Here is a 461,373-nt window from a genome sequence, read left to right as displayed (position 1 = left end):
GAACAGGCATTCGGCTATGGCCTGACTGAAAAGACCGACCAGGGTGTCTATGTTGCGGCGGGTCTGCTTTATGGCGGGCGGTACGACGATCATCCGGCATTGCAGGCAGCCCTTACGCAGTTCCGAAACGGAAAGACGGCGTTGATCGATGCCTACATGGCACTGGGCGATGACGTCTGGCGGGAACTTGCGGCAACCTCCAGGCAGCGTGCAACAGAAGCTGCGGCTGAGGCGCATCAAGCAAAGCTGCGGGAATACGGTCACGCCACGTTGCGGGTCAAGATCATAAACGACACCCCAATCCGCAAGCGGACGATCGAAATTGAATCGACGCGCGGCCATTTTTCGACCAGCGCCAGCCTCGGTGATATCGATCCCCACGGATTTGAGCCGACTGAGCGCGTGATCGCGGCTGCGCGAATGCCGATTCCCGGAACGCGGGTTACCGTGAAATGGATTGGCCCGATGGGCGAGAACTCGGACGATGCCATGGTCGCGGGCGAGTTGCCCCGCGTCGAAGGCGAAGGACTCGCGATCGTCAAATTTGCGCGTAACTGGCGCGTCTACGTGAGCATGTATGCGGTGGAACCGAAGCCGGAAGCGCGGCTCTGGTAACTGAACAGGGCAACGATACGGGGAAGAAAGTGCTATCCCACTTTCAGTCCAGCCACGCAACGCTGAGCACTTTTTCAGATGCCCAGGCAACTTGGCCGATCACCATCACAAAGGAGAACCAGGCAATGACGCAGATGGCGCGGGTTTTCATCGCGATCACGCTCAGCATGCTGGCCGCCTGTGCGACAGGCCAGCGGATGCACTATGTCGATGCCTCGGCCTGGAGTGCGAACTACACCGAGGACTATATCCAGGACTTCTGGATTCAGACTGCTGATGGAAAAGACACCGGACTCAGCGGCGTCCAGGTTAAGGAATTCTCGGCAGGAGGAACAGGAGGCTCCGAATGCTGTTCGTTGATCCCCGGCGTGGGCCAGACCATCAAGGTCGTGTGGCGCGTCGGCGGTCATCAGGAGGACGAGTCCACATGGAAGACCTATAGCCGCGATGTCGAGGTCAAAGGAGCAATGCCTACCAGGAAAGACGCGTACAACATCCTGATGGTCCGATTCTTTCCCGGGCAGCAAGTGGAAGCCGAACTGATTCCGGACCGCGGAGAACCTGGCGGCTCGGCTAGCCCTAGGGTCGATCAATTGTTTTACGGCCAGCGCGTAATGCGGCACATAGGAGAATGACGATGCAGGACTGGGTAACCGACGACCCGATGCACTTCCTCCGGTCCATGAAAACTGCAACGCCATTGCAGCGGAAGCTCTCCAACAGACGGCGTGCCGCACCGGCCTCGCCCGAGCGCGGTCGGCGGCGAGCCCACGACGCTGCACATCCGCCTGCTGCGAAGGAAAACCAGGCAATGACGCAGATGGCGCGGATTTTCGTCGCGATGATGTTGAGCATGCTGGCTGCCTGTGCGACAGGCCAGCGGATGGACTATGTCGATGCTTCGGCGTGGAGCGCGAACTACACCGAGGACTATATCCAGGACTTCTGGATTCAGACTGCTGATGGAAAAGACACCGGACTCAGCGGCGTCCAGGTTAAGGAATTCTCGGCAGGAGGAACAGGAGGCTCCGAATGCTGTTCGTTGATCCCCGGCGTGGGCCAGACCATCAAGGTCGTGTGGCGCGTCGGCGGTCATCAGGAGGACGAGTCCACATGGAAAATCTATAGCCGCGATGTTGTCGTAGTGGGAAAAATGCCTCGAAATATGCAGGATCACAGCGTTTTAATGATGCGCTTCTTTCCCAATCATGAGGTGGAAGCGGAGATCTTTCCTGGTGACGGCGATTTTGGTCCTTCAAATCCTCGCATGGACAAACTGTTTTTCGTCGGACCCCGCGTAATGCGGCACATAGGAGAATGACGATGCGGGACTGGGTAACCGACGACCCGATGTACTTCCTGCGGTCGATGAAAACTGCAACGCCATTGCAGCGGAAGCTCTCCAACAGACGGCGTGCCACACCGGCCTCGCCCGAGCGCGGTCAGCGTCGAACCCACGACGCTGCACATTCGCTTGCTGAGAAGGAAAACCAGGCAATGACGCGGATGGCGCGGATTTTCGTCGCGATGATGTTGAGCATGCTGGCTGCCTGCGCGACAGGCCAGCGGATGGACTATGTCGATGCTTCGGCGTGGAGCGCGAACTACACCGAGGACTATATCCAGGACTTCTGGATTCAGACTGCTGATGGCAAGACTACAGGAGTGGGCGGAGTGTCCGTGTCGGAGTTTTCGCGAGGCGGAACAAGCGGACGCATCTGTTGTTCCTTGATGCCCGGCGTAGGCCAGACCATCAAGGTTGTGTGGCGCGTCGGCGGTCATCAGGAGGACGAGTCCACATGGAAAACCTATAGCCGCGATGTCGAGGTAAAAGGGGCAATGCCTACTCAACCACAATCGCACAGCTATCTGATCGTCCGTTTCTTTCCTGATCATGAAGTTGAGGCCGAGCTATTTCCTTCGGCAGACTTGCGTCCCGAGAATCCGAGAGTGGACAAACTGTTTTCAGGCCAGCGCGTGATGCGGCACATAGGAGAATGACGATGCAGGACTGGGTAACCGACGATCCGATGCACTTCCTGCGGTCGATGAAAACTGCAACGCCATTGCAGCGGAAGCTCTCCAACAGACGGCGTGCCACACCGGCCTCGCCCGAGCGCGGTCAGCGTCGAACCCACGACGCTGCACATCCGCTTGCTGCGAAGGAAAACCAGGCAATGACGCGGATGGCGCGGATTTTCGTCGCGATGATGTTGAGCATGCTGGCCGCCTGCGCGACAGGCCAGCGGATGGACTATGTCGATGCTTCGGCGTGGAGCGCGAACTACACCGAGGACTATATCCAGGACTTCTGGATTCAGACTGCTGATGGCAAGACTACAGGAGTGGGCGGAGTGTCCGTGTCGGAGTTTTCGCGAGGCGGAACAAGCGGACGCATCTGTTGTTCCTTGATGCCCGGCGTAGGCCAGACCATCAAGGTTGTGTGGCGCGTCGGCGGTCATCAGGAGGACGAGTCCACATGGAAAACCTATAGCCGCGATGTCGAGGTAAAAGGAGCAATGCCTACCAAGAAGGACGCGTACAACATCCTGATGGTCCGATTCTTTCCTGCTCAGCAAGTGGAAGCCGAACTGATTCCGGACCGCGGAGAACCTGGTGGCTCGGCTAGCCTTAGGGTCGATCAATTGTTTTACGGCCGGCGCGTGATGCGGCACATAGGAGAATGATGATGCAGGACTGGGTAACCGACGATCCGATGCACTTCCTGCGGTCGATGAAAACTGCAACGCCATTGCAGCGGAAGCTCTCCAACAGACGGCGTGCCGCACCGGCCCTCCCCGAGCGCAGTCGGCGGCGAGCCCACCACGTAGCAGATCCGCTTGCTGCGAAGGAAAACCAGGCAATGACGCGGATGGCGCGGATTTTCGTCGCGATGATGTTGAGCATGCTGGCTGCCTGTGCGACAGGCCAGCGGATGGACTATGTCGATGCTTCGGCGTGGAGTGCGAACTACACCGAGGACTATATCCAGGACTTCTGGATTCAGACTGCTGATGGAAAAGACACCGGACTGGGGGGCATCCAGGTTCAGGAGTTCTCACACGGTGGCAAAGGAGGACGTCAATGCTGTTCGTTGATCCCCGGCGTAGGCCAGACCATCAAGGTTGTGTGGCGCGTCGGCGGTCATCAGGAGGACGAGTCTACATGGAAGACCTATAGCCGCGATGTCGAGGTAAAAGGAGCAATGCCTACGCAGCCACAATCGCATAGCTATCTGATCGTCCGTTTCTTTCCTGGTCATGAAGTGGAAGCCGAGCTATTTCCTTCGGCAGACTTGCGTCCCGAGAATCCGAGGGTGGACAAACTGTATTCCGGCCAGCGCGTGATGCGGCACATAGGAGAATGACGATGCAGGACTGGCTAACCGACGACCCGATGAACTTCCTGCGGTCGGTGAAAACTGCAACGCAATTGCATGCCGAAGCATTCATGACCTGTACAACCTGCGAACAGCAGCCCTGGTTCAGCTTCTTCTTTGACGGCACGGGCAATAATCTCAGTATTGATGAGCCGCAGAAAAAGCTTTCCAACATTGCGCGTCTGTACAAGGGGCATGTTGACGAAAGCGAATCTCCGCTTATCAATCGCTTTTATTATCCCGGCGTCGGCACCCTACTCGATACAAGCAATCCGCACTGGTGGGAAAAGATCCGCGACAGCGAAGCGTTAGGCGGGGGCGCAGGGCTAGGCAGCGATGCGCGCTTGATGAAAGCCGAAGCAGATTTCGAAGATAGCTTGCGCTTTAACCACAAAGTCAGCCGCATCGACATCGCCGTATTCGGTTTCTCGCGCGGCGCGACACTTGCACGGGCATTCGTGAACCGGCTGTTGAAGAAATGCGCGGTGAAGGACGGTGTGCCGCACTGGCCCTGCCCTAGCGCGGTCGACGGCGAATCTGCGCCGCTGCACATCCGCTTCTTAGGCCTATTCGACACGGTCGAATCAGTTGGCCTGCCCGCGCACGACCTTTCCGGCATGTGTCTGCAGGTCCCCATCCAGGTCGAGCGGTGTCTTCACTTCGTCGCAGGCCACGAATTGCGGGCCTGTTTTCCACTGACGCCGGTACGCGGCAGCGCCGGCACATATGAGGAAATCGTGCTGCCCGGCATGCATTCCGATGTCGGCGGCGGCTATCGTCCCGGCGAGCAGGCACGCTCCGACCTGCTCCCTCGTATCGCGCTGAACCGGATGCGTCTGGAGGCTGCCATCAGCGGCGTGCCGTTCATCGCCCCCAAACTCGCCGACAAGAAGATCAACGATCTGTTCGAGTACGACGAGGACGTCAAGACGCTCTTCGATGAATACGCGGGCACCGTCGGCACTACCGGCACGCTGGAGCAGCAGGTCTTTGCGCACATGTGTCTATACTACGGCTGGCTTAAGGCCCGCTTCGGCCAGAGGCCTTCCGACATTTACAAAGACGCGAGTTCGACCGATCCGGGGATCCAGGCGCAGTTGGAGCGGATCAAACAGTTCCACGAAAGCATGAAGATCGACATCGACACGATGAACTGGCGCGCCTATCTGACCCAACTGTGGAACAGCGATCGCGGCGAATACGAACGCACGGTCTCGACGGCTGGAGGAGATGCGGAAATGAACAAGCCCCTTTCCGATGAGCAACGGGGCTACTGGAATGCGTGGCTGAGCCCGCCCGCGCTATCGTCGGGTCTGCTCCGCCTGTTCGACCAGTACGTGCACGATTCGCGCGCCGGATTCCTGAGAATCGACAGTAGCGGCTACCTCCGGCCGCGCCAGGTCATCGACGTGTCGGGCGTGCATGCACCTGCCGCCCAAACGGGAGCCGCGCCGATGCGCGTTGCCCAAACCACGGGCATACAGCGCACCGCGCTTTCCGAGACGGTGATCTGACCGTCCCGATGAGGAAAGATGACAGGAGAAACAGCATGAGTGTTCGTCACGACATCCGCGAAGGCGATACCACGACCGCAAGCGGGCGTGTGATCGCGACGGTGCGCAACGACATCATCGACGGTCGCGCTGCGGCCTATGAAGGCGATCCGGTGTGGTGTCCAGAATGCAACACCACCGGCAAGATCGTCTGCGTGGGTGAGCGCCTGCCGGAGCGCGGCCCCGACGGCCGGCGCCCCGCGCTCAGCGGCGACTCGTGCCTGTGTCAGTGCCGCCCCAGTCCGCTACTGATCGCGTCGCAGTACCGTGCCGGAGCCCGCGCGTAGACGTCACGGTCTCGTGACGATTGTGGTGCCTGGATCACCGCGATGCTGACGACCGACCAGCCCATGTGCGGCGAGGTCGGGTCGATCGCAAATGTATGGCGCGGATTGCAGACAGTCGCGCATGCGGCACCTAACACGCTGAATCAACAGCACTTCCAGCAGAGCGGATTCCGACTTATAAGCCCAATTCCGGATCGACGACGTGCGCGGGCGCGTGTAGCGCCCGTTCGCGTCGGGCTGCGAGGCGTGAGCGAGGTAAACGACTCCGCGCTTAACAACAATTAAGCAATCTGAAGTACGCCGAATATCCGCGCCCGTACGATTCAAGCCTGCGATGCCGCGTCATGCACCCATGACGCATAAGCGGCACGCGCACAACAACGTCACAGGTACGGAGAAACGAATTGGCTAACTCATCCGCAGTTCCCTCGGCAAATCGCCGCCAGTGGCTCGCAGCAGGCGCCAGCGCGGCCGTCACCGCGTTCGCCGCGCCCGGCGTCGCGATGGCCGCGGCATCGGCCGGCAGCAGCGGCCATGCGGGCACATCTCACTCACAGCACGGAGAGCGACACACCATGAACACGGTCACCACGAAAGACGGCACGCGGATTTTCTTCAAGGACTGGGGCACCGGTAAGCCCGTCGTCTTCTCGCATGGCTGGCCGCTCGACGCGGACGCCTGGGACGCGCAGATGCTGTTCCTCGTGCAGAAGGGTTATCGCGTGATCGCGCATGACCGCCGCGGCCATGGCCGCTCGGATCAGCCGTCGCACGGCAACGACATGGACACCTACGCCGACGATCTCGCCGCCGTGCTCGACGCCCTGGATGTCAAGGAAGCGACGCTCGTCGGTCATTCGACGGGCGGCGGCGAAGTCGCTCACTATATCGGCCGCCACGGCAGTTCGCGCGTTGCGAAGGCCGTGCTGATCGGCGCCGTGCCGCCCATCATGCTGAAGACCGAGGCGCATCCGAACGGCTTGCCGATGTCCGTGTTCGACGGCATTCGCGCGAACGTGGCGGCGAACCGCTCGCAGTTCTACAAGGACCTCGCGGTGCCTTTTTATGGCTTTAACCGTCCGAACGCAAAAGTCTCGCAAGGCATGATCGACGAGTTCTGGCGCGAAGGCATGCTCGGCTCGATCAAAGGCCAGTATGAATGCATCAAACAGTTCTCCGAGGTGGACTACACGCCCGACCTGAAGAAGATCGACGTGCCCACGCTGATCCTTCATGGCGACGACGACCAGATCGTACCGATCGACGCCTCGGCGCGCCTTTCGGCGAAGCTCGTCAAGCATGCGACGCTGAAGGTGTATGCCGGCGCGCCGCACGGCATGTGCACGACGCACGCCGACCAGGTCAACGCCGACCTCCTCGAATTCCTGCAGAGCTAAAACGCACGAGGCGAGCGCCGCGAACGGGCGGCGCCGCACCTCTTCATGGCGGGCGAGGCGTCCGCCTTTCGTCCGCGCCACGGCCCATGATGCAAGAAGCAATTTGGCGCATTTCCAGAACCGCCGGCAACCGGCATAATGACAATTCACTTACATTTAACGATGTCCGAGTAAATTAGCGGCATGCAGTTGGGGCGCTGCGACGAACCGAGGTGTCAACCATGTTCAACGATACGCTTGCATCCGCCGCATCTTCCGCTTCATCCGCCAGCTCTGCCGCTTCCGGCAGCGGCGACCCGGCCGCGCGCCGCAAGGATTCGCTCGGCTGTCTGTCGAGTCAGTTGCAACACGACGTCGAACTGGACACCGGCGAGTTCCGCTTCTATCGCAAGTGCACGCGCGACAGCGACACGAACCCGGTCGTCATGGACGGCTCGGACCGCGGCGTGCTGATCGGCGTGTCGCTCAAGGCAGGACATCGGCGGCGCATCTATTCGCAACATCGTTGGGCGACGCATGAGTTCGATCGCGACTCGGTCTATGTGCGCAATTTCGCCGACGACTACCGCGCCGAGCTGCTAGGCGGCTTCGACTTCGTGCTGATCGAACTGTCGCGCGCGTTTGTCAGCGACACGTGCCACGAGCGCGGCGGCAGCGGCCTCGCACACATCGCGACGGTGGCCGGCCGCAAGGACCCGGTGCTCGGTCATCTCGCCCAGGTGCTCGCACTCACGCTGGGTGCACAAAACAGTGCGCAAACCAGCGCAAGCCCGCTTTTCATCGAACAGCTCGGCGTGACCATCGGCACTCATCTGTTCGATCGCTACGGCGCGCCCGCGCGCGGACCCGAGCACGGCAGCCGGCGTCTGTCCGCGCTGCAGGAAGCACGCGCGAAGGACATGCTACTCGCCCGGTCGCAGGGCAACGTATCCCTCGAAGACATTGCCAGCGCGTGCAACCTCTCGCGCAGCTACTTCATTCGCGCGTTTCGCGAGACCACGCAGCGCACGCCGCATCAATGGCTGCTGGAGCGGCGCGTCGAAGAGGCGCGCGAACTTCTGAAACGCTCGGACCGCTCGTTGTCCGAGATCGCCATCGCTTGCGGCTTCTCCGATCAGAGTCACTTCACGCGCACGTTCTCGCAGCTCGTCGGTACGCCGCCCGGACATTGGCGCCGTCAGGCAAAGCGCTAGGCGCGCGGCACGACTTGCGCACAGGCGCGTTGCTTCGCCTCATTCCGAGACTTTCATACAAAGCATCGCACTAACCGACAAGACGCGCCGGCCAGAAGACGGTAATTTCTGCCGTACCGCTTGCCTGTTTTTCCTCTCAGCCCGTTGTCCCGGAAATTGAAAACGACATGATTGAACTAGGCCGCTTTCAAATCGATCTGGAACTGCGCACCTTGTGGCGTGACGGCGAGCGCGTGCCGCTCGGCTCGCGCGCCTTCGACATCCTCGCCATGGTGGCGAGCGCCGCCGGGCGCCTCGTTACCAAAGACGAGTTGCTGGACGCCGTCTGGCCCGACACCATCGTCGAGGAAAACAATATCCAGGTGCACCTGTCCGCGCTGCGCAAGATTCTCGGCGCGGACCGCGACCTGATTCTGACCGTGCCCGGCCGCGGCTACCGGCTCGTGCAGCGGCAGCGCCCGGCAAATGCAACGCAACCGGCCGTGCAGACGCCGGCCGGACGCCCGCTGCCGCCGCAGCGCATGCAGCTCGTCGGCCGCGACACGGCCGTCGCCGAGATCCGTTCGATGCTGCAACACACGCGCGTGCTGACGCTCGTCGGCGCGGGCGGCATTGGCAAGACGAGTCTCGCCGTCGAAGCCGCGCGTCATGCGGCGGCGGATTTCACGGAGCCCGTGTGGTTCGTCGAACTGGCGACGCTTAGCACGCGCGACGAGGTGCTCGCCGCCATCGCGCAAGCTTGCGGACTGCCGGTCGAGCACACGACACCGGACCTCGCGCAGATCGCGTCGGCACTCGCGGAGCGCCGGCTACTGGTGCTCGACAACGCCGAGCACGTGATCGAGCATGTCGCCGAAGCCGTCGAGGCGCTGGCCGCCGCGAACGCGGACTTGCGCGTGCTCGTGACGAGCCGCGAGCCGCTGCGGATCATGGCGGAAGCCGTGTTTCGCGTCGAGCCGCTGGAGGTGCCGCCGCCCGGCAGCGCCGACGCCGAGATCCTGCGGCAGTCCGCCGTCAATCTGTTTTTGCTGCGCGCCCACTCCATGCAGCTCGATGTCAGCCGGGACAGCACCGAGCTGCGGCTCGTCGGCGAAATATGCCGGCGGCTCGACGGCATTCCGCTCGCGCTCGAACTCGCGGCCGCACGCGTCGTGACGCTCGGCGTGGCGGGCGTCCATCAACGGCTCGACGATCGCCTCGCGATACTCGCGGGCGGCTACCGGACCGCTCTGCCGCGTCATCAGACCTTGCGCGCGACGTTCGACTGGAGCTTCGCGCTGCTCGATGCGAAAGCGCAGGCCCTGTTTCGCAGAAGTGCGGTGTTCGGCGGCGTATTCAGTTTCGAAGCGATGTGCGCGGTGGCATGCGATGCATCGCTGAGCGTCGCCGACGCAATCAGTGCGATCAGCGAACTGCTGGCGAAGTCGCTCGTCAACGTCGAGTTCGACGGCCCGGTCGCGCGCTACCGTCTGTCCGAATCGACCCGCGCGTATGCGCTCGACAAGCTGCAGGCCGAAGGCGAGCGCCAGGCGCTGGCAGTGCGCCACGCGCGCTACCTGTCGCAATGCTTTATCACGCACACCGCGCAGACGGTGCGCGGCAAGGCGGACAGCGCGGCTGCGCTCAAACACACGCTCGACGACGCACGCCACGCCTGCGACTGGGCCTTCTCCGCGGATGGCGACGCGCAATTGGGCGTCGCGCTAGCATCGAATCTGACGGCTGCGCTGCTCGACGGCGGCATGGTCGCGGAATGCTGCGAGCGTGCCGAGCGCGCGGTCGAGGCGCTGGACGCGCTGCCCGCGGCGAGCGTCGACGCGCTCGACGAAATGCGCGTGCGCGCGGCACTGGCTTCGGCACTGCCGCATGTGCGCGGCTCCGTGTCGAAGTCGGAGCAACTGTGGCGCAAGGTCTACGCGCTCGCGACGGAACGCCGCGACGCCGGCTATCACGCCCGCGCGTTGTGGGGCCTGTGGACCACGATGATTTCGAGCGGCAACATCCACGCGTCGGCGGAATTCGCGCAGCGCCTGCGGCAGCTCGCGCAGGAGCGCGAGAACCCATGGCAGGAGACGCTAGCCGACCAGATCGCCGCGATTTCGCAGCACTGCCTCGGCCGTCACGCCGAGGCGAGGACAGAACTGCTGCGCACGAGAAACCGCTTTGCCGAGCTCGAATACGGCGGCCTGCGCGACGACACGATCGCCGTCGATCCGCTCGTCTACTGCAACGGCACGCTCGCGCGCATCGCGTGGCTCGAGGGACACTGCGGCGAGGCAATGCGGCTTGTCGACACACTCGTCGGTCTCGTGCGGCCGGACATCATGGAGCCTTCTCTCACGCATACGCTCGGCGCGTCGGCGGCGCCGCTTTCGCTGATGTGCGGCGACCTCGGCCGCGCGGCGGTGTATCTCGACATCATGCGCTCGCAAGTCGCGCTGCATGGGCTCGACGTCTGGCGCGATTACTGCAACTGCCTGTCGGCGTATCGCGACATACTCGGCGGCGACACGCAACGCGGCATCGCGCTGCTGGAAAGCTCGCTCAACGCGCTGATCGCGCGCGGCTTCAGGCGTCTCATCACGCTTTTTATCGCGGCCTATGCAGAGGCGCTCGTGGCCGCGGGACGCAGCGACGAAGCGGAGCGCCGGCTCACCGACACGTTGCAGTTCTGCGAGAGCCACGGCGAGATGATGTTCGTCCCCGAGCTGTGGCGCGTGCTGGGCATCGCCGCGCGCGCACAACACAAATCCGCCGACGCCGAAGCCTGCTTTACACAGGCGATCGACCTCGCTCGTGCGCAAGGCGCGAAGATGTGGGAATTGCGCGCGTCGCTCGCATTGGCCGCATTGTGGCGCGACGAAGCGCGCGACGGCGCGCGCGATGCCGATGCGCTCGACATGCTGGAGCACATGGCGCTCGCTTTCGATGCGCCCTCCAGCACGACCGACGTGCAACTGCTGTTCGAGACGCTCGCGACACTGCGTCAAGGGCAATGCATGAGCGCTGCACCTGCCATGCCGGCGAATCCGCTCCCGCCGGACCCGCGTCGCCGGGTCGCCCGCAAATCGAACAGGAGCCTTGCGCGCGTCGATTAGAACGCAGGCGCACCGCGCCATTTTAGTACGGCATCCTGATCATTTTTCTGCGGCCCGGCCTGGATTCTCATCGCCGTCGGCGATCGCGACGTCCGCGTTCTTCGCGGTCAGCACCGCGGGCATCGACGGGTTTTCGGGCTGCGTGTAGCGCTCGTGCACGGCCGCCTTGATCCGCGCAAGGCTCGCGGCTGCATCGAGCGAGGCATCCTGCTCGATCTGCCGGGCCTGCGCCGCGAGATCGGGGTCGCCGATCTCCGTTTCGAACCAGCGCGAATAGTCGCCCCGCTCGCGGTGATACTGCCATGTGCCCGCATCGACACCTTCGGCAATCTCCACGAACAGCACGAGATTATGGGCGCGCAGATTCAATGCGTGCTCGGGCCCGCGGAAATAGAAACTGCGCTCGGGAATCAGCAGGCCTTCCGCGTATTTGCGCCGATGTCTGAGCCGGTGCTTGCTGCCCGGCTCGAGCCGGATCACGCCCTCGGGCGCCGGCTCGTCGAGGCGCCATAACAAGGCCTGCCCCGTTTCGAGCGCGGTTTCCTGAAGCTGCGGCACGGGCCGGCCCGTGGCCTTCGCGAGTTCCTGCACGGCCTTGCCGGCGCTCGGTCCCATCGCGAGCAGCAGATTCACCTGACGCAGAAAGGCGCCATCCAGTTGCTGCGGCGACACCGTGATGGCGAGCGCCGTTTCCAGCGCCGCTGGAATGGTTTGGCTTGCGCCCGCCCATCCGGCCGGAAACAGATGATGCGCCTCGTCGAACACGAGCCAATGGGGCCGGCCGGTTCGCATGCGCAACTGCTGCACCTCGAGCAGCAGCGACGCGCAGAACGCGGGCCGCTCCGGCAACGGCACGCGCAGCAGATTCACCGCCACCGCCGAACGCGGAGGACGCGCGAGCAGTTGCACGACTTCTTCGATCAGCGGCGCGGTGTGCGCGTCGCCGACTACGATCGTATCTTCGTCGTTCTGATAGTCGCCTTCCGGATCGATGATGCACAACTGCTGGTGCATGCCCGCGAGGCGCTCGAGCAAGCCGGCGCAGGCGGTCGACTTGCCGCATCCCGATTCGCCGGCGAGCAGCACGACCGAGCCGTGCGCGGGACAGTACAGGTCGGCGGGTTCGCCGGCGTCGCACGCATGCCCGATCAGCACGCGGCTCTTCTGCGCCACGCTCGCGCGTTCGCGCAGGTCGTCCTTCACCAGCGCGTCCACCAGTTCGGCGACACCGGCCCCCGCCGCCTGGCTCGTCACCATATCGGCGTGCGCCTTCAGTGCGGGCAGCGCATTGGCGACCGCCACCCCAAAACCGCACGCGTCGAGGAGCGCGTGATCGTTCTCGGCGTCGCCTATCCCGGCCACATTGAAGGCGGACAACGCCAGCTCGCTCAGCGCCTCCTGCAAGCCGCTCGCTTTGGAAATGCCCGGCGACACGATCATCACCGCGTCGCCGTTGAAGATGATCTGCAAGCCGAGGCCGAGGTCGCGAATCGCGGCGAGCGCGATCTGCTCGGCGGGCTTCATCATCGCGACGAGCGTCTCGCTCACGCTGAAGTGCCGCAGGCCGCGGCTTCTCAATTCGTCGACGAAAGCGGCCGGCGGCGGCGGGGCGAGCAGGCGCCGCGTGCCCGTCGAAGGCATGTACAGCACGCCGCCGTTTTCCGCGACGACTCGCGAAAACAGATCGAGCCGCGGACAGATAGCAAGCAGGTCGTCCATCTCGCGCCCGCTCACGAGGATGGCCTGGCGGCCCGAGGCGCGCAGGCGTTCGAGCGCGTCCCACGTCGAGTCGGCGACGCGTCCGTCGCAGGCCAGGGTGTTGTCGTAATCGGTCGCAATGGCAAAAAATCGCATGAAAAGCGCTCCGTGTCTGGATTCGTTCGCGGTGTTCGGCGGTGCGGGTCCGCCCTGTTGTCGGGCCCCCGCTTCAGTCCGTCTGAAGCGGTTGCGTATCGTGCGTGTCGTGCGTGTTGCGGGTATCGCGTGTGTCCCGCAGCATCGCTTGGTAAATACCGGCGTATTGATCGACCATCCGCTCGACGGTGAAGCGGCGCTCGAAGGCCGTACGGCACGCGGCGCGACTGATGCTGTCGATCTTCGCTAGCGCGGCGACGGCTTCGTCGACGGATTGCACGAGAAAGCCCGTCACGCCGTGCTCGACGATTTCATGCGCGGCACCGTGATCGAATGCGATCACCGGCGTGCCGCACGCGAGCGCCTCGATCATCACGAGGCCGAACGGCTCCGGCCAGTCGATCGGAAACAGCAATGCGCGCGCTTGTCCGAGGAAATCGTTCTTGCACGAATCGTCGACTTCGCCGCAATACTCGACGTGCGGCAACTCGAACAGCCCCGCGATTTCCTCGTCGAAATAGGCGCGGTCGCCATTGTCGATCTTCGCGGCGATGCGCAGAGGCACACCCGCGCGCCGCGCAATCTCGATCGCGCGGTCGGGCCGCTTGACGGGCGAGATGCGGCCGAGAAAAGCCGCGTAATCGCCGGGCGTTTCATGAAAGCGCAGCAGATCCGCAGGCAGGCCATGATGAACTGTCGCGCGCCAGTTGAGCCAGGGCAGCGGCGTGCGTTGCGCGGCGGAGATCGAGACCACCGGCATGTCGGCGAATTGCCGGTAGAGCGTGCTCAGGCCGGGCACGTCGAGCCGCCAGTGCAAGGTGGTCAGCGCGGGGCAGCGCAAGCGGCGCGCGAACGGAAAGCTCTGGTAGTCCGTATGAAAATGGACAATGTCGAATTCGTCCGCGCGCCGCACCACTTCTTCGAGCATGGCGAAATGAAAAGCCTGCGGGTCGGCGGTATCTTCAATCAGGCGAATCGCGCAGTCGCTTCCCGAGACGAGCCGCGCTCGCGTGCGCGAGTCGCCGCTTGCAAAGAGCGTGACGTCGTGGCCTCGCGCGACGAGACCGTCCACGAGCCACGCCACCACTCTTTCGACGCCGCCATAAGCGACCGGCGGCACCCTCTCATACAGCGGCGAAACCTGCGCGATACGCATGCCCTGCTCCGTTCGACGAACCGATGTCAGACGCGCCGCATGGTGCATGCCCGGCCATGTCGCGCGTGAACCGCGCCACGTCCGGCCGATGGAAAAATGTACAGGCCGCCAATGAAATTAAGCGGTGCGCGCGGCCCCTTGCCATTCGGCTGGTGAATGAGCCTGTGCGCGCCGCGCACCGCGCTTGATCTCACCGGGTGCTAACTGAGCGGCCTCGCGTAACCGTCGCCGGGCGCCGCGGGCTCGGCACGCTCCACGTGCTCGTCGATCCATGCCGTCGCGCGCTCGCGGGCGAATTCGAGCGCCTCGTGCTCGTCGACGAAATCGCGATGAAACTCCATGTCGTGCGTATCGTCGCCCGAACTCACGCTGCCCGGCGTCACTTCGATCCGCGCATGCGCGACGATCATGCCGCCGTCGACACCTGCCGTCAGATGGACGATGCAGCCTCCGTATTTGAAATCCATGATGCTCTCCCGCGTGTCGTGTGATGCGGCTAGCTGCCGCCGGGCGCGTTTCCGGCGGCCTGCACGCCCTCGTCGCCAATGGCTTCGGCCGCGCGTCGCCCTTTGCCCGATTGATCGGAGGCCACCGCCGGCTCGGCGTCGCCCGACACGCCTTCGGCTTCGATCTGCGCTTCGGCGCGTACCCAGTAATCGTCGGCGCGTCCTTCGGGCGAGCCGTCGCTTTCCCACAGCTCGTACGCGCGCTTGCGTATACGGTCCTCGACGGTGGGTTCGTGAGGCAAGCCGTCCATGGCAGTCTCCAAACGTTCGTGGTCAGTTGAAGGCGCGTACGCCATGCGGCGCCGCGCCGGTCATGGAGCAAAGCGCGTTCCCATGGGTCGCGTGCCGGCGCATTTCGTCGCGAAGGCGATAAGGCACTCCGCGCGGGCCGGGTTGCGTGCGCCGTCGCGCTCGCCGCGCGCTGCACCAGTCGTTATAATTGTTTCAGCAAACATGATTAAAACCTAACGTCGTTCACACACTCCCCACGCGCCAGGACCTCCATGCTCAAACCCGATCGCCTTCGCGCTCTGGCCGACGCGCTGACACGGCAAAACGTGATGCGCCTGCGCGATGCCGCCGCCCTGCTCGGCGTCTCCGAAATGACGGTGCGCCGCGACATTGCCGCGAATGCGGATCGCTTCACGTATCTGGGCGGCTATATCGTCAGTGCCACCGACGTGCCGAATAACGCGGGCAACGCCGGTTATTCGCTGGAGCAGGAAAAGGATCACTTCGCGCAAGCCAAGGCGGAGGCGTCGGCCATTGCAGCGGGATTGATCGGCAACAACGAAACGCTTTTCATCGATTGCGGCACGACACTCGTGGCGCTCGCCCGGCTCATTCCGCCCGAGCGCCATGTCACGGTGGTGTGCTATTCGCTGAATGTCGCCGAGGTGTTGCGCCGCAAACCGAACGTGCGGATGATCCTGCTCGGCGGCGTCTACGTGCCTTCGTCGGATTCGTTCGCGGGCGAGGAAAGCCTCGAGATGCTGCGCCGCATGGGCATCAACAAGGCGTTTATTTCGGCGGGCGGCGTGGACCCCGCGCGCGGCGTGACCTGCTGGAACTTCCATGAAGTCGCGGTGAAGCAGGCGGCCATGGCCAGTGCCGTCGAACGGCATCTGGTGGTCGACAGAAGCAAGTTCGGCGTGGTCAAGGCCGTGCGCTTTTCACAGATCGAAGACTTCGACTCGATCATCACCGAAGAGGGCCGGCAGGCGCGCAAGCGCCAATAGCCGACTATTGCCGCACTATGCACGGGTTCGCCCGTGCCTGTGCGGCGGCGATCCTCCGGCCGCGGCGCCTCAGCTCTTGCGCTGCAGTGCGAACAGCGTGCCGGCCAGCAGAATGAACGCGCCGATAATCACCTTCTGCCAGGTGCTCGGCACACCCACGAGAATCAGCACGCTCTTGATGAGCGTGACGAGCACGACGCCGAGCAAGGTGCCCACCACCGTGCCTGTGCCGCCCGTAATGCGCGCACCGCCCAGAATGACCGCGGCGATCACGTCCAGCTCCGAGCCCACGAGGTCGAACGGATTCGCGAGGCGGTTGTTCGACACGTGCAGAATGCCCGCGATGCCGGCGAGCATGCCGGTATAGCCGAACACGAACAGATGGATCGCGCGCAGGTTGTAGCCGAGCCGCTCGGCGATGGCGAGCGAGCCGCCCATTGCGTAGACGCCGCGTCCCATCATCGTGCGATTGAGCAGCCACCAGGTGACCAGCGCGGCGGCGACAAGCGCCAGCACCGAGGCCGGCAGCACCGCGCGCAGTCCGTCAGCGGTGTGATAGAAAAAGAGCGGAATGCGGCCGAAGTGATCCATGCTGTGCGGAATGTTCATGAAGAACGTCGTGCCGATGAACGTCAGCAGCAAGCCGCGATACAGGTATTGCGTGCCGATCGTGACGATCAGCGAAGGCGCTTTCAGCCGATGCACGAGCAGCCCGTTGACGACGCCGAGCACCACACCGCCCAAGGCCCCGGTGATGAGAATCAGCGCGAACGGGGCATCCGGCCACCACGCGAACACGGCCTTGGTGATACCGTACATGGTCAGCGCGGCAATCGCGGTGAAGGACACGTCGATGCCGCCCGAGGCGAGCACGACGAGCGTGCCGAGCGCGAACAGCGACATGGTGGTCGCCGAATGCAGCAGATCAAAGAGCGTCGCGAACTGAAAGAAGCGCGGATTGATTGCGCCGACGATCAGACACGTCACCACGATCAGCGCGACGGTGAACCACTCGGGATTGCGCGCGAGCCTCATGCGCAAACCTCGCGGTTCGGGGCTCGGCGCGATTTCGACGACATTCGGAGTGCTCATGGTCTGCTTGATGGACGAGTCAACGGACGAGTCGATAGGCGAATCGATGGACGAGTCGATGCGCGGCTGGATGCGCGAGTTCATGGCGGTTTGGCGTCCTTACTTCCTCTAGGCCGCTTCGGAAAGCAGCGCGTGGTACAGATCGGCCTCGCTCAATGCGTCCGCGCGATACTCGGCGGCCACGCGGCCCTTCTTCATCATCAGAATGCGGTCGCAGTTCTGCAGCAGCTCCGGCAGGTCGTCGCTGATCAGAATAATGCCGATGCCGCGCTGCGAGAGCCGCTGCATGATCCGATAGATGATGTCCTTCGAGCCCACGTCGACGCCGACGGTCGGCCCGTGCAGGATCAACACGCGCGGGTCGATGGCGAGCCAGCGGCCGATCAGCACACGCTGCTGGTTGCCGCCCGACAGTGACTGCACCGGCTTGTCGACACCCGGCGTCGCGATCTGCAGATCCTTCACAGTCTGCACGGCAAGCGCCTCGGCACGCGTGCGGTCGATCTGGCCGAAGCGGTCGCGCAGGCTGGAGATCATCGCGGTGATCACGTTGTCGCGAATCGGTTTGTCGAGGAACAGCCCTTCGTTCAGGCGGTCTTCCGGCACATAGCCGATGCGATGCCGCTTCGCGTCGGACGGCGTGCGCAGCGCAATACGTTTGCCGTCCAGCAGCACCTCGCCCGACAGCGCGGGCGCGACGCCCGCCAACGCGCGCGCCAGTTCGTTGCGACCCGAATCGAGCAGACCGGTCACGCCGAGAATCTCGCCGCCGTGCAGCTTGAACGCGACGTCGCTGAACTGGCCCGCGCGCGTGAAGTTGCGCACGTCGAGCACGACGTCCTCGGCGTGCGCGCCCTCGCGATACCGCTCGTTCGACAGATGGCGCCCCGTCATCAGTTCGCTGATTTGCGCCTTGGTGAACTGCGCAATCGGCCCTTGCGCCATTTTCTGCCCGTCGCGCAGCACGATCACTTCGCCGCCTATTGCATAGCATTCGTCGAGCTTGTGGCTCACGAACAGCACCGTCACGCCCTGCGCGCGCAGATTGGCGAGCACGGCGATCAGATTGTCCACTTCCTTTTGCGTGAGCGACGTGGTCGGCTCGTCCATGATGACGAATTTCGCCTCGCTCGCAATCGCACGCGCAATGGCCACCAGTTGTCGCGTGGCGAGCGGCAGCTGTTCGATGAGCGTCGCCTGGAAATCCGCGTTGCCGGGCAGGCCTACTGCTTCGAGCGCGCGTGCAGCCGTGGCGGCAAGAACGCGGCGATCGAAGGTACGCGCGAGCCGCCCTTCGTGCGTGGCGAGTTCCGACGTGAGCGCGACGTTTTCCGCGACGCTCATGTTGGGCAGCAGCGACAGATCCTGATACACGGTTTCGATGCCGGCCGCGAGCGCCTCCAGCGCGGAGAGCCGCGCATGCGGCACGCCTTCGATCACGAGTTGCCCTTCGTCCGGCGGCTGCGCGCCGGAAATGATCTTGATCAGCGTGCTCTTGCCGCAGCCGTTTTCGCCGAGCAGGTGATAAATTTGCCCGCGCTCGAACGCGAGGCTCACGCCGCGCAACGCATGCACGCCGGTAAAGCGTTTATGCACGCCGACCACTTCCAGGAACGGCTGCGAGGACTGCGACGGCGGCGCGAAAGAGACGTCTTCTTGATTCATGATGATGAGTCGCGGTGCCGAGGCGTGCCTATCGACACGCCTCGAAGTGAACAGCGGAATCAGAACGGATACTGCTTGTAGTTCGACTTGTCGACATTCACCCAGCCCTGGCCGCGCACGATGATGCCCTTGCCCGGCCCTTTGGCGACTGTCACCTTCGTGTAGCCCGGAATGCCGAGGTCCGCGCCGTTCTCGACCGTCTTGCCGTCCACCAGCATCTTCGCGACCTTGTTCATCGCGATGCCGGCGAGCTTCGGATCCCAGAACGCGATGCCGTTGATCGCGCCGCTTTCGAGGAATTTGCCGGCCTCGTTGGGCAAACCCGTGCCGTACACGCAGATCTTGCCTTGCATGCCCGCCTCTTCCACCGCACGGCCGATGCCGATCACATCGAGCGAGGACGAGCCCTGGAAGCCCTTCAGATCCGGATGCTTGCGCAGCACTTCTTTCGCGACTTCATAGGCGCGCTCGCCGTCGTTGTTGGTTTCGAGCTTCGGCTCCACGAGGTTCATCTTGGGGTACTTCGCCTTCGCATTGCCGATGCCGCCGTCGGCCCATTGCACCTGCGAGCGGCTGCCGAGCGAGCCCACCAGTACCGCCCACTTGCCTTCGTCGTGCATGCACGACGCGAGCCGCTCGTTCAGGCCGGCGCCATAGGCGGTGTTGTCGAACGCCTCGATGTCGACCATGGTGTTCTTCGCATTGTCCGCTTCATGCGTGACGACCTTGATGCCGCGGTCCATCGCTTTCTTGAGCGCCGGCTCGAGCGTCGGCGGATCGTAGGGCACCACCGCAATCGCGGTGACTTTCTTCGCGATCAGGTCTTCGATGATCTTCAGTTGCTGCGCCGCGTCCGCGCGGCCGGGACCCGTCTGGTAAGCGCTCACGCCGGGGTTGTCTTTTGCGAATTCCTTGACGCCTTCGTCCATCCGGTTGAACCAGTTGATGCCCGTCACCTTCACGACCGTGACGATGGTCTCGTTGGTGGCAGCCTGTGCCGCGGCGATCGCGCCTACCGCCACTGCACCTGCTGCAATCGCGGCACCCAGTCGAGTCAGTTTCATGCAATGTCTCCTTTATCGTTCGATGTCGCCCGTGCTGGCCGTGTCAGCCGTCGCGAACAGGCAGGGCACCCTGTTCGCCTCGATCGTTGCCTTTGCCTTTGCTTTTGCCTTTGCCGTTACTCCGCTGTCGCGCTTAACCCTTCGGGGCCGCGCCGCTATCGGCGCGAGCGGAAGCCGGGTTCGCACCACCCCCGCCGAAGCCGAAAATCGCACGCACCCGTTCCCCGCCCGCGAACGCGAGCGACAACAGCAGCAAGAAGCCCCATGCGCAGTCGCCGAAAAACTGCGAAACGCCGAGCAGATTGAAGAGGCTCGACAGAAACTGCAGCACCGTTGCCGCAAAAAATACACAGACGATGCGACCATAACCGCCTGCCGGATTCACGCCGCCCATCACGGCAATGAGAATCGCGATCAGCAGATAGGAGTTGCCGTAGTCCCATTTCGCGCTCGACGTATGCGTCGCGCTAATGAGGCCGGCGAGCGACGCGAGCACGCCGCACATCGCGTAAGTGGTGATGAGCATGCGCGCGCGCGGAATGCCCGCGTAAAACGCGGCTTTGGGATTCGTGCCCATCAGATAGAGCCGCAGGCCGAACGGGCTGCGCCTGAGCAGCCATCCCAGCAGAATCACGGCGGCGATGAAGATGCAAAACGCAATGGGCACCTGAAACACGGTGCCGTTGCCGATATCCGACAGCGGCTCGACATAGTCGACATGCACCGATGCGCCGTTGCTGATCACGACGGCAAAGCCGGTGAAGAGCAACTGCGTGCCGAGCGTGCAGAGAATCGGCGTGAGCCTGAGGCGCGCGATCACGACACCGTTGAGCAGTCCGCCGAGCAAGCCCATGGTCAGCACGATCGCGCAGAAAAGCGACGTGTACAGCACGGGCGAATCGTCGCCGCTCACGAAGCGCGGCACCACGATCGCCGCCACCATGCCGGACAGATTGGCGAGCCCGACGCCGGAGAGGTCGATGCCGCCGTTGCCGGACACCATGGAAAGCATGATGCCGAGCGCGAGCAGGCCGAGCTCGGGGAGCTGGCCGCCCATCGACTGGAGGTTGTCGACGTCGACGAACTGGCCGCGCGAGAGCCACGTCGCGACCAGCACGACGAGCACATTGACGATCAGAAGGAAGTTCAGTTGCCGGTCGGCAAACAGTTTTCCCGCAGCAAACGAAGACTTCATGGCGCTCATGATCTCCCTGCACTGCACTGCACGTTACTTCACGAATGGATTACGACACCTGTGCTGCCCGGCTCGATTCGCTGTGCCGATTTAGCACCTCATTGACTTCGGCGAGCGTCGGCATGGAAGGCGCGGTACCCGCGCGCGTGACCGAGATGCCCGCGAGCGCGCAACCGAAGCGCAGCGCCGATATCGCGTCCTCACCGCGTGCCAGCGCGGCCGCGAAGCCGCCGGTGAAGCCGTCGCCCGCGCCCGCCGTTTCCACTACGTTACCGCAGCGAAACGCGGGCAGCCAGACGGATCGCGTCGCGTCATGCAGCAACGCGCCCCCTTCGCCCAGCGTGACGATGACGGCGCCCACACCTTTGGCGAGCAGCACGTCGGCCGCGCGCCGGGCGTCGTCGACAGTCGATATCTGCACGCCGGTGAGCGCCGCCGCCTCGCTTTCGTTCGGCGTGATGTAGTCGCACAGCGGGAAGATGTCGTCGTCGAGCGGCATGGCGGGCGCCGGATTGAACACGGTGATGACGCCATGCCTGCGCGCCACTTCGAGTCCGCGCCGCGCGGCCGCGAGCGGCTGTTCGAGCTGCGTCACGAAGACCCGCGCGCCCGCAATGTCGGTTTCTATCGCATCGACGTCGGCGGCGCACAGTGTCCCTGCCGCGCCTGCCGCGACGATGATCGCGTTCATGCCGGTGGTGTCGTCGACGAAGATATGTGCCGCGCCCGTCGCGACGCCGGCCGCCACCGTGGCACGCGCCGTAATGCCCTCGCGCGCCCAGGTGGCCTGCGCGATCGAGCCGAATGCATCGTCGCCGATGCGCGTGCAGAACACCACCTCGGCGCCCGCGCGGGCGGCGGCCACGGCCTGATTCGAGCCCTTGCCGCCCGGCCCCATCGCAAACGCGGAGCCCGCAATCGTCTCGCCGATCAGCGGCATACGCGCCGCGCGAAACGTCAGATCGGTCACGTAGATGCCGAGAATGACGACGCGTCCGCCCTGCTGCTGCGCGCTCATGACGCGAGCCTCCGTCGCGGCGCGTGCGAGGACGCAGCGTTCGTCAACGGCAAGAAGTCGAGAGTATTCGGCACGTTGTCTCCTTCATGTTGTGATCGCCGTGCATTCGCTGCAGCGCGGTCAATCGCCGTACGGTATCCAGATGTTCTTCACCTGCACAGCCTGGCGCAGGAACGGCCGGCCTTCGCTCGCCCGGTCGAACCAGTCGAATGCGTGGCCGTAATCGGTGAAGGTGCGCTTCAGGTTGCCGACCGATTCGCGTTCGACGAGCGCCGCATCGGCCGCACTGCCGAAGCACCACAGCGCATCCACGTCGTCGTGCTGCGCGAGCGCCGGCAGCAGCGCCGCGCGTCTGCCCGTGACGATATTTAGCACGCCGGCCGGCACGTCGGACGTCTCCACGACCTGATAGAAGTCCGTCGCCGCGAGTTGCCCGCCTTCGCCCGGCAGCACCACCACACGGTTGCCCATCGCCAGCGCGGGCGCGACAAGCGAAACGAACGCCAGCAACGGCGCCTCGTCCGGACACGCCATGCCGATCACGCCGAGCGGCTCGTGCATCGCGAGTGCGACGCCGCGCAGAGGCGGCGTATGCACTGCGCCGTCGAACTTGTCGGCCCACGCCGCATAAGTGAAGAGACGCGTGACGGACGCCTCCACTTCGGCACGCGCCGCTTCCGGCGTCGCGCCGTTGCGCGCGCAGAGCCGCTGCGCGAATTCGTGGGCGCGTACCGCCAGGTTCTCCGCGAGGTAGAACAGGACCTGCGCACGGTTATGCGTGCTCGTCTGCGACCACTTGTGCGCCGCGCGCGCCGCTTCCACCGCGTTGCGTATGTCCTTGCGATTGCCTTCGCCCACTTCGCCGACCGGCGTGCCGTCCGGCGCGTGAACCGCCAGCGAATAGCCGCTATCCGGCCGCACCTGCTTGCCGCCGATAAAAAGCTTGGCCGTGCGGTCGATCGACACGATGTTCGGCGCCGCGCTCGAAACCTGTGGCGTCGCGCTCACCGGCCGGCGCTTCGGAAGATTGAGCCACGCGCGCGGTTTGAGATATTCGTAAATGCCCTCACGTCCGCCCTCGCGCCCATAGCCCGATTCGCGATAGCCGCCGAAACCGACCGCCGCGTCGAAGAGATTCGTTGCATTGATCCACACGACGCCCGCCGCGAGCCGCGGCGCCACGTCGAGCGCCCGGCCGATGGTCTCGCTCCACACGCTCGCGGCGAGTCCATAGCGCGAATGGTTGGCGAGCGCGACGGCTTCGTCCGGCGTGCGAAAGCTCATGGTGACCAGCACCGGTCCGAAGATTTCCTGCTGCGCGAGGATCGATGCGGGCGCAACGTTCGTCACGAGCGTCGGCGGATAGAAGGAGCCGTCGGCAGGCAATGCCGATTCGCCCGCCTGCCAGATCGCGCAACCTTCGCGCCGCCCGCTTTCGACGAGCGAGCGGATCCGCTCCAGCTGCACCGGATCGACAATTGCGCCGAGATCGATGTTCTTGTCGAGCGACCTGCCCACGCGCAACGTCTCCATGCGGCGCTTGAGCTTTGCGATGAAGCGCGCTTCGACGCCCTCCTGCACCAGCAGCCGCGAGCCCGCGCAGCACACCTGGCCCTGGTTGAACCAGATCGCGTCGACCACGCCTTCCACGGCGGCGTCGAGGTCGGCGTCGTCGAATACGATGAAGGGCGACTTGCCGCCCAGTTCGAGCGTCAGCGATTTGCCGGAGCCGGCCGTTGCCGAGCGAATCAGCTTGCCTACTTCCGTCGAACCGGTGAACGCGATCTTGTCGACCTGCGGATGGTCGACGAGCGCCGCGCCCGTCGAACCGTCGCCGGTCACCACATTGAGCACGCCCGCGGGCAAGCCGGCGCGCTCGGCAAGCTCCGCGAACAGCAGCGCCGTGAGCGGCGTGTATTCCGCCGGCTTCAGCACCACGCAGTTGCCGGTTGCGATAGCCGGCGCGATCTTCCACGCGAGCATCAGAAGCGGAAAATTCCACGGCACGATCTGGCCGATCACGCCGAGCGGTGCATAGTCCGCGAATTCGCTGTCCTGCAACTGCGCCCAGCCCGCGTGATGCAGAAAGTGACGCGCCACGAGCGGTATGTCGAGATCGCGCGTCTCGCGAATCGGCTTGCCGTTGTCGAGCGCTTCGAGCACCGCGAAAAGGCGGCTGTGCCGCTGCACCATGCGCGCGAGCGCATACAGATGCCGTGCGCGGCCCGCGCCGCCGAGCGCCTGCCAACCCGGCTGCGCGGCGCGCGCGGCGGCGACCGCGGCGTCGATGTCGGCTGCGTCGCCCTGGGCGATGTCGGCGAGGCGCTCGCCGGTTGCGGGTGCGTGCGAGACGAACCGCGCGCCGCTCGCGCTCTCCCGCCACGCGCCGCCGATGAAATGGCCGAAGCGTCCGTCATGCTGCGCGAGCCACGCGCGCGCGGGCTGATCGTCCTCGGACGCGGGGCCGTACTCCATCGAAGAAAAATACTCCGCTACGCTCATGGGTGGATGTGTTTCAGGCTACAGGGTGACGGTTGAACGCCGAATAACGGCCGCTCACGTGGTGTTCGAGCTGCCGCTCGATATCGGCGAGCAGGCTCGATGCGCCGATCCGGAACAACTCCGGTTCGAGCCAGGCGCGGCCGAGCTCTTCCTTCATCAGGATCTGATACGCCAGCACGGACTTCGCGCTCGACACGCCGCCCGCCGGCTTGAAGCCGATCGGCACGCCGGTGCGCTCGTGATAGTCGCGGATCATGCGGACCATGACGAGCGACACGTCGAGCGTCGCGTTCACGCCTTCCTTGCCGGTCGACGTCTTGATGAAGTCCGCGCCGGCCATCATGCAGACCATCGACGCGCGCGCGACATTCGACAGCGTGCGGATGTCGCCCGTCGCCAGAATCGTCTTCAGATGCGCGGGGCCGCAAGCCGCGCGAAACTCGCGCACCTCGTCGTAGAGCGCCTGCCAGTTGCCGGTCAGCACATGTTCGCGCGTGACCACGATGTCGATTTCAGCCGCGCCGTCCGCGACCGACGCCTCGATCTCCTTCAGCTTCAGCGGATGGGGGATCAGTCCGGCCGGAAAACCCGTCGAGACGGCCGCGACCGGAATGCCGCTGCCTTCGAGCGCATCCACGGCGGCCCCGACGAAGCGGTGATAGACGCACACCGCGCCCGTGGTGATGCGTTGCGGCGCCATGCCGAGCGCTTCCAGAATGTCCGCGCGCACCGGCTGGCGCGCCTTCGCGCACAGGCGCCGGACGCGGCCTTCGGTGTCGTCGCCGTTGAGCGTGGTGAGATCGATGCAGGTGACGGCTTTCAGAAGCCACGCGGCCTGCGCATCCTTCTTGACCGTCCGGCGCGTGGCGAGCGTCCCCGCGCGGCGTTCGACCGCCGACTGGTTGACGCGCAAACCGTCGAGCCATGAGGCGTCGAACGGCACGCCGGGATTGCGCACCGGATGAACGAGCGGCCCGCCGCGCAACGCGACGACCGACGATGGAAAAGAATCAGGCATGAGACGTCCTGGTTAGCGCCCGGCCACACCTCGGCCGGCGAACGATTCGGGGCTATGCTACTCCGTTTGAGAGGATTATCACACGCACTACGGGTAAATCCTCACATTCCGAGGGTGAAAGCCGCTTGAAACGACGCGCGTGTGAAGCAGAAGCGGAGAATTGTGATGGACATATCACAAACGTCGCGTGGCGCGACGGCGGCGCGCACCCGCGCCCAAGCGACCGAGGTCGTGCAAACCCGCCAATCGGACCGCGTTCTCACGCGAGAATGTGCGGGTTTGCCCGCAGCCGTCGCCGCACAAGGCAAAATACGGGTTTTGCGCGCGGGTTTGGTACGCGGGATCAGCACCCCGGCTTCTTGCGCAGGCGGCGCGCCGCGCGCAGCGGCTTCATGCGCCGCCGAAGCTGCCGGCGACGGTGCCCGCGCCGCGAACGGGCGCCGCGCCTGCATCGCCAGAGCGCACCGCTGCGGTTTCGCCTCGCGCCCACCCGGACACAGGACCGCTCGTCCTTGAACAGAGCCCTCAGGAGCATTTATGACCGATTCGAACCCATCCTTCCTCGGCAGGATTACGCTGGCCGTCAGCGCCTTTTTCCGCATTCTCGGCGACGGCGAGTTCGCCGCCGCAGTGCTGCGCGTGCGTGACGGCGGCGCGTCTGCGCCAACCACGGCGTCCGCCCCGTCGCCGGCGCCCTCGCCTGCTCCCAAGGCCGCGCCCGCGCCGACGCTGAAGGAAGCCAGCCCCGACGCCGCGCTGCAATTGCTCGGCCTGCTGCAACGCGACGCGCGCTTCATCGACTTCGTCGAGGAAGACATCAAACGTTTCAGCGACGCCGATATCGGAGCGGCCGCGCGCCTCGTGCACGAAGGCTGCCGGGCGACGCTGCGCGAGCACTTCACGATCCGCCCGGTGCGCGACGAAGCCGAAGGCAGCCGCGTCACCCTCCAGGAAGGTTTCGACGCGAGCGCGATCCGGCTGACCGGCAACGTCGTCGGCAAGGCGCCGTTTGTCGGCAGCATCAGCCACCGCGGCTGGCGCGTGACCGAAGTGCGTCTGCCGAAGCTCGCCGAAAGCCATAACGCGAAGGTGATCGCGCCGGCCGAGGTGGAGCTATGAGCGGCGCCCGTTATTCGATCGGGATCGACCTCGGCACGACGCACTGCGCGCTGTCCTACGTCGACACCAGCACGAGCGACGGCGAGAAGACCGCCCTCGCGGTGCTACCCATTGCCCAGCTGACGGGCCCGGGTGCCATCGACGATCTCGATCTGCTGCCCTCGTTCCTCTATCTGCCGCATCCGGACGAACTGGGTGCCGGCGACCTGCATCTGCCGTGGACCGGCGAGCGCGACTTCGCGGTCGGCGAATTCGCGCGCAGCCGCGGCGCGGCCACGCCGATCCGGCTCGTCTCCAGCGCGAAAAGCTGGCTGTGCCATCCGGGCGTGGACCGGCGCGCGGCAATCCTGCCGGGCGATGCGCCGCCGGAAGTCGCGCGCGTCTCGCCGCTGGAAAGCTCGGTGCGTTATCTCACGCACTTGCGCGAGGCGTGGGACCACGCGCATCCGGACGCGCCGTTTCGCGACCAGGACATCACGGTGACGATTCCCGCGTCGTTCGACCCCGCCGCGCGCGAGCTGACCGCCGAAGCCGCCGAGGCCGCCGGTTACGGCCGCATGACGCTGCTGGAAGAACCGCAGGCCGCGCTGTATAGCTGGATCCAGAAGAGCGGCGGCCAGTGGCGCAAGCAGGTCAAGATCGGCGACATCATCCTCGTGGTGGACGTGGGCGGCGGCACGACCGACCTCTCGCTGATCGCCGTGGTGGAGCGCGACGGCAACCTGGAACTGCATCGCGTGGCGGTCGGCGAACACATTCTGCTCGGCGGCGACAACATGGATCTCGCGCTCGCGCATGGGGTCGCGCGCAAACTCGCCGCGCAAGGGACCCAGGCCGACGCGTGGCAATTGCGCGCGCTCACCTACGCGTGCCGCTCGGCGAAGGAAACGCTGCTCACCGACCCGGCCACCGACACCGTGCCGCTCGTCGTGCCGAGCCGGGGCTCGAAGCTGATCGGCGGATCGATCCGCACGGAGCTCACGCGGGCCGAACTGACGCAGACCATTCTCGAAGGTTTTTTCCCGCAGGTGGACAGCGCGGCACGGCCGGTCTCACGCACGCGCGCCGGCCTCACGCAGCTGGGCTTGCCCTACGCGCAGGACGCGGGCATCACGCGGCATCTGGCGGCGTTTCTCGGCCGGCAAGTCGGCGCGCTCGCCGAACTGGAGGGCTTGCGCGACACGGCAGCGGGGACTTCGGCACAAGGCGCGAGCTTTCTGCATCCCACGGCGGTGCTGTTCAACGGCGGCGTGTTCAAGTCGACGCTACTGGTCGAGCGGATCATGGGCACGCTGAACGACTGGCTCGCCGCGGAAGGCGCGGCGCCGGCGCGCCTGCTCGAAGGCGCGGATCTCGATCTGGCCGTCGCGCGCGGCGCCGCTTACTACGGCTACGTGCGGCGCGGCCAGGGCGTGCGGATTCGCGGCGGCACCGCGCGGGCGTACTACATCGCGATCGAATCGGCGATGCCCGCGGTGCCCGGACTCGAGCCGCCCATCCAGGCGCTGTGCGTCGCGCCGTTCGGCATGGAAGAAGGCACCGAGGCCGAGCTGCCCGCGCAGGAGTTCGGGCTCGTGGTCGGCGAGCCGGTGCATTTCCGCTTCTTCGGCTCGTCGGTGCGTCGCCAGGACCAGGTCGGCACGTTGCTCGACTTCTGGGGCCCCGAGGAGTTGCAGGAGCTCGAAGAGATTCAGGCGACGCTGCCGGCGTCCGGCCGCACGGCGGGCGAAGTCGTGCCCGTCAGGCTGCACGCGCGCGTGACCGAAGCCGGGACGCTCGAACTCGAAGCCGTGCCGCGCGGCACGGACGAGCGCTGGAAAGTCGAATTCGATGTGCGCGGCAATGCGAATGCATGACTGAGATGAAGCGGTACAGCGTCGGTATCGACCTCGGCACCAGTAATACGGTGCTCGCGTATGCAGAGGCCGGGTCGCAGGAGGTTCGCGTCTTCGAGATCGAACAGCTCGTGAGTCCCGGCGAAGTCGCCGCGCGCCCGCTTCTGCCCTCGGTGCGGTACCACGCGGCGCGAGGCGAGCTCGCGGCTGGCGATCTGCAGTTGCCGTGGAGCGGGAGCCGGGTTGCGGCCCGGCCTGCGGCGCAAGCGCGCGGGGCAAGCGCCGCGGGCGAGAGCACGACGCGAGTCGGCGCAAACGGGAACGCGGATCGGCAGGCTAATCCGCATGCAGGCGAGCGCGCGGTTCCAGCCGCTGGCTCTGGCTCTGGCTCTGGCTCTGGCTCTGGCTCTGGCTCTGGCTCTGGCTCAGGTGCGCGTTCGGGTTCAGGTTCAGGTGCAGGCTTGCGCGCCGCGCCTGCCGATGGCGATTCAGACACGCCGCCCGTGGTGATCGGCCGGCTTGCGCGCGTGCTCGGCGCGCAAGTGCCCGGGCGGCTCGTGACCAGCGCGAAAAGCTGGCTCTCGCATGCGTCCGTCGACCGCGTCGCGCCGATCCTGCCGTGGGGCGCCGCCGACGACGTCCTCAAGGTCTCTCCCGTCGAGGCCAGCGCGAGCTACCTCGCGCATGTGCGGGCGGCATGGAATCAGCGCTTTCCCGACGCGCCGCTCGAGCACCAGGACGTGGTGCTCACGGTGCCGGCCTCGTTCGACGAAGGCGCGCGGGCGCTGACCGTCGAAGCGGCACGCATGGCCGGCCTGCCGGCGCTGCGGCTGCTGGAAGAACCGCAGGCGGCGTTCTACGACTGGCTGTTTCATCATCGTGAGCGGCTTGCCGAGGAACTCGCGCACACGCGCCTCGTGCTGATCTGCGACGTGGGCGGCGGCACGACGGACCTCACGCTCATCCAGGTGCGCATGGAGAACGGCGAGCCGCAGCTGACGCGGATCGGCGTGGGCAACCATCTGATGCTCGGCGGCGACAACATGGATCTCGCGCTCGCGCATCTCGTCGAAGCGCGGCTGCCGGGCGGCGGCGAGCGCGGGCGCCTGTCGGCGGCGAGCCTGTCGCAACTCGTCGAGCGCTGCCGTGCCGCCAAGGAACAACTGCTGGGCGCCGAAGCGCCCGAGTCGGCGTCGATCACGCTGCTGGGTGCGGGCGCGAAGCTCGTCGGCGGCGCACGCACGGCGCAGGTCACGCGCGACGAAGTGGAGCGTGTGATCGTCGACGGATTCTTTCCTGTGGTCGCCTCGCATGAACGGCCTGGCCGGCCGCGTGGCGCGATTGTCGAGTTTGGCCTGCCGTATGCAACCGATGCCGCCGTCACGCGCCATATCGCCGCTTTTCTGAGCCGCTTCGACGCGCAGTCGCGCAAGGCGCTCGGGCCGGATGGCGGCGAGGTGGATGCGGGTCGCCCGACAGACGGCGCTGGAACGGGTGACGCCCGCGCCGCAAGCCATGCCCGCGTCGCTGCCGGCGGCAGTGCCGACGCCGCAGCCCTTGCGCCTCTTGCTGCCGGGAAGCGAGGCGGCGCACCTCTCACCGACGCCGGACGCGCCCCGCCCGCCCCGCTCGCCGTGCCCGACACGTTGCTGCTGAACGGCGGCGTATTCCGCGCGGAGGCCTTGACGCAGCGACTCGCCGATACCTTGGGCACGTGGCGCGGCGAGCCGCTTAACGTGCTGCACAACGACAATCCGGACGTCGCCGTCGCGCGTGGCGCGGTCGCCTACAGTCTCGCCCGCGCGGGCGGCGCGCCGAAAATCGGCGGCGGTTCGCCGCGCAGTTACTTTCTCGTGCTCGACGAGTCCGCCGATGCAAAGCGCGATGCTAACGACTCGCCGCCCACGCAGCGCGGCATTTGCCTGCTGCCGCGCGGCACGGAGGAAGGCCACGAAATTCTCATCGCCGAGCGCACCTTCGCGCTGCGGCTCGGGCACCCTGTGCGCTTTCACCTCGTGTCGTCCAGTGCGGATACGGCCTATGCGCCGGGCGAGCTCGCGGACCTCGCGAGCGGCGACTTCGTGCGCCTGCCACCCATCGCGACCATCGTTCCGCCGCGCCGCGCCGGCAGTGCCCGCGAGCGGGCCGTGCGCATCGCCACGTCGCTGACGGAAGTCGGCACGCTGGAAGTGCACTGCATCGACCGCGACGATCCCGCCGGGCGGTGGCTGCTCGAGTTCCAGTTGCGCCGCGAGAGCGCGCAGGTGAATCTTGCCGGCGATGCCGCGCCCGCCCGGCATTCGCGCCTTGACGAAGCCATCGAGCAAATCGACCGCGCGTTCGGCTCCCGCTCGCAAAACGTCGATAAAAAGGACGTCAAGCGCCTGCGCTCGCAGCTCGAACATCTGCTCGGCCCGCGCGAGAGCTGGAACAGCGCGCTGCTGCGCGAACTGTTCGGCGCGCTATGGGAACGCGCGAAGCGGCGGCGCCGCTCGGCGGACCACGAGCGGCTGTGGCTGAATCTGGCCGGTTACTGCGTGCGTCCCGGCTTCGGCTATCCGCTCGATGAATGGCGCGTCGAGCAGCTCTGGTCGCTGTTCGACGACGGTATTCAGTACATCCAGGAAAGCCAGGTCTGGTCGGAATGGTGGACGCTGTGGCGCCGCGCGGCGGGCGGCCTCGACGAACACGCGCAACTGCGCGTGCTGGACGCGATGGCGTATCTGCAAACGGCCGCGCAATCGCGTCACAAGCTGCCGTTCGACGTGGCGAAAACCGGCATCGCCGATATGGTTCGGCTAAGCGCGTCGCTGGAACGCATTCCTGTTGAACGCAAGATCGAGCTCGGCGAATCGGTGCTCGCGCGGCTGCAGAAGCCTTCGGAGAATCACCAGAGCTGGTGGGCGGTCGGGCGGATCGGCGCGCGCCGGCCGTTTTATGGCAGCGCGCACACCGTTGTGCCGCCGGATGTCGCCAGCCGCTGGCTCGACGCGATTCTCGCGCTCGACTGGAAGAAGGTCGACCCGGCCGCGTTTGCGGCCGTGCAGATCGCGCGCATGACGGGCGACCGTTCGCGCGATCTGCCGGACGCACTGCGCGAAGCCGTCATTCGCAGGCTCGAGGCGGCGAATGCGCCGCGCGCCTGGATCGCGATGGTCGGCGAAACGGTCGAGCTGGATAATGCGGACGAGGGCCGCGTGTTTGGCGAGTCGCTGCCCGCGGGGTTGAAGCTGATTTCGGTCTGAGGGGTGAGCGGCCTGAGGGGCTGAGGGGCTGATCGGTCGAGGCGCCGAGCTGGCTGGCAAGCCCAACCGGCGCAATACCGCGCCACCACGCTCAGCGCCTGTTCACGGCCGTCAAGGGGTCAAGGCTTCAGGGCTTCAGGGCCGTTCGCCGCGCGCCAGCCGCGCGTCGATCTCGTGGACGACCGGCATCAGATCCGCGACGCTGTCGATCACATAATGCGCGCCCGCGGCCCGCAGCCGTTCGATTGCCGCCTCGCGTCGCCATGCATACTCGTCGGGCCCAAGCGCCTTGACGTCGTCTTCCGCCATGCCGAACGCGTTGCCGCTCACGGCGACGCCCACGGCCCACGTACCGCCGTTAATGCCTTCCTCGATACCGACCTCGGTATCGTCGACCTTGATCGCGTCTTTCGCGCGCCACACGCCCAGCTCGGGCAGCGTTCGGTAGATCATATACGGCGACGGCCGGCCTTCCGGCGTGTCGCCCGTGCACACGATGCTGTCCGGCGAAAAGCCCTGCGCCGCCGCGCCCGGCACGATTTCCGCCATGATCTCGCGGGTATAACCGGTCGTCGTGCCGATGCGGATGTCGTCGCGCCGCAGCGCGCTCGCCACGTCCGCGACGCCGGGAATCACCGAGCTGTAGCTCGCGGCCACCGCGATGTTCTTCGGCACGAATACGTCGTAGACCGCGTCGATGTCCGCTTCGTCCGGCGCGCGGCCATATTTGCCGGCCCATGCGCGCGCAATGCGCGGCAGCGCGAGCAGCGCCGCGATGTGCGGGCGCTTGGCCATGCCCATCGGTCCGCGCGCTTCCTCGACCGTGATCGATACGCCGAACTGCTCGAAGGTTTCGACAAACGCGCCCATCGGCGCGAGAGAACCATAATCGACCACCGTGCCGGCCCAGTCGAAAATCACCGCCTTAACATGTTTCATTGTGCGTGCTTCACTTCCATTCGATGTGACCGGCGGCCGTTCAGGCGGCCTCGCCGGGCAGCTTGCGTTCTTCAATGGCGGCCGTGGACGGCGCGGCGTGATCGACGCCCATCGCTTGCAACGAACTCGCACACGCGTTGACGACGCGGCGCATCACGTGCTCGTCGACTTGCCCGATGCAGCCGATGCGAAAACTCTCCACCACGGTCAGCTTGCCCGGATAAATGATGAAGCCCTGCTCCTTCATCAGCGCGTAGAAGCGCTCGAAGCTGAACGACGGATGCGCCGGCGAGAAAAACGTCACGATAATCGGCGAGCGCCAGCGCGCGCTCAACAGCGGCTCGAAGCCCAGCTCACGCATGCCCGCCACCAGCACGTCGCGATTGTTCGCATAACGCGCGAGGCGCGCGGGCTGTCCGCCTTCCTGCCTGTAAAGCCGCAGCGCCTCCATGAACGCCGCGACCGCGTGCGTCGGCGGCGTGAAGCGCCATTGACCGGTGCGGTTCATCACGTCCCATTGATCGTGCACGTCGAGCGCGAGCGAATGGCTGCGGCCGCGCGCGTCATGCAGCGCGCGCTTGCGCGCGATCACGAAGCCGAAACCGGGCACGCCCTCGATACACTTGTTCGCCGACGAAACGAAGGCCTCGCACGCGATGTCGCGCACGTCGAGCGGCAGCGCGCCGAATGCGCTCATCGAATCGATCAGCAGCTTGCGGCCCTTGGCGGCGGTGACCGCGGCGATCTCTTCGATCGGATTGAGAATGCCCGAGCTCGTTTCGCAGTGCACCGCGACGACGTGCGTGATACTCGGGTCGGCGTCGAGCATGCGCTCGACTTCCGCGGCGCGCGGCGGCAGGTAGTCGCCCTTGTCGAGCACGGTCTGCGCGCGCCCGAGGTAACCCAACGTGGTCGCGATGCGTTTGCCGTACGCGCCGTTCGCGAGTACGAGCGCATGGCCGTCGCGCGGAACGAGGCTGCCGAGCATGGCCTCGACGCAATACGTGCCGCTGCCCTGCAACGGCACGCAATCGTATTCGCCGGCTTCGTTGCCCGCAATGTCAAGCAGGCTGCTGCGCAGTTGTGCCGTCATCGCGCGGAAGTCGCCGTCCCACGAGCCCCAGTCGCGCAGCATCGCTTCTTTCGTCGACAAGGCGGTGGTGAGCGGGCCGGGCGTGAGCAGATAAGGCTCGCCTTGAGCCGGCGGCGCGCAGCTCGCGCCGTCGTGTCCGGGCGCCGGGGAACTGCCAGTCGCGCTTTGCATGCCGAATCTCCGGTCTTGCGGGTTGAGATACCGCTACGGTACCGGCGCGCGACGCATCGGTAAAATCGATATAATCGATGTGTACATCGCAAATACTTATAGCCGGCCGCTTTCGCCGCGACGGAGGTTCACGTGCAATACGCGCAATTGCGGGCTTTTCATGCGGTCGCCGAACATGGCGGCTTTTCGCGGGCCGCACAGGCGCTGTCGCTGTCGCAGCCGGCGGTGTCCGATCATGTGCGGCGGCTCGAACAGGATTACGGCGTGAAACTGTTCGAGCGAGGGCCGCGCGGCGTCGAAACCACGGAGCTCGGGCTGCGGCTTTTCAGCGTGACGCGGCACATGCTCAGCTGCGAGCGCGACGCGCGGCAACTGCTCGAATCGGCGGGCGGGCTGGAGTCCGGCTCGCTGTCGCTCGCGGCGGACGCGCCCGATCTCGCCGTCGCGCTGATCAGCGCGTTTCGCAAGCTGCATCCGGGCATCGTGGTGACGCTGTCCATCGCGAACGCCGCGGACTGCATGCAGCGCGTGCTCTCGAGTGCCGTCGACGCCGCCATCACCGCCGCGCCGCAGGTGCATAGCCGGCTCCACTCGCGCGTGTTGCGGCGCGATCCGCTGGTGGCCATGGTGCCGGTGCGCTATCCGGTCGCGAAGAAACGCAAGCTCAGCTACCGCGAGCTCGTGCAGCAGCCGATGATTTTCCGCGAGCCGCAATCGGTCACGCAGCAATTGCTGGAGATCGAACTGGTGCGCGAGTCGCTGCAGGTCGAGCCGGTCATGTATGTGGACGGCCGCGAAGCGCTGGAGGAAGCGGTGGCCCAAGGCATGGGCGTGGGCGTGATCGCGCGCGCGGAATTCAACCAGTCGCGGCGCATCCGCATGATTCCGCTCGAAGACTGCCAGGTGCGCATGATCGAATCGCTGACGCGGCTCGCCGAGCGCCCGGGATCGAATCTGCTGGATGCGCTCTTTGCCGTGCAGTTGCCGGGCACCGAGTCGGTGAACGACACAGCGGGCGCCTGACAAAAAAAACGGCGCCCGCAGGCGCCGCTTGCCGGTACGGCATGGCTCTATTGGAGCAGCGAACGGCTCGCGCTGGCCCCGCCGCGGGCCAAGCGCGAGCCGACGCCGGCTTAGCGCGCCCCGCCGCTCGCAATGATGCTTTCGCCGGTGAGCCAGCGTGCGTCGTCGGATGCGAGGAAGGTGACCACGTCCGCGATATCGTCCGGCTGGCCGATGCGGCCGAGCGGCGTCGTGCTGAGCGCCCACGCTTCGAGGTCCGAACCGATAATGCCCGCGCTATGCGTGCCTTCGGTCGCGACCATGCCCGGATTCACCGAGTTCACGCGGATCTTGCGCGGCCCCAGTTCCTTGGCGAGCACGCCGGTGATGCCGTCCACCGCGCCCTTCGTTGCCGTGTAGACGGCGCTGCCCGGCGGCGTGATGCGGCTCACCACCGAGCTCACGTTGACGATGCTCGCGCCTTCGCCCAGATGCTTGACTGCCGCCTGCGTGACGAGCAGCAGGCCGAGCACGTTTACATTGAAGTGCTTGTGGAAATGCTCTTCGGTGATGTCGTCGATCGGTGCAAATTCGTACACGCCCGAGTTATTGACGACGATATCGAGGCGGCCATACGTTTCGACGGCCGCGTCGATAATGCCCTTTGCATCCGCGGCTTTCGACACGTCGCCCGCCACGGCCACGGCCTTGCCGCCCGCGGCGGTGATGGCGGCGACCACTTCGTCCGCGCCCGCGCGGCTCGACGCGTAGTTCACGACCACCGACGCGCCCTGTGCGGCCAACGCTTTCGCGATTGCCGCGCCGATCCCTTTCGATCCACCCGTTACGACTGCCACCTTGCCTGTAAGCTTGCTCATGATCGTGTGTCCCTTGATTGAGTTGGCGCCGGCATGTTGCCGCGGAGATTCGCGGCACTCACGCTGCTTCAGCACGACGCTGCGGCGCTGGCACTGGTGACAATGTAGGGGGCGCGGCCCTGCGGATAAAGCGGCTGGCCGCGAATAGATACGTCAAGAGAACCGAACAATCGGCAAGCGCGGTGTAAGGCGGTTCCATTCGAGCCGATGTCTGCGGGCTCGCGTGCGTTCAGCGCTTGCGCCTCAAGGCGAATGCAAGATGCACGGCGATGCTGAGCAGCACCGCCAACGCGCCCAAAGTATCCAATGCAGCGGACAACACGATCGTCTCCTCGGTATCGCTAACGACTCATGCTTCAGGAACGATTGGATGGCTTGCCGATTAAACGACCTTTGCGAGGAATGAGCAAAGGCACGGGCGAATTCGGTAGAGCCGCGGCTACGGCACCCGAACAAAGGCCTGACAGCGAGTGCCCAAAGCCGGTACCGCCGTCGGTCCATTGCGCCGTCAATAGAGCAAACTGCCGACGACAACTGCGCCTGCCGCAGTGGACAATGCCCCATTCCGGCCACCGTCCCGAATGCCTATGAAAGCGCCGCGTCCGCGCCGTCCGCCGCCGTTTCCCCGCGATCCGCTTCACGCCGAGTGGCGCGATCACACGCTGCCCTATATCGCCGCCGCCGCGCTGATCGTGCTGGTCGTCACGCTGATCGTGTGGCTCGTCGACCCGGCGCCGCCGAAAACCATCACGCTGAGCGCGGGTCCGCGCGACAGCTCGTTTGTCGTCGCCGCCGAACAATACAAGAAGATTCTCGCGCAAAACGGCATCACGCTGAACGTGCTGGAATCCGACGGCTCGGTGCAAAACCTGCAGCGCCTGCTGGATCCGAAGCAGCATGTCGACCTCGCGCTCGTGCAAGGCGGCGTGGCGAACGGACTCGATACGTCGTCGCTGATGTCGCTCGGCAGCGTGTTTTATGTGCCGGTCGTGGTGTTCTACCGCGGCACCGGCGTGACGCAGCTGTCCCAACTCGAAGGCAAGCGGATCGCGGTGGGCCGCGAAGGCAGCGGCACGCGCCTGCTCGCGCTGAAGCTGCTCGATGCAAATGGCATCCTGCCCGGCGGCGATACGACGCTCGTGCCGAGCGACGGCCTGCAGGCGGCCACCCAGCTGGTGACGGGCGACGTCGACGCGGCCATTCTGAGCGGCGATTCCGCCACGCGCGGGCTGATGCTGCGCCTGCTTCGGGTGCCCGGCATTTCGGTGATGAATTTCGACGAAGCGGCCGCCTATACGCGGCTTTTTCCGTATCTGGATCAGATCGATCTGCCGCCCGGCGTGCTCGATCTGCGGCACAAGATTCCGCCGGAGACCGTGCACCTGGTCAGCCCGACGGTAGAGCTGGTCGCGCGAACCCGTCTGCATCCGGCTATCTCCGATCTGCTGATCGAAGCGGCGCAGGAGGTGCACGGCATGCCCGGCCTGTTGCAGCGCGCCGGACAGTTCCCGAGCCCGGTCGCGCACGAATATCAGATCAGCGAAGACGCGCAGCGCTATTACCGCACGGGTAAGAGCTTTCTATACCGGACGCTCCCCTTCTGGCTTGCGAGCATCGGCGACCGGACGCTCGTGTTGCTGCTGCCGGTGGCCGTGCTGCTCTTTCCCGCGATGCGGCTGATTCCGGCGCTCTACCGGTGGCGCGTGCGCTCGCGCATCTATCGCTACTACGGTTCGCTGATTGCAATCGAGCGCGGCGCGCTCTCGCATACCACCGACGAAGAGCGCAAACGGCTCTTCGCGGAACTGGATCAGATCGAGGAATCGCTGAACGGGCTGCGCATGCCCCTCGCGTATGCCGACGCGTTCTATGTGCTGCGCGAACATGTCGGCTTTGTGCGCAGCCGGCTCGGCGCGGGGGCGCGCTGAGCGGCCACCGGGAGCTTCAGGTGGCTCAAAGTGGCTTCGGGTGGTTTCCGATGGCCGCGGCCGCAGGCTCAGGCTTCCGGCGTGGCGGGAGCCGTCTCCGACAGGTTGGCGGATTGAGCAGCAACTTTGTCGTCAGCCGACGCATCGGCTGCATCGGCTTGCGGCTGACTGTCGCCGTCCTGATGCGCGACGGCTTGCGAGGCTTCCTGTGCCGCTTCCTGCGGAACCTGCTCAGACGCCGCCTGCGCGGACGCGTCCTTCTGCGTCTCGCCCGCTGCAGCCGCTCCAGCCGCTGCCTTCGCGCTCTTCGCGGCGCGATGCGCCTGCAGGCGCTGCGCGCCCGCCGCTTCCTGAGCCGTGACCTTGCCGGCCTCGGCGCCCGTCAGATCGACGCGCGCGGCGCCTTCGACGAGACACTTCCAGTAACGGCTGCCGCGGCACCACGTCTTGATCGCGTCGCGCAGTTCGGCTTCGCTCAGCGAGAGTTCTTTTGCATGTACGACGAGGTCTTCGAAGATGCCGACCTTCAGCGGCAGCTTCGGCGCCGGGTTCTTCGGAAACGCATTCGGGAAGCGCTTTTGCAGACGCCCAATGGACTTGACGACCGGATCCACCGGCCGTGCGTCCGCTGCCGGCGCCGCCGGTTTTGCCTGCGGCGCGCCGCGGCGCGGCTCCGCCGGCTTGCCCGCGGGCCGTGCGCCTGCCCTGGCGCCGGAACCCTTGCCCGTGCCGGGCTTTGCGGCGTTAGCCGCGGGCTTGCCGTCGCTTCTGACATCGCGCCGTGCTTCCGACCTGCCCTCGGGCCTCGCGCCGGATTTGCCATCGCCCTTGGCGGCGGGCGCAGCCTGCGCGCGTGCCGCGGCCAGTTGCTTCTTCAGTTCAGCGAGTTGTTCGAAACCCATAGCGCACAACCAGATCGAGAAAGACGAGATTGTAGCAGCGCACCGCAAAGACGTTAGTGACGGCATTGCAACGCCGCGCGGGCTGCCTGTGGGAACCGCGACCGGCTAATCCACGAAAACATCTCCGAAAACATCGCTGAAACCGCCGACTCTGACGCCGAGGTGTCGAATCGCTCGGGCCACATCCGGCGAAAGCAGCGCCGCGAATTCGTCCGCGTGCCGGTAGTCGCGCATGCCGTCGGTCAACGCGCGCTCGCCCGGCACCGCGGGATGGCAGTAGATTTCGCCGACGCCGTCCGGCAGCGCGGCAAGCGCCGCCAACCAGGCGGCTTCGTCCATACGGCCACTGCGGGCAATGCCGATCACATAATCGTTGTGACAGATGCCCGCGCGGTCGAGCCGCGCCCTCACCTGCGCGATCCACGGCTTGAGCCACAACGGCGCATTCGCTTCGAACGGCAGGCGCATCGCCTTCATGCCGAATTCGCGGCCGATCGCGAGAATGAGACCGAGCACCGTGGGATGCAGATGGAAATGCTTGTGCGTGTTCACATGATCGAGCACGAGCCCGGTCTTCGCGAACGCCTCGAACTGCGCGCGGATTTCGCGCGCGAGTTGCTCGCGCACGTGCGGCAAAAAGAAGAACCGCACGCCGTCGCGCACCATGTTGCTGCCGAAACGGCCATGCTCGTCGACGAGAGCGGCGATGCCCTCGCGCGGCATGACGGCGTCGCCGTCCGCGAGCACGAGGTGCAGGCCCACGCGCAAGGACGGCAGCGCGCGGGCTCGCGCGAGCGCATCGGCCGCGGCGGGCGCGCCGACCATCAGGCTCGCCGCGGCGAGCACACCGTCGCGGTGCGCCTGCTCCACGGCCAGATTGACGCGCGGGTGCAGGCCGAAGTCATCGGCGGTGACGATCAGCGCGCGCCGCTTCAGCGCTTTGGCATGGGATGCGTGACGCTCGATGGCCCGAAGGTCAACGGCCATCCGACGCCTCCATGACCTCGATCACGCGCAGCGACCTCGCGCGCGCCGTCGAAGGCGGCGTTTCGAGCGGCACCCGCGTGCCGCGCCACATCACATGCGAACCAAACCCGCCCGCGAACCACTGCAACAGCAAAAGCGTATCGCGCAACGGCACGAGCGGCAGATCGCGCCAGAACGCGCGCGCGAACGAGTCCCGGGCCGTCCCCGGCAGCGCGCCCTGCAAGGCGGTCTGCTGACGTGCGGCGCGTGCGTGCAGCAGCACCCGCGCCGCGACGCCCGCCGTCGTACTGGCTGCGCCGACGAGAAGCGCCGAGCCGTGCACGCCGCCCTGCGCGCCCGCTGCGAGCGCAGCCGTCAGACACGCGCCGGCCATAAGCCACGGCGTCGGAAAAGTAATGAACAGGAAGGCGAAGCCGAGCGGATTCACCGAACGTATCGTGCGCAGCCAGCGCGTTTCGCGCTGCCAGAGCGCGGCGAATGTCGGCTCGATCACGTCGGTGGCCACCATCACGCGCGAGAGCACCGTTCGCAGTCCGAGCGCCCGCACATGCTCGGTGAGCCAGTAGTCGTCGGCGAGACAGTTTCTCAGCGCCTCGAAACCGCCGATGCGCTCGAGCGTCTCGCGCCGCAGCGCGAGCGTCGCGCCGAAGCCGAAGCGGCGCGATCCGGCCATATGCGCAACGCGTACCGAAGGCGCGAACCATTCGTTGATGAAGAGCGTGCCCACGCGCGACCAGAAGCCGCCCACGCCTCGCGCGACATAAAGACACGTGAGCACGCCGACGCGCGGGTCGGCAAGCGGCGCGGCGATGCTGTCCAGATAATCCGCTTCCACGGCGATGTCGCTGTCGGCCATCACAATCACGTCATGACGCGCGTGCCTCGCCATATTGATGAGGTTGCTGACTTTACGATTGCTGCCGTGCACACGCGTATCGACGACGAGTTCGATGTCGAGCGCCGGATAGTCGGCCTGCAGGCGGTGCACGACGCCGATCGCCGGGTCGTCGGCGCAACACACGCCGAGCACGAGCTGAAAATGCCTGTGACGCTGCTCGCAAAAGCTGCGCAGGTTTTCGTAGAGGCGCGGTTCGGCGCCGCACAGCGGCTTGAGCACGCTCACGCCCTGCTGCGCGACTGGGTAGGCGGCTGCGGAGGCCCTTGCGTCGATATCCGCGCTGCGCACGGGGCGAAGGTGCACGCCTGCGGACGCGGCCTGCGCAAGCCGGCCAAAGGGCGAGCCTGCGCCGCGGCGCAGCATGAAGAACGGCATGGCAACCGCCGCCACGAGCACATACAGCGACGCGCCGACGCAGCCGGCAAGCAGAAGCCATTCGCATAGGGTCAATGCGTGCGCAGCCATTGGCGGGCCCGTCAGTGTCCGCGCAAGACGAACGGTTTGCCCGTGAGGCGCAAATGCAGGATGACGAGCCAGAGCCGTGGGCAGTCGGCCGCGATGAGGATTGGCCGTGCATGGCTGCCGGCCGGACTTGCGTGACGGTCCGCGAGCGCCAGTTCGAATGCCGCCTGCCCCAACTGGCGCACGACGATCACGCCGCCTGCCATGACAGCGAGCGCAGCGAGCCGGAAAGACGCGGAGACGAACAGGTGTTGTGCATCGGGCAGCACGGCCACCGTCAGGCACGCGAGCACGTCGGCGGCGAGGGCCGTGAGCGAGGCCACCATCAGGTGGGCGCGCAGCGTATCAGCGGTGACTGGCTTCATGGCTTCGTCCCGTGGCCTGATGAAAGCACCGTGCGGCTCGTGGCGAGCGGCCGATGCCGGCTTTGGGCGCATCCGCCGGCACCAACAGCATGGCCGGCGGGCCCCGTGCATTCCATCGATGTACTTACGATCGCGCCTCAGCAGTCCGACAGCGAAACGCGATGCTGGGTGCTTATGTCACTCATGCGACAGTCAGCTTTTGTTGGGCGATAGTATCGAGTCAAGCTGAAGGAAACCTTAAGCAAAGGCGCGGTATAAAGCAACTCCTGAACAGCATGGTTAAACTGCGAGGCGGCGGCGCTTGCTCCCGCATTTGCGCTTGCAGCCGCTTTGCACACGCTGCGGGCGCCTTGCAGAAGGCCCGCACGATGCGTGCCGCCGGCGAAAAAACCTCCAACGGAATCGATGCTCCATGCGTGTACTCCTCGTAGAAGACGACGACCTGATCGGCTGCGGAATCGAAGCCGGTCTGCGCCAGGCAGGCTTCACCGTCGACTGGGCGCGCGACGGCCACAAGGCCGGCCTCGCGCTCGACACCACGAGCTATGCGCTCGTGGTGCTCGATCTCGGCCTGCCGCGCGTATCCGGCATGGAACTGCTCAGGCGCTTGCGCGACGCCGGCAAGGACGTGCCGGTGCTGGTCCTGACTGCACGCGGCACGGTGGTGGACCGCGTCGGCGGTCTTGAAGCGGGTGCCGACGACTACCTCGGCAAGCCGTTCGACCTCACGGAGCTGATTGCGCGCTGCCGCGCGCTGCTGCGACGCGCGCAAGGCCGCAGCGTCGATGTGATCCGCTATCGCGAGCTCTCGGTGAATCCCGCCGCGCAAGCCGTCGAGGTGGCGGGCAAGCGCGTGTCGCTCACGTCGCGCGAATGGGCGATCCTCATGCAATTACTGACCAATCAGGGCATTCCGCAGTCGCGCTCGCGTCTGGAGGAAAGCCTGTACGGCTGGCAGGAAGAAATCGAAAGCAATGCCATCGAGGTGCACGTGTCGAACCTGCGCAAGAAGCTCGGCGCGCACCTTATCCGGACCGTGCGCAATATCGGCTACGTGGTGGAGAAAGAGTGATGGGCGCATCCATTCGGCGGCGGCTCATGCTGCTCGTGCTGGGCAGCATTGCATTCGTCTGGGCGATCGCGCTCGTGTCGAGCTATCGTCAGGCGACGCGCGAAGTCGCCGAATGGGAAGAAGCGCGCCTTGCCGAACTGGCGCAGATGCTGGCGCTCCTCGATCAGTCGAATCTCGCGACGCTCGCGAACGCGCACATCGACGTGCGCGAGGAAGAAAAAGGCGGCGAAATCAGCGCCAACGACACGGACGACGACGACTCGCTGCCGCGCGACGCCCTCTTCCAGGTGCGCGCGCGCAACGGCGAGGTCATTGCCGGGAGCCCGCCGCTGCACGCGCTCAATGCGTGGGACCTGCCGGTGCCGCCCGTCACCGGTACGCAGGACATCGTGCTGGGTGGCCAGACTTACCACTCGTTCACGCTGCGCGACACGGCGCTCGGGCACACAGTGCGCGTATTCGAGCAGGCCAATACGCGCAGCGACCTCGTGAGCGGAGTCGCGAGCCGGATCGCGCGCCCCGCGCTGATCGCGCTGCCGGTGCTGGCGCTGCTGGTGTGGTCCAGCATCGGCTGGGGTCTTGCGCCGCTGCGCGTGCTCTCCGATGCGATCCGCGCGCGCGACATCAACCGTCTCGAGCCCGTCGACATCGGCCACGCGCCCACCGAGGTGCGGCCGCTCGTCGACGCGATCAATCAACTGCTCGCGCGCCTGTTGCATTCGCTCGAACGCGAGCGCTCGTTTACTGCCGACGCCGCGCATGAACTGAAGACGCCGCTCGCGGCCATCAAGGTTCAGGCGCAGGTCGCGCTCGCGGAGCCCGACCCGGCGCGCCAGCGGCTCGCCATGCAGCGCGTCGTACAGGGCGTGGACCGCAGCGCGCGGCTCGCCGAGCAGTTGCTGTTGCTGGCGCGCCTCGACATGCACGAAAAATTGTCGAAGGCGCCGCTCGCGCCCGGCGCGCTCGCGAAAAACGCGCTGCTGGCGAATGCCGGCAATGCGCAGCAGAAAGACATTCACGTGACGCTCAATTGCGATATGCGCGCGGAGATCAATGCGGAGCCCGTACTGATCGGCATTCTTTTCGACAATCTGCTGGATAACGCGATCAAATATGGCAGCGAGGGCGGCCGCATCGAAGTCGCGGTGCAGACGGTGCGGGCGCCGCACGGGTCGGAAACAGACCGCGTCGCGGTGAGTGTGCGCGACGACGGACCGGGCGTGGCGCCGGCCGATCTGGACCGCCTGACGAACCGTTTCTTTCGCGCGACGGGCAACCAGGCAACCGGCAGCGGCCTTGGGCTGTCGATCGTTGCGCGCATTGCGGAGCACTTCGGGGCGACCCTGCAGTTCGGCACCGGGCTGGAAGGACGTGGGCTTGCCGTCGAAGTATCGTTCCCCGCTCACACGGGCGAGCCCGCCGAGCGCTTCAAGCCCGCCGCCTAGCGACGGTTCGCGTCGCCGGCCGCGCTGCTTTCCGCGAGTTCGGCCCGTGCGGGGCCGCGCTCTCCGGGATTGCCGGCGTCTGCATCGGCTCGCGGGCCACCGCGCGTCGCTCCTGCCGGCACCGGCGTGGGCGCGGGCGCGCGGTGCGCGGCTTCGGCAAACTGCCACGCGACGAGGCCCGGCACGAACATCAGCAGATCGCGAATGCGCCGCGCGCCGGCGAGCGCCAGACAGGTGGACGGGTCGAGGCCCAGCGCACCGCCGATCAGGATGAAACCGCCCTCCTGCACGCCGAGGCCGCCCGGGACGAAGAACGCGGCACTGCTGATCGCCTGGATCAGCGACTCGATCACGACGGCTTCGACCAGCGTCACGGGCGCACCGAGGAAATACAGCGCGAGCCAGATTTCGAGCGACGTCAGGAAGCATTGCAGCGGCTGCCAGAAGAACAGATAGCGCAGCACGACCCCGCGGCGCCGCCAGACGAGCTTGATTGCCTGATCGATCTGCGCGGACTGCCCGACGAGCGCGGCCAGCTTGCCGCTCGTGATGTGATTGAGCACGCGCGTCATGCGCTCGAACGGACTGGCGTGCTGCACGAGCGCGAACAGGACGAGAAGCGGCGTGAGCACGACGACGCCCCACGCGAGCTGTCCGGCGAGGCGCAGCGTGTCCGAATGCGCATGCGCGAACAGAAAGCCGATGCCGACCATGGTGAACAGCAACTGGCTGATCACGGTCAACTGCATATCGGCGATGATGCTCGCCACCGCCGTGGACGGCCGCACGCCCCACCGTCTGAGCATGCGGAACGACACCACTTCCCCGCCGATGCGCGCAACCGGCAGTAGGCTGTTGACGGATTCCCGCACCCACACGAGGTGCAGCATGTCGAGCACGCGCGGCCGGTTGGCGCCGCGAATCAGCGAGCGCCAGTCGCAGGCATTGGCGAGCATCGGCAGAACGTGCGCGAGCGCCGCCACCACGAGACCCGCGCCGGCGGCCCGCAGCGCGCCGAGCACCGCAGCGGGGTTGTCCCGCCAGACGAGCCACAGGGACGCCACGAGGCCCGCCAGCGCGGCGACGCGGCCGAGATGCTTGATCATGCGCACACCTCCCGCGCGCGCGGCGTGCACCGGGCTCGCCGCTTCGGGTTCGATTCGGAAAAACTGCGCGTCATCGCTGCATAACCTGCAGGGTTCGTCGCTTCTTTCGTCGCTTTTTTCGTCACTGTTTTGTGGCTATTGCGTCGCTTGCCTGCTTCGTCTATCACTCGTCCCGCGCGGCCGACAACAGGCCGTCGCTGTCCACCTCGAAGCTGAAGCCGCGCCACCTCACGCGCGAAGACCAGAAGCTCGCGACAAAGATCGCAAACGACACGATATCCCATATCGGCATCAGCCATAGGCCGCCCTGCCGGCGTCGCAAGGCGCGATCCACGCCGACCTTCAACGCGAAGCGTGCCGCCACTGCAAGCGCCGCAATGAGCCACGCCCAGCGCGCGCCGTCCGAGAACGCCACGGCCAGCAGCGCCAGCGCGAGCGGATGCATGAACACGGAGCCCAGATGGCCGAGCGGATCGACACTGCGGATGGTCCGGCTCCAGCGCAATTCATGCGAGAGCAATTTCCCGGCGCTCGACTCGACGCACGCGTGCGCGACCAGCATCGGCGGAATTGCCACCGTTTCGCCTGTTGCGCGCACTGCCTCGCCGATTGCATGGTCTTCCGCGAGATGGCGCACGAACGGCATGAAGCCGCCGATCTTCTCCAGGGTGGCGCGCCGCATCGCAATCGTCTGGCCAAAGCACGGCCGCGCAAGCCCAAGCGCGAGTCCGGTGACGACACCGGGTAGAAACTGATAGTGCGTCGCCGCCGCCGACAGGCGCGGCCAGAAACCGGGATCCGGCGCGCCGCGATACACGCAGGTCACGAGCCCGACATCGGGCTTCTCCAGTTCACCGACGATGTTGCGCAGATAGTCCGGCCCGACGCCCACGTCGCTGTCGGCGAACACGAGCACGTCGTGCCGCGCGTGCGGCAGCATGTTGAGGATGTTGCTGATCTTGCGGTTCGGCCCGTAGAGAGACGCGTCGGCGATGACGGTGATCTCCGCTTGCGGATGAAGGCGCCGCAGTTCGTCGACGGTTTGCAAGGCCGGGTCCGCTGCGTCGTGCACGCCGAACAGGAACTGCACCGGGCCGGCGTAGTTCTGCTCGCAGAAAGTGGACAGATTGTGCAGCAGCGCCCACTCGCTGCCGTGCAGCGGCTTCACCACCGTCACGGGCGGACAGTGCTGCGGCTCGGCCACCGCGCGCGCGAAAAAGCGCCCGATCAGCACGCTCGCAAGCAGCGTATAGCCGATGCCGAACACCGCGCTCGCGGCGCACACATACGCAGATGCATGGATAGACGCGGCGACGGCCCAAAGGGCGCCGTTCACGCCTCGTGCGCGCGCAGAAAGCGGAAAAATTCGACGCCTTCACGCAAGCGCCGTTTCATCATGTCCCAGCTCGTCAGCATTTCGCGCAGGATTTCCCAGATCTTCGACGGCCGGAAATAGAAGCGTTTGTAGAAGTTTTCGAGCTGGTGATAAATCTCTTCGCGCGACAGATGCGGATAGCCGATGGCCGACAGCTGAACGCCTTCCTTGCTGACGAGGTTGATGACCTTGTTTTCTTCGAGCCAGCCGTTTTCGACCGCCTGATCGTAAAGGCGCGTGCCCGGATACGGCGCGGCGAGCGACACCTGAATGGTGTGCGGATTGATCTCTTTCGCGTACTCGATCGTCTTCTGAATGGTCTCCTGGGTTTCGCCCGGCAGACCGAGAATGAACGTGCCGTGAATCTTGATGCCGAGCTTGCGGCAGTCTTCGCTGAAACGCCGCGCGATGTCCGTGCGCAAGCCCTTCTTGATGTTCAGCAGGATCTGGTCGTCGCCGGATTCGTAGCCGACGAGCAGGAGGCGCAGACCGTTTTCCTTCATGATCTTGAGCGTCGAATACGGCACGTTGGCTTTCGCGTTGCACGACCATGTCACCCCGAGCTTGCCGAGACCACGGGCAATTTCTTCGACGCGCGGCTTGAAGTCGGTGAAGGTGTCGTCGTCGAACATGATCTCCTTTACTTCGGGCATGTTGTCGCGAATCCACTTCACTTCTTCGAGCACGTTTTCCACCGAGCGCGTGCGGTAGCGGTGCCCGCCCACGGTCTGCGGCCACAGGCAGAAGGTGCATTTCGAGCGGCAGCCGCGTCCCGTGTAGATCGACACATACGGGTGCTTCAGGTAGCCGATGAAATAGTTGTCGATCTTCAGATCACGCTTGTAGACGGGCGCGACGAACGGCAACTCGTCCATGTTCTCGAGGATCGGGCGGGCCGCGTTGTGCTCGATCGAGCCGTCGGCGGCGCGATAGCTGAGCCCGAGAATCTGCGCGAACGGTTTGCCCGCGGCCACTTCCTCGCAGGTGTAGTCGAATTCCTCGCGGCACACGAAGTCGATCGCCTCGCTCGCCGTCAGCGAATTGTGCGGATCGACGGCGACCTTCGCGCCCACCATGCCGATCAGGACCGATGGCTTGCGCTTTTTCAGATCTTCGGCGAACAGCGCGTCGGTGGGAAAGGACGGCGTACTCGTGTGAATGACGACGAGCTCGTATTGCTGCGCGATGTCGAGCGTTGCCTCGACCGACAGGCCGTCGGCGGGCGCATCGAGCACACGGCTGTCGGCAACGAGTGCGGCCGGTTGTGCAAGCCACGTCGGATACCAGAACGAGCGCACTTCGCGCTTGGCCTGGTAGCGCGAACCGGCGCCACCATCGAAGCCGTCATACGACGGCGCCTGCAAGAACAGAGTTTTCATGGATGCTCCAGCAAGCCGTGTAGCGGCGCCTGGTGTGGTCTGTCGAAAAACTGTCGGATGGCCGCCGCCCGCCTGGCGGCATGCAAAGGCCAATGTTCGCGCAGATGGTACGGAGCAAAGCTGAAGGAAACCTTAAGCTGAATAGTACACGCGGAGCCTATCTCGCGCCTGTCATGCGCGCCTGTCGCCGGGCATTACTACAAGATTTCGGGATACTTACTAATTGGCCGCCGAGAGCGGTCCAGCACGGCTAAGCACGGTGCATAAGTGGATCGGCGCAACATGGCCTGCCGCGCCGGCCCGAGCCGGTTGGCATCGAGCCGGCATCGAGCCGGCATCGGCCGCATCGGCCGGCATCGGCCGTGTCCGGCGCGGTTCGGGCGGCGCTCGCGGTTACCCGCGCCGCGTGAGGCGCCGGCCTGCGGTTCGGCGATGCCGTTGCTGCTATTGCCGCTGCCGCTGCGCCCGCCGCTAGATCGGCTTGATATCCGCTGCCTGCTTGCCCTTCGGCCCCTGCTTCACTTCGAAGCTGACCTTCTGGTTTTCCTGTAGCGATTTGAAACCCTCGGCGCGAATTTCCGAGAAATGGGCGAACAGGTCTTCACCTCCGTCGTCGGGTGTGATGAAGCCGAAGCCCTTCGCGTCGTTGAACCACTTCACTGTACCGGTAGGCATGTCGATTCCTCATGTGCATCTGGTTGACTGGAACTACCGCCTGACTGTAACTCTCTTCTGACGACTGCGCTTTGCCCGGGCCGCCACGCGCGAACCCTTGTCGTCCTCATGCAGACGGGAACGGTAGCCCTACGAAGAGACCACGCAAGATGCGTGCCGCACCGCGGCGGAGCGGCGCGGCCGCCGGTGCGTTCCAGCACAATCAGATAAGATGTTTCCTTATCGGCAGTGCCTTTCCGGCCACACGCGCCCTGCTCGCTATCCGGGCGCCGCGCAGCCTGTCGTTTTCCCATTTACAGGAACCAGCATGGCAATTTCGAGCTACACCGATACCCGACTTCTCATCAACGGCGAGTGGTGCGATGCCGCGAGCGGCAAGACCATCGACGTTCTCAACCCCGCCACCGGCCAGGTCATCGGCAAGGTCGCACATGCCGGCATCGCCGACCTCGACCGCGCGCTCGCGGCGGCTCAACGCGGCTTCGAAGCATGGCGCAAGGTGCCCGCGCACGAGCGCGCGGCCGTGATGCGCAAGGCAGCGGCGCTCGTGCGCGAGCGCGCATCGGACATTGGCCGCCTGATGACGCAGGAACAGGGCAAACCGTTCGCCGAAGCGAAGATCGAAGTGCTGGCCGCCGCGGACATCATCGAATGGTTCGCCGACGAAGGCCGCCGCCTCTATGGCCGCGTGGTGCCCTCGCGCAATCTGGCGGCGCAGCAACTCGTGCTGAAGGAGCCGATCGGCCCGGTCGCCGCCTTCACGCCGTGGAACTTCCCGGTCAACCAGATCGTGCGCAAGCTGAGCGCCGCGCTCGCGAGCGGCTGCTCGTTCCTCGTGAAAGCGCCGGAGGAAACCCCGGCGTCGCCGGCAGGCCTTCTGCAGGCTTTCGTCGAAGCAGGTGTGCCGGCCGGCACGGTGGGCCTCGTGTTCGGCGACCCCGCCGAAATCTCGAGCTACCTGATTCCGCATCCGGTCATCCGCAAGGTCACGTTCACCGGCTCGACGCCGGTCGGCAAGCAACTGGCCGCGCTGGCCGGCGCGCACATGAAGCGCGCCACCATGGAGCTGGGCGGTCACGCGCCCGTCATCGTGGCTGAAGACGCGGACGTCGCGCTTGCCGTGAAGGCCGCGGGCGGCGCCAAGTTCCGCAACGCGGGCCAGGTGTGCATTTCGCCCACGCGTTTTCTCGTGCACAACAGCATTCGCGAGGAGTTCGCCGCGGCGCTCGTCAAACACGCCGAAAGCTTGAAGCTCGGCGACGGTCTCGCGGAAGGCACGACTCTCGGGCCGCTCGCGAACGCACGCCGTCTGACGGCCATGAGCAAGGTGCTCGACGACGCGCGCAAGACCGGTGCCAAGATCGAAACGGGCGGCGAGCGCGTCGGCTCGGAAGGCAACTTCTTCGCGCCGACGGTGCTCACGAACGTGTCGCTGGAAGCGGACGTGTTCAACAACGAGCCGTTCGGCCCGATCGCCGCGATCCGCGGTTTCGACAAGCTGGAAGAAGCGATTGCCGAGGCCAACCGGCTGCCGTTCGGTCTCGCCGGCTACGCGTTCACGAAGTCGTTCAGCAACGTGCATCTGCTGTCGCAGCAGCTCGAAGTCGGCATGCTGTGGATCAACCAGCCGGCCACGCCCACGCCGGAAATGCCGTTCGGCGGCGTGAAGGACTCGGGCTACGGTTCGGAAGGCGGACCGGAAGCGATGGAAGCGTATCTGGTCACGAAGGCCGTCACGGTGATGTCGTCGTAATACAGCAGGCGGTGGGCACTGCGTCGTCGCGAGCAGTGCCTGGCCGCACGAGCAACCCGGTGTGCTGTGAGTTCGTCGCCGACGAGTGAGCGCAGGCGAACGCCTTCACGAAACAAAGCCCAGACCGCAGTGAGGCGGTCCGGGCTTAACGGCGGCGCGAACGGCAGAGGTTACACGTGCACGTCGCCTTCCTTCAGCGGCGGCGCGGCCGGGCTTAGCAACTCCTCGCGCAGTGCATCGCGCGTCGAATGCCGGCGCACCCACACCGCGGTCAGCATCGGCACGAGAATCGCGGTCACGAGACAGGCCGTGGCGACCATCGCGGTCGCCGCCGGCACGAGCGGCTTGAAGCTCGGAATCATCTCGCCGATGATCGCCGGATTGGCCACCGCCGCGCCCGCCGTGGACGAAGCCGCCAACCCCGCCGCGCCATTACCGCCCGCAATCCAGCGATCCGCGAGAATCAGCGGAATGCCGGTCACGACGATCACCGCGAGCCCGAGCAACACGCCCGCCATGCCGCTCTTCGCGATCACGGCGAGGTCGATGCCGTTGCCGAGCGCGAAGCCGAAAAACGGAATCAGCGGATGCACGCAGCGGCCGAAAAACTCACGCAGGTCGCTGTCGATATTGCCGAGCGCAAAGCCGATCAGAAACGGCAGCACCGCGCCGACGAAAAGCCGCGGCTCGAAGAACGCCACACCCGCCGCGCCGAGAATGATCATGCTGACGAGCGGCCCCGACTCCACCGACATCAGCACGAACGCGCCGGCCTCCTCTTTTGTGCCGTACTGCTGCATCACCGCGGCGTAGAGACCGCCGTTGGTCATGTCCATCGACGTGGTGATCGCGAGCACCGAGAGGCCGGCGAAGAGCCCCGCCTTGATGCCGTCGACCGGAATGAAATGCGACGCCACGATGGTCGCGATCCACGCGACCACCATTTTGGTGACGAGCAGCGTGCCGGACTTGCGCAGCACTGTGCCGGTGGCACGCAAATCGATCGTCGCGCCCATGCAGAAGAACCACACCGCGAGAATCGGCACCGTGCCGGCAATCAGTCCGTTGGTGAACGAGCCGAAATACTTGCCCGCCCCCGGCGCGAACGTGTGAACGCAGGCGCCGAGCAGCAGCGGCACGAGCATCAGGCCGCCAGGAATGCGGTCGATGGTCTTCTTAAGCTTCATTGTCTCCTCCGTGGACTTGTGGTCCGGTGATCGGGTGACTGCACCTTGCGTAAGAACCGGTCTCGCGCCGGCTGCTCCCTTACGGCGCAATATAGCATCGCCTAAGGAACAGCGTTCCGGATTTTTACCTTGCTGCCGTCATCGTTTACCCGGCGTACCACGACCTGCCTTGGCCTGCGACTCATGCGTCGCAATTTTTTCTGGACCACTGTTCCGAAATAACGAATAACGCGCTACAGTCGAGCCCATACGTGCGCCGCCGCCGACGTGCGCCGCCGCCGACGTGCGGCGAGGCGGCCCACTCACCGGAGACCCGATCGTGGAAGCAACCCTGCAAGTGAGGCAAGCCATCAACAGCGAATACGCGAAGACGCTCGACACCGCCGGGCTGCGCAACGCGTTCCTGGTGGACCAGCTATTCGAGCGCGATGCGCTGCGCCTCACCTATAGCCACATCGACCGCATCATCGTGGGCGGCGTGTGGCCGGCCACGCGCGCCGTCGAGGTGCCCGACTCGCTCGGCAAAGCGATCGGCGTCAACTTCTGCTCGAGCGGCGGGAACTGGGCGCGATCAACATCGGCGGCGACGGCTGGGTGGACGTGGACGGCACGCGCTACACGGTCCGCAACGAAGAAGCGATCTACATCGGCCGCGGCGCGCAGGCGGTGGCCTTCGGCAGCGACGACGCCGCGCGGCCCGCGAAGTTCTACCTGAACTGCGCGCCCGCGCACGCGTCGCATCCCACGCGCACCATTTCGCTTGCGGAAGCCTCGCCGCAATCGCTTGGCGATGCCGCCACCGGCAACCGCCGCACCATCTACAAGTTCATCGTGCCGGAGGTGCTGCCCACCTGTCAGCTGTCGATGGGCATGACGAGGCTGGAACCGGGCAGTCTCTGGAACACCATGCCCTGCCATACGCACGAGCGGCGCATGGAGGTCTATTTCTATTTCAATATCGCCGACGACGCCGCGGTCTTTCACATGATGGGCGAGCCGAACGAGACGCGGCACATCGTCGTGCATAACGAACAGGCCGTGATCTCGCCGAGCTGGTCGATCCACTCGGGCGTCGGCACGCGCGCCTACACGTTCATCTGGGGCATGGTCGGCGAAAACCAGGTATTCGGCGACATGGACCACATCGCCGTGCAGGATTTGCGCTGAGCGGTACGCTCGCGCATCGGCTGGTCATGAGCACTCCACACACGACATGGGCTTTGACACTGTGAATCTCTCTGCCACGAACCGCGTTGCGTCCCATCCGTTCGATCTCAGCGGCAAGGTTGCCGTCGTCACCGGCAGCAACGCCGGGCTCGGCGCCGGCATGGCGGTCGCACTTGCCGAGGCGGGCTGTGACATCGTCGGCGTATCGCGTGCCGACGCCGGCGAGACGCCCGCGCGCGTCACCGCCGCCGGCCGCCGGTTCGCGGACGTGCGCGCCGATCTGGCTTCGATCGCGCCGGTCGACGACATCGTGCGGGCCGCCGTGGAAGCGTTCGGACGCGTCGACGTGCTGGTGAACAACGCGGGCATCATCCGCCGCGAGGACGCGCTCGACTTCAGCGAGGACGACTGGGACGCCGTCATGGACGTGAACCTGAAGAGCCTGTTCTTTCTCGCGCAGGCGGCCGCGCGGCAATTCGTGCGCCAGCAAAGCGGCGGCAAGATCATCAACATCGCGTCGATGCTGTCCTTCCAGGGCGGTATCCGCGTCGCGTCGTATACGGCGGCGAAAAGCGGCGTGCTCGGTCTCACGAGGCTCCTTGCAAACGAATGGGCGGCAGAGCGCATCAACGTGAACGCCATCGCGCCGGGTTATATGGCGACGGCGAACACCGCCGCCTTGCGCGAGGACGCGCAGCGCAACGACGAAATCCTGAGCCGCATTCCGGCCGGCCGCTGGGGCGCGCCCGCCGATCTCGCGGGGCCGGTGGTTTTTCTTGCGTCGTCGGCATCGGACTACGTGCATGGGCATACACTGGCGGTAGATGGCGGATGGCTCGCGCGCTGACCCGCCGCGAGACGCAAGACGCGATAGGTTCGCGGCGCCCGCAAGACGCGGTATGCTCGCGGCCGCCGCGAGAAGGCGGCACAGACTAGCGTTGAATCAGGAAATCACGGAAATGGCAGCAAGCGGCAGACAGCAGCGCAAGGACGACTCCCCGCTCCTCGCGCACGACGCGGACGGCGTCGAATCCGGCAGCGACAAAGGCGAATCCGCTTCGTCGATTGGCCGCGTGTTCGCGATTCTCGGCGCGATCGGCGAGCACCGGCAGATCGGCATCAGCGAACTGTCGCAACGGCTCGGCCTGTCGAAAACCACGGTGCATCGCGTGGTGCAGACGCTCAAGGCGCTCGGCTACGTCACGCAGGAAGTGGAGACCGAGCGCTACCGCCTCACCATCCGTCTCTTCGAACTCGGCGCAAAGGCGCTGGAAAGCGTAGATCTCGTGCGCGAAGCCGATGTGGAAATGCGCCGCATCGGCCAGTTGACGCGCGAGGCGGTGCACCTCGGTGCATTCGACGAAGACGCCATCATCTACATCCACAAGATCGATGCCGATTACGGACTGCGCATGCAGTCGCGCATTGGCCGGCGCAATCCGCTTCATAGCACGGCGATCGGCAAGGTGCTGCTCGCCTGGATGGATCCCGCCGACGCGCGCGAGGTGCTCTCGCACATCGAATTGCGCAAGTCGACGCAAAAGACGCTCGCCTCAGCCGAGGCGGTGCTGAGCATCCTGCCGCGCGTTCGCGAGCAAGGTTACGGCGAGGACAACGAGGAACAGGAAGAAGGCTTGCAGTGTCTCGCGGTGCCGGTGTTCGACCGTTTCGGCCGGGTGATCGCGGGTCTGTCGATTTCGTTTCCGACCATGCGTTGCGGCGCCGACACCAAGTCGCATTACGTCGCGCTGCTGCGCGAGTCGGGCCTCGCGATCTCCACGCGGCTCGGTTATCGCGAAGCGGCCGCGTCGCAGCCGGCGGCCGCCGAACCGGGTTGAGGGGGTAATCGTGCAGCACTCACGCGGCGCGTGAGGCAGCGCGGCAGCGCGGCTTCACGCCGCGTCAGACAGGAGCCAGGAGACAGGACGGCGGCAACCGCCATCCCATCACCGGCGGTCAAGGCAGCATACGCTGCAAGACGCCGTCCTTCAGCACGAGGCGATGAAAGAGCGCGCCCGCCACATGCAGACCGATCAGCACGAGCAGCACCCACGCGAGAATGCCGTGGATGTCGCCCATCGCGTGGCCGACGCTCGAACCCACAGGCGAAAGCGCCGGATAAGGCAGCACGCCGAATAGCTTGACCGTCCAGCCGCGCGACGACGCATTCGCCCAGCCGAGCACCGGCACGATGACGAGCGCGAGATACAGCAGCCCGTGCGTGATGTGCGAGACCGCGCTGAAGAACGGCGACACGGGTGCCGGCGCCGGGCGATGCGTGACTCGCCACACGATTCGCAGCACGACCACCGCAACCAATGCCGCGCCGACGCCGAGATGCCACGCGATCAGCCCATCCGGCACCGTACCCTTGTGAATATCCGGCATCGTCCAGCCGATCACGAACTGGGCGGCGATCAACAGGACCACCAGCCAGTGAAGCAATTTGGCGACGCCGTCATAGCCGGGCACATAACGGGGCGAATTCGTATCTAAGGATTGCATGTTGACTGGACCTATCGTCTCTCTCTTTGCGTCGTGGGAAGCGCGTGTCGCGCCAGCGGGGGAGTCAGTATGCTACCTGGCGAATATTAATAGAAGCTGAACGGCCGCCGCGGCAGGCGCCTCGTGCGCCGCGGTGTCGCACGAGAGCCCGCGTAGAACGCCAGTCTGCAACCGAATGTATCCGCATAGCATAGCCGCGGCGCCTTGCCGCGAGCGCCGCTTTTCAGCGTCCGCTGCGCTTAGCCGTTCTGCCGCCCTGGAAGCTGCAAGGCGCGCGCTCCGGGGCTTTTCGTCGCGCGTTCAAGGGCTTGCCTGCGGCGCGCGGAGCATGGCCGCCCGTTTCACCGTTCTCGCGCGCCCTCACCTGTCGGCAGCGCGCGCAAGCCGTCCGCGCGGTGCAATCGACACGTCCTGTTACACACGAACACAACGGTAATACCGCCTCTCAGTAGAGTTCGGATCAACAGGAAAGAGGAGCACTGTCATGAAACGAATTTTCGCATTGGTCATTCTGGCGGCAACGCTCGGTACGGCATTGAGCGGCTGCATCGTCGTGCCCGAAGGCGGCTATCACGACCATTACCGTTACCACGACCGTTACTGATCGCGACTCGCGCCGCACCGTCCACACTCAATCATAAAAACGCGGGAATCAATAACATGAACTCGTCACAAAGCCGCTTGCTGTCTATTGCGATCGTCGCCGGTCTCGGCATCGGGGCGTCGTCCGCCGCACTCGCTCACGTCGACGTCGGCGTGAACATCGGCGTTCCGGGTGTCGTCTATGCGCCCGAGCCGGTCTATGCCCCGCCTCCGCCCGTCTATGCGCCGCCGCCCCCGGTGGTCGTCGTGAGTCCGGGCTGGTACGGCGACCGCTACTACGACGGTCACCGGTACTGGGAACGCCGCGAATGGGAAGAGCGTCACCGCGAACGCGAGTGGCGCGACGCGCGCGGTCCGCACGGAGACTGGCGCGGCCGCGACGAGTGGCACGGCCATGGCGAGTGGCACGGTCACGGCGGCGATCATTGAGGCGCTCGATGCGCTGCTTATCCGCTGTTAATGCGCAGTTAATGCGCACTTGATGCGCTGCCGAGTCGGCGGTCGGCTCGGCTGTCGACTCTATCGACGCTATTGACGGCTCTAACAATGAGCTATTGACGCACTGCCGACGCTTTAGGCGCAGCGCCACGGGATGCGGAGCACGCCGCGCCGTGAGCGACTCCGCGTCGACACCTTGCAGGAGCGACACTTTGCTACGCACTGACCCACGACGCGTCACCGCGGAGATCGACGGCATGCTTGTCTGCGCGGAATACAGCGAGCAGACCGGCCAATTGTGCCTGCGCCAGGACGGTGCGCTCGTTCGCGAATGGTTTCCACCGCATTCGTGGATCGCCATTGCATCGGTGGCCGGCGCGCGGCACTGGGGCACGCGGCCGACCGACGACGACCTGCTCGCGCTGTTGCGCAACGAGATCACCTTGTTGCGCTCGCCGCAAGCGGATGCGATTCAGAAATAGAAAACAGGAATAAGAAATAAGAAAAGCACGCGGCGCATGATGCGTCGCGCGCTTTTTTATCGGCGCCTGCTTGCAGCCAGTGCTCAGCGCGCGTTGTAAACCGGCGGCGAGTAAGAGCTGAACGTGATGTCGCCGTCGCGGCCCGCTTGCCAGGTTCCATGGCTGTCCGAACCGTAGCCGCTATGCACTGCCTGCACGGCGTCCTGCTGAGCCGCCGCCTGGCTTTGCGGTACCTGCGCATCTTGCGGCGCGGCTTGTCCCACGTTCTGCGCCATCGAGGCGATCGGCGCCCCGAGCACCACGGCAACAGCAACAGCGCGAATAAGCGATTTCATTTCACCACCTCCGGTCATGTCTTTATCGGTGCCGCGAGCGGGATTCGTTCGTAGCGATGGAGGCAGTGTAGGTTCGTCGCAGCAGGCGATAAATCCGCTAATCCTGAATTCACTGTTGCTGTTGGCCCGACAATCGCTCGCGGCTAATCTTCCCGCACCGCCACGCCCACATAGTTCTCCGCCATCACCGTGGCGGCGGAGCGCGACGTCGTCACGTATTCCAGTTCGGCCACCTGGAGCTGCTGCTCGAACGGCGACGCGCCCTCGATGCGATGCATCATGCTCGTCATCCAGTACGAGAAATGTTCGGCGCGCCAGATGCGCTTGAGCGCCGTTTCGCTGTAGCGCTCGAGCAGGTCCGTGCGATTTTCGACGTAGAACGCGTTCAATGCCTTCGTGAGCAGACGTACGTCGGCGACGGCCAGGTTCATGCCTTTTGCGCCCGTCGGTGGCACGATATGCGCGGCATCGCCTGCAAGAAAGAGCCGGCCGTGCTGCATCGTCGCCGAGACGAAGCTGCGCATGCCGACAATGTTTCTCTGGAAGATCTTGCCGTCCACCACGTGCTGGCCATCGTGCGAATCGACGCGTGCGTGCAGTTCGGCCCAGATGCGATCGTCGGACCAGTTGTCGACGGAATCCTTCGGATCGCACTGGAAATACATGCGCTGCACGTTGGCCGAGCGCGTGCTGATCAACGCAAAGCCGCGGTCGTGGCGCGCGTAAATGAGTTCATCCGATGATGGCGGCCCTTCGCAGAGGATACCGAACCATCCGAACGGGTACACGCGTTCGTAGTCGCGGCGCAGCGCCTGCGGAATCGACGCGCGCGACACGCCTTGCGAGCCGTCGCAACCGATGACGAAGTCGCATTGCAGCTCGCACGCTTCGCCTTCGTGGCGATAGCGGATCGACGGCTTGTCGGTGTCGATATCATGCAGCGACGTGTCCGACACGCCGAAGCGCAATGCGCCACCGGCAGCCACGCGCGCCGCGACCAGATCCTTGATGACCTCGTGCTGAGCGTACACGGTGATCGAGTGGCCTGTGAGTCCGGTGAGGTCGATGCGCCGGCGCTTGCCTTCGAACGCCAGCTCGAAGCCGTGATGCAGCGCGCCCTCGGCCTTCATGCGCTCGCCGACGCCGGCCTGAGTCAGCAGATCCATCGTGCCCTGCTCCAGCACGCCGGCGCGAATCGTCGATTCGATCTGCTCGCGCGTGCGGGTTTCGAGCACGACCGACTCGATACCGCGCAAATGAAGAAGATGGGAAAGAAGCAGGCCCGCCGGCCCTGCACCGATAATGCCAACCTGGGTGCGCATGATGTGTCTCCTGTGTGCAAATTTGATTTGCAACAAGTTTGGCAATCGCAGGGGCTATCGCGCAACGCGATAGGGCGGATAGGCTGTATCCCGTTTTTAGATAATGCACAGGCCGTGCAAAGTGGCGGCAACGCCACCAGCACGGCGCAATGCCCTGCTGACGGCGTTTGCGCCGCGGCCACGGTGTATGTGTTCGGCGCGCGCATGCACGTGGCACTCAAGGTAAACCCCGAGCACACGCGCTGCGCTCAACAGCCTCAACCCAGGAACAGCCGATACACCGGATTCTCCGTCTCTTCCCAATACGGATAACCGAGCGTCGCGAGAAAGCGCTCAAACTCCGCGTTATCGGCTTCCGGCACCTGAATGCCGACGAGAATCGAGCTGTAATCCGCACCCTGGTTCCGGTAGTGAAAGAGGCTGATGTTCCAGTCGGGTGCCATCGACGACAGAAACTTCATCAGCGCGCCGGGCCGCTCCGGAAACTCGAAGCGAAAGAGGCGCTCGTCATGCGCGAGCGGCGAGCGCCCGCCCACCATATAGCGGATGTGCTGCTTGGAGAGTTCGTCGAAAGTCAGGTCGACGGTGGCAAAACCATGCGCCTCGAATGCGCCCGCGATCTGCGCGGACTCGCTGCGGTTGCGGATCTGCACGCCCACGAAAATATGCGCGGACTCGGCCTGCGCAATGCGGTAATTGAATTCGGTCACGCTGCGCGTGCCGACCAGTTCGCAGAAACGCTTGAAGCTGCCGCGCTCCTCGGGAATCGTCACCGCGAACACCGCTTCGCGCGCCTCGCCGACTTCGGCGCGCTCGGCGACAAAGCGCATGCGGTCGAAATTCATGTTCGCGCCCGAGGTGATCGCGATCAGCGTCTGGTTCTCGATGCCCTCGCGCTCCGCGTACTGCTTCGCGCCCGCGACCGCGAGCGAGCCCGCCGGTTCGAGCACGCTGCGCGTGTCCTGGAAGACGTCCTTGATCGCGGCGCACAGCGCGTCGGTGTTCACGAGCAGCACGTCGTCGAGATACTCGCGGCACAGGCGGAAGGTTTCCTCGCCGACGAGTTTCACCGCGGTGCCGTCGGAAAAGAGGCCCACTTCGTTGAGCGTGACGCGCTCGCCGGCCTTCAGCGACGCGGCCATCGCGCACGAATCGTCGGTCTGCACGCCGATCACCTTGATTTCGGGCCGCACCGATTTGACATAGGCCGCAACGCCCGCCGCGAGTCCGCCGCCGCCGATCGGCACGAAGATCGCGTGAATCGGGCCCTGATGCTGGCTGAGGATTTCCATCGCCACGGTGCCCTGGCCGGCGATCACATACGGATCATCGAACGGATGCACGAACGTGAGGCCGCGCTCTTCCTGGAGCTTGACCGCGTGGCCGTAGGCGTCGCTATACGATTCGCCAAACTGCACGACTTCGACCGTCGGACCGCCGTGCGCGCGCACCGCGTCGACCTTGACCTGCGGTGTCGTGACCGGCACCACGATGATCGCCTTCACGCCCATGCGTGCCGCCGACAGCGCCACGCCCTGCGCATGATTGCCCGCCGACGCGGTGATCACGCCGCGCGCGAGCGCCTCGGCCGGAATGTGCGCCATCTTGTTGTACGCGCCGCGTACCTTGAACGAGAACACCGGCTGGTTGTCCTCGCGCTTCAGATACACCGGATTGCGCAGACGCGCCGACAGATGCGGCGCGCGTTCCAGTTCGGTCTCGCGGGCCACGTCGTAGACGCGCGCGGTGAGGGTTTTTTTCAGGTAGTCGTGACGAAGCGCGACAGCGTCGACGGCTTCAGCAAGCGGTGCGGGTTCGCGTAACAGCAAGGCAGGCTCCTGTGCGGCAAGGACGTAACATCGAAAGTCGACCAGGAGGCGGAGCAAGCGGACATAAAAAACCCGCCTCGTGGGGCGGGTTATGTGTGACTGCAATCAGACGCGCGCTAACCCACCATTCGATGAATGATGCTAATAATCAGCGCAATACGGATGTCGAGGCAGTTCATGCATCCGATCATCGTTGACTTGTCACGATTTGTCAATGGCGCGTCAGGGGCGCTGCGGCCTGGGCTGCCGCCGCGGTTCCGGTCCCGGTCCCGGTTGGAGAGCCCGCGCACCGCGCGCAGCCGCGGCCGATTCGCCGCGCGCCCCAACTACGCGTTCGCGCAGGAACAGTTCGAACTGCGCCATCATCGCGTCACGCGCGCCGCGTGAAAAAAGCGCGTGATCGACCTTGCCGACTTTCTTCATTGAAACGTTCTTTCGTTTGCGCAGCCGGGTGCCGTCAGGACCGAAGTGAATGTCGAGTTCGTCGAGGCCCTCGTCGAGCGGGCCGTACAGCAGCGCCGTTTGCACGGCCTTGCGCTCCAGTTCGAACATGAGTCGACGGATCGCGCCGCCTGGCGTGCGCGCGCCGAGCCATGCTTCGAGCACGGCGCCCGCGCGCGCGGCGACGCGTGCCGAAAGACGGCGCGCAAGTTCGAGCGTGATCGCGCGCGCATTCGCCTGGCCGCTCAACAGACGCACCCACTTGCGCGGATTGCGCATGGCCCGCCGATACACTTCGCTCGACGCGACATACTGCGAGCCTGGCCGCACGCGCGCGCCGCCCCATGTGAAAAACGGCAGATTGATGCACACGCAACCAACGACGGCGGCGCGCGCAAGCGCCGCATGCAGGCTCACATAGGCGCCGCTGCACACGCCCGCCATCACGATCTTCGGATAACCGGCGGCCGTCAGCCAGTCGATGCCCGCGCAGGCGTCGTCGATCGCGTATGTCGAATAGACCGCGTCGAGTGTCAGCGCCGCGTCGCGGCGCACGCTGTCGCCAAGACCGCTCAGGTCCATGCGCAGCGACGCGACGCCCTGTGATGCGAGCCGCCGCGCCATCAGCACCGTGAAGCGGCCGTCGCCGATCCGGTGCACGCCGCCCGAGTTGACGAAGAGCACCGCCGGCGCCGCATGAAGTGCGCGCTGCGGCTCGCACAGCACGCCTGCGTAGCCGCCGAACATCACAGGCGTCTCGCGCCCGTCCGCGAAAACAAGGCTAGCGGATGCCGCGGGGTCGGCAACCTCCACGTGGGCGCCTTGGGCCACCGGCGCGACCGACGCGAGCCGCGCGGTCGGCGGCGCGGTGGGCGCCGTTCGCACCGTCGCGCCGAGCCAGCACAACACGTCGTCGAACGCGCGGCGCGGCGGCTCGCTGTCGCTCGGATTCAGCAAAAGCTTGCTGTACTCGCCGAAAAACTGCACCTGCACCTGGGCGCCGAGCGCTTCATAGCGGGCCGCGAGTCTGCGCAAGCGCGCGCTGTCGTTGATGTCGTGCAGCAGCACGCGGCGGGCAAGTCGCTCGCCGCCCGGTGCATCGCCGGATTCGGCGGGCCGTTCCAGATCGACGTTCGCGAGCAGCGCGAGCGTGTCCGGATAGAGCCTGAAGCCATGGGCGCCGACAGTACCGCGCGGCTCTTCCTCCAGCTCGAGTCCGAGCGCGCGTTGCGCACCGAGCCACGTGTGCTGCTGAAGCTCCAGTTCGCGGATGTAAGCCTTGCCCGAGATAACCGGCATCAACAATACCAGGTCGTCGACGCCGCCCAGTTCCTGCGCGGCAAGCGCGGCGAGCGTCGCGCCAAGACGCAGGCCGCACAAGGTGACGCGCGACGCGCCGCTCTCCTCGCGCAGCAGGGTCACCGCCGCCTTGATGCTGTCGAGCCACGCGCGCCAGCGCAACGGATCGTCCTCGTTGCCGCTCGAGTCGCCCGTGCCGGGATAGTCGAAGCGCAGTGCCGCAACCCCGCTCGCGGCCAGCGCGTCCGCGAGCTCGCGCGCACTGCGATAGGCGGACAGCGCCTCATAGCCGAACGGATTGCACAGCACCACGCAAGCGGCGGCGCGCAAGTCTTTCGGCTGGTGCAGCCAGCCGAAGCAGCCGTCGAACGTCACCGGTGTCATCGTGGCCATGATCGTCGTGGCGGGTCGCGCTCGCGCCGCCTCAGGGACGCGCCGCAAGCGACTCCTCCGGCACGAGCTGGGCAATCACGCCGGCGAGCGCGGCAATGCTCGCGAACATCGCGTGCGTGATCAGAGGGCCCGGAATGTGGATCGCGAAGCTCTCTTCCACGGCCATCATCACGCGCACGGTGCCGAGCGACGATAATCCGGCGGCGTACAGATCGTCGTCATCGCCGAGCGTCTCGACTGCGACGTCGAGGCAGGCTGTCTCATGAAGAATGCGGCGCACATGTTGTTTCATTCATTTTTCCCCGGATGTGTGGATGCTCGCGCGGCGCTCGAACGTCGCCGTCGCGCAGACTGTCTGCTTCTCAGATGAGCGCATTGCGGCTCACGCAATGGGCCGCCAGCGCCCTTCTGTCGATCTTGCCGTTCGCGTTGAGCGGCATCGCGTCGAGCGCGATCACGCGCTGCGGCACCGCGTAGGCCGGCAACCGCTGACGGCAGCCCGAGACGACATGCGCCGCGTCGACCGGCGTGCCGGTGAGGAACGCGATCAGTCCGTCGGCTCGCCCGGTTTCGTCGACGGGCCATGGAATCACCGCGCAAAACGCGGCGCGGCTGCAGGCCCGAATCACCTGCTCGACCTCCTCGATCTCGACCCGGTTGCCGCGAATCTTGATCTGCGTGTCGAGGCGCCCTTGAAACACGACGCCGTGGCCGGCGACTTCGCGCGCGGCGTCGCCGCTTCGATACCAGCGCGACGAGCGGTATCCGGCATAGGATCGTTCGACGAAGCGGCGATTATTCGGCTCGTCGGCGCGCAGGTAGCCCGCCGCCACTTGCGGCCCGCCGATCAGCAGTTCGCCGCTCTCGCCGCGCGCGACCGGTGAAAGCGCGGCATCGACGATAAGCAGTTCCATGCCGGGCACAGCTTGCCCGAGCGGCATCGTGGCCTCCGACGATTCCGCGAGAAACTGCGGCGTGACTTCGAACGCCGCGCATGCGATCGTCGTTTCGGTGGGACCGTAGACGTTGAAAATCCGGCCGTTCGGCGCGGCCCGCTGCCACGCCTCTACGACGAAACGCGGCAGCGCCTCGCCGCCGAAGCAGGTCACGCGCAGACCCGGAAATTCGTCGGGCTGGAGCTTGCGCAACTGCTGCATGAAAGCGGCCACCGAGGGCACGCTGCTCCAATGGGTGATCGCATGTTCGCGGATGAAGCCCGCGTTATAGATCGGCTCCACGGTTGCCGGCACATACAGGCAGGCGCCGTTGGCCCAGCACACGAACATGTCGTGCACCGAAGGATCGAAGGACAGCTCGCAAAACTGCGCGTGGCGCGCGTCGGGCTCGCGGCCGAGCAATTGCAGTTGCCCGGCCACGTACGCAGAGGCGTTCGCATGTGAGATCGGCACGCCTTTCGGCGCGCCGGTCGAACCGGATGTGAAAAGCACATAGGCGTGATCGTGCGGCGTGCGCGAAGCGGCGGGCCGCGCCGCATTCGACATGTCGGGCAGCCGCGGCCAATGATCCGCGCAGCGCGCTTGGCGCGCGTCGCACGTGCTGTGCGGCGCGTCCTCGTCGCCGATAAAAAAGACGGCCGGGCATTCGTCCAGCAGCAACAGCACTTCCTCGAGCCGGGCCGAGCAGCGCCGGTCGACCAGCAGCACCGGAGCCTTCGACTGCTCGATGGTCGCGGCAATGCGCGCCGCGGGCACCGTCGGATTGAGCGGCACGTACGCGAGCCCGGCCCTCATGATGCCGAGCAAGCCGGCATACGCGGCCACGCTGCGGTGCGCGAACAGCAGACAGCGGCGCGCGCCGTCGCGAGGCATCACGCAGTTCAGCCCCGCCGCGATGCGCCCGGCACGCGCAGCGAGATCCCCGTAGCAGTACAGTTGTTCGTCGACCCACAGCGCGCGCCGCTCGGGCTCGCGCGCGGCAGTGTCGAAGAAAAGGAAATCCAGCATTCACGGCCTCGCGTGGCGCATGCACGGACACGCCGCGCACGGCGCTCACCGTGCGATGGCCACTGCCCGTCATGTCGAAAGCACACCGCCGCACAGCGAGACTGCACGACGGCGTGCTGCGTTATCGCAGCAGAATGTCACAACCAGAATGGACGGAACGGCGCCTTGCAGCTTGACTGACCGGGAGGTTACACGGCCGGTCGAATCTGAAGGATTTGAAAGGATCATAAAAGCCGGCAGCGCCGCTATATGTGCGATAGCGCTCGCAAAGCGCGATCGGGCCCGCAAGGCCCGTTGACGCGCGCAGGCGCCGCGTTCGGTGCCGGGTGAATGGCGCGGGTGTCGTTCTGCGTAGATCAGGTTTGAAGCGCTGGATTGAACTCACGCGGCAACGTGCGGATTGCGCGACGCTGCGCGGCGGGTGAGCGAGTCGCGAGCCTGGCTAGCCGTCACGCAAACGGCGGACGAGGCGCCGTTTGAATCAGTCGTGCACGCCGCTCTGTTTTTTGAACGCGCTGAGAATGCGCCGTTCGAGCGCGTTGTAATCGCCGCCGAAGTGATGATCGCCGGAAGTGCGGATGACCTCGATGCCGGTCTTCGTCAGCGCCGGACACAAGGTGTCTTCTTCGTTTTCGCCGTAGATGCATTGCACGATGTGAGGCGGCACGCGCGCGAGCTCTGGGCGCACCTTCAACGCCTTGTCGCTCGCGGGCATGCCGAGCCAGCCGCCGACGCGGATCTGGAAATCGGCATCCGGCGCAAAGCCGAGCAACGAAATCAGCGACACTTTCGCGCGCAACGCCTCCGGCAAGCGGTTATACGCGAACGGCATCACGTCCGCGCCGAACGAATAGCCGATCAGCGCGATGTGCTCGGCGTGCCAGCGCGCGCTGTAGGTCTGCATCACGCGCGCGAGGTCGCGGCTGGTTTGCGCGGGCGGCTTCTCGCTCCAGAAGTAACGCAGGCTGTCCCAGCCGATCACGGATACGCCGTCTTTCTGCAGCGCCTGCGCGATGGTCTTGTCGAGGTCGCGCCAGCCGCCGTCGCCGGAAATGACAATCGCCATCAGGCCGTTCGGATGCGCCGCGGGCAGCTCGATGAGCGGCAGATCGGAGAGGTCGTCGTCGTGCGTCGAGACGGTCTGCAGATGCGGCGTGATCAATGCGACGAGACGCGCGCGGTCGGCGCTGTCCGTCGTCGCCTTCTCGACGAAGCCCGGAATCTTGTCGCGAATGATCGTCGCATCGGGCGGGCATGGCTGAAAGCGCGGATCGAGCGTGCGCTCCGCATCCACGACGACAGCGCCGGCAATCGTGTTCGACGGCGCCTGTTCGAGCACCTGCATGGCGAGCGTCGCGCCCTGCCCCGTGCCTGCGACGATCGGCGCGAAGTAATGGCTCGACTGCGACTGCCGCTCGAGCTGATGGCTCAGCGCTTCGGCGTCGCCCACGAGTTGATGGCAGGCCTCTTTCTTCTGCCCGGCAGCGGCGCCGACGTTGCTCGCAAGATTCGCCGCATACCGCGCGGTATCCACGCCGACGGTCAATGCACCGGCCTTCGCGAGCTCGTCCGCGCTGTGTTGATCGGCTGCACTCCAGCCGCTCGCCTGCGAATAAAGCACGACGAAGCCGCGCAGCGGACCCACCGGCTGCGTCACCGTGACGTTGCCGTAACGGCCGCCTGGAATGGTGATAGAGGAAGCGGTGGCCGCCGCGTGGGCGAGCGTGCTGCAAGTCACGAGGCTCGCCGCGACGGCGAGCCCCAAAAACGAACGCAAAGTCATGAACGCCGGCCTCCTGCCAGCAATGACAGGTCCGCGAGCGTGAACACCACACCCACCGAACCCGACGCCGCGAGATAGCGCGGCTCCCAATGCGGCTGGAACTTGCTCTTGAAAGCGCGCAGTCCGCGGAAGTTGTAAAAGCGGCCGCCGAAGCGCCACACGATGCCGGCAACCCGGTGCCAGTGCGACGCGAGGGGCGTCGGCTGCATGCCGGAGAGCGGCGCAATGCCGAGACTGAGCGAGCGGAAACCCGCCTGCTTCAGATGCAGGGCCAGTTGCGTGAACAGATATTCCATGGCGTACGGCGACGCGCTTTCCACGTGACGCATCACGCCGACTGTGGCTTCGGTGTTCAGGTCGGTCGTCATGAAAGTGACAAATGCGACCGGCTCGCCATGCTGGCGCACCAGCATGACGGACTGCGCGGCGAGGTATTCGTCGGTGAAAGCCGCGACGGAGAAGCTCTTTTCGCGCGCGTCGCGGCTATTCAGCCAGCCGTTGGAAATGCCGCGCAGCGTTTCGAGCGACGCCGGCACGTCCGCCTGATCGATCACTTCGACGGTGAAGCCGTCGCGCTCGCCGCGCTTGAGCGCATAGCGCAGATGCGCGCGATGCGAGCCCTTGAGGTCGAAATCGTCGAGCACGACGTGCGCTTCCTCGCCGAGCTTCATGAGCGACAGACCCGCGTCGAGATACAGCGGCAACGCGTTCGCGCGCACCTGATAGAAAGCGGCGCGGCCGCCGTGCGCATGGGCGAGCGCAACGAACTTGCTGATGAGACCCGCCCACTCCTCGCGCGGACCGACCGGATCGTGCAGCGCGGCCCACGTGCGGCCGTACTTCGCGTACATCAGGAACGCCTCGCGCGACTCGGAAAACAGAAAGCTCTTGTCGCCCATCAAGGCGAGCCCTGCGTCGCTGCGCTCCTGCGCGCGCACGATGCGCGCCGCGTCCTGCAGATCTTCCGGCGCGGGCTTCACGAAATGGCCCGGCGCGGGCCGCAGCAACTGCCAGAAGGAGAACGTCGCCGCAAAAAGGCTGGCGGCCAGCGTTGCGCGCAGCGCGCGCGGCGCGCGTTCGTCGAAGGCGAATTGCCACCAGAGATCGCGCGTATAAGGCACATCGCGGAACGCGAACAGCATCACCCACGTGGCGAGCATCAGCACCATCGCCACCGAGACGAGCCAGCCGGCCGTGAACCGTTCGGCAAACAGCGACGAATGGCGATTGAAGCGCCGGCGCGTCGCGAGCAACAGCACGATCAGCATGCACAGCACGCCCGCTTCGACGAATGCAAGCCCCTTGGTCAGCGACAACGCGAGGCTCAGCACCGCCAGCAGCAAGGTCATCCACCACGCTGCATCCAGACGCCGCAGCAAACCGCGCGCGACGAACAACAGCAGCACGCCAAGCACGCTGCACAGCATTTGCGAGCTTTCGAGCACCCACAGCGGCAACACGTCGCGAAGAATATGGAGGCGCTGCCAGAACGCGGGCGTGGCGCTGGAAATCACCAGCATGCTGCCGACCACGAACGTGACGAGGCTCAGGAAGAGCGGCGCGAGTTTCGATGCGCCCGCCGCCTGCCGCAACGGCAGCCGGCCTTTCAGCGCGCGGCCTTCGAAGCCGGCCAGCAATGCCGCGGAGACGACAAGCGGCGCGCCGAAATAGATCGCGCGATATGCGAGCAGCGCAGCCACCATCTGCTGGGTGGCGACGCTGCCGTTCAGCGTGAATACCATGGCCGCCTCGAACACGCCGACGCCGCCGGGCGTATGGCCGATCATGCCGAGCAGCATGGCGGCGGCATAGACGGTGATGAACGTGACGAAGCTCACGTCCGCATGCGGCAGCAACGCCCACAGTGCGAGGCCGGCGGCGACCACGTCCACGACCGCGAGGCCGACCTGCTCGAGCAGGTCGCGGCGTGCGGGAATGTCGAAGGAAAGCCACGGCCAGCGCGTGCGGACCGCGCGCGTCTCGACGCGGCAGGCGGCCGCCAGCACAACCAGCGCGGCGAGCAGCAACGCGCCCACGCAGCGCACGGTGGTGGACGACAGATGCAGCAGGGGCGCAAGCAGGCCGGCCACGCACACCATGCCGAGCGCCGTCATCAGGACGAGCGCGAGCGAGAGCGAGACGCTCGTGAAGACTGTCATGCGGCCGATCTGCGCGGGCGTGATGCTCGCCGCGCCGTAGACGCGGGCGCGCACCGCGCCGCCCGTCAACGCGCCGAATCCGGTGGCGTTGCCGAGCGCCGAACCGGCGGTCGCGCCGATCCACAGCGCCGCCCGCGGCACGCTTGCGCCCAGGTAGCGCAGGCCCACGGCATCGCGTCCGACGAGCGCCAGATAACTCAGCGCGGTGGCGCCGAGCGCGGCCGTCCATTCGCGGGCCGTCAGGCGGCGCAGCTCGTGCATCACCGAGCGGTAATCGACCGCCTGCGAGAGATGCTGAAGCACGACCAGCAGCAGCCCGCAGATGCCGAGCGCGAGCACGGGCGAAAGCAATCCCCTGATGCCGGGCGCCTTCGATGCCTGGACGAACATCGCGCCTAGCCGGTCGAATTTGTTCTTATATCGATGGAACATGGTCAATGCGGGCCTTGCGTGGAGCTGTCAGCTGTCGCGGCGGCGGGCCGTCTGCCGCCAGGCCGCCTTCGGTGATTACAACTGGATAACGGCATGCCGATCAAAAGGTTGACAGTGCGGGGCATTGCGGCGGGGTTTAACCTGGGCCGACGGCCCATATAAGCAGCGCCCTTACGGCACAACCCGGCACAACCCGGCACAACCCGTCGCCTGCCGGCCGGCCTCGAAACTCAGGGGGGTGAAGTTTAAACGCTAATCATGCGCGGCGAACGAACATTTCGGCATGAGCTCATGCGTGTCCGGAGGAGCCGGCGATTTCGCGAGGTGCCAACGGTTGCCGCTCAAGCTTTTCGCCGCCGCTGCCGTAATCGCAAGCAATAGCCTCGGGAGATGCGATCCGTTGATCGCAAGAAGGAGGCACTTGACGGGAGAAACGATGATGGCGGAACAGGACTGGATGATGGCCGGTTTGTATCTGGTCGGCCTCGTGTCGACGGCGCTGGCGATGAGCGCGCTTTCGGCGCGAGCCGCGAAAATGCGGCAAACGCTCGCCCGGGCGGCCCGTCGCTCGGGCGAATGAGCTTGCGCGATGAGCGTGGACGGCCCGGCACGGCGAGTTGCACCCGGAGCCCCGCGCCACGGGCGGGATTACAAAACACAAGCGGCGCTGAATGCGCCGCTTGTTGCTTTCATATTGACTGCTGTCAGATTCGACTCGCCTCTTCTTACACCTGCCTTGCGCAGGGGACGGCTGGCTGCGTGCGCGCCGGCCCGCAACGGGACCGTGCGCCGCGCCTCGCGCTTACTGCGGACGGCGGTGCGCTTCTGCAATCACAGCGCAGTTTTGCAGATGCAGGTTCAGCGCGTGGAGTGCCAGCGCGCGCAGCTTGGCAAGCCAGTTGCCCTTAGCGGCGACAGTGTTACGGGCGGATGCGGCGTTCGTTGCGGTGTTCATGGTCGGGCTCCTGTATAGGGTTTATACCTAGGGAATAACCCGATTATAGTCTTCTTATTGCGCAACGCAACAAAAAACAAACCTGTGGCGTGAGAAACACACCGGCGCGGCCGCTTCCCTTCGAGACGGCGCTCAAAAGCGTGGCATGCACGGCCCAGTATTAACAAACCGCACCGTACAGGTGCAATAATGCCCCCTTGTCTGTCGCCTTGCCTCTTGCGTCCTTCTTCCCTTACCGGCGACAGACCGCCTCCGCCCCGCTCCATGACCGTCGCCGAGAAAACCCTGATTGCGCCTTTGATCGTCGCATGCGCGATGTTCATGGAAAGCGTCGACGCCAACGTCATCGTCACCGCGTTGCCGGCCATGGCGCGCGACTTCGGGCGTGATCCCGTGACGCTGAAAATCGCCGTCACGAGCTACGTGCTCGGGCTCGGCGTCTTTATCCCCGTCTGCGGCTGGCTAGCCGATCGCTTCGGCGCGCGCACCGTCTTTCGCACGGCGATCGGCATCTTCGTGGCCGGCTCGCTGTTGTGCGCGGCGTCCAATTCCCTCGCCACCTTTACGCTCGCCCGCTTCGTGCAAGGCGTCGGCGGCGCGATGATGGTGCCGGTCGGCCGGATCATCATCTTCCGGGTCGTGCACAAAGCCGATTTCATCCGCGCGATGAACTATCTGAGCGTGCCCGCCATGCTCGGCCCGGCGGCCGGGCCGCTGCTCGGCGGCTTTATCACGACCTACCTGCACTGGCGCCTGATCTTCTTCATCAACGTGCCGATCGGCATCCTCGGCATCTACCTGACGAACCGGCACATCGCGAACACGCGCGAACCGGATCCCGGGCCGCTCGACTGGATCGGTTTTTTTCTGTCCGCGGCGGGCGCGGTGCTGTTTCTGCTCGGCTTGTCGCTCGTCGGCGGGGAACTGATTGCCAATCGCGACGCGTTCGGCATGTGCGGCATCGGCGCCGTCCTGCTCCTGCTTTATGTCGCGTATGCGCAGCGCGCGCGGCTGCCGCTGCTCGATCTGCGATTTTTCAAGGTGCCGACCTTTCAGGCGAGCGTGCTCGGCGGTTCGCTGTTTCGCATCGGCTTGGGCGCCCTGCCGTTCCTGTTGCCGCTGATGCTGCAGGAAGGGCACGGCATGAGCGCGTTCCAATCCGGGCTGATTACCTGCGCGTCGGCATTCGGCGGCATGTTCATGCGCGCGGTCGCGTCGCGCGCGCTGCATCGCTATGGCTTTCGCTCGGTGCTGGTCGTCAACGCGGCCCTGTCGGGCATTTCGATCGCCGCATGCGGGCTCTTTTTCCCCGGCACGCCGACGTGGATTATCTGGGTGGTCGTGCTGCTCGGCGGCTTTTTCCCCGCGCTGCAATTCACGAGTCTGAATTCGCTGACCTATGCGGAAATCGAGAGCCGCGACGTGGGCCGCGCGACGAGCCTCGGCAGCGTCGTACAGCAGATGTCGCTCGGTCTCGGCGTCACCGTCGGCGGCATCGTCCTGCAAGTGTCGCGTTTGCTGAACGGCCATGAAGCCATCATGTGGTCGGATTTCTGGCCGGCGTTCCTTGTCGTGGGGCTGTGCTCGTTCGCGTCGATCCCGGTCACGCTGCGGCTGCCGCCCGGCGCCGGCGAGGAAATCTCGCGCGGGGGCCGCGGCTGACGCCGACCGTCGCCTGCCCGCGCCTGTGAGGCTGCGCAATAGTCACGGCTCCTTGCGGATCACGCTCACCTCGCCGTTACGCTCGAGAATCGCCGCCGCCACCTTGTCGAGCGAACGCGAGCCGAGCTTCTGCCGCACGCTTTCACGCACGTCGTTCGAGGTCATCAGCGCGGCGCGCAGTTCGTTTTCGTTGAAGGCGCCGTTGCTGTACACCTCGCGCTCGACGCCGCCCACGAGCCGCTCCACCGCGTGCCAGCGCATGCAGACCCACGCGAGCAGGCGGTGACACACGACAATGACGAGCGATGCCAGCACGGTCGCGACGAACGGCGACGCGCCCACGATCGCGCGGCTCAACGTGGCGCCGAGGAGAATCACCACCACCGAATCGAACGGCGAGCGTTGCCCGAACGAGCGCCGGCCGGAAACCCTGATCAACACAAGCGCGGCGAGAAAAATGACCAGCGCGCGCACGCTCATCTGCAGCGGGTCGAGATCTCGCCCTTGCCCGAATAGCAGATAGATCGCGTCCATCATTGTTGTGTCCTCCTTTGCAGCGCGTTGCCCTCATGGTTTTTTGTGCGGCGAGGACGGCGCTCATCGGGCGGCTCGCGGTGGTTGCGCCGGCCCTTGCCGCCCCTTGCTGCCATCGCGCGGGCGGCGTGTGCTCTGTGCGCCGCCTGGATAACGGCCTCGCGACTTTCTGTCGCCATCCGCCGATGCCATCAAGAAGCAAACGATGTGCCGGTAACAAACCGGCAAAGCCGTCGCGCGCTATTTGCCCAAAGCCGCACGCACCTTCGACACGTCGCGCGATGTCACGGGTGCAGCCGCGTTGCCCCATGTATTGCGGACGAACGTGAGCACCTGGGCCATTTCGTTGTTGGTGAGCCGGTTGGCGAAAGACGGCATCTTGTGCGGCTCGGGGCCGCCCTGCGTGCGCGGACTCTCGCCGCCCTCCACGAGGAGCCGCACAAGCGACGCGCTCGACGCCCCGAGCACGGCGGGATTGCCCGCAAGACGCGGATACTTTTGCCGCTCGCCCGCGCCGTCCATCCGATGACAGCGCGCGCAATAGGTCGCGTAGATGCCGGCGCCCGGCCGTTCGACGTCGCCGGTCCTGAGCGCCCGCACGGTCTGCCGTGCGGCGCGCGAGTCCGCGTCGAAATGGCCGTTCGGCGCGCGCGGCGGCAAGCTTTTCAGATAACCGGCGATGGCCGCGCGGTCCGCATCGCTCAGATACTGCGTGCTGTCTTCGACGACCTGCACCATGCTGCCGAAGGTCACCAGCCCGCCGCCGTGACCGGCCTTGAGGAAGGCGGCGATGTCGTCGGCGGACAATCGGCCGAGGCCCGAGCCCGGATCGGCGGTGAGATTGGGGGCGAACCAGTGGTCGTTCGTGCCGCCCGTCAGATAGGTCGAACTGGAGTGGCTGTAGCCGCGCTCGTTGAAAGCCGGGCCACGGGGCGTGTGGCACGCGCCGCAATGCCCGAGCGCTTGCACGAGGTAGGCGCCGCGGTTCCATTGGGCGTCGTGGGCAGGATCCGGTCTGTACTGGCCGCTCGGCGCGAACGCCCAGTCCCAGAAAAGGAGCGCCCAACGCTGGTTGAACGGAAACGGCAGGCGCGTCGTGGGCGCGGGGGTCGACACGGGCTGCACGCCGTGCATGAAGTACGCGTAGAGCGCGTGCATGTCGTCGTCGGTGATCTTCGAGAACGACGGATACGGCATGGCCGGATAGAGCCGCTTGCCGCCCGGCGCGACGCCCTCGCGCAGCGCCCGCGCGAAGTCGTCGTAGCTGTAGCGGCCAATACCCGCGCCCGGGTCCGGCGTGATGTTCGACGAATAGATGGTGCCGAACGGCGAGCCCATGCCGAGGCCGCCCGCGAACGGCGCCGCCGGCATAGGCTTGGCTCCCGGGCGCGTGACGCGCGGCGGGGCTGTGTGGCAGCCCGCGCAGTCCGCGGCTTTCGCGAGGTAAGCACCGCGGGCAATCTCGGCGCTCATCGCGTCCGTGCCGGCGCCGTCTGTGGTCGAGCTGCTCGCGGCGCTGGCTGCGGCGCCTTCGGCACGGCTTGCGGCAGCGTGCAACGTGAGGCCGGCCAGCATCAGCGTAACGATTGTCGCGCGGACCGGCTTCGCGGCGGCCCGGATAAACCGGCCGTCGCGCACGAAGGGGAACTCACGCAGGCCGTGCATCGTCACCACCATTTGCACGGCGACACGATCGCGATGGCGGCGTCGACCGCAATCAGCGCGATCAGAAACAGTGTGCTGCACAACGCGGCGACTCGCAGCAGAAAGCGCTGCAGTTCGACCCGCTTGCGGCGCGCGGCATCGAGCGCGGCCGAGTCGAGCGGCGCAAGCTGGCGCATTTCGCGCCATGCGACCCAGGTGCCGAACGCGCCCGCCAGCAGACACAGTGCGCCGAGGACGATGAGCGCCGTTTTCATCCACGGCAGGATTGGTTCGGACAACGGATGATCGAACGGAAAACAGCTTTGCGCCGCGAGCATTTCGGCGACCGTCATCTGCAGAAGCCAGGCCAGCGGCGCGACGACGAGGCCGACAAGCGCGTGCCGCAACGGGTGCGCCGCGCCGGGCAATGCAGTCGTCGTGCGGGGCTTCATGTCCTCGGCCATGACCACTCCTCGAACAGATAAGGCGTCAAATACAGCGTGCTGAAGATAAAGAGCCAGACGATATCGACGAAATGCCAGTACAGCCCACCGATTGTCAGCGCCGCGCATCGCCGTTCGTCGAAATAACCGAGCGCGGTCCACACAAGCAGCAGCGCCAGCACGACGATGCCCACCGCAACGTGCGCCATATGAAAGCCAGTGATCGTGAAATACAGGGAGCCATACAGGTGCGTCGTCAACCCATACGGATGGTGGTGCCACTCGAGCAGCTGGATACCCATGAACACGATGCCGAGCACGACCGCCGCGGCCATCGACGCGACGGCCCAGCGCACGCGTCTGCGCCGCACGCAACGCTCGCACAGCCAGACGAACACGCTGCTCGTCAGCAGAATGATCGTGTTGGCCACACCGGGTGCGAGTTTCGGCAAGCCTTCCGGCGGCCAGTGTTGCGGATTTTGCGAAGCCAGATACAGATACGAAAAGATCAGGTATCCGAACAGTGCGCCCTCAGTGAGCACGAGCGTGAGGCAACCCCACCAGCCGCCGGAGCGCTCGCCGGCACTGCCAATCGGCAACACGCCCGCAGGTTCGCCCGGCTCGCGAGGCGCCGGTGAAGCAGGATGCAGGTCGACGGCGTCGCTCATATCAGCCTCCGGCGTCGTGAATCGCAACGGGTTCGCGCTGAATCAGTTCGCGCTCCGGCCACAGCCATACGATGATCGCCACGGCGCAACCGAACAGCATCGCACTTGCGACCGGCCATGCAGCAAGCGCGAGTGCCGCGAAGAACAGTGCCGCGAACAGGGCGAGCACAAACGGCGCGTAGGAGTCGCCCGGCATCTTCAGAATCACATCCGGGTTTGCCTCGAGCGCCGTGGTACCGAGCGCCTCGCGGCCTTCCGCCAGCAGATAGCCTTCGTCGAGCTGCGAGCGGAGCTGGCCTCCGTTGCCGGGCTCCTCGATGCGGTCTTCCCACAGTGGATGACGGCTTGCCAACGTCGGCACGACGGCAAAGTTGTACGGCGGCGGCGGCGAGCTGACTGCCCATTCGAGCGAAGGCGCGTCCCAGGGATTGTCGCCCGCCGGTTTGCCGCGCTTCAGGCTCACGGCGAGATCGACGAGGAAGATCAGCACGCCGAGCGCAAACAGAAACGAGCCGAGCGACGTGACGAGATTCACCGTGTTCCAGCCCATATCGGCGGGATAGGTATAAATGCGGCGCGGCATGCCGAGCAGGCCGGCGATATGCATCGGAAAGAAGCCGATGTTAAAGCCCGCGAACATGACCCAGAAGCCGAGTTTGCCGAGACGCTCGCTCATCATCTTGCCGGTGAATTTAGGAAACCAGAAGTAGATGCCGCCGATCACCGGGAACACATTGATGCCGAGCAGCACGTAGTGCAGATGCGCGACCACGAAATACGTGTCGGTGAGCTGCCAGTCGAACGGCACGGCTGCAGTGAGCACGCCGGATACGCCGCCCACGACGAACAGAAACACGAAGCCCGCGAAGAACAGGAACGGCACGCGAAACACCGGCCTGCCCGTCCAGATCGTCGCGATCCACGCGAAGGTGGCGACCGCACTCGGGATCGCGATGACCATGCTCGCCGAGCCGAAAAAGGACAGCGCGAGCGCCGGAATGCCGGTCGCAAACATGTGATGAATCCAAACGACGAAACCGATCGCCATCGTCGCGACCGTTGCGAGCGCAACGGGTCCGTAGCCGACGAGCGGGCGCCGGCAGAATACCGGCAACGCGTCCGAGACGATGCCCATGGCCGGCAGCACGACCGCATACACCCACGGATGCGCGAAGATCCAGAACAGATGCTGCCAGAGCAGCGGGCGCCCACCGTTCAGCACATCGAAGAAATGCGTGCCGATGCGGCGGTCCATCCATAGCAGAAAGAACGCAAGGCTCACTGACGGGACTGCGAGCAGATTGCCGGCCGATGCGGTCAGCGTGCCCCACACGAGCACCGGCACGCGGTCGAGCGACATGCCCGGCGCACGCATGCGCAGCAAGGTCACGACGAAGTTCATCGAGCCGACCGTCGTAGAGATGCCGAGCAGCACCATGCCGAGCGCGTAGACGTCGATGTTGGGTCCCGTGCTGTATTCGAGGCCGGAAAGCGGCGTGTAATTGAACCACCCGGCGTCCGGCGCCTGGCCCGTCGGAAAACTCGCGTACAGGAAGATGCCTGCAAACAGGAAGATCCAGTACGACAGCGCATTGAGCCGCGGAAAGGCCATGTCGCGCGCGCCGAGCACGAGGGGCCACAAGTAGTTCGAGAAGCCGGACAGCACGGGCAGCGCGTAGAGGAAGATCATTGTCACGCCGTGCATCGTGAAGAGCTGGTTGTACTGCTCGGGTGTCAGAACCGTCGCGTTGGGCCGCGCCAGTTGAACGCGCATGATGAGCGCTTCGACGCCGCCCATCAGCAGGAACACGAATGCGGTCACCAGATAGCGCAAACCAATGGTTTTGTGATCGACTGAAGAAAGCCAGCCGCGCCAGCCGGGCGGCGTCTCCCAGATCTCGCGCAGGCGTTTTTCCTCGACGCTGCCGGGCGCCACGCGGCCGCGACGCGGTTGGCGCGCAAGGTGCGGCACGTGGGCTGCCGCCTGCGAAGACGGCGCGCCGGGGGCAGAAGCGGCGGCATGATCGGACATCGAAATGCGCTCCTTACGTTAGACGGTTAGGCGAGCCGACGGTCACCCGTTCTCAATGCAGCGTCGCAAGATAGGCGGACAGCGCAGCGGCCTCGCTGGTGGTCAATGCGATGCTCGGCATCAAGGCTTCGGGTTTGATCCGCTGCGCGTGCTGGATCCAGTCGAGCAAATGCTCCGGCGTATTGGTGAGCGCCCCTGCCGCGATCAGGCGTCGCGAGCCGAGATGCGTGAGATCGGGCGCTTGAGAGCCTTGCGCGTCCGTCCCGCGAATCGTATGGCAGCCCGCACAGCGCTCGTCGAACAGTTTCTTGCCGGCGATCACAGGAGCGTTTTGAGCCGATGCGTCGGGCGCCGCTGCGTCGGGCGCCGCTGCGTCGGGCGCCGCTGCGTCGGTCTGCGTGGCGCTGCGCCCTTGCGCGTCGCGCCAGGCGTCGAACGCGGCGGCACTTTGTGCGACCACCTCGAAAGCCATATGCGCGTGCTGCGCACCGCAAAATTGCGAGCATTGCCCGCGATAGATGCCGGGACGATCGGCCTGAATCCACTGCTCGTTTGTCTGGTCGGGAATGGTCTGGGTCTTGCCGGCCAGCTGCGGCACCCAGAACGCGTGCACGACATCGGCACTTTTCAGCAGCACTTTTACCGGCTCGCCCGCAGGAATATGAATTTCATTCGCCGTACTGAAGTTTCGTGCGGGGTCGGCGTCACCGGTGTAATCGACTTTCCACCACCAGTCGTAAGCGGTGACGGTAATGACCAGCCGCGCGTGCGAGGCCGGCGAAGCAACGGACTCGAGCGTCATCATCGCGTAGACGAGCATGCCGAGCAGCGCGATGCATGAGACACCGGTGCCCACGTAGATCCAGCGCAGGCCGCCCGCCTCCGGCCCGATTGCTTCCGCCGGCGCAGCGGGGCGCTTGCGGAGCACGGCCCCCACAAGCAGTCCGCTCACGAACAGCACGACCAGCACGACGATTGCCGTCAGCACCCAGCCGAGCCGCATCGTCGGTGATGCCGCGGGCCCTGCGGTGTGCAGAAAATAAGCGAGCGGTGCAGGCTCGGCGCAAGCTTCGGACGACAGAACAACGCTTGCGCAGAACGCGCTCAAAGCCGCGGACGCGGCGAGGCGCGCCCGGTGGTGTGGCTGTTGCAGCTTTGTTTGCGCGGTCCTGATGCATCGCATGCCGCTCTGCTCCGGTAACGTGTTCGAGACTTGGGGCCGACGCGCGATGGCGCTCCTCCCTCGCGGAGTGCCCGACACAGGGGTCAAGCAGCGCTCACCGAACAGCAAGAAACGAACCTTTCAGAGGACTGAACGCGGGTCAGGTCCCGGGATTGCTCTTCCCGAGACATCCTCGACCCTGCATAAGGAGCTTGCCTTGAAACATGCCACTCTCGCCATGGCGCTCGTCGCCTCATTCGCGTTCATCCACACCGCGGCACATGCCGAGGGCTGCGCCAAAGGCGCGGTTGTCGGCGGCGTCGGCGGACATGTTGCGGGCGGCCACGGCGTGGCCGGCGCCGCAGCCGGCTGTGCGATCGGCCACCATGAGGCGAAGAAAAAACAGAAAGCGGCCAGCGCGGCAGCAGCCGCCAGCCAACCGGCAGGAAAATAGCACTCCGTGATGTAAAAAAGACCCGGCGCGATCGCGCGATCGCCACCGGGTCTTGCCGGATCTTCCGGAAGCGTCCTGCTGCCTCAGCCGGCCGCGCTCACTTTCTCGGCAAGCTTCGCGTCATAGCTGGAATGCACATGCACGCGTTTGCGCTCGGGATACGCATAGGAGTAGGCCTTGCGCAGCGCGAGCGACGCCTCATGAAAGCCTGACAGAATGAGTTTCTGCTTGTTCGGATAATTGGCGATGTCGCCGACCGCGAAGATGCCTGGCCGCGAACTCTCGTAGTTGGAGGTATCGACATCGACACGGCCGCCGTGAATGCTCAAGCCCCACTGCGCTATCGGGCCCAGATCCGCGACCAGTCCATACAGCACGACGAGCTGATCGGCCTGCAGTTCGGTCTCGCCTTCAATATGTCGCAATGTGATAGATTTCAGCGCGCTGCCCGACGCGTCGCTGTTCGCCTGCAACGCCGAAATCGCGCCGACTACGAAGTCCATTTCACCCGCCTCCACCGCACGCCGCATCAGCTCCACGCTCGAGTCCGCGGCGCTGAAGCCGTTGCGCCGATGCACGAGCGTGACGCGCCGCGCGACCTTGCGCAACGCGAGCGCCCAGTCGAGCGCGGAATCGCCGCCGCCCGCCACGACGACGGTCTTGTCGGCGAAATCCGCGAGACGCTGCACGCTGTAATGCACAGAGCGCGATTCGAGCGGCACCGCCTCCGCGAGCGCCAGCTTTTGCGGCACGAACGCACCGTTGCCGGCGGCGAGCAGGATGGCCGCGACGTCGAACACGAGGCCTCGATCGGTGCGCACGGCCCATCGCCCGTCACTCGCCTGCTCGACCGATTCGACCCGCTCTTCGAGATGAATGGGCACGTCGAACGGCTTGCATTGCGCGAGCAGACGGTCCACGAGTTCGCGTGCCGTACATGACGGAATGGCGGGAATGTCGTAGATCGGCTTGTCGGGATACAGCTCGGTGCACTGGCCGCCGATCTTGCCGAGCGCATCGACGATATGACACGACAAGCCGATCACGCCGGCCTCGAAAGCGGCAAAGAGGCCCACGGGGCCGGCACCGACAATCAGCACGTCGGTGCGAATGACCGGTGAACCGGGTGGCAAAACAGGCTCGGCTGCGGACATCATGCGGAAACTCTTCGATAAGGTAATGACCCACCATACCGAATCGACGCGGGCGCGGCAACGATGCCATTACAGCGGGCAAGGACGCTTGGCGGGCGGCGAGCCCACTCGCCCCGCCCGCAAAGTGGTTACCCAAAAAACGCCATAAATGGCCATTTTTCAAAGCCAGTGCGGCGACTAGTATTCACTCATCGCATCGCCGGATGCGCCCCAACCAACGCAAGGAGTGAATCATGCAACAACGTCTCGATTTCTACAAAGCCGGTCCCGCTGCCATCAAGGCGATGCTCGGCCTCGAGGAGCGCATCGGCAAATCGTCGATTGAAAAGTCGCTCGCCGAGCTGGTGCGCCTGCGGGCATCGCAGATCAACGGCTGCGCGTTCTGCGTCGACATGCATACCACCGACGCGCGCAAAGGCGGCGAAACCGAGCGGCGTCTCGCGACGGTCGTCACCTGGCGCGAAACGCCGTTCTTCACGGACCGCGAACGCGCCGCGCTCGAATGGACGGAGGCGTTGACCCTCATCTCGCAAGACCATGTGCCCGACGCCGTGTGGGAAGCCGTGCGCCCGCACTTCAGCGACGAGGAACTGGTCGACCTCACGCTGCTGGTGTCGGCCATCAACGCGTGGAACCGCTTTGCAATTTCCTTCCGCAAGATGCCTGAATAAGCGCGTCGGCGATTCCATAAGTCAGCAGCCCTCGCTGAGCCGCCTCGCGAATGCGTTCGCGGCGGCTGTGCTTTTTTCCGCCTGGCGCGTCGTTCTGCTCCCCGCTATTGCTGCGTATCTTCCCCTCCGCGATTCTCGCGACTGATTGTTCCCACCGAGCTTGCCGCATCGCCCAATGCCGTATCATTGAAGCGTTCGCTGACAAACTTCGCTCAACCGGCGCGCGCCGGCCGCTTGCCATCACATGTCCAGGGATTCGTCGCACACCGCGCTGCTGTGGATAGTCGCCGCCGGTTTTTTCATGCAGTCGCTCGACACGACGATCGTCAACACCGCGTTGCCGTCCATCGCGCACAGCCTGCACGTCGCGCCGCTTGCGATGCAGCCGATCGTCGTCGCCTACACGCTGACGATGGCCATGCTCACGCCTGCCTCCGGCTGGCTCGCCGACCGCTTCGGCACGCGGCGCGTGTATTTCGCCGCCATCCTCATTTTCGTGATCGGCTCGATCTGCTGCGCAAGCGCGCATACGCTCGGGCAACTCGTACTCGCGCGCGTGCTGCAAGGCGTGGGCGGCTCGATGCTGTTGCCGATCGGACGCCTCGCCGTGCTGCGCAGCGTGTCGGGCGAGCACTACGTGTCCGCACTCGCGTTTATTTCGGTCGCCGGTCAGCTCGGTCCGATCGCGGGGCCGACGCTCGGCGGCTGGTTCGTTCAGGCGATCACGTGGCACTGGATCTTCCTCATCAATGTGCCGATCGGCGTGGCCGGTCTTTACGCGGTGCAGCGCTTCCTGCCGGCGCACGGTAAGACGCAGGCGCCGCCGTTCGACTTCGTCGGCTGCGGGTTGCTGTCGCTCTCGATGATTGCATTTTCGCTGGCCGTCGACGCGCCCGTGCCGACGCACGCGGCGGCGTGGTCGGCGGCGCTTTTCGCGCTCGCGGCGGTAAGCGCGCTCGCCTACATCCCGCACGCGAAGCGGCGGCGCGACCCGCTCTTCAAACTGTCGCTGTTCGGCGAGCCGAATTTCAGCGTGGGCCTGATCGGCAACCTGGTGTGCCGCATCGGCTCGAGCGCCGTGCCGTTTCTCGTGCCGTTGCTGTTGCAACTGCAGCTCGGCTACACGCCGCTGCATTCGGGTCTGATGATGCTGCCCGCGGCGCTCGCCGGCACCGTCGCGAAACGCTGGATCGCGCCGCTCGTGCGGCGCTACGGCTATGACCTGTTCCTGCTCGTGAATACGCTCATTGTCGGCTCGTCGATCGTGGCGTTTGCGTCGATCTCGCGCGGCACGCCGCTCATCGTCGAGATCGCGATTCTCGCGATGTTCGGCGCGGCGAATTCCATGCAGTTCGCGGCGATGAACAGCGTCACGCTCAAGGGGCTCTCCCATGAGGACGCCGGCAGCGGCAACAGCCTCTTTTCAATGGTGCAGATGCTGGCGATCGGCCTCGGGGTGTCAATCGGCGGCGGGCTCGTGAACCTGTTCGCCGCGCAATGGGGCTCGGCCGCGCTCGGCTTCCGGCTGAGCTTCGTGTGTGTCGGCGCGATCACGCTGATGTCGGCGTGGGTGTTCCGACGCCTCGACAGCGCGCCGGCGGTGCCAGCGCCGGCGAGCCAGGGCGCCGGTCGTTGAGCCCACATCGCCGCTAAGACGCGCTTGAACGGCGGCGCCACGCCCCGCCGCGCCGCCTCGCTATGCACCACGCATGGTCCACTCACGAGCCTTCGTGGCCGGGCTCGCCGCGCGGCGTTTCGCGTTAGCATGTACGGTGTTTACCCATAAGAAAGGACTATCCGATGCCATTTGACGAGCGCATGCTGAACGGCATGGGCGTGCTGACAGCCATCGTCGACTGTGGAAGTTTCGCGGCCGCGGGCGTAGCGCTCGACATGTCGCAGTCGGGCGTGAGCCGTTCGGTGGCGCGGCTCGAGGCGCGGCTCGGCATCCGGCTGTTCGACCGCACGACACGCTCGGTCACGCTCACCGACGAAGGCCGGCGCTTCTATGAGCAGATCGTGCCGCTTCTGAGCGGGCTCGAGGAAGCCGCCGCGTCCGCCGCGCAAGGCGCGACCGCCGTGCGCGGACGCCTGCGTGTGAACATGGACCCGTTCTTCTCGCGCCTCGTGCTCGGCCCGCGGCTGGGCGGCTTTGTCGACAGGCATCCCGATCTGCAGCTCGAACTGATCACGCGCGACCAGCTGGGCGACATGGTCAGCGACGGTTTCGACGTCGCGATCCGTTTTGGCGAGCCGCCAGTGTCGTCGCTGATTGCGCGCAAGCTGCTGGACACGCGCGTTCTCACTGTCGCGGCGCCTGCGTATCTGAAGAAACACGGGCACCCGGCGAACCCCGCCGAACTGGAAAGCGGCCAGCATGCGTGCATCAAATTTCGCGATCCGCTCACCGGTTACCCGTTCAGCTGGGAGTTTCATCGCGGCCGCAAAAAAATGGTCATCACACCGCAAGGCCGCCTGACCGTGAACGACGTGGGCACGCTGCACAGCGTGTGCACCGCGGGCCAGGGCGTCGCGCAGATACTCGCGCTCGGCGCGGAGTCCCTGCTCGGGAGCGGCAAAATGGTCGAGCTTTTTCCCGATTGGGGCGACGAGGTCTACCCGCTCTATGCGCTCTACCCGTCGCGGCATCATCCGCCGGCCAAGGTACGCGCCTTTCTCGATTTCATCGTTTCGCTGACGGGCTCCGCCCAGGCCGGGTGAAAGCCTGGTCGAAAGGCCGAATAAAGGCGCCAGGCCCGGGCTTTGCTCCATCAGCAACGTGTTCAAACGAGGAGAAAGCCATGGCCGAGCCCAAGCAGCCGAGCAACGAAAAGCCGGACGACATCGCTCATCCGCACCCCGCAGTCCATAGCGACAACGAAAAGAGCAAGCTGCCGCCACGCGGCGACGAAGGGCGCAATCAGTCGCCGGCCGACCGTCCTGGCCAGAAGCCGGGCGAAGGCGAGCCGTCAGTCGGTTGAAATTAAGCGCGTGTCTGGAAGCGGCTTTGCTGCGTTTTGGCCGGCAAAGCCGCATAAATTTTTCCCTTTCAGCAGCTTTCATATAGCAGACATTTTTTCCGCTTTTTTACCGAATATTTTTTCGGCGCGATGCACTACTTTTCTGCTTGCAGCGATGTATGCGAACAAGCAGCCGGCTGCCGCCCCTTCAACAGATAACAAAGGCGACGCCCATGTCCATCCCCGTGCCCTCCGCCGAATCCGCCACGGTGTCGATCTGCGTGCCGACCTGCAATCGGCCGGAATTGATCGCCGAGTGCATCGACTCCTGTCTCGCCCAGACCTACGGCAATCTGGAAATCGTGATCGGCGACGATTCGAGCGACGCGCGCACCGAGCAGCTTCTGGCATCGAGATATCAAGAGGCGTTGAACGAACGCCGCATCCGCTATGTGAGGAACGAGCCGCCGCTCGGCCAGGCGCGCAATGTGGCGAGTCTGTTCGAGCGCGCGTGCGGCGACAAGATTCTGCTGATTCACGACGACGACCTCCTCACCACCGACGCCGTGGAAAAACTGCTGTCGCTCTGGACACTGCATCCGCGGCTCGACGCTGCGTTCGGCGCCCAGTACGAAGCCGACCACAGCGGCGCGATCGACCTCGAAGCGAGTGTGCGGCTCAACGCGGCGTTCAGGCGCACGAAGGACGCCGAAGGCCTGCAGCCGCTGCCGGGCAGGACCGGCTTGATCCAGATGTTTCCGAACAACGGCTGGATGGCGGACGCGCGGCTCGTCAAGCGTGTCGGGTATAGGGAGCAATACGGCGCGTGCTGCGATTTCGTGTTCGGCACGGAACTCTGCCTCGCGGCGCGCGAGGTGTTTTATCTGCATGACTACGTTTCGGTGTATCGCAAGACAGCAACTTCTATCTCGCACAGCACGCGCGGAACGGCAGCGGCTGCCACCCTTGCCGCCTATGCGTTCGTCAAGAAACTCAAGCTTCCGCCGCAATTGGAGCCGTCGCGCAGGGTTGCGCTGCGGCGCCTCGCGCCGATTGTCGTGTCCGTGCATGCCAGAAACCGTCAGGCGCGGCTGGGTCTTAAGATCGCGCTCGGTCATCTGTTCGCGTATCGCTATGGGCTGAGCGCGCGGCTTTACTACCATCTGCTGATGCTCTCGCGCGCTGCCGCGAGCGCGCCCGAACGCACCGCTGGGATGGCGGTGGCGTCGCCTGAGGCAAGCGCGACGGCGTTGACGGCGGTGACGGCCGTCACGACAGTAGCAGCGAGTGTGACTGCAAGGGCCCCGCTGAGTGGCGAAGCCGGCGCGATGGCGAAGGATCTCGTCGCAGAATGGGCCGCCGATACGACCGACTCGCTTTGACGGGTAAGGCGCTGTGCCGCCGGCACCGGCCGTCAGCGCGTTTTCTGCTAAGCATCCTCTGCTTAGCAAAGGCGTATTTGTTGCTTGGACTCGCGCGCGCCGCTGATTACGATGAGCCGGACACGTCATCAGCGCCGAGGTGAATCGCCATGTCCGAGAGTGCCTGTTTCAAGCCGCGCGTCATCGAGCCGGTCGCCGAGAATCAGCCCGAGGGATTGGGACTCGCGGTGGAATTGTGGCTCGCCCAACCCATCGACGGGATTGCCGGGCGAGCCGTGCAGATTCATCTGCGCAGCGACGCGAAGATGGCGCAGGCGGAAGCGCTGCGCGATCTGCTGCACGTGCTCGGCACCGGGATCGTGGTGGCCTGAGGCCGACGCGCTATGCAGCGCCTGGTGTTAGATGCGACGCATAGCCGGGCCGCACACGCGGCGCGCGATGAACGCGTGATCGAGCGTGATCACGCGCAACCAGGCGCGCCCCGCGCTCACGGTTCGTGGCGCAGATATCCCTCTTTCGACGGGTCGCGCATGCGCAGTGCGACAAGGCCCGCCACCGCGCAGAGGAACGTCACGTACCAGTAGAACATGGACTCGTTGCCGATCGACTTGAGCCACAGCGCCACATATTCCGCCGAGCCGCCGAAAATCGCATTGGCGACCGCATACGAGAGGCCGACGCCGAGCGCGCGCACTTCCGGCGGGAACATTTCCGCCTTGATGAGACCGCTGATCGACGTATAGAAGCTGACGATCGCCAGCGCCACCACGACAAGGCCAAACGCCGCGAACGGACTCGTCACGTCCTTGAGCGCATGCAGCAGCGGCACCGTGCCGATGGTTGCCAAAAGGCCGAAGCACAGCATCGAATTGCGACGGCCGATGCGGTCCGACAGCGCGCCGAAAAGCGGCTGAATCAGCATGTAGACGAAGAGCGCCCCGGTCATCACGTTGCTCGCGGTCTTTGCGTTCATGCCCGCCGTGTTCACCAGATATTTCTGCATGTAGGTGGTGAACGTGTAGAAGATCAGCGAGCCGCCGGCCGTGAAGCCGAGCACGGTCAGAAACGCGACGCGGTGCTGCCACAGGCCGCGCAGCGTGCCCGCTTCCTTGCGCTGACGCGTCGCGGCGGTGGTGGTTTCATCGAGCGATTTGCGCAGATAGAGCGCGACCAGCGCGGCGATCGCGCCGATCACAAACGGCACGCGCCAGCCCCAGGCCTTCAGCTCGGCGTTGGAAAGCGTCTGCTGCAGGATCACCAGCACAAGCAGTGCGCACAGCTGGCCGCCGATCAGCGTCACGTACTGGAACGACGCGAAGAAGCCGCGCCGCCCTTTCAGCGCGACTTCACTCATATAGGTTGCACTGGTGCCGTATTCGCCGCCGACCGACAGGCCCTGGAACAGCCGCGCGACCAGCAGCAGCGCGGGCGCGAGCGCGCCGATCTGCGCGTAGGTGGGCAGCACGGCGATCACGAGGGAGCCGCCGCACATCATGAACACCGACACCATCATCGCGGTGCGGCGGCCATGCTTGTCGGCGAGACGGCCGAAGAACCAGCCGCCGATGGGCCGCATCAGAAAGCCCGCCGCAAACACGCCGGCGGTGTTCAGCAACTGTGTGGTGGTGTTGCCGCTCGGAAAAAACGCGGGCGCGAAGTACAGCGCGCAAAACGAGTAGACATAAAAGTCGAACCACTCGACGAGATTGCCCGAAGACGCACCGACGATCGCAAAAATGCGGCGCCGTGTGTCGTGGGCGGAGGCCACGCTGTGGTCTGTGAGGTCGGTCATATTGTGTCTTCCTTGTCTCTTGAACGGAGGTGGCGGTCGTGGCGCCGCCTTCATCACGCGATTTTCAGCGTGCGCGAATTTTACAGAATCGCAAGCAGAAGTTGGGACAGTTTGTGAGCGACTGTGTCCGGGGCTGCGGCCGGCCGCGTTCAACCCGCGAGCCCGCTTTCGAGTTCCGCGAGACCGGCTTCATGCGCATCGCGCATTAGCGCCTCGACCTCGGGCAGCGTGCGGCGCACAAGCGCGCGCGCGGAGCGCGGCAGTTCCGCGCAGGCGTCTTCGATGTCGCCCGTGCGATGCTCGCCCAGCATGGCCAGCAGCACCGACGCCTGACGCACGTCCTTTTGCGATTTCACGAGCGTATTGGTGCGAAGCCGCGAGACGAGCAGCTTGTGGATCGCGAAACGCGCGGACTCGGGCACGCGCACGGGCACCGCGCCGTGCCGCGAGATGAGCGTGCCTGTTTGCGCCTTGCCGAGCAGATAGGCGAGGTAAGGCAAGCCGGTTGCATGGGCGTTGAGCTCGGCCACCGGCACCGTGGGAAACGTGTCGTCGCGCGAAGGAACCAGCAGATCGACATGAAAACGCGACTTGCCGGCCTCCGTGTAGGAGGTGGACGGTTCGCCGCGTTTCAGGGCAGGCACCGGCACGAAGCTGATGCCGGTTTCCTTGAGCATCGCGAGCAGCCCGCCTTGCGGCGGATTGGCCAGCGCGAGCTGATGACGGCGCGCGATGTCGATGTCCTCCGTCTCGTACGACACGGCCCGGATGCCGAGCGAGTTCAGGATGACCGCGTACGCATGCGATCCGACAAGCACGGCGCCCGCCTCGAAGAGGCCGTAGTTATAGAGCACGCCGACCGTCGCATAGGTCTTGTTGTCCGCGAGCTGGAAGCCGAGCTTGCTCAGATCGCGGATGCGACCGATCAGATCCTTGCCTAGTTCGATGCGCCGGCGCACCTGCTCCACGCGCGCATCGACCTCCGGGTCGCCCTGCGGGCCGCCCAGGCTCTCTTCCTGCCGGCGCCCTTCCGGGCCCATGTACTGGCGCGCGTAGTAGACAGCGCCGCCCCGCCTGTGCTCGATGATCGTGCCCGGCGCGCCCATGAGCACCCTGTCCTGGGTGCTGGCGGCCTGCTCGACGTTGGCGAACTGCGAGCAGTAGGCCTGCTCGTGTTGCTCGTATAGAGGAAAAGGTGACATGACTTTTTCAGTAATTTTTTATATTTTACTGAAAAACGGTCCGGCGCGACGTTTTTCAGCAGTTTTGCCAAAATTACTGAAAAACCCTTTTCCGCCTGGCCTGCCGTGTCCTGCCATGAAAAAGCCCCCGCAAGCGTGCGCTTCCGGGGGCCTCGTCATGCTTCGGGGTGGCCTTGCAAGTCGCCGGCCGGTTCTTACGGCGGCAAGCCGTCACGCCCTCACGGCCGGCGGCACGTAGCGGCATTCGTAGCGCTTCCTGACCGTGCCGTTTTCGTCGACGCTTTCCAGATACACGTCGAACTGCCACAGGCGCGCCATGTGCTTGAGCACCTCGTCGCTGTCGGACGACAGATGGCGGTTATCGCTCATGAAGTGCCGCAGCGTCAGACTCCGGTCGCCGCGCGTGTTCACCGCCCACACCTGAATGTTCGGCTCGCGATGATGCATGTCGTACTGCCGCGACAACGCCTGACGCACATACTGATAGCCGCTGTCGTCGTGAATCGCGGAGACTTCGAGCGCGTCGCGCATGTCGTCGTCGAGCACCGAAAAGAGCCGCATTTCGCGGATCAGGTGCGGCGACAGATACTGCGCGACGAAACTCTCGTCCTTGAAATTGCGCATCGCGTAATGCATGGCCGGAAGCCACGGGCTGCCCGCCAGCTCCGGGAACCACTTGCGGTCTTCGTCAGTGGGGTTTTCGCAGATGCGGCGAATGTCGCTCATCATCGAAAAACCGAGCGCGTACGGATTGATGCCGCTGTAATACGGCTTCGTGACGGGCGGCTGGTACACCACGTTGCTGTGCGAATGGAGGAACTCCATCATGAAGCCGTCTTCCAGCTTGCCCTGGTTGTACATGGTGTTGAGCAGCGTGTAGTGCCAGAACGTGGCCCAGCCTTCGTTCATCACCTGGGTCTGGCGCTGTGGGTAGAAATACTGCCCCACTTTTCGCACAATGCGGATCACCTCGCGCTCCCACGGCTCGAGCAAAGGCGCGTTTTTTTCCGCGAAATACAGCAGGTTTTCCTGCGGCTCGGGCGGATAGCGCTCTTCGATTTCCTCGGGCAGCGGCGTGTGCCGCGTGGGCAGCGTGCGCCACAACTCATTCACCTGCGACTGCAGATACGCCTCGCGTTCGCGGCGCGCGGCGAATTCCTTTTCGAGCGAGAGCTTTTGCGGACGCTTGTAGCGGTCCACGCCGTAGTTCATCAGCGCATGGCACGAATCGAGCAGTTCTTCCACGCGATCGAGCCCGAAGCGCTCCTCGCATTCGGCAATATAGTTCTTCGCGTAGACGAGGTAGTCGATGATCGCGTGCGCATCCGTCCACAGCCGGAACAGATAGTTGCCCTTGAAAAACGAGTTGTGTCCGTACGCGGCGTGCGCGATGACGAGCGCCTGCATCGTCATCGTGTTTTCTTCCATCAGATACGCGATGCAGGGGTTCGAATTGATCACGATCTCGTACGCGAGCCCCATCTGCCCACGACGGTAGCTTTTTTCGGTAGCAAGAAAGTGCTTGCCGAACGACCAGTGCCGGTAATTGACCGGCATGCCGACGGACGCGTAGGCGTCCATCATCTGTTCAGCGCTGATGAGTTCGAGCTGGATGGGATACACGTCGAGCTCATATTGCTCCGCAACACGGGCAATATGCGAGTCGTACTCCTCGATCAACTCGAACGTCCAGTCGGACGGGCACGGCAGAGGCCGTCTATCGGCTACGTTCATACGGACTTCCCTTTGCCCCTCGGTGGGCGTTCCGGTGTGTCCCCGTGCTTCTGCGTTGTCGACTGCTCCGGCTTGCGCGGCGCCTACTTGGTCCGCCCCGGCCTCGGCATGCCCCGACTCACGCTGCGGCACGCCTTTCTCGCGCTCCGGCTGGTAGCCGCGCGCTTCGTTGTGCAAATGCTTTGTCGTCATGACGACGCCACCTGCTTCTCGAACAACTCGCGAAACACCGGATAGATGTCAGCCGCGGTTTCGACCTTCTTCATTGCCATATGCGGCTGGCTCAAGGCCAGTTGCGCATATTCGAGCCACAGGTTCTGCTCTTCGGGCGTGACCTGAATATACGCAAAATAGCGCACCTTATCGAGGATGTCATCCGCGAGTATCTTGCGGCACTTCGGCGAGTCGTCGGTCCAGTTGTCGCCGTCGGACGCCTGGGCGCCGTAAATGTTCCATTCAGTGGGCGAATAGCGCTCGTCCATCACCTTCTGCATCAGCTCGAGCGCGCTCGACACGACCGTGCCGCCGCTCTCCGTCGAATGGAAGAACGTGTCCTCGTCCACTTCCTCCGCGCGCGTGTGATGGCGAATGAACACCACCTCGATCTTCTCGTAGTTGCGCTTGAGAAACAGGTACAGGAGGATGAAAAAGCGCTTGGCGAGATCCTTGCGCTGCTCGTCCATGGAACCCGACACATCCATCAGACAGAACATGACGGCCTGACTCGACGGCGTGGGCTGCTTCACGCGATTCACATAGCGCAGATCGAACGGATCGATAAAAGGAATGCGCCAGATGCGCCCGCGCAGATGGTGAATTTCGTCTTCGAGCAGTTTGATTTCGTCGCGGCGGTCGTCGGGATCGGCTTTCAGCGCCTCGAGCTGCCGCTCCATTTCATGGAGCTGGTTGACGAGCGGCGCCCCCAGCGCGATGCGGCGGCCGAGCGCGCTGCGCAGCGAGCGCACCACGTCGATATTGTTCGGCGTGCCCTCCGCCGCCCAGCCGGCGCGAATGCTTTTCCACGTCGGCACGGCCAGCAGATGGGTTTTGACAAGCCGCGGCAGTTCGAGGTCGTCGAAGAAGTACTGCATGAACTCTTCGCGACTCAGTTCGAACACGAAGTCGTCCTGACCCTCGCCTTCGTTGCTCGCCTGACTTCCGCCGCCCCCGCCGCCACCGCCTTGCGGACGCTGGATCTTGTCGCCGCGGATGTAGTCCGAGTTGCCCGGATGCACCATTTCGCGCCGGCCGCCCGGCCCATGCCGGAACGACGGCTCCGCGATGTCCTTGCGCGGAATGGTGATGCTCTGGGTGTTCTGAATGTCTTTGATGCTGCGGTCGCGCACCGCCTCAGAAACGGCGCGACGAATGTAGTTCTTGACGCGGCGCAAAAAACGCTCGCGATTTGCAATGCTTTTGTTCTTACCTGCCAACCTGCGGTCGATGATTTGATGAAGCACGCCCGGTCTCCAAGGTGGACGGAGCGAGCGCTTATGTGCCGACTCCAGTCCCACGCGGTGCGTCCGGTAACAGCCAGCGCTCTGCGCTTGCTCCTACGCGAGGCCACCGCGCGCATTTCGGGTGCGCGAGACGCACGCTGCTAGTCCGATGCTATGTCCAGGCAGCTTGCGGCTCGCAGGGTGCTCGCGCGGCTGGGCCGCGCGAGCGGCACGCAGTGCGGATCATGACGACTTGCGCACGCGCAGATACCAGTCACATAGCAAGCGCACCTGCTTCGGCGTATAGCCCTTCGCCACCATGCGGTTGACGAAGTCTTCATGCTTGCGCTGTTCTTCCGCCGAACCTTTGGCGTTGAACGAAATGACCGGCAACAGCTCCTCCGTGTTGGAGAACATTTTCTTTTCGATCACCACGCGCAGCTTTTCGTAGCTGATCCATGCAGGATTCTTCCCTGCATTCGCAGCACGCGCGCGCAGCACGAAGTTCACGATCTCGTTGCGGAAGTCCTTCGGGTTGCTGATGCCCGCGGGCTTCTCGATCTTCTCCAGCTCGGCATTGAGCGCCGCGCGGTCGAAGCTCTCGCCGGTGTCGTGGTCGCGGAATTCCTGATCCTGAATCCAGAAGTCCGCATACGTCACATAGCGATCGAAAATGTTCTGCCCATATTCGGAGTACGACTCGAGGTAAGCGGTCTGGATCTCCTTGCCGATGAATTCCGCGTAACGCGACGCCAGCACGTCCTTAATGAACGACAGATACTTCTGCTCGGTTTCCGGCGGGAACTGCTCGCGCTCGATCTGCTGTTCGAGCACGTACATCAGATGCACCGGATTTGCCGCGACTTCAGTGGAATCGAAGTTGAATACGCGCGACAGGATCTTGAACGCGAAACGGGTCGACACGCCGGTCATTCCCTCGTCCACACCCGCAAAGTCGCGATACTCCTGATACGACTTGGCCTTCGGATCGGTGTCCTTCAGATTCTCGCCGTCGTAGACCTGCATCTTCGAGAAGAGACTCGAATTCTCAGGTTCCTGCAAGCGCGTGAGCACCGACATTTGCGCCATCATTTTCAGCGTGCCGGGCGCGCATACCGCATTGGCGAGCGACGAGTTGCGCAGGAGCTTCTCGTAGATCTTGATCTCTTCGGAATAACGCAGGCAGTACGGCACCTTCACGACGAAGATCCGGTCGAGCAATGCTTCGTTGTTGCGGTTGTTGCGGAACGCCTTCCACTCCGACTCGTTCGAGTGCGCGAGAATCACGCCGTCGAACGGAATCGCGCCGAAACCTTCCGTGCCCTTGAAGTTGCCTTCCTGCGTGGCGGTCAGGAGCGGGTGCAGCACCTTGATCGGCGCCTTGAACATTTCGACGAATTCGAGCAGGCCCTGATTCGCAAGACACAGGCCGCCGGAATAACTGTAGGCGTCCGCATCGTCCTGCGCATATTGCTCGAGCTTGCGAATGTCGACCTTGCCGACGAGCGAAGAGATGTCCTGATTGTTCTCGTCGCCCGGCTCGGTCTTGGCGATGCCGATCTGCCGCAAGATGGACGGATAGCGCCGCACCACGCGGAATTTGCGGATGTCGCCGTTGTACTCGTGCAGGCGCTTGACCGCCCACGGGCTCAGAATGCTTTTGAGGTAGCGGCGTGGTATGCCGTATTGCTCTTCGAGGATCGGACCGTCCTCGTCGTAGTCGAACAGACCGAGCGGCGATTCGTTCACGGGCGAGCCCTTGATCGCGTAGAAAGGCACGCGCTCCATGAGCTGCTTCAAACGCTCCGCGATCGACGATTTACCGCCGCCGACCGGGCCCAACAGATACAGAATCTGCTTCTTTTCTTCGAGCCCCTGGGCCGAGTGCCGGAAGTAGGCGACCACCTGCTCGATCACCTCCTCCATTCCGTAGAACTCACGGAATGCGGGGTATACCTTGATGACCTTGTTCGCGAAGATGCGCGACAGGCGCGGATCGTTGCGAGTGTCGATCTGTTCGGGTTCTCCGATTGCCGTCAACATGCGTTCGCCAGCCGTGGCGTACGCGGCGGGATTGTCTTTGCAGAGCGCGAGGTACTCCTCGAGCGAGAGTTCATCTTCTCGCGTTTTCTCGAAGCGGGTCGCGAAACTGCTGTAGATATCCATGCTACCTCCTCGCCGAAGTCTAGACCGATGTCGTGCGCGGCGCGCTATTCGGAAACGACATCGCTCGAATTCATCCTAAACCCTTTTAAATTTTTTTTCACGAACTACGTTGCGAAAATCGCGCCGTAGCCGCCTCCCGACATTCATCACTTGGAAAGCCCGTTTCGACGACCTACAATCTTGCGCGTCGAACGGTGCCCTCGCCGGCTTACTTTGCCGCTTCACGCCTCTGCTTCACGATCTCTTACCCAACTGTCATCCCGCACCTACATTCACGCGCTGTGCGCACACGCACGTCGCGTACCTCGACGCCGGGTTTCGCCTGCCTATCGCGCGTTGACGCGCTACGTCCCCGCTCTTTCGTGCCTTCGCCCCTTTCCCTTTAACGCTTTGACATGGGTTTGGCCGACATGTCCCCGCATCTGTTACACGTCGATCGACAAAGTTGCACGCAGGGTTCGCCGGCGCACTTTCGCCCTGCACGTTCATGTCGTTCGTCCGTGCACGCGACGTTTCGTTCCATCGCATCTTCTCGCCTGCCTTGCCATTGCACGACGCTTCACATGCTTTGCATCAACGTGTCGGTTAACTGGATAACGGCGCGGCGCGCAATCCGTTCAATAGGGTATACGGCTAAGGACTCGCCTTCCATGCGCGAAATGTAAAACGGCCGCCCATGGGCAGCCGTTCGAGGTTTCCTTTGTAATGCGCCGTTACAAGCGCAGCGCGAGACAAGCTCCGCACCATGTCACATGACACTGTGCCGCGCCGTCAGGTCAGTTCGATCTCGACCTCTCCCAGTCCGTCGATATGACCGCGCACAATGCCCGGCTTGCCCACCTTGTGCGCACCCACGTAGGAGCCGGTGGTGAGCGTCCATCCCGGTTCGATCGTGATGCCCATGGCGGCGCAATGGTTGACGAACCACACAAGAAGCTCGCGCGGATCGCCAGCCGGATTGCCGGTGGCGTCGGGCACGAGCGACTGGCCGTCGAAGCTCAGTTCCAGTTCCGGCGACACGAAGTCGAAGCCCCGCGCGAGCCCCGCATACGCCATCGGATGACCGGTGACGAGCGCACCGTTGTTTTGCGCGTCGGCAAGCTGCGCGAGCGGCGCGACGTTCGGCCATTCGGCGAATCGGCTGTCGACAATCTCGATGGCCGGCAGCACGACGCCGACCATCGCGAGCACCTCGTCACGCGTATAGGCGCGGCTGCGCGGCTCGATGGCCTCGGCGAAGCGAAACGCGATCTCCAGCTCCACCAGCACGCGGAAGAAATCGCCATGTGCGACACGCGCCGGCGAAGGCAGCACGAGCGAAGCCGGAATCGGCGCACCCGACGTCGGGCCGCCGGGCGCCTTCGCGCCGATCTTCCATGCGCCGGTGGTATCCGCGAGACCCGTGATGACGGCCTGCTGGATCGCATACGCGGTGGCGGCGTCGGGCGGCATCTGTTCGGAGGGCAGCCCGTCGATCGGGCGATGCTGCCGGCGTGCTTCGACGAGGCGGTGCGCGAGGTCGTGTGGCGTCATGTCGGTCCTTTGTGGCTGGCGCATTGAACGTGAATGAAAGCGTGAGTGTGCAGCGTTGAAGGAAGCGGCCGCGCGGCTGGCCGTCGCTCGCCAACGTCAGATGCCGTACCGTGTTGCCACTATATGGGTACATGCCGCGATCCGGCTACGAATTACCGTTGCCGCGCCCGTCAATGTACCGGATCGCGAGGCTCGCTGGGGGCCCCGCTGCTTCGCCAATGTGACTTGATGCGCACGCCATAAAAAAAGACCGCGCTGCGTAAGCAGGCGCGGTCCTTCCATATTAGACGGCCGAGATGTCAAACGCTTCATTCCCGCGTCGGGACGACAGGAACGGTCGTTGCTACCGCGTTCTTGCCGCCGGCCGCCGCTGGCGCGGACCTGCGACAGAAGCCCGCAGAAAGCGCCTGCAACACCCGCAGCCAACCTCCGTCAGAACGTTTCCCAGTCCTGATCGTTGCCCCCACTCGCGACGACCGCGGGTTTTGCCGGCGCACGCGCCGCCGCAGCCACGCTGGCCGCGGGAGCGGCCGGCGCATGAACCGGCGCATGAACCGGCGCCACCGGCTGAGCCGTCGCTGCCGTCACTCGCGGGGCGGCACTCGCTGCGGCATTCGATCCAGCACGCGAACCGACTCGCGAGTCACCTCGAAAACCGGAGCGAGGTGCCGCAGCCGCCACGCGCGCCGGCGCCTGCACGCGAGCCGTCGGCAACGCGCCGCCCGCCACCTTGCCGCCGTCGTCGCCGAGCTGGAACACCGCGACCGCGCTGCGCAGCTTGTCCGCCTGGTCTTCCAGCGACGACGCAGCCGCCGCCGCTTCCTCGACGAGCGCCGCGTTTTGCTGCGTGGCTTCGTCCATTTGCGTGACGGCGCGCGCGACCTGGTCGATGCCACCGCTCTGTTCTTCCGACGCCGCTGCGATCTCGCCCATGATGTCCGTCACGCGCTGCACCGCGCTGATGATTTCGCCCATCGTGCGCCCTGCTTCGTCGACGAGCGCGGAGCCCGACTGCACGCGGTCCACCGAGGTGTCGATCAGCTCCTTGATCTCCTTGGCCGCCGCCGATGAGCGCTGCGCGAGGCTGCGCACCTCGCCCGCGACGACCGCGAAGCCGCGTCCTTCCTCGCCGGCCCGTGCGGCCTCCACGGCTGCGTTGAGGGCGAGGATATTGGTCTGGAAAGCGATACCTTCGATGATCGCGATGATGTCGGCGATCTTCGCCGAGCTCTGATTGATCTCGCCCATCGTGCCGACCACCTGGCCGACCACCGCGCTGCCCTTGTTGGCGATTTCCGACGCGTTGGCGGCGAGCGCGCTGGCCTGACGCGCGTTGTCCGCATTCTGCTTCACGGTGCCGGTCAATTCTTCCATGCTCGACGCCGTTTCCTGAAGCGCCGACGCCTGTTCCTCCGTCCGCGAAGACAAGTCGATGTTGCCGGCCGCAATTTCGCGCGTCGCGGTCGCAATCGACTCGCTGCCGCCGCGCACCGCGCGCACCGTTTCGGTGAGACTGCGCTGCATCTTCGCGATGCCTTCCAGCATCTGGCCCATCTCGTCGCGCGAGGTCACGACGACCTGACGGCGCAGATCACCGGCGGCGATCGCGTCGAAATGGCCGAGCGCCTCGGCGAGGGGCCGTGCGATGGCCCGGCTGAGCGCCACGTACGACAGCAGCGCCGCGAGGACGCCGGCGACGAGCGCGCCCATGCTGACCATGCGGAACAGGTGAAAGCCCGACTGCGCGCGGTCGAAGCCGGCCTGAGCCTGATCGAATTGATATTTCCGCAACACGTCGTCGGCATTCGCGAGTTCGTTGTAGGCGGCCTGCAGGCCCTTCGCGCCATCGATCAGCTTGCTCTGGTCGCCCGCCGCGATCACGGCCGCGAACGCGTCGGCCCGCTGGTGCAGCGCGTCACGCTTGACGATCACTTCGCGCGCGAGGCGATCCTCCTCGGACTCGCGCGGCAGGTCCATGTACTTCTTCCACCACATGTCGGACGTCGTGCGCATCGTTCGCGCGCGTTCGAGCGTGGGTGCCGATTCGGGCGTGCCGATCATGAACGCCGCGCGATCGAGCGCGAGACGCTCGCGGGCCGCGTACAGCTCGGCGTTGCCGATGTCGACGGCGCTCGGCATCTCGTTGGTGAAGGTCGCCTCGTACGCGTCGTTCGAACGGCCCATGCCGGAAAGACCGAGAACGCCGATGGCCACGAGCAGCGCGGCGAGAAACGCCATCGTGAGGCCGATGCGGGCCTTGATGGAAATGCCCTTTTTCAACATACATTGTCCTGTGCTTTGAGAGGCTGCGTCGCAGCAGAAAGGTCTGATAAGTGCTTCCGGCACCGTTGTAAGTCCATTGCTTCGGCGCTCTGATAGCCGCGTTTACGGCAGTCCGCCCGGGGACTTGAATGTTTTATATGGTCTAACGAAATCCGCCACCGCAGACTGGAAATACTTACAATTCTGAAGATCGGCTTGCGCAGCAACGCGTCCCGCCGCGCGGACGGGAGCCGCGGCGGGAGCCAAAGAGATGTGGCCAGCGCGGCGGGGTACGCCGCGCTGGCTCATGCAGGACGGAAGAGGTGGGGAACGACGGCGTCAGCCGTCGAGTTCGGCGCGCGTGGGAATGGACGGCTGCGCGCCCGCGCGGGTCACCGAGAGCGCGGCGGCCCGCTGGGCAAAGCGGATGGCTGCATCGACGCCCGCGCCTTCGGCGAGCTGGGCGGCGAAACCGCCGATGAATGTGTCGCCGGCCGCCGTGGTATCGACGGCTTCGACTTTCGGCGCGTCGTACAGCACGGGCGCCGCGCCTTCGAGCGCCGCCTGCACCCCGCGCGGACCGAGCGTCACCAGCACGTTGCGCGCGCCGGCCGCGCGCAGCACGGCGGCCGCCGTCGCGGCTTCTTCAGGCGAGCCCACCGGCAGGCCGGTCAGCGTCGCGGCTTCGAGCTCGTTCGGAATCAGATAGTCGATGAGCGGCAGCCACTCGGCGGGAAGCGGGCCAGTGGCGGGCGCCGGGTTCAGAATGACCGTCTTGCCAAGACGCCGGGCCGCGGCGAGCGCCGCGTGCACCGCGGCGGGCGGCGTTTCCAGCTGACAGATGACGACGTCGGCGGCGGCGAGCACCGCTTCGTGGCGCGCAATCGTTTCGGGCGTCAACTCGCCGTTGCTGCCCGCCACGATCACAATCGCGTTCTGGCTGGCATCGTCGACGACGATCAGCGCCACGCCGCTCGGCTCGCGGCCGGTTTCGAGCGCTCCACAGTCGATGCCTTCGGCCTCGAGCCCCGCGCGCAATTGCGCGCCGTTCGCGTCGGCGCCGACGCAGCCGAGCATCGACACCTGCGCGCCGAGCCTCGCCGCCGCCACCGCCTGGTTGCCGCCCTTGCCGCCCGCGACCTGCGCGAAGGTGCGGCCGGCCAGCGTTTCGCCGGGATGCGGCAGACGCGGCGCGCGCGCCACCAGATCCATATTCAGACTGCCGACCACCGCCACGCGAGAGCGCGTTTCGTTACTTGCCACTCAGTTCTCCTGGTGTCCTGTTTTTCAGTTCTGTTTCTCAGTTCTGCTTGCGGGTACTACTCGCCGGTACTGCTGGTCTATGGCGCGCTCAGGCCAAGCAAGCAGTCTGCAGGCCGCGGCCGCGCGTTCACGCCGCCAGATGGCGCTTTCCCGCGCCCGCCCACGTCGACGTCGATTCGCGCACGATCAGCCGCGGCGACACCACACGCCTGCGCCCGCCGGCTCGCGTGCTCGCCGCCGCCTTGCCGGCAATGCGCTCGATCAGCGTCTGCGCCGCCATGTCGCCGAGCGCGCGCACCGACTGCCCGACCGTCGACAGCGCCGGATAGGTGAAGCGTCCCAGTTCGATGTCGTCGAAACCGATGATCGAGCAATCGCGCGGCACGCTGATATTGCGCTCCGCCGCCGCGCGCAAGGCGCCGATGCCCATCATGTCGTTGCACGCAAAAATCGCCGAGGGTTTGACCGTATCGAAGAGCTGCCCGGCCGCGCGGTGGCCGCCGGTCCCGGAAAAATCGCTTTCGACGATCGCGTCCGGCGGAATCTCGATGCCGCGTTCGCTCATCGCGCGGATAAAGCCGTGCACGCGCATCGCGCTGACCGCCGTATCGACCGGTCCGCTGATGCAGCCGATCCGCACGTGCCCCAACTCCAGCAGATGCCGCGTGGCCAGGTACGCGCCCTTTTCGTGATCGATCTGCACGAGGTCCGCATTCACGCCCTCGATATTGCGGTCGACGATCACGAGCGGCTCGCGCGCGTCCGCGAGCGTCTGCGCGAGCACCGCGTCGTCGCCGGCCGAAGCCACGATCAGGCCGTCGATCCGCTTTTCCTGCAGCACGCGCAGGTAGTTGCGCTGCTTCGCGGGGTCGTCGTCGGAATTGCAGAAAAACACGCAGTAGCCGTTGCGGGCGCAACCGTCCTCGATGCCGCGTGCCAGTTCCGCGAAGTACGGGTTGGTGCTGTTCGGCACCACGAGCCCGATGGTCGCGGTGGCGCGCGCCTTCAGCGAACGGGCCACTGCCGACGGCACATAGTGAAGCTGGCGAATGGCGTGCTCGACCTTCGCGCGCACGTCGGCCGAAACCGGACGCGAGTTGTTCACGACGTGCGATACCGTCGTGAAGGACACCCCCGCCACGGCTGCTACATCCTTGATCGTCGCCATAACCTGTTGCTCTCCTGCCTGTTTTTCCCGCCGGTCACGCCGGTTGCCGACCTCGGGACATCCTCATCGAAGACACGCCCTGCCCATCCGTTCCTTACACTTTGCCGCAAACCCGCCCGCGAACGCCCGGCGCGCGTTACCCTGACGATGTCAGGCGCGCTTGCGGCGGCTGCGGTAGGTATCCAGCACCACCGCCACCACGATCACGGCGCCGGTGATCATCCGCTTGGTCGGCTCGTTCGCGCCGATCTGCGCGAGGCCGGCCGCCAGCACCGAAATGATCAACACGCCAAAAAACGTGCTGATGACGGAGCCGCGCCCGCCCATCAGACTCGTGCCGCCGATCACGACGGCCGCGATCACCTGCAGCTCGACGCCGACGCCCGCATTCGGGTCGGCCGCCTCCAGACGCGAAATCTGGAACAGCGACGCGAGGCCCGCGAGCGCGCCCATCAGCGCGAACACGATCACCTTGTAGGGCCGCGGATTGACGCCCGCGAGCCGCACGGCCTCCTCGTTCGTGCCGATGCCGACCAGATAGCGGCCGAACACCGTGCGCGTCAACACCAGTTGCGCGATCACCATGACGGCCACCGCGATCAGGAAGGCCGGCGAGATGCCGACTGCGATCGGGTTCGAGAGGAAATCGAACGCGTCGCCGATATACGCGGTGCGCGAATTCGTCATCTGATAGGCGAGGCCGCGGGCCGCCTCCAGCACGCCGAGCGAGACGATGAACGACGGAATCCGCCAGCCGACCGTGACCGCGCCGGTGATCGTGCCGGTGAGCGCCGCCGCCGCGACGCCGAGCAGCGCGGAGGGCAGCGGCCCCCAGCCCCACTTGAGCGCGGCCACGCTCACCACGGAGGCGCCCAGCGCGAGCACCGAGCCGACCGACAGGTCGATCCCGGCGATGATCAGCACGAACGTCATGCCGACCGACATCACCACCAGATCCGGAATCTGGTTGGCGATGGTGCTGAACGTGTCGTACGTCAGAAAGTGCGAGCTCAACAGCGAGAACAGCACGATCATGCCCAGCAGCGCCCCGGCGAGGCCCAGGTAGTTCGAAAAGCCGAGCCGCGTGCCGGCCGGCTTGCCGCTCGCGAGCGGTGCCGACGGATCGGCCGGCGGCGCGGCATTCGTATTGACGGCGCCGCCGCCCTCCTGTGCGCCGTGTTTCGCGCCCGGCGTGTTGCGCAACGATTGATCGGTCATGACAAGCTCCCTGCTTCATGGGTGTCGAGGTCGTGCAGCAGCGCTTCGCGGCTGCGGTAGCCGGCGAAAGCGGCGGCGAGCAGCGCGTCCTGCGTCCACGTGTCGCGTTCGAACACGCCCGTGAGACTTCCCGCGGACATCACGCCGATCCGGTCGCAGATCAGCATGAGCTCGCGCAGGTCGCTCGACACCACGACGAGCGCGCGCCCTTCCCGAGCCAGCGCGCCCATCAAGCCATAAATATCGAACTTCGCGCCGACGTCGATGCCGCGCGTGGGTTCGTCGAATAACAGCACCTGGCAATCGCGCGCGAGCCAGCGGCCGATCACGACCTTCTGCTGGTTGCCGCCCGACAGTTCGCCGACGATCTGCCCCGGCCCCGAGCTGCGGATGCGCATCGCGTCGATCTGCTTCTTCGCGAGCGCGTTTTCGCGCCTCGCGTCCACTATGCCGTGACGCGCCACGCTGCCGATATTGCCGAGCGACACGTTGGCCGCAATCGGCTGCGGCAGCAGCAGGCCCTCGCCTTTGCGGTCCTCGGTGATGAGCGCAATGCCCGCGCGCACCGCGTCCGCCGGCGAATCGATGCGCACCGGCGCGGGCGGCGCGCCCGGCGTCGCCGCGAGCGCCACCGTGCCGCTGTCTTTCTGGTCGGCGCCGTAAATGAGCCGCATCAGTTCCGTGCGGCCCGCGCCGATCAAGCCGCTGACGCCGAAAATCTCGCCCGCGCGCACTTCGAACGACACGTCGCGCACGGCCTTGCCGCGCGAGAGCCGCTCCACTTTCAGAAGCGGCGCGCCGATCTTGCGCACGCCCAGATCGATCTGCTCGCCCAGTTCGCGGCCGACCATCCACGTGACGATTTCATCGCTCGTCAGATTGGCCATGGCGTCCACATGCACGAGGCGGCCGTCGCGCAGCACGGCGATCCGCTCGGCCACCCGCGCGAGCTCCTCGAGCCGGTGCGAGATGTAGACAAGCGCGACGCCGCGCGCCTTCAGGCGGTCGATCTGCTCGAACAACAGGTCCACTTCGCGCGCGGTCAGCATGGCGGTGGGCTCGTCGAGGATCAGCACGCGGCAGTCGTCGATCAGATTGCGCGCGATCTCCACCATCTGCTGATGGCCGATGCCGAGCTCGCCCACGAGCGTGTCGGGGTCAATCGCGTCGAGCCCGACTTGCGCCATCGCGTGACGCGCGTCTTCACGCAGCTTGCGGCGGTCGATCCAGCCGAAGCTGAAAGCGCCCGCGCGCGGCAAGCGGTTCAGAAACAGATTCTCGGCCACCGAGAGCGTCGGCAGCAGGTTCAGCTCCTGCATGACCATGCGCACGCCGAGCGCCTCCGCTTCGGTGCGGCTCGCCGGCGCGTACGGCTCGCCCGCGAGCCGCATGGTGCCCGCGGTCGGCTCGACGAGTCCGCCGATAATCTTGGACAGCGTGCTCTTGCCGGCGCCGTTCTCGCCGGTGAGCGCCAATACCTCGCCGGCGCGCAACGACAAGGACACGTCGGCGAGCACCGGTTCGGCATAGGTCTTGCCGATGCCGCTGACGGACAGCACGGCAGGCAAGGCGTCGTGGTCGATTGAATCCATCGCGATCCTGTTTCACGGCGCGAAGCGCGCCTCGCACGATTCACTCGAACAAGGCGGCGCCGGCGCCGCGCGGTCAATGCCGGCCCAAATGCGCGGAATGCGCAGGCGCTATGGCTGCGCTCTCCTCATCGCGCGGCCGCCGTCATGACGCTTACCTCTGGAATAACGGCGGCCCGCCGGGATTCTTGAGCGGCTATTGAGCGCTCATTGAATAGTAGGCGCGGATTCGCGGTTTGACGCGGCGCGAATCCGCGCGCCCTTTGCGAGTGATGGTCAAGGCGATGCCTGCAGCGACGCGCCTGTTTCACCACTCCTGTCTCGTCACCCTTATTGGGTCACGCTTATTTAGTCACCCTTATTTGGTCACCCTTATTTGGTCACCAGATCGCACGGCGTTTCAACCACGCCCGACAGCTCCGACTGCTTCTTGTGCTCGCTCAGGGCTTTCAGTGCGGTATCGATACCGAACACGGCCTGCTTGGCGGCATACTGGTCGGCGGTGGCGAGCACGCGGCCGTCCTTGAGCATCGGCTTGATCGCGTTGATGTTGTCGTAGCCGACCACGTAGACCTTGCCCTGCTTGCCGGCCGCGCGCACTGCGGAAACCGCGCCGATCGCCATGTTGTCGTTGCCCGCGAGCAGCGCCTTCAGGTTCGGGTACTCGTTGAGCATGGCGGACGCCACCGCGTTGCCCTTGTCGATTTCCCATTCGCCCGACTGCACCGACACCACCTTCGCGCCGACTGCCTGCATCGCATCCTTGAAGCCCGCCGTGCGCTGCTGTGCGTTCGTCGTGGTCGAGACGCCCTCGATAATGCCGACCTCGTCGCCCGCCTTCAGCTTCTTCGCGAGGTAGTCGCCGACCTTTTGCGCGCCCTTGCGGTTATCCGGCCCGACGAACGGCACGTTCAGATCCTTCGACTTGAGCACTTCCGGGTCGAGCCGGTTGTCGATATTCACGACAATGATGCCCGCGTCCACCGCCTTCTTGACGACCGGCACGAGCGCCTTCGAGTCGGCCGGGGCCAGCACGATTGCGTCGACCTTCGACACGATCATCTGCTCGACGATGCGGATCTGGTTGGCCGTGTCCGTTTCGTCCTTGATGCCGTTCGTGATCAGGTCGAACTTCGCGGCGTTGTGCTTCTGGTAGTCCTTCGCGCCGTTTTCCATGGTGAGGAAGAACTCATTGGCGAGCGACTTCATCACGAGCGCGACTTTCGGCTTGTGGGCAGGCGCCGTCTGAGCATAGGCGGCGGAAAACGGCAAGGCGGCGCTAGCGGTGGCGAGGATTGCGGCCGCCACGATGCGGCGGCGAATGCGATTGCTCATGCATATCTCCTGGGTTTGTCGGGCTCAGGTCGAGCCGTATTTTTAGTTACGCGCAAACGTTTGCGGGACTCATTCTCAGCGCATCTTGACCAGACTGTCAACGATTTGCAGTGTTGCAGTGCACCGGCGCGCAAAAAATGCGGCACGCCGGCGTGCGCTGTGGCAGAAGATGGTGGCAATGGGTCCTCGCCTCGTTCACGCGTGACGGTTCTGCCGCCGACTGCAATGTCTGCCGTCGGCGGGCCGCCTATGCTGGACTGTTATTGCGTCGCGTGCAAGCGGGACGGGCGGCCGAACGCGGCCTCGCGCTCAGAGCCAGCCGGCCTTGCGAAACCGCCAGTAGAGAACGAGGTCGACGCTCAGCATGATGGCGAGGCACAGCGGATAGCCGTACTGGAAATGCAGTTCCGGAATGTTCTGGAAATTCATGCCGTAGATGCCCGCGATCATGGTCGGCACCGCGAACAGCGCGGCGAACGAACCGAGCCGTTTGGTCACTTCGTTTTCCGCGAGCGAAATCATGCCCAGGTTGACCTGGACCGCCGTCACCACCATTTCGCGACGGCCGTCGATGATCCGCACGATCCGCTCGAGGTGGTCGTAAACATCCCGAAAGTAAGCCTGCATGCCTTCGCAGACGCTCGGAATGCGGCCGCCCGTGAGCTTGCTGAGCGCTTCCTGCAGCGGCGCGATGTGATGCTGCAGAATCACGAGGCGGCGCTTGAGCGAGTACAGGTCCTGAATGATCGCGCGCGACGCCGCCGAGTTGTTGCGCTCGAAAATGCGGTCTTCGATCGCTTCGATCTCGGTGTTCACCGCCTCGATGATCGGGAAATAGCGGTCGACGATGTCGTCGGCGAGCGCATACAGCACGAAGGCCGAGCCGGCCTTCAGCAATTGCGGCTCGCGCTCGCAGCGCGCCCGCACGTTCGTAAAGCCCGCGCGCGTGCCGCGCCGCACTGAGAGCACATAGTTCGCGCCGACGAAGACGTCCACCTCGCCGATCAGCAGTTCGCCGTCTTCGTCCATCTCGACCGTGTGCATGACCGCGAACAGCGACTCGCCGTACTCCTCGATCTTCGGGCGCTGGTGACCGTTTTGCGCGTCCTCGATCGCGAGGTCGTGCAGACCGAACTCGTGCTTCATCACCGCGAGTTCGCCGGGGGCGGGATCTTTCAGCGCGACCCACACGAAACATTCGGGCCGCGCGACGTAGTCGCTGATGCTATCGATGTCGATGTCTGCCAGCTTCCGGCCGTCCTGATAGGCGGCGCAATTGATCAGCATGTTGGTTACCCTGAAAGCGCAACGGAGCGGCCCGCCTGCCGGCGCATGCGCGGCTGGCTCGGCCCCTCTGCATGAATGGAATATGCAACCGTCATGTTAAGGGCTGCGGGCGGCTCTCATGTATCGAATTGTTAAAGGCCGCGAAAGGCCGCGCCGTGACGAGCGTGCGCGTTCGGGAGGCAGGCGTTGAGTGCTGCCCGCCGCACGCTCTTGCGCGTCACCCGCTTCTTCTTCATGATCGGTGCAAAGGACAACGGCAAGGAGACCGCCATGTGGCATTTCACCCGGAGCACCGGCAAGCGCGCGCGTGAGTCGCATTGCGCGACGGTTCTTGCAAAGGACAATCGCTCGTGAGCCGCCTCGTTTTTATTTGCGGTCATGCGGGCACCGGCAAGACCACGCTGGCAAAAAAACTGATCGGTCCGCTGATGAAGGCAACCGCCTCACCGTTCTGTCTGCTCGACAAGGACACCCTCTACGGCGGCTACAGCGCCGCGGCAATGGGCATGCTGACGGGCGACCCGAACGATCGCGACAGCCCGCTTTTCCTCGAGCATCTGCGCGAGCCGGAGTATCGCGGCCTGATCGATACCGCGCGCGACAATCTCGAAGTCGGCGTCAGCGCGCTGGTGGTCGGGCCGCTGTCGCGCGAAGTCCGCGAACGGCGGCTGTTCGATCGCGCGTGGCTCGGCGTTGGCGAAGACGTCAGCGTGCGTGTGGTGTGGGTGTATGTGTCGGAAGAAACGGCGCACCGGCGGATCGTCGCACGCGGCAATCCGAACGACGCCTACAAGCTTGCGCATTGGGACGAATACCGTCAGCGGCGCTTCGTGCCGAGCGGCGACATGTGCAACGACCTGCTGATGTTCGACAACACCGCACCGGCCGCGGCGGATCACGACGCGCTGCTCGCGCGTATCGTCGGCGAGCGGCAAGCGGCTTCGGGCATCACGCCGCCGTTGCCTGTCTGATTGCGCGAGGCAAGAAGCCGCATGAAAAACGCCCCGCATGCGGGGCGTTGTCCGTTTGCGCGGCGAGGCTTCCTCAGACGGTCGCCGCCGTTTGCAGCGACGCCAGCGTCTGCCCTTCGTAAAGCTGGCCGAAGCGGTTGCCGAGAAACTCGCGCAACGACACCTGCTCCTGACGCACGAAGCCGCGTTGCGGCAGCTTCTTTTCGCGGAACAGATCCAGCACCGCGCACATCGCGCCTGCGGTGGTGATCTGGATCGCGCTCATCGGCACGCCGCAGACGGTCTTTGCGAAAATCTTGCGGGTGAACACTTCCTGCACCAGTTGCCCGTCGCGCATGCCGCTCACGGTGATGAACACGAGCACCACGTCCTGCGCGGTGGCCGGCACCGAGCGGCGCATGATGCTCTTGAGCGTATCGCGGTCGCTGGAAAGACGCAGGTCTTCGAGCAGGAATTGCATCAGATTGCGGTGGCCCGGATAGCGGACCGACTTGTAATCGAGCGATTCGACGCGGCCCGACAGCGTTTCGCACAGCGTGCCGAGCCCGCCGGAGGTGTTGAAAGCTTCGTACTCGGTGCCGTCGAGCGAAAAATGTTCGAGGCCTTCGAGCGGCTGCACCCACTGCGTGCGGCTGTCGCGAATCGCTTCGCAAGGCTGGCAATATTCGTTGATGAGCCCGTCCACGCTCCACGTCAGGTTGTACTTCAGCGCGTTGGTGGGGAATTGCGGCAGCGCGCCGACGCGCATCTTGACGTCGCGAATTTCCGTGAAGCGGTTTGCGAGTTCGTGCGCGGCAATGCCGATGAAGCCCGGCGCCAGACCGCACTGCGGCATGAACGCGTGCTCGGCGTCGTCGGCGATCGCGCGGATCGCATGCGTCGCGCGCACGTCCTCGGTGAGGTCGAAGTAATGCACGCCCGCGCCCTTCGCCGCGGCCGCCACGCTCACCGCCAGGTAATACGGCAGCGCGTTGACGAGGGCATCGAAACCCTGAATCGCGGCACGCAGCGCGGCGGCATCGGCGGAGTCCACGCGGCGCGTCGCAATGCCCTGCGCGGCGAGCTTGTCGAGCGCGTGCTGGTCGCGGTCGAATGCGACGACGTCGTAATCGCCCGTCTCGCGCAGCATATGGGCAATGGTGTGACCGATGAGACCGGCACCAACGATGGCAACTTTCATGTTCTTCTCCTTTGTCGACCTGAGTGAGCGCGGGAGCGCCTCCTCCGGTTTGATTCGTGCGCTGTCTCCAGCTTCAAGTGCGCCGCCACGGACGGCGGCGCGCGGCGGGCTGAACCCTCGATCGACAGTGTAGGGAAAAGCAAAATCAGTTCATACGCGCAAAATGCTGCCTAATGACCAGCACCTTCGACGTTTCGACGAGCCATGCCGACGAAACGTCGAAACCGCCTCAAAATCATGCTGACAGGCCACGCAAATCACACCATGCCGCGGTCGATCTTGCGCGCGAGAATGATCGAGGTCGTGGTCCGCTCGACGCCCTCCATCCCGCCGATCTGGTCGAGCAGATCGTTCAGACGGTCGGGCGAATCCGCGCGCAGCCAGGCGACGTAATCGAACTCGCCGCTCACCGCGCACAGCAGCTGGACCTCGGGCATCTTGCCGAGGCGCTTTTGCACCGCGGGTCCATGTTTGGGCGCGATGATGATGCCCACGTACGCATAGATGCTGGAATCGAGCACGTCCTGGCCGAGCCGCACGCTGTAGCCCGCGATCACATTGCTGCGTTCGAGCCGCGCGATGCGCGCGATCACGGTGGTGCGCGCGACATCGAGCTGGCGCGCGAGATTGGCGACGCTTTCGCGCGCGTTGGCCTGCAGCAGAGCCACGAGGTTGCGGTCGAGATCGTCGAGTTGGTCGAGGCGCGGAGGTCTCATCGAAGGAAGAAAGAATGGTCGCAGTGGTGCGGATTATCGCGCGTCTTCGGTGCGCGGCGGCGGGTCGTCAGGCGCCGAAGCGCTCGATCACGAAGTCGATGAAACTGGTCAGCTTGGGCGTGGCGCGCCGGTCGCGCGGATAGACGAGATGCACGGGCGCCCCTTCCGGCAAATGCTCTTCGAGCACGGAAACGAGTTCTCCGCTCGCGATCTCGCGGGCGAGCAGTGCCTCGGGCTGCAACACGAGCCCAAAACCGCGCAACGCGGCGACCTTCAGCGCCTGACCGTTGTTCGCGCGAAAGCGCCCGGCGCGCAACGGGTTTTCCGCGGCGCTTTCGTTACCGAGGCGCCAGATGCCTTCGCGGCCCCAATGCAGAAAGCCGAGACATTCGTGATGCGCAAGGTCGGCCGGCGTGCGCGGAATGCCCACGCGCGCAAGATACGCCGGCGACGCGCAGGCCCGCATGCGGTACGGCTTCAAAGGCCGCGCGACAAAACTCGAATCCGGCAAATGGCCGATGCGCACGGCGGCGTCGAAACCCTCTTCGACGAGATCGGTCACCCGGTTCGAGAGATCGAGCTCCAGCGTGACTTCGGGCCACGCGCTCAGGTAGTCGGTCATGGCGGGCGAGAAAACCTCGACGCCGTAGGTGAGCGGCACCGTCACCTTCAGCACGCCGCGCGGCGCCGCCGCCATGGCCTCGGCGAGCGACTCGGCGTCCTTCACGTCGGCGAGAATGCGCCGGCACTGCTCGTAGTATTGCCGGCCGATCTCCGTCAGGCTCTGCCGGCGCGTGGTGCGTGTGAGCAGGCGCGTGCCGAGCCGGCTTTCGAGCGACCGGATGTGCTTGCCGACCATCGCGGACGAAATGTCGAAACGCTCCGCCGCCGCCGTGAGACTGCCCGCCTCGACCACGGCCACGAAAATCTCCATGCTGACGAATTTATCCACCCGCTTTTTTCCTGTTCGTTTCTGTTGTAAGCGTTTGTCGCACCAGAGCCGCATTGTAGGGATATCGTGATACTAATAGCGCCGACGGCTGGATCGAGCGATCCGCCATGACGGCGCCGCCGCGCGTCAACTGGCGCACCACCCGGCGCGAGAGAGGCGACCGCTCGCCGCACGCCGCTCGCCGCACGCCCTATTCCAATCCGTCTTAATTCGAATAGACATCAGGAGTTTCGATGAAAAAAGCACTAGCCTTGCTGGCCTGTTCAGTCGCGATGAGCGGCGCATTCGCACAAGCTTCGGCACCCGCTGCGGCGCCCTCGGGCACGGCGGCGTCCGCGCCCGCCGCGAAGAGCGGACACGAGCGCAACGTCGAAGACCGCATCGCCTATCTGCATTCGCAGTTGAAGATCACGCCGGAGCAGGAATCGCAATGGAAGGCCTTCGCCGACGTGATGCGCGGCAACGGCCAGACAATGGGTGAGCTCTTCAGGGAACGCCGCGCCGCCACCAATGTGTCCGCACTGGACGACATGAAGCAGTATGCGACCATCGCGCAGGCGCATGCCGACGGCATGAAGAAGCTGGTGGACGCGTTCGATCCGCTCTACAACAGCTTCTCGCCCGAACAGAAGAAACTCGCGGATACCACGTTCCGGCGCGACGGCGGTGCAGAGGGCGGGCATCGTCAGCATGGCAGGACCAAGGGCGGCAAGGCGGCGCCGGCGCCGGCCAGCGATGCGACGGTGAAGCCGTAAGACACCGCGTGCGCGCCGCATTGCATGATGCTTGCGGCGGCGCGCGGCGTTCGGGCGCCGTGCCGCACTTCGCTGTGCCGTGCCGTGCCGTGTTGTATTTCGCTGCCCTTCGCTGCCCTTCGCTGCCCTTCGCATGCGTGGACATCGCTATGCAGCGCGCCGCAAAACAGCCGCTTCGCAAGGTGCAATCTGGCATGATGCTGGTCCGCGCTCGGTGACGCCACGTCACGACGCCGCCGTCAACACACCCTCTGCCCGCTTCATGAACGACCTGAAAAACCTCGACCTGAGCCAGGACGCCGCCGCCCGGCGCGTCGTCAAAGACGAAACGGTCACCGTCGAATTCGCCGCCACGCCAGGCGAACTGATGAGCCTGGAAGGCCCGAACCGCTATTTGCCGGGCGACGCGCTGATCACCGGCTCGACCGGCGACCGCTGGGTCGTGTCGCGCGAACGCTTCGACGCCAAATATGTTCCCGCCGACGCAACACTCGCGCACGGCGAGCCCGGCGCGTATCGCAACCGCCCTGCCGTCGTGCTCGCGAAACAGATGCACGAAGCGTTTTCACTGGCCCGCTCGGCGAGCGGCGGCGACGTGCTGCGCGGCGCCGCGGGCGACTGGATCATGCAGTACGCGCCCGGCGATTACGGCGTCGTGCAGGCCGCCCGCTTCGCCAAGGTTTACCGCTTCGCCGATTGAGGCGCCGTCACGCGAATTCGTCGCCGAGATCGACGGTGACTTCGCGCGGCACCGCCTCGCCGTTCGCATACTGCTCTTCCAGCGAGCCGATGCTGGCCTCGACATACGCGCGCAGCACCGCAAAGCTGCGGCCACGCAGCCGCGCGGGCAACGCCCGGTAGCGCGCGAGCGCGGCCGGTGCGATCTCCACCGTCATCACGATGCGCCGTGCGGTGGCGCCGAAACGCATCGCTACCCAGTGGATCGCGAGCGTGGGCGTGCCGTCTTCGGCCGCGCGCTGGATGAACTGCGTCTGCTCGGGAAAAAGATCGCTGATGACGCGCGCCAGCTCTTCGAACTCGGGACTCGCGCAGTCGTATTGGTAAGCTTCCATGGATGTGCCGAAAGTGATAGGCATGCGGTGGCAGGCCGCCGATTGTAAAACAGCGGCCATGAAGGCACCTGCCGCAAGGCCGCCACCCCGGCGATTTCGCTAGCGAGGCGTTTCTGTCGCGCGATCCAACTGAGGACGCCGGAACGCCTTGACGAGCAGCCCCGCCACGACGACGGCGCCGAGCGCATAGAGCGCATCGACGGTCGCGAGCGGCACGAGCTGCGCCTGGAACAGCGCGGCGGGCACGTCGACGAGCGCGTGCAATGCGATCGCGAGCGGCAGGATCGCGCGCCAGCCGGCCCGCAAGCCGCGCCACATGAGCACCGACAAGCCGATCTGAAACACCAGCGCGGCCACCCGTTCGAGCGCGAAAATGCCGGCTGTCTGCGGCGTCAGGCTCGCGAGTATCAAATGGATGCGCATCACGGATTCGCTCGGCAGATTGCTCAGATAGCTGTCGAGCTGGCCGCGGTTTTCGAACACCGCGAACAGGATCCACTGAATCTGCACCAGCACGCCGACGAGCCACGCTTCCGCGCCGCCATGCCCGAGGCCGTAGGCAAGCGCCGTGCCGTCATCCGTGCGCGCGGCTGCGGGTACGGAGGCGGGCTTGCCTGCCGCGCGTGCCGCAGCGCGCTTCATCAGAAGCCGCATGCCGATGAACCGGCCCACTTCCTCGCAGATGCCCGCAATCAGCGCGCCGTACACGACGAAAGCGAACGGATGCGACAGCAAGGTCGCCGTCGCCTCATTCCGATGCAGCACATAATCGTTCAGCGCGCGCTCGAAAATCATGGCGAACAGCGCGAAAACGGCGATACCGGCAATCGCGGCGCGCGGCTCGAGTGCGAGCGGCCGGCGCAGGCGGCGGTAAAGGAGAAAAGGCAAAGCGGCGACGAGCAGCGTCGCAAGCGCGAGGCTCGACAGGGTAAGCGGTGCAACGACCATGGGTTTCCTTGCGATAACCGGCGCGCACCGGCTGCGCGCCGCAGGCCGAATGATCGCAGATCGCGGGGAAATGGGACGTGAAGCTTGCACGACTACAAAGCGTAGCCTGACTGTGGGCCACGCGCGGCGGCCCTGTCGGCCACCGCGTGCTTGGCTTATCCGCTCAGCTCGCTGTCGACGCGCGCACCATCAGCTCGCCGGGCAGCAGACAATCGCGTGCCGAAGTCTGCACGCCCTCGATGCGCTCATGCAAAAACTCGACCGCGCGATAGCCGATGTCGTAAGTGGGCTGACGGATCGTCGTGATGCCGGTCAGTTCGGCCCAATCGGGATCGTCGATGGAAAGCAGCGCCACGCGCGTCTGCCAGGCGGCGCCGTAACGCGCTTTCAGATGCAGCGCAAGACGCAGCGCGACCGGTGCGTTGGCGGCGAACACCGCAACCCGCGACGCATTGCCGGGCGCGCCTGCGGGGTGACCGGCGGCATCGACCGCCTCCTTCGCCTTGGTCGCAGTCGTCACGTTGGCCGCCTCGATCGCGCGGTCCAGCTCCGCGAGGCTCTCTTCGGTTTGCGCGGCATCGGCGAGATTGAGCACGAGGGTATGGCCTCGAGCGACGCCACCGTCGCCGTCGGCGCCGCCCGAGCCAGCCTGCGTCCGCGCGCCCGCCTGCGCTCGCATCGTCTCGCGAAACGCCGCCTCGCGCAGCCGGCGCGAACTCACCTGCTCGAACGGCTGCACGACGAACCAGATGTCGCGAAACCCGCGCTCGAGCAAATGCCGCGTGCCCAGCTCCGCCGCCGCGCGGTTGTCGAGCCCGACGATATCCGCGACGAGCCCATCGACGGAACGGTCGACCAGTACCGCCGGAATCCCGCCGCCGCCCACCGGCCGCAGCGTTTCCTCGCGCACGCCGAGCGCATTGACGATCACGCCTTCCACGCGATATGTGGTGAGCAGCTGCAGATAGCGCCGCTCCATTTCCACTTCGTTCGCCGCGTGGCAGATGAGCGGCATCAGGCCGAGCGCGTGGCAGGCGGCCTCGACGCCCTGCAGCACCTCGACGGTATAAGGATTCGTCAGATCGGCGAGCAGCATGCCGATCAGCCGGTTGCGCCCGCGCTTCAAGCCGCGCGCCATCTGATTGGGCTGATAGTCGAGCCGCTCGATCGCCGCCTCGATGCGCGCGCGCAACTCCGGCGACAGCGCACTCATCTCGCCGTTCAGATAGCGCGAGATGCTGGTCTTGCCGGTGCCGGCTTCGCGCGCGACGTCGGTGATCGTCGCGCGGCGCGGCGCGCTTCGGGACGTCGGCGTAGCGCTCATGATGCGCACCCAAGGTTCGCCCTGCCATGCCTGTCACAGCACCCGTGCGGCACACGCTTCATCGCCATGCTCCTCACCGTTGCAGCACGTCGCGATTGACGATGTTCGTCGTGAGCGTGCCGGCGAGCGCCGCGACGAGATTTTCCGCCGCGTTGCGCGCCATCGCATGACGCGTCTCGTGCGTCGCCGAGCCGATGTGCGGCAAAGCGACCACGTTCGCCATTTTCAGCAGCGGCGAGTCGGCGGCAAGCGGCTCCTGCTCGAACACGTCGAGACCCGCGCCGTGAATCGTGCCGTTGCCGAGCGCCTCGATGAGCGCCTCTTCGTCGACAATCGCGCCGCGCGACGCATTGATCAGAATGGCGCTTTTCTTCATCGACGCGAGTTCACGCGCGCCGATCAGATGCCGCGTTTGCGCGGTGAGCGGCACTTGCAGACAGACGAAGTCGGCGCTGGCGAGCAGTTCCGGCAACTCGACGCGGCGCGCGCCGTAAGCGGCTTCCGCCTCGGGATTCGCGCTGCGGTTCGTGTACAGCACCCGCATGTTGAAGCCGAGCGCGGCGCGCCGCGCGACCGCGCCGCCAATGCGCCCGAGACCCACGATACCGAGCGTCTTGCCCTGCACGTCCACGCCGAATTGCGCAGGGCCGATGCTGCGCTGCCAGTGCCCCGCCTTCACCCATTCGGCGAGTTCGACGACCCGGCGCGCGGACGCGAGGATGAGCGAAAACACCGTGTCCGCGGTGGATTCCGTCAACACGTCGGGCGTGTGCGCGAGCACGATGCCGCGCCGCGTGAGATCGGCCACGTCGAACTGATCGAAGCCGACGGAGATCGTCGAGAGCGCCTTGAGCCGCGTCGCGCCCTCGAGCATGGCCGGGGTGATCCTGACGCTCGCGCCGATGCCGCCGTCCGCCTCGCGCAAGGCGGCGACGAACGAATCATGGCGGGCGGGATCCGCCTGCACGACGTCGGCATGCTGTTGCAGATACGCGAGCACGTCCTCAGGCAGCGACTTCCACGCGACGATCTTCTTCATCAGCTTATTTTCCTTGCAACGGTGTGGCGAGCGCGTGCCCCGCATGCGCCGTCTGCTGCTGCGGTTTGACGATCAGCGTCAGGATGACCGCGGCGAGCAGCGCCACGCTCATGAACGCATATGATGCCGCTGGGTTTCCCGTCGCGCCGTTCAGATAGCCGACCACATACGAGCCGACGAACGAACCGAGCGCGCCCATGCTGTTGATCAACGCCATCGCGCCGCCCGCGACGTTCTTCGGCAGCAGCTCCGGCACGATCGCGAAGAACGGGCCGTACGGTGCGTACATGGCGGCGCCCGCGATCACGAGCAACGCATACGAGAGCCAGAAATGCGTGCCGCCGAGCGCATACGACGCCGCGAACGCGATCGCGCCGATCAGCAGGAACGGCCAGACGAACACTTTACGGCGGTTGAGTTTATCCGATGCCCACGAGGCTGCAAGCATCGCGATGGTCGCAGCAAGATACGGCAGCGCCGACAGCCAGCCGGTTGCGACCATGCCGAGCGTCGAGCCGTTCTTCAGGATGGACGGTAGCCACAGCACGAAACCATACACGCCGATGCTCCAGCAGAAGTACTGCGCACACAGCTTGACCACCGCCGACGAGCGGAACGCCTCGCCGTAATTGCGCACCGGTTTGATCGCGGCCTGCTCCGCGCGCAGCGTTTCGGCGAGATCGTCTTTCTGCTGCTGCGTGAGCCAGGTGACCTGCTGCGGCTTGTCCTTGACGATGAACCACCAGCACACGGCCCACAGAATCGCGGGCACGCCTTCGGCGATAAACATGTTGCGCCAGCCGAACGAGTGCACGAGATAACCGGACACGACCGACATCCACAGCACCGTCACCGGATTGCCGAGAATCAGGAACGTGTTGGCCCGCGAGCGCTCGCTCTTCGTGAACCAGTTGCTGATGAAGATGAGCATCGCCGGCATCACCGCGGCCTCGACCACGCCGAGCACGAAGCGGATCACCATCAACGAAGGAATGTTGTTGACCATGCCGGTCAGCGCCGCGCAGCCGCCCCACAGAACGAGGCTCCAGAACACGAGCTTCTTGACGCTGCGGCGTTCGGCGTAGATCGCGCCGGGAATCTGGAAGAAGAAATAGCCGAGGAAAAACAGCGCGCCGATCAGCGACGACAGTCCCTTGCTGATGCCGAGGTCCTGGTTGATGCCGGCGGCCGCCGCGAAACCGTAGTTCGCGCGGTCGAGATAAGCGAGGCTGTAGGTGATGAAGACGATCGGCATGATCGTCCACCAGCGGCGGATCGCGAGAGATGAGGTCATGGGGTGTCTCCTTTACGGGCTTCCCGGAACAATGATGAATGGGGCTTGTGCGGCGCTTTTGCGTGGCTTCTGCGTGGCTTGTGCCTCGCTTTGCTTCGCTGGTGAGCGCTCTTGCTGTGATGAATGCGCGCCGCCGCAAGGCGGCGCCGCTTGACGACGCCTCAGGCCGCCTGCGCGACGCTTGCCGGATCGGCGCGCTCCAGCGCGTCGAGTTCGGCACGGCTCGGCAAGCCTTCCGAATCGCCGATCACCTGAATCGCCAGCGCGCCGATGCGGTTGCCGCGTGCGACCGCCTCCGCCAGCGGCTTGCCCTCGAGCAGCGCGCTGATCGCGCCGACGGCGAAACCATCGCCCGCGCCGACCGTATCCACGACGTTCGCGACCGGCTGGCCGGCGATCACGGCGGCAGTGCCGTCGGCGGTGCGGAAATACGCGCCCGCAGCGCCGAGCTTGACGATTACGCCGCGCGCGCCGCGCTCCAGATAGAAGCCAGCGATGTCCTCGGGCTGCGTGTAGCCGGTCAGAATCTCGCCCTCGCCGATGCCGGGCAGCACCCAGTCGGCGAGCGCGGCGAGCGCGTTGAGACCCTCGACCATCGCGGCGCGCGAGGGCCACAGCGTCGGGCGCAGATTCGGGTCGAACGAAATCGTCTTTCCGGCTGCGCGCATCTCACGTGCCAGATGGAACGCGAGGTCCCGCGAGCTCGCGGAGATGGCCGGCGCGACGCCGGTCAGGTGCAGATGACGCGCCGGCAGCACATAGTCCGCGGAGTAATCGGCAACCGACAGGTGGCTCGCCGCCGAGCCGCGGCGAAAATATTCGACGGCGGGATCGCTGCCGTCGTCGGTCTTCGACTTCAACTGGAAGCCGGTCGGGTAGCGCTCGTCGGTACTCACGCAGCGCTGGTCGATGCCTTCCCTCGTCAAGGTGTCGCGCACGTACTGGCCGAACGAGTCGTTGCCGACGCGGCTCATCCAGCCGACCTTGAAGCCGAGCCGCGCGAGGCCGATCGCGACGTTCAGGTCCGCGCCCGCAATGCGTTTCGTAAACTGGCCGACGCCCGCGAGGGGGCCCGTTTCGGCGGCCACGAACATGGCCATGGCTTCGCCGTAGGTGATGATGTCCAATGCTGTGCCTTGGTGAGTCATGGGTTGCTCCTGCCTGGGCGTCGGGGCTGCCGCTGTCTGTGATGCGGTTGTCGGCGTGCCAAGTGCTGCGCCGGCTGTGTTCGATGCTCAGCGCGCTCCGTGACGCGCTCCTTACTGCAATCGTTGCACTCGTTGCGCCTCATGCGCTCATTGCGATTGCTGCGGTCGCAGTTGCGTCGCTCGCGCGTATCTCCTGCCGGCGCTCCCGATGCAGCGGCTCGGCTCGCTGCTCACGCCGCCGCGAGCCAGGCGACGCGCCGCGTGGCATCGTCGTGGATGGCGGCCGCGTCGAGCGGAAACTCGATGCCGCGGGGCACGCCACGCGGCAGCCGCTCGAGCACGGCGGCGAAACGGGCGTCGTCGGCGGCGGGCGCGGTGGCGAAACGGCGTGCGCCCTCGCCCGCAGCGATCTTGCAATGCATGTACTCGACGTAAGGCGCGAGCGCCACGGCTGCGTCGAGCGCCCGCACACCGCACCACGCCCAGTTGCCGACATCGAAAGTCATGCCGAGCAGGTCCGCGTGACCGTCGCGCTTCAATGTATCGAAGAGGCCAACGAACTGATGCAGCGAGCCGCCCTGCGTCAGTTGCCCGTTTTCGACGACGAGCCGCACGTTTGCACCTTTCAACTGCCCGGCGATCGCATCGCCGTCCGCGTGGTCGGCAAAACCGCCTAGTTGAAGCTTCACGAAGCGCGCACCGAGCGCGGCGGCTTCGTCGAGCGCGCGGCGCAGCGCGGCGGCGTCGAGCTGCCCGTCTGCCGTATAGAGCGACGCCGGGGTCGAGTACACCGACCATAAGCCGAGCTGCGCAATGTCCGCACCCAAGCCGGCGAGGCGCGTCGGCGCGGCGTCCGCCTCGTAGCCGAACAATTCGCGACGCACTTCGAAACCGGCAGCCCCGGCGCGCCGGCTCGCCTCCGCCCACTTTCGATGACCGGCCGTGCGCACGGCGTCCGCGCCGAAGGCGCTCGCGACGATGGCTACTTCCACTGCATTTGTCATGTCTCGCTACCGTTTCTTCGTCTATTCGCCGTTTGGAACCGGTTCCAAAAACGAATTTCAAAAAAGCGCCGAAGCGCTTGCGATGTCCGAATAGTGCGCCTGCGTCCGGGCGGGACGCCATAGTGGAAATCCCCAGGCGGCGGCCGGCGAAGTTGCACCTGGGCCAACGTTGGGGCGTGCAAGCTTTAGGCCCCCTCTGCGAGACACATTGTCAGAAACTGCTGCACCGCGCGCGACGGCGTGCCTGCGTGCGGGACGACGATCGAGAGCCGACGCGTCAGCGGCTGCGGAGCCAGAGAAAACACGCGCAACGCACCGTTCTCATGGCGCATCGACATCGCCGAGACGAAGCCGATGCCCATGCCTGCCCGCACGGCTTCCTTCACGCCCTCGACGCCGGCAATTTCCAGCGCCACTCGCATCGGCACGCCCGCGCGGGCGAACGCGCGCTCGACGATCTGCCGCACGCCCGAACCGGCCTCGCGCACGATCAGCGACTCGGCGCCGAGCGCGGCGAGGTCAAGGCCGGAGGCTTGGCCGCCTTGGCCGCCGTGGCGTCCCTCGCCTCGTCCGCCTCCCTCGCCTCGTCCGCCGCCCTCGCCTCGTCCGCCTCGCTCACGTCCTTCGCCTCCTTTCCCGCGTCCCGCAGCTCCCACTTCCCCACCCCCCGCGAGCCGATGCGAGCGCGGCATGATCGCCACGATTTCATCCTCCCGCCAGGCGTGCACGGCCGTGTCGGGCGGCAGGTCCGTGCCCACCGGCCCCTCGATCAGCGCGATGTCCACGGAACCGAGCGCACCGACGATGTCGGTGGTATTCCCGTCGACGGTATGCAGCGCGACTTCCGGATACCGCCTGTGAAAATCCGCGAGCAGATACGGCAGCAGGTAGCTGGCGGGCGTAGTGGTCGCGCCGATCCGCAGCGTGCCGTGTTCGAGGCCGCGCAGCGCGTCGCGGTACGCGTGCGCCTGCCGCCACGTGTCGCGCAGCCGCGCCGCGTACTGCGCCAATTGCTCCCCCGCCGGCGTCAGCCGCACGCCGCGCCCGTCGCGCTGGTAAAGCGGCTCCCCGAACTCGTCCTGCAGCTGGCGCAGCTGTCCGGACACCGCCGGCTGCGACAGATGCAGCGCCAGCGCGGCGCGACTGATGTTCAGATGCTCGGCGACAGCAGCAAACGTTATAAGTTGATCCGGGGTCATCTCATCAAACTATCGGCCAAACGGATAGTTTCCATTCTAAATCACGATTTTTCATATTCATATATCTAATTTAGGATTAGACCCATCGAATCCCGTCAGTCGCGAAGCCTGCCACCATGACCACCGCCCGCCTTACTACCACCACTGCCGAAGCATCGTCCGCCCGCGGCCAGCTCAATGGCATTCTGTTCGTCGCCCTCTTCGCCGCCGCCGTCACGCGGATCGCTGAAATGCCGGCCATTGCCGGCCTCGGCTTGAGCCCGTTGATCGTCGGCATCGTGGCCGGTGCGATTTACGGCAACGCCCTGCGCGACGGCATGCCGGCAAGCTGGGCGGCCGGCGTCAATTTTTCCGCGCGCAAGTTGCTGCGCATCGCGGTCGCGTTCTTCGGGCTGCGCGTGAGCCTCCAGGAAATCGCCCAGGTCGGCTTGCCCGGGCTTGCGGAGTCGGTGCTGATCGTCGTGAGCACGCTTGGGATCGGCACGTGGGCGGGCATGAAAATCATGAAGCTCGACCGCGACACGGCACTTCTCACTGCGGCGGGCAGTGCCATCTGCGGCGCCGCGGCCGTGCTGGCCTTCGAGTCGACGCTGCAATCCAAACCGCACAAAAGCGCGATGGCGGTGGGCAGCGTCGTGCTGTTCGGCACGCTTTCCATGTTCCTCTACCCGGTGCTCTTCAACGCGGGCTGGCTGCATCTCGACACGGTCGGCGCTGGGCTTTTCTTCGGCGGCACGATCCACGAGGTGGCGCAGGTGGTTGGCGCCGCGAGCAATGTGAGCCCGGAGGCGACGCATATCGCCACCATCGTCAAGATGACTCGCGTCATGCTGCTCGTGCCGGTGCTGCTCGTGGTCGGCTTGTGGGTCAACCGCCCGGCGCGCCGCGATGCTTCGAGCGCCGGCGTGCAAGCAGGCGCGCCGGGCCATCCGCAACATGCCGGCAAGCTCGCGATTCCCTGGTTCGCGCTCGGCTTTCTCGCCTTCGTCGTGATCAACTCGCTGCACGTGCTGCCGCAGGCCGCCACCACGACGCTCAATACGATCGACACCTTTGCGTTGACCATGGCCATGACCGCGCTCGGCATCGAAACGCGGGTCTCGCAGATTCGTCAGGCCGGTCCGCGCGCATTGACCACCGGCTTGATCCTGTATGCATGGCTGATCGCGGGCGGACTGGGCATCACATGGGCAGTCCAGCGCCTCTTCGGCTAAACCGCTTTGCGCTCGAACCCACCCCGCCGCGTGCGGGGTTTCGTGCGTTTGGGAAAGCATCCGGCGCCGCCGCGCGGCATACTGGCTGGCGTGCGAAAAACGCAGCGCGCCCTACGAGGCACGAGAAGCAACGCCGTGCATCGACATGCGGTACACAGCGCGACGCGTTCGGCACGACGTTCCTGCAACCCGAATGAGGACAGATCGATGAGCCTGGAACTTTACTATTGGGACGGTCTGCAAGGCCGTGGCGAATTTGTGAGGCTGGCACTCGAAGAAGCCGGCGCGGACTATGTCGAAGTGGCGCGCGGCGAGCCGTCCGAAGGTCTCGGCACCGGCGCGATGATGGCGGTCATGAAAAGCCGTGACGAACCCTACCCGCCGTTCGCGCCGCCGTTTCTGAAAGACGGCGACCTGGTGATCTCGCAGACGGCGAACATCCTGTTTTATCTCGGCCCGCGTCTGAACCTTGCGCCCTCTGTGGAAAGCCTGCGCTACGTGGCAAACGGGCTGCAGCTCACCATTGCCGACATGGTGACCGAGGCGCACGACACGCATCACCCGCTGGCATCCAGCCTCTACTACGAGGATCAGAAAGACGCCGCGAGAGCGCGCGCCCATGACTTCATCGACAACCGGATTCCAAAGTTCATGAACTATTTCGAGCGCGTGTTGAAACAGAATCCGGCCGGAGACGGCTTCATGGTCGGCGACTCGCTCACCTACGTGGACCTCTCGATGTTCCAGCTGATCGACGGACTGCTTTACGCCTTTCCGCGCGCGCTCGCGCGCTTCGCCGACCACTATCCGCGGCTCGCCGCCCTGCATGCCGCGGTGATGAAGCGACCGAAGATCGCCGCGTATCTGCAGTCGGAGCGCCGCATAGAACATAACGAGGCGTGCATCTTCCGGCACTATCCCGAACTCGACAAGGCGGCGGCTTGACCGGGCGCCGTCATTCCCCGTTCCCGCCCCGCCGCGCGCCCGCCTGGTTCAGCGGGCGCGCGGCGGTTGTCGTGCCCGCTTTGCAACCCTTTTTCCGCCCAGTACCGCCGACGTGCTTTCATTCCTGCTGAAGCTGCGCACCCGCGCTCAAGATCTTTTCCGTCTTTCCGACGCCCATACGATGCTCGTCTGGTCGGTGGTGGTCGGCGTCGGCGGCGCCTTTGCAACCATCGCCTTTCGCATGGGCATCGAGGTGCTGCAACTGGCCGTGGCGGGCAAGTCGGGCAGCTTCGTGGAAATGGCGCGCAGCCTGCCGTGGACGGTGCGCATCTGGCTGCCGGCGGCCGGCGGCCTGATCGCCGGCTTTCTGCTGCTGGTCGCGCGGCGTCACGCGGACAAATGCAATCACGTCGACTATATGGAGGCGGTAGCGATCGGCGACGGCGTGGTACCTGTCAGGCTGAGCCTCTGGCGCAGCGTCTCGTCGCTCTTCACGATTGCGAGCGGCGGCTCGATCGGCCGCGAAGGCCCGATGGTGCAGCTTGCCGCGCTGGCGGCCTCGCTGATCGGACGCTGGGTGCACTTCGATCCGCCGCGCCTGCGCCTGCTCGTCGCGTGCGGCGCGGCGGCCGGCATTACCTCGGCGTACAACGCGCCGATCGCGGGCGCGTTCTTCGTCACGGAGATCGTGCTCGGCTCCATCGCCATGGAAAGTTTCGGGCCGGTGGTGGTCGCGGCGGTGGTCGCCAACATCACGATGCGCGAGTTCGCCGGCTACAAGCCGCCGTACGAGATGCCGGTGTTTCCGCCGGTGGCAGGCATCGAGGTGCTGCTCTTCGTCGCGCTCGGTCTGCTGTGCGGCGCGGCTGCGCCGCAGTTTCTGCGGCTGCTCGACGGCTCCAAGGCTCTCTTTCGCAAGCTCTCGTTGCCGCTGCCCGCGCGGCTCGCGCTCGGCGGGCTCGTGGTCGGCATTCTGTCCGTGTGGACGCCCGAGGTTTGGGGCAACGGCTACAGCGTCGTCAATTCGATCCTGCATTCGCCCTGGACGTGGACCGCGCTCGTCGTCGTGCTGGTGTTCAAGCTCGTGGCCACCGCGGCCACCGCGGGTTCGGGCGCGGTGGGCGGGGTCTTCACGCCGACGCTGTTTGTCGGCGCGGTGGTCGGTTCGCTCTTCGGCCAAGGCATGCACGCGCTGTGGCCGCACGGCACCTCGGCGCCCTTTGCCTATGCGATGGTCGGCATGGGCGCGTTTCTCGCGGGCGCCACGCAGGCGCCGCTCATGGCGATTCTGATGATCTTCGAAATGACGCTCAGCTACCAGGTGGTGCTGCCGCTGATGCTGTCGTGCGTGGTCGCGTACTTCGTGTCGCGGGCGATCGGCAAGACGTCGATGTATGAGATCACGCTGCGCCGCAATCAGGAAGAGCAGGAACGCACGCGCCTGCGCGCGACGCAGATGCGCGAGCTGATCCGCCCGGCGCAAACGGTGGTGCCGCCCAACGCGACCGTGCACGACATGACGCGTGTGTTCCTCGAATATCCGGTGAAGTATCTCTATGTCGCCAACGAATCGGGCGCGTTTCTCGGCGTGGTCGCACTGAAGGACATCACCTCCGATCTGCTCGACAACCGCGACACCTCGACGCGAACCGCCGCCGACTACCTGCAGCCGCATTTCGACGTGCTCACGCCGGACATGCCGCTCGGCGTCGCGCTGCAACACTTCATGGCGTTCCAGGGCGAGCGCCTGCCGGTCGTGGAAAGCGCCGCACATCCGCGGCTCGCGGGCGTCGTCTATAAAACGTCGCTGCTCGATGCGTATTTCCGCATGAACCCGACGCGCTGAGGGCGCCGCCGCGGCGCACGCTGCATCGGCGTCGCGCCCGGTCAAAGCACCGCAAACTTTCTACAATGGGAAAAGCGCCGGGGCCGTGTATCGGCATCGGCAGTGCGAGGTTACGCCAGGACGGGTGCGCCGGAGTGCCGCTCGCCCGCTATCCCATCGGAGCGAAAATGAGCGAACCGTCCCTCGATGCCGTGCGCCGCGACCAGGCGGGCTGGATCTTTGTGCATATCGAAGGCGAGCCGTACGACCGCGGCGAACAGCACGGCCAGTTGCTTGCGGCGGAAATCCGCAACGCGATCCGCACCGCCCGCTACCTGGCCAGATGGGACACCGGCGAGGATTTCGACACTTTCGTCGAGGCGGCCGTCTCGCAGTTCGGCAACAAGCTCGACACCGAATTCGCCGACGAAATCCAGGGCATCGCCGACGGCGCGAAGCTGCCGTTCGCGGAAGTGCTGGCGTGGAACGGCTACATGGATCTGCTGCAAAGCTGGTGGCCGGCGCACGCGGCGCAGCAAAAGCCCGCCCTCGGGCTGAAACCCTGGCGGGGCCGGCGCGGCCACCATTGCAGCGCGTTCATTGCGACCGGCAACGCGACGCGCGACGGCCGCATCGTGATGGCGCACAACTCCTGGGACCGCTACGCCGCCGGCGACGCCTTCAACGTCGTGTTCGACATCGTGCCGGATCAGGGCAACCGGATTCTGATGCAGGGCCTGCCGGGCTGCATTTCGAGCCTCACCGATTTCTGGATCACGGCGGCCGGCCTGATGGTGACGGAAACCACCATCTCCAACTTCGTCGGCTACAACGCGGCGGGCGCGCCCGAGTTTTACCGCTCACGGCGGGCGTCGCAGTATGCGAACAGCATCGGCGAATGGTGCGAAATGTTCGCCCTCGCCAACAACGGCGGCTATGCGAACAGCTGGCTGCTCGGCGACATCAAGACCGGCGAAATCGCGCGCTACGAATTGGGGCTGCACTACTCGGGCTTCGAGAGCACGACGGACGGCTTTTACAGCGGCTACAACACGGCGACCGACCTGAAGATCCGCAATCAGGAATGTATCGGCGAAGGCGAAGACTATACCGACGTGCGCAAGAACGGCGCGCGGCGGCTGCGCTTCATGCAGTTGGAAGAGATGCACCGCGGCAAGATAGACGTCGAGCTCGCGAAGGCGATGATCGCCGATCATCACGACGTTTATCTGGACCGCAACGACAACCCGTGCTCCCGCACCATCTGCGGGCATCTGGAACTGGACGACGCGCGTTTCGGCGGCTCGGACCACGGACCGTTCAATCCATGGGGCGCAAACGACGGCAAGGTGGCCGACAGCGAAATGGCGCGCGACATGGCGTTCAGCGCGCGCTGGGGTCATCCGTGCGGGCGGCCGTTCGACGCCCAGGCGTTCATGAAACGGCATCCGCAGTGGAACTGGCTGAACGGCTATATGCGCGACCGGCCTTCGTGGCCGTGGACGCGCTTTGAGGTGCTGCGATAGGTGCTGCGATAGGTGCTGCGATAGGTGCTGCGATAGGTGCCGCAATAGGTGCTACGTGAGATGCCGGGGCGTCCAAACGCCTGAAGATTGCCGCTATCTGGCTGCCATTCCCGCGCCATCATCGGCGATCTACAATGAGAGGTCTCGAGGTGCGTTGCAAGTTTTGCGCGCCGCGCGTGACGAAAGCGCGCGGCCTCGCAGCCCGGCCTCGCGCGGCTTGTGCTTTCCTTTCGACGCGAGGACGGCACAGCCCTTGCTGAACTCTTAGCGCCGCATGAGCTGAGGAGGTCGGGCATGAAAACCTCGACGCTGTTGACCATGGTGACGCTGTCCGCTTCGTGCTTTGCCGCGCCGGTTCACACCGCGCAGGAGAGCATGCCGGCGAACACGCTTGCCGCCCGCGCGAACGCCGCGCCAGTCGCTCCGGCGGCGCCCGACGTGGCCGTCACCGACGACAATCGCCCACAACAATGGCAGCATATCGTTTTGCCGAAGTCGCGGCATCCCGAGCGGGGGTATGCGGCGCGCAACGAGCATCTGCAGACCTGAGCGCGATGCCGCTCGCGTGAGCTTCCCGGTCGGCCGCGATCGAGGGGGCCTATGCGGCGAACCGGCTCGCCGTCGCTCCGGCAGCAAGGCGCGACGCCAGGTCGGGTTACGTCGGCGCGCGCAGTGCCAGCCGCGGCCCTTATTGACTTCAACCGTACCAGCAGGAGCGCTTGCATGACGGCATCGTCCATTCCCGGGGAATCCATCGACCTCCAGATCTCCGACCTGCTCAGCGAAGTCCGCTTTCCGGTCAACAAGGACGCGCTCGTCGACGCGGCCCGCGAGGCGGGCGCGAGCAACGAGGTGCTGTCGATGCTCGACGGCCTGCCTGAGCAGGACTACGCGGACGTCGATGCCGTCACGCGTCTGATCGGCGGCAATTTCGGGCCGGGTCTGAGCGCGTGAGCGGGCATGCGCACGCGCCGCGACGCCTTGCGGCGTCGGTGGAAAAGCACGGCGTGGACTGGATCTATCGCTCGCCGCCGTCGACCGCCGCGGGTGGCGACGGTGGCATGAACGGCGCAGGCGGCATCGAGCGGATCGAAGCGTTTTTCCACGGCGCCGGCTACGCGATGCACCGCCACGATACCTACGCGATCGGCCGCACGCTCGCGGGCGTGCAGAGCTTTCGCTATCGCGGCAGCCTGCGCCACAGCCTGCCCGGCGGCACCATCGTGCTGCATCCGGATGAGCCGCACGACGGCCAGGCCGGCACCGGCGAAGGCTTCCGCTATCGCATGATCTATGTCGATCCGGCGCTCTTTCAGGAGGCGCTCGGCGGCAAGCCGCTGCCTTTCGTCAAAGGCGGTTTATCGGACGATCCGCGCCTTTTCGCCGCCACACGCAACCTGCTCCGCGGCATGGATCGCGCGATGGACCCGCTCGAACAGGACGACGGCCTCTACGAACTCGCCATGGCGCTTCACGCGGCCGCGGGCGCCGCGCCGACGCGCCGCCCGGTGGATTACGCCGCCGCCCGGCGAGCCCGCGAATTTCTGCTGGCTTCGCTCGAGCGCGCCGTGACCCTCGACGACGTGGCCGCCGCCGCGGGGCGCGACCGTTGGAGCCTCTCGCACGATTTCCGCGCCCTCTTCGGCACGAGCCCGCACCGCTATCTGACCATGCGGCGGCTCGACCTCGTGCGTCAACTTGCGCTCGCGGGCCTGCCGCTCGCGGACGCGGCCGCCGCCAGCGGCTTTTCCGATCAAAGCCATATGACGCGGCACTTCAGGCGCGCGTGGGGCGTCGCGCCCGGCCAGTGGCTCGCCATGCTCGGGACTTTGCCGCGGCGTACCGGCGAGGCGTGAAGCGGAGGCTCGGCGATTCACACGGTTCACGCGGTTCACGCGGTTCACGCATGTCCAGCCTCCCACGCCTCCCCGGCCTTCGCGCCCACAAACGTTCAAGACCCGCCCGCTCATGGCCGGTTACGCTCTTTCCCGAGACAGCAACCATCTTTTGAAGGAGCATCCGCATGTCCAGCACCCCGAGCGCCCCGCAGACCTACCGCGCCATCAACTTCGCTGAAAAACTCGCGCTCTTTCGCGATCAGTGGCAGCCCCGCGTCGTGGCCGAAATGAACGACTACCAGTTCAAGGTCGTGCGTATCGAAGGCGATTTCATGTGGCATCAGCACGCCGACACCGACGAGACCTTCATCGTGCTCGACGGCCGGCTGCGCATCGACATGCGCGACGGCTTCGTGACGCTGTCGGCGGGCGAAATGTTCGTCGTGCCGAAGGGCACCGAGCACAAACCGTTCGCAGAAGGCGAGGTCAAGCTGCTGCTGATCGAGCCGCGCGGCGTCAGGAATACCGGCGAGGACACCAACGAACGCACGGCCGCCAACGATCTCTGGATCTGAGCCGCGCCGCGCTCAGGCCGGCAACGGCGCGGCGGCGACCGCTCGCGGCCCCGAGCGCCGGGCTGCGGAACGGGCAAGCGCAGCCGCGTGCCTCGCATGGGGCGAATCGCGGGCCGGCGCGGTGACGTCCGACTCGAAATGGTCGACGAGGTGATCGACGAACGTCCGCACCTTGGCCGGCAAGTGAAGGCGGCTGGGATAGGCAATCGTGATCTCGATCTCCGGCAGACGGTAATCGCGGAGCAGTTCGACAAGCCGGCCGGCCGCCAGATCGCGGCCGATCAGATAGCTCGGCAGGATGGCGACGCCCATGCCGAGCAGCGCGAACTGCCGCAGCATTTCGCTGTTGTTCGCGGCGATCGCGTTGGCGGTCCTCACGCGCACGAGGCCCTCCGGTCCGCTGAAGAGCCGTTCCTCGCCGCCCTGCTCGGGCGGCCGGCTCAGGCACGGATGCGCCAGCAGATCGTCGGGCCGCGCCGGCGTGCCGTGCTGCGCCAGGTAGTCCGGCGTCGCGCAGACGGTCAACTGACAGGTGGTGAGCCGCCGCGTCACGATGCTCGCGCTGCGAGCCGGACGCCCGACCATGATGCCGACGTCGAAACCTTCTTCGACGAGATCCGCCTGCCGGTCGGCAAGCGTCACGTCGGGCACCACCTCGGGATAGCGCGCGGCGTAGGACTGCACCGCCGGGGCGAGGCTCTGCAGCCCGAACACCACGGGTGCCACGATCCGCAAAGTCCCGACGGGCTCATGATGACGCGCCGCCAGCATCTGCTCGACGCCTTCCAGATCGTCGAGGATATGGCGCACGCGCTCCAGATAGGTCGCACCCGCTTCGGTCAGCGAAAGACGGCGCGTGGTGCGATTGAGCAAACGCGTGCCGAGCCGTGCTTCGAGATCCGCCACATGCCGGGTGACCACGGCGGTGGACAGATCCAGCGCATTGGCCGCGCGGACGAAACTGCCGAGGTCCGCCACTCTGACGAACACGCGCATGGACTGCAATTGATTCATGGGACGACTCCTGCCTCGAGATGCCGGGCCGGCGCAGCGCTGCCGCCTGTCTCACCCGCGCGGCAAGGCTCGCGCGGATTTGCCCAACGAATCGATTGTATCGACCCGACCTGTCCCAACCCTGACCTGTGGATGGCAAGCGTGTCAGCTTGGGCGACGCGTCGATACCACAGCTTGACGCAGGAGTACGGCGTTTGACTAGGTATAAACCCTTAGAGGCTGGTAAGATATCGCCAGAAAGAAATTCACTGCCAGCCGATTGCCATGACACATCGTTTCCAGCTTCTCGAAAAAATCGCGTTTTCTCTGGTCTGCTGGTCCGCCGCAGCCTGCTCGGCCTTCATCGCTTATGAGCGCTGCCCGGACATCAAGGTCGTCCTGCACGCGGGCGAGGAAGTGCTGCGCTACAGCGGCGAGTATTCGTTCGTCTGCGCGAGCCCCGTCGCCGATAGCTGCACGCAACTCGCTACGAACTGATTCGGGCACGTTTGCCCGGTGACGCAGGGCGCCGCCCCGCCCTGCTGCGCTTGCGCTCCGGGCTCCGCCGGGAGCGTTGCGCGCCTCAGGCGCTGCGCCCGTACACGACGCGCGCGAAAAAGCCCGTCAGCACCGCTTCCGCCATTTCTCCGGGCACGTTCTGCGGATCCACCGCATGGAAGAACTGCACGCCGTCGCACAAACCCATCAGCCCCATGGCCAGCATCTCGGCCGGCAGCGGCACCGGCGTGCCGACGCGTTCTGAAAATTCGCGGACATACGCCGCCAGCTGCTCCAGCTTTTCATGCAGGAAAGCGTTGAAACGCAGCCTGAAACGGCCATCGCGCACGGCGAGCAACTTCGCCTCCACCCACAGCAGAAAGCATTTGTTCTCGCGAGGCAGATTGCTGTAGTAGCGCATCACGCGCTCTTCCATCTGTTCGCGCGTGGCCGCGTCTTCGAAAATGGCCCGCAGGCCGGCCTGCATGGTTTCATGGTCGCGCCGCAGCAACTCGAGAAAGAGCTCGCTCTTGCTGCGGAAATTCGAATAGAACGCACCGCGCGTATAGCCCGCCGCGGCGGCGATGTCCTCGACACTCGCCGCGACAAAGCCCTTCTTCATAAAAATTGCTTGCGCAGCGTCGAGCAGACGTTGCCGCGTCTGGTCCTTGCTCTGCTCGCGTGTCAGTCGTTGCCGTTTCATGGCCGCAAGTCTAGCACCGAAAAGAATTCCGATTCACCTCGACATTCAAATACAGGTGTGTATTAGAATGCGAGCCATCATTGGAAGTCAGATGCGTATGCCGATTGCATGAGCGGGCCTGCGCTGTTCGCGGCGGCGTTGCGGCTTGCCGTCATTCTTCGCTGTTTCCTGTTGGGGTCATTGTGAAGCGTCCCGTTTTTCCGGCATCGTTGGCGATGCGTCGGCAGGTCCATCGTCTCGCGCGGCATCGCGAGCCGCAGCACGCGGCTCTGGCGCTTGCTCTCGCGGGCGTCCTTGCTTTAAGCGGATGCTCGAAGAAAGAGGCGGCGGCGCCCGAGCCGCGGCCTGTGGTGGCCGTCGCGGTCCATGCGGACGGCAATACGGCGCCCGTGATGTCCTTGCCCGGTGAAGTGCAGGCGCGCTACTCGACGCCGCTGTCGTTTCGCGTCGGCGGCAAGATCGTCGAGCGGCGCGTGCGCCTCGGCGACATAGTGAAGAATGGCCAGATCGTCGCCCGGCTCGATCCCGCCGATGCGCAGAAGAACGCAGCCGGCGCGCAAGCCCAGCTTGCCGCCGCGGCGCACAGCTATGAGTACGCCAGACAGCAGCTCGAGCGCGACCGCGCCCAGGCCAAAGAAAATCTGATCGCGCCCGCGCAACTCGAGCAGACCACGAACGCCTATGCGTCCGCCGCCGCCCAGTGGGATCAGGCCGCGCAGCAGGCGGCGCTCGCCAAAGACCAGTTGCAATACACCACGCTCGTCGCCGATCACGCGGGCGTCATCACCGCGGAGCAGGCCGACACCGGTCAGAACGTGTCGGCGGGCCAGGCCGTCTACAACCTCGCGTGGAGCGGCGAGCTCGACGTAGTCTGCGACGTGCCCGAAAGCGCGCTCGCCGCCCTCGCCCTCGGACAGACGGCGAAAGTCACGCTCGGCGCGTTGCCGGGCCGTACATTCACCGCGCGCGTGCGCGAACTTTCGCCCGCCGCCGATCCGCAGAGCCGCACGTACCGCGCGAAGCTCACGCTCGACAATCCGGGGCCCGACGTGCGCCTCGGCATGACCGCCGACATCGCGCTCAGCGTGCGTTCGTCATCAACGGCAAGCGGCGCTGAAGCTCAACACGGCTTTTTCGTGCTGCCGGCCACCGCGCTCTTTCACGACGGCAAAGAGCCGGCGGTATGGGTCGTGCGCGCGGCGGACAGCAAGCTGGAACTGCGCCGCGTCACGGTCGCGCGCTATGACGAGCGCACGATCGTCGTGAGCCAGGGCCTGAAGGACGGCGAGCACGTGGTGTTGCAAGGCGTGCACACGGTGAGCGCGGGCGAGCCGGTCCGCGCCATCGCGCCGCTGCACCCCGAGGACTTCGCTTCATGAGCACGACGCCCGAAGAAGGACGCTTCAATCTCTCCGCATGGGCGTTGCGCCATCAGGCGCTGGTCGTGTTTCTGATCGCCCTCGCCACCGCGTTCGGCATCCTCGCGTACACGCGTCTTGCGCAATCCGAAGACCCGCCGTTCACGTTCCGCGTGATGGTGATCCGCACTTTCTGGCCCGGCGCGACCGCGCGGCAGGTGCAGGAGCAGGTGACCGACCGCATCGGCCGCAAGCTGCAGGAAACGCCCGCCATCGACTTTCTGCGCAGCTACTCGCGCCCCGGCGAGTCGCTGATCTTTTTCACGATGAAGGACTCCGCGCCGGTCAGCGAGGTGCCGGCCACCTGGTACCAGGTGCGCAAGAAGGTCGGCGACATGGCGGCCACCTTGCCGCAGGGCGTCCAGGGGCCGTTCTTCAACGACGAATTCGGCGACGTCTACACCAACATCTACACGCTCGAAGGCGACGGCTTTTCGCCCGCGCATCTGCACGACTACGCGGACCAGTTGCGCACCGTGCTGCTGCGCGTGCCCGGCGTCGCAAAGGTCGACTATTTCGGCGACCCTGATCAGCACATCTACATCGAGATCAGCAACACGCAGCTCACGCGCCTCGGCATCTCGCCGCAGCAGCTCGGCCAGGCGATCAACGGGCAAAACGCGGTGTCGCCGGCGGGCACGCTGACCACGGCGGACGACCGCGTGTTCGTGCGTCCTTCCGGCCAGTTCCCGACCGTCGAGGCGCTCGCCGACACGCTGATCCGCATCAACGGCCGCTCGTTCCGGCTCGGCGATATCGCGACGATCAAGCGCGGCTACGACGACCCCGTCGTCACGCAGATGCGCGCGGGCGGCAAGCCGGTGCTCGGCATCGGCGTGACGATGCAGCCGGGCGGCGACGTGATCCGCCTCGGCAAGGCGCTCGACGCCGAAATGCTGCGCCTGCGCCGCGCCCTGCCCGCCGGCCTGCAATTGACGGAAGTGTCGAGCATGCCGCACGCGGTTGCCCATTCCGTCGACGACTTTCTGGAAGCCGTGGCCGAAGCCGTCGCGATCGTGCTGGTGGTCAGCCTGGTCTCGCTCGGCGTGCGCACCGGCATGGTGGTAGTCATCTCGATCCCGGTCGTGCTCGCCGTCACGGCGCTGTGCATGTATCTGTTCGACATCGGTCTGCACAAGGTCTCGCTGGGCACGCTCGTGCTTGCGCTCGGGCTGCTGGTCGACGACGCGATCATCGCCGTGGAAATGATGGCGGTGAAACTGGAGCAAGGCTGGAACCGCACGCGCGCCGCGGCGTTCGCCTATACCAGCACTGCGTTTCCGATGCTGACCGGCACGCTCGTCACCGTGTCGGGTTTTCTGCCCATCGCGCTCGCCAGGTCGAGCACGGGTGAATACACGCGCTCCATTTTCGAAGTGTCGGCCATTGCGTTGATTGCGTCGTGGCTCGCGGCGGTCGTGCTGATTCCGCTGCTCGGCTATCACCTGCTGCCCGAGCGCAAGCGCGCGGCGCACGAGGCCCGCAACGCAGAGGCGCACGAGCATGAGCACGACATCTACGACACGCGCTTTTACACGCGTCTGCGCGGCTGGATCGGCTGGTGTATCGAGCGGCGCTTCGTCGTGCTCGCCGTGACTGTCGTGCTGTTTCTGCTGGCCATGGCGGGCTTCTCGCTCGTGCCGCAGCAGTTCTTTCCGAGCTCGGACCGGCCCGAGCTGCTCGTGGACGTGCGCCTGCCCGAGGGCGCTTCGTTCGAAGCAACGCTGCGCGAGGCGAAGCGGCTCGAGAAGGCGCTCGTGGGACGCCCCGAGATCGATCACTCGGTGGACTTTGTCGGCAGCGGCGCGCCGCGTTTTTATCTGCCGCTCGATCAGCAACTGGCGCAGCCGAATTTCGCGCAGTTCGTGATCACCGCGAAGTCCGTGAAAGACCGCGAGAAACTGGCGCAATGGCTCGAGCCGGAGCTGCGCAATCATTTCCCCGCGATCCGCACGCGCCTGTCGCGCCTCGAAAACGGTCCGCCCGTCGGTTATCCCGTGCAGTTTCGCGTGAGCGGCGACGACATCGCGACGGTGCGCGCGATCGCCGGGCGCGTCGCCGCTACGCTGCGCGCGGACCCCGGCACGCGCAACGTGCAGTTCGACTGGGACGAACCGGCCGAGCGCTCCGTGCGCTTCGAGGTCGACCAGAAAAAGGCGCGCGAGCTAGGCGTGAGCTCCGACGACATATCGAGCTTCCTCGCGATGACGCTCTCCGGCTATACGGTCACGCAGTACCGCGAGCGCGACAAGCTGATCAGCGTCGATCTGCGCGCGCCGAAGGCCGAGCGCGTGGACCCCGCGAAGCTCGTCATGCTCGCCATGCCGACGCCGAACGGCGCGGTGCCGCTCGGCACGCTCGGGCATCTGCGTAACGATCTGGAATACGGCGTGATCTGGGAACGCGACCGCCAGCCGACCATCACCGTGCAATCCGACGTGGCGCCGGGCGCGCAAGGCATTGACGTGACGCATGCCGTGGACCGCGCGCTCGTGCCGATTCGCGCGAGCCTGCCGGTCGGCTACCGGATCCAGATTGGCGGTTCCGTCGAGGAAAGCGGCAAGGGCCAGACGTCGATCAATGCGCAGATACCGATCATGATCGTCGCCGTGCTCACGCTGCTGATGGTGCAACTGCAAAGCGTCGCGCGGGTGCTGATGGTGGTGCTCACCGCGCCGCTCGGATTGATCGGCGTGGTCCTCACGCTGCTGCTGTTCGGCCAGCCGTTCGGCTTTGTCGCGATGCTCGGCGTGATTGCAATGTTCGGCATCATCATGCGCAACTCGGTGATTCTCGTCGACCAGATCGAGCAGGACATTGCCGCCGGGCATAAGCGTTTCGACGCGATTGTCGGCGCGACCGTGCGGCGCTTCAGGCCCATCACGCTGACCGCCGCGGCCGCCGTGCTCGCGTTGATTCCGCTCCTGCGCTCGAATTTTTTCGGACCGATGGCGACCGCGCTGATGGGCGGCATTACGAGCGCGACCATCCTCACCCTGTTCTATCTGCCGGCGCTCTATGCGATGTCGTTCAGAGTGCGCAACGACGAGCGCGAGCCGCCGACGCCGTCCGCGTCCGGCGCCGCGCATACGGGAAATTGAGCATGACCTACTTCGCCGATTCGCGGCTTTGCCGCAGCGCTTCGTTTCTCGCACCGGCGCGCCTCGCGTGGAGCGCCGCCCTTGCCGTCTGCACGCTGACGCTGGCGGCCTGCTCGTTCGGACCGAACGGCGAGCCGCCGGCTCTGCCGCAGCCCGTCCACTACGGCAGCGAGCCGCAGCCCGCGCAAACAGTGGCCGCGCAAGGTGTTGCACAACAGTTCATGATCGGTGCAAAGCCGGTGCCCGAATGGTGGACGCTGTATAGGTCAGATGCGCTGAACGCGCTCGTCGACGAAGGGCTCTGCAACAGCCCGTCGCTTGCCGCCACCGAACAGACGCTCGCCGCCGCGCGTGAGCAACTGCGCGCGCAAGTCGGCAGCTCGATGCTGCCCACCATCGACGCGGGCGGCCAGGCCACGCGCAACCGCGCGCTGGCGATTCCCGAGATCGGCTCGAACACGTTTCTCTACAACATCTTCGTGGGCCAATTGCAGGCGCACTACACGATCGACCTGTTCGGCGCCTCGCGTCTCGCCGATGCCGCGTTGGCCGCGCGCGTGAACGTGCAGGCGTACCAACTCGATGCCGCGCGGCGCGCGCTCGCCGCCAATATCGTGAGTGCCGCGATCACGAGCGCCGCGTTGCGCGCGCAGATCGACACGACAGAACGGCTCTTGACGCTCGCCGACGATCAGGCGCGCGACGCCGCGCGACGCCATGCGCTCGGCGCCGTGTCGCATGCCGATCAGTTGAGCGCGCAACAAAGCGCGGCGAGCGTGTCGGCGAGTCTGCCCGGGCTCAAACAGCAATGGCAGAGCACCCGTCACGCGCTCGCCGTGCTGCTCGGCCGCACGCCGGACGCCGCGCCCGGCGACCTCGAACTGGCCGCACTGCATTTGCCCGAGCAGGTGCCGGTCGTCGTGCCGAGCGAGCTGCTGCGCGCGCGGCCGGACATAGAGGCCGCCGACGCCGCCCTGAAAGCCGCCGCCGCCGATGTCGGCGTGGCGACCGCGCAGATGTTTCCGAGCCTGTCGTTGAGCGCGTCGATGGGACAAGGCGGCTTTAGCTGGCCGGTCGCGCTCTCGGGAGCGGGCGCCATCTGGAGCATCGGCGCCTCGCTGTCGCAGCCGCTCTTTCACGGCGGCGCGCTGGCGGCACAACGCCGCGCGGCCATGAACACTTACGAGGCAACCGTCTCGCAATACAAGCAAACGGTGCTCGCCGCGTTCCAGAATGTCGCCGACACGCTTGCCGCGCTCGAACATGACGCACAGGCGCTCGAGGCCGCGAACACGGCGGCGCGTTCGGCGCAGGGCATTGTCGATGAAACGTCGGGGCGTTACCGGCTCGGCGCTGTGCCGCTCGCGTCGGCGCGCGCGAGCGAGCAGCAGTTTCGCAATGCGCAGCTCGACGAAATCCGCTACACGAGCGCGCGGCTCGCGGATACGGCGGCGCTTTTTCAGGCGATGGGCAGTTTGCCGGTGGCGGCCGACGGTAAGCAGAGCCCGCGGGCGACTTCGGAAGCAGCGTCGCAGACAGGCTCGGAAGTAACGAACGCGAAACCTGGTGGTTCGAATTGATACGCCGGATTGATGCCACCGAATTGACCCAGCGGACCGTCGCGCGCACGGCTCGCTTCGCAGTTATCCCCAACCGATGTTGAAGAGCCTGTTGAAAACCTTCTGACAAGCGGGCTAAGCCGTTGAACGCATTGGAGTAATGCGGCGCGGTGCGAAATGATGCATGACACCGGCGAGGTGTCAGTGGGAAAGCGCACACAACCTGTGCGCTCGCCGAGGTTATCCCCAGTTTTTGTTGACAGCCTTGTTGATAACCTCGGGACCGCGCATTCAAGTGCTTGAAGCGTAGGGCTTTATGAAGCGCGGCGCCGGTGGATGCAAGCCCGCCGGCGCGCCCGCGTTCCTGCCGTCAAGGCTTGTTCGACTCAAACAGATCCATGATCTGTTTCTTCTCATTCGACGACACGCTCGGCGGCGGCACCGGCGGCGGCGTCATGCCCGCCGGCCCCACGCCGCCGACTGCATCGCTCACGCCCGCTGTCGGATTGGCGGAATCGAGACCGATGCTCGCGACAAAACCATTGCCCGGCGTCATATCCGAATAGAACAATTCGCCGTCGACGGTGGTCACGCCGTCAGGCTGAGCCGGCTCGCTTTGCGGCACGCCGCGCAGCGCGCGCTGCATGTACTCGACCCAGATAGGCAGTGCGAGCTGCGCGCCGAATTCGCGGCTGCCAAGCGTCTTCGGCTGGTCGTAGCCCATCCACGCGACCGCGACGAGCGACTGCTGATAGCCGGCAAACCAGCCGTCTTTGGCGTCGTTGGTCGTGCCGGTCTTGCCCTGCAGATCCGAGCGATGCAACACGTTGGTGCCGGCGCCCGTGCCCGCCGTCGCGACCGAATGCAGCAGACTGTTCATGATGTACGCGTTGCGCGGCTCCAGCGTGCGCGGCGCGTCGCGGCCCGCGGTGAGCGGCTGCGCCTTCGAAAGCGGCTCGCCGCGCGCGTCCGTCACCTCGTTGATCAGATACGGATTGATGCGATAGCCGCCGTTCGCGAACACCGAATACGCGCCCGCCGACTGCAACGGCGTGACGAGTCCCGCGCCGAGCGCCATCGGCAGATAGGGCGGCGTCTTGTCGGCGTCGAAACCGAAACGCTGCGTCACGAAGTCTTGCGCGTACTTCGTGCCGATATAGGACAGGATGCGGATCGACACGAGGTTCTTCGACTTCTGCAACGCGAGGCGCATCGGCATCGGGCCGTCGGGCTGGTCGTCGTCCTTCGGCTCCCAGGCTTCGCCGCCGGGCGTGCTCGACGGGAAGTACAGCGGCGCGTCGTTGATGATGGTGGCCGGCCCGAGCCCCTTGTCGAGCGCCGCCGAATAGATGAACGGCTTGAAGCTCGAACCCGGCTGACGCCATGCCTGCGTCACATGGTTGAACTTGTTCTTGTTGAAGTCGAAGCCGCCGACGAGCGCGCGGATCGCGCCGTCCTGCGGCGTGAGCGACACGAGCGCGCCTTCCACTTGCGGAAGTTGCGTAATCTGCCAGTTGCCTTTGTCGTCGCTCATGACGCGCACGATCGACCCCGGCTTGATCTTCGTCGCGGCCGCGGCGCGCGCGCTGAGCGCATTCGCCACGAAGCGCAGCCCTTCGCCGCTGATCGTGACCTGGGTACCGTCGACCAGTTGCGCCTTCACCTGCTTCGGACTCGCGTCCGTCACAACGGCGGCGATGATTTCGCCATTATCCGGATGGTCGGTGAGCGCGTCGTCGATCGTCTGGTCGCGGTCGTCGCCCGGCGCCGGCAGTTGCACGAAACCTTCGGGTCCGCGATAACCGTGGCGCCGCTCGTAATCCATCACGCCCTTGCGCACCGCGCGATAGGCGGCGTCCTGGTCCGCGGAGTCGATCGTGGTCGTCACGTTCAGGCCGCGCGTGTAGGTCTCGTCCTTGTACTGCGCGTACATCATCTGCCGGACCATTTCGGCGATGTACTCCGCGTGCACGCTGTATTCGTTGCCGGGATTGCGCGTGTGAATCTCCTCCTTCACCGCCTGGTCGTACTGCGGCTGGCTGATATAGCGCAGTTCGAGCATGCGCCGGAGAATGTACTCCTGACGGATCTTCGCGCGCTTCGGGTTCACGACCGGGTTATACGCGGACGGTGCTTTCGGCAAACCCGCGAGCATGGCCGCCTCGGCCAGCGTGATGTCTTTCAGGTCCTTGCCGAAGTACACGCGCGCCGCCGCCGCAAAACCGTAAGCGCGCTCGCCCAGATAGATCTGGTTCATGTACAGCTCGAGAATCTGGTCCTTTGTCAGCGCGCGCTCGATCTTGTACGCGAGCAGCATTTCGTAGATCTTGCGTGTGTAGGTCTTCTCGCTCGACAGGAAGAAGTTGCGCGCCACCTGCATGGTGATCGTGCTCGCGCCCTGCGACGCGCCGCCGTGCGCGAGGTCCGCGAAGCCCGCGCGCAGAATGCCGACGAAGTCGACGCCGCCGTGCTCGTAGAAGCGGTAGTCTTCGATGGCGAGCACCGCTTTTTTCATCTGATCCGGAATGTCCTGGAAGCGCACGAGACTGCGCCGTTCCTCGCCGAATTCGCCGATCAACACGTGGTCCGCCGTGTAGACGCGCAGCGGCACCTTCGGGCGATAGTCGGTCAGCGCGTCGAGCGAAGGCAGTTGCGGCCCCATCACGACGAGCGCATAGCCGAGGATCAGTGCGCCCACCACGGCGATGACCGCAATGAAGCTCGCGAACCACAGGGCGATGCTCGCGCCGAGCGAGCGGCCGCCTTCGCCGGCGTCGCGCGAAGCGGCGTTGCGTCCCTCAGTTCGGCGGTAGGAGTCCCGGTCTTGACCGGCCGGAGATTGCGAAGAATGCGGTCGTTTGATGATAGGCATGTCTGGAATAGTGGGCGCGTGACTCAGCGCCTTGTTCTCGCGCATAAGGCGCGCATGAATCCTGAGCGGGCGTTGTCCGGGACGCAAACCGCCGCGCGACTCTTTGCCCCCGCGAGTCGCCACGGCGCGCCCGGGACAGTGACCGGCGCAACGTAACAGCGCATTTTAAAGAAATCAAGCGGCGCTCAACGCAGTTTTTTTGTAAGAATTCCCTTCGCGCCGGGGCTCGGCGGCGTAGGGCCGAGTAGATTCGGCAAGCTTTCGATGCGCTTGCGCACACTGCCCGAGTTATCAACAGAAAATGTTGAAAGGCCTGTGGACAAACCCACAAAAAGCGCGACAAGCCGTTGATGTCACGGCATTTTCACGACGCGCCCGTTTCCCATCGGCGCAACTCGTCATATGATGGATTGCGCGCACGCCGATGCGCGCCGCGAAGCGCCATGCCAACAAGTATCCGAGCCGATCATGACAAAGCCCAGCGAACGCATCGTCGTATTCGTCACGCCCGCGCAGAAGCGCGCGATCTCCACCACCGCCGACGAACTGGGCATCAGCGTCAGCGAGCTCATGCGGCGTGCGGTGCTCAGTTTCGGCGCGACGAGCGAGCAGGTGAAAGCGGCGAGCATCGTCGATCGGCTCAACGCGCCGCGCGCGCCGGATGCGCTCGACGCGGCGCTGCAGCGGCTCGCACACGACACGGCGCACGCGCGCACATCACTGCCGGCAGCCTTGCAGTCGCGTGCGGGCAGCGACGCGGGCGCAGCCTTGCAGGCGAATGAGCATGCGGGCAACGCGCTAGCGGATGCAGCAGGCGGCACGGACGGCCGCGCGATGCGCCGGTCGACCACGTCCGCCGTCAAAGCGCCTGCCGATAGCATCCCGCCCCCGGCCCCCGCCACTCCCGCTGCTCCGCTCCTGCCCGCCGATGTGCTGGCCGCCCTCACCGCCGAAGTCGACGAAGACGCCGTCGCGACCGCCGAGGCCGTCGCGCGAATCGCCGCAGCCCGCGCGGCGGCCGCCGAAGAGACCGCGCCCGCGGCGCTCAGCACCCGGACGCACGTGAAGAGCGTGTTGAAGCGCCCGCGCCTCGATACGGTGCGCGACGACGATGACACGGAAGGCGACCTGGGTCCCGAGGGCGGCCGCTTCGCGTAACGCTTTACGTGAGCGAAACGCAATCGCAGTACCATGCCGATGCGCGACGCGGCGCCTTCGAGCCCGCATGCTTTCGTTTATAAATTTGCACTCGTGCGCTCGCGCGCAATTCACGCCGGCGACACTCGCCGTTCGCACACTCGCCTTGCGCGCGCATCACTTGTCATCATGCCCTTTAAGGGCATTTTAAGAGAGCCCGTGGTGTAATATCCGCGAGCTGCCGAGGGCGCCACGCGCATGTTGAACTTCAAAGCCTGCATGCGTCATCAGGCCATGCATGCGCGAGCGAGCCGGACAATTTGCGCATCCGCTATTGCATTTGGCGCGCACGCCCCGACCTGCGGTCCGAACGCTGCGCGGCCTGTCGCGCGGCGGCGTAAAGTAGCAGTGGCAAGCAGTTGAACGCGCGGAAATTATTCAGCGCCGACACCATTCTTTGGAGGTTTTCATGTCGCTTTTTGACAGCATTTCGCGCACGCTAAAAGGTCTCCTGAACGACGCGGCCGACTCCGTGCAAGACCCGTCGCGCGACTCGCGCCAGATCGTGCGCGAGCTCGACGAGAGCATCGGCAAGGCCGAAAATTCGCTGATCGAGATTCAGGCGCAGGTCGCCACGCAGCAAAGCAAGCGCGACGTTGCCGCCGACAAGGCGAAGAAATACGAAGACGGCGCAAAGCGCGCGCTGCAAGCCGGCGACGAAGCCCTCGCGCGTGAAGCGCTCGGCGCGCAAGCCACTGCCGAGGCGGAACGCGACGCGCTCACGAAAGAACTGGCCACGCTGGAGCCTTCCGTCGCGCAATTGAAGAGCCAGATTGAAGACATGCGCGCGCGGCGCAACGACCTCAATGCGCGGTCCAATATTCTGCAAGCCAAGCAGCAGATCGCGCAGGCGAAAGATGTCGCCGCGACGGCGCTCGGCGGTATCGGCGGAAAGAACCTGTCCGAAGATTTTCAGAAGCTCGAAGACAAGGTTGCGCTCTCGAATGCCCGCTCCGACGCCCGCCTGAATTCCGCCGACGTGAAAAGCGGCAAGGCGCTCGACGATAAACTGGCGGACCTGAACCGCGGCCCGTCGGTGGACGACCGTCTGGAAGCTCTGAAAAAGCAGCTCAATACGCCGGCCCAGTAATTGCGTGAGTAGTGCATGACGGTGGGCCGCCCCAGAATCGCCGGCCGTCGCACTCGACTGAAGGAGACGGGCGCCTCGCGCCCGGTCCGCACATGAAAAAACTGATTGCAGGTGCATTCGTCTCGTTGATGCTCGTGTCGGCGGCGGCATTTGCCGTACCCACGGTTCAGCAGATCGAATCCGCGATGTCGCAAGGCAACTGGCAGCAGGCCGACGCGGGCCTCTCTGAAGTGCTGCAGGCGCATCCGAACAATGCGCGCGCGCATTACCTGTACAGCCAGGTGCTCGATCGCGAAGGCCGTTATGGCGACGCGCTCGCACAGCTTCAACAGGCGAAGACGCTCGACCCGCAAATTCGTTTCACCGACCCGACGCGCTTCGCGCAAGTCGAGGCACGCCTTCGCCGCGACGCCGAGCGCGCGGGCAACACCGGCGCAAAATCGACGAGCCGCGCCGACAATCCCTTCGTCCAGCAAAACGCACCGGCCGTTCAGCAGCAGCCGGGATTCGCGCCGAAAGCGCCCGAGCGCCATGGTCCGGGCATCGGCATGTGGGTCGGCATTCTGATCCTCGTCGGCGTGATCGCGCTGGTGTTGCGCTGGACCTTGCGCCGCGCCCGCACGCAGGACGACACGCGCGCGGACGACGAGCGTCGCGCGCAACTCAAGCGTGCAACCGACCTGCTCAACGCCGTGCGCTCGCTGAAACTCGACGTGAAGCTCTCCACCGCGCCCGGCCACGAAGCGCTGGAAAAGGAAGTGGAAGCCACCGAAGACCAGTTGCGCACGCTGGTCGAAACGCTGTCGAACGGCAAGAATCCTGTGCCGCCCTATCAGCTCGACGAACTGGAGCAGCGCATCGGCAGCCTGCGGGCGCGTGCAGAAGGCCGGCCGGATCCGAACGCGGCCGGCGCGGCGGGCAGCGAGCAGTCGCCGTACGCACGCGAAGCCGAGCGCTTCGGCAATCCGCCGCAAGCGCCCTATCCGCAGCAAGGACCGTATCAACAGCAGCCGCCCGTCGTCGTGCAGCAAGGCGGCGGTTTCGGCGGCGGCATGGGCGGGTTGCTGACCGGCGTGCTGCTCGGTGAAGCGCTGAACTCCGGGCGCGAGCGCGTGGTGGAACGCGACGTGATCGTCGACGATGAAGCGCGCCGCCGCGGCAACGGCGGCGGTAACGGCGACGGCGGCGGCCTCGACTTCGGCCAGGGGTCGAACGACTGGAGCGACAACGGCGGCGGCATCGACATGGGCAGCAACGACGATTCCGGCGGCTGGAGCGACGATACCTGAGCTTTCGCACGGTTATTCAAACCGCGCATTGTCATAGACGACGCAAACAGGCTCCCCCCGGAGCCTGTTTTTTTGCCTGCACGTTCAGCCCATCACGCGCGCCGCGAAACCGGCGTCCGCTCTTCTTCCTGCTGCGCGAGCAGCACGGAGCCGGCAAAGAGCCGCACGATAAAACGCTCGGCATAGTCGACGAGCGCATCGCGGCGTGCAGCGTCCGCATCCAGGTACTCGGCGGACAGATGAAACAGTTGCAGCACGACCTGCGTGCAGACTTCATCGACGACATCGCGCGCGAGTGCCGGCATGAGCTGCAATTGCACGACGTCGTCTGCCATTTCCGCCGACACCGCGTGAAGCGTCGCGCGCACCGCGTCGCGCAACGCGGGCGACGTGCCGTGATATTCCGCCAATGCGCTGAGAAACGCCTCGCGGTTGTCCAACGCAAACACAAAGAACGCGACGCACGCGCGCCGCGGCACGTTATGCGGCTCGTCGTGCGCGGCGAGCCAGCGCTCGCGGCGCAGCATGGGCCGCAAGCGCTGGCTGACGGAGTCGACCGCCTCGCGCGCGAGATTGTCGAGCGTGTCGAAATGGCGGTAGAACGTGTTCGGATTCAGGCCGGCCTCACGCGCGAGCTCACGCAGGCCGAGACTCGCGAAGCTGCGTCCGCCCGCCGTCAGGCGCAAAGCCGCCTCGATCAGTTTGCGCTTGCCCGCCGGCAAATCGTGCGCGCCCTCTGTGTCGGGCTCCGGCTTTCGCGCTCCTTCCAATACCGATCTCATGGCCTTGATGGTGGGCGTTGAATCAGCGCGCGGGACGCGCGTTTAATAGAGGTACTCTAAACGATCTTGACGCGATGTGTACAGTTGTCTACTCTGCGCGTTACGTTTGAGCGGCTACCGTCGACGGCTACGCTGCCTGCCGTGCGCGCCGATCGCGCCCGAACCCTTTGCAGGAGACCGACGTGACATCCGCCTTATCCGCCGCATCCTACCAAGCCGTCACGCCGCGCATCGCGATCGTGGGAAGCGGCTTCTCGGGCATCGGCATGGCCGTGCGGCTGCAAAAAATGGGCATCACGTCCTTCACGATCTATGAAGCCGCCGCGGATATCGGCGGTACGTGGCGCGACAATACTTATCCGGGCGCCGGTTGCGACGTGCCCTCGCATCTTTATTCGTTTTCATTCGAACCGAACCCGGCGTGGTCGCGCGTGTTCAGCGGACAGGCCGAAATTCTGGCTTACCTGAAACATTGCGCCCGCAAGTACGGCGTGGACGCGTACGTGCGTTGCAATACGCGCGTGGTGGCCGCGCGCTTTGACGAAGCGCGTCATGTGTGGCAAGTCGAGCTCGATGCGGGCGGGGCGCGCGAGCACATCGAAGCCGACGTGTTGATCGGCGCGAGCGGTCCGCTGTCGCGCCCTGCGATGCCGCGCATTCCGGGGCTCGACAGCTTCAAAGGCAAGCTCTTCCATTCCGCGCGCTGGGACCACACGTATTCGCTGGAAGGCAAGCGCGTCGCCGTCATCGGCACGGGTGCGAGCGCAATCCAGTTCGTGCCGCAAATCCAGCCGCAGGTCGCGCGACTCAATCTGTTCCAGCGTACGGCGCCGTGGATCATGCCGAAGCCGGACAAACCTATCGGCCCGCGCGCGCGCTGGCTATTCGAGCACCTGCCGCTCACGCAGCGGTTCATGCGCAGCGCGACCTACTGGAGGCTCGAGTCACAGGCCATTGCATTCATCAGGACTCCACAACTCATGAAGCGGCCGATGAAGCTGTGCACGAGCTATCTGCGCCGGCGCGTGACAGACCCGGAGCTGCGCGCCAAGCTCACGCCGAACTACCGCCTCGGCTGCAAACGGGTGCTGCTGTCGAGCAACTACTATCGCGCGCTGGTCGAACCCAATGTGAATGTCATCACGACGGGCATCCGCGAAATCGTCATGGACGGCATCGTTACCGAAGACGGCGTGCACCATGCCGTGGATGCGATCATTTGCGGCACCGGCTTTCAGGTCAACGACGTGCGCGCACCGTTCGAGGTGACGGGCGTCGGCGGCGCGGACCTCGGCGCGCTGTGGCTGCGCGACGGCCCGGAAGCGTACCTCGGCGTGAGCGTTGCCGACTTTCCCAACTTCTTCATGATCGTCGGGCCGAACACGGGGCTCGGCCACAACTCGATGATCTACATGATCGAGTCGCAAGTGCAGTACATCGCCGATTGCCTGCGCGTGCTGCGCGAGCGCAACGCGCGCGCGATGAACCTGCGGCCCGACGTGCAGCGCGACTACAACGCGCGCCTGCAACAGGACATGCGGCGCTCGGTGTGGTCGAGCGGTTGCCATAGCTGGTATCAGACGCAAAGCGGCAAAGTCACCGCGCTATGGCCGGGATTCACGTTCAGCTTTCGCAAACGAACTCGCCGCGCGCGGCCGGGCGACTATCGCTTTTTGCCTTGATAGGGCGGCCGGAGGTGCCGATTTCGAGTGGCCCGGTTTCGCGCCCACTTGCATGTCTATCAGGAGTCCGATTCAAATAACAAGGGAGACAAAAACATGGCAAGCATCGAATGTCGGTCGTCGAATATCTCCGGACCGGGCTCCACTGCCCCGCTGCCACGCCGCCCGCTCGCCGCGCGGCTCGGCATCACGAGCGTACCGCGCGACGAATTGCGGCGGCGCTATGCGCAAAGCGGCTCGAAATTCATCCGCATCATGGGCGCCGACGTGCATTACGTCGACGAAGGCAGCGATCAGGGCGGCGGCATCATCGTGATGATTCACGGTTTCGCGTCGTCGCTGCACACATGGGACCGTGTCGCGGATGAGCTCAAGCACGCCTACCGCGTGATCCGTCTCGATCTGCCGCCGTTCGGCGTGACAGGTCCGCTGCGCTCCAGCACGGGCGCGATCGAAACGATGAACCTGCCGACCTACCGGCGTTTCATCGACACCTTCTTGCAGGCGCTCGGCATTGCGCGAGCAACCTTCATCGGCAATTCGCTCGGCGGGCTCATTTCGTGGGACTACGCGGTAAGGCACCGCGAGGCCGTCGAGCGGCTCGTGCTGATCGACTCGGCGGGTTTTCCGATGCGGCTTCCCATCTATATCGGCCTCTTCAACAGCGCGCTGGTGCGCGCGAGTTCGCCGCGCTGGCTGCCCGAGGCGATCATCAAAAGCGCGGTGCGCAACGTGTATGGCGATCCGCGCAAAATCGACGCGCTCACGTTGCGGCGCTACGTCGAGTTCTTTCACGGCGAAGGCACGCGCGCCGCGATCGGCAAGATGGTGCCGACGCTCGACTTCGCCGAACTCGATACGACTGTGCTCAGCACGCTGACGGTCCCGACGCTCGTGCTGTGGGGCGCGCAGGACCGCTGGATTCCGCCCGCGCATGGCGCTGAATTCACGCAGCGCATTCCCGGCTCGAAGTCGGTCATGTACCCGGGCCTCGGCCATATTCCGATGGAGGAAGCACCCGAGCGCGTGCTCGCCGACCTGCGCGCCTTTCTCAGCGCGGACGCCGGGAAAACCGCTGTTCCTGCTCTGGCGGGATGAAGGCGCGCGCTGGCGCGAACTGGGTCTTGTGGCGTCAAGAGCGGCGCTAGCCGCCGCCTCCGAGAAACCGCAGCAGGCCCCAGAGAAATTGGCAGAGCATGACGATCAGCTGCCACAAATGATAGAGCTGTTGCCAGCCCGAAACGCGCGCGAAAGATTCGATCATCGTTACCGTTGCTCGGGAAAGGCCGCGGCGGGCCGCCTCTTCAGGCCGGCCGCGGCGCCGGAGCGCACATGATAACGACTGCGGGATACCCCGTATCAAGTCGGCCGAAAGCGAGCCGTAAACGCATCGAGAAGACGCTGTGTTCGCGCACGACGAGTGCGCTGCGGCAGCGTTGCTAGCGTCATCAAGGAGACGTTCATGTCGCGTTTCAGCTTTCGGCGGCCGGCCCGTTCACAAGGGGTCGTCGGCGATATCGCCGCGCAGGCGGGCAAACTGGGTATCGAAATCTGCGATGTGTCAGGCCACGTGGATGAAGTCGCCGCGCGCGTCCAGCATCAGGCGCAGGTGTGCCGCGCGCTGCGCGAGTCGGCCGCTCAGACGCTCGCGGGCAATCACCGGATAGCCACCGCCGCGCGCGGCATGCGTGACGTATCGGCGCAAGCGGCGACCGGCGTAGAAGCGTCGCAGGAGACGCTGGAGGCGTCGCTCGCCGACATCCACGGGCTGGTGGAAGGCGTGACGGTGATCGAAAGTCAGATCGGCGCACTGCGCAGCGCGCTGGCCCATGTCAGCCGTGTCTCCGAGGAAATCTCGCTGATCGCGCGGCAAACCCATCTGCTCGCGCTGAATGCGGCGATCGAAGCCGCACGCGCCGGCGAATCCGGGCGCAGCTTCGCCGTGGTGGCGGCCGAGGTGAAGAACCTGTCGGCGAAAACCGCACAGGCGACGGGCCAGATCGAGACGACGCTCGCGCAGCTTACGCAGCAGACCGAGCAGCTGATCAACGAAGGTTCGGTGAACACGGAGCGGGCGCATCGGGTGCGCGAGGGCACGCGCAAGATCGGCGAGGTCGTGCATGCAACGGGCGACGCCATCGCGCATCTGAACAACGAGGCCGAGCAGATTGCCGCGCTGACCGGCGAGATCGAGACGCAATGCGGCGGACTCGAGGCGCAGGTGCTGGACATGGCGAGCGGCGTCGAAGATTCGAGTGAAAACTTCGTGCAGGCCAAAGATCGGCTCGGCAATCTGCTCGGCGTCTCGGAGACCCTGATCGAGCTGACCGCGGCGGCGGGCGTGGAAACCGCGGACACGCGTTTTATCGAGGCCGTGCAGGATGCGGCAGCGGCGGTGAGCAAGGCGTTCGAGGCGGCCGTCGCGCGCGGCGAGATTTCGCTCGAGGATCTCTTCGATCAACACTATGTGCCTGTGCTGGGCAGCAATCCGCCGCAGTTCATGACGCGCTTCACGGCTTTCACCGACCGCGTGCTGCCGGCGATTCAGGAGCCGTTATTGAACCTGGATCCGCGAGTCGCATTCTGCGCCGCGATCGACGTGCGCGGTTATCTGCCGACGCACAATCTGAAGTTCTCGTTGCCGCAGCGTGACGATGTGGTATGGAATATGGCCAATTGCCGCAACCGGCGCCTATTCAACGACCGCACCGGGCTTGCCGCCGGCTCGCATACCAAGAAGTTTCTGCTGCAAACATATCGCCGCGATATGGGCGGCGGAGAGTTTGTTTTGATGAAGGATGCGTCCGCGCCGATTTTTGTGCAGGGGCGGCATTGGGGCGGCGTCAGAATCGGCTACCGGGTTTAAGCATTGCCAACCCTGGGCCTTTCCCCGATTGCAGCGCGGGCATCGAGGAAAGGCCACCGGGAACTCACGCCATCACGCCCATCTTTTTTCTCTCGGCCCGCTGCATGAAGTAATTCACCGCGATGACTCCGACAGTCACCACCGCAATGAACAAGGTGGCCAACGCGTTCATCTCAGGATTCAAGCCCAACCTGACGCGCGAGAACACCACCAGCGGCAATGTCGTCGATCCAGGCCCGGACAGGAAGGCGGACAACACCAGATCGTCGATCGACAGGGTAAAAGACAGCAGCCACCCCGACACGAGCGCCTGGGAAATCAACGGCAAGGTGATCGAGAAAAAGACGCGCAGCGGCGTCGCGCCGAGATCGAGCGCGGCTTCCTCGAGCGAAGGATGCAATTCCTTCACGCGCGATTGCACGATAATCGCCACATACGAAATGCACAGCATCACGTGGCCGATCCAGATCGTGAAAATGCCACGCCCTGCCGGCCAGCCGAGCCACTTGGCCATTTCGATGAACAGCAACAGCAGCGATATGCCCTGAATCACTTCGGGAATCACAAGCGGCGCGTTGATCATGCCGGTATACAGCGTGAAACCGCGAAAACGCCCCATGCGCGCGAGCACGAAACCCGCCCATGTGCCGATAATCACCGACGCAAACGCCGTCAGCACCGCCACCCTCAACGAAAGCCACGCGGCGGCGATCAGTTCGTCGTCGTGCAGCAATGCCGCATACCAGCGCGTCGAAAAGCGCGTCCAGACGGTAACGAGCTGCGATTCGTTGAACGAATAGACGATCAGGCTGACAATCGGCACATACAGAAACAGAAAGCCCAATGCCAGGGCGGTGAACTGCAGAATACGGTTCGGCTTCATCAGCGTCTTTCCTCCATCGCCTTCGCCTGCGCGTACTGGAAAAACGCCATCGGCACCAACAGCAACAGCACCATCGCACACGTCACGGCCGAAGCCATCGGCCAATCGGCGTTATCGAAGAACTCGTTCCACATGACGCGGCCGATCATCAGTGTATTCGCGCCGCCGAGCAATTCCGGAATCACGTACTCGCCCACCGCCGGAATGAATACCAGCAGACAACCGGCGATAATGCCGTTCTTCGAAAGCGGCAAGGTGATCTGCCAGAACGCTTTCCACGGCTTTGCGCCGAGGTCGTAAGCGGCTTCCAGCAGGGTCATGTCCATTTTCACGAGATGCGCGTAGAGCGGCATGACGAGAAACGGCAAGTATGAATACACCATGCCGATATAAACGGCGGTATTCGTGTGATACAGCTCGATCGGCGAATGAATCAGCCCCACCGACATGAGAAAATTATTCAGCAGTCCGTTGTTCTTCAGAATGCCGATCCACGCGTACACGCGAATCAGGAACGACGTCCAGAACGGCAGCATGACGGCCATCATCAGCAGATTACGGCGCGCCGGATTCGAACGCGCGATGTAATACGCCATCGGATAACCGATCAGCAGGCACAGCAGCGTCGAAATCGCCGCCACCACGACCGAATTCACATAGGTCGCGAAATACAGGCTGTCCGTGACGAGAAACGCGTAATGCGACAGATCGAGCTTGATGCTGAGCGCGCCGTCCGCGAAATTCGTCAGCTCCGTGTACGGCGGAATGCCAAGCTGCAAATCGGCAAAGCTGATCTTGACGACCAGCAGGAACGGCACCAGAAAAAACAGCAGCAGCCAGACGAAAGGACCGGCCACCACCGCAGTGCGCCCGCTCAGGTTGAAGCGCCGCACGGGCCAGTCGAGCCACGAATTGAACGCGCGCCTCATGACGTCAGCACCACGCCGGCCGATGCGCTCCAGCGCACATATACCTCGTCGCCCCACGTCGGCGGATCGATTTCGGTGAGGGCAAGGCTCGTCACGTTGGCGATCACGGTCTTGCCGCCGTCGAGCTTCACGTGATAGAGCGAGTAGCCGCCCATGTACGCGATGTTGGAGACGACGCCTTTGCCCCAGTTAAACGCGCCTTCGGGCGGCTTGCGCGTGAGCGCGATGCGCTCGGGCCGCACGGAAATGGTCACCGGCATGCCGAGCGGACCGGTAATGCCGTGGCTCACATAGAGCCGGCAGGTCAGATCGGACGTTTCGATGAACACGTGATCGGGCTCGTCCTCGACCGTATGGCCTTCGAACAGATTCGTCGAGCCGATGAACTCCGCCGAGAAGCGGCTGTTCGGATACTCATAGACTTCGTGCGGCGTGCCGAGCTGCACGATCTCGCCTTCGCTCATGACCGCGAGGCGGCTCGCCATCGTCATCGCTTCTTCCTGATCGTGCGTCACCATGATGCAGGTCACGCCAACCTTGTCGAGAATGTTCACCAGTTCGATCTGCGTGCGCTGACGGATCTGCTTGTCGAGCGCGGACATGGGTTCGTCGAGCAGCAGCAGCTTGGGCCGCTTCACCAGCGAGCGCGCGAGCGCGACGCGCTGCTGCTGGCCGCCGGAGAGCTGATGCGGCTTGCGCTTCGCGAAACGGCCCATCTGCACGAGCTCGAGCGCCGTCTGCACGCGCTCCTTCAATTCGGCCTTCGGCACGCCCTCCTGCTTCAAACCGAACGCGACGTTCGACTCGACCGTCATGTGCGGGAAAAGCGCGTACGACTGGAACATCATATTGACCGGCCGCCGATACGGCGGCAGTTGCGCGAGGTCCTCGCCGTCGATCAGGATCTTGCCCGAGGTCACGGTTTCGAGCCCGGCCAGCATGCGCAGCAAGGTCGACTTGCCGCAGCCGGAACTGCCGAGCAGCGCGAACAGCTCGCCCTTCTTCACCGACAGATTGACCCCTTTCACCGCCACGGTTTCGCCGAACTTCTTCACGACGTCGACAACCTGCACGAAATTGTCGGCTGCGTCGCTGACCGCGGCGTTGCTGCCGGCGGGCGGCACGGCCGTCCGGTCCAGCGCGCCCGACTGCTCACTACTCATCACAATGCATTACTCCGGCGTTTGACGAACAAAGCCCCCGGTGAACAACCGAGGGCTTCTTGATGATGCCGACCCGTTCATTCCGGCCGCGGTCAGCGGCCGGACTTGAACTCGGTCCAGAGCCGCGTCTGCAGCCGTTGCACTTCGGGCGGCAGCGGCTTCAACAGGAACAGCGTCTTGATGACGTCTTGCGGCGGATACACGGCCGGATCGTTCGCGACGTCCTTGTCCACGTATTTGCGCGCTTCGAGGTTCGCGCTCGGATAGTAGACGGCATTGGTGATCGCGGCATGCACTTGCGGCGTTTCAATGTAGTTGATCCACTCGAGCGCGGCTTCCTTGTTCTTCGCGTCCTTCGGAATCGCCATCACGTCGAACCACACAGGGGCGCCGCCCTTCGGAATGTAATACTCAATCTTGTAGGGCTTCTTCGCTTCGAGTGCGCGATGTTTCGCGATCACGACGTCGCCCGACCAGCCGTAGGCGAAGCACACGTCGCCGCCGACCAGATCGTTGATATAGCCCGACGAGTTGAACTGCGTGATATACGGACGGATTTTCTTCAGCATGGCAAGCGCGGCGCGATAGTCGGCCGGGTTCGTGCTCATCGGGTCCTTGCCGATGTAGTGCAGCGCGGCGGCGAACATCTGGTCCGGCGCGTCCAGCACGGAGACGCCACAGGCCTTCAGCTTCGAGATGTTTTCCGGCTTGAAGAGAATGTCCCAGTTATCGAGCGGCACGTTCTTGCCGAGGATCTGCTGCGCTTTCGTGACGTTGTAGCCGAGCCCGGTCGTGCCGTAGGCCCAGGGCACCGTGAACTTGTTGCCCGGATCCGCGCCGGCGACGAGCGCCATCAGCGACGGGTCCAGATATTTGAGGTTGGGCAGCTTCGACTTGTCGAGCGGCGCGAAAATGCCGGCCGCGATCTGCTTGCCGGCGTAATTGCTGGTCGGCACGACGATGTCGTAACCGGAATTGCCTGTCAGAAGCTTGGCTTGCAGCGTGTCGTCGCTGTCGTAGTTGTCGTACTTGACCTGAACGCCGGTCTGCTTGGTGAAGTTCGGAATGGTGTCCTTGGCGATGTAATCGGACCAGTTATACACGTTGAGCTGCGTGTCTTTCGCTGCCGCCGTCAGCCACGGCGCCGCGCACAAGACCAGCGCAGCCACTTGCCCCACTACCCGTCTTTTCATTCCGTTCTCCGATCCAGACCGGTCCGAGCCGGCCGTCCTCACGCACGCCGCGATGCAGCGCCGATGCTGCGCCTGCGGCTCCCCTGAAAAACCCGAAAACTACCATTAATTATTGCGCGGACCAAAAAAAATGCCGCACTGTCGCGCAAACGGTACAGCGCAAGCCGCGCCGCCGGAAAATGGGCGCAATTTTAGCGGGTTATCGGCGCGTGTCTACCTGAAAAAAACCCCGGCGGGCCGGGCGCCGGCAGGGCGGCGCGTTGGCCGGCTGTTCGGTGGACATCGAGTGTCGGGCGCGGGCTGGCCCGATGGAGGCTTGCAGCAAGCTTCGCGCGCGGATCGCGAGCCGGCGCGAAGCCGGACGACGGAGCACAATAGCTGACAGCGAGTGCGGCGGCGTGGGCCGCGGGCGTGGGCTTCGTGGGCTCGGTCGGCTCGGTTGGCCGGTTCAGGCTCGCCGGCAACCGTCTGCCGCCGCCGGGCAAACTGCAGCCCAATATCGCCCGCCGCCTGACGCCGGCACGTTGGCCGGCCGTCAACCGTCCCACCGGGCACAAGCCTTGCGAAATCAGGCCGTCCTTGACCTCAGGCATTCATGAACACGAATCCGTTCGCGCTGCGCCCAAACCGCCGTCGACGTCTGCCCGAAAGAGGCCCCGCGCACTGGTTCTCGTTCGTCGGCGCGGGCGCGCTCATCGCCGTCGGCTATATCGATCCCGGCAATTGGGCGACGGCGCTCGGCGCGGGCGCCGGCTACGGCTATCAACTGCTGGGCATGGTGGTGCTGTCGAGCCTGATGGCGATGCTGCTGCAATGGCTGTCGTCGCGGCTTGGCGTCGTCACCGGGCGCGACCTCGCGCAGGTTTGCCGGGAGCGTTCCGGGCGGCGCCGCACGGTCTTTTTGTGGCTGACGAGCGAAGTGGCGATCATCGCCTGCGACGTCGCCGAGGTGGTCGGCAGCGCCGTCGCGTTGCAGTTGCTCCTCGGCGTATCGCTGACGGTGGGCGTCCTGATGTCGGCGGTCTGCACGTTCGCGCTGCTCGCGCTCCAGCAGAAAGGCGGCCGCAAGCTGGAAGCGGTCATCGCCTCGCTGATCGGCTTCGTCGGCCTGTGCTTCGTGATCGAACTGGCGCTCGCGCGGCCCGACTGGCACGCAGCGCTCGCCGGTACCGCGCCGAGCGGCGCGCTGGTGCGCAACGCGGGCATGCTGTGGCTGGCGGCGGGCATCGTCGGCGCGACGGTGATGCCGCACAACCTCTATCTGCACTCGTCGCTCGTCAAGCACCATGCGCCGGACCACAGCGACGCGCAGATCCGGGCCGCGCTGCATGTCGTCAATATCGACACCATCGGTTCCCTTCTGTTTGCTTTCGTGATCAATGCGGCACTGCTGATCGTCGCGGCGGCGGTGTTTTACTCGAGCGGCCACCGCGACGTCACGGATCTCGCGGACGCCCATCGTCTGATCGCGCCGCTCCTCGGCACGCGCTGGGCGGGCATCCTGTTCGCGGCCGCTCTGCTCGCGTGCGGCCTCAGCGCGACCGTCACGGGGACGCTGGCGGGCCAGGCGGTGATGGAGGGCTTTTTGCAACTGCGTCTGCCGCGCTGGAAGCGCGCGCTGCTCACCCGCGCGCTCGCAATCGGACCGGCGCTCGTCGCGGTGACGATGTTCGGCCAGGAAGGCTCCAACCAGTTGCTGGTCGCAAGCCAGGTCGTGCTGAGCCTGCAATTGCCGCTCGCCGTCGTGCCGCTGATCCGCTATGCATCCGATGCCCGGCTGATGCGCGGCTGGCGCGTGCACGGCGTGCCGCTCGTGCTGGCGTGGCTGGCGGCGGGCTTCATCATCCTGCTCAACGGCGCGCTGCTGTGGCAGGTGGCGTTCGGCAGTTGATACGCGCACTCGCACGGCGGCGGCGACCCGTTCGCCCGTGGTTGCCGTGCACCCCGCAGCCCTACAAGCCTCGCGCCGTTTCGCTCGCGCGCCCTCGCCCTGGACGACAGCCCATGCCTCCTGTTTCCGTCTGCCTCGCGCTTCTTGTTGCTTCACCCAATCGCTTCACCGACCGCGCCTTCATGACGCAACGCCGCGCGCCCCGGCGCGTCGGCCGCGGCAGACTCGCGGGCGCTCTCGCGGCGCTGGCCTTGTTGAGCGCGCACTCAGGCGACGCGGCCGCCACGGTCGCGCTGCTGCAGCCGGCGCGCATCGCCGCCGCCAACGAGCCGCTGCAGCTCACACTGCTCTATTCCGCCGACGACGCCACTCCGCTCACCGTCACCGTGCCGCACACCTTGCGCGTGAACCTGAGCGGCGGCGAACAATCCCCGCGGCCGCTCGAACTCGCACGCGAGGCGGGCGTGCCCGACACGCTGCGTCTGCGGCCGGGCCAGTTCCGCAAGGTGCGCTTTACGGCGCCCTGGCCGGACGCGGCGCGCGGCGAAGTGCGCATTGACCCGCTGGGTTTCGACGCTTCGCCCGCGCTCGTCGTCATCAACCGCGGCCCCGACCAGGACGCGATCGCCCAGGCCGAGCGCAGCGAAGCACACGCGAGCACGCCCGCGCAGGCCGCGGCGACGGCCGCCGTGCTCGACGGCCCCTCGGGCGACGCGATCGCGCCGCCCGGCGACTCGCTGTCGACGACCGGACGCGGCGTGTTCGCTCACCTCTCCTACTACGAGCCGATGTACTTTGCCGCCGGCCACAACGGCGACACGAATGCGCGGCTGCAGTTGAGCTTCAAGTATCGCCTGCGTATTCCGGACGACCTGCGCTCCAAAGCGTTCACCGACAACCTGTACTTCGCCTATACGCAGACGTCGGTATGGGACCTCTCCGCGGCCTCGCGGCCGTTTCGCGACACGACGTACTCGCCGCAGCTGTTCTATTACGTGCCGGACACAGGCTGGCGCAGCCCGTTCTTCAGGAGGATGGGGTTCGCCGCCGGCGTCGCGCATGAATCGAACGGCAAAGGCGGAAACGATTCGCGCAGCATCAACATGCCCTTTATTCGCCCCACGTGGGAATTCGGCGATCTGACGGCGAACCATCTGACGGTGTCGCCAAAGATCTACTACTACTTCGGCACAAAGAACAACCCCGATATTGCGGCCTATCGCGGCTACGTCGACCTGCTCGTCAAATACGGCAGCCCGGACGGCTGGCAACTCGCCACCACGCTGCGCAAGGGCACGAAGCACTGGTACGGCAGCGTCGACACGCAGTTCACCTATCCGCTCGCGAAGCTGATCGGCAGCGCGTGGGGCGGCTATCTGTGGATCGGCTATTTCAACGGCTACGGCGAGGATCTGCTCGACTACAACAACCGTCAGCACTGGATGGCGCGGATCGGTTACAGCATTGCGCGATGAAGTGGCGGGGGCGAGTGCGCGGCTCGGCGCACCTGGGCTCGCGCCGCGTATCGGTTAACATAGCGGAACTCCGCTTTCCTGCTGCAAGGTTTCCGATGGCTTCCAATCTTCATGCTCTTCCCGACAGCCCCTGCATCGGCGTGTGCTCGACCCTTTTCGACGAAGTCTGCAAGGGCTGCGGCCGCACGGCCGGCGAAGTGTCCAACTGGGTGTTCATGAGCGACGAAGAAAAGCGCGTCGTATGGACGCGCATCGAGCAGGAAGGCACGGCCATGCGCTTTCAGAACGACAGGTTGTGAGAGATTCGCCGGGCGTCGCCTCAGACGTCCCGGCACAGCCGCCTGCAGGCCTACTTCATGCGCTGGCCGGCGTCGTCAGAAGCGCATACCGACGCCGAGCCCCACCACCACCGGATCGATGCTCACGCGGCCAAGCGGCTGGCCGCCGAGCGACGCGTCCGTGTGCATCCATATTTTCTTGATGTCCGCGTTGACGAACAGCGTCTTCGTGACCTGAACGTCGACGCCCGCCTGCAACGCCGGACCGAAGCTGTGATTGCGGATGGACACCGGCTGCCCGCCCGCGTGCAGGCCGTTGTTGTAGAACAACGTGTAGTTCATCCCCGCGCCGACGTAGGGACGCACGCGCCCGGCGTGATTGAAGTGATATTGCAGCAGCAAGGTCGGCGGCAGCACATTCACGCCGCCCAACCCGCCGATGCTCGACGTCAGCTGATGCCGCGAAGTCGCGAGAATCAGTTCGACGCCGAGGTAATCGCGGATCATGTAGGTCAGATCCAGCTCGGGCACGGTCGCGTTGCTCACGTCGGTGTTCAGCGTCGACAGCGCGCCTGTCGTCGAGACGCTCGGCATGATGCTGATCGCGCGCAGACGCACGAGCACGTCGCCGGCGTGAATGCCGCTCATCGCGTCGTCGCCGGCGGCATTCGCCTCGGCATGTACCTCAGTCGTCAACGCGGCCGCGCAGAACATGGCCGATGCCGCAACGGCAGCCCTGACTGTGTTGCTGAGCAAGAGTTTCATTTGCTTCCCCGAATAGTGGTGATGTGCGTGGATTGTCGAAGCTCCGGCCGGGCGGCCGTTTGACGCCCATCAACCGAGCGAGAACGCCCAGCGCCCTGCGACAGCCGGTCGCATCGCGCCGGTCAGCAGCAGTTCGATCAGGTCGTGCACGCTGCGAATGGCTGTGCCGAACGGCAGCGCTTCCTTGCCGCGGAAAAAGAGGCCGTTTGCCACGTCGCCGCGCAGCGCCGCGGCAAGCCGCGTGTCGATGCAGAAGTGACCGAACTTCTCCACGCCGTCGCGCCAGCCGCACACGCTCAGGCACTCGAGTGCGGTCGGGCACGCATGCCTGAGCGCGCCGACCTTCTCGCGAATCCGCGCCTCGTGCCGCAAATAGCGCGTGAGCCACGGCGTTTTCACGGCACGCGCCGGCAAGCCGGTCACGCTGACGAATTCGACGATGTCTTCCGGCGCTGCCTCAGCCAGCACGCGCTTGAAGTTCGGGTGCGCATCGCCCTCCTCGGTCACGGCGAACGGTGTGCCCAGCTGCACGCCGTTCGCGCCGGCGTCGAGCAGCCTGCGCACGGCCTCGTGGCTATTGATGCCGCCCGCGAGAATCAACGGCACGTCCCGGCGATCGAGTCCGAGCGAGACAAACACGGCGTCCAGTTCCTCGAGAATGCGCATGAAGTCGAAGCGCGGGTCGTTCATGTCCGCGATGTTGCTCACGCCGAGATGCCCGCCCGCATGCGCGGGGTGTTCGATCACGACCGCGTCGGGCAAACGGCCTTTCTTCATCCACTTCTTCAGCACGAGTGAGACGCCGCGGCTATCCGACAGGATCGGAATCAGCGCGATGTCGTGGCCTTGCGTCATCTCCGGCAGATCGAGCGGCAAGCCTGCGCCCATCACGATCGCGTCCGCGCCGCTTTCGCAGGCGACGCGCACGTAATCCGCCTGCGCGCTGACCGCCTTCATCACGTTGACGGCGATCATGCCGCGGCCTTCGCTGAGTGTCTTCGCCGCATGGATTTCGCGCGCGAGGGCCGTCAGATTCGCCTCGTCCAGCGTGGCGCGTTCGGGCGACTGGCGGCAGCGTTCAACGAGATCCGGATGGTGATGCCGCAGGTCGATGCTGGCGATGGTGCCGAGCGCGCCCTCGCGCGCGACGCTGCCGGCAAGCCGGTGTGCGGAGACACCGACGCCCATGCCGCCCTGCACGATCGGCAGTAGCGAGCGGCCGCGAATAACGAGTGGGGAGAACGAATGTGAATGGAGCATGGCTGACCCGACGAACGATTGGCAAAGCGTGGATCATCGTCCGTCGGGCGCAGCCGGGGTTGCGTCAGGTCAACCGGCTGGCGAATGCAGGCGCCGCGTCTGGGTCGCACTTGACGCCGGTCATGCTGATCAGACTTTGAATTGCATCGACTTGAGTTCGAGATATTCCTCGAGGCCGTAGACGCCGTTCTCGCGTCCAAAGCCCGACTGCTTGAAGCCGCCGAACGGCGCGGCCATATTCCACGCGCCGCCGTTGATGTCGACCTGGCCCGTGCGCATGCGGCGCGCGACGCGCTGCGCGCGCTCGTCGCTGCCGGCCCATACCGCGCCGCCGAGTCCATACAGCGAATCGTTGGCAATCCGAATCGCTTCTTCTTCGTCCTTGTAGGTGAGAATGGACAGCACAGGGCCGAAGATTTCCTCTTGCGCGATGGTGGCTTTCGGATGCACGCGGCCGAACACCGTCGGCTTGACGAAGAAGCCTTTGGTCACGCCGTCCGGCAGTCCCGCGCCGCCTGTCACGAGCTCGGCGCCCTCCTCGATACCCTTCGCAATGTACTGCTGCACGCGCGCCTGCTGCGCCGCCGACGCCAACGGTCCAAGGCGCGTTTTTTCGTCGCGCGGATCACCCGGTGTGTAGCTTTCGGCCGCCTGTTTCGCGAGCGCACGCGCTTCGTCGTAGCGCGCTTCGGGCACCAGCATGCGTGTGTGCGCGGAGCACGTCTGCCCGGAGTTGAGGAAGCACGCGCTGACGGTGCCTTTGACGGCGGCGGCGAAATCGGCGTCGTCTAGAATGACCGACGCCGACTTGCCGCCCAGTTCGAGCGCGACCCGCTTGATCGTCGCGGCCGCCAGTTCGGACACGCGTTTGCCGGCGCGCGTCGAGCCGGTGAACGACACCATGTCGACCGATGGATGGCTCGCCAGGATTTCGCCGACCACCGGCCCGTAACCGCTGACGAGATTGAATACGCCGGCGGGCAGCCCGGCTTCGTGAATCGCCTCGGCGAGGACGAACGCATTGAGCGGCGCGATCTCCGAGGGCTTGAGCACGACCGTGCAGCCGGCCGCGAGCGCCGCGGCGACCTTCAGCGTGATCTGGTTGAGCGGATAGTTCCAGGGCGTGATCGCCGCGACCACGCCGACCGGCTCGCGCACGACGAGCGAATTGCCCACGCGCTCCTCGAATTCGAAGCTCCCGGCAAGCCTGGCGTACGCGTTCCAGTTATAGACGGGACTGCCCACCTGGATTGCGCGCGCGAGCTTGAGCGGCATACCGACTTCGCCGGCGATGAGCGCGGCCAGTTCCTCGGTGCGCGCTTGCAGATTGGCCGCGATGCGTTTGAGATACTCGCCGCGCGTAGCAGCGGGCGTCGCGGCCCAGCCGTCGAAGGCCACGCGCGCCGCGGCAATCGCGCTTTCGGCATCCGCCTCGACGCCTTCGGGGATGCGCCCCATGAGCTCCTCGGTGCCGGAATCGATCACGTCGATCGTGCCCGTGCCGCAGGGCGCGATCCATTTGCCGTCGATGTAGAGGGTGTCGTAGGTCTTCATGATTCGGCCCTGGCTTCGGATGATGGTGGTTCTATTCTAACCAGCGCGGGGACTAAGGGATTTCGGGGGCGCCGGCGGGCGCGAGGCCGGCTGAACGAAAAAAGCCCGCTTCGACGAAGCGGGCTTTGCGTTCCGAGCCACGGACCTGTCTGCGCCAGGCGGGCGGGCTTTACTGCACCCCCTGGCTCGCCAGAAAGTCCTCGTAATTGCCGCCGAAGTCGTTCAGCGTGCCGTCCGTCTTCACTTCGATGATCCGGTTGGCCAGACCGCTCACGAACTCGCGGTCGTGCGAGACGAAAATCAGCGTGCCTTCGAACTTGTCGAGCGCGATCTGCAGCGACTCGATGGATTCCATATCCATGTGATTGGTCGGCTCGTCCATCATCAGCACGTTGTGGCGGCCGAGCATGAGCTTGCCCCAGATCATGCGGCCCTTCTCGCCGCCCGAGAGCACTTTCACCGATTTGCGGATGTCGTCGGCATTGAAGAGCAGCCGGCCGAGCGTGCCGCGCACCATCTGCTCGTCGTCGCCTTCCTTGCGGTAGGCGTCGATCCATTCCATCAGCGTGACGTCGTCGGGAAACTCCTCGTAGGTGTCCTGCGGCATGTAGCCGATGTTTGCGTTTTCCGCCCACTTCACCGTGCCGTGATCGAGCTGCAGATTGCCAAGCAGCGAGCGCAGCAGCGTGGTCTTGCCCGCGCCGTTTTCGCCGATGATCGCAATGCGCTCGCCCGGCTGCACGCTAATGCTGAAGTTGTTGAAGATGGTGCGCTCGTACTTCTTCGAGATGCTTTCCGCGACCACCGCAATGTTGTGCAGCTTCTTCTCGAACTCAAAGCGGATAAACGGATTCTGCCGCGACGACGGCTTGAATTCCTCGATCTTGATCTTGTCGATCATCTTCAGACGGCTGGTGGCCTGGCGCGCCTTCGACTTGTTCGCCGAGAAGCGGCGCACGAAGTCCTGCAGGTCGGCCACGCGCTCCTTCGCCTTGGCGTTCGCGGCCTGCTGACGCTCGCGCGCCTGCGTGCTCGCGAGCATGTAGTCGTCGTAGTTGCCCGGGTAGACCTTCAGCGTGCCGTAGTCCATGTCCGCCATGTGCGTGCAGACCTGGTTCAGAAAGTGACGATCGTGCGAAATGATGATCATCGTCGAGTTGTACTGGTTCAGCACGTCTTCCAGCCAACGGATCGAGTTGATGTCCAGGTTGTTGGTCGGTTCGTCGAGCAACAGCACGTCCGGCTTCGAGAACAGTGCCTGCGCGAGCAGCACGCGCAGTTTCCAGCCCGGCGCGACGTTGCTCATGGGCCCGTTGTGATCTTCAATGGCAATGCCGATACCGAGCAGCAGTTCGCCCGCGCGCGCTTCGGCCGTGTAGCCGTCGTACTCCGCGAACTTCGCTTCGAGCTCGGCGGCGTGCATGTAGTCGTCGTCGGTCGCGTCGGGGTTCGCGTAGATCGCGTCGCGCTCGGTCATGGCGGCCCACATTTCGGTGTGGCCCATCATCACGACGTCGAGCACGCGCACGTCTTCATACGCGAACTGGTCCTGGCGCAATTTGCCGAGGCGCACGTTCGGCTCCAGCATGACGTTGCCCGAGCTCGGCTCCAGGTCGCCACCGAGAATTTTCATGAAGGTGGATTTACCGCAGCCGTTCGCACCGATCAGGCCATAGCGGTTCCCTTCCCCGAATTTGACCGAGATGTTCTCGAAGAGGGGCTTCGGCCCGAATTGCATGGTGATATTGGCAGTAGACAGCACGGCGCGTCCCTTTGAATGTGATATCGGCGAAAAACCCAATATTTTAGCAGGTTTCCGGAATTCAACCCGGCGCCGATCCAACCTGCCGCGCGGCGCGCTACCGGCGGGCGTCGCCGCGCCGCGTCTGCAGAATGTCGATAAACGCCGAAAAATCGGCCTCGCCCAGTCCCATGGCGGCGCCGAGCCGCAACAACTGCTGCACCGTCGATGCAACCGGCATCGGCGTGCCGGTCTCATAGGCCGTGGCGGCGACGGTATCGACGTCCTTCTGGAACGTGCGCAGCGCGCCGATCGGCGCAAAGCCGCCTTGCGTCATGCGCGGCACGAAGCTTTGCAGCAGCACCGAATCGGCCCAACCGCCCGCGAGCGCTTCGGGAAGCCTCGCGGCGTCGATGCCGCTGCGCGCGGCAAGGCTCACCGCCTCGGCAATCGCCGCGATGGTCGCGGTGACGATCGTCTGATTGCAGAGCTTGGCGGTCTGGCCCGCGCCGACGTCGCCCATGTGCGTCACGCGGGCGGCGTAGGCGGCGAGCAAGGGCGTGACGGCCTCGACATCGGCCGCGGCGCCGCCCGCCATCACCGCGAGCGTGCCGGCCACGGCGCCCGCCACGCCGCCTGATACCGGCGCGTCGATCCAGCCGATCGGCGCGTTGGCCGCTGTGGCGGGGGTGTCCGCTGGCGCTGCTGAGCTTGCTGACCCTGCCGGCGCTGCCGAACCCGTGGCTTCTCGCCCGGTTGCGGCCCGCGCGGCGCCGGCTTCAGGGGCAGCGCCCGCGCCTGCGCGCAACGCCGATTCTTCGGCCGATTCTCCGCTCGTTTCTCCGCTCGTTTCTCCGCTCGTTTCTCCGCTCGTTTCCCCAGTCAACTCCGCCGCCCGCCGCGCCAACGCGCGCGTCGCCGCAGGCGGAATGCTCGAATGATCGACGATCCAGCGAACCCGGCGCGGCGCGGGGTCTCCGCCCGCATCAAGCAGCCCTGCCGGGCCGAACACGGTTTGCTCGACCGCCGCGGCATCCGCGAGACACAGCAGCACCGCGTCGCAGCGCCCGGCGAGTTCGCGCGGCGTATCGACGACCTTCGCGCCGTCCGCCGCGAGCGCCTCCGCCTTCGCCCGCGTGCGATTCCACACGTGCACCGTGTGCCCCGCGCGCAGCAGATGCCGGATCATCGGCGCACCCATCAGACCCGGACCGCAAAACCCAATTTCCACTTTCGAACCTCGTCGCGTTCAGATTGCATCGGACGGACATCATAACGGCGCGGCGCGAGGCGGGGCATGCCGGCCATGCGGAACATAAAGGACATAGCGGGCATGCGGCGTGCGACATCACGCGCTGATGCAGCGGCCGTGTGCTAGCGGCCGCGTTTCCTATACTTTCTGAACGCCAACGAAGATCAAAGGAGAAACCTCATGTCAGACCACGTCTACAAGCAGATCGAACTGACCGGCTCATCGACGAAATCGATCGACGACGCCATCAGCACGGCCATCGCCAAGGCGTCGAAAACGCTGCGCAACCTGCACTGGTTCGAGGTGACGGAAACGCGGGGCCAGATCGAAAACGACCGCGTCGCTTACTGGCAAGTGACGATCAAGGTCGGCCTGCGCATCGACGATTGACGCCGTCCGGGCGCGGCACGCGGCATCGCCGCATCGCCGCATCGCCGCATCGCACGAATCAGACAAAAAGAGCTGCGTTTCCCTACAAAGGGACGCAGCTCTTCCGTCATCAAGGCGCGAGCAGACGATCCCGCCAGGTGTTATCCGCTTACTTCGGCAGCGAACCGTCCACGCCTTCGACGTACCAGTTCAGACGCTGCAGTTCCGGATCGGTCAGCGTCTTGCCGGCCGGCACCTTCACCGTGCCCGACTGATCCTTGATCGGGCCGGAGAACACGTCCCACTTGCCGCCCGCAAGTTCGTCGCGCTTCGCGGCCACCTTCTTCTGCGCGTCGGCGGGAATCGCCGAGCTATTCAGATCTTCGAGATCGACGGCTTTCTGCGGAATGCCCCACCACACCGGATCGTTCTTCCATTTGCCGTCGAGCACCTGCTGGATCGCCGCGTCGTAGTACACGCCCCAGTGCGCGACCACGGAGCCGAGATGCGCGTTCGGGCCGAACTTCTTCATGTCCGAATCCCAGCCGAACGCGTGCACGTGCTTTTCGGACGCGGTGGCGAGCGTCGCGCTGGAGTCGGTGTTCTGCAGCAGCACGTCGGCGCCCTGCCCGATCAGCGTTTCGGCGGCCTGCTTTTCCTTGCCCGGGTCGAACCAGCTGTTGATCCAGATGACCTTGGTGTGCACCTTCGGATTCACCGAGCGCGCGCCGAGCGTGTACGCGTTGATGTTACGCACCACTTCCGGAATCGGCACGGAGGCGACGAAGCCGAGCGTGTTCGTCTTCGTGACATAGCCCGCGGCGACGCCGGCCAGATACGCGCCCTGATACATGCGCACGTCGTAGGTACCGAAGTTCGGCGCCTTCTTGTAGCCGGTCGCGTGCAGGAAGACCGTGTCCGGGAAATCCTTCGCGACTTTCAGCTCGAAGTCCTGATAGCCGAAGCTCGTCCCGATGATGACCTTGTTGCCCTTGTTCGCCAGATCGCGGAACACGCGCTCGGAGTCCGCCGATTCGGGCACGTTCTCGACGCGCGTGATCTTGATCTTGTTGCCGAACTTCGCTTCGGCTTCCTTCGAGCCCTGGTCATGCGCGAAGGTCCAGCCGGCATCGCCCGGATTGCCGAGATAGACGAACGCGACGCCCGGCGCGTCCGCGGCCTGCGCCGATTGCGCGAGCGGCGCGGTAGCGGCGGCAGCCAGCGCGAGCGAGGCGGCGCCCCATGCGAAAGCGGTCAGCAGATTTCTTTTCTTCATGTTTTCTCCTGTCGTGTTGATCCAGTCATTGAAACGTGTGGCCATGAACGCGGCGCGTCAGCCCGCCGAGAAAAACGGCTTGCCGAGCGACGCCGGCGCATTGAGGCGAATCGTGTTCGGGTTGCGTGAAATCAGCACCAGCACGACGACCGTCGCGACATACGGCAGCATCGCGAGAAACTGCGTCGGCACGGGCACGCCGATCGCCTGCGCGTAGAACTGCAGGCCCGTCACCGCGCCGAACAGCAGCGCGCCGATCAGCAGACGCCCGGGGCGCCACGTCGCGAACACGACGAGCGCGAGCGCGATCCAGCCGCGGCCCGAGGTGAGCTGTTCCTGCCAGAGGTGCAGATTGACGATCGAGTAATAGCCGCCCGCGAGCCCCGCCATGCCGCCGCCGAACGCGACCGCGCCGTAGCGCACGCCGACCACCGGAAAGCCCACCGAATGCGCGACCTGCGGCGATTCGCCGACCGAGCGCAGCACGAGCCCCGCGCGTGTGCGATACAGAAACCAGCCGATCACCGCGAACATCAGGAACGCGAGGTAATCGAGCGGCGTGAGACTGAAGAGCGCCGGCCCGAGCACCGGAATCTTCGAGAGGCCGGGAATGGCCCACGTGTCGATGCTGGCGCGCACGGCCGCCGACGTATACGGTTTGCCCACGTACGCGGAGAGCCCGATGCCGAAGATGGTCAGCGAGAGACCCGTGGCAACCTGGTTGGCGAGCATGGTCAGCGTGAGGAACGCGAACAGCAGCGACATGGCGAGCCCCGCGCCGATGGCGGCCAGCACGCCGAGCCACGGGCTGCCGGTGATCGCGGTGACCGCGTAGCCGGTTACGGCGCCCATCAGCATCATGCCCTCCACGCCGAGATTGAGGACGCCCGACTTTTCGGCGACGAGTTCGCCCGCGCCCGCGAACATCAGCGGAATCGCGGCGGTGACGGCGCTCGAGGTGAGCGCGCTGGCTTGTTGAATATCCATGGAATGCGGCGGCTAAATGGTAGCGGCAGGAGCCGAACGGTGAACGGGTCAGTGCGCTTGCGCGGCCACGGAGCGCCGGCGCACGCGGTAATTGACGAACAGGTCGGCGCCGAGCAGGCAGAACAGCAAGAGCCCCTGGAACACGCCCGAGAGCGCCTGCGGCAGTTGCATCGACGTCTGCACGGCCTCGCCGCCGAGATACAACAGCGCCATCAGCAGGCTCGCGAGCACGATGCCGAGCGGATGCAGCCGTCCCACGAACACGACGATGATCGCCGTGAAGCCGTAACCCGGCGACCAGGTGGCCTGCAACTGGCCGATCGGCCCGGCGATCTCGCCCATGCCGGCGAGACCGGCGAGTCCGCCGCTGATGAGAAGCGACATCCAGATGGTCTTCTTGTCGGAGAAGCCCGCGTAGCGCGCGGCGAGCGGCGCGAGACCGCCGACGTTCATCCGGTAGCCGGCGAAACTCTTCCTCATGAAGAGCCAGACGAGCGGGATCGCGATGAGGGTGATGAACACGGACGCGTTCAGCCGCGTGCCGCGCAGCCACTTCCAGTGCCAGTCGCCGTAAAGCGTCGGATAGAGCGCGTCGCCGCTGAACATTTCCGAGAGCGGAAAGTTCATGCCCTGCGGATCGCGCCACGGGCCGCTCACGAGATAGATCAGCAGCTGCGTCGCCACATAGGTGAGCATCAGGCTCACGAGAATTTCGTTGGTGTTGAAACGGCTTTTCAGCAGCGCGGGAATGGCCGCCCACACCATGCCGCCGATCACGCCGGCCAGCATCATCAGAAACAGGATCCACCAGCCGGTGGCCTGATCGAAATAGATCGCCACGCCGCTTGCGGCAATGCCGCCGAGCAGCATCTGCCCTTCGGCGCCGATATTCCAGACGTTCGCGCGATAACCGATTGCAAGGCCGAGGCCGATCAGGCACAGCGGCGAAGCCTTCAGCAGAAGCTCCGACCAGCCGTTCACGCTCGACAGCGGTTCGATGAAAAACGCATGCATGGCCTGCAGCGGATCGCGGCCGACGAGGCCGAAGATCGCGAAACCGATGGCGAGCGTCAGCAACGCGGCGATCAGCGGCACGGCGAGCTGCATGGTGCGCGACGGCGTGGTGCGCGCTTCGAGTCGATACGGAAGAATCATGGGTAGCGTGGTTATTGTCCGGTTCTTGTACGGGGCGCCGGCGGGCTCAGACGTGCGCCGGATGTCCGGCTGAAGGCGCCGTGCCCTCGCGGCCGCCGAAGAGACCCGCCATCCAGCGGCCGATTTCCTCGGCGTTGGTCGCGCCCGTGGCGCGCACCGGCGAAAGCCTGCCGCCCGCGAGCACCGCGATGCGGTCGCAGATGTCGAAGAGCTCTTCCAGTTCCTCGGAAATCACGAGGATCGCCACGCCGCGCGCCGACAGATCCAGCAACTGCTGGCGAATGAAGGCCGCGGCGCCGACGTCGACGCCCCATGTCGGCTGCGCGACCACCAGCACCTTCGGTGCCTGGAGAATCTCGCGGCCCACGATGTACTTCTGCAGATTGCCGCCCGACAGACTCTGTGCGAGCGCTTCGGCGCCGCCGCAACGCACGTCGAAGGCGTCGATGCAGCGCTTTGCAAACGCGCGCATCGCGCCCGCCCTGATCCAGCCCGAGCTCACCATCTTCTGACGATGCGCGGTCAGCAGCGCGTTTTCGGAAAGCGTCATCGCCGGCACGGCGCCGCGGCCAAGCCGCTCTTCCGGCACGAAGCCGAAGCCGAGCGCGCGCCGCGCGCCCGCGCCGAGGCGCCCCGCGGGCTTGCCGCAGATCCTGATGGCGTCGGCCGGCTGCCGGCTCGCGCCGCGCTTTTCGCCAGACAGCGCCGACAGCAATTCCGCCTGGCCATTGCCCGATACACCGGCAATGCCGAAAATTTCGCCCGCGTGCACGGCAAACGAGACGTTGTCGAGCGACGTGCCGAACGGGTCGTCGCTCGCCACGGACAACGCCCTGACGTCGAGCAGCACCTCGCCCGGATTGTGCTCGCGGCGCGTGTAGTCCGGCAGCGAATGGCCGACCATGAGTTGCGCGAGCGACGCGTGCGTCTCCTCTTTCGGCTCTACATGGCCGGTCACGCGGCCGCCGCGCATAACCGTCGCGGTGTCGCACAGTTCCTGAATCTCATCGAGCTTGTGGCTGATGTACAGAATGCTGCAGCCTTCCGCGGCGAGGCGGCGCAGCGTCGCGAACAGCTTGCGCACGGCCTGCGGCGTGAGCACGGACGTGGGTTCGTCCATGATGAGAAGACGCGGGTTCTGCAACAGGCAGCGCACGATCTCCACACGCTGGCGTTCGCCGACCGTCAGGCTATGCACGTGGCGCTGCGGGTCGATCTCGAGGCCGTAATCGGCCGATACTTCGCGGATGCGTTTTGCAAGCGCCTTGAGGTCGAACGGCTCGTCGAGCGCGAGCGCGATGTTTTCCCCGACCGTGAGCGTCTCGAACAGCGAAAAGTGCTGAAACACCATGCCGATGCCGAGCTTGCGCGCCGCCGCCGGGCTCGCGATCTCGAGCGTCTCGCCTTCCCACTGGATTTCGCCCGCGTCCGGCCGCACCGCGCCGTAGATGATTTTCATCAGCGTGCTCTTGCCCGCGCCGTTTTCGCCGAGCACCGCGTGGATCTCGCCCGGCGCGACGATCAGCGTGACGTCGTCGTTGGCTCGCACGGCCGGATATTGTTTGCTGATGCCCTTGAGCATCAACCGCGGCGCCGCCTGTTCCGGCCGGGGTGCCGTCCCGCGTGCCGGCTGCGCGGCAGCGCCGTCGCTATAAGAAGAGTCGCTCATGTGATTCCGTCATGCGTCAGTAAAGCCGGTTGGGTACGTTCGTCGCGTTGCACCCGACGATCCGTCACCACAACCGGATGACAATACCTAATTCGCCCCGCTCAGTCGAGCCGACAAAATTCGCGGAAAGCCCCGCCACAGCACGCTCTGCGGGTATGCCTCCCTTGACGCCGCTTTTCGTTCATATTAAAACGCATATACCCCACCACCCCGTCGATCAGCCAGAACATATATTTCGGAGAAGTCATGAGTCAGCAACGCGAGGCGATCGATACCTATCTTTTACGCGTCTTGCACACCTTGTTGATGGAGCGCAGCGTCACGCGCGCGGCCGTCAAACTTAATCAATCGCAGCCTGCGATCAGCGCCGCGCTGCGCCGCCTGCGCGACATCACCGGCGACCCGCTGCTCGTGCGCGGCAAGTCGGGCATGGTGCCGACCGAATACGGCCTGCGCCTGCTCGAGCCGGTGCAGAACGCGCTGCGGGAAATCGAACGCATCAAGTTCCAGCAACACAACTTCGATCCGGCGACGTCGATCCGCTGCTACCGGATCGGCTGCCCGGATTATCTCAACGTGCTGTTCGTACCGACGGTGGTCGAGCGCTTCCGTCAGGCCGCGCCGAACGCGACGCTCGAATTTCATTCGCTCGGCCCCGCGTTCGACTACGAACTGGCGCTCGAGGACGGCAAGCTCGACATCGTCGTCGGCAACTGGCCGGAGCCGCCCGAGCAGCTGCATCTGTCCAACCTGTTCGTCGACCAGATTGTCTGCCTGATGAGCAACACGCACCCGTTCGCCAAGCGCGGCGGTCTCACGCTCGACCAGTACCTGAACGCCCCGCATCTTGCGCCCACTCCGTATTCAGTTGGCCAGCGCGGCGCGATCGACGTGCATCTCGCGCGCGAACGCCTGAAACGCCACGTGGTCGTCACGCTGCCGTACTTCAATCTCGCGCCGTACGTGCTGATCAAATCCGATCTGATCTTCACGACGACGCGCCTTTTCGCCGACTACTACGCGAAGTTCCTGCCGCTCACCGTGGTGCCCGCGCCGCTCGACTTCCCGCCCATGCAGTACTACCAGCTCTGGCACGAGCGCGTCCATTATTCGGACGAGGTGCGCTGGCTGCGCAGCCTCGTCGCCGAAGCGACCAAAACGCTGATCGACAAGCCTTGATGCCGCAGCGCCGGGCGTCGCCGCGGGCGCGTGCGTGCAACGGCTCGCAGGAGCGCCCGCGGCACGCCGCACCGCGCCTTACCCCGCGGCTTCGTAAAGCGTTTGCGCCAGCCGGTTATGCCGCTCGATGACCGGTCCCAGTTCCAGCGTCGTCAACTGCCCGTCCCGCACCACGACCTTGCCGCCGATCACGCTATGACTCACCTGCGACGGCGCGCAGAACACCAGCGCCGCCACCGGGTCGTGCAACGCGCCGGCAAAGAGCGGCTGACGCAGATCGAACGACACGAAGTCCGCCGCCATGCCGGGAGCAAGCGCGCCGATGTCGTCGCGATTGAGCACCCTGGCGCCGCCAAGCGTGGCGATCTCCAATGCTTCGCGGGCGGTCATCGCATCCGGGCCAAAACCGACGCGCTGCAACAGCAACGCCTGGCGCACTTCGGCAACCATCTGCGCGCCGTCGTTCGACGCCGAGCCGTCCACGCCGAGGCCGACCGGCACACCCGCGCGCCGCATCCGCCCGACTGGCGCAATGCCGGACGCAAGCCGCATGTTCGAGCACGGACAATGCGCGATGCCCGTGCCCGTGCGCGCAAAGAGCTCGATGCCGGCATCGTCCAACTGCACGCAGTGCGCGTGCCACACGTCGCGCCCGACCCAGCCCAGATCTTCCGCGTATTGCGCGGGTGTCATGCCAAATTTCTCGCGGCTATAGGCAATGTCGTTGCTGTTCTCCGCAAGATGCGTGTGCAGCGACACGCCATAGTGCCGCGCCAGCACCGCCGACTCGCGCATCAGGTCGCGGCTCACCGAAAACGGCGAGCACGGCGCGACGACCATGCGCAGCATCGCGTAACGGCCGTCGTCGTGATATGTCTCGATGAGCCGTTGCGTGTCTTCCAGAATGTCCGCCTCGCGCTCCACCACCGAATCGGGCGGCAGGCCGCCGTCTTTGCGCCCCACGCTCATGCTGCCGCGCGCCGCGTGAAAGCGCATGCCGATGCGGCGCGCGGCGGCGATGCTGTCGTCGAGCCGGCTGCCGTTCGGGTAGATATAAAGATGGTCGCTCGACGTGGTGCAGCCGGAGAGCAAGAGCTCGGCCATCGCGGTCAGCGTCGATACTTCGATCATCTCCGGCGTGAGATTCGCCCACACCTTGTACAGATTCGTGAGCCAGCCGAACAACTCGGCGTTCTGCGCGGCCGGGATCGCGCGCGTCAAGCTCTGGTACATGTGGTGGTGCGTATTCACGAGGCCCGGAATCACCAGATGCCCGCGCATGTCCAGCACTTCGTCCGCGGTGGGCGGCAGTTGCGCCGTTGGCCCGACCGCGACGATGCGGTTGTCCTCGATATAAAGGCCGCCGTCGCGCAACTCGCGCCGCGCGCCGTCCATCATGACGAGCACGTCTGCGTGCTTCACCAGCAGGGTTCTGCGTGGCTTGTTCGTGTTCTGTAATGCCTCTGCCATCGCCATCCGTTTTCTCCGCCTGATTGCTTCCGTGCAAAGTCGTCCGAACGCGATGTGACGGCGCACGAACCGCGCCGCCGCGTCCCGTCGAACGCCGTTGGCCCGGTTACCCAGCGTCATGCGCCGTCTTCGGGACGTGCGCCGCGCAGCAGGCCCGTGCTGTCTGCCCGGGCCGGCCGTTGCTGCGGCGCACAGGCGTAACCTTCGACGGCCAAAATAACGATGGCAACTCGCGCCGCTGCGATAACCATCTTCAGGCTGCCGATATAGTGGGCCATTTTTGACGCCGGTACGATCCAGTGGGGATCGTATGCGCCTGAAGCGTCGCGCGGCTTTCAGCGCACTGTCCTTCATGCGCCAGCTATTATCTTTCTTATCGGGCGCGCGCTGGACAGAACAACTTTTTACAATGGCTGCCACGGCGCTCGCTTCAATTCGCCGACGGGTATGTAGCCACTGACGTGGAGCCTCGATCCGCCGCACACGTATCTGGATCGGGCCGCCGCCGAAACCTCGCAAACACACAAGGAAAACTGCGAATGGGAAAGCTCACTACCCATGTGCTCGACACCGCGAACGGCCGTCCCGGCGCGGGCATCAAGGTCGAACTCTTCGCGCTTTCGGGCGACACACGCCGCGCGCTGAAAACGACGCTCACCAATGACGACGGCCGCTGCGACGAGCCGCTCCTGCAAGGCGACGCTCTTGTCGCGGGCGAATACGAACTGGTGTTCGCGGCGGGCGACTACTTCGCGTCGATCGGCACCAGGGTGCCCGAGCCGCGTTTCGTGGATCGCGTCGTGTTGCGCTTCGGCATCGCCGACGCTGCTGCGCACTATCACGTGCCGCTCCTCGTGTCGCCCTGGTCGTACAGCACCTATCGGGGCAGCTGAGCGCGTCGGCGCAATACGTGTTCTACGCAAGAGCCCAATAAAAACCCGGCAAAACGACGCCGTGCGAACTGAGCGCATGGCGTCTTTCACCCGCAGTCCGCGGGGCGGCGTCCGGCAGGCGCAATCCATCCGTCAGGCGGATGCGCGAGGCACGGCCCGCCGCTGCGCGAACAACGAATCAGAAGTGGAGGAGTTTCATGGAAGGCTTTATCACCGACTGGTTGAATCTCGCGATTCGCTGGTTTCACGTCATCGCCGCCATTGCGTGGATCGGCGAGTCGTTCTATTTCGTCGCGCTCGACAACAGCCTGAGACCGCCGCAGGACCCGAACCAGCGCCGGCGCGGCGTGTTCGGCGAACTGTGGCACGTGCACGGCGGCGGCTTCTACAACATGCAGAAGTACACGGTCGCGCCGCCCGAAATGCCGGACGACCTGCACTGGTCGAAGTGGCCGTCCTACACCACGTGGCTGTCGGGCTTCGGTCTTTTCACCGTGCTGTATCTGTTTTCGCCGTCCACGTATCTGATCGACAGGAATGTGCTCGACATGGGCCCGGTGGTCGCCGTCGCGTCGGCGCTCGGCTTTCTCGCGGCGGGCTGGATCGTGTACGACTCGCTGTGCCGGATGCTCGGCAACAAGGACAAGGTGCTCGGCATCTGCGTCGGCGTGTATGTGCTGATCGCGGCGTGGCTCGCGTGTCACATCTTTGCGGGACGCGCAGCCTATCTGATCATGGGCGCGATGCTCGCGACGATCATGTCGGCGAACGTGTTCTTCGTGATCATTCCCGGCCAGCGCAAGATGGTCGACGCGATGTTGAAGGGCGACACGCCCAATCCGGTCTACGGCAAGCGCGGCAAGCAACGCTCGGTGCACAACACGTATTTCACGCTGCCCGTGGTGTTCGCGATGCTGTCGAACCACTACGCGATGACGTACACGCATCCGTACAACTGGGCCGTGCTCCTCGTGATCATGCTGGCCGGCGCGCTGATCCGTCAGTTCTTCGTGATGCGTCATCGCGGCCAGGTGCTGTGGTATCTGCCGCTGGTGGGCATCGCGCTGATGTTCGGCGCCCTCTTCTGGACCATGCCGAAGCCGATGGTCGCGCAGGCGCAGGCCGCGAACGCGCCCACGGTGAAAGTGGCCGACATCGCGCCTGTGTTGCAGCAGCGCTGCGTGGCATGCCACTCCGCGCATCCGACGATGATGGGCAGCGCCCCCGCTGGCGTGCTGCTCGATACGCCGGATGAAATCTCGCAGAACGCGCAGCGGATCTACCAGCAAGCGGTCACGCTCAAGGCGATGCCGCTCGGCAACGTGACCCACATGACCGACGACGAGCGGATGAAGATCGCCGCCTGGTTCCAGGGTGGCGCGGCGAAGTGATTGAAGTGCGGCCGGGCCGCTTGTTGTCCCGGCCGGTGAATGTCTCAAAGCGGGTTTTTCGCGCAAGCGGGAAGCCCGCTTTTTTGCCGGCTGGGCAGATGGACTTACCGGGGACCTCACGCCGCGGCGGTCGGTCGAAAGCTGCCGCCGGCCGCGGCCAAAAACGCGGCGCCCGTGGCGAGGTGTGGGGCACAGCTTGGGCCCCAGCAGCTTGGGCCACAGCAGTGGCACGCCTGCCTTCAGCCGTTCGGCAGTTTCGGTGCGTGAACTGCGAGGCGGCACCGAGCGCCACACGACGGAACTCCGCAGCAACAGAACCGGCAAGCAAAAAAGGCTCACGGCATGTCTGCCGTGAGCCCTTCAAACACTGCTACCGCTTGCCGTCGGAAGGCACCGACGAGAAAACCTAAACCGCCACCGCGCTCAATGCATCCTCGGTCAGCCACAGCGGCTGCGCCAGATCCTGCTCGTTGAGGTTGAGCCCCTCCCCGCCACGATCCACGACGATAAAGTCGCTCACGTCGCCCAACGCGATCAGCGGGTGATGCCACACGCCCTTCGCGTAATTGACGCCCTGCCAACCGCTCGTGACAAAAGCGCGGATTTTCGATTCGTCGAGCTCGCCCGCCGGCGCGACGACGACGAGATACGGCTTGTCGTTCAGCGGCACGAACGCCTGGCTGCCGAGCGGATGCCGCTCCAGCATCTTCACTTCGAAAGGCAGGCTGCGCGGCTGTCCGCGAAACAGGTTCACGAGCGTGCGGCCGTTCTCGTCCGTCACGTCCACTTTCGCCAGATCGTGATAGCGGATCGTCGTGCCGAGATTGATCGGAATCTGCTTCGCGCCCTCGAGCTCGATCACATCGCCGAATGCGGCGAAAGCTTCCTTTGTCAACGGTTCGATCGCGAGCGTCTTCATGATGCGAGCGTGCCCCACAGACGCAGACGCGACACGCCGCCGTCCGGAATGATGTTAAAGCGCACGTGCGTGACCGGCCCGAGCGCGGCGATCTCGCTTTCGAAGTAATGCTGCTTGTCCATTTGCAGCTTCTGCTCGCCGAGCAGCACCGGCCAGAACATGGCTTGCGTGATGAGCGAGCTGTCCGTGCCGCCGGTGACATACGCGGCCTGGATCGAGCAGCGGTCCGGATAATTGCCCTTGAAGTGCGCGGTGTCGACTTCAATCTTCGTAATCACGCCCGGCTGTGCCAGCGCAACGATCGCCCAGTCGTTGCCCGGTTCGCGGCGGCGCCGGGTTTCCCAGCCGTCGCCCATGTTCACGCCGCGGCCCGGCATCAGGATGGTGGAGGCCGCGCCGAAGTGCTGATTATTCGCGGCGACGAGGTAGGCGCCGTTTTCCATCGCGGCCAGATCGAACAGCTCCGTGCGGCTCGCGCCCGCCCAGTCGACTTGCGGCTGGCCGTACACACGCAGACGCGCGATGCCGCCGTCCGGATAGATGTTCACGCGCAGGTGGGTGTAGGCAGTCGCGTCGCCGACTTCCAGATAGTGGTGGCTATTGCCCTGCAACGTGGTCGACGGCACGATTTCGGTCCATTGCGTCGACTGGTTCGGCACGCCGTCCACCACGCGCGCGGCCTGCACGGAAGCGGCCGGCGGAAAGTTGCCGGTGAAGTGGCTCGTGTCGAGGTCGAGTCCCTTGATCACGCCCGGACGCGCGAGCTTGACGATGCACCAGTCGTAGCCCGTCACGCGCTTGCGGCGCGTTTCCCAGCCGTCCATCCATTTGCCGTGCTCGTCGTACTTGCCTGGAATGAAGACGGCCGGTTCCGGATTCAGCATCCGCTCCTTCGGGGCGAAGAATTCGTCGCTGGCCTCGAGCGCCTGCGCGCCGAGACGCGGGTCCGCCAGATTCACGTAGCGGCGCGTGAATTCGGGTGCGTTGGGGTCGAGAATCGGGAGTGCCATCTTTGTCTTCCTTGATGTTTGTTTAGGGCTAGAAAACGTTCCGGTGACGCGCCGCCGCGCGCACGCGCAGCGGTGCTCACGCGGTCATCACGCGTCAATCAGGTCTTCGAGCCGCAAACGTGCGATACGGTAGATCTGATCCAGACTCGCGCGCAGTTCGTCGGCGCGGCTATTGTTCACGCGCGCCTCGAAGTTCGCGATGATGCCGTGACGGTCATAGCCGCGCACCGCGAGAATGAAGGGAAAGCCGAACTTCTCGCGATAGGCGGCGTTCAGCGCGAGCAGTTTGTCGAACTCCTGCTGCGTGCATTGCGACAAGCCCGCGCCGCTTTGCTCGCGCGTCGATTCCGCGGTGAGTTCGCCGCGCACCGCGGCCTTGCCGGCGAGTTCCGGGTGGGCGTTGATGAGTGCGAGCTGCTTCTCTTCGCCTGAAGTCTCGACAATGTTCGACATCTTGCGATGCAATTCGTCGAGGCTCGCAAACGGCCGCTCGCGCGCGGCGATTTCCGCGACCCACGGCGAGTGCTCGAAAATGCCCGACAGCGCTGCGACGAACGCGTCGGTCGAAAGGCTGTTGAGTTGGTCCAGTGTGTATTGCATCGCCTTCATGCCGCTGCCCCGCGGTTGGTTTGCTGATAGGGATGATGTTCGCGCCAGTGCCGCGCGATATCGACGCGCCGCGTCACCCACACGCGGTCATGCTGCTCGATGTGATCGAGAAAGCGCTGCAGCGCGCGAAACCGCCCGGGCCGTCCGAGCAGCCGGCAATGCATGCCGACCGACAGCATCTTGGGCGCTTCGTCGCCTTCTTCGTAGAGCACGTCGAACGCGTCGCGCAGATACGCGAAAAAATGGTCCGCCGTGTTAAAGCCCTGCGGACTCGCGAAACGCATGTCGTTGGTGTCGAGCGTGTACGGCACGATCAGTTGCGGCACCGTCGAACCGCCCGTGACCTCGACGTCCATCCAGAACGGCAGGTCGTCGCCGTAGTAATCGGAGTCGTACAGGAAGCCGCCGTATTCGGCGACGAGCCGGTGCGTGTTCGGGCTGTCGCGGCCGGTGTACCAGCCGAGCGGCCGCTCACCCGTTACACGTTCGATGGCCTGCATGCCGAGGCGCATGTGCTCCGCTTCCTTTTCCGGCGAGACGTCCTGATAGTGAATCCAGCGATAGCCGTGACAGGCAATCTCATGACCGAGTTCGACGAAAGCGCGCGCGAGCTCCGGGTGTCGTTCAATCGCCATGCCCACGCCGAACACCGTGAGCGGCAGGCCGCGCTTTTCGAATTCCCGCAGAATGCGCCACACGCCGGCGCGCGAGCCGTACTCGTAAATCGACTCCATGCTCATGTGACGAGCCGGATAGGCAGCCGCGCCGACGATCTCCGACAAAAACTGCTCCGAGCCGGGATCGCCGTGCAGCACGCAGTTTTCACCGCCTTCCTCGTAATTGAGGACGAATTGCACTGCGACGCGCGCTCGCCCCGGCCAGTTCGCCTGCACGGGGTGGCGGCCGTAGCCGATCAGATCGCGTGGATAGTTGGGGTCGAGTGGCATGGTTTGACGAATGCGTGGTGACAATACGTGGGTGTTCGCGAGGCTCGGCGTACGGTGCGCCTCGAGTCGCGCGCGACGTGGCCGCGGCGGCCGGCGCGGGAGCGGCGGAAAGCCCGTCGCGCAGCCCGCACCGAGTTGGATCAGTGTAGCGAAAACGCCCCGATGCGCCCATACAGCCGCACAGATAGTGCGTGTCAGACTGAATGTATGTGCGGCTCGGCCTGGCTGGTGTTTACCCGCAGCGAATCGGCACTCATTGCACGCGGCGCTACGGCGTTCGGCTCCGCCGCCGACGGACTGAACGATTCCAGCGCACCGTCGTAACGCTTTGCGAGCGGCCGCGCGTAGTCACCGCGTTTGGCCGTTGAAAGCCGCAGGGCGACGAGCGCTTCGGTCCATTTGACGGCGGCCGTCACGCCTTCTATCACGGGCGCGCCGAGCGCGTCCTGAATTTCCGCGCATAGCTCGGCCATGCCCGCGCAGCCGAGCACGATCGCGTCCGAGCCGTCTTCGGCCAGCGCGCGCCGGCATTCGTCGAGGATGATGCGGCGCGCCGCCGAGCCCGGCTTGTCCAGATCGAGCACGGCGACGTCGGTCGCACGGACGTTGCGGCAGAAACGCTTCATGCCGTAGCGCTCGGCGAGATGCCACGCCATGCCGCAGGTGCGCGCAAGCGTCGTGACGACGGAAAAGCCCGGCGCCAGCACGCTCGCCGCATGCATGGCCGCCTCCGCAATGCCGATCACCGGCCCGCGCGCGAGTTCGCGCGCCGCGTAGAGACCTGGGTCGCCGAAACACGCGATCACGTAGCCGTCGCAGCCCTCGCGCTCGCCCGCCATGACTTCGGCGAGAAGGCCGGGCGTCGCGAGCGCTTCGTCGTAATAGCCTTCGATGGACGGCGGGCCCATCGTCGGACTCACGGCGATCACCTCCGTGCCCGGCGCGGCGACTTCGCGTGCGCAGCGGCCCATGGCATCGGTCATGCGCTGCGTCGTGTTCGGATTGATCAGTTTGATACGCATCTCGTCTCCTCTTCCCTCTGCGGGAGCAGTGCAGCGGCACTGCCCTTCAGCTTCCGTTAGCTGCCCTTCAGCTTCCCTTAGTTGCCCTTAGCTGCCGACCCTCACCGTGCCAGCACGCGATAGAACAGCGCCCCAAGACCCGCGCCGATGAACCACGAAAAATTCGCCATACCGTCGAGCGAGGGCACCATCACGCACAGCACGGCGATAACGGCGGCCGGCAAAAGCGCGGCCACCGCCCGATAATTGACGCCGTTGCGATACCAGTACGAACCCGTGGGCGCGACCGTGTACAGATCGTCGAGCACGACCTTCTGACGTTTCACGAGGTAGTAATCGACGATCAGGATTCCGTACAAAGGTCCGATGAAGCTGCCGAGCACGTCCAGCGTGTAGTGAATCACAGCGGGATTGTTGAACAGATTCCACGGCGTGATGAAGACCGACGCGACCGCCGCCAGCATGCCGCCCGCACGCCAGCTGATGAGCTTCGGCGCAACGTTCGAGAAGTCGAAGGCCGGCGACACGAAGTTCGCGACGATGTTGATGCCGATGGTGGCAACCGTGAAAGTCAGCGCGCCGAGAATCACGGCGGTCGGATAGTCGATGCGGCCGACCGTTTCGACAGGATCGGTGATCAGTTGGCCGAACACCGGCAGCGTGGCCGCCGTGGTGATCACCGTCACGAGCGAGAACGCGAGGAAGTTAACCGGCAGTCCCCAGAAGTTGCCGCGCTGCACGCTGCGAAAACTCTTGCCGTAGCGGGAAAAGTCGCCGAAATTGAGCATCGGCCCCGAGAAGTACGACACCACGAGCGAGGTTGCCGTAATCATGACCGGCAGCACCTCCATGCCGTGATACTTGACGCCGCCCAGGTTGATGCCGATGTTGCGCCATCCTGCGCGATACACCATATAGCCCGCGAGAATGAACATCACGACATAAACCGCCGGACCGGCGAAGTCGATGAACTTCTTGATCGTCTCCATGCCGTGCCAGAACACCAGCGCCTGCAACACCCACAGCAGCATGAAGCCGCACCAGCCAAGCGTCGACAGCCCCATGAAGCCGTGGCGATGCACGTCTGCGTAGGGCAAGAGTTGCGGCACGAATTTCAACACCACGATCACCAGCGCGCTCGACGCGAGATAGGTCTGGATGCCGTACCACGCCACCGCGATCAGGCCGCGAATCACCGCGGGGATGTTGGCGCCGAGCACGCCGAAGGTCGCGCGGCAGGCCACCGGATACGGCACGCCGTTCGCCTGGCTCGGCTTCGCGATCATGTTGCACAGCACGTTGACAATGGTGATGCCGACCAGCAGCGCAATCAGCACCTGCCAGCTCGTCAGGCCGAGCGCGAACAGGCTTCCGGCAAACACATAACCGCCGACGCTGTGCACGTCCGACATCCAGAACGCGAAGATGTTGTAGGCGCCCCAGGTCTGGTGACGCAACGGCGCGAGGTCCGCGTTATACAAGCGCTCGCTGTAGCCGGCCGGCAGCGCTGTCTCGCCGGAAGTGTCGCCGTCTGCATAAGGGGGGATTGCGGAACTGCCGGGCGCTGCACTGAACTGAGCCATGATTCCTCCTTGTGATGGGACCGTCGATTGCGAATCGAAGGGCACTGCATTGGCCATGCCAGTTGCGGCTGTACTGCGCGCCGCGCAGCTTTCTTCCTCTCGAACGGAAGAGGAGCGCGTTGCCGTCATGGCCACGCCGCGGGTGTCTCCGTACTGAAGTACTTGTGGTTATCGCATTGCCGGCCTTCCGCGGATCTCCGGCAATGGGGCTGCTGACAGTCTCGCCCGGCGGCCTGGCGACGGACGTGCGCGCGCCGGCCGGCAGCGCCCTCGCCGGGCCGCCTCGCAACGCTCGCTGGATTCGGTTCAGTTCAGTGCGGCGCGCACCAGCAACGGGCGCACGCCGGCCGCGTGCCTCAGCTTGGCGCGGACTTGCGTTTGGACGACTTGACGGATGCTTCTTCGAATGACGCCTTGCCCGCGCCGTTCATTGCGCCGCCTGTTTCCATGCTCTTTGCGCTGATCTTCGGGACACTGGTTGCGCCGCTCATTGCGCCGCTCGTTGCGCCGCTCATCGAGCCGAACACCTCGTGCAGATCGGCTGCGCCGCGCGCGGGCCGCTCCAGCATCTTCAACTCGACGCTTTGCAGATGGCGCGACATCAATGCCGCCGCCGCTTTTGCATCGCCGGCGTCGAGCGCGGCGAGAATGGCTTCGTGGTCCTCAAAAGAGCACGGGCTGCGGCCAAGCGATTCGTATAACGCCGAAATCAGCGTGGAGCGCGCCACCAGTCCGTTCAGGCAGTCGCACAGCACCGTATTGCCGGTGAGCTGGGCCAACTCCGTGTGGAACTCGCCGGACAGACGAATCCACGAAGAAAAATCACGCGTCTCGAACGCTTTGCGTTCGCGGCCGATCATGCTGCCGATGCTTTTCAGGCGGCGCATGCCGTGCCCGCTGCAAATCTTTTCGACGACGGCCAGCTCGATGATGCGGCGCATCTCGAACACCTCATGCACTTCCTGAAGCGAGGGACTCGCGACAAACGCACCGCGGTTCGGCTCCAGATCCACGAGACGGTCCGTCGCAAGCTGCGCGAGCGCCTGTCGGATCGGGCCGCGCTTGACGTCGAATACTTCGCACAACTGTGCTTCCGTCAGTTTGGCACCCGGCGCCAGCCGATGCTCGAGAATCGCGGCGCGGATGCGCTCGGCAATTGCTTCGGACTTCGAACTATTCGCGCTGGTCGATTCGGTGTCGGACATGATTTGCGTCTCGGTATGTTGGTCATAATAGGATGGACATAAATATTGTCAACAATTTTTGCTGGTATCTTCGACAATTTTTCCCGCCTTAGGTTGAACGCAGCGCGCACGCGTGGTTCGAAGCCATGCCGGTATTGACACAGCGGCAAAGTCACCAGGATTTTCACCGTCCTGGCGTAGCCGCTTTTGTTGACAAAATTGTCGTGCCTCAGACGGTGTTTGCCGGTCCAACTGGCGTTGGAGCGCCATCAGTTAGTTGCGTGCTTAGTCCATAAAAAAACGGGCCGAAGCCCGCTTTCGTCTCTCGCGCTATCCGCGCAGGCACGGATAATTGGACAAGGTCAGCCTGAAACCGTCTTTATCCGCGACAAGGTGTGCGTCGGCTCCGACCGGCAGCGTCAACATGTCCGGCACGTGACCGAACTGCAAGCCGGTCACAATCGGAATGCCGATCACCGACCTCATCTGGTCGATCACGGCGTCGAGGTCGTAGCCGTTGTCGTAGTCGAACGCCTTGCCGCCCGAAAAATCGCCGAGCACGAGCGCCTGCTGCTGATCGAGAATGCCCGACAGATGCAGTTGATAAAGCATCCGCTCGATACGGAACGGTTGCTCGTTGACGTCCTCGACAAACAGCACCCCGCCCTCCACCGCCGGCATATACGGCGTGCCGATCAGCGACGTGAGTACCGCCAGATTGCCGCCCCAGAAGGTGCCGCGGACGTCCAACGCGCGCGCCTGCGGCACGTTCCGCGCGATCGTCACGGAGGGCTCGGTCAGCGCCGCCCAGAAGTGCTGCATCGTGAATTCGCTGACGTGTTCCGCGCCGAAGTCGCTCATCAGCATGGGGCCGCTGAACGTTTTGAGCCCAGCGCGGGCGAACAGCGCGAGCTGAATCGCCGTGAAATCGCTGTGGCCGACGAGCGCGACCGGCTGATCGGCCAGCCGGCGTTGCAGGCCCGCATAGTCGAGCTCGGCCAGAATGCGCACCGCGCCGTATCCGCCGCGCACGGCGAGCACGATATCCGGCAGCGCACGCGCTGCGTCGGCGAGCCGATTCAGGTCCGCCGCGCGCTCGCCGTCGGTTCCCGCAAAGCGCTGATAGCGGCGCTGAGTCGCTTCCACGCCTTGCACGCGATGCCCTTGTGCGCGCAGGCGTTCCAGCGCGCGAGTCAGCACGGCCGGGTCGTGCGGATAGCCGGATGGTGCGATCAGATCGAAGGTGCGGTGGACGGTCATCGGCGGGAGCGGTGTGTCTTGTTGGGAAAACGTCGGGCCGGTTTGCAGCTCAGAGCGCCTTGTCCGGATCGCTTTGCACATGATGCCCGTCCGGTGTTGCGACACCGGCGCGCGCCGCAGCACGCGCTTCGCGGCCGGCGCGGCGCCGCTCGGCGAAAAACGACTTCAGCGCCGCGCCGCATTCGCTTTCGAGCACGCCGCCGACGACCTCCGTGTGGTGATTCAGTTGCGGGTTCGCGAAGGCGTCGACGACGCTGCCGCACGCGCCCGTCTTGGGATCGCGCGCGCCGAACACTACACGAGCGATGCGAGCGTGCATGATCGCGCCCGCGCACATCAGGCAGGGCTCGAGCGTCACATACAGTTCGCAGCCGGGCAAGCGATAGTTCTCGACAATCTGCGCCGCGGTGCGCAAGGCGATCATTTCCGCGTGCGCCGAAGGATCGTGCGCACCGATCGGATGGTTGAAACCTTTGGCAATCACTTCGTCGCCGCGCACGAGCACGGCGCCGACGGGCACTTCGCCGGCCGCGCGCGCCTCCTCGGCGGCGGCCTGAGCCAGCGCCATGAAGCGGCGATCGCGGTCGGAGATGGGTTGGGCGGACGCTGTGGCCTCGCCGACGACAACTTCAGCGCCGCCCTGCCCGGCACGCGGCACCGCCGACGCCTTGCCGGCCTCGGCCCCATCCGGGTCCGCTTGCGGCACGCCGCAATGGGCGACGGGCTCGCTCACTGCGACCTCGCGCCAGCCAACGCCGCGGCGGGGGCGACCGGTTCGGCGCCCCCTGCATGGGATACGTCGCCGTTCGAAGCCCTCTCGGACAGTCGTTCAGCGATGCGGCGGCAATATTCATGCGGCAGCGCCAACGCGCCTCCGCGCAGCGACTCGAGCGCCATGTCGAGCGCCAGCATGCGCGCCTGCAAGCGATACAGGCTAGCGTTGTCGCTCACCGCGTTCAGTTCGGTCTGCAAGTCGCGCAGCGCGCGCAGCTGTTCGACCGCAGGCGGCACGAAACCCGCATTTTTCAGAATCCGGTTAGCCACGCGCACTTCTTCCGGGACGAGCGCATCGTCGTCCAGGCTGAGCGGCGCGCCCGCGCCCGGCAAATCGTCGAATTCGCCGCGTGCGGCGGCGGCAATACGCTGTTCGACTAACGCATCAAGCAATCTCATCTGCAATCCACTACGTTGCGGCCCAAGCATTCTATCAGGGAGTGCCCGATGGCTCTCCCGGCCTGGCATACGGGCATACGGGCATACCGGCACACCGCAGCCGTTCCGGTGCCGCGCAGTGATAGCGCGATCACGCCAGCGACCGTGCCCGCGCGTGACGCATCAGGGCGTGACGCCTTCGAGCGGCCAGCGCGCAAGCACAACATGCCGGGTCCGCCCCAACAAGCTGTGTATCAGCGCAAAAGCGCGCACGTTCCAGCAAACCGGCTCAACCGGCTGGGCGGCCGCCCACGGCAGACCGTAAGCCAACGTCACATGCGGCGTAAAAACCCCCGCCGCGGAACTCCTGCCACTCTCAATGCCGCAGTTCCGCAATGCGTCGTACAACGCGTCATGCAGAGTATGAAGACCGACGAGGCCATCGGTTCCCGTCAGAACCAGCGGGCCCGGGCGCGGTTTGGAAGCGAAACTCGCGACCGTGTCGAACTCCACGGTAAACGGCGCCATGCGGATCGACGCCGCGGCCTGCATTGCCGCCTCAACATGAGCCGGCGGCAGCCCGCCCGCGAAAGTGCCGAGATGCCGCAGCGTGACATGCAGACGACTGGCCGCGAGCGGCCTGCCGCGGGCGCGCGCTTCCCCACAAAGCCGCTGCGCGAGCTTTGAAATACCGGCCGCCGTATTGCTGTCCGGAAAGACCGCGAAAAACAAACCGTCTGTTGGGGTAGGCGGCGCCTCCAGCCCGGGCAACCACAGTTGTTCAGGCATCTCGCTCCTGCGTGGTGAAAGCCGACATCTACACGGATCCTCCTTCGCATTGAACCGGCTCGCGGCCCGCAGCACGCGTTGGCGTGGCACCGCCGAGCCTTCAAAAAACGCTTGCGCTTGCTAAGCGCCTACGTAGAATACTGTACATCCATACAGTATTGGCGGCAACGTGGAATTGCGAAAAAAGCTCGAAGTCCTGGCGGACGCAGCAAAGTACGACGCATCCTGCGCGAGCAGCGGCGCGCCGAAGCGGGCGTCGCGCGGCACGCAGGGCCTCGGTGCGAGCACCGGCGCGGGCATTTGTCACAGCTTCACGCCGGACGGGCGCTGCGTGTCGCTCCTGAAAATTCTGCTCACCAACTTCTGTCTGTACGACTGCCAATACTGCGTCAACCGGCGCTCCAGCAATGTGCCGCGGGCGCGCTTCTCGCCTGAGGAGGTCGTCGATCTCACGCTGGACTTCTACCGGCGCAACTATATCGACGGGCTGTTTCTGAGCTCGGGCATCATCCAGTCTTCGAATTACACCATGGAGCAACTGGTTCGGGTCGCCCAGTCATTGCGCGTCGATCACCAGTTCCGCGGCTACATTCACCTGAAAACCATTCCAGACGCCGATCCGGAACTGATCGCGCAGGCCGGCCGCTACGCGGACCGGCTGAGCGTGAATATCGAACTGCCGACGGAGGTGAGTCTCGCGCGGCTCGCGCCGGAAAAGGACGTGCGCACCATCAAGCTTGCCATGGGGTCGATCCGCCTCGCGCAAGAGGAAGCGCTGAGCGACACGCGAGCCCCCAGGTTCAGTCCCGCCGGCCAGAGCACGCAAATGATCGTCGGCGCCGACCAGACGAACGACAGCACGATTCTGCAGACCGCCGAAACGCTGTATGGCTCATACCGGCTCAAGCGGGTGTATTACTCGGCGTTCAGTCCGATTCCTGACAGTCCTTCGGCCGTGCCCGGTGAAGCGCCGCCGTTGCTGCGTGAGCACCGGTTGTATCAGGCGGATTTTCTGCTGCGCGGCTACGGCTTTAGCGTCGGCGAGCTATTCCAGCAGCCGGGCAATCTGCCGCTCGACATGGACCCGAAGCTGGCATGGGCGCTTGCGCATCGCGAGCAGTTTCCGGTGGACCTGAACCGCGCGCCGCTGCGCATGATCGCGCGCGTGCCGGGCATCGGCATGCGCAATGCAAAGCGGCTTGTCGAATTGCGTCGTTCGCGCCGCGTGCGCTACGAAGACCTCGTGCGTCTGCGTTGTCCGCTGGAAAAAATCAAGCCGTTCGTCGTCACGCAGGACTATCGCGCGGCCATGCATGACGCGTCGTCGGCGCATCTGCGGCGGGTGTTGACGCCGCCGTCCGTGCAAATGCAGCTGTGGTGAAACGCCGTGCTCCGTCGCATTGAAATCGACAACCACTTTGAGGTATGGCGTGCCGCTTCGCTCGCTGCACTCGCTCATGGGCTCGCGCCGGAGGCCATCGAGTGGCGCATTCGCGAAAGTGCCGGTGCAACGCCGCTAGCCGGGCAGACGGCTTTCGACTATGGCGAAACCGAGGGCAACGGGTCGGCGGCGCAAGCGCCCGCGGTCCACGTGTCGAAGGACCTCGCGGCGTTGCTGCACGACGCCGCGCTGTACCGGGAGCCGCAGCGCTGGGCGTTTCTCTACAAGGTGTTATGGCGCTGGCAACACGGCGACCGGGCGGTGGCGTCGCCAGCGGATGTCGACGGGGCGCGGCTTTACCACATGGCCAAATGCGTGCGGCGCGCGAGGCACGACATGATTGCGTACGTGCGCTTTCGCAAGCAGCAATCGGACGCTTCGGGGCCCGAGTACATCGCGTGGTACGAGCCGGAACACGACGTGCTCGGCTGGGTCGCCGAGCATTTCGCGCAACGCATGGGGCGTTCTTCGTGGATGATCGCGACACCTCACGGCGCCGCGTTCTGGGACGGCTCGCAGCTGCATATCGAGGCGCGCCGCGCGTTGTGCGATCCGCACCATTCGGATACAAACGACGAAGCCGAATCCCTGTGGCTCGCGTATTACCGCAGTACGTTCAACCCTGCCCGCCTGAACGAGGCGGCGCTCCAGCAGCACATGCCGGTGCGGTTCTGGAAAGGCCTGCCGGAGGGCCGTCTGATTCCCGCCATGCTCAGTGAAGCGAGGACCGGCGCGCGGCGGGTGGCGCAAGCGAGCGGCGTGACCGCACTCGGCGGCAAGGCCATCCCCGTCGAAGCGGAATCAGCGCAGCCGGCGCGCGATCAGCCGTCGTCGCTGGATGCGTGCCGGCGCTGCGATCTGTGGCGGCACGCGACGCAAGCCGTCGGCGGCGCAGGGCCGCGGCCCGCGCCTATCATGCTGATCGGCGAGCAGCCCGGCGATCAGGAAGACCTGAGCGGCGAGCCCTTCGTCGGCCCGGCGGGACAACTGCTGAACAGCGCCATCGCGCGCGCCGGGCTCACGCGCGACGAGCTTTATCTGACCAACGCGGTCAAGCATTTCAAGTGGGAACCGCGCGGCAAGCGGCGGCTGCATAAAACGCCCGCGCAGCGTGAAGTGGAAGCCTGTTCTCACTGGCTCGCGCATGAATTCGCCACGGTCCGGCCATCGGTCGTCGTCGTGCTCGGGGCCACCGCGCTCCATGCGTTGCTGCGTGAAAGCGCAAGCTTGAGCGACTATCTCAGCGGCCCGTTCGAGCTCGAGGGCGGTTGGGGCATCGCCACCTATCATCCGTCGTTTGCATTGCGTCAGCGGGACGGCGCTGCGCGCGAGAAGGTGACGGCCGCCATCACCGGGGCACTGATCAAGGCGCGTCAACTGGCGGCATCCCGCGGAGCCGGCCCGCGCGGAGCGCGGTAACTGCTAGACTGCGTCGCATCCGGCATCGGAGCGTGTCCCGAACATGCCGCACGTGTGTCGCCCGAGCGTGTCCCGAGCGTGTCCCGAGCGTGTCCCGAGCGTGTCCCGAGCGTGTCCCGAGCGTGTCCCGAGCGTGTCCCGAGCGTGTCCCGAGCGTGTCCCGAGATGTCGCAACCGAAGCGCCTGGCCAGGCGGCAATCCCGCCACCCGCAGCATAAAAAACCAACCGGTCCACTTCAATGAAAGACGACGTCGCGCCCGTTCCGCTCACCACTGCATTCTGGTATTGGCTGCGGCTCGGCTTCATGAGCTTCGGCGGCCCTGCCGGCCAGATCGCGCTGATGCACCAGGAACTCGTCGAAAGAAAGCGCTGGATCTCCGAAAAACGCTTCCTGCATGCGCTCAATTTCTGCATGGTGCTTCCGGGGCCCGAGGCTCAGCAGTTGGCCACGTACATCGGCTGGCTCATGCATCGCACGTGGGGCGGCGTGATCGCAGGCGGGCTTTTCGTGCTGCCGTCGCTTTTTATTTTGATGGCCCTGTCGTGGGTCTACCTCGTGTACGGCAGCGTCCCGGCGGTGGCCGGCGTGCTGTACGGCATCAAGCCGGCCGTGACCGCGATCGTCGTGTTCGCCGCGTATCGCATCGGTTCGCGCGCGCTCAAAAACGCGTGGCTATGGGCGATCGCCGCCGCGGCGTTCATTGCGATTTTCGTCGCCGAGGTGCCCTTTCCATTGATCGTTCTCGCGGCCGGCATCATCGGCTACGTCGGCGGTAAATACGCGCCGGGGACCTTCGCGATCGGCGCAAGGCACGACGCCGCCGGGCAGGCTCATGGCCGCGCGCTGATCGACGACGACACGCCGACGCCCCGCCACGCGCTCTTTACCTGGAAGCGTTTTTTCATCGTGCTCGCGAGCTTCGTCGCCATCTGGCTGGCGGTAATCGGCACGTTGGCCGTGCTCTTCGGCTGGAATGGCGCACTTGCGCAAATGGCGTGGTTTTTCACCAAGGCTGCGCTGCTGACGTTCGGCGGCGCGTATGCCGTTTTGCCGTACGTCTATCAGGGCGCGGTCGAGCATCAGCACTGGCTGACGGGACTTCAGATGATCGACGGTCTCGCGCTCGGCGAAACGACGCCCGGCCCGCTGATCATGGTGGTCGCGTTCGTCGGCTTTGTCGGCGGATGGACGAGAGCGATATTCGGTCCCGACGCGCAGCTGCTGTCCGCGGTCGTCGCGTCGACAGTCGTCACGTTCTTCACCTTTCTGCCTTCGTTCATGTTCATCCTGCTCGGGGGGCCGTTCATCGAGACCACGCACGGCAATCTGAAATTCACCGCACCGCTGACGGCGATTACCGCCGCGGTGGTCGGCGTCATCGTGAATCTCGCGGTCTTTTTTGCGTTGCACGTCTTGTGGCCAAAGGGTCTGCATGGGAGCTTCGACTGGCTGTCGCTCGTCATCGGCGTCGCGGCGGCCATTGCGCTCTTTCGCTTCAAGGCCGGCGTGATACCGGTGGTGCTCGCGTGCGGCGCGGCCGGGCTCGTCTTGCGGCTGCTGGCGTAAGGCTAAGGCACGGGGTTTTGCACGTCGCGTGCAGCGCAGCGTGCCTCGCCAACGGCATCAGGTGTTCGCAACCAGCAGTTCCTCGGCATGGTTCGGCGGACGCAAACCATCGGTCCTGTCCGCGAAGTAGCGTCGTGTCAGCTCGGCCGCCGAAACATGCTGTGCCTGCGTGAAGCCGGCTTCGCCGGCCAGCGCGAGCATGTCCTCCGGCGTGAAGAAGCTCAAAAAAGGCGTGCCGCTCGCGCGTGCGCCCTTTTCGGCCATCTCCAGCCCCGGGCGTACCTCGGGATCCGCCAGATGCAGCGGCAACAGAAAGGTCATGGCAAGCGTCGATCCGCGCGCGAAACCCGCGACCTGACGCAACGTGGCTGCGTTGGCCTCGCGTGTCAGATACATGCTCACGCCCGTGGAGACCACGATGGCCGGCTTGCTGCTGTCGAAGCCCTCCGCCACGAGCCGCTCGCGCCACGCTTCGCCGGCCTCGAAATCGACCGGCACGAAGCGCAGCCAGCGCGGAATGCCGAACCCGAGCTCGACGAGCCGCTGACGCTTCCACGCCTGCGGCACCGGCTGATCGATCTCGAACACAGTCAGGCGCGCGGCGAGCTCGGGCTTGCGCTGCGCAAAGCTGTCGAGGCCCGCGCCGAGAATCACATATTGCTCGATTCCGCGCGCAGCCTGCCCGGCAACCAGATCTTCGATGAAGCGCGCCCGAGCCACGATCGACGCGCGAAACGGCCGCGTGAACTGCGGGTCCATGTCGCCGCGCTCGCGCCAATCGTCGCCGGGAGACAGCAGCTTCAACCCGATCCGATCGTCGAAAACATGCGGCGCGGCGTCCGCCTCGGTATGCAGCGCGCGCCACAGGGCGACGCGGGCCGCGGTGCTGTCCGGTGCCAGGTCTCGCTCTTCGTTCATGACCGCCGATCCTCCTTGTCCGTGTTCGCGCGATGCGGGAAGCCCTTGTGCCGTCGCTGCGTTCGGGCCGTCGGCGCAGCGCGCAGCAGACTCAAAAGTCTAGCATCGGCATGAACGCGGCATGCGCCGCCGCCTGCAGGCACGTCGCACCACGCCGAACCACATCGAACCACGGCGTACCACGCGGTCCATCGCGATCCAGCACATAAGCGTCCAGCAGCACGAGAGCGCCGCGCACCGGCCTCCCTCAGCCGGCCGCCCGGTCCTCCTTCAAACGGAACACGGCCACCGCGTCGTTGAGTTCGCGACTCTGCTCTTCGAGCGACAGCGCGGCGGCCGACGCCTCTTCGACGAGCGCGGAGTTATGCTGCGTCATTTCCTCCATCTGCGTGACGCTGGTGTTGACGAGCTCGATGCCCGCGGTCTGCTCGCTCGAAGCGAGACTGATCTCGGTCATGATGGCCGTCACGCGCCGCACCGCTTCGACCACTTCTTCCATCGTCGCGCCCGCGCGACCGACGAGCGTGCTGCCGTCCTTGACCTTGACGGTCGAGTCGCCGATCAGTTCGTTGATCTCGCGCGCCGCCGCAGCCGAGCGCTGCGCGAGATTGCGCACCTCGGAGGCGACCACCGCGAAGCCGCGGCCCTGCTCGCCGGCACGGGCCGCTTCGACCGCCGCGTTCAACGCGAGGATGTTGGTCTGAAACGCGATGCCCTCGATCACGCTCACAATGCCGACGATCCGGTCCGAGCTTCCCGAAATGGCGTCCATTGTCGCGACGACCTGGTCGACCACCTGCCCGCCGCGCGACGCGATCTCGGAGGCGCCCGTCGCCAGCTCGACAGCGCGGCGCGCACTGTCGGCGTTCTGGCGCACCGTGGCGGTCAGTTGCTCCATGCTCGCCGCCGCCTGCTGCAGAGAGGCCGCGTGCTGCTCGGTGCGCGTGGACAGGTCCACACTGCCGCCCGCAATCGCGCGCGCGTCGTGCACGATCGCCTCGGTACTCGCGCGAACTTTCTGGACCGTCTGCACGAGGCTATTCTGCATGCCCTTGAGCGCATCGAGCAGATAACCCATTTCGTTATCGCGCTGCACTGCGATCGCGCCCGTCAGATCGCCGCCCGCGATCCGGCCGAAGTGATCGACCGCCATGTTGATCGGCTGGACGATGGCGCGCGCGAGCGTGCGCTGCGCGAGCACGCCGATCACGAGCGCCACGCCGCCCGTGATGCCGAGCGCCCACAACATCACGCGAAAACGCGCCTCCGCGTGCTCGAAGCGCGCTTTTTCGCGCTCGACCTGATAGTCCTCCAGCGCCGTCAAGGCAGCCTGATAGTCGGCAAAGAGCGCAGCGGGCGCTTCGCGCTGCGTCGTCAGGAAATCGACGAGGTTGTCGTCGTCGAGCTGTTTGAGCGCCAGTTGGAACACCTGCGCGAGCAGGCGCTGACGCTTTGCATCCATGGCGTCGACGAGCGGCTTTTCGACGCTGTCGGGCACATGCAGCGCCCGGTAGGCTTCCAGTTCGCGGTTGCTCGAATCGAGCAGGACATGCAGTCGCGCGATGGCATCCTTGGCCGGCTTGCCCGCGCTGATGATCTGCTCGGCTTCGCCGAGACCGCCGCGCAATTGCAGCAGACGCTCGGAGCTCGTCTTCAGATGCAGCAGCGACGCCGTGTCGTCCTGATACATGTCGCGCAGCGCATTGCTGCTGTCATAAAGCCCTGCAATGCCGGCCACGATGACCAGCATCAGCAGCAGCGTGTAACCGGCGATCGTCGCGGCCAATCCGCCGCGGATGGTGATGTGTCTGCACATAGGCATGAGACCGGGCGGGCAGCGGCCACGCACGCTGCCCGCCCGGTCCGTTCCTCCGGATAGCAAAGATCGGGCTGTGAAAGGAATGACTGATCGGAAACCGACTCACAGCTTTACGGCACGAACGTCGCAGCGGATTTGCGGCAATGCGACGTGGATAGTGCCGATTGCGACACACGTCGGCCGTCGGGCGTCGGGCGCGACGTCGAGCCGTGCCTGCGCATTGGCGGCGATTCCGTTTAAGATCGAAGCCCCGGCGCTCACGCCCGTCAGCGCGCCCTCAAACTCAAACTCAACCTCAACCCGGGCCCGACAGGGCCTCCTTTCCATGCTCAGCTACACCGGCGGTCTCGTTCTCCTTGCAGCCCTTCTCCACGCCAGCTGGAACGCGCTGCTGCACGGCAACCGCGACCGCTTTCTCTCGATGACGTGGATGAGCGTCGCGATTGCGGCCGTCAGCACGCTCATTGTTGTGTTCACGCCGCTTCCGGCGGCCGCGGCGTGGCCGTATGTGATCGCATCGGGGCTCGTGCATATCGGCTACAACGCGAGTCTTGTGCACGCCTATCGTCGCGGGGACCTGGCGCAGGCGTATCCGGTCGCGCGCGGCTCGTCGCCGCTCCTCGTCACGCTCGGCGCGGCGCTGTTCGCCCATGAGGCGATCGGCCCGCTGCACGCGCTCGGCATCGCGATGATCTCCGGCGGCATCATCGCAATTGCGCTGCAGGCGGGACGCGTGTCGCGCGCGGGCGTGCTGGCCGCGCTCACCACTGGCGCAACCATCGCGCTGTATACGGTGATCGACGGCATCGGCGTGCGGCTCTCCGGCGGCGCGGCGCTGGCCTATACCGCGTGGATGTTCCTCTTCTACTGGCTCATGCCCGTGCTGTTCGTCGCCATGCGCGGGGCCGCGGCGCTTTGGACTCCGGTACGCGCAGCGCCCGCGGCCATCGCCTCTTCGCTCGTGGGCGGCGTGGTATCGATCGCGGCCTATGGCATCGTGATCTGGGCGATGCAGTCCGGCGCAATGGGCACGGTGTCCGCCTTGCGCGAGACCAGCGTGGTGTTCGCGGTGCTGATCGGGCGCGTGTTTCTCGGCGAAACGGTGAATGGCAAGCGCTGGCTCGCCTGCCTGGTGGTGGCGGCCGGCGCGGTGTGTCTCGGGCTTTGACGCTTGACGCGTGGGCCCTCGCGCATGCGCCGAGGCCCACGTGCATTGGTGCGCCGGCGGCCGCGGCCGGGCGCTTGTGCGTGGAACCTCGACACCGCCCGCGCCGCTTCATCGCCGCGCTTTTTGCCGCGCTTTTTGCCGCGCTTTTTGCCGCATTACATCACTGCATCACATCGGCGGCGCAACGCCATCCTTTTCGACGACGAGGCGCTGAGCGACATAGGCGCCCTGCGATGCCTCGGTCGCGACCACAAACACCTTCTTGCCCGGCGTCAGATCCGTGCGCGCGGCCGGCGTAAAGGTGACGATAGGTACATTCGGCGGCACCGTCACTTCATTGCTGCCGCCCTTGTACGACAGCTTCAGGTTGCGGCCGCTCGTGCCCTGAACCACGGTGTCGACGTTGGCATTCGTCATCGTGCTGTTGGGCCCGAGGTCCCAGCTATAGTGGCCCTCGCCCGTGCCGCGCGCGGCTTCGGGGAACACCACGACTTCGGTGGCGGTGAGCTTGCCGTCGGTGCCGGTCGTCGCCGCGGTGCCGACAAACGAACCCGGCTTGATGTCGGACAGCTGCATCGACTTGACGGCCGACACGGTCACTGCCGGCTTCAATTCGATCGATACCGTATCGCCGCTGCGGCGATGCACCTTCAGTACATCGCCGTCGAGCGAGACGATGTCGCCGCGAATACGCGACGGCTTGGCGGCGGGCGTTTGCGCGAGCGCGGCGCCGGCAAAAGCCAGCGTCGCAAGTGTGAGGCCGAGTTTCAGGCGAATAGACATGTATGAACGCTCCATGAGAAACGGTTGAGAGACTGCGAAACAGGCAGCAAAAGAGGCACAGCAGAGCCGCGCCGCCAGGCTGCATTAAAAAACCGCATTACAAAAAACCGCATTACAAAACCGCGACCCGCCCGATGCCCTCAGGACCCGCCGAACCAGTTGTAACCCTGGTTCTCCCAATAGCCACCGGGATAGTCGTTGGTGACGCTGATCGCGGCGATATGCTTCGGATTCTTGTAGCCGAGCTTGGTGGGGATGCGCAGCTTCATCGGAAAGCCGTATTTCGGCGGCAGCGTCTCGCCGTCGTAAGCGAGCGTGAGCTGCGTCTGCGGATGCAGCGCCGTCGGCATGTCGATGCTCGTCCAGTAGTTGTCCGCGCAATGCAGCGACACATACTTCGCGGTGAGGTCCGCGCCGGCGCGCCTGAGGAATTCGGCGAAGCGCACGCCGTCCCAGCGGCCGATCGCGCTCCACCCTTCGATGCAGATATGGCGCGTGATCTGGCTTTCCTGCGGCAACGCGCGCAGTTCGTCGAGCGTCCACACGCGCTTGCCGCTGGCGAGCCCGCCGACCTGCAAGCGGTAGCTCGCGGCATCGACCTCGGGCACATCGTCGATGTCGTAAAACGCGTTGAACGGAAACGGCCGCGTGATCATCGACTCGGGGTAAGTCGGCGCGAGCGTGGTCGGACTGAAGAGCAGCGCCTGGACGTCGTCGTTGAACGACGACATCTTGCGCAGCATGCTGTTCACGGATTTGTCGTTCGACAGATCGCAGCCCGACAGCATGGCGATTCCGCCGAGCGTCAGGATGCGTTTGCCGAGCAGACGGCGCGCGGGATTTTTCAACTCGCCGCGAGCGTCCTTGATGATGGTCTCGGCGTGCGACAACGCAAATGCACCGAGCTTGCCAGACCTATTGCGCAGGCTCATGATCAGCGCCCCCGGATCATCACGACAAGCGAGCGCGGCACGAGCGCAACCATCGCGACATGCACGACGAAGAACGCGACCAGCACGCTCATCGCAACGAAATGCACGACGCGCGCGTTGTCGTAGCCGCCCATCAGCGTGCGCAGCAAGGGAAATTGCACGGACTTCCAGATCGCGAGCCCCGACACGATGACGAGCGCGATATCGGCGATGACGACGAGATAGGCCGACTTCTGCACCGCGTTGTAGCGCGCGAGGTCGTCATGCTTCAGCTTGCCGCGCAGCGCGTCGAGCAGATCGCTCGCGAGCGACCCGGCGCTGACGGGCAGCAGTTTGCGCTGAAAGCGCCCCGAAGCGAGGTTGAGCGCGACGTACACGGCGAAATTCGCGACCAGCATCCACATGACGGCGAAGTGCCACTGCAACGCGCCGCCGAGCCAGCCGCCCAGCGTGATTGCGGCGGGAAAGCGCCAGCCCGCGAAGATCGGCGATGCGTTGTAGATCTGCCAGCCGCTCGTCACCATCAGCATGACGGCGAGCGCATTGACCCAGTGTGAGATGCGGACCCAGGCGGGTTGAATCGTTGTAGAACTCAAGGCGGCCTCGTGGTGGATAGCTGCGGGAAATCGGCACTGTCATAGGCGTAAACAGCGCACCCGCGCAGCTATTCCATCGCACGGAAAATATATTGCCGCTACGGGCTCACTGCTTGTGAAGCTCGACGACTGTGAGCGCGCCGCCCACTTCCTCGGCGACGAAATCGATCTTGTCGCCCGCTTTCACCTGCGACAGCATGGCCGGGTCCTTGACCTTGAAGGTCATCGTCATCGCGTCCATGCCGAGGTTCTCGAGCGGCCCGTGCCTGATGGTCAGCTTGCCGGCGGCGACATCGACCTTGCGGACTTCGCCGTGCGACATACGGTGATTCGCGCTATCGGCAATGTTCATGCTGCTTGCATCACTTGTATCGCCTGCCTCGCTCATCTCATGCGTATGGCCGCCTGCATAAGCGCTCGTGCAGACAGCCAGCGCACACACCATGACAGCCGAAGCCGTTGCGTTCTTCATTACGTTCTCCAAAGCAAAATTGATCAGAAAGTGAGCCCTGCCCGAGGCCCGGCTCGCATGGCGACATCAACCGGCCGGCAGCTCGCCGGTGTATTCGAAAGCCACCGTGCCTTCTGGATGCCGGTACCAGCCCGGGTCGCGGTAATCGTTGCGGCCGAGCCCCTGACGCACTTTCACGACGCTGAACATGCCGCCCATTTCAAGCGCGCCGAACGGGCCCGTGCCGGTCATCATCGGCAGCGTGTTGTCGGGCAGCGGCATCTCCATTCCGCCCATCGAGCCGCCCCTGCTGCCCATCGCCATATAGTCCGGCACCAGCTTGCCGATGCGCTTCGCGAGGTCCTTCTGCTCGACGCCGATCAGGTTCGGAACCTGGTGCCCCATCGCATTCATCGTGTGATGCGACTTGTGGCAATGGAAGGCCCAGTCGCCCGGCCGGTCCGCCGTGAATTCGATCGCGCGCATCTGGCCGACCGCGACGTCGACTGTCACCTCGGGCCAGCGCGCGGACGGCGGGATCCAGCCGCCGTCGGTGCCCGCCACCTCGAAGCTGTAGCCATGCAGATGGATCGGGTGATTGGTCATCGTGAGGTTGCCGAAGCGGATGCGCACGCGGTCGCCGGCCCGCACGGGCAGCGGGTCGATGCCCGGAAACACGCGCGCATTCCACGTCCACATGTTGAAGTCGGTCATCTCGTTGACACGCGGCGTGAAGCTGCCGGGGTCGATGTCGTACGCCGACATGAGGAACACGAAGTCGCGGTCCACCGCCATCGCGCCGCGCTGCTTCGGATGCACGACGAATGTGCCCATCATGCCCATGGCCATCTGCACCATCTCGTCGGCATGCGGGTGATACATGAATGTGCCGTGGCCTTCGAGCTGAAACTCGTAGACGAAGGTCTTGCCAGGCGGAATATGCGGCTGCGTGAGACCGCCCACGCCGTCCATGCCGCAGGGCACGCGCATGCCGTGCCAATGCACGGTGGTGTGCTCGGGCAGTCTGTTGGTCACGAAGATGCGAACCTTGTCGCCTTCCACGGCCTCGATGGTCGGCCCCGGCGCCTGGCCGTTATAGCCCCACAGGTTCGCCTTCATGCCGGGCGCCATCTCGCGCACGACCGGCTCGGCGATCAGATGGAATTCCTTCCAGCCGTTCTTCATGCGCCACGGCAAAGTCCAGCCGTTCAGCGTGGCTACCGGCGTGTACGGCCGGCCGTTGGGCGGCGCAAGCGGCGGCTGGGTCGCCGTCGTTTGCATGATGGGTGCTTCGGGCAGCGACGCCGCGCCGGCCTTGCTGACGAGCGCCGCGCCGACCAGCGCGGCGCCGGAACCGCCGAGAAACGTTCGACGAGAGAGCATGTTCATTCACCTTCAGGGTTCGACGACGCGCCGTGCGCGTGGGTAGCTTGTGATGGCGGCGTGGGAACAGCTGAGTCCTGCGGCTCGCGCGCCGGGGGCGAGGCAGGGTCAGCGGACGGAGCGGGCCTGGCGGACACGGCAGGCACCGCCGGCACGCCAGGCGGCAGCGGCATCGCCAGCGGCGGCAGGCGCCCGCCCAGCGACTGCTCCAGATCGGTCTGCGCAAGCCAGTAATCCTTGAGCGCGTCGATGTAGCCGTTGACCGCCGCGATCTGATCGCGCGAGTCGGCGAGCAGCTCGAACACGCTCGCGAGCATGCCGTTGTAGCGCAGCAGCATGTCGTCGGAGATGCTTTTGGCAAGCGGCACGACCTCGTCGCGATAGTGCTTTGCGACGTCGTAGCTCGTCAGACACGCGGCATACGATTCGCGGACCTCGGAGCGCGCGTCGATCGCGGTCTGCGCGAGCCGGCTCGCCGACTGCATATAGATCGCTTCGGCGCGCGCCACCTTGGCGCCGCCCCAGTCGAACAGCGGAATCTCGACGCTGATTTCGTAGCCGCGCTCATGCCCTTTGTCGCTTTCGAAGTTGTTGAGATAACCGGCATCGAGCACATTGACGAAGCGTGTTGCCCGGCTCAAGCCGAGCGAGGCGGCGACGCTTTGCGTACGCAGTTGCGCCGCCTGAATGTCGAGGCGATTTCTGATCGCAAAGCTTTCCAGCCCGGCGAATTGCGGCCGGTCCTTCGGCAAGTCGGGCAGCCGCTCCGGCAGCGTGTACTGCGTCGCCGAGCCCCATAAGCCCAGGGTCCGCGTGAGCTTCTCACGAGCCGCAAGCGCCTGCTGCCGTGCCTTTGCGAGACGCGCGGCCGCTTCCGCGTAGAAGGCCTGCTCGCGCGCGTAGTCGAGCTTGCTGAAGTTGCCCGCCTGACGCATGCGCAGCGCGAGCTCCGCGCCCGCCTGCGCCGTGTCCTTCACCTGCGCCGCGTAGTGCGCCGCCTGCGCCGCGGCCACCGCGTTCACGTAGGCCCGGCGCGCGTCGGCGGCCACCGCGAGCATGACGTTCGCGGTCTCGAGCTTCGTTTCTTCGAAGCGCCGGCTTTCGATGCGGGTCGCCGCGGGCAGCGTCAGCACCCCCAACACGCTCATCGACAAAGTGCGGCCGATGCCGAAGCCGTCGCTCCAATGCGTGCGGCTGAAGGTGAAGCCCGGGTTCGGCAAGCGCCCCGCCTGCACGAGGTCGGCCTCGGACATGCCGAGTTCGGCGTACGCAGCCTGCAGCCCGCGGTTGTTGAGCAACGCCAGCTGGACGGCGTCGTCCATGCCGAGCGGCGCCGCCAGCAGTTCCTGCGTGCGCCTGAGGACAGCGTCGCGGTCCTCGTCGGTCTTCACGTAGACCGCGTCCTTGTGAAGCCGCTCCGCCGCAACCGAGGACACGCTGTCGAACCCGCCGTCCTTTGAAAAAGTGCTGCAACCGGTGAGGAAGACCGCCGCGATGGCGACGCCGGTAAGGCGCTGGTGCATGAGGTATCGCGTCATCTCGATTCGCCCTCGTGCTGATGACCGCCCCTCGCGGCCGATGCCGCGCCCGGCTGCGCATCGTTCATGTGGCCGGTCACCGGCCGCTGTGGCACGAGCGCGCTGTTCAGCTGTTGCCAGCTTGCGCCTTCGCGGTCGCTATACGGGGTGTAGCCGTCGAATGCGGACGGCGCGCTTATGGCCGGCACCGACGCACCGGCGTCCGCCGGGTCGGGCCTTTGCGCCGCCTGCGCGAGCAGCGGCAACGCCGCGCTCGCGCCGAGGAGCGCTGCACGAATGGTTCGCATGAAAGTTCTCGTCGTGAATCATCCGCAGACCGTCGGGCGGTCTTGCGGAAAAATGGTCCTGCCGCAGCGCCTCGCTGCGGATGCGGGAATCAGACGGAAATGGACCTGGGCGGCCGTTCGATACCGCCCGTCAGGAACGACGCGGCGGGTGTGGGATGAGGCGCGGGTTCGAACGAATCGACGATGCGGGTGGAAGACGGCAACGCCGGTACGGACAGCATCGCGGCGCCCAAGCAGCAGGACGCGCAGGTCGAGCACGCATGCGCGTGCGCGTGTTCCGCGCCGCCATGCTGGTGGCCGTCCGCCTGCAAATGATCGACGCGGGGCGCCGCATGCTGGTGCAGGTCTGCGTGCAGCGCAACCTGCTCAGGCTGGACGACGTGCTGATGAGCCGGCTCGCTCTCGCGAGCCGGACCCGCGGCACACTTCATCGCGACGGCCGCGAACGACTGAACCGGGAGGCTCAGTGCCAGCAGGAAAACGATGAAGAGTTTGCGCCAGTCGTACATAAGCGCGAAGTCTAGCACGCGGTTTTCAGGCTTGTAAGGCGCGGCGAGCGCGTGCGGCTCGCCACGCGGATCACGAAGCCATGGCCCGGCACGCTTGCGCGCAAGCGCGGCAAGCCGCCGCGCAATCCTTGCAATGCTGCGCGTCGTGCTTGCCGCATTCGTTGGCGCAGGCTTCGCAGATGTCCGCGCACATGCGGCAGATCGTGCGGGCTTCGCTGCTGCCGCGCGCCATGGCCGCCGACGCGAAGTGGCACGCCGCCGCGCAGTCGATGTCGAGTTTGATGCAGCCGGTCATGTCGGCCACGCCCTCTTCCGCGAGGCAGGCGCCCGCGCAGTGGCCGCACGCGATTGCGCACGCGTCGCACGCTGAAATACAGGACTGAAACGCTTCGTGCGTCATGGAATCCTCCATTTGACGAGTCGGATCTTCAACAAGCGGCGCGCCATGCGCGAACGCCGCTCCCGTAGTCGGACAGGCAGCAAGGCACATTCCGGCCGCGGTTTTTCTGCGCGGCTGCGCAACGCCCGTCCTCCCCGCCCTCCCCGTGCGGTGGACGATGCGCACGAACACACGGACAAAAACTATTGGATTTCTCTAGAGTTGATGGATCGCCGGTCAAACGCCGGCCGGCGAAGCCGCGCTGACTCACGGCGCGGGTCAACCACAGGAAACCAAAGGAACAATCAAAATGGCAACGTCTCTTTACAACGAACCGTCAATCTCCGAAGACGGGCGCAGCACTTCGCGGCCGCCCCTGTCGGGTGCGCCGCTGACGCTCAAGCACACCCTGCACCCCGAGCAGATCCGCGACAATCTGCCGGCGCGCCAGGGCGGTGTCGGCTTTCTTTTTCACGCCACAGACTGGGACACGCTGTCTTTCTCCTTTCACAATGTAAAAGCCCGCAACACGTCATTTGAAGAAGAGCTTTGGCGCACGCCGCCTTTCATTGCCTCGCCCATCTACTCGGGTTCGCAGATGATCGGCGCGAATATTGCCTGCCCGGTGCCGCTCGAGCTTTGGCTCGGCAGTCCGCGCGGCATCAAGCGGTTTCGCGAGACGCAATTCTTCCCCGCGCTGGAACTGGCGAGGCAGGCCGGCCTGAATATGGTCGCGATGGGCGCCTCCACGCCTTACGCCTGCAACTACGGCGCGTTGCCGCGGCAGATCAAGCCGCCTCACATCACCACCGGCCACGCGGCGACCGCGGCCATGCTCAAAGATTGGGCCATTCACTGCTGCAATGAACTCGACCTCGAGTTCGGCAAGACGAAGCTCGCGCTCTTCGGCGCGGCGGGAAGGCTCGGCACGACGGTGGCGAAGTACCTGCTGTACAAGGAAGCCCCGCGCGAGCTGGTGCTGATCGACTTGCCGGACAAGGCCAATCTGCTGGCCGATCAGGCGCGCGAACTGATGGCCGCCGACCTGCTCGGACACACGAAGGTCTCGGTGCACACCTTCAGCCCCGACCGACCGCTGCCGCAGTTCGACGGTGCGATCCTCGCAAGCAGCACCAGCGTGCCCTATCTCAGCGCCGCGGACCTGAAGCGGGCGCGCTTCTGGATCGACGACTCGCACCCGCGTGCCGCGAGCGTGGAGGCCGAACTCGCATCTCGCGGACATACGCTATATATTGAATGTTTCGCGCGCGGCCCGGCCGGCCTCGACTCCAGGTTCCCGTTCAGGCTGCCCAGCACGCGCGACTGCTACACCTGTTTTGCCGAGGGCTATGCCGCCTGGCAGGAAGGTATCGCTTCCGACTTCATTATCGGCAGCCCGCCTGTATGGTCCGTTTCCTATACTCATGGCCTGTTGAAAAAGTACGGATTCTCGGTCGGACCTTTTCACGGCAAGGACGGCTCGGCGATCAACCTCGATCTGGGCGTGACCGCAAATATGAATTGACCGGGTCGTCAATGTCACTGGAGGCCAGATGATCATACCGCGCGAAAGCATGCAGGACGTGCTCGAACGAAGCCGGTTTGCAATTCGATGGGGAGGCGTACTCGGCCTCGTGTGCCACCCCGTCTATTACGTCGTGTGGACTTACATCCTGCCGCAGCCGTACGACAACCTGCCGCTGCGCCTGAGTGCGGCGTTGATCTGCATTCCGTTGATCTTCCAGGCGCGCTGGCCGAGGCGCTTCAACCAGTACCTGCTGATCTACTGGCACGTGTGCCTCATCTACGTGCTGCCGTTCGTGTGCACCTTCCTCGCAATCAGAAACGCGTTCTCCACCATGTGGATGATGACCGAGGTCATGATGATCTTCATCATGGCGCTGTGCATCGACAATCCATTCCTGCTGATGGGCTGTATCGGCGCCGGCATGCTGGCGGGCGGGCTGGCGGCGGCAGCCAGCTCGCCGGCTCCGATTGTGCTCAGCACCGCGAACCAGTCGGATCTCGCGGTGCTGCCGGTCGTCGTGTTGTGCAGCATGCTGTTCGCCCACGCCATCAGCAAGGGGCGCATTTTCGTCGAGAAGAACCGGGCGTTGCAGGCGCTCGCCGGCTCCATCGCTCATGAAATGCGCAACCCGCTCAGCCAGCTCAAGCATGTGCTCGATCGCGTCGAGGAAACGCTGCCGGCGCTCACGGAGGCCGGCCGTGTGCCCGCGCTGTCGGGCGCGGGCGCGGCGCTGCTGTACCGGCATCTCGCGCATGGGCAGCTCTCGATCGAGCGCGGCCTGCGCGTGATCGCCATGACGCTCGACGAAGTCAGCGCGAAGCAGATCCGCTCGGATTCCCTCACCTACCTGAGCGCGGCGGCGACCACCCGCAAGGCGCTCGACGAATACGGCTTTGCCGATAAGAAGGAGCGCGGCAAGGTGCGCCTCGTGGTGCTCGAGGATTTCACCTTCAAGGTCGACGAGACCGTCTACCTGTTCACGCTCTTCAACCTGATCAAGAACGCGCTGCATCACATTGCGCCGCTGCCTTCGGCAACGCTCACGCTCACCGTGGACCGCCACGCCGTCACCGTGCGCGACACCGGCAGCGGCATTGCGCCGGAGATCCTGCCGCATCTGTTCGAGCCGTTTCGCACGGCCGGCAACTCGGCCGGCACGGGCCTCGGACTCGCCTACTGCCAGCGCGCGATGCGCGCCTTCGGCGGCAGCATCGCGTGCAAGTCCGAGCCGGGCAAGTTCACGCAATTCACGTTGCACTTTCCCCCTGTCACCGAAAGCGAGGTGGCGGCGCACGAGCGCGCCGTGACGGAGCGCGCCACCGCCGTGCTCAAGGGCAAACGCATTCTTCTCGCCGACGACGACGCCGCTCAGCGCGCCCGCACGCGGCGCAGCCTGTCGAAGGTAGGCGCCGAGGTGGACGAGGCCGACAACGGCCATGTCGCGCTGACGATGCTGCGCGACGCGGCCACTTACGACCTCGTGCTGATGGACGTCAACATGCCGGTGCTCGACGGCTACACCGCCACCGAGCAACTGCGCGCCGGGCGCGATCATCCGAACTGGAACGTGCTCGTCGCCGCGTACACGTCCGAGCCGGGCAATATTGCGCGGGTATTGGCGCGGCGCGCCGGCATGGACGACATGATCAGCAAGTCGTGCAGCGTGATCGAACTCTTCGCGTCATTGCAGGCGCTCTTCGAGAACGGCAACCGGCGGCATCTGAATCAGCGCTTCGACGACTTCTCCGGCAAGTCGATTCTCGTCGCCGACGACGACACCTACAGCCGGCTCGTCGCGAAAGCGTATCTGGAGCGCTTCGGTGCGAGCGTCGTCGAAGCGGAGCATGGGCAGGCGGTGCTCGACCGGCTCGACGAAGCGACCGCCATCGATGCGGTCGTGGTCGACATGAACATGCCGGGCATGGGCGGCCTCGAAACGGCGGCAGCGATTCGCGCGCGCCCCGATGCCTACGCGAACGTGCCGATCATCGCGCTCACGAGCCAGTCGGACATCGGCTCGGTGCAGGCCTGCATGAACATCGGCATGAACGAGGTCCTGGTCAAGCCCGTGCAGGTCGGTTCGCTGTACGCGTGCCTCACGAGGCAGTTTGCGCAGCAAGGCGGCGGTGTAGCCAATATGCATGACGCGGGGAGCGAGGCGCGCCGTGCGCCGGCCTTGTCGCGAGCGCCGGGACCCTCGGCTTCGGCCGGACTCGCTGCTTTGGCGGCGACGGCCGAGGCGCAATGGGCCGACTCGCCCGCCGCCGGGCAAAGCGAGCTGCTCGACCGGCATCAACTCGGAGAACTGGCCGCGCTAGGCCTCCTCGACGCATCCTTTGCAAGTGGGATCGGGCAGCTTCGCGCGCTGATTGCGCAGCTCCGTGAACATGCCGCGAAGGGCGATCTGGACGCGGCACACGGCGCGCTGCATCTGCTGCTCGGCGCGAGCGGCAACATCGGCGCGAAGGCGCTGCATCAGTTCACGCGGCAGATCTATCCGCGCACGCTGGAAGGTGCGTGGCCTGCGGAACCCGACTGGCTCGAACGGATCGGCGAGCTAGGCGAGCGCTCGGCCGAGGCGCTGCATCGCTATCTGGAGCTCACAAGCGCAGCGCAAGGCCGGCACGAACCGCTGGAACCGTTGGAACCGTTGGAACCAACAAAGCAGGCGCCGCAGACAGGAAACGCCGACTCCGCAAGCCCGAGCGGTCTCGCGATGCGCGAGCATTGAAAAGGCGTCGGCTCCCAACCCGCGATCAGGCGGCGTGGCCGTCCGACGCCTCCTCGCGCGCGCCGCCCTGAACGCGGCCTCTGAGTCCGGGAAAGCGCATCGTCACGGTCGTGCCCTCGCCGAGCGTCGATTCGATCCGCAGCCCGCCGCCGAACGACTGCATGATGCGGTTGCAAAAAATCATGCCCATGCCGTGGCCGCCGCGTCCCGCGTGCGTGGTCACCGGATCGAGCAGCAGGCGCGCCTTGACCTCGGGCGCGATGCCGGGACCATTGTCGTGCAGGCGAATCTCCGGCTCCGGCTCGCACACCACTTCGACGCGCAGCGAGGGCGACCGGCAGCCCTCGAGCGCGCGCAACGCATTGGACATCAGCGAAGAAAGCACCAGCGCGACGCAATTGGGCATGGCGTGAACGACGAAATCGCCGCGCGCCTCGACGTCGACCCATTCGCGCTGCGCGCCCGCAAACGGATACGAGTCGAGCAACGTGGCGACGAGACGCGTCGCCTTCACCTCGCGCACCGCGCTGCCTGTCGCGGACTGCGGGCCGCCGCTTTTATGCACGGTCGCCCAGAACGACGAGATCAGCGTCAGGCAGTACTGCGCGTTGTTGAGCATGGAGGTGGCCGCGAGACCGATCTCGCGCTGACGCTGCGGGTCGTATTCCTGCGCGACGTCGTTTTCGACCGAACGCGCAAAGAGCGAGATGGCGGCAAGCGGCGTATTGAGCTCGTGGGCAAGAAACGCGAGGGTCTCGTCCATGGCGAGGAGCCGCTGCTGACGCGTTTCCCGCTCGGCGTAGCGCGCCACCGCCTGACGCAGCACCTCGCGCACCGATTCCACGCGAAGCGGCTTTTCGAGGATGCGGAACAGGTCGCCGGTGTTGAAGGTCTGCAGCAGCATGTCCTTGTCGGCATAGGCGGTCACGAGAATACGCACGATTTGCGGATACGCGTCGCCGACCTCGCGCAGCAGATGGCCGCCGTCGCGGCCGGGCATGCGAAAGTCGGTGACGAGCACGGCGATGTCCGGCCCCAGCTCGCGCAGCAGCGCCATCGCCTCGTCGGGATTCTGCGCAAGATGCACGCGATAATCGTTGCCCACGGCGCGCGCGAAGTGATTGCGCGACATCTCGTCGTCGTCGACGAACAGGATCGAGAACGGCGCCTGGATTGCCGCAGGCGCGGTTGAAGCCGGGGGTGTCGTCGGGGGTGTCGTCGGGGGTCTCGTATCAGTCATCGCATTGGGGGCTCATTCGTTGGCAACCGCCGACAGTCGGTATTCATCGCATTCTACCGTCGCGGCCTCGCGCATCGGTAAAGCCGACTTGCGCTTCGCAAAACAATGAAGTTCCGCCGACCGCATTCAACGCCCGATCGGCAATAATTCCATTACATACTCCAAACGCTTTGGCAAACACCGTCAATACAATTATTACGTCAAGCCGACATTCCCCTTGAATCTCCCATTCAGCACGTTTATTGCTCTAGGATTAACACCCATAACGCCGCGGTGATTCCTGCAGGCGCTTAAAGGTGGGCGTACACTCGCGCTCGATGGCCGTGGCACGGGTCTGCCGGCACGGGCGTCGCCCGCGGGTCAATGAAAACCAGGTGGAGACGAGGAGAACAAACAATGAGCTGGACACGCGAACAGAGAAACGTCACGATCGCCGCCTATCTCGGCTGGACACTCGACGCCTTCGATTTCTTCCTGATGGTGTTCGTATTGAAAGATATTGCGGCGGAATTCAATACGAAAATCCCGGAAGTCGCATTCGGCATTATGCTGACGCTGATGATGCGCCCGCTCGGCGCGCTGATTTTCGGCTGGCTCGCGGACCGCTATGGCCGCCGGCCCACGCTGATGGTCAACATCGCTTGCTTCTCGCTGCTCGAATTGCTGTCGGGCTTCTCGCCGAACCTCGCCATCCTCCTCGTGCTGCGCGCGCTTTTCGGCATCGCCATGGGCGGCGAATGGGGCGTGGGCGGCGCGTTGACGATGGAAACCGTGCCGCCCAAATCGCGCGGCATCGTGTCCGGCCTGCTGCAAGCCGGCTATCCGAGCGGCTACCTGCTCGCTTCGGTCGTGTTCGGCGTGTTCTATCAGTACATCGGCTGGCGCGGCATGTTCTTTGTCGGCGTGCTGCCTGCGCTGCTCGTGCTGTACATCCGCGCGCACGTGCCCGAGTCGCCCGCCTTCAAGACGCTGGAGAAACAGGCGCGCCCCGGCCTCGTCGCCACCTTGAAGCAGAACGTCAAGCTCTCGCTCTATGCGATCGTGCTCATGACCGCCTTCAACTTCTTCTCGCACGGATCGCAGGACCTGTACCCCACTTTCCTGCGCGTGCAGCATCACTTCGACGCGCACACGGTGTCGCTCATCACCATTACGCTGAACATCGGCGCGATCTGCGGCGGGCTCTTTTTCGGCATGTTGTCGGAGAAGATCGGACGCAAGCGCGCGATCTTCATATCCGCGCTGATCGCACTGCCGGTGCTGCCGCTGTGGGCTTTTTCGAGCACGCCGGTGCTGCTCGCGGTGGGCGCGTTCCTCATGCAGATCTCCGTGCAGGGCGCGTGGGGCGTGATTCCGGTCCACCTGAACGAGATCTCGCCCGACGAAATTCGCGCGACCTTTCCGGGGCTCGTGTATCAGCTCGGCAATCTGATCGCGTCGGTGAACGGGCCGCTGCAGGCGAGCGCCGCCGAAGCCCACGGCAACAACTATGCGCTTGTGATGGCGGTCGTGATCGGCATCGTCGCGCTCGTGATCTGCGCGCTGATTCCGTTTAGCCGCGAACGCCGCGGCATCGACATGACGCAGTCGGCCGCGCACGTGGGCGAACCTGTACAAGGCCGCCCCGCCGGACAACAGCTTTAAGCGTTCGAACTAAACAGCTATTTCGCCGCGCGGTTATCGGGCACAATAGACAAAAGGCGGCAAAAACCGCCGCGGCATGAAGCGCGTGCCGCACAGTACATAGCGCACACGCGCAGGGCCAAACCGCTTGTTCATTCATACGAGGCCGTTCCGATTCGTCGGAACGGCCTTTTTGTTTCCGCGCGCAAGGCGCGCGGTTTGTCTTCAGGTCTTCTAGAGGAGTTAATCGACAACCAACCCTTGCCGAGCTTCATCATCCTTCTTATCCTGAAAAAAACGGCTGTTTCAAATTGACATTTGAAGCGCCTGTTTGCGGGCCGGGCGCCCGGCAACTGGAGACGCAACATGGCAGGTCGCACAACGAGCCGGCACGCCGGCGATACCAAGTCACGCATCCTCGACGCCGCTGAGACGCTCTTCATCGATTGCGGATACGAGGCCATGTCGCTGCGCCAGATTACTTCGCGCGCCGAAGTGAATCTGGCGGCGGTCAACTATCACTTCGGCAGCAAGGAATCGCTGATTCATTCCATGCTGTCGCGCCGGCTCGACCGCCTCAACGAGGAGCGCGTGAAGCTGCTCGAGCGCTTCGACCATATGCTCGGCGAGCGGCTCACCTGCGAGCACGTGCTCGGCGCGATGTTCATTCCGGCGCTGCGGCTCTCGCGCGATCCGCGCGTGGGCGGCAAGGCGTTCCTGCGACTGCTGGGCCGCGCCTACACGGATCCGTCTGCATTCATTCGCGACTTTCTGAACGCGCACTATGCGTCGGTGGCCGTGCGTTTTTTCGACGCGTTCCAGCGCGCGCTGCCGCATCTGCCGCGCGAGGAATTGGGCTGGCGTCTGCACTTCGCGATCGGCGCGCTGTCCGGCGTGCTGGCGGGCGCCGACACCGAGAGCCTCATCGCCGAGTTCTCGCAGGGCAAGTCGATGAACGACCTGCAACTGATCGCCCGCCTCGCCTCGCTGATGGTCGCCGCGCTCAAGGCGCCGCTGCCGGATGCGTCGCAACTGGCGATGTTCGCGGCCGTACTCGGCGACGCGACGGACTCCGATACAGCCGCAGACACGAGCGCCGGTTCCGACGGCGCCGCGCCAAACCGCGAGCACAAGGCGGCCGCCGCAGCCCATGAAGCGCCCGACGAAGCCGGCGGCTCGGGTTTGTCGCCCTGCCCGGCAGACGCGTTTCTTGCGCCGGCCGCCTCGGGCACGCGCGCTTCGTCCGCGACAGCAGGCTTCGACGGCGAGCCGCGCGGCGGCGCGCTTGAAGCCCGTGCCGTGCTGCCGCACGCGTTGCACGGCGCAACGTAAGTGCGCCGCCCACACGGGGCCGCTTGACAGACTGACAGCGGCAGGCACCGCGCCCATCGACGCAAGCCTGCTCGCACAAGATCAAGAACAACGCGAACCGTCCGCGCGCCGGGCAGGCATGCGTACGCAGCGTGGAATCAGGGAGGAAACGTCATGTCGTGGTTCGTCTTGCTGCTGGTGGTGGGCATGCTGGCGCTCGTGTACGCTCAGGCGCGCGCGCCCGGGTGGCTGGCCTTCATGATCGCGTGGGTCGTGGCCGTGCGCGTGAGCGGCGCAGCGGGCGCTGCGGCAACCACATTCTTCGCCATCGTGCTGGTGCTGCCCGCGCTCGTGCTCGCCGTGAAGCCGCTGCGGCGCGCGTGGCTCGCGAGGCCGGTGCTCGACGTTTTCCGCAAGATCCTGCCGGAGATGTCGCCGACCGAGCGCGACGCGATCGAAGCCGGCACCGTCTGGTGGGACGCGCAACTGTTCTCCGGCCGCCCTCACTGGGACACGCTGCTCGGCTACGGCCCCGCCACCCTGAGCGCCGAAGAGCAGGCATTCCTCGACAACGAATGCGAAGAGCTGTGCGATCTCGCGAACGACTGGGAAACCACCATGGTGTGGCAGGATCTGTCGCCGCAAGCATGGCAGTTCGTCAAGGAGCGCGGCTTTCTCGGCATGATCATTCCGAAGCAGTACGGCGGCAAGCAGTTCTCCGCCTACGCGCATTCGCAGGTCATCATGAAGCTCGCCACGCGCTGCTCGGCCGCCGCCGTCTCGGTGATGGTGCCCAATTCGCTCGGCCCCGCGGAACTGCTGATGCATTACGGCACCGACGAGCAGAAGAACCACTATTTGCCGCGTCTTGCGCGCGGCGAGGAAATCCCCTGCTTCGCGCTGACGAGCCCTTACGCCGGTTCGGACGCCGCCGCGATTCCGGACGTCGGCATCGTCTGCAAGGGCCTGTTCGAGGGCCGCGAGACGCTCGGCTTTCGCGTGACGTGGGACAAGCGCTACATCACGCTCGGGCCGATCGCGACGGTGCTCGGCCTCGCCTTTCGCGCGCTCGATCCGGACCATCTGCTCAGCGCGAACGACGAACCCGGCATTACCTGCGCACTCATTCCGACCGATCATCCGGGCGTGAACATCGGCCGGCGTCACTGGCCGCTGAACGCCGTGTTCCAGAACGGCCCGAACTCGGGCAAAGACGTCTTTATTCCTCTCGACTGGGTCATCGGCGGACGCGCGCAAGTGGGCAACGGCTGGCGCATGCTGATGGAATGTCTCGCGGCCGGGCGCGCGATCTCCCTGCCGTCGTCGAATGTCGGCATGGCGAAGATCGCCGTGCGCGGCACGGGCGCCTATGCCGCGGTGCGCCGCCAGTTCCGCACGGCCGTCGGCAAGTTCGAAGGCGTGCAGGAAGCGCTCGGCCGCATGGGCGGCAATCTGTATGTGATGGACGCCGCGCGCCGCCTGTCGGCGCACGCGGTCGATCTCGGCGAAAAACCCTCGGTCATTTCGGCAATCGCCAAATATCACATTACCGAGCGCGCCCGCACGGTGATCAACGACGCGATGGACGTCGCCGGCGGCAAAGGCATCTGCATGGGGCCGTCGAACTTTCTGGCGCGCGCATATCAGCAGGTGCCGATTGCGATCACGGTCGAAGGCGCGAACATTCTTACCCGCTGCCTGATCATCTTCGGCCAGGGCGCGATCCGCTGCCATCCCTACGTGCTGAAGGAAATGAGCGCGACGCGCGAAGCCGACCGCGCTCAAGCGCTGCGCGATTTCGACGACGCGTTCTTCGGCCACCTCGGCTTTACGCTCTCGAACGTGGTGCGCAGCTTCGTGTACGGCCTGAGCGGCGGTGCTTTCATCGCGACGCCGCGTGCGGCCCATGCGCCGCTGCACCGCTACTATCGCGCCGCGACGCGCATGGCCACGGTGTTCGCGCTGCTCGCGGACGTCTCCATGTTCGTGCTCGGCGGCGATCTGAAACGCCGCGAACGCATCTCGGCGCGTCTTGGCGACGTGCTCTCGCAGCTCTATCTGATTTCGGCGACGCTCAAGCGTTTCGAGGACGAAGGCCGTCAGGAAGACGATCTGCCGCTCGTGCGCTGGGGCGTCGAAGACTCGCTTTATCGCGCGCAACAGGCTCTCGACGGCGTGCTCGCGAACTATCCGAATCGCCTCGCCGCGGGGCTCGTGCGCCTGCTCGCCTTCCCGTTCGGTCTGCCGTACCGCGAGCCGTCGGACCGCCTCGGCAGCGAGATCGCGCAGCTGATGCAGACGCCCGGCGCCGCGCGCGACCGGCTGGTCGCCGATTCGTACGTGCCGCATCCGGATGTCGACGCGCTCGGCTATGGCGAGCTCGTCTTCGCGCTCAACCCGCGCGTGACGCAGATCGAGCAGAAGCTTCGCGAAGCGGTCAAGGCGCGGCGCCTCGAACCCATGCCGCAGAGCGCCGTGCAACTCCCCGCATGGGCCGACGCCGCGCTGCAGCAAGGTCTGATCGATGCGGACGAGCGGCGCGTGCTCGACGATTACGCGCGCTACGCCGCGCTCGTCGTGAAAGTCGACGATTTTTCTGCCGACTTCGACCTGCTCGCCCATCTGCAACGCCGTCAGGAGGCGCTCGACAACGCGCTGGAAGCGGCGGAGCTGTGAGTGACAACGCGAATTCGCCATCGCATGAAAAAAGCTCGCCTGGAAACACGCCGGCGCGCGAAACTGGGTGCACACTGGCCGCAGACTGAGTACACACTGACGGACGTGCAGGCGTATCCGGCGGAGCCACGAACAATATGAACGACGCTTACCTGAACTTCGTCAATTCGCCGTTCGGCGCGCGCCTTGCGCGCTCGCTGGGGCTTCCGAAGCCCGAGGTGCTGCGCCGCTATCGCGCGGATCGCCCCGAGTTCGAGGGGCTCGTTGCAATCGGCGCGGGGCGCGAACCGCGTCTGCTGGATGCGCTCGCGAATCTGGTGGCAAGCATCGGCGTGACGAGCGTCGCGCATGCAAGCGCCGGCCTGTGGATGCCGCTCGCGCATCGCCATGGTCTGATGACGGGGCGGTTCGAGCCCGCGGATTCCGGCTCGGCCGCGCGTCTTGCCGCGCTGATCTTCGACGCGAGCGGTATCGAGGACAGCAGCCAGCTCGAACCGCTGCATGCGTTTTTTCACGACACGCTGCGCTCGCTCGGCAAGTGCGGCCGCATTGTCGTGCTCGGCCGGCCGCCGCAAGACTGCGCGAGCCCGCGGCAGTGGACCGCGCAACGCGCGCTCGAAGGCCTCGTGCGTTCGCTCGGCAAGGAGGCGCGGCGCGGCGTGACAGCGAATCTGGTGTATGTCGGCGCGGGTGCCGAGCATGGGATGGAGTCTACGCTGCGCTTCTTTCTGTCGCCGCGCTCGGCCTACGTGTCGGGCCAGGTCGTGCAGGTTTCCGCCGACGGTGCCGACGCCGTGGAGTCCACGCCTTTCGACTGGCACGCGCCGCTCGCGAACCGGCGCGCGGTGGTGACAGGCGCGGCGCGCGGCATCGGCGCGGCGATTGCGGGCGTGCTGGCGGCACAAGGCGCGCACGTGATCGGGGTCGACATTCCGTCTGCGCGCGACGCGCTCGACGCGACCTTGCGCCAGTTGAACGGCACGCCGCTTGCCTTCGACATCGCCGCGCCGGAAGCTCCCGCGCAGATCGCCGCCGCGCTCGACGACGACGGCGTGGACATCGTCGTGCACAACGCCGGCATCACCAAAGACAAGACCATCGCGAAGATGACGGCAGCGGCCTGGCAAAGCGTGCTCGACATCAACCTCTCCGCACAGGAGCGCATCGACGACGCGTTGCTCGCGGCCGGCATTCTGCGCGACGGCGGACGCATCATCGGCGTGTCGTCGATCAGCGGCATCGCGGGCAATGCCGGCCAGACTAATTATGCGACCTCGAAAGCGGGCGTGATCGGCCGCGTGCAAAGCATGGCGCCGCTGTTGCGCGCGCGCGGCATCACGATCAACGCGGTCGCGCCGGGCTTCATCGAAACGGAGATGACAGCGAAAATGCCGTTGACCCTTCGCGAAGCCGGCCGCCGCCTGAATTCGCTCTCCCAAGGCGGCCAGCCGGTCGACGTCGCGCAGACCATCGCGTGGCTCGCGCATCCCGGCTCGGGCGGCATCAGCGGGCAGGTGGTGCGCGTGTGCGGACAAAGCCTGATCGGAGCCTGAGCATGCAAGAACCCGGAGATCCGTTCGGCGGCAACCACACATCCGAACTCGCGCGGCGCGACGGGGTGCGGCCGAGGACTGTGGTCGTGGAAACCTTGCCCACACCCGCGCGGCTCTACGCACGCGCGCTGTCGGGCATCGTCAAGCGCGGGCGTCCGGCGCAGCTGCCCGCCTTGCGTCTCGTGCGCCCCGCCGTCGCGCTCGATCCCGGGCCGGCGTGGCGCTATGCCCGCGTGTGCGGCTTCATCCCCGAGCACGGCGTGCCGCTCACGTATCCGCATGTGCTCGCGTTTCCGCTGCATCTGCTGATGCTGACGGATCCGGCGTTTCCCTGGCCCGCGGTCGGCCTGCTGCATCTCGCGAATCACGTGCGTCTGCGCCGGCCGCTCGCCTACAAGGATCTGCTGCGCGTCGAAGTGGAGTTCGGCGCGCTGCTGCGCCACGACAAGGGCCAGGCGTTCCTGCTGCACACGCGCATCTACCGGCGCGGAGAAGCCGTGTGGGACGGCGACAGCGTCTATCTGAAGCGCGGCGTGCCGGCCGGCGGCGGCCCGCTCGATCCGCTCCAGGTGGACACCGACGCGTTGCAACGCGTCGCGCGCTGGCAACTCGCGCCGCAGCTCGGCCGCGACTACGCGAGCGTTTCAGGCGACTACAACCCGATTCATCTGAGCGGGCTGTCGGCGAAGGCATTCGGCTTTCCCCGAGCGATCGCGCACGGCATGTGGACGCTCGCGCGCGCGGCCTCCTCATTGCAGCCGCCCAAGCCGCTTGCCGAAGCGACGCTTGCCGCCGAATTCAAGCTGCCAATGCTGCTGCCGGGCGAAGCGTCGCTATGGAGCGCGTCGTCGTCGCTGATCGAACGCGATATCGAGGTGCGCGACATCGCCGGAGAAAAGCCGCATTTGCGCGCCCGCATGCAATGGAGATTGCAATGACACGCGCCTGCGTGAGACGCGGGCGCGGCAGCCGCGCTCGCCGTGTCGATCCGCCGTGCTGATCCGGCACGCGACACACGCTCAGGAAAAAACGCTCAGGAACACGCAATCAGGCACAAGCAATCAGGCAAAACGCAAAGGAGCCACGCATGCCTCACCCGCTGCCACCCGTGCGCCGCGTCGCGATTCTCGGCGGCAACCGGATTCCGTTCGCCCGCTCGAACACGGCCTATGCGACCGCGTCGAATCAGGACATGCTGACTTTTACGCTGCAAGGGCTGATCGACCGCTATGAGCTGCACGGCGAACGCCTCGGCGAAGTCGCGGCAGGCGCGGTCATCAAGCATTCGCGCGACTTCAATCTGACGCGCGAATCCGTGCTGTCCACCACATTGGCGAAGGAAACACCCGCGTACGATGTGCAACAGGCCTGCGGCACCGGGCTCGAAGCGACGATACTCGTCGCCAACAAGATTGCGTTGGGACAGATCGACGTGGGCATCGCGGGCGGTGTGGATACGACGTCGGATGCGCCAATCGGCGTGAACGAAAACATGCGCAAGATTCTGCTCGAAGCGAATCGCGGCCGGAGTGCGGGCCAGCGCGTCGGCGCGCTCGCGAAGCTGCGGCCCGGCATGTTCTTCAAGCCGCTATTGCCGCGCAACGGCGAGCCGCGCACCGGTCTTTCAATGGGCGAGCACTGCGAGCTGATGGCAAAGCGCTGGAACATTTCGCGCGAAGCCCAGGACGTGCTCGCCTACGACAGCCACCGCAAGCTCGGGCAAGCGTATGCGCGCGGCTTTCTCAACGATCTGATGACGCCGTACCGCGGCCTCGCGCGCGACAACAATCTGCGCGCCGACCTGACGCTCGAAAAGCTCGCCTCGCTCAAGCCCGCCTTCGACCGCGACGCGGGCACGCTGACCGCCGGCAATTCCACGCCGCTCACCGACGGCGCGTCCGCCGTGCTGCTCGCCAGCGAAGACTGGGCCGCGCGCCGCGGCTTGCCGGTGCTCGCGTACCTGAGCTGGTCGGAAACCGCGGCCGTCGACTTCTTCGACAAGAAAGAAGGCCTCTTGATGGCGCCGGCCTACGCGGTGGCGCGCATGCTCGCGCGAGCGGGACTGACGTTGCAGGACTTCGATTTCTACGAGATCCACGAAGCGTTCGCGGCGCAGGTGTTGTGCACGCTCGCCGCCTGGCAGGACGACGAATACTGCCGCACGCAGTTGGGCCTCGACGCCCCGCTCGGCGCGATCGACCGCGCGAAACTCAATGTGAACGGCGGCTCGCTCGCGACGGGCCATCCGTTCGCCGCGACGGGCGCACGCATCGTCGCCGGTCTCGCGAAGATGCTTGCGCAGCTCGACGGACCGGCGGGCAGCGCGCGTGGACTGATTTCGATTTGCGCGGCGGGCGGCCAGGGCGTGGTGGCGATTCTGGAGCGCTGATCCTCCTCCCGCTTGCGCACGCCCAGCCTCTATACGAACACAGGAAGCCCAGGCTTCAGGAGACGACCGATGACCGAGCCCACTCAAGCCCCGCCCTCGCCCGCCGCTGCGAATGAGGCCGGCGCGCGCGCCGACGATCTCGCGCAGACAGCGCACAAAACGCTGCGCGCGCCGAACACCGACGGCATCTGGTACGCGTCGTATCCGGCCGGCGTGCCGCATGAAATCGACGTCGGCCAATACGAGTCGATCGTGCAGTTCTTCGACGAATGCATCGCGCGCTTCCGCGAGCGCGTCGCCTACGTGAGCGTCGGCGCAAGCATGACTTACGGCGAACTCGGCCGCAAGGCGAGCGCGTTCGCTGCGTATTTGCAGAGTATCGGCGTGGCGCCCGGCGAGCGCGTCGCGATCATGCTGCCCAATACGTTCCAGTATCCGGTGTCGCTCTTCGGCGTACTCAAAGCGGGCGCGGTGGTGGTCAACGTCAATCCGCTTTATACGGTGCGCGAGCTCGCGCATCAGTTGAAGGACAGCGGCGCGCAAACCATCGTCGTGTTCGAGAACTTTGCGAAGACGGTACAGGACGCGCTGCCGGGCACGAAAGTGCAGAACGTAATCGTGACGGGGCTAGGCGACCTGCTCGGGGACGGCCTGAATGTGAAGGGACGTCTGCTCAACTTCATGCTGCGTCACGTGAAGAAGATGGTGCCCGCCTACGATCTGCCGCAAGCGGTGCCGCTCCTGAAGGCGCTTGCCGTCGGCTACACGCGGCCCGTCACGCCGGTTCGGCTGACACATCACGACATTGCATTTCTTCAGTACACCGGAGGAACAACGGGCGTCGCGAAGGGTGCCATGCTCACGCATCGCAACATCATCGCGAATCTGCTGCAGGCCAAGGCGTGGTCGGAAGGACAACTGAGCGGCGAAACAGAAACGGTGCTCACGCCGCTTCCGCTCTATCACATCTATTCGCTCACGGTGAATGCGCTCATTTTCATGGGGCTCGGCGGGCGCAACATCCTGATCGCGAATCCGCGCGACATGAAGCGCGTGATGATGATCATCCGCCATGAGAAGTTCACCGGCATGACGGCGGTCAACACGCTCTATAACGCGTTTCTGGAAAACGAGGAGTTCTGCAAACGCGATTTCTCCGACCTCAAACTCGCGATGGCGGGCGGCATGGCGACGCAAAGGTCGGTGGCCGAGCGCTTCAAGGCGGTGACCGGCAAACCGATTATCGAAGGCTATGGCTTGACCGAATGCTCGCCGATCGTGTCGATGAATCCCGTCGACATTTCGAACCTGCGCGACTTCGAGGGCTCGATCGGTTTGCCCGCGCCGTCCACGCAAGTGCGCTTTCGCAAGGACGACGGCAGTTGGGCCGACATCGGCGAGGCGGGCGAGCTGTGCGTGAAAGGGCCGCAAGTCATGAAAGGCTACTGGAACCGCCCGGACGAAACCGCCAAGGTGATCGACGACGAAGGCTGGCTTGCGACCGGCGACATCGGCGTGATGGATTCGCGCGGCTTCATTCGTCTCATCGACCGCAAGAAGGACATGATTCTCGTGTCGGGGTTCAACGTGTACCCGAACGAGATCGAGGACGTAATCGCGGCGCATCCCGACGTGCGCGAAGTCGCTGCAATCGGTGTGCCCGACGAAGCCCAGGGCGAGCGCGTGAAAGTGTTTGTCGTGAAGCGCAATCCGTCGCTCACCGCCGAGCAGGTGATCGCGCATTGCCGCAAGAACCTGACGGGCTACAAGATTCCGAAAGTGGTCGAATTCCGCGACGAGCTACCGCAAACCAACGTCGGCAAGATTCTGCGCCGCGCGCTGCGCGACGAGGAACTCGCGAAGCAAAAGTCTGCCTGACAGGCAAGGCGCTTGCATGGGGTCTTGCGCCACCCTTCGGGAGAATTCGATGACGCATTGGCTGTTCGCACGCCTGTCCCGGTTTCGCTCGGTGCGTCCCGACGCGAAAGCCGCCGTGGGTGCCGCCGCGGGTGCCGCCACGGGTAGCTCCGCGAATCCGGGACGCAGGCTCCGGCCCGACGTGGCGCGGATTGGCGCGCTCATCGCATGGGCGGCGCTCGGTGTCGCGAGTTCGCCCGTGTTCGCGCAAAACGACGACAAGCCGCCGCCGCTCGAAGCAGCAAGCGCGGTCAAGCCGCCATCCACGCCGGCCTCGCAGGTCGGCAAGCTGACGCTCGACCAGCAGGTGAAATGGCTGCGCGCCGCGCAGCAAAGCGGCGCACTCGAAGCGCTCGACGACGCGCAACTGGCCGCGCTTTTCAAGTCGCTCGATCCGCTCGCGCTGCCGCGCTATATCAAGGAAGGCCCGAACGGCTATGCGTCGTATGAGTTCACGATGTCGCGCGCCGAACGCATTCGCGGCCAGTGGCCCGACAAGCCCGATCACATGCTGGTGCGCGTCGCGCACGACCCGCTGCGCATCTACGCAAAATGGCTGCCGGACGGCGCGCACGCGGGCCAGGAAATCATCTACGACGAGTCCAAACGTACCGACGAAATGTACGGCCACCTCGGCGGCATCATGAACGTCATGCCGCTCTGGACGTCGCTGAACGGCGCCCTTGCCCGCTCGCAATCGAACCACCAGGTGCGCGATCTCGGCACCGAATATATCGCCCGGCAGTATCTCGAAGAGGGCAAGAAATATATCGAGGCCGGTTTGCCGCGCTCGACGCAGATCGAAGTGAAGACCATCGACGGCGTGCGCGTGCTTGCATTGACCTTCGAGACGCCCACCGGCCAGCCGCAGTTCTACGCGAAAAAGGAAACGCTCGGGCTCGATTTGCGGCACCCGTATTTCCGCACCGTCGAGTCTTACGACAACGAAGGCCGCATCTTCGAAAGGATCGTCTTCGAAACGATTACGCCGAAAACCTTCGACGACGCGACGTTCGACCCGAAAAACAAGGCTTATAAGTTCTAACGCGGGGCCAGCACGAAGCTCACCTGCGCCGACTGTGCGTCCTGTTCGTGGCTGTGCTCAAGCCGATGCGTTGCGCGAGTGGCGAGTTCCTTCAGCACGAAGTAGTCCGACGCGCGCGTGACGCCTATCAACCACGGCGTCGTGCCGGCATCGGCGGATTGACTCAGCAGCGGTAGGAGCCTCAGGTGCCACAGGAGCCCGATGTCGTCGCCGGTTTCGAAAACGGGCAGGTTCATCGCCGTGGTGCAGCGGGCGAACGCGGCGCTCGCGGGCAAGCTCGAATCGGCAATCGCGAAGGTGCCGCCGCGCGCCGCGGCGTGCGCGAGCCCAGCCCACGGCAAGGCCCACGCCGAGCCCGCCGGGGTGGAAAGCCATGCACTCGTCATCATGAAAGTGCGCCGGTCCATGGTGGTTCTCCGCCGACCTCATGCGTGCCCCGTTGCGCTCATGCGCTCACGCGATCACGCGATCACGTATAACCGCGCCGATCGCGCCACGCCGCCGGCCAGATGCCCTGCTTGCCCGGCGCGAGAATACCGTTGGGGTCGAGCGCGTCCTTGATCGTTTCGGATAGCCGCAGCAACGCGCCGTCGTTGAAACTGTATTGCGCAGCGGCAAAGTCCATGTACGCAAGGTGCGCGCGGTATTCGCCGTAGCCGGCCGCGCGCGCGTCGCTCATCAGCGAGCGCAGCAGCGCGCCCGCCTGCTCGACCTGACCTGCGTCGTCACGATCGAAAATCGCCGCGAAGATGTGGTGCAGATGACGCACGCCGGCAGTAAAGCCGCCGTAGTAATCGAAGCCATATTCCGCCGCGCGCGCCTTGACCATGAAGTATTGGCGCAGCGCATCGCGCCCGGTTGCGGGACACACCGGCGCGAAATCCACATGGGCGCCCGCGCCGCCGCGCCAGTCGAGCATGCGAAAAGCGCTCATCGCCGGGATGCCGGCAAGATTGCGGTCGCCGCCCGCGACGGGCTCTGCGTCGCCTGAATAGCGTCTGGCGAAAAGTCGCGCGTCCTTCACGCGTGCGAAGGCCCGCTGAACGATCGCATAGCGCGCGTCGATCAGCTCCGGCGTACCGTACAGTGCGAAATGCAGGTTCCAGCGGCCGACGTTCAGCTTGTCGAGCATCGCGGCCACCGCGTTTTCGGGCATCGCGCCCGGACCGTCGTACCACTCGCGGCGCGCCGACAGCCCGGCTGCGCGCCGCAAGCCGCCTTCGATCACCGCCTGATTGCGGATCGTTTCGTCAAGACGCAACGGCCGCAGTATCTCGACGATCGCTTCCAGATCCGTTTCATGGCGAAACTGGATTTCGCCGAGCAGATACGCGGGCGGCGCCGGCATCAGCCACACGCCGAGTTTGGTGACGACGCCGTAGTTGGACTGCATGAACATCGCGTCGAACGACGGTCCGTAGCCCGGCTGGTAGAGCTGCCACGCGGTGCTCGTGTCGATCGCGCCCATGCCGGTGCGCAGCACGTCGCCGTTGGCGAGCACCACTTCCATTCCGCATTGCGTGGCCGCATGGTCGCCGTACGGCGTATAGCCGAAGCCGCGCTCGAGCGTATTGCCGACCACGCTGCCCCAGCCCGCCGCCGGCGGATCGACCCACAGCCGGTAGCCGCGCTCCCTCAGATGCGCGTGCAGATCGAAGTAGCTGACGCCCGGCTCGACGAGCGCATAGGCGAGCGTCTCGTTCACTTCGAGGATGCGGTTCATCCGTTGCAGATCCAGCACGACGGAGCCCGTCAGACGGGGCGCCGCGCCGCCGTACGCGAAGTTGCGCCCGGTGGAGACGGTCCACAACGGAATGCGATAGTGATTGGCCACGCGCAGAATCGCGCGGATTTCTTCGACGGATGCGGGCAGCAGCGCGGCACTCGCCGCAAACGCCGCGCGCTCGCCGGGCGCAAACGGGTCGAGATAGGCCGAGCGTCCGGCTGCCGAATCGACCACATGCTGCTCGCCGACGATCGCCCGCCACGCGGCCAGCGCCGCGTCGAACTGAGCGGCGGAAAGCTTCGGCGGCAGCTGGCGGCTCAAGGGCGTGTCCTCTGCGGCGTGCGCGGCTCTTCTGGGCGCGTGGCGATTACCACTCTTGCCACTATTCCCACTATTCCCACTATTGCCACGCTTCCGGCTTGCCGCCGAGCGCGCTGCACACGTCCACGGCGATCGAGCGCAGCTTGCCTTCCGCGATGGGTCCCGACAGTGCATAGCCCATGCCGTCGCTGATCCAGTAGAAGGTGCGCCGGTTGCCGTCGCGCAGCAGGCGGAAGGCGTTCTCGTCGCGCGCCGTGCCCGTCACGTACAGCGTGAGGCGCGCGCCCGCGCGGTTCTCGTACATGAATTGCGCAGCGGGCCCCGCGTCGCCGGGCAACAGCCGCCCGCCCACCAGCGAGTAACCGTATTCCTGCAACGACGGCACCGAAAGCGGCCGGTTCAGCCGCCTGGAGAGCCAGTTGATCAGATGCTCTTCCTCGCTCGCCGCCACTTCCACGGGATGCCGCCGCTCCGGCGTGTAGACCGCATACGCAATGTCGGCGCGCTCGGCGAAACTCGGGGCGCGTGCGCCCAGGCCGTTCCATGCGCCGCCCGTCAGGCGCGGCGCGAGCGGGCCGAGCGCGAGCGCGAGCCCGGCGCCCAGAGCGAGCCAGCACGCGGCGACACCGACATGCCGCCACCACGGCGTGCGCGGACGCAGCACGATGACGGCGGGGTCGTCGGCGCTCGGCGATGAGTCGTGGCCAGGAAGCGGCGCGTGGCTCGCGGCAGCGCGCGGCGTATCGGCCTGCGGCGCGCCGCACAACACGCGCAGCGCGGCTTTTTGCGCGCGCCACGCGGCCACCCGCGCGGCGGCTTGCGGATGCGCGGCGAGCAGCGCGGCAATGCGCTCGCGCTCGCCGGCGGACACCTCATCGTCGACGAACGCCGACAGCGCTCGCAGATCCACCCCGTCGGGCAAGCTGGCATCGTGGTCGTTATTCATCGCGGATTTCTCACTACTTTCAGCGGCGGCTTGCGCGCCGGCCCTTGCCTCGCCCCTTCGCCGGTCCCCTCGGCGGGCCCTTCCAGCAACACGCGCAGATGCTCGCGCGCGCGCGACAGCCGCGACATCACCGTGCCCACCGGCACGCCGAGCGCTTTCGACGTCTCCTGATACGTCAGTTCCTCCACGCAGACGAGCAGCAGCACCTCACGCTGCTCGAGCGGCAAACAATACAGCGCGCGCTGCAGATCGCGCAGCACGAGCCCGTCGACCTCGCGTGGCGGCGCCTCGAGATTGCGCCAGGGGGCGCTTTCTTCGTCGACTGTAATCTCGCGGCGGCCGCGCAATTGATCGATATACAGATGCCGCAGGATGGTGAGCAGCCACGCGCGCAGATTGCTGTTCGGCCGGAACGCCGTCCAGCGCGCGAGCGCGCGCTCCGCCGTGTCCTGCACGAGGTCGTCGGCCCACGCGCGGTCCCCGGTCAGCGCCCGCGCATAGCGGCGCAGCTGCGGGAGCCACGCAATCACTTCGGCTTCGAAGCTCACCCGGAGCGCAAACGCTCAGTAGCCGCCGCCGCTGCCACTGCCGCCGCTCCCGCTGGTGCTGGACGCGCTGCTGTCGGTCGCGGACGTGCAGGCGCTCGTGGCGAGCGAGCCCAGTGCGAGGGCGAACAGCATGAGGATCATGCCGAGAATGCGGGTGGATTTCATGTGAGTCTCCATCTGGGCCAGAGTGGGCGGTTCAACTGTGCGATGCTGTCCCTGTCTTAACGCACGGGCCCGGCGATTTATTCCGACGATGCACCGCGTGAGGCCAGCTTTTTCCGCCATTGGCGTCGGCAAGCGCCTGCTCTGGCCGAAGAAGCCGGCCAATGCCCGGCTGATTTGGTAACTCAACGTTACAGCCCCTAGTTACCAGGTGCTTATGTGAGCGCAAGCCGTTATAGTGGACGCAGTTCGCCCGCCGACGCGTTCTGCCCCTACACAGGGTAGAATCGCGGCGAACCACCGTCTTTCTAACCTGAATTGTCCATGGCTTCCGCAGAATCGCATCCGCAAAACGACTTCATGAACGCTGCGCGCAAAGAACGAAAGCGCGTTGAGATCTACCTCGTCAACGGCATCCGCCTGACGGGCTGCATCGAGTCGTTCGACCAATATCTGGTGATGCTGCGCACGCCCGTCGGCCTGCAGGGCATCTACAAGCGCGCCATCTCGACAATCCAGCTCGACACCGGCACCCGCCCGGCGCCGCGCGCCGGCCGCCCGTCGCATGGTGAACATACTACTCGCGGACCTCACGGTTCGCGCGAGCATCGTGAACCCCGCGAACCTCGCGAACCCCGCGAACCGCGCGAATCGTACGGTGCGCCGTCCGACCGGGCCGCCCCGGAACGCGGCGCCGCGTCGGACGCTCCGGTGGTCGTGACACGCCGCCGGCGTCTGTTCGGCACGGGTGGCGACGGCGGGAACCATGGCAATCACGGCGGCAGCGGGAACGGCGGGCACGAGTAAGCAACTGGCTCAACATGAAGCCGGGGCGGCGCCGGTCACTCCTGGAGAGGACCGAGCCGCTGCAGAATTTTCTCTACTCTCGCTACCTGCTGTTCCGACAGCTCGAACTTGCACTTGACCGCCAACAGCCGGCGCCGCCAGTAGCCGGCGTCCAGCATCCGCTGCGCCGGCTGCTTCGTTGCCCAATCCAGATGGTCCAACTCTGCTTCCACCACGTGTGAAGCATTGAAACGCTTCGGGCGCACGGGTTTCCTGTTCATGGTTTTCGCTGCCTCGTGGTTCGTCGATTGAGTTTGTCGACTGAGTTGGTCAACTGAGTTCGCGCCCCTCCCGAAGCTTGTCCTGCCCGCTCGCCGCCGGCGGTCCGATGGACCGGTCCACGCAACCGGCCGTTGATTGTTGTTGACCGCACGGCCTTCCTGCGACACACGGAAAACGAGCCGGCGTGCCCACGTTTGAAGTTTCTGCTGATTTGATATTGAGCGGCGCGCCCCCGCGAGCGCCCGGGCGCGCCGTTGTCGTCTCGCGTGGCGTGGCGAGGCGCGTGCGCGTCTTAGGCCGTCCGGCCAATGCCGCTGGCGCAGCGTTTGCGCTATGCTGAATCGTCGAATGTGTCCACTGGAAGCCCGCCATGACAAGCAACAAGCCCACGGCGCCGCCGTCCGCCGGAAAGCAGACGGAGCGTGCGCTCGACTCTACGGATAGCCGCCTCGACGAGGCGCTAGAAGAAAGCTTCCCCGCGAGCGACCCGATCGCCGTCCATGACGACGACGCACAAGGAGCGTCGAAACCGCCATCGCACCAGCCGGTGGAAAAAAAGAAGCAGCGCTAGCGCGCGGCGAAAAACAGGTGGCGAGCCGCCAACGCATCGCGCGCACTATGCGTGAGCGCGATGCGGCTGCAAAGATGCGGTGTATCGCTAGCCCGGTCTGGTGGACGTTTTGGGCAACGTCGCGCTGGGCTCGCGTGAAGCAGTCGGACTGTCCGGCTCAATGCACGGGCAAGCCGCTTTCCAGCTGCCGTTGCAGTTCGCGCACCTGGCGCTGGGCGGCCCGCAGTTGCTCCTGCGCCGCAGACTTTTGCTGGGCGAGCGCCACGGCTTCGGCACGGGTCTGTTGCTGCTGGTTCGCCACAATGGTCTGCTGCTGGCGGGCGACGTCGAGGTCCGCCTGCAGCCGGTTGGCGCGGCTTTGCGAGAGCGCGATCATGCGTTCCGTGAACGCCTTTTGCGCTTCGAGCTGCGTGCGGCGAATTTCCACGTCCGAGAGCTGCACGGTCTGGCGCACGAAGTCGCGGTAAATCATTTCAGCGCGCGCCGCGTCCTGCGTCTTAATGACGCGCCAGAAGTTCTTCTGCTGGAAGAGCGCCACGTAGTACGTCATCTCCTTGCCGTGGAACAGCAAGCTTGCGCCGTAACTGCCGTTGTAGGTGGTGCGCAGCTCGCTCAGGTCGGAGCCTTTGATCATCTGCTGCAATTCCGCGACGTTGCCCGCAGCGGATTGCTTCGCTTCCTCAGGCGTGAGCGCCGAAGTCTGAACCTGCGTCTGCGCCGGCAACGGCGTGGACGGCAGCGCGGCTGTGGTACCGGGCTGGGAAACGACGCCGGCGGTTCCGTTGTTCTCAGGCAGGGACTGTGCGCATGCGCCTTGTGCTACCCCCAACGCCATGATCGCGGCAACGGCGATCTGTCGTAGTTTCGACTTGTGGTCCATGTAATTCCTGCTTCGACAGTTTTTGTTTTAGTTCCCAATCGTCTCATTATTACTCACTTTCGCGGGTTTCGGGCTCTTCGTCGAAAATTTGGTACTTACGCATTTTCTCCCACAGCACCTTGCGGCTGATGCCGAGATAGAGCGCCGTATCCTGACGCCGCCAGCTGTTGGCGTCGAGTGCGGCGATCACGCGGTTGCGCTCGGCCATGTCCCATTTGCTGCGGTCCACGAGCACCTCGGCTGCGCTTTCCGCCGGCACGGGCTGGCTGCTGCGGGCGAGCGCGAGGAGCCGCTGCAGGCGCGCGGCGTCCCATGCGCCGATCTGGCGCACCGTCACGCCGATCCGTTCGGCGAGGTTGCGCAGCTCGCGCACGTTGCCGGGAAAATACGTATCGGCAACGGCGTCCGCCAGCCAGTACGGCAAATCCGGCAGGCCGGCGAGGCGCTCGGCGCCCACCACCTGGGCGATGAAGGCCTTGAAGATCGCGATCTTGTCGACTGCGCCCCGCTCTTCCAGCGACGGAATCTTCAGCTCGATCACCGCGAGCCGGTAGTACAGATCCGCGCGAAAGCTGCCGTCCTTAACCAGCTGCGGCAGATGCTTGTTGGTCGCCGCAACGAGCCGGAAGTCGAGCTTGACGGGGGTCGCCGAGCCGATGCGCGTGACCGCGCTGTCCTCCAGCACGCGCAGCAGCTTGACCTGCTGGTAAAGCGGCAGATCGCCGATTTCGTCGAGAAAGAGCGTGCCGCCGTCGGCCTGCTCGAAGTAGCCCTTGTGTGCAACGACCGCGCCGGTAAACGAGCCCTTCGAGTGGCCGAAAAAGAGCGACTCGAACAGGCCGTCGGGAATTGCGCCGCAATTCACCGCGACGAACGGCCCCTTGCCGTAGCGGCTATGTTTTTCGTGCAGCAGTTGCGCGATGCGCTCCTTACCCACGCCGGTCTCGCCGTGCACGAGCACGCTCGTGTCGCAGTCGGCGAATGTATCGACTTCGTGCAGCAGCGCCTGCATGCACTCCGAGTTGGCGATCATCGCGTCGGACTCGTGCGTCTTCGCGCTGTGCGCGCGCATCTGCAGCACGAGCTTCGTCACCATGCCGCGCAGCTCGGCGCAGGTGAAGTCGAGCGGCAGGATGTGCGAGTACTCGGCCGGATACATGGAGGGATCGTGGTCGCGCGGCGCGGCGCCGACCCAGACCACCGGAATGCCGTGCGCAGCCTGCCAGTCGCGCAGAATGAACGCGCCGCTGTCGATCACCGACACGCTGATGATCGCGAGCGAAGGCCGCAGCGCCGTCCGCTCGGGCGAAATCGCGATGTCGTCGGCACGGATCACTTCGACGTCGAAGCTCGCCATGCAGCGCGCGACCCGGTCGACGATGTCGGCCTTGCCCTCCCAGACGTAAATATCGAGTTCCTCGATTTTGGTGGTGGTTCTCATGGTCGCCGAATCAATAAACCAGTTGTGCCTGACCGCAGGCAAGTCCGAGGTCGTGAACCGTGCTCACGCCGAGCTGCACACCGAGCAGTTGCAGCAGCGGAACGAGCAGCAGGTCGAGCGAATTCAGTACGGGCGCGAGCAGCCCGGCAAGCGCGCTCAGCAGCGGCGCAGCGAGCACGGTGATGTCGACGCCGAGCGCCGTGGCGTGCATCGAACTCCCGAGGCTGCCCGCGAGCTGGCTGAGGAGCCCGCTCGTCGCGGAGCCGAGCGCGTTGGTGTTCGTGCTCTGATAGTCGTCGCTGTCGCCGGTCACGTTGTTAAAGCGCAGCACGCTCGGCGCCGCCTTCATGCCGAGATTCCAGCCGTTCGAGGGTGAGCTGGTTCCGAGCGTGACGTTTATCACGCCGAGGCTCAGCAGCGGCACGCTCACCGACGTCAACGAAGCGGGCTTCGTGCAGGAGGTGGCCGTCGTCGTATTGGTGAAATTGCTGGACGCGTCGCTGCCCGCGCACAGCGACACCAGATCTGGCGTCACCGAGATCCAGCTGTAGCTCGTGGACTTCTGCGTCGAACATTGCGTGGCCTGCAAGCCGGCGGTACCGTCCGCGACTTCCAGATAGATCGGCAGATTGAGAAGGCTCACGTTGACGAGCGAAGGAAATCCTGACCCGAGCCCCACATTGACGTTGACCAGCTGCACGTTCAGATAAAGCTGTACCGAAGCCGAATGCGCGCTCGTGCGGTAGCTGCCGTCCGGATAGGTGCCGGCCTCGCCCACGGCGATCACGGGCGGCCTCAGAATCCGCGCCTCGGCCGTCACATTGGCGAGCGGGCTCAGGTTAAGCGCGGTCCCCAGGTTCACCGCCGCGTTGCCATGCGCGATTTCCGCGGCGATCATGAGCGCGTCGAGCGCATTGATGCTGGCTGTGGCCGCCGCTTCCGGATTGGCGAGGCCGACCGCCAGCAATCCGCTCGTGCCGGCCGTGTCGCCGAGACTGATTTTGTTCGAGCCCGTCGACGCGCTCGCAATCGTGTTCAGTCCGCTGATCACGCTCGCGCTCGCCACATTGCCCTGACTGAGCGCGGTTGCCATCGCGGTCGCAAGTTGCGCGACCGTTACCTGCGCCTGCAGCAACTGCGACATCGAGGCGACGCCCAGTGCGGCGGCGAGATCCGACAGCTTGACCTGCGCGGTGGCAAGCCCCTGATAAGACGCGACGTCGAGATTGACATTGCTGCCGAGCAGCCCGTTCAACAGCCCGTTGAGCAGCCCGCCGGAAAGGGTCGCCACTGACGTGCTCAGCGAAAACGAGCGAATGTTGGTGGCCTGCGCGACGGCGCTTGCGCTCAGCTCGCGCGTCTGGCCGATGAGGAACAGGAACGGCACCGGCCGGCTGACCACCACCTGCAAGGCGTTGAGCGGCGTGCCCGAGGCGGCGAAGTACGACTGGCCGGCATTGGCCGACGGGTCCCATCGGCCGCAGGTTGTCTGGACTGCGCCGTCGCCTGGCAGGCCGTTGGCGGTCGCATTGAGCTGGGCGGAACTCGCGGCCGCTGCACAGCCGCCCGCGCTGCCGATCAGCTGAACGCCGGCAGCGGCGGCGAGATCGGCAGTGCGCTGCAAATCGCGGCGCGCGTAATAGAAGTGGCCGATATCGACGGCGCCGAGCGCGATGACCGCGAGGCTCACCCACACTGCCGCAAGCAGGGCAATCGCGCCGCGCTGCCTGCGCGCGACGAAGCCGCCCGCGCGACGCTGCAGGCACAGCGAGCGAGGCGCGCGCGAATGGCACCAATGGCACCCATAGTGCGAAGAGCGGCGCGCGGGATCGCGTGAGCGCATATCAGTTCTGCGGCAAGCTGCCTGTGAGGCCGCCGCCCTGGCCGCCGCCGCTGCCCTGGTTCAGCGCGGAGCCGTACAGATCGGGAATGCGCGATTTGAACGACTGCATGTAGCGCCGATACGCAAGCCCCGCCTCTTCGCCGAGCATCGGCTGCGCGGCCGCGGCTTGCGCGTTGCTGCGCTGAAGCTCGAGCCATGCCGCGGTCGAATGCCCGACCTCGCTGCGTTGAACAGCCTCGCCCGCTCCTGCCGACTGTGCGCCCGCGTGAGCAGCCGCGCATGCCGCCAGCGCGAGCATCACCACACGCGCTGCGAGCCGCCACGGTATCTGGTTTCTTTCGTTCGTTTTCACGCTGCCTCCGCGGCCGTGCCGCCAGTTATTGTGCGAACCGTTGCAAGAGACGCGGCGCCGGTTCCATCGTGTTCTGCGTGCTCGCGACGGTCCCCGCGGGCGCGGCCATCCGGCTCTGCGGACCCGGCAGGCCCGTCGCGCCGGAACGCGCGCCGCCGCGCCCGGCGGCGACTACTTTCGCCGCGTCGCTGCGGATCGCCGCGCGCACGTCGAGTGCGAGCTTCTGCTGGTTCATCAGCGCCTGCGCCTCGGCGGGCTGCCCGTTCGCGAGCAGAAAAAGCGCGATATTGCTCACGATCTTCGGATTGGCCGAATCGAGTTCGGCGGCCTTCATCAACGGCACGCGCGCGCCGGCGACGTCGCCCGCACGCAGGCGCGCGTAGCCGAGGTCGGACAGCACCGTCGCATCGGTCGGCGCGAGCTGCGCGGCTTGTTGCAGCTCGCTCGCGGCGAGCCCGAAGTCGCCCTGCGCGCCCTCAATCAGCCCGAGCCCGCGATGCGCACGCGCCGCCAGCGGCGTCGGCAGCAACTGCCGGTAGGCGGACGCGCTCGCCTCAGGCTGCCCGGTCATGCGCAGCGCATCCGCGCGCAGCAGGATCGAATCGGGCGTGGCGCCGTACTGTTTTTCGTACGCGTCGATATGCGCGAGCGAGGCAAAGTAAAGCCCCTGCGACTGCATCCGGTCGATGAGCCCCAGATACATGCCCGGTGTGTCGGGCGCCGGATCGCGATTGGCCTGCTGGAGCAAGGCTTGGCGCTCCGCCTGCGGGCCGACGCCGTAGCCCGACTGCTGCGACGCGCAGGCACCGAGCAAGACGAACGCGCAGGCAGCGCAAGCGCCACGTGCCGCACGTCGCGACGAATATTTCCGAATCCTGATCAATGCCATGGCTCTTTCCTTACCGATGCATCGCCTTCAGCGAGTGCGACACCGACAACACGCCCGGCCCGGCGGTGACGATCATCAGCGCGGGAAGCAGTGTCAGGATCATCACGCCGGTCATTTTCACCGCCATCCGGCCGATGCGTTCGCGCAGCATCGCGCGGCGCGTTTCGCGCAGCCGGTCGCCGAACTGCTTGAGCGGTTCCTGCACCGCGCCGCCGTGCCGGTCCACCTGAATCAGCAGGCGCACGACCGCGCGCAGGTCTTCGTTTTCGAAACTCGACGCGAGCCGCGACAGCGACTGCTCGCGCGTGCGTCCGGCGGCGAACTGACGCTGCGCAATGTCGAGTTCGCTCGACAGCACCGGCAAGACGCCGCGAAAATCGTTGACCATCACCTGAAGGCTTTGATCGAGCGACAGCCCGACGCCCTGCAAAAGCCGCAACAGGTCGACGAGCATCGGCAGTTCGTCGACGACCGCGCCGCGGCGCGCCGCCGCGCGCCGGCGCAACACGACCTTCGGCGCCATCACGCCGCACACGAACGCGACGATGACGACGAGCACATAGCGCGGACCTTCGACGTGCGCGTGCCCGAGCGCGCCGGCGACGAGCGGCAGCACAATCGCGCCGGCCACGCGGGCGATCAGGAACAATCCGCGCGCGCGGGCGTCGACGAAACCGCATTGTTCGAGCAGCCGCCGGTCTTCCTCCGCGACCACCTGGCGGCCCACCGACGTGTCGAGCCAGCGAATGCCGGCGCCGGCGCATCGTTCGAGAAAGCCTTTCATGCCGGGCGCGCGTGCGATGCCGGCCGCCGCGCCGGCCGCATTCGAGGCGCCTCGCGCATGCGGTCCACTCGCGGCACTCGCCGCACGGAACGCGCTTGCCGCACCGGCCGCGTGTGCCCCATGGAGTGACGCATGCGCCGCCGTGCCGCCGTGAACGCCGCGCGCATTCGCCGCCATCGCGCTGTGCAGCGCGCGCTCGTCGAGCGCATGGGCGAGCGTGCGCGCGCTGCGGCGGGCGGCGGCGAGGCGCGCGATCAGCAGGCCGGCGAGCAGCAGCAAGCCCGTGGCGGCGCACACGAGCGCAAGCGCGAAGAGTTCGGTCGGCTGCATCGTCAGGCCTTCAACCGGGCAAGCCGGTACAGCAGATACGCGCCCGTCAGTTGCAATGCGAACGCGATATAGAGAATCTGGCGGCCGCCTGGATCGAACCACATGGAGCCGAAATAGCGCGGGTTCGTCAGAATCAGAAAGCCGCCTATGCCGACCGGCAACATGCCGAGTACCCACGACGACAACCGCGTTTCAGACGACATCGCCACGAGCTCGCGTTCGGCGTGCTCGAGATCGCGCATGAACGACGACATGCGGTCGAGCATCACGTCGGCGCGGCCGCCATACTTGACTGAGAGCCGCAGCACCGCGCCCACCAGTTCGAGCTCGCGCGCGCCGTACAGCACGGCGACGTGAGAGAGCGCGCGGTCGATTTCGACGCCCGACCTCAGCATTCGCGAGACATGGTCGAGGCATTCGCGCAGCGGCGCCTCGGTGATTTGCAGCGAGGCCTGGAACGCGGCGGGCACGCTGTTGCCGAGCGTGATCAGACGCACGATACCGTCGAGAAACGACGGCAGTTGCCGCACGATCGCCTGACGGCGCCGGCTCGCGCGCATCGACATCACGAAGTAGAGAAATACCGCGCAGCCGCACAGCGTCACACCGGCGGCGAGCACGCCGCCCTGGCTCGCGGCCACGAGACACAAGATGGCGACAATGGCCGCGACGGCGACGATCGTCCCGCGCGCGTTACGCAGTCCGGCGCGGTTGAGCATCGCGCCGCACGCGTAGCGCGCGCGTGCGCCGAGATAACGCAGATACGCGTACCAGCCCGCGTCGGCGGCCGGCGCTTGCGGCGCGAGCGCGACAGCGGGCGCGGCGCGGCGCGCGGAGGCCGATGCCGCTCCAAAGGCTGCACCGGTGGACGCAGCGGAAGCCGCGGCGCCGCGCGGCGCGCCGCTTCCACTACTTGCACCGCTTACGCCGGTTGCACTCATTGCGCCGGCTGGGCCGCCCGCGTTCGCCGTGAATGCCCCTCCCGCCGCAGCCCCGCTCGAACCGCCCATCGCAGCCGTCGGCGCAGCGCTCTGCGCGGCGCTCATGCGGCTGTCGATAAAACGCTCGGCGCTCACCTGCTCCTTGCGTTGCGCACCGCGCTGCAGGATGAAGAGCGCAAGCGCCGCGCACAGCAGCGCGAGCGCGGCAACGATCAACGCTGCGCTAGACATTGAACCCGCCGCCAAAGCCACCGCCACCGCCGGACCCGCCGCCGCCCGTGAAGCCGCCCCTACCGCCCAGCCCGCCGCCGAACCCGCCGCCGAAACCTGCATCGCCGGCACCGACCGCGCCGCCGAGCGGCTGACGGAAGCGCGCGAGCTTCGGCGAATGCGGATGAATGCCGAGCGACACCCATTGATCGAGCTCGTCCCCGTCCGCCGACAGCACCGGCTCGTAGCGGTAAAGCTCCTGTGTCGCGATGATGTTGTCGGACAGGCCAGTTACTTCGGTGACCGACAGGATGCGGCGGCGGCCGTTCGAGAGCCGCCCGATCTGCACGATGAAGTCGATCGCGTTGGCGATCTGCCGGCGCAGGCTCGACTCGGTGCCCTGGAAGCCCGCGAATCCGGCCAGCATTTCGAGCCGGTACAAACACTCGCGCGGCGAACTTGCGTGGACCGTGCCCATCGAGCCGTCGTGGCCGGTGTTCATCGCCTGCAGCATTTCGAGCACTTCGCCGCCGCGCACTTCGCCGACGATGATGCGGTCCGGCCGCATGCGCAGCGTATTGCGCAACAGGTCGCGAATCGTCACGACGCCCGCGCCGTCGAAGCCGCCCGGACGGCTTTCGAGCCGCACCACATGCGGATGGTTCAGCGACAGCTCGGCCGTGTCCTCGATCGTCACGACGCGCTCCGGCTCGGGAATATGGAACGCGAGCGCATTGAGCAGCGAGGTCTTGCCCGAGCTCGTTCCGCCCGACACCAGCACGTTGCAGCGCGCCTGTACGGCAGCTTCCAGCAGCGCGCCGATCTCCGGGCTGTAGGTGCCGTTGCCGAGCAGATCGTCGGGGCGCAGCGGGTCCTTGCGGAATTTGCGGATGGACACGATCGGACCATCGATGGACAGCGGCTCGATCACCACGTTGACGCGTCCGCCGTTGGGCAGGCGCGCATCGACCATCGGATTGGATTCGTCCAGACGCCGGCCGATCGGCGCGAGAATGCGCCTCACGATACGCAGCAGGTGCGCGTTGTCGGCGAAACGCACCGGTATCTTCGTGAGAATGCCGTGGCGCGACACGTACACGTCGTTGTAGCCGTTGATCAGAATGTCCTCGACCGCCGGGTCGTTCAGCAGATCCTCGATCGGGCCGAAGCCCGCGAGTTCCTTGGTCAGCGCATCGGCGATCGCGCGCACCTCCACCTCGTTGATCGGAATGCGCCGCAGCCGCACGAAGCTGTCCATTTCCAGATCGACGAACTGATTGATCGCGTTGCGCGACCAGCGGCCGAACTCCGAACCGAGTTCCTCGATGCGCGTGAGCAGATGTTCGTGCGCGGCGTTCTTGATGTCCTGGAACTGCTGCGTGTGCGCGAACGACGGCGCGTTGTCGGCGAATTCGATTTCTTTTGCCATCGTCTATGACCGTCTGGAGGAAGTGGGGATGAAGCGCCTGAGCGCGTCCAATGCCGATTTGCGGCGCGGCGGCGCGCTCGCGTGCGCCGGGCCCGCGAGCCGCTCGATCAGCAGTTCGAGCGCGCGCACGTAAGGGTCGCGCGCGGCCGCGTCGGCGAGCAGCAAGCCCTGGTTCGCCGTCTGTCCGAGGGCCACGCGCCGGTCGGGCAAACTGGCGACGAGCGGCAGGTCGAGGCGCTCGGCGATCTGCGCGGCGCCGAGGCCGAGATCGGCGTCGAACCTGTTTACGATCAGCCGGACGTTGGCCGTGTCCGCGCCCGCCTCGCGCAAGGCTTCCAGCACGCCGACCGCCGACACGATCGACGCCACGCCCTGATCGCAGACGAGCCACGCTTCGTCGGAGGCCCGCACGACCTGCGCGATGAACTCCATGTTCGAGAAGCCGCCGAGGTCGACGATCTGCTGGTCGAAAAAGGCGCGCAGCCGGTTCAGCAAACCGATGGACGACGAATACGAGATCTCGCGCATGTCGGCGAGATTGGGCGGCAGTGTGGTGAACGCGAGCCCGCTCGCGTGATGCGACAGCGCCGTGTGCACGAAGGTCTGGTCGAAGCGCCGCAAATTTCGCACGGCTTCGACGAAATGAAAGTCGCTGCGCGTATTCAGCATGAGCAGGCCGTCGCCGGCCGGCAAGCCGAGATCGAGCAAGGCCGCCTGCCTGCCCTGCTGCGCATCGCGCCTTTGCAGCATCACCGCCAGATTGGTCGCGAGCGTGCTCACGCCCATGCCGATGCGCGCGCCGATAAGCGCGGTCACGCGGCCATGGCGGCTCACCGGCTCGACGAGATTGTCGAGCACCTGCTGCGTGATGCGCAGCGCGTCGGCCGCCTGCGCCGACAGGTCGATGAAGTCGCGCACGCCCGCGCGCAAGGCGGCGAGCGCGCTTTCGGGCTCGGCGAGCGAACCGGTCGCGACGATCTGCAGGCCGGGATAGTGCGCGCGCACCGCGCTCGTCGCCGCACTCGCAGCCGCGCCGCGGCCGCCCGAAAAATCGACGAAGACGAGCGACGGGTTGAGCGTGCCGATGCGCTGCGTGAGCATCGACGGATCGAGCGTGACCGCTTCGACCGCACCGGCGGCGAGCAACGTCTCCGAAAGCCAGTGCACGTGTTCGTCGTCGAGCGACGCGAACACGAAATAGTCGGCGACGGTCCGGTCAGTCAATGAGTGCGTTCTTGCGTTCATCGTGCCCATCCTCTTGCGGCATCGGCGCGAACCCGCTGGCCGTTGCGTTGCGCACCGCGGCGTGGCTGCGAGCGACGCGCGCCGCCCGCGCAGCTGCCATGCACACAACTGCGCACACGCCTGCAGATGCACACGCGCACGTGCCTCGTTGCCGCCTGCCTGCGCGCGCTCATTTCGAAAAACCCGGCGCCGCGTCGCGCGCCGCCACGCCGCCCAGCAACGAGCGCCATACCGGTGCGTTGCGCTGCTCGGACTGCTCGCCCGGCGTGGCCGGCAAGGTCGCGCCTTTGGCGAGCGGCGACACCAGATGCGGCGTCACGATAATCACCAGTTCCTTGTCGTTCTGCTGATAGTTGAGCTGCTTGAAAAATGCGCCGATCACGGGCAGGTCGCCGAGCAGCGGCACCTTGGCCACGTTCGAAATGGTTTCGCGGTCGATCAGACCGCCGATCACGAAGCTCTCGCCATCGCCGAGTTCGACGGTGGTGTCGGTGCGGCGCGTGGTGATCGCGGGCACCGACACGCCGCTGATCGTCACCGCGTTCGCGAAGTCGAGCTGGCTCGCCTCGGGCGCGACCTTCAACGCGATGCGCTGCGGGCTCAGCACGGTCGGCGTGAGCGTGAGACCGACACCGTACGGCTTGTATTCGATCGACGTCGTGCCGAGACCCTGGGGAATCGGCACCGGAATCTCGCCGCCTGCCAGAAAGCTCGCGCTCTGACCGGACAGCGCGACGAGCGTCGGCTCGGCGAGGATCCGCGCGAGGTTGTTGCTTTCCATGAGGCTCAGGTCGGCGAACAGTCCGTGCGTGGCCGAGTTGAACACCAGGTTGAACGCCGACGAGATCGGCGCAACCGAGTTGAAGGTCGGCGTCGCGCCGTAGGTCGCCGAGCTGAGCGCCGACGGCGCGAACGAGCCGAACGTGAAACCGTTGTTCTGCTTGAGGATGTTGAGCCCCACCTGCTTGAGCACCGTGCGGCTGAACTCGACCACGCGCACGTCGACCTGGACGACCGAGCGCGTCGCAACCGTGGAGCTGTCGTAGATCTGGGTGCCGCTTTCGCCCCCGCTTGCGCCGCCATTCGCGGCGTTAGCGCCCGCCAAGGCCGAAGCGACGCCGGTTTTGCCGCCCGCGCCGCCGTTGGCCGCACTGCCGAGCGTCGCGCGCTGATGCGCCTCGATCCCGGCGGCCGCCACCGCACGCTGATGGGCTTCCATGGTCGGCGCGCTGCCCGAAATCAGCGCCGTGTCGCCGAGCACCTTGACCGCCGGCGTGTCCGGCCCGAGCAGGCTCTTCGCGGCCGGCGAGCTCACGTTGACGACATACGACAGCGGGGCGTCCTTGCCCTGCTCCCACAACATGACGTTGGTGCTGCCGGGCGACTTGCCGATCAGCAGCACGCCGCCCGTCCTGTCGCCGCGGATGACCAGCACATCCGCGACGCTCGGGTCGCCGATGGCCACGCGCCGCAGCGTGTGCCCGCTCGCGAGCGACTGCTGCGAGCCGGCGACGATGTCGAGTGCCTGCACCCCGCCCGCCGCAAAACCCGCCGCAAAACCCGCCGGCGAAACCGCCATCGACGCGCCGCACAGCAGCGCCGTCATTCCGTACTCGAAAATGCGTTTATTCATCTTTTTATGGACGCGCGTGGCCGCACGCTCCCTGAAACCGCTATCGGGCGACCGTTTCGGCGCGCCCACCCCGTATCACTTCGATTGCGCCGCTCCCTGCCGTCCCCGCACGATTCACGACCCGCGTGACAGGCGGCGCGAGATGCGGCGCAAGCTGCACGCGCGGCGCGGCATTGCCGGTGCTTCCGACTCCGCCCGCACCACCCGACAGCGCGTCGAGCGAGACCCCCGCCGCCGCGCGCGTCGAATCGCCGGGCGGCACGGCGCCACCCGTCAGCGTCGAGGCCTTCAGCACGCCGGGCAGCGGCGCAAAGGCGCCGGCGTCGATTACTTCGTTATCCTTCGGATTACGCAGCGCGAACACGAGTCGCCCGGAAGTCTCGGCGAGCGTCAGGCGGTCCACGTCGGCGACCGGCACGGCGAGCACCGCGGTGCGCACCATGCCGTTCGGATCGCCCGACGTGTCGCCGGCCGCCGTCGCGTTGCCGAACGCGAGCACGCGCAGCTTCGACATCAGAAGACGCGCCTGCGTGTGCTCGATCTCGCCGCCGCTGCCGAGGTTGCCGTCGCGCTTCAGGGTGAAGAACACATCGACGAAATTGCCCGGCCGCAAGCGGTTGCCGACTGCATTCGATTCCTCGACGCGCACCGCCACCGCGCGCTCGCCCGGCTGGATCCGCTCCGCGAGTCCCGACGACAGTTGTTCTTCGAGCACGGGAGCCTCGGCGCCGATGTCGGCGGCCGGCACGCGCCCGGCGACAAGCGACGGGTCGGCGAACGCGCCGTTCGGGTTGATCGGCAGCGGCTGTACGCGCAGCGCGTCGGCGGCGATCGGCTTGCCTGCCGGCAGCACGCGCGTCGCGACGACCACCGGAAACACCGTTTGCCTGACGGACGCGACGGACGCGGGCGCCGGCCGGCGCAAGAGCGTCACGGCAAAGAGGCCGAGCAACAGCGCAAGGCCGATGAGTGCGCCGGCAGCGATGCGGGTGAGCTTCAGCATGACGGCCCGCCCCGCGAATCGCATGCGGCGGCGCGGCCGCGAGGCGCGGTTGAAAAAGCGCCGCTTGACGGCACAGAAGCGTGTGCGTAAGTCACAGTATGTTCACCGGATTGAGTTGCACCGTGGCGGTACTGGTCAGGTTGTCGGGCAGCACGAGGCCGAGCAAAGGCAGGTTCGGAATCAGCGGATGCGCCGCGTAGTCGTAGGTCAGGGTCACTGCAAGGCAGGTCATGGCGGGCTGATAGCTGCACGCGGCGGGCACCGTCTGACATGCCGCGGTGCTGATCAATTGCGCGACCATGCTGGTTGCGGTGGTGCACGCGGCCGCGGCGCGCAGGTTGATCGCGGCGGTGACGTCGCTCGCTTTCTGATAGTTGAGCGCGGCGCGCGCGCCTTCCTCGCTTGCCAGCGTGAGGCTTTGCTGCGCGACGAAGATCAGACTGAAGGTCACGATCGCATAGAACACGCAGAAGAAGAGCGGGAACACGAGCGCGAACTCGATCGCAGTGGCGCCGCGCTGAGTGCGCTGAGTGCGCTGAGTGCGCCGGGCGCGCCGGAAAGGCCGGCTCCGTGCGTGAGGGCTCGTGTGCGGCTTGTTGCTCGCAGGTTGCCGGGGCGTGGTCATCGGGCGCCTCCGGCAAGGACCCGCGCGGCGATCTGTACGGCCAGCCAGACCAGCAACGGCACGGTGAGACACGCGGCGAACGGCGTCGCGCGCCGGCCGGCGAGTTCGAAAGTCGGCGCCCGGCGTGCAAGCAAGGCGGCCACGGGCGTGCGCGTCGCGACGAGCACGCACAGCGCATGCAGCCCCGCGACGACGCTTGCCACCGCCCACAACCCGATCAGCGCGTGCATGCCGCACCAGGCGCCGAGCACCGCGAATACCTTGACGTCCGCAGCACCCATCACGCCGAAGGCGAAGAACGGCAGCAGCGCGACAAGGCCGACGGCTGCACCCGCGGCCGCCTGAGCCGCGGATAAGCCGAATGGACCCATGTCTAATAAGGCACACAAAAACGCCGCTATCAAACCCGTAATGACAAGTGCATTGGAAATACGCCGGCTGCGGTAATCGCTAATAGCGACACACGCACACCAGAGCATGAATAAAAGAAGTACGGACGATACTTGCATATTGGACTCGACAGGCGCGTAAATTCACCCGGACCGCAATCGCAATCCGGGTGCGCCTATCAGGCAAAGGTCTCGACAGCAAATAAAACCGTAAGCCGGCAGATTAACAGCGCCTTACGCCTTACTCACCCAGACCCGCACCAACTTCTATTTAATAGCGGGCAAAAGCGCAGCGACCGTCTGGAATGCGGTATTGAGCTGCGTACCGAGACCCTGCACGGTCGAGCCGATAACGACAACGATCAGGCCCGCGATCAGGCCATATTCGAGCGCTGTCACGCCCCGGTTATCTCTCAGGAAGCTTGCGGCGAACTTTTTCATTCCTACCCTCGATCTTTGATTTATTCGTCTTTCTATATATGCCGCCCCGGCGGCGACGTGCTGCGCGCGGCACCGCTGGTCTCCTTCCCGGTGCGGCCTGCTGCGTCGCCATGGCCTTCGGATTGCGGCCGGCCTTGCTAAAACGGATGCGTATGAGCTGTCTGTTCGATAACCCACCTCCTCGTGTATCCGCGCGACTTTCGCGTTTTATAGCCGAACAATCTTATTTAAGCAATTGTCCTTTGCCCGCGGACATGCCTGCCCGTCTGTTTGTTCTCATGCACATAGGTTAACGGTTGTTCGTGCGTTGCAGCACATAGTATTAACCATAACTTTGAATCGTTGCACTAATTATTTGTTTGAACCCGACGTTTCAAGCGGTGCCCCGCCCCGCGCGCGCTCGCGTTACGGCGAAATCCGTAACGGCGAGCAAGGGTCGTTACGTTACGCAGCCTGCGCCGATACGCCGCCGCGCATTTCTTTCGACCGGTTTCTGATTTAGCGTCTACTCCATCAAATTCAGCAACGCCTTATTCGATAAGGTCTTGCGGCACACATTCGAAAATCGTCGCTATTGCTCAGTCGAAATGGCATGGGTCCTGCAGAGATAGTCCGCAGCAGCACCACACAACACATGCGATGCGAGGGCGACATGCATATTCAAACGACCAACACCACGAGCACCACCCACACCACACACAACGGGAAGACGGCCAGCCTCACGTTGCGCACCACGCTGATCGCCGCGGGCGTCGCAGCGCTGCTTTCCCTCGGCGCCTGCGGAGGCTCGGGAAGTCTCAGCTCGGGCACCGGCAGCAAAGGCAGCGGCTCGGCGGGCGGCACGCTGTCGACGGCAAGCGGCAGCGGCTCAATGGGCTCAGCCGGCTCCGGCAGCAAGTCGAATACGGACACCACCAACACGAACACCAATCCGGATACGCACACGGACCCCGGCAGCGACCCGACCACGACTCCGGTCGCGAATGCGGTCGGCACGGTCGCGGGCAATACGGGCGGCGTGATCGGCGACGGCGGCTCGACGGTCTCGAGCGTCGGCACCACGATCGGCTCGCAGACGCTGCCGGGTGTAAGCCCGCAGACCACCCAGGCTGCGGGCGGTGTCGTGCAGCAAGTCGGCGCAGCGGTATCGACGCTCGGCAGCGGCGTCACGCAGGGCCTCGGCCAGCTCGGCACGGGCGGCAATCCCGTGGGAACGACTGTGTCGAGCCTTGGCGGCGTCGTCGGGCATGTGGGCGGCGCGGTCGCGGATACGGGCAGCCTCGTGACCAGCCTCGGCAGCGGGCCGCTCGCCCCGTTGTCCGCGATCACGACGCCGCTCGGCGGCGCCGTCACCACGGTCGGCGGCGCAGTTTCCAATGGCGGCAGCGTGCTCGGCACGGCGCTTTCGACGGGCCCGGTTCAACAGGTCACGCAGACACTGAGCACCGCGATCACGCCGATCACGTCGATGGTCGCATCGACCACGCAGACAGTCGGCGGCACCACAGGCCTCGGTGCGCCGGTCAACACGCTGCTGTCGACGCTCGGCGGCGGACTCGCGCAAGGCGGCACGCTGCTGGCTGCGACGGGCGGCAATCCTGTCACCACCGCACTCGGCCGCACCGTGACGGACACGGGCACGACGCTCGCCTCGGCTGGCGGGCTAGTGACGGGCGGCACCGGCGGCAATCCGCTCGCGCCGCTGACGAGCGCGTTAGGCGGACTCACGGGCGGCACGGGCACTGGACCGCTCGCGCCGGTGACGGGCGTGCTGAGTGGCCTTAATGGCGGCACGGGCAGCGGGCCGCTCGCGCCAGTGACGGCTGCGTTGGGCGGCCTGACGGGCGGTACCAGCGGCGGCTCCCTCGCCCCTGTCACCGGCGTGCTGTCGAGCGTGACGAGCGGACTCAGCGGCGCGGCGGGCGGCAGCAGCGGCCCGCTTGCGCCCGTCACGGGCTTGCTGTCGACGGTCACCGGCGCAATCGGCAGCGTGACGCCGCCGACGGCCGCGCCAATCTCGGGCACCTCGGGCACCACGAGCGGCGCGCCGACCGGCGTGTCCCTCACGGGCAGCTCGGGCAACGCCACCACGAGCAATCCGCTCACGCCTGTGACCTCGCTGGTCGGCGGCCTGCTCGGCGGATTGTCGAAGAAGTAAGCGCAACCGCGCGCACCCAAGCGAACGCAAAACGGAGCACGCGTCGTGACCCGATTCACGCGAGCCACGCAGATTCACGCGATGCCCCCGCGACTGACAAACATCCGCGCAGGCCCGCCAGGCGACGCCCGCTGCAATGTTCAAGCGCGGCCTTCGGGCCGGCTTCGAATGCGCGTTTCTTACGACTTTGAATACCGCTTTGAATACGGCGCGCCGCCCCGCATCGAAAAGGCGGCGCTCTCCACCACAGCAAACACGATTGCCGGAAGGCATTGAGGAGCCCACATGTCCACACCCCGCCTGCTTGACCGCCATCCCGCCGCAACAGCCTTCATGTCGCTGCGCACGCCGCTGATCGCCGTGGCCGTTGCGGGCCTCGTCGCCGCGTGCGGCGGCAGCACCGTCAACTCCCCGCCGACATCGAGCACCGGTAGCGGGAGCGGCTCCGGATCAACCGGCAGCGGCGGCACCACCACGACCACGACAGGCAGCTCGGGCGCCGTGACCGGCGCAGCCAAGACCACCGGCGACCTCGGCTCGGTGATCGCCGCGCAGACGATTCCCGGCTTGAGCCCGCAGGTCACGCAAGGTCTCGGCAATGCCGTATCGGGCACCAGCAGCACGCTGAACTCGGTCGCCAATGCGCTCAGCAGCGGCCTCGGTCAGATCGGTACAACGCCGAATCCTGTCGGCACCACGGTGGCCGGACTCGGCTCGGTGGTCAGCTCGACGAGCGGCGTCGTACAAGGGCTCAGCACTGCCGTCGACGGCCTCGGCAGCGGCAATCTCGCGCCGCTGTCGCCGGTGACGACGCCGTTGGCCGGCGCGCTGTCGACCACCGCGTCCGCGCTCAACGCGGGCGGCGCGACGCTCGGCAATACACTCGGCTCCGTGCCGGTTCAACAGATCACGCAGCCGCTCAGCACGGCGATCACGCCGCTCGTGACGACTGCGGGTCTCGTCACTCAGGCGGTCGGCACGCAGACCGGCCTTGGCGCACCCGTCGGCGGGCTGCTCGCTCAGGTCGGCGGCGCGTTGAGTTCGGCGGGCACACAGGTGGGCTCGGCGAGCGGCAATCCGGTAGGCGCCGATGCCGGCGCGCTCGTCGCTTCGCTCGGCAACACCGTGACGAACGCGGGCGGCCTCGTCAATCCAAACGGTCCGAACGGCGTGCTGCCGATTCCAGGACTGATCACGAGCCTCGTCGGCAGTACGACCTTCAGCGTCGCCAACGGTGCGCCGTCGAACAGCAACCCGCTCGGCCCGCTGCAAAGCACGCTCACCAGTGTCGGCCTCGGCGGCGATCCGCTCGGCTCGATCTCGACGCTGCTCGGCGGCACCCCGCTCGCCGGTGCCGGCTCGGGGCTAAGCAGCGCACCGCTCGGCTCGCTGACGTCGGCGGCCGGCGGTTCGGGCGGCGCGGCCGGGCCGCTTTCGCCGCTGCAATCGCTGACCGGCGCGCTGGCGGGCGCGGCGGGCAGTGCCGGCGGCTCGGGCGGCAGCGCTCAGGCGCTCGCGCCAGTTACCGCGCTCGTCGGGCAACTGACGGGCACATTGAGCGGCGCCGCCGGCTCGACTTCCTCGAGCGGTTCGACGAGCAGCAATCCGGCGAGCGGACTGACCACGTTGCTCGGCGGCCTTGTGCCGGCAAACCGTAAGTAGTCTTAATAAATGGTATCGACGCGGCGCGCATCGCACCTGGCGGGAACGATTCACTGCCCGCAGGCGATGCCATGCGCGCCGCGCGCTTGCCCGCTGCATTCAAGCTTCACGCAGGACATGACGTAATACATGACGGGACGGCACCCTCCGTCCGGCCATACATAAGCGGGCGCCGTCGGCGGCAAGGCCATGCCGCGTCACGACAGGCGCACGTAAAACAAGACGGCATACGAGGATAATCCGATGAAACTCGGGTACGGCAGCACATGGACCTTCGTGCTTGCGGCGTTCGTCGCGAGCGCAATAGAAGCGCCGGCGCACGCGCAATCGCGCCCGCCGGCAGTGGCCGGCGGCAATCCGTTGGGCGGCAATCCTCTCGGCGGCACACCGCTCGACTCGCTGCCGCAAATCAAGGCGCCCAACAAGGGCCCGAATGTGACAGTGCAGGTCGCGCCGCAAGCGCCTCAACTCCAGGAACTGCTGGCGCGTCATCTGACGCCGTCGCGCGTGCAGGTCGAAGGCGTCAAGTCCCTTCCCTTCGACGAAGTCGCCCAGCGCTTCACGCCGCTCGTCGGCAAGGACACGACCATCGGCGATCTGATCGAGGTCGCCAACGGCGTCACGAAGCTCTACCAGGAGCGCGGCTTCGCGCTGTCGTTTGCGTTCATTCCGGCGCAGACATTCGACGGCGGCGTCGTGCGCGTCACCGTGGTGGAAGGCTACGTGTCCGCCGTCAAGGTGACCGGCAAGGCCGGCGCGGCGGAGGACAAGATTCGCGCGATCGCCGATCACATCACCGCGGACCGGCCGCTGCGGCGCGCGACCTTCGAGCGCTACATCAACGTGCTGGGCCTCTTGCCCGGCGTGAAAGTCGCCGCGAACGTGCCGCCGCCGCAAAACACGGACGGCGCGACCACGCTCGAACTCAACGTCGAACGCAAACCCTTCGATGTCAGCACCGGCATCGACTTCAACCATCCCGGCGTGCAAGGCCTGCTGACGACGACCGAGAATGGCCTGACCGCGCTCGGCGAGCAACTGAGCATCTCGGCGCTGCTGCCGAAAGGCCGCGACAACGTCACCTATCTCGCCGCGCATGCTACCGTGCCGATCGGCAGCAACGGCCTCATTTCGAAGTTCGACGCGTCGCACTATCGCGGCAATCCGGTCAACAATCCCGGCTTGCCGTCCTATGTCGAGCGCACGGTGATCAACGATAAAATTGGCGGCTCGCTGGCCTATCCGATCCTTTTGAGCAATACGCAAAGCGTGATCGGCACGGCGTCGGTCTATGCATCGCACGACGAAGACCGCTATCACAATCAGCCAACCGGCGTGCAGATCGGGCTGCGCTCGCAGGTGCGCGTGATGCAGTTGCAGGCGGACTACACCAGCGTGCAAACCGGCCAGGTGCGTCGCGCGAGCCTGAACGTGGCCAAGGCGTTCGACATTCTCGGCGCGTCGAAATCGGGCGATTCGAACGTGCCCGGCGCGAGCGTCAATAATCCCGCTTCGATAAATTTCGTGCGCACGGGGGCCAGCTTTTCGCAAACCAACGAGTGGCCGTTCAAGATCGGTACGGCTATTTCGCTGACGGGGCAATACAGCCCAGTTTCGCTGCCGACCTCCGAGCAGATCGCCTTCGGCGCGCAGCGTTTCGCGCAAGGGTACCAACCGGGCGAAGCGTCCGGCGATTCGGGCTGGGGCGCGATGTTCGAGATCAACCGCGCGTTCACGCCCGGCTTCACGTACTTGCGCACGTTCACACCTTACATTTCCTTCGATATGGCGCGCGTCTATCTGCATGCGGGCACGCCGTCGCCGTCGCGGCTTGCGTCGATTGCGTTCGGCTTTCGCATCAGCGACGCGAAGTATTACAGCCTGGATCTGTCCGTGGCGAAGGCCGTCGGCGATGCCCCGGTGGAGAGCGCGTCGCGCAGCCCACGGATCAATGCGACGTTCTCCTATCAGTTGAACTGAACGAGGTGAGCCGGAAGTGCCGCCGCCCGATTAGAGGTTCCACTATCAAACCGCGGGCGCATTTTTTCGCGCACTTCACGTATTCTGCATCGATCACATGAAGCGGCCGTGCGAGAGCCGCGAACCGGACCCCGTGTGCGGCGCGCAAGGAGAACCCCAAGGCATCACGCGGCAACGCAAGGCAAACGCCTGACGCGCTGCCAATAACGCTGCGCGACCACGATCGCGCTGTCTTTTATCAAGGAGGAAGACAATGATGCAGTTCACCCAACGTGCCCGCGCCGCCGCGCTTCGTACAGCGAAACATACCGCTCTTGCGGGCGTCCTGCTCGCGAGCGCCGTCAGCGCGATGGCGCAAGCCGACACGCCCGTGGGCACCTGGCAGACCATCGACGATCACACCGGCCAACCCAAGGCGCTCGTGCAGATCGCCCAGGACGGCAACGGCACGCTGAGCGGCAAGGTCATCAAGGGGCTCGGCCCGAATGACCAGCCGGATCGCCGCTGTACCGCCTGCACCGATGCGCGCAAGGATCAGCCGATTCTCGGCATGACCATCATTAACGACATGAAGCAGGACGGCGATGCCTGGGATCACGGGCAGATTCTCGACCCGGAAAACGGCAAGGTCTACAAGTGCAAGATGCACCTGGAAGACGGGGGGAACAAACTGGTTGTGCGTGGATATATTGGCGTGGCGCTGCTTGGCCGCTCGCAGACGTGGGTCCGCCAGCAATGACGGATGCGCATTAGCCGCACTGAGCAGCTTGCGAGCTCAACACGGAAACGGCCGACGATACGATCGTGCGGCCGTTTTTTCTACGCGCTGCCGCGTGATTCGCGTCCTCATGCAGCGTGTTTGAAAGGCGACGCGAAAGCAAACGGAGACGACGGCAGCGGCTTGGCCGGCGGCGGACTATAAACCGCGGGCGCCACTGGAGCGGCTGCCTTCTCCGCGGCGACGACACCCCTCTGTTCCGCGCTCAGATGCGTGCGCATGCGGGCTTCCATCATGGAGCAGAGTTCCTCGCTCGCGGCGCCGAAGAGCTGCTCCATGACGCGTTTCAACACGCCCGACTGGTACCACGCCTTGAACCGGCGATGACACGTTTGATACGACGGGTATTTACGTGGCATGGCTGACCACGTGGCGCCGCTGTACATCACCCACAGCACGCCGTTGAGCACCGAGCGCGTGTTGGCCAGCGGGCGGCCCCGCAATTCGGAGCGCGGGCGCAGTTCGGGCAGCAACGGCGCGATGCGTTGCCACTCTTCGTCATTGATGTCGCGGTAAGGGTTCATGGCTTCTCCTTTGTCAGATACCCGACAAAGATAGCCACTCGCCTGAAACCAGAACATCGGAGCAATCCGAATCCTGAAAATGCGCCTGTCGGGCCAGTCCGCTACCCGAAGACGCCACGACCTATCGCAAAAGCACGCGGCGACCGGCCTGCGCCCCCCTTATCACGTCAGCGACGTATCGACGATCCGGCGCGGCGCGTCCAGATACTCCTTGCTCTGCATCTCGACGATGCGCGACACCGTGCGCGTGAATTCGTTGGCCATCGGGCCGTCCACATAAAGCTGCTCGGGCGGCACCGCGGCGGACATCAGCAGCTTCACCTTGTGGTCGTAAAACACGTCGATCAGCCATGTGAAGCGGCGGGCCTCCGACGCCATGCGCGCCGACATCTGCGGGACGGCGGAGAGGATCACCGCGTGGAAACGGCTCGCCAGTTCGAGGTAGTCGTTCTGCGAACGCGGACCACCGCACAAGGTCGCGAAATCGAACCAGACGACGCCGTCGGCCTTGCGCAGCGCCTTCAACTCGCGCTTTTCGATGTGCAGGATCGGGCTCTCGTCAGGCACGGCGGCAAGACGCGCGAACGCGTCGCGCAGCGCCTTGTCGGCGGCCGCGCCGAGCGGCGTGTGATAGACCTCCACTTGCGCGAGCGTGCGCTGTCGGTAGTCGATGCCCGCATCGACGTTGATCACATCGAGCTTCTGCTTGATCAGTTCGATGGCCGGCAGCATGCGGTCGCGGTGCAGGCCGTCCGGGTACAGCGTGTCCGGGTCGTAGTTGGACGTCATCACGAACTGCACGCCATTTTCGAACAGCTTGTCGAGCAGGCGGTACAGAATCATCGCGTCGGCAATGTCCGACACGTGGAATTCGTCGAAACAGATGAGCCGGTAGCGTTTCGCCACGCGGCGCGCGAGTTCGTCGAGCGGATCGGCCTGGCCTTTCAGTTCCTCGAGCTCGCGATGCACTTCGCGCATGAACTCGTGGAAATGCAGCCGCGTCTTACGCTGCACCGGCACGATCATGTAGAAGCTGTCCATCAGGAAGCTCTTGCCGCGCCCCACGCCGCCCCACATGTAGACGCCGCGCGGCTGATCGGGGTGATTGATGAGCTTCTTGAACGCGTTCGAGCGACGCGACTTGTACTCGACCCACTCCTCGTAGCACCGCTGCAGACGGTCCACCGCCGCGCGCTGCGCCGGGTCCGATTGATAAGCCCGCGTCTGCAGTTCTTTTTCGTAGTATTCGGTGACGTTCATTGTGTTGCTGCAAAAAGAAAGGCGGGAGGGAATGAACCCGCCCGCCTTGTGATGCCGGAATTGCCAGTGCGTTCAGTCAGGCGTGCGCGATTACATGTTCAGCGCGCGCTTGTCCACGGCGAGCGCCGCTTCGCGCATGACTTCCGACAGCGACGGGTGCGGATGGCAGATGCGGCCGATGTCTTCCGACGCCGCCTTGAATTCCATCGCCACCACGGCTTCTGCGATCAGATCCGATGCGTTTGCCGCGATGATGTGCACGCCGAGCAGTTCGTCGGTCTTCGCGTCGGCGATCATCTTGACAAAACCATCCGCCTTGTTGATGCCGAGCGCGCGGCCGTTGGCCATGAACGGGAACTGGCCCGACTTGATCTCGCGGCCTTCCGCCTTCAGCTGCTGCTCGGTCTTGCCGACCCACGCGATTTCCGGCTCGGTGTAGATCACCCACGGAATACAGTTGTAGTCGATATGCGGCTTCTGGCCGTCGATGATCTCGGCCACCAGCACGCCTTCGTCTTCGGCCTTGTGCGCGAGCATCGGGCCGCGCACCACGTCGCCGATTGCGTACACGTTCGGCACGGCCGTTGCGCAATGATCGTCCACGTCGATGAAGCCGCGCTCGTTGGTTTTCAGACCGATCGCTTCAAGACCGAGGTTGTCCGTGTTCGGCACGCGGCCGATCGACACGATCAGGCGGTCGGCTTCGAGCTTCTGCGCGTTGCCGTCCTTGTCCGTGTAGTTGATCGTGACGCTGTTCGCGGTGGTCGTGACTTCGCCGACCTTCACGCCGACATGAATGTCGAGACCCTGCTTCTTGAACTGCTTGGCCGCTTCCTTCGAAAGCGCCTGGTCAGCCGCGCCGAGGAATTCCGGCAGCGCTTCCAGCACGGTCACTTCGGCGCCGAGGCGGCGCCACACCGAGCCGAGTTCCAGACCGATCACGCCAGCGCCGATCACGGCGAGCTTCTTCGGAGCGGAGTCGAAGGACAGCGCACCTTCGTTGTCGGCGACAATCTTGTTGTCGACCGGAATGTTCGGCAGATGACGCGCCTTTGAACCCGTCGCAATGATCACGTTCTTCGCCGTGACCACTTCAGTTTCGCCCTCGCCGCTCACCTCGATCTGCACGCCGGCGTCCGTCTTGCCGGTGAACTTGCCGTGGCCCTTGAGCCACGTGATCTTGTTCTTGCGGAACAGGAATTCGATACCCTTCGTCATCTTTTCGACGATGCCGTCTTTGCGGGCCATCATCTTCGAGATGTCGACCTTGACGTTTTCCACGGAAATGCCGTGGTCGGCGAGGTGATGCGACGCGTTTTCAAACTCTTCCGACGACGCGAGCAGCGCCTTCGACGGAATGCAACCCACGTTCAGGCAGGTGCCGCCGAGCTTCAGCGCGCCGGCCGGGTTCTTCCATTTTTCGATACATGCGACGGTCTTGCCGAGCTGCGCTGCGCGAATGGCGGCGATATAACCGCCAGGGCCTGCGCCGATCACGACGACGTCAAATTCTTTGGACATGACAATCCTTTTGATGACGGAACGGCGCGGCCACGCTTCGTGGCGCGTCTCGCTCCAGTACTGCGGAATGCAAATGACGTGATGCTTGCCTGAGCTCTTCAAATGGCGCCGGCTTGCGCGTTTTGCAAGCCGGCGCCTCGCGAACCCGCGATGAACCCGTGATTACAGGTCGAGCAGCAGGCGCGCCGGGTCTTCCAGCGCATCCTTCATCGCGACGAGCGACAGCACGGCTTCGCGGCCGTCGATGATGCGGTGGTCGTACGACAGCGCCAGATAGTTCATCGGGCGGATCACGATCTGGCCGTTTTCCACGACCGCGCGTTCCTTCGTGGCGTGCACGCCGAGAATCGCGGACTGCGGCGGGTTGATAATCGGCGTCGACAGCATCGAGCCGAACACGCCGCCGTTCGAGATGGAGAACGTACCGCCCGTCATTTCTTCGATGGACAGCTTGCCGTCCTTCGCCTTCTGACCGAATTCGGCGATCTTCTTCTCGATTTCGGCGAGGCTCAGCTGATCCGCATTGCGCAGGATCGGCACGACGAGACCGCGCGGCGAACCGACCGCGATACCGATGTCGAAATAGCCGTGATAGACGATGTCGTTACCGTCGATCGACGCGTTCACGAGCGGGAACTTCTTCAGCGCATGCACGGCCGCCTTGACGAAGAACGACATGAAGCCGAGCTTCACGCCGTGTTCCTTCTCGAACTTGTCCTTGTACTTGTTGCGCAGGTCCATCACCGGCGCCATGTTCACTTCGTTGAACGTGGTCAGGATCGCGTTGGTTTGCTGCGACTCGAGCAGACGCTCGGCGATACGCGCGCGCAGACGCGACATCGGCACGCGTTGTTCCGGGCGGTCCTTCAGCCATTGATCGGCCGATGCGGGCGCCTTCACGTCCGGCAGTGACGGCTTCGCAGCCTTCGGTGCAGCGGCCGGTGCCGGCGCAGCAGCCTTGGCAGCCGGTGCACCTGCCGTCAGCACGTCGCCCTTGGTGATGCGGCCGTCACGGCCCGTGCCTGCGACGTCGCCGGCGGAGAGGCCCTTCTCCGCCATCAGCTTGCCGGCAGCCGGCGAAGCAGCGGTGTTCGCACCCGCCACGGAGGCAGCTTGCGCGGCCGGTGCAGCGGCCGGTGCCGGAGCGGCGACCGGAGCCGGCTTCACTTCGGCTTCGACCGCAGCGGCGCCAGCCTTGCCTTCGGTGTCGATCTTGGCGATCACCTGATCGGCTGTGACGGTGTCGCCGTCGTTCGCGATGACTTGCGCGAGCACGCCGGCCGAGGGTGCCGGCACTTCGAGCACGACCTTGTCGGTCTCGATTTCGATGAGAATTTCGTCCTGAGCAACAGCCTCGCCGGGCTTTTTCTTCCACTGCAGCATCGTGGCTTCCGAGACCGACTCGGACAGCTGGGGAACCTTGACTTCAACAATAGCCATTATGAATATCCTGAATACGTATCGGGTGACGGCGCGGTGAACGACGACCGCCTGCGAACCCTGCGTGCCGCGCCTGCCCCTCGACGGGTGGCACAACGCGGCACGGGAAAGCGCGATGCGCTTTCCCGGTTCGTCTCATTGCTTTATTTAGCGATCGACGCGCTCTTGAGGCGGCCGAAAGCGCCTTCGACCAGCGCCTTCTGCTGCTCGTAGTGCTTCGCGTAGTAGCCCACTGCCGGCGAAGCCGAAGCCGGACGGCCGCTGTATGCCAGCTTCTGTCCTTCCTTCATGCCTTCCTTCAGGTGATGCTCGATGTAGAACCACGGGCCCTGATTCTGCGGCTCGTCCTGCACCCACACCACTTCGGTCGCGTTGTCGTACTTCTTCATTTCCGCTTCGAACTGCTTGTGTGCGAACGGATACAGCTGTTCGATACGGATGATCGCGACGTCGTTCGACTTCGCTTCGCGGCGATGCGCGACGAGGTCGTAGTACACGCGGCCCGAGCACACCAGCACGCGCTTGACCTTCTTCGCGTCGATGGCTTCGTCCACTTCGCCGAGCACCGGCTGGAACGAACCCTTCGCCAGTTCCGACAGATCCGACACCGCTTCCTTGTGGCGCAGCAGCGATTTCGGCGTTGCGACGATCAGCGGCTTGCGGAACAGGCGGATCATCTGACGGCGCAACAGGTGGAAAATCTGCGCGGGCGTCGTCGGCTGAACGACCTGCATGTTGTGATCTGCGCACAGTTGCAGGAAACGCTCGATACGCGCGGACGAGTGCTCCGGGCCCTGGCCTTCGTAGCCGTGCGGCAGCAACATGGTCAGGCCCGACACGCGGCCCCACTTCACTTCGCCCGACGAGATGAACTGGTCGATCACGACTTGCGCGCCGTTCACGAAGTCGCCGAACTGCGCTTCCCATGCGACGAACGTGTTCGGTTCAGCGGTCGAGTAACCGTATTCGAAACCGAGCACCGCTTCTTCGGACAGCACCGAGTCGATCACCGTGAACTTCGCCTGACCTTCGGCGATGTTCTGCAGCGGCACGTAAGTGCCGTCGTTCCAGCGCTCGCGGTTCTGGTCGTGCAGCACCGCGTGACGGTGCGTGAACGTGCCGCGGCCCGAGTCCTGGCCGGTCAGACGCACGGCGTAGCCCGAAGCGACCAGCGAAGCGAACGCGAGGTGCTCGCCCATGCCCCAGTCGAGCTTGGCCTCGCCGCGGCCCATGGCGCGACGGTCGTTGATCACACGCTCGACGAGCGGGTGAACCTTGAAGTTTTCCGGAATCGTGGTGATGCGCTCGGCGAGGCGCTTCAGTTCCGCAAGCGGCACGGCCGTGTCGGCTGCGTCGGTCCACTTGCGGTTCAGGAACGGCACCCAGTCCACCGCGTACTTGCTCTTGTAGTTCGAGAGCACCGGGTCGACCGTGTGATGGCCTTCGTCCATCGCCTTGCGATACGCCTTGACGTACTCTTCCGCGTCTTCGGCGGTGATCACGCCTTGCTGCACCAGCTTTTCGGCATACAGCGCGCGCGTGCCCGGGTGCTTGGCGATCGTCTTGTACATCAGCGGCTGGGTAACAGCCGGCGTGTCCTGCTCGTTGTGACCCAGCTTACGGAAGCAGACGATGTCGACCACGACGTCTTTGTGGAACTGCATCCGGAAGTCGATAGCCAGCTGCGTGGCCAGCACGACGGCTTCCGGATCGTCGCCGTTCACGTGCAGCACCGGCGCCTCGATCATCTTGACGACGTCCGAGCAGTACAACGTGGAGCGCGAGTCGCGCGGGTCCGACGTGGTGAAGCCGATCTGGTTGTTGATGACGATGTGCAGCGTGCCGTGCGTGCCGTAACCGCGCGTTTGCGCGAGGTTCAGCGTTTCCATTACGACGCCCTGGCCCGCGAAAGCGGCGTCGCCGTGAATCTGCACCGGCAGCACTTGCAAGCCGCTGTCGTCGCCGCGGCGATCCATACGCGCCTTCGCCGAACCCTCGACCACCGGGTTGACGATTTCGAGGTGCGACGGGTTGAACGCGAGCGACAGGTGAACCGGGCCGCCTTCCGTCGACACGTCCGACGAGAAGCCCTTGTGGTACTTCACGTCGCCGGCCGGCAGATCGTCGACGTGCTTGCCTTCGAATTCGGCGAACAGGTCGGCGGGCATCTTGCCGAGCGTATTGACCAGCACGTTCAGACGGCCGCGGTGGGCCATGCCGATGACGATTTCCTGCACGCCGCGGGCACCGCCGTGACGCACGACCTCGTCCATCGACGCGATGAAGCTTTCGCCGCCTTCCAGCGAGAAGCGCTTCTGGCCGACGTACTTGGTGTGGAGGAAGCGCTCGAGGCCTTCAGCGGCCGTCAGGCGATTCAGGATGTGCTTTTTCTTCTCGTTCGAGAAATTCGGCGTGGAGCGGATCGACTCCAGCTTTTCCTTCCACCAGCGCTTCTGTTCCGGATCGCTGATGTACATGTATTCGGCGCCGATCGTGCCGCAATACGTGTCGCGCAGCGCCTTGACGATCTCGCGCAGCGACGCGCGCTCGAAACCGAAATACAGATTCGTGGCGCTGTACTCCTGGTCCATGTCGGCTTCGGTGAAGTCGTAGAACGCAGGTTCGAGTTCGGGGATGGCGGGACGTTCGCGGCGCTTCAGAGGATCCAGGTTGGCCCATTGCGAGCCGAGGAAGCGATATGCGCCGATGAGGGACTGCACATAGACTTGCTTTCGCGCGGTAGCGAGGTCTTCGCCGCCGGTTGCGGTGCGCGGGATGAAGGCATTGGCCTTGGCCCGTTGCGCAAACGATTCGACGATCGGGCCATGGGCCACGTCGTTGGCATTGCTGCCGTCCGATGCAGGAACATTCTGCAACGCGTCGAAATAGCTGCGCCAGTTCTCGGGCACTGACGCCGGATTGTCGAGATATGCTTCGTACATTTCTTCTACGTACGGAGCATTGCCGCCGAACAGATAAGAGTTCGACTGGAATTGCTTCATCATTTTTACGCTCACCTTTCTTCGAGTTTCTCGAGAAATAGCGGGTTACAGAACCTTCCGCGACACGGCCTGACCGTTTAGCGGATTGCGCGAATCAAGTCTTGCTTGGAAGGACCTAAAACTTGCACCCGGGGAGCATATCACATAACGGATAGTCCAGATAGCAGGCGAATTGCCGCCCGAGCCCGGCGCGACGGGCTTTCGCGGCGATTGCCGCAATCCGCAACAGTCTTCTGCGAATAACGGCGACCAACGGGTGACGAAAAGCGCGGAAGCACCGCACAAGTAACGGACAAACGCACATAAACGAACAGCGAACCTGTGCGAAATTCCTATAACGTTTGATGCATAGGCGGAAATGAAAAAGCCACCCGAAGGTGGCTTCGGGTGGCTTCTGGACAACCGGTGAAACAAAGAAGACGCCGGCGCGCGTTTAGTCCACAGCGCCCTTGCGGCTGGCGGCACGGCGCTCGTGCTCCTTCAGATAGCGCTTGCGCAGACGGATGGATTGCGGCGTGACTTCGACGAGCTCGTCGTCGTCGATGAATTCGACCGCGTATTCCAGCGACAACTGGACCGGCGGCACGAGGCGCACGGCTTCGTCGGTGCCCGACGCACGCACGTTGGTGAGCTGCTTGCCCTTGATCGGGTTCACGACGAGGTCGTTGTCGCGGCTGTGAATGCCGATGATCATGCCTTCATACAGCGCGTCGCCCGGCGACACGAACATGCGACCGCGATCCTGCAGCTTCCACAGCGCGTAAGCGACGGCCGCGCCGTCGTCCTGCGAAATCAGCACGCCGTTGCGGCGCTCGCCGACCGCGCCTTCCTTGACCGGCTGGTACGAGTCGAACGTATGGCTCATCAGGCCCGTGCCGCGCGTGAGCGTGAGGAATTCCGACTGGAAGCCGATCAGGCCGCGCGCCGAAATACGGTATTCGAGACGCGTGCGGCCGCGGCCGTCCGACGCCATGTCGAGCATTTCACCCTTGCGGCGGCCAAGCTCTTCCATCACGCCGCCCTGGTGCGCGTCTTCCATGTCGACGGTCAGGTTTTCGTACGGCTCGTGCTTCACGCCGTCGATTTCCTGCATCACCACGCGGGGACGCGACACAGCCAGCTCGTAGCCCTCGCGGCGCATGTTCTCGACCAGAATGGTCAGGTGCAGCTCGCCGCGGCCTGCCACTTCGAAGGTGGTTTCGTCGCCGGTGTCTTTCACGCGCAGCGCGACATTGTGGTTCAGTTCCTTCATCAGGCGGTCACGAATCTGACGGCTCGTGACGAACTTTCCTTCGCGACCGGCGAGCGGCGACGAATTGACGAGGAAGTTCATGGTCAGCGTCGGTTCGTCGACGGTGATCATGGGCAGCGCTTCCGGCTGTTCCGGCGAGCAGATGGTCACGCCGATGCCGATTTCCTCGATACCGTTGATGAGCACGATGTCGCCTGCTTCAGCCGAGTCGACCTGCACGCGCTCGAGGCCCTTGAACGACAGCACCTGGTTGATCTTGCGGTTCAGGATCGCGCCGTCGGGACCCGAACGCACGGCGACCGCCATGCCCGGCTTGATGCGGCCGCGCGTGATACGGCCCACGCCGATACGGCCGACATACGACGAGTAATCGAGCGAGGTGATCTGCAGCTGCAGCGGACCTTCCGGGTCGGCTGCGCGCACCGGCACGTGCTTGAGCACCGCCTCGAAGAGCGGGCGCATGTCGCCTTCGCGCACGTCGGGCGTGAGGCCCGCGTAGCCGTTCAGGCCCGACGCGTAGACGATCGGGAAGTCGAGCTGTTCGTCCGTTGCGCCGAGCTTGTCGAACAGGTCGAACGTCTGGTTGATCACCCAGTCCACGCGCGCGCCCGGACGGTCCACCTTGTTGACCACGACGATCGGCTTCAGGCCGAGCGCGAGCGCCTTCTTGGTGACGAAGCGCGTTTGCGGCATCGGGCCTTCCACGGCGTCGACGAGCAGCAGCACCGAGTCGACCATGGACAGCACGCGTTCTACTTCGCCACCGAAGTCGGCGTGGCCCGGGGTGTCGACGATATTGATGTGCGTGCCTTCGTATTCGACCGCGCAGTTCTTCGACAGGATCGTGATGCCACGTTCCTTTTCGATGTCGTTCGAGTCCATGACCCGTTCGGCAACCTGCTGGTTGTCGCGGAACGTGGCGGTCTGACGGAGGAGCTGGTCGACGAGCGTAGTCTTGCCGTGGTCGACGTGGGCAATGATGGCGATGTTGCGTAGGGCGCGGGTCATAGGAACCTGGAGACAGTTGAGTGCGCCGCTTGCTCATGCCGCTTACCCCTGCCGCTCACCCTTCTACCAGGCAATACGAGGACAAATGTACGACAAGCCCAAAGCGCACTTTTGGGAACCCAACATTATAGCACGCACTCGTGACGCTTTCTGGTATTCCCCGATAGCGGACACCGCGCACCCCGGCCGCGCCCCTTTCGCCCGCCGCGACGCCGACGGCGGCCCACGCCAAGCCTACGCAAAAACGCGCCGATTCGTTCTTGAGTGCGGAAAGTTCCTTGCCTAAGCTGTAATAACGCTTGCCGCGTCAATCATCCAACTCTTATAATCGTGCCTAGTCAACCATTGCATTCGCACGAGAATCATGACGGAGCCGTCCCCCACACCCGCGCCGGAGATCAGCGAGTACCAGCTTGGCGAAAGCGTCGGCTACCTGCTCTCGCGCGTGAAGTCGACCATGTCGAACCTGGTCACCCAGCGCAGCATGGCGGAACTCGGCATCACCAGCCAGCAGGGCAGCATCCTGTTCATGGTGGCGAGCGGCAAATGCCTCCTGGCCGCCGAGCTGGCGCGCGAATACGGGATCGACGCGAGCGCCGTCACGCGCCTGATCGACCGGCTGGAAAAGCGCGGGCTGCTCACGCGGGTGCGCAGCAATGAGGACCGGCGCGCCGTGCGCCTCGCGCTCACGCCGGAAGGCCACGCCATCGCGGCAAAAATGCCGAAAATTTTCACCAGCGTGCTGGACAGTCTGCTCGCCGGCTTCACGCCGGAAGAAGTGGGTTTTCTGAAGAGCATGCTGCGCCGCGTGCTCATCAATTCCGGCGAATGCACCGCGCTGACCCGTGATCCGGCAAGTAATTCCGAGAGCAAGTTCTAAAAAATTGCTTGCAGCGTCCATCATTACATTCCACTCAAAGAGTCGAGCGATGAAATCCCTTTCCCTGTCCGCGTCCGCGCTTTCGAGCCGGGCCGCTGTCGCCGCCGCGGCGGCAGCGCTCGCCCTCACAGGGTGCGCGAACTACTTCGGTGTCAAGAGCGACAAGCAGATTTCGTCGCCGGCGCAGTACGAGTCCACGCAGAGCCTCGCGGGCCAGGCGGGCCAGTGGCCCTCGCTTGACTGGGCCAACCAGTTCGACGATCCCCAGCTGCCGAAACTGATTGCCGAAGCGCTGGAAGGGAACCCGTCGATCGCGCAGGCGCAGGCGCGCCTCGCGAAGGCCTCGTCCTATATAGAAAGCTCGCGCTCGGCGCTGTACCCGAAAGTCACGGGCAGCTATTCATGGACGCGCGAGCTGCTCTCGGGCAACGCGCTCTACCCGCCTCCGTATGGCGGCTCCTGGTATAGCGAGAACAACGCGCTGGCAAGCGCCTCGTGGGACCTCGACCTGTGGGGCAAGAACCGTCAGCGGCTCGGCCAGGCCGTATCGCAGGAAAAAGCGGCCGAGGCCGACATGCAGCAGGCGCGCGTGACGCTCGCGGCGTCGGTGGCGAGCACCTACAACCAGCTTGCGCAGCTGTACGCGCTGCGCGACATCGCCGCGCGCGAGATCCAGAACCGTCAGGAGATCGGCCGCATCACGAACGGCCGCGTCGCGGCCGGTCTCGACACCAACGTCGAACGCCAGACCGCGAACGGCAATATCGCGACGAGCCAGTCCAACCTGACCGATCTCGAAGGTCAGATCACAGTGGTGCGCTATCAGTTGGGTGCGCTGCTCGGCAAGGGTCCGGACCGCGGCCTGCAGATCGCGCAGCCGGCGCTCGGCGTCGGCGGCACGGTCGCGTTGCCCGACAATTTGCCTGCCGATCTCGTCGCACGTCGCGCCGATATTGTGGCCGCGCGCTGGCAGGTCGAAGCGGCCATGCACGACGTGAAGGAAGCCAAGGCCGAGTTTTTCCCCGACGTGAACCTCGCCGCGGGGTTCGGCTTCGACGCGTTCGGCTGGGGCCGCTTTCTGCGGGCCGGCAGCCGCCAGATGCAGTTCGGCCCGGCCATCCATCTGCCCATTTTCGACGCGGGCGCGCTCCGCTCGCAGTTGAAGGGCCGTTACGCCGACTTCGATCTCGACGTCGCCAATTACAACCAGACGCTGATCAACGCGTTATCGGACGTCGCGACGCAAGTCTCGTCGATCCGCTCGATCGACCAGCAATCGGGCGACGCACAGCGCGCGCTCGACGCCTCCACGAAGGCCTATCAGCTCGCCGTGATCCGCTACAAGGCGGGTCTGTCGCCGCAATTACAGGTGCTGACCGCCGACCAGAACCGCCTCGCCGCCGAACAGACGGTCACGACGCTGAAGATGCGCCGCCGCGATCTGCAGATCGGCCTCATCAAGGCGCTGGGCGGCGGTTTTGACGCAACGCAGACGGGCCTTGTCGTGCCGACCGACGAACACGGCCCCGCGCCGGCCGCAGCGACGCCTGCCGCGACCACGGCGGCAAAATAGGCGGCGCGAAGCGCACGTGGACCGACTGCAACGAAGCACACACGAATATCCGAATAAACGACGACGTTTGAGAGAACCCGGAGCACATCAATGAGCACCCCCCAGCAGCCCGCGGCTACCAACCAACCGGCCCAGCCGAACAAGCCGGCACAACCGGCGAACAACGGCAAACGCAAGCGCATGATGACGCTGCTCGTCATCGTGATCCTGATCGCGGCCATCGCGTACGGCCTCTACTACTTCCTCGTGGCGCGCTTTCACGAAGACACCGACGACGCCTACGTGAACGGCAACGTCGTGCAGATCACGCCGCAGGTCACCGGCACGGTCGTCGCGGTCAACGCCGACGACACGCAGACCGTCAAGGCCGGCGATCCGCTCGTCGTACTGGACCCCGCCGACGCGCGCGTCGCGCTCGAACAGGCCGAAGCGAATCTCGCGCAGACCGTGCGCCAGGTGCGCGGCCTCTTCGCCGACGACAACCAGTACCAGGCGCAGGTCGCGCAGCGTCAGGCCGACCTGTCGCGCGCACAGGACGACCTGAAGCGCCGTCTGACGGTGGCGCAGACCGGAGCCGTCTCGCAGGAAGAAATTTCCCATGCGCGCGACGCCGTGAAGAGCGCCCAGGCCGCCGTCGACGCCGCGCAGCAACAGCTCGCGTCGAACCGTGCACTGACGGCGAACACCACCATCGCGAATCACCCGAACGTGCAGGCCGCTGCCGCCAAAGTCCGCGACGCCTATCTGAACAACGCGCGCAACACGCTGCCCGCGCCCGTCACCGGCTATGTCGCGAAGCGCTCGGTGCAGGTCGGCCAGCGCGTGTCGCCGGGCACTCCGCTGATGGCGATCGTGCCGCTCGGCGGCGTGTGGGTCGACGCCAACTTCAAGGAAGTGCAACTGAAGCACATGCGCATCGGCCAGCCGGTCGAGCTGACGGCCGACGTGTACGGCTCGTCGGTCGTCTATCACGGCAAGGTGGTCGGCTTCTCGGCGGGCACGGGTTCGGCGTTCTCGCTGTTGCCCGCGCAGAACGCGACCGGCAACTGGATCAAGGTGGTGCAGCGCCTGCCGGTGCGTATCGCGCTCGATCCGCAGGAGCTTGAAAAGCACCCGCTGCGTATCGGTCTGTCGATGCAGGCCGACGTCAGCATCAAGGACGAAAACGGCGGCCAGCTGGGCGACGCACAGAACACCGTCTATCAGACGAACGTGTTCGCCAAGTACGGCGACGAAGCCGACGCGGAAATTGCCCGCATCATCGCGGAAAACGCAGGTCCGAACGCCGGCACGCAAAAGGCCGTGCAGTCCAGCACCGCCCGCCCCGCGGCTTCCAAACTGATGTAAGCCGCGCGGCGACTCATACAAGGTTTCATTGAATGGCTCAGGCTCAGGCGCAAGTCCCTCATCCGCCGCTCGAGGGCGCGCAACTGGTGATCGGCACCATCGCGGTGTCGCTCGCCGTTTTCATGAACGTGCTCGATACGTCGATTGCGAACGTCTCGATTCCGTCCATTTCCGGCGACCTCGGCGTGTCGTCGGACCAGGGCACGTGGGTGATCACGTCGTTCGCGGTCGCCAACGCGATCTCGGTGCCGCTGACCGGCTGGCTCACCGAGCGCATCGGCCAGGTGCGCCTCTTCATGGCGTCGATCGTGCTGTTCGTGATCTCGTCATGGATGTGCGGCCTCGCGCCCACGCTGCCCTTCCTGCTCGCCTCGCGCGTGCTGCAAGGCGCGGTGGCCGGCCCGATGATTCCGCTCTCGCAAACGCTGCTGCTTGCGAGCTATCCGCGTGCAAAGGCGCCGATGGCGCTCTCCATGTGGGCGATGACCACGTTGATCGCGCCGGTCGCCGGCCCGATTCTCGGCGGCTGGATCTCGGACAACATCTCGTGGCCGTGGATCTTCTACGTCAACATTCCCGTCGGCGCCATTGCGGCCGCGGCCACGTGGATGATCTTTCGCAACCGCGATTCCGTCATCAGAAAGGCGCCGATCGACGGCGTGGGCCTCGGCCTGCTGATCGTCTGGGTGGGCGCGCTGCAGATCATGCTCGACAAGGGCAAGGATCTCGACTGGTTTTCGTCGACCACGATCGTCGTGCTGGCGCTCGTGGCGGTGATCGCGCTGGCGTTTTTCATCGTGTGGGAACTGACCGCCGAGCATCCGGTGGTCGATCTCTCGCTTTTCAGCAAGCGAAACTTCACGGGCGGCACGATCGCGCTGTCGGTCGGCTACGGTCTGTACTTCGGCAACCTCGTGCTGCTGCCGCTGTGGCTGCAAACCGATATCGGCTACACCGCCACTGAAGCCGGTCTCGTGATGGCGCCCGTCGGACTCTTCGCCGTGCTGCTCTCGCCGATCACGGGCAAGATCCTGCCGCGCACCGATCCGCGCTACATCGCGACGCTCTCGTTCCTCGTGTTCGCACTGTGTTTCTGGATGCGCTCGCGCTACACGACCGGCGTGGATACCTACTCGCTTTTGCTGCCCACGCTGATTCAGGGCATCGGCATGGCCGGGTTCTTCATTCCGCTCGTGTCGATCACGCTGTCGGGCTTGCCGGGCCAGCGGATTCCGGCGGCCTCGGGTCTGTCGAACTTCGTGCGGATCATGTGCGGCGGGATCGGCACGTCGATCTTCCAGACGGCGTGGGATCATCGCTCGATCATGCATCATGCGCAACTCACTGAGCGCGCGAACGCCTACAACCCGCTCTTCGATCAATCGATCCATCAAATGGGCGCCGCGGGTCTCACTCAGCCGCAAGCGTATGGACTTTTCAATTCGATGGCGACGCAGCAGGCTGCGCAACTCGGCGTGAACGACCTGTTCTTCGTTTCTGCCGGTATTTTCGTCGCGCTGATTGCGCTGATCTGGATCACGAAGCCGGAGAGAGCCGGTGGCGACGCCGGTGCAGCGGCGGCCGCGGCGCATTGAGCTTGGGTTTTATTCGCGCGTCTTGCGCGCGACGGCGCTCAGCGGCGCTCAGTGACTTGTCGTCACGTGTAGTCGGACATGAAAAGCGGGACCGCTTGTTGGGCGGTCCCGCTTTTTTTTGTTGCAACCGGCCCGGGCGCGGTTTTCGAGCGCTCGCGCGACTCGCTACGCCCGCCGCTGCCGCCGCCACGCCGCCGCCGCGCCGCGCCGGAAGCCGCTAATTGGCCGCCGTGACCACGAGCCGTTCCGGGGCAAGCACGCCTTCTCCGCACTTCGCGACACCGAGCAGGCGGCCTTGCACCGCCGAGTAGACTCTCACGCGCGACGCGTTGCTCGCGTCAGCGCCCAGATCGAGTTCCGACAGCTTCAGCCGCTGACCATGCAGAAAGCGGCGCGTCGCGTCCTCGTCGAGATGCACGGACGGAAAAGTGGACAGCAACGCGTCGACCGGCTGTAGCCACGCCTCGCGCTCGCTTTCCGTCGCGTCCGACAGCTGGTCGAGCGTGACCGAATGCTCGAGCGTCAGCGCACCGACGCCGGTGCGCCGCAACGCCACCAGATGCGCACCGCAGCCCAACGCCTCGCCGATATCCTCCGCGAGCGTGCGCACGTAGGTGCCCTTGCTGCACGTGACGCGAAACGTGACATCCGGCAGCGCGCAAGCGATCAGTTCGAGCGCATGGATCGTGACCTCACGTCCTGCCCGCTCGACGGTCTGACCCGCGCGCGCGTATTCGTAGAGCGGCTTGCCGTCGCGCTTGAGCGCCGAATACATCGGCGGCACCTGAACGATGTCGCCGAGAAATTGCGGCAGCGCGGCCCGCACCGCGGCTTCGTCGCAGGTCACCGCGCGCATGTCGACGGGCTCGCCTTCGGCGTCGCCGGTGGTCGTGCGAACGCCGAGGCGCATGGTGGCCTCGTAGGTCTTGTCCGCTTCGAGCAGATCTTGTGAAAACTTGGTGGCTTCGCCGAAACAGAGCGGCAGCAGCCCGGTGGCGAGCGGGTCGAGCGTGCCGGTGTGGCCCGCCTTTTTGGCCAGATAGAGGCGCTTCGCGCGAATCAGTGCGTCGTTGCTCGACAAGCCGAGCGGCTTGTCGAGCAACAGCACACCGTCGAGCGCGCGACGCGGCACGCGGGGGCGTTGAGGTGCGGTCATGTCGGAAGACGGATTGGATAGTAAGGCGGACCGGCGTGGAACGCCAGGCGCTGGGCGCAGCGCCGCGGGCAGTGGAGCGCGCGGCGTTAGTCGTGCTGCCCGAGCCCTGCCGCGGCCACGCGCGACGCACCGGGGCGCACCGGGGCGCACGCGTGCGCGGCAAGCGTTAGTCGTCTTTCGCGCGACTGGCGTTCGCCTCGTCGATGAGACGCGACATCTCGACGGCACGCTCGATCGTCTTGTCGTAATGGAAATGCAGCGTGGGCACCGTGTGAATATGCAGGCGCTTGAACAACTGATTGTGCAAATGGCCGGCCGCGTGCGTGAGCGCCGCGAGCGTCTGCTGCGGATCGCCGGTCAAGGTCGTGAAATAGACCTTGGCGTGCGCATAGTCCGGCGTCAGCTCGACGCTCTGAATCGTGACGATGCCGATGCGCGGATCCTTGACCTCGCGCAGCAGCTCCGACAGATCGCGCTGGATCTGATCGGCGATCTGCACGTTGCGATTGGGTGAAGAACGTTTCTTAGGCATGGTGTTGTGTGATCCGTGGTGACGGATGCAAAAAAGGTTCGCGGCCGCGCGGCAACAACGAGCGCGGCGTTCGCGGAGCGCGACCGCACGGGCGGCGCGCAACGGCAGGCCCAAAAACAACGGGCGGAGTGGGCGTTGATGCCCGCTCCGCCCCTGGAACCCTTGCCGCGTGACTTACAGCGTACGCGCGACTTCGGTGACTTCGAAGACTTCGAACTGATCGCCTTCGACGATGTCGTTGAAGTTCTTGATCGACATACCGCACTCGAAGCCCTGGCGGACTTCCTTCACGTCGTCCTTGAAGCGCTTGAGCGAATCCAGCTCGCCCGTGAAGATGACGACGTTGTTGCGCAGCACGCGCACCGACGACGAGCGCTTGACGAAGCCGTCCGTGACCATACAGCCTGCCACTGCGCCGATCTTCGGCACCTTGAAGACCTGACGCACTTCGACGGTACCCGTCACGACTTCGCGCTTCTCCGGCGCCAGCATGCCCGACATCGCGGCCTTCACCTCATCCACTGCGTCGTAGATGATGTTGTAGTAGCGAATGTCCACGCCGTTGGCTTCGGCCAGCTTGCGAGCCTGTGCATCCGCCCGCGTGTTGAAGCCGATGATGACCGCCTTCGAAGCCGTCGCCAGGTTGACGTCGGATTCGCTGATGCCACCCACGGCGCCGTGCACGATCTGCACGCGCACTTCGTCGGTCGAAAGCTTGAGCAGCGACTGCACGAGCGCTTCCTGCGAACCTTGCACGTCGGCCTTGACGATGAGCGGCATGTACTGCACTTCGCCTTCGCCCATCTGTTCCAGCATGTTCTCGAGCTTCGCGGCCTGCTGCTTGGCCAGCTTGACGTCGCGGAACTTGCCTTGACGGAACAGCGCGACTTCACGCGCCTTGCGCTCGTCCGGCATGACGATGACTTCCTCGCCCGCTTGCGGCACTTCCGACAGACCCTGGATTTCGACCGGGATCGACGGACCCGCCGACTTGGTCGGCTTGCCCGTTTCGTCGAGCATGGCTCGCACGCGACCGTAAGCGCTGCCTGCCAGCACCACGTCGCCACGGTTCAGCGTACCGGACTGCACGAGGATCGTGGCGACCGGACCCTTACCCTTGTCGAGCTTCGCTTCGATGACGAGACCCTTGGCCGGCGCTTCGACCGGTGCCTTCAGTTCCAGCACTTCGGCTTGCAGCAGCACGTTTTCGAGCAGGTCGTCGATACCCGAGCCGGTCTTTGCCGACACCGGCACGAACGGCGAATCGCCACCGTACTCTTCCGGCACGACGCCTTCCGCAACCAGTTCCTGCTTGACGCGTTCCGGGTTCGCTTCCGGCTTGTCGATCTTGTTGATCGCGACGACGAGCGGCACGCCGCCGGCCTTCGCGTGGGCGATCGCTTCCTTCGTTTGCGGCATCACGCCGTCGTCGGCTGCGACCACCAGAATCACGATGTCCGTTGCCTTGGCACCGCGGGCACGCATCGCCGTAAAGGCCTCGTGACCCGGCGTGTCGAGGAACGTGATCACGCCACGCGGCGTTTCGACGTGGTAAGCGCCGATGTGCTGCGTAATGCCGCCCGCTTCGCCCGCCGCAACCTTCGCGCGGCGGATATAGTCGAGCAGCGAGGTCTTGCCGTGGTCGACGTGACCCATGACGGTGACGACCGGCGGACGCGGCAATGCTTCCGCATCCGACACTTCGCCTTCCACCAGCATGGCTTCCGGGTCGTCCAGCTTGGCCGCGACCGCGTGATGGCCCAGTTCCTCGACGATGATCATCGCCGTTTCCTGGTCCAGCATCTGGTTGATGGTAACCATCTGGCCGAGCTTCATCATCGACTTGATGACTTCCGACGCCTTCACCGCCATCTTGTGCGCCAGGTCGGCGACCGTGATGGTTTCCGGTACGTGCACTTCACGCACGATCGGCTCCGTCGGCGCCTGGAACGTGGTGCCCTGATCCTGATGCTTGCCGCGACCCTTCGGGCCGCCGCGCCAGCCGCGGTCGACGCCGCCGCTCGTATCGCCGCGCGTCTTGATGCCGCGGCGCTTGGCTGCGTCGTCCTGCCAGCCGCCCTTGCCGCCCGGCTTCTTCTTGTCGCCGGCGGACGGCGTGGTGGTCGCGGCCGGAGCCGCTGCCGCCGGCTTGCGCGCGGCGCCCGGCGCTGGACGCGCCGCTTCGCCAGCCGGACGTGCCGGCTTGTGCAGCGTGCCCTTGGCTTCCGCGGCCTTGGCCGGCTCGGCGGGCTTCGGCGCCGGTTCCGGCGCCTTCACCTGCGCCTTGCGCGGCGTGTTCATCATTTCGCGGATCGCGCGTGCTTCGGCTTCCGCCGCGGCGCGGCGCTTCGCGATTTCTTCCTGCTCGGCACGCGCCTTTTCGGCAGCCTGACGCGCCGCGTCTTCCGCCTTCTTCGCCGCTTCGCGCTGAGCCGCGCGCTCAGCCGCGGCGCGCTCGTCGTCCTGCTCGGTGTCTTTCGCGACGGCCGGTTCGGCCGCCTTGGCAGGCGCCGCTTCGGCCTTCGCGGCCTCCGCCTTTTCGCGAGCCGCCGCCTCGGCCGCAGCCGCTGCGCGCTTCTTCGCCGCCTCTTCTTCCGCACGGCGACGCTCGGCTTCGGCCGCCTGCTCGCGTGCCTGGCGCTCGGCCTCTTCGCGTTCGAGCTGTTCCTGACGCGCCTTCAGTTCCTGCGCCTGCTTCTCGAGCAGTTCGGCTTCATGACGCGCTTCTTCTTCGCGGCGCTGGAGTTCGAGCTCCTCGGCGTCCGTGCTTTCAGCCACATGATTCGATGCTTCTCCGCCTTCAGCGGAGGTTTCGTCGCGGCGGACGAAAGTGCGCTTCTTGCGCACCTCGACCTGAATGGTGCGAGCCTTGCCCGTCGCATCGGACTGCTTGATCTCCGACGTATGCCGTTTCGTCAGCGTGATCTTGCGCTTGTCCGCATCAGTCGAGCCGTGAGACTTGCGCAAGTGGTCGAGCAGACGCGCCTTGTCCGTTTCGGACAAGGAGTCGGCTTCGCTCGCTTTGGTGACGCCCGCCGCCTGCAGCTGCTCGAGCAGCACGCCTGCAGGCATTTTCAGTTCCGCGGCAAATTGGGCTACGTTGTTACTCGCCATTCATTCCTCTTAATGCAAGGACCGATTCCTTGCGGTTAGCATCGGGTCATGCAGCCTCGCGGCCGCGTTCAATTTAGTGCGCCATGGTCATTTCTCACTGGAACCAGTGTTCACGTGCTTTCATGATCAACGCCTTAGCGGCATCCTCTTCCATTCCGGTCATCTCGACCAGTTCATCCACGGCCAGCTCGGCGAGTTCGTCGCGCGTCTGGATCTGATGTTCGGCCAGTTTTGCGAGCAGGTCGGCGTCCATGCCGTCCAGGCTCTTCAGGTCGAGCGCTACATTTTCGACCTTTTCTTCATTTGCGATCGCCATGGTCAACAACGCGTCGCGCGCGCGGTTGCGCAGTTCATGGACGGTGTCTTCGTCGAATGCCTCGATTTCGAGCATCTCGTTCAGCGGCACGTAAGCGATCTCTTCGAGGCTCGTGAAGCCTTCGTCGATCAGGATGTCGGCGACTTCTTCGTCGACATCGAGACGCGCCATGAACAGGTCGCGCAGAACACCGCGTTCCTGATTCTGCTTTTGCGCAGATTCGTCCGGCGTCATGATGTTGATCTGCCAGCCGGTGAGTTCGCTGGCAAGACGCACGTTCTGGCCGCTGCGGCCGATCGCGACCGCCAGTTCGTTTTCGTCGACGACGACGTCCATCGAATGCTTTTCTTCGTCGACAACGATGGACTGGACGGCTGCCGGCGCGAGCGCGCCGATCACAAACTGGGCGGGATCCTCCGACCATAGCACGATGTCGACGTTTTCGCCACCGAGCTCGTTACGCACGGCCTGCACACGCGAACCGCGAATGCCGACGCAGGTGCCGATCGGGTCGATACGCTTGTCGTACGCGACCACGCCGATCTTGGCGCGCACGCCGGGGTCGCGCGCCGCCGCCTTGATTTCGAGCAGACCCTGTTCGATTTCCGGCACTTCCATTTCGAACAGCTTCATCAGGAATTCGGGCGCCGTACGCGACAGTTCGATTTGCGGACCGCGCGCGGTGCGATCGACCTTCGCGATGTAGGCGCGCACGCGGTCGCCCACGCGCAGATTTTCCTTCGGAATCAGCTGATCGCGGCGCAGGAGCGCTTCGACACGGCCGGTTTCGACGATGAAGTTGCCCTTGTCGAGACGCTTCACCGAACCGGTCATGATGTGCTCGCCGCGCTCGAGGAAGTCGTTCAGGATCTGCTCGCGCTCGGCGTCGCGCACCTTCTGCAGGATCACCTGCTTGGCGGCCTGCGCGCCGATACGGCCGAATTCGATGGACGGCACGGGTTCTTCGATGTAGTCGTCGATCTGGATTTCCGGCTTCTGCTCACGTGCTTCGAACAGCAGGATTTCCTGATCCGGCTCCTGCAGACCGGCTTCGTCCGGCACCACTTTCCAGCGGCGAAACGTCTCGTGCTCGCCGCTTTCACGGTCGATATGGACGCGGATGTCCGCGTCTTCTTCGAAGAGTTTCTTGGAGGCCGAAGCGAGAGCCGCTTCGAGCGCGGCAAATACCACGTCTTTGTCGACATTCTTCTCGCGTGCCAGCGCATCCACCAGCATCAACACTTCGCGACTCATTGTTTGCGGCTCCTAAAGTCAACTTTCGGAACGAGGCGTGCTTTGTCCATGTCCGCGAGCGTGAAATCGAGCATCGCGGCGCCTTCCTTCCCTTCAAATTCCAGACCGATGGTCTCGCCTTGCGGAGCATGCAAAATGCCCCGGTACGATTTCCGTCCGTCCAATGGCTTTTTCAATGTGATTACCGCCTCGCTGCCTGCGAAGCGTTCAAAATCCGCCAGTTTTTTCAGCGGACGGTCGAGGCCCGGCGACGATACTTCGAGCCGCTCATAATCGATATTTTCGACCGTCAGTACGTGCTGGAGCTGACGCGTGACTTTCTCGCAGTCTTCGATCGCGATGCCGGCCGGCTGGTCGATATAGATACACAGCATGCCGCGCCCGGTGCGCTCGAGATCGACGAGCTCGTAGCCGAGTCCCACGACCGTGGTTTCAATCAGTTCCGTCAGTTGCACAGTGCCCTCTTAGATGTTCGCGCAGCGAGCCTGCCGCTTGTTCTGCAAACAACCAATGCGGGCCGCGCGCCTGGCCGGCGCACGTTCGTGCTACCCGAGATGCCGAACCACGATGAACTGAGCGGCAAAAAAAAATGGGCTAAACGCCCATCATCTTATTACCGGTGGTCGCACCTGAGCCGCACATGAAAAGCCGCACGCCCAGCGACTTCGCGATTGTAGCCATTTTTCAGGACAAACGCAAACCGCAGAGCGCCGCGCCAAGCGCATTTCCGCTTGATTTCATGGCGATCTTTCGACGATATGGCGGCGTTTGCTGACTTTGCAAGACGGCGCCCGCGCAATCTGGCCCGACTATCGCCCGCACCCGGTTCACTTACGACGCCGCCAGGCGCGGCAGCCTCGGTCAGCTCACCGCCGCGCATGGCTGCGGCTCGGCTCACGAGCGGTTCACAAGCGGCTCACAAGCGGCTCGATGCAGGACCGAGCAGAGCTCGCAGACTCTTCGCCCGCGCAATCAGCGCCCGCAATCAGCGCCCGCAATCAGCGCCCGCGCGAACGGCCGCGCGGCGCCCCCCCGCCTCGGTTTGCACCGCCGCCGGCGTTGCCGCCGCCTGCGCGGTTGCCGTTGCCGCGGTTGCCGCCCGGCGCACGATTGCCGCCGCCCGCGCCCGGACCGTTCCCGCCGGCGCGTTTGCCGCCGCCGGCAGCGCGATTGCCGCCGCCCGAAGGCGCACGATTGCCGTCGACGTCGCGGCCACCGCGCGGTGCGCCCGTGCCGCCGAACCCGCCCGCGCTCCGGCCGGCGCCACGATTGCCGTAGCCGCCGCCCAGGCCCGCACCGGCGCCGCCGCCGAAGCCACCGCCCGCCGCACCGCGCCGGCCTTGACCGCGCGGCTGCTGTTCGAAACGGTGATGCGACATCAGCACCGGTTCGCGGCTGATAAAGCCCATCGACGTTTGCATCGGATCGGGTTGCTTGCGCTCAGGCGCGGCATTGCGGCCGCCGCGCTCTTCGCTCGGCGCCTTCAGGCCCACGGACGCCATCAGCGCGCGCACCTGATTGTCTTCGAGCTCTTCCCAGCGGCCGCGCTTCAGGCCCTTCGGCAGCGAAATCGGGCCGTGACGCGTACGGATGAGACGGCTGACCATCAGGCCGGCGGCTTCGAACATGCGGCGCACTTCGCGGTTGCGCCCTTCGGCGAGCGCGACGTGATACCAATGATTGGTGCCTTCGCCGCCGCCGTCGCGGATGCGCAGGAAATTTGCCGGACCGTCGTCGAGCTCGACGCCGTTCAGCAGCTTCTGACGCATGCCTTCCGCCAGTTCGCCGACCACGCGCACCGCGTACTCACGCTCGACGCTATAGCGCGGATGCATGAAACGGTTCGCGAGATCGCCGGAAGTGGTCAGCATCAGCAGACCTTCGGTATTGAAGTCGAGACGGCCGACCGCGAGCCACTTGGCGGTTTTCATCGGCGGCAGTTTGTCGAACACCGAAGGACGGCCTTCCGGATCGGCATGGCTGACGATCTCGCCCGTCGGCTTGTGATACAGCAGCACGCGCGGCGGCTTGTTGGCGAGCTTGCGCTTGACCGGCTTGCCGTTGATGCGCACCTGATCGGTCGGCATGATGCGCTGGCCGATGTGGGCCGGTTCGCCGTTCACCGACACGCGGCCGGCGACGATCAGTTCCTCCATGTCGCGGCGCGAGCCCATGCCGGCCTCGGCCAGCACCTTGTGAAGCTTGGGCGCGTCGTCGTCGGCGGAAAGGACGCGCTTGGCCGCGGCGGGCTTGCCCCGGCGCAGCATCGGCGCACGCACGCCGCCCGTCGTGCTGTTGTCGGCGTCGAAGGCCGGCGATGTGACGTACGAGAAGAGGTCGTCCTGAGCGGCGTCGGCCGCTGCCGCCGGCGCTTCGCCGCCACGGCGATTCTGGCGCTGGCCGCCGGCGCGCGGCTGGCGCTCGCGCTGACCTTCGCGCGGCGCGCCGTCACGTTGACTTTCGCGCTGCCCTTCACGTTGGCCTTCGCGCTGTCCTTCACGCTTGGCACCGCCGGCATTGCGGCGCGACCCCTGACCCTTCGCGCCGGCTTCCTTGCGCGGCGGGCGCGCCTGCGCCGTCACCTCGCCGTCAGGCGGGGCTTCGCCCACGACCGCGGCGGTCTCGAGCGGCGCGCCTTCGGCGGCCTTCGTCTTCGCGCCGGCGCGGCGCCGGGCAATCAGACTGCGCGGCCCGCGACGCAGGCCGCGACGCGGACGGTCCTCGCCGTCTGCTTCCGTGGTCTGCGCCGGGCGCTCGCCCTGGCCTGCCGACGCTTCCTGGGTGCGCGTTTCGTCAGCGCGCGCCGACGGCACGGCGCGCTCGGATTCGGACGAATCGGTGTCGTGGGTATGTGTCAAAACAACCTCAAAATGTCAGGTCGCGCGCGCCCCTTGCAGGCGCGGCAAAAAATGTTCGGTTACGTCAGGCGCTGCGCGACTCGGCTTCGTCGTCGGTCAGAATGCCTGCGTCCTGTGCGGCATCGCGACGATCTTCCTCGTCGTGCGCCGCCTGGTTCAGGGTCGATCCCGCCGCGTGCTCTGTGCCGCGGAGGACGCCCGAACCGTGCGCGGGTGTTGCAAGACCGGCCGGATCGGCCTCGGCGAGCGTATCGCGATCCGCCTCGGTTTCGGCGTCCGCTTCCGATTTAGCCTCGAATTGCCCGGCACCCGGCAGCGGTGCAACGTTTGCCGCTTCGCTGCCCACCTCGTGGGCGTTTTCCATGGGTTCGGCCTGCTCTGCTTCTTTTACTGCTTGCGGTTGAGGCTCGACGGCCGCATGGGCGGTCGTTCCGGACTCGCCGGCGCTCCCGGCTGCGGCAGCCGTTTGCGCGCCGCCAGCCTGCTCGTGCGCCGAATGGTCGGCGGCCTCAGCCGCTGGTGCAGCGATTTCCGTTCCTGCCTCTACGCCGGCTGCCGCTTCCGCCGCGGTCATGTCGGCCGCTTCGGGCGCGCTCTCATCGCTTGCTTCATGCGATGCCGGCGTCTCACCACTCTCGGCGTCGGAGAACTCGATGGCATGCTGTCCGAGCAGGTCCGCATTCAATTGCGCCGATGGGTCCGCGAGCGGCGGCAATTCGTCGAGCGCGCGCAAACCGAGGTCGTCGAGAAACTGACGCGTGGTCGCATAAAGCGCCGGACGCCCCGGCACGTCGCGATGCCCGATCACCTCGATCCAGCCGCGGTCCTCGAGTTGCTTGACGACCTGCGTGTTCACCGTGACACCGCGAATCTCTTCGATATCGCCGCGCGTGACCGGTTGCCGGTATGCAATGATCGCCAGCGTTTCGAGCACCGCGCGCGAATACTTCGGCGGTTTCTCGGGATGCAGACGATCCAGATACGAACGCATCGCGGGCTTGCTTTGAAACCGCCAGCCCGACGCCAGCCCGACCAACTCCACACCGCGCCCCGACCAATCCTGTTTCAGGTCTTCGAGCAGAGTCCTAACGGTGTCTGCCGACACGCCGTCGGCAAAGAGCTTGCGCAAATCGCCGAGCTTTAACGGCTCCTGCGCGCAGATCAAGGCTGTCTCGAGGACGATCTTCGCCTCTTGGGTATTCATGCAGCTAGGTCAGACCCTGTGGTCAAAGAACCGGATCAAACAGACGATGTGGAACTGAAGACGCGCTCGCCCGATTCTGATCGGTCATATTGATGGGAGCACGCACCGGGGGGAGGCGAAACAGACTATCGAGCCAAACCCAGCCGGACGGAGCAGCGATATTCCGGACAGGAATCGCGTGACTGAGCGCCATATTACGCAAAAACATCCGGTGCGTAAAGCGAACCGCCGGACAACATGCCCGGCGCATGGGCGCGCAATGCTTAAGCCGGCGCGCGCCCCGAGGACGCCCGCGCATCTGTCGGACGCGCGCCCGCGCGCGAGGTTCCCGCGCGCCTTGGCCGGGCCCGACTAGCGTGTCCCATGCAACGCCAGAAAACGCTTCAGGCGCTCCACGCCGACGTCGAGCCGCGCGATGTCGCATGCATAGCACCAACGCAAGAACCCCTCGCCCTCGGGGCCGAACGCGCTGCCGGGCGCGATGCCGAGACCCACTTGGCGCACCATTGCCTTGCACAGTTCGAGGCTGCGGGAGGCGCCCGTCATCGAAAAGAACAGATACATCGCGCCTTGCGGCGCCTTCACGTCGACGCCCGGCACGGCGGACAACGCCCGCACCAGATGATCGCGTGACGCCTTCAGGTCGCGCACCAGCTCCTGCGTGAAGCGCTCGCCCTGCTGGACGGCGGCGATGCCCGCCTGCTGCACGAAGGCCGGCGCGCATGAAGTGTTGTACTCGACGAGCTTGCCGAGGTCGTCCATCAGGCTCTTCGGCGCGACGATCCAGCCGAGGCGCCAGCCCGTCATCAGCCACGCCTTGGAAAACGAGTTCACGCAGATCACCCGCTCGTCGCGCGAGGCGAGATCGAGAAACGACGGCGCCGTGCCATGACTGTCGGGCGCAGCCTCGGGGTAATAGAGGCGCTCGTAGACTTCGTCGGCGACGATCCAGATGCCGTGCCGCCGGCAATGCGCGAGCACGGCACGCTGCTGCTCGCGCGTCATGACCCAGCCGGTCGGATTATTCGGCGAATTGACGAACAGCATCTTCGTGTCCGGGGTGAGCGCGGCCAGCAAGCGCTCGACGTCGAGCTGCCAACCGTGCTCGCCATAGTCGAGCGAGACGGTTTCCACATGCGCACCGAGAATCTTCGGAATTTCGACGAGATTCGGCCACAGCGGCGTGACGGCCACCACGCGGTCGCCCGCTCCCACGACCAGTTGCGCGGCGAGCATCAGCGCGTTGACCCCCGCGCTCGTCACCGCGATATGGTCCGGCGAAGTGTCGCCGTGCAGGCCGCTCACGTAATCGGCGAGCGCCTCACGCAACGGCGCGATGCCCAGGTTGTGCGTGTAGAAGGTCGCGCCGGCCTGCAGCGCGGCGCTCGCCGCGTCGCGGATGAAGGCCGGCGTCACGCGGTCGGATTCGCCGAACCAGAACGGCAGCACGTCGGCCACGCCGAAGCCGGCATTGGCCACTTCGCGAATCTGCGACGCACGCAGCGTGCGCACTGCGTCGCGCGCATGGGGGATAGAGGGCACGGAGAGTTCCGGTTCGCTCATCGAGGCTTCCAGGTGAGTAAAAGGCTGAAATCTAAAGCTAACGTCGGCAAGCGCGCTGCAAAACGGCACAGATCGCCAGGGCGTGCAGGCGGCAGTTTAGCCCAGCGTCCGACCATGCAACGTCGAGCCGCGCACGGGAAAGGCGCGCCGGGCGGCCATTGATCGGCTCAGAGCGGCTCACAGCAGGTCTTCCGCCCGCGCCGGCAGTTCGCGGATCAGATCCCACACCGCCTGAGCCGCCGGCGACAGCGAGCGGTCGCGCCGCCGCACCAGTTCCACCGTGCGCTCGGCTCGCGGCACCAGCGCACGCGCGGCCAGCGCGGCGCCGGCGGGCAGCGGCAAGGCAAGCCACGGCAGCACGCTCACACCGATGCCGGCTTCGACGAGGCCGAACACCGTCGCCGAATGGCCGAGCTCCTGCACCACCGTGGCGCTCACGCCGTGTTCGTGCATGACGGCGTCGATGATCGGCCGGCTGCCCGACGCGTAGTCGAGCATCACGAGCCGCTCGCCTTCGAGTTCCGCCCAGCCGACCTCCTTGTGGCGCGCGAGCGGATGGTCGTCACGCGACACAAGGCAGAACGAATCCGTCATCAGCGATTCGCTCGACAGATCCTCCGCGGCGAACGGGCCGATGATCACACCGAAATCCACCTCGCCGGACCTCACCTTGCGCAGCACGTCGCTCTGCACGTCGTCGCGCAAGCCGAGCGCCACGTGCGGAAAGCGTTCCCCGCATGCCGCAAGGACGCGCGGCATCAGCCGGCATGCGACGGTCGGGCTGGCCGCGACGACCACGCGTCCGCGACGCTGCTCGCCGATTTCGCGGATTTCGCGCAAGGCGTCGTCCAGATCGCCCAAAAGACGCGACACGCTCGAAACCAGATTGCCGCCGACGTCGGTGAGCTGCACCTCGCGCGTCGTCCGGTCGATCAGCTTCAGACCGATTTCTCCTTCCAGTTCGCGGACGCAACGGCTCACTGCGGATTGCGTCAGCCCGACTTCCTCGCCCGCGCGACTGAAACTGGAGAGGCGCGCGACCTCGATGAAAACCCTTAGCTGGCGCAACGTCACGTTCATTTCTTCAGCTCATCGATAACCCGTTTTGATGCGCATTGTACGCGCAGACAGCGCGTGCACCGCGCCCACACGCACTCGCTGCAATGCAGCAATGAGGCGCAAACGCACGCCGCGCGGGCCTTGCTGCACAAGATTGGTGATTGTCCCGATTTGCGAGATAGCTTTTTTGGATTCTCATACGGCCCTAGCTAGCGCCCGCGCTGGCCCGCTGTTACGGGGCTCTCAGGCAGTTGGACTCAACTTGGCACACATCCTGCATTGACTTGGTCACAGGGTCGGCGCCATGACTTCTGACTGCATAGCAGACCGTGGCAAACCCGACCCCCTTGGCACTCGCCTATCGAGTGCATGGAGAGTGCGCGGCGCGGGGCAGCGCACCGGAGTTAGCTTCGCTGAGGTGAAACATGATGCTGTTCGACGATTTGAGAGACAACGAGTGGGCGCTGGTCGAGGCGTTGTTCTGTGCGGAGCCAGCACGGAGCGAACGCCGCGGCCGGCCGCGCGTCGAAGCACGGGCGGTCGTCAACGCCGTGCTGTGGGTGCTGTCGACGGGCGAAGGCTGGTCCAAGCTGCCGGGCCGCTATCCGTCGCCGCCGACTTGCCGCCGCCGTTTCGACGAGTGGCAAGCCGATGGTACGCTCGCCGAAATTGTGAAGCGACTCGGTACGAGCGGCCGCGAAATTTCGCTGCGCGGCCGCATTGGCGCGACCGCCGCGAAACCGCCGGCACCGCCGAGCCGCGACCGTCTGCGCGGCGCATTCTGGACCAACCCGGAGTCGTGGCGCGCACCGGTCAAGATGGCCTGAACAGAACGTATTGTCTCCGGGCGCCTGCGGGCGCCCGAAGTTCATCTGGACCAGCCCGGCGCCTGCCGGCGGTTTGCTTTCGACGGTCTCCTGCCGATCTCCGCGTGACGGCGTCGCCTGGCGCCGGCCGGTCGCCTCTTTCCTCTGACGTCGCTCAAGCGCGCTGCAGCTGCGCACCGCTCGACGCGTCGGCGTTCCCTTCATGCGTACCCGCGTGCCGCCCTCAGACGCCCTCGCGACTCGCGAGTTGCGGGTGAAACATCCATTTACTATTACTTACAGCGTGCTTTCTTGCCCCCGCATACCTTATACGTATGCAAACAGGCCTGATGTCGAGTGGGCCTGGACGGGAGCTCAGCATGAAACCAATGTCACTGCTTCTGTGCGGCATTGTGCTTTCATCAATGGCCGCACCGGCGCTCACCCAACAGCGCCCGCAAGGCTGGAACTGGCGGCCCGATCGCGCGGCTTCCGTCGAGGCCTGGCAGCAAAGCGCCGAGCGCAGCCGCGACTTCACGCCGCCCGCGCCGCGCGGCGACTTGCGCGGCGATATCGCGAGCAACGTGCGCACGCGGCCGGAACCGCCGCATGGCGATCCGTCGCGGCGCCGTTAGACGTGATTGGACGCGGTTACACGTGCTAACGCCGGAAGCGGCGCCCGCGCAGCAGTCGGGAGCACTGCAAGGTGACGTTGCAAAAGACAGGGCGAAATCTCCGGGAACCACGGCTGCCCGCATCGGTCAGACGTAACGCCATTAGCACAGCGTGGCAGCAGTAATTCCGGTACGCCCGTATCCTCGCGATACGGGCTTTTTTTCAGCCGTGTCGCGAGGCGAGGCGGGCGAGCGTCGCGCAGAGGCGGACAGCGCCGTGCTGTCCAGGTAGTGGGTTAGGTTAGGTGCAATACGCCGCGCCTAGGTCCGCGCTTCGAGCGACGCAGCGGAGTCCGTCTCCGCCGTGGCGAGAACATAGTCGCTCATGCGCTGCGCGGTCCACGAAAGGAGGCTTTCGTCGTGCGAGAGCCGCGCGAATTCGGCGCGCCCGCGGTCGGTCAGGACGGCAATGTCGACAGGGGCATGAAAGCCCGGCGCCGGCGCGACGGTGCGTTGCCGAACGGTGTCCATCAGGCCGAGCGCGCGAAGATATTGGAACACGCCCGGGCGCTTCGCCCATGGCACCTGACGATATTGCGCTCGCCGCAGCGCTTCGAGTACCGCTTCGTTGGAATACGTGGTCATCTCACTTCTTTCTTAAAGTGCAGCCATGACACATTTATGCCAACACGTCACCGCGCCACCAGCGACGCGCCTGGCACCCGCCCGTGGCTGGAAGCTGGCCGTAACCCATACGGCCGAATTCCGCCAGGTGCTGCCTGGTCTAATGTTTCGGGACCCCCGTCAGAACCCATGTTAGCGTTCTGCCTGCGAGCCGACGATGCAACCGCTGCGGCGCGATAGCAGGCCCGAAGATTTAATCCCGAAAGACATACGTTACCCCATCTAAATTGATTCTATTCACTTTATTGGCGCTTTTTTTTGCAGCAATCCTGATATGGAAGCGCGCCCGACGGCCTCTCGTCTTCTGCACCGTCGCCCTTTTCTGGCTGCTTTCGACCGGCTGGCTGACCGCCCCGCTGCTGAGCCTCGCCCAGCCGCAGGCAGAAACCAGCGCGCCGACGCGCTTCGCGCCGCGCACCGCGATCATCCTGCTGGGCGGCGGCACCGTGTACAACCGCGACAAGGTGCTCGTGCCGCCGCGTGAGGTGATGGCGCGCATTGCGGTCAGCGCCGAGAACTATGCGGCGTGCAAGCGCAGCGCGACGGTATGCAGCGTGATTGTCAGCGGGGGCAATCCGCAGCGGCATCCCGCGACCGAGGCCGACACCTATCTGCCCTACCTGCTGCGCGAACAGGTGCCGCGCTCCGACATCGTGCTGGAAAACCGCAGTCTCACTACCTACGAGAACGCGCGCAACGTCTCGGCCATTGTGGGCCAATCACGTTACGATTCGTTGATACTCGTCACCTCGGCGTATCACATGCCGCGCGCGCTGCTGGATTTCAGACATTTCGGTCTCGAGCCGCAGCCGTTGATCTCGGGCGCGAGGCGCGCGCATCTTGGCCTGTTGCCGCGTTATTCGAATCTGGCCAATGCGGAGCTCGCGTTGCACGAGCTCGTGGGCATTGCCCAATACCACGTGTACAGCGCTATTGGCCTATTCTGAAACGGACGCGTATCCCATTGGCACTTTGCTTAGCGATGCGAATGAATCTGACAGGTGATCTGACGGCCGCGCTGGCCTCGATGGTGTCTTCGCCATCCGCTTAAGCGCAGTGCATCAGAGCGGCGTAACAAGATGTAACCAATGGCGCCCGCCGTTACAAAACGCCCGCTGGAGCCGGTATTGCTGGCTAGAATGCAGTCGTCTTTCCTATTGGACAGACGAGTACTCGGGTCCACAACCACTCTGCGGAGGTAGCAATGAAGAAAGTGTCCCTCGCCATTCTGATTTCTCTCGGTGCCGTGACCGGCGCGGCGTATGCGCAGGAGGGCGGCGTCACCATGAGTACCGACCCGGCCAAAGCCGCCGACGTCGAGCAACGCGCGCAAGATTTGCAAAACCGCCAGCAAACGATGGAAACCGCACCTGCCGCGCCCATGCGGCATCACAAGGCGTCGCCGCATCACCACAAGAAGGGCGCCAAGGCCGACGCATCGAGCTCGTAAACACAAGCCCCGCACTCCCGGGGGGGTCGGCCGGGCGCGTCGCCAGACATTCGCGGCGCCGCGCACCTGCGCCCAAGGCCTCGCCGCGTAGGGAAAAGCCGAAGCCGGCAGCGCCGGTTGCGGCTTTTTTGCTGCCCGATGCGCTGTCCAGCGCGCGATGCCCGGTATGCTAAAGTCGCGCACCGACCGGCGCCCCGCCGGAACCCCTAACCCGTGCGCACCCTGGTGCGGAGGACAGCATGAGCAACATCCAGCTAGATATCGAATGGACTGAAGCAGCATCCCGCAAAATCGAAAAACTGATGCCGCGCGGCGGTCAGGAAGCGTTTCTGGCGCTGCCGCCCGTCGAGTGCCTGCCGATGGAAGGCGACGTGCTGTTTCTCGGCCCGGACGGCAAACAGCAGCCGTTCATCGTGGCGGAGCGCCAGTACCATCACGATGGCGACGCCGACTGGACCATCATCCTGATTCTGGACGTGCCGCAAGCCACGCATTGAAACTGGCCGCGCGCCGGCCGCGGCCACCGGCTTGCCAGCGGCGTGCCGACCGTGCCATCGCGCCATCGCGCCGCGCACGAGGCGCGGCGAATTCCAAGGCGCTCTTCCGGGCGCCCCACAACCTACAGAATTTTCGACACCACGCGAATTTCAGCGTGTTCGACCCAATCGGCCACCGCCTGCTTATAAGCCGTGATGTGCGCGGATTGCGCGTGAGCGGCCAGCGCCGCCTGACTTTCCCATCGCTCGAAGAACACAAAGCGCCGCGGCTCCTGCACGTCGCGGTGCAGGTCGTACTGAAGCGCGCCCTGCTCTTTGCGCGTCGGTCCGACAATCCCTTCCAGCGCCTCGCGCAACTGCTCCTCGTAGCCGGGTTTCGCTACTGAAATGGCGACCACCGCGATTTCCGACATTCTTTTCTCTCCGTTTTGCGAAAAGCAGCAGCATACCCACTGGTCGCCGATGCTGCAGGCAGCCGCGCACGCGCGGCCCGTCGCCCGGCGGTGGGACCGTAGAGGCCGCCGCGCTAACGTCTGAGCACCGCCGCCGCCTGGAGTTTGGCGGGCATTCACGGGCCGCCCTGCTACCCTCGCCTCATGCAAGCTTACAGTCCGGCCGCGGCCCGCCGCGATCGGCGCGGAGCGATGCAAGCGGGCATCGCAGCGAGTCCCGGCGAGTCCACGCGAGACGGCGCGCTCCCTCGTCCGCCCGCGGCAGCGCAGTCCCATGCGTGCACCGCCGCTCTTCGCCTCTGTGACAACCCGCACATTCATGCGAATTTCAAGCTGCTAGACTCATTTTGACCACTCCGCTGGAGTCCCGCATGGCTGGCACCGCTCTGTGCGTTCCAGGGTTCGATCGGGTTCGCCGTGCGGGCGTTCCGCTTGAGTATTCCGCTGCGCATCCGCTGTGCACCGAGTTCGCGTGCGCGCCCCGTCACCCGATTGCCGCGATGCCACCATGTCCGCTCTCATGCCCGCCTTTATGCCATCCGTCAGCGAACTGAGCCTGAGCGGCCTCCTTCCGCACCTCGTCCGGGACGAGTCCGGATGGACCGCGACGTGGCGCGCACTCACCTTGCACAGCGTGTTTCAGCCGGTGCTCTCGGTCACGCATCAGTGCGTGGTCGGCTACGAAGCCCTGCTGCGCGCCTTCGATCCGGTCGGTTTGCCGGTCTCGCCGGAGGTGCTGTTTTCGGGCACCCGCTCGGCCGCCGACGCGCGCGAGCTCGATCGCATCGCGCGTTGCCTGCACGTCGCGAATTTCATGGAGCAAGGCATCGCGACCGGCTGGCTCTTTCTGAATACGCGGCCGCAGGTGTTCGAAACCGGCTGGCCGCAGCGAACTTTCATCGACGAGCTTTCCGCGCATTTCGGCCTGCCGCAGGAGCGCATCGTGATCGAGGTGCTCGAGCAGCCCGCCGACGACGAATCCGCCGTCGCCAGCATGCTCGCCGCATCACAGCCACGCGACTTCCTGATCGCGATCGACGACTTCGGCACCGGCTTCTCGAACTTCGATCGCGTCTGGCGCTTCCGTCCGGACATCGTCAAGCTCGACCGGTCGCTCGTCGCCCGCGCGGGCAAACGCGAAGGCGACGATTCGATGATCGGCCATCTGATCGCGATGCTGCATCAGTCCGGCACGCTGGTGCTCGCGGAAGGCGTGGAAACAGACGAAGAGCTGATGATCCTGATGCAGGCCGACGTCGATTTCGTGCAGGGTTTCTGGCTCGGCCAGCCGAACGGTTCGATCGACGCCGCCGTCGCGAACGTGCCCGCCAAAATCGAGTCGATGTGGAGCAAGTTCGCCGACTACGAGCGCGCGCACGCACGCCACAAGCAGCTCGGCTTCGAAGGCTTCGCCGAAGCAGTCGCGGCCGCCGCGGAGGCGTACAAGGTAACGGGCGACCTTCAGCAGGCGGCGCAACGAGTGTGGCATCTGCGCGAAGCGCGCCGCGTGTTCATCACGGATGAGCAGGGGCAGCAGACTCAAGCCTCCGTCACGGCCGCCTCGGTGCCGGCGCTCGCGCAGCGGCTTGCGCCGCTCACGAGCGCCGCGCGCAGCAACTGGTCGCGGTGCGCCTATCTGAAGCATGCGCTGGCCGCGCGCGGACGCGTCGCGATGATGGGCCCGCACTATTCATTGGCGGACGGCGACGACTGCTACACCGCGGCGCTCGCCTTCGAGCGCGACGGCAAGACTCATGTGCTGTGCGTCGACTTCGTGCCCGCAGGCGCGACAGCCCCCGCAGGGCCTGCGGGCGGACCGCGCGCCGGCGGACGGCCTCGCTAATCGTCCACCCGGCCGCGGCCCGACTTGATCTCGCTGCGCCGCGACTTGCTTTCGAGACGCCGCATGTTCGAAGCGCGCGTCGGCCGTGTCGCAACGCGCGGCTTGCGCGTCACGCTGACGCTCTCCACCAGTTCGTCGAGCCGCGCGAGCGCGGCTGCGCGGTTCAGCTCCTGAGTCCGGTGCTCCTGAGCCTTGATGACGACCACGCCCTCACGCGTGATGCGCCGGTCGGACAGAGCAAGCAAACGCATCTTGAGCACGTCCGGCAACGACGAAGCCCGCACGTCGAAGCGCAACTGAATGGCGCTCGACACCTTGTTGACATTCTGACCGCCGGCGCCTTGCGCGCGCACGGCGGTCAGTTCGATTTCATTCGACGGAATGGAATAACGGGATGTCATGATGCCGCCAGTGTACACAGCCGGGCGACGGCGCCGCCGCTCGCGTGCCGCGTGCGAACCGGCCTGTGGGTTGATCCCGCGCCGGGCAATGGCCGATACTGGGCTCTTTCTCTTTCGGCGGATTTTTCCATGAAGCTTCGCCCCGGTTTTGTGGTCGAAATGGCCGTCAACTTCCTGTTGCCCTGGCTCGCATATCGGCTCGCGCTGCCGCATCTTGGCGAGACCCGCGCTCTACTCGCCTCCGCGGCGCCGCCGGTGGCGTGGAGCCTGATCGAGCTGGTCCGCTTTCGCCGCGTCGACGCGCTCAGCGTGATGGTGGTCGTCGGCATTGTCCTCTCGATCGGGGCGATGGCGCTCGGCGGCAGCCCCCGTATGCTGCTGTTGCGCGAGTCGCTCGTGTCCGGTGCAATCGGCATTGCCTTCCTGCTGTCGCTGGGATTGCACCGGCCGCTCATCTTCTACCTTGCCCGCGCAACGGTCGCTCGCGAGATGGAAGGCGGCGCCGAGCGCTTTGAAACGCTGTGGCGCGAGCGCCCCGCGGTGGCGAGCGGCATGCGGCTGATGACCCTGGTCTGGGGCATCGGGCTAACGGGCGAAATGGCGCTGCGCGCGTGGCTGGCGCTCAACTGGCCGATCGAGCGGTTTCTCGCGGTATCGCCTTTTATCGGCTATGGCATCTACGGAGCGCTGGCTCTCTGGACCCTGCGCTATCGCAAAACCATGCGTAGCCGTGCAGAAAAGCAGGTGGAAACGGCGCCGAGCGCAAGCTGATGCAGCGCGAGCGCGGCGCCATCAAGCTGCGGGCGGCGGGAAGTCCTCGCGCGGCCGTTCACGCATGGCGTCCCGTCGCCTCACGTCGCCTCACGTCGCCTTCCGTCGCCTCCAGTCGCCTCCAGTCGCCTCACCTCGCTTTCCGTGCGCGCGCGTCTGCACCCTAACGGCCACGCGATGCCTCCGCGATTCTCGCGGCTAGACCCGAGTCGCGCTGTGTGGGCGTCGCAATCGCCTGAGCCAGCACCGCGCGCGCGCCGATCACCTCCACGCGCTCCCGAGCGCGCGTGATCGCCGTGTACACGAGTTCACGCGACAACACCCTGCTGAATGTCGACGGCAGCACCAACACCGCATGCTCGAATTCGGAGCCTTGCGACTTGTGAACCGTCAGCGCAAACGCGGTGTCGTGCGGCGGCAGCGCGGCCGGAGACACGGCGCGCAGACTGCCGTCGCCGGTACGAAAGTAGACCCGCAGCACGCCGCCCGCGCCGGGCAGTGCAATGCCGATGTCGCCGTTGAAGAGTCCCAGCGCATAGTCGTTGCGCGTGACCATGACGGGCCGCCCGGCGAACCACTGCGCGCCGACCGCGAGCGTAACGCCCGCCGCCCGCCGCACTTGCGCCGCCATCAGCGCGTTGACCTGATCGACGCCGCGCGGGCCCGAGCGGGTCGCGCACAGGACGCGGAAACGATTGAGCCCGTCGAAAAGCGGCGTGGGATCCGGCGTCGCCTCGGCCAGCGCGGCAGCCAGCGCATTCGCGTAGGGCGCGAAGCCGGCGGCGAGGCGCTCGACGGTGCGCTCGGCCAGCGTCGGGTGCGCGTCGTCGTGAAGCGCGGCGGCGTGTCGAGTGGCGTCGGCGAGCAGCACCTCGAGTGCGGCGCTCGCCGCGCCATGGCAAATCGCCAGCGAAAGGCGGCCAATCGGAGATTCGAGCCCGAATCGATAGTTGCGCTCCAGCCAGACGACGCAATCCGCGTGTGGGCTTGGGGGCTGGTGCGGCGGCGGGCTCGCGGGGGGCTGGGGCTTGGGCCCGCGCTCGCGCTGGCGGGGGGGATGGCGACGTTGGCGTTGGCGTTGGCGTCGGCGTCGAAGAGGTCGGCGTTGCGTGCTGGGTCGAGCGCCTGGGCCGCGTCGGATTTGGCGAACAGGTCGTCGGACGGGCTGCGGAAAAGTCGCGGATCGGCGGCGTCATCTTGCCGGGAGCGCTCGGCCCATGCGTCCTGAGCGCGCCCGACGCGTGGCAGCGCCTGCGTGAACCGCGCCTCGTCGATACCCAGAGCGCCTGCAATTCGCTGTACGCCCAGCATCGTGAACGCAGGCCGCGCGCTCAGTTCCGCGAACACGGCACCGGCCTCCACGGCTGCAAGCTGGTCCTTGTCGCCGAGCATCACGAGCCGCGTGTGCGGCGCAATGGCATCGAGCAGGTGCGCGGCCATCGCGACGTCGATCATCGACGCCTCGTCGATCACCACGACGTCGTAAGGCAACGGGTTATCCCGATGATGCCGGAAGCGCCCGCCCGGCCCGGACCCGAGCAGACGATGCAACGTGTACGAAGTCTGCGGCAAACGCGCGGCGAGCTCCGGCGGCAGATCGCCGGCGCGCGCGAGCAAGGCTTCCTGCATGCGCTGCGCCGCCTTGCCGGTGGGCGCGGCGAGCGCGATTCGCAGATCGGCGCGCGCGTCCAGCAGGCACGCGAGCACACCGACGACGGTCGTCGTCTTGCCGGTGCCCGGACCGCCGCTCACGATCGTGAGCCGGCCCGACAGCGCCATGACCGCGGCCACGCGCTGCCAGTCCACCTCGTCGTCCTTCGGGGGGCCGAAGTAGCGTAGCAGCCGCTGGTGCAGCGTTTGTGGGGCATTGGCGTCAGGTTCGGCGTTGCTTTCGGCGCTCGCGCGCGCCGCCTCCTCGCCGGCAACGCCGCCCTCCGCGCCCTCCACGCCCGCCATCCGCTCCCGCCGCTCCCCCGCGACGTTGCCGGCACGTCCGATCAGCCGCTCCGCCGCGACCTCCGGCCCGCCCTGAACCGCGCTCGCCCCCGCATGCGCGACCAGCGCCCGCGCGAGACGCCGTTCGTAATCGTAGTAACGCGCGAGATACAAGCGCCCTTGTCCATCGATCACGAGCGGCCGCAACGCCGCGGCGGTGCGCGCACCATCGCTCGCCATGCCGCTCGCGAACAGCGCCGCGCGAACCTCGGCGGCAGAGGCGTCGAAACGATGTGCGAGCGCCCCGAGCGGCACACACACGTGCCCTTCCGCCGTCGCTCGGCTCGCCGCGAAAGCCGCGCGCGCCGCCCATTTCACCGCCTCGCCCGACGCGCCCGCGCGTCGCGCCAGTGCGCCGATGCGGCGCGCGAATCCCTCCGCGAGCGCAATGCTGAAATCAGCCGGCGCGGGCAGATTGACACCGATGTCCTCGAGTTGCAGCGGCGCGGCTGGCGCCTGATCGAACGTGCTCATACGCCGCCTCCGATCATCGCCGCGTCGAGCAACGCAACCAGCTCGAATGCAGGCCGTCTGGCATGCACGCCGGCCGCCGCGTCGGCGTCGCGCCAGTGCGGACGCACGCCGCGCACGAACAGATATAGATATCCGCCGATATGCGTCTCGTACGAGTAGTCGCGCACGCGGGTCTTCAGATAGCGATGCAGCGCGACGGTATAAAGCAGCGCCTGAAGATGGTACGCGTGGCTCGCCATCGCCGCTTCGAGCGGCGCGGCGCCATAATCTTGCGCGGTATCGCCCAGATGGTTCGACTTCCAGTCGACGATCCAGAAACGCCCGTCGTGCTCGACGATCATGTCGATGAATCCTTTGACGAAACCGCGCAGCCCCCCCGGCTCGAGCGCGACATCGGGATAGCCGTGCTCGACGAGCAACCCACGCAGCGCGGCAAAATCGAGCGATGGAGCGGCGAACAGAAACTCCAGTTCGTTCAGACGCCGCCGCGGATCCAGCTGCCCGAGCGTCATGCCGGGCACGAGTTCGGTGCTGACGACGTCCGCAAGCAGCTTGTGCATCATCGCCGGCAACCGTGGAGCCAGTTCAGGCGACGCCGGCGCGGGACGCTCGCGCAGCGCACCGCGGATCGCATCGGGCCAGCTGTGCGGATCGCTGAAATCCGCGAGTTCGAACATTCGATGCAGGCACTCGCCCGCCGCCGCTCCGCGCGGGAACGCCAGTATGTCGTCCGCGGCAAGCGACGGGGTCTGCGCCGCAGGCGCGGACACGGGCTGCGGTGTCGCGACCAGCGCATCGGCTATTTCGTCGTGATCGGGGCGCACCTCCTCCACTGCGGGCTGCGCTTCCTCGGCCTTGCTGACTGCAGCGATCAGACCGCTGAAGCTCGCCATGCGCCATTGATCCCGCAAGGGCCGGCGATGCGTCCGCGCGCGCTTTTCCGCGCCGCGGTCCTGCATGCTCTCGAGCGGCTGGCGGCGCTCCACCTTCGGCAGCGGCTGCACGGCTATCGGACCGCCCGCCAGCGCCTGCCAGCGCGAAGACAACTCCGCTTCGCCGGGCGGCTCCGCGAGCCAGTCGTCGAAGTCATGGCCCGCGCCGGCCACGAGCCAGTTCAACACGCTGCGCCGCGACTCCTTCGTCGAACGCGACGACTTATAGGTGCCCGCGACGAGATAACAGCGGTAGACCGCGCGCGTCAACGCCACGTAGACGAGCCGCGCCCGCTCGGCCGCCTGCTCGCGGGTGGCGTGACGCGCGGCGCGTTCCGCCTCTTCGTCGTCGCAACCGTAGTGCAGCACCGCGTCGCCGCATGGATCGTGATACTCGCGTGCGTTCGGCAAGGCCGACGAGGGCGGCTCGCGCAATCCGCCGTCGTTGAGGAACGGACAGAACACGACTGCATATTCCAGCCCCTTCGACTTGTGCACGGTAACGATCTGCACCAGATTGCGATCGGACTCGAGCCGCAGTTGCGCTTCTTCGCCGCCGCCCTGGGCACGCTGCGCGGCGAGCCAGCGCAAGGTCGGCGCGATGCCCTGATGCGTGGCCGCGCGCGCCTGCACGAGTTCCGCGAGGTGATTGACGTTGGTGAGGCGCCGCTCGCCGTCCGGCGCGGCGACAAGCCGTTGCGCGACCCGCAGTTCACGCATCAGCGTGCGCCACATGACGGCAAAACCGCGCTCATGCCAGAGCGTGCGGTAGCGCGAAAAACGCTCGACCCAGCCCATCGCGTCGGCGGCATGTGCGGGGTCGTCGGCGACAGCGGGCGCGTCGGCGGTCTGTTCAAGACGCCAGAGCGCGGCGGCGTCGAGCCCGAGCCAGTCGGTTGCGAGGGCGGCGCGCAAGCGGCGCAAGTCGCCCGGCGTATCGACAGCGGCCAGCACGCGCTCGATCTGCTCCGCGTCGAGCGTTGCAAACACCGAGGCCTGCGCGAGCTCGACACTGCCGACGCCCCACGCCGCCAGCACCCGTTTGATGAGACTGCCCTGCTTGTGCGTCTGTACGAGCACCGCGATATTGCCCGGCGCAAGCGGCGCGTCGCCGATCGTCACCGTGCCCTCGCGGGCGCCGCGCAGAAGCCGCACGATCTCGGCCGCGCACGCCTCGCTCGCTTCGCGCTGCGCCTCGCGCCTGGTCAGCGCGGTTTCGCCTGGCGGCAGCATCCAGATGCGGAAGTCGCCCGCGCCCGCGCCGCCGTCGGGATCGGAGAAAGGCGGCCTGCGCCGCTCGCCGGCGCGCACCGGCTGATAGTCGAGCCCGTCCAGCACAAACGCCTGCGGATTCGCTTCGAAGATACGATTGCAAGCCTCCACGATCGGCGCCGTGGAACGCTGGTTCACGGCGAGCGTATAGCGCGCCGAAGCGGAGGCCCGCGCCGCCAGATACGTGTGCAGGTCGGCTGCGCGGAAACTGTAGATGGCCTGCTTCGGATCGCCGACCAGAAAGAGCGGCCCCGCCGGCGCAAAAATGCGGCTGAAGATGGCGAACTGCAGCGGATCCGTGTCCTGGAACTCGTCGATCAACGCGGCGGGATAACGCGCGCGCAACGCGTCCGCGAGCCACGGGTGCGCGGCAAGAGCCCGGTACAGGTTCGACAGCAGATCGTCGAACGACACCACGCGGCGCGTGCGCTTGCGTGCCACCAGTTCGGCGGGTGCATAGTCGAGCCAGCTCTGCATCAGCGCGAGCCAGCGAGCGCGATGCGCCGCTTCGGCCGCGACGACGGCGGCACTCAGCGCTTCGGCGTGCTCGAAAAACGCGTGCTCCGGCGGATCGAACTTGACTTTGGTCGCCTTCTTCAGCGCCGAAGCCGTCAATTTCAGCGCGGCCCGCGGCGGCGGCGCATGGCAATCGCCTTGCGCGAAATACTCGGTCCATGCGGCAATCGCGGCGCTCACATGGTCGGGCTTGTGCGTGGTCTTGCTGAGGCGGTCCTGGGCCTCCGTGAGCAGGCTGACAATGGCATCGCGCTCCGCAAGCCACAGCTCGCACGCGGCGTCGAAACTGGTTTGCGGATCGGCGCCCGTCTGCGCGCCCGTGTTGCCCCAGCGCAATTGGGCGAGCGGCTTTTTCAGGCGCCGCGCGAGCTGTTCGTCGAGCGACGCGGGGCCGGCGCGTTTGCCCACCAGCCACGCGGCGAATGCGGGATGCGCATGCGCAACAGGCTCGATTTGCTCGCGCCAGAAATCGGCGGCCATTTCGAAGCGTAACGCGGCGTCGTCGGCTTCCATTTCAAAGGCAAACGGCATAGCCGCGGCGAACGGCGCCTCCTGCAGCGCGCGCTGACAGAACGCGTGAATGGTGTGAATCGCCGCCTGATCGAACGTGCGCAGCGCCCGCCGCACCACCTTCAGCGCGGCCTCGCGGTCGATGCCGCGCTCCGGCGCGAGCGTCGTTTCGAAGAGCCGGCGGATGAAGGGGTCGCCGCCGTCGTCATCGAGTTCAATTGCGCGATGCAGCTCGGCAAGCCGTCCGCGAATGCGCTCATGCAGTTCGGCAGTCGCGGCCTTCGTAAACGTGACGACGAGAATCTGATCGGCATTCAGATTCTTTTCGAGCAGCAGCCGCACGTACAGCGCGCAGATGTTCCATGTCTTGCCGGTGCCCGCCGACGCCTCGATCTGATTGACGCCGTCGAGCGAACACGCGAAGACGTCAAGTTCCGCGGCAGCCAGCGCATGACGATGCGACGCGCTCATGACATGCTCCGCAGATGCTGCATCAACGGCCTGAACACAATCGACGCAAGGCTGCCGAACGGCTCGTCGAGCGTGAGCGGCGTGCCGCGCAGCGCAATGCGCAAGGCCGGGTCATCGGATTCGCCGCGCACGCGGTCGTTGATCCATACGCCTTGCGCCGCCGAGTCGCTCTCGCTCACCTTGGCCCACGCGCTCCTTGGGAAAAAGCGCAGCGGCAGCCTGCGCCCCGCCCTGAACAGCGCGGCCAGCGGCGCGAGTTCGTCGAGGGGCGCGGCCACCGGCGCAAACTCGAAGCGCTCGCCGCTGCCGTGCCACACGGTGCGGCGCGGTCCCCGCGGCAGCGCCGCGCAGTAGGCGAGATGCGCAAGCCACGCAGAGAGGTAGTCGCGCGCGGTGGGCTTGGCGTAGCGAAAGATCACCTGTCCGGTTTCCGTTAGCAGATTCAAGGCGCCGTGCAGTTGCAGCGGCGCTTCGGCGGCTTCACGAAGCGCCTCGTCATGAGGGCCGAAAAGTTCGCCCGCGATGTCCGCACGATCCGGCCAGCGCGGCACGACGTCGAGCACGAACGGCAGGCGCTCGACACCTGCAGCGACCTCGCCGCGCACACTGTCGGCCAGTTGCCGCAGCGCGCCCAGTTCTCGCGCGCGCCACACGGCGCCGGTCGCGCCGCCGGGCAGTTCCGGGCTTGCTTCGGCGAGGCGCCGCGCGCGCTCGAACGTGAGATCGTCTTCTTCGTTGCCGGCGTCGAGCAGCACGGGCAACAGACGTTCGGCCAGCGCATCGCGCCCCGCGTAGTCGAGCTCGAACGGCTCGGTGTCGAGCAGCTCGCCTTGCGCCTCGGACAGCACGATGCCTAGACGGTCGCGCAGTAGCGCGCGCGCCGGATGACGCCAGAAGCGCACGAAGTCGTCGAATGCGGCGGGCGCCGCATCTTCGGGCGGCAATGGCCGGTCGAAGAAAGGCGCAGCGCGGCTTTGCTGCGGCGCGGCCAGCAACGTAGCCAGCTCGGCGCGATCGGCGTCGTAGGTGAAGAGCTCGGGCTGGGCGGCGAAGTAGTCGGAGGCGAAGGCCTGCAGCGGGTGATCGACAATAAATGCACGGCGGGCGCGCTCGACTTCAGCAGGGCTCGCGCCCTCGCCCGCCGACACCTGCGCCAGATAGTCGAGCAGTTCGTCCACCAGCGCGGCCGGCGGCAACGGCGCGTTGTCGCGGATGCTGCGCCCGGTGTAAGCGATAAAGAGCCGGCTGCGGGCGGCGAGCAGCAGATCGAGAAACAGATTGCGCTCGTCGTCGCGGCGCTGACGGTCGCCCGCTTTGCCGAACGCGGCCATCAGGTCGAACTCGTCGGCTCGGGCGAGGCTCGGCAGCACGCCGTCGTCCATACCGAGCAGACAGACAACGCGGTATGGCAAGCCGCGCAAGCTCGTCAGCGAGGAAAACGTCACGCTGCCCCAAGGCACGCCGCCGCGCGCCGGATCGTCCAGCGCTTCGGTGAGCGCGCCGCGCACGACCGCGGCGGGCAGGGTGACGTCATGCGCGCCGGCCTGCATGGCGTCGCCCATCTTGTCGATTGCATCGCGCACGCCGGCGAGCGACTCGGCAAACTCGACGCCGCCGTCGAAACACTGCGCCAGCGTTTCGAGCAGCAGTTGCGTCCAGTCGGCCGGCGTCTGTTCGCTTGCGCAACGCGCGGCAAAGTTGTCGATATCGTCGACGAAGCGCGACAGACGGCCCAGCAGTTCGGCCTCCGAGCCGTCAGCGCCCTCGACCGGCAGCCATGCGTCCACGGGCTCGCCGCCGTCCGGCATCGCATAGCCGAGATACAGGCGGGTCAGCGCATCGGCGAACGTGTGGCGCGCCACCGGCACGTGTTCGCCGCTCGGCTCGGCAGGCGACAGCCCGCGCCGCGCACCGGCTGCGGCGAGCCACTCCTGGGCGGCTTCCAGCGAACCGGCGTCGATGCCGTAGCGCACGGCCACCGCATCGACGCGCAGCCACTCGACCAGATCGGGGGCACCGACACTGCGCTCGGGCAGAGCGAGCCAGTCGAGCAGCAGCCGCGCGACTGGATTGGCCTGCGAGGGCGGCAGGCCCGTGATCCGATACGGGATGCGGCGCGTGTCCCCAGCCGGCGTCGTGCCGAACACGGCGTCGATCAAGGGACCGGCGGCGGCAAGGTCCGACACGGCAACAAGAACGTCGGACGGCTGCAGATCATCGAATTCGTCGAACCAGCCAAGCAGCCGGTCGTGCAGCACCTCGAGCTGCCGCGAGAGGCTGTGACAGACGTGAACTTCAATGCCCGGCTCCAGCGGCAACTCATCCGCCTGCGTCTCCGAACGCAGATCGAGAATGCCGTTTTGCACGGCGGCGAGCCAGCTCGGTTCCGGATTCTCCGTGAAGTCGCCGGTCTCGCCTGAAGCCGCGCTTTCGGTGAGCTCGTGCAGCATGTGCAACTGCGCCTGCGTTTGACGCCCCCATTCCGCAAGGAGCGGGTGACCCACTTCCTGATAGTCGAGCTGACCGGCGGCGTCGAGCGCCTGCACGCGGCCTTCGCTCACCACGTCGAACCAGAACTCGCGGCACGGGTTCATGACGTAAAGACGCACGTCGACCCAACGCGACAGCGCGCGCAGCAGTGCAACGTGCAACGGCGGCATGGTGGGCAGCGCGAACACGCTGACCGCTTCGGGCCAGTTCGCTTTCGCAATCGCGTCGAGGTCGAGCGTGCCGATTTCGTCGAGAAAACGATAGGCGGGCGGCAGCGCGGCCGCGGGCGTGTGCGCGTTGCCGCCCACCTCGGCCAGTTCTGTGAGCACGGCGCGCCACAGCGCCGCCTGCCAGCGCTCGTCCTCGCGTGCTGCCTCGCTTGCGCCGACAAGGCGCGGGCCTGTGTCGTCCGCGGCGCCGCTCGCGAAGATCGAACCGCCCTTTTGCCATTGCAACAGCCATTCGGGGCGATACGTCAGATAGTGGTCGAGCACGGTTGCCACGCGGCGCGCGAGCTCGTAGCGCATGGACGGATCGGCTGCGTCTAGATAGGTGCGCAGACGCGGCGATGCGTTCCACGGCACTGCGGAGTCTACGACGCCGAGCAGCCGGTAGCAGCGCCACACGAGGCGGTCAGGCGCGAAAGGCGAATGCCGCGGCACCTCGATCACGCCGCCAATTTGCGCCCACAGCCATTGCGCGAGATAGCCGAAGCTGACGTTCGCGCAGACGCCCTGACGCGCGGCGATGTCCAGCTCGAGCCGCCGCCGCACCGCGGCGCTGGGAACGATCACGGGCTGTGCGGTCCACGGGTCGGACGGCGCTTGCGCGAGGTCGTCGAGCAGCGCGCCGACAAGCGTTTCATAGCGGTTCGAGTAAAAAAGCTGGAGCATGGGTCCTGACGAGGCGGTGTGGCTTTGCCGCCTCCGCGAAGAACGCGCGAGCCGCGGCAGGGATTGAAGCGACAGCATAACAAAGCCGCTCGCGGCGCAGAACCTGGCCGAATGGACGAGGTCAGATCAGACGCAAAATCAGTTAGACTCGTCGGCAGTTTTTGGGCTGTCCGCGAGCTTGTGCCCGAGGTTCCGTCCGACCTTGTGCGCGATGTTGAGCCTTCAACCGCTTTTTGTCAGTGAATGAAATCAGGCAGTCGATGCGCTATTCGGTTGAAATAAAAAAATTCCTGTACAGCCAGTATTTTTATGGCGGCCTGCGCATCGCGGTCGGTGTGTCGTTACCGGCTGTGCTGTGCCTGATCGTCTTTCACAATCGCGAGCTCGGCTTCACGATTGCGACGGGCGCGCTCGGCGCATGCGTCGTCGACATGCCGGGGCCGCTCAAGTACAAGCACAACGAGATGCTGGCGTGCTCGGTGATCGGTTTCCTGTCGGCGCTCGCCACGGGTCTTGCCACTGTGAACCCGGTCGCGCTCTGGTGCACGGTGGTCCCGCTCACGTTCCTCCTTTCGTTGATCGTCGTGTACGGCAACCGCTGGCCGCAGATCAGCTTTGCCACGCTGTTCATGATGATCATGACGCTGGAGGAGCATTTCACGCCGGTGCAGGCGCTCGTGAATGCGTCGTGGATCCTCGTGGGCGGTCTCTGGTACACGTACTGGTCCACTGCCGTGAGCCGCTGGATGATGCACCGCATCGAGCAGCAGGCGCTCGCCGAAAGCGTCTTTGCCTGCGCCGACTACCTGCTCGCGCGCGCCGCCTTTTACGACCTCGATAACGATCTCGACGAGTGCTATCGCAATCTCGTCGACAAGCAGATCGCCGCGGTGGACCGGCAGGACGCGGCGCGCGACATCGTGCTGCGCAATTTGCCGAAGCTCAAAAGCGGCAAGCTGGAGCCGCGTCGCGCAATGCTGTTCAACCTGTTCATCAACACCGTCGATCTGCATGAGTTGTTCGTGGGCGCGCACACCGACTACCCGCTCGTGCGCAACACGTTTGGCGGCACCGATCTGCTGGTGTTCTACCGCGACCTCATCCGCAAGGCCGCCGCCGATCTGGAGGAGATCGGGCTCGCCGTTTTGCAGAACCATGCGCCGCGGGCGCGTGTGAACGTGAAGGCGGAGCTGCGCGCCATCGAGTTCGAAATCGAACTGATGCGCAAGCACGAGTTGCCGGCGAAGAATCCCGAGGCCTATTCGGCTGTCTCGTCCACCTTCCGCCGGATCTGGAGCGCCACGCGTCTGATCGACAAGATGCGCAAGAGCCTGTCGAGCGAACCGGCCACCACGGAAACGGAACTGCGCCTCGACCAGGCGCTGAACCGCTTCGTCTCGAGCCGCCGTGTGCCGTTCGGCCAGATTTTTTCGAACCTGACCATGGCTTCGCCGAGCTTTCGTCACGCCTTGCGCGTGACGATCGCGGTGGCGGTCGGGTTCTGGCTCGGCCGCCTGCTGCCGCTCACCAACGCGTACTGGATCGTGATGACCACGGTCATCATTCTGAAGCCCGGCTACTCGCTGACCAAGCAGCGCAACGGGCAGCGGATAATCGGCACGTTGATCGGCTGCGCGGCCAGCATCGCGCTCATGGTCTTCGTGAAGGAGCCGCACATCCTGCTGGTGGTGATGTTCGCGTCCATGGTGATGAGCTACAGCCTGCTGCTGTTCAACTACACGGCAAGCGTGGTGTTCACTTCGTCCTATGTGCTGCTGATGTTCCATCTGCTCGCGCCGGGCAGCATGCGCATCATCGGCGAACGCGCGATCGATACCGTGGTGGGTTGCGCGATCGCCATTGCCGCAAGCCACCTCTTCCCGTACTGGGAATATCGTCTGATGGGCAAGCTGGTCAACAACGTGATCAGCGCAACGCGACAGTTTCTGGAAGCGAGCTGGTGGTGGAGCGGCAAACCGGCCGCAGCCGTGGTCGCCACAGTGACGGAAGCAGGCGCGCGGGCACCGGTCGCAGCCATGGCCGATCCGGCAATCGACTTCGCGAAGCCGGCGCCGGCTGCGTCGCGCGCGCCTGTGGCCGCCGGCGCTGCGACGGGCGATCAAGCCGTCACGCAAGCCAACGCGCTTTTCGCCACCAGCCTGGGTGCCGACGTTGAGCCCGCCGCGCATACAGCAGTGAATGGGGCAAAAAGCGCGGCAACGAGCCCGGCAACGAGCCCGGCAAAAAGCGTAGCAACAAGCGCAGCAACAAATCGAGCAACAAGCGCCGCGCCGGTGGCGCCCCTCACCACGAACGGTAACGCGACGACGAAGCCCGTCGCCGGCGCCTCCCCCGCTGCCGCGGCCGCTGCGACCGCGCTCGATCGGGATTATCGCTACCGCCTCGCGCGCAAAAATGTGCACGTCGCGTTCGCGAATCTGGGCCAGGCCTTCCAGCGGATGATGCTCGAACCGAAATCAGCGCAGAAGTTCGTGCCCGAGCTGAACGGCTTGCTCGTGCGCAGCCACGTGCTCGCGTCGCAGATCACGGCGGCCGCGCCGCTCCTGCGCACGTCCGCCCAGCAGCCAGAAGGCGTGTCGCTTCAGCCGCTGCAACGCGCATTGAGCCTCGTGCGCGATAACCTCACCGAGGCCGAGGCGGGCACTGCGCCGCCCGCCGACCAGCCGGAGCAGATCAAACAGCTCACGCGCGAACTCGATACGATGGTGGTCGAGGCCGAGAAGTCGCAAGACTATTCAGCGGATGCGGTGCACGACATGAAGTTGCTCGCGCATCAATGCAAGCAGATGCTGGCGGCTGCGGCGCTGATCCGCAAGGACGCGAGTGTGATTCGCCTGCCCGATGAATGACGCGGTCGCGGCGCATGGGCCCGGCGCTCCGCAGGTCCCGTGAGGTCCCTGCCATATCTCTGCCATGTCCCCGCACTGGGTCGCGCAGCAGGTGTCGCCCACATCGCAGGCACTCATACAACGCGACGGCTACCAGCTCACTGCGCGCTGCCGCTGGCGGGTTTCGCAGCGGTAGTAGCGGCGCTCGTCGCCGTGACCGCAGCCGCGCCCGACGAGAGGGACGTCGTCTGCGCGTTCTCGCTGTCGAATTCGCGCTTTTCCTTGATCGCGTTGTACAGCAGCGTGGCAATGACCAGCAGTACCGCGACGACGATAAATACGGCAATGCCGAAGGTCGGGTTTTTCTTGCGCGGCGGTTTGTTCATGAGACGGCTCGGATCGCGAGGCAATCGCGGAAGATAGCGGAGAAGGCGGCATTCTACGCCGGGACGCCTTGCACTCCCCTTGCAATCGGCAGAGCAGGACGACTGTGTCGCTGCCATTGAAGTTGCCTGATCCGCGAGGCGGCACGACTAATGCTCATCAACTCATGCGGGCAGTCACCGTCACATGGCACGACACCCGCACTGCGAAAGCGCGCCATCGCGCGCCGTAGCTGGGAGGAAAAATGAGCGCGCAGGTGCATTGGACCAAGCACGCCGTTTGCAATGGCGGCGTTGTCATCATCGGATTCGGCAGCATCGCGAGTTCACTATTACCGGTGTTGTTAAGACACATCGAGGTCTGCCCAAAAGACGTGACCGTCGTCTGTCCGCCGGGCAACGACACGGCCATCGCGCGGGAATGCGGCGTGAGCGTCGTCGAAGCCGCGCTCTGCGAGGACAATTTCGAGGCACTGCTTGCGCCTTATGTGACGAAAGACACGCTGTTGCTCAACCTGTCCGTCAATGTGTCGAGCGAATCGCTGGTCCGCTTCTGCTGGTCGCGTGACGCGCTGTACCTCGATACATCCATCGAACCGTGGGAAGGCGCCTCGACCGATCCCAACCGCTCGCCGTCGCGGCGCAGCAACTATGCTTTGCGCGAGGCGCTGCTGGCTTTTCGCCTCGACAAGCGCGACGGGCCGACCGCAATCGTGACTCAAGGCGCGAACCCCGGCCTCGCTTCGGCTTTCGTGAAACAGGCGCTCTTCGACATGGCGGCCGGCAGCGGCCTCCAGCCGGGCGCGCTCGAGAGCTACGAAGACTGGGCGGCGCTCGCGCAGCGTCTCGCGATCAGGTCGATTCACGTCGCCGAACAGGACTCCCAGTTCTCCGAGCGTCGCAAGGCGCGCAATGAGTTCGTCAACACGTGGTCCGTCGATGCCTTCGTCGAAGAAGGCATGCAGCCGGCGGAACTCGGCTGGGGCACGCATGAGCGTCATTGGCCCGCCGACGCGCAGCGCCACGGCTTTGGAAGCGATGCGGCGATCTACCTCGAGCGTCCGGGGCTCGCCACGCGCGTGCGGAGCTGGACGCCGCTCGCCGGCAGCTATCAGGGCTTTCTCGTCACGCATGGCGAGTCGATCTCCATCGCGGATCACCTGACGTTGCGCGCGGACGGCGAGGTCGTCTATCGGCCGACCGTCCACTACGCGTACCGGCCCTGCGACGACGCAATGTTGTCAATCGAAGAATTCGCCGGGCGGGGCTGGCGTTTGCAGGACAACAAACGCATCCTGCGCGACGAAATCGTCGACGGCGCCGACGAACTCGGCGTGCTGCTGATGGGTAACGACAAAGGCGTCTACTGGTACGGCTCGCGGCTCACCACGCCGCAAGCGCGGCGGCTCGCGCCGCACAACGCGGCAACGAGCCTGCAGGTGGTGGCGGGCATTCTCGCCGGAATCGTCTGGGCGCTCGACAATCCGCGGGCCGGCGTGGTGGAACCGGACGACATCGACTATCGAACGGTGATGCGGGTCGCTCGCCCCTATCTGGGCGAGATGGTCGGCGTCTACGACAGGTGGACGCCGCTCGAGCAGCGCTCGCCGCTATTCGATACGCCCTGCGACGAGGACCCGTGGCAGTTCCTCAACGTGCGGGTTCCCTGGTGAACCGATACATGGAGAGCCGCTCATGCCGTCGCTGTTGAACAAGGAGCTCGGCGTCGTCGAGGACTCCTATTACGAAGCGAGCGTCACCCGTGCGCAGCCGAGCGCGCCGCTGCAGGAAAAGCTGGCGGTGGACGTATGTGTGATCGGCGGCGGCTATGCCGGCGTGTCATGCGCGCTGGAACTCGCGCAGCGCGGATTCCAGGTCGCGCTGCTCGAGGCGCAGCGCATCGGCTGGGGCGCGTCGGGCCGCAACGGTGGCCAGGCGATCGTCGGTTTCGGCGCGGAAGGAGAAGACGCGATCGAACATCAGTGCTCGCGCGAGCTGGCGCGCAAGGCATGGGACGTCTCGCTCGAAGGTCTGCGCCTGCTCGAGGAGCGTCTTGCGCGCTTTGGCATCGACTGTCATTACCGGCGCGGCTATCTCACGCTTGCCGTGACCGATCGGAAGGCCCGCAAGCTGATGAGCTGGATGGAGCGCACGCGCGAGCGCTACGACTATCCGCTGCAATGGCTCGACCGTCCGGCGCTTCGGTCGCATCTCGCCAGCGAGCGGTTCGCGGCCGGCGTGTATGACGCCGCGTCCGGCCATCTGCATCCGCTCCGGTATTGCCTCGGTCTGGGCGAAGCGGCGCGCCGCGCGGGAGTGCGGGTCTTCGAGAATTCAGCCGTGTCACGGCTCGAACGCGGGCCCCGGCCCGTCGTGAAGACGGCGGAAGGCGAAGTGTCGTGCGAGCGCGTGGTGATCGCCGGGAATGTCTATCTGGGCGAGTTCGGCGATCATCCGGCACCGGAGATCGAGGCGCGCATCATGCCGGTGGGCACCTACATGGTCGCGACCGAGCCGCTTTCCGGCGCGCGCGCCGACGAACTCATACCGGGGCGGGAGGCGGCGTCCGACAACAATCTGATACTCGACTATTTTCGCCTGAGCGCCGATAACCGGCTGTTGTTCGGGGCCGGCGAGACGTACGACGCCACCACGCCGCGCAATCTGATCGAGCGGATGCGGGCCCGCATGACGGGCGTCTTCCCGCAACTCGCCGGTGTCGGCATCGAGTATGCGTGGGGCGGCTTTGTCGACGTCACGATGAACCGCGCGCCCGATCTCGGCCGGATCGCCGGCAACATCTACTACGTGCAGGGCTTCTCCGGACACGGCCTCGTGTTCGCGGGCATGGCCGGAAAAATTCTCGCCGACGCGATTGCGGGCGACGCCTCCCGATTCGACGTGTTCAGCCGCATTCCGCATCGACGCTTCCCGGGCGGCAAGGCGCTGCGCACGCGAGCTCTGGTGTTGGGCATGTGGTATTACAGGCTGCGGGAGCTGATCTAGGGCGGCTGCCTCTGGCCTCCAGGCGCCGCCCGGTCACACGAGCAGGGTGGCGACTGCCCAGGCGATCAGCACGACGCCCAGCAAGCGGCCCGCTTGCTCGCCCCGCGGCGCGAGTTTTTCCACCAGCACGACGACGGACAGCGCGGCGATCCAGGCGAGATTCATGATGCCACCGACAAACAGTAGCGTCATCAGCAGCCAGCAGCAGCCGACGCAGTAGAGCCCATGACGCACGCCGAGCAGAAAGCTGCCCGCGAGGCCCGGCCGCCAATGCGCGGTAAGAAACGCGACCGGTGAGCGGCATTGCCTGAGGCAGGCGCGCTTGAGCGGCGAAAACTGGTAGAAACCGGCCACGGCGAGAAAGCAGGCGGACAACGGTGCACTCTTCGACCACAGCATCATGTCGGAAATAAGACCGGTCGGTTGCAGCACCTGCTGCAAGGTTGCCGCGAGCATCGAGAATGCCAGCCATGCCGTCAGATAACCGGCCAGAAGCAGCAGCGATGAAATCGACGAATGGCTCCCGGCCGTGTCGTGATGCCGCAACACGCGTCGATACAACAGGATGAGCGGCGCCGCGCCCGGCGTCATCATCGCGATCATCATGGTCCACCACATGAGAATCGCCGCGGACACCGTCGTCTCCATACCGCCGGCACTATCCTTCAGGCGATGCGGGAACAGCGTGAGCGCCGTCATATCCAGTGCCGACATGCCGGTGCCTGCGCCCGTCCATAGGTACAGCCATGACCAGCCGACGACTGCGACGAGACCGAGCGCGGTGACGACGCGCTCGTTTCCGATGACCTTCTCGATCGGGATGCCGCGCATGTTGCTCACGCGGCAGCGCGATGGCGGATCAATCCCTGGTTATTCATATGCAGTCGCGCGAACTGGGCGTAGGTGCCTTTCAGATCCAGTGCGATGTTGCCCTGCGAGCGGCTCGTGCCGGAGCCGACCTCCGCGAGTTCGTATTCGAAGCCGTGCGGCAAGTCGATCCGCACGCGGTGCTCCTCGCCGGTCACCGCATTGCGAAGCGGTTCGCCGACGACATCGAACACGCCCTCGACGTGAATGCGGCCGCGTCTTGCATCGACATCCGCGTCGAAGTCGATCCTCGTGAAAATCGGCTCGAAGGCAAGCTCGATCGTGGAAGCGAACACGGCAAACATGGTGGCGAACGGTTCGGTGTCCTGCCCCGTCATGATCTTCAGGAGACCTTCGCGTTGCTGCGCACTGGCGCGTTCGTCGACGATCGGCTGGCACTTGCCCTTGCCCTCGTGAATCTGCCCGGGCCATTGGAACACCACCGCGAGGTTCAGACCGTCGAGCCGCACATCGCCGTAATGACCGTTGCTGATCGAGATCGCACCCATCGCTTCGCAAAAGCCGTGGGTGGGCGGCGCGCTGAACTGACACGGGCATCCGTATGAGCAATTGCAGGTGATGAGTTCCGTGCCTTGGATTTCCCAGGGAGTCATGGTTGTCCTCCTTGCGCGCCACGACGAGTAGGTGGTTCGAATCTAGTCCATGTGACGCGCAAGGCAAGTCAATCTTGTGGACAAGCGACGCTCACACGCTATAGCGCACCGGCAGCGCCGTCGAATATTTGATCTGCTCCATTGCGAAGCTCGAACTCACGTCGTACAACGGCACCGCGGCGATCAACAGTTTGTACACGCGGTCATAGTCGTCGATGTCGGAGACCACCACACGCAGCAGATAATCCGTCTCGCCGCTCATCCGGTAGACCTCGACCACCTCGGGAATGTCCTGCACCGCCTGCGTGAAGGTTTGCGCCCACGCCTGCGTATGCTGGTTCGTCCGCACGGCAACGAACACGGTGGTACCGACCCCCAGCTTGCGCGCATCGCACAGCGCCACCTGTGCGCGGATCACGCCGGCTTCCTTGAGCCGCTGCAGCCGCTTCCAGCACGGTGTTTGCGACAGGTTCACGCGCTGCGCCAGTTCGGCAATCGGCATGGTCGCGTCTTCCTGCAACAGCTCGAGCAGCTTACGGTCGATGATATCCATTCCCATCGTCTCACCCCTTTAGCAAATTTTTCTACTTTTCAGATTGATGAGGGAATTATATGGAAACTCTTTCTCCGGACAAAACGGTATAAATCCCAGACCGAAAAAACGCGGCAATGCCTGCCGTTCAGAGACCGTGGACCACAACGCCGATTCCTCCGCCCGCCTCCCGAACCCGAACCTGGCCGACCTGAGCCAACCTCGCGCCCAAGCTGGCGGCCAGCCCGGCGGCATACGCGACGCGGTGCCGCGGGCCTTGCAGCCCGCGCCTCTAGTCCGGCTGTGCAATGCACTCGACGCGATGTTCGAAGCCTGCGGCCATTTGCCCGAGCCTTCGCATTCGGGCGTCTTCGCCCGCAGCATGCGAGTCGCGCTCCAGGAAGCCGCCGCCCACGCCGCGCTGCTCACGCCCGCGCAACGCGAAGGATCGCTGCAAACCTACCGGCGTCATCTACTCGCCGCCGACCGCCAGGGCCGCTATGCAATCGCCGCGCTGGTCTGGCTGCCGGGCCAGGCGAGCCCCGTGCATGCTCATCACACGTGGTGCGGCTACGCAGTGCTCGACGGCACGTTGAGCGAAACGGTTTTCGAGTGGAACGACCCGGAGAAATGCGCGAGCGCCGCGCGCACGCAGGCGCGCGAGCGCGGCGCGGTGTCGTTCGTGCGAAGCGGCCGCGGCAGCATCCATCGGCTGGGGAATGCCAGCGATGCGCCCGCTGTTTCGTTGCACGTCTACGGGGTGCCTGGCGCGCAGATCGGCAGCCATGTGAACGACGTGGTGCCGGTCGCCCCGGCGTTTGTCTGAGCGCGGCTCAGCGCCAGGAGCACAGGCCCGAGAGAAACCTCACCGCCCCAGAGCCTGTCCTCGCCGACTGTCTTCAGCGGTGCCCTTTGCCGACCGCCTTCACCCCAATCCTCAACTTTTGCCCTCGCCTGCCGTCGGAACCTGCGGCGGAATAGGCGCGGTCTGCGCGGTCGGCGGCGGCGCCGGACGCGGTTCATGCGACACGTCGCGCGCCATCGCGACAGGCGCATGCGAACCCCGCATCGGCACGGCTTTCTCCGCATGCGGGCGCGCATGCCCGTGCTCGTGGCCATGCTCGTGTGCCGCCATCTCGGCCATGTCGTCCCGCCAGGGCTGCCCCTCGCTATCCTTCGACGACGTGTACAGGCGCATTTGCGGCACTGGAATCTCGACGCCGGCTTCGTCCATCTTGCGCTTGAGCCGCAGGTTGAACGCGCGCGCCACGCTCCATTGCTGCAGCGGCCGCGTCTTGATCTGCCCTTTCACGACCATCCAGTTCGGATCGAACCGGTCGAGGCCCCACACCTCGATCGGCCCGAGCATCTCGCGCCGGTAGCGGAAGTCGGCCATCAGCTCGGCGCCGACTTCGCGGATCATCTGCGTGATCTGGTCGACGTCCGTTGAAAACGACATGCGCACTTCGAACACCGCGTAGGCAAAGTCGCGCGACAGGTTCTTCACGATCTTGATCTGCGAGAACGGAATGGCGTGGATCGCGCCCTGACCGTCGCGCAGCCGCACGGTACGAATGGACAGATGCTCGACCGTGCCCGCATGGCCGCCGTCCACGTCGATCCAGTCGCCGACCGAAATGGTGTCCTCGATGATGATGAAAAGCCCTGTGATCAGGTCGGTCACGAGCGACTGCGCGCCAAAACCGATCGCAAGACCGATTACGCCCGCGCCCGCCAGCAGCGGCGTCACGTTGATGCCGAGATTCGCCGCCGTGACGATGCCCGCGATCGTCATGATGCTGACGAGCAGCACGTTGCGCACGAGCGGCAACATGGTGCGCGCCCGCGTGCTCGGGTTGCGCGACTTGTTGCGCGCGCTGCCGGGATTGAGCGCCTCGGTGATCGCCGTGTCGACGAGGATCCACAGCAGCCACGCAATGAACACGGTCGCGACGATCGCGGTCACGGCATGGGCGATACCGCGCGCCGCGACGTTTTCCTCTACGACCGCGGCAAGCGACACGCCCCACAAACGCGCCGCCAGTTCAAAGAAAAACAGCCAGATGAACAGCGTCAGCAGCGTGCCGCAAAAGCGCAACAGGCGCGTGAGATACGGCGAGCGGCGCCGCGCGCGCGGACTGCGCGGGCGCGTCATGCGCAGGACAATGGCCGACAGGAAAAACGCGAGCACGAGCAGCAGCGCAGTCACCACCGAGATCTGCAGCACGTTTTCACTCGACCCGGAGCCGCCGAGCGTCGCGACCACCGACGCCGTCGCCAGCACCAGAACCGGCACGTGCCAGAGCGCGGCGAGCACGTCGAAGGCATCGGTCGCGGCCTTGTGGTCGTTGCGCTGCTCGTAGGGCCGGTTGCGGATCAGATGCGCGACCGGCCGGCGGAACGCAAGCGCGAAGTAGCCGGCGAGCACGGCGGCCGTCATGTTGGCCGCCGTCGAAATCAGCGCGGCCAGGTTGGTGCCGAGCTGATGCGCGACGTCGTAATTGACGGCGGCATCGCCGAGCGCGCCGAATACGCCGACCGCGAACAGGAGGCGCCGCGCGTGATCGATCAGCAGACGCACCGCGATACGCCGGTGCCCCGAGCCGAACAGCGAAAACATGATGAGGCAGATCGCAGAAAACACCGCGCCCGCGACGATCGCATACGCGACCACCATGCCGAGCGTGCGGCCGAGCGCATCCGGCATTGCGCGCACGAACAGGAGCGCGGCGACGAAGGCGATGATCCACGGTCCCACGCGCCGCAGCGCGAACACCAGCAGCTCGCGTGTGGTCGGGTTCGGATTCAGCCCCATCACGATGCCGAGGCGCCGGTAGAGCCGGTGCTGCACGTAGATCAGCGCGGCGGCGCATGCGCCCCAGCCGGCCAGCATCGCGAACATCGAAAGAAGAATGCGGCCGAGGCTCTCGTGGCCCTGGCCCGAAATGATCGTGTACAGCTCGTTGCCCGCCGCGTTGAAGCGGCCGCCCCAGTAGCGCACGGGCGTGCGGCCCTCGTGCACGTCGGATTCGAACGACGCGATGCCGGAGGCGATCGCGCCCAGCAAGCCGGGGCTCGGCTGCGCGGGCGGAGGTGCGAGCGGGCCGACGGTTCGCGACACGTCGCGCAGCTTTTTCAGTTGGGCGACGAGCGCGGTGCGCTGGCGGTCGTTGTCGAGCGTGGCGATCACGCTGTCGAGCGAACGCGCAATTTCAGCCTGACTTGCCGGCGACGGCGCGGACGCCGCCTCCGCAGCGGACGCGCCGGAGGCGTCCGAAGCGGGCGCGACTGTCGCGCTGTTGATGAGGCTCTGCAACGCCGGAATGACCGGCGTGCTGGTGGGCGCGCTCGCGCCAGTGCCGGCGGCGTGCGCGCCAAGGGGCAGCCAGGCGGCACAGACGACAAGTGCAATGCAGAGGGCGACCGGCGAGGCGCTGCAACCGCCCGTGCGACGCGCACGCGCGCCGGCGCCGCGACAGAGCAGCGCTCTGAGGTTTGCCAGAAAACGAAGAAATGCAGCGTGAATCGAAGCGAACCCGCCGTTTGACGGCGCAGCCTCGGATTCACGCCGCGACGGGCATGACTGCATGGCGATCCGTGAGAAAACGGGAGACGCCAGTGTAGCCTCAGTTTGCGCGCCGGCAACCGGACATGCGTAACGGATTGTTAGGGCGCTTGCATGATTTCATGTCCGCGGCGCCCGCGCACCGCGCCACAAGGCGCCCGCTCCCGCTTCAATAAGCAACCGTCGCGATTTGCCGGATGAATCGGCCCTGCTCCAGTTCGTCGACGAATGCGATTGCGTAATCTTCCGCGGAAATGCGGCTGTTGCCCTCTGCGTCGGCGATCAGCGAGTTCGTGCCGGTGCGGAACTTGCCGGTGCGCTCGCCCGGCGCGATGAGCGCGGCCGGCGAAAAGAACGTCCAGTCGAGATCGGCCACGCCACGGTAGTCACCGAGCGCGTCGCGGTGCGCGAGCGCAACCGCCTTGTAGGCGTCCGGAAAGCCGTCGCTATCGACGAGCTGTTTGCCCGGCGCAACTTCGAGCGAGCCCGCGCCGCCGACCACCACCAGCCGCTTCAAGCCCGCCGCCCGCACGCCTTCCACCAGCGCGTGCGTGGCCTTCGCGAGCGCACCCACGTCGCCCTGCGGCGGCGCGTACGCGCTCGCGGCCACGTCGTGACCGCGCACCGCCGCGCCGACGCTTGCCGCGTCGAGCACATCGGCTTGCGCCGCCTTCAGGTTCGGCACGCCGGCCGGCACGCGCTCCGGGTTGCGCGCGAGCGCCGTGACCTGATGTCCACGACGGGCCGCTTCCGCCGCGATCCGCGAGCCGATCATGCCGGTGGCGCCGAACAAGGCGATCTTCAACTGTTTGCTCATTTCCATGCTCCTGTCATCGTTTATATGTAACCATTTCGATTACATATCTAGGGGAAAAAAGAGGGGCCGAAGCCCCGTGCGTCAATCTCATCTATTCGCCGATGTTGCCTGCCCCTACGTCGTGCAAAGGCGTGCAAAGCCGACGCCCGCGCCTTCGTCCCAAAGCACCCGCGTCAGGCGTGCGACCGCCGCTTGCGCTCCCTCGCGCGCTCCGCGCGCTCGAGATCCGCAGTGGCGTCGGCCAGCGTGCGCCGCGCGAGCGACGCCTCCATAGCCTGCTGCGCTTCGTCGATGATGCCGCGCAAAACGACCTGGATATTGCGCCCTACCATGCACGCCGGATTCGGCTCCTCGCGATGAAGCGCGAAGAGCTGCGCGTCGTCCACGGCGCGGTACACGTCGAGCAGCGAAATCTGCTCCGGCGCGCGGGCCAGCAACGCGCCGCCGCCCGCGCCGAGTTGCGAGGTGGTGAGGCCCGCTTCGGCCAGCATGGTCAGAAGCCGCCGGATCAGCGCGGGATTCGTATTCACACTGCCCGCAATCATGTCCGACGAGAGCGGTGTGCCCTCCTGCAACGACAGCAGCGCGAGCACGTGCACCGCAAATGCAAACCGGCTACTCGTGTTCACGACAACCCGTCCTGCAACGACAATGTGTAACCATGGTAATTACATTTAATCCGGCTGTCAAACGCGAAGCGTGCACTGACCGACGCCACGCAGCGCGGCCAGAGGATTGATACCCATCTCATTTGTCCATCTGCTTTTGCGCATCGCCGCCGTAGCTCGAGCCGGACGACGAAGCAGCCGCGCTCGTCGACGAAGCCGTGTTTTGCGCCGACCATTGCTGGAGCTTGCGCCCCGCGTTTTCGAGGCTCTGGCCAGTGAGCGACGCGGCTTTGCCGAGCTGTGCCTGCGCCGCGCTGGCGGCGTTCTGCAGATTGGCCTGCGCGCTGGAAGCGAGCGCATTCGGGTCGATCGTGACCGACGGCGCCGAGGCCGATTCGAGGTTCTGCTGGGCGGCGGATTTTGTCTCGTCGACCTTCTGGCCTACGTAGCTTGCGGCCTGATCGAGCTTCTGGGACGCAGCCTGCGCCGCGTCGTTGAGCTTGCCGGCAACCTGCCCCGCCGACGCGTCATTCTTCTGGCACGCCGCAAGACCGCCGAAGACGAACAGGACCACGGCGGCACGGCGCAGCAACGGCGAACGGATGGATAAAGTCATCATGTATGTTTGGACCGCCACGCGGCCTGACTGACGAAAACGCGCTCATCATACGCTGTTGCGGCTTGCTCCAGCCGGTTGCCGCTCTTTGCCGCGCACCGCTTTCATGCAGCATGGATCGGCACGGCCGCTGTGAGCGCCAGGTCGCGATTCCGTCAAAAGTTGTGCGGTAGACTGGCTGCGCGCAATCCAGCGTTCTGTGTTCCCTTGATCAACCGGAGGCATACGATGGCGGCAAAAAAGATTCTGTTTCTCACCGGCGATTTCGCCGAGGATTACGAAACGATGGTGCCGTTTCAGGCGCTGCAGGCAGTCGGGCACGTGGTCGACGCGGTGTGCCCCGACCGGAAAGCCGGCGAGCGGATCAAGACTGCGATTCATGATTTCGAGGGCGATCAGACCTACACCGAAAAGCCGGGCCATCTGTTCGCGCTGAACGCGTCTTTCGACGACGCCGATCCGCGCCAGTACGATGCGCTCGCCATTGCCGGCGGGCGGGCGCCCGAGTATCTGCGGCTCAATCCGAAGGTGATCGATATCGTGCGGCAGTTCGCCGAAGCCGGCAAGCCGGTCGCCGCCATCTGTCACGCCGCGCAACTGCTCGCCGCCGCCGACGTGATCCGCGGCAAGCGCATTTCCGCCTATCCGGCCTGCGCGCCCGAAGTGAAGCTGGCGGGCGGCGACTATGCCGACATTCCCGTCGACGCCGCCATCACGGACGGCAACTTCGTGACGGCGCCCGCGTGGCCCGCCCATCCCGAATGGCTGCGTCAGTTCCTCGTTCTGCTCGGCACGCGCATCGAGCTGTAAGACGGTTGTGAGCTGCTTCAAGCGCCGCGCACGGCCATGCGAGGTGTGCGCGGCATTTGAGAGTCGTCCTATGGTTCGCGCCGGGGGGCATTCCTATAGTCACAGGCTGACTTGGGGAACGCTTTTCGATGGAACTGACCGACTGGATCGTCATTCTCGCCGTCACGTTGATGGCGATCGCATTTCGCTGCGCGCGCACGCCGGCCGGCTGGTCCCGCGAAAACCGCGCGCGGCGCCTCGCCGGCACGCGGCTGCTCGCGCAGGCGGCGTGCTCGGTATGGGCGGCGTTGCTGATCGTGGCGCGCTGCGTGTTCGCGCTCGACGGCCTGCTCGGCTTGCGCCCGACGCTTTACGAAGTGCTGATCGTCGTCGCCGTCCTGCTCGCGTGCGGGTGCTACTGGTCGGTTCGCGGCCGGCAGCTGCTGAAATCGCGCCGCCTGTTCGTCTCCTGCTGACCGGCTTTGTCTGATCAGGTCGACCCCGCTCGATTGCGATCGACGCCGACGGCGTCATTCACGGCTCGCTGATGCAGGTCGATTGCGCTGCAGTTCAGCCCGACCATTGCGTCGCCTTGCAGCGTGGACTGGGGCGTGGACGTCGCAGGCCCTTTCACGGTCCCATCCGCAGATTCGGCCGCTTATTCATCGCGTGGTCGTTGGCCGCCACGGGAGCCGCGTCTGCTGCCCCTGCGCCCCCTGCTGCCGATGCCGCCGCGCCGAGCGCTTCTCGCGCCCCGCTCGCCACCGCAACGCGCGCGCCGGCCTCCGGCAGCGACAGATAGAACGTCGTGCCCACGCCTTCCGCCGACTCCGCCCACACCCGGCCGCCGTGCCGTTCCACGACGCGCCGCACGAGCGCAAGGCCAATGCCCTCGCCCGCGACCGCCGTGCCGTGCAGTCGTTGAAACGCATTGAAGAGCCGCGGCAACGCGATGGCCGGAATGCCCAGGCCGTTGTCGCGCACATAAAAAATGCGCAGCGTCTGCACGCCTGGCGGCGCCGGCGTCGTGCCGATCTCGATCCGGCCTTCCCGCGAGGGATCGAGATAATTCACCGCATTGCCGATCAGATTCGCAAACACCTGCTCCAGCGCAGTCGGGTCGCCCCACACCGCCGGCAGTTCGCCGATCTCGACCTGCGCCCGCCGCGCGCGAATCGAGCCCTGCATCGCGTCGACCACACGCGGCACGATATCGCGCACCTCGACCTTCTGATGCCGGTATTCGACGCGGCCAATGCGCGAGAGCCGCAGCAACGCGTCGATGATGTGCGACGCGCGCAGCACCGCCGTCTGCAGATAATGCAGCGCTTCGCCAATGTCCTCGTTGACGACGCGCTCGATGCGTTGCCGCGTCTCCGCGTCGATCGACGAATCGCCGACAGCGGCGCGCAGTTCCTCGCACGCACGGATGAGTTCCTTCGAAAAGCCCTGCAGATTGACGAGCGGCACGCGCAGATCGTGCGAGACGCTGTAGATGAACATCTCGTTTTCCTGCGTCTGCTGCCGCAACGTCTCGTTGATGCGCGAGAGCTCGTCCGCGCGGCGCGCGAGGTCCGCCTGGAAACGCGCCTGGATGCGCTCGCTTTCGAGCAGGCGCCGGCTCGTCTCATGCAACGTCAGGTCGAGCCGCGCGATTTCATCGTGACCGGGCCCGATGGGCGCGAGCGGCTCGTTGCCCGCGAGGCGCCCGGCATTGTCCGACAGCAGCGTGAGGCGGCCGCGCAAGCCGCGCGTGAACAGCCATACCGCGAGCGCGACGAACAACAGCGAACCGACCACTGCGGCGACGACGAGCATCTGCTGCCGCTCGCGGGCGGCATCGGCGGCATTGACACGCTCGCCTTCCAGGCGCCGCTCCTCCGCCTGAAAGGCGGCCACCTGCTGGCGAAACCGATCGAGCACGTCGGTCTGGCCGAGTTCGCCGAAGCGGGTGGCGATGTCATTGCGGCGCCCCGAGCGCAGCAGGTCCTGGATGCGATCGGACCATTGGCGATAGGCCTGCACCGCCTGACGCACCTGAACGACGCGCTCGACCTGCGGCGGGCTGTCCGACACCAGTTCCGCGAGCTGATCGATCCGCCGGTCGACGTCGACCCAGACCGACAGCGGCGTGACGAAGCGGTTGTCGTCGGCAAGCACCGCGCCGCGCAGCGCAACCGACTCGCCGAGCACCGGATCGAGAATCGACGTGGTCTGGCGCAGCACCTCCTGGCCGTGGACAGCCCAGCGTTCGGCCTCGGCAGCGTCGGACTGTGCCTTGACCAGTCCGGACAGAAGCGCCAGCTCGAAGATCGCCGGAATCGCGATCAGCAGCAGGCCTTTAGTGGTAAGTCGCATGCGTGCGCATTCAAAGTAAGGCAGACGGTCGTGAGCCAGGACGGGACATTATGTCGGCGTTTGGCTGCGAAACATAGGGGCACGCCATAACCCAGAATCTTTCCGCCATGGCGGCCGCCCGTAGCCGAAAAGCCCGTGCCCCGCGACGTCCTGACGCGAGCGGAACGCAGGAACCATGCTCCGGGCGTAAGCTGCACGAAAAATTTCGACCTGCAATGGATCATAAGAACCAGAATGGGGAGGTTAACGCACATTTTTTGTGCTTTTTCAGTCCGCCGCAGGTGCATGTCGGCCGCGCGAGCTGCCATCCTTTTGGGTCGAAATCCCAAGCCTGTGCGGCTCCGCACCGTTAGCGCGCCTCAAGCACCGTTTTGGCCCACTTCTTGCATTCGATGCCCAACTTTTTGGCATAAGCGGAAATAATCGATGGAAAGCTTGAAAACCGGCACCGATACGCTCTTTCTTCTGCTCGGGGCCGCGATGGTGCTCGCCATGCACGCGGGGTTTGCGTTTCTGGAACTGGGCACCGTGCGCAAGAAGAACCAGGTGAACGCACTGGTCAAGATTCTGGTGGACTTCTCGGTCTCCACGATCGCGTATTTCTTTATCGGTTACACGATCGCGTACGGCGTGCAGTTCTTCGGCAGCGCCGAGCTGCTCGCGGCGCACAACGGCTATGCGCTCGTGCGCTTCTTCTTCCTGCTCACCTTCGCGGCCGCGATTCCCGCGATCGTCTCGGGCGGTATAGCGGAACGCTCCAAATTCAATCCGCAGCTTTTCGCGACCTTCGTGCTGGTGGGATTCATTTATCCGTTCTTCGAGGGCATGGCGTGGAACGAGCGCTTCGGCGTGCAGGCGTGGATCAGCCAGACGTTCGGGGTGCCCTTCCACGACTTCGCGGGCTCGGTCGTCGTGCACGCGTTCGGCGGCTGGGTTGCCTTGCCCGCCGTGCTGCTGCTCGGCGCCCGCCACGGGCGCTATCACCGCGACGGCGGCATCGCCGCGCATCCGCCGTCGAATATTCCGTTTCTGGCGCTCGGCGCGTGGGTGCTGGCAGTCGGCTGGTTCGGCTTTAACGTGATGAGCGCCCAGACCGTCGACAAAATCAGCGGCCTCGTCGCCGTCAATTCCCTAATGGCGATGGTCGGCGGCACGCTGACCGCGTGGCTCGCGGGGCGCAACGACCCGGGCTTCACCTACAACGGGCCGCTTGCCGGCCTCGTCGCCGTCTGCGCCGGTTCTGACCTCATGCACCCGCTCGGCGCCCTCGTGACGGGCGGCATCGCGGGCGTGCTGTTCGTCTATATGTTCACGTGCGTGCAGAACCGCTGGCGGATCGACGACGTGCTCGGCGTCTGGCCGCTGCACGGCTTGTGCGGCGCGTGGGGCGGCATCGCGGCGGGTATCTTCGGCTTGCGGGCGCTCGGCGGCATGGGCGGCGTGTCGTTCGGCGCGCAGGTACTGGGCACCCTCGGCGGCATTGTCGTGGCGACGCTCGGCGGCACGCTCGTGTACGGCGCGATCCGCCTGACGGTGGGCTTGCGGCTCGACCAGGAAGACGAGTACAACGGCGCGGATCTGTCGATCCACCGGATTTCCGCGACGCCGGAGCGCGAAAGCCTCGGCTGACCGCGGTCGTGGCGGACGCGCAAGGCGTGCACAGGGCCGTGCGCGACCTGTCCCCATGGAGCCGCGGATGTTAGACTTGCGCGCTGGAGATGGCATTCTCCAGTGAGCATCCCCCCACGCGGTGTGCGGTTCCGGGGAATACTCACTAACCGCCTCGTGCTGATAATGCTTGCTTCCCCGGGCCCGCGCGGAGGCGGCACCGCGTCTCCCGCTCAGCCCGGCTCGTTGACTCCGGTTTCGTCAGGCCCCATTCATGTATTGGTCCCTCTTCGCGGTCGCTATTGGCGGCGCGCTCGGCTCGCTGTTTCGCTGGTTTCTCGGGCTTCGCCTGAACGCGCTCTTTCCGTCGTTGCCGCTCGGCACTTTCGCCGCCAACGTGATTGCGGGCTACGTGATCGGCGTCGCCGTTGCAGGCTTCGCGCGGGCGCCGCAAATCGCGCCGGAATGGCGGCTCTTCGTCATCACGGGCATGATGGGCGGCCTGTCCACCTTTTCCACCTTTTCCGCCGAGGTCGTGCAACATCTGCAGGACGGACGCCTCGGCTGGGCGGCCGGCGAAGTCGCCATTCACGTCGGCGCCTCGCTTCTCATGACGATTCTCGGCATCGCCACGGTCGCTCTTCTTTCACGCTAAGCACGGCTCGCCCGGGCACGGCGCTTGCGCACCTTGAGACGCACCCTTTTCGTTCAAGGAGGTGAAAGATGGGCTCAATCAACCCGCAAGGCGCCACTCGAGGCGGAGCGAAGATTGTGGGCGGCGGTGTCGGCGAAGGTCCGGGGCCGGACGTCATGGCCGCGGCCACGCTCGACGGAACCAAGGTGATGTCTTCGGACGGTGAACATGTCGGCAAGATTTCCGACATCATGCTCGACGTCCGCAACGGACGCATTGCCTACGCGGTGCTCTCGGAAGGCGGTTTCCTTGGGATGGGAGCCAACCTGCACGCCATTCCGTGGAGTGCGCTGACTCTCGATACGGATCAGAAGTGCTTCTTCGTCGACATCACGGCGCAGCGCCTGAAAGACGACCCCGGCTTCGACAAGGACCACTGGCCGTCCATGGCCGATCCGGTCTGGGGCGAATCGACTTACAACTACTACAACCGCCAGCCGTATTGGTCCGCGACGCGCGAAGTCGTCGAGGACGATCCGGCTATCCGACCGAGCGAACACTGAAGCAAGGTGACGCTCACGCCCTAGCAGGCGTTTGACTGTCCATGCCGCCGCGTTCAATGCGGCGGCATGGACACGGATCGCATGGCGCGGAAGCGGTACCGCCTCCGTGTTGACGAAACCCGCACTACCGCGCAGCCAGCATACCGATGATGAGCCCGCCGATCAGCGCCATCGTCACCGCCTTCCACGGACTGTCATGAACGAAGTCGTCGGTCGATTCGGACACGACGCGATATTTCGTCTTGACCACGTCTTGCGCGCCGGCAAGCCTGTCCTTCAGCTCCGACAACTTCATCGCGCTGCGAGCGCGCAGTTCTTCGCTGCCGTTCGGCCTTCCCGCGAGGCTGTCATTGCCCGCGACATCGGCGGAACCGGAGCTGGTGCTTTGATAAGACTCGGCCATTTCAACCTCCCTTTCTTTCCGTTGAGTGGACAAGGTCGAGCAAACACTGTGCCGCGCGAAGAGGCGCGCCAGTTAGTTAGGATACCGATTTTTTATCACGCGCATGCGCGAGTGAAACGTCTGACCATTAGCTGTCACAGCACGCAATGGCGCATAGTGCGCGCCTCGCCCCACAGGCACGGGCATTGCGTTTTCCCCAACGCCGGCCGCATTGGCCGGCGCGAACGAGGAGCGACACATGAGCATTTTTTCAAGCATTCTCAACAAGATTTTCCCTCACGACCATCCCGCCAATACAGCCTCGGGCGCGACGGCCGGCGCGGCCGCTGGGCCCACCGCCGCACCCGGCAGCGCGAGTGCGCCCGCGGGCACGCCCGCCACGCCCTCCACGACGGCAGCCGGCAATTCGCAGCCGCCCGTCACGCCCATGCCCACCGTCGACGTCGAAGCAGTGCTGACGAAAATGCAGGACAGCAGCGGCGAAAAGTTGAACTGGCGGACGTCCATTGTCGATCTGCTGAAACTGCTGGGTCTCGACAGCAGCCTCGCGGCGCGGAAGGAGCTCGCATCCGAGCTGCACTACACCGGCAATACGGAGGACTCCGCGGCAATGAACATGTGGCTGCACAAAGAGGTCATGCAGAAGCTGGCGGAAAATGGGGGCAAGGTACCGGACGACCTGAAGAGTTGATGCGCGGGGGCCGATGGCGGCATTGGCGGCGAACGCGGCTTCACCGGTGTGCACATGTTCAAGCCGCTGCAAATGGACCTGCGGCGGCTTGGCGTATCGCGGGCCGTGAAAGCGATCCGATTGGCAATACGGCGCGCCATCCGTTGACCCGAAACCTCCAGGGCGACGGTCGTTAGACATCTAGAACTTATGTCGAATGCCAAAACGGACCGCCGTCTGCCCGTCCGTTCCGGAGGGTGCGCCTAACGCTGCCTGCGCCTGCGCACTGAAGCCATGATCCTGAGCGAGCGCGGCGACAAGATAGACGTCGGTGCGCTTCGATAGAAAATAGTCGCCGCTCAGTGTGACCTGGTTCGCGCTACCCACAGCATTGTTGCGGCGCTGGTAATGCATGCCGCCCGCAAGAGACAATGCGGGGATGACGCGGTATGCCACACCGGCCTCGTAAGTGGTCGCACGCGGCTTCGTGCCACTGCCGAGCTGGACATCGGAGATCATCCCGAAGAGGCGCGCGTTTCCAATCAGATAGGCTGCGCCGGCCGCAAATTCTCTCGAGTTCGCGGACGAGGTGGCGTTGTGAATCGACATGTACGCAATTGCGGCGCTCAACGGTCCATTGTCGTAACTCAAGGCAAAGTTGCTTGAACTATTCGTGCCCATCGATCCCGCGACATTCCCGAAACCGTACATGCCCCGTACAGTAAAGCCGGCAATGGACGGGGACTCGTACTTCACCGCATTATCGACCTGCACACCCCACACGCGATTATCAAGCATATAGCCTCCCGCCGCGTAGGCCGGGAGGCTCCAGGCCAAAAGACCTGCCGGCGTATTTGAACCGACGGCGAATGCCGGGAAAATATCGCCGATAAGGTCGTATTGTCTTCCGAAGGTAAGTCCCCCCCAGTTGCCCGTCAATCCGACGAACGCTTGCCGCCCGAACTGGCGTCCACCTTGAAGAAGTTCGCCAGTTCCAACGTCAAATCCGTTTTCCAGTGTGAAGATCGCTTTGAGTCCTCCACCCAGCTCCTCAGTACCCTTGAGGCCCCACCGGCTTCCCTGCGAGGACCCGGAAGTGAACTGCACTAGCGCGCCTTTCTGCGTCCGCGTATCAACCCTATTCGTATAAGTCACGCCTGCGTCGAGAATCCCATACAAACTTATAGACGATTGGGCGGATGCGCTCCCCACCATCAGACCCGTAACCACCAGCATGCATATTTTTTTCATTTGTTATCCTAATTACGTTGGCAGCGACTTCGTTCGACTGCGGGTCGCCCGCTCACCACACCCGTACTGTCCTTTTTTTCATCTTGCTGATGCGCCTGGCCGTTCTAGTTTGAACAGGCATTTTTCGTTGATCTCAAAGTAGTCTGCCGCCCCGCCACCTCGCAGGATTGGCTGGGCGCCGATGGTATCGAAGCTGCCATCGCGGATCAACTCTGCTTGAATGTGGACGGCTATCACCTCGCCCATCACCATCCACGTCTCCAGTTTCTCGCCCGACAGCGTGTGAAGTTGTTCGACCTTGATCACCCGGCACTCGAGAGAAACAGGACTTTCCTGCACCCTCGGGCCGGAGACAAGCGAACATGGCGACGGAGTCAGGTGGGCAATCGCAAATTCATCGACATCGCTACGGACGGGCTTACTTGTCAGATTGACGTGCTCGGCGAGCCGGCGAACCGCGAGATTAACCACGAATTCTCCCGTCTCTGTTACGTTGCGGACAGTGTCCTTCCAGCCCACGCTGGAGAATGCGACGATGGGCGGCTTGTAGTTGAAGACATTGAAGAAGCTGTATGGCGCCAGATTGCGACGCCCATCTGCAGAACACGACGAAATCCACCCGATCGGCCGTGGCGCCAGAATCGATGGAATAGGATCGTGGCGCAGACCGTGTCCTTTCGCTGGTTCGTAGCTGTAGACGTCCGGTTTCATTTGATATCTGCCATTTGATCGATTAGACCGTACGTCAATATCAGTATCGCCCGGACAGCAGGGAACCGAAGCCAGGCACTCCGGTATCGAGGCCGAGCCGCTTCAACATGCCGAAAGCGGTCGCGACTGAGGAGGAAACCACCGGTAGGCCAATGCGATCTTCGATTGGCTGGACGGACGCGAGTGACGGCATCTGGACGCAGGCGGAAGCGACAACGGCGTCCACTCCGCTAATGTTGAGTTTCCGTGTTATTTCAATTGGCGCCCGCTCATCCTGGCGCCCTACCTCCAGATTGTCCGGGATTTCAAGCGAAATGCTGTCGACGACCTCGATCCCTTCGTTCTCCAGGTAATCAATGACGAGCTTCGTCAACGGTTTCATGTAAGGCGCAAGAATGGAAACTTTCCTGGCGCCTAGTGTCTTTAGACCGTCTACCAAAGCACCTGCGCTTGTCACTACCGGTGCAGCCGCGCCGTTTTCCTCAGTTCGCCGAAGCAGCCGGCTCTCCGACACACGGTGATAACCCGCGCCCATACTCATGATCGCGACGAGGCACGCATAGCCGAGGACGTCGACACGTGCGTCCGACAGCTCAAGAGCACAGCGTTCGCTGTCGCCGTCCATGCGTTCGAGCTCCTCCTTCGTTACATGCTTCATACGCATGCGGCTCGAATGGAACGTGAAGCGCGCGTCTGCGACCGCCTCACGGGCACGCAGGATCGCGGGGATCTCCGTCTCCATTGTGGTGTTCGACGAAGGCACGATCTGTCCGATACGAAAGACTTTCTTTTCATTCATTTCCAGGCTCCTCCGATTGTTTTTCGTTCCTGGCTTGCTCGTCCGCCGTATCGTCAAACTTCGCAGCTCGCAACGGGTTCCGGTTCACACGAAGGTCAAAAATATCAAACCGGTTGTATTGCCCGGCGATGTCATGCATCTGACGTGGTTGAATGCAGCGGCTGAGATCTATCTCGGCGTAGGCGATCCCCTCTTCGTCAATAAGCGGCTCGCCTATCACCCGGCCGTCTGGGCCGATAAAGCCAGAAAATGCACTGTTTCGGCGCGTGAGGCGCTCGCGCGCGCTGGGGTAGTCGGCCTCCAGCATCCGGATGATCTCGTCGGAGACAGTCGAACATGACACGACTGTGAACAACTTGCCCTCGAAGCTGTGGGCAGCAGCCCTTACCTTGATTGCTTCCGCCATGTCGTAATCGGGCGGTGCGACGGGTAAAGAGATATAGCTTGCGACGTGCACCAGCTCGCCTTGTGCGATGAGCGCAAAGCGGGCGAGCGTGTTCGTGTTTTCCCCGCACGCGAGGACGCCAAGCGGTCCAATGCTCGTGTCATGAACTCGCAGAGCCGAGGCGTCGCCAGGAGCCCAGCTGAGCTTCTCGGCCCAGGTCGGGACGAGCTTACGATGACGCCCGAGAATGCGCCCTTCCTCCGATATGACGACGACGGTGTTGAATATTGTGCCGATTGAGCTCGGACTACGCTCGTTTGCGCCGATCACCACGTTAATCCGGTGCTGCGCTGCTGCCTCCGCGATTCTGGATATCTCCGGCCCCGGAATTGTGATGGCCGAACGCGCAAGCCGCTCAAACCAGTTACTACCTTGTACCGGGTCGCCAATCCAGCTCCAGTAGGGATAAGCGGAAATGAACACCTCAGGAAAGGCGACCAGTCGGGCACCGTTGCCCGCCGCTTCCGCGATGAGCCGCACGGCCTTTTCAACGGTCGCTACCGTGTCGAGGAACACTGGTGCGGTCTGCACCGCGGCGGCCCTGAACTTGCATAGCTCCAACATTTAGTTATCCTCGATGTGTCGCATTTGGACCTTGCGCGGCTCCGTCCCGACTGCCACAACCGGATTTCGAAGCGTACCGATCTTTTCGACCCATGCCTCCACCACGTCGCCCGGCCACAGCCATTCTTGCGGCGACCGCCCGGCTCCGACACCCGACGGAGTACCCGTTGCGATGATGTCGCCCGGTTCGAGCGTCATGGCCGAACTGATATCCGCGATGAGTGCGGGAATTTTGAACAGCAAGTGACGTGTGTTGGAGCGTTGCTTCTCTACGCCATTGACGCGCAAGCCGAGTTCGAGATTGTGCGGATCGCCGATCTCGTCCGCCGTTACGAGCACGGGCCCAAGCGGCGCGTAGGTGTCCTGGCCCTTCGAGAAGATCCACTGTCCGGCGCGGCGGTTATCGCGTGCGCTAATATCATTGATGATCGTGTATCCGAAAACATGGCCGAGCGCGTCGCGCTCACTGACATTCTTACCTCGGCGACCGATGACCACGGCCAGTTCGCCCTCCCAATCGAGCTGCCGGGTGATCGCCTCGTTGTGCTCAATTGCATCGCCGGGCCCGATTACACTGGTAGGAGGCTTTGAAAACACAACCGGCTTCTTGGGTAGATCTCTCGACGTATCCAATGTCCGGCTCGACTCCTCCACATGTTCAACGTAGTTCAATCCAATTCCGAAGATATTCTTCCGGGGGCACGGAATAGGGGCGAGCAACTTGACGTTGACAAGTGGAGTAGCGCAAACGAGGGGCCAGTTGCCGTTATGCCTGGTCAGGAGCGCGGCAACATTGTCAATTGCGTGCGGTCCGATCGCAATGAACTCAAGCATGTCAGAAGGTAGTGGCTGGCCAACGTGTGCGCCGAGCCGCTCCAGGTCGACGACGAAGTCATCTACGATCGCGCCGAGCCGCGCGGCTGAGGTAACGTTGCTTCGATAAGTAACGAGTCGCATGAAAGTATCCTGAATCAAGTGTGTAACGCGAAGGCACGCTCAAGGCGCAGTCTCCGATGAAACCGGTTGATGACCCGCGTTGTCCGCCAGGGCCTCTTCATAGAAGAGTGCCAGCTTCTCCATCACGGGAAGATCGTTGAAAGAGAACAGGCACGCATCGTCCGTCGAGCTGACGTTGACGTGCTCGTGCCAAGCCCATGAAGGAACGCAAAAAATGTCTCGCTCCCGCCAATCGAAGCGATAACCGTTGATGATCGAATAGCCTTCGCCCTTTGCCACCTGATACAGGACGCTACCCGTGTGGCGGTGAGCCTTCCCCCGAAAACCGGGACGAAGAAGCTGCATGCTGGCGCCCACCGTCGCCATGACATGCCCACCGGAAACCGGGTTCGTGTAGTGCATTAACGCGCCGTCGAAAGGATTCTCGTCAGACTCGGTCGCGTACATTTTCAACGCTGCGTAAGTCGGCTCCCATTGATACTTGAACAATGGAGAGTACGGCTTGTTCCAGCCGACCAGATGCGGACGGAGGCCGGCTGCACCCCACATGCTCACGCAGTCATCAACCGGAAAGCCGACGGCTTGATGCAGATCGGGATGCACAGCATAGAAGCCAGCTTCGAGCGCGTTCACGAGCGGGATATCCAGGCCGTCCTGCCAGATGCATGGGGTTCCCGTTTCTTCGACGCCGTGCTCATGCCAGGTCCCGTTCGGTGTGAGCACGAAGTCATTCGCGCCAAGGGTCATCTTGTGGCCATCGACAATCGTGTACGCGCCAGTGCCCTCCATGATGAATCGCAGCGCGGAGGACGAGTGCCGGTGCGCGGAAGCGAGCTCGCCCGGATGCATAACTTGCAGTCCTGAATACAGCCAGCCCACTGCCGCGGACACATCGCGTCGCCCAGGGTTTTCCAGGAAGATCACCCGACGTCCGGCTCTCTCGGGAGTGACAAGCCGAACGGAACGCATCACATGCTCACGCAGGTCCCGATAGCGCCATATCACGGGCACTGAGTCACTCTTCGGCTGCCATGGCTCAATCTTGTTGGCCACCGTCCAAAGTGCCCCGGTCTTGTGTCGCTCCAGTTCCCGGTAGTAAGCGATAAGTTCAGGCGAGTCCTCAACGTTGGCCCGACCCTCCACCTCCTCCCGGAAAGCGTCATATTTCGTCATTGCCTTACTCCACTCAGTCCACTCAGTCAGCTTTAGATTCCTTTAGCCCGCTCCAGAGCCTGCGGCGCGTCACTCAATCGCGGCGCCCTTTTGCATTTCCGGACTTTCAGAAGCGCATATGCCAACGCGAGGACCACAAGCATAGGAACACCCGTCACGACAGACATCCGGAATGCAGGGACAAGGAAGGTCGACCCAATGATTGCGATCATCAGAAAGAAACCCAGAATCGTCGGAACAGGAAATAGCGGAAGCCGAAATGCTGGTGTGATGCCGTCGCGTTTGCAGGCCATGCGAAACCTAAGATGAGTCGCAAAGATCATCAACCAGCCAAAAAGAGCACCAAACATCGCTATCGACATGACGAGAATGAACGATCCGCCGGGCATGACGATACTGGTCACTGCTGCAAAGGCAACGCCGAAAGATGAAAGCATCAGAGCGCGAACAGGCACGCCGTTAATGCTGACTTTGCTGACGAATGCAGGTGCATAACCGCTGCGAGAAAGACTGAAGATCATTCTCGTCGCAACGTAGAGCTGGGCGTTCATTGCAGACAGTGCCGCAGTCAAGATCACAAAGTTCATCACACTGGGCCCGCCTGTCACTCCGATTTTCTTCATCACCATCACAAACGGACTCTCGCCCGTGCCGGCCGACTGCCAAGGCATGATGGCGACCATCAGCGCAACCGTCAGCAGATAGAAGATGACAAGCCGAACCAACGCCGACTTGAACGCACTACGTGCCGCCCGTTCCGGCTCGCTTGCCTCGCCTGCAGCGACGGCGATGAACTCGATCCCGATGAAGCTGAAGACTGCTACGACCACCGCGTTCCAGGTTCCGGAGAAGCCCCGTGGGAAAAAGCCACCGTCGATGTAGAAATTCCGGGTTCCTATTGAACTGTCAGATGGTGCGGAGAAGACGGCATAGCTTCCGAGAACGATGAAGCCTACGATGGCGGCGACTTTCACAATCGAAAACCAGTACTCCGCTGCTCCAAATGAGCCTACGCTGCGAGCATTAATTGCAATCAGGATCGCGGAAAACACCAGGATCCAAAGCCAGCCGGGAGACGTTGGAAACCAGAAGTGCATGTAGACTGAAATTGCCGTGACCTCGGCGCCAATTACAAGCACTACCGAAATCCAGTACGCGTAGCGAACGACGAAACCCGCCAGGCCTCCCAGATAATGTTCTGCATAAGACCCGAAGGAACCGGTGCTTGGATGAGTGACAACCATCTCCGCCAGGCAACCCATCAGAAGGAGCGCAATAAAGGCGCCTATCGCAAAGCTAAGAATCACACTCGGTCCGGCAAGCTGGATTGCCGCGCCGCTGCCGAGGAAGAGCCCGGTGCCTATCGCGCTGCCAATAGCGATCATCCCTAGCTGAGCACGAGTGAGAGATCGTTTGAGTCCACCCTCCCTGTCCGCGATCGCCTTGAATCCATTGACGTCATTCATTTATCGCCTCCGTTCTTTAGTTGTACTAATTTTAAAGTGCTTCGGTTTCCAGCTTTGTCACGACTTTTTACGTGAAAGCGCGGCGCCGTTCGTATGCTGGATTATTCCAGGCGCCGGTCTTCATGATCTCGCTGATCTGATCGACCAGGTACTCGACCTCGTCGGCGGTATTGAACAGCGGGGCGAAGCCGAAGCGCATGAAGTCCGGCATGCGGAAATCGCCAATCACTCCTCGCCTGCTCAATTCCTGCATGATCGCGTAACCTTGTGGATGGCGCAGTGAGACGTGACTACCTCGGACTTCGGGTTCTTTCGGCGAGGCAATCACAAACCCGTGTTCCGCAAGGCGCGCTTCCGAAGAGGCGATGAACTGCCCGGTCAGTTCGAGACTGCGAGTTCTGATTTCCTCAATCGAGATGCCATTGAATACCTCCAGTGCGCGGCTCAGCAGCGAAAGCGCGATGACCTGATTGGTTCCGCAAAGGAAGCGCTCAATGCCGGGGGCGGGCGCATATTTTTGCGTGAAATCAAACGGCGCGGCGTGTCCGAACCAGCCAGTCAGCGGCTGCTGGGCATCCGCATGGTGGCGCTTCGCGGCATACAGGAAAGCGGGCGCACCGGGCCCGCCATTCAGATACTTGTATCCGCAGCCGACCGCAAAATCGACCTCGGTCTGATCGAGGTTACAGGGCATAGCGCCGGCGGAATGCGAAAGATCGCAAACCATCAAGGCGCCGGCCTCGTGTGCCGCTTGCGTCAGACCGGCGAGGTCGTAGACCTCCGCGCTGCGATAGTCGACGTGACAAAGGACAACCGCTGCGACATTACCGTTCAGCGCGGCCGGAATCTCGCTGACCGGAACGCTTAGTACCGTGGTCCCCGTGAGCGCCGCTACCTGTTCGGTGATGTAAAGGTCCGTCGGAAAGGACGATGCGTCGGTAACAATCACTTTCCGATCAGGGCGTAGGCGTACGGCTGCTGTCAAAGCCTTGAAAAGGTTCACTGACGTCGAATCGCACGCTACCACCTGCCCTTCCGACGCACCGACGAGACGGCCAATGGCATCGCCCACGCGTTGGGGCAGCGTGTTCCACCTGGCGTCCTGCCACGAGCGAATCAGGCCGTCACCCCATTCATGCGTCGTCGTGATGTAGGCCTGCATCTGAACGGCTTTCGGCAATGGGCCGAGCGAGTTGCCGTCGAAATACCGGACGCCTTCGGGCAAGGCGAATTTTTCCCGAGTCAGAGCAAATGCGTCCTGGGAAGCCAATTCGGGGACAGTAATATTAGTCATCCTTATCAAGCTCCCAACACAGTGCGAATGGACCACAGTTCGGGAAAGAAGCGGTGTTCGACAACGTGCTTCAACCAGCCAACGCCGGCCGAGCCTCCTGTGCCAGGCTTGAAGCCCAAAATGCGCTCCACCGAGGTGAAATGCCGCCAGCGGTATTGCGAAAACAGGTCCGCGATTTCGATCAATGCCTCGCCGACAACATACAGGTCGTTGTCCGGCGACGGATCCGCGTATACCGTCAGCCAGGCTTTTTCGACATCGGGATTCGATTCATACGTTTGCGACCAGTCCCGTTTAAGCGCAACCTCCGGCACAGGCACGCCTCGACGATGGAGCAACGCAAGCACGTCGTCGTACAGACTCGGCGAGTTGAGCGACTCTTTTAGCTGCGGATAGACGTCCGGATTGTTCGAATGCGCAGCCGCAAGCCGCTTCGACTTATTGCCGAGGATGAATTCAACGTGCCGGTAGATATACGACTGCTGGCCAGAAGACACTCCCAGATGATTCCTGAACTCGTTGAAGCCATGCGTGGTGATCGTCGACAGCACGTCCCAGGTCTTGACGAGGTACTCGAAAAGCCGTTTTACGCGGGGCGCCAGTTCAAGCGCACCGCTCACGTCATCTTTCCTGATACGCAACTGCATGTTGTACAGCTCATAATGGATAGCTTTGAATGTCAGCTCCTTACATTGCGTCATCAGGATGAACACCATTTCATCGTGCCCTTCACTGCGCATATGCTGAATGCTGAGCAGCAGGTCGTTGCGGTGATAGTCGATATAGGGATTGCTTTTGCCCTCGAAGCTGACCATCGGCTCGCCTGCCGTCGTCTTCACTGCTTCGTCGCGACTCTCGTTCGTCGATATGTCGATATCCCGTACAAGAGAAAGCTCCAGCGCTGGATTGCGGACCTCAGGGATAACGCGTTTGCGATTTGCTGCCATTGCATGTGCTCCAATTAAGAGATCAACTGCGGCACCGAACTCGGTGGACGGCGCCGCCAGATCGAACAGAATGTCAAAGTGATTGCGCCCGGCAATCTCCAGAAGTCGCACCGGCACTTCGTGATCGGATAAATGCTGCGCGTAGTCACGGCTCTGGCGCTTGAATTCCGCAGTCTCATGTTCGCCCCAGCAAACGAGTGCACGCACACGGTGGCGAGGCGTAACGAACATTGGACTCACGGCGACAGCCGACTCAGGAGTGAGGTGCAGCGGTTGATTCACATAGGTGCGCACGATGGGGCGTAGATCATAAACCCCGGATGCAAGAACATAGCCCTTCACTCGCACTGCCAACTCGCCATCGCAATCGAGCGTCGCTGTCATGGCGGCGAGGTGCGCGCCTGCTGAGCTTCCCGCGATCACGAGCTTTGCCTCGGGGTGAGCGACGGCGATGGCCCTGATCGCGTTTGCACATTGTTGGACCATCGTTTCGAGGTTGGTCACCGGTGCGAGTGTGTAGTTCACCGCCGCGAAGCCGACGCCGCGCTCGACAAATTCCCGCGCAGGAAAGCACGAGTCCTCCGCTGAGAGTTCCTGCCAGTAGCCGCCGTGAATGAAGATCACGATCGCGTCGCGTCTGAACCGCGCCAACGCTGGAAATACGATGGAGTATTCGTCAGCGGATGCACCATATGGCACGCGATAGCTCACAAGCGAAGCGGAGATTGCCTCGCTTTTCGCCGAATAGGCTGCCACGACGGCTGGGTAGTTCGACGCTACCGAGCTGGGCGAGTATTCCCGCTCGAGGACGGCGTCCGAATATTGTTGCCACATATCGACTCTCCTGATGCAAAAATTCTAGTTCTGCAGGCGCGGTTTTTCTTTTCTATCTGTACCGGCTGAACACAGACATCCGGCATGACTCCTTCTTTTCCCACGCTCGCGCGAAACGTTTTGCCGATTTCTCAGGTCGCCGCCTAAGGGTAAGGGTCAACCCTAACGCGATGACGGTGCGTTATCGCGCTAAATCATCTCTGGGTGGCACATACTTGCCGAATAGCGCCGAATTTCCGATAGACTTCGCCCAAGACTTGTCGTCAAACGCAAATCCCTTCCAGAAGGAAAGCGCAGTGGAAACCTCTCCTCTCACTCCGGCTGACCGTCAGATTCTTCATTACCTGCAAGAAGATCCGCGCATTTCGATGGCGGACCTTGCCGAACGAATGAACAGTTCCTCTTCGCCGGTATGGCGCCGCGTTAAACGCCTGCACGAGATCGGTGTCATCAGGGGCTATCACCTGGACCTGGATCGGAAGACGCTCGGTTTGGGGATCGATGCGTTCGTGTTCGTCAAGATCACCTCCCATCATGAACGGGACGCCGTTGAATTCGAGAACTCCCTGCAGCCCATCGACCAGGTCTTGTCGTGCTACATCCTTTCGGGTGCCGAGGACTACCTTCTGCGGATCGTTGCGCCGGACCTCGACGAATTCGCCAATTTCAGTCGTAAAGTTCTGGCGGCCCTCCCGCATGTGAGGGAGGTGCGAAGTGCATTTGTCATGCACACCATCAAGGAGTCAAACCGTCTGCCGCTCGGGTGAGAAGTAGGCGAGCAGCCGGTTTGTCCGAACGCACCGCCTGCCTGTCGGCAAGAACGAAAGGCAGGCCGGCCCCAATCCATATCGCCCGCGGCGCACGGGGCGCGCGGCGCCGCTCTCGGGCTCTGCACCCACGGCGCGCCAGGACCTCACCCCGTGCTTCTGAGCAAGCCAGGTTGTCGCCGGCCGCGCGAACCGGATTCAAAAACTTCACAGGGCAAGAACTCGAGGTTCGCCTCGCGAGCCTTTTTCTACTCTGGCTGCCTCAAGGCTCTCAAACGGCATTGGCACCCCGTATAAACGGGCTTGCCGCACAGATTGCGCTTTTGAACGGCAATCGCGGGTGTTTTGCGCGAGAGCAATCCCGGCCCACCTCGTAAGCAGGCCATCATAAGCGCCATGAGTGCTGGGGGTATTCCCTATTCGCGCACGGGGCAGCAATTGCCGAAAGCGGACAAGCATCGTTATTCCAGCGACATACAGTGGCGATGAGGGCCACAGAAGTGCCAGTCGTTCATCGCCCTCTCGCGGTCCGGGCCACCGCATCTCGACTGCTGACCCTTTAGAAGTACGGAGAAGATGACGATATTTGCAGATCTTTTCGGCGGCGCACCGGTACCTCGGCATCGGCCGCCACCTCGCGAGCCGCAGTGGAATCGGGTGCAACCTGTCAATTGTCATCCTCCTCCTGCTCCGACCGCGAAATCGTGATTACCGTCGCCTCGGAGCGAGCACGCGTCGTCCCTTGTGGTAGCGCATTTCCATTCAAGTACTTTCAGCGAAATATCATGGACTATCACCTTAGATTGAGCGCCGTACCGATTTCTCGTCGCCAGATGCCCGAAGGCAGACGGCGACCTGCGTCGTGCGTAGCGCCCCTCAATCCGGCAAACGAGCACACGGGAGGTCGCAATGAACAATGAGCAATTCCGTGCGGCGGCCTACGCGCTGATCGATCGGATCGTTACCTATCGTGAAGAGCTTGCCAGCAAGACGCCGCCAGTCCTGAGCAAGAAAGAGCCCGGTGAAATTCTGCGGGCGCTTCCGACAGTTGCACCTGAGCAACCGGAAAACCTTGCGGCGGTGTTGCAGGACCTGGATGAGCATGTCTTCTCCGGGGTCATGCACTGGCAGCATCCCCGCTTCTTCGGTTACTTTCCGGTCGGCGGCGGCTTGGCGAGCGTGCTGGCAGCAATCGTGACCAACGGTCTGGGCGTCATTGGCCTCAACTGGCAATCCGCGCCGGCCCTCACCGAAATCGAAACGGCTGTGATGGTGTGGATGAGAGATCTGCTAGGCCTTTCATCAGCCTGGAATGGCGTTATTCAGGACTCCGCCTCAAGTTCAGCAGTCGTCGCGCTCATCTGCGCCCGGGAACGCACGACGGCCTATAGTGCCGCGGCCGGTGGGCTGCAGGCCGAGTCGACGGCACTCACCGTCTACACCACAGCCGAAGCGCACAGTTCGGTCGTGAAGGCCGCCACACTCGCCGGATTCGGTCACGACAATGTGCGCCTGGTAGAGACCGATGCCGACTTTTCGATGAACACGCAAGCACTGCAGGCCGCCATCTCCGAAGACCGGGCCGCCGGTAAGCGGCCATGCGCGATTGTCGCGACGGTGGGCACCACCAGCACTACTGCGGTGGATCCCATTGAAGCCATCGCCGCGATCGCCGTTCGAGAGGGCATATGGCTCCACGTCGATTCTGCAATGGCAGGTAGCGCAATGCTCGCGCCGGAGTTCCGCCATTACTGGCAGGGACTGGAAAGCGCCGACTCGCTCGTCGTCAATGCACATAAGTGGATGACGATGGCGCCGGAATGTTCGTTCTACTTCGTACGTGACGCGGAGCACCTGGTGCGCGTGATGTCGACCAATCCCAGTTACCTGCGCACGGACGTCGATGGCGAAGTCATCAACTACCGTGACTGGGGCATTCCTCTGGGACGCACGTTCCGCGCCCTGAAAGTGTGGCTCACGCTGCGCCTGGAGGGTGCAGACGCTTTACGGCAGCGCATTCGCCGCGACTGCGGAAACACTGCCTGGCTCGCGCAGCAGGTCGATGCGACCGATGCCTGGGAGCGCGTCGCACCCGCACCGTTCCAGACGATTTGCCTGATACACAAGCCGCTGGGGCTGGAAGGCGAAGCCCTCGATGCGCACACGCTCGACTGGTGCCGGCAAATCAACAACTCGGGTTTCGCCTATCTCACACCAGCCATCGTTGGGGAGCGCTGGATCGTTCGCGTGTCGGTCGGCTCGGAACTGATGGAGCGTGAAGACGTTGAGGCGCTCTGGGAAGTGATGCGCAAGACCGCAGAAGACTCTGCACACGCCCACACGGCCAAGATCATTTCGTAGAGGACATCATGGATGCAAGGATTAAATCGATCGAGGCGCTCGTCGCCTCGGCGGCACGGCGCAGGCTTACTCCGACGCTCGGGCCGGTACAACTGACCCTGCTCGGTATCGGCGCCGTCATCGGCTCGGGCATCTTTGTGCTGACCGCCGAGGCCGCCCAAAGAGCCGGGCCGGGCATGATGATCTCATTCCTGATCGCCGGGTTCGTCTGCGCTGTGACCGCGCTTTGCTACGCCGAACTGACGGCCATGATCCCGGTCGCAGGCTCCGCCTATACCTACACCTATGCTGTCTTCGGCGAGCTTTTTGCCTGGCTGATAGGCTGGGCGCTCATCGCTGAGTATACGGTCGCGGCGGGCGCGGTCTCCGTCGGATGGTCGGGCTACTTCGTCTCCCTCTTGCATAACAGCTTCGGCGTCACACTGCCTCACGCGCTGACCACCGGCTATTTCGCTGGCGGCCTGCTCAACGTGCCGGCCATGGCGGTGGCCGCGTTCGTGGTCACTCTGCTCGTGGTGGGCACGCGAACCAGCGCAACCGCGAATGCAGTCTTTGTCGTAATCAAGGTGACGGCGCTGAGCCTGTTTATCGTATTGGCCCTGCCCGCCGCACAAGCAGAGAACTTCGTCCCGTTCGCCCCGACCGGCATGGTCGGCATCGGCGGAGCGGCGGCCTCGATTTTCTTCGCTTACGTCGGCTTCGATGCCGTTTCGACTGCAGCCGAGGAGACAAAAAATCCCCAGCGGAATGTGCCTATCGGCCTCGTCGCAGCGATGGCGATCTGCGCGGGATTGTTTGTTCTGACGGGTGCGGCCGCGGTCGGCGCGCACGGAGGCCAACCGTTGCTCGATGCCCTGAGCGGTCGTCCGTTGGAAAGCGGCAGTCGGGCGATGGCAGCGGCCTGCGCCAGGACGACCGAACAGTTGGTCTGCAGCAGCGATCCGCTTGCCTTTGTCTTGCGCAGCCTCGGTCACCCCTTCGCAGGGCGCGCCATCGGTCTGGCCGCGTTCGTTGCGCTGCCGTCGGTCATGCTGATGATGATCTTTGGGCAAAGCCGGGTGCTGTTTGCGATGTCGCGCGACGGGTTGCTCCCTCAAGGCCTCAGCAAACTGCACCACCGCTTTGGAAGCCCCTACCGATTGACGCTACTGACTGGGGCAGCAGTCGTTATAGGCGCCGGCCTTTTTCCGATCGGCCGTCTCGCGGAGCTCTCCAACACAGGTACGCTTTGCGCATTCGTGGCTGTCTCGATTGCGGTGATGGTTCTGCGGCGAACTCAGCCAGGCCGCGAGCGACCGTTCCGGACGCCCCTGATCTGGCTGATGGGGCCCGTCGCCGTCGCAGGATGCCTTTACCTGATCGCGAGCCTTGAGCCGGCCACCCGCTGGGCGTTTGCGATCTGGGCAGCGATAGGACTGGTGGTCTATTACAGCTATGGCCGCCGCCACAGCATGATGCGAGCGGCTGATCAGAAGACCGCTCGCGAGCGAAGCGAAGCATTTTAGGCAGCCCGCGAGTGCCGCCGTCCACGTTGTAACGGTCCGCGTTCCCGTCATGTAAGGGCAGCAATCGGCAGGCGCTCGCCGCGATGGGTTGTGACAATCGCCGTGCATCGTCCGACTGCTGATCGGCTGCGCCGGCAGGATTCTATTCCCCTAACGTTGTAAGTTGCTGTTGTCTTCTGTCTATTTGGGCCGGCCCCCGCGAAAACCGGACACGAGGTAACGCTTAAACTTTGAGGTAGTCTTACGCCTATGTTTAAGCCCAGCTCTAACGTGGAACCGATTGAAGTTCTGACCCAGCCCGAACAGCGCCGCCGGCGCTCTGTCGAGGAGAAGCTCGCGATAGTGCGCGAGACCTTCGAGCCCGGAGCAAGCGTTTCCGGAGTTGCCCGTCGTCATCAGGTGAATGCAAACCAGGTGTTCGCCTGGCGCAAGCTCTATCAGGACGGAAGCCTGTCAGCAGTCAGTGCCGGCGAGCAGGTGGTGCCGGCGTCCGACCTGGCCGAAGCGATGAAGCAGATTCGTGAACTCCAGCGACTGCTGGGCAAGAAGACGATGGAAGTGGAAATCCTCCGCGAAGCAGTGGAGTACGGCCGGGCAAAAAAATTGATTGCGCGCTCACCATTGCTGCCGGGGGACGACCGATGAAGACGGTCTGCGAAGTCCTGGGTGTGTCGCGCTCGAATCTCGCGGTGAAATCAAAGCGCGACGCTGAATGGGTCGACAGGCGCAAGACGCCCGCCCGTGACGACATGCCGCTCGTCGCGGAGCTCCAGGAGTTGGTCGCTGATTTGCCAACTTACGGCTACCGGCGCACCTGGGCCCTGCTACGGCGAAACCGGGACGCACAGGGGCAGCCTCGCGTTAATGCAAAACGGGTTTATCGGGTCATGCATACCCACGGTCTGCTGCTCGAACGCCGCCCGCGCCATGCCCAGTCAACGCGCCGACACGACGGCAGGGTCGCGGTGGACCGGAGCAATGCGCGCTGGTGCTCGGACGGCTTCGAATTCCGTTGTGATGACGGCTCGCCGCTGCGCGTCATCTTTGCACTCGACTGCTGCGACCGGGAAGCCATGAGCTGGGCTGCGACCACTGGAGGCTATACCGGAGACATGGTGCGTGATGTGATGCTTCAGGCTGTAGAAAACCGTTTCGATGGTGCGCTGAAAGCCGACAACGAAATCGAATGGCTCAGCGACAACGGTTCCTGCTACATTGCCGAGGACACGCTGACGTTCTCGAAAAAAGTGGGCCTGAAACCCATCACGACGCCGGTCAGAAGTCCGCAGAGCAACGGCATGGCCGAGAGCTTCGTCAAAACGATGAAGAGAGACTACGTCTCGTGGATGCCCAAGCCGGACGCGAGAACCGCGTTGCAGAACCTGGCCATCGCGTTTGACCACTACAACGAGTCGCATCCGCACAGCGCCCTGAAATACTGCTCACCGCGCGAGTTTCGCCAGCGACCAAATTCACCAACCTAAGCGCGACCGCATGTCCGGTCATGCGGGGGCAAGTCCAACCACCGAATGCTGATCCAGCAATAGCTACGTAATCAAGCTTACCCGGTTGGGTAGCAAGCACATCCGAAACAAATGCATTGTTGTCAGACTTTGCATCATCCGCGCTGTATTTGAACTGGTTGCTACCCGACGTTTGTCTCACCATGCCGCCATAGCCAGCCGTCGAGAATGACGTCCCGTTGTAGTCTCTCAATTGCGTCTGCTCGGATGTATAACCTGTGCCCTCCTGCTCCAGCGCCGAATACTTCGCATAGTCGGCCGTACCGGGCGCGTATTCCGCCGCACAATGTACCAACGCACATCCCGCCGCTTCGAGGCGATGTTCCTCGTTAGGGTCGCCGTTGGCCAGCTTCTTTATTGCCGCTTTTTCATCCGGATGCAACTGTCTGTTGAACCGATCGACGTCATACCCCGAAACCGCTCCTGCATTCCCGCCAATCGCACTGCCTGCACCAGTCGCAATCGCGTTTGCGACGATGTTGCCAAGCGCCTCGTTCGCGCTCGCGCTTCCGGTCGGATTCGCACCGGCAATCGCGTCTCTCAGTTCGTTCAGCTTGCCCGCCGTGATGGACGCGATAGCCGCGCCCGCAGCGCCGCCCACGGCATTACCGCCCGCGAGCCCGGTCACGATAGCCGCGCCCGCCGCCTGCATTTCCGCGCGGGCAGTTCCGCCTTCCTTCCAGGCGTCCATCCCGGCCTGATCGCCGTTCGCCTCTGCCTCTTTGTATTTCGATTGCGCGAAATCGCCGACGCGCCGCGAGACCGCTTCGCCGGCCGCGCTCGCCGCCGCCATCATGTCGGACTGCCTGTCGAGCAGATTGTTCACATCAGGCAATTTCGCGATCGTGCCGTTCGTGTTCGTCGTATCGCGCGACAGGCTCGCAACGTCCTGCGTCTGGTGGGCCGCGTCCGTCACGCTGATCGTGCCGGCGCTGATCGCGCTGCGCGTCCTGGCGCTATCACTGCCGCTGTCGTTCTGGCTCAACATCGGCGCGACGCCACCTGCATTCGTACCCGACGTACTACCGTGCGTGGCGTAGTTCGAACCACCGTCACCCAATGTCACGCCGCCGCCAATACCACCCGAATGCGCGTTGTAGCTCGAACTGTTCTGGATATCGCTGAACGTGAGCGTACCGGTTGAGAAGTTATTGTTCGCTGCGTCCGCCGTGCTCGCAATCGTCGCTCCCTTCAGGTCGGTATTGCCTTTCACGTTGACGTTGAACCCGCCGTCGCCGGCCTGGATTCCAGCCTGTTCGTTCACCCCCACGTAGCTGCCGTTCGCACTCGCATTCGTATGGCTGAAGCTCGCGCTGCCGCCACCCTGGCTGATAGAAAAGCCGCCACCCGTACTGGTCTGATGTGCGCTGCTTGTCATCGTGTCCTGTACGCTCGCCATGTTCAGGTTGCCGCCGATATCTGCATTCACCTGACGGCCATTCACGTTCGCGCCGATGATGTTCGTGTCGCCACCCGACAGGATCGTCGCTGTGTTCGCGGCCGTGACGTGCGTGTTGTTCTGCATCGCCGCATCGCTGTTCGCGTCGCCGTGGGCCTTCGCCATTGAAGCCGACACGCCAAATCCCTGCGTGCCATACGACACACCGACGCTCGCACTGCTCGACGCGTTGGTGCTGCGCGTCGAATCCGTATCAGTCGTATTGACCAGATTGACCTGGTTCTTCGCCGCGAGAACCACGTCCGTTGCATTGACGTTCGATCCCGCTATCGTCAGCTTGCCGCTGCCGGACGTGCCGTCACCCGTCGCCACGAATGCCGCCGTGCCACCTGCGGAAACATTCGAACCCCGACTGGTCGTCGAGTCTTCTGCGAACGTGTTCTTGCTGTGACTGGTGCCATAACTGAGTTCGACCTTCACTTCGGGCGCCGCACCGTGTGCCAGTGCGCCGAGCCCGTTCGCCGCGTCGATTGCGCTGCTCGCCGCCGCCATACCGTGCAGTGCGGCTGCCCGGTCATCCTTGCTATGGCCCGCGGCATGAGCCTGATCGACCGCATTGGAAATTGCGTCGAGCACTGGCGCTTTCACGGCGAGTGTGAACCCACTCTTATCCACTGTCTGCGTCTGGTCGTGGTGATACGTGTCCGTCGCCGAGTCGATCACCACGTTCGCGCCCGTACCCGTGACGTTCTTCGCCGCGATCAGATCGCTGCCCGTCACATGCAGGTCGTTCCCCGCGACGATGTTCAGATTGCCGTTCAGTGAGCCCACCGTGCTGCCCGTGTTCGTCACAGTTGACGTGTTGGCCGTATCGATCTGCTTCTGGCTGCCATAGGAAATGCCGATACCGCCGCCCGCGCCGAAGCCCGAATCATGCTTCTGGTACGAAGTCGATGTGCTCTGCGTGTCCTGCGTCGTCGTGATCATCACGTCATGCGCCGCACTGAGCGACACGTCGTTCGTGCCGACGATAGTACTGCCCGCGACCTTGATATCCCTGCCGCTCGCAATCGTGACCGCATCGGCCGAAACGGTGCTGCCTTGCGAAAGCGTCGTCGTGGTGCGGCTCGAACTGGCGACCTCGGAACGGCTGCCGACATTGCTGTGGCTGTGCTGCTCCCGCGCGTTGTCGACATGGGTTTCCGTCGCCGCGCCGATAGTCACGTCGCCCTGAGCCGCGAGCGTCGCCGTGCCCTTGTCGAGACCGATCCCGCTGCCGCTCACGGTGATGTTCTTGCCCGACACCACCGCCAGCGAATCGCCTGCATGGAGTGTCGACGCGCTGAGCGTGTCGTCGGACCGGTGCAGCGACTCCGCGTAGCTGCGACTGCCGTCGCTGCCCGGCCTCGTTTTGATTTTCATAGTGATTCCGAAACTCTGATTCTGCACGTCACGCAAGGATTGGCCCGAACGACCGGCGCATCATTGCCGGCGCTCCAAGCATGGTCTTTTCGGCACTTGGTGACACTGGCGGTTACTACTCGGTCTTTTGCAAAGACATTTCCACAATGGGCGACCCGAAGCCTTCGTACGAGTAATAGTGGTAGGCGTTGTCTGTTATCGGAAGATTCTTCGGATAGATATTTCTTAGTGAATCCGAAGATTCTTTGGATAGCTCAAATTGTCCGCGTCCCTTTCGATCGCCCAATCTTCCACACAGGAGACTGGAAAATGCCCCGGATTCCGACTTTCTTCCATAGCACTCTTGCGGGGTACTCCAGGACTCAAATTCTTTTCCACTTTTGTCGAAAAATCTGAGGACGGGATTGCCCTTTTCGCTACGTGTCAGTTTGATCTGACTGATGTTTGGATTGACCTTGTTGCTCTTTCCAACAACTCTGTACGTGCCATACATGTTTGGCATCAGTGCGGCGGCATCGCCAGTCATAACGGTATCCACGTCGATGAACTTTCGTTTCATCCACTCCATGCGCGTATCAGGAAGATTCGAGCACGCTGCGACATGACAGCGACAAGTATTGATATTGCTGGCTTGATTTTCATTGTTGTCTGCCTCACTGAACGACACGAGCAATCCGCTGGTTCGCGAGAACCCACAGTCGGCTCACCGAATAACCCGGAATTTGCAGTCGTCAACTGTTTAGAATTTTCACGATCCAAAGTGTGGTAATCGCAGAAAACACCAGTGCCACTGCACACCAATAAGTTAGTTTTCCCTTCCGGGAGAATTTTCGGTACTGATCGTCCGAAGGACCTGGAAGCCCGACCATGCTTGACCTCACTGTTTTTTGTTCAACACAGGAGTCGAGTGACTCCACGGGGTCACACCTGCTGCAATTGTTCCAGCCGAGCCGATGCCCACTTCAACTGCCGTTCCTCCACCATAAGCGTGAGTAACAGCCGCTACCAGATTAACCCGGAATGGTGTCGGTATTGAAACAGAAAATTGGTTGCCGTCGCCATTCAGAAAATCGTTCGTTGCGTCTGCACTATGCGCGCCAAAGATCCATCCTAATGTGCCGGCGATACCCGGCGTCCACGACGCTGCGGGAAGCATTTGTGAGACCCCCGCAGATGCGTAGATAGCCCCATCAAATAAATTTACTGCGCCGCCAGCCGTGCCCGACAGAACCGAGCCGCCCACCGTTGCATAGTTTGGTGATACGGCGGCCATAATTGGCGTCTGACTAACTGCCTGGTTCAGGTCGCCTTGCGCCCGAATCGCCGCGTTGAGTGTCGCCTCATTGCAGGTTCCAGTGGCTGGGCAAACCTGCGTAACCAGATCCTTCCTAGGTTGCTTACCGTTCGTGTCATCGTGCTCCGACCGGTTGAAGCGGTCAACGTTGTAAGCAGAGGTCGCGCCTGCATCGCCGCCTACCGCAGCTCCCGCGCCCGTCGCAATTGCGTTTGAAACAATGTTGCCGAGCGCCTTGTTGATATCGGGATTGCCTGTCGGATCCGAACCGGCGATTGCACCACTCAGTTCGTTGAGTTTGCCTGCTGCAATCGACGCGATCCCCGCGCCCGCCGCACCGCCGAGCGCGTTGCCGCCCGCGAGTCCTGTCACGAGCGCCCCGCCTGCTGCTTGCATCAGCGCGCGACTTGTCCCGCCTTCCTTCCACGCATCCATGCCGGCCTGATCGCCGTTTGCTGCCGCCTCGTCGTACTTCGACTTTGCAAAGTCCCCGATCCGCCGCGACACCGCTTCACCCGCTGCTCCCGCCGCCGCCATCATGTCGGCCTGACGGTCCAGCAGGTTGTTCACGTCTGGCAGTTTTACCACCGTGCCGTTGGTGTTCGACGTGTCGCGGTTCAGGCTCGCGATGTCCTGCGTCTGATGGGCCGTATCCGTCACGCTGATCGTCCCCGCGCTGATGCCGCTGCGCGTGGTCGCGCTATCGCTACCGCTATTGTTCTGGCTCAGCATCGGGGCGAGGCCGCCCGCGTTCGTCCCCGACGTGCTGCCGTGCGTGGCGTAGTTCGCGCCACCGTCACCGGTCGTCACGCCGCCACCGAAGCCGCCCGTGTGCGCGCTGTAACTCGACGCGTTCTCGATATCGCTGTAGGTCAGCGTTCCCGTTGACAGCGTGTTCTTCGACGCATCCGCGCCGCTCGCAATCACCGCGCCCTTGAGGTCCGTGTTGCCGGCGACGCTGACGTTGAACCCGCCGTCGCCGGCCTGGATTCCAGCCTGTTCGTTCACCCCCGCGTAGCTGCCGTTCGCACTCGCATTCGTATGGCTGAAGCTCGCGCTGCCGCCACCCTGGCTGATAGAAAAGCCGCCACCCGTACTGGTCTGATGTGCGCTGCTTGTCATCGTGTCCTGCACGCTGGCGATGTTCAGGTTGCCGCCCACATCCGCATTGACCTGACGCGCATTCACGTTTGCGCCGATGATGTTCGTGTCGCCCCCCGAGAGAATCGTCGCTGTGTTCGCGGCCGTGACGTGCGTGTTGTTCTGCATCGCCGCATCGCTGTTCGCGTCGCCGTGGGCCTTCGCCATTGAAGCCGACACGCCAAATCCCTGCGTGCCATACGACACACCGACGCTCGCACTGCTCGACGCGTTGGTGCTGCGCGTCGAATCCGTATCAGTCGTATTGACCAGATTGACCTGGTTCTTCGCCGCGAGAACCACGTCCGTTGCATTGACGTTCGATCCCGCTATCGTCAGCTTGCCGCTGCCGGACGTGCCGTCACCCGTCGCCACGAATGCCGCCGTGCCACCTGCGGAAACATTCGAACCCCGACTGGTCGTCGAGTCTTCTGCGAACGTGTTCTTGCTGTGACTGGTGCCATAACTGAGTTCGACCTTCACTTCGGGCGCCGCACCGTGTGCCAGTGCGCCGAGCCCGTTCGCCGCGTCGATTGCGCTGCTCGCCGCCGCCATACCGTGCAGTGCGGCTGCCCGGTCATCCTTGCTATGGCCCGCGGCATGAGCCTGATCGACCGCATTGGAAATTGCGTCGAGCACTGGCGCTTTCACGGCGAGTGTGAACCCACTCTTATCCACTGTCTGCGTCTGGTCGTGGTGATACGTGTCCGTCGCCGAGTCGATCACCACGTTCGCGCCCGTACCCGTGACGTTCTTCGCCGCGATCAGATCGCTGCCCGTCACATGCAGGTCGTTCCCCGCGACGATGTTCAGATTGCCGTTCAGTGAGCCCACCGTGCTGCCCGTGTTCGTCACAGTTGACGTGTTGGCCGTATCGATCTGCTTCTGGCTGCCATAGGAAATGCCGATACCGCCGCCCGCGCCGAAGCCCGAATCATGCTTCTGGTACGAAGTCGATGTGCTCTGCGTGTCCTGCGTCGTCGTGATCATCACGTCATGCGCCGCACTGAGCGACACGTCGTTCGTGCCGACGATAGTACTGCCCGCGACCTTGATATCCCTGCCGCTCGCAATCGTGACCGCATCGGCCGAAACGGTGCTGCCTTGCGAAAGCGTCGTCGTAGTGCGGCTCGAACTGGCGACCTCAGAACGGCTGCCGACATTGCTGTGGCTGTGCTGCTCCTGCGCGTTGTCGACATGCGTTTCCGTCGCCGCACCGATAGTCACGTCGCCCTGAGCCGCGAGCGTCGCCGTGCCCTTGTCCAGACCGATCCCGCTGCCGCTCACGGTGATGTTCTTGCCCGACACCACCGCCAGCGAATCGCCTGCATGGAGTGTCGACGCGCTGAGCGTGTCGTCGGACCGGTGCAGCGACTCCGCGTAGCTGCGACTGCTGTCGCTGCCCGAACTGTTGCTGTCGGTTGTCGAGGTGGTTTTCGCTGCCTGGATGGTTACGTTGCCGTTCGCCGCGACGACGCCACCGCCGCCGAGGTTGATGTTCGCACCCGTGGCCGTCAGGTCGCCGCCGACGCCAATCTGCGACACGCCGCCAACCTTGATGGAACTGCCGTTCGTCTGGTTGATGTCCGTATTTGACACGCCGTTCGCGCGCTCGACAATCTTGTGCTCGCCGGTCTGCACCGAGCCGATATCGTAGTTGCCGCCCACGGCCATACCAAGATTGCCACCAACATTCAGATTGCCCGCGTTCTGCTCAACGTTGCCGCCGGTCACGATGACCGCATTGCCAGCGACATTCAGGTTCGCAATCGGCCCGAGCGTGGTCGTGGTGCGCGTAGCACCCGTCGCACTCACCTGGTCAACCGTCCTGACCGCCGTGTTGAGCAGCAGGTCGCCGCCTGCATTCAGCGCGAGGCTGCCAGCGTTCACCGTTGCCGAAGTCAGGTCGATATTGCCCTTTGTGTTCAGCGACATCAGGCCGCCGCTTTGCAGCGTGCCGAACGCGTTATTGATCTGGTTGCCCTGAATCGACATCGTGTTACCGGCCTGGATCGTGCCGCTGTTCGTGAAGGTCTGCGCGTTCTGGATATCGATGTCGGTCGCCGCGATAAGCGGGCCGTTCATGTTCCGCTGGCTTGCCTTCGCGAGATAAACGACGGGCACGAGCACCTGCTGACCGTTGACGGTCTCGGTTTGCATGATGACGACATTGCTGGTCAGCGCCGCCACCTGCTCCGGCGACAGGCTCATGCCAAGCGGCAGATTCAAAGTCTTCGACAGCGACGCGCCCGCGTCGAGCATTGCCTGATACATCGATTGAAGATCGGTGTACGGGCCGAGTACCGCCTTCCCAGTGAGCGACGTAATCTGGTTGCGCACGAGCTGCTGCTCGTAGAAACCGTCGCCCAGGCGCTTCTCCGTTGTCTGCGGATTCAGGCCAAGCTGTCGCAGGTAGTAGTCGCTCGAAATGAACGTTTTCTGGTTCGTAAACGCCGGGTTCGTTTCGATCAGATAGGTTGCGCCCGGTGCGGTCGCGGGATGGAACAGTCCGCCTTGGGGAACTGACAGGTTGTGCAGCACGTTCTGCGCTGTGGCGCTCGCAATCGCCGGGTCGACCATGCTGCTGCCGCCATTAACCAACGCCGCGCCGGACTTCCCGCCGCTCGCGTTGCCGCTGATACCGTTGATGTTCACGCCCAACACGGCCTGACCGGGCGCGAGATTCAGCGATGGAATGCCGGCATTGCCCGCCGTGTTGTTGATGCTGATGCCGTTGCCCGAGAACGTGCCGCCTGCGACAAAGCTTGATTCATAGCTCGGGAGCGAGTAGTAGCGGATATCGGCCGGCGCTTTCTGCGTGTAGCCACCAGGCCGCGAGCCGACGAACGGTGCATCGCCGAAAGGCAATTGCCAGTCGTATTCGGTGTTGTCGTAGTTGTTGTAGTGGTACTCGCCCGAGTATGTGACCTGCAACTGTGGGGCCGTCTGACCCTGCCAGCTATTCTGGTCAAGCGTCGTGGGCGCGGCGATGTTGCCGACTGCCGCGACTGCGCTCCAGTAATTCTGGAACAGACCCACGTTCGACGCGTCGAGATTGCCACCCGCGACAATCTGCGCCTGCGGGCTGATCCCTGCGATCAGGTTCGCGAGTGCGACGCCCGTGTAGGTGGTGTACTGGTAGCTCGAATTCCATTGCCCGCCGTGGGGTGGATCGGTATAGACGCCGCCGATGCTGTCCGGGTCTTTTACGCCGACCTGTCCGGTGCGACCGGACAGGCTGATGCCGAGTTCGGCCAGCAGGTTCGGATCGACCGGCTGGTCCAGCCCAGTCGTCGTCATCGCCATACGGGTGTTCGTCACCTGAGCGGCGTGCAGTTCCATGTCGCCGGCCGACTCAATCAGTGCCGACTGGTTGCGGATAAGGCTTGCGTTTGTGTAGTTCCCGTTCGCGTCCTTGCCGCCTGCGAGCACGACCTTGCCGAGACCGTAGATTGCCGTGCTCGCCTGGGTGTCAGTCGTCGTTGTGTCGTCGCGGTTTTCGATATCGTTCGACAGCAGTTCGAGCGTGCCGCTACTGTCGGTTGCGCCAATCAGCGCAGTCGGCCCGGTATTCGACAGCGATTGCGTCGCATTGAGCGAGACGCTGCCGCCGACCATCGTTCCCATGTTTTCCAGCGTGTTCGAGTGCGTCGCGAGCGTGCCGCCCGCCATCATCACGCCGCTGTTCCGGACATCGCCCGCGTTGATGTTCAGGTTGTTCGCCGCTTGGACCAGTGCGTTATTGCTGAATGTGCCCGGCAAGGTGAAGGTCAGGTCATGACCGGCGTTGAACTGAACATCCGGCGTGGGCGCAAAATCGCCGCGAACGCTCACCGCAACGTCATTCGCCGCGCTATAGGCGCCGCCACCCATGAGGGTCGCGGCGTTCACGGTGAGGTTATGGGTCGCACCGATCCGGCCGTTCGCGTTCGTGACCGCGCCCGTCGTCGTAATCGAGACATCGCCGTTCGACCCGGCAAGACTGCCGATCTGCCCGCTGCTGTTGTCGACGGAATCGCCTTGCACCGCGACGCCCGCGCCGCTCACCTGGCCGTTCTGCGTGTTCACCAGTGCCGACGTATCCACGGCAACCTGGCCGTTGCCCGTCATGACGCCGCCGCTGTTGACCGTCTGGCGTCCACCTTGCACGGTCATGTTGCCCGTGCCGAGATTACTGACGAGGCCGTTCGTGTTGTCGACGGACGCAGCCTGAATCGCGAGCGTGCTCGTGTCGCCGGCCGCGCCCGTGCCTGACTGGATTTGTCCGTTGGTATTCGTCAGCGTGCCGCCGCTGCCGAGCGACAGCGACGAGAGAGCGCGAACGGAGCCTTGCGTGTTATTCAGGTCGCCCGCGATGCTCGCCGCGATGTTTCCTTGTGACGCGAGCACGCCGTACAGGTTATTCAGGCTGGCCGCCTGCACGACGATCTGACCCGCGGCGATGATCTTGCCGCCGACGTTGGAGAAAACGCCCGCGCCATAGCCGGGTGCAATCGTCAGCGTGCCGGCACCGGCGTTGAGAATCGTGCCGTAGTCGTTGACGAGCGCACCGGGCGCGAGCGAGAAGTTTGCGCTGTTGGTTTGCAGCGTGCCGCCGTTCGAATTGTCGAACGTGCCACTGACGTTGAAGCCCATCGACGATGTGCCGTATTGCGTAATCGAGCCGCCTCGGTTCAGCAGGTCCGTCGCGGTCAGTGCGGGCTGGTTCGCCTCAATGTCGCCGCTGCTGTTATCGAGCGTCGCGCCGGTCGTCAGCGCGAGCTCAGGCGCGACAATCGAGCCGCCGCTATTCGTCAGCGTTCCCGTGCTGATGGTTTCCGTCGTACCCGCGCCAATCTGTCCGCCGTTATTGTCGAGCGAGCCGCTGGTGATGCCCGCACCGGCGTTCGAAAGCAGCTTGCCGTTTGTATTGTTCAGCGCGCCGCCGACATTCGCGGCCAGGCCGTTCTGTCCAATGATCGAACCGGACGTGTTATCGAGCGCGCCGCCACGAATCGCGCCCTGGCCGTTCGTGGCAATCTTGCCGCCGACGTTCGAGATTGCGCCCCCGCCATTCCCGGCATTGATCGACAGCTTGCCGGTCCCGGCGTGGGTAATCGTGCCGCCGTCGTTGTCCAGCGTGGCCGGCGCAATCGCGAGGTCCGTGCTGTTGGTCTGGAGTGTGCCGCCTGCCGAGTTGTCGAGCGTGCCGGTCACGTCGAGCGTCGTCGCGCCGGTTCCCGTCTGCGTGATGGTGCCGCCGTGATTCAGCAGGTTCGCGGCGTGCAGCGTGAACTGGTTGGCGTTCGCTGTGCCGCAGCTGTTGTCGAACGTCGCGGCTGAAAGCGCGAGCACATGCGCTGCGCCGAACTGACCGGCGTTCGTGAGCGTCGTGCCGGCCCAAAGCGTCATGTCCGCATTGGTCGCAAACGTGCCGCGGTTGAACAGGGTCTGCACGGCGCGCGCAATCAGCGTCTGCACCGCGGTAATCGAACCTGCGTTAGAAATCTGCGCACCTTGCAAACTGACGCCGCCATTGCCCCGAATGCTGCCGTCCGCGCCGTTGTTGAGCAGGCCGGTGGTCGTGACGGAAACACCGTCTGCATTCAGCGACGCGAGCGTACCGCCAGAGTTGTCGAGCGATCCGCTCGACGAGGCGAGCGCGCCCGCGGCCTGCATCGTGCCGCCCTGGTTGTTCGTCGCGCCAGAGACGTTTTCGGTCAGTGTGCTACCCGCAACCATCTGGCCGCTTCGGTTCGAGAGTGCGCCCGCCGTGATGGTCTGCGCGCCGCCTGACGACATCGCGCCGTTATCATTCGTGAGCGTACCGCTCACGCGGGTGTCGAGTGTGCCGCCTGCGGTCGTCGTCGCGCCCGACAGGTTCAGGTCGCCGCTCTTTGCAGCCAGCGCAAGCGCACCGTTCGCGGAATTCGTCGCGCCCGCGAGATTCACCGCCGCGCCGCTTACGCTCGCATTGCCGCCGGCCACATTGCGGCCGGTCGCCGTGACTGCGCCGGACGCGTTCACATTCAGGTCGCCTAACTGCGCGAGCGAGCCGTCGCCGTTCACGCCCGCCGCGAGCGTGCCCGTCGAACTGACCGAACCCGCGCTTGCGGTCATGTTCTGCTGCGCGGCAACCATGCCGCTGTTCGTCAGCGCGCCCGCCGTGGTCAGGCTGACGTTCTGCTGCGCGTAGGTCGTGCCGCTGTTGTCGATGTCCTGTGCGTTCGCAACGATATTGCCGCTCGCGTTCGTCTGGCCTGCCAGCACCAGCTTGCCCGCGGTGGTCAGCACGAGGTCGCCCGATTGCGCGGCCGCGATGCCCTTGAGCGAAATACCGACACCCAGTTCCGTCTCGACCAACTGGATGCGGTTGGCGTACATGCCGCCGAGATTGCTGACGTCGATCGAGACACCCGGCGCGGCGCCATCGCCCGCAATCGGCGTTGCATTGAGCGTGCTGTAGTCGACGCTGTTCGCGCCGGTGACGACGTTCAGGTTTGTCTTCGCGTAGACCGCGGCATTGGCCTGGACGGCACGGGATAGCAGGTCGACCTGATCGACGTTCGACGCATTCAGGCCTGCGCCGCTGATCGCGATGTTGCCGCCCGTGACATTGAAGCCTGACACGGAGCCGTCCGCGGCGTAATTCGGCGTGCCGGTTGTCAGCGTCGCTCGGCTCGTGTTGATGAATGTCCCGCCGTTGACAGAAATCCCTGACGGATTTGCCAGAATCACGTTCGCGCGTTGGCCTGCCACTTCGAGCGCGCCATTAAATTGCGATGCGCTCGCGCTGTTGACCTGGTTGACAATGACCCGGGCGGCTTGTCCCGCTGCGAAGTTCGGATTGCCGTTAATCATGCCGCCGAGCTGCGACTGCACCATCGTCGGCGAGTTGTTCAGAATCGCGCCGCGCTGGGGGACGTCGAACTGGTTGTAGGTATTGACCGACACGCCGGCACCAGACGGACGGTTAATGTTCACCTGGTCGGCCCGTTCGGCGTCTGGATGACGTTCGGGGCGTGCGCGCCGCCTGCAACGATCTGCGCGAACGACAGCATGGGCGCGAGCGCCAGCAGTGCAACAGGCAGCAGACGACGAAGCGATTGAAGGACGCCGCACGATCTTGCCCCGCGGGTCTCTTCTGATTTTCCTGCCGCCGTGGCCGTTTCTTCGACGGCGATAAGCATGTTGCGCGAACGACTGTAGACCAGGCGGTAACACCGATTCATTGAAGCAATCCCGCAGAATATTATTTTTTCGATTCTTGCGGCGCTTCGGGAATCGATGTATCAAGGATCGTCAATGCGGGGGCATTTTCAGATTTGTCCGATGAATCAGGCCGGCAAACGAATCGTTACGTCGCTTTTTGACTACATTTCATAACCTTCCGACGGTGCCGGTTGTAATAACTTCGTTAGCTTCCGGTCTGACCTGATGGCCCATCACAGATGTGGCATTCGCGCTGCCCTAAACCAGCAGCGTTTTCTGGTTTGCGCCAACCTCCTTGCGCCGCCGCCTTCACGCGTCGCCCTCGCTCGCTCACCCGCACCGCCCTTCACCGCGCGGTTCGCGCCCTTCCCGCCCTTCGCACCCGCCGCAAAACCGCACCGCACGAGTGATAAACTCCTAGCACTCTTTCTCGTCCCCTTCCTATGAAATTCTGTTCTGTCTGCGGCCACGGCGTCAGCCTGAGCATTCCGCCGGGCGACAATCGCGAGCGCTTCGTGTGCGGCAGTTGCGGCACCGTGCACTATCAGAATCCGCGCAACGTCGTCGGCACCGTTCCGGTTTGGGACGACAAGGTGCTGCTGTGCCGCCGTGCCATCGAACCGCGCTACGGCTACTGGACGCTGCCCGCGGGTTTCATGGAAATGGGCGAGACCACGGCCGAGGCCGCCTCGCGCGAAACGCTGGAGGAAGCCGGCGCGCGCGTCGAGGTGCAGAACCTGTTCTCGCTGCTGAACGTGCCGCACGTTCACCAGGTGCATCTGTTCTACATGGCGCGCCTGCTCGATCTGGACGTCGCCGCGGGCGAGGAAAGTCTCGAAGTGAAGCTCTTCGAGGAGCGCGACATTCCGTGGGACGAGATTGCGTTTCCCACCGTCGGGCAAACGCTGCGTTTCTTTTTCGCCGACCGCGCGGCCGGCAGTTTCGGGCTGCATACCGGCGACATCTTCCGCTCGCTGCGCGAAGGCTGAGCCTTCACTGAGCGACTCCGCATGGTCCCCTGGCTCGGCCCCGACGATCCGTTTCCGCCCGTGGAGCGCGCGCTCGGCGCGGCAAGCGGCGCGCCTGGCCTGCTCGCCGCGAGCGGCGATCTGCTGCCGTCGCGGCTCATCGACGCCTACCGCCACGGCATCTTCCCCTGGTATTCGGACGGCCAGCCCGTGCTGTGGTGGAGCCCCGACCCGCGCATGATCCTGCGCCCCGCCGAGTTCAAGGTGTCGCCGTCGCTGCGCAAAACGCTCAAGCGCGTGTTGCGCGACGACGCGTGGGAAATTCGCGTGGACCATGACTTCGGCGCCGTGATGCGCACGTGCGCGCAAGCGCCGCGGCGCGGGCAGCGCGGCACCTGGATCACGGCTGACGTCGTGGACGCCTACACGTCCCTGCACCGCGCGGGCGATGCGCACAGCATCGAAACATGGTTCGAGGGCGAGCGCGTGGGCGGCCTGTACGGCGTGTCGTTCGGCAAGATGTTCTTCGGCGAATCGATGTTCGCGAACGTCACGGATGCCTCGAAAATGGCGCTGGCCGCGCTTGTCGGCCACTTGCGCCGTCACGAAATAGAAATGATAGACTGCCAGCAGAACACGTCGCATCTGGCGTCGCTCGGCGGTCGCGAGATAGCGCGCAAGGCGTTCATCGCGCATGTTCGCGCGTCCGTCGACGCACCGCGCATTCCCTGGCGCTTCGACAAGACCGCGTTGCTCGATGTGCTTGCGCGAGCGGCGTAGGAAGAATCAGGCCGAATCCGGATCCGTTCAATCGAATGCGCGGATCGACACGCTAGCCGCAACGCGGGCCGGGTTTGCATTACCAGAGACGCTTCGAGAGCTGCCAACGTGACTCATCCCAACGAGCTGCCTCTATCTCCGCTTTCGGCGCTGCAATTTTATGCAACGGCGCCTTACCCGTGCAGTTATCTCGACGGGCGCATCGCGCGCTCGCAGGTCGCCACGCCCAGTCACCTCATCAATTCGGACGTCTACACCGAGCTCGTGAAGGCGGGTTTCCGGCGCTCGGGCGTGTTCACCTACCGGCCGTATTGCGACGGCTGCCGTGCCTGCGTGCCGGTGCGCGTGCCGGTCGAGCGCTTCGAGCCTAACCGCACGCAGCGTCGCGTGTGGAAAAAACATGGCGACATGGTCGCGACCGTCGCGCCGCTTCACTACGACGAGGAACACTACGCGCTCTACATGCGCTATCAGTCCGCACGGCACGCGGGCGGCGGCATGGACCGCGACAGCCGCGATCAATACGAGCAGTTTCTGCTGCAAAGCCGGATCAACTCGCGGCTCGTCGAATTCCGCGAGCCGCTGCCGGAGCGGCCCGATGCGCCGGGCCTGCTGCGCATGATCAGCATGATCGACATTCTCGGCGACGGGCTCTCGTCCGTGTACACGTTCTTCGAGCCCGGACTGCCGCATACGAGCTTCGGCACCTACAACATCTACTGGCAGATCGAGCAGGCGCGCAGCCTCAAGCTGCCGTATGTGTACCTCGGCTACTGGATTCGCGAGAGCCCGAAGATGGCGTACAAGGCCAATTTCAGGCCGCTCGAGGGTTTGATCGACGGCGTGTGGCGCGTGCTCGATCCCGCCGGCGTGGACCTCGCGCCGGCCAGCGCGGGCTTGCAGGGCCGGCGCGGCGGGCCGCTGCGGCCCTGAGCACACAGTGCCTCTCCTTGCACCCTATCTCATTGAAACCGCAAAGCCGGTAAAATAGCGGGTTCCCATTTTTCGGCCCGCCCGGCTTCGTCCCGTGTTCAGTTCCCTCTATCCGCTCATACGCGCCCAACTCTTTCGCATGGACGCGGAAGACGCTCATCACCTGACCTTGCGCGCGCTCGGCGCCGCCGGCCGCACCGGGCTCGCGGGCGCACTCGCCGCCCGTGTGCCGGACGCGCCGCGCACGGTCATGGGGCTCACGTTCCGCAATCCGGTGGGGCTTGCCGCCGGACTGGACAAGGACGGTGCCGCGATCGACGGACTCGCCGCGCTCGGCTTCGGCTTCATCGAAGTGGGCACGGTCACGCCGCGTGCGCAGCCCGGCAACCCGCGGCCACGCATGTTCCGGCTGCCGCAGGCGCAGGCCGTCATCAACCGCATGGGCTTTAACAACGCGGGCGTCGACCAGTTTGTGAAGAACGTGCAGGCCGCGCGCTATCGCGGCATTCTCGGTCTGAACATCGGCAAGAACGCCGACACGCCGATCGAACGCGCCGCCGAAGACTATCTGTACTGCCTCGAGCGCGTCTATCCGTTCGCGAGCTATGTGACGGTCAACATCTCGTCGCCGAATACGAAAAATCTGCGCCAGCTGCAGGGCGCGGGCGAACTGGACGCGCTCCTCGCCGCACTCAAGGACAAGCAGCAGCGTCTCGCCGACATGCACGGCAAGCTCGTGCCGCTCGCGCTGAAGATCGCGCCCGATCTCGACGACGAGCAGATCAAATCGATCGCCGACACGCTCCTGCGCCATCGCTTCGAAGGCGTGATCGCGACCAACACCACGCTCTCGCGCACGGCCGTCACGGGCATGCAATACGGCGACGAAGCCGGCGGCCTGTCGGGCAAGCCGGTGTTCGACGCGTCGAACGAAGTGATCCGCAAGCTGCGCGCCGAAGTCGGCGAGACGGTGCCCATCATCGGCGTCGGCGGGATTTTTTCCGGCGACGACGCGCGCGCCAAGATCGCCGCGGGCGCTTCGCTCGTGCAGCTCTACACCGGCTTCATCTATCGGGGACCGGCGCTCATCAGCGAGTGCGTTGGGGCGCTGCGCTAGGCGCGCGGCGTGCGCGTCTGCCTCGCGCCGCCATACACACATGAACAATCGGTATTTCGCTTCGGGCAATCTGCTTTGTTAAGCTTTCGTCCGCTATAACACCACACGAACAAAAAAGGACCAGGATGCAAGTTCGCTTGTTGAAAAAGCTTTTCGTCGCCGCCCTGATCGGCGCTTCGTTCACCGCGGTCACGGCCCACGCCGACGATCTGCTCGACCAGGTCAAGCAGCGCGGCACGCTACGCGTCGGCCTGGAAGGCACCTTCCCCCCGTTCAATTCGAAAGCGCCGTCGGGCGAACTGGTCGGCTATGACGTCGACATCGCCAAAGCCGTCGCGGCCAAACTGGGCGTGAAGCCGGAATTCGTCACGACCGAGTGGAGCGGCATCATTGCGGGTCTGCAGGCCGGCAAGTTCGACGTGATCGTCAACCAGGTCGGCATCACGGACGCACGCAAGCAGGCGCTCGACTTCTCGCCGGCCTACACGTACTCGGCCGCGCAGCTGATCCAGCGCAAGGACGACACGCGCCAGTTCAAGTCGCTCGAAGACCTGAAGGGCAAGAAGCTCGGCGTCGGCCTCGGCACCAACTACATGGACATGGCGAAGTCGGTGCCGGGCATCGACGTGAAGACCTATCCCGGCGCGCCCGAATATCTGCGCGATCTGGCAGCGGGACGTCTCGACGCCGCGCTCAACGACCGCCTGATGCTCGCGTATCTGCTCAAGAACTCGCAGTTGCCGCTGCGCACCGGCGCGAACGTCGGCGCGGGCAACCCGTCGGGCATCCCGTTCAGGAAGAACAACCCGAAATTCGCCAAGGCAATCGACGACGCCATGACCCAGCTCGAAGCGGACGGCACCTTCGCGAAAATCTCGGACAAGTGGTTTGGCATCGACGTCAGCAAGCCGCTCAAGTAAGCGGTTGAGGCAAGCGGCCCGCGCTGCAACGAAGGGCGGCATTCCGCGAATGCCGCCCTTCGCGCTTCTGCAGCACGCGCCCCTATTGACGATCCGCGCCTTGCGCGCCAACCCGAGCACCGCTCATGTCCACCACTTCCCTGCTCGTCGAATCGCTTCCTGTGCTCGCGCAGGGCGCCGTCCTCACGGTCAAGTTCGCCGTTCTGTCGATGTTCTTCGGCCTGATCGCGGGCGCCGTCCTCGCGTTGATGGGCGTGAGCCACAGCCGCGCGCTGAACTGGCTCGCGCGCGTCTATGTGAGCGTGATGCGCGGCACGCCGCTGCTCGTGCAGATCTTCGTCATTTACTACGGTTTGCCGAGCTTCGGTATTTCGCTCGATCCGACGCCGGCCGGCGTGATCGCGTTGTCGGCGAACGTCGCCGCCTATCTGTCGGAGAGCATGCGCGGGGCGATTCTCGGCATCCACCAGGGACAATGGCTCGCTGCCTACAGCCTCGGACTCTCGCGGCGCCAGACGCTGCGCTATGTGATCGCGCCGCAGGCCTTGCGCATCGCCGTGCCGAGCCTGTCGAACAGCCTCATCAGCCTGATCAAGGACACGTCGCTCGTGTCGGTGATTACCGTGACGGAGCTGCTGCGCAGCGCGCAGGAAATCATCGCGTCGACCTATCAGCCGCTGCCGCTTTATCTTGCGGCCGCGGCCGTCTACTGGGTGCTGTGCCAGATCCTCGAACTGCTGCAGCGCTGGTACGAACGGCGCCTCGCGCTGCCTTCCCGGCACTGAGCGCAAGCGCATGGCTCGCCGTGCAGGGCGCGCAAGCCGGGCGCGCCGCTCACTCGCCCGCGAACTTCAAACCTAGCGCCGCGCGCGCCGCGTCGGCCATCGCGATCATCTGCAATGACTTGCTGTGCGGCATGAGCGGACTTTCGAGCTGTCCCGCGCGGATCAGCTCGCAAAAGTGGGCGGTCTCGTAGTTGAGGCCGCCGCCTTCGAAGGGCTCATCGAGCTCGACCACGCGACCGTCGGCGTAGCGGATCGTCGCGCGCGACGGGTTCCACCACGGCTCATGGATCGTCACGTGGCCGCCCTTCGCCATGAGAAGCGCGTCGCCCTTGCCGTGCAGGTCCAACCCGCAAAAGAGCTGCGCGATGCCGTGCTCGTGCCGGCTGTTGAGACTCGCAAACGTATCCACGCCGCTCGGGCCGAGACGCCCGAGCGTCTGCACGTCAAGCGGCGCGCCGAGCCAGTCGACGGCGAGAAAGATTTCGTAGATGCCGATATCGAGCAGCGCGCCGCCCGCGTGCGCAAACGACAGCGACGGGTGATCGTCGGGCACGCCCGGAACGGAGCAGCCGGCCCGCACGAGCCCCACTGCGCCGATCGGATCGTCATTTAGATGCGCGCGCAACTTTCTGTAGAGCGGATAAAACGGCGGCTTCATCGCTTCCATGAAGAGCCGTCGGGCGGCACGCGCCGCGTCCACCACGCGTTCGAGTTGCGGCCGGTTGATGGTCGCCGGCTTTTCGCACAGCACGTGCACGCCGGCTTGCAGCGCGGCGATTGCATAGTCGGCGTGGCTGTCCTGCACTGTCGCGATGTAGAGGGCGTCGATGCCGCTCGCGAGCAGCGCCTCGAAGCTCGCCTCACAGCGGCCGCCGAACTCGTCGGCGAAAGCCTGCGCGGACTCGGGCCGGCGCGACCACAGCGCGGCAAGACGCGCGCGCGGCACATAGGCGAGACCCTGCGCGAACCGGCGCGCAATGCGGCCTGTTCCGACGATGCCCCAGCGGATGGTGTCGGCCGAAGCCGTGTCCTGCTTTGAAGTCGAGGTGGCGGTTGTCACGATGACGCGGCGTCCATGCAGTCAAGGAAAGCCGCTATTGTCGCGCATGCAGGCCGCGCGTGCCGCTGTGCCGCTGTGCCGCTGTGCCGCGAATACAGGATCGAGCGCGCGTCGCTCGCGGATGAACACCGCAAGGCTCGCGCCGTGCGGCGTCGACCACGTGCTTCGCTTCGGGCCAGAACCAGCGTATCAGCCGCGGGCGGGCGGAGCCGGCGGCGCCCCGGCGAGCGTGCCGGCGATTTCCTCGGCCGTGTGATCGATCATGGCCAGCGCCGCGAGTTCGGCCTCTTTCGGGTCGCGCCGCTCGATCGCCTCGACCACCCGCCGATGTGAGTTCACCGCCGCCTCCCAGGCGCCCTCGGGCGCGGTGACGGCCGGATTGCCGGTCGACAGTGCGCCGCGAATGATCGCCGCCATCTGCTTGAAGAACTGGTTGCCGCTTGCCACCAGGATACGCGTATGGAACAGTTCGTCGGCTTCCTGATAACCCGGCTCGTCCGGACGAATCACACGGAACGCCTCGAACGCATCGCGCACCGCCGCGATGTCGGCCGCGCTGCCGCGCGACGCGGCCTGTGCCGATGCACGCGGCTCGATCAGAATGCGAAACTCGATGACGTCGCGCTGGAACAGCGGATCGGGCTTCGCGCGAAAGCGCCAGTTCACGACGTCTTCGTCGATCATGCGCCAGTCGCTCATGGGGCGGATCCGGGTGCCGATCTTCGGACGCACGTCGAGCATGTCGCGCGCGAGCAGCATCGACAGCGCCTCGCGCATGACGGTGCGGCTCACGTCGAACTCTTTCGACAACACGTCCTGCGGCGGCAGTATCGCGCCGTATTTCTCCTCGACGATCCCTGTGACGAGCCCGTCCATCACCTTGCTCACCAGTGATCGATCCTTGTTTGCCTGTTCCATGACCCTCTCCCCGAAGCGGTGTTCGCCCCCGCGTAGCCTGTTGATAAACCGCCCTTTTGTGTGTTTTATCGTCGCGTGGTGCTCATCCACGATACGTTGCTAGCTTCACAACGGTTACGCCAGTTGGGACACTTCCTGACAGGGTTATCCCTCTGAAGAATTGTTTCTTCTGTGTAACGCAATACGTCCCGACGGACCCTAAGCTTGCGTTTCAAGCATGCCTTTGGCACCGACTTTGCATCGTGCGAAGACGCACGTTGCAAGCCAAATTGTCTGAACGGAAAGGACCCCGCATCAATCATGGCTCGCCGCAAAAGACGGACCCGCGGTCGAACAGGCAGCGACCGACCCATAACGCCCGCCGAAGAAGATGAGCGGCGCGTGCTCGTCGAGCGAGAACACCAGCACCTCGCCGACGAACAGCGTGTGATCGCCGCAAGGGTGGCGGTCGACTACGCGCGCGGCGAAGCGCGCCGCCGCATGTTCGAGCAGCACCACGTCCGCGAGTCCCTCGACGGGCGCGAAGTGCGGTGCAAGCCGGCTCTGCGGCTCGCCCGCGAAGTGGCGGCTGTGGGCCTCCTGCGCGTCCGACAGCACGCTCACGCCGAAGAACGCGCTCGCCATGAGCCGCTCGTGCATGCGCGCCCGTTGCCCGACCGATACGACGATCAGCGGCGGCTTGAGGGAACCGGACATGAAGGCGTTGGCCGTCATCGCATGCAGGCGCTCGCCGCTGCCTGTCGAGATCACCACGACGCCGGTCGCGAAGCGGCCCAGCGCGCGGCGAAAGCGCCGCTCGTCGAAGCCGGCAGGATGCGGCTCGTCAATCCGCAGTGCCTGAGCGTGCATGGCCGCTCTCCTCGTCTACGCGATACGCGGCAAGCGGCTTGTGCGCGATGAAGTGGAACCACCAGGCGTCGCTCTCGTTCACATCGTCGGCAATACGGTTGCCTGTACAACTATCGAACACCGCGTCGCATTGCAAGCCGACCTCCGCCAGCTGCCGGCGCTGTTCACCGAGTGTCGTGTACACGATCACGATGCCGAAGTTGTGAGCCGCGGCTGTCTTGACCGAGTAGCCGCCATAGTCGCGATTCAGCTTGACGTTGCGCACGTAGTTGAGCGTGCCGAGCTGGAAGCGCCGCATCGAACGCAGCGTGCGCCAGCCGAGCTTGAGCGGATTGAAGGTGAAATGCGGCAGCAGTTGCCAGATGTTCTCCCGATAGCCGGGGCCGCCGCGATTGTGCGACGAGAAGAACACATAGCCGCCGGGCCGCACCACGCGATACATCTCCTTCAGGATCTTCACGCGATCGCCGTAGTCCACGCAGTCGATGCCGTTCCAGCTGAACGCCGCGAGCCCATAGTGGTCGGACGGCAGTTCCGACATATCGCGCGCATCCATATGCCGCAAATCGCGGCCGGGGTAGCGCGAGCTGGCCATCTGCAGCAGCTTCGGCGTGTAGTCGACGCCGGTGTAGTCGTTCGACATGGCGAGCATGAGCGGAATCGTGCGACCGGTGCCGATGCCGATGTCGAGCAACGGCGCGCCCGAACAGCGCGGCGCGAGCCAGTCGAACGCGGCCTCTTCGCCCGCATCGGAAAAGGTCTTGTCGGCCGTGAAAACACGCGCCGCGTCGCGCGAATTCCACGCCACCCGATTGATCCGGTCCAGTTCCGATTGACTATTCACAGCACGCCTCCAGCGCAACAGAACAGCGCCGCGAATGGATCAGGACCGGCTCGCCCAGCGGCGCGTGCAAACCGATCGAAAAGACGCAGCGAGCTTCGCGCAGCGCGCTGTCCCGCGAATTCATCAGGCTTCCCCGGATAAACGAAACGCGCGAGCCTGCCGCGCGAGCCATTGCGCGGCGCGCGCCCGCCGGCCGCTGCGCCCGGCGTCCCTGGAGTCGGCGGGTTCGTCTGCGACGGCGCCGGGCTGTTCGCCGAACTGGCTACGATAGAAGTCCTCGAAATACGACATCACGTTTTCCTGCGCGCTGGCGGACAGAATTGCATGGTCCATGTGCTCGCGAAACGACACCTTGACCCGACGCAAGCGCCGCAAGCGGGCGCCTCGGACTCCGAAGTATTTCTCGAGCTCCTCGACGCCGTCGTCGAGGACGCCGTACAGCAGCCGCGTGGGCACGCCGCGCGCGTCAAGCGCGGCGAACGGGCGCCGTTCTTCGCTCGCGCCGAGTTCGAGGCCCGTGATCCGCTCAATGCGGTCGGCAAGCGTCGCGCGCAAACGCGACGCACAGCGCGCGGCCAGCTCGCGCGCGACTGGCCAGCCGCCCGTCTGCCCTTTGACGACGCGCAGCCATTTGCGCGGCTCGCACATCGAGCGCAGATAGCTGCGCGTCGAACCGATTGCCGCGACCCGCACGGTCGGCTTGCCGGTTTCGTCGCAGATATTGCGCCACGTGAATTTCTGCAGATTGACGAGTACCGCGCCTGTCACCGCGGGCTCGCGCGAGCCCGCGTAGAGACCGACGTAAGCGCCCGCGCAGATGCCGAGCAGCACCACGCCGGGATGGCCGCGCGCCGCGAGCCAGCGCGCGGCGCACGCTGCGTCGTTCGCGCCGTCCTGCGCGTAGAGCGCGTCGAGCGTCACGGTATCGAGCGAAGGCTGGCTGTCGCCGAGTCCGCCCAGGTCGACGCGCAGCGAGGCGATGCCTTGCCGCGCGAGACGCCGCGCGAAGCGCACGCCAAGCCGCGCATTGCCGATTCTCGACACGGCGCCGGTGTTGACCATCAGCACGGCCGGCGTGCCGCCCGTCGTGACCAAAGACGCGTGCGGCATGCAGTAGATGCCGAACATTCTGCCGCCGTCAATCCACACGGGCGTCTCGGTCACGCCCGCTTCGACGGCATGCCCTTGTGGATCGTCGGCGCTAAGGTGCGTGTCGGCGTCTCGCGCGGCCGTTGCAAGCTCGCCCGAACCCGCTGCAAGCCAGTTTTCGACCGACTCGAATGCTGCGCGCGGAATTTCGCTGTCGAGCGACTCCATCATGAACTTGCTGTATTCATCGAAGCCCCGACGCTCGACTTCGATGCCCTGCTCGCGATAATGCGCGGCGAGCGCATCGACGCGCGCAGCGTCCAGCGAGTCGAGCATGAGCACGCGCCTTGCGGGCGCAGCCGCGTCGCGGCGCAGATCGACGGCGCGCAGGTTCTCGAGCGCCTCGCGATAAAGCCGGAAGCCGTACGCTTCGACAAACTCGTCGGTGTCGGGCTCGGGCGTGCAGTCCATCGCCGCGGGCATCGACAGCCATTGGCGGTAACCCGCGCGCAACTCGCGCTGATAGTTCTTGCCGGAGAGCACCGGCGAGAGCAGCACGAGACCGTCGACATCACCGAGTTGCTGAGCGGCCAGCGCGGCCAGCGTGCCGCCGAGCCGCAACCCGCACAGACTCACGCGCTCGACACCCGTCGACTGCCGCAGCAGCGCCACGGCCTTCGTGATGCTGTCGATCCACGCGCGCCAGCGGCCCGGCTCGCTCGCGTCGCCCGCCGAATCGCCGGTGCCCGGATAGTCGAAGCGCAGCACCGCGATGCCGCGCGCGGCGAGTCGCTCGGCGAGCCGGCGCATGCCGCGATACGTGCAGAGCGCGTCGTAGCCGAACGGGTAGCACAGCACCACGCCGTGCGGCCCGGCTGCCGGATGCAACCAGCCGAACTGGCCGTCGAAGACTACTGGCCTCACGCTACGCTCCTCATCAGTCTTCTTTCGGGCATTACAGCAAAGCCCGCCCCTCGCCTCTGTACGCCCCGCCACATTGGCCCGGCCTCATCCTTTCATGTACGCGAGACGCGAAACGTTGCGCGCTCAACCGCCGGGCGGCGTGCGCGGCGAGAGCGTCGAGCGCGTGGCGAGCAGCACGTGGTAGAGAAAGCGGGCGCGCAGCCGGTCGCGCAACGCGTAATGCTTCGAGAGCAGCACGCGCCACGCGGCGCCCGCCTCGCCGGCCCGCGCGTAGGCGGAAGCAGCGCGCGGCGCGACGCGCCGCAGCGCGGCGTCGCGCGCGGCCCGGGCGGCCGCCGGCACATCGCTCTCGCACAGTTGCGCGAACGCGTGCATCGCCGGCAACGCATGGGTCGAGATCGACAAGGCGGTCTCGCGCGACACCGAGACGAATTCGTCGGCGAAATACACGCCGGCCGCCTCGACGCATAGACGCAAGCCGAAATCGAAATCGCAGGCCTCGCCCACTTGTGCCGCGAGCCGGTAGCCGATGCGGCGTGCAACCAGCGTGTCCACGAGGTAGCCGTTGTTGGGGAACATCTGGTCGATGCCCGCGAGCGCCGGCACCGCCAGCCGCCCGGCACGCTCCGGCACGCGGCCGTAGTCGCGATTGAGGCGCGCGGTAGCGTCGGGCCGCGGTGTGCCGTCGTCGGCGATCACGCGCTGCTTGCCGAAGGCGGCGCTCAGGTCCGGATGGGCCTGCCAGCACGCATCGAGTGTGGTCAGTGCATGCGGCTCGAGCAGATCGTCGTCGTGCAGCAGCACGAGCCGCGCGCCCCGCGCCCGCGCAAACAGCCGATTGACGTTGCTTGCCTGACCGAGCCGCGGCACATTGCGCTCGTAGCGGATGAGGTGCTTCGCGTGCAGACGGCAGCGTTTGACGGCCTGCTCGGTGCGGTCGTCGCTCGAATCGTCGCCGATCACAATTTCGAAATCCGCGTAGGTCTGTGCCTCGCAGCTTCGAATCGCCTCTTCCAGCAGGCCCGGCCGGTTGCAGGTCGGAATGCAGATCGAGATGAGCTGCGCGTTCAGTTCATTCAATTCAGTCACGCTGTCCTCGCGATGCCCGTTCTCCGGCCCTGTGCGGTCGATGCCCATTTAACCGCGGCGGATAACGCCTATCTGTACGGCCACCCACACAGGCAAACGGCGCACGCGTGCACTATCGATGCCTGCGACGCGAACGCCATCGCAAGGCGCGCGCTCGTGGGTGCGGATACGCACCGACAGCCGCCAGCACGAACCGCACCATTGCACGACATCCCCGCCGGACAGCGCACCATGGAAAGAAGTATCGTCAGGAACATCGTCATCAACTTCGCGGGAGCGATTGCTCCGACCTTCGTGTCGCTCGTGACGGTGCCGGCCTATATTCATCTGATGGGGGTCGAGCGCTATGGCGTCATCAATCTCGTGTGGACGCTGATCGGCTACTTCAGCGTGCTGGATCTCGGCACGAGCCTCGCCACCGAAAATCAGATCTCGAAAGCGCGCGCCGCCGACGACGACTCGCTCGAACGCATTTTCTGGAGCGCGTGGTTCATGAATCTCGGCACCGGTATTCTCGGCGGACTCATCATTTATGCGGGCACGGTCGTCTATATCACGCACGGCGTGAAGATCGAGCCGGAGTTCCAGCGCGAGGTGATGGCGAGCCTGCCGTGGATCGCGGTCGCGGTGCCCATCGCCAACGTGTCGTGGGTGTTCGCGGGCGCAATCAACGGAGTGGAACGCTTTGCGAGCTTCAATATCAATCAGACGCTCGGCACGGCGCTTTTTCAACTGCTGCCGCTGGCGGCGATCTTCTGCTTCTCGCCTTCGCTCGCCGTGGTCATTCCGGCCGCGGTGCTCGCGCGGCTTCTCGCCGGCCTGATGCTAGGCGCGGCGGCGTTTCGCGCCATCGGCATTCGCCGCGTGCGTATGCCGCAATGGCGCGTGATGCTCGAACTGTTCCGCTACGGGCGCTGGCTGCTGCTCTTCACCGGCGCGGGCATGATTGCGTCGACGCTCGACCGGGTGCTGGTCGGCGCCCTCCTCGGCGCGCGCTTCGTCACTTACTATGCAACGCCGCAGAACCTCATTACGCGTCTGAACCTGCTGCCTGTTGCGATGGTGCGCACGCTGTTCCCGCGCTTGTCCGCCGTCTCACGCGCGGACGCCGATGCGATTGCACGCAGCGCGCTCGCCTTTCTCAACGGCGCATTCACGCCGTGCCTCATCATCGCGATGTTTGCGTTGAAGCCCTTTTTGCTGTTGTGGCTCGGGCCGACCGTCGCGGCGGCGGCGCCGGTGGCCTGCGTGCTGGTACTCGCCGTCTGGCTCGGCGGCCAGGCGGGCATTCTCGGCATCCTGATCCAGGCGCAGACGAGCCCCGCGTATATCGCGGTCGTGAGCTGGGTGCAGTTGCCCATCTTCGCGGGCGCGCTCTGGTGCGGCATTCACTGGTTCGGCATCATGGGCGCCGCGGTCGTCGTCGTGTTGAAAGCGCTGTTCGATTACGGCGTCCTGCTGTACGTCGCGCGGCTGCATGTCGGATCGATTCTGCGCAATATGCTGGTGCACCTCGGCTTTCTGCTGGTCGCGCTTGCGCTCGTCGAGCTGTTCACCACGCTGCCTTCCCAGATCGCCGCCGCGCTCGTGCTGGTAGGCGCGAATCTTGGGCTCTCACTGCACGGCTCCACCGAATTGCGCGGCTTCGTCTACAAGCTGTGGGCTCGGGTGACGTTGTCGGCAGGCTAAAAGCCCGTGAACGTCTCGTTTTGACAATTATTTAGCTTAGCGAACTTTTTATGGCATGAGTGCGTGCGCACTTTGCCACGTTGCACCATGAGCCGCCCTCCGCTCGCCGCTGGCCGCTCGTCGGGCGCCGCTCTCCGCGCAAGTCTCTTAGAGCGGGGCCGAATGGCCTGCCGTATCGGCCATGCCGACATGCGCCGTTGCCGCATCACCCGCGGTCAGGCTGGCGAACCGGCGTGGCTGGCAACTCGCCAGCGTGCGCTCGTAGATGGCGAGGTAGCCGTCGCTCACCCGCTGCACGCTGAACTTGTGGAGATCCTCCAACGCACGCGCAGCGAGCCTCGCGTGCGCATCGCGATCGGTTAAGAGCTTTTCGAGCGCCCCGGCAAGACTCGCGGGATCGTGCGGCGGCACGAGCAGACCTGCCGCACCGCCGTCGAGCATCTCCGGATTGCCCCCCACGTTCGTCGCCACGATCGCACAGCCATGTTCACGCGCCTCGGACAGCACGAGACCGCCCGGTTCGTTATGCGAGGCCAGCACAAACACGTCGGCTTGCGCCAGGTAGCCACGCGGATCCGCCACGAAACCGACAAAGCGCGCGTGCTGCGTCACCCCCAGCTGCGCCGCGAGTTGCTCCATGGCGGCACGATCCGGACCTTCGCCGACGAGATAAAGCACCGCGTCAGGCAAACGCACGCGCAATGCGGCAAACGCATGCAGCAGATCGCGAATACCCTTGCGTTCGTACATGCCGGCGACCGTTACGATGCTGGGACGCGCCAGTGCGGGCAAGCTCGGCGCTGCCATGTCCGCGAGCCGCGGCGTGCCAAGCGTACCGTTACGCACGACGGCAAGACGGGACCGGGGAATGCCGCGCCGCGCCATCGCTTCGCAGACGGCCTCGCTCACTGCGACGACACGGTCGCCGACGCGCATCGCCGACGCGCTCTTCTGGAACTCGTTATGCACGGTCGTGACGAGCACGAAGCGCCGCCGCAGCACGCCGAAGCGTGCAATCAACGCGCCCGTCATCATGTGCGCATGAACGACGTCCGGGTCGATTCTCGCGACCAGCCGATTAAAACCCGCCACCATCGCGGGCACGCGCGAGGGCCGCGGCGATTGCGGCAACAGCACGTGACGCACACCGTGCCGCGCAAGCAGTTCCTCGAATCCGCCGCCGCCCGAAGCGATGGTCACGTCGTGCCCCGCGCGCGCCTGCATGCACGCGAGATCGACCATCACGTTGACGATGCCGTTGCCGACATTGAGCGCATGATTGGAAAGATGAACGATTTTCATGGTGTGCCCGCAGCGTTGGTGAGGTGGCGGCGGACGGCCGCTAGTGCGGCCGTCGGCGGAGTGAATCGGTACATCAATGCTTTGCCGCGCGCGTCCTCCTCGACGAACACGAGGTATTCGCCCGACGCGAGGCGATGCGCGGTGACGGGCATCGGCACGTCGGCCCAGCCGCTCGTCGCGCCCACTTCCCTGCCCGGTGTCAGACGGCCCACATCGCGCCCGCTTTCGCGGTCGTATACGTGCACCGCGGCGCTGCGGGTCTCCACCGCGAAGAGGTAGTCGCCCGCCACCGCGAAGCCGTTGATCGACAGCCATTCGGGCGGCCCGCGATCGGGCAGGTCGATCAGATAACGCAGCACCGGCTTGCCGCTTTTCCAGTGGTCGTAGCGCGCCAGCTGCGAACCGGCACTATTCCAGTTGTCCTGAACAAATGGGCGCGCGCGTGTCGAACCTGAAACGAATAGCGCGTCGTCGTCGGGAAAGTAGCTAATGCGGGCAATGCGGTAGAACGGCGCGGGGGCCGCGTATTGCCGCATCGCGGCGTACCGGTACACCGGGTTGCCGACGCGGTCGAAACCCTGCAACGGAAACACGCGAATGCCCGCCGCTTCCGTGCCCTGCCAGACGTCGCCGCGGCTATCCACCCACCAGCCGCGCACGGCGGGCGCGTCCGCGCCCGCGCCGGTCTCATCGAACGAAGCTGGCGAGAAGTCGCCGGCGCCTGTCGCGTCGCGCCAGATCCACTCGCCGCGCGAGGGCTGGTTGCGCGGCCACCTGCCGTCGATATGCGCCTGCGAGAAAAAACCTGACGGGATCGCCGTCTCGCGATCGGCGGTGAAACGGTAGATGCGCAGATACGACGAGTACATGTCCGTGGTGTACAGAAGCCTGTGGCCTTCGATGTCGCGCACCATCGGCATGCCGCGCTGGCCGCCGAGGGAAAGATGAAAGTACGGATCGTACGGATAGCGGAACCGGTCGGCGGTATAGCCCGCATACGACCACTCGTCGCCGGGCGCGCGTGAAAGATCGAGCGTGAAGCGCTTGCTGCCGCTATACACGGAGGGCGGGCCGCCATCGACAAACTGCGCACCGTCGACGAACAACAGCCCCTGCAAACTGAAACGCTGCCGTCCGTCCGGCGTGTAGCTTTCGAGGAGCGCGCCGTCATAGGTGCTGGGTCCGGTGCCGAAAGTACGCGGCCCCGCGCCGTTCATCGACACATAGACGTTGCCCGCGCGATCCACGCCGACGCCCGTCAAGCCGTTAAAGCGCAGCGGCCCCGGCGCGCCCGCGCGGCCCGCATAGATGCCGCCCTCCTGCCCGACGCTCGCCGTCCATTTCATCGCGGCCGCCTGCTGGGAATTGGCAGCCGACTGGCTTGCATCGGCGGAGAAAATGAGGATTTGCTGACGCGCGCCGTTGTCCGCGACGAAGACACGCCCGCGCGCATCGACAGCAATGTCCACCGGGACCGCGCCTTCCGGCACCGGCAACTCCTCGATCACGGCGCCGTTGCGCGCGTGGTGCACCACGCGCTGCGCGCCGTCGCTGCGGCTGTTCTCGATGATCCACAGCGAGCCGTCGGGCGCAAGCGCGATACGTCCCGGCTCGCGCACGGCGAATGCGCCGACGGCCTGCATGGTCTGCGCGTCGAAAATCTGCACACGGTTCTCGAGCGCATTCGACACGAAAAGACGCGTGTCGTCCGCAGCCAATCCGCGAATCGCGTAATCGCTTTTCGCGGAATACGTCGAAATCAGCAGATAGGCAAGCCGGCTGCCGGCGGGGAATTTCACCTGCCCGGCAAACGGCACGCCGTCGCGAATGTCGATGCGGCTGCGGCGCGACACGCCGGTCCACACTTCACCTTCGCGCGGCGAGGGTCTGTGCTTTGCGGTCTCATTGCCGAGGCTCACCATGCTTTGCGCGACGTATACGTAGTCGTCGTTCACGGCAATCGCGTCGCCGCCCATCATGCCCCAGCCGTGCGTCTCGCCGCCGTGACGCAGCAGCTCGCCGTTGCGATACTGGCCGACTTCGCCGCCGCTCTCATCCCACGGCGCATTGGTGAACACGTCGCCTTGCGGCGTGACGGCTATCGCCTGCACGTCGATCTGCATCCAGCGCCCATCGCCGTAGCCCCAGGTGTTACCGACCCACGAGGTTCGATAGGATAACGAAGCAGAGGCGCCGCCTGCCTGTGCCTCGGCAGCGGGAACGCTAGCGGCCGCGTGCGTCAGTTTCGCGGATTTCGCTGGGCTCGCGGAATCGCTCGCCTTGCCTGCCTGCCGCACGCTAGCGGCTGTTGCAGCACTGTACGCGTGCTGCCCCGGTTCTCCTGCCGCAAGCAGCACGACCACCGGCAGCGCAAGCGCGCCCGCGCACACGAGCCGTTCGAATGTTTTGCGTGTGACGCGTCGCATGATCAAAGGCACATCAGAACGCTTCGATCGCCTCGCGGTAAATCCGCGCGACCTGCGCGGCCACCACGGGCTGGTCGAAGTTCTTGCGCGCATAGTTGCGGCATGCGTCTTCGTCCGGCAGCCTGCGCCGCCCGAGCAACGCGTCCGCCATGCCTTCGCCGATCGCACGGAAGCCGCCCGAGGGCAGCACCAGATCGCGCGACAGCGGAGCCACGGCTTCGGGCAGGCCGCCCACCGGCGTGACGAGAACCGGCGTCCCGGCAGCAAGCGATTCGATGGTGGTGAGGCCAAAGCCTTCCAATGACACCGTTGGGACGACTGAAAGATCGGCCGCGCGGTACCACAACGGCACCGTCTCGTCGGGCACGAAGCCGGCGAGCCGGACATGGTTATCGAGGCCGCGCGCGACAATGCGCGCCTGCAATTGCGCGGCGAGCGGCCCCTTGCCGGCAATCGTCAACAGGACGTCCGGCAGGAGCGGCTTGACCACCGCCATTGCATCGATCAGATCCTCGAGTCCCATACGCGAGACCAGGCGGCGGATGCAGAAAATCAGCGGCCTGTCCGTTGCAAGACCGAGTTGCCGGCGCGCCTCGGCCCTCGTCGCGCGGACGTTGAAGTGCGCCACATCCACACAGCCGGGCACGATACGGATGCTGTGCTCGCCCACGCCATACGTCTCATGAAGCAGACGTGCGAATGCCCGCGACAACACGATATGACGCGTCGCGCCGCGGTACACAAAACGCTCCAATGCAACGCGCAACGCACGCGCGATGCCGCCCCCGCCGCCCGGATACGATTCGGCCGCCCACGGGCCGTGAAAATGCACGACCTTCGGCACGTTGCGAAACACGCCCGCAGTCGGCGCCGCATACAGCGCGAAATGGCTTGCGACGACATCGGGCATGCGCGCGGCCCGCAGCACGCGCGAATGCCGGCGCGAGCCGAGAAGCCGGGCGCCGAGCTGCGCCTCCGCGCCGGCGAACGATTGCACCCGTCCTCCCGAAGCGTTGAACACGCTCGCGCTTCCCGCCACCATGCCACGCACGTTCACGCCCTGCGCGGGCAGCGTATCGATCAGCGCCTTGAACATGCGGTCAAGGCCGCCTGGCCGCTCATTGAACCAGTGCATGCCGATTTGCAACGAATCGATGGGCGCCGTGCTCATAGCTTCACCGCTTCCGTCGCGCATTCGCGCGGCAGCGCCTGTGCCGCGCGCCGTGCATGCACCTGCTCATAGACCGTCAGATAGCGCTCGGCCATGGCCTGCCAGCTCAGGCCGCGCGCCACGTCGCGCGCACGTTCGCCGAGGCCGCGCGCGTAGCCGGAATCGCCTGCCACGCGCATGATCGCTGCGGCAAGCGCGGCGGCATCGTCCGGATCGTCGAGCACGATGCCGCTGTCCGCGCCGATCACTTCGGCGCCGCCTGCCGTGCGCACGGTGATTACCGGCAACCCGGCGGACAGTGCCTCCAGCAGAACGAGCCCCATTGGTTCGTAGCGCGAAGGAAATACAAAGGCGTCGACGGAGCGCATCAATGCCGGCATGTCCATGACCATGTCGGTGAAATGAACGCGCTCCGAGAGACCGAGCGATTCCACGACAGCCGGATAGGGACTGTTGTGCAGAATACCCGCCACCGCGAGATGGACCTCGGCGGAAGTCTGCACGAGCGCGTGCAGCACCGTGTCCAGATTCTTGCGCGACATGCGCAGGTCGCCCGCGAACAGCAGCACGAACGGTGCTTCCGGCAAGCCGAAATGCGCGCGCTCGGATGCGCCGGGCCTGAACTCGTCGATATCGACGCCGTTATGAATTACCTGCACGCGTGCACCGCCGATCCCCAATGCGCGCACTTCGCCCGCCACTTTCTGCGAGACCGGCACGATAACGTCGGTATGGCGAAACGACCACTTTTCGCACGCTATATTGAGCCACGTGTAGAGCACCTGATAGGCGTGATAGAAACTTCGCAGAAAGCGAAACGGATAGAAACCGCACCGGTACCAGCCGTCGTGCACGAAGTGGACGGCGTTGACGTCCGAGCTCGCCCACGCGATAAAGCCGTTCACATGCACCACGTCGAATTCCTTGCGATGCGCGCGGATCCACGCGCCGCAGCGCAATGCGAACATCTGATACTGAACGAGCCGCGTCGGCAGGCGGCTTGTCGCCACGCGCACGAAGCGCACGCGCGGATGCTCGACGAGTTCAGCCGCGGCCTCGGCAGCGAGCAGCGTGACGCAATGGCCCGCCGCCAGCGCTGTCTGCACGATTTCGTAGTTCACGCGTCCCTGCCCATCGTTCTTGCGCACGACGTGGGTGACGATGAGAATCCGCATCCTGTTGTCCTTCGTTTTTAACGCGTCAGGCGCGGGAGCGCGTTGCACCGCTTGCCGTGTGACGTTCTCGCGCATAGCGCAGCGAGATCACCGGCAACGTCACACCGAGGAAGAAAAACATCCCGGAAACCGACGTGAGCGTGTTGATGAAGACCATCATCGAAAAGATCGCGACGGCCACGCCGACCCCGGAGATGGCGAGCAGATCGGTGGGGTGCCGCCGGCTCGCGCGGTAGGCGCGCCACAGCAGCATCAACACACCGGTCGTATACAGCAGCGTGCCGGGCCAGCCCATCACGAAGGGCACTTCCATCAGGCCGCTGTCGAAGTCGGCGTGCGCGGCTGCGGCCTTCTCGTCGGAGAGCTTGGTGCCGAGACCTGTCGCGCCGAGGCCCTGCCCGGCAATATCGGTGAGCGCCGAAGAGAGGAAGCTCTTGTAGAACTCCGCGCGTGCCTGGTAGCTGTTGTCCTCGCCGATGTCCTGTATCGTGCTGAAGCGCCGCACCACCGGGTCGGCCACCTGGTCGATCATCATCAGCGGAGCGGCCATCACGGCGAGACCGAGCACGCCGGCGAGAAGGCGCACGCGGCTCTTGCCGTCGAGCATCGTGAACGAATAGATCAGCGCAATCGTGAAGCCGCCCCACGTGCTGCGCGCACTCGTCAGCAGCAGTGCGGGAATGCCGACGCAACCGAGCACAATGCGCGCCTTGCCGCGTGCCGCGAGGGACATGAGCAGGATCGTCATCAAGGTGACCGCGAATGGGCCGCATGAATTCATCGTGCTGCTGATGCGCATGCCGAACGGTACCGGCTGTCCCTCGGATTCCATTTTCGACGCGATCAACCAGAAGGCGTCCCACGGCATGGGCGAGACGAATTCCAGCAGGCCGTAGAGACTCATCAGGAGTCCGCCATAAACGAACGTCTTCAGCAGAACGCGGTGATAGTCCGGGTAGTGACGCCACGTCACCGTCATATAGAAGGCGACCATCACCGGGTAAAGCCAGTTGATGAGCGTAAAGGTCGCCGCAGCCGGCCCTGCTTGCACGAAGCCCACCGCATAGGCGTACACCAGCGCGATCACGATCAGGAGAAGCGGCGCGGCGCGGCGCTGGCCGAACGTCGCGACATGTTTGACGAGCGTGAGGCCCATCAGCGCAACCGCGGCAAGCGGCGCAATCATGATGGGGCTTTGCTGATTGAACGCACCGCTCACGAAGTCCGCGAGACGCCGAACCTCAGGCGTCAGGAAGAACAGCCAGCAGACGAAACCGAGGTAATGCGCAGGCGAGCGCCGGTACAGCATCAGCGCAACCGCGAATGCGCCGGCCGGAAAGAAGAGCTCTACCACTCTGCCCTGGTGCAGCACGATGAGTCCAAGCGTCGCGCCGAACAGCAGCAACGGCAAACGCAGCGGATGGCGCAGCTGCACCGACCTGCGGCGGCGCACGGACTTCGCCGTTTGCGTAGCGGGTTTGCGCGGTGCCGCGCGCCGTTCGTCAGCCGTCGGGCTCAGCGCGAGCCGCGCGCTCGACGGCGTGATCAGCACCGGCTCCATTACAGCATCTCGAACGTGTTGATAAGGGCGGCGCGGTCGCGCTCGCGGCGCCGTAACGCGCCGAGCGGTTGCGAACCGCGCACCTGCCGCGTGAGACCGATGAACGGCACACCGTGTTCGAGATACGGGCCTTCCGTCTTACGAAAGCCGAATTGCTCGTAGAACTCGCGCAGTCCCACCGGTGCGCTCACGCGTGCGGCCTGCCCCGGCCAGCGTTCGCCGATGGCCTGCAATACGCGCTCCACCAGCATTTCCGCCGTACCGTCGCCGCGCCGCAGCGGACTCGTCAGCACCTTGTCGATCATGACCTCGGGGTCTTCGGCATCGCCGGGCTGCACGCGAGCATACGCGAGGATCGGCATGGGTCTCGCCATGTCCTCCACGGCGAAGACATGCAGGGAAGTTTCGTCGCGCCCATCGGCATCGAGACAGACATGCGACTGTTCGACGACGAACACCGCGCTGCGTGCCCGCAAGATGAGGTACAGCTCGCGCGCAGAAAGCTGCTCGAATTCCAGCGTTTTCCAGTTCATCACGTTCCCCAGCGGATTCTTTAATGTTCGATGCGGCCGGCGCCACGGGCCGCCTGCGGACCTCGGTCGACAGGCGGGGCCGTCAGGATGGCTACACGTTAAAGCCGCCATACGGCTGTTTCCGTGCGCCATCGCACTGACGCTGGAGTTTGACGATTCTTAAATACGAGGCACCGATAACGCGTCGCGTCGCGAGCAGAGATCGACCCATGCATTCGCCGCAGCGGGCGAATGTCACGAGACCGTTGCATAACAGAGGGACAACCACCATGAAGACCGCATTGCGACGCATCCTTTCCGAATCGGCCCGCCTCGACGTCTCTCCGGATAGCCTTGCGGACGACGCGGACCTGTACGCCGCCGGTCTGTCGTCGCTCGCGACCGTGCATCTGATGCTGGCCATCGAGGATGAATTCGGCGTCGAGATTCCGGACCGCATGCTCACGCGGCGGCTCTTTTCGAGCATCGATTCGATGGCCGCCGCGGTCACCGAACTGCAGCAGGCGAAAGCGGCATGAACGCCCCGCTCCTGGATCCGGCCGCGCCGGCGGCATCCCCGGCGCCTGCGGCATTGACCGCGATAGAACCCGAACCCGGCTGGCGCGCGGCGGCGCAGCGCTGCGCCGCCGTCGCCGCACAGTTCGCCGATGCCGTCGACAGCGAAGCGCGCTTTCCCGTCGAAGCTTTCGCGGCGCTCAAGCACGAGCGCCTGCTCTCGGCGATGGTGCCGACCGCGTGCGGCGGCGCGGGGTTGTCTCTCGCCGACGTCGGCGCGATTTGCGAAACGCTCGCGCAAGGGTGCGCGTCGACGGCGATGATCTATGCGATGCATCAGATCCAGGTTGCCTGTATCGACGAACATGGCGGCGCCTCGCCGTGGCACCGGCAGTTGCTCGCGCAACTATCGGAGCACCAGTGGCTATTCGCCTCGGCCACGTCTGAAGAAACGATCGGCGGCAACATGCGCACGAGTGCCTGCGCGGTCGAGCTCGACGGCGCGCGCTTTCGCATCGAAAAGCTTGCGCCCACCATTTCGTATGGCGCGCATGCGGATGCCATTCTGGTCACCGCGCGCCGCACGGCCGAGTCGGCCGCAGCGGATCAGGTGTTGATCGTCGCATTACGCGAAAAAACGCTGCTCGAACATCGCGGCGTGTGGGATTCGATGGGCATGCGCGGCACCTGCAGCGAAGGCTTCAGGCTCGTTGCCACAGGGCTTGCCGAACAGATCCTGCCCACGCCCTTTGCCGACATCGCAGACCAGACCATGCTGCCCGTTTCGCACACTTTGTGGGCGTCCGTGTGGACAGGTGTCGCCGCCGATGCGGTCAACCGTGCGAAAGCCTTTTTTCGCGCACAGGCGCGTTCGAAACCCGGCTCCGTTCCGCCGGCCGGCATGCGCCTCGCGCAAGCCGTCGGTCTGCTGCAGATGATGCAGGCGCGCCTGCAGGTCGCGCTCGACGCCGCGCGCGCGGCGCACGCCGCCCGCCTGAACGAATCGCAAGCGGATGCGCCGCTTGCGGCCATGCTCGGCTTTGCGTCCGACATGAACACGCTGAAGACCAGCATCTCTTCGACCGCGCTCGACGTCGTGCAGGAAGTGCTGATGATCTGCGGCATGGCGGGCTACAAGAACGGCACGCCGTACAGCGTGGGCCGCCATTTGCGCGACCTGTACTCCGCGCCGCTCATGATCAACAACGACCGCATCGCGCAGAACACCGCGAGCCTGCTGCTCGCGCAGCGTCCCGCCGCTCCGGGGAGAGCCTGATGAATACGATGACCGATACCGCCGCCCTCGCCGCCACGCCCGATCAACCGCCTACGCCGAGCTTTCGCGACGAACTGCTCGCCGCAGGGCTTCTGATCGATACCGGCGAGAACGGCCTGTATGGCCGCAGCCAGGTTTTCGAGGACGTCGTGGAGCGGCTGAATGTCGCGATCACGCATCTCGGCGCCGATCAGGACCCCGAAGTGTTGCGCTTTCCGCCTGCCATGCGCCGCACGGACTTCGAAGATAGCGAATATCTGAAGAGCTTTCCCGATCTCGCGGGGACCATCCACTCGTTTTGCGGCAACGAGCTGGGTCACCAGCGCCTCCTGCGAGCGCTCGACGACGCCATGAACGAAAGCGACGACGACCGCAGCGACGCGTGGATGGCGCAGCAGACACCCACGCGCGTGGTGCTCACCCCGGCGGCGTGCTATCCGATCTATCCGGTGATGGCACGGCGCGGTCCGCTGCCGGCCGGCGGACGCACGATCGACGTGTTGTCGTATTGCTTTCGTCACGAACCGTCGCTCGATCCCGCGCGCATGCAGATGTTCCGCCAGCGCGAATATGTACGCCTCGGCAATGCGCAGCAGGTCATGGCGTTCCGGCAGATGTGGATCGAACGGGGCTCGCTGCTCGTCTCGCTGCTGCAATTGCCTGTCGAAGTCGACCTCGCCAACGATCCGTTCTTCGGCCGCGGCGGCAAGATCATCGCCGATAGTCAGCGCGCGCAGGCGCTCAAGTTCGAACTGCTGATTCCGGTCGCCAATCCCGGCAGCAAGACCGCGTGCCTGTCGTTCAACTATCACATGGATCACTTCGGCGGCATCTGGAAAATTGCATGCGAAGACGGCACGGTCGCGCATACCGGTTGCGTCGGCTTCGGGATGGAGCGCATCACGCTCGCGCTGTTTCGCCATCATGGGCTCGAAGTCAACGCCTGGCCCGACGACGTGCGCGCACTGCTGTGGGGTGAAACCGAAGCGCGCGTCGCGCAGGGCATCGCACGAATGCGCACGCAGGCAGACGCTGCGGGAGACGGCGTATGAATCCGTCGCTGACACCGCTGCCGAAGAACAGTCCGGGCGCATCGCGCCCCTCGGGCGGATCGTGCGCATCAGGCACGCCTTGCAGTTCGCCGCTATCGCCGCGCGGCGCAGCGTCGACCGACGGTGCGGCCCCTTCCTCGCCTATCGCGACACTTCGCACTGCGCCAACCTCGCCTCGTCAGCATGAGCCGCATCTGTTGCACCAGGGCGAGCGCGTCTGGCAGGAAACCAATTGCTATGTGGACCTGTGGATCGAATTGCTGCACGGCTTTGGTCTCGATCCGCGCGCCGCCTTTGCCTTTACGGTCACACAGGACTTCGAAGGCGATCAGTTCACGTTCTTCAAATTTCCGCTCGAGGATCTCGAGCGTCTTTATGGCACGCAGGTTCAGGAACTCGCAATCTACGACTCGCTGGAAGCTCGCGTGCTCGCGCAAACGCTGCGTGGCCACACGGTGCTCGTCGAAGTGGATGGCTTTTATCTGCCGAATACACGTGCCACGTCGTATCGCCGCGAGCATCCGAAAACCACGATCGGCATTGACTTTATCGATCCCGGCACGCGACGTCTCGGCTATTTTCACAACACCGGCTATCACACGCTGGACGGCGAGGACTACGACGGCGTGTTCCGCAAGCTGCCGCAATTCGCGCAGCAACCCGACCTGCTGTTTCCCTATGTGGAATTCGCAAAGCAGGCACGGCCTGCACTGGAGGGTATGGCGCTCGCCGAAGCCTCGGCCGAATTGTTGTGCGCGCATCTAGGACGCCGGCCCTTGAGCAACCCGATTTCGCAATGGCGTGCCGCGTTTCCCGAGCATCTCGACACGCTGCTCGAGCGCGGCGAGGCGTTCTTCCACCCCTACTCGTTCAATCTGATGCGGCAGCTCGGCGCGAACTTCGAATTTCTCTCGAAGTATCTGCTCTGGTTGTCGGCGCAAGGCTTCGAGATTCCCGCGACGATTCCTGCAGCGGCACAGCGCATCGCGTCGGAGTCGATGGTGATGCAGTTCCGGCTCGTGCGCGCCATCGCCCGCGGGCGCCGCGATCTCTGCGACGACTGCTTCGACGTGCTCGAAACCGCTTATGACGAGACATTGCCGCCGCTTGCCGCGCTCGTCTTGTGACGCATGCACCCCGAGCTTCGGGGACTCTTCAGGAACTCGCCGTGGATGCACTGACGACGGGCCCGGCGCCCGAACACGATGACACCGGCGCCGCGCCCTCCGCCACGGTCGACGAAACCTCCACGCAGGTCGAGGCGCAAGCGCTCGCCGATGCAGTCGAAGCTATCTGGCCACAACGCCTCGACACCGGCTGGCAATGCGTGAGCACACCGGCCGGCGCATGCGCGTCGCCGAACGACCTGCCCACAGGCGGGTGGCTCGCCGCGCAGGTGCCGGGCACCGTCGCGAGCGCGCGCCGCGCAGCGGGTCTCTTCGACGTGATGCATCCCACCCCGCTCGCCTTCGACGATCACTGGTATCGCGTCACGTTGTGCGGCACAGGCAAGCGCCGCTTGCGCATGCATGGGCTTGCGACCATTGCCGAGGTCTGGGTCGACGGCGTCCGGCGTCTCGACTCCGAGTCGATGTTTGTCGCGCACGATCTCGACATCGAGCTGAACGGCACCACGTTGCTTGCACTCTGCTTTCGCTCTTTGACGCCAGCCTTGGCGGCAAAACGCTCGCGCGCCCGCTGGCGGCCGCGGCTCGTCTCGCCGCCTGCGCTGCGCAACGTGCGCACTACGTTGCTCGGGCACATGCCGGGCTGGTGCCCTTCGGTTCACGCCGTGGGACCATGGCGGCCCATCGAACTCCTGAGCGACGCACGTCACGCGATCGACAGCATGGACGTCACGAGCAGCATAGCGGGCGACGACGGCCTTGTTTCGCTCACGCTACATTTCGTTCGCTCACACGATATCGCGACCTGTCACGCTTCGTTGGGCTGCGGCGGCACTGTTTCACCGCTGCAATGGATCGATGCATACACACTTGCCGGCACTGTCCGCGTGCCCAGCGTGCAACGCTGGTGGCCTCATACGCATGGCACGCCTACTCTATATCCGCTTACGTTGCACCTGAATGACAGCGGCCCGGTTTGCTGGCCGCTCGGACCCATCGGCTTTCGCGAGATCGAGGTCGAGCGCGGCGCGCACGGCGACGGCTTCGCGCTGCGTGTCAACGGTGTGCCGGTGTTCTGCCGCGGCGCGTGCTGGACGAGCGCCGACCTCGTCACACTGACCGGCACGGAAGCGCAACTGCGGCACGCATTCGAACTCGCGCGCGATGCAGGTATGAACATGCTGCGCGTAAGCGGCACCATGGTGTACGAGTCGGACAAGTTCTATGCGCTAGCCGACGAATACGGTCTCCTGGTCTGGCAGGACTTCGCTTTGGCGAATTTCGACTACCCGAACGATGAGGCCTTTAGCGCATCCATCGAACGCGAAGCCCGGCAGTTTCTCGCCCGTACGCGCCGGCATGTTTCACTCGCGGTACTGTGCGGCGGCAGCGAGGCCGAACAGCAAGCCGCGATGTTCGGGTTGCCGCGTTCGATGCGCGCGCAACCAGTATTCACCCAGCAATTACCCGCCATCGTCGCGCGCGAACGGCCCGACGTGCCGTATGTCTGCAACTCGCCGTCCTTGGGCGTATGGCCGTTTTCCACTAATGAGGGCATCACTCATTACTATGGTGTGGGCGCCTATCAACGCCCGCTCGACGACGCGCGCCGCTCGCAGGTGCGCTTTGCCGCCGAGTGCCTCGCCTTCGCGAACGTGCCCGACGACGCCACCTTGCACGAAGCGCTCGGCACCATCCATTCGCACGATCCACGCTGGAAAGCAGCCGTGCCGCGCGATCCGGGCGCGGGCTGGGATTTCGACGACGTGCGCGACCACTATCTTCAGACGCTTTATGCCGTCGAGCCGGCGCGCCTGCGCTACGAAAACCCCGAGCGCTACCTCGACCTCTCGCGCGCGGTCGTGGCTGAGCTGATGGCCGATGTGTTCGCCGAATGGCGCAGGGCCGGCTCCGGCTGCGGCGGCGGGCTCGTCTGGCAGCTTCAGGACGTGCGGCCCGGCGCAGGCTGGGGCCTGATCGACGCGACAGGCAGGCCTAAAAGCGCGCTGCACGGCCTCGCGCGAGCGCTCCAACCCATTCAGGCGCTGTTCACGGACGAAGGCCTCAACGGCCTCGATATCCACCTGATCAATGAGCGCGACCACACCCTGGAGGCGCAACTGGAGCTCGTCTGCCTGCGCGACGGCTCTGTGAAGGTTGCGGCGGCGAGCCGCGCGGTGCAACTCGCGCCGCGTTCGACCCAGCGCATCTCCGCGGCCGCGTGCCTCGACCAGTTCTTCGATCTGACGCACGCGTACCGTTTCGGCCCACGCGCGCACGACGTCACAATCGCGACGCTGCGCGATGCGGCGAGCGGACGGATCATGTCGGAAGCCTTCCATTTGCCCGACAGGCGTGTGGGCGCACTCAGCGATCCGGGCCTGACGGTCGCGGTGGAACGCGTGGACGACGGCTGGCAGCTCGTCGTAGAAGCGAAGCGCTTTGCGCGCTTCGTTCATATCATTGACTCACGCTATCGCGCAGCGCACGACTGGTTTCACCTCGTGCCGAACCGGCCCTGCATCGTGCCGCTGCTGCCGTCGGCGCCGCAAGGCGCGACGGTTGCGCGCGCATCCAACTCAGGCTGCAAAGCCGATGCAACATCTGCGGCACCCGCCGGCGAAGTCCGCGCGCTCAATGCCGCTTCCCCCACCTTCTACGGCTAAACGTAGCGGCCGCCGGCCATGCCTTCGCGAGGCGCGTAAAACCTCGCGCTGCGCGAACGCATCTGTCGGGCGCAGTCCGTCACTGTCGTTTCTTTTGCGACTCCTGAGGATCACAAATGTCGAACCGTACGGCAACCCACGTAGCCGGTTGAACACATCTGAATCAATTCCGGCACATCCCGGACACCGCGTGAGAAGGCGCCCGCGAAGCGCGGGACAACCCTGGCGTATCCCTCGCAAAACCGCTGCCAGCTATTGCGAAGTCAATCGGATCAAGCACTTGGCTCGTACAAAAACACCGGCGCACGCGCCGCGCCGCTGGATGGCCGGTGTACAGAATTGAAACAAAAAGGCGCGTACGGCAAGGCGAATCGACCTGGCCGTCCTCGCTGCGTCGCACCAGTCAGGCTTTTCCCTATGGTTGGCATACTCCTCGCTAATACAAGCACGCAACATCGCGGCGCCGTGAGGAGCAACCAGAACGGCGTCGGCACATCAGGCCAATACGGGGCCGATTCTGTTCATCCTCCGCTGTTTGCAACGCAGCGCACGAGTTATGAAAGGGTGCAGGAATCGGATCAAAAACAGGAAGACGCGCGACGCGCGGCTTCACGCGAGGACCGATCATGTTGACACTTCAATCAGATCTGCACGGTAACCATTTGCTCGGCGCATTGCCGTCTCACGAATGGCAGGCGCTTGCTCCCCACCTCGAACTGGTTCATCTGCGCACGGAGCAATTGCTCTGCGATTCCGGCCAACGCATCCATCACGTGTACTTCCCCACTACCGCGATCATCTCCATGCTCTCGACGATGGAAGACGGCAGCTCCGTCGAGATCGCCGCGGTCGGGCGCGAAGGCATGACCGGCGTACCCGTGCTCACGGGCGGCGAAACCATGCCGAACCGCGTGCAGGTGCAATGCGCCGGCTTCGCGTATCGCATGAGCGCCCAGGCTCTGAAGCAGCAATTCGCACGCTCGGATTTTCTGCGCCGTCTGATGCTGCTCTACATGCACGCGCTGCTCACGCAAGTCGCGCAGACCGCGGCATGCAACCGCCATCATGCACTGAACAAGCAACTGTGCCGCTGGCTGCTGATCGAAGTCGACCGCGTCGCGTCGAATGACCTCACGGTCACGCAGCAACTGATCGCCGATATGCTCGGCGTGCGCCGCGAGGGCATTACCGAGGCAGCCGGCAAGCTGCACGACGAAGGCCTCATTCACCACAGCCGCGGACACATCAAGGTGCTCGACCGCAAGGGGCTCGAAGCACGCGCGTGCGAGTGCTACGGCCTCGTGAAGCGCGAATTCGACCGCCTTCTGCCCCGCCTGCGCCAGGCCGAGACCGTCGAATAAGACGCTGTACGTTTCGACCACCTCGCAGAGTCAATAATGTTCAGGAATACTGCGCGATGCCTCGACGCACTCTTCGTGATTGCGGGAGGCCTGCTCGCTCACTGGATGCGTTTTTCGACGCTCGCGGCGTTGCCGGACACGGAACGCCTGCTGATCGCGTTCAACTGCGTGCTGGTGCTGCTGATGTTTCCCGGCTTCGGCGTCTACGAAACGTGGCGCGGCAAGGCCTTGGGCGCGATGCTCGCGCGAGTGGCCGCGGCATGGCTCGCCGTGGTCGCGGCCGCATTGCTGCTCGCGTTCACGCTGCATCGCATGGACGCCGTCTCGCGCCTCTGGTTCGCCTACTCGACGCTGATTTCAGGAGCGCTGATCATTGCGACGAAGTGCGCAGTACATGTCGCATTGCGCAGCGTTCGCCGGCGCGGCATGAACTTCCGCACGGTCGCAATTGTCGGCGCACCGGGTTTTGCCCGCACGCTGCTCGCACATCTCGAACATGCGCCGCAAGCCGGCTTCAAGCCGGTCTGCGTGCTCGACACCAGCCTCGCAAACAGTGTCGATGCGCTCGCATCGTCCGGTGCGCGGCTCAACCCGCGGCTGAACCGGCTGCCGGTGCTGACCGATCCACATGCCTTCGCCGCGAAAGTGCGCGACGAGCATGTGAATGAAGTATGGCTCGCGTTGCCCTTATCAGAAGAACATACGATCTATCGCTTCCAGCGCGTGTTCCGGCATGACTTCGTGAATCTGCGTTTTATCCCTGACGTACGCAGCCTCTCGCTTTTCGACCACTCGCTCGTCGACGTGGTCGGTTTGCCCACGCTGAATCTGAGCGCGCCGTCGCTTTCGCCGCCGCAGATGTGGCCGAAGCTTATCTTCGACCGGCTGTTCGCCGCGGCCGCACTCGTCGCGCTGGCGCCGGTGTTCGCGGTGCTCGCGGCAGCCATCAAGCTCACCTCGCCTGGGCCGGTGTTCTTTCGCCAGATCCGCAAGGGTGCCGACGGCGAGCCGTTCTCCATCTACAAGTTCCGCTCGATGACCGTGCATCACGAAGCAGAGGGACAGGTCACGCAGGCCTCGCGCCACGACGCGCGCGTGACGAAGCTCGGCGCTTTCATGCGCCGCACGAGTCTCGACGAACTGCCGCAGTTTTTCAACGTGCTGCTCGGCCAGATGTCGGTGGTCGGCCCGCGTCCGCACGCGATCGAGCACGACGACCTCTACAAGGATCAGGTGTACGGCTACATGCACCGCTATCGGATCAAGCCCGGCATTACCGGCTGGGCCCAGGTGAACGGTTATCGCGGCGCGACCGCCAAGGTGGAGAAGATGGAAGCGCGCGTGAAGTTCGATCTCTTTTACATCCACAACTGGTCGTTCTGGTTCGACATGAAGATTGTGTTCATCACCATCTTCAAGGGTTTTGTCAGCCGCAACGCATTCTGATCATGCCGCTACGGGAACCGCTCGTGAAAGTCTCCGTGATCGTGCCGACGTACCGTCGCACCGCCGATCTCGCACGGTGCCTGGCGGCGCTCGACGCACAGGAGCGCCGGCCGGACGAGGTGATCGTCATCGCGCGTCACGACGATCATGCAACGCTCGACTGGCTGCGCACGCGCGAGGCCACGCGGCCCGATCCGCGTCGTGCGGTGGTGCTCGTGCACAAGCCCGGTGTGGTGGCCGCGTACAACCTCGGCATAGAGAGCGCATGCGGCGACGTGCTCTGCTTTACCGACGACGACGCCGCGCCGCATCCGGACTGGGTCGCGCGGATCGCCCGCGCATTTCAGGCTGATCCGTGCCTCGGCGGGTTGGGTGGACGCGACATCGTGCATGAAAACAACGGCATTCTGCAGGGGCAGAAGCCGTGCGTCGGCATCGTGCGCTGGTACGGCCGCACGATAGGCAATCATCACATCGGTCATGGGCAGGCGCGCGAAGTGGACGTGCTGAAGGGCGTGAACATGGCGTTTCGCCGCGAAGCGATCGGCACACTGCGTTTCGACGCGCGCCTGCGCGGCAGCGGCGCGCAGGTTCATTGCGAAATGGGCTTCAGCCTCGACGTGCGCAGGCGCGGCTGGACGCTCGTCTACGACCCGGCGTTGCTCGTCGAGCATTTTCCCGCTCAGCGCAGCGACGAAGATCAGCGCTTCGCATTCAACGACACGGCGTTCTATAACGCGTCGTTCAATCTCCGACTCATCATGTGCGAACACCTGACGCCACCCGGCCGATGGGCGTTCGTCGTTTACTCGACGCTGATCGGCGATCGCGCGGACCCGGGGTTTCTGCGCGCATTGTCGCTTGCATTCGAGCGCGGCGGACTGGCGCTTGCGCTTCGCAAATGGCGAGTGGGTTTACGCGCAATGCGCGGGGCATGGCAGGAAGCGGTGCGCTAACCAACGACGCACCGGCTACACGCGAAGGGACCATAAAATGACGACCAGAACAATTGCTGCGGGGCTCGCGGCTGCATCTCTATGTGCCTGCACGCTCGCGCCAGGACCTTACCTCGACACGAAAAGGCTCGAGCAGCCTGCACCGCCCGAACAGACCGCGGAAAAGTTTCCGGTCCACACGATCGACGTCGGCTATTTTCGTCAGCAACGCGCGGCCGCTGTGCCCGCCGTCTGTCCGTTGACCTGTCTCACACCGCAAACCCGGGGTCACTACGAATATCGGCTCGGAATAGGCGACCAGCTGACCATCATCGTGTGGGACCATCCGGAGCTGACGGGCGGCATGGGCACCGCGGCCGGCACGCCGCCGCTGCCGGGCGCGAGCGGCGTCGCGCCCTCTCCCGGCCCCACGCAGACGCAGGGCGCGACGCCGATCGCGCCGACCGTGACGAGCAGCGGCGAAGGCGGCCTCACGGTTCGCGTCGCGAATAACGGCACGATTTTCTTTCCGCGCGTGGGGCGGATCAAGGTGCAAGGCATGACCGCGCAGGAAGTCCAGGAAGCGTTGACGAAGGGCCTTGCGCGCACCATCCGCAATCCGCAACTCGACGTGCGCGTGTCGGGCTTCAACAGTCAGTCGGTACAGGTCACGGGCAATCTGCGCACGCCCGCCTCGGAAGCGATCACCGATGCGCCGCTCACCGTGCTCGACGCGATCAATCGCGCGGGCGGCGCCTTGCCCGATGCGGACCTGCAGAACGTCGGCGTCACGCGCGACGGCAAACGCTACACCGTCGACGTGGCAGCACTGCTCGAAACGGGCGATCCGCAACAGAACGTACTCCTGAAGGACGGCGACATCATCGACGTGCCGGACCGTTCGAACAGCCGCGTGTTCGTGCTCGGCGAAGTGAACAAGCCCACCTCGCTGCCGATGAACCGCGGCCGCCTCACGCTCGCCGACGCGCTGACCGGCGCTGGCAGCCTCGACGTGAAGACCGGTGATCCACGCTACGTCTACGTGGTGCGCGGCGCCGACAAGACGCTCACGCCCGACGTGTATCAACTCGACATGACCCAGGTGGATGCGTTGATGCTGATGACCAAATTCGATCTGCAGCCGAAGGATGTGGTGTACGTGCAGGTGTCGAGTGCGGCACGCTTTAACCGTGCGCTCGAACAGATCACACCGACGCTGCAGTCGCTCTTCTACACCGTCCAGCTCTCCAGATAAATTGCTTGCAACGGAGTTTCGACATGAGTACGTATGACATGCTGGATCACGGTCCGGCACCGGACGGCGACGAGGACGCGGTGATGCGCGACCTCTTGCGCACGGTCATGGAGCAGATCTGGTGGGTGATCGGTATTGCAGGCAGTGTGATTCTCGCGGCGGTGATCTATACGAAAATCGCCACGCCGGTCTATTCCGCCGATGCGCTGCTGCAGGTCGACGCGCAAAGCAACGGCAACAGCGCGCAAGGCCAGAAACTGCTCTCGCTGATGCCGAGCATCGGCCCCATGCGCACCGAAGCCGAGATCGAAATCATCAAGAGCCGTGCCGTGGTCGAGCCCGTGGTCGAACAGTTCAAGCTGAATTTCAGCACGTCGGCGAACACGGTGCCGGTGCTCGGCAAGATCTCGGCGTTGTTTGCGCGTCCCGGTCATCCCTTCGGCGCGCCCTTCGGCCTGAATGAATATGCGTGGGGTGGCGAACAGTTCGAGGTGAGCTCCATCCTCGTGCCGAAGTCGCTTGAAGGCGCGCAACTGACGCTGCGTGCGCTCGGTAACGGCCGCTACGTGCTGTGCGATGCGTTCGGCGCGACACTGCTGACGGGTGTCGCCGGCACAGAAGCAAAAGGCCATGACATCACGCTGCTGGTGAAGAAACTGGTGGCCCGTCCCGGCACGGAGTTTCATGTCACGCGCTTCAATCAGCTGGACGCCGTGTCGGCGCTCTCCACCTCCTTGCAGGTCGCCGAAAAAGGCCGCGATACGGGTGTCGTGCAATTGTCGTATTCGGGCACGGACGCTCATGCGATCACCGCGATCACCAACGCCGTGGCCGCGTCATATCTGAAGCAGCGCACCGAACGCGCGCAGGAAGAAGCGAGCCACATGCTGGAGTTCCTCAACAGCGAAGTGCCGCGTCTGCGCGCCGAAGTGAAGAAGACGGAAACCGCGCTGTCCGAGTATCAGTCGAAAGTCGGCTCGTTCCAACCCACTCAGGAAGCGGGCGTGTATCTCGCGGGCGGACTCGACTATGAAAAGCAGATTGCGGCGCTGCGCATTCAGCGCGCGCAACTGCTGCGGCGCTTCACGGAGGAAAGCCCGGAAGTGCAGCAGGTCGATTCGCAGCTGAGCGCCATGGCGCGCGAAAAAGCCCGCTTTGAAGATCACTTCACGACGCTGCCCAGTTCCGAGCGCAATGCGCTTGCCTTGCAACGCGATGCGAAAGTCGCCGAGGAAATCTACGTCGCATTGCTGAACAAGATTCAGGAGCTGTCGATTTCGCGGGCCGGTACCATCGGCAACGTGCACATCATCGACGAAGCGCTGTTGCCTTCAAGGCCGGTTAAGCCGAAGTCGGCGCTGATCATTTCGGCGGGCACGCTGCTCGGCGTGATCGGCGGCATTCTGTTCGCGTTCTGCCGACGCAAGTTTTTTACCGGCGTGGCCGATCCCGAGTTCGTCGAACGACGTTTCCAGCTGCCTATTTTCGGCGCGATCACCTTCAGCCCGGAACAGGCGCGCAGCGACCGCCAGTTGAGCGCCGCGCGTACCGCCGCGCTTTCCGCGCCGCGCTCGCGGCCAAGCGAGGTCGAGGACGCGCCAGCGGCACCCGCCGGCATCGCGCGACTCCTGCCTTCCCGGGCGCACGCCAGCGCAAGTGCGGACGACGCCAAAAAAGAGCCCGTGGGCACGCAGACCGTGATTGCATCGGGCAAGGCGCCGGTGCGGCCACTGCTCGTGAAGACGCATCCGTTCGACACGACAGTCGAAGGCCTGCGCGGTTTGCGCGCCACCTTGCAGTTCGGCTTGATCGATGCGCCTAACCGCATCGTCGCGATCACGAGCCCGGCTCCTTCGGACGGCAAGAGCTTCCTGAGCGCGAACCTTGCGGCGCTGATTGCCGAGTCCGGCAAGCGCGTGCTCCTCATCGACGCGGATCTGCGGCGCGGCCGGCTCGCGCAATACCTCGGACGCTCGCCCGAAGGCGGCCTCACCGAGCTGCTGACGGGCCAGGTGGATCTCGACACGGCAGCACGCGCAACCGGCGTCGCGGGCCTGCATTTCATCGCCGCGGGCACGTATCCGCCGAATCCGTCGGAGATTCTCACGTCGTCGCGTTTTAGCGAAATCCTGGCACGGTTCGAGCAGCAGTTCGATCTGATCATTGTCGACACGCCGCCGCTCCTCGCGGTCGCCGATGCCGCGGTGGTGGCCAATCTCGCGGGCTCGACCGTGCTCGTGATGCGTGCCGGCGCGCACACCGAAGGCCATCTTGCCGCGGCGCTGAAGAAGCTGCGCCGCGCACGCGCCCGCGTGGTGGGCGGCGTGATGAATGCGGTGCCTCTGAAGAGCCACAATAAAAATGGTACGTATGACTACGCTTATGCGTACACGTACACGACCACGAATCCGGACGAGGTTTCCAGGCGAGACTAGTGCGTGTTGCACACGGAATGGATCGAGGGCTGCGCCGCAGAAAGGCGCAGCCTTTTTTATTGCCGCTGAGCGAGGCGTCTAGACGCGGAAACTACTGCAATTCGCGATGGTTGTGAGTGCAACGGATACGGCGCCGGGGGCACGAGGGCCGCCGGCGCCGCCGGGAAAGAGAGCGCGGTGCTACAGAAACGCGCTAACGTCGGTCTGAAAACGCTGCGCCAGCGCCTTCGCGACCTTCTTGCTGATCGAACGGCGACCTGCGAGGATGTCGCTGACCACCGTGGGCGATGCAATGCCCATCAGGTCCTTCTGCTTCAGCCCGTGCGTCTCGAGCAGATGCCGCAACACCTCGCGGGGCTCCGCCTTGGGAAGCGTCACGTTCTGCGCTTTCCAGCTACGCACCAGATCCGACACGATCGCGTGAAGGTCGGCGAGCGGATCGTCCTCCTTGCCGTCCAGATGAGCGGCAAGGGCACTGGCGAGCTCCACCATCGTCTGATAGTCGTGCTCGTCGCGGATGGGTGTAATGGGCAACTGGGCCTGTAGCGCGGCCCAACTTTGAGCGATATCGGGAAAGGATCCCGGAAGGCGATCGGCGTTCATGAGTTTAGAGTCTTCCTCGTCCAAAGGTCGCGTTCCGATGCGTCATTGCGTGACGAACGGAGTGACGACTGCCTGTTTTAATAAATCGCAGCGACGACCCGCACCGTTTTCGTTACCGTCCTGGTTACGGTTTGCCGCCCGCGTCGAATACCGTGTATCGAGGCGGCACATGATCCACGCTGGCGCCTCCCCCCGATCGCCGAGCGGGTGGCATAGCCCGGACGGCTTGTTGATGATGCTGCCCTGCTTTACCACTGAGGAACCGCCGAACCTGCCGGGCATAGAAAGCCTGCGCAGGCTTCGGCTCAGCGTCCCCAACTGCGCTGCGACGCGGGCTCGGCCTGCCATCCGACTGGCTCGGTCGCGAACTCCGTATCGATCCGCTCCGCCGGCGATTCGCCGCGCGCGCCGACCGCGGCGATCGTGCGCGTGACCTCGGCCATGAAGGCCCGGCGAAACACGGCCGCCGAAAACCGCTCGGCGTTTGCACGGCACGCGGCCGGCGTGATCTGCTCATGCTGGCGCTCGAATCGGTCGATTGCATCGAGCATCGAGACGACAGTTTGTCGTCCGAAATAAACGCCGGTGGGATGCGCTTCGCCGAGTGGGACCACCGTTTCGAGCGCCCCGCCCTTGCCGAACGCGATCACCGGCGTACCGCACGCCTGCGCTTCGAGCGCGACAATGCCGAAGTCCTCTTCGGCAGCGAAGATGAATGCTCTCGCGCGCTGCAAATAGTCCCTCAGAACACCAATAGGCTGATAGCCGAGTATGATCACATTCGGCCCGGCCTTGGCGCGAATCGCGGCCATTTCCGGTCCGTCGCCGATCACGATCAGCTTGCGGTGCGGCGTGGCACTGAAGGTCTCGACGATCAGATCGATGCGCTTGTACGGCACCATACGCGAAGCGGTCAGATAGAAATCTTCCTTGTGCGTGCATAGTTCGAACTCGTGGACATCGACAGGCGGCGGAATCACCGCGGCTTCGCGCCGGTAGGTTTTCATCATGCGCCGGGCGACGAATTGCGAGTTGGCGATGAGACGGTCCACGCTGTTCGCCGAATGCGAATCCCAGCCGCGCAGATAGTGCAGCAACACGCGCACGAGCCACGACCTGGGTCCACGCGTCAATCCGGCTTCACGCAGATATTGATGCTGCAGGTCCCACGCGTACCGCATCGGCGAATGCACGTAGCTCACATGCGTTTGATCGGGACCGACGAGCACGCCCTTTGCAACTGCATACGAGCTCGTGATGATGAGGTCGTAGCCCGCGAGATCGAACTGCTCGACGGCGAGCGGCATCAACGGCAAGTACGCGCGATAACGGCGCCGCGCGAGGGGCAGGCGTTGAATGAAAGAGGTGGTGACGGGCTTGCCGTGCAGCGGCCGACGGTCTTCGAGAAAATCGACGAGGCTGAAAAGATCCGCGTCGGGAAAGCATTCGATCATCTGCTCGAGTACCTTCTCCGCGCCGCCAGGTGCGACCAGCCAGTCGTGCACGATCGCAACTTTCATGATCTCCCTATCCTCGGTAAAACGCCTTCGGGCTTAGCAACGAGTGTATGTGGCGCATCGTTTGCTGTGCGTGCGCGTGCCCACATTCGACGCGCGACAGGACGCGAATAATTGAATCGTCGTCATTCGCCTCTTGCGAATGCAGAGAACCAATTAATTCGCCTTCCTATGCGCCCCACGCTCGACGCCTCGCCACTCGCTCATTCGTTGCCGCTCGTTGCGCCAGCATGCATCGACCCAGCTGCCGCGCCCCTTGGCTCGGGCATAGCCGCATCCGCAGCAGTCCATAAGGCCGCATTGCCGCACGTGCTGTTCGTCGATCAAAGCGGTCAGCTCGGCGGCGCTGAATTCGCGCTGCTGCAATTGGCTGAACATTACCCGTCGCATATGGAGGTGGTGTTGCTCGCCGACGGTCCGTTCCGCTTGCGCCTCGAAGCACTCGGCGCGCGCGTGCAGATCATCAACGATGCAAGCGTGTCCGGCATCGCGCGTCAGGCGTCTGCTTTGAACTGCCTGCGCGTGCTGCCCGGCATCGTCAGACAGGTTCGCGCGATCGCGGCGCGCGCGCAAGCGTTCGACATGCTGTTCGTCAACACGCAAAAAGCACTGGTATTGGGCGCGCTGGGCAAGGCACTGCATCGCAAGCCCGTGGTCTGGTATCAGCACGACATTCTGACGCGCGAACACTTCGGACGCGTGCAGCTCGCGGTCGTCAAATGGGCGGTGCGTCTTGCTGTCGATCAGGTGATCGTGAATTCGCGTGCATCGGCCAAGTCCCTCGCTGCGCTGACGGGTCGCGCCGCGGACACGGCGCCGGTCGTTTATAACGGAATCGATGCGAGCGCATTCAATTGCGTGGACGGCACGGACATGGGCATGCTGAGGCAACGCCTCGGTTTGCCCGAGCACGCGTGGCTCGCGGGTCTCTTCGGCCGCCTCGCGCCGTGGAAAGGTCAGCACATTGCGCTCGAGGCATTGACGCGTCTACCCGATGCGCACCTCGTGCTGGTCGGCGCGCCGCTATTCGGCGAAGATGCCTATGCACAGCGCCTGCGCGACGAGGCAAGCGCGCTCGGCATCGCGGAGCGCGTGCACTTCGCCGGCTTTCAGGACGACATACCCGCGTGGATGAAAGCGATGAACGTGATCCTGCACACGTCGACGGAACCCGAGCCTTTTGGCCGTGTGATCGTCGAGGGCATGGCGGCGGGCCGTCCGGTGATCGCCGCAGCCGCGGGCGGTGTGACGGAGATCGTGCGCCATGGGCGCAACGGCTGGCTCGTGAAGCCAGGCGACGCTGCCGTGCTCGCCGACGCGATCGGCGTGTTGCGCAACGACCCGGCGCTTGCGCAGCGCCTCGCGCAACAGGCGCTGCACGACGCGCAAGCGGAGTTCTCAGTCGATCAATATGTACAACGGATGATGGACGCGCTCAACAAAGCAGTGAAGCGGCGCGACGGCGAGGCGAATGCTCAGACGAGCCCTTGAAATAAGGTGTATTTGCTGCAAAGAGGAATGCACGAGCCCGCCTGATGCGGGCTCGTGCATGATTGCTCAGTCCTTGCGGTACTCGATGGTTTGCACGCCGGTGTCCGTGCCGAGCAGACAAAGATTGGCACCGCGGCCCGCGAAGAGGCCGACTGTCACGACGCCCGGCCATGCGTTGATCTGCGTTTCGAGCGCACGGGGATCGGCAATGCGCAGACCTTTGACGTCGATGATCTCGTTGCCGTTATCGGTGATGAACGGCGTGCCTTCTTTCGTGACACGCACGACCGGGACGCCGCCGAGCGCCGTTACGCGGCGGCCGATCGCGGTGCGCGCCATCGGCACGACTTCCACAGGCAGCGGGAAGTTGCCGAGCGTCTCGACGAGCTTGCTTGCATCCGCGATACAGACGAACACGTCCGACACCGACGCGACGATTTTCTCGCGCGTGAGCGCGCCGCCGCCGCCCTTGATCATCGCGCCGCTGTGGTCGATCTCGTCCGCGCCGTCCACATAGACGGGCAACGAATCGATCTCGTTCAGATCGAGCACCTTGATGCCGTGCGACTGGAGCCGCGCGGTGGTGGCGAGCGAACTCGACACGGCGCCGCGATAGCGCGCCTTGTTGGCGGCCAGCGCGTCGATGAAGCAGTTCGCGGTGGAGCCGGTACCGACGCCGATCACCGAGCCTTCGGGCACGTTGGCGAGGACATAGTCGGCGGCGGCCTGGCCGACCAGTTGCTTGAGTTCGTCTTGAGTCATGGAATGCGGGCGAGCAGTAAAAGGCGCTAGTTTACCGGAGTCGACGTTGGTAGCCGGCGGGAATTACTTCTTCACCGAGCGCTGCCGCACCGCTTCGAACAGACACACGCCCGAGGCCACCGAGACGTTCAGGCTTTCCACCGTGCCCGCCATCGGAATCTGCATAACCACATCGCAGGTGTCGCGCGTGAGGCGGCGCATGCCCTCGCCTTCGGCACCCATCACGATAGCGACCGGGCCGTCGAGCTCGGTCTCGTAGAGGCTTTTCGTCGCCTCGCCCGCGGTGCCGACGATCCACACGCCCGCATCTTTCAGTTCGCGCAGCGCGCGCGTGAGGTTCGTCACGGTGATGTACGGCACGGTGTCGGCCGCGCCGCTTGCGACCTTCGCGGCCGTCGCGTTCAGGCCGACCGCGCGATCGCGCGGCGCGATCACCGCGTGCGCGCCGGCCGCATCGGCCACGCGCAGGCAGGCGCCCAGATTGTGCGGATCGGTCACGCCGTCGAGCACCAGAATGAGCGGCGAGCCGTTGATGCCGTCAAGCAGTTCCGCGAGATTCTGCGCGAGTGGCAAGTCGCCTGCGCGGGCCACCACGCCCTGATGACGCTCGGTGCGCGCAAGCCCCCACAGACGCGTTTCATCGGCGGCGATCAGGCGCACGCCCGCCTCCTTCGCCGCGTGCAGAAACTCCGTCATGCGGCGATCCTTGCGCGTGGCGTCGTAATAGACATCTTCGACGGTCGACGCATCGTGCCGGATGCGCGCGGTGACTGCATGAAAACCGTATAAAACCTTGTGACGTGCCATGACTGAGACAACCTTTGATTGAGCGCGACAAAATCGGCGCTGCTGTGATGAATACCTGTGCGTGCCAACGATCCGCGCGAATCTGTGCGCGCGAATCCGCGTGTTCATGTTGCGTGTTCATGTTGCGTGGGCGTGCTGCCTGCGCGGCGTTGTCGAGGCGAGACCGCCTCGCCGACAGCATGACGCCGAACCAAACGAACCAAACGAACCAAACGAACACCGCGCGCAACCGGCACGTCGCGACGTGCCCGCTGCGCGCGGTAGAGGCGCCGAGACCGGCTTAACGCTTCTTGCGCGCCGTCTGCTTCGAGGCAGCCTTGGCCGCTGCGCCGCCGTGCTTCTTGGCAGCTCCGCGCGCAGCGCGCGCTTCCTTGACGGCCGCGCTTTGCGCCGGCGCCGCCTTCTTGCGGCGCGTGCCCGCCGTCGCATTGCCGCCTTCCGCCGAGGCCAGCGCGCGCACGCGCGGGCCGCCGTTTTCCGCGGATGATCTCTCTGCCGCCGCGACGCCGCGAGCCGGATGCGGCTTGATCGGCGTATCGCGCACAAGGCGGAAGTCGATCTTGCGCGCGTCCAGGTCGACGCGGCTCACCTGTACGCGCACGCGATCCGACAGCCGGTAGCGGATGCCGGTGCGCTCGCCGCGCAGCTCGTTCTTGACCTCGTCGTACTGGAAGTAATCGGAGCCGAGTTCCGTGACATGCACGAGGCCTTCGATAAAGAGCGAATCCAGCTGCACGAAAATGCCGAACGACGTGACGCCGTTCACCATGCCGCCGTACTCTTCGCCGAGCTTGTCGCGCATGAAGTAGCACTTGAGCCAGGCTTCGACGTCGCGCGAGGCTTCGTCGGCGCGGCGCTCGTTGGCCGAGCAGTGCAGACCGAGTTCTTCCCAGATGGCGACGTTGTTCGCGCGCGCGCGGCCGCTTTTTTCCTCGTCGGCCTGCTGCATGGCGCGGGCGCGCGGCGACAGCGCCGTATTCAGCTGCACGCCCTGCGGCGGCTCCGGCTGATACTTGCGGCCTTGCAGAATCGCATAGATCGCGCGATGCGTGAGCAGGTCGGGATAGCGGCGAATCGGGCTCGTGAAGTGCGCATACGCCTCATAGGCGAGACCGAAGTGCCCGATGTTGTCCGGACTGTACACGGCCTGCTGCATCGAGCGCAGCAGCATGGTTTGCAGCATCTGCGCGTCGGGCCGGTCGCGGATTTGCGCCATCAGCGCGGCATAGTCGCTTGCATGCGGCTTGTCGTTACCGCCGAGCGTCAAGCCCATGCCGCGCAGGAACGTGCGCAGATTCTCGAGCTTCTCCGCAGTCGGGCCCGCGTGCACGCGGAACAGGCCCGGGTGCTTGTTGCGCTTGAGGAAGTCGGCGGCGCACACGTTCGCGGCCAACATGCATTCCTCGATCAGCTTGTGCGCGTCGTTCCGGGTGCGCGGCACGATCTGTTCGATCTTGCCCTGCGCATTGCAGACGATATACGTCTCCGTCGTGTCGAAGTCGATCGCGCCGCGCTTCTGACGCGCGGCGAAAAGCGCCTTGTACACGCCGTAGAGGTTCTGCAGCTGCGGCAGCAGCGCGGCGCGGCGCGCGGCTTCCGGACCCTTGGTGTTCTTCAGCACCGCGGCGACTTCGGTATACGTGAGACGCGCGGCGGAATGCATCACGCCGGGATAGAACTGATAGGCCTTCACTTCGCCGCGCGCCGTGACGATCATGTCGCACACGAGCACGCAACGGTCGACGTTCGGATTCAGCGAGCACAGACCGTTCGACAATTTCTCCGGCAGCATGGGAATCACGCGGCGCGGGAAATAGACGGAAGTGCTGCGCTCGATCGCGTCGGTGTCGAGCCCGCTTTTCGGATGCACGTAGTGCGAGACGTCCGCAATCGCGACGATCAGACGGAAGCCCTCGCCGCGGCCTACCTTGACCGGCTCGCAATACACCGCGTCGTCGAAGTCGCGCGCGTCTTCGCCGTCGATGGTGACAAGCGGCACGTCGCGCAGATCGATGCGGTGACGCACGTCCGCCGGACGCACCTCGTCGGGCAGTTGTGCCGCTTCGTCGAGCGCGCTCTGGCTGAACTCGTGCGGCACGCCGTACTTGCGCACCGCGATTTCGATTTCCATGCCGGGGTCGTCGATATCGCCCAGCACTTCCACCACGCGGCCGAGCGGCTGCGAATGACGGCTCGGAAAATCAGTCAGCTCGACCACCACCACCTGGCCGACCTTCGCCTTCTTGGTGTTCTGCGTGATCAGGATGTCATGGCCGATGCGCTTGTCTTCGGGCGCGACGATGAGCGCGCCGTTCTCGTTGAGCAGGCGCCCGATCACGCGCTTGTTGGCGCGGTCCGTGACCTCGACGATGTGCCCTTCCGGCCGCCCGCGCCGGTCATAGCCGACGATGCGCGCGAGCACGCGGTCGTTGTGCATGACCTTCTGCATTTCGGCGGTAGGCAGGAAGAGATCGTCCTGACCGTCGTCGCGGATCAGGAAGCCGTAACCGTCGCGATGCCCTTGTACGCGGCCCGCGACAAAGTTCGACGGATGGGTCAACTGATAAAGATTGCGCTGATCGAGCCGGATCTGGCCGTCGCGCTCCATGGCGCCGAGGCGCTTGAAAAATCCTTCGCGTTCCTGGCGCTTGATCGACAGCGCTTCGGCGATCTCGTTGGCGGCGAGCGGCGCCTCGCTCGTACGCAGGACGCCGAGGATTTCCTCGCGGCTCGGAATCGGATACGGAAATTTGCTCAAGGGCTTGTCGATGATTTTTTCTCGTTGCATGGACGTCGGTCGGCGATCTGGCTCGGCTTAAGAAGCGTTTGCATCGCGCCTTTATGGCACTGGCTGCTGCACTGAAAAAACTTTCTCGGGTCCGGCTCGTTCAAGGCTGAGTCCGACGGGCTTGTGCACCGTGCCAACGAACTACTGCGAGGCATTCTAACACCCGTCTTGGGCGCCACGCGGACCGTCAATAGTCGCCTCGCGGCGCGCGCGGCCGCGCCGGTGGCCTGTTTAAGCAAGTTTTGAGAAACGCTTGACAGTCACCATTCCGTCGCTATAATGGCGGTCTTTGCTGTTCATCACCTGCCCAGGTGGCGAAATTGGTAGACGCACTAGGTTCAGGTCCTAGCGGTGGCAACACTGTGGAGGTTCGAGTCCTCTCCTGGGCACCAGGATTCAAGATTGAAGCCGCCAGGTTGTTCAGGCGGCTTCAGTTTTTATGTCGAGTAGTGAAGTAGTCGTTTCGGGTTGGAAAGCGGTTGTTTGCAGTGGGGATTGACACGCTGCATCAGCTCGCTAGAATAGCTGTCTAGTTTGAAAACGTGCCCAGGTGGCGGAATTGGTAGACGCACTAGGTTCAGGTCCTAGCGGTGGCAACACCGTGGAGGTTCGAGTCCTCTCCTGGGCACCATTAGTAGTTCCGGCGTAAGCCGATGTAGTTCGAGAAACCCCGTAAGATCCTGGTCTTACGGGGTTTTTTGTTCCCTTCAGATCTCGTACGTCCCGCCTGGCGTCGATTCTTTTTGCGCCGCCAAGGCACGAGAACGCCCCTCCCTTCTTGCCGACGGTAATGGACTCGCGTTGAGAGCCCGGCCGACCAGCACCAAGACCTGGTTGCTTCTCTACCGCCGCCCCGCCACCGGAAAAGAAAACTTCCTCAGCCTCGGCATGTCGCGACCCGTCGCACAAAACTCCCCCCATTAAGGTAATCCGAAATCTAGGGAAAACCCTAGGTTGCAACTGGATTTTCGGCCTCCAATACTTCGCAAATACATTTGCAATATGACTGAATTGGCAAATATTTTTGCCGAATCGAGTCGTTTCACTTCAAGAGGGGTCGTTCATGAAAGTTGCCGCAAAACTTGCCGCCGCTGTACTCGTCGCCGTTTCCGTCGTCAGCCAGGCCGCCCATAGCGAAACCTTGCTGGTTGCCTGTGACACGGCATTCGTGCCGTTCGAATTCAAACAGGGTGATCAATACGTCGGCTTCGACATCGATCTCTGGAAGGAGGTCGCGAAGGATCTGAAGATCGACTACAAACTGCAGCCGATGGACTTCAGTGGCATCCTGCCGGCGTTGCAGACGCATAACGTCGACGTCGCGCTTGCGGGCATCACCATCAAGGAGGAGCGCAAGAAAGTTATCGATTTCTCGGACGGCTACTATGACAGCGGTTTCATGTTGATGGTGCCCACGGCAAGCACGATCAAGGGGCCCGACGATCTGAAGGGCAAGTCGCTTGCGATCAAGACGGGCACTTCGGCGGCAGACTATGCCAAGGCCAATTTCAACGGCACCGAATTGCGCGCGTTCCCGAATATCGACAATGCCTATCTCGAACTCGCAACGGGACGTGTCGACGCCGCGATGCACGACACACCGAACGTCCTTTACTACATCCACACCGCAGGCAAAGGCCGCGTGAAGGCGGTCGGTCCGCAGATGATGGCGCAGCAGTACGGCATCGCGTTCCCGAAGGGTAGCCCGCTTGTGCCTAAGGTCAACGCCGCGCTCACGAAGATCAAGGCAGATGGCCGCTATGCGCAGATCTACAAGAAATGGTTTGGCGTCGAGCCGGCGAAGTCGTAACGGCAAAGAGGCGGGAGGCCGTTCATGCAGTTTGATATTTCGATAGTTGTCGCCGCGTTGCCAGCACTGTTGCAGGGCGCGCGGCTGACAGTCCTCATTACGATCGCAGGCCTGACCGGGGGCGTGCTGGTCGGGTTGCTGTTCGGCCTGATGCGCGCCTATGGCAATGCGCTGTGTCAGAAGATCGCGTTCGCGTACGTGGAGTTCGTGCGCGGCACGCCGATCGTGGTGCAGGTGATGTTCATCTACTTCGCGCTGCCGATGCTGCTGAATGTGCGCGTCGATGCGCTCACGGCCGCCATTGTCTCGATCGTGATCAACTCCGGTGCCTACATTGCCGAGATCGTGCGCGGCTCGTTTCTGTCGGTGCCGCGAGGTCTCAAGGAGGCAGGCCTCGCGCTGGGCATGCCTGCCTGGCGCGTGCTCGCCTTCGTGGTGGGGCCCGTCGCGATTCGCCGCATGACGCCCGCGCTCGGCAACCAGTTCATCGTGAGCCTGAAAGATACGTCGCTCTTCATCGTGATCGGAGTGGGCGAACTCACGCGACAGGGGCAGGAAATCATGGCCTCGAACTTTCGCGCGGTGGAGATCTGGACGGCCGTCGCCGTTCTGTATCTCTGCATGATCGGTACGCTCACGTACTGTCTGCGCAGGATGGAAAGAAGGATGCGGATTCTATGAGCACGATGAACGGTCATATGGTGCAGTTCAAGAAGGTCACCAAGCGCTTCGGCACGACCACTGTGCTGGAAGGCGTCGATCTCGAGATCGGCGCGGGCGAGGTCGTGGTGCTGATCGGGCCGTCGGGCTCGGGCAAATCCACGTTGCTCCGTTGCATCAATGCGCTCGAGCAGATTGACGGCGGCGACCTGATTGTCGATGGCATCAGCGTGCTGGCGGGACCGAAGAAAGTCCGCGAAATCCGCCAGGAAGCGGGCATGGTGTTTCAGCAATTCAATCTGTTCCCGCAACTGACGGCGCTCGAAAACGTCGCGTTCGGGCCGCGCCAGGTACGCGGCATGACGAAAGCGGACGCGGAAGCGCTCGCGCGTGAACTGCTGACAAAGGTTGGGCTGGCCGAGCGTGTCAATCACTATGCCAGTGAGCTGTCGGGCGGACAGCAGCAGCGTGTCGCGATTGCTCGCGCGCTCGCAGTGCGACCCAAGCTCATGCTGTTCGACGAACCGACCTCTGCGCTTGATCCCGAACTGCGTCAGGAAGTGCTGCGCGTGATGCAGGCGCTCGCCGAAGAAGGCATGACGATGGTGGTCGTCACGCACGAGATGGCGTTCGCGCGCAAGGTGGGTACACGACTCATCTTTATGGAACACGGGCAGATCGAGGTTGACGGAGCTCCGGCCGAACTGCTGGATAATCCTCCCAATCAGCGCCTGCGAGATTTTCTGCAACACGTCGAATAAACAGGTTTCATGTCCTCACTCGCTTTCATCGAAATTTCTGGCTCGCCGTTCGAGGCGGGCGAAGCGTTGGGCCGCTTCGGTGCTGCGGCCGTCCATCGACACTTGCTGCACACCGACGCATGGCACACCGTGATGCGCTGGCGCGGCAGCGCCGTGGCCGCCGGTCTCGCGATGCACACCGAGACGCGCTTTCCACGCATCTGGGCCGAATTGCAGGGACTGGCCCAAGGTCTGCGCTTGCCCTTCGAGGAAGTCTTCCTCTGGAATTGCCGCGGTGACCTATGGGCCATGTCGCCGGACGGTTGCACGACCGTGCAGTTGCCTCACGCTCCTCACGCGGGCGAGCGGCGGATCGCTCATAACGAGGACGGCGATCCCGGCTTTTCCGGTGATTGCGCCATTGCGCAGTGCCGGATCGAAGGCAGTCCGGGCTTCGCTGCGTTTGTGTATCCCGGCTCGCTGCCAGGACATACCTTCGCTGTGACCGATGCCGGGCTCGTTGTCACCGTCAATAATTTGCGCCAGCGACGCGTGATCGCCGGTGTGCCGCGCATGGTGCTGACGCGTGCCGTGCTCGATGCGACGGATCTCGATACAGCCGTCTCGTTGCTGCGCGATGCGCCGCGGGCGGGCGGCTTTCATCTCACGCTCGCACATCGTGCGCATCCGGCGCTTTTGAGCGTCGAATACAGCGCCTACGGCTGTTCGGTACGCGAGATCACCGAGCCGTCGCTGCACGCGAACCATGCGATTCATCCGGAGATGAAGGACTTCCCGCAGGTCATCACCGAATCTTCGCTGCATCGGCAGACGCGGGGAGACGCGCTGCTCGCGCAGGCAGGCGCCGCCGGACAGGTGCCTGACCCACTCGCCATCCTCGCCGATCGGCAAGACGGGGGCTTGCCGATCTATCGCGACGACCCGCATGATCCCGACGACGAAAACACGCTCGCCACCGCCCTCATTACAGTCAGGGAGACTCACGTAGAATGGAGCGTTTATGAACATCCCGGGAGTCCCGCCCGGTATCGAATGATCGATGGCCACAAGCAAGCAGACACCGCAAAGCAGGACTGATCACGACAGCACGAGGCCGTCAGCGTCAAGGCCGCCGCGCACCGTCGACGGATTGCGCGAACTCGTCGTGAAAATCGGTCGCGACGAAGCGGACATTTCGCTCGGCGGCACGGCGCATACGGTGCTCGCCAAACTGCTGGAACGCCCAGAGGAAGTCGCCGTTCGCACCATCACCGATCTGGCGGCTTCGCTCGGCGTGAATGCATCCACGCTCACGCGGCTTTCCACGCGGCTCGGCTATACGGGATTCGCGGACTTCCAGAATGTGTTTCGCGACAGCATCGCGCAGCGGCACAGGCACTTCTACAGCCAGCAGGCCGAACGGCTGGTGGCGGGCAAAACGAACCGGGCAGCGGCCGCTGATGGCGGCGCCGCTTCGCCAGAGGTCGAAACGGTCGTGCAGCTCGCGCGCGAATCCATTATCAACGTCGAAGGTTTCCTCTCGCAGCTCTCGCCTGAACATCTGCGCGGTGCGGCACGCATGCTGGCAGAGGCGAAACGCGTGCGCATCCACGGATTGCGCCAGTTCAGCGCCTTGGCGAGCTTTGTCTGCTACGGCCTGAGCATGATCCGCACGGACGTCGCGCTTCTTGATGCGCAAGGGCTCGGCGTCGCGGAGGGACTCGCACAGTTGCAACCCGGCGATGTGGTCGTCGTGACGAGCGTCGCGCCCTATACGCGCAGCGTCGCCGAGGCGGCCGTCGCTGCGGCGCAGAGCGGGCTGTCGGTCATAGCCATTACCGATACGCTCGCCTCGCCGCTTGTGCCGCCCGCGACCCACGCATTTTTGATCCCACACGAAAGCAGTTTCTTCAGCAACAGCATGGGCGCTTACCTCGTGTTTTGCGAAGGGCTGCTCAACCTGGTGGCCACGCATCTCGGCAAGCGCTCGCTGCAGGCGCTCGAAAGGCGCGAACGGCTGATTACGGCGCTGGGCATCGAAATATAAGACGTTTCGCGGAGATTGACTAACCCTCAAACCTCCAGATGGAGGCCGCCCGACACGGGGCTGACGTTAATCGCCGATTTGCCCATACGTCGGGCGCCCGCCGCGCTCGAGCCGGAGAAAGGTGGCGCCTTTGCTGCTGGTCGCCGATTCGACCGGCTTCAGCGCCGCGGGCACCGTGCCGCTGCCGAAGAGCCGCTTGCCGGATCCCAGCACGACCGGGAAGATAAAGAGCCTGTATTCATCGACGAGATCATGCGCCAGCAGCGTCTGCAGAAGCACCGTGCTGCCCCAGGTGTGCAGCGTCTGGCCCGGCTGCGCGCGCAGCTTGCGCAGTTCCGCGACCGTGTCGCCTTTTATCAGATGCGCGTTGTTCCAGCCGACCTGTTCGAGGCTGCGTGAAAACACGTACTTCGGCCGCGAGTTGAGGCCAACGGCGATCACGTTGTCCGGATCGGTGATTGTCGGCCAGTAGTTCGAAAAGATGCCGTAGGTCTTGCGGCCGAGAATAAAGCCGTCGGCGTCCGCGAATCCATCGACGATCAGCTTTCGCATCACCTCGTCCGTATAGGGCCCCTGCCAGCCGCCATGCGGGAAGCCGTTTTCCGGATCTTCATCGGGGCCGCCCGGCGCCTGCATCACGCCGTCCAGGGTCAGAAATGCGTTCAATACGATCTTGGGCATGGTCACTTCCTCCTTACCCGCACGACGAACGGCACCGGTCGGAATCGACACGGCAAAGCGCAGGTCAATCCGCCCGCTAATCCTCGGAAATGCTGCCTGCTGCGACGGCAACGGTCACGCGCGACATCCGGCTTACGCGTCGTTTGTGTCGGCCGAAGCCCCGGCCAACTAAACCTCTCCCTGCTGCAACGCCCCTGCGATCCACCGCTCGCCGGACGCTTTGAGGTGCATGCGCATGGCGGTCTGCGCCGCGATCGGATCGCCTGTCTGCAGCGCCTTGAGGATTTCCTCATGCTCGCGCACGGCCGCCGACCAGGTCTCGGTGCTTTCGGAGTGGTCGCGAATCGCCGCGGCGATCGGGTCGTGGCGGCTATCGAACATCTCGGCCACGAAGCGGCTCAGCACCGAATTGCCGGCAGTCTCCGCGATCAGCATATGAAATTGACGGTCGGCATCGACTGGCGATTTTCCCGCAGCGGCGAGCCGCTTCATCCGTTCGACGGTGCGGCGCAGCCGGTCCAGCACAGCCGCCGACAGTCTTCCGGCCGCCAGCACGATGACGGTTCCTTCTATGGCGACGCGGGCCTGCATCAGTTCCGACGGACTTTCTCCGAGGGCCGGCACACCATTGTCGCCGCCCTCCTTCGGATCGCGCACATAAACACCCGATCCCATGCGTATCTCGATCTGACCGCCGATTTCCAGCGCAATCAATGCCTCGCGCAACGATGGCCGCGATACGCCGAGGGTGTTGGCGAGCTCCCGCTCAGGGGGCAGCCGGGCGCCCGGCGCGAGTTCGGCCTGTTGAATAAGCGCAAGAATCTGGGCCGCCACGGATTGGTAAAGCCGCTTTGCTTCAGTTTGCTTCATTGTGCGAGGTTGTCCTGTCGGCGATCCCTCAAGGCGGACCGCATCGAAGTCTAGCATGGCGGCCCGCGGGCTGGGCCTGACGGGGCCATCATCGCGTCGGGGAAGCTCACACTGGATTGATCAGTTATATTTTTTATGACTGGCTTGACCAACCACGCCAATGTGCGCTCTAATGTTTTCAAAATTGGACTGGCCAGTTCGCGACGCCTCGCGGACGCGGCAAATGACACAGTCCCAAACACATTGGAGACGCGAGTGACAGACAGCGGCATGCAGCCGGCGGCGGGCCTTGCGCGTGAGCGACCTGCGACCCGGGAAATCCTGCAGCTCAAGGGCGTGGGCAAGCGCTTCCCCGGAGTCGTCGCGCTCGACGGCATCGACCTCGACCTGCGCTCGGGCGAAGTCCACGCCGTCTGCGGAGAAAATGGCGCCGGCAAATCGACGCTGATGAAAATCATCAGCGGCCAATACCGCGCGGACGACGGCGTCATGTCCTACGACGGCGAGCCGGTGCAGTTCTCCTCGACTTCGGAAGCGCAGGCCGCCGGCATCGCGATCATTCACCAGGAGCTGAACCTGGTGCCGCACCTGTCGGTCGCGGAGAACATCTACCTTGCGCGCGAACCCAGGCGCGGCCCGTTCGTCGACTACCGCACGCTGAACGCCAACGCCGAGCGCTGTCTGCAACGCATCGGGCTCCATGTGGCGCCCACCACGCTGGTCGGCGCGCTCTCCATTGCGCAGCAGCAGATGGTCGAGATCGCCAAAGCGCTCTCGCTCGACGCGCGCGTGCTGATCATGGATGAACCCACGTCGTCGCTGACGGAATCGGAAACCGTGCAGTTGTTCCGCATCATCCGCGAACTACGCGCCGACGGCGTGGCGATTCTTTACATTTCTCACCGGCTCGACGAGATGGCCGAAATCGTGGACCGCGTGACGGTGCTGCGCGACGGCCGCCATATCGCAACCAGCGATTTCGCCGCCACCACGATCAACGAAATCGTCGCGCGAATGGTGGGACGTTCTCTCGACGATGCCTACCCGCCGCGCGCGTCCGTGCCCACGGACCACGTGCTGCTGCGCGTGCGCGACCTGCAACGATCCGGCAGCTTCGGCCCCGTTTCGTTCGACCTGCGCAAGGGCGAGATTCTCGGCTTCGCGGGTTTGATGGGCGCGGGACGCACCGAAGTCGCCCGCGCGATCTTCGGCGCGGAGCGGCCCGACTCCGGCTCGATCCTGCTCGGCGACACGCCCGTTCACATCGGCTCGCCGCGCGAAGCCATTCGCCACGGCATTGCCTATCTGTCCGAAGACCGCAAGAAAGACGGCCTCGCCCTTTCGATGCCCGTGTCGGCCAACATCACGCTCGCCAACGTCCGCGCCATCGCTTCGCGCGGCTTTCTGCGCTTTTCCGAAGAGACGGCCATCGCCGAGCGCTACGTGCGCGAACTCGGCATCCGCACGCCGACGGTCCGGCAGATCGCGCGGAATCTGTCAGGCGGAAATCAGCAGAAGATCGTCATCAGCAAATGGTTGTACCGCGGCTCGCGCATTCTGTTTTTCGACGAGCCGACGCGCGGCATCGACGTCGGCGCCAAATACGCGATCTACGGGCTGATGGACCGCCTCGCCGCCGATGGTGTCGGCGTGGTGCTGATCAGCTCTGAATTGCCGGAGCTGCTCGGCATGACCGATCGTATCGCCGTCTTTCACGAGGGGCGCATCACCGCGGTCCTCGAAACCGGCAAGACCAGTCAGGAGGAAATCCTGCACCACGCATCAGGGAGAAGTCATGCTTGAAATCGCATCCGGCCGCACGCAAGCCGTCGACAAACAGGCACGGCAGCGGCGCCGCGACCTGATTCAGAAATTCGCCGCGCTCGGCAGCCTCGTCGTGCTGATCGCCGCCTTTTCGCTGACGAGCGCCGCGTTTTTCTCGGTCGGCAATCTGATGACAGTCGCGCTTCAGGTCACCTCCATCGCGTATCTCGGCGTGGCCGCGACGTGCGTCATCATCACGGGCGGCATCGACCTTTCCGTCGGTTCGGTGCTGGCGCTCTCGGGCGTCGCGGCCGCGCTGCTCACCAAGGCCGGCGTGCCCGTGCCGCTCGCGATGCTCGGCGGCATGCTGGTCGGCGCCGCGTGCGGATGGGTCAACGGCATCTGCGTGACGCGCATGGGTTTGCCGCCGTTCATCGCCACCCTGGGCATGATGCTGGTCGCCCGCGGTCTTGCGCTGCAGATCACCGGCGCACGACCGGTCTCCGGTCTCGGCGACGCCTTCGGCGAACTCGGCAACGGCGCGCTCTTCAGAATCTCGCATATCGGCCCGGACGGCTTTCCAGACACGGTATTCCCTGGGATTCCTTACCCTGTCGTGATCATGGTGGTGCTGTTCGCGGCGGTCTCCGTGCTGCTCTCGCGAACCTCGCTTGGCCGTCACATCTACGCGGTCGGATCGAATGCGGAAGCCGCGCGGCTCTCGGGCGTCAATGTGCCGGGCGTCAAGCTCTTCACCTACGTCCTGTCCGGTCTGCTTGCGGGCGCCACCGGCTGCGTGCTGATGTCGCGCCTCGTCACCGCGCAGCCGAATGAGGGCGTGATGTACGAGCTCGACGCCATCGCCAGTGCGGTCATCGGCGGCACCTCGCTGATGGGCGGCGTCGGCACGATCTCGGGCACGGCCATCGGCGCATTCGTGATCGGCGTGCTGCGCAACGGCCTGAACATGAACGGCGTATCGAGCTTTATCCAGCAGATCATCATCGGCGTCGTCATTCTCGGCACCGTGTGGATCGATCAACTCCGCAACCGGAAGTTGTAATCAGAAGACGAAGTCCCAACCACAATGAAGGAGCGAGACATGAAAAAACTATCCATGCTGGCTGCGGCCGCAGCGATGTGTGCGATGTTCAGCGCGTACGCGCAGGCGGCAGGCGGCGAAATTGCCGTGATCGTGAAGACCGCGAACTCCAACTACTGGCAGAACGTCCAGAAAGGCGCCACTGCCGCGATGGCCGATGCGAAGGGCTACACGATGACCTTTCAGGGCCCGGCCGCGGAATCCGCAATCGCAGACGAAGTGAACATGGTCGAGAATGCGGTGAACCGGCATGTCGCGGGCATCGTCCTCGCGCCGTCCGACCCCGACGCGCTCGTGCCGGCCATGAAGAAAGCGTGGGAAGCGCATATCCCGGTCGTGCTCATCGACTCGGCGGTGTCCGAGTCCGGTAAGCAGTACTACCAGTCGTTCCTGTCGACGGACAACGCGAAAGCCGGCGAACTCTGCGCGCAGGCGATGATCGACCGCGTCGGCCAGACCGGCAAGGTCGCGATCATGTCGTACGTGCCGGGCGCCGGTTCGGAAATCGGCCGCGTCGGCGGCTTCCGCAAGTACATTGCCGCGCATTCGAAGCTGCAACTGGTGGGTCCGTTCTACTCGCAGTCGCAAATGGCGACCGCGCTCAACCAGACCACCGACGTACTGTCGGCCAACCCCGACCTGAAGGGCATTTTCGGCGCCAACGAACCCACCGCGGTCGGAATGGGTCGCGCGCTCCAGCAGTCAGGCAAAGGCGGCAAGGTGGTGGCCATCGGCTTCGACGGCAACCAGGACCTGCAAGGCTTCGTGCGCGACGGCACGATCCAGGCCATCGCCGTGCAAAGCTCTTACCAGATGGGCTACAAGGGCATCCAGACACTCGTCAGCGTGATCGAGCACAAGCCGGTGTCGAAGCAGGTGGACACGGGTGTCATGATGGTCGAGAAGAAGAACCTCGACTCAACGGAAGCCAGGAATGTTCTCTACTGATACTGATTAACGCCCCGGCGCGGCGGCTGTCTGACGAGCCGTCGGCCGATCGAGAAGCTCAATAAAGAGGATCCCTGAATGCTTAGCGTCATTTGCGAATCGCCCGGCGTGCTGCGCCACGAAGACCGCCAGCTGCCTCGCCGCGCGCAAGGCGAGGTACTGCTGCGGGTCAGCCGCGTCGGTATCTGCGGCACGGACATGCACATCTACTCGGGGAACCAGCCCTACCTGCAATATCCGCGCGTCATGGGGCACGAGTTGTCGGCCATCGTCGCCGAAGCCGATCCGGGCGCGCATGTCGCGGCCGGCGACCCGGTCTATGTCATGCCCTATCTGTCGTGCGGAACGTGCATTGCATGCCGGCAGGGTAAGACCAACTGCTGCGTCAATATCAAGGTGCTCGGCGTGCATCGCGACGGCGCGCTCGCGGAATATCTGTCGGTCCCGGCGCAGTTCGTGCACAAGGCCGATGGCGTAACGCTCGATCAGGCCGCGATGCTCGAGTTCCTCGCTATCGGCGCGCACGCGGTTCGCCGTGCCGACGTGTCGGCCGGGCAGCGCGTGCTGGTCGTAGGCGCGGGGCCGATCGGCATGGCGGCCATGCTGTTCGCGAACCTGCGCGGCGCGCGCGTCACCTGCCTCGACACGCGCGCCGACCGTCTCGCGTTCAGCCGCGAGCACCTTGCGGTTGCCGCGGTGCAGATCGGGCCGCATGACGTGGACGAGCTGTCGGCCATCACCAACGGCGAATTTTTCGACGTCGTGTTCGACGCGACGGGAAACGTCAAAGCAATGAACCGCGGCTTCGAGTTCATTGCGCACGGCGGCAAATACGTGCTGATTTCAATCGTGCCCGGCGAGATCAGCTTCTCCGATCCGGAGTTTCACAAGCGCGAAGCGACGCTGCTCGGCAGCCGCAACGCCACCGCCGAAGACTTCGAGACGGTGCTTGACGCGATGCGCGCGGGGCATATTCCGGACAAGGCGCTCAACACTCACCGCATGCGCCTGTCCGACGTGCCCACGGAGTTCCCGAAGCTGATGGAGCCGGGACAGACCGTCGTCAAGGCGCTGGTGGAATGCTGAGCGGACCTGCTGGAATCGTTCGAGATGAGTGAACCCATTCTTCAATTCGGCACCAGCCGGTTTTTGCAGGCCCATGTCGCACTGTTCGTTGCGCAGGCGCTCGGTCGCGGCGAAGCAATCGGCGGCATCAGTGTCGTGCAGACAACCGGCAACCCGGCCAGCGAGGCGCGCATCGCCGCGCTCGCGCAGGCGGGCAGCTATCCGGTGAGAATCCGCGGCAGGGAAAACGGCGCGGTCGTCGACACGGTGGTTCAATGCGGCGCGGTGCGCGCCGCCTGGGTCGCAAAGCGCGACTGGGCTGCGATCCGGCACGCGGTCATTCACGACGTGCGCGTGATCGTATCGAATACCGGCGATGCGGGCTATCGGCTCGACGAGCGCGACTCGCCCGCCGTCCTCGCGCTTCATGACGAGGCGCCGCACAGCTATCCTGCCAAGCTGCTCGCGCTCCTTCATGCACGGTGGCGCGAGCGGCCCGGTGCAGGCGTGTCGATCTTTCCCTGCGAGCTCGTCGCGAGCAACGGCGACACGCTGCGCGATCTGGTCATCGGCCTCGCGCAACGGTGGGCGCAGCCCGTGCCATTCATCGCCTATCTGTCGCAGCAGTGCGTGTGGGTCAACTCGCTCGTCGACCGGATCGTTTCCGAACCGATCGAACCGGTGGGCGCCGTCGCCGAACCGTATGCGCTGTGGGCGATCGAGCGGCGTCCCGGCATGGAGCTGCCGTGTACGCACGACGACATCGTCGTGACCGACGACCTGCGCAGCTATGAACAACTCAAGCTGTTCTTTCTGAATCTCGGACACACGTGGCTCGCCGACCAATGGCTCGCACAGCGCCGAAACGCCGAGGAGACGGTGTTCGACGCAATGAACGACGCCGCGCTGCGTGCGGGCATCGAGGCGGTGTGGGAGCAGGAGGTGTTGCCCGTCTTCACTGCGATGGGTCTGGGCGATCGCGCCGAGCAGTACCTCGCGAGCGTGCGGGAACGGTTGCTGAACCCTTATCTCGATCACCGCATCGCCGATATCGCCCAAAACCACGTGGAAAAAGTGCGGCGGCGAATCGCCCCGCTGATCGCGTTGGCCGATTCGCTCGCGGTCGCGCCTCATCAGACGCGCCTGCGCGAAACCCTGGCGCGCCATGGACTGGCACCCGCAGCGCAAGCAGCGGCATCGTGAAAGGCCGCTGCGCGCGTCACGTGGGCGGGCACAGGTAACGCCATTCGAATCCGCTGCCCGAGCGCCCCACCTTGCCTGCGGACGTCTCGGGAAAATGCGCCGCGAAAACGGTCGCGTCGGTGTGTGCCGCGTGATCGAGCAGCCAAAGCCGCGATTCGCGAGCCTGCGCGGCATCGGTGCAGAACACCGAGCTCCAGTCCGGCCGATGCACCTGCAGTGGGCTGTGCATCACGTCGCCGGAAAAGAGCGCCGTTTCGCCGCGTGAGCGAATCTCGACGGCCATGTGCCCCATACTGTGCCCAAACGTCGGCAGGAATCGAATGCCGTCGAGAATCTGTTCGCCTGCATCGCTCACCGCACGGCCCTGCCCCGCTTCAATGACGGGAAGCACGCTGTCTTCGAACACCATGCGCCGCGGCTCGCCTTCCGGCATGGCAAAAAAGTCGCACTCACGCTGACCGAATACGTAGGTCGCGTTGGAGAAGACCGGCATCCAGCGACCGTCCTGCCAATGCGTGTTCCAACCGACGTGATCGACGTGCAGGTGCGTGAGCAGCACATAGTCGACCTGTTCCGGTCGAAAGCCGGCCGCGGCAAAACGCTCCAGCACGGGATTGTCGAGCTGATGGAACAGTTCGCTGAACGGCCGGGACTTGCGGTTGCCGATGCCCGTATCCACGACGATGGTGTGCGCATCGATCTGCACTACCCATAGATGCGTGCGCAACGGTATGCGCCGGTTCGTCAGATCGAGGCTCGCGGTGCCGAAGCGTTCTTTGAGCGCGCGAACGCCGTTTTCATCCCACGCGGGGAAGAGCCGCTCAGGCGCGAGCGCGAAGCCGGTTTCGTCGACGCGGGTGATGGTCGCCGCGCCGACACGATAGACGGGTGCAGTGCATTTCGCCGGCATGATGGTTCTCCAGGAGTCATTGAGCGTCGGCAACCGGCACTCGCCGCATGGCTACGGTATAGAGCATCGCGCTCACGAGCGCGGAGATGCCGCCGACGAGCGCAAGTGCCAGTCCCAGGCTTTCGCCAGTGTGCCCCAAACGCTCATTCAGATAGCCGACAGACAGCGGACCGACACCGCCGCTGATCGCATTGGTCATGAAGACGAGCAGCGCCAGCGAGCGGCCGCGCATGCGGTTCGGCATGGCGATCTGCAGCGGCACGGGTGCCAGTCCCATGGCGATGCTGGCCGTGAATGCGCTCACGCCGTAGAGCAGCACAGCCACCGTGCTGTCGCCCACCAGCGGCATGGCAATGGCCGCCGGCACCAATAGTGCAACAGCGCCCGCCGAAAAGCCCAGCACGCGGCGCAGCGCGGTTTCGTCCGTGACGCGTGTCGCCAGCATGCCCGCACATGCGACCCCCAGCATGCCGCCGATCATGTACGCGGGCGCCGCCATCTGGCCGACCACGCCCGGAGCGAGGTGGAAGCGGCGCATCAGCAGCGTGGGAAACCATGCGGAGTGCGAATAGAAGAGCGTAATGAGCGCCACGTAGGCGGCAAAATACGCGAGACAGAAGCGGTTATGCACGAACAACGCCAGCAGCACGTCCTTGAACGACGGCATGGCGTCCTGCGCGTGTCCTGCATGCGCCGCGATTTCGCGCCGCGCCGGCTCACGCACCGTGAGCGCAACGAGCGCGGCCAACGCCAGACCGGGCAGACCCACGGCGATGAACACTGCTTGCCATGGCGCGATACCGTGCGCGGCCAGCCAGGCATGACTGCCGCCCACCGCCGTCGCGGACAGCAGCATGCCGCCGCCGAACAAGGCCAGGCCACCGCCCACATAGGGGCCGAGCATAAAGGCGCTGCTTGCGCGCGCAACGCGGCGCGGCGCGAAGAGATCGCTGAAAATCGACAACGCGGCGGGACTCAATGCGGCTTCGGCAATGGCCGTGCCGGCACGTGCGAGCAGCAACTCGGAAAAGTTGCTGGCGAACCCGCAGGCCGTGGTGGAGATTGCCCAGATCGCGATGCAGGCGGCGATCAACTTCACGCGATTCGCGCGATCGACGAGCCGTGCCACGAACACGCCTGCTGTCGCATAGCACATCGTGAACGAGAAGCCTTGCAGCAGGCCGATTTGCGTATCGGTGAGCCCAAGCGACTGCTTGATGGGCGGCACGAGAATGCTGACGACCTGCCGGTCGAGATACGAGAACGCAAAGCAGATAAAAAACAGCAGCACGATGTAGACGGAATAGCCGGCATTCTCGCTGAACGTACTTCCAGCTATGTCATCGGCCGGCTCCGCCGAACAGGTTTGGGCGCTCATCTTTCGTCTCCGTATCCTTTAGTGGGTGTTCAGATTCCGCTTCGCTGCGCGGCTGCCTCGCGGCACAGCTCAATCGATATTCGCTTGCGAAGCCAGCAGCGCAATGCAGTCGCCCGGCTCCACGCGGGCAAATGTGCGCATGCACATTACCGTGCCGTCGCCGCGAAATGCGATCTCCTGCGGCGGCTGCCACGGACGATGCGGATCGAAGAGGCGCCCGGCCAACTGACCGGCGCGCACCTCGTCGCCTAATGCGAACATGGGCTCGAACACGCCGGCGTGCGGCGAGTACACATAGTGGTGCGCGCCTTCTACGCGCAGAAAACGTGTGCGCTGCGCGCGAGGGGCCGTGTGCCCGTCGGGCGTCATGCCGAGCCGGTGCAGCACCCGCTGCAAGCCGGCCTCGACGATCGCGAGGTTGGCGGCATCGCAGCCCGCATGGCCGCCGAACTCTCCGCACAGAAAAAGCTTGCCGTGGCGCTCGGCTGCCGCGGCGAAGGTCCGGTCCTCGCCGAGCAGATCCATGATCATGGTGTTCGGCGCGCCGAACTCGCGAACCAGGTCCATGTAGAGCGCCCGTCGTGCTCCGCGTTGTTCTCCTTGATCCGGCGGCGAGGCGAGCAGCGTCGGCAGATGATCGAACGAAGCGCCGCCGGCGTGAAGGTCGATCACGACATCGGCGCGCGGCAGCAGTTCGGTTTCCACGTAGTGCGCAATCATCTCCGTCGGCTGGCCGTTGCGTGCGCCGGGAAACAGGCGGTTCAGATTGCCGCGATCGATCGGCGACGTGCGCGAACCGTTGATGAACGCCGGAAAGTTAAGACCCGGAATCACAATCAGGCGGCCCCGTATCGTCAGCGAAGGCAGCCGCTGCAGCAGTTTCATCAGCGCGACAGGACCTTCGTATTCGTCGCCGTGGTTGCCGCCCGTCAGGAGGACGGTGGGCCCGGTCCCGGCGCCTGCGTGATGTACCGCTACTGGAATCGGAATATGGCCGTAGGCGGAACGATCGTGCGACCACGGCAAGCGCAGCGTCCCGGTCTGAAAACCGACGCGCTCGAAGTCGATGTCCGTGGCGATGAGTGAGGCGGAAGTGGTCATGGCGGCACACGTGAAGGGAAAGTTGTCTTCACTATCGCTGACGCCGGACGGCGGCGCCAATGCCGATTTCTGCCGCGGCTGATGCCTCGCAGGCATCGCACTGGAATGCGCCGCCCGCTACCTCAGTTGCTCGACGAAACGCGCGAGCGCGGGGTTCGCATCTGCCGACGCAAAGCAGAATTCGAGCGGCAGCGGCACCGACAGATCGCGCAACTCGACAAAACGCACACGTGCCGGCGGCCGATAGCGGTTCGCAGCATTGACGATGGCGGCGCCCATGCCCGCGGAAACCAGCGAGAGAATCGCGGTTTCCGTCGACGCCTCCTGACGGATATCGAGTGTCAGCCCGCGCTCGGCACACGCCGATAGCAGACGGTCGTAGTAAGCCGGATAAATGCGGCGCGGAAACGCAATGAATGGCCTGCCCGCGAGTTCGCTCGTCATCACGGCGCCTGTCGCGCCGAGCGGCCATGCTTGCGGCACGGCCAGCACGACGTTCTGCTCGAGCACCGGAATGCTTGCGAGCCCCTGCGGCAAGGTGCCGAGACGGTAGCAGAAGCCACCGTCGAGCTGTCCCGCTGCAATCGCCTCGAACTGCTCGGGCGAATTCATCGGCGTCAGTTCGAGCGCGACGTGCGGCGAACTCTGCTCGAATGCGCTCAATGCATGCGAGACGACACCGATCCACGCTGCGTTTTCGACAAAGCCGATCCGCAAATGGCCATGCACGCCGGCCGCAATGCGCCGCGCGAGCCGGTTGGCCGCATCGACGCGTGTGAGGATATCCCGCGCCTGCGCAAGATACGCCGTGCCCGCCGCCGTCAACTTGAGGCCGCGTGGCGTGCGCTCGAACAACGCCGCGCCGACCGCGTCTTCGAGATCGTGGATCTGGCGGGAGATCGCCGGCTGCGTGACATGCAACTGCTCGGAGGCGGCCCGCACGCTGCGCAATTCGGCAACAGCAATGAAATAGCGAAGATGTCGAAGCTCCATGGTCGTTTCGCACAGGACAGGTCGTCGGCAATGATAGAGCAGGATGAAAAGAACAATGGCCGCACACCCTCGCGAGTCGCCGTTGCTGTTACGATAACGCGGACAACGGCACGCGAAAGAACCCCTCTATGCCACCCCGCAGCAGGTCACAATTGCCGCGCAGACCGCCCCTCGAAGTAATCCTTTCTGGAACTCGCTCGTGAACCTGCTTCAACGCAACAACGTCCGCGTAGCGGGAAACGGCCCGGCAACGATGATCTTCTCGCATGGCTTCGGCTGTGATCAGACCATGTGGCGCTACGTCGCGCCGACCTTCGAGGGACGCTACCGGACGGTGCTGTTCGATCTCGTCGGCAGCGGAGGATCGGACCTCGCGAGCTACGACTACCAGAAGTATGGATCGCTGCACGGCTACGCCTCGGACGTACTGCAGATCGTTGAAGCGTTCGCGACCGGCCCGGTGATCTTCATCGGACATTCGGTCAGCGCGACGATCGGCATGCTCGCCGCCATCGAGGCGCCGCAGCGCTTCGCGGCCAATGTGATGGTCGGCCCGTCGCCGTCTTTCATTAACGACGGCGACTACGTCGGCGGCTTTTCTCAGGCCGATATCGAAGACCTGCTGGAAATCGAGTCGTTTCTTCACGAGACCGGACTCTAGGGCATGCAACAGCCCGGCGCCGCGCCATGGAACGCTGCGGCCGCGTACGACCGGGCTCCCTGCGGCCTGCTCGTTGCAGCGGCGGGCGGCAAGATCGTCCATGTGAATCGAACCTTCTGCGGATGGCTGGGCTTGTCTACACCGGAGCTGGTCGAGACCCGCAGCTTTCAGGACCTGCTCACCGTCGGCGGCAAGATCTTTCTGCAGACCCACGTGATGCCGCTTTTGCAGATGCAACGGTCCGTCGCCGAAATCAAGCTCGATCTGCGCAACACGCACGGGCTTGTCGTTCCCATGCTCGTCAACATCTCTCGCGTCAATCGTGCGGGTTCGGAACTGGACGAGTTTGCCTGCATGATCATGAGCGACCGCCACAAGTACGAGCGCGAACTCGTCGTCGCGCGCAGGCGGCTCGAAGAATCGCTGAAGGCAAGAGAAGCCGCGGAACTCGCGCTCAGGGCGGCGGATCGTCGCAAAGACGAATTTCTCGCGATGCTCGCTCACGAGTTGCGCAATCCGCTTGGCGCAATGAGTACGGCCATCGCGCTTTTGCAACGGCAGCCATCCGGGGATACGGGCAAGGATGTACCGGTCGAACTGCTGGCCCGACAGTTGGCGCAGGCGTCGCGGCTGACGGACGACCTGCTCGACGCATCGCGAATCGCCGAAGGAAAGATCGAAGTCAAGAAAGCGCCTGTGGAAATCGGTGCGATCATGCATGAGGTGATTGAAAGTACGCGGGCGCGGCATTTCGAGTGTGGCGCGTCGCATGAAGTGGAGACCCGCATTCCGACCGAGCACATTTACGTTCACGCCGACCGGGTGCGGCTCGCGCAGATCACGCAGAATCTGCTCAACAATGCGCTTCGCTACACGCCTCCCGGCGGCAAGATCTGGCTCGCGGTCTCGCGGCAAGGCAACGAAGCGGTGATCACGGTACGCGACAACGGTATCGGCATTCCCGCAGAAGACTTGCCGACCATCTTCGACATGTTTGCCCAGGCGCCCTCGGGACGCGGGCGCCTCGTGGGAGGCCTCGGGGTGGGACTCGCGCTCGTGCGCGCGCTGGTCGAACTGCATCAGGGGCGCGTAACGGTTCACAGTTCCGGACCTGGCCAGGGGAGCACGTTCGAAGTCCGCTTGCCCGCCTTGCGTGACCCTCCGCAACCGTTAGGGGAGCCAACTAACCAGTCTCGCGCGCCGTGCTGGACTTCGCGCTGTGTGCTGGTCGTCGATGACAATGAGGGCGCGGCTTCCAGTCTCAGTACCTTGCTCGAGGTGGAAGGACACACAGTACGCATGGCAACGAGTGGGCTCGACGCGCTGCGCGCAGTGGACGACTTCGTTCCCGAAGCGGTGATTCTCGACCTGGGCTTGCCCGATATAGACGGAAGAGAAGTCGCGCGGCGCATCCGCGAGAACCACGGCTCGAACGTCGCGCTGATCGCGCTCACCGGCTGGTCGCCGGACAAGGATGCCGCCACGCGGCCGACCGACTTCGATGCCTACCTCGTGAAACCGGTCGACGTCGACGCGCTGCTGAGCGCGATCGAGCGGATATCCGCGCAATGAGCCCGGCCGCGAGGGAAAACCCCTAAGTCCCGCCGCCCCGCCCGCGCGCCCCGCCCCACATGGCTTTGCCCGCTTCGCGCTGCGAATCGTTAGCTTGACGATAACAAACGCTTGCCGAAGGTGATTGAAGCCCCTTCCCCGTTTCCTCTAGAGTCACGCTGTCGTGGACAAAGTGGCGTCCGGTATTCGCGAATGCTGCCTTGTCCGCACAACGCCGCCTCGCCAGAGGCCGATACAGCCCGTCAGCAGCACCTCGCGTGAAAGCCGGGTAAGACACTAAAGCAAGCGTCGACGACGGTCGACAGGAGACACGAGATGATCATCTACGGAACTGCGCTGCTCGCTTTCTGCCACCTTGCGGGACTCTTTCTGGGCGATCTGCTCGGAGCCGCGATCGGCGTGAAGACCAACGTCGGGGGCGTCGGTATCGCGATGCTGCTGCTGATCTTCCTGCGCCTCTATCTGCACGGCAAAGGACTGCTGCCGAAGGAAACGGAAGCCGGCGTGGGCTTCTGGGGCGCCATGTACATCCCCGTCGTCGTGGCGATGGCGGCCAACCAGAACGTCGTCGCCGCGCTCAAGGGCGGACCGGTCGCGCTGCTGTCGGCATTGGGCGCCGTGGCCTTATGTGCCGGCTGCATCGCGGTACTGTCGCGCACCGGCCGCGACAGCACATCGTTCATCAACGCCCCGCAACCCGAAGAGATCTGAACGAGGAGCCCGCCATGATCCCTATGCTCGACAAAGTACTGATACAGAACGGCCTCGTCACCGCGTTTGCGCTCGTGGGACTCATCATGTGGGTCTCGTCGCTGATCTCGCGCAAGCTCACGTTCGGCCGCGTGCACGGCTCGGCGATCGCCATTCTGATCGGCCTCGTGCTCGCCTATCTGGGCGGCGCCTTCACCGCGGGTCAAAAAGGCTTGGCCGACCTGCCGCTCTTTGCCGGCGTCGGACTGATGGGCGGCGCCATGCTGCGCGACTTCGCGATCGTCGCGACGGCCTTCGAGGTGCAGGCCACCGAAGCGCGCAAGGCGGGCCTTATCGGTGTGGTCTCGCTGCTGCTCGGCACGGTGCTGCCGTTTATCGTCGGCGCGAGCGTCGCTCACGCGTTCGGCTATACCGATGCGGTCAGCATGACGACCATCGGCGCGGGCGCGGTCACCTACATTGTCGGTCCGGTGACGGGTGCTGCGATCGGCGCGAGTTCCGACGTCATCGCGCTCAGCATTGCGACCGGTCTCATCAAGGCGATCATCGTGATGATCGGCACGCCGCTCGCAGCGAATTTCATGGGCCTGAAGACGCCGCGCTCGGCGATGATTTTCGGCGGCCTCGCGGGCACCGTCAGCGGTGTGAGCGCGGGACTCGCCGCCACCGACCGGCGGCTCGTTCCGTACGGTGCGTTGATCGCCACGTTTCACACGGGCGTGGGCTGCCTGCTCGGACCTTCGCTGCTGTTCTTCACGACGCGCGCGCTGGTAGGCGCCTGAGCCGCCAGCAAGCGGCTCGCGTACCGTGCCGCTCGCGGCGCAACGGGCTCACCTCTCGTCGCGAGTGCGCAGGCGGCACACGGCCATGAGCGCAAGCAGGTTCGGGTCGCGCTCGCGCGCCCTCAGGAAGCTGACGCCGATGGTCTGGCGCATCATGTAATGCGGTTTGAGCGGGATGAACTGCACCTTGTCGCCGAACACGCCGCACACGCGGCCCGGCAACAAGGTGTAGCCGACGCCTGCGCTCACGAGGTTCATCAGCGAGTAGATGTCGCCGACTCGCATGGTCACGTTGGGCGTGAAGTCCGCGACGCGAAACGCCTCCTGAAAGCCGTGATAGGTCGCAAAGCCCTCGCCGAGCGAGACGAAGGTTTCGTCGCGGCAGTCGCGCAGGTCGACGGCTTCCAGGTTGGCGTACGGCGAATTCGCGGGCGCCGCGAAGAAGATGTCGTCTTCGAAAAGCGGAATGGATTCGATCTCGGGCTCGGCATCGGGCAACGCCATCAGCGCGGCGTCGATTGCGCCCTGCTTCAGCTTCTCGATCAATTCGGCGTTCGGACCGAGCACGAGTTCCACCTGAAGCGTGGGCCGCCGCACCTTGATGTCGACGACAATGCCAGGCACGGTCCTGATGGTGAGCGAATACAGCGAGCCGATTTTCAGCCGGTCCGACGAATAGCCCGCCGCTTCGCGCGTCGCGCGAATGCCGTCGGACATGAGCGTGAGGACTTCTCCGGCGACGTCCGCGAGCATTTGCGCGGCGTCGGTCGACCTGAGATTGCGGCCTTCATGGCGAAACAATGCGCAGCGCACGCCCTGTTCGAGCGAATGCAGCGCGCGGTGCACGCTCACCGTGCTCACGTTCAGCACCTCGGCCGCCTTGGCGAGGCTGCCGGTCTGCATGAAGGCGAGCAGCACTTCCAGCTTGCGGAAGGTAATTTCGTCGTCGATTCGGTCGCGCATGGGGAGCTGGGGAACGGTCGGAACCCTTCATTATCAGCTCGTGCGCGCCCGCGGCAAATAGCGTTAATCCCCGACGCCCGGGGGCGAGGCAGCCCGTGCGCCGCTTCTCCGACGCTCGCTCGCGTGCGCCGACTTGGCCAAATTGCGCCGGCTACGCCGCCTCAGTGGCGATGATGCTGATGGCGCTGCCAATGCCAGACAGGTGTCAGGTCCAGTTGACGCAGCAATTGCCTGCGGCGATATTCCCGCCGATAGTGGCCGACCGCGAAGATAATGCCGATCACGAGGACGGCGAGACCCATCACGACGCTTACCAGTTCTTCGTCCATGGCTACCTTTCTCGTCAATATTTCGATGCAACGATGACAGGTTCGCGGCTTAGCGTTTGCGCGCCACCGCGTTGAGCATTGAATGCCCTGCGCCGGTGACATGCAGGCGCTGGTGTCCGGAAGCGAGTTCTTCGAGTGCGACGAGCTGGCGTTCAAGCAATGTGTCGAGCTCCTCGCGACACATATCGATCTGATCCGGAGCCGCCTTGACGAGCATGAGGGTGGCGAACTCCTTTGGGCTTAGCATAGTTGTCTCTCACAGTGTTTTATTCGTCCACACGGAAGCACGAATTACCGCCCGATACCCGCAAACGGGTAAAGACCAGCAATTGTTTCCGCTTCATTTTGATTATCGGGGCCGCGACGCCTCGGAGTGTTAATTGTAAACTGAAAAAGTCCGATTACGGCGAATGAATAAATGCATTGGCGCGCAGGCGCGATAGATGCGGATTAAACATATCATATGCGCCTCGCGAACGCACCGTGTCTGGGGCGAGAGCCGCCCATTACCTATGAGGAAAAGCGCGCTCGATGGGTCCCGACTCATTAGCTTGCGGAATCACGGTGTTTAAATATGCAGCAGCGATTTATGTGTGAATTTATTAATCGCTGATTAATTCGCATTTATGCAACCGCCATTTATTATACGTTTTTATGACCGGCAATTAGCTGGCATATTCGCATGACACCGGTATTACATTTTCTCTGGACAGGCTGATTTGCCGCCCTCGTTACTTCGCGGTATACCGTTGCGCGTTATCTGGCCGCCGCGCCGCGCCGGCGTGAACGCGCGGGGCGCCACGGGCCACGCAGGCGAGCCGGTCGTGGATTGGCTGCATGCCGTTGTTGCACGGCGCCCTCGGTTTCAGCAGCCGCCAGGGCGATGCCGGCCTCGCGCTCGTCGTTGAACCCGCGGCCTGGACCGATCGCGCGCAGCAGGGTTTGCAGTTTCTTCGTCATCACGGCAAGGTTCCTCGTCAGCGACGCTCAGGCCGCGTTTAGCCGCGCGAGCTCCGTATCGATCAGAAGCTTCTTCAACTCCGGCACACACGAACCGCAGTTGCCGCCCGCCTTCAAACACGCGGTGATCTCGGCAGCGGTCTTGAGGCCCTGGTCGCGAATCGCCGTGCAAATCGTGTTGCGCCCCACGCCGAAACACGAACAGACCGTCGGCCCCGTATCGGCGCCCTTGCCGATCGGCTGGCCGGACAGCACGCCGATGCGGTCCGCTTCGTCGAGCCTGTCCTTCGCAAAGAGGCTCGCGAGCCATTCGCGCGCGGGCAGCTCGGGACGTGCCGAAAGAAACACGCAGTTCTCGATACGATCGTCGACCAGATGCACCGCGCGATAAATGCCCGCCGCGCGGTCCTCGTATTCGAGCCAGTCCGCCTGCGCGTCGTCGACGCCGAAGAGCGCGCGCGCCCAGGCGCCCCGTTCACCGCGCTCGCCGAGCGTAGTGCGGCCGGCAAGCTCGTAGCGCACGCACTGCTTGCCCTGCACGCGCGTCCAGTAGGTCACGCCGTCGAGCCGCGGCACGCGCCGGCTCAGCGAAAAGCCATGCCACGCGACATGAAACTTGTCGATCCGCACCGGCGTGTGCTTGAACTCGGGCTCGCCAGAAACCGGATCGACCACCGGATTCACCACGGCGCCCACGCGCGCGTCGGACGCAACCTGGTCGTTCCAGTGAATCGGCACGAACACGCTGCCGCGCGGCATGCCGCCGCCGTATTGCACGCGCGCCACCATCGCGCCCCAGCGGCTCGACACGCGCGCGAGGTCGCCTTCGCGCACGCCGCACAGCAACGCGTCCTGCGGGTGCATGTCGACGAATGCTTCGGTCACATGGCCCGCGAGTTTTTCCGATTTGCCCGTGCGGGTCATCGTATGCCACTGGTCGCGCACGCGGCCGGTGTTCAGCGTGAGCGGATAGTCGTCATCGGGCGCATGGGCCGGCGCGCGCGGCGGCGTGGCGATGAACCTTGCGCGGCCGTCCGCGTGACTGAAACGGCGGTCGTCGAAAAGACGCGCGGTGCCCGGCGCGGCTGCGCCGGCGCTCGCACGCACGGGCCACTGCACAGGCTGCAGGGACGCGTAGCCGTCGCTGCCGAGACCGACCAGCCCGGCGAGATTGAACGCACGATGGACGCCGCCGCTATGTCCCTCGCCCGATTGCGCGGCGGCCTCGCTGTCTTCGTTGCGCCATGCGCTGAGCCGCGCATGTTCGTCGAAGATTTCCTGCTGGCTCGCGAAGCCGAAGCCTGCATAGCCCATGCGCCGCGCCACGTCGCAAATGATTTGCCAGTCCGGGCGCGCCTCGCCCGGCGCCGGCAAAAAGGCGCGCTGGCGCGAAATTCTGCGCTCCGAATTCGTCACCGTGCCGTCCTTCTCGCCCCAGCCGAGCGCAGGCAGCAGGATATGCGCGAACGCATTGGTGTCCGTGCTCTCGACGATGTCGGAGCTGACCACGAGCTCGCAGCGCGCCAGCGCGCGCTTCGCCTGATCGCTGTCGGGCAGGCTCACCACCGGATTCGTGCCCATGATCCAGACCGCCTTGACGCGGCCCTGCTCGATGGCGTCGAACAGTTCGACGGCTTTGAGCCCCGCACGCGACGCCACCACGGGCGCGCCCCAGAACTGCTGAACCAGCTCGCGATGCCGCGCGTTGTCGAGCTCCAGGTGCGCGGCGAGCGTGTTGGCGAGGCCGCCGACCTCGCGCCCGCCCATCGCGTTGGGCTGTCCGGTGAACGAGAAGGGCCCCATGCCCGGCTTGCCGATACGCCCCGTCAGCAGATGGCAGTTAATGATGCTGTTGACCTTGTCGGTGCCCGAGCTCGACTGGTTGACGCCTTGCGAATAGACCGTGACCACGCGCTCGGTGCGGGCAAAGAGCCGGTAGAATTCGAGCAGATCGTGCGGGTCGACCTTGCACGCCTTCGCGCACTGCACGAGATCGAAGCCGGTCGCCGCGCCAGCGGAAGCAGCCGCCAGCGCCTCTGCATAACCGCTCGTATGCGAATCGACGAACTGCGTGTCGATCGCGCCGTGCTCGGCAAGAAAGCTGAGCAGCCCGTTAAAGAGCCGCACGTCGGTGCCCGCGCCGAGCGGCAGATGCAGATCCGCCATCTCGCAGGTCGCGGTGTAACGCGGGTCGATCACGACCACCTTCATGTCGGGCCGCGCTTCCTTGATCTTGACGATGCGCTGGAAGAGGATCGGATGACACCACGCGGTATTCGAACCGACCAGCACGACGAGATCGGCGAGTTCGAGATCTTCGTAGCACACCGGCACGATGTCTTCGCCGAAAGCACGCTTGTGCCCTGCTACGGACGACGACATGCATAGACGCGAATTCGTATCGATGTTCGCGCTGCCGACGTAGCCTTTCATCAGCTTGTTCGCGACGTAGTAGTCCTCGGTCAGCAACTGGCCCGACACATAGAGCGCGACGGCGTCCGGTCCATGTTCGTCGACGATCCGGCGCAAGCCGCCGGCGACCGCATCGAGTGCCTCGTCCCACGAGACGTCGCGCAACGCGCCGCCCGCGGGCTCGCGCATCTTCGGATGCAGGAGCCGTCCGTCCAGTCCGATGGTTTCGCCGAGCGCCGAGCCTTTCACGCACAGGCGGCCAAAATTCGCGGGATGCCGTTCGTCGCCGGCAATGTCATGGCCGCCGTCGGGACGCGCGCTCGCGCGCACGCCGCAGCCGACGCCGCAGTACGGGCAGGTGGTCCTGACAGCCTTGCCGCTGCCAGACGCGTTCGAAATTGCGATGGGGAAACTCACGGTGTGTTCCAGGTCAGGCAGCCTGCGTCTCGCAGAGGGCTTTGCCGAACAGCAAATGGCTGCGCAGCGATGAAATATCGGTCCGGTTCTGGATCAGTTCGAAGTACCAGGCACCTTCCTTCACGTCGCCATACAGCACCGCGCCGATCACGCGGTTATCCTCGATCACGAGGCGCTTGTAGACGCCGCGCCGCGGATCGCGCAGCACGAGGTCCTCACTCTGCGGCCCGCCGATGAAGTCGCCGGCCGAATACAGGTCGACGCCGGTCACCTTCAGCTTCGTCGCCGTCGCGCGCTGCACGTAGCGGCGATGCCCGGCGCCCGCGAGATGCGCGCCGCACACGCGCGCCTGGTCCCAGATCGGCGCGACGAGACCGAAGGTCGCCGTGCGGTGCTGCACGCATTCGCCGACCGCATACACGCGCGGATCGTAGGTCTGCAAGGTATCGTCGACGACAATCGCCCGTTCGCAATGCAGTCCCGCCTGTTTCGCGAGCTCGATGTTCGGGCGAACGCCGGCCGTCATCACGACGAGATCCGCCGGGATCTCGCTGCCGTCGTCGAAACGCACGGCGGTGACGCGATCCGGCCCGACGATTGCCGCGGTGTTCGCCTTCAGCAAAAACCGCAGACCCTTGCGCTCCAGCGCCTGTTGCAGCAACACAGAAGCGCTGCGGTCGAGCTGGCGCTCCATCAGGCTGTCCGTCACGTGCACGACCGTCACCGACATGCCCTGACGCATGAGCCCGTTTGCCGCTTCGAGACCCAGCAGGCCGCCGCCTATGACCACCGCATGACGATGGTTGCGCGCCGCCTCGAGCATCGTTTCGACATCCTGAATGTCGCGAAATGCAATCACGCCGGGCAGATCGTGTCCCGGCACAGGAATCAGGAACGGCTTAGATCCCGTGGCGATCAGCAAACGGTCATACGTCACCTCCACGCCGCTTTGCGAGCGCACGATGCGGCGCGGGCGGTCGATCGCGACCACGGGGTCGCCGGCATGCAGGCGAATGCCGTTTTCCTCGTACCAGTCGCGCGTATTGAGGATGATGTCCTCGACGGTCTTCTCGCCCGCCAGGACGGGTGAAAGCAGAATACGGTTGTAATTGCCGTAGGGCTCCGCGCCGAACACGGTGATCTCGTACAGGTCCGGCGCGAGCTTGAGCAACTCCTCGACGGTGCGCATGCCCGCCATGCCGTTGCCAATCACGACAAGGCGCGGGCGCGCAGGCGCGGCGAACGATGCGCCTCCCGACGAGCGCGCGTCGATGTCATGTCTCATGCGGCGACCCACACCTTGCCGCTTTCCACACGCACCGGATAGGCGCTCACCGAATTCTCGGGCGCTTCGAGGCACTCGCCGGTGCGCAGATCGAAATGATGCTTGTAGATCGGCGACGCGACCACGATGCGCTCGCCGAGGCTGCCGATCAGTCCGCGCGAGAGCACCGCCGCGCGCGAGCCCGGATCGAAGTTGTCGATGGCGAACACGCCGCCGTCGCCGTCCGCCACATGAAATACCGCCACCTGCTCGCCGTTGACGAGCGCGCACACGCCCGTATTCGGAATGATGTCGTCGAGCGCGCACACGGGCAGCCAGGATGCCGAAGTCCGATCGTTGTTCATGCTGGATTCCTCAGGTCAGGTGGATAAAGGTCAAGCGGTTTCGACTACCACGGGAATGGCGGCGAGCTTCGACTGGCGCTCTTCCGGTGTTGCCGGGCGAATCTGCCCGCGCTCCTCAACGAAGGCCACGGTGTTGTCGGCCTGGTCGCTGTTGACGAAGTGACGGAAACGCTTGCGGGTTTCCGGATCCGTCACCGCCTTCTTCCACTCGCATTCGTACGTGTCGATCACGCGCTGCATGTCGGCTTCGAGTTCCGCGGCGACTTCGAGCTTGTCGTGCACGACCACGTCCGTCAGGTACTGCAGCCCGCCTTCCAGACTTTCGCGCCACACGCTCGTGCGCTGCAGGCGGTCGGCGGTGCGCACATAGAACATCAGGAAGCGGTCGATATAGCGCACGAGCGTGTCCTTATCGAGGTCGGACGCGATCAGTTCCGCGTGGCGCGGCTTCATGCCGCCGTTGCCGCACACATAAAGATTCCAGCCCTTCTCCGTCGCAATGACACCGACGTCCTTGCCCTGCGCTTCAGCGCATTCGCGCGTGCAGCCCGACACGCCGAACTTGATCTTGTGCGGCGTGCGCAGACCCTTGTAGCGGTTTTCCAGTTCGACCGCGAGCCCGACCGAATCGCCGACGCCATAGCGGCACCATGTCGAGCCGACGCACGACTTCACCGTGCGCAGCGACTTGCCGTAGGCATGGCCCGATTCGAAGCCCGCCGCGATCAGCTCTTCCCAGATAAGCGGCAGCTGCTCGACACGCGCGCCGAACAGATCCACGCGCTGGCCGCCGGTGATCTTCGTGTAGAGGCCGTATTTCTTCGCGACCTGCGCGACGGCGATCAGGCCGTCGGGCGTCACCTCGCCGCCCGGCATGCGCGGCACCACGGAATAGGTGCCGTCACGCTGGATGTTCGCGAGGTAGTAGTCGTTCGTGTCCTGCAACGACGCGTGCTCTTTCTTCAGCACGAATTCGTTCCAGCACGACGCGAGAATGCTCGCCACCACCGGCTTGCAGATATCGCAACCGAGACCGTGGCCGTGCCGGGCGAGCAGTTCGCCGAAGCTGCGCACGCCTTCGACGCGCACGATGTGATACAGCTCCTGGCGCGAATACGCAAAATGCTCGCACACGTGATTGTTGACGGCGAGGCCCTGCTTCTTCATCTCGGCCTTCATGACCTGCGTGACGAGCGGCACGCAGCCGCCGCACGAGGTGCCCGCGCTCGTCGCGCACTTGAGCGCGCCGATGTCGGTCGCGCCGGCGCAGACCGCCGCGCACAGATCGCCCTTCGACACGTTGTTGCACGAGCAGATCTGCGCGGTGTCGGGCAGTGCGTCCACGCCGAGGCCCGGCTTTGCCTTGCCGTCGCTTTGCGGCAGGATCAGGAATTCGGGCGACTCGGGCAGCTCGATACCGTTGAGCATCATCTGCAGCAGCGTGCCGTATTCGCTGGCATCGCCGATCATCACGGCACCGAGCAGTTGCTTGCCGCATTCGGAGACCACGAGCTTCTTGTAGACCTGCTTGCGCTCGTCGCTGAACTGATAGGCGCGGCTGCCGGGCGTCGTGCCGTGCGCGTCGCCGATACTGGCGACGTCCACGCCCATCAGCTTGAGTTTGGTGCTCATGTCGGCGCCCGCGAAGCCGGCGTCGTCGCCGAGCAGATGCTTCGCCGCGACGCGCGCCATGTCGTAGCCCGGTGCCACGAGGCCGTAGATCATGCCGTTCCATGCCGCGCATTCGCCGATTGCGTAGATGTCCGGATCGCTCGTGCGGCAGTTCGCATCGATCGCGATGCCGCCGCGCGGACCGATTTCGAGGCCGCAGGCGCGCGCGAGTTCGTCGCGTGGACGAATGCCCGCGGAGAACACGATCATGTCCGTGTCGAGATGCGTGCCGTCCGCGAACTGCATGCGGTGCGTGCCCGCTTCGCCGTCGACAATCGCCGTGGTGTTTTTCTGCGTATGCACCGTCACGCCGAGTGCTTCGATCTTCGTGCGCAGCACGCGGCCGCCGCCTTCGTCGACCTGCACCGCCATCAGGCGCGGCGCGAACTCGACCACATGCGTCTGCAGGCCCATGTCGCGCAACGCCTTCGCGCATTCCAGACCGAGGAGGCCGCCGCCGACCACCGTGCCGGTCTTCGAGCGCGCGCCGCATTCCTGCATGGCTTCGAGGTCTTCGATAGTTCGGTAGACGAAGCAATCGCGGCGCTCGCGGCCTTGCACAGGCGGCACGAACGGCGACGAACCGGTCGCGATCACGAGCTTGTCGTACGAGAGCGTCTCGCCCGTGGAAAGCGCGACGGTGCGCGCATGGCGGTCGATCGAGACAGCCCTCGCGTTCAGCTTGAGCAGCACATTCTCACGCTCGAAAAAGCCCGGCGCGACAAGCGACAGGTCGTCCGCGGACTTGCCCGAAAAGAATTCGGACAGATGCACGCGGTCATACGCGGGGCGCGGCTCTTCGCACAGCACGGTGACATGCAGCGCGGCCCTCGGGTCGTCGACGAGACATTCGAGGAGCTTGTGCCCCACCATTCCGTGGCCGATGACGACAACGTTCATGACAGAGGCTTCATTCATTTGCGATGCGGTTTGCGACATGATGTGTCCGGCAATAAAAAAAGCGTCCCGCGGATGCAATCGCTGCTGCGACTGTATTCGGGGGACGCCGTTGTCCAAAACCAATGATCTGAGACAGAGTGCTGCTGGGTGAGCCGGATCGCCGTTGATCCGCAGCCCGTTTAATGCAAAGCCCGTGCCATTCGACCCGAACCTTGCGAATGCGCCGCCTGGTGGGCGTTTGGCGCGGGTTGACGCGTGCTGCTATTCGCTGCTGACTGACGCATTCGAATGCATGAAGGCGCGATGATGGTGCGACGCAGCACCTTCACCGTGCAGCGTGCGAGCAAACAACAGCGCGCCCTGCACGGCGACGAGCCCGCTCAATTCGCCATGCCCTGCGTATTAGCGGCGGGGGCGGCGGCGCTGGCGAGCGCGCGCTCGCGCAGCGCCGCTTCGCGCGCCTTGTGCTCGCCGCTGAAACGCACGGCCAACGCGCAGAGCGCCGACAGCGTGACGAGCACGCCGAGCGTCGCGAGCGTCTGCTGGATGCCGCCGACGCCCTTCATCAGAAAGCCCGCAGCCACCGCGCCGACATTGCCGCCCGCGCCGATAATGCCCGCCACGCCGCCGAGCGCCTTGCGGTCGATGAACGGCACGAGTGCATACGTCGCGCCGCATGCCATGTGCGTGAAGAGCCCGAATACCAGCATCGCGACGAGCGCGGCCGCGATGCTGTTCGCGTGCGCGAAGCACAGGAGCCCGAGCCCTTCGCCGACGATCAACGCGCACAACAGCGTGGAGCGCACTTCGAGGCCGCGCGATGCGGCCGCTCTGTCCGATACCCAGCCGCCGAGCGCGCGCGCGAACAACGCGAGCAGGCCGAAGCTGCCCGCGGCCATGCCGGCCTCTTTCAGCGACAACTGGAAATGGTCGACGTAATAGATTGCGGCGATGTTGTGGATGAAGACCTCGACGCCGAAGCACGCTGCGTAAGTGATGAACAGCATCCAGACGCGATAGTTTGCGCAGGCCGCGCGAAAGCTGGCCCAGCCGCCCTTCTTGCCGCCGTCGATAGCGATGCCTTGCGCGCGCAATGCCGCGAAGTTGCCTTGCGGGCAGTCCTGCGTGAAGCGCCAGTAGAACGCGGCCATGACCGGCATCGCGAGCCCGGGCACGACAAGCGCGACCCGCCATGCGGACGACTCGCCCACGCCGAGCACGATGATCGCGGCGAGCAGCAGCGGAATGAGCGCCTGGGCGGCGCCGGCGCCGGTGTTGCCCCAACCCGCGGTCGTCGCGTTGGCGGTGCCGACCACGTTCGGCGCGAACATCATCGACGTGTGGTACTGCGTGATCACAAAGCTCGCGCCCACTGCGCCGATCAGCAAACGGCACAGCAGAAAGCTCCCGTAACCCGTCGCCACGGCAGCGCCGAGCACCGGCAGCGCGCCTGCCAGCAGCAGTCCCGAGTACACCTTGCGCGGGCCATAGCGGTCGCACATCGGCCCGACCACGAGCCGCACGAGAATCGTGACCGCCACGGCGGCGATGTTGATGTTGGCCACCTGATCCGCGGATAAAGCGAACTCGCGCTTGATGAGCGGCATGAGCGGCGCGCACGCGAACCACGCGAAGAAGCAGACGAAGAAGGCCATCCACGTCAGATGAAATGCGCGCATGGCGGGCGTTCGCAGGCTGAAGAGATCTATGCGGGTTGCTTTGTCTGCCATCGTCGTTCCGAAACAAAAAAGCGTCCCGAGGAACCGGTCGGATGACTGGTTCCAGGGGACGCCGTTGTCCAAGCTGCTGGTGGAGTGCTGCTATGAGTGTGCGCTTACGCGTGCAGGCAGCAGGATCGCCTTTGATCCTTTGCATCAGGTTGCATCACGTTACGTGAGCGACTATGCAAAGGCTATGCCATGCGCGACGCGTGACGCATTCAAGGGCTTCGCGGGGAAAAGCGCCGGTCACCGCGCGACTGGCGCGACGTGTTTTGACGCGTGAAAGCACAGCGATGGTGCGCTTTCACAGCAACGGGGCGTCGCGAGCGCCAGGTTCAGGACGCTTCTTCGCCGAAGACTTCGGCTGAACCGAGCCTTTGCGCGCGGCGCGTTTCAACAGGCAAATCGTTGTCCTTCGCGAAGCGCATGACGAAGTCGAACGCGTCGGCGCACACCACGCGCAGCTCCTCCGAAACGAACAGGCATTTCGTGCCGGCATCGACGACAGGCATCGCAAGGCGCGTGCACGCGATATGAATGCCCGGCCGCCGCTCGCCCACGAACAGCGTGATGACGCCGGTCAGACGCTCGGGCCAGTCGCCAGGCCGGAAACTCTTCTGCGAATGGGTGATGCCTTTGATCACATGGCCCTGAATGGCGCCTTCGACGGGCTCCTGGCTGATGAGCGGTATGCGGTCCATGCTGGCGTCACTCGCCTCCCGATGATGATCTGTCGAGCTCGCTCTCTTCGCCGGCCGGGTCGCGCGAGGCAATCTTCAGTTGCCGCAGCTTGTGATACAGCGTCTTCTTCGGCATGCCCAGCTCGACGCTCGCTTCCGCCACGTTGCCGTTATGACGGCGCAGCATGTCTTCGATCAGCATGCGCTCGAAATACGCAAGCTGCTCGGCCAGCGTGCCGCCCTTGCTTGCATTGCCGCCGGGGCTCAGCAGACTGTCGCCCGTCAGGCCGAGCACGAAACGGTCGGCGACGTTCTGCAGCTCGCGCACGTTGCCGCGCCACGCATGCGTCATGAGCTCGGAGAGCTGAGAAGCGGAGACGATCGGCGCGGGCTGGCCGAAGCGGCGCGCGGCCGCCAGCACGAAATGCTCGAACAGCAAGGGCACGTCTTCCCGACGCTCGCGCAGCGGCGGCAATTCGATCTGTGCGACATTCAGCCGATACAGCAGGTCCGCGCGAAACGTGCCTTCGCTGGAAAGCTGCATGAGGTCTGCTTTGGATGCCGCGATGATCCGGCAATCCACCGCTATCGGCTCGTTGGCGCCAAGACGCTCCACGGTGCGCTCCTGCAGCACCCGCAGCATCTTGATCTGCAGCGACACCGGCATGGTTTCGATCTCGTCGAGAAAAAGCGTGCCGCCATGCGCCCACTCGATTTTGCCGACGCGCTTCTTGATCGCGCCGGTGAACGCGCCCGCCTCATGACCGAACAGCTCGCTTTCGAAAATCTGCTCGGGCAGGCCGCCGCAATTGAGCGCAACGAAATGCTTGTCGCGCCGCGCGCCGAACTCGTGCAGACTGCGCGCGATCAGCTCCTTGCCCGTGCCGGTTTCGCCGGTAATGAGCACGGACACCGACGTGTCCGCGAGACGCAGAATCTTTTTGCGCACCTCGGCCATGGCCGGCGATTTGCCGAGCACGAGCGCCTCGATGCCCTGCCAGTTGTGGAGCGCGGCACGCAGGCCTTGCACCTCGAGCGTGAGGCGGCGTTTCTCGACCGCGCGCGCCACGCGGCGCGCAATATGGTCCGATGAAAACGGCTTTTCGATGAAGTCGTAGGCGCCCACCTGCATCGCGCCGACCGCAGTCGAGATGTCCGCATGCCCGCTGATCAGCACGACCGGAATCTGCGAGTCGATTGCCATCACCTTGTCGAGCAACTGCAGGCCGTCGATGCCCGGCATCCGCACGTCCGACACGATCACGAGCGGCGCGCCGGGCGCGACTTCGGCGAGCGCCTCGGCGGCGCCCGCGTAAGCGGACACGGGCAGGCCCGCGAGCTCGACGGCCTGCTGGACACCGAAGCGCACGTTCTCGTCGTCCTCGACGACGAGCACCCGGATTTCATCTCCCATCGGCGACTCCCTTTGCTGACTTTGCTGACGCAAACTCTATATTGAAGCGCGCGCCGCCATCCGCGCGATTGACCGCCCAGATCTTCGCGCCGAACGCTTCGACGATGCGCGAGGTGATCGCAAGCCCGAGCCCGAGGCCGTGGCCTCGCGGCTTCGTCGTGACGAACGGTTCGAACAGATGATCGAGCACTTCCTGTGCGATGCCCGTGCCGCTGTCGGCAATCGAAAACAGCACGCGGCCCGTGTCGTCGGACTCGACTGCGTCCAGCACGATCACACGCTTTTCTTCGTCGCGGACCGCGTCGAGCGCATTGCCGAGCAGATTGACAACGACCTGCTGCAACTGGCTCGCCTCCGCGCACACGAATGTGCCCGGCGGGATGCGCATGTCGATCTGCACGGCCTCGCTGCGAATCCGCGCATCGTAGATGAGCCGCGCGTGCGAGACCGCTTCGTTCAGCGACACGGCAACGCGCTCGACCACCGGCTTGCGCGCAAATGCCTTGAGTTCGCCGGTGAGCGTGGCCATGTTGTCGACGAGACGCGAAACCCGCTCGAGATTGGCAATGGCTTGCGCCGGCTGGTCGCGTTCAAAAAACGTGCGCGCGTTATCGCACAGCGTGCGGATGGCGACAAGCGGCTGACTCAACTCGTGCGTGAGACCGGCGGCCATCTGCCCGAGCACCGCGAGCTTGCCCGCATGCACGACTTCCTGCTGCGATTCGCGCAGGCGCGCTTCGGTCCGTTTGCGTTCGGCGATTTCCTGCTGCATGCGTTCATTGGTTTGTGTGAGCGCCGCGGTTCGCTGCGCGACGGTCGCCTCCAGTTCGTCGTTCGCGCGGCGCAACGCGTCCTGCGCTTTCAGCTTCTCCGCTATCGTGCGGCGGCGCTGCATCGCGTAAAGCGCATAGAGCCCCGCGATCAGAAAGCCGCCCGTCACGAAGCCGAGCGCGACTTCTTGCTGACGACGGGCGCCCGCGACATCGAGCAGCACCATGATCGAGTCGCCCGCCTGCGGCGCGGGCCGCGACATGACGAGATAACGCGTGGTATGCCCCGGGCGGCGCGGATCCGGAAAACGGCCGAGCCACGCGCCCGCGCCCCAGTCGCCGATGCGCGTGTATCGCAGCGGCTCGACGTTGCGCCCCGCGTATTGGCGCGATGCCTGAAGCTCGCGCTGCTGCTCAGCGGTGATGGGCCGCAGCGCGGTGAACTTCCACGCGGCGACCGTCGAGATAACGATCACGCCATTGCGGTCGATCACCATCGCCGCTTCATTGGGACGACGCCACGCCGACTCCAGTTCGTCGACGCTGATCTTGATCGCGGCAGCGCCGATCGGCGTGCCGCCGTCGCGCACGGCACTCGCGAAATAAAGCCCCGGGATGCCGGTATTGGTGCCGATGCCGAAAAAGCGCCCCGCGCCGTGGGCGAGCGCGTCCTTGAAGTAAGGCCGGTACGAGACGTTGGTGCCGACAAAGCTGACCGGCTGATTCCAGTTGCTTGCGGCGATCACCGAGCCTTGCAGGTCGATCACATCCACGGCGACGCTGCCCGCCTCGTGATTCACGGCTTCCAGATAGGTATTGACGCTGTGCAAAAGCGCAGCGGTGGCGCGCGGTCCGGCTTCGAGCAACGCGCGCACGCTGTCCTGTCGCGCAACGATGGCGGGCATCGTCTCGAAGCGGCCGAGTTCGCTTTTCAGGCTCGCGCCGTACAGATCGAGCTGATGGGCGCCTGCTTCGGCGAGCGCGTCGATCGCGCGATTCCAGGCGAGTTCGAGCGCCGCCGCAGCCATGCCGACATACAGCAAGGCCGCAACCGCCCACGCCCACAGCGGTAGCCCTTTTATTTTCACTTGATGTTCGACCTCGCGATGACCCGGTGCACGACGACGCCACGCGCGCGCCGCACCGGAGCGCGACGCGTCACACCCCATGCGCGAGCGCGATCAGCGTGACCGTGACGACGATTGCGCCGCCGATGCGCGTGGCGATCTGCGCGAACGGCATCAATTGCATGCGGTTGGCCGCCGTGAGGATCGCGACGTCGCCGGTGCCGCCCTGCCCGCTGTGACATGCGTTCACGATCGCGGTGTCGATAGGGTACATCTTAAGTTTGCGGGCAACCAGAAAACCGGTGCCCATCAGCGTCGCCACGGTGGCGACGATCGTCACGATATTGGCGATGGTGAACGCGGCGGTCAACTTGTCCCACGGCGTCATCGCCACGCCGATGGCAAACAGCAGCGGATACGTCACCGCGGTCGAGAAGAACTTGTAGACGACGAACGCGCCCTCCTGCAACGGCGGCGACACCGCGCGCGCGAGCTTGACCAACACAGCCAGAAACAGCATCGCGACCGGCGCGGGCAGGCCGAACAGGTTGCGGCACATCAGGCCGAGCAGATACAGCGTGATCGCCGTGATGCCGGCCGCCGCGATGTGCGTGACGTCGATATGGCCGCGGATTTCCTCTTCGGCGGGTGCCATTTCGTCGGTCTCGCCGACTTGCAGGCGGCCGTCACCGGTGAGATGCGGAAAGCGCTTGCCCAGCATGTCGAGCGCGCCCGACAGGATGATCGCGGTAAGGCTGCCCAGCATGACGGGCGGCAGGACCTGCGCAAAGAGTTCGCCCTGCGGCAGGTGCATGATTTCCGAATAGCCGATCGAGAGCGGAATCGCGCCTTCGCCGACACCGCCCGCCATGATCGGCACGACGATATAGAGCAGCGTATGGCGCGCGCCGAGGCCGAATGCAGAGCCGACCGCAATGCCGACCACGGCGGCGGCGAGCGATCCGAGCGCGAGCGGCACGAAGATCTTCACGAAGCCTCTGATCAGCACGCGCCGGTCCATGCTCAGAATGCTGCCGACGATAATCGACGCAATGAACAGATACAGGAAATTGGTGGACTTGGTGAATTCGGTCGTGAGATGCAGGATCGGCTTCGGCAGCACGTGGTAATACGTGAGCGCCGAAGGCACGAAGGTCGCGCAGATCGCCGCCGCGCCGATATTGCGCAGAAGCGGCAGACGCTTGCCCAATTCCGCGCAGGTGAAACCGAAGAACGCGAGCACGGCAATCGCCATCGAAATCTCGCCCGGCATTTTGCCCGTCACCGCAAAGCCGACGATCAGCGCGAGCAGAATGAAATAGACCGGCAAGGGAATGATGCCGACGCGGTATTCCATCAGCTTCCACCAGCCTTCGGGCCAGAATCGGGTGGACGCATGGGTCTCGCTGGACGCGTTGGACGCATTCGCGGCTGCGGGAGTGGGCGTCGGGCGCGCAGGGTCGTGGATATGGGCGGGTGTGGACAAAACGTGTCTCCTTGCTTGGGCGCGCCGCAGTCGCGTGGCGGCGTCGCGTTTCAATGCGGGTTGCAATGCGGGTTCCATTGCGGGTTTCATGGCGGACCTCGGCGCATCGGGCTGAGGCTCTTCGAGCCAGGTGCGAGGCTGATCGGGTGAAACCCCGAAGGGAAAGCTGAAATCGAGCGCGCCGGGTCAGCGTCGCGCAGGCCGGCAAGGCGTGTGCAGGGTCATGACTGTCTCCGTGAGGGGTCTTCTGAATTGCGCTCGGGGCGCTCGTGGATGCCTATAAGGCAAGGCCCATGCCAATGGCGGGCCTTGCGCGACGCTTCGCAAGCCATTGATTTTTATAATTAATTTTCTTAACCAAACGATGCCGGAAGCAACGCGTTCCGAGAGTTCAGAATTGGCGCCGGCGAGCAGGCTGAGAGTTCAGCCATCCGTGGAAAGCGTGACCGCCTCCCATGCAGCGATTTCCTCCGACAGCGCGGAGAGCTTCGCGCGTACGAGGCCGAGCGCATCGCTTCCCAAGAGCAGATGCGCGGGCGGCTCACCACCGGCGATGACGGCGAGCATGGCGCGGGCGGCTTTCACCGGATCGCCCAACTGCTTGCCGCTTTTCTCCTGACGCGCCTTTCGCACGGGATCGAACACCGCGTCGTAGTCGGCAATGGAGCGCGGCGTGCGGGCCATCGAGCGCCCTGCCCAATCCGTGCGAAACGAGCCTGGCGCCACGGCGGTGACGGCAATCCCGAACGGCCGCACTTCCTGGCCGAGCGCTTCCGAGATTCCCTCGAGCGCGAACTTGCTGCCACAGTAGTACGCAATGCCGGGCATGGTGATGAAGCCGCCCATCGACGTGATATTGAGAATGCGGCCGCGCCGACGTTTGCGCATGTAAGGCAGCACGGCTTTCATCATCGCCACGGCGCCGAACACGTTGACGTCGAACTGCCGCCGCATCTCGGCAAGCGGCGCCTCTTCCATGACGCCTTCGTGGCCATAGCCGGCGTTGTTCACGAGGACGTCCACCGCTCCGACGCTAGCCTCGATGTCGGCAACCACGCCGTCGATCCGGTCGAACTCCGTCACGTCGAGCAGGCGGCCGAATGCGCTGCCGGGCGCGAGCGCCTCCAGCTCGGCGCATGCCGCCTCGCTGCGCACGGTGCCGACCACACGATGACCCGCCGCGAGCGCCTCCTGAGCCAACGCGCGGCCGAAGCCGCTGCTGGCGCCGGTGATGAGCAATGTTTTGCCTGATGCCATGACATTCCTTTCCTGAAGTTAAATGGAAAGTGCATACTATTCTCCCGTCATCGCCATTTTTAGGCCCAATCGTGGCATTTTCTTGCCTATTTCTATGAGCATTCAACGAGCGCAGACCACGCGCCGCGCCGCGCGCGCACCGGCTTGTGAAGCGCGCCAGGACATGACCGCGCTCCTGCGCGCGCTGGCTCCAAAGGAAGGCTATAACCTCACCGCGCTTGAAAGCGTGCGGATCCTGCGGTCGGACCGCAGCCTGGCATCCACGCCCGTGCTGTACGACCCGGGCATCGTGATCGTCTGCCAGGGACGCAAGCGCGGCTATTTCGGCGATCAGTTGTATCTGTATGACGAGCAGCACTATCTGGCGGTGTCGGTGCCCGTGCCCTTCACGATGGAGACCGACGCGACGCCCGCGCGGCCGCTTCTTGCCGTCTACCTGCATCTGGACTTCAGACTCGCCGCGGAACTCATGGCGCAAATCGAAGCGCATTCTCTACCCCGGCGCGCACAGGCGCCGCAAAGCATGATGTCGAGTCCGCTGGACGACGCGCTGCGCAACACCGTCCTGCGCCTGCTCGACGCGCTGAACCGGCCGCTCGACGCGGCGGTTCTCGGTCCGTCGCTGCTGCGCGAGCTTTACTTTCGCGTGCTCACCGGTCCGCAGGGCGACGCCATGCGCGCGGCGCTCGGCATGCACGGTCAATTCGGCAAGATCGGCAAGGCGCTGCGCCGCATCCATTCCGACTACGGGCGCCCGCTCGACCTCGCCCTCTTGGCCCACGAGGCCGGCATGAGCATTCCCACGTTTCATGCGCATTTCAAGGCCGTCACGCAGACTTCGCCCATGCAGTACGTCAAATCGACGCGCCTGCACCAGGCCCGCTTGCTGATGCTGCGCCAGGGGATGACGGCGGAGGCCGCGAGCGATGCAGTTGGCTACGCGAGCACGTCGCAATTCAATCGGGAATTCAAGCGGCTCTTCGGACTCACGCCGGCTGCGGAGGCGCGGCGCATGCGCGCGAGCTTCGCGATTCCGCCCGCCCACGCCGGCTCGGATTATGTGTCGTCGCATTGAACCGGGAGTTGGGCCGTCGCGAGGTGTCGGGCCGCCGCGCCTGCCCGCTGTATGACGCAGCCGCGCCGTCGGGCGATACGGGGCAGCCGCGCCGTCGCGCGGAAGGGCCCGATCTTCGATTCGCTGCTTTCCATATGCGCAAACATTGGTTGGATTTGCGCGGACATCGATTTAACGTCGCGCATTCGGAACGCACGACCGGCGCGGCCACCTTTTTCGCAGAGAGCAAAGACCGATGACCACACGCAACCATTCGCTCGACACACGCAGGCGCCGCCTTCTGCAGGGCGCCGCAGCCGGCTTGACAGGCGCGGTGCTCGGCGGCGTGCTCGCGCCACTCGCGCCCTTTACGGGCACGGCCGCGCACGCGCAAGGCGACAGCAAACGCATCCGCATCGGCTTTCAGAAATACGGCAACTTCGTAGTCCTGAAGGCGCGCGGCACGCTGGAGAAGCGGCTCGCCAGCGAGGGCATCGCCGTGCAATGGCTGGAATTCCCCGCCGGGCCGCAGTTGCTGGAAGGGCTGAATGCAGGTGCCGTCGATGTCGGCACCGTCGGCGAGACGCCGCCTATCTTCGCGCAGGCGGGACGCGTCGATTTCGTTTATATCGGCAGCGAGCCGCCGGCGCCGCGCGGCGAAGCGATCGTCGTCCCGCAAAATTCGCCCATCCGTACGGTCGCGCAATTGCGCGGCAAGAAGGTGGCGTTCAATAAAGGCTCGAATGTCCACTATCTGCTCGTGAAAGCGCTGCAGCAAGCGGGACTCACCTACTCCGACATCGAGCCCGTCTACCTGACACCCGCCGATGCGCGCGCCGCCTTCGTGCAAGGCAGCGTGGACGCGTGGGTGATCTGGGACCCGTATCTCGCTGCGATCGAACGGCAGGCGAATGCGCGCACCATCGCGAATGGCGAGGGGCTCGTGCGCAATACGCAGTACTACGTCGCGGCACGCAAGTTCGCGGCAACGCAGGCGCACGTGCTGAATGCACTGCTCGAAGAGGTGAACGCGGTCGACAGCTGGGGACGCGAAAATGTGCCGCAAGTGGCGGCGCTGCTGTCGCCGCTCGTCGGCCTCCACGCGGCCACGCTCGAAGTCGCGCTCAAGCGCACCGGCTACGGCGTGCAGCCGATCAGCGAGGCGACGCTCGCCTACCAGCAGCAGATCGCCGACACGTTCAGCGCGCTGAAGCTGATTCCCGGCAAGCTGAGCGTCGCGGATGCGCGCTGGAAAACCACCTGACGCGATGAGGGATTGCGTGCAGCGCGCCCGCATGGCGCTCACGCCGGACGCTTGCATGCGCTGGCGCGGCTGCCTGCAACGCGCATCGCGTTATGCGACGCGTGCAGTCAGCGCGCCGTGGGCTCAGGCAGTCCCCTCGTATGCCGCCCTCAGTGCGGCGACATCGAACTTCACCATTTTCATCATCGCCTCGGCTGCGCGGCGGGCCTTTTCCGGGTCGGGGTCGCCCATCATCGAGATCACATCGACGGGCGCGATCTGCCACGACACGCCGAAGCGGTCCTTCAGCCAGCCGCAGGCCTCCGGCGCACCGCCGCCTTCCAGCAGCGCGTCCCAGTACCGGTCGATTTCCGCCTGATCCGCGCAACTGACGAGGAACGACACCGCGTGATTGAAGGGCTCCTTGCCGCCCGAACTCATCGCGAAGAACGTCTGCCTGAACAGCACGAATTCGACGACCTTCGTCGACCCGGCGGCCGGCACCGCTGTGACGCGGACGACGCGCGAGTCGGGAAAGATGCCCGCGTAGAAAGCGGCGGCCTCCTCGGCCTCATTCGAATACCAGAGAAAAGGGGTGATCTTCTGAATCGTCATCGCGAGTCTCCTGTCAATATCGGTCAGAGGGCGGCCATGCCATGCCATGCCGCTTATGGAGACGACGAAGAAAGACCAGCGGAATCGACATGTTCGGGAAAATTTTTTGTTGCTCCGCCGGGTCTTCCCAGACACGGTTCTCCGTCGCCCCATTCAGCGCCGATTATAGTGAGCGTTTCGCGCTTATACACTGTGCCGGCGCGCGCCCGCGCCGTTTCACACGGGCGCCCGAGGCGGCACGACAGGTCGCGCCGCCACCGCCCCGATGCATTCAGCAGAGAACTAGTGGCTCGCCCCCTCCACCGCGCCGATGCCGGTTTCCGAGCGCACCGCCTGGGCGTCGAAGCCGGCCTGGTCGATGCGTGCGCGGGCGGATTTGTCGGTGACCGAGAAAACCCAGATACCGGCGAAGCCGATGGCCATCGAAAAGAGCGCGGGCGACGCATACGGAAACGGCGCGCTTGCGTAGTGGAATACGTCGACCCACACCGCCTTCGACAGCACCGTCAGCAGCACGGCCGACAAAAGTCCGAGGAAGCCGCCGATCGCCGCGCCGCGCGTCGTGCAGCCGCGCCACAGCACGGACAAAAACAGCACCGGGAAATTCGCCGAGGCCGCCACCGCGAACGCGAGCGAGACCATGAACGCAATGTTCTGCTTCTCGAACACGATGCCGAGCACCACCGCGACGATGCCGAGCACGACAGTCGTGATACGCGACACAAAGAGCTCGTTCGCGCTCGACGCCTTGCCATGCTTGAACACGGTTGCATACAGATCGTGCGACACGGCCGACGCACCGGCGAGCGTCAGTCCCGCGACCACCGCGAGAATCGTTGCAAACGCAACGGCCGAGATAAAGCCGAGGAACACGTTGCCGCCCACCGCGTTGGCCAGATGCACGGCTGCCATGTTGCTGCCGCCGAGCAGCTTGCCGGCTGCGTCCTTGAACACCGGGTTGGTGCTCACGAGCACGATTGCACCGAAGCCGATGATAAACGTGAGAATGTAGAAATAGCCGATCCACGTGGTGGCCCAGAACACCGACTTGCGCGCCTCCTTCGCATTCGGCACCGTAAAAAAGCGCATCAGGATGTGCGGCAGGCCGGCCGTGCCGAACATCAGCGCGATGCCGAACGAGATGGCCGAGATCGGGTCCTTGATGAAGTTGCCCGGCGCCATGATCGACGCTTTCTTCTCGTGCACTTCGACGGCCTTCGCGAAGAGCGCCTCGGGACTGAAATGAAACTGCCACAGCACCATGAAGGCCATGAACGAGGCGCCCGCGAGCAGCAGGCATGCCTTGATGATCTGCACCCACGTCGTCGCCGTCATGCCGCCGAAGAGCACATACACCATCATCAGTGCACCGACGATCACCACCGCGATCCAGTACTCCAGTCCAAACAGCAGCTTGATGAGCTGGCCGGCTCCCACCATCTGCGCGATGAGGTAGAACGCGACCACGACGAGCGTGCCGGATGCGGCGAATGCGCGTATCGGTCCTTGCTTGAAGCGGTAAGCGGCCACGTCGGCGAATGTGAAGCGACCCAGGTTGCGCAGCCGTTCGGCCATGAGGAACGTGATGATCGGCCAGCCCACGAGAAAGCCGATCGAATAGATAAGACCGTCATAGCCGTTCGTGTAGACGGCCGCCGAAATGCCGAGGAACGAGGCGGCGGACATGAAGTCGCCCGCTATCGCAAGGCCGTTCTGGAAGCCGGTGATGCCGCCGCCCGCGGTGTAGAACTCCGCGGCCGAACGCGTCCTTCTCGCAGCCCATTTGGTGATGAAAAGCGTCGCGATCACGAACGCGATGAACATGCAGATCGCCGTCCAGTTGGTCGCCTGTTTGACCGCCTGCCCGAGGTCCGCACCCGCGGCAAAGCAACTTGAAGCAGCGGCGAAAAGCGCGCCGCCCGCGATGAATCGGCGCGTATTCATGCGGCCTCCCGCTTGATCTGGTCGGTGAGTTCGTCGTACGCGCTGTTCGCGCGCCGCACGTAAAAGCCGGTGATCACCACGGTGAACACAATGACGAAGAGCCCGATCGGCATGCCCCACGTCGTGACGCCCGCGCCGATTTTCGCCGCGAGCATTTCTTTGTTGAATGCAATGAGCAGCACGTAGCCGTAGTAGACGACCAGCACCAGCGCCGTCAAGGTCCATCCGAGCCGCGAGCGCTTTCGCACCAGTTCGCGGTAGGCCGCGTTCGATCTGATCTTGTCCGCGAGTTTCACGTCCATCTCCGTCTCCTGCTTGAGTATCTTTCGCCAAATCAATGCGCTCGCGCATGCGATGTGTTTTCGTTGTTTCGATGCGCTCGACGATACGTTAAAAGCGTCCGCTTACCCGGTTCTTACGGCTGGGATTTTCTGGTGGCGGGGTTTACGCGGAGAGGAGACTGCAGTGCGCAGTGCATGCTGCAAAGTGCTGCGGGGAGTGCGGCCGATTGGCGCAGCACGCGTGCAGCACTCATGCAGCACTCATCGCGCGGGTTCCGGCGGCGCAAACCATGAGCGCTGGGCCGGAACCCGTTTCCAATGCATTAATTACAGGCTACATGCAAGGATGGGAGCCGTTAGACGATAGTCAGCGTCACGTCGATATTGCCGCGCGTCGCATTCGAGTACGGGCAGACACTATGCGCTTTATCGACGAGCGCCTGGGCGGCGTCGCGCGCCATGCCCGGCAGCGAAATCTTCAGTTCGACTTCGATGCCGAAACCGTTGGGAATCGCGCCGATACCGACGCTGCCGTCAATCGACACATCAGCGGGAATGGCAATCTTGTCGCGAGCAGCGACGAACTTCATCGCGCCGAGAAAGCACGCGCTGTAGCCGGCCGCGAACAGCTGCTCGGGATTCGCACCGTCGCCGCCTGCCCCGCCGAGCTCGCGCGGCGTGGTCAGCTTGAAGTCGAGCTTGCCTTCCGGCACGACGGCGCGGCCGTCGCGACCACCAGTAGCGTGAGCATGAGCGCGATACAGGACTTTTTCGATCGACATGGTGAAGCTCCTTTATGAACAGGTTTAAAGTTTATTCATCTATCTATCGAAAGATAGATGACAAGACAGAACTCGATATTTGAAACGCACAACTTTTCCAGATTGCTACTTACTCAAGACTATCTACTGAAAGGTAGACAGCACAACAAGCAGAAAGACCGCCTTCCCACCTTGCTTGCCAACTGTCGCTACCGCCCGATCCTAACCGACGCTTCGACATCTTCAAGCCGTGCTTTCGTATTGAACAACCGGCTCGCCAGCACGCTGCCCTGGAAGGCTGCGAAGAGCGCCCGCGCCGCATTCTCCGCCTTGCCGTTGACTGCGAGCGTACCGGCTTGCGCACCTTCGGCCAGCACTTTGGCGAGCCACTTCTCGTTCGCCTTGAAGAACGCCTGCACCGCCTGGCGGATGTTATCCGGCAACGTTTCGATGTCGGCCGCGAGCATGCCGCACAGGCAAATCTGGTGCCCGTCGCCGAGCGTGCGTCCGAACAGCTTCGTGTACTTGCCGAGCCGCACTTCCGCCGGCAACGATTCGTCGATCCCCTTTAGAGTACTTTGCACTTCGCTGCTATAGGTGCTCACTGCCTCGAGGACGAGGTCGTCTTTTGACGGAAAGTAATAGTGAATGCTCGACGTCTTTACTCCAACGAGGCTCGACAGATCCCGATAGCTGAAACCGTTATAGCCGCGCATCATGATCAACGTGATGGCGTGGTCGAGAATCTGTTCGCGCACTGAAGTTGTCGTGTCCATGGGCTGAACTCTATCTACTTGCAGATAGACTGTCAAGCACGATTGTTTCTATGGAATGCAACATCCTGTTCGCGATAGCGAATGGCGCGAGGTCTTTGTGGGCGGCGCAACACGATCGCCGCCCCGCTCTGTTGCGAGTAAGCCACGCTCGTCATGCTGAAACCAGCGCTATGCCGGCAACCTTCAACGCTCTCATCTCTGTCTCCTGGTGTCACGGCGCTTGCCGTTTTCGACCAAGACAGCATGCAGTGTGCCGCGAGCGGAATCGTGGCTACAGCATCGCCCGTACGCAATGCGCGGTAGCGCGCGCGCTCATTCGATGCGCCGGCGGGTGGAAATGGCAGAGGCGGTGGAAATGACGAGGTCGGCGAAACGCTTTTCGTCGCGGTCGGCCTGCCAGCGCGAGCGCGCGACCGCGATATTCACCGCGCCGATGCCGCGCCCGTGCGCATTCGTGATAGCCGCCGCCGTCGAAATATCGCTCACAAAGTACTCGTCTTCCGTATGCGCGTATCCCTGCTTGCGGATCTGCGCGATCCGTTCCTTGATCTTGCGCGGCTGGTACACGGTCGAGGCCGTATAAGGCACGAGGTTCGTGCGCGAGAGAATGTCGTCGATCTCGCCGTCGGGCAGGGTCGCCAGAATCGCGAGGCCCGGCGCCGTGCAATACGCGGGCAGACGCGAGCCGGTAATGACGTGCGCGTTGAACACGTTGCGGCTAACGATACGCAGTACGAACACAATGTCGGTATCGTCAAGCACCGTGAGGTTCGTCGCCTCTTCCGTCTCCGAGCCGAGCTGCTGCAGATAAGGTGTCGCGCGGCTCACCAGATCGTTCGATGTCAGATAGTGGTAAGTGAAGTCGAGCAGCCGCGGCGACAGTTCATACTTGCGGCTGTCCGGGTCTTTGAAAAGATAGCCGAGCGCGGCGAGCGTATAGGTGAAACGCTGCGTTGCACTCATGTCGAAGCCCGTGGACGCCGCGATCTCCGAGAGCGACAGCTGGCGCTTGCTGCCGTCGAACGCAGTGAGCACCTTCATGGCCTTCTCCACCGACTGCACGTAGAGCGAAGACGCGGTCGGGTCGGCTGCCTCCGCGGGCAGCCTTGCCGCCGAAGTGTTGCGCTTGCGCGCGGCTTTGGGCTCGTCGCTCATTACGTCGGTATCTGTCTGGATTGAACGGGAAATTATCGCATAGCGCTCATGACCGAACTGGCTACGCTAATGACTGCCTGACCGCCGCCAGCCTGTCCCACGCATCTTCGGTACTGCGCGAGATCAGATGCTTCTTCACGCGCTCGCTCGCCGTCAGCTCGAAACCGGGCACCGCCCGGTAATAGCGCGGCAACTGAAAACTCGCGAGCCGCTCGCGCGCCCACGCGTGTAGCGCCGGCCAGGCGACGGGCTCGCCCTTGAACTGCACGTTGAGCAGAATGTCCTGCTCGCCGATTTCCGAGGCCACGCCAATGGCGGCGCTCGCGCGAATCGCCGGATGCGCCGCGAAAATGCGCTCGATTTCCCATGCGGAAACGTTCTCGCCGCGCACGCGCATGCTGTCCGTCTGGCGGCCGATGAAGAACAGATCGCCCTCTGCATCGCGGCGCGCGCGGTCGCCGGTGTGCAGCCTGCCATTGCGCAACGCGGCCCGGGTTGCCTCGGGGTTCTTCAGATACGCCGGCAAAAATGTGCCCTCCACCTTGCTTGACAACACGATCTCCCCGGCTTCACCGTCCTTTACAGGCAGACCGTTTTCGTCGAGCAGTTCAAGGTCGATCCACGGCAACGCACGGCCGATCGAACCAGGCTTGCCAGTCAGGTTCGCCGTCGCGAAGCTCGAGCATTCGGTCATGCCGTAGCACTCGCGCAACGACACCTTGAGCCGGGTTTCAATCGACGTCCACGACGAAGCGCTCACGCCCGCGCCCCACGCGACGCGCAGCGTATGCGCGGCCGGCTGTTCGCTCTCGGGCAACTGCATCAGGATATCGAGCACACCGCCCAGATAATGCAATTGGGTCGCGCCCGCGTGTTCCACTTGCGGCCAGAATTGCGATGCGGAAAACCGCGGCACCGCATGCAGCGTCACGTTTTCGAGGAACGGCAGCAGCAGCATCTGCGCCCCGCCGATATGACACAGCGGCTCCCACAGAAATAGCCGGTCACCACGACGCACGTCGGCGACACGAAGCGCGGCCTCGCTCGCGATGCGCATCATGCGGTGCGTGAACACGACGCCCTTCGGCGCGCCCGTCGTGCCGGACGTGTAGATAATGCACAGCGGATCGTGCACGCCGATCGCGGGCGTCGCGAACCCGGCGCAGCAATCGCTCGGGTCGAACACGGGAAGATGCGTGCGCTCGGCGGCGCCGCAATCGAGTTCCGCCGTCACCGCGTCGAACTCTTCGTCGACGACAAAGAGTCTGGGCTCGGCATGCTGGAGCAGATACTCGAGGCCTGCCGCGCGCAGCTTCGTATTCACGGGCACCCACACCAGTCCGCTCAAATGCAGCGCGTAGATCAGATGAATATGTTCGGGACTGTTGCCGAGCATCACGGCGACGCGATCGCCTTGCGCGAGACCGCGTTCGGCAAACCAGCGCTGCAGCTGCGCCACGTGACGGGCAGCATCTTCACAGGTAATGGCGCGGTCCTCGAAATGCACGACGGTACGCGCGGGATCGCGGCGCAAACCTGCCGCGAGCAGCGGCGCGCAGTCGAGTTCGTCGTTGGTATGCCGGTGGGCGAAATATTCTGGATAACGATGCATGTGCAAACCAGTTGATTGACCGGAAGTTAGCGCGCGCGGCGCTTGAGCCAGGAAGAAACCGCGACGACGAGCGCGATCAGAATGACCAGGGTGGTCGACACGGCCGCGAGCGTCGGCGTGATGGCGAGCTGGATGTCGTCCCACATCTGCTTGGGCAGCGTCGAGTTGATGCCGCCGGAAACGAAGATCGCGATAGTCAGGTCATCGAAGGAAACGAGGAAGGCGAACAGGAACGCAGCGGTCACGCTCGCCATCAGCAGCGGCAATACGATCGACGTGATGCGCCGCAACGGCGACGCGCCCATCACGCGCGCAGCGTCATCGAGGCGCCAGTCGAAGCGCTGAAAACCCGCCGCGAGCGTGACGACGACATAGGGAATGGCGAGCACCGTGTGGCCGATCACGAGGCCGAGGTTGGTGCCCGTCAGCCCGAAGCGCCCGAACAGGTAAAGCAAGCCGACCGCCACCACGATACGCGGCACGATGAGCGGCGCGACGAGCAGCGCGAACACGGGCTTGCTCGCGCGGCGCGGCATGCGCGTCATGGCGAGCGTCGCGCCGAAGCCGAGCAGCAGCGACAGCAAAGCCGTGCCGAGGCCGACTTCGAATGAGCGGATCACCGCGCTTTGCCACACCGGCGAATCCATGAATGTGCCGAACCAGCGGACGCTGAAGAGTTTCGGCGGAAACGCAATGTAGTCGCTCTTCGTGAACGCGTAAGGAATCACCGAGAGCACGGGCACGACGAGCACCAGCATCACGACGCAGGTATAGAGACCCAGCGGGCTCGCCGCACGCGCGCCCTCCCCGCCGTGAACCTTGCGGCGCATCACGAAAGGCGCGAAGACGCGCCCCGCCGTCATCAGAAGCGCGAGTTTGAGCCCTTGCGCACGCGAGCCGCGCTGACGCTCCGCCACTTCGCCGGTGAGCGAGGTGAGACCCACCATGCGGTCGTAGATGAAGAAGATCACGATCGAGCAGACGAGCAGCACGGTCGACAGTGCGCCGGCAAAGCGCATATCGAAGAGTTCCAGCACCGACGAGATCACGAGTTGCGCGATCATCGTTTCTTTGGGCGAGCCGAGAAGTGCAGGGACAATGAAGAACCCAAGGCTGGAAATGAACACCAGCAGACCGGCCGCCGCCACGCCGGGCGACGACAGCGGCAGAAATACCGTGAAGAAACTCGTGCTGCGCTCGGCGCCGAGTGTTTCGGCGGCTTGCGTCAGGCGGTCGTCGATGCCGCGCATGACGGGCAGCATCGTCATGACGGCGAGCGGCAGCATGGAATGCACCATGCCGATCAGGACGCCCGTCAGCGAAGGAATGGTGCCGCTCGTCTCGTGCACGAGGCCAAGCGCGAGCGCGATTGTCGACAGCACGCCGGTCTTGGAGAGCAGCAGCATCCACGCATAGGTCTTGACGAGATAGCTCGTCCAGAACGGCAGCATGATCCACAGCAGCCAGCGTTCGCGTGCGCGCTCCGACAGGCGGCTCAGCAGGTAGGCAACCGGATAGCCGAGCAGAATGGAGAGCGCCGCCGTCATGAACGAGATCGCAAAGGTGATCCACAGCACCTTTGCATAGACAGGCGTGCGCGCGATGCGCTCGAACTGCGCAAGGCCCACCTGCCCGTTCGCGTCGACCAGTCCGCCTTGCAGAATCTCGCCGACCGGCATGATGAAGAACACCAGCAGAAACAGCAGCGTCGGCACGATCGGCAAAAAGCGCATGCAGCGCGCGAGCCACACCGACCGGCCGCGCCGGGAGGCTGCGCTTTCGCGCTGCGCATGAAGAGCGATGGTCATTCTGATCCCTTTCAGCTTTGCAACAGCGTCGTGCGATACGGGTCCCACACGACGCCCACCTTGTCGCCGACGCGCGGCGACAGACTGCGCTCGCAACGCACGGTGAGTTCGCTGCCGTCGTCCATCGCGAGTTGCACGCGCGTATCGCTGCCGAAAAACACCACGTCCGCAATCGTGCCGTCCACAAAACCGCTCGCCGGTTCGACCAGGCGCGGCGCTTCAGGCCTGACGAGCAGCGTGTGACGGGCAGCGAAGGCCGCAGATGCGCCTTTCCCGTTCGGCGCCTTGATGGCGTTCATCGCGTTCATCGGCAGAGGAATGCGGCCGCCCGCCGCGAGCAGGATGGGTTCGCCGCTCGGGCCGCGCGAGTCGTCGAGTGCACCTTCGAGCAGATTCGAATGGCCGATGAAGCCGGCCGCGAAGCGCGTCGCCGGACGGTCGTACAGATCGGCAGGCGTGCCGACCTGCTCGATGCGCGCCTGATTCATGAGGCAAATGCGGTCAGAGAGTGTGAGCGCTTCGTCCTGATCGTGCGTCACATAGACGAAGGTTGCGCCGAGCTCCTTATGCAAGCGGCGAATTTCGGACTGCATGTGCTCGCGCAATTTCTTGTCGAGTGCGCCTAGCGGCTCGTCGAGCAGAATCACCGAAGGCCGGTACGCGAAGCAGCGCGCGAGCGCTATGCGCTGCTGCTGCCCGCCGGACAGCTCCTTCGGAAAGCGCTTGGCGTACTCGCTCATGCGCACCATGGCGAGCGCGCCGTCCACGGCCGCGCGCACTTCGTCGCGCGACTTGCGGCGCATGCGCAAACCGTACGCCACGTTGTCCCACACGCTCATGTGCGGAAAGAGCGCATAGCTCTGGAACACCATGCCGATGCCGCGCTTGCCCGGCTCGATATGCGTGACGTCGCGCCCGTCGATCTCGATGCGCCCCGCGCTCGGCGCGACGAGACCCGAGATCATTTGCAGGAGCGTGGTCTTGCCCGAACCCGAGGGACCGAGCAGCGTCAGGAATTCGCCCGCCTGCACGGCGAGGTCCGTCGCCTCCAGCGCCACCGCATCGCCGTAACGCTTTGCAATGCCTATCGCCTCGAGTTTCGAGCTCATCGTGCAGTCCTTACGAAATGATCCACGAATTGAACCGTTCGGTGACTTTCTGACGGTTCTCCTCCCACCATTGCGGACTCGGCAACCGCATGTCGCGGATATTGTCGGGCGCCGTGGGCAACAGCGTCGCGCGATCTTTCGAAATCGCCTCAAACGCTTTCCGGTTGGTCGGACCGTAAGCGAGCGTGCGCGTGAGCAGCGCCTGGCGCTTCGCATCCGCGCAAAAACGAACGAATTGCTTCGCCGCGTCCGCGCGCGGCGTGCCCTTCGGGATGCCCCAGCCCTCGATCGAATACAGCCCCTCGTTCCAGACGATCGTGACCGGCGCGCCCGCGTCTTTGGCAGCTTGCGCGCGGCCGTTCCACGTCGAGATCATGTCGACGTCGCCGCTCTGAATGGCCTGCATGGCTTGGGCGCCGGAGGTCCACCAGATGTTGACGTGCGGCTTGATCCTGTCGAGGCTCTTGAACGCACGGTCGACGTCGAGCGGATACAGCTTGTCGAGCGGCACGCCGTCGGCAAGCAGCGCCTGTTCGAGCGTGTCGAGCGGACTGCGCCGCAGCGAGCGGCGGCCCGGGAATTTCTTCACGTCCCAGAAGTCCGCCCACGACGTCGGCCCGTTGCCTTTGAACTTGTCGGCGCGATACGCGAGCACGGTGGAATACACATCCACGCCTAGCCAGTTCGGCGCGATGGCCTCGGGCATGACGTCCGGATAGTCGCTGGCCTTCAGGCCGATCGGCTCAAGCAGTCCCTTTGCTTCGAGGTACGGAATATCGGCCGAGAGCGTCAGCGTGGTGACGTCCCACACATAATTCTTCGTCTGCACCATCGCTGCGAATTGCGCTACGGGTTGCGATTCGCGCGCGACGCTCACGACCTTGATGCCGGTCGCTTTCTCGAATGGATCGTAGAACGCCTCGCGATAAGCCGTCGTGTAAGGACCGCCGGGGTCCGACACCACGATCTGCTTCGCCTGTGCACGGGCGGCGAGCGGCAGCGCGCCCGCCATGGCAAGCGCGCTCGCGCCGTGAAGAATACGGCGGCGCGCCGGATTGAAGTCTTGCGTCATTGTTCAGGTCTCCGCACTAAAGTTGAGAGGAACAGCCCGACTTGGCCTTGGCCGGCTACTTTGCGCGCTGGCGGAAGAACTCTTCCATCATGCGTGCGGGCTCTCCGGAGTCGTACGCTTCGCGCTGAATGCGCTCGCCCGCTTCAATGCAGTCGATAAAGCCGGGCTCCGTCATTTCCCGGAAACGCTGCTTGTCGAGCCGCATCGCAACAGGCGGCTTGGCCGCGAGTTCGCTGGCGATTTCCAGCGCCTTCTCGAACACCTTGCCTTCTTCCACGAGGTGATGGATGAGGCCGATGCGATGGCACTCTTCAGCGTCCATCAAACGGCCTGTCAGCGTGAGTTCGATGGTGCGCGACATGCCGAGCATCGCGTTCATGATCCACGGCCCTGTCGTGCTGGCGATGCCCGCGTTGATCTCCGGCTGCCCCATGCGCACGCCGGGATGGCCGACGCGGATGTCGCCGAGCAGCGCCACCTGAAATGCCGAGCCCGCGGCCGTGCCGTTCAGCGCCATGACGAGCGGCTTGGACAGGCCGCGCAGCGCCGTGTAGTAGCGCTGCCATTCCTTGACCCACGCGACCGCGCGTTCGCCGTCGAAATCATGAGCTTCCGACAGGTCCTGGCCTGCCGAGAACGCGCGATTGCCGGCCCCCGTCATGATGATCGCCGCCACCTCCGGATCGCTGTTGAAGCGTTCCAGCGCCTCGATAATCGTCTCGCGCATCGGCGTGGTCCACGCGTTCAGGCGTTCGGGGCGGTTGAGGGTGATGACCGCGACGCGGCCGTGATTCGAGAACAGCACATCATTGCTCATTATTTATCGCATCGCAATAGTTGATGGTGAATAGCAATATATGCTCACCAAAATAGCGATGCAACCGGGTTTACCAGAGAGAAAGTAAGGAGAGCGCAAGGGGAATGAATGGGGGCGCTGGCGGCGGGCAACAGCGCCGGGCGCGTCCATGTGGATCAACGGGGGAAGTGATGGCGCGCCCAGAAAAAAGCCGCAGACAAGCTGCGGCTGAAAAACAAACACACACGCCGAACGTTTGGGAACGCTGACGCCTTACAAATCGTATCCACGTTTGCGCGGCGCGAGAATCGGGTGTTTTGTATGAAAGCATGCCCGCTTCCCGGCAAAAGCCGGCAATAAGCGGGAGTTCGCGTATTGAGGACTCCGACGCGTCGCGCAAAAACAACGGTCGTCTCAATCGGCTGGCCGAAAAATCACAGGAGGTGGCAGTGATCGCCATAGACGGCCTTGCAACGATGTGGAATCATCCACCGACCGGCCCGGACCGAAATTGTGCCGACGGCCAGCTTCTGATAACGCGCAGTCAACCACGTGGACACAGATCCCGCGCAATGAGTCAACGCCCGCCGCATGAAGATGAGGGACAGTTCGCCGTGTGGCGCGCGAAGCGCTCTTCCAGCCGGATCGACTCGCGCAGTGTCGTCGTGGCGCACGCGGATGTGCCGGCCGGAGAGTCCATCGCCCTGCTGCTGAGACTCAAGGGTTTTGTTTCTGTCGCGACATCCACCATCGAGAACCTCGAACTGATGCTCGAGCATTGGAAGCCGCGGGCGCTGCTGATCGACACGCGGCTATGCCGGGCGGAAGGCTTCCGGTTCGTCCGCCAGGCCGCCCTCGATCCTGCGTTCAATGCAGTCCTGCTGGTCGCCATGACAAACGTGTTCCCGCCCGAGAGTCCGGGCGACATCCGCGAGGCCGGCTTTGACGGCCTGTGCCGCAGGCCATGTCCCGTGTGGCGGCTCGCGGATATGCTCGAAAGCCATTTCCGCTCGTCGACGGGTCGCGCGTAGCGTCGGCACGGCCCACGTCGCACGTCGGGAGGTCAGGCCGGAACCTTGCTACTGCACACATTGCATGGCCGGACGGCAAAACGCGAACCGGCTGACTCACCCTTGCAGGTTCCTGTTTGACTCCCCTATCCGTCTACATCCTCACTTATAACAGCGAGCGTCATCTCGACAAGGTTCTGACCGCCGCGAGGCGCGCCGCAGACGATTTACTGATTGTGGACAGCGGCAGCCGCGACTCCACGCTCGCGATTGCCGCACGGCACGGCGCGAGAATCGTGCATCGCGCATTCGATAACTTTCGCGCTCAACGTCAGTTCGCCAACGACCTGTGCCTGCATGAAACCGTGATGTTTTTCGACAGCGACGAAGTCGCGAGCGATGCGCTGATCGACGAAGTCCTCGCATTGAAAGGTCGCGGTTTTGTGCACGATGCCTACGCGGTCAGGCGCGACTGGGTGGTCATGGGCAAGCTCATCCACGCGCTGATGCCCGTGTCGTGTCCGGACTACCCGATCCGTATCTATCGACGCGACACGTTGTATTTCACCGGGCACAGCGTGCATGAAACGCTGATGGGCCATGCAAGCGGCGGACGGATCGAGGCGCCGCTCGTTCATCATACGTTTCAGAACACCGCCGAGATCAGACAAAAGCTCGATCTGTACACAGACCTCGCCGCCCTTGACCTGCTGCACAAACACGAGCCGGCTGCCTTGCTGTGGCTCAAGGGCTTGACGAGTCCAATCGGCGCATTCATGAAGTGGTACATACGCAAGGGGAATTTCCGCGACGGTCGTGTCGGTTTGATTTTGGCGCTTTACGCTGCGGCTTATACGCGCCGCAAGTATCGCAAGGCGTTTTCGCGGCGCTGTCGCGATCGTTGACGCGCCCTTTCGTCGACGGCTGCGAGCGGACAACTTGCGCCGTCGATACTGGATCGCTTCACGCGATCGACGTCTCCGCGGCGCCGACCGGGAGTTTCCCATGACCGTATCGCCGAATACGCGTTTCGCTGTTCCCGCGGGTGTGCGCACGGGCACCGTCGGGCTCGCACTGGCGCTCCTCGTGTCGAGCGCCGACGCGGGACCGAGCTGTCCGACGGTAATCACGAGCCCGGCGGGCAGCGCGTTCGACATGGCCTCGCTCATTGCCGACACCGGCTCGCCGCAAGCGGCGCTCACCAGGTTGCGCGCGATGTTGTCGAAGCTCGGCTGGGGTACGCGTTGCACGATGCTGCGCGACGTCAATGCATGCAATGAAACGGTCGACCTCGCGAAACGCGCAGTCGTCGCGCTGGAGGCGTGTGCACCCACGGCGCCGCCAGAAACCGGCGCTGACCGGCGAGTGGAAAAAAATCGCGGGCGACCTCAATCCGCCGAACTCGATCAGTGAATCCGCGCGCGGCCGCATGCGGTCGTTAATGACGCTCCTGGCATCTCCCCACGCGAATTCACCTGCACTTCTTAAAATCAGGCGTACTGAGCTTATCTTTCGCCCGCCGCCGGCAGCGCGCTGACCGCGCCGATTTCCCGTTGCGAGCCTGCCTGTCCCGGGGCGGATTCGTCAGACCGGGATCGGTTCATCACCAGCACGGCGATCGTCGCAACGACTGCGGGCAACGCAATGGCCACGAAGTTCAGGCTTAGCGGCAGCGCCATTTCCACCAGAATACCGATGATGATCGGCGCAAGAATCGCCCCGCTTCGACCCACTCCCGATGCCCAGCCGATTCCCGTCGACCGGATCGACGACGGATAGAACTGCCCGGCGTAGGCGTAAGTGAGGATCTGCGTACCGATAGTCGATGCTCCGGCAAGCCCCACCACGATAAACAGCGCCCACGTCGGCAGATGCATGCCGAGCAGGCTGATCGACACCGCGGCGAGCGCGTACATGGACGCGAGCACGCGGTTGATGTTGAAGCGGTCCGCGAGCCAGCCGCCGGCTATCGCACCGATCATCGCGCCGAAGTTCAGCACCAGGACGAAGGTCAGCGCGGAGCCGAGCGTGTAGCCCGCGCCGGCCATCAGCTTCGTGAGCCATGAACTGAGCGCGTACACCATGAAGAGGCACATGAAGAATGCCGTCCACAGCATGACGGTTCCGATCGCGCGTCCGTTCTGAAACAGCTTGCCGATGGCCGCGCTGCCCGCCGCTTCGTCGTCGGACAGCACAAAGCGATCGTCGTGTTTCGGGTCATGAGCCGGCACGAGGCGCGCGAGGATGCCTTGCAATGCCTGTGTGCGGCCGGAGCGGACAAGAAAGGCCATGGACTCGGGCATCAGCCAGAAAACGAACGGAATCACCAGCACGGGCAACCCCGCCGCGATGAACACGGATTGCCAGCCGAACCGCTCGATCATGCCTTTGCCGACGAGCGCCGCCAGCATGCCGCCGATCGAATAGCCGCTGAACATGAGCGTGACCATCGTGCTGCGGATCCGGCGAGGCGAGTATTCGGACATCTGCGCGACGACGTTCGGCATCACACCGCCAATCCCGAGACCGGCGATGAAGCGGAACACGCCGAAGGTGACGGGGTCTTTCGCGTAACCCGCGGCAGCCGTGAACATGCTGAACAGCAGCACACATGCGGCAATGGTCCAGCGCCGCCCGACGCGATCGGCGATGGTTCCGAAGAACACCGCGCCGAACATCATGCCGAAGAGCGCGGAACTCACCATGAAACCGGCGCCGGTCGCCTTGATGCGCATCTCGGCCATGATGGAAGGCAACGCGATGCCGGCGACCGCCAGATCGTAGCCGTCGAAGATGATCACCAGCGTGCAAAGCGACAGCACGGTCGCATGCAGACGCGTAAAGCGCGCGTCTTCGCAGAAGCGGTGGACATTGATTTTCCGCATGCCAAATCTCCTTGACTGGCTGAGTTACCGCGTGCAGTGAGACCGCCTGTGCCCGCAGCATGGCGCATCGCTGGGCAGGGGCGGCGAACGGCCGGATGGCCGTCAATCATCGGATGAAACGATGCAGGACTGTCTTGCACGAGACCTTATGGGCCGTGGAGTGTCGCATCGTGCTGCACTATAAAGCACTTATTTGATGCAACATAATGCGCGTTTACGCTACTGTAAGGCCGATGGCATTCCTGGCCCCGAACACGGGCTCGGGCTTGGGCGGGCGGCCCGGCAGGCGCGCTCCTGAGGAGCCTGGGCGACGCGATGCAGCCAAGAGAGGGCGAGACGGCGTGGGTCTGTTGACATTCCGCAGCGAGGACAGGGTCGGCAAACTGCTCGCAGCTCGTCTGCGTAACGGGCTGCGGCTTAGGATGTATTTGTGATTCTTCGGCGTGGCGAGCGAGCCGGGCAGCGCGAGTCCCCGACGCATTGGGGCGCCGACTCGCCTCTTCTTTTACCGCGGCTTATGCCGACGCCGCCTGATGAGCGGCAAGCGTGGCGCCGAGTTCTTCGTCGGACATCGCGGGAGCGCACGTGAACGCGAACAGATCACCCCATTGAAGCACCCATCGGGCGAGTCCGCTCGCATCGGTTGCCTCGACGATGGCAAAGCCGCTCAACTCGCCGATCGCATGCCAGCGCCCGAGAAGCTGGACGTTTTCGGGCGGACGGCCACCCGTTTTGAGGAAACGCTCGATTGCAGGCCGTTGTGTCGTCGGCAGCCCCTTCCATTGAACGATGTATTTCATTGCAGCCTCCAGTGCGGAGATGAGCGAGGCCGGCTCGTGGCGGACCAGCGACACGCCATACGCCGCGATGCCGCGGCGCTTTAACGTCCGGGATCGAGATTGAATAGTCTTCCTATCTACACGATCGGCATGAGGCCACGAGGCGCATAGCTCATCATAGATGGGCCCACGGAATCGACATCGTCGGAATACAGCAGCGAATGGCCAACTTTTATAGCCGCGCCGCCATGGCTGGTGTTGGATGGCATGAAGCAACTGCTGGGGTGGATTGTGCAGTGATGGGCTGTGCCGGAGGTTTGGCATTGCCGCGCGGGGGCGCGTTTGAGGGGGCAGCGCGGGGCACAGTGCCTCTTGGGTCGCATTTTCCGTGTTACCGTTGCTCCTCGGAGCTGACTGCTTCGATCGCTGCCAGCTGAGTATCGCTCAGTTTATATCGGCGCTTGATGTCACCGGAGAGACTCCTGGCAGCATCTTGGCACTCTGGCAAGCAGGTCATCACATGGGCCAGAAGTATCTGGAAGTCGGGATTATCGGGATTTGATCGAGCGAGGCTATCGGCCAGGCCAAGAGCCTCCTTGTAGCGCTCGATGCGCAAGAAGCAGCCACACCGATGCCTACGTGATTGATCATGATGAGCAGTCTGAATGATTCCATGGCAGGTCATCACGATCAAGTCCCTGACTACAACGTCCAAGTTGCTGTTCTTCAGCTCATCGTAAAGATAGAGGCAAATACCGGCGTAATCATGAGTCTCGACCAGACGACGCACCATCTCGGAGATACGTGCGGCCTCTTCTGCCGGAGCCAAGCTGCCCACTAGCCCAACAATGTCAGTTTGCAGATCGGCATAGTCCTTCTCAAAGGGCTGCATGACGGTCGCTATCTGCTGATCGCAAAACTGGCTCGCCAAGAAGATTTTCGTTTTTAGCTTGGCCCTTGGCCCGAGCCCGACGGTTAGGCTCCCAAGCACGTCGGAAAAGGCTTCCGTTGGCGGTCTTCGATTGATGCGGGCTATCCCCTCCGCACGAACGAAAATCCGCAGCAAGGCCATCCGCGTATACACGGCAAGCGATGTCGCCACATTCATACCCGCCGTAAGGTAAGCGCGCACCCGAAGGTTGCTCCAATCTGCAAGATCACCGAGACAGAGGGCGATTGCCGACATGTGGGGACTCGATCTCGGATTGCGTGCGAAGCGCATCAGAATCTCGGTCAACTCATCCGGGGCACCACTGGAGCACTGACGAGTAAGTTCCAAAATGCCGCAGACCCGGTTCGAATCTGTCTCGGATTCGAGTCTTCCCAAGATGAAGCGATGGGCCTGGCGCACTCGGTGCGTCTCGCGCCGCTCCCCGCCTCCGGGAAGCGACTCGACGAACTGATATTCTTCAACGATAGGGGAATGAAGGAAGGCCTGCCAGAAGGCCGAGCGTGCACGTTCTCGTGTGCCTGACTCACCGGTCAACCACTCTTCCAGCTTTGCGGAATACGCCTCGTCGCAATCCTCCATTCGATCTGGTTGGGGAACAACCCTTCCAGGTTGCTCACGGTCACTGAATGGTACGGTGTCGGTGCCTTTTGCAGACCCGAGCACACCGTTGATGATTTGCCCGTCGACCAGATAAGAACACAAGAACAAGACGTCCCGACAGACCTTTTCAAAGACCTGTCTCAGCTTGTCATAGACGCCCAGCCCTGCTTCAAAATCAATATTATCGAGGCGCTTTAGGAGATCTTCGAGCGTGACGTCAATGTTTACGTCAAGGTGGCTGCTAACTTTATTTCTGATCTCTCGATACGGTGCAATCTCTTCCACCACCCGGAAGATCGTCTTGAATTGCTCTATGGCATTCTGCGAAAACTCTTTTGCAAGGAGAGCGTCGAGGCCATCAATTCGTTGCGGAGCTCCAGGATCAACGTCGCGGGTAATTAGACAATCGCAAGCGCTGACCAGATCGGTAATCATTCGGGCCTTCAAGATGCGCACCACATTCGGAAAAGCTTCGAATCCCTGAAGTAATTTGGCCTGGGCTACCATCCAACGCTGGATGAGAGCGAGATGTCCCGCACGAGCATGGATCGGCGTAGTGTTGATAAGAGCAGTCGAATCGGGCCGCGTCATCGCCAGAGGATCGGCTCCCATCTCTACGGTTTGCATCTTGCGGCCGGAGGCTCGATAGGCTTGTAAGGCTGCCTCGAATGCCGGATCACGGGACTCCGGGAAGTCCGTCAGTGTGGGAAAATCGGTGATGCCCAAAGATGCTAGCGAGCGGTAAATCTCGGCCGCGCCCTCTACAAAAAATTCCGACTTTGAAGCATCGGTGCCATTCCAAAGTTCGATCACCTCTTCTAGTTCAATATCTTGAACATGGGCGCTCAGCCGGTCGCGGACCTTCTGGAAGTACTTCTTGAATTCAGCTGCGTAGTACTCCTTGAGGTCGTTGAAAGCACCTGTATCGTATCCTGCCTGCTGCAACGGCTTACGCAGTTGGCGGGCGTGTGAGATGAAATCGGCAGCGCGGATGAGGACGTGCCGGGTGATCATGCGTGCGTCGGCGTCTGTGGGCGCAAACTGCGCCAAGCGCATCGCGAGCCGCATTTCCATTATCAGGAAACGTAGTTTTTCGAGACGAATATCGAGAGGCATACAAGTAAGCGCATTGTACTTACGATCCTAGAAAAAAGGCCAAAATGTAGCGCAGGTACCATGCCTCGGAAAATTAACCCCGACTGCTGGTTCAAACGAGCCCTTACTCGAACATCTGTTTCTGCCTGACAACGTAGCCCGCGGGCTTCTTCTGCTTTTCCAACACGCCCTCGTCGATCAGACGCTGCAACCATGCCTTGGCCCGCGCGTTCGACACATCGAGCGCGGCCGCCACTTGGGAGTCTTTCCTCGGCATACTCAAGAGTTGCTGAATCGCCGCGCGTATGGCAGCCAAGGGCACTTCGGCGCGACTCTAATATCCAGGTGACTGACGTGGCGCGGCGTTATGGTGTGGCGCGGACGACCTTATAACATAGAGGCCACCGCGGTCATTCACCTTGCAGAGCTTGTCCTTTGCCATAAAAAATCGTGCTTGAGGCTGCCGAAATGTGCCAGCCATTGCCAAGCACAAATACAAAAAAGCCCGCAAATGGCGGGCTGAAGGGTGTTTTATTACCAGTGAATGCCGGCTGCTGCCGGACGCTGAGTTACTCCCACTCAATCGTCGCCGGCGGTTTCCCCGAGATGTCATACACCACCCGGTTGATCCCGCGCACTTCATTGATGATGCGATTCGACACATGCCCGAGCAACTCGTGCGGCAAATGGGCCCAGTGTGCGGTCATGAAATCCAGCGTCTGCACGGCCCGCAACGCGACCACGTACTCGTAGGTGCGGCCGTCGCCCATCACGCCGACGCTCTTCACCGGCAGAAACACCGCAAACGCCTGGCTCGTCAGGTCGTACCAGGACTTGCCGGTTTCCTTGTCGATGAACGTGCGCAGCGTTTCGATGAAAATCGCGTCCGCGCGGCGCAGCAGATCCGCGAAATCGCGTTTCACTTCGCCGAGAATCCGCACGCCGAGACCCGGGCCCGGGAACGGATGGCGGTACACCATGGCCGGCGGCAAGCCGAGCTTCACGCCGAGTTCGCGCACTTCGTCCTTGAAGAGTTCGCGCAGCGGCTCGAGCAGCTTCAGGTTCAGCGTCTCCGGCAGGCCGCCCACGTTGTGGTGACTCTTGATGGTCTGCGTCGCCTTCTTGCCCTTGCCCGCCGATTCGATCACGTCCGGATAGATGGTGCCCTGCGCGAGCCACTTCGCGTCGGTCAGCTTGCCGGCTTCAGTCTGGAACACTTCGACGAACTCTGCGCCGATGATCTTGCGCTTCGCCTCCGGATCGGTCACGCCTTCCAGCTTGCGCAGGAACACGTCGCTCGCGTCCACGTGAATCACCTTCACGCCGAGGTGATCCGCGAAGGTCGCCATGACCTGCTCGGCTTCGTTCAGGCGCAAAAGGCCGTGGTCGACGAACACGCACGTGAGCTGATCGCCGATCGCACGATGCAAGAGCGCCGCCGCCACCGACGAATCCACACCGCCCGACAGCCCGAGAATCACATGCTCGTTGCCGACCTGCTCGCGGATCTTCGCGACCGCCTCGTCGATGTAATGGCCCATCTCCCAATCGGCCCGCGCGCCGCAAATCTGCAGCACGAAGCGCTCGAGCATCGCGCGGCCCTGCACCGTGTGCGTGACTTCCGGATGCCATTGCAGGCCGTAGAAATGACGTTTTTCGTCGGCCATCGCGGCGATCGGGCACGATTCCGTCGATGCCATCAACGCGAAGCCCGGCGGCATTTCCAGCACCTTGTCGCCGTGGCTCATCCACACCTTCAGCATGCCGTGCCCTTCCGGCGTCGTGAAGTCGCTGATGCCTTCGAGCAGGCTCGTGTGATTGCGCGCGCGCACTTCGGCGTAACCGAATTCGCGCAGATGGCCGATGTCGACCTTGCCGCCCAGCTGCTCGGCCATGGCCTGCATGCCGTAACAGATGCCGAGCACCGGCACGCCGAGTTCGAACACCACTTGCGGCACGCGCGGCGTGTCGGTTTCCGTGACGGAGCTCGGGCCGCCGGACAGGATCACGCCCTTCGGCGCGAAGTCGCGAATGAACGACGCATCGACGTCATACGGATGGATTTCCGAATAGACGTTGGCTTCGCGAACGCGACGTGCAATGAGTTGGGTGACTTGCGAACCGAAGTCGAGAATCAGGATCTTGTCGTGCATGGCAGCGGACGGTTTCAAAAGTGAGCGGATACGGAATGCCGCGCATAGAGCGCGGCGTTGAATTCAAAGCGGTCCACGAGGGAACGAACGGCCGGGTTGCTTCGGCAGACGGGCGGCGGCGAGCGGCTCAACCATGAAACGGAGGCCGGGGCGCATGCGGCGCATCGGCGGCGGCGTCACGGGCCTCGTCGCGCGCGGCGGCGGCTTCAGCTCGTGCCGCCCGCTCCGACGGGCTCGGCGCTTCGCCCGTCGTTGCGCGCAAAGGTGCCGAGGGCGCCGGATCTAGCGGCCGCGCCTCGTGCGCCGCGGGCACGGCAGGCGCTACCGGCACAGTCCCCGCTGGGGCCACGACCGGCTTGGCTGCTGCGTCATATGCGGGGGCAACCGCGGGCGCCGCGCCGGGAGGCACGGCGGGCTCGCCCACCGGCTCCGCGCGATACACCGGAAAACCTGCCGTGGCCGGCACCACCGGTTCACGGCGGTTTGCCTCGCGGTTCGCCGCGTTTTTTGCGGCGTCTTTTGCAGCCTGCCTGTCGGCGCGCTCGGCCGCCACGGCTTCAGCCGCCCGCAGCTTTTCGCGCCGCCGCACCGCGCCCGCCAAACGCACGCCGCCCAAACCGAGCACGAGCAGCACCACACCGGTCAGCACCGCGACGATCTGGCCGAAGCCGTTCAGCGACGGCGTATGCAGCCCGAGCAGCCAGACCAGCATCAGCACGCCGGTCAGCCAGTTCACGTGACCGACCGCCCTTGCGACCGACGACGTCAGCGCCCCATCGAACGACGCATGCAAGGCAAGCCACGCGAGCCCGACGAGCGCGACGCCAAACGCCTGGCCGACCAGCGCCGGCTGCGTTTGCACCAGCAGCAGCGCGTCGTACAGCGAAGTCCAGGGCGTCAGCAGGAACAGCAGGCCGAACCCGAGCAGCAACAATGCATCGACGACGAGTACAGCGCGCAGCAATGGCTTCATTGGCGTTTAGTCCACGTGGTAGTTGGGCGCTTCCTTGGTGATCTGAACGTCGTGCACGTGCGATTCGCGCAAGCCCGCGCCGGTGATCTGCACGAACTCGGCCTTTTCGTTCATCTCGGCGATGGTGCGGCAGCCGCAGTAGCCCATGCTCGCGCGCACGCCGCCGATCAGCTGGAACAGGATCGCGTTGACCGAACCCTTATAGGCGACGCGGCCTTCGATACCTTCCGGCACCAGCTTGTCGATATTCGCCGAGTTGTCCTGGAAGTAGCGGTCCGCCGCGCCGTCCTTCATTGCGCCGACCGAGCCCATGCCGCGGTACGACTTGTACTGGCGGCCCTGGTACAGGAACACTTCGCCCGGCGCCTCTTCGGTGCCGGCGAACATGCTGCCCATCATGACCGCGCTCGCGCCAGCGGCGAGCGCCTTGCTTACGTCGCCCGAGAAGCGTACGCCGCCGTCCGCGACGACAGGCACGCCGGTGCCGCGCAGCGCTTCGGAGACGTTGGAGATGGCGGTAACCTGCGGCACGCCGACGCCGGCGACGATCCGCGTGGTACAGATCGAGCCCGGCCCGATGCCCACTTTCACGCCGTCCGCGCCGTATTCGACGAGCGCCTTGGCCGCCGCCGCGGTGGCGATGTTGCCGCCGATCACCTCCACATGCGGAAAGTTCTGCTTGACCCAGCGCACGCGCTCGAGCACGCCCTTGCTGTGGCCGTGTGCGGTGTCGACCACGATCACGTCCACGCCGGCTTGCACCAGCAGTTCCACGCGCTCTTCGTTGTCCGCGCCGACGCCGACCGCCGCGCCCGCGCGCAGCTTGCCGTGCTCGTCTTTGCAGGCGTCCGGGTGCTCGGTCTGCTTGGTGATGTCCTTGACCGTCATGAGGCCGCGCAGCTCGAATGCGTCGTTGATGACCAGCACGCGCTCGAGGCGGTGGCTGTGCATCAGCGCCTTCGCCTCGGCGAGCGAGGTGCCTTCCTTGACGGTCACGAGACGCTCGCGCGGCGTCATGATGCTGCGCACCGGCTCGTCCAGACGCTCTTCGAAGCGCAGGTCGCGGTTGGTGACGATACCGATCAGCTGCGAGCCTTCCACCACCGGGAAGCCGGAAATGCCATGCTGGTGCGACAGCGCGATGACGTCGCGCACTTTCATTTGCGGCGGCACCGTGATCGGATCGCGCACCACGCCCGACTCGAAACGCTTGACCTTAGCGACTTCACGCGCCTGCTCGGCCGCCGTGAGGTTCTTGTGGATGATGCCGACACCGCCCATTTGCGCCATGGCAATGGCGAGGCGGGCTTCGGTGACGGTGTCCATGGCGGCGGACACGAGCGGCATATTCAGGGAGATGTTGCGGGTCAGCCGGGTCTTGAGGCTGGTGTCGCGCGGCAGAACATCGGAGAAGGCCGGGACGAGGAGCACGTCATCGAACGTGAGTGCTGTTTGGATCAGACGCATGGCAAATCCTATAGGCGCAAAAGCGAATTATACGCGATACCTCCCCGCTTTTCACTGCGCGAACAGCAGCTTAGCGAATTTCCGGCGGTTTTTTTAATGGCTTTTGCCCCGCCGATTTCGCTTCGCCGTTCGCCTCGGGTTCGATCGCGTTTCGTTTGCTCGGGCCCGAATGCAGAATCAAACAAGACGCCCTCGGCGGGGAGCCGCTACGCTTGCGGCCATTCCAGTTCTGTGCAGGGAGCAGTCGATGCAGCGCGGTGTGGCCTATGGCGTCATGGCCGGAGCCCTGTGGGGCATGGTTTTTCTGGTGCCGCGCGTGCTGCCGGACTTTTCGCCGCTGCTGCTGTCCGCCGGCCGCTACACCCTGTACGGCGTGGTGTCGCTCGCGGCCGCCCTGCCCGCGGCGCGCTCGCTCGTCAAACGGCTGACGCGCGAAGACCTCGTCGCGCTCGTCAAGCTCGCGCTGGTCGGCAATCTTTTGTACTACCTGCTGCTGACGGCCGCGGTCCACCTGGTCGGCATCGCGCCGGCGTCGCTGATCGTCGGCGTGTTGCCCGTCACCGTCACGCTGATGGGCCGCGGCGATCGCGGCGCCGTGCCGCTCGCCCGCCTCGCCTGGCCGCTCGCGATGGTGCTGGCGGGCATCGGCTGCATCAACATCGACGTCTTCACGACGGGCGGCGGGGCGCCCGGCAGCGTGCCCACCCGACTGCTCGGCCTTGCCTGCGCGGTGGGCGCGCTCGGCTGCTGGACCTGGTTCGCCGTCGAAAACGCCCGCTATCTGCAGCGGCAGACGCATTTCAGCGCCAACGAATGGTCCGTGCTGTGGGGCGTCGTGACGGGCCTGCTCGGCGCCGCGCTGTGGCTCGCGATTGCCATCCTGCCGGCCGGCGGCCCGCAGGGCGAACTCGCGCAAGGCCGCTGGCATAGCTTCTGGCTGCTCAATCTCAGCCTCGCCATCGGCGCGTCTTGGCTCGGCAACGGGCTCTGGAATGCGGCGTCGAAGCGGCTGCCGCTGACGCTTTCGGGCCAGTTGATCGTGTTCGAGACGCTGTTCGCCCTGCTCTACGCATTTATTTACGACGGCCGCCTGCCGCGGCCGCTGGAACTGGCCGCGATCCTGCTGCTGGTGGCGGGCGTGTGCTGGTCGGTGCGCCAGCATGCGGACGACGATTCGGGCGGCACGGCCCGGGTCGCGAACAACGCGCAGGGCTCGGCGCACTGAGGCGCGGTGTTCCGGGAAACTGGCCGGTGAAAAGCGGAGGAGCGGAGGAGCGGAGAAGCGGAGGAGCGGAGGAGCGGACGAGCGGACGAGCGGACGAGCGGAGAAGCGGAGAAGCGGACGCAGCGGACGAGCGGACGCAGCGGCTAAAGCGGCTGGAGCGCCTGAAGCGGACGAAAGCGGTCAGAGCGGATAAAAGCGGCCGACAGCGCCGTTTGATTTGCCCGCGCCCGGGATTTGCCGGCGCCCCCGGCCAGCCCTTACCGCGAATCCTTGTTGAGCCAGCGGCGCCCTTCGATCGAGCCCGCCTTGCGGGTCTTCTCGACGCGGCGCTGGCGCGCCACTTTCGGATCCACCAGCAGCGGCCGGTAAATCTCCACGCGATCGTGGTCGGCGAGTACCGTGTCGAGCGGTTTCAGCTTGCCGAATATGCCGACCTGTTGCGTTTCGAGATCGATCTGAGGATAACGCGTGAGCAGGCCGCTCGCCTCGATTGCCTCGCCGAGCGTGGCGCCCGCCGGCAGTTCCACGGCGACGAGCGCCTGCTCGTTCGCGAGCGCATAACAGACCTGAACCGACAGACGCCCGCTCATAGCTTGCCGTAGCGCTGATCCGCGCGCTTCACGAAAGATTCGACAAAAGTATTGGCGATATGATTGAACACCGGCCCAATGATCTTCTCGAGCAGGATGTTGGTGAACTCGTAGTGCAGCGCGAACTCGATCTTGCAGGCGTCCGCGCGCAACGGCGTGAAGCGCCAGAAACCGGTGAACTTGCGAAACGGCCCATCTGCGAATTCCATGTCGATGCGCGTGGGCCGCTCCATGCTGTTGCGCGTCGCAAAGTGCTGCTTGATGCCCTTGAAGTTGATGTCGATCTTCGCCTCCATGCTGGTTTCGTCCCGATGACGGATCTCGACTCCGCCGCACCACGGCAGGAAGTTCGGGTAATCGGCGACGTCGGTGACGAGGTCGAACATCTGCTCCGCCGAATGACGGATCAACACGGTTTTCTGGACATCTGCCATAAATTGAACAGCACGTGGCAAGGGTGGACGGGCGCCGCGGGCTTTCCTTGCCCCGCTTTGCTAAAATCGTAATTTTAAACGAGTTGGGCACTTTCCATTCATGAGCATTATCGACAACAGAAAAGCGTTCTTCGACTATTCGATCGAAGAGCGCTACGAGGCAGGGCTCGTGCTCGAAGGATGGGAGGTCAAGGCACTGCGCGCCGGGCGCGGCCAGATCAAGGAAGGCTATGTCGTGATCAAGAACGGCGAGCTGTTCCTGATCGGCACGCACATCAGCCCGCTGCCCGAAGCCTCGACGCACATCAACCCCGACCCGGTCCGCACGCGCAAGCTCCTTTTGCACAGCGAAGAAATCAGCAAACTGATCGGCAAGGTCGAGCAGCGCGGCTATACGCTCGTGCCGTTGAACTTCCATTACAAGGGCGGCCGCGTCAAATGCGAGATTGGTCTTGCCAAGGGCAAGAAGCTGCACGACAAGCGCGAGACTGAAAAGAAACGCGATTGGGAGCGCGAAAAGGCGCGTTTGATGCGCTCGCCGACCTGAAGTTCACGCACCGCGTCGAAGGTTCGCCCGGCCTGCGGCCGATGCCGGGTTGTGCGGACTGGTTTGCGCAGACTGCGTTGCGCGGATAGGCCGCACTTTGCGCAAGCTCCCGCGTGTTTTTTGGTTCTCGAACGAAAATGGCCCGCCATCCATGATGCGGGCCATTCTTTTTGCCAGCGCCTCATCGCACGGCGCGTTGAGCCGCCGCCCTCAGCGCGCGTCCGCCACGCCTTTGCCCTTGTTCACGATGGCGAGCGCCGATGCGATCATCGAACTCATGTCCGCGAGGTTGCCCGGCACGATCAGCGTGGTGCCCTGCTTGGCCACATTGCCGAACGCATTCACATATTGCTCGGCGACCTTCAGGTTCACCGCTTCCATGCCACCATTCGACTGAATGGCCGCAGCAATCTTCTGAATGGCCTGTGAATTTGCCTCCGCCACCGCAAGAATGGCCGCCGCCTGACCTTGCGCCTGATTGATCGCCGCCTGCCGCTCGCCTTCGGATTTCTGGATCGCCGCTTCGCGGCCGCCCGACGCGATATTGATCTGCTCCTGCTTGCGCCCTTCCGATGCCGCGATCAACGCGCGCTTCTCGCGCTCGGCGGTGATTTGCGCCTGCATCGCGTGAAGAATTTCCTTCGGCGGCGTCAGATCTTTAATCTCGTAGCGTAGGACTTTGACGCCCCAGTTCGCCGCGGCTTCGTCGAGCGCGGAGACGATACTGTGGTTGATAAAGTCCCGCTCCTCGAAAGTCTTGTCGAGTTCCAGCTTGCCGATCACCGAGCGCAGCGTGGTCTGCGACAACTGCGTGATCGCGAAGACGAAGTTGCTCGATCCATACGACGCCTTCATCGGATCCGTCACCTGGAAATACAGCACGCCGTCTACCTGCAACTGGGTGTTGTCGCGCGTGATGCAGACCTGACTCGGCACCTCGAGCGGAATTTCCTTGAGGATGTGCTTGTAAGCAATCCGGTCGACGAACGGGAACACGAAACTGAGGCCGGGCGTGAGCGTGCGGTGATAGCGGCCGAGCCGCTCCAGCACCCACGCATGCTGCTGCGGCACGATCTTGATGGTCTGCGCCGCCAGCACGATCACAATGACAAGCAGCACGGCCCCGACGATGGTCGAATCCATTTACCCCCTCCCACCTTTAGTTCGATTAATTAAATCGGCGAATTGGCGACGCTCAGAGCGGTTTGGCGTGATGTCTCGCCGGCTGCTTCGCCGCCACGACGAGACAGCTGCCGCGCAACTCCGTGATTTCGTAGGTCTGCGCATCCTCCGGCTCGCCGGGCGCGAGCTCGACGTCCCATTGCGCGCCGCGATAGGTCACGCGCGCGCGACGCTGCTGCCAGGCCGGCACGGTCAGCGTTTGCCCAATGTCGAGATTGACGTCGGGGTTGCGCGACGCCTCCTTGCGCGCCTTGCGGCCAAAGCGCGAACGCCGGAGCACGAGCACAGCCGCCAGCGCGACGACCGCGGCGACCGCGAACTGCACGTCGGCGGTTGCGCCCGCGATATGGGCGATGGCCGCCGCGATGCACCCCAGCGCGATCATCAACAGATAGAAAGTGCCGCTCAGCAACTCGAGCACGATCAGCACGCCCGCCCCGACCCACCAGAACAATCCACCTGGCGCCACGTTGGCCTCCACAAAGCAAAACACCCCGGATCTACCGGGGTGTTTATAGCACGAAGCGCAGGCAAATGACCGGCATTCAGAGACGCCGTTAGAGACACCGTTGAGCGTGCCTTTCGGCGACCGTTGAGCCGCCCCAGCTTCGTTATGCGTGCCGCGTAGGACGCGGCACGCGCGGCGCTTACTTCGTCGACGATTTCGCCAGTTGCTGCCACGTCTCGATGATCGTGTCGGGGTTCAGCGAGATCGACTTGATGCCCTCATCCGTCAGCCATTGCGCGAAATCCGGATGATCCGACGGACCCTGACCGCAGATACCGACGTACTTGTTCAGGCGCAGACACGTTTCGATCGCACGCTTCAGCATGAACTTCACCGCCGGATCGCGCTCGTCGAAGTCGACGGCGAGCAGTTCCATGCCGGAGTCGCGGTCGAGGCCGAGCGTGAGCTGCGTGAGGTCGTTCGAACCGATCGAGAAGCCGTCGAAGTATTGCAGGAATTCTTCGGCCAGAATCGCGTTCGACGGCACTTCGCACATCATGATGAGACGCAGGCCATTCTCGCCGCGCTTCAGGCCGAACTTCTCGAGCAGCCCGACCACGCGCTCCGCCTGCTTCAGCGTACGCACGAACGGCACCATGATCTCGACGTTGTCGAGGCCCATTTCTTCGCGCACCTTCTTCAGCGCGACGCATTCCATCTGGAACGCTTCGGCGAAGTCTTCGGCGATGTAGCGCGACGCGCCGCGGAAGCCGAGCATCGGGTTCTCTTCATCCGGCTCGTAGCGCGAACCGCCGATCAGCTTCTTGTACTCGTTCGACTTGAAGTCGGACATGCGCACGATCACGGGCTTCGGATAGAACGCCGCCGCGATCGTGGCGATGCCTTCCGTCAGCTTGTCGACGTAGAACGCGCGCGGCGACGCGTGACCGCGAGCGACGCTTTCCACCGCCTTCTTCAGGTCCTGATCGACGTTCGGGTATTCGAGAATCGCCTTCGGGTGAACGCCGATATTGTTGTTGATGATGAACTCGAGGCGCGCGAGACCCACGCCTGCGTTCGGCAGTTGCGAGAAGTCGAAAGCCAGTTGCGGGTTGCCGACGTTCATCATGATCTTCACCGGAATCGGCGGCAGTTCGCCGCGCTGCACTTCGGTGATTTCGGTTTCGAGCAGGCCGTCGTAGATCTTGCCTTCGTCGCCTTCTGCGCACGAAACCGTCACGAGCGCGCCGTCCTTGAGCACGTCCGTTGCGTCGCCGCAGCCGACCACGGCCGGCACGCCGAGTTCACGCGCGATGATGGCCGCGTGGCAGGTACGGCCGCCACGGTTCGTGACGATCGCGGAAGCGCGCTTCATGACCGGCTCCCAGTTCGGGTCCGTCATGTCGGCGACCAGCACGTCGCCCGGCTGCACGCGGTCCATTTCCGACGGATCGTGAATCACCCGCACCGGGCCCGCGCCGATCTTCTGGCCGATCGCGCGGCCGGTGGCCAGTACGTTCGACTGGCCCTTCAGCTTGAAGCGCTGCTCCGCCTTGCCGGAAGCCTGGCTCTTCACCGTTTCCGGGCGCGCCTGCAGGATGAAGATCTTGCCGTCGCGGCCGTCTTTGCCCCACTCGATGTCCATCGGACGCTCGTAGTGCTTTTCGATGATGACCGCGTACTTCGCGAGTTCGATCACGTCTTCGTCGGTGATCGAAAAGCGGTTGCGCTGCTCGTGCGGCACGTCGACAGTCTTCACACGGCCTTCTTCGCCCGCCTTCGTGAACTCCATCTTGATGAGCTTGGAGCCGATGGAGCGGCGGATGATCGGATACTTGCCTTGCGCGAGCGTGGTCTTGTAGACGTAGAACTCGTCCGGATTCACGGCGCCCTGCACGACCGTTTCGCCGAGGCCGTAGCTCGACGTGATGAACACCGCGTCCTTGAAGCCCGATTCGGTGTCGAGCGTGAACATCACGCCGGCCGCGCCGACGTCGGAGCGCACCATGCGCTGCACGCCCGCCGACAACGCGACTTCGGCATGCGTGAAACCCTTGTGGACGCGATAGGAAATAGCGCGGTCGTTGTACAGCGACGCGAACACGTGCTTCATGCGATCGAGCACGTCTTCGATACCGACCACATTGAGGTAGCTCTCCTGCTGACCCGCGAACGATGCGTCGGGCAGGTCTTCCGCGGTTGCCGACGAGCGCACGGCAAACGACAACTCTTCGGGCGAGCTGTTCTGCAGTGTGTCGAAGCCTGCGCGAATATCAGCCTCGAGCTTGGGCTGCAGCGGCGCCTCGACGATCCATTGACGGATCTCCTTGCCCGCTTCGGCGAGCGCCTTCACGTCGTCGACGTCGAGCGTCTCGAGACGTTTGGCGATGCGTTCGGTCAGGTTGTTGTGATGCAGGAAGTCGCGGAAAGCCAGTGCCGTCGTGGCGAAACCGGTCGGCACGCGCACGCCGGCTTCGGCGAGTTGACTGATCATCTCGCCAAGCGACGCGTTCTTGCCGCCGACAATCTCCACATCGGTCATCCGCAACTGCTCGAACGGAACTACATACGCCTTATCCTTTGCGACGGTAACTGCGTTAGTCATACAAGCCCCTAAGTGTGAAAGAAATTCACGGCTGTGCAAGTGGGCTCGAACGCGAGACGCTCATTGGAAGCGTGACCTCACGTCTTGCACAACCTGTTGGAGAAACAATCGCTTGCGCCGCGCCGCACATTAGCGCGACGAAGAAGGCGAATGAACGGAATTAGCGCCCGATTCGCCGCGTTGCGTTCACTTTGACGCCCGATAGCGGCGCGTTGAACGACCGTTCGCAGTGAGTTAGGCGCCAATCGCCTGCAATTGCTTATCCAACAGGTTGCCGCTATTCTACCGTGCCGACTCTCGAAATGTGACGGTCGGACGAGAATTGCGCCTCGAATCGCGCCCGAATGTGCCGTGGCGCTCTTTCCATGCCGTCAAAGAGTTCCCCGGCCGTCCCGGCGCAGTAGCGGTGCCCACGGCGCGCTGCTTCGACGGCGCTGCAGGAGCGGTCAGCCACCGCGCAGCGAAGCCGATGCAGCCATGTTCCATTCGAGCGCTTTTTGCCGCTCACGTTCCCTGTCCCACTGATGCCGCCCACCGTATTCATCGTCTCCGACGGTACCGGGATCACTGCCGAAACCTTCGCGCATTCGATCCTCTCCCAGTTCGACCAGAAATTCCGCCTGGTTCGCGTCCCTTTTGTCGATTCGACCGAGAAGGCGTACGCCACGCTCGAAAAGATCAATGAGGCCATCGTCCAGGACGGCCGTCGTCCGATCGTCTTTACGACGCTCGTGGACAGCGCGTCGAATCAGATCGTGAAGGGCTCGAATGCGCTCGTCCTCGATATGTTCCAGACCTTCGTCGAGCCGCTCGAACAGGAACTGGAGCTCAAGTCGAGCCATGCAATGGGACGCGGTCACCAGAACGCGGACACCGAGGAATACAAGAACCGGATCGAGGCGATCAACTTCTCGCTCGCGCACGACGACGGCCAGTCGAACCGCAATCTCGCGGACGCCGACGTGATCCTCGTCGGCGTGTCGCGCAGCGGCAAGACGCCCACGAGCCTTTACCTCGCCATGCAATACGGCGTGAAAGCGGCCAACTATCCGCTGATTCCGGAAGATTTTGAGCGCGGCAAACTGCCCACGCCCCTATTGGCGCACCGGCAGAAAATGTTTGGCTTGTCGATCGATCCGCAGCGGCTTTCGGAAATCCGCAACGAGCGCCGGCCGGGCAGCAAATATGCGGCGCCGGAAAATTGCCGTTACGAGATCAACGAAGCGGAAGCGATGATGCGTCGCGAGGGCATCAAGTGGCTGTCGTCGACGCACAAGTCGATTGAAGAGATCGCAACCACGATCCTGCAGGAAATCAAACTGGACCGGCCGTCGTACTGACGAGCCTTCTTATGCGCGGCGCGCGCGCTGCTGTCTGCACTGCTCGAACACGCAGACGGCGGCGGCCGCCGCCACATTGAGCGACTCCATGCCGCCCGGCTGCGGAATCGTCACCCGCAACGAGACCGCGTCGCGCCAGGCTTGCGAGACGCCCGCGCCTTCGTTGCCGAACACCCAGGCCAGTTCGCCGCTCAGATCGCACTCGTCAATCGCCTCGGCGCCGTGCGAATCCGTGATGACGATCGGCACCGCGAGACGCCCGATCAACGCGGCGGCGTCGACATCTTCATGAATCTGCAACAGGAAGTGCGCGCCCATGCCCGAGCGCAGCACCTTCGACGACCACGCGTACGCCGTGCCCGGCGCGCAGAACACCCGTTGAATGCCGGCCGCGGCCGCGCTGCGCAGAATGGAGCCGACGTTGCCCGCGTCCTGCACCCCGTCGAGCACGATGCACGTTTCTTCGACGGTATCGGGTAACGGCGCGCAGAGCTTTTCCACGAGCAGAAGCATGCCCACGCCGTGCACCACGTTCGACAGCTGCCCGAACAACGCATCCGGCAGCGTAACGATGCGGTGATCCTCGATGCGCGACACGATGGCCTGCGCTTCGTCATGGGCAAGCGCGCCTTCGGTGACGATGCACATGTCCGGCTGGCCGGCGACGTCCAGATGCGCGCTCGCCAGATGAAAGCCTTCGAGCAGCGCGTGGCCGCTGCGGCGCTGCTGGTGCGTCGAGCCGGCCAGCGCCTTCAGGCGTTTATAGAGCGGATTGTCCCGGGAGGTGATGGCTTTCACAGGCAGCGAGGGCGTGATGAATGAGGAAAAGAGTTCGCGATGATCGGCAGGCCGTGCGGCGGCGCTGCATGAGCGGCTGCATGAGCGGCTGCGTGAACAGCTGCATGCGCGGCAGCGTCACGTCGACGCTCGCGCCTCATGCTCCCGCGCCGCTGCGCTCGCCGAAAGGATCCGTATCGAGGAGCGCATCGTCCAGCATGCCGTCGGCCAGCATCTCCGGCACCGCGATAATCTCGCCCGCCGGCAACGGCACGCCGGTGCCGAACCGCAGATGCGCTTCGCGCACGGGCGCAAACGAGCGCCGGTGATGTTCGCACGGCCCATGCTCGCGCAACGCCGCCAGATGCTGCGGCGTGCCGTAGCCGGCATGCGCATTGAAACCGTACATGGGATAAGTCTGGTGCAACTCGAGCAGCATGCGGTCGCGCGTGACCTTGGCGAGAATCGACGCCGCCGAGATGCTTTTCACCAGCGCGTCGCCGCCGATCACCGCTTCGCTGCGAATGCTCAGCATCGGGCAGCGATTGCCGTCCACTTTCACGAGCGTGGGTGTGACCGCGAGGCCCTCCACGGCACGTTTCATTGCCAGCATGGTGGCGTGCAGGATGTTCAGCGAATCGATTTCCTCGACGGTTGCCGAGGCGATGCAGTAAGCGAGCGCGCGGTCGACGATCTTCTCGTACAGTTCGTCGCGTTTTTTTGCGGTGAGCGCTTTGGAATCGTCGAGGCCGCGAATCATCGGCTTTGACGGATCGAAAATCACCGCCGCGGCGACGACCGGGCCGGCCAGCGGCCCGCGCCCGGCTTCGTCGACGCCGCAGACGATGTCTTCCGCCGTCTCGAAGTTCAGGCCCACCTGGCGACTGGCCGCGCTGGCACCGGCCTTGCGGCGCGGCATGCCTGCGGCCGCTGTTGCGCGGGGGCGCTCGCTGGCGCGCGGCTTGGTCACGGCCGCGCCCCACGCCTTTCGACGATGCTCGCGACAACCTCCGCCGCACGCTGCGCGGTATTCTGCTTCAGCACGTGATGCATCTCCGTGAAGATTTCCGTCAGCGTGCGCCGGTTGGCTTCGTCGCGCAACTGTTTCAGCGTGGCCTCGGCGAGCGCCTGAGGCGTCGCGAAATGCTGCAGGATTTCCGGCACGACGAAGCGCCCGGCCAGAATGTTCGGCAAGCCGACATACGGCAGATAGCCCTGCCGGCGCATGATCTGACCGGTCAGCCAGGGCACCTTGTAGGAGATCACCATCGGCTTTTTCAGAAGCGCAGCCTCGAGCGTGACCGTGCCGCTTTTCACGAGGATCGCGTCGGCCGCGGTCATGGCGAGTTGCGACTGGCCGTCCGTAATGGTGAGCGCAAGCCCCGGATGCGAATCGACCAGCGGGCGCAGCATCTCGCGCAACGCGGGCGTGGCCGCCGGCATCACGAAGCGCAGGCCGGGCTCCTGGTGCTGCATCATTTCCATCGCGGCAAAAAACGTCGGCCCGATCAGGTCGATCTCCGAGCGGCGGCTGCCGGGCAAGACCGCGATGACCGGACCGCTTTCCGCAAGACCCAGCGTGCGGCGCGCGCCGAGCGTGTCCGGTTCGAGGGGAATCTCGTCGGCAAGCGGATGGCCCACATACGACGCGGCGACGCCCGCCTTTTCGAGCAGCGCGGTTTCGAACGGAAACACGCACAGCATGTGGTCGACCGCCTTGGCGATCTTCTTGATGCGCCCGCCGCGCCACGCCCAGATGGACGGGCACACAAAGTGGACGGTCGGAATGCCCGCCTCGCGCAGCGGATGCTCGAGCCCGAAGTTGAAATCGGGCGCGTCCACGCCGACGAACACGGCAGGCGGCTCAGCCAGCAACTGGCGCTTCAGGTCGTTGCGGATGCGCAGAATTTCGGGAATGTGCCGCAGCGCTTCCACATAGCCGCGCACGGACAGTTTTTCCATCGGCCAATGGGCGTCGAAACCCGTGGCGATCATGCGCGGGCCGCCAATGCCGTAGTAATGCGTGGCGGCAGGCAAGCGGCTCGCGAGGCCGCCCAGCAGCGACGAGGCCAGCAGGTCGCCGGACGGCTCGCCGGCCACCATGGCGATGCGCAGCGGACTGGGTTGCAATGCCATCGCTTAGCGGATGATGCCGCGCTGCGACGCTTCGACGAATGCCAGCAGCGTGGCCACCGGCTCGTCGCCGTCGCCGCCGGCGGACGCCAGCTCGCGCAGTTGCGCCTTGGCTTCCTCGAGCGACAGGCTGTTCTTGTACAGCAGACGGTATGCCGAGCGCAGGGCCGAAATGGCGTCCGGCGAAAAACCGCGGCGGCGTAGACCTTCCACGTTGATGCCGTGCGGCTCCGCCTTGTTGCCGGCCGCGATCACGAACGGCGGAATGTCCTGCACGAGCGCGGACGCCCCGCCCAGCATGGAATGCGCGCCGATGCGCACGAACTGATGCACGCCCGACATGCCGCCGACGATCGCAAAGTCGCCGATCGTCACATGGCCGGCCATTTGCGCGTTGCTCGACAGAACCACGTTGTTGCCGACGTGGCAGTCGTGGCCGATGTGCACGTACGCCATGATCCAGTTGTCGTCGCCGAGCGTGGTCACGCCGGCGTCCTGCACCGTGCCGGTGTGGATCGTGGCGAACTCGCGGATCGTGTTGCGGTGGCCGATTTCGAGCCGCGTCGGCTCGTCCTTGTACTTCATGTCCTGCGGACGGCCGCCGACCGACGCGTAATGGCCGATGCGGTTGTCTTCGCCGATGGTGGTGTGACCTTCGATCACACTGTGCGAGCCGATCGTGGTCCGCGCGCCGATCGTCACGTGCGCGCCGATCACGGCATACGGTCCGATTTCGACGGATTCGTCGAGTTGTGCGCCCGGTTCGATGATCGCAGTGGGATGAATCCTGCTCATGCGTCCTCGCTTCTGATTCTGTTGCGTTGTCTGGGTGCGCTGCGGCGAGCCGGCTGCGCTGCGGGAGGCGCCGGCTGGCCGAACGTCGACTCGGGCGCCCTCGCGCCCGCGGCGCCTGCGCGAGGCGTCAGGCGTCCTTGTCCGTGTGACGCACCGCGCACATCAGGTCGGCTTCCGCCGCCACGACGCCGTCCACCTCGGCTCGCGCCTTGAACTTCCAGATGCCGCGCATATGCCGTTCGAACGTGCAGTTCAGGATGAGCTGATCGCCCGGTTCCACGACGCGCTTGAAGCGCGCATTGTCGATACCGACGAACAGGTACAGCGTGTTCGACGGATCGCTCGGCTCTTCCGAGAACGTCAGAAGCGCCGCCGTTTGCGCGAGCGCTTCGAGGATCAGCACGCCCGGCATGACCGGACGCGTCGGAAAGTGCCCCTGGAAATACGGCTCGTTGATCGACACGTTCTTCAACGCTTTGATGCTCTTGTGCGGCTCAAGTTCGAGCACCCGGTCGACCAGCAGGATCGGGTAACGATGGGGCAGCAGCGTGAGAATCTTATGAATGTCGAGGTTGATTTTTTCGGTGCTCATGGTGTTTCTGCTCACGCATTGACTGCGCGATGATGACTGCGGATGCTGGTGCAGGTGGATTGTCAGCGGGTTGAGAGCCGTTCTGAGTGCTTGCTGCCGACGCTCGCCGTGAATGGGTTGCCGTGCCACCGGGTCGCGGCAACCGCCTTCGCTTAACTGTGTTCGCCCGCTATTTTACGCGGTGTCGGCGGCCCGCCGGGAAATCTAGCTTTTATCGCCCCGCGCCGGGTCGGCCGCGCCCGCTGCTCCGGGCGCCGGCTGACTGCCCGGCTGCTGGGCTGCGGCGCTTTCCAGCGCCTTGATACGATCGCGCAGCTTGTCGATGTTGCGCAGCAAGGCCGCACTTTTGTTCCAGTCGGCGTGATTCACAGCCGGAAACGCGCTGGTGTACATGCCGGGCTTCAACAGCGACTTCGACACGCCCGACTTGGCCGTGACGATCACGTAGTCGGCCAGCGTCACATGGCCGGCAATGCCGACCGCCCCGCCGATCATGCAATGGCGGCCGATGGTCGTGCTGCCCGCAATGCCCGCGCAGCCGGCAATCACGGTGTATGCGCCGATCTTGCAGTTGTGCCCGATCTGCACGAGGTTGTCGATCTTCACGCACTCCTCGATGACCGTGTCGGCCATCGCGCCGCGGTCGATCGTGGTGTTCGCGCCGATTTCGACGTCCGCCGCGATCGACACGCCCCCGACCTGCGGAATCTTGACCCAGCTACCGGTACGCGCCTCGCCTTCTCCGACGAAATCCGGCGCGAAGCCGAACCCGTCGGAGCCGATGACCGCGCCCGCGTGGACGATCACGCGTTCGGCGAGTTTGCAGCCGTGGTAGACGGCCACGTTCGGATACAGATGCGAACCGGCGCCGATGCGCGTGCCGCGGCCGATCACCACATTCGCGTCGAGCCGCACATTGTCGCCGATCACCGCACCCGCTTCCACCGTGACGTGCGGTCCGATCACCGCGCTCGCGGCGATCTGCGCGGACGGATCGATCGTCGCGCTCGGATGGATGCCCGGCGCGACCTTCGGCGTGGCGAGGTCAATGAAGGTTTGCGCGACGCGCGCGAAGTAAGCGTACGGATTCGGCGTGACGATGAAGTTACGGCCGCTGTGCGAGCTGAGCTTGGCGAGGTCGTCGGCATTGATCAGGACCGCGCCCGCGCGAGTCGTTTCGACTTGCGACAGATACTTCGGGTTGGCGAGGAACGCCAGCTGGTCGGGGCCTGCCTGGTCGAGCGGCGCCAGACTGCCGACGCGCTGCGAACCGTCTCCCACTACGTCACCGCCGAACCGTTGAACGATGTCCTCGAGCGTAAAAGCCATGCCTATCCTGTCTCCTGCTGTTCACTACAACCTGTTGGTGCGACGTATCTTTGGACTTTTTCGTGCCCGCCGCCTTCAGTTGCCCGAAGCCGCCAGCGCCTTCAGCACCTGATCCGTAATGTCGATGCGTGGGCTCACGTACACCGCTTCCTGCACGATCAGGTCATAGTGCTGCGCCTCGGCGATCTGCTTGATCACCTTGTTCGCGCGGTCGAGCACCGCCGCCAGTTCTTCATTGCGGCGCTGGTTCAGGTCCTCGCGAAATTCACGTTGCTTGCGTTGGAAGTCGGTGTCGAGCTGCGACAGATCGCGCTGTTTTTGCGCACGGTCCGTGGGCGACATGGAGGCGCCGTTCTTGTCGAGCGAATCGGACATGGACTTGAGTTTCTGCGCCATGTCCGCGAGGTCCTTGTCGCGCTTGGCGAACTCGGCCTCGAGCTTGACCTGGGCCGCCTTCGCCGCGGCCGATTCCCGCAGAATCCGGTCGGAATTCACCGCGGCAATCCTGGCTTCCTGCGCGTGCGCCACTCCGACGCCCAGCGTCAATGCCAGCGCCAGCGCGCAAGCCACACGTTTCGAAAACATACCGGTTAGCAAAGTGATCCTCTCGATACTGTTGTTTGGCGAGCCGTCCGCGGCGCGGATCAGAACGCCGTCCCGATCTGGAACTGGAACTTCTGATACTGGTCGCCCGTGTGCTTGGTGAGCGGGAAGCCCAGGCTCAACTTGAGCGGCCCGATCGGCGAAATCCACGCGAGACCGACACCGTAGCCGTAGCGCAGACCATTGGCGCCGTTCGACGTGGCGGCACTGCTCGCGTCCGCCCAGACGTTACCGGCGTCGAGGAACGTGAACACGCGCAAGGTCCGATCATAGCCGGTGCCCGGCAGCGGGAATGTCAATTCGATATTGCCGACGAGCAGCTTCGAACCGCCGATCGGGTCGCCGGTCGTCTTGTCGCGCGGACCCAGCGAGCTCGGCTCGTAGCCGCGGACCGAACCGATACCGCCCGCGTAGTAGTTCTTGAAGATCGGGTACGGCTTGCCGCCCATGCCCTTGCCGTAGCCGCCCTGGAAGTTGAAGCCCAGCACGAAGCCCCGCGCAAACGAGTAATAGTACTGCGCGTTGATGTCGGCCTTGTAATACTGCGTGCCGCCGATCGGCGTGCCGTACTCCGCGTTCGCCTGCGTGAAGTAGCCGCGGCTCGGCACGAGCGCGCTGTCACGCGCGTCGCGCGACCAGCCCACCGTGACCGGCACGTTGTTCGACACGCGGCCGAAGTCCTGCACGTATTGCTTGTACGACGCCGGCGTGTTCGCGTCGACGTCGAGCTTGTTCTGCTCGAGACCCGCGCCGAAGTAGACCGTGTCGACTTCCGAAAACGGAATGCCGAACTTCAGGTCGCCGCCCATGGTGACGATCTTGAAGCTCGAATCGGTGGAGTAATACAGCGGCTGATACGTGCGGTAATAGACGTCGGTAATACGCTTGATGCCGTCCACCGTGAAATACGGGTCGACCTGCGTGACCGTCAGGGTACGGTACGTCTTGGCGGTGTTGACGTTCACGGAGAGGCTCGTGCCCGAGCCGAACACGTTGTCCTGCGAGACGCCCGCGGACAGCACCACCTTGTCCGTCGACGAGAAGCCCGCGCCGAGCGTGATCGCGCCGGTCGGCTTTTCGGCGACCTTCACGTCCACGTCGACCTGGTCCGGCGTACCTTCGACCGGCACCGTGGTCACGTCGACGTCGGTGAAGTAGCCAAGACGGTTGATACGGTCTTTCGACAACGCGAGGCGGTTCGAGTCGAACCACGAGCTTTCGAGCTGGCGCATTTCGCGGCGCACCACTTCGTCGCGCGTACGGGTGTTGCCGACCACGTTGATGCGGCGCACGTAGACGCGGCGGCTCGGGTCCACCTGCAGCGTCAGGTCGACCTTGTGATTGGCCTGGTCGATCTGCGGCTGCGCGTTGACGGTTGCGAATGCGTAGCCGTATTCGCCCAGTTTGTCGACAATCGCCTTGGTCGTGGATTGCAGCTTTTCGGCAGAGAAGCGGTCGCCCGGCTT

General features: G+C 64.7%; 387 protein-coding genes, 2 tRNA genes, 4 pseudogenes and 1 riboswitch (2 of these 394 running past the window's edge). Of the genes and pseudogenes, 153 read left to right on the top strand and 240 right to left on the bottom strand.

The genetic code is table 11. From position 1 onward, the window contains the following. The 11 genes from ACEN8U_RS22805 to ACEN8U_RS22755 form a co-directional block, all read left to right on the top strand. Positions 1-615: the end of a DUF4123 domain-containing protein gene (locus tag ACEN8U_RS22805; RefSeq protein WP_310110344.1), read on the top strand. It extends 720 nt beyond the left edge of the window; 615 of the gene's 1,335 nt are visible here — the last part of the coding sequence; its start codon lies off the left edge, out of view; it ends in the stop codon at positions 613-615. Positions 616-740: 125 nt separating this feature from the next. Continuing rightward, positions 741-1,250, top strand: a complete 510-nt coding sequence (locus ACEN8U_RS22800) for a DUF3304 domain-containing protein (protein WP_310110342.1) — start codon at positions 741-743, stop codon at positions 1,248-1,250. Between the two features lie 2 nt (positions 1,251-1,252). Next, positions 1,253-1,936, top strand: a complete 684-nt coding sequence (locus ACEN8U_RS22795; protein WP_310110341.1) for a DUF3304 domain-containing protein — start codon at positions 1,253-1,255, stop codon at positions 1,934-1,936. A gap of 2 nt (positions 1,937-1,938) precedes the next feature. Further along, a complete protein-coding gene (locus ACEN8U_RS22790; protein ID WP_310110340.1) occupies positions 1,939-2,616 on the top strand; it encodes a DUF3304 domain-containing protein in 678 nt (225 codons plus the stop codon). Positions 2,617-2,618: 2 nt separating this feature from the next. Further along, complete coding sequence (locus tag ACEN8U_RS22785) at positions 2,619-3,302, top strand: DUF3304 domain-containing protein (RefSeq protein WP_310110338.1); 684 nt, start codon at positions 2,619-2,621, stop codon at positions 3,300-3,302. 2 nt (positions 3,303-3,304) lie between these two features. Continuing rightward, complete coding sequence (locus ACEN8U_RS22780) at positions 3,305-3,982, top strand: DUF3304 domain-containing protein (protein ID WP_310110337.1); 678 nt, start codon at positions 3,305-3,307, stop codon at positions 3,980-3,982. A gap of 2 nt (positions 3,983-3,984) precedes the next feature. Next, positions 3,985-5,508: a DUF2235 domain-containing protein gene (locus ACEN8U_RS22775; protein ID WP_310110335.1), complete on the top strand. Its 1,524-nt coding sequence runs from the start codon at positions 3,985-3,987 to the stop codon at positions 5,506-5,508. 35 nt (positions 5,509-5,543) lie between these two features. Beyond that, positions 5,544-5,834 carry a PAAR domain-containing protein gene (locus tag ACEN8U_RS22770; RefSeq protein ID WP_310110334.1) on the top strand — a complete coding sequence of 97 codons (291 nt, stop codon included), beginning with the start codon at positions 5,544-5,546 and terminating at the stop codon, positions 5,832-5,834. Positions 5,835-6,409: 575 nt separating this feature from the next. Then, on the top strand, positions 6,410-7,231 hold the full coding sequence (locus tag ACEN8U_RS22765) for an alpha/beta hydrolase (protein WP_310110333.1): 822 nt from the start codon (positions 6,410-6,412) through the stop codon (positions 7,229-7,231). 221 nt (positions 7,232-7,452) lie between these two features. Continuing rightward, positions 7,453-8,424, top strand: coding sequence for an AraC family transcriptional regulator (locus tag ACEN8U_RS22760; protein WP_310110331.1), 972 nt, complete (start codon positions 7,453-7,455; stop codon positions 8,422-8,424). A gap of 167 nt (positions 8,425-8,591) precedes the next feature. Next, complete coding sequence (locus ACEN8U_RS22755; protein ID WP_310110329.1) at positions 8,592-11,522, top strand: ATP-binding protein; 2,931 nt, start codon at positions 8,592-8,594, stop codon at positions 11,520-11,522. A gap of 39 nt (positions 11,523-11,561) precedes the next feature. On the opposite strand, the gene ACEN8U_RS22750 is transcribed toward ACEN8U_RS22755, so the two are convergent. The 4 genes from ACEN8U_RS22750 to ACEN8U_RS22735 all read right to left on the bottom strand — a co-directional run bounded on the left by ACEN8U_RS22750 (position 11,562) and on the right by ACEN8U_RS22735 (position 15,289). Then, entirely contained in the window at positions 11,562-13,376 is a 1,815-nt protein-coding gene (locus ACEN8U_RS22750) for an HAD hydrolase family protein (RefSeq protein ID WP_310110327.1), read from the bottom strand. Between the two features lie 73 nt (positions 13,377-13,449). Then, positions 13,450-14,532, bottom strand: coding sequence for a glycosyltransferase family 4 protein (locus ACEN8U_RS22745; protein WP_310110325.1), 1,083 nt, complete (start codon positions 14,530-14,532; stop codon positions 13,450-13,452). A gap of 200 nt (positions 14,533-14,732) precedes the next feature. After that, positions 14,733-14,999 (bottom strand): hypothetical protein, encoded by a 267-nt coding sequence (locus ACEN8U_RS22740; RefSeq protein WP_310110323.1) that lies wholly within the window; start codon positions 14,997-14,999, stop codon positions 14,733-14,735. A gap of 29 nt (positions 15,000-15,028) precedes the next feature. Beyond that, positions 15,029-15,289 carry a DUF2934 domain-containing protein gene (locus tag ACEN8U_RS22735; protein ID WP_310110321.1) on the bottom strand — a complete coding sequence of 87 codons (261 nt, stop codon included), beginning with the start codon at positions 15,287-15,289 and terminating at the stop codon, positions 15,029-15,031. A gap of 252 nt (positions 15,290-15,541) precedes the next feature. On the opposite strand from ACEN8U_RS22735, the gene ACEN8U_RS22730 reads away from it, so the two are divergent. Continuing rightward, positions 15,542-16,276 carry a DeoR/GlpR family DNA-binding transcription regulator gene (locus ACEN8U_RS22730; RefSeq protein WP_013588249.1) on the top strand — a complete coding sequence of 245 codons (735 nt, stop codon included), beginning with the start codon at positions 15,542-15,544 and terminating at the stop codon, positions 16,274-16,276. Between the two features lie 69 nt (positions 16,277-16,345). On the opposite strand, the gene ACEN8U_RS22725 is transcribed toward ACEN8U_RS22730, so the two are convergent. From ACEN8U_RS22725 to deoC, 7 genes are all read right to left on the bottom strand, one after another. Beyond that, positions 16,346-17,452, bottom strand: a complete 1,107-nt coding sequence (locus tag ACEN8U_RS22725; RefSeq protein WP_310110320.1) for an ABC transporter permease — start codon at positions 17,450-17,452, stop codon at positions 16,346-16,348. 24 nt (positions 17,453-17,476) lie between these two features. After that, the gene (locus tag ACEN8U_RS22720) at positions 17,477-19,033 is read right to left on the bottom strand and encodes a sugar ABC transporter ATP-binding protein (protein WP_310110318.1); all 1,557 of its coding nucleotides are present in this window, start codon (positions 19,031-19,033) and stop codon (positions 17,477-17,479) included. A 59-nt stretch (positions 19,034-19,092) separates the two neighbouring features. Next, positions 19,093-20,097, bottom strand: coding sequence for an autoinducer 2 ABC transporter substrate-binding protein (locus ACEN8U_RS22715; RefSeq protein ID WP_013588246.1), 1,005 nt, complete (start codon positions 20,095-20,097; stop codon positions 19,093-19,095). 133 nt (positions 20,098-20,230) lie between these two features. Next, entirely contained in the window at positions 20,231-21,292 is a 1,062-nt protein-coding gene (locus tag ACEN8U_RS22710) for an ABC transporter permease (protein ID WP_310110316.1), read from the bottom strand. A 49-nt stretch (positions 21,293-21,341) separates the two neighbouring features. Continuing rightward, positions 21,342-22,310, bottom strand: coding sequence for a ribokinase (locus ACEN8U_RS22705; protein ID WP_310110314.1), 969 nt, complete (start codon positions 22,308-22,310; stop codon positions 21,342-21,344). A 120-nt stretch (positions 22,311-22,430) separates the two neighbouring features. Further along, positions 22,431-24,812: an aldehyde dehydrogenase family protein gene (locus ACEN8U_RS22700; RefSeq protein ID WP_310110312.1), complete on the bottom strand. Its 2,382-nt coding sequence runs from the start codon at positions 24,810-24,812 to the stop codon at positions 22,431-22,433. 13 nt (positions 24,813-24,825) lie between these two features. Further along, positions 24,826-25,830 (bottom strand): deoxyribose-phosphate aldolase, encoded by a 1,005-nt coding sequence (gene deoC, locus ACEN8U_RS22695; RefSeq protein ID WP_310110310.1) that lies wholly within the window; start codon positions 25,828-25,830, stop codon positions 24,826-24,828. 537 nt (positions 25,831-26,367) lie between these two features. On the opposite strand from deoC, the gene ACEN8U_RS22690 reads away from it, so the two are divergent. Genes ACEN8U_RS22690 through ACEN8U_RS22680 form a run of 3 tightly spaced genes read left to right on the top strand, consistent with a single transcriptional unit; the run spans position 26,368 to position 32,029 of the window. After that, complete coding sequence (locus ACEN8U_RS22690) at positions 26,368-26,949, top strand: DUF2760 domain-containing protein (protein WP_310110308.1); 582 nt, start codon at positions 26,368-26,370, stop codon at positions 26,947-26,949. Next, positions 26,946-28,805, top strand: a complete 1,860-nt coding sequence (locus tag ACEN8U_RS22685; protein WP_310110306.1) for an Hsp70 family protein — start codon at positions 26,946-26,948, stop codon at positions 28,803-28,805. Before ACEN8U_RS22690 ends, ACEN8U_RS22685 begins: the two co-directional genes overlap by 4 nt. Next, complete coding sequence (locus ACEN8U_RS22680; protein WP_310110305.1) at positions 28,802-32,029, top strand: Hsp70 family protein; 3,228 nt, start codon at positions 28,802-28,804, stop codon at positions 32,027-32,029. The genes ACEN8U_RS22685 and ACEN8U_RS22680 overlap by 4 nt, the downstream gene beginning before the upstream one ends. Before the next feature lie 135 nt (positions 32,030-32,164). On the opposite strand, the gene phnX is transcribed toward ACEN8U_RS22680, so the two are convergent. Together phnX and ACEN8U_RS22670 are read right to left on the bottom strand one after the other, a co-directional pair. Beyond that, complete coding sequence (phnX, locus tag ACEN8U_RS22675; RefSeq protein ID WP_310110303.1) at positions 32,165-32,968, bottom strand: phosphonoacetaldehyde hydrolase; 804 nt, start codon at positions 32,966-32,968, stop codon at positions 32,165-32,167. A gap of 40 nt (positions 32,969-33,008) precedes the next feature. After that, entirely contained in the window at positions 33,009-34,232 is a 1,224-nt protein-coding gene (locus ACEN8U_RS22670; protein WP_310110301.1) for a 2-aminoethylphosphonate--pyruvate transaminase, read from the bottom strand. A gap of 132 nt (positions 34,233-34,364) precedes the next feature. Between ACEN8U_RS22670 and ACEN8U_RS22665 the strand changes: the two genes are divergently transcribed. After that, positions 34,365-35,255, top strand: coding sequence for a LysR substrate-binding domain-containing protein (locus ACEN8U_RS22665; RefSeq protein ID WP_310110299.1), 891 nt, complete (start codon positions 34,365-34,367; stop codon positions 35,253-35,255). A gap of 110 nt (positions 35,256-35,365) precedes the next feature. On the opposite strand, the gene ACEN8U_RS22660 is transcribed toward ACEN8U_RS22665, so the two are convergent. Continuing rightward, entirely contained in the window at positions 35,366-36,112 is a 747-nt protein-coding gene (locus tag ACEN8U_RS22660) for a glucose 1-dehydrogenase (protein ID WP_310110297.1), read from the bottom strand. A 587-nt stretch (positions 36,113-36,699) separates the two neighbouring features. Here ACEN8U_RS22660 and ACEN8U_RS22655 point away from each other — a divergent pair. Then, positions 36,700-38,040: a TAXI family TRAP transporter solute-binding subunit gene (locus tag ACEN8U_RS22655; protein ID WP_310110295.1), complete on the top strand. Its 1,341-nt coding sequence runs from the start codon at positions 36,700-36,702 to the stop codon at positions 38,038-38,040. Between the two features lie 68 nt (positions 38,041-38,108). On the opposite strand, the gene ACEN8U_RS22650 is transcribed toward ACEN8U_RS22655, so the two are convergent. The 4 genes from ACEN8U_RS22650 to ACEN8U_RS22635 all read right to left on the bottom strand — a co-directional run bounded on the left by ACEN8U_RS22650 (position 38,109) and on the right by ACEN8U_RS22635 (position 41,654). After that, positions 38,109-38,942, bottom strand: coding sequence for a ProQ/FinO family protein (locus ACEN8U_RS22650; protein WP_310110294.1), 834 nt, complete (start codon positions 38,940-38,942; stop codon positions 38,109-38,111). Positions 38,943-39,047: 105 nt separating this feature from the next. Continuing rightward, complete coding sequence (gene hpnK, locus ACEN8U_RS22645; protein WP_310110292.1) at positions 39,048-39,929, bottom strand: hopanoid biosynthesis-associated protein HpnK; 882 nt, start codon at positions 39,927-39,929, stop codon at positions 39,048-39,050. After that, positions 39,919-41,292: a bacteriohopanetetrol glucosamine biosynthesis glycosyltransferase HpnI gene (gene hpnI, locus ACEN8U_RS22640; protein ID WP_310110290.1), complete on the bottom strand. Its 1,374-nt coding sequence runs from the start codon at positions 41,290-41,292 to the stop codon at positions 39,919-39,921. Before hpnI (ACEN8U_RS22640) ends, hpnK begins: the two co-directional genes overlap by 11 nt. Positions 41,293-41,303: 11 nt before the next feature. Continuing rightward, positions 41,304-41,654 carry a hypothetical protein gene (locus ACEN8U_RS22635; protein ID WP_310110289.1) on the bottom strand — a complete coding sequence of 117 codons (351 nt, stop codon included), beginning with the start codon at positions 41,652-41,654 and terminating at the stop codon, positions 41,304-41,306. A gap of 412 nt (positions 41,655-42,066) precedes the next feature. On the opposite strand from ACEN8U_RS22635, the gene ACEN8U_RS22630 reads away from it, so the two are divergent. Together ACEN8U_RS22630 and ACEN8U_RS22625 are read left to right on the top strand one after the other, a co-directional pair. Then, a complete protein-coding gene (locus ACEN8U_RS22630) occupies positions 42,067-42,726 on the top strand; it encodes a response regulator (protein WP_013588230.1) in 660 nt (219 codons plus the stop codon). Continuing rightward, on the top strand, positions 42,726-44,171 hold the full coding sequence (locus ACEN8U_RS22625; RefSeq protein ID WP_310110286.1) for an ATP-binding protein: 1,446 nt from the start codon (positions 42,726-42,728) through the stop codon (positions 44,169-44,171). Before ACEN8U_RS22630 ends, ACEN8U_RS22625 begins: the two co-directional genes overlap by 1 nt. On the opposite strand, the gene ACEN8U_RS22620 is transcribed toward ACEN8U_RS22625, so the two are convergent. The 4 genes from ACEN8U_RS22620 to ACEN8U_RS22605 all read right to left on the bottom strand — a co-directional run bounded on the left by ACEN8U_RS22620 (position 44,168) and on the right by ACEN8U_RS22605 (position 48,706). After that, positions 44,168-45,277 (bottom strand): lysylphosphatidylglycerol synthase domain-containing protein, encoded by a 1,110-nt coding sequence (locus tag ACEN8U_RS22620; protein ID WP_310110284.1) that lies wholly within the window; start codon positions 45,275-45,277, stop codon positions 44,168-44,170. The genes ACEN8U_RS22625 and ACEN8U_RS22620 overlap by 4 nt on opposite strands. Positions 45,278-45,440: 163 nt before the next feature. Next, positions 45,441-46,613: a bacteriohopanetetrol glucosamine biosynthesis glycosyltransferase HpnI gene (hpnI, locus tag ACEN8U_RS22615; protein WP_374725937.1), complete on the bottom strand. Its 1,173-nt coding sequence runs from the start codon at positions 46,611-46,613 to the stop codon at positions 45,441-45,443. Then, the gene (gene hpnJ, locus ACEN8U_RS22610; RefSeq protein ID WP_310110281.1) at positions 46,610-48,031 is read right to left on the bottom strand and encodes a hopanoid biosynthesis associated radical SAM protein HpnJ; all 1,422 of its coding nucleotides are present in this window, start codon (positions 48,029-48,031) and stop codon (positions 46,610-46,612) included. Before hpnJ ends, hpnI (ACEN8U_RS22615) begins: the two co-directional genes overlap by 4 nt. A gap of 471 nt (positions 48,032-48,502) precedes the next feature. After that, the gene (locus ACEN8U_RS22605; protein ID WP_013339388.1) at positions 48,503-48,706 is read right to left on the bottom strand and encodes a cold-shock protein; all 204 of its coding nucleotides are present in this window, start codon (positions 48,704-48,706) and stop codon (positions 48,503-48,505) included. Between the two features lie 307 nt (positions 48,707-49,013). Between ACEN8U_RS22605 and ACEN8U_RS22600 the strand changes: the two genes are divergently transcribed. Next, positions 49,014-50,459, top strand: a complete 1,446-nt coding sequence (locus ACEN8U_RS22600) for an NAD-dependent succinate-semialdehyde dehydrogenase (protein WP_310110279.1) — start codon at positions 49,014-49,016, stop codon at positions 50,457-50,459. A 170-nt stretch (positions 50,460-50,629) separates the two neighbouring features. On the opposite strand, the gene kdgT is transcribed toward ACEN8U_RS22600, so the two are convergent. Next, positions 50,630-51,646, bottom strand: coding sequence for a 2-keto-3-deoxygluconate transporter (kdgT, locus tag ACEN8U_RS22595; protein WP_310110276.1), 1,017 nt, complete (start codon positions 51,644-51,646; stop codon positions 50,630-50,632). 331 nt (positions 51,647-51,977) lie between these two features. On the opposite strand from kdgT, the pseudogene kduI reads away from it, so the two are divergent. The 3 genes and pseudogenes from kduI (at position 51,978) to kdgR (ending at position 54,651) form a co-directional block, all read left to right on the top strand. Next, positions 51,978-52,813: pseudogene (gene kduI / locus ACEN8U_RS22590) on the top strand (5-dehydro-4-deoxy-D-glucuronate isomerase). 46 nt (positions 52,814-52,859) lie between these two features. Then, entirely contained in the window at positions 52,860-53,660 is an 801-nt protein-coding gene (gene kduD, locus ACEN8U_RS22585) for a 2-dehydro-3-deoxy-D-gluconate 5-dehydrogenase KduD (RefSeq protein WP_310110274.1), read from the top strand. A gap of 112 nt (positions 53,661-53,772) precedes the next feature. Further along, positions 53,773-54,651: a DNA-binding transcriptional regulator KdgR gene (kdgR, locus tag ACEN8U_RS22580; RefSeq protein ID WP_310110272.1), complete on the top strand. Its 879-nt coding sequence runs from the start codon at positions 53,773-53,775 to the stop codon at positions 54,649-54,651. Positions 54,652-54,769: 118 nt separating this feature from the next. On the opposite strand, the gene ACEN8U_RS22575 is transcribed toward kdgR, so the two are convergent. Next, on the bottom strand, positions 54,770-55,318 hold the full coding sequence (locus ACEN8U_RS22575) for a cytochrome b (RefSeq protein WP_310110270.1): 549 nt from the start codon (positions 55,316-55,318) through the stop codon (positions 54,770-54,772). Positions 55,319-55,978: 660 nt separating this feature from the next. Between ACEN8U_RS22575 and ACEN8U_RS22570 the strand changes: the two genes are divergently transcribed. Continuing rightward, entirely contained in the window at positions 55,979-56,350 is a 372-nt protein-coding gene (locus tag ACEN8U_RS22570; protein WP_309583116.1) for a hypothetical protein, read from the top strand. Between the two features lie 221 nt (positions 56,351-56,571). Beyond that, complete coding sequence (locus tag ACEN8U_RS22565; RefSeq protein WP_015002497.1) at positions 56,572-56,841, top strand: hypothetical protein; 270 nt, start codon at positions 56,572-56,574, stop codon at positions 56,839-56,841. Positions 56,842-56,924: 83 nt separating this feature from the next. Here ACEN8U_RS22565 and ACEN8U_RS22560 read toward each other — a convergent pair whose 3' ends face one another. The 8 genes from ACEN8U_RS22560 to mprF all read right to left on the bottom strand — a co-directional run bounded on the left by ACEN8U_RS22560 (position 56,925) and on the right by mprF (position 68,756). After that, positions 56,925-57,176: a hypothetical protein gene (locus tag ACEN8U_RS22560; protein WP_310110267.1), complete on the bottom strand. Its 252-nt coding sequence runs from the start codon at positions 57,174-57,176 to the stop codon at positions 56,925-56,927. Positions 57,177-57,319: 143 nt separating this feature from the next. After that, positions 57,320-58,498 carry a 4-hydroxybenzoate 3-monooxygenase gene (locus tag ACEN8U_RS22555; RefSeq protein ID WP_310110265.1) on the bottom strand — a complete coding sequence of 393 codons (1,179 nt, stop codon included), beginning with the start codon at positions 58,496-58,498 and terminating at the stop codon, positions 57,320-57,322. A 257-nt stretch (positions 58,499-58,755) separates the two neighbouring features. Beyond that, on the bottom strand, positions 58,756-60,327 hold the full coding sequence (gene ilvA, locus ACEN8U_RS22550) for a threonine ammonia-lyase, biosynthetic (protein WP_310110263.1): 1,572 nt from the start codon (positions 60,325-60,327) through the stop codon (positions 58,756-58,758). A 222-nt stretch (positions 60,328-60,549) separates the two neighbouring features. Beyond that, entirely contained in the window at positions 60,550-62,460 is a 1,911-nt protein-coding gene (locus tag ACEN8U_RS22545) for an alpha/beta fold hydrolase (RefSeq protein ID WP_310110261.1), read from the bottom strand. Between the two features lie 31 nt (positions 62,461-62,491). Beyond that, positions 62,492-62,752, bottom strand: a complete 261-nt coding sequence (locus tag ACEN8U_RS22540) for an acyl carrier protein (RefSeq protein ID WP_013588212.1) — start codon at positions 62,750-62,752, stop codon at positions 62,492-62,494. Between the two features lie 70 nt (positions 62,753-62,822). Continuing rightward, the gene (locus ACEN8U_RS22535; protein WP_310110259.1) at positions 62,823-64,424 is read right to left on the bottom strand and encodes an amino acid adenylation domain-containing protein; all 1,602 of its coding nucleotides are present in this window, start codon (positions 64,422-64,424) and stop codon (positions 62,823-62,825) included. 481 nt (positions 64,425-64,905) lie between these two features. Further along, positions 64,906-66,207, bottom strand: coding sequence for a virulence factor family protein (locus ACEN8U_RS22530; RefSeq protein ID WP_310110258.1), 1,302 nt, complete (start codon positions 66,205-66,207; stop codon positions 64,906-64,908). Beyond that, the gene (gene mprF / locus ACEN8U_RS22525) at positions 66,204-68,756 is read right to left on the bottom strand and encodes a bifunctional lysylphosphatidylglycerol flippase/synthetase MprF (RefSeq protein ID WP_310110405.1); all 2,553 of its coding nucleotides are present in this window, start codon (positions 68,754-68,756) and stop codon (positions 66,204-66,206) included. Before mprF ends, ACEN8U_RS22530 begins: the two co-directional genes overlap by 4 nt. A 463-nt stretch (positions 68,757-69,219) precedes the next feature. On the opposite strand from mprF, the gene ACEN8U_RS22520 reads away from it, so the two are divergent. Further along, a complete protein-coding gene (locus ACEN8U_RS22520; RefSeq protein ID WP_310110413.1) occupies positions 69,220-69,378 on the top strand; it encodes a hypothetical protein in 159 nt (52 codons plus the stop codon). 222 nt (positions 69,379-69,600) lie between these two features. On the opposite strand, the gene ACEN8U_RS22515 is transcribed toward ACEN8U_RS22520, so the two are convergent. Next, the gene (locus ACEN8U_RS22515; RefSeq protein WP_013588207.1) at positions 69,601-69,753 is read right to left on the bottom strand and encodes a hypothetical protein; all 153 of its coding nucleotides are present in this window, start codon (positions 69,751-69,753) and stop codon (positions 69,601-69,603) included. A gap of 264 nt (positions 69,754-70,017) precedes the next feature. Between ACEN8U_RS22515 and ACEN8U_RS22510 the strand changes: the two genes are divergently transcribed. Further along, positions 70,018-71,415: an MFS transporter gene (locus ACEN8U_RS22510; RefSeq protein WP_310110256.1), complete on the top strand. Its 1,398-nt coding sequence runs from the start codon at positions 70,018-70,020 to the stop codon at positions 71,413-71,415. Positions 71,416-71,457: 42 nt separating this feature from the next. Here ACEN8U_RS22510 and ACEN8U_RS22505 read toward each other — a convergent pair whose 3' ends face one another. The 6 genes from ACEN8U_RS22505 to coxB form a co-directional block, all read right to left on the bottom strand. Next, the gene (locus ACEN8U_RS22505; RefSeq protein WP_310110254.1) at positions 71,458-71,952 is read right to left on the bottom strand and encodes a DUF421 domain-containing protein; all 495 of its coding nucleotides are present in this window, start codon (positions 71,950-71,952) and stop codon (positions 71,458-71,460) included. 237 nt (positions 71,953-72,189) lie between these two features. Further along, the gene (locus ACEN8U_RS22500) at positions 72,190-73,614 is read right to left on the bottom strand and encodes a cytochrome c (RefSeq protein WP_310110252.1); all 1,425 of its coding nucleotides are present in this window, start codon (positions 73,612-73,614) and stop codon (positions 72,190-72,192) included. Between the two features lie 2 nt (positions 73,615-73,616). Beyond that, on the bottom strand, positions 73,617-74,057 hold the full coding sequence (locus tag ACEN8U_RS22495) for a hypothetical protein (protein ID WP_310110251.1): 441 nt from the start codon (positions 74,055-74,057) through the stop codon (positions 73,617-73,619). Further along, the gene (locus ACEN8U_RS22490) at positions 74,042-74,704 is read right to left on the bottom strand and encodes a cytochrome c oxidase subunit 3 (protein ID WP_310110249.1); all 663 of its coding nucleotides are present in this window, start codon (positions 74,702-74,704) and stop codon (positions 74,042-74,044) included. The genes ACEN8U_RS22495 and ACEN8U_RS22490 overlap by 16 nt, the downstream gene beginning before the upstream one ends. 1 nt (position 74,705) lies before the next feature. Beyond that, positions 74,706-76,736: a cytochrome c oxidase subunit I gene (gene ctaD, locus ACEN8U_RS22485; RefSeq protein WP_310110247.1), complete on the bottom strand. Its 2,031-nt coding sequence runs from the start codon at positions 76,734-76,736 to the stop codon at positions 74,706-74,708. Positions 76,737-76,788: 52 nt separating this feature from the next. Continuing rightward, positions 76,789-77,919: a cytochrome c oxidase subunit II gene (gene coxB, locus ACEN8U_RS22480; protein WP_310110245.1), complete on the bottom strand. Its 1,131-nt coding sequence runs from the start codon at positions 77,917-77,919 to the stop codon at positions 76,789-76,791. A 217-nt stretch (positions 77,920-78,136) separates the two neighbouring features. Between coxB and ACEN8U_RS22475 the strand changes: the two genes are divergently transcribed. After that, complete coding sequence (locus ACEN8U_RS22475; RefSeq protein ID WP_015002485.1) at positions 78,137-78,352, top strand: hypothetical protein; 216 nt, start codon at positions 78,137-78,139, stop codon at positions 78,350-78,352. An 83-nt stretch (positions 78,353-78,435) separates the two neighbouring features. On the opposite strand, the gene ACEN8U_RS22470 is transcribed toward ACEN8U_RS22475, so the two are convergent. Beyond that, positions 78,436-79,509: an NAD(P)/FAD-dependent oxidoreductase gene (locus tag ACEN8U_RS22470; protein WP_310110243.1), complete on the bottom strand. Its 1,074-nt coding sequence runs from the start codon at positions 79,507-79,509 to the stop codon at positions 78,436-78,438. 230 nt (positions 79,510-79,739) lie between these two features. Between ACEN8U_RS22470 and ACEN8U_RS22465 the strand changes: the two genes are divergently transcribed. From ACEN8U_RS22465 to ACEN8U_RS22440, 6 genes are all read left to right on the top strand, one after another. Then, the gene (locus ACEN8U_RS22465; RefSeq protein WP_310110242.1) at positions 79,740-80,177 is read left to right on the top strand and encodes a carboxymuconolactone decarboxylase family protein; all 438 of its coding nucleotides are present in this window, start codon (positions 79,740-79,742) and stop codon (positions 80,175-80,177) included. Between the two features lie 244 nt (positions 80,178-80,421). Then, the gene (locus tag ACEN8U_RS22460; protein WP_310110241.1) at positions 80,422-81,813 is read left to right on the top strand and encodes a DHA2 family efflux MFS transporter permease subunit; all 1,392 of its coding nucleotides are present in this window, start codon (positions 80,422-80,424) and stop codon (positions 81,811-81,813) included. Positions 81,814-81,977: 164 nt separating this feature from the next. Next, positions 81,978-82,898 carry a LysR family transcriptional regulator gene (locus tag ACEN8U_RS22455; protein WP_310110240.1) on the top strand — a complete coding sequence of 307 codons (921 nt, stop codon included), beginning with the start codon at positions 81,978-81,980 and terminating at the stop codon, positions 82,896-82,898. 80 nt (positions 82,899-82,978) lie between these two features. Further along, a complete protein-coding gene (locus ACEN8U_RS22450; protein ID WP_013588198.1) occupies positions 82,979-83,158 on the top strand; it encodes a hypothetical protein in 180 nt (59 codons plus the stop codon). A 212-nt stretch (positions 83,159-83,370) separates the two neighbouring features. Then, a complete protein-coding gene (locus ACEN8U_RS22445) occupies positions 83,371-84,519 on the top strand; it encodes a glycosyltransferase family 2 protein (RefSeq protein ID WP_310110238.1) in 1,149 nt (382 codons plus the stop codon). Between the two features lie 149 nt (positions 84,520-84,668). Then, entirely contained in the window at positions 84,669-84,890 is a 222-nt protein-coding gene (locus ACEN8U_RS22440; protein ID WP_013588196.1) for a hypothetical protein, read from the top strand. A 116-nt stretch (positions 84,891-85,006) separates the two neighbouring features. Here the strand turns inward: ACEN8U_RS22440 and ACEN8U_RS22435 are convergent, their stop codons facing one another. From ACEN8U_RS22435 to corA, 13 genes are all read right to left on the bottom strand, one after another. Next, positions 85,007-86,311, bottom strand: a complete 1,305-nt coding sequence (locus ACEN8U_RS22435; RefSeq protein ID WP_015002480.1) for an MFS family transporter — start codon at positions 86,309-86,311, stop codon at positions 85,007-85,009. Positions 86,312-86,460: 149 nt separating this feature from the next. Next, on the bottom strand, positions 86,461-87,513 hold the full coding sequence (locus ACEN8U_RS22430; protein WP_310110236.1) for a GSU2403 family nucleotidyltransferase fold protein: 1,053 nt from the start codon (positions 87,511-87,513) through the stop codon (positions 86,461-86,463). Positions 87,514-87,723: 210 nt separating this feature from the next. Continuing rightward, a complete protein-coding gene (locus ACEN8U_RS22425; RefSeq protein ID WP_310110235.1) occupies positions 87,724-89,439 on the bottom strand; it encodes a SpoVR family protein in 1,716 nt (571 codons plus the stop codon). Continuing rightward, positions 89,436-90,707: a YeaH/YhbH family protein gene (locus ACEN8U_RS22420; protein WP_013588192.1), complete on the bottom strand. Its 1,272-nt coding sequence runs from the start codon at positions 90,705-90,707 to the stop codon at positions 89,436-89,438. Before ACEN8U_RS22420 ends, ACEN8U_RS22425 begins: the two co-directional genes overlap by 4 nt. Positions 90,708-90,929: 222 nt before the next feature. Continuing rightward, positions 90,930-92,852, bottom strand: a complete 1,923-nt coding sequence (locus ACEN8U_RS22415) for a PrkA family serine protein kinase (protein ID WP_013339422.1) — start codon at positions 92,850-92,852, stop codon at positions 90,930-90,932. A gap of 771 nt (positions 92,853-93,623) precedes the next feature. Beyond that, the gene (locus tag ACEN8U_RS22410; RefSeq protein WP_310110233.1) at positions 93,624-94,385 is read right to left on the bottom strand and encodes a hydratase; all 762 of its coding nucleotides are present in this window, start codon (positions 94,383-94,385) and stop codon (positions 93,624-93,626) included. A 432-nt stretch (positions 94,386-94,817) separates the two neighbouring features. After that, positions 94,818-96,668, bottom strand: a complete 1,851-nt coding sequence (locus ACEN8U_RS22405; protein WP_310110232.1) for a methyl-accepting chemotaxis protein — start codon at positions 96,666-96,668, stop codon at positions 94,818-94,820. Positions 96,669-96,986: 318 nt separating this feature from the next. Continuing rightward, positions 96,987-97,910: a ribokinase gene (gene rbsK, locus ACEN8U_RS22400; RefSeq protein ID WP_310110230.1), complete on the bottom strand. Its 924-nt coding sequence runs from the start codon at positions 97,908-97,910 to the stop codon at positions 96,987-96,989. Positions 97,911-98,037: 127 nt separating this feature from the next. Continuing rightward, positions 98,038-99,078, bottom strand: a complete 1,041-nt coding sequence (locus tag ACEN8U_RS22395; protein WP_310110229.1) for a LacI family DNA-binding transcriptional regulator — start codon at positions 99,076-99,078, stop codon at positions 98,038-98,040. A 150-nt stretch (positions 99,079-99,228) separates the two neighbouring features. After that, on the bottom strand, positions 99,229-100,296 hold the full coding sequence (locus ACEN8U_RS22390; RefSeq protein WP_310110228.1) for an ABC transporter permease: 1,068 nt from the start codon (positions 100,294-100,296) through the stop codon (positions 99,229-99,231). Continuing rightward, entirely contained in the window at positions 100,293-101,888 is a 1,596-nt protein-coding gene (locus ACEN8U_RS22385) for a sugar ABC transporter ATP-binding protein (RefSeq protein WP_015002472.1), read from the bottom strand. The genes ACEN8U_RS22390 and ACEN8U_RS22385 overlap by 4 nt, the downstream gene beginning before the upstream one ends. Positions 101,889-102,257: 369 nt before the next feature. Next, positions 102,258-103,220 (bottom strand): sugar ABC transporter substrate-binding protein, encoded by a 963-nt coding sequence (locus tag ACEN8U_RS22380; protein ID WP_310110226.1) that lies wholly within the window; start codon positions 103,218-103,220, stop codon positions 102,258-102,260. Positions 103,221-103,529: 309 nt separating this feature from the next. Further along, on the bottom strand, positions 103,530-104,507 hold the full coding sequence (corA, locus tag ACEN8U_RS22375; RefSeq protein WP_013588184.1) for a magnesium/cobalt transporter CorA: 978 nt from the start codon (positions 104,505-104,507) through the stop codon (positions 103,530-103,532). Positions 104,508-104,693: 186 nt separating this feature from the next. On the opposite strand from corA, the gene ACEN8U_RS22370 reads away from it, so the two are divergent. Both ACEN8U_RS22370 and ACEN8U_RS22365 read left to right on the top strand, forming a co-directional pair. Then, entirely contained in the window at positions 104,694-104,861 is a 168-nt protein-coding gene (locus ACEN8U_RS22370; RefSeq protein ID WP_310110224.1) for a hypothetical protein, read from the top strand. Further along, on the top strand, positions 104,858-105,478 hold the full coding sequence (locus tag ACEN8U_RS22365; RefSeq protein WP_310110222.1) for an AAA family ATPase: 621 nt from the start codon (positions 104,858-104,860) through the stop codon (positions 105,476-105,478). The genes ACEN8U_RS22370 and ACEN8U_RS22365 overlap by 4 nt, the downstream gene beginning before the upstream one ends. A gap of 73 nt (positions 105,479-105,551) precedes the next feature. On the opposite strand, the gene ACEN8U_RS22360 is transcribed toward ACEN8U_RS22365, so the two are convergent. From ACEN8U_RS22360 to ACEN8U_RS22350, 3 genes are all read right to left on the bottom strand, one after another. After that, positions 105,552-106,658 carry a saccharopine dehydrogenase family protein gene (locus ACEN8U_RS22360; protein ID WP_013588182.1) on the bottom strand — a complete coding sequence of 369 codons (1,107 nt, stop codon included), beginning with the start codon at positions 106,656-106,658 and terminating at the stop codon, positions 105,552-105,554. A gap of 257 nt (positions 106,659-106,915) precedes the next feature. Beyond that, on the bottom strand, positions 106,916-107,374 hold the full coding sequence (locus ACEN8U_RS22355) for an Lrp/AsnC family transcriptional regulator (protein WP_013588181.1): 459 nt from the start codon (positions 107,372-107,374) through the stop codon (positions 106,916-106,918). Positions 107,375-107,441: 67 nt separating this feature from the next. After that, complete coding sequence (locus tag ACEN8U_RS22350; protein ID WP_310110220.1) at positions 107,442-108,326, bottom strand: LysR family transcriptional regulator; 885 nt, start codon at positions 108,324-108,326, stop codon at positions 107,442-107,444. 233 nt (positions 108,327-108,559) lie between these two features. Here ACEN8U_RS22350 and ACEN8U_RS22345 point away from each other — a divergent pair, with 233 nt between their 5' ends. Continuing rightward, positions 108,560-109,081 carry a Spy/CpxP family protein refolding chaperone gene (locus tag ACEN8U_RS22345; protein WP_310110218.1) on the top strand — a complete coding sequence of 174 codons (522 nt, stop codon included), beginning with the start codon at positions 108,560-108,562 and terminating at the stop codon, positions 109,079-109,081. 262 nt (positions 109,082-109,343) lie between these two features. Further along, positions 109,344-109,781, top strand: a complete 438-nt coding sequence (locus tag ACEN8U_RS22340; protein ID WP_310110216.1) for a PGDYG domain-containing protein — start codon at positions 109,344-109,346, stop codon at positions 109,779-109,781. A gap of 7 nt (positions 109,782-109,788) precedes the next feature. Here the strand turns inward: ACEN8U_RS22340 and ACEN8U_RS22335 are convergent, their stop codons facing one another. The 8 genes from ACEN8U_RS22335 to ACEN8U_RS22300 form a co-directional block, all read right to left on the bottom strand. Continuing rightward, complete coding sequence (locus ACEN8U_RS22335) at positions 109,789-110,154, bottom strand: DUF3022 domain-containing protein (protein ID WP_025598674.1); 366 nt, start codon at positions 110,152-110,154, stop codon at positions 109,789-109,791. Positions 110,155-110,253: 99 nt separating this feature from the next. Next, on the bottom strand, positions 110,254-111,102 hold the full coding sequence (locus ACEN8U_RS22330; protein WP_310110215.1) for a YhfC family intramembrane metalloprotease: 849 nt from the start codon (positions 111,100-111,102) through the stop codon (positions 110,254-110,256). Positions 111,103-111,265: 163 nt separating this feature from the next. Beyond that, positions 111,266-112,426, bottom strand: coding sequence for a LacI family DNA-binding transcriptional regulator (locus ACEN8U_RS22325; protein WP_310110213.1), 1,161 nt, complete (start codon positions 112,424-112,426; stop codon positions 111,266-111,268). 73 nt (positions 112,427-112,499) lie between these two features. After that, positions 112,500-113,465 (bottom strand): D-glycerate dehydrogenase, encoded by a 966-nt coding sequence (locus ACEN8U_RS22320; RefSeq protein ID WP_310110212.1) that lies wholly within the window; start codon positions 113,463-113,465, stop codon positions 112,500-112,502. Positions 113,466-113,469: 4 nt separating this feature from the next. Then, positions 113,470-114,759 (bottom strand): MFS transporter, encoded by a 1,290-nt coding sequence (locus ACEN8U_RS22315; RefSeq protein ID WP_310110211.1) that lies wholly within the window; start codon positions 114,757-114,759, stop codon positions 113,470-113,472. Positions 114,760-114,920: 161 nt separating this feature from the next. Beyond that, positions 114,921-115,907 (bottom strand): sugar kinase, encoded by a 987-nt coding sequence (locus tag ACEN8U_RS22310; RefSeq protein WP_310110210.1) that lies wholly within the window; start codon positions 115,905-115,907, stop codon positions 114,921-114,923. A gap of 230 nt (positions 115,908-116,137) precedes the next feature. Next, the gene (locus tag ACEN8U_RS22305) at positions 116,138-116,911 is read right to left on the bottom strand and encodes a TIM barrel protein (RefSeq protein WP_310110209.1); all 774 of its coding nucleotides are present in this window, start codon (positions 116,909-116,911) and stop codon (positions 116,138-116,140) included. A 185-nt stretch (positions 116,912-117,096) separates the two neighbouring features. Further along, positions 117,097-118,110, bottom strand: a complete 1,014-nt coding sequence (locus ACEN8U_RS22300; RefSeq protein WP_310110208.1) for a LysR family transcriptional regulator — start codon at positions 118,108-118,110, stop codon at positions 117,097-117,099. Between the two features lie 116 nt (positions 118,111-118,226). Between ACEN8U_RS22300 and ACEN8U_RS22295 the strand changes: the two genes are divergently transcribed. The 8 genes from ACEN8U_RS22295 to ACEN8U_RS22260 all read left to right on the top strand — a co-directional run bounded on the left by ACEN8U_RS22295 (position 118,227) and on the right by ACEN8U_RS22260 (position 126,033). Further along, positions 118,227-119,324 carry a YeiH family protein gene (locus ACEN8U_RS22295; protein ID WP_310110207.1) on the top strand — a complete coding sequence of 366 codons (1,098 nt, stop codon included), beginning with the start codon at positions 118,227-118,229 and terminating at the stop codon, positions 119,322-119,324. Between the two features lie 207 nt (positions 119,325-119,531). Then, positions 119,532-120,269, top strand: coding sequence for a glutathione S-transferase family protein (locus ACEN8U_RS22290; protein WP_013588168.1), 738 nt, complete (start codon positions 119,532-119,534; stop codon positions 120,267-120,269). A gap of 112 nt (positions 120,270-120,381) precedes the next feature. Then, complete coding sequence (locus ACEN8U_RS22285; RefSeq protein WP_310110206.1) at positions 120,382-122,115, top strand: ClcB-like voltage-gated chloride channel protein; 1,734 nt, start codon at positions 120,382-120,384, stop codon at positions 122,113-122,115. A 167-nt stretch (positions 122,116-122,282) separates the two neighbouring features. Continuing rightward, positions 122,283-123,620 (top strand): C45 family autoproteolytic acyltransferase/hydolase, encoded by a 1,338-nt coding sequence (locus ACEN8U_RS22280; RefSeq protein ID WP_013588166.1) that lies wholly within the window; start codon positions 122,283-122,285, stop codon positions 123,618-123,620. 294 nt (positions 123,621-123,914) lie between these two features. Continuing rightward, positions 123,915-124,169: a hypothetical protein gene (locus ACEN8U_RS22275; protein WP_013588165.1), complete on the top strand. Its 255-nt coding sequence runs from the start codon at positions 123,915-123,917 to the stop codon at positions 124,167-124,169. Positions 124,170-124,343: 174 nt separating this feature from the next. Beyond that, complete coding sequence (locus ACEN8U_RS22270; protein ID WP_013588164.1) at positions 124,344-124,574, top strand: DUF2795 domain-containing protein; 231 nt, start codon at positions 124,344-124,346, stop codon at positions 124,572-124,574. Then, entirely contained in the window at positions 124,571-125,476 is a 906-nt protein-coding gene (locus ACEN8U_RS22265; RefSeq protein WP_310110204.1) for an AraC family transcriptional regulator, read from the top strand. The genes ACEN8U_RS22270 and ACEN8U_RS22265 overlap by 4 nt, the downstream gene beginning before the upstream one ends. Before the next feature lie 167 nt (positions 125,477-125,643). After that, complete coding sequence (locus ACEN8U_RS22260) at positions 125,644-126,033, top strand: cupin domain-containing protein (protein ID WP_310110203.1); 390 nt, start codon at positions 125,644-125,646, stop codon at positions 126,031-126,033. A gap of 12 nt (positions 126,034-126,045) precedes the next feature. Here ACEN8U_RS22260 and ACEN8U_RS22255 read toward each other — a convergent pair whose 3' ends face one another. Further along, positions 126,046-127,047, bottom strand: a complete 1,002-nt coding sequence (locus ACEN8U_RS22255) for a LysR family transcriptional regulator (protein WP_310110201.1) — start codon at positions 127,045-127,047, stop codon at positions 126,046-126,048. Positions 127,048-127,311: 264 nt separating this feature from the next. Here ACEN8U_RS22255 and ACEN8U_RS22250 point away from each other — a divergent pair, with 264 nt between their 5' ends. After that, positions 127,312-127,524: a hypothetical protein gene (locus ACEN8U_RS22250; protein ID WP_013588160.1), complete on the top strand. Its 213-nt coding sequence runs from the start codon at positions 127,312-127,314 to the stop codon at positions 127,522-127,524. 85 nt (positions 127,525-127,609) lie between these two features. On the opposite strand, the gene ACEN8U_RS22245 is transcribed toward ACEN8U_RS22250, so the two are convergent. Further along, a complete protein-coding gene (locus ACEN8U_RS22245; protein ID WP_310110200.1) occupies positions 127,610-128,227 on the bottom strand; it encodes a TetR/AcrR family transcriptional regulator in 618 nt (205 codons plus the stop codon). A 215-nt stretch (positions 128,228-128,442) separates the two neighbouring features. On the opposite strand from ACEN8U_RS22245, the gene ACEN8U_RS22240 reads away from it, so the two are divergent. The 3 genes from ACEN8U_RS22240 to ACEN8U_RS22230 are packed head-to-tail and all read left to right on the top strand — an operon-like array spanning position 128,443 to position 134,326. Beyond that, a complete protein-coding gene (locus ACEN8U_RS22240; RefSeq protein ID WP_310110198.1) occupies positions 128,443-129,606 on the top strand; it encodes an efflux RND transporter periplasmic adaptor subunit in 1,164 nt (387 codons plus the stop codon). Then, positions 129,603-132,746, top strand: coding sequence for an efflux RND transporter permease subunit (locus ACEN8U_RS22235; RefSeq protein WP_310110197.1), 3,144 nt, complete (start codon positions 129,603-129,605; stop codon positions 132,744-132,746). Before ACEN8U_RS22240 ends, ACEN8U_RS22235 begins: the two co-directional genes overlap by 4 nt. Positions 132,747-132,748: 2 nt before the next feature. Beyond that, a complete protein-coding gene (locus ACEN8U_RS22230; RefSeq protein ID WP_310110195.1) occupies positions 132,749-134,326 on the top strand; it encodes an efflux transporter outer membrane subunit in 1,578 nt (525 codons plus the stop codon). A 349-nt stretch (positions 134,327-134,675) separates the two neighbouring features. On the opposite strand, the gene ACEN8U_RS22225 is transcribed toward ACEN8U_RS22230, so the two are convergent. Further along, entirely contained in the window at positions 134,676-137,177 is a 2,502-nt protein-coding gene (locus tag ACEN8U_RS22225) for a penicillin-binding protein 1A (protein WP_310110193.1), read from the bottom strand. Positions 137,178-137,645: 468 nt separating this feature from the next. On the opposite strand from ACEN8U_RS22225, the gene ACEN8U_RS22220 reads away from it, so the two are divergent. From ACEN8U_RS22220 to ACEN8U_RS22210, 3 genes are all read left to right on the top strand, one after another. Then, complete coding sequence (locus ACEN8U_RS22220; RefSeq protein WP_310110191.1) at positions 137,646-138,335, top strand: plasmid mobilization protein; 690 nt, start codon at positions 137,646-137,648, stop codon at positions 138,333-138,335. Positions 138,336-138,783: 448 nt separating this feature from the next. After that, entirely contained in the window at positions 138,784-139,464 is a 681-nt protein-coding gene (locus ACEN8U_RS22215) for a PspA/IM30 family protein (RefSeq protein WP_013588153.1), read from the top strand. Between the two features lie 92 nt (positions 139,465-139,556). Next, positions 139,557-140,753 (top strand): tetratricopeptide repeat protein, encoded by a 1,197-nt coding sequence (locus ACEN8U_RS22210; protein ID WP_310110190.1) that lies wholly within the window; start codon positions 139,557-139,559, stop codon positions 140,751-140,753. A gap of 92 nt (positions 140,754-140,845) precedes the next feature. On the opposite strand, the gene ACEN8U_RS22205 is transcribed toward ACEN8U_RS22210, so the two are convergent. After that, complete coding sequence (locus tag ACEN8U_RS22205) at positions 140,846-141,535, bottom strand: TetR family transcriptional regulator (protein WP_310110189.1); 690 nt, start codon at positions 141,533-141,535, stop codon at positions 140,846-140,848. A 182-nt stretch (positions 141,536-141,717) separates the two neighbouring features. Here ACEN8U_RS22205 and ACEN8U_RS22200 point away from each other — a divergent pair, with 182 nt between their 5' ends. The 3 genes from ACEN8U_RS22200 to ACEN8U_RS22190 all read left to right on the top strand — a co-directional run bounded on the left by ACEN8U_RS22200 (position 141,718) and on the right by ACEN8U_RS22190 (position 146,083). Beyond that, on the top strand, positions 141,718-143,217 hold the full coding sequence (locus tag ACEN8U_RS22200; RefSeq protein ID WP_310110188.1) for an NAD(P)/FAD-dependent oxidoreductase: 1,500 nt from the start codon (positions 141,718-141,720) through the stop codon (positions 143,215-143,217). Positions 143,218-143,313: 96 nt separating this feature from the next. Then, on the top strand, positions 143,314-144,315 hold the full coding sequence (locus ACEN8U_RS22195; protein ID WP_310110187.1) for an alpha/beta hydrolase: 1,002 nt from the start codon (positions 143,314-143,316) through the stop codon (positions 144,313-144,315). Positions 144,316-144,679: 364 nt separating this feature from the next. Next, positions 144,680-146,083 (top strand): methyl-accepting chemotaxis protein, encoded by a 1,404-nt coding sequence (locus tag ACEN8U_RS22190; protein ID WP_310110186.1) that lies wholly within the window; start codon positions 144,680-144,682, stop codon positions 146,081-146,083. Between the two features lie 64 nt (positions 146,084-146,147). On the opposite strand, the gene ACEN8U_RS22185 is transcribed toward ACEN8U_RS22190, so the two are convergent. From ACEN8U_RS22185 to ACEN8U_RS22170, 4 genes are all read right to left on the bottom strand, one after another. Continuing rightward, complete coding sequence (locus ACEN8U_RS22185; protein ID WP_013588146.1) at positions 146,148-146,966, bottom strand: ABC transporter permease subunit; 819 nt, start codon at positions 146,964-146,966, stop codon at positions 146,148-146,150. Next, entirely contained in the window at positions 146,966-147,895 is a 930-nt protein-coding gene (locus tag ACEN8U_RS22180) for an ABC transporter permease subunit (RefSeq protein WP_035479744.1), read from the bottom strand. The genes ACEN8U_RS22185 and ACEN8U_RS22180 overlap by 1 nt, the downstream gene beginning before the upstream one ends. Beyond that, positions 147,892-149,058, bottom strand: coding sequence for an ABC transporter ATP-binding protein (locus tag ACEN8U_RS22175; RefSeq protein ID WP_310110185.1), 1,167 nt, complete (start codon positions 149,056-149,058; stop codon positions 147,892-147,894). The genes ACEN8U_RS22180 and ACEN8U_RS22175 overlap by 4 nt, the downstream gene beginning before the upstream one ends. A 92-nt stretch (positions 149,059-149,150) precedes the next feature. Then, the gene (locus ACEN8U_RS22170) at positions 149,151-150,251 is read right to left on the bottom strand and encodes a polyamine ABC transporter substrate-binding protein (RefSeq protein ID WP_013588143.1); all 1,101 of its coding nucleotides are present in this window, start codon (positions 150,249-150,251) and stop codon (positions 149,151-149,153) included. Positions 150,252-150,846: 595 nt separating this feature from the next. Between ACEN8U_RS22170 and ACEN8U_RS22165 the strand changes: the two genes are divergently transcribed. The 3 genes from ACEN8U_RS22165 (at position 150,847) to ACEN8U_RS22155 (ending at position 153,916) form a co-directional block, all read left to right on the top strand. After that, entirely contained in the window at positions 150,847-152,142 is a 1,296-nt protein-coding gene (locus ACEN8U_RS22165; RefSeq protein WP_310110183.1) for an Nramp family divalent metal transporter, read from the top strand. A gap of 113 nt (positions 152,143-152,255) precedes the next feature. After that, positions 152,256-153,617, top strand: a complete 1,362-nt coding sequence (locus ACEN8U_RS22160; protein WP_310110181.1) for a phospholipase A — start codon at positions 152,256-152,258, stop codon at positions 153,615-153,617. 95 nt (positions 153,618-153,712) lie between these two features. Continuing rightward, positions 153,713-153,916, top strand: coding sequence for a DUF1289 domain-containing protein (locus tag ACEN8U_RS22155; protein WP_310110180.1), 204 nt, complete (start codon positions 153,713-153,715; stop codon positions 153,914-153,916). Positions 153,917-153,991: 75 nt separating this feature from the next. Here the strand turns inward: ACEN8U_RS22155 and ACEN8U_RS22150 are convergent, their stop codons facing one another. From ACEN8U_RS22150 to ACEN8U_RS22130, 5 genes are all read right to left on the bottom strand, one after another. Then, on the bottom strand, positions 153,992-154,660 hold the full coding sequence (locus tag ACEN8U_RS22150; protein WP_310110178.1) for an OmpW/AlkL family protein: 669 nt from the start codon (positions 154,658-154,660) through the stop codon (positions 153,992-153,994). A gap of 69 nt (positions 154,661-154,729) precedes the next feature. Beyond that, the gene (locus ACEN8U_RS22145) at positions 154,730-155,920 is read right to left on the bottom strand and encodes a nitronate monooxygenase family protein (RefSeq protein ID WP_310110177.1); all 1,191 of its coding nucleotides are present in this window, start codon (positions 155,918-155,920) and stop codon (positions 154,730-154,732) included. A 129-nt stretch (positions 155,921-156,049) separates the two neighbouring features. Beyond that, entirely contained in the window at positions 156,050-157,474 is a 1,425-nt protein-coding gene (locus ACEN8U_RS22140; RefSeq protein ID WP_310110175.1) for an aldehyde dehydrogenase family protein, read from the bottom strand. Between the two features lie 169 nt (positions 157,475-157,643). Next, a complete protein-coding gene (locus tag ACEN8U_RS22135; protein ID WP_013588136.1) occupies positions 157,644-159,236 on the bottom strand; it encodes an ABC-F family ATPase in 1,593 nt (530 codons plus the stop codon). A 97-nt stretch (positions 159,237-159,333) separates the two neighbouring features. Further along, the gene (locus ACEN8U_RS22130) at positions 159,334-160,446 is read right to left on the bottom strand and encodes an NAD(P)-dependent oxidoreductase (protein ID WP_413657568.1); all 1,113 of its coding nucleotides are present in this window, start codon (positions 160,444-160,446) and stop codon (positions 159,334-159,336) included. A gap of 201 nt (positions 160,447-160,647) precedes the next feature. Here ACEN8U_RS22130 and ACEN8U_RS22125 point away from each other — a divergent pair, with 201 nt between their 5' ends. Continuing rightward, a complete protein-coding gene (locus ACEN8U_RS22125) occupies positions 160,648-160,857 on the top strand; it encodes a dodecin (protein ID WP_006051763.1) in 210 nt (69 codons plus the stop codon). A 148-nt stretch (positions 160,858-161,005) separates the two neighbouring features. Here ACEN8U_RS22125 and ACEN8U_RS22120 read toward each other — a convergent pair whose 3' ends face one another. Genes ACEN8U_RS22120 through ACEN8U_RS22105 form a run of 4 tightly spaced genes read right to left on the bottom strand, consistent with a single transcriptional unit; the run spans position 161,006 to position 165,923 of the window. Next, the gene (locus tag ACEN8U_RS22120; protein ID WP_310110172.1) at positions 161,006-162,112 is read right to left on the bottom strand and encodes a BMP family ABC transporter substrate-binding protein; all 1,107 of its coding nucleotides are present in this window, start codon (positions 162,110-162,112) and stop codon (positions 161,006-161,008) included. 57 nt (positions 162,113-162,169) lie between these two features. Further along, positions 162,170-163,099 (bottom strand): ABC transporter permease, encoded by a 930-nt coding sequence (locus tag ACEN8U_RS22115; RefSeq protein ID WP_310110170.1) that lies wholly within the window; start codon positions 163,097-163,099, stop codon positions 162,170-162,172. A gap of 48 nt (positions 163,100-163,147) precedes the next feature. Continuing rightward, a complete protein-coding gene (locus ACEN8U_RS22110; protein ID WP_013588132.1) occupies positions 163,148-164,254 on the bottom strand; it encodes an ABC transporter permease in 1,107 nt (368 codons plus the stop codon). A 46-nt stretch (positions 164,255-164,300) separates the two neighbouring features. Then, positions 164,301-165,923 carry an ABC transporter ATP-binding protein gene (locus ACEN8U_RS22105; RefSeq protein ID WP_310110169.1) on the bottom strand — a complete coding sequence of 541 codons (1,623 nt, stop codon included), beginning with the start codon at positions 165,921-165,923 and terminating at the stop codon, positions 164,301-164,303. 246 nt (positions 165,924-166,169) lie between these two features. Here ACEN8U_RS22105 and ACEN8U_RS22100 point away from each other — a divergent pair, with 246 nt between their 5' ends. Beyond that, positions 166,170-167,102, top strand: a complete 933-nt coding sequence (locus ACEN8U_RS22100; RefSeq protein ID WP_074764203.1) for a LysR substrate-binding domain-containing protein — start codon at positions 166,170-166,172, stop codon at positions 167,100-167,102. Positions 167,103-167,180: 78 nt separating this feature from the next. On the opposite strand, the gene ACEN8U_RS22095 is transcribed toward ACEN8U_RS22100, so the two are convergent. Then, a complete protein-coding gene (locus ACEN8U_RS22095) occupies positions 167,181-168,578 on the bottom strand; it encodes an 8-oxoguanine deaminase (RefSeq protein WP_310110161.1) in 1,398 nt (465 codons plus the stop codon). 110 nt (positions 168,579-168,688) lie between these two features. After that, a complete protein-coding gene (locus tag ACEN8U_RS22090; RefSeq protein WP_310110160.1) occupies positions 168,689-168,850 on the bottom strand; it encodes a hypothetical protein in 162 nt (53 codons plus the stop codon). Between the two features lie 261 nt (positions 168,851-169,111). On the opposite strand from ACEN8U_RS22090, the gene uraH reads away from it, so the two are divergent. Together uraH and ACEN8U_RS22080 are read left to right on the top strand one after the other, a co-directional pair. After that, positions 169,112-169,465 (top strand): hydroxyisourate hydrolase, encoded by a 354-nt coding sequence (uraH, locus tag ACEN8U_RS22085; RefSeq protein WP_013588129.1) that lies wholly within the window; start codon positions 169,112-169,114, stop codon positions 169,463-169,465. 197 nt (positions 169,466-169,662) lie between these two features. After that, positions 169,663-170,856: a urate hydroxylase PuuD gene (locus tag ACEN8U_RS22080; RefSeq protein WP_310110158.1), complete on the top strand. Its 1,194-nt coding sequence runs from the start codon at positions 169,663-169,665 to the stop codon at positions 170,854-170,856. Positions 170,857-171,262: 406 nt separating this feature from the next. On the opposite strand, the gene ACEN8U_RS22075 is transcribed toward ACEN8U_RS22080, so the two are convergent. The 11 genes from ACEN8U_RS22075 to ACEN8U_RS22025 form a co-directional block, all read right to left on the bottom strand. Next, positions 171,263-171,775, bottom strand: coding sequence for an ureidoglycolate lyase (locus ACEN8U_RS22075; RefSeq protein WP_310110156.1), 513 nt, complete (start codon positions 171,773-171,775; stop codon positions 171,263-171,265). Then, a complete protein-coding gene (gene alc, locus ACEN8U_RS22070) occupies positions 171,772-172,785 on the bottom strand; it encodes an allantoicase (RefSeq protein WP_013588126.1) in 1,014 nt (337 codons plus the stop codon). The genes ACEN8U_RS22075 and alc overlap by 4 nt, the downstream gene beginning before the upstream one ends. Before the next feature lie 87 nt (positions 172,786-172,872). Next, a complete protein-coding gene (uraD, locus tag ACEN8U_RS22065; RefSeq protein WP_310110155.1) occupies positions 172,873-173,394 on the bottom strand; it encodes a 2-oxo-4-hydroxy-4-carboxy-5-ureidoimidazoline decarboxylase in 522 nt (173 codons plus the stop codon). Then, complete coding sequence (puuE, locus tag ACEN8U_RS22060; RefSeq protein ID WP_310110153.1) at positions 173,391-174,341, bottom strand: allantoinase PuuE; 951 nt, start codon at positions 174,339-174,341, stop codon at positions 173,391-173,393. The genes uraD and puuE overlap by 4 nt, the downstream gene beginning before the upstream one ends. Positions 174,342-174,535: 194 nt before the next feature. Then, positions 174,536-175,363: an aspartate/glutamate racemase family protein gene (locus tag ACEN8U_RS22055; RefSeq protein ID WP_015002431.1), complete on the bottom strand. Its 828-nt coding sequence runs from the start codon at positions 175,361-175,363 to the stop codon at positions 174,536-174,538. A gap of 101 nt (positions 175,364-175,464) precedes the next feature. Further along, a complete protein-coding gene (locus ACEN8U_RS22050; RefSeq protein ID WP_310110151.1) occupies positions 175,465-176,946 on the bottom strand; it encodes an NCS1 family nucleobase:cation symporter-1 in 1,482 nt (493 codons plus the stop codon). A gap of 356 nt (positions 176,947-177,302) precedes the next feature. After that, complete coding sequence (locus ACEN8U_RS22045) at positions 177,303-178,151, bottom strand: GntR family transcriptional regulator (RefSeq protein WP_310110150.1); 849 nt, start codon at positions 178,149-178,151, stop codon at positions 177,303-177,305. Positions 178,152-178,460: 309 nt separating this feature from the next. Continuing rightward, positions 178,461-179,390 (bottom strand): muramoyltetrapeptide carboxypeptidase, encoded by a 930-nt coding sequence (gene ldcA, locus ACEN8U_RS22040; RefSeq protein ID WP_310110149.1) that lies wholly within the window; start codon positions 179,388-179,390, stop codon positions 178,461-178,463. Positions 179,391-179,439: 49 nt separating this feature from the next. Next, on the bottom strand, positions 179,440-180,123 hold the full coding sequence (gene tadA / locus ACEN8U_RS22035; protein ID WP_374725936.1) for a tRNA adenosine(34) deaminase TadA: 684 nt from the start codon (positions 180,121-180,123) through the stop codon (positions 179,440-179,442). Further along, positions 180,120-180,563 carry a DnaJ family domain-containing protein gene (locus ACEN8U_RS22030; protein ID WP_310110148.1) on the bottom strand — a complete coding sequence of 148 codons (444 nt, stop codon included), beginning with the start codon at positions 180,561-180,563 and terminating at the stop codon, positions 180,120-180,122. The genes tadA and ACEN8U_RS22030 overlap by 4 nt, the downstream gene beginning before the upstream one ends. Before the next feature lie 162 nt (positions 180,564-180,725). Then, complete coding sequence (locus tag ACEN8U_RS22025; protein WP_310110402.1) at positions 180,726-181,331, bottom strand: 2'-5' RNA ligase family protein; 606 nt, start codon at positions 181,329-181,331, stop codon at positions 180,726-180,728. Positions 181,332-181,500: 169 nt separating this feature from the next. On the opposite strand from ACEN8U_RS22025, the gene ACEN8U_RS22020 reads away from it, so the two are divergent. From ACEN8U_RS22020 to chrA, 3 genes are all read left to right on the top strand, one after another. Further along, positions 181,501-182,712 (top strand): putative DNA modification/repair radical SAM protein, encoded by a 1,212-nt coding sequence (locus ACEN8U_RS22020; protein ID WP_310110146.1) that lies wholly within the window; start codon positions 181,501-181,503, stop codon positions 182,710-182,712. Positions 182,713-182,718: 6 nt separating this feature from the next. After that, entirely contained in the window at positions 182,719-184,191 is a 1,473-nt protein-coding gene (locus tag ACEN8U_RS22015) for a UdgX family uracil-DNA binding protein (protein ID WP_310110145.1), read from the top strand. A 239-nt stretch (positions 184,192-184,430) separates the two neighbouring features. Further along, positions 184,431-185,759 carry a chromate efflux transporter gene (gene chrA, locus ACEN8U_RS22010; protein WP_310110143.1) on the top strand — a complete coding sequence of 443 codons (1,329 nt, stop codon included), beginning with the start codon at positions 184,431-184,433 and terminating at the stop codon, positions 185,757-185,759. Positions 185,760-185,816: 57 nt separating this feature from the next. On the opposite strand, the gene ACEN8U_RS22005 is transcribed toward chrA, so the two are convergent. Both ACEN8U_RS22005 and ACEN8U_RS22000 read right to left on the bottom strand, forming a co-directional pair. After that, positions 185,817-186,677, bottom strand: a complete 861-nt coding sequence (locus ACEN8U_RS22005; protein ID WP_310110142.1) for a class I SAM-dependent methyltransferase — start codon at positions 186,675-186,677, stop codon at positions 185,817-185,819. Positions 186,678-186,924: 247 nt separating this feature from the next. After that, a complete protein-coding gene (locus ACEN8U_RS22000) occupies positions 186,925-188,493 on the bottom strand; it encodes a methyl-accepting chemotaxis protein (RefSeq protein WP_310110141.1) in 1,569 nt (522 codons plus the stop codon). Between the two features lie 328 nt (positions 188,494-188,821). Here ACEN8U_RS22000 and ACEN8U_RS21995 point away from each other — a divergent pair, with 328 nt between their 5' ends. Beyond that, entirely contained in the window at positions 188,822-189,664 is an 843-nt protein-coding gene (locus ACEN8U_RS21995; RefSeq protein WP_310110140.1) for a DMT family transporter, read from the top strand. A 168-nt stretch (positions 189,665-189,832) separates the two neighbouring features. Here the strand turns inward: ACEN8U_RS21995 and ACEN8U_RS21990 are convergent, their stop codons facing one another. From ACEN8U_RS21990 to ACEN8U_RS21955, 8 genes are all read right to left on the bottom strand, one after another. Further along, positions 189,833-190,447 (bottom strand): hypothetical protein, encoded by a 615-nt coding sequence (locus ACEN8U_RS21990; protein WP_013588110.1) that lies wholly within the window; start codon positions 190,445-190,447, stop codon positions 189,833-189,835. Between the two features lie 140 nt (positions 190,448-190,587). After that, complete coding sequence (locus tag ACEN8U_RS21985; protein WP_310110139.1) at positions 190,588-191,379, bottom strand: molybdopterin-dependent oxidoreductase; 792 nt, start codon at positions 191,377-191,379, stop codon at positions 190,588-190,590. Positions 191,380-191,381: 2 nt separating this feature from the next. Next, entirely contained in the window at positions 191,382-191,975 is a 594-nt protein-coding gene (locus ACEN8U_RS21980) for a cytochrome b/b6 domain-containing protein (protein ID WP_310110138.1), read from the bottom strand. A gap of 106 nt (positions 191,976-192,081) precedes the next feature. Continuing rightward, positions 192,082-192,447: a copper-binding protein gene (locus ACEN8U_RS21975; RefSeq protein WP_310110137.1), complete on the bottom strand. Its 366-nt coding sequence runs from the start codon at positions 192,445-192,447 to the stop codon at positions 192,082-192,084. A gap of 66 nt (positions 192,448-192,513) precedes the next feature. Next, positions 192,514-193,809 carry a copper oxidase gene (locus tag ACEN8U_RS21970; protein WP_310110136.1) on the bottom strand — a complete coding sequence of 432 codons (1,296 nt, stop codon included), beginning with the start codon at positions 193,807-193,809 and terminating at the stop codon, positions 192,514-192,516. 2 nt (positions 193,810-193,811) lie between these two features. Beyond that, positions 193,812-195,347, bottom strand: coding sequence for a TolC family protein (locus ACEN8U_RS21965; protein WP_374725935.1), 1,536 nt, complete (start codon positions 195,345-195,347; stop codon positions 193,812-193,814). Continuing rightward, positions 195,344-195,634, bottom strand: a complete 291-nt coding sequence (locus ACEN8U_RS21960; protein WP_310110134.1) for a hypothetical protein — start codon at positions 195,632-195,634, stop codon at positions 195,344-195,346. The genes ACEN8U_RS21965 and ACEN8U_RS21960 overlap by 4 nt, the downstream gene beginning before the upstream one ends. A gap of 89 nt (positions 195,635-195,723) precedes the next feature. After that, positions 195,724-195,855, bottom strand: coding sequence for a hypothetical protein (locus tag ACEN8U_RS21955; RefSeq protein WP_310110133.1), 132 nt, complete (start codon positions 195,853-195,855; stop codon positions 195,724-195,726). Between the two features lie 39 nt (positions 195,856-195,894). On the opposite strand from ACEN8U_RS21955, the gene ACEN8U_RS21950 reads away from it, so the two are divergent. Beyond that, a complete protein-coding gene (locus ACEN8U_RS21950; protein WP_310110132.1) occupies positions 195,895-196,158 on the top strand; it encodes a hypothetical protein in 264 nt (87 codons plus the stop codon). A gap of 55 nt (positions 196,159-196,213) precedes the next feature. Here the strand turns inward: ACEN8U_RS21950 and ACEN8U_RS21945 are convergent, their stop codons facing one another. Beyond that, positions 196,214-196,543: a four-helix bundle copper-binding protein gene (locus ACEN8U_RS21945; RefSeq protein WP_028361117.1), complete on the bottom strand. Its 330-nt coding sequence runs from the start codon at positions 196,541-196,543 to the stop codon at positions 196,214-196,216. A gap of 289 nt (positions 196,544-196,832) precedes the next feature. Between ACEN8U_RS21945 and ACEN8U_RS21940 the strand changes: the two genes are divergently transcribed. Both ACEN8U_RS21940 and ACEN8U_RS21935 read left to right on the top strand, forming a co-directional pair. Next, entirely contained in the window at positions 196,833-198,047 is a 1,215-nt protein-coding gene (locus ACEN8U_RS21940) for a hypothetical protein (RefSeq protein WP_310110131.1), read from the top strand. Positions 198,048-198,075: 28 nt separating this feature from the next. Beyond that, positions 198,076-200,781, top strand: a complete 2,706-nt coding sequence (locus ACEN8U_RS21935; protein ID WP_310110130.1) for a response regulator — start codon at positions 198,076-198,078, stop codon at positions 200,779-200,781. Between the two features lie 25 nt (positions 200,782-200,806). Here ACEN8U_RS21935 and ACEN8U_RS21930 read toward each other — a convergent pair whose 3' ends face one another. Next, on the bottom strand, positions 200,807-202,021 hold the full coding sequence (locus tag ACEN8U_RS21930) for a hybrid sensor histidine kinase/response regulator (protein WP_310110128.1): 1,215 nt from the start codon (positions 202,019-202,021) through the stop codon (positions 200,807-200,809). Between the two features lie 396 nt (positions 202,022-202,417). Between ACEN8U_RS21930 and ACEN8U_RS21925 the strand changes: the two genes are divergently transcribed. The 8 genes from ACEN8U_RS21925 (at position 202,418) to ACEN8U_RS21890 (ending at position 214,535) form a co-directional block, all read left to right on the top strand. Next, positions 202,418-203,665, top strand: a complete 1,248-nt coding sequence (locus ACEN8U_RS21925) for an MFS transporter (RefSeq protein WP_013588098.1) — start codon at positions 202,418-202,420, stop codon at positions 203,663-203,665. A gap of 345 nt (positions 203,666-204,010) precedes the next feature. Further along, positions 204,011-204,976, top strand: coding sequence for a TetR/AcrR family transcriptional regulator (locus ACEN8U_RS21920; protein WP_310110127.1), 966 nt, complete (start codon positions 204,011-204,013; stop codon positions 204,974-204,976). Between the two features lie 153 nt (positions 204,977-205,129). Continuing rightward, positions 205,130-207,631, top strand: a complete 2,502-nt coding sequence (locus ACEN8U_RS21915) for an acyl-CoA dehydrogenase (RefSeq protein ID WP_310110125.1) — start codon at positions 205,130-205,132, stop codon at positions 207,629-207,631. Positions 207,632-207,768: 137 nt separating this feature from the next. Then, a complete protein-coding gene (locus ACEN8U_RS21910; RefSeq protein ID WP_310110123.1) occupies positions 207,769-209,184 on the top strand; it encodes a 3-oxoacyl-ACP reductase in 1,416 nt (471 codons plus the stop codon). Between the two features lie 2 nt (positions 209,185-209,186). After that, positions 209,187-210,122, top strand: coding sequence for a MaoC/PaaZ C-terminal domain-containing protein (locus ACEN8U_RS21905; RefSeq protein ID WP_310110121.1), 936 nt, complete (start codon positions 209,187-209,189; stop codon positions 210,120-210,122). Positions 210,123-210,271: 149 nt separating this feature from the next. Beyond that, on the top strand, positions 210,272-211,573 hold the full coding sequence (locus ACEN8U_RS21900; protein WP_310110120.1) for an acetyl-CoA C-acetyltransferase: 1,302 nt from the start codon (positions 210,272-210,274) through the stop codon (positions 211,571-211,573). 69 nt (positions 211,574-211,642) lie between these two features. Next, on the top strand, positions 211,643-213,451 hold the full coding sequence (locus tag ACEN8U_RS21895) for an AMP-binding protein (protein ID WP_310110119.1): 1,809 nt from the start codon (positions 211,643-211,645) through the stop codon (positions 213,449-213,451). A gap of 49 nt (positions 213,452-213,500) precedes the next feature. Further along, positions 213,501-214,535 (top strand): DUF1571 domain-containing protein, encoded by a 1,035-nt coding sequence (locus tag ACEN8U_RS21890; protein ID WP_310110118.1) that lies wholly within the window; start codon positions 213,501-213,503, stop codon positions 214,533-214,535. Here ACEN8U_RS21890 and ACEN8U_RS21885 read toward each other — a convergent pair. From ACEN8U_RS21885 to ACEN8U_RS21865, 5 genes are all read right to left on the bottom strand, one after another. Further along, positions 214,532-214,942: a hypothetical protein gene (locus ACEN8U_RS21885; RefSeq protein WP_310110117.1), complete on the bottom strand. Its 411-nt coding sequence runs from the start codon at positions 214,940-214,942 to the stop codon at positions 214,532-214,534. The two genes, ACEN8U_RS21890 and ACEN8U_RS21885, sit on opposite strands and share 4 nt — an antisense overlap. A 62-nt stretch (positions 214,943-215,004) precedes the next feature. After that, positions 215,005-216,582, bottom strand: coding sequence for an FAD-binding oxidoreductase (locus ACEN8U_RS21880; RefSeq protein WP_310110115.1), 1,578 nt, complete (start codon positions 216,580-216,582; stop codon positions 215,005-215,007). A 79-nt stretch (positions 216,583-216,661) separates the two neighbouring features. Then, a complete protein-coding gene (locus ACEN8U_RS21875) occupies positions 216,662-217,528 on the bottom strand; it encodes an anti-sigma factor (protein WP_310110112.1) in 867 nt (288 codons plus the stop codon). Next, entirely contained in the window at positions 217,525-218,076 is a 552-nt protein-coding gene (locus ACEN8U_RS21870) for an RNA polymerase sigma factor (protein WP_310110110.1), read from the bottom strand. The genes ACEN8U_RS21875 and ACEN8U_RS21870 overlap by 4 nt, the downstream gene beginning before the upstream one ends. Positions 218,077-218,091: 15 nt before the next feature. Beyond that, positions 218,092-218,241 carry a hypothetical protein gene (locus ACEN8U_RS21865; RefSeq protein ID WP_310110108.1) on the bottom strand — a complete coding sequence of 50 codons (150 nt, stop codon included), beginning with the start codon at positions 218,239-218,241 and terminating at the stop codon, positions 218,092-218,094. Positions 218,242-218,562: 321 nt separating this feature from the next. Here ACEN8U_RS21865 and hfq point away from each other — a divergent pair, with 321 nt between their 5' ends. After that, positions 218,563-219,045 (top strand): RNA chaperone Hfq, encoded by a 483-nt coding sequence (gene hfq, locus ACEN8U_RS21860; protein ID WP_310110107.1) that lies wholly within the window; start codon positions 218,563-218,565, stop codon positions 219,043-219,045. A gap of 35 nt (positions 219,046-219,080) precedes the next feature. Here hfq and ACEN8U_RS21855 read toward each other — a convergent pair whose 3' ends face one another. Then, the gene (locus tag ACEN8U_RS21855; protein ID WP_013588084.1) at positions 219,081-219,305 is read right to left on the bottom strand and encodes a hypothetical protein; all 225 of its coding nucleotides are present in this window, start codon (positions 219,303-219,305) and stop codon (positions 219,081-219,083) included. A 371-nt stretch (positions 219,306-219,676) separates the two neighbouring features. On the opposite strand from ACEN8U_RS21855, the gene ACEN8U_RS21850 reads away from it, so the two are divergent. Beyond that, positions 219,677-219,877 carry a hypothetical protein gene (locus ACEN8U_RS21850; RefSeq protein ID WP_310110106.1) on the top strand — a complete coding sequence of 67 codons (201 nt, stop codon included), beginning with the start codon at positions 219,677-219,679 and terminating at the stop codon, positions 219,875-219,877. A gap of 157 nt (positions 219,878-220,034) precedes the next feature. Here the strand turns inward: ACEN8U_RS21850 and ACEN8U_RS21845 are convergent, their stop codons facing one another. The 14 genes from ACEN8U_RS21845 to ACEN8U_RS21780 all read right to left on the bottom strand — a co-directional run bounded on the left by ACEN8U_RS21845 (position 220,035) and on the right by ACEN8U_RS21780 (position 234,312). Beyond that, complete coding sequence (locus ACEN8U_RS21845) at positions 220,035-220,757, bottom strand: DUF2968 domain-containing protein (protein ID WP_310110105.1); 723 nt, start codon at positions 220,755-220,757, stop codon at positions 220,035-220,037. 49 nt (positions 220,758-220,806) lie between these two features. Next, positions 220,807-222,198, bottom strand: coding sequence for a sigma 54-interacting transcriptional regulator (locus ACEN8U_RS21840; RefSeq protein ID WP_013588081.1), 1,392 nt, complete (start codon positions 222,196-222,198; stop codon positions 220,807-220,809). 10 nt (positions 222,199-222,208) lie between these two features. Beyond that, positions 222,209-224,041: a TadG family pilus assembly protein gene (locus ACEN8U_RS21835; RefSeq protein WP_310110104.1), complete on the bottom strand. Its 1,833-nt coding sequence runs from the start codon at positions 224,039-224,041 to the stop codon at positions 222,209-222,211. A gap of 1 nt (position 224,042) precedes the next feature. Beyond that, on the bottom strand, positions 224,043-224,393 hold the full coding sequence (locus tag ACEN8U_RS21830) for a DUF3613 domain-containing protein (RefSeq protein WP_310110102.1): 351 nt from the start codon (positions 224,391-224,393) through the stop codon (positions 224,043-224,045). A 25-nt stretch (positions 224,394-224,418) separates the two neighbouring features. Beyond that, complete coding sequence (locus ACEN8U_RS21825) at positions 224,419-225,282, bottom strand: tetratricopeptide repeat protein (RefSeq protein ID WP_310110100.1); 864 nt, start codon at positions 225,280-225,282, stop codon at positions 224,419-224,421. 10 nt (positions 225,283-225,292) lie between these two features. Next, on the bottom strand, positions 225,293-226,396 hold the full coding sequence (locus ACEN8U_RS21820; RefSeq protein ID WP_310110098.1) for a type II secretion system F family protein: 1,104 nt from the start codon (positions 226,394-226,396) through the stop codon (positions 225,293-225,295). Between the two features lie 2 nt (positions 226,397-226,398). After that, positions 226,399-227,568 carry a type II secretion system F family protein gene (locus ACEN8U_RS21815; RefSeq protein WP_310110096.1) on the bottom strand — a complete coding sequence of 390 codons (1,170 nt, stop codon included), beginning with the start codon at positions 227,566-227,568 and terminating at the stop codon, positions 226,399-226,401. Beyond that, on the bottom strand, positions 227,561-228,976 hold the full coding sequence (locus ACEN8U_RS21810; RefSeq protein WP_310110094.1) for a CpaF family protein: 1,416 nt from the start codon (positions 228,974-228,976) through the stop codon (positions 227,561-227,563). Before ACEN8U_RS21810 ends, ACEN8U_RS21815 begins: the two co-directional genes overlap by 8 nt. A gap of 3 nt (positions 228,977-228,979) precedes the next feature. Beyond that, positions 228,980-230,221 carry a fimbrial protein gene (locus ACEN8U_RS21805; RefSeq protein WP_310110092.1) on the bottom strand — a complete coding sequence of 414 codons (1,242 nt, stop codon included), beginning with the start codon at positions 230,219-230,221 and terminating at the stop codon, positions 228,980-228,982. A 169-nt stretch (positions 230,222-230,390) separates the two neighbouring features. Further along, the gene (locus ACEN8U_RS21800; RefSeq protein WP_310110090.1) at positions 230,391-231,854 is read right to left on the bottom strand and encodes a type II and III secretion system protein family protein; all 1,464 of its coding nucleotides are present in this window, start codon (positions 231,852-231,854) and stop codon (positions 230,391-230,393) included. 40 nt (positions 231,855-231,894) lie between these two features. Further along, positions 231,895-232,857: a Flp pilus assembly protein CpaB gene (gene cpaB, locus ACEN8U_RS21795; RefSeq protein ID WP_310110089.1), complete on the bottom strand. Its 963-nt coding sequence runs from the start codon at positions 232,855-232,857 to the stop codon at positions 231,895-231,897. Between the two features lie 91 nt (positions 232,858-232,948). Continuing rightward, on the bottom strand, positions 232,949-233,482 hold the full coding sequence (locus ACEN8U_RS21790; protein ID WP_310110088.1) for a pilus assembly protein: 534 nt from the start codon (positions 233,480-233,482) through the stop codon (positions 232,949-232,951). Further along, positions 233,479-233,961, bottom strand: coding sequence for a prepilin peptidase (locus ACEN8U_RS21785; RefSeq protein WP_310110401.1), 483 nt, complete (start codon positions 233,959-233,961; stop codon positions 233,479-233,481). The genes ACEN8U_RS21790 and ACEN8U_RS21785 overlap by 4 nt, the downstream gene beginning before the upstream one ends. A 177-nt stretch (positions 233,962-234,138) precedes the next feature. Then, entirely contained in the window at positions 234,139-234,312 is a 174-nt protein-coding gene (locus ACEN8U_RS21780) for a Flp family type IVb pilin (protein WP_013588069.1), read from the bottom strand. A 652-nt stretch (positions 234,313-234,964) separates the two neighbouring features. On the opposite strand from ACEN8U_RS21780, the gene ACEN8U_RS21775 reads away from it, so the two are divergent. The 4 genes from ACEN8U_RS21775 to ACEN8U_RS21760 all read left to right on the top strand — a co-directional run bounded on the left by ACEN8U_RS21775 (position 234,965) and on the right by ACEN8U_RS21760 (position 240,851). Next, complete coding sequence (locus ACEN8U_RS21775; protein ID WP_310110087.1) at positions 234,965-236,470, top strand: collagen-like triple helix repeat-containing protein; 1,506 nt, start codon at positions 234,965-234,967, stop codon at positions 236,468-236,470. Positions 236,471-236,755: 285 nt separating this feature from the next. Further along, a complete protein-coding gene (locus ACEN8U_RS21770; protein WP_310110086.1) occupies positions 236,756-238,132 on the top strand; it encodes a collagen-like triple helix repeat-containing protein in 1,377 nt (458 codons plus the stop codon). Between the two features lie 243 nt (positions 238,133-238,375). Continuing rightward, a complete protein-coding gene (locus tag ACEN8U_RS21765; RefSeq protein WP_310110084.1) occupies positions 238,376-240,112 on the top strand; it encodes a ShlB/FhaC/HecB family hemolysin secretion/activation protein in 1,737 nt (578 codons plus the stop codon). A 253-nt stretch (positions 240,113-240,365) separates the two neighbouring features. Further along, positions 240,366-240,851, top strand: a complete 486-nt coding sequence (locus tag ACEN8U_RS21760) for a DUF2147 domain-containing protein (RefSeq protein WP_310110082.1) — start codon at positions 240,366-240,368, stop codon at positions 240,849-240,851. Positions 240,852-240,958: 107 nt separating this feature from the next. On the opposite strand, the gene ACEN8U_RS21755 is transcribed toward ACEN8U_RS21760, so the two are convergent. The 6 genes from ACEN8U_RS21755 to typA form a co-directional block, all read right to left on the bottom strand. Continuing rightward, on the bottom strand, positions 240,959-241,471 hold the full coding sequence (locus ACEN8U_RS21755) for a transposase (RefSeq protein ID WP_368578259.1): 513 nt from the start codon (positions 241,469-241,471) through the stop codon (positions 240,959-240,961). 105 nt (positions 241,472-241,576) lie between these two features. Then, positions 241,577-242,674: a cell division protein ZapE gene (gene zapE, locus ACEN8U_RS21750; protein ID WP_310110078.1), complete on the bottom strand. Its 1,098-nt coding sequence runs from the start codon at positions 242,672-242,674 to the stop codon at positions 241,577-241,579. Between the two features lie 90 nt (positions 242,675-242,764). Continuing rightward, the gene (gene lpdA / locus ACEN8U_RS21745) at positions 242,765-244,195 is read right to left on the bottom strand and encodes a dihydrolipoyl dehydrogenase (RefSeq protein ID WP_013588062.1); all 1,431 of its coding nucleotides are present in this window, start codon (positions 244,193-244,195) and stop codon (positions 242,765-242,767) included. 162 nt (positions 244,196-244,357) lie between these two features. Beyond that, a complete protein-coding gene (gene odhB, locus ACEN8U_RS21740; RefSeq protein ID WP_310110077.1) occupies positions 244,358-245,635 on the bottom strand; it encodes a 2-oxoglutarate dehydrogenase complex dihydrolipoyllysine-residue succinyltransferase in 1,278 nt (425 codons plus the stop codon). Between the two features lie 143 nt (positions 245,636-245,778). Further along, positions 245,779-248,640 (bottom strand): 2-oxoglutarate dehydrogenase E1 component, encoded by a 2,862-nt coding sequence (locus tag ACEN8U_RS21735; protein WP_310110075.1) that lies wholly within the window; start codon positions 248,638-248,640, stop codon positions 245,779-245,781. A gap of 430 nt (positions 248,641-249,070) precedes the next feature. Continuing rightward, positions 249,071-250,897 carry a translational GTPase TypA gene (gene typA / locus ACEN8U_RS21730; RefSeq protein ID WP_013588059.1) on the bottom strand — a complete coding sequence of 609 codons (1,827 nt, stop codon included), beginning with the start codon at positions 250,895-250,897 and terminating at the stop codon, positions 249,071-249,073. 364 nt (positions 250,898-251,261) lie between these two features. On the opposite strand from typA, the gene ACEN8U_RS21725 reads away from it, so the two are divergent. The 4 genes from ACEN8U_RS21725 (at position 251,262) to ACEN8U_RS21710 (ending at position 256,292) form a co-directional block, all read left to right on the top strand. Beyond that, the gene (locus tag ACEN8U_RS21725; RefSeq protein ID WP_310110073.1) at positions 251,262-251,777 is read left to right on the top strand and encodes a MarR family winged helix-turn-helix transcriptional regulator; all 516 of its coding nucleotides are present in this window, start codon (positions 251,262-251,264) and stop codon (positions 251,775-251,777) included. A 49-nt stretch (positions 251,778-251,826) separates the two neighbouring features. Next, entirely contained in the window at positions 251,827-253,350 is a 1,524-nt protein-coding gene (locus ACEN8U_RS21720) for an efflux transporter outer membrane subunit (RefSeq protein ID WP_310110071.1), read from the top strand. A 90-nt stretch (positions 253,351-253,440) separates the two neighbouring features. After that, positions 253,441-254,697 carry an EmrA/EmrK family multidrug efflux transporter periplasmic adaptor subunit gene (locus ACEN8U_RS21715; protein ID WP_013588056.1) on the top strand — a complete coding sequence of 419 codons (1,257 nt, stop codon included), beginning with the start codon at positions 253,441-253,443 and terminating at the stop codon, positions 254,695-254,697. A gap of 32 nt (positions 254,698-254,729) precedes the next feature. Next, positions 254,730-256,292, top strand: a complete 1,563-nt coding sequence (locus ACEN8U_RS21710; protein ID WP_013588055.1) for a DHA2 family efflux MFS transporter permease subunit — start codon at positions 254,730-254,732, stop codon at positions 256,290-256,292. A gap of 217 nt (positions 256,293-256,509) precedes the next feature. Here the strand turns inward: ACEN8U_RS21710 and truB are convergent, their stop codons facing one another. The 5 genes from truB to rimP form a co-directional block, all read right to left on the bottom strand. Then, the gene (gene truB / locus ACEN8U_RS21705; protein ID WP_310110070.1) at positions 256,510-257,448 is read right to left on the bottom strand and encodes a tRNA pseudouridine(55) synthase TruB; all 939 of its coding nucleotides are present in this window, start codon (positions 257,446-257,448) and stop codon (positions 256,510-256,512) included. Between the two features lie 166 nt (positions 257,449-257,614). Continuing rightward, entirely contained in the window at positions 257,615-257,980 is a 366-nt protein-coding gene (gene rbfA, locus ACEN8U_RS21700) for a 30S ribosome-binding factor RbfA (protein ID WP_013339565.1), read from the bottom strand. Positions 257,981-258,154: 174 nt separating this feature from the next. Further along, the gene (infB, locus tag ACEN8U_RS21695; RefSeq protein WP_015002377.1) at positions 258,155-261,094 is read right to left on the bottom strand and encodes a translation initiation factor IF-2; all 2,940 of its coding nucleotides are present in this window, start codon (positions 261,092-261,094) and stop codon (positions 258,155-258,157) included. 94 nt (positions 261,095-261,188) lie between these two features. Further along, entirely contained in the window at positions 261,189-262,664 is a 1,476-nt protein-coding gene (gene nusA / locus ACEN8U_RS21690) for a transcription termination factor NusA (RefSeq protein WP_013588052.1), read from the bottom strand. Beyond that, positions 262,661-263,119: a ribosome maturation factor RimP gene (rimP, locus tag ACEN8U_RS21685; RefSeq protein WP_006052964.1), complete on the bottom strand. Its 459-nt coding sequence runs from the start codon at positions 263,117-263,119 to the stop codon at positions 262,661-262,663. The genes nusA and rimP overlap by 4 nt, the downstream gene beginning before the upstream one ends. Before the next feature lie 185 nt (positions 263,120-263,304). Here rimP and ACEN8U_RS21680 point away from each other — a divergent pair, with 185 nt between their 5' ends. Further along, entirely contained in the window at positions 263,305-263,439 is a 135-nt protein-coding gene (locus ACEN8U_RS21680) for a hypothetical protein (protein ID WP_310110068.1), read from the top strand. A 223-nt stretch (positions 263,440-263,662) separates the two neighbouring features. Here ACEN8U_RS21680 and rluB read toward each other — a convergent pair whose 3' ends face one another. From rluB to ACEN8U_RS21660, 4 genes are all read right to left on the bottom strand, one after another. Further along, on the bottom strand, positions 263,663-265,522 hold the full coding sequence (gene rluB / locus ACEN8U_RS21675; protein WP_310110067.1) for a 23S rRNA pseudouridine(2605) synthase RluB: 1,860 nt from the start codon (positions 265,520-265,522) through the stop codon (positions 263,663-263,665). Positions 265,523-265,586: 64 nt separating this feature from the next. Beyond that, the gene (scpB, locus tag ACEN8U_RS21670) at positions 265,587-266,726 is read right to left on the bottom strand and encodes an SMC-Scp complex subunit ScpB (RefSeq protein ID WP_310110064.1); all 1,140 of its coding nucleotides are present in this window, start codon (positions 266,724-266,726) and stop codon (positions 265,587-265,589) included. Positions 266,727-267,077: 351 nt separating this feature from the next. Further along, complete coding sequence (locus ACEN8U_RS21665) at positions 267,078-268,289, bottom strand: pyridoxal phosphate-dependent aminotransferase (protein ID WP_310110062.1); 1,212 nt, start codon at positions 268,287-268,289, stop codon at positions 267,078-267,080. 177 nt (positions 268,290-268,466) lie between these two features. After that, on the bottom strand, positions 268,467-269,369 hold the full coding sequence (locus ACEN8U_RS21660; protein WP_310110060.1) for a LysR family transcriptional regulator: 903 nt from the start codon (positions 269,367-269,369) through the stop codon (positions 268,467-268,469). Between the two features lie 407 nt (positions 269,370-269,776). Here ACEN8U_RS21660 and ACEN8U_RS21655 point away from each other — a divergent pair. Both ACEN8U_RS21655 and ACEN8U_RS21650 read left to right on the top strand, forming a co-directional pair. Continuing rightward, positions 269,777-270,172: pseudogene (locus ACEN8U_RS21655) on the top strand (transposase); the annotation flags it as partial. 362 nt (positions 270,173-270,534) lie between these two features. Beyond that, positions 270,535-270,789, top strand: coding sequence for a hypothetical protein (locus ACEN8U_RS21650; RefSeq protein WP_013588047.1), 255 nt, complete (start codon positions 270,535-270,537; stop codon positions 270,787-270,789). Positions 270,790-271,089: 300 nt separating this feature from the next. On the opposite strand, the gene ACEN8U_RS21645 is transcribed toward ACEN8U_RS21650, so the two are convergent. Further along, the gene (locus tag ACEN8U_RS21645; protein ID WP_310110058.1) at positions 271,090-271,413 is read right to left on the bottom strand and encodes a hypothetical protein; all 324 of its coding nucleotides are present in this window, start codon (positions 271,411-271,413) and stop codon (positions 271,090-271,092) included. A gap of 266 nt (positions 271,414-271,679) precedes the next feature. On the opposite strand from ACEN8U_RS21645, the gene ACEN8U_RS21640 reads away from it, so the two are divergent. The 3 genes from ACEN8U_RS21640 to ACEN8U_RS21630 all read left to right on the top strand — a co-directional run bounded on the left by ACEN8U_RS21640 (position 271,680) and on the right by ACEN8U_RS21630 (position 273,399). Further along, on the top strand, positions 271,680-272,399 hold the full coding sequence (locus ACEN8U_RS21640) for a YdcF family protein (protein ID WP_013588045.1): 720 nt from the start codon (positions 271,680-271,682) through the stop codon (positions 272,397-272,399). A gap of 257 nt (positions 272,400-272,656) precedes the next feature. Continuing rightward, positions 272,657-272,902 carry a hypothetical protein gene (locus ACEN8U_RS21635; protein WP_013588044.1) on the top strand — a complete coding sequence of 82 codons (246 nt, stop codon included), beginning with the start codon at positions 272,657-272,659 and terminating at the stop codon, positions 272,900-272,902. A gap of 239 nt (positions 272,903-273,141) precedes the next feature. Beyond that, a complete protein-coding gene (locus ACEN8U_RS21630; protein WP_007182306.1) occupies positions 273,142-273,399 on the top strand; it encodes a hypothetical protein in 258 nt (85 codons plus the stop codon). Positions 273,400-273,521: 122 nt separating this feature from the next. On the opposite strand, the gene ACEN8U_RS21625 is transcribed toward ACEN8U_RS21630, so the two are convergent. Continuing rightward, positions 273,522-273,812: a putative quinol monooxygenase gene (locus ACEN8U_RS21625; RefSeq protein WP_035478706.1), complete on the bottom strand. Its 291-nt coding sequence runs from the start codon at positions 273,810-273,812 to the stop codon at positions 273,522-273,524. A 547-nt stretch (positions 273,813-274,359) separates the two neighbouring features. On the opposite strand from ACEN8U_RS21625, the gene ACEN8U_RS21620 reads away from it, so the two are divergent. Beyond that, positions 274,360-275,694, top strand: coding sequence for an EAL domain-containing protein (locus ACEN8U_RS21620; protein ID WP_310110054.1), 1,335 nt, complete (start codon positions 274,360-274,362; stop codon positions 275,692-275,694). Here the strand turns inward: ACEN8U_RS21620 and arfB are convergent. Continuing rightward, entirely contained in the window at positions 275,691-276,095 is a 405-nt protein-coding gene (gene arfB, locus ACEN8U_RS21615) for an alternative ribosome rescue aminoacyl-tRNA hydrolase ArfB (RefSeq protein ID WP_310110053.1), read from the bottom strand. The genes ACEN8U_RS21620 and arfB overlap by 4 nt on opposite strands. 129 nt (positions 276,096-276,224) lie before the next feature. Between arfB and ACEN8U_RS21610 the strand changes: the two genes are divergently transcribed. Continuing rightward, positions 276,225-276,866: a VC0807 family protein gene (locus tag ACEN8U_RS21610; RefSeq protein ID WP_028361073.1), complete on the top strand. Its 642-nt coding sequence runs from the start codon at positions 276,225-276,227 to the stop codon at positions 276,864-276,866. Between the two features lie 163 nt (positions 276,867-277,029). On the opposite strand, the gene ACEN8U_RS21605 is transcribed toward ACEN8U_RS21610, so the two are convergent. Genes ACEN8U_RS21605 through recC form a run of 4 tightly spaced genes read right to left on the bottom strand, consistent with a single transcriptional unit; the run spans position 277,030 to position 286,419 of the window. After that, positions 277,030-277,497, bottom strand: a complete 468-nt coding sequence (locus ACEN8U_RS21605) for an ATP-binding domain-containing protein (RefSeq protein ID WP_413657535.1) — start codon at positions 277,495-277,497, stop codon at positions 277,030-277,032. Next, positions 277,497-279,335 carry an AAA family ATPase gene (locus ACEN8U_RS21600; protein WP_413657533.1) on the bottom strand — a complete coding sequence of 613 codons (1,839 nt, stop codon included), beginning with the start codon at positions 279,333-279,335 and terminating at the stop codon, positions 277,497-277,499. The genes ACEN8U_RS21605 and ACEN8U_RS21600 overlap by 1 nt, the downstream gene beginning before the upstream one ends. Continuing rightward, positions 279,332-283,036 (bottom strand): exodeoxyribonuclease V subunit beta, encoded by a 3,705-nt coding sequence (gene recB, locus ACEN8U_RS21595; protein WP_310110050.1) that lies wholly within the window; start codon positions 283,034-283,036, stop codon positions 279,332-279,334. Before recB ends, ACEN8U_RS21600 begins: the two co-directional genes overlap by 4 nt. Beyond that, complete coding sequence (gene recC, locus ACEN8U_RS21590) at positions 283,033-286,419, bottom strand: exodeoxyribonuclease V subunit gamma (RefSeq protein WP_310110048.1); 3,387 nt, start codon at positions 286,417-286,419, stop codon at positions 283,033-283,035. Before recC ends, recB begins: the two co-directional genes overlap by 4 nt. A 260-nt stretch (positions 286,420-286,679) precedes the next feature. On the opposite strand from recC, the gene ACEN8U_RS21585 reads away from it, so the two are divergent. Beyond that, positions 286,680-289,289 (top strand): FUSC family membrane protein, encoded by a 2,610-nt coding sequence (locus tag ACEN8U_RS21585; protein WP_310110046.1) that lies wholly within the window; start codon positions 286,680-286,682, stop codon positions 289,287-289,289. Positions 289,290-289,426: 137 nt separating this feature from the next. Here the strand turns inward: ACEN8U_RS21585 and ACEN8U_RS21580 are convergent, their stop codons facing one another. Then, the gene (locus tag ACEN8U_RS21580) at positions 289,427-289,654 is read right to left on the bottom strand and encodes a hypothetical protein (RefSeq protein WP_310110044.1); all 228 of its coding nucleotides are present in this window, start codon (positions 289,652-289,654) and stop codon (positions 289,427-289,429) included. 242 nt (positions 289,655-289,896) lie between these two features. Between ACEN8U_RS21580 and ACEN8U_RS21575 the strand changes: the two genes are divergently transcribed. Then, positions 289,897-291,324 (top strand): saccharopine dehydrogenase C-terminal domain-containing protein, encoded by a 1,428-nt coding sequence (locus ACEN8U_RS21575; RefSeq protein ID WP_310110042.1) that lies wholly within the window; start codon positions 289,897-289,899, stop codon positions 291,322-291,324. Positions 291,325-291,346: 22 nt separating this feature from the next. Beyond that, the gene (locus tag ACEN8U_RS21570) at positions 291,347-292,657 is read left to right on the top strand and encodes an FAD-binding oxidoreductase (RefSeq protein ID WP_310110040.1); all 1,311 of its coding nucleotides are present in this window, start codon (positions 291,347-291,349) and stop codon (positions 292,655-292,657) included. Between the two features lie 33 nt (positions 292,658-292,690). Here the strand turns inward: ACEN8U_RS21570 and ACEN8U_RS21565 are convergent, their stop codons facing one another. The 3 genes from ACEN8U_RS21565 to ACEN8U_RS21555 all read right to left on the bottom strand — a co-directional run bounded on the left by ACEN8U_RS21565 (position 292,691) and on the right by ACEN8U_RS21555 (position 294,697). Further along, the gene (locus ACEN8U_RS21565) at positions 292,691-293,488 is read right to left on the bottom strand and encodes a DUF2182 domain-containing protein (protein ID WP_310110399.1); all 798 of its coding nucleotides are present in this window, start codon (positions 293,486-293,488) and stop codon (positions 292,691-292,693) included. A 5-nt stretch (positions 293,489-293,493) separates the two neighbouring features. After that, positions 293,494-294,138 carry a DUF1326 domain-containing protein gene (locus tag ACEN8U_RS21560; RefSeq protein WP_310110038.1) on the bottom strand — a complete coding sequence of 215 codons (645 nt, stop codon included), beginning with the start codon at positions 294,136-294,138 and terminating at the stop codon, positions 293,494-293,496. 91 nt (positions 294,139-294,229) lie between these two features. Further along, positions 294,230-294,697 (bottom strand): Lrp/AsnC family transcriptional regulator, encoded by a 468-nt coding sequence (locus tag ACEN8U_RS21555; RefSeq protein WP_013588032.1) that lies wholly within the window; start codon positions 294,695-294,697, stop codon positions 294,230-294,232. A gap of 130 nt (positions 294,698-294,827) precedes the next feature. On the opposite strand from ACEN8U_RS21555, the gene ACEN8U_RS21550 reads away from it, so the two are divergent. Further along, positions 294,828-295,496, top strand: coding sequence for a cysteine dioxygenase (locus ACEN8U_RS21550; protein WP_374725934.1), 669 nt, complete (start codon positions 294,828-294,830; stop codon positions 295,494-295,496). A 111-nt stretch (positions 295,497-295,607) separates the two neighbouring features. Here ACEN8U_RS21550 and ACEN8U_RS21545 read toward each other — a convergent pair whose 3' ends face one another. The 4 genes from ACEN8U_RS21545 to ACEN8U_RS21530 form a co-directional block, all read right to left on the bottom strand. Further along, complete coding sequence (locus ACEN8U_RS21545; RefSeq protein ID WP_310110036.1) at positions 295,608-298,259, bottom strand: mechanosensitive ion channel family protein; 2,652 nt, start codon at positions 298,257-298,259, stop codon at positions 295,608-295,610. Between the two features lie 145 nt (positions 298,260-298,404). Then, positions 298,405-299,052, bottom strand: coding sequence for an NAD(P)-dependent oxidoreductase (locus ACEN8U_RS21540; protein WP_310110034.1), 648 nt, complete (start codon positions 299,050-299,052; stop codon positions 298,405-298,407). A gap of 173 nt (positions 299,053-299,225) precedes the next feature. Further along, positions 299,226-299,681, bottom strand: a complete 456-nt coding sequence (locus tag ACEN8U_RS21535) for an Rrf2 family transcriptional regulator (protein ID WP_013588028.1) — start codon at positions 299,679-299,681, stop codon at positions 299,226-299,228. Between the two features lie 118 nt (positions 299,682-299,799). Beyond that, a complete protein-coding gene (locus ACEN8U_RS21530; RefSeq protein ID WP_310110395.1) occupies positions 299,800-300,276 on the bottom strand; it encodes a hypothetical protein in 477 nt (158 codons plus the stop codon). A 228-nt stretch (positions 300,277-300,504) separates the two neighbouring features. Here ACEN8U_RS21530 and ACEN8U_RS21525 point away from each other — a divergent pair, with 228 nt between their 5' ends. Together ACEN8U_RS21525 and ACEN8U_RS21520 are read left to right on the top strand one after the other, a co-directional pair. After that, complete coding sequence (locus ACEN8U_RS21525) at positions 300,505-301,086, top strand: DJ-1/PfpI family protein (RefSeq protein ID WP_013588026.1); 582 nt, start codon at positions 300,505-300,507, stop codon at positions 301,084-301,086. Positions 301,087-301,214: 128 nt separating this feature from the next. Further along, entirely contained in the window at positions 301,215-301,541 is a 327-nt protein-coding gene (locus ACEN8U_RS21520; protein ID WP_310110033.1) for a hypothetical protein, read from the top strand. Positions 301,542-301,555: 14 nt separating this feature from the next. Here ACEN8U_RS21520 and ACEN8U_RS21515 read toward each other — a convergent pair whose 3' ends face one another. Both ACEN8U_RS21515 and ACEN8U_RS21510 read right to left on the bottom strand, forming a co-directional pair. Continuing rightward, the gene (locus ACEN8U_RS21515) at positions 301,556-301,699 is read right to left on the bottom strand and encodes a hypothetical protein (protein ID WP_310110031.1); all 144 of its coding nucleotides are present in this window, start codon (positions 301,697-301,699) and stop codon (positions 301,556-301,558) included. Beyond that, the gene (locus ACEN8U_RS21510) at positions 301,696-303,423 is read right to left on the bottom strand and encodes a sensor histidine kinase (RefSeq protein ID WP_310110030.1); all 1,728 of its coding nucleotides are present in this window, start codon (positions 303,421-303,423) and stop codon (positions 301,696-301,698) included. Before ACEN8U_RS21510 ends, ACEN8U_RS21515 begins: the two co-directional genes overlap by 4 nt. A gap of 426 nt (positions 303,424-303,849) precedes the next feature. Here ACEN8U_RS21510 and ACEN8U_RS21505 point away from each other — a divergent pair, with 426 nt between their 5' ends. The 3 genes from ACEN8U_RS21505 (at position 303,850) to ACEN8U_RS21495 (ending at position 306,228) form a co-directional block, all read left to right on the top strand. Next, a complete protein-coding gene (locus tag ACEN8U_RS21505; protein WP_310110028.1) occupies positions 303,850-305,052 on the top strand; it encodes an ammonium transporter in 1,203 nt (400 codons plus the stop codon). Between the two features lie 76 nt (positions 305,053-305,128). After that, positions 305,129-305,231: riboswitch (Fluoride riboswitch) on the top strand. Positions 305,232-305,305: 74 nt separating this feature from the next. Next, the gene (gene crcB / locus ACEN8U_RS21500) at positions 305,306-305,686 is read left to right on the top strand and encodes a fluoride efflux transporter CrcB (RefSeq protein WP_310110026.1); all 381 of its coding nucleotides are present in this window, start codon (positions 305,306-305,308) and stop codon (positions 305,684-305,686) included. A 68-nt stretch (positions 305,687-305,754) separates the two neighbouring features. After that, complete coding sequence (locus ACEN8U_RS21495) at positions 305,755-306,228, top strand: PRC-barrel domain-containing protein (RefSeq protein WP_013588021.1); 474 nt, start codon at positions 305,755-305,757, stop codon at positions 306,226-306,228. A 124-nt stretch (positions 306,229-306,352) separates the two neighbouring features. Here ACEN8U_RS21495 and ACEN8U_RS21490 read toward each other — a convergent pair whose 3' ends face one another. After that, complete coding sequence (locus ACEN8U_RS21490) at positions 306,353-306,631, bottom strand: DUF883 family protein (protein ID WP_013588020.1); 279 nt, start codon at positions 306,629-306,631, stop codon at positions 306,353-306,355. A 238-nt stretch (positions 306,632-306,869) separates the two neighbouring features. On the opposite strand from ACEN8U_RS21490, the gene ACEN8U_RS21485 reads away from it, so the two are divergent. Next, complete coding sequence (locus ACEN8U_RS21485; protein WP_015002352.1) at positions 306,870-307,322, top strand: DUF3597 domain-containing protein; 453 nt, start codon at positions 306,870-306,872, stop codon at positions 307,320-307,322. Positions 307,323-307,502: 180 nt separating this feature from the next. Here ACEN8U_RS21485 and ACEN8U_RS21480 read toward each other — a convergent pair whose 3' ends face one another. The 9 genes from ACEN8U_RS21480 to ACEN8U_RS21440 form a co-directional block, all read right to left on the bottom strand. Continuing rightward, entirely contained in the window at positions 307,503-308,552 is a 1,050-nt protein-coding gene (locus ACEN8U_RS21480) for a porin (RefSeq protein WP_310110024.1), read from the bottom strand. Between the two features lie 78 nt (positions 308,553-308,630). Beyond that, a complete protein-coding gene (locus ACEN8U_RS21475) occupies positions 308,631-309,263 on the bottom strand; it encodes a flavin reductase family protein (protein WP_310110022.1) in 633 nt (210 codons plus the stop codon). 40 nt (positions 309,264-309,303) lie between these two features. Then, positions 309,304-310,062, bottom strand: a complete 759-nt coding sequence (locus tag ACEN8U_RS21470) for an Asp/Glu racemase (protein WP_310110020.1) — start codon at positions 310,060-310,062, stop codon at positions 309,304-309,306. Then, the gene (locus ACEN8U_RS21465; RefSeq protein ID WP_310110019.1) at positions 310,055-311,071 is read right to left on the bottom strand and encodes a carbon-nitrogen hydrolase family protein; all 1,017 of its coding nucleotides are present in this window, start codon (positions 311,069-311,071) and stop codon (positions 310,055-310,057) included. Before ACEN8U_RS21465 ends, ACEN8U_RS21470 begins: the two co-directional genes overlap by 8 nt. After that, entirely contained in the window at positions 311,072-312,028 is a 957-nt protein-coding gene (locus ACEN8U_RS21460; RefSeq protein WP_310110017.1) for a fumarylacetoacetate hydrolase family protein, read from the bottom strand. It lies immediately after the preceding gene. A 39-nt stretch (positions 312,029-312,067) separates the two neighbouring features. Beyond that, a complete protein-coding gene (locus ACEN8U_RS21455) occupies positions 312,068-313,201 on the bottom strand; it encodes a cupin domain-containing protein (protein WP_310110016.1) in 1,134 nt (377 codons plus the stop codon). A gap of 32 nt (positions 313,202-313,233) precedes the next feature. Next, complete coding sequence (locus ACEN8U_RS21450) at positions 313,234-314,667, bottom strand: amino acid permease (protein ID WP_310110015.1); 1,434 nt, start codon at positions 314,665-314,667, stop codon at positions 313,234-313,236. Positions 314,668-314,734: 67 nt separating this feature from the next. Then, positions 314,735-315,961, bottom strand: a complete 1,227-nt coding sequence (gene kynU / locus ACEN8U_RS21445) for a kynureninase (protein ID WP_310110013.1) — start codon at positions 315,959-315,961, stop codon at positions 314,735-314,737. 5 nt (positions 315,962-315,966) lie between these two features. Next, positions 315,967-317,742, bottom strand: a complete 1,776-nt coding sequence (locus tag ACEN8U_RS21440) for a tryptophan 2,3-dioxygenase family protein (protein ID WP_310110012.1) — start codon at positions 317,740-317,742, stop codon at positions 315,967-315,969. 296 nt (positions 317,743-318,038) lie between these two features. On the opposite strand from ACEN8U_RS21440, the gene ACEN8U_RS21435 reads away from it, so the two are divergent. From ACEN8U_RS21435 to ACEN8U_RS21420, 4 genes are all read left to right on the top strand, one after another. Next, the gene (locus ACEN8U_RS21435; RefSeq protein ID WP_310110011.1) at positions 318,039-318,509 is read left to right on the top strand and encodes an Lrp/AsnC family transcriptional regulator; all 471 of its coding nucleotides are present in this window, start codon (positions 318,039-318,041) and stop codon (positions 318,507-318,509) included. A gap of 909 nt (positions 318,510-319,418) precedes the next feature. Then, positions 319,419-320,870: a pyridoxal phosphate-dependent decarboxylase family protein gene (locus tag ACEN8U_RS21430; protein ID WP_310110009.1), complete on the top strand. Its 1,452-nt coding sequence runs from the start codon at positions 319,419-319,421 to the stop codon at positions 320,868-320,870. Between the two features lie 8 nt (positions 320,871-320,878). Continuing rightward, positions 320,879-322,375, top strand: a complete 1,497-nt coding sequence (locus ACEN8U_RS21425) for an amino acid permease (protein ID WP_310110008.1) — start codon at positions 320,879-320,881, stop codon at positions 322,373-322,375. 279 nt (positions 322,376-322,654) lie between these two features. Next, positions 322,655-323,859 (top strand): IS3 family transposase gene (locus ACEN8U_RS21420; protein ID WP_413657471.1). Its coding sequence is split into 2 segments (ribosomal slippage): positions 322,655-322,979 and positions 322,979-323,859, totalling 1,206 coding nucleotides; the frame shifts between segments, so codons are not numbered across the junction. A 1,450-nt stretch (positions 323,860-325,309) separates the two neighbouring features. Here ACEN8U_RS21420 and ACEN8U_RS21415 read toward each other — a convergent pair. The 4 genes and pseudogenes from ACEN8U_RS21415 to ACEN8U_RS21400 all read right to left on the bottom strand — a co-directional run. Continuing rightward, positions 325,310-326,719 (bottom strand): annotated as a pseudogene (locus ACEN8U_RS21415) (hemagglutinin repeat-containing protein); the annotation flags it as partial. A 115-nt stretch (positions 326,720-326,834) separates the two neighbouring features. Beyond that, complete coding sequence (locus ACEN8U_RS21410; protein WP_148281789.1) at positions 326,835-327,386, bottom strand: hypothetical protein; 552 nt, start codon at positions 327,384-327,386, stop codon at positions 326,835-326,837. Positions 327,387-327,596: 210 nt separating this feature from the next. Further along, positions 327,597-336,116, bottom strand: a complete 8,520-nt coding sequence (locus ACEN8U_RS21405) for a hemagglutinin repeat-containing protein (RefSeq protein WP_413657520.1) — start codon at positions 336,114-336,116, stop codon at positions 327,597-327,599. Beyond that, the gene (locus tag ACEN8U_RS21400; protein WP_238558557.1) at positions 336,113-336,322 is read right to left on the bottom strand and encodes a hypothetical protein; all 210 of its coding nucleotides are present in this window, start codon (positions 336,320-336,322) and stop codon (positions 336,113-336,115) included. The genes ACEN8U_RS21405 and ACEN8U_RS21400 overlap by 4 nt, the downstream gene beginning before the upstream one ends. A gap of 465 nt (positions 336,323-336,787) precedes the next feature. On the opposite strand from ACEN8U_RS21400, the gene ACEN8U_RS21395 reads away from it, so the two are divergent. The 6 genes from ACEN8U_RS21395 (at position 336,788) to ACEN8U_RS21370 (ending at position 341,847) form a co-directional block, all read left to right on the top strand. Beyond that, the gene (locus tag ACEN8U_RS21395; protein ID WP_013588549.1) at positions 336,788-337,333 is read left to right on the top strand and encodes an NUDIX hydrolase; all 546 of its coding nucleotides are present in this window, start codon (positions 336,788-336,790) and stop codon (positions 337,331-337,333) included. A 21-nt stretch (positions 337,334-337,354) separates the two neighbouring features. Continuing rightward, the gene (gene aat / locus ACEN8U_RS21390; RefSeq protein WP_310106410.1) at positions 337,355-338,092 is read left to right on the top strand and encodes a leucyl/phenylalanyl-tRNA--protein transferase; all 738 of its coding nucleotides are present in this window, start codon (positions 337,355-337,357) and stop codon (positions 338,090-338,092) included. 108 nt (positions 338,093-338,200) lie between these two features. Further along, positions 338,201-339,025, top strand: a complete 825-nt coding sequence (locus ACEN8U_RS21385; protein WP_015002738.1) for an arginyltransferase — start codon at positions 338,201-338,203, stop codon at positions 339,023-339,025. A 139-nt stretch (positions 339,026-339,164) separates the two neighbouring features. Continuing rightward, entirely contained in the window at positions 339,165-340,142 is a 978-nt protein-coding gene (locus tag ACEN8U_RS21380) for a quinone-dependent dihydroorotate dehydrogenase (protein WP_015002739.1), read from the top strand. Positions 340,143-340,267: 125 nt separating this feature from the next. Next, positions 340,268-341,062: a cystine ABC transporter substrate-binding protein gene (locus ACEN8U_RS21375; protein ID WP_041745328.1), complete on the top strand. Its 795-nt coding sequence runs from the start codon at positions 340,268-340,270 to the stop codon at positions 341,060-341,062. A 125-nt stretch (positions 341,063-341,187) separates the two neighbouring features. After that, positions 341,188-341,847, top strand: coding sequence for an amino acid ABC transporter permease (locus tag ACEN8U_RS21370; RefSeq protein ID WP_015002741.1), 660 nt, complete (start codon positions 341,188-341,190; stop codon positions 341,845-341,847). A 49-nt stretch (positions 341,848-341,896) separates the two neighbouring features. On the opposite strand, the gene ACEN8U_RS21365 is transcribed toward ACEN8U_RS21370, so the two are convergent. From ACEN8U_RS21365 to ACEN8U_RS21340, 6 genes are all read right to left on the bottom strand, one after another. Further along, positions 341,897-342,910 (bottom strand): Gfo/Idh/MocA family protein, encoded by a 1,014-nt coding sequence (locus ACEN8U_RS21365; protein ID WP_374725913.1) that lies wholly within the window; start codon positions 342,908-342,910, stop codon positions 341,897-341,899. 186 nt (positions 342,911-343,096) lie between these two features. Next, positions 343,097-343,825: a FadR/GntR family transcriptional regulator gene (locus tag ACEN8U_RS21360; protein WP_015002743.1), complete on the bottom strand. Its 729-nt coding sequence runs from the start codon at positions 343,823-343,825 to the stop codon at positions 343,097-343,099. Between the two features lie 294 nt (positions 343,826-344,119). After that, positions 344,120-344,674, bottom strand: a complete 555-nt coding sequence (locus tag ACEN8U_RS21355; RefSeq protein WP_013588557.1) for a flavin reductase family protein — start codon at positions 344,672-344,674, stop codon at positions 344,120-344,122. Then, a complete protein-coding gene (locus ACEN8U_RS21350) occupies positions 344,649-345,518 on the bottom strand; it encodes a class I SAM-dependent methyltransferase (protein WP_015002744.1) in 870 nt (289 codons plus the stop codon). The genes ACEN8U_RS21355 and ACEN8U_RS21350 overlap by 26 nt, the downstream gene beginning before the upstream one ends. Before the next feature lie 123 nt (positions 345,519-345,641). Next, complete coding sequence (locus tag ACEN8U_RS21345; protein WP_015002745.1) at positions 345,642-347,531, bottom strand: alpha/beta fold hydrolase; 1,890 nt, start codon at positions 347,529-347,531, stop codon at positions 345,642-345,644. Between the two features lie 123 nt (positions 347,532-347,654). Further along, positions 347,655-348,668, bottom strand: coding sequence for a glycosyltransferase family 2 protein (locus ACEN8U_RS21340; protein WP_015002746.1), 1,014 nt, complete (start codon positions 348,666-348,668; stop codon positions 347,655-347,657). Positions 348,669-348,851: 183 nt separating this feature from the next. On the opposite strand from ACEN8U_RS21340, the gene ACEN8U_RS21335 reads away from it, so the two are divergent. Beyond that, positions 348,852-350,309: an oligosaccharide flippase family protein gene (locus ACEN8U_RS21335; RefSeq protein ID WP_015002747.1), complete on the top strand. Its 1,458-nt coding sequence runs from the start codon at positions 348,852-348,854 to the stop codon at positions 350,307-350,309. 147 nt (positions 350,310-350,456) lie between these two features. Here ACEN8U_RS21335 and ACEN8U_RS21330 read toward each other — a convergent pair whose 3' ends face one another. Genes ACEN8U_RS21330 through ACEN8U_RS21305 form a run of 6 tightly spaced genes read right to left on the bottom strand, consistent with a single transcriptional unit; the run spans position 350,457 to position 358,477 of the window. Then, entirely contained in the window at positions 350,457-351,611 is a 1,155-nt protein-coding gene (locus tag ACEN8U_RS21330; protein ID WP_015002748.1) for a glycosyltransferase family 4 protein, read from the bottom strand. Next, positions 351,608-354,037, bottom strand: a complete 2,430-nt coding sequence (locus tag ACEN8U_RS21325) for a hypothetical protein (RefSeq protein ID WP_041746176.1) — start codon at positions 354,035-354,037, stop codon at positions 351,608-351,610. The genes ACEN8U_RS21330 and ACEN8U_RS21325 overlap by 4 nt, the downstream gene beginning before the upstream one ends. 13 nt (positions 354,038-354,050) lie before the next feature. Continuing rightward, positions 354,051-355,208 carry a glycosyltransferase family 4 protein gene (locus ACEN8U_RS21320; RefSeq protein ID WP_015002750.1) on the bottom strand — a complete coding sequence of 386 codons (1,158 nt, stop codon included), beginning with the start codon at positions 355,206-355,208 and terminating at the stop codon, positions 354,051-354,053. Further along, complete coding sequence (locus ACEN8U_RS21315; RefSeq protein ID WP_015002751.1) at positions 355,205-356,383, bottom strand: glycosyltransferase family 4 protein; 1,179 nt, start codon at positions 356,381-356,383, stop codon at positions 355,205-355,207. The genes ACEN8U_RS21320 and ACEN8U_RS21315 overlap by 4 nt, the downstream gene beginning before the upstream one ends. A 25-nt stretch (positions 356,384-356,408) precedes the next feature. Beyond that, positions 356,409-357,944, bottom strand: a complete 1,536-nt coding sequence (locus tag ACEN8U_RS21310) for an O-antigen ligase family protein (RefSeq protein WP_015002752.1) — start codon at positions 357,942-357,944, stop codon at positions 356,409-356,411. Further along, on the bottom strand, positions 357,944-358,477 hold the full coding sequence (locus ACEN8U_RS21305) for a GNAT family N-acetyltransferase (RefSeq protein ID WP_028363281.1): 534 nt from the start codon (positions 358,475-358,477) through the stop codon (positions 357,944-357,946). The genes ACEN8U_RS21310 and ACEN8U_RS21305 overlap by 1 nt, the downstream gene beginning before the upstream one ends. 269 nt (positions 358,478-358,746) lie before the next feature. On the opposite strand from ACEN8U_RS21305, the gene ACEN8U_RS21300 reads away from it, so the two are divergent. The 10 genes from ACEN8U_RS21300 (at position 358,747) to ACEN8U_RS21255 (ending at position 372,525) form a co-directional block, all read left to right on the top strand. After that, positions 358,747-358,995 (top strand): acyl carrier protein, encoded by a 249-nt coding sequence (locus ACEN8U_RS21300; protein WP_013588568.1) that lies wholly within the window; start codon positions 358,747-358,749, stop codon positions 358,993-358,995. Then, positions 358,992-360,248 carry an acyl-CoA dehydrogenase family protein gene (locus ACEN8U_RS21295; RefSeq protein WP_015002754.1) on the top strand — a complete coding sequence of 419 codons (1,257 nt, stop codon included), beginning with the start codon at positions 358,992-358,994 and terminating at the stop codon, positions 360,246-360,248. The genes ACEN8U_RS21300 and ACEN8U_RS21295 overlap by 4 nt, the downstream gene beginning before the upstream one ends. Beyond that, positions 360,248-361,300: an amino acid--[acyl-carrier-protein] ligase gene (locus ACEN8U_RS21290; RefSeq protein WP_015002755.1), complete on the top strand. Its 1,053-nt coding sequence runs from the start codon at positions 360,248-360,250 to the stop codon at positions 361,298-361,300. The genes ACEN8U_RS21295 and ACEN8U_RS21290 overlap by 1 nt, the downstream gene beginning before the upstream one ends. Then, positions 361,297-362,427 (top strand): DUF1839 family protein, encoded by a 1,131-nt coding sequence (locus ACEN8U_RS21285; RefSeq protein WP_015002756.1) that lies wholly within the window; start codon positions 361,297-361,299, stop codon positions 362,425-362,427. The genes ACEN8U_RS21290 and ACEN8U_RS21285 overlap by 4 nt, the downstream gene beginning before the upstream one ends. A gap of 41 nt (positions 362,428-362,468) precedes the next feature. Further along, positions 362,469-365,093: a glycoside hydrolase family 2 protein gene (locus tag ACEN8U_RS21280; RefSeq protein WP_015002757.1), complete on the top strand. Its 2,625-nt coding sequence runs from the start codon at positions 362,469-362,471 to the stop codon at positions 365,091-365,093. A gap of 626 nt (positions 365,094-365,719) precedes the next feature. After that, positions 365,720-366,454: a Crp/Fnr family transcriptional regulator gene (locus tag ACEN8U_RS21275; protein ID WP_006048767.1), complete on the top strand. Its 735-nt coding sequence runs from the start codon at positions 365,720-365,722 to the stop codon at positions 366,452-366,454. A gap of 36 nt (positions 366,455-366,490) precedes the next feature. Further along, entirely contained in the window at positions 366,491-367,900 is a 1,410-nt protein-coding gene (locus ACEN8U_RS21270; protein ID WP_015002758.1) for an undecaprenyl-phosphate glucose phosphotransferase, read from the top strand. Between the two features lie 2 nt (positions 367,901-367,902). Continuing rightward, positions 367,903-368,856, top strand: a complete 954-nt coding sequence (locus tag ACEN8U_RS21265; protein WP_015002759.1) for a glycosyltransferase family 2 protein — start codon at positions 367,903-367,905, stop codon at positions 368,854-368,856. Between the two features lie 37 nt (positions 368,857-368,893). Continuing rightward, complete coding sequence (locus tag ACEN8U_RS21260) at positions 368,894-370,090, top strand: polysaccharide biosynthesis/export family protein (protein ID WP_013588575.1); 1,197 nt, start codon at positions 368,894-368,896, stop codon at positions 370,088-370,090. Positions 370,091-370,113: 23 nt separating this feature from the next. After that, positions 370,114-372,525: a polysaccharide biosynthesis tyrosine autokinase gene (locus tag ACEN8U_RS21255; RefSeq protein ID WP_015002760.1), complete on the top strand. Its 2,412-nt coding sequence runs from the start codon at positions 370,114-370,116 to the stop codon at positions 372,523-372,525. Positions 372,526-372,705: 180 nt separating this feature from the next. Here ACEN8U_RS21255 and ACEN8U_RS21250 read toward each other — a convergent pair whose 3' ends face one another. Beyond that, a complete protein-coding gene (locus tag ACEN8U_RS21250; RefSeq protein ID WP_015002761.1) occupies positions 372,706-373,128 on the bottom strand; it encodes a helix-turn-helix domain-containing protein in 423 nt (140 codons plus the stop codon). A 305-nt stretch (positions 373,129-373,433) separates the two neighbouring features. Continuing rightward, positions 373,434-374,648, bottom strand: a complete 1,215-nt coding sequence (locus ACEN8U_RS21245; RefSeq protein ID WP_015002762.1) for a glycosyltransferase family 4 protein — start codon at positions 374,646-374,648, stop codon at positions 373,434-373,436. 168 nt (positions 374,649-374,816) lie between these two features. Here ACEN8U_RS21245 and ACEN8U_RS21240 point away from each other — a divergent pair, with 168 nt between their 5' ends. Continuing rightward, complete coding sequence (locus ACEN8U_RS21240) at positions 374,817-376,136, top strand: glycosyltransferase family 4 protein (RefSeq protein ID WP_015002763.1); 1,320 nt, start codon at positions 374,817-374,819, stop codon at positions 376,134-376,136. Positions 376,137-376,202: 66 nt separating this feature from the next. Here the strand turns inward: ACEN8U_RS21240 and rpiA are convergent, their stop codons facing one another. From rpiA to rnr, 3 genes are all read right to left on the bottom strand, one after another. Beyond that, positions 376,203-376,898 carry a ribose-5-phosphate isomerase RpiA gene (gene rpiA / locus ACEN8U_RS21235; RefSeq protein ID WP_015002764.1) on the bottom strand — a complete coding sequence of 232 codons (696 nt, stop codon included), beginning with the start codon at positions 376,896-376,898 and terminating at the stop codon, positions 376,203-376,205. Between the two features lie 63 nt (positions 376,899-376,961). Then, the gene (rlmB, locus tag ACEN8U_RS21230) at positions 376,962-377,705 is read right to left on the bottom strand and encodes a 23S rRNA (guanosine(2251)-2'-O)-methyltransferase RlmB (RefSeq protein ID WP_015002765.1); all 744 of its coding nucleotides are present in this window, start codon (positions 377,703-377,705) and stop codon (positions 376,962-376,964) included. 280 nt (positions 377,706-377,985) lie between these two features. Continuing rightward, on the bottom strand, positions 377,986-380,493 hold the full coding sequence (rnr, locus tag ACEN8U_RS21225; RefSeq protein WP_015002766.1) for a ribonuclease R: 2,508 nt from the start codon (positions 380,491-380,493) through the stop codon (positions 377,986-377,988). Between the two features lie 305 nt (positions 380,494-380,798). Here rnr and ACEN8U_RS21220 point away from each other — a divergent pair. The 8 genes from ACEN8U_RS21220 (at position 380,799) to ACEN8U_RS21185 (ending at position 385,750) form a co-directional block, all read left to right on the top strand. Next, positions 380,799-380,885, top strand: a tRNA-Leu gene (locus ACEN8U_RS21220). 152 nt (positions 380,886-381,037) lie between these two features. Then, positions 381,038-381,124 (top strand) — tRNA-Leu (locus ACEN8U_RS21215). A gap of 170 nt (positions 381,125-381,294) precedes the next feature. Next, complete coding sequence (locus ACEN8U_RS21210) at positions 381,295-381,417, top strand: hypothetical protein (protein WP_413658622.1); 123 nt, start codon at positions 381,295-381,297, stop codon at positions 381,415-381,417. A gap of 139 nt (positions 381,418-381,556) precedes the next feature. Next, complete coding sequence (gene glnH, locus ACEN8U_RS21205; RefSeq protein ID WP_013588722.1) at positions 381,557-382,303, top strand: glutamine ABC transporter substrate-binding protein GlnH; 747 nt, start codon at positions 381,557-381,559, stop codon at positions 382,301-382,303. Between the two features lie 24 nt (positions 382,304-382,327). Then, positions 382,328-382,984 carry a glutamine ABC transporter permease GlnP gene (gene glnP / locus ACEN8U_RS21200; protein WP_015002924.1) on the top strand — a complete coding sequence of 219 codons (657 nt, stop codon included), beginning with the start codon at positions 382,328-382,330 and terminating at the stop codon, positions 382,982-382,984. Beyond that, positions 382,981-383,724 carry a glutamine ABC transporter ATP-binding protein GlnQ gene (glnQ, locus tag ACEN8U_RS21195; RefSeq protein ID WP_013588724.1) on the top strand — a complete coding sequence of 248 codons (744 nt, stop codon included), beginning with the start codon at positions 382,981-382,983 and terminating at the stop codon, positions 383,722-383,724. Before glnP ends, glnQ begins: the two co-directional genes overlap by 4 nt. Before the next feature lie 9 nt (positions 383,725-383,733). Further along, complete coding sequence (locus tag ACEN8U_RS21190; protein ID WP_015002925.1) at positions 383,734-384,801, top strand: C45 family autoproteolytic acyltransferase/hydolase; 1,068 nt, start codon at positions 383,734-383,736, stop codon at positions 384,799-384,801. Further along, complete coding sequence (locus tag ACEN8U_RS21185; RefSeq protein ID WP_041745412.1) at positions 384,764-385,750, top strand: MurR/RpiR family transcriptional regulator; 987 nt, start codon at positions 384,764-384,766, stop codon at positions 385,748-385,750. Before ACEN8U_RS21190 ends, ACEN8U_RS21185 begins: the two co-directional genes overlap by 38 nt. 66 nt (positions 385,751-385,816) lie before the next feature. On the opposite strand, the gene ACEN8U_RS21180 is transcribed toward ACEN8U_RS21185, so the two are convergent. After that, on the bottom strand, positions 385,817-386,431 hold the full coding sequence (locus tag ACEN8U_RS21180; RefSeq protein ID WP_041746252.1) for a dihydrofolate reductase family protein: 615 nt from the start codon (positions 386,429-386,431) through the stop codon (positions 385,817-385,819). A gap of 168 nt (positions 386,432-386,599) precedes the next feature. After that, positions 386,600-387,301 carry a FadR/GntR family transcriptional regulator gene (locus ACEN8U_RS21175; RefSeq protein WP_015002928.1) on the bottom strand — a complete coding sequence of 234 codons (702 nt, stop codon included), beginning with the start codon at positions 387,299-387,301 and terminating at the stop codon, positions 386,600-386,602. Positions 387,302-387,571: 270 nt separating this feature from the next. Here ACEN8U_RS21175 and ACEN8U_RS21170 point away from each other — a divergent pair, with 270 nt between their 5' ends. From ACEN8U_RS21170 to ACEN8U_RS21150, 5 genes are all read left to right on the top strand, one after another. Next, entirely contained in the window at positions 387,572-389,104 is a 1,533-nt protein-coding gene (locus ACEN8U_RS21170; protein WP_081588216.1) for a sugar ABC transporter ATP-binding protein, read from the top strand. After that, positions 389,097-390,128, top strand: a complete 1,032-nt coding sequence (locus ACEN8U_RS21165) for an ABC transporter permease (protein WP_013588730.1) — start codon at positions 389,097-389,099, stop codon at positions 390,126-390,128. The genes ACEN8U_RS21170 and ACEN8U_RS21165 overlap by 8 nt, the downstream gene beginning before the upstream one ends. Before the next feature lie 39 nt (positions 390,129-390,167). Further along, on the top strand, positions 390,168-391,115 hold the full coding sequence (locus ACEN8U_RS21160; protein WP_013588731.1) for an ABC transporter substrate-binding protein: 948 nt from the start codon (positions 390,168-390,170) through the stop codon (positions 391,113-391,115). A gap of 78 nt (positions 391,116-391,193) precedes the next feature. Next, on the top strand, positions 391,194-392,201 hold the full coding sequence (locus ACEN8U_RS21155; RefSeq protein ID WP_015002931.1) for a zinc-binding alcohol dehydrogenase family protein: 1,008 nt from the start codon (positions 391,194-391,196) through the stop codon (positions 392,199-392,201). Positions 392,202-392,225: 24 nt separating this feature from the next. Next, the gene (locus ACEN8U_RS21150; protein ID WP_015002932.1) at positions 392,226-393,383 is read left to right on the top strand and encodes a D-mannonate oxidoreductase; all 1,158 of its coding nucleotides are present in this window, start codon (positions 392,226-392,228) and stop codon (positions 393,381-393,383) included. Between the two features lie 16 nt (positions 393,384-393,399). On the opposite strand, the gene ACEN8U_RS21145 is transcribed toward ACEN8U_RS21150, so the two are convergent. The 4 genes from ACEN8U_RS21145 to ACEN8U_RS21130 all read right to left on the bottom strand — a co-directional run bounded on the left by ACEN8U_RS21145 (position 393,400) and on the right by ACEN8U_RS21130 (position 397,765). Next, on the bottom strand, positions 393,400-394,293 hold the full coding sequence (locus ACEN8U_RS21145) for an MBL fold metallo-hydrolase (RefSeq protein WP_015002933.1): 894 nt from the start codon (positions 394,291-394,293) through the stop codon (positions 393,400-393,402). A gap of 16 nt (positions 394,294-394,309) precedes the next feature. Beyond that, on the bottom strand, positions 394,310-395,671 hold the full coding sequence (locus tag ACEN8U_RS21140) for an MFS transporter (RefSeq protein WP_015002934.1): 1,362 nt from the start codon (positions 395,669-395,671) through the stop codon (positions 394,310-394,312). A 69-nt stretch (positions 395,672-395,740) separates the two neighbouring features. Then, positions 395,741-396,772, bottom strand: coding sequence for a succinylglutamate desuccinylase/aspartoacylase family protein (locus ACEN8U_RS21135; protein ID WP_041746254.1), 1,032 nt, complete (start codon positions 396,770-396,772; stop codon positions 395,741-395,743). 117 nt (positions 396,773-396,889) lie between these two features. Further along, positions 396,890-397,765 (bottom strand): LysR family transcriptional regulator, encoded by an 876-nt coding sequence (locus tag ACEN8U_RS21130; protein ID WP_015002936.1) that lies wholly within the window; start codon positions 397,763-397,765, stop codon positions 396,890-396,892. A gap of 199 nt (positions 397,766-397,964) precedes the next feature. Here ACEN8U_RS21130 and ACEN8U_RS21125 point away from each other — a divergent pair. From ACEN8U_RS21125 to madM, 4 genes and pseudogenes are all read left to right on the top strand, one after another. Beyond that, positions 397,965-398,393: pseudogene (locus tag ACEN8U_RS21125) on the top strand (alpha/beta fold hydrolase); the annotation flags it as partial. A gap of 36 nt (positions 398,394-398,429) precedes the next feature. Continuing rightward, complete coding sequence (locus ACEN8U_RS21120) at positions 398,430-399,998, top strand: hybrid sensor histidine kinase/response regulator (RefSeq protein ID WP_015002938.1); 1,569 nt, start codon at positions 398,430-398,432, stop codon at positions 399,996-399,998. Positions 399,999-400,313: 315 nt separating this feature from the next. Beyond that, positions 400,314-400,709: a malonate transporter subunit MadL gene (gene madL / locus ACEN8U_RS21115; RefSeq protein WP_015002939.1), complete on the top strand. Its 396-nt coding sequence runs from the start codon at positions 400,314-400,316 to the stop codon at positions 400,707-400,709. 14 nt (positions 400,710-400,723) lie between these two features. After that, positions 400,724-401,491, top strand: coding sequence for a malonate transporter subunit MadM (gene madM, locus ACEN8U_RS21110; RefSeq protein ID WP_041745415.1), 768 nt, complete (start codon positions 400,724-400,726; stop codon positions 401,489-401,491). A gap of 48 nt (positions 401,492-401,539) precedes the next feature. Here madM and ACEN8U_RS21105 read toward each other — a convergent pair whose 3' ends face one another. The 14 genes from ACEN8U_RS21105 to ACEN8U_RS21040 form a co-directional block, all read right to left on the bottom strand. After that, on the bottom strand, positions 401,540-402,454 hold the full coding sequence (locus ACEN8U_RS21105; RefSeq protein WP_015002941.1) for a LysR family transcriptional regulator: 915 nt from the start codon (positions 402,452-402,454) through the stop codon (positions 401,540-401,542). Positions 402,455-402,615: 161 nt separating this feature from the next. Further along, positions 402,616-402,783, bottom strand: a complete 168-nt coding sequence (locus ACEN8U_RS21100) for a hypothetical protein (protein ID WP_013588743.1) — start codon at positions 402,781-402,783, stop codon at positions 402,616-402,618. Positions 402,784-402,832: 49 nt separating this feature from the next. After that, entirely contained in the window at positions 402,833-403,030 is a 198-nt protein-coding gene (locus tag ACEN8U_RS21095) for a hypothetical protein (protein WP_041745417.1), read from the bottom strand. A 509-nt stretch (positions 403,031-403,539) separates the two neighbouring features. Then, positions 403,540-403,743: a hypothetical protein gene (locus tag ACEN8U_RS21090; protein WP_041745419.1), complete on the bottom strand. Its 204-nt coding sequence runs from the start codon at positions 403,741-403,743 to the stop codon at positions 403,540-403,542. A gap of 27 nt (positions 403,744-403,770) precedes the next feature. After that, positions 403,771-406,572, bottom strand: coding sequence for a nitrate reductase (locus ACEN8U_RS21085; protein ID WP_015002942.1), 2,802 nt, complete (start codon positions 406,570-406,572; stop codon positions 403,771-403,773). Between the two features lie 13 nt (positions 406,573-406,585). Continuing rightward, on the bottom strand, positions 406,586-407,857 hold the full coding sequence (locus ACEN8U_RS21080) for an NAD(P)/FAD-dependent oxidoreductase (protein ID WP_015002943.1): 1,272 nt from the start codon (positions 407,855-407,857) through the stop codon (positions 406,586-406,588). Continuing rightward, on the bottom strand, positions 407,854-408,201 hold the full coding sequence (gene nirD, locus ACEN8U_RS21075) for a nitrite reductase small subunit NirD (RefSeq protein ID WP_013588747.1): 348 nt from the start codon (positions 408,199-408,201) through the stop codon (positions 407,854-407,856). The genes ACEN8U_RS21080 and nirD overlap by 4 nt, the downstream gene beginning before the upstream one ends. 30 nt (positions 408,202-408,231) lie before the next feature. Then, positions 408,232-410,772 (bottom strand): nitrite reductase large subunit NirB, encoded by a 2,541-nt coding sequence (gene nirB / locus ACEN8U_RS21070; RefSeq protein ID WP_041746260.1) that lies wholly within the window; start codon positions 410,770-410,772, stop codon positions 408,232-408,234. Between the two features lie 380 nt (positions 410,773-411,152). Next, positions 411,153-412,502, bottom strand: coding sequence for an MFS transporter (locus ACEN8U_RS21065; protein ID WP_041745421.1), 1,350 nt, complete (start codon positions 412,500-412,502; stop codon positions 411,153-411,155). Positions 412,503-412,828: 326 nt separating this feature from the next. Next, the gene (locus tag ACEN8U_RS21060; protein ID WP_015002946.1) at positions 412,829-413,194 is read right to left on the bottom strand and encodes a DUF3579 domain-containing protein; all 366 of its coding nucleotides are present in this window, start codon (positions 413,192-413,194) and stop codon (positions 412,829-412,831) included. Positions 413,195-413,201: 7 nt separating this feature from the next. Next, positions 413,202-414,587 (bottom strand): sigma-54-dependent transcriptional regulator, encoded by a 1,386-nt coding sequence (locus ACEN8U_RS21055; RefSeq protein ID WP_015002947.1) that lies wholly within the window; start codon positions 414,585-414,587, stop codon positions 413,202-413,204. Continuing rightward, positions 414,577-416,526, bottom strand: a complete 1,950-nt coding sequence (locus ACEN8U_RS21050) for a sensor histidine kinase (RefSeq protein ID WP_310106458.1) — start codon at positions 416,524-416,526, stop codon at positions 414,577-414,579. Before ACEN8U_RS21050 ends, ACEN8U_RS21055 begins: the two co-directional genes overlap by 11 nt. Further along, positions 416,516-417,910, bottom strand: a complete 1,395-nt coding sequence (locus ACEN8U_RS21045; protein WP_041745422.1) for a 2-hydroxycarboxylate transporter family protein — start codon at positions 417,908-417,910, stop codon at positions 416,516-416,518. The genes ACEN8U_RS21050 and ACEN8U_RS21045 overlap by 11 nt, the downstream gene beginning before the upstream one ends. Positions 417,911-418,333: 423 nt before the next feature. Continuing rightward, positions 418,334-419,167 (bottom strand): oxidoreductase, encoded by an 834-nt coding sequence (locus tag ACEN8U_RS21040; RefSeq protein ID WP_015002951.1) that lies wholly within the window; start codon positions 419,165-419,167, stop codon positions 418,334-418,336. Positions 419,168-419,330: 163 nt separating this feature from the next. Here ACEN8U_RS21040 and ACEN8U_RS21035 point away from each other — a divergent pair, with 163 nt between their 5' ends. Both ACEN8U_RS21035 and ACEN8U_RS21030 read left to right on the top strand, forming a co-directional pair. Beyond that, entirely contained in the window at positions 419,331-420,242 is a 912-nt protein-coding gene (locus ACEN8U_RS21035; protein WP_085963860.1) for an AraC family transcriptional regulator, read from the top strand. Positions 420,243-420,477: 235 nt separating this feature from the next. After that, entirely contained in the window at positions 420,478-421,485 is a 1,008-nt protein-coding gene (locus ACEN8U_RS21030) for a sulfonate ABC transporter substrate-binding protein (RefSeq protein WP_015002953.1), read from the top strand. A 123-nt stretch (positions 421,486-421,608) separates the two neighbouring features. On the opposite strand, the gene ACEN8U_RS21025 is transcribed toward ACEN8U_RS21030, so the two are convergent. The 11 genes from ACEN8U_RS21025 to ACEN8U_RS20975 form a co-directional block, all read right to left on the bottom strand. Further along, on the bottom strand, positions 421,609-422,079 hold the full coding sequence (locus tag ACEN8U_RS21025; RefSeq protein WP_015002954.1) for a VOC family protein: 471 nt from the start codon (positions 422,077-422,079) through the stop codon (positions 421,609-421,611). A 282-nt stretch (positions 422,080-422,361) separates the two neighbouring features. Next, entirely contained in the window at positions 422,362-424,023 is a 1,662-nt protein-coding gene (locus tag ACEN8U_RS21020; protein ID WP_015002955.1) for a cation acetate symporter, read from the bottom strand. After that, positions 424,020-424,325 (bottom strand): DUF485 domain-containing protein, encoded by a 306-nt coding sequence (locus ACEN8U_RS21015; RefSeq protein WP_013588759.1) that lies wholly within the window; start codon positions 424,323-424,325, stop codon positions 424,020-424,022. The genes ACEN8U_RS21020 and ACEN8U_RS21015 overlap by 4 nt, the downstream gene beginning before the upstream one ends. 335 nt (positions 424,326-424,660) lie before the next feature. Beyond that, positions 424,661-425,086: an organic hydroperoxide resistance protein gene (locus tag ACEN8U_RS21010; RefSeq protein ID WP_015002956.1), complete on the bottom strand. Its 426-nt coding sequence runs from the start codon at positions 425,084-425,086 to the stop codon at positions 424,661-424,663. Positions 425,087-425,274: 188 nt separating this feature from the next. Continuing rightward, a complete protein-coding gene (locus ACEN8U_RS21005; RefSeq protein WP_015002957.1) occupies positions 425,275-425,841 on the bottom strand; it encodes a TetR/AcrR family transcriptional regulator in 567 nt (188 codons plus the stop codon). A 312-nt stretch (positions 425,842-426,153) separates the two neighbouring features. Beyond that, positions 426,154-426,996 carry an IclR family transcriptional regulator gene (locus ACEN8U_RS21000; RefSeq protein ID WP_015002958.1) on the bottom strand — a complete coding sequence of 281 codons (843 nt, stop codon included), beginning with the start codon at positions 426,994-426,996 and terminating at the stop codon, positions 426,154-426,156. A 61-nt stretch (positions 426,997-427,057) separates the two neighbouring features. Then, a complete protein-coding gene (locus tag ACEN8U_RS20995) occupies positions 427,058-428,608 on the bottom strand; it encodes an AMP-binding protein (protein WP_015002959.1) in 1,551 nt (516 codons plus the stop codon). 26 nt (positions 428,609-428,634) lie between these two features. Further along, positions 428,635-430,416, bottom strand: coding sequence for an ABC transporter permease subunit (locus ACEN8U_RS20990; protein WP_015002960.1), 1,782 nt, complete (start codon positions 430,414-430,416; stop codon positions 428,635-428,637). A gap of 11 nt (positions 430,417-430,427) precedes the next feature. Beyond that, positions 430,428-431,525, bottom strand: a complete 1,098-nt coding sequence (locus ACEN8U_RS20985) for an ABC transporter ATP-binding protein (protein ID WP_015002961.1) — start codon at positions 431,523-431,525, stop codon at positions 430,428-430,430. Positions 431,526-431,535: 10 nt separating this feature from the next. Further along, positions 431,536-432,597, bottom strand: a complete 1,062-nt coding sequence (locus ACEN8U_RS20980) for an ABC transporter substrate-binding protein (protein ID WP_015002962.1) — start codon at positions 432,595-432,597, stop codon at positions 431,536-431,538. 55 nt (positions 432,598-432,652) lie between these two features. Then, entirely contained in the window at positions 432,653-433,414 is a 762-nt protein-coding gene (locus ACEN8U_RS20975; protein WP_015002963.1) for an enoyl-CoA hydratase/isomerase family protein, read from the bottom strand. A 428-nt stretch (positions 433,415-433,842) separates the two neighbouring features. On the opposite strand from ACEN8U_RS20975, the gene ACEN8U_RS20970 reads away from it, so the two are divergent. The 3 genes from ACEN8U_RS20970 to ACEN8U_RS20960 all read left to right on the top strand — a co-directional run bounded on the left by ACEN8U_RS20970 (position 433,843) and on the right by ACEN8U_RS20960 (position 435,816). Then, positions 433,843-434,424: a response regulator receiver protein gene (locus tag ACEN8U_RS20970; RefSeq protein ID WP_310106472.1), complete on the top strand. Its 582-nt coding sequence runs from the start codon at positions 433,843-433,845 to the stop codon at positions 434,422-434,424. Positions 434,425-434,540: 116 nt separating this feature from the next. Continuing rightward, a complete protein-coding gene (locus tag ACEN8U_RS20965; protein ID WP_015002965.1) occupies positions 434,541-435,308 on the top strand; it encodes a glycosyltransferase family 2 protein in 768 nt (255 codons plus the stop codon). Between the two features lie 100 nt (positions 435,309-435,408). Then, positions 435,409-435,816 carry a hypothetical protein gene (locus ACEN8U_RS20960; protein WP_015002966.1) on the top strand — a complete coding sequence of 136 codons (408 nt, stop codon included), beginning with the start codon at positions 435,409-435,411 and terminating at the stop codon, positions 435,814-435,816. A gap of 92 nt (positions 435,817-435,908) precedes the next feature. On the opposite strand, the gene ACEN8U_RS20955 is transcribed toward ACEN8U_RS20960, so the two are convergent. The 7 genes from ACEN8U_RS20955 to guaB form a co-directional block, all read right to left on the bottom strand. After that, entirely contained in the window at positions 435,909-437,288 is a 1,380-nt protein-coding gene (locus ACEN8U_RS20955) for an MFS transporter (protein WP_015002967.1), read from the bottom strand. A gap of 515 nt (positions 437,289-437,803) precedes the next feature. Then, entirely contained in the window at positions 437,804-438,088 is a 285-nt protein-coding gene (locus tag ACEN8U_RS20950) for a DUF3303 domain-containing protein (RefSeq protein ID WP_013588773.1), read from the bottom strand. Positions 438,089-438,458: 370 nt separating this feature from the next. Further along, positions 438,459-440,735, bottom strand: coding sequence for a hypothetical protein (locus ACEN8U_RS20945; protein ID WP_015002968.1), 2,277 nt, complete (start codon positions 440,733-440,735; stop codon positions 438,459-438,461). A gap of 103 nt (positions 440,736-440,838) precedes the next feature. Further along, positions 440,839-440,991 carry a hypothetical protein gene (locus ACEN8U_RS20940; protein WP_238558513.1) on the bottom strand — a complete coding sequence of 51 codons (153 nt, stop codon included), beginning with the start codon at positions 440,989-440,991 and terminating at the stop codon, positions 440,839-440,841. Positions 440,992-441,283: 292 nt separating this feature from the next. Further along, the gene (gene guaA / locus ACEN8U_RS20935; RefSeq protein ID WP_013588774.1) at positions 441,284-442,867 is read right to left on the bottom strand and encodes a glutamine-hydrolyzing GMP synthase; all 1,584 of its coding nucleotides are present in this window, start codon (positions 442,865-442,867) and stop codon (positions 441,284-441,286) included. Positions 442,868-442,994: 127 nt separating this feature from the next. After that, a complete protein-coding gene (locus tag ACEN8U_RS20930; protein WP_015003068.1) occupies positions 442,995-443,840 on the bottom strand; it encodes a hypothetical protein in 846 nt (281 codons plus the stop codon). 6 nt (positions 443,841-443,846) lie between these two features. Further along, the gene (guaB, locus tag ACEN8U_RS20925) at positions 443,847-445,307 is read right to left on the bottom strand and encodes an IMP dehydrogenase (protein ID WP_013588776.1); all 1,461 of its coding nucleotides are present in this window, start codon (positions 445,305-445,307) and stop codon (positions 443,847-443,849) included. Between the two features lie 247 nt (positions 445,308-445,554). Between guaB and ACEN8U_RS20920 the strand changes: the two genes are divergently transcribed. Further along, positions 445,555-446,532, top strand: a complete 978-nt coding sequence (locus ACEN8U_RS20920; protein WP_015003069.1) for a DMT family transporter — start codon at positions 445,555-445,557, stop codon at positions 446,530-446,532. A gap of 257 nt (positions 446,533-446,789) precedes the next feature. Here ACEN8U_RS20920 and ACEN8U_RS20915 read toward each other — a convergent pair whose 3' ends face one another. After that, complete coding sequence (locus ACEN8U_RS20915) at positions 446,790-447,122, bottom strand: RnfH family protein (protein ID WP_015003070.1); 333 nt, start codon at positions 447,120-447,122, stop codon at positions 446,790-446,792. Further along, positions 447,119-447,556 carry a type II toxin-antitoxin system RatA family toxin gene (locus ACEN8U_RS20910; protein ID WP_015003071.1) on the bottom strand — a complete coding sequence of 146 codons (438 nt, stop codon included), beginning with the start codon at positions 447,554-447,556 and terminating at the stop codon, positions 447,119-447,121. The genes ACEN8U_RS20915 and ACEN8U_RS20910 overlap by 4 nt, the downstream gene beginning before the upstream one ends. Positions 447,557-447,656: 100 nt before the next feature. On the opposite strand from ACEN8U_RS20910, the gene smpB reads away from it, so the two are divergent. Continuing rightward, complete coding sequence (gene smpB / locus ACEN8U_RS20905) at positions 447,657-448,103, top strand: SsrA-binding protein SmpB (protein ID WP_013588780.1); 447 nt, start codon at positions 447,657-447,659, stop codon at positions 448,101-448,103. 210 nt (positions 448,104-448,313) lie between these two features. Here the strand turns inward: smpB and ACEN8U_RS20900 are convergent, their stop codons facing one another. The 3 genes from ACEN8U_RS20900 to ppsA all read right to left on the bottom strand — a co-directional run bounded on the left by ACEN8U_RS20900 (position 448,314) and on the right by ppsA (position 452,338). After that, complete coding sequence (locus ACEN8U_RS20900; protein ID WP_013588781.1) at positions 448,314-449,246, bottom strand: SPFH domain-containing protein; 933 nt, start codon at positions 449,244-449,246, stop codon at positions 448,314-448,316. 52 nt (positions 449,247-449,298) lie between these two features. Next, positions 449,299-449,754, bottom strand: a complete 456-nt coding sequence (locus ACEN8U_RS20895; RefSeq protein ID WP_035477456.1) for an NfeD family protein — start codon at positions 449,752-449,754, stop codon at positions 449,299-449,301. A 178-nt stretch (positions 449,755-449,932) separates the two neighbouring features. Continuing rightward, a complete protein-coding gene (gene ppsA, locus ACEN8U_RS20890; protein WP_013588783.1) occupies positions 449,933-452,338 on the bottom strand; it encodes a phosphoenolpyruvate synthase in 2,406 nt (801 codons plus the stop codon). A gap of 524 nt (positions 452,339-452,862) precedes the next feature. Here ppsA and ACEN8U_RS20885 point away from each other — a divergent pair. After that, on the top strand, positions 452,863-453,678 hold the full coding sequence (locus ACEN8U_RS20885) for a pyruvate, water dikinase regulatory protein (protein WP_012433432.1): 816 nt from the start codon (positions 452,863-452,865) through the stop codon (positions 453,676-453,678). Positions 453,679-453,687: 9 nt separating this feature from the next. Here the strand turns inward: ACEN8U_RS20885 and ACEN8U_RS20880 are convergent, their stop codons facing one another. The 8 genes from ACEN8U_RS20880 to bamA form a co-directional block, all read right to left on the bottom strand. Then, positions 453,688-454,476: a TrmH family RNA methyltransferase gene (locus ACEN8U_RS20880; RefSeq protein WP_015003073.1), complete on the bottom strand. Its 789-nt coding sequence runs from the start codon at positions 454,474-454,476 to the stop codon at positions 453,688-453,690. A gap of 136 nt (positions 454,477-454,612) precedes the next feature. Beyond that, positions 454,613-455,374, bottom strand: a complete 762-nt coding sequence (rnhB, locus tag ACEN8U_RS20875; protein WP_015003074.1) for a ribonuclease HII — start codon at positions 455,372-455,374, stop codon at positions 454,613-454,615. Positions 455,375-455,421: 47 nt separating this feature from the next. Beyond that, positions 455,422-456,591: a lipid-A-disaccharide synthase gene (gene lpxB / locus ACEN8U_RS20870; protein ID WP_015003075.1), complete on the bottom strand. Its 1,170-nt coding sequence runs from the start codon at positions 456,589-456,591 to the stop codon at positions 455,422-455,424. 3 nt (positions 456,592-456,594) lie between these two features. Then, positions 456,595-457,383, bottom strand: a complete 789-nt coding sequence (gene lpxA, locus ACEN8U_RS20865; protein WP_015003076.1) for an acyl-ACP--UDP-N-acetylglucosamine O-acyltransferase — start codon at positions 457,381-457,383, stop codon at positions 456,595-456,597. Positions 457,384-457,510: 127 nt separating this feature from the next. Then, a complete protein-coding gene (gene fabZ, locus ACEN8U_RS20860; RefSeq protein WP_006048683.1) occupies positions 457,511-457,975 on the bottom strand; it encodes a 3-hydroxyacyl-ACP dehydratase FabZ in 465 nt (154 codons plus the stop codon). 204 nt (positions 457,976-458,179) lie between these two features. Continuing rightward, positions 458,180-459,304, bottom strand: a complete 1,125-nt coding sequence (gene lpxD / locus ACEN8U_RS20855; protein WP_015003077.1) for a UDP-3-O-(3-hydroxymyristoyl)glucosamine N-acyltransferase — start codon at positions 459,302-459,304, stop codon at positions 458,180-458,182. A gap of 75 nt (positions 459,305-459,379) precedes the next feature. After that, on the bottom strand, positions 459,380-459,901 hold the full coding sequence (locus ACEN8U_RS20850) for an OmpH family outer membrane protein (RefSeq protein ID WP_028363344.1): 522 nt from the start codon (positions 459,899-459,901) through the stop codon (positions 459,380-459,382). 47 nt (positions 459,902-459,948) lie between these two features. Next, positions 459,949-461,373, bottom strand: the 3' portion of a protein-coding gene (bamA, locus tag ACEN8U_RS20845) for an outer membrane protein assembly factor BamA (RefSeq protein ID WP_013588791.1). Its footprint extends 888 nt past the window's final position; only the last 1,425 of its 2,313 coding nucleotides appear in the window; its start codon lies beyond the right edge, outside the window; it ends in the stop codon at positions 459,949-459,951.

The sequence above is a fragment of the Paraburkholderia phenoliruptrix genome, assembly GCF_047325075.1.
Lineage (GTDB): Bacteria > Pseudomonadota > Gammaproteobacteria > Burkholderiales > Burkholderiaceae > Paraburkholderia > Paraburkholderia phenoliruptrix.
This window is presented reverse-complemented; position numbering and strand designations above follow the sequence as displayed.

Bases quoted from the DNA above. Each gene is read 5' to 3' on its own strand.
- ACEN8U_RS22800 (WP_310110342.1), top strand. From the start codon at position 741: ATGACGCAGATGGCGCGGGTTTTCATCGCGATCACGCTCAGCATGCTG.
- ACEN8U_RS22795 (WP_310110341.1), top strand. From the start codon at position 1,253: ATGCAGGACTGGGTAACCGACGACCCGATGCACTTCCTCCGGTCCATG.
- ACEN8U_RS22790 (WP_310110340.1), top strand. From the start codon at position 1,939: ATGCGGGACTGGGTAACCGACGACCCGATGTACTTCCTGCGGTCGATG.
- ACEN8U_RS22785 (WP_310110338.1), top strand. From the start codon at position 2,619: ATGCAGGACTGGGTAACCGACGATCCGATGCACTTCCTGCGGTCGATG.
- ACEN8U_RS22780 (WP_310110337.1), top strand. From the start codon at position 3,305: ATGCAGGACTGGGTAACCGACGATCCGATGCACTTCCTGCGGTCGATG.
- ACEN8U_RS22775 (WP_310110335.1), top strand. From the start codon at position 3,985: ATGCAGGACTGGCTAACCGACGACCCGATGAACTTCCTGCGGTCGGTG.
- ACEN8U_RS22770 (WP_310110334.1), top strand. From the start codon at position 5,544: ATGAGTGTTCGTCACGACATCCGCGAAGGCGATACCACGACCGCAAGC.
- ACEN8U_RS22765 (WP_310110333.1), top strand. From the start codon at position 6,410: ATGAACACGGTCACCACGAAAGACGGCACGCGGATTTTCTTCAAGGAC.
- ACEN8U_RS22760 (WP_310110331.1), top strand. From the start codon at position 7,453: ATGTTCAACGATACGCTTGCATCCGCCGCATCTTCCGCTTCATCCGCC.
- ACEN8U_RS22755 (WP_310110329.1), top strand. From the start codon at position 8,592: ATGATTGAACTAGGCCGCTTTCAAATCGATCTGGAACTGCGCACCTTG.
- ACEN8U_RS22750 (WP_310110327.1), bottom strand. From the start codon at position 13,376: ATGCGATTTTTTGCCATTGCGACCGATTACGACAACACCCTGGCCTGC.
- ACEN8U_RS22745 (WP_310110325.1), bottom strand. From the start codon at position 14,532: ATGCGTATCGCGCAGGTTTCGCCGCTGTATGAGAGGGTGCCGCCGGTC.
- ACEN8U_RS22740 (WP_310110323.1), bottom strand. From the start codon at position 14,999: ATGGATTTCAAATACGGAGGCTGCATCGTCCATCTGACGGCAGGTGTC.
- ACEN8U_RS22735 (WP_310110321.1), bottom strand. From the start codon at position 15,289: ATGGACGGCTTGCCTCACGAACCCACCGTCGAGGACCGTATACGCAAG.
- ACEN8U_RS22730 (WP_013588249.1), top strand. From the start codon at position 15,542: ATGCTCAAACCCGATCGCCTTCGCGCTCTGGCCGACGCGCTGACACGG.
- ACEN8U_RS22725 (WP_310110320.1), bottom strand. From the start codon at position 17,452: ATGAACTCGCGCATCCAGCCGCGCATCGACTCGTCCATCGATTCGCCT.
- ACEN8U_RS22720 (WP_310110318.1), bottom strand. From the start codon at position 19,033: ATGAATCAAGAAGACGTCTCTTTCGCGCCGCCGTCGCAGTCCTCGCAG.
- ACEN8U_RS22715 (WP_013588246.1), bottom strand. From the start codon at position 20,097: ATGAAACTGACTCGACTGGGTGCCGCGATTGCAGCAGGTGCAGTGGCG.
- ACEN8U_RS22710 (WP_310110316.1), bottom strand. From the start codon at position 21,292: ATGAAGTCTTCGTTTGCTGCGGGAAAACTGTTTGCCGACCGGCAACTG.
- ACEN8U_RS22705 (WP_310110314.1), bottom strand. From the start codon at position 22,310: ATGAGCGCGCAGCAGCAGGGCGGACGCGTCGTCATTCTCGGCATCTAC.
- ACEN8U_RS22700 (WP_310110312.1), bottom strand. From the start codon at position 24,812: ATGAGCGTAGCGGAGTATTTTTCTTCGATGGAGTACGGCCCCGCGTCC.
- deoC (WP_310110310.1), bottom strand. From the start codon at position 25,830: ATGCCTGATTCTTTTCCATCGTCGGTCGTCGCGTTGCGCGGCGGGCCG.
- ACEN8U_RS22690 (WP_310110308.1), top strand. From the start codon at position 26,368: ATGACCGATTCGAACCCATCCTTCCTCGGCAGGATTACGCTGGCCGTC.
- ACEN8U_RS22685 (WP_310110306.1), top strand. From the start codon at position 26,946: ATGAGCGGCGCCCGTTATTCGATCGGGATCGACCTCGGCACGACGCAC.
- ACEN8U_RS22680 (WP_310110305.1), top strand. From the start codon at position 28,802: ATGACTGAGATGAAGCGGTACAGCGTCGGTATCGACCTCGGCACCAGT.
- phnX (WP_310110303.1), bottom strand. From the start codon at position 32,968: ATGAAACATGTTAAGGCGGTGATTTTCGACTGGGCCGGCACGGTGGTC.
- ACEN8U_RS22670 (WP_310110301.1), bottom strand. From the start codon at position 34,232: ATGCAAAGCGCGACTGGCAGTTCCCCGGCGCCCGGACACGACGGCGCG.
- ACEN8U_RS22660 (WP_310110297.1), bottom strand. From the start codon at position 36,112: ATGAGCAAGCTTACAGGCAAGGTGGCAGTCGTAACGGGTGGATCGAAA.
- ACEN8U_RS22655 (WP_310110295.1), top strand. From the start codon at position 36,700: ATGAAAGCGCCGCGTCCGCGCCGTCCGCCGCCGTTTCCCCGCGATCCG.
- ACEN8U_RS22650 (WP_310110294.1), bottom strand. From the start codon at position 38,942: ATGGGTTTCGAACAACTCGCTGAACTGAAGAAGCAACTGGCCGCGGCA.
- hpnK (WP_310110292.1), bottom strand. From the start codon at position 39,929: ATGGCCGTTGACCTTCGGGCCATCGAGCGTCACGCATCCCATGCCAAA.
- hpnI (WP_310110290.1), bottom strand. From the start codon at position 41,292: ATGGCTGCGCACGCATTGACCCTATGCGAATGGCTTCTGCTTGCCGGC.
- ACEN8U_RS22635 (WP_310110289.1), bottom strand. From the start codon at position 41,654: ATGAAGCCAGTCACCGCTGATACGCTGCGCGCCCACCTGATGGTGGCC.
- ACEN8U_RS22630 (WP_013588230.1), top strand. From the start codon at position 42,067: ATGCGTGTACTCCTCGTAGAAGACGACGACCTGATCGGCTGCGGAATC.
- ACEN8U_RS22625 (WP_310110286.1), top strand. From the start codon at position 42,726: ATGGGCGCATCCATTCGGCGGCGGCTCATGCTGCTCGTGCTGGGCAGC.
- ACEN8U_RS22620 (WP_310110284.1), bottom strand. From the start codon at position 45,277: ATGATCAAGCATCTCGGCCGCGTCGCCGCGCTGGCGGGCCTCGTGGCG.
- hpnJ (WP_310110281.1), bottom strand. From the start codon at position 48,031: ATGAAAACTCTGTTCTTGCAGGCGCCGTCGTATGACGGCTTCGATGGT.
- ACEN8U_RS22605 (WP_013339388.1), bottom strand. From the start codon at position 48,706: ATGCCTACCGGTACAGTGAAGTGGTTCAACGACGCGAAGGGCTTCGGC.
- ACEN8U_RS22600 (WP_310110279.1), top strand. From the start codon at position 49,014: ATGGCAATTTCGAGCTACACCGATACCCGACTTCTCATCAACGGCGAG.
- kdgT (WP_310110276.1), bottom strand. From the start codon at position 51,646: ATGAAGCTTAAGAAGACCATCGACCGCATTCCTGGCGGCCTGATGCTC.
- kduD (WP_310110274.1), top strand. From the start codon at position 52,860: ATGGGCTTTGACACTGTGAATCTCTCTGCCACGAACCGCGTTGCGTCC.
- kdgR (WP_310110272.1), top strand. From the start codon at position 53,773: ATGGCAGCAAGCGGCAGACAGCAGCGCAAGGACGACTCCCCGCTCCTC.
- ACEN8U_RS22575 (WP_310110270.1), bottom strand. From the start codon at position 55,318: ATGCAATCCTTAGATACGAATTCGCCCCGTTATGTGCCCGGCTATGAC.
- ACEN8U_RS22570 (WP_309583116.1), top strand. From the start codon at position 55,979: ATGAACTCGTCACAAAGCCGCTTGCTGTCTATTGCGATCGTCGCCGGT.
- ACEN8U_RS22560 (WP_310110267.1), bottom strand. From the start codon at position 57,176: ATGAAATCGCTTATTCGCGCTGTTGCTGTTGCCGTGGTGCTCGGGGCG.
- ACEN8U_RS22555 (WP_310110265.1), bottom strand. From the start codon at position 58,498: ATGCGCACCCAGGTTGGCATTATCGGTGCAGGGCCGGCGGGCCTGCTT.
- ACEN8U_RS22545 (WP_310110261.1), bottom strand. From the start codon at position 62,460: ATGGCCACGATGACACCGGTGACGTTCGACGGCTGCTTCGGCTGGCTG.
- ACEN8U_RS22540 (WP_013588212.1), bottom strand. From the start codon at position 62,752: ATGAAACAACATGTGCGCCGCATTCTTCATGAGACAGCCTGCCTCGAC.
- ACEN8U_RS22535 (WP_310110259.1), bottom strand. From the start codon at position 64,424: ATGCTGGATTTCCTTTTCTTCGACACTGCCGCGCGCGAGCCCGAGCGG.
- ACEN8U_RS22530 (WP_310110258.1), bottom strand. From the start codon at position 66,207: ATGACTTTGCGTTCGTTTTTGGGGCTCGCCGTCGCGGCGAGCCTCGTG.
- mprF (WP_310110405.1), bottom strand. From the start codon at position 68,756: ATGTTCGTCCAGGCATCGAAGGCGCCCGGCATCAGGGGATTGCTTTCG.
- ACEN8U_RS22515 (WP_013588207.1), bottom strand. From the start codon at position 69,753: ATGAACACCGCAACGAACGCCGCATCCGCCCGTAACACTGTCGCCGCT.
- ACEN8U_RS22510 (WP_310110256.1), top strand. From the start codon at position 70,018: ATGACCGTCGCCGAGAAAACCCTGATTGCGCCTTTGATCGTCGCATGC.
- ACEN8U_RS22505 (WP_310110254.1), bottom strand. From the start codon at position 71,952: ATGATGGACGCGATCTATCTGCTATTCGGGCAAGGGCGAGATCTCGAC.
- ACEN8U_RS22500 (WP_310110252.1), bottom strand. From the start codon at position 73,614: ATGCACGGCCTGCGTGAGTTCCCCTTCGTGCGCGACGGCCGGTTTATC.
- ACEN8U_RS22495 (WP_310110251.1), bottom strand. From the start codon at position 74,057: ATGGCCGAGGACATGAAGCCCCGCACGACGACTGCATTGCCCGGCGCG.
- ACEN8U_RS22490 (WP_310110249.1), bottom strand. From the start codon at position 74,704: ATGAGCGACGCCGTCGACCTGCATCCTGCTTCACCGGCGCCTCGCGAG.
- ctaD (WP_310110247.1), bottom strand. From the start codon at position 76,736: ATGTCCGATCATGCCGCCGCTTCTGCCCCCGGCGCGCCGTCTTCGCAG.
- coxB (WP_310110245.1), bottom strand. From the start codon at position 77,919: ATGCGATGCATCAGGACCGCGCAAACAAAGCTGCAACAGCCACACCAC.
- ACEN8U_RS22475 (WP_015002485.1), top strand. From the start codon at position 78,137: ATGGCGCTCGTCGCCTCATTCGCGTTCATCCACACCGCGGCACATGCC.
- ACEN8U_RS22470 (WP_310110243.1), bottom strand. From the start codon at position 79,509: ATGATGTCCGCAGCCGAGCCTGTTTTGCCACCCGGTTCACCGGTCATT.
- ACEN8U_RS22465 (WP_310110242.1), top strand. From the start codon at position 79,740: ATGCAACAACGTCTCGATTTCTACAAAGCCGGTCCCGCTGCCATCAAG.
- ACEN8U_RS22460 (WP_310110241.1), top strand. From the start codon at position 80,422: ATGTCCAGGGATTCGTCGCACACCGCGCTGCTGTGGATAGTCGCCGCC.
- ACEN8U_RS22455 (WP_310110240.1), top strand. From the start codon at position 81,978: ATGCCATTTGACGAGCGCATGCTGAACGGCATGGGCGTGCTGACAGCC.
- ACEN8U_RS22450 (WP_013588198.1), top strand. From the start codon at position 82,979: ATGGCCGAGCCCAAGCAGCCGAGCAACGAAAAGCCGGACGACATCGCT.
- ACEN8U_RS22445 (WP_310110238.1), top strand. From the start codon at position 83,371: ATGTCCATCCCCGTGCCCTCCGCCGAATCCGCCACGGTGTCGATCTGC.
- ACEN8U_RS22440 (WP_013588196.1), top strand. From the start codon at position 84,669: ATGTCCGAGAGTGCCTGTTTCAAGCCGCGCGTCATCGAGCCGGTCGCC.
- ACEN8U_RS22435 (WP_015002480.1), bottom strand. From the start codon at position 86,311: ATGACCGACCTCACAGACCACAGCGTGGCCTCCGCCCACGACACACGG.
- ACEN8U_RS22430 (WP_310110236.1), bottom strand. From the start codon at position 87,513: ATGTCACCTTTTCCTCTATACGAGCAACACGAGCAGGCCTACTGCTCG.
- ACEN8U_RS22425 (WP_310110235.1), bottom strand. From the start codon at position 89,439: ATGACGACAAAGCATTTGCACAACGAAGCGCGCGGCTACCAGCCGGAG.
- ACEN8U_RS22415 (WP_013339422.1), bottom strand. From the start codon at position 92,852: ATGGATATCTACAGCAGTTTCGCGACCCGCTTCGAGAAAACGCGAGAA.
- ACEN8U_RS22410 (WP_310110233.1), bottom strand. From the start codon at position 94,385: ATGACGCCACACGACCTCGCGCACCGCCTCGTCGAAGCACGCCGGCAG.
- ACEN8U_RS22405 (WP_310110232.1), bottom strand. From the start codon at position 96,668: ATGTTGAAAAAGGGCATTTCCATCAAGGCCCGCATCGGCCTCACGATG.
- ACEN8U_RS22395 (WP_310110229.1), bottom strand. From the start codon at position 99,078: ATGGCGACGATCAAGGATGTAGCAGCCGTGGCGGGGGTGTCCTTCACG.
- ACEN8U_RS22390 (WP_310110228.1), bottom strand. From the start codon at position 100,296: ATGACCGATCAATCGTTGCGCAACACGCCGGGCGCGAAACACGGCGCA.
- ACEN8U_RS22385 (WP_015002472.1), bottom strand. From the start codon at position 101,888: ATGGATTCAATCGACCACGACGCCTTGCCTGCCGTGCTGTCCGTCAGC.
- ACEN8U_RS22380 (WP_310110226.1), bottom strand. From the start codon at position 103,220: ATGAGCAATCGCATTCGCCGCCGCATCGTGGCGGCCGCAATCCTCGCC.
- corA (WP_013588184.1), bottom strand. From the start codon at position 104,507: ATGCTGATCAATTGCGCCGCCTATCAGGACGGCCGGAAGCTGGCAGAC.
- ACEN8U_RS22360 (WP_013588182.1), bottom strand. From the start codon at position 106,658: ATGAAAGTTGCCATCGTTGGTGCCGGTCTCATCGGTCACACCATTGCC.
- ACEN8U_RS22355 (WP_013588181.1), bottom strand. From the start codon at position 107,374: ATGAGACCTCCGCGCCTCGACCAACTCGACGATCTCGACCGCAACCTC.
- ACEN8U_RS22345 (WP_310110218.1), top strand. From the start codon at position 108,560: ATGAAAAAAGCACTAGCCTTGCTGGCCTGTTCAGTCGCGATGAGCGGC.
- ACEN8U_RS22340 (WP_310110216.1), top strand. From the start codon at position 109,344: ATGAACGACCTGAAAAACCTCGACCTGAGCCAGGACGCCGCCGCCCGG.
- ACEN8U_RS22335 (WP_025598674.1), bottom strand. From the start codon at position 110,154: ATGGAAGCTTACCAATACGACTGCGCGAGTCCCGAGTTCGAAGAGCTG.
- ACEN8U_RS22330 (WP_310110215.1), bottom strand. From the start codon at position 111,102: ATGGTCGTTGCACCGCTTACCCTGTCGAGCCTCGCGCTTGCGACGCTG.
- ACEN8U_RS22325 (WP_310110213.1), bottom strand. From the start codon at position 112,426: ATGAGCGCTACGCCGACGTCCCGAAGCGCGCCGCGCCGCGCGACGATC.
- ACEN8U_RS22320 (WP_310110212.1), bottom strand. From the start codon at position 113,465: ATGAAGAAGATCGTCGCGTGGAAGTCGCTGCCTGAGGACGTGCTCGCG.
- ACEN8U_RS22315 (WP_310110211.1), bottom strand. From the start codon at position 114,759: ATGACCTCATCTCTCGCGATCCGCCGCTGGTGGACGATCATGCCGATC.
- ACEN8U_RS22310 (WP_310110210.1), bottom strand. From the start codon at position 115,907: ATGACTCACCAAGGCACAGCATTGGACATCATCACCTACGGCGAAGCC.
- ACEN8U_RS22305 (WP_310110209.1), bottom strand. From the start codon at position 116,911: ATGACAAATGCAGTGGAAGTAGCCATCGTCGCGAGCGCCTTCGGCGCG.
- ACEN8U_RS22300 (WP_310110208.1), bottom strand. From the start codon at position 118,110: ATGACCCCGGATCAACTTATAACGTTTGCTGCTGTCGCCGAGCATCTG.
- ACEN8U_RS22295 (WP_310110207.1), top strand. From the start codon at position 118,227: ATGACCACCGCCCGCCTTACTACCACCACTGCCGAAGCATCGTCCGCC.
- ACEN8U_RS22290 (WP_013588168.1), top strand. From the start codon at position 119,532: ATGAGCCTGGAACTTTACTATTGGGACGGTCTGCAAGGCCGTGGCGAA.
- ACEN8U_RS22280 (WP_013588166.1), top strand. From the start codon at position 122,283: ATGAGCGAACCGTCCCTCGATGCCGTGCGCCGCGACCAGGCGGGCTGG.
- ACEN8U_RS22275 (WP_013588165.1), top strand. From the start codon at position 123,915: ATGAAAACCTCGACGCTGTTGACCATGGTGACGCTGTCCGCTTCGTGC.
- ACEN8U_RS22270 (WP_013588164.1), top strand. From the start codon at position 124,344: ATGACGGCATCGTCCATTCCCGGGGAATCCATCGACCTCCAGATCTCC.
- ACEN8U_RS22260 (WP_310110203.1), top strand. From the start codon at position 125,644: ATGTCCAGCACCCCGAGCGCCCCGCAGACCTACCGCGCCATCAACTTC.
- ACEN8U_RS22255 (WP_310110201.1), bottom strand. From the start codon at position 127,047: ATGAATCAATTGCAGTCCATGCGCGTGTTCGTCAGAGTGGCGGACCTC.
- ACEN8U_RS22250 (WP_013588160.1), top strand. From the start codon at position 127,312: ATGACACATCGTTTCCAGCTTCTCGAAAAAATCGCGTTTTCTCTGGTC.
- ACEN8U_RS22245 (WP_310110200.1), bottom strand. From the start codon at position 128,227: ATGAAACGGCAACGACTGACACGCGAGCAGAGCAAGGACCAGACGCGG.
- ACEN8U_RS22240 (WP_310110198.1), top strand. From the start codon at position 128,443: ATGCGTCGGCAGGTCCATCGTCTCGCGCGGCATCGCGAGCCGCAGCAC.
- ACEN8U_RS22235 (WP_310110197.1), top strand. From the start codon at position 129,603: ATGAGCACGACGCCCGAAGAAGGACGCTTCAATCTCTCCGCATGGGCG.
- ACEN8U_RS22230 (WP_310110195.1), top strand. From the start codon at position 132,749: ATGACCTACTTCGCCGATTCGCGGCTTTGCCGCAGCGCTTCGTTTCTC.
- ACEN8U_RS22225 (WP_310110193.1), bottom strand. From the start codon at position 137,177: ATGCCTATCATCAAACGACCGCATTCTTCGCAATCTCCGGCCGGTCAA.
- ACEN8U_RS22220 (WP_310110191.1), top strand. From the start codon at position 137,646: ATGACAAAGCCCAGCGAACGCATCGTCGTATTCGTCACGCCCGCGCAG.
- ACEN8U_RS22215 (WP_013588153.1), top strand. From the start codon at position 138,784: ATGTCGCTTTTTGACAGCATTTCGCGCACGCTAAAAGGTCTCCTGAAC.
- ACEN8U_RS22210 (WP_310110190.1), top strand. From the start codon at position 139,557: ATGAAAAAACTGATTGCAGGTGCATTCGTCTCGTTGATGCTCGTGTCG.
- ACEN8U_RS22205 (WP_310110189.1), bottom strand. From the start codon at position 141,535: ATGAGATCGGTATTGGAAGGAGCGCGAAAGCCGGAGCCCGACACAGAG.
- ACEN8U_RS22195 (WP_310110187.1), top strand. From the start codon at position 143,314: ATGGCAAGCATCGAATGTCGGTCGTCGAATATCTCCGGACCGGGCTCC.
- ACEN8U_RS22190 (WP_310110186.1), top strand. From the start codon at position 144,680: ATGTCGCGTTTCAGCTTTCGGCGGCCGGCCCGTTCACAAGGGGTCGTC.
- ACEN8U_RS22185 (WP_013588146.1), bottom strand. From the start codon at position 146,966: ATGAAGCCGAACCGTATTCTGCAGTTCACCGCCCTGGCATTGGGCTTT.
- ACEN8U_RS22180 (WP_035479744.1), bottom strand. From the start codon at position 147,895: ATGAGGCGCGCGTTCAATTCGTGGCTCGACTGGCCCGTGCGGCGCTTC.
- ACEN8U_RS22175 (WP_310110185.1), bottom strand. From the start codon at position 149,058: ATGAGTAGTGAGCAGTCGGGCGCGCTGGACCGGACGGCCGTGCCGCCC.
- ACEN8U_RS22170 (WP_013588143.1), bottom strand. From the start codon at position 150,251: ATGAAAAGACGGGTAGTGGGGCAAGTGGCTGCGCTGGTCTTGTGCGCG.
- ACEN8U_RS22165 (WP_310110183.1), top strand. From the start codon at position 150,847: ATGAACACGAATCCGTTCGCGCTGCGCCCAAACCGCCGTCGACGTCTG.
- ACEN8U_RS22160 (WP_310110181.1), top strand. From the start codon at position 152,256: ATGCCTCCTGTTTCCGTCTGCCTCGCGCTTCTTGTTGCTTCACCCAAT.
- ACEN8U_RS22155 (WP_310110180.1), top strand. From the start codon at position 153,713: ATGGCTTCCAATCTTCATGCTCTTCCCGACAGCCCCTGCATCGGCGTG.
- ACEN8U_RS22150 (WP_310110178.1), bottom strand. From the start codon at position 154,660: ATGAAACTCTTGCTCAGCAACACAGTCAGGGCTGCCGTTGCGGCATCG.
- ACEN8U_RS22145 (WP_310110177.1), bottom strand. From the start codon at position 155,920: ATGCTCCATTCACATTCGTTCTCCCCACTCGTTATTCGCGGCCGCTCG.
- ACEN8U_RS22140 (WP_310110175.1), bottom strand. From the start codon at position 157,474: ATGAAGACCTACGACACCCTCTACATCGACGGCAAATGGATCGCGCCC.
- ACEN8U_RS22125 (WP_006051763.1), top strand. From the start codon at position 160,648: ATGTCAGACCACGTCTACAAGCAGATCGAACTGACCGGCTCATCGACG.
- ACEN8U_RS22120 (WP_310110172.1), bottom strand. From the start codon at position 162,112: ATGAAGAAAAGAAATCTGCTGACCGCTTTCGCATGGGGCGCCGCCTCG.
- ACEN8U_RS22115 (WP_310110170.1), bottom strand. From the start codon at position 163,099: ATGGATATTCAACAAGCCAGCGCGCTCACCTCGAGCGCCGTCACCGCC.
- ACEN8U_RS22110 (WP_013588132.1), bottom strand. From the start codon at position 164,254: ATGATTCTTCCGTATCGACTCGAAGCGCGCACCACGCCGTCGCGCACC.
- ACEN8U_RS22105 (WP_310110169.1), bottom strand. From the start codon at position 165,923: ATGAGCGACTCTTCTTATAGCGACGGCGCTGCCGCGCAGCCGGCACGC.
- ACEN8U_RS22100 (WP_074764203.1), top strand. From the start codon at position 166,170: ATGAGTCAGCAACGCGAGGCGATCGATACCTATCTTTTACGCGTCTTG.
- ACEN8U_RS22095 (WP_310110161.1), bottom strand. From the start codon at position 168,578: ATGGCGATGGCAGAGGCATTACAGAACACGAACAAGCCACGCAGAACC.
- ACEN8U_RS22090 (WP_310110160.1), bottom strand. From the start codon at position 168,850: ATGGCCCACTATATCGGCAGCCTGAAGATGGTTATCGCAGCGGCGCGA.
- uraH (WP_013588129.1), top strand. From the start codon at position 169,112: ATGGGAAAGCTCACTACCCATGTGCTCGACACCGCGAACGGCCGTCCC.
- ACEN8U_RS22080 (WP_310110158.1), top strand. From the start codon at position 169,663: ATGGAAGGCTTTATCACCGACTGGTTGAATCTCGCGATTCGCTGGTTT.
- ACEN8U_RS22075 (WP_310110156.1), bottom strand. From the start codon at position 171,775: ATGAAGACGCTCGCGATCGAACCGTTGACAAAGGAAGCTTTCGCCGCA.
- alc (WP_013588126.1), bottom strand. From the start codon at position 172,785: ATGGCACTCCCGATTCTCGACCCCAACGCACCCGAATTCACGCGCCGC.
- uraD (WP_310110155.1), bottom strand. From the start codon at position 173,394: ATGAAGGCGATGCAATACACACTGGACCAACTCAACAGCCTTTCGACC.
- puuE (WP_310110153.1), bottom strand. From the start codon at position 174,341: ATGCCACTCGACCCCAACTATCCACGCGATCTGATCGGCTACGGCCGC.
- ACEN8U_RS22055 (WP_015002431.1), bottom strand. From the start codon at position 175,363: ATGCGTATCAAACTGATCAATCCGAACACGACGCAGCGCATGACCGAT.
- ACEN8U_RS22050 (WP_310110151.1), bottom strand. From the start codon at position 176,946: ATGGCTCAGTTCAGTGCAGCGCCCGGCAGTTCCGCAATCCCCCCTTAT.
- ACEN8U_RS22045 (WP_310110150.1), bottom strand. From the start codon at position 178,151: ATGTCCGACACCGAATCGACCAGCGCGAATAGTTCGAAGTCCGAAGCA.
- ldcA (WP_310110149.1), bottom strand. From the start codon at position 179,390: ATGACCGTCCACCGCACCTTCGATCTGATCGCACCATCCGGCTATCCG.
- ACEN8U_RS22030 (WP_310110148.1), bottom strand. From the start codon at position 180,563: ATGAGATTGCTTGATGCGTTAGTCGAACAGCGTATTGCCGCCGCCGCA.
- ACEN8U_RS22025 (WP_310110402.1), bottom strand. From the start codon at position 181,331: ATGCCTGAACAACTGTGGTTGCCCGGGCTGGAGGCGCCGCCTACCCCA.
- chrA (WP_310110143.1), top strand. From the start codon at position 184,431: ATGAAAGACGACGTCGCGCCCGTTCCGCTCACCACTGCATTCTGGTAT.
- ACEN8U_RS22005 (WP_310110142.1), bottom strand. From the start codon at position 186,677: ATGAACGAAGAGCGAGACCTGGCACCGGACAGCACCGCGGCCCGCGTC.
- ACEN8U_RS22000 (WP_310110141.1), bottom strand. From the start codon at position 188,493: ATGTGCAGACACATCACCATCCGCGGCGGATTGGCCGCGACGATCGCC.
- ACEN8U_RS21995 (WP_310110140.1), top strand. From the start codon at position 188,822: ATGCTCAGCTACACCGGCGGTCTCGTTCTCCTTGCAGCCCTTCTCCAC.
- ACEN8U_RS21990 (WP_013588110.1), bottom strand. From the start codon at position 190,447: ATGTCTATTCGCCTGAAACTCGGCCTCACACTTGCGACGCTGGCTTTT.
- ACEN8U_RS21985 (WP_310110139.1), bottom strand. From the start codon at position 191,379: ATGAGCCTGCGCAATAGGTCTGGCAAGCTCGGTGCATTTGCGTTGTCG.
- ACEN8U_RS21975 (WP_310110137.1), bottom strand. From the start codon at position 192,447: ATGAAGAACGCAACGGCTTCGGCTGTCATGGTGTGTGCGCTGGCTGTC.
- ACEN8U_RS21970 (WP_310110136.1), bottom strand. From the start codon at position 193,809: ATGCTCTCTCGTCGAACGTTTCTCGGCGGTTCCGGCGCCGCGCTGGTC.
- ACEN8U_RS21965 (WP_374725935.1), bottom strand. From the start codon at position 195,347: ATGACGCGATACCTCATGCACCAGCGCCTTACCGGCGTCGCCATCGCG.
- ACEN8U_RS21960 (WP_310110134.1), bottom strand. From the start codon at position 195,634: ATGCGAACCATTCGTGCAGCGCTCCTCGGCGCGAGCGCGGCGTTGCCG.
- ACEN8U_RS21955 (WP_310110133.1), bottom strand. From the start codon at position 195,855: ATGCTGTCCGTACCGGCGTTGCCGTCTTCCACCCGCATCGTCGATTCG.
- ACEN8U_RS21950 (WP_310110132.1), top strand. From the start codon at position 195,895: ATGCGCGTGCGCGTGTTCCGCGCCGCCATGCTGGTGGCCGTCCGCCTG.
- ACEN8U_RS21945 (WP_028361117.1), bottom strand. From the start codon at position 196,543: ATGACGCACGAAGCGTTTCAGTCCTGTATTTCAGCGTGCGACGCGTGC.
- ACEN8U_RS21940 (WP_310110131.1), top strand. From the start codon at position 196,833: ATGGCAACGTCTCTTTACAACGAACCGTCAATCTCCGAAGACGGGCGC.
- ACEN8U_RS21935 (WP_310110130.1), top strand. From the start codon at position 198,076: ATGATCATACCGCGCGAAAGCATGCAGGACGTGCTCGAACGAAGCCGG.
- ACEN8U_RS21930 (WP_310110128.1), bottom strand. From the start codon at position 202,021: ATGACTGATACGAGACCCCCGACGACACCCCCGACGACACCCCCGGCT.
- ACEN8U_RS21925 (WP_013588098.1), top strand. From the start codon at position 202,418: ATGAGCTGGACACGCGAACAGAGAAACGTCACGATCGCCGCCTATCTC.
- ACEN8U_RS21920 (WP_310110127.1), top strand. From the start codon at position 204,011: ATGGCAGGTCGCACAACGAGCCGGCACGCCGGCGATACCAAGTCACGC.
- ACEN8U_RS21915 (WP_310110125.1), top strand. From the start codon at position 205,130: ATGTCGTGGTTCGTCTTGCTGCTGGTGGTGGGCATGCTGGCGCTCGTG.
- ACEN8U_RS21910 (WP_310110123.1), top strand. From the start codon at position 207,769: ATGAACGACGCTTACCTGAACTTCGTCAATTCGCCGTTCGGCGCGCGC.
- ACEN8U_RS21905 (WP_310110121.1), top strand. From the start codon at position 209,187: ATGCAAGAACCCGGAGATCCGTTCGGCGGCAACCACACATCCGAACTC.
- ACEN8U_RS21900 (WP_310110120.1), top strand. From the start codon at position 210,272: ATGCCTCACCCGCTGCCACCCGTGCGCCGCGTCGCGATTCTCGGCGGC.
- ACEN8U_RS21895 (WP_310110119.1), top strand. From the start codon at position 211,643: ATGACCGAGCCCACTCAAGCCCCGCCCTCGCCCGCCGCTGCGAATGAG.
- ACEN8U_RS21890 (WP_310110118.1), top strand. From the start codon at position 213,501: ATGACGCATTGGCTGTTCGCACGCCTGTCCCGGTTTCGCTCGGTGCGT.
- ACEN8U_RS21885 (WP_310110117.1), bottom strand. From the start codon at position 214,942: ATGGACCGGCGCACTTTCATGATGACGAGTGCATGGCTTTCCACCCCG.
- ACEN8U_RS21875 (WP_310110112.1), bottom strand. From the start codon at position 217,528: ATGAATAACGACCACGATGCCAGCTTGCCCGACGGGGTGGATCTGCGA.
- ACEN8U_RS21865 (WP_310110108.1), bottom strand. From the start codon at position 218,241: ATGAAATCCACCCGCATTCTCGGCATGATCCTCATGCTGTTCGCCCTC.
- hfq (WP_310110107.1), top strand. From the start codon at position 218,563: ATGGCTTCCGCAGAATCGCATCCGCAAAACGACTTCATGAACGCTGCG.
- ACEN8U_RS21855 (WP_013588084.1), bottom strand. From the start codon at position 219,305: ATGAACAGGAAACCCGTGCGCCCGAAGCGTTTCAATGCTTCACACGTG.
- ACEN8U_RS21850 (WP_310110106.1), top strand. From the start codon at position 219,677: ATGACAAGCAACAAGCCCACGGCGCCGCCGTCCGCCGGAAAGCAGACG.
- ACEN8U_RS21845 (WP_310110105.1), bottom strand. From the start codon at position 220,757: ATGGACCACAAGTCGAAACTACGACAGATCGCCGTTGCCGCGATCATG.
- ACEN8U_RS21840 (WP_013588081.1), bottom strand. From the start codon at position 222,198: ATGAGAACCACCACCAAAATCGAGGAACTCGATATTTACGTCTGGGAG.
- ACEN8U_RS21835 (WP_310110104.1), bottom strand. From the start codon at position 224,041: ATGCGCTCACGCGATCCCGCGCGCCGCTCTTCGCACTATGGGTGCCAT.
- ACEN8U_RS21825 (WP_310110100.1), bottom strand. From the start codon at position 225,282: ATGGCATTGATCAGGATTCGGAAATATTCGTCGCGACGTGCGGCACGT.
- ACEN8U_RS21820 (WP_310110098.1), bottom strand. From the start codon at position 226,396: ATGCAGCCGACCGAACTCTTCGCGCTTGCGCTCGTGTGCGCCGCCACG.
- ACEN8U_RS21815 (WP_310110096.1), bottom strand. From the start codon at position 227,568: ATGTCTAGCGCAGCGTTGATCGTTGCCGCGCTCGCGCTGCTGTGCGCG.
- ACEN8U_RS21810 (WP_310110094.1), bottom strand. From the start codon at position 228,976: ATGGCAAAAGAAATCGAATTCGCCGACAACGCGCCGTCGTTCGCGCAC.
- ACEN8U_RS21805 (WP_310110092.1), bottom strand. From the start codon at position 230,221: ATGAACGCAAGAACGCACTCATTGACTGACCGGACCGTCGCCGACTAT.
- ACEN8U_RS21800 (WP_310110090.1), bottom strand. From the start codon at position 231,854: ATGAATAAACGCATTTTCGAGTACGGAATGACGGCGCTGCTGTGCGGC.
- cpaB (WP_310110089.1), bottom strand. From the start codon at position 232,857: ATGCTGAAGCTCACCCGCATCGCTGCCGGCGCACTCATCGGCCTTGCG.
- ACEN8U_RS21790 (WP_310110088.1), bottom strand. From the start codon at position 233,482: ATGACCACGCCCCGGCAACCTGCGAGCAACAAGCCGCACACGAGCCCT.
- ACEN8U_RS21785 (WP_310110401.1), bottom strand. From the start codon at position 233,961: ATGCTCTGGTGTGCGTGTGTCGCTATTAGCGATTACCGCAGCCGGCGT.
- ACEN8U_RS21780 (WP_013588069.1), bottom strand. From the start codon at position 234,312: ATGAAAAAGTTCGCCGCAAGCTTCCTGAGAGATAACCGGGGCGTGACA.
- ACEN8U_RS21775 (WP_310110087.1), top strand. From the start codon at position 234,965: ATGCATATTCAAACGACCAACACCACGAGCACCACCCACACCACACAC.
- ACEN8U_RS21770 (WP_310110086.1), top strand. From the start codon at position 236,756: ATGTCCACACCCCGCCTGCTTGACCGCCATCCCGCCGCAACAGCCTTC.
- ACEN8U_RS21765 (WP_310110084.1), top strand. From the start codon at position 238,376: ATGAAACTCGGGTACGGCAGCACATGGACCTTCGTGCTTGCGGCGTTC.
- ACEN8U_RS21760 (WP_310110082.1), top strand. From the start codon at position 240,366: ATGATGCAGTTCACCCAACGTGCCCGCGCCGCCGCGCTTCGTACAGCG.
- ACEN8U_RS21755 (WP_368578259.1), bottom strand. From the start codon at position 241,471: ATGTTCTGGTTTCAGGCGAGTGGCTATCTTTGTCGGGTATCTGACAAA.
- zapE (WP_310110078.1), bottom strand. From the start codon at position 242,674: ATGAACGTCACCGAATACTACGAAAAAGAACTGCAGACGCGGGCTTAT.
- lpdA (WP_013588062.1), bottom strand. From the start codon at position 244,195: ATGTCCAAAGAATTTGACGTCGTCGTGATCGGCGCAGGCCCTGGCGGT.
- odhB (WP_310110077.1), bottom strand. From the start codon at position 245,635: ATGGCTATTGTTGAAGTCAAGGTTCCCCAGCTGTCCGAGTCGGTCTCG.
- ACEN8U_RS21735 (WP_310110075.1), bottom strand. From the start codon at position 248,640: ATGATGAAGCAATTCCAGTCGAACTCTTATCTGTTCGGCGGCAATGCT.
- typA (WP_013588059.1), bottom strand. From the start codon at position 250,897: ATGACCCGCGCCCTACGCAACATCGCCATCATTGCCCACGTCGACCAC.
- ACEN8U_RS21725 (WP_310110073.1), top strand. From the start codon at position 251,262: ATGACGGAGCCGTCCCCCACACCCGCGCCGGAGATCAGCGAGTACCAG.
- ACEN8U_RS21720 (WP_310110071.1), top strand. From the start codon at position 251,827: ATGAAATCCCTTTCCCTGTCCGCGTCCGCGCTTTCGAGCCGGGCCGCT.
- ACEN8U_RS21715 (WP_013588056.1), top strand. From the start codon at position 253,441: ATGAGCACCCCCCAGCAGCCCGCGGCTACCAACCAACCGGCCCAGCCG.
- ACEN8U_RS21710 (WP_013588055.1), top strand. From the start codon at position 254,730: ATGGCTCAGGCTCAGGCGCAAGTCCCTCATCCGCCGCTCGAGGGCGCG.
- truB (WP_310110070.1), bottom strand. From the start codon at position 257,448: ATGACCGCACCTCAACGCCCCCGCGTGCCGCGTCGCGCGCTCGACGGT.
- rbfA (WP_013339565.1), bottom strand. From the start codon at position 257,980: ATGCCTAAGAAACGTTCTTCACCCAATCGCAACGTGCAGATCGCCGAT.
- infB (WP_015002377.1), bottom strand. From the start codon at position 261,094: ATGGCGAGTAACAACGTAGCCCAATTTGCCGCGGAACTGAAAATGCCT.
- nusA (WP_013588052.1), bottom strand. From the start codon at position 262,664: ATGAGTCGCGAAGTGTTGATGCTGGTGGATGCGCTGGCACGCGAGAAG.
- ACEN8U_RS21680 (WP_310110068.1), top strand. From the start codon at position 263,305: ATGAAAAGCCGCACGCCCAGCGACTTCGCGATTGTAGCCATTTTTCAG.
- scpB (WP_310110064.1), bottom strand. From the start codon at position 266,726: ATGAATACCCAAGAGGCGAAGATCGTCCTCGAGACAGCCTTGATCTGC.
- ACEN8U_RS21665 (WP_310110062.1), bottom strand. From the start codon at position 268,289: ATGAGCGAACCGGAACTCTCCGTGCCCTCTATCCCCCATGCGCGCGAC.
- ACEN8U_RS21660 (WP_310110060.1), bottom strand. From the start codon at position 269,369: ATGAACGTGACGTTGCGCCAGCTAAGGGTTTTCATCGAGGTCGCGCGC.
- ACEN8U_RS21650 (WP_013588047.1), top strand. From the start codon at position 270,535: ATGAAACCAATGTCACTGCTTCTGTGCGGCATTGTGCTTTCATCAATG.
- ACEN8U_RS21645 (WP_310110058.1), bottom strand. From the start codon at position 271,413: ATGACCACGTATTCCAACGAAGCGGTACTCGAAGCGCTGCGGCGAGCG.
- ACEN8U_RS21635 (WP_013588044.1), top strand. From the start codon at position 272,657: ATGAAGAAAGTGTCCCTCGCCATTCTGATTTCTCTCGGTGCCGTGACC.
- ACEN8U_RS21630 (WP_007182306.1), top strand. From the start codon at position 273,142: ATGAGCAACATCCAGCTAGATATCGAATGGACTGAAGCAGCATCCCGC.
- ACEN8U_RS21625 (WP_035478706.1), bottom strand. From the start codon at position 273,812: ATGTCGGAAATCGCGGTGGTCGCCATTTCAGTAGCGAAACCCGGCTAC.
- ACEN8U_RS21620 (WP_310110054.1), top strand. From the start codon at position 274,360: ATGTCCGCTCTCATGCCCGCCTTTATGCCATCCGTCAGCGAACTGAGC.
- arfB (WP_310110053.1), bottom strand. From the start codon at position 276,095: ATGACATCCCGTTATTCCATTCCGTCGAATGAAATCGAACTGACCGCC.
- ACEN8U_RS21610 (WP_028361073.1), top strand. From the start codon at position 276,225: ATGAAGCTTCGCCCCGGTTTTGTGGTCGAAATGGCCGTCAACTTCCTG.
- ACEN8U_RS21605 (WP_413657535.1), bottom strand. From the start codon at position 277,497: ATGGCGGCGCAAGTGCGGCGGGCGGCGGGCGTTACGCTCGCGGTCGGC.
- ACEN8U_RS21600 (WP_413657533.1), bottom strand. From the start codon at position 279,335: ATGAGCACGTTCGATCAGGCGCCAGCCGCGCCGCTGCAACTCGAGGAC.
- recB (WP_310110050.1), bottom strand. From the start codon at position 283,036: ATGAGCGCGTCGCATCGTCATGCGCTGGCTGCCGCGGAACTTGACGTC.
- recC (WP_310110048.1), bottom strand. From the start codon at position 286,419: ATGCTCCAGCTTTTTTACTCGAACCGCTATGAAACGCTTGTCGGCGCG.
- ACEN8U_RS21585 (WP_310110046.1), top strand. From the start codon at position 286,680: ATGCGCTATTCGGTTGAAATAAAAAAATTCCTGTACAGCCAGTATTTT.
- ACEN8U_RS21580 (WP_310110044.1), bottom strand. From the start codon at position 289,654: ATGAACAAACCGCCGCGCAAGAAAAACCCGACCTTCGGCATTGCCGTA.
- ACEN8U_RS21575 (WP_310110042.1), top strand. From the start codon at position 289,897: ATGAGCGCGCAGGTGCATTGGACCAAGCACGCCGTTTGCAATGGCGGC.
- ACEN8U_RS21570 (WP_310110040.1), top strand. From the start codon at position 291,347: ATGCCGTCGCTGTTGAACAAGGAGCTCGGCGTCGTCGAGGACTCCTAT.
- ACEN8U_RS21565 (WP_310110399.1), bottom strand. From the start codon at position 293,488: ATGCGCGGCATCCCGATCGAGAAGGTCATCGGAAACGAGCGCGTCGTC.
- ACEN8U_RS21560 (WP_310110038.1), bottom strand. From the start codon at position 294,138: ATGACTCCCTGGGAAATCCAAGGCACGGAACTCATCACCTGCAATTGC.
- ACEN8U_RS21555 (WP_013588032.1), bottom strand. From the start codon at position 294,697: ATGGGAATGGATATCATCGACCGTAAGCTGCTCGAGCTGTTGCAGGAA.
- ACEN8U_RS21545 (WP_310110036.1), bottom strand. From the start codon at position 298,259: ATGCAGTCATGCCCGTCGCGGCGTGAATCCGAGGCTGCGCCGTCAAAC.
- ACEN8U_RS21540 (WP_310110034.1), bottom strand. From the start codon at position 299,052: ATGAGCAAACAGTTGAAGATCGCCTTGTTCGGCGCCACCGGCATGATC.
- ACEN8U_RS21530 (WP_310110395.1), bottom strand. From the start codon at position 300,276: ATGACTTTATCCATCCGTTCGCCGTTGCTGCGCCGTGCCGCCGTGGTC.
- ACEN8U_RS21525 (WP_013588026.1), top strand. From the start codon at position 300,505: ATGGCGGCAAAAAAGATTCTGTTTCTCACCGGCGATTTCGCCGAGGAT.
- ACEN8U_RS21520 (WP_310110033.1), top strand. From the start codon at position 301,215: ATGGAACTGACCGACTGGATCGTCATTCTCGCCGTCACGTTGATGGCG.
- ACEN8U_RS21510 (WP_310110030.1), bottom strand. From the start codon at position 303,423: ATGCGACTTACCACTAAAGGCCTGCTGCTGATCGCGATTCCGGCGATC.
- ACEN8U_RS21505 (WP_310110028.1), top strand. From the start codon at position 303,850: ATGGAAAGCTTGAAAACCGGCACCGATACGCTCTTTCTTCTGCTCGGG.
- crcB (WP_310110026.1), top strand. From the start codon at position 305,306: ATGTATTGGTCCCTCTTCGCGGTCGCTATTGGCGGCGCGCTCGGCTCG.
- ACEN8U_RS21495 (WP_013588021.1), top strand. From the start codon at position 305,755: ATGGGCTCAATCAACCCGCAAGGCGCCACTCGAGGCGGAGCGAAGATT.
- ACEN8U_RS21490 (WP_013588020.1), bottom strand. From the start codon at position 306,631: ATGGCCGAGTCTTATCAAAGCACCAGCTCCGGTTCCGCCGATGTCGCG.
- ACEN8U_RS21485 (WP_015002352.1), top strand. From the start codon at position 306,870: ATGAGCATTTTTTCAAGCATTCTCAACAAGATTTTCCCTCACGACCAT.
- ACEN8U_RS21480 (WP_310110024.1), bottom strand. From the start codon at position 308,552: ATGAAAAAAATATGCATGCTGGTGGTTACGGGTCTGATGGTGGGGAGC.
- ACEN8U_RS21475 (WP_310110022.1), bottom strand. From the start codon at position 309,263: ATGAAACCGGACGTCTACAGCTACGAACCAGCGAAAGGACACGGTCTG.
- ACEN8U_RS21470 (WP_310110020.1), bottom strand. From the start codon at position 310,062: ATGAATGAAAAGAAAGTCTTTCGTATCGGACAGATCGTGCCTTCGTCG.
- ACEN8U_RS21465 (WP_310110019.1), bottom strand. From the start codon at position 311,071: ATGTTGGAGCTATGCAAGTTCAGGGCCGCCGCGGTGCAGACCGCACCA.
- ACEN8U_RS21460 (WP_310110017.1), bottom strand. From the start codon at position 312,028: ATGCGACTCGTTACTTATCGAAGCAACGTTACCTCAGCCGCGCGGCTC.
- ACEN8U_RS21455 (WP_310110016.1), bottom strand. From the start codon at position 313,201: ATGACGAAATATGACGCTTTCCGGGAGGAGGTGGAGGGTCGGGCCAAC.
- ACEN8U_RS21450 (WP_310110015.1), bottom strand. From the start codon at position 314,667: ATGAATGACGTCAATGGATTCAAGGCGATCGCGGACAGGGAGGGTGGA.
- kynU (WP_310110013.1), bottom strand. From the start codon at position 315,961: ATGACTAATATTACTGTCCCCGAATTGGCTTCCCAGGACGCATTTGCT.
- ACEN8U_RS21440 (WP_310110012.1), bottom strand. From the start codon at position 317,742: ATGTGGCAACAATATTCGGACGCCGTCCTCGAGCGGGAATACTCGCCC.
- ACEN8U_RS21430 (WP_310110009.1), top strand. From the start codon at position 319,419: ATGAACAATGAGCAATTCCGTGCGGCGGCCTACGCGCTGATCGATCGG.
- ACEN8U_RS21425 (WP_310110008.1), top strand. From the start codon at position 320,879: ATGGATGCAAGGATTAAATCGATCGAGGCGCTCGTCGCCTCGGCGGCA.
- ACEN8U_RS21400 (WP_238558557.1), bottom strand. From the start codon at position 336,322: ATGCTTATCGCCGTCGAAGAAACGGCCACGGCGGCAGGAAAATCAGAA.
- ACEN8U_RS21395 (WP_013588549.1), top strand. From the start codon at position 336,788: ATGAAATTCTGTTCTGTCTGCGGCCACGGCGTCAGCCTGAGCATTCCG.
- aat (WP_310106410.1), top strand. From the start codon at position 337,355: ATGGTCCCCTGGCTCGGCCCCGACGATCCGTTTCCGCCCGTGGAGCGC.
- ACEN8U_RS21380 (WP_015002739.1), top strand. From the start codon at position 339,165: ATGGACGCGGAAGACGCTCATCACCTGACCTTGCGCGCGCTCGGCGCC.
- ACEN8U_RS21375 (WP_041745328.1), top strand. From the start codon at position 340,268: ATGCAAGTTCGCTTGTTGAAAAAGCTTTTCGTCGCCGCCCTGATCGGC.
- ACEN8U_RS21370 (WP_015002741.1), top strand. From the start codon at position 341,188: ATGTCCACCACTTCCCTGCTCGTCGAATCGCTTCCTGTGCTCGCGCAG.
- ACEN8U_RS21360 (WP_015002743.1), bottom strand. From the start codon at position 343,825: ATGGAACAGGCAAACAAGGATCGATCACTGGTGAGCAAGGTGATGGAC.
- ACEN8U_RS21355 (WP_013588557.1), bottom strand. From the start codon at position 344,674: ATGCACGCTCAGGCACTGCGGATTGACGAGCCGCATCCTGCCGGCTTC.
- ACEN8U_RS21340 (WP_015002746.1), bottom strand. From the start codon at position 348,668: ATGGGCATCGACCGCACAGGGCCGGAGAACGGGCATCGCGAGGACAGC.
- ACEN8U_RS21335 (WP_015002747.1), top strand. From the start codon at position 348,852: ATGGAAAGAAGTATCGTCAGGAACATCGTCATCAACTTCGCGGGAGCG.
- ACEN8U_RS21330 (WP_015002748.1), bottom strand. From the start codon at position 351,611: ATGAAAATCGTTCATCTTTCCAATCATGCGCTCAATGTCGGCAACGGC.
- ACEN8U_RS21325 (WP_041746176.1), bottom strand. From the start codon at position 354,037: ATGCGACGCGTCACACGCAAAACATTCGAACGGCTCGTGTGCGCGGGC.
- ACEN8U_RS21320 (WP_015002750.1), bottom strand. From the start codon at position 355,208: ATGAGCACGGCGCCCATCGATTCGTTGCAAATCGGCATGCACTGGTTC.
- ACEN8U_RS21315 (WP_015002751.1), bottom strand. From the start codon at position 356,383: ATGCGGATTCTCATCGTCACCCACGTCGTGCGCAAGAACGATGGGCAG.
- ACEN8U_RS21310 (WP_015002752.1), bottom strand. From the start codon at position 357,944: ATGGAGCCGGTGCTGATCACGCCGTCGAGCGCGCGGCTCGCGCTGAGC.
- ACEN8U_RS21305 (WP_028363281.1), bottom strand. From the start codon at position 358,477: ATGAACTGGAAAACGCTGGAATTCGAGCAGCTTTCTGCGCGCGAGCTG.
- ACEN8U_RS21300 (WP_013588568.1), top strand. From the start codon at position 358,747: ATGAAGACCGCATTGCGACGCATCCTTTCCGAATCGGCCCGCCTCGAC.
- ACEN8U_RS21295 (WP_015002754.1), top strand. From the start codon at position 358,992: ATGAACGCCCCGCTCCTGGATCCGGCCGCGCCGGCGGCATCCCCGGCG.
- ACEN8U_RS21290 (WP_015002755.1), top strand. From the start codon at position 360,248: ATGAATACGATGACCGATACCGCCGCCCTCGCCGCCACGCCCGATCAA.
- ACEN8U_RS21285 (WP_015002756.1), top strand. From the start codon at position 361,297: ATGAATCCGTCGCTGACACCGCTGCCGAAGAACAGTCCGGGCGCATCG.
- ACEN8U_RS21275 (WP_006048767.1), top strand. From the start codon at position 365,720: ATGTTGACACTTCAATCAGATCTGCACGGTAACCATTTGCTCGGCGCA.
- ACEN8U_RS21270 (WP_015002758.1), top strand. From the start codon at position 366,491: ATGTTCAGGAATACTGCGCGATGCCTCGACGCACTCTTCGTGATTGCG.
- ACEN8U_RS21265 (WP_015002759.1), top strand. From the start codon at position 367,903: ATGCCGCTACGGGAACCGCTCGTGAAAGTCTCCGTGATCGTGCCGACG.
- ACEN8U_RS21260 (WP_013588575.1), top strand. From the start codon at position 368,894: ATGACGACCAGAACAATTGCTGCGGGGCTCGCGGCTGCATCTCTATGT.
- ACEN8U_RS21255 (WP_015002760.1), top strand. From the start codon at position 370,114: ATGAGTACGTATGACATGCTGGATCACGGTCCGGCACCGGACGGCGAC.
- ACEN8U_RS21250 (WP_015002761.1), bottom strand. From the start codon at position 373,128: ATGAACGCCGATCGCCTTCCGGGATCCTTTCCCGATATCGCTCAAAGT.
- ACEN8U_RS21245 (WP_015002762.1), bottom strand. From the start codon at position 374,648: ATGAAAGTTGCGATCGTGCACGACTGGCTGGTCGCACCTGGCGGCGCG.
- ACEN8U_RS21240 (WP_015002763.1), top strand. From the start codon at position 374,817: ATGCGCCCCACGCTCGACGCCTCGCCACTCGCTCATTCGTTGCCGCTC.
- rpiA (WP_015002764.1), bottom strand. From the start codon at position 376,898: ATGACTCAAGACGAACTCAAGCAACTGGTCGGCCAGGCCGCCGCCGAC.
- rlmB (WP_015002765.1), bottom strand. From the start codon at position 377,705: ATGGCACGTCACAAGGTTTTATACGGTTTTCATGCAGTCACCGCGCGC.
- rnr (WP_015002766.1), bottom strand. From the start codon at position 380,493: ATGCAACGAGAAAAAATCATCGACAAGCCCTTGAGCAAATTTCCGTAT.
- glnH (WP_013588722.1), top strand. From the start codon at position 381,557: ATGAAAGTTGCCGCAAAACTTGCCGCCGCTGTACTCGTCGCCGTTTCC.
- glnP (WP_015002924.1), top strand. From the start codon at position 382,328: ATGCAGTTTGATATTTCGATAGTTGTCGCCGCGTTGCCAGCACTGTTG.
- glnQ (WP_013588724.1), top strand. From the start codon at position 382,981: ATGAGCACGATGAACGGTCATATGGTGCAGTTCAAGAAGGTCACCAAG.
- ACEN8U_RS21190 (WP_015002925.1), top strand. From the start codon at position 383,734: ATGTCCTCACTCGCTTTCATCGAAATTTCTGGCTCGCCGTTCGAGGCG.
- ACEN8U_RS21185 (WP_041745412.1), top strand. From the start codon at position 384,764: ATGGCCACAAGCAAGCAGACACCGCAAAGCAGGACTGATCACGACAGC.
- ACEN8U_RS21180 (WP_041746252.1), bottom strand. From the start codon at position 386,431: ATGCCCAAGATCGTATTGAACGCATTTCTGACCCTGGACGGCGTGATG.
- ACEN8U_RS21175 (WP_015002928.1), bottom strand. From the start codon at position 387,301: ATGAAGCAAACTGAAGCAAAGCGGCTTTACCAATCCGTGGCGGCCCAG.
- ACEN8U_RS21170 (WP_081588216.1), top strand. From the start codon at position 387,572: ATGCAGCCGGCGGCGGGCCTTGCGCGTGAGCGACCTGCGACCCGGGAA.
- ACEN8U_RS21165 (WP_013588730.1), top strand. From the start codon at position 389,097: ATGCTTGAAATCGCATCCGGCCGCACGCAAGCCGTCGACAAACAGGCA.
- ACEN8U_RS21160 (WP_013588731.1), top strand. From the start codon at position 390,168: ATGAAAAAACTATCCATGCTGGCTGCGGCCGCAGCGATGTGTGCGATG.
- ACEN8U_RS21155 (WP_015002931.1), top strand. From the start codon at position 391,194: ATGCTTAGCGTCATTTGCGAATCGCCCGGCGTGCTGCGCCACGAAGAC.
- ACEN8U_RS21150 (WP_015002932.1), top strand. From the start codon at position 392,226: ATGAGTGAACCCATTCTTCAATTCGGCACCAGCCGGTTTTTGCAGGCC.
- ACEN8U_RS21145 (WP_015002933.1), bottom strand. From the start codon at position 394,293: ATGCCGGCGAAATGCACTGCACCCGTCTATCGTGTCGGCGCGGCGACC.
- ACEN8U_RS21140 (WP_015002934.1), bottom strand. From the start codon at position 395,671: ATGAGCGCCCAAACCTGTTCGGCGGAGCCGGCCGATGACATAGCTGGA.
- ACEN8U_RS21135 (WP_041746254.1), bottom strand. From the start codon at position 396,772: ATGACCACTTCCGCCTCACTCATCGCCACGGACATCGACTTCGAGCGC.
- ACEN8U_RS21130 (WP_015002936.1), bottom strand. From the start codon at position 397,765: ATGGAGCTTCGACATCTTCGCTATTTCATTGCTGTTGCCGAATTGCGC.
- ACEN8U_RS21120 (WP_015002938.1), top strand. From the start codon at position 398,430: ATGCAACAGCCCGGCGCCGCGCCATGGAACGCTGCGGCCGCGTACGAC.
- madL (WP_015002939.1), top strand. From the start codon at position 400,314: ATGATCATCTACGGAACTGCGCTGCTCGCTTTCTGCCACCTTGCGGGA.
- madM (WP_041745415.1), top strand. From the start codon at position 400,724: ATGATCCCTATGCTCGACAAAGTACTGATACAGAACGGCCTCGTCACC.
- ACEN8U_RS21105 (WP_015002941.1), bottom strand. From the start codon at position 402,454: ATGCGCGACCGAATCGACGACGAAATTACCTTCCGCAAGCTGGAAGTG.
- ACEN8U_RS21100 (WP_013588743.1), bottom strand. From the start codon at position 402,783: ATGGACGAAGAACTGGTAAGCGTCGTGATGGGTCTCGCCGTCCTCGTG.
- ACEN8U_RS21095 (WP_041745417.1), bottom strand. From the start codon at position 403,030: ATGCTAAGCCCAAAGGAGTTCGCCACCCTCATGCTCGTCAAGGCGGCT.
- ACEN8U_RS21090 (WP_041745419.1), bottom strand. From the start codon at position 403,743: ATGACGAAGAAACTGCAAACCCTGCTGCGCGCGATCGGTCCAGGCCGC.
- ACEN8U_RS21080 (WP_015002943.1), bottom strand. From the start codon at position 407,857: ATGAGACATGACATCGACGCGCGCTCGTCGGGAGGCGCATCGTTCGCC.
- nirD (WP_013588747.1), bottom strand. From the start codon at position 408,201: ATGAACAACGATCGGACTTCGGCATCCTGGCTGCCCGTGTGCGCGCTC.
- nirB (WP_041746260.1), bottom strand. From the start codon at position 410,772: ATGAACGTTGTCGTCATCGGCCACGGAATGGTGGGGCACAAGCTCCTC.
- ACEN8U_RS21065 (WP_041745421.1), bottom strand. From the start codon at position 412,502: ATGGCAGACAAAGCAACCCGCATAGATCTCTTCAGCCTGCGAACGCCC.
- ACEN8U_RS21060 (WP_015002946.1), bottom strand. From the start codon at position 413,194: ATGGACCGCATACCGCTCATCAGCCAGGAGCCCGTCGAAGGCGCCATT.
- ACEN8U_RS21055 (WP_015002947.1), bottom strand. From the start codon at position 414,587: ATGGGAGATGAAATCCGGGTGCTCGTCGTCGAGGACGACGAGAACGTG.
- ACEN8U_RS21050 (WP_310106458.1), bottom strand. From the start codon at position 416,526: ATGGGGTGTGACGCGTCGCGCTCCGGTGCGGCGCGCGCGTGGCGTCGT.
- ACEN8U_RS21040 (WP_015002951.1), bottom strand. From the start codon at position 419,167: ATGGCATCAGGCAAAACATTGCTCATCACCGGCGCCAGCAGCGGCTTC.
- ACEN8U_RS21035 (WP_085963860.1), top strand. From the start codon at position 419,331: ATGACCGCGCTCCTGCGCGCGCTGGCTCCAAAGGAAGGCTATAACCTC.
- ACEN8U_RS21030 (WP_015002953.1), top strand. From the start codon at position 420,478: ATGACCACACGCAACCATTCGCTCGACACACGCAGGCGCCGCCTTCTG.
- ACEN8U_RS21025 (WP_015002954.1), bottom strand. From the start codon at position 422,079: ATGACGATTCAGAAGATCACCCCTTTTCTCTGGTATTCGAATGAGGCC.
- ACEN8U_RS21020 (WP_015002955.1), bottom strand. From the start codon at position 424,023: ATGAATACGCGCCGATTCATCGCGGGCGGCGCGCTTTTCGCCGCTGCT.
- ACEN8U_RS21015 (WP_013588759.1), bottom strand. From the start codon at position 424,325: ATGGACGTGAAACTCGCGGACAAGATCAGATCGAACGCGGCCTACCGC.
- ACEN8U_RS21010 (WP_015002956.1), bottom strand. From the start codon at position 425,086: ATGTCGATCGAAAAAGTCCTGTATCGCGCTCATGCTCACGCTACTGGT.
- ACEN8U_RS21005 (WP_015002957.1), bottom strand. From the start codon at position 425,841: ATGGACACGACAACTTCAGTGCGCGAACAGATTCTCGACCACGCCATC.
- ACEN8U_RS21000 (WP_015002958.1), bottom strand. From the start codon at position 426,996: ATGAGCGACGAGCCCAAAGCCGCGCGCAAGCGCAACACTTCGGCGGCA.
- ACEN8U_RS20995 (WP_015002959.1), bottom strand. From the start codon at position 428,608: ATGCATCGTTATCCAGAATATTTCGCCCACCGGCATACCAACGACGAA.
- ACEN8U_RS20990 (WP_015002960.1), bottom strand. From the start codon at position 430,416: ATGACCATCGCTCTTCATGCGCAGCGCGAAAGCGCAGCCTCCCGGCGC.
- ACEN8U_RS20985 (WP_015002961.1), bottom strand. From the start codon at position 431,525: ATGAGCTCGAAACTCGAGGCGATAGGCATTGCAAAGCGTTACGGCGAT.
- ACEN8U_RS20980 (WP_015002962.1), bottom strand. From the start codon at position 432,597: ATGACGCAAGACTTCAATCCGGCGCGCCGCCGTATTCTTCACGGCGCG.
- ACEN8U_RS20975 (WP_015002963.1), bottom strand. From the start codon at position 433,414: ATGAGCAATGATGTGCTGTTCTCGAATCACGGCCGCGTCGCGGTCATC.
- ACEN8U_RS20960 (WP_015002966.1), top strand. From the start codon at position 435,409: ATGACCGTATCGCCGAATACGCGTTTCGCTGTTCCCGCGGGTGTGCGC.
- ACEN8U_RS20955 (WP_015002967.1), bottom strand. From the start codon at position 437,288: ATGCGGAAAATCAATGTCCACCGCTTCTGCGAAGACGCGCGCTTTACG.
- ACEN8U_RS20950 (WP_013588773.1), bottom strand. From the start codon at position 438,088: ATGAAATACATCGTTCAATGGAAGGGGCTGCCGACGACACAACGGCCT.
- ACEN8U_RS20945 (WP_015002968.1), bottom strand. From the start codon at position 440,735: ATGCCTCTCGATATTCGTCTCGAAAAACTACGTTTCCTGATAATGGAA.
- ACEN8U_RS20940 (WP_238558513.1), bottom strand. From the start codon at position 440,991: ATGCCGAGGAAAGACTCCCAAGTGGCGGCCGCGCTCGATGTGTCGAAC.
- guaA (WP_013588774.1), bottom strand. From the start codon at position 442,867: ATGCACGACAAGATCCTGATTCTCGACTTCGGTTCGCAAGTCACCCAA.
- ACEN8U_RS20930 (WP_015003068.1), bottom strand. From the start codon at position 443,840: ATGAAGCCATTGCTGCGCGCTGTACTCGTCGTCGATGCATTGTTGCTG.
- guaB (WP_013588776.1), bottom strand. From the start codon at position 445,307: ATGCGTCTGATCCAAACAGCACTCACGTTCGATGACGTGCTCCTCGTC.
- ACEN8U_RS20920 (WP_015003069.1), top strand. From the start codon at position 445,555: ATGCAGCGCGGTGTGGCCTATGGCGTCATGGCCGGAGCCCTGTGGGGC.
- ACEN8U_RS20915 (WP_015003070.1), bottom strand. From the start codon at position 447,122: ATGAGCGGGCGTCTGTCGGTTCAGGTCTGTTATGCGCTCGCGAACGAG.
- ACEN8U_RS20910 (WP_015003071.1), bottom strand. From the start codon at position 447,556: ATGGCAGATGTCCAGAAAACCGTGTTGATCCGTCATTCGGCGGAGCAG.
- smpB (WP_013588780.1), top strand. From the start codon at position 447,657: ATGAGCATTATCGACAACAGAAAAGCGTTCTTCGACTATTCGATCGAA.
- ACEN8U_RS20900 (WP_013588781.1), bottom strand. From the start codon at position 449,246: ATGGATTCGACCATCGTCGGGGCCGTGCTGCTTGTCATTGTGATCGTG.
- ppsA (WP_013588783.1), bottom strand. From the start codon at position 452,338: ATGACTAACGCAGTTACCGTCGCAAAGGATAAGGCGTATGTAGTTCCG.
- ACEN8U_RS20885 (WP_012433432.1), top strand. From the start codon at position 452,863: ATGCCGCCCACCGTATTCATCGTCTCCGACGGTACCGGGATCACTGCC.
- rnhB (WP_015003074.1), bottom strand. From the start codon at position 455,374: ATGCCGCGCCGCAAGGCCGGTGCCAGCGCGGCCAGTCGCCAGGTGGGC.
- lpxB (WP_015003075.1), bottom strand. From the start codon at position 456,591: ATGGCATTGCAACCCAGTCCGCTGCGCATCGCCATGGTGGCCGGCGAG.
- lpxA (WP_015003076.1), bottom strand. From the start codon at position 457,383: ATGAGCAGGATTCATCCCACTGCGATCATCGAACCGGGCGCACAACTC.
- fabZ (WP_006048683.1), bottom strand. From the start codon at position 457,975: ATGAGCACCGAAAAAATCAACCTCGACATTCATAAGATTCTCACGCTG.
- lpxD (WP_015003077.1), bottom strand. From the start codon at position 459,304: ATGGCTTTTACGCTCGAGGACATCGTTCAACGGTTCGGCGGTGACGTA.